418 protein-coding genes, 3 tRNA genes, 1 pseudogene and 2 riboswitches (2 of these 424 running past the window's edge) are annotated in these 450,892 nt (G+C 67.5%); of the genes and pseudogenes, 255 read left to right on the plus strand and 167 right to left on the minus strand.

The window, feature by feature from the left end:
- The 4 genes in view from ACRDNQ_RS01295 to ACRDNQ_RS01310 are tightly spaced (at most 10 nt apart) and all read left to right on the plus strand, a layout consistent with a single transcriptional unit that may run on beyond the window.
- Positions 1-956, plus strand: partial view of a sulfate ABC transporter substrate-binding protein gene (locus tag ACRDNQ_RS01295; RefSeq protein WP_431827834.1) — the 3' portion only. 4 nt of this gene lie to the left of the window's left edge; only the last 956 of its 960 coding nucleotides appear in the window; its start codon lies beyond the left edge, outside the window; the stop codon is at positions 954-956.
- A 4-nt stretch (positions 957-960) separates the two neighbouring features.
- A complete protein-coding gene (cysT, locus tag ACRDNQ_RS01300; RefSeq protein ID WP_431826812.1) occupies positions 961-1,812 on the plus strand; it encodes a sulfate ABC transporter permease subunit CysT in 852 nt (283 codons plus the stop codon).
- Between the two features lie 7 nt (positions 1,813-1,819).
- Positions 1,820-2,701, plus strand: a complete 882-nt coding sequence (gene cysW / locus ACRDNQ_RS01305) for a sulfate ABC transporter permease subunit CysW (protein WP_431826813.1) — start codon at positions 1,820-1,822, stop codon at positions 2,699-2,701.
- 10 nt (positions 2,702-2,711) lie between these two features.
- Complete coding sequence (locus tag ACRDNQ_RS01310) at positions 2,712-3,431, plus strand: sulfate/molybdate ABC transporter ATP-binding protein (protein ID WP_431826814.1); 720 nt, start codon at positions 2,712-2,714, stop codon at positions 3,429-3,431.
- Between the two features lie 493 nt (positions 3,432-3,924).
- Here ACRDNQ_RS01310 and ACRDNQ_RS01315 read toward each other — a convergent pair whose 3' ends face one another.
- The 3 genes from ACRDNQ_RS01315 to ACRDNQ_RS01325 all read right to left on the minus strand — a co-directional run bounded on the left by ACRDNQ_RS01315 (position 3,925) and on the right by ACRDNQ_RS01325 (position 8,499).
- Positions 3,925-4,629, minus strand: a complete 705-nt coding sequence (locus ACRDNQ_RS01315) for a hypothetical protein (protein ID WP_431826815.1) — start codon at positions 4,627-4,629, stop codon at positions 3,925-3,927.
- Between the two features lie 369 nt (positions 4,630-4,998).
- Entirely contained in the window at positions 4,999-6,708 is a 1,710-nt protein-coding gene (gene lhpI / locus ACRDNQ_RS01320; protein WP_431826816.1) for a cis-3-hydroxy-L-proline dehydratase, read from the minus strand.
- Positions 6,709-6,768: 60 nt separating this feature from the next.
- The gene (locus tag ACRDNQ_RS01325) at positions 6,769-8,499 is read right to left on the minus strand and encodes an ABC transporter ATP-binding protein (protein WP_431826817.1); all 1,731 of its coding nucleotides are present in this window, start codon (positions 8,497-8,499) and stop codon (positions 6,769-6,771) included.
- Positions 8,500-8,683: 184 nt separating this feature from the next.
- Here ACRDNQ_RS01325 and ACRDNQ_RS01330 point away from each other — a divergent pair, with 184 nt between their 5' ends.
- Positions 8,684-9,814 carry an alpha/beta hydrolase gene (locus ACRDNQ_RS01330; RefSeq protein WP_431826818.1) on the plus strand — a complete coding sequence of 377 codons (1,131 nt, stop codon included), beginning with the start codon at positions 8,684-8,686 and terminating at the stop codon, positions 9,812-9,814.
- A 22-nt stretch (positions 9,815-9,836) separates the two neighbouring features.
- On the opposite strand, the gene hemE is transcribed toward ACRDNQ_RS01330, so the two are convergent.
- Complete coding sequence (gene hemE, locus ACRDNQ_RS01335; protein ID WP_431826819.1) at positions 9,837-10,871, minus strand: uroporphyrinogen decarboxylase; 1,035 nt, start codon at positions 10,869-10,871, stop codon at positions 9,837-9,839.
- 101 nt (positions 10,872-10,972) lie between these two features.
- Between hemE and hemC the strand changes: the two genes are divergently transcribed.
- Positions 10,973-11,917: a hydroxymethylbilane synthase gene (gene hemC / locus ACRDNQ_RS01340; protein WP_431826820.1), complete on the plus strand. Its 945-nt coding sequence runs from the start codon at positions 10,973-10,975 to the stop codon at positions 11,915-11,917.
- A 7-nt stretch (positions 11,918-11,924) separates the two neighbouring features.
- Here the strand turns inward: hemC and hemN (ACRDNQ_RS01345) are convergent, their stop codons facing one another.
- Positions 11,925-13,277 carry an oxygen-independent coproporphyrinogen III oxidase gene (gene hemN / locus ACRDNQ_RS01345; RefSeq protein WP_431826821.1) on the minus strand — a complete coding sequence of 451 codons (1,353 nt, stop codon included), beginning with the start codon at positions 13,275-13,277 and terminating at the stop codon, positions 11,925-11,927.
- Positions 13,278-13,342: 65 nt separating this feature from the next.
- Here hemN (ACRDNQ_RS01345) and fnrL point away from each other — a divergent pair, with 65 nt between their 5' ends.
- Positions 13,343-14,086, plus strand: a complete 744-nt coding sequence (gene fnrL / locus ACRDNQ_RS01350; RefSeq protein WP_431826822.1) for a transcriptional regulator FnrL — start codon at positions 13,343-13,345, stop codon at positions 14,084-14,086.
- A 68-nt stretch (positions 14,087-14,154) separates the two neighbouring features.
- Here fnrL and ACRDNQ_RS01355 read toward each other — a convergent pair whose 3' ends face one another.
- On the minus strand, positions 14,155-14,994 hold the full coding sequence (locus ACRDNQ_RS01355; protein ID WP_431826823.1) for a universal stress protein: 840 nt from the start codon (positions 14,992-14,994) through the stop codon (positions 14,155-14,157).
- Between the two features lie 199 nt (positions 14,995-15,193).
- Here ACRDNQ_RS01355 and ccoN point away from each other — a divergent pair, with 199 nt between their 5' ends.
- The 8 genes from ccoN to ccoS all read left to right on the plus strand — a co-directional run bounded on the left by ccoN (position 15,194) and on the right by ccoS (position 23,059).
- A complete protein-coding gene (gene ccoN, locus ACRDNQ_RS01360) occupies positions 15,194-16,798 on the plus strand; it encodes a cytochrome-c oxidase, cbb3-type subunit I (RefSeq protein ID WP_431826824.1) in 1,605 nt (534 codons plus the stop codon).
- A gap of 13 nt (positions 16,799-16,811) precedes the next feature.
- On the plus strand, positions 16,812-17,537 hold the full coding sequence (gene ccoO / locus ACRDNQ_RS01365) for a cytochrome-c oxidase, cbb3-type subunit II (protein ID WP_431826825.1): 726 nt from the start codon (positions 16,812-16,814) through the stop codon (positions 17,535-17,537).
- A gap of 14 nt (positions 17,538-17,551) precedes the next feature.
- The gene (locus tag ACRDNQ_RS01370; RefSeq protein ID WP_431826826.1) at positions 17,552-17,758 is read left to right on the plus strand and encodes a cbb3-type cytochrome c oxidase subunit 3; all 207 of its coding nucleotides are present in this window, start codon (positions 17,552-17,554) and stop codon (positions 17,756-17,758) included.
- Positions 17,755-18,630: a cytochrome-c oxidase, cbb3-type subunit III gene (ccoP, locus tag ACRDNQ_RS01375; protein WP_431826827.1), complete on the plus strand. Its 876-nt coding sequence runs from the start codon at positions 17,755-17,757 to the stop codon at positions 18,628-18,630. Before ACRDNQ_RS01370 ends, ccoP begins: the two co-directional genes overlap by 4 nt.
- Before the next feature lie 193 nt (positions 18,631-18,823).
- Complete coding sequence (gene ccoG / locus ACRDNQ_RS01380; RefSeq protein ID WP_431826828.1) at positions 18,824-20,248, plus strand: cytochrome c oxidase accessory protein CcoG; 1,425 nt, start codon at positions 18,824-18,826, stop codon at positions 20,246-20,248.
- Positions 20,248-20,703, plus strand: a complete 456-nt coding sequence (locus ACRDNQ_RS01385) for a FixH family protein (RefSeq protein WP_431826829.1) — start codon at positions 20,248-20,250, stop codon at positions 20,701-20,703. Before ccoG ends, ACRDNQ_RS01385 begins: the two co-directional genes overlap by 1 nt.
- Before the next feature lie 2 nt (positions 20,704-20,705).
- Positions 20,706-22,901 (plus strand): heavy metal translocating P-type ATPase, encoded by a 2,196-nt coding sequence (locus tag ACRDNQ_RS01390; RefSeq protein WP_431826830.1) that lies wholly within the window; start codon positions 20,706-20,708, stop codon positions 22,899-22,901.
- Positions 22,901-23,059: a cbb3-type cytochrome oxidase assembly protein CcoS gene (ccoS, locus tag ACRDNQ_RS01395; protein ID WP_431826831.1), complete on the plus strand. Its 159-nt coding sequence runs from the start codon at positions 22,901-22,903 to the stop codon at positions 23,057-23,059. Before ACRDNQ_RS01390 ends, ccoS begins: the two co-directional genes overlap by 1 nt.
- A 37-nt stretch (positions 23,060-23,096) precedes the next feature.
- On the opposite strand, the gene ACRDNQ_RS01400 is transcribed toward ccoS, so the two are convergent.
- Complete coding sequence (locus tag ACRDNQ_RS01400; RefSeq protein WP_431826832.1) at positions 23,097-23,735, minus strand: arylesterase; 639 nt, start codon at positions 23,733-23,735, stop codon at positions 23,097-23,099.
- Positions 23,736-23,778: 43 nt separating this feature from the next.
- Between ACRDNQ_RS01400 and ACRDNQ_RS01405 the strand changes: the two genes are divergently transcribed.
- From ACRDNQ_RS01405 to ACRDNQ_RS01425, 5 genes are all read left to right on the plus strand, one after another.
- Entirely contained in the window at positions 23,779-24,477 is a 699-nt protein-coding gene (locus ACRDNQ_RS01405; RefSeq protein WP_431826833.1) for an ABC transporter ATP-binding protein, read from the plus strand.
- Entirely contained in the window at positions 24,474-27,005 is a 2,532-nt protein-coding gene (locus ACRDNQ_RS01410) for an ABC transporter permease (RefSeq protein ID WP_431826834.1), read from the plus strand. Before ACRDNQ_RS01405 ends, ACRDNQ_RS01410 begins: the two co-directional genes overlap by 4 nt.
- Before the next feature lie 56 nt (positions 27,006-27,061).
- A tRNA-Met gene (locus ACRDNQ_RS01415) sits at positions 27,062-27,138 on the plus strand.
- 355 nt (positions 27,139-27,493) lie between these two features.
- Positions 27,494-28,900 carry a DUF1254 domain-containing protein gene (locus tag ACRDNQ_RS01420; protein ID WP_431826835.1) on the plus strand — a complete coding sequence of 469 codons (1,407 nt, stop codon included), beginning with the start codon at positions 27,494-27,496 and terminating at the stop codon, positions 28,898-28,900.
- A gap of 55 nt (positions 28,901-28,955) precedes the next feature.
- Complete coding sequence (locus tag ACRDNQ_RS01425) at positions 28,956-29,264, plus strand: hypothetical protein (protein ID WP_431826836.1); 309 nt, start codon at positions 28,956-28,958, stop codon at positions 29,262-29,264.
- 171 nt (positions 29,265-29,435) lie between these two features.
- Here the strand turns inward: ACRDNQ_RS01425 and ACRDNQ_RS01430 are convergent, their stop codons facing one another.
- The 3 genes from ACRDNQ_RS01430 to pcaD form a co-directional block, all read right to left on the minus strand.
- Positions 29,436-30,617: a hypothetical protein gene (locus ACRDNQ_RS01430; protein WP_431826837.1), complete on the minus strand. Its 1,182-nt coding sequence runs from the start codon at positions 30,615-30,617 to the stop codon at positions 29,436-29,438.
- Positions 30,618-31,167: 550 nt separating this feature from the next.
- Positions 31,168-32,442, minus strand: coding sequence for a TCR/Tet family MFS transporter (locus tag ACRDNQ_RS01435; RefSeq protein WP_431826838.1), 1,275 nt, complete (start codon positions 32,440-32,442; stop codon positions 31,168-31,170).
- 78 nt (positions 32,443-32,520) lie between these two features.
- Complete coding sequence (gene pcaD / locus ACRDNQ_RS01440) at positions 32,521-33,309, minus strand: 3-oxoadipate enol-lactonase (RefSeq protein ID WP_431826839.1); 789 nt, start codon at positions 33,307-33,309, stop codon at positions 32,521-32,523.
- Positions 33,310-33,436: 127 nt separating this feature from the next.
- Between pcaD and ACRDNQ_RS01445 the strand changes: the two genes are divergently transcribed.
- Positions 33,437-35,362 (plus strand): multiheme c-type cytochrome, encoded by a 1,926-nt coding sequence (locus tag ACRDNQ_RS01445; protein WP_431826840.1) that lies wholly within the window; start codon positions 33,437-33,439, stop codon positions 35,360-35,362.
- Positions 35,363-35,382: 20 nt separating this feature from the next.
- On the opposite strand, the gene ACRDNQ_RS01450 is transcribed toward ACRDNQ_RS01445, so the two are convergent.
- The 5 genes from ACRDNQ_RS01450 to ACRDNQ_RS01470 are packed head-to-tail and all read right to left on the minus strand — an operon-like array spanning position 35,383 to position 40,708.
- Positions 35,383-36,297, minus strand: a complete 915-nt coding sequence (locus tag ACRDNQ_RS01450; RefSeq protein WP_431826841.1) for a TonB family protein — start codon at positions 36,295-36,297, stop codon at positions 35,383-35,385.
- Positions 36,294-37,079 carry an ABC transporter ATP-binding protein gene (locus tag ACRDNQ_RS01455; RefSeq protein ID WP_431826842.1) on the minus strand — a complete coding sequence of 262 codons (786 nt, stop codon included), beginning with the start codon at positions 37,077-37,079 and terminating at the stop codon, positions 36,294-36,296. Before ACRDNQ_RS01455 ends, ACRDNQ_RS01450 begins: the two co-directional genes overlap by 4 nt.
- Positions 37,076-38,065, minus strand: a complete 990-nt coding sequence (locus ACRDNQ_RS01460; RefSeq protein WP_431826843.1) for a FecCD family ABC transporter permease — start codon at positions 38,063-38,065, stop codon at positions 37,076-37,078. Before ACRDNQ_RS01460 ends, ACRDNQ_RS01455 begins: the two co-directional genes overlap by 4 nt.
- Positions 38,062-38,898, minus strand: coding sequence for an ABC transporter substrate-binding protein (locus ACRDNQ_RS01465; RefSeq protein ID WP_431826844.1), 837 nt, complete (start codon positions 38,896-38,898; stop codon positions 38,062-38,064). Before ACRDNQ_RS01465 ends, ACRDNQ_RS01460 begins: the two co-directional genes overlap by 4 nt.
- Positions 38,873-40,708, minus strand: coding sequence for a TonB-dependent receptor plug domain-containing protein (locus ACRDNQ_RS01470; protein ID WP_431826845.1), 1,836 nt, complete (start codon positions 40,706-40,708; stop codon positions 38,873-38,875). Before ACRDNQ_RS01470 ends, ACRDNQ_RS01465 begins: the two co-directional genes overlap by 26 nt.
- A gap of 134 nt (positions 40,709-40,842) precedes the next feature.
- A riboswitch (cobalamin riboswitch) is annotated at positions 40,843-41,045 on the minus strand.
- A gap of 140 nt (positions 41,046-41,185) precedes the next feature.
- Between ACRDNQ_RS01470 and ACRDNQ_RS01475 the strand changes: the two genes are divergently transcribed.
- A complete protein-coding gene (locus tag ACRDNQ_RS01475) occupies positions 41,186-41,362 on the plus strand; it encodes a hypothetical protein (RefSeq protein WP_431826846.1) in 177 nt (58 codons plus the stop codon).
- Complete coding sequence (hemP, locus tag ACRDNQ_RS01480; protein WP_431826847.1) at positions 41,359-41,529, plus strand: hemin uptake protein HemP; 171 nt, start codon at positions 41,359-41,361, stop codon at positions 41,527-41,529. The genes ACRDNQ_RS01475 and hemP overlap by 4 nt, the downstream gene beginning before the upstream one ends.
- Here hemP and ACRDNQ_RS01485 read toward each other — a convergent pair.
- Positions 41,519-42,316, minus strand: a complete 798-nt coding sequence (locus ACRDNQ_RS01485) for a DeoR/GlpR family DNA-binding transcription regulator (protein ID WP_431826848.1) — start codon at positions 42,314-42,316, stop codon at positions 41,519-41,521. The genes hemP and ACRDNQ_RS01485 overlap by 11 nt on opposite strands.
- 202 nt (positions 42,317-42,518) lie before the next feature.
- Here ACRDNQ_RS01485 and glpD point away from each other — a divergent pair, with 202 nt between their 5' ends.
- The 8 genes from glpD (at position 42,519) to ACRDNQ_RS01525 (ending at position 56,819) form a co-directional block, all read left to right on the plus strand.
- Positions 42,519-44,093, plus strand: a complete 1,575-nt coding sequence (gene glpD / locus ACRDNQ_RS01490) for a glycerol-3-phosphate dehydrogenase (protein WP_431826849.1) — start codon at positions 42,519-42,521, stop codon at positions 44,091-44,093.
- Between the two features lie 34 nt (positions 44,094-44,127).
- Entirely contained in the window at positions 44,128-45,651 is a 1,524-nt protein-coding gene (gene glpK, locus ACRDNQ_RS01495; protein WP_431826850.1) for a glycerol kinase GlpK, read from the plus strand.
- Positions 45,652-45,734: 83 nt separating this feature from the next.
- Positions 45,735-48,134 (plus strand): glycogen/starch/alpha-glucan phosphorylase, encoded by a 2,400-nt coding sequence (locus tag ACRDNQ_RS01500; RefSeq protein ID WP_431826851.1) that lies wholly within the window; start codon positions 45,735-45,737, stop codon positions 48,132-48,134.
- Between the two features lie 63 nt (positions 48,135-48,197).
- On the plus strand, positions 48,198-50,375 hold the full coding sequence (glgB, locus tag ACRDNQ_RS01505; protein ID WP_431826852.1) for a 1,4-alpha-glucan branching protein GlgB: 2,178 nt from the start codon (positions 48,198-48,200) through the stop codon (positions 50,373-50,375).
- 28 nt (positions 50,376-50,403) lie between these two features.
- Entirely contained in the window at positions 50,404-51,669 is a 1,266-nt protein-coding gene (glgC, locus tag ACRDNQ_RS01510) for a glucose-1-phosphate adenylyltransferase (protein ID WP_431826853.1), read from the plus strand.
- Complete coding sequence (gene glgA / locus ACRDNQ_RS01515; protein WP_431826854.1) at positions 51,666-53,093, plus strand: glycogen synthase GlgA; 1,428 nt, start codon at positions 51,666-51,668, stop codon at positions 53,091-53,093. Before glgC ends, glgA begins: the two co-directional genes overlap by 4 nt.
- Positions 53,094-53,098: 5 nt before the next feature.
- Positions 53,099-55,168: a glycogen debranching protein GlgX gene (gene glgX / locus ACRDNQ_RS01520; RefSeq protein WP_431826855.1), complete on the plus strand. Its 2,070-nt coding sequence runs from the start codon at positions 53,099-53,101 to the stop codon at positions 55,166-55,168.
- Positions 55,169-55,187: 19 nt separating this feature from the next.
- Complete coding sequence (locus ACRDNQ_RS01525) at positions 55,188-56,819, plus strand: alpha-D-glucose phosphate-specific phosphoglucomutase (protein ID WP_431826856.1); 1,632 nt, start codon at positions 55,188-55,190, stop codon at positions 56,817-56,819.
- Here the strand turns inward: ACRDNQ_RS01525 and ACRDNQ_RS01530 are convergent.
- Positions 56,816-57,964, minus strand: a complete 1,149-nt coding sequence (locus ACRDNQ_RS01530; protein WP_431826857.1) for a HupE/UreJ family protein — start codon at positions 57,962-57,964, stop codon at positions 56,816-56,818. The two genes, ACRDNQ_RS01525 and ACRDNQ_RS01530, sit on opposite strands and share 4 nt — an antisense overlap.
- Between ACRDNQ_RS01530 and ACRDNQ_RS01535 the strand changes: the two genes are divergently transcribed.
- Positions 57,963-58,778, plus strand: a complete 816-nt coding sequence (locus ACRDNQ_RS01535; protein ID WP_431826858.1) for a DUF4198 domain-containing protein — start codon at positions 57,963-57,965, stop codon at positions 58,776-58,778. The two genes, ACRDNQ_RS01530 and ACRDNQ_RS01535, sit on opposite strands and share 2 nt — an antisense overlap.
- 19 nt (positions 58,779-58,797) lie before the next feature.
- Here ACRDNQ_RS01535 and ACRDNQ_RS01540 read toward each other — a convergent pair whose 3' ends face one another.
- Positions 58,798-58,941 (minus strand): hypothetical protein, encoded by a 144-nt coding sequence (locus ACRDNQ_RS01540; RefSeq protein WP_431826859.1) that lies wholly within the window; start codon positions 58,939-58,941, stop codon positions 58,798-58,800.
- Between the two features lie 97 nt (positions 58,942-59,038).
- Complete coding sequence (gene truA / locus ACRDNQ_RS01545) at positions 59,039-59,812, minus strand: tRNA pseudouridine(38-40) synthase TruA (protein ID WP_431826860.1); 774 nt, start codon at positions 59,810-59,812, stop codon at positions 59,039-59,041.
- Positions 59,813-59,918: 106 nt separating this feature from the next.
- On the opposite strand from truA, the gene ACRDNQ_RS01550 reads away from it, so the two are divergent.
- Positions 59,919-61,334 (plus strand): YcjX family GTP-binding protein, encoded by a 1,416-nt coding sequence (locus ACRDNQ_RS01550; RefSeq protein WP_431826861.1) that lies wholly within the window; start codon positions 59,919-59,921, stop codon positions 61,332-61,334.
- Positions 61,335-61,344: 10 nt separating this feature from the next.
- On the plus strand, positions 61,345-62,361 hold the full coding sequence (locus tag ACRDNQ_RS01555) for a YcjF family protein (RefSeq protein WP_431826862.1): 1,017 nt from the start codon (positions 61,345-61,347) through the stop codon (positions 62,359-62,361).
- A gap of 122 nt (positions 62,362-62,483) precedes the next feature.
- On the opposite strand, the gene ACRDNQ_RS01560 is transcribed toward ACRDNQ_RS01555, so the two are convergent.
- From ACRDNQ_RS01560 to ACRDNQ_RS01585, 6 genes are read right to left on the minus strand one after another with little or no spacing between them, the layout of a single operon-like run.
- The gene (locus tag ACRDNQ_RS01560; protein WP_431826863.1) at positions 62,484-63,578 is read right to left on the minus strand and encodes a hypothetical protein; all 1,095 of its coding nucleotides are present in this window, start codon (positions 63,576-63,578) and stop codon (positions 62,484-62,486) included.
- Positions 63,575-64,219: a HupE/UreJ family protein gene (locus tag ACRDNQ_RS01565; RefSeq protein ID WP_431826864.1), complete on the minus strand. Its 645-nt coding sequence runs from the start codon at positions 64,217-64,219 to the stop codon at positions 63,575-63,577. The genes ACRDNQ_RS01560 and ACRDNQ_RS01565 overlap by 4 nt, the downstream gene beginning before the upstream one ends.
- Positions 64,216-65,232, minus strand: a complete 1,017-nt coding sequence (locus ACRDNQ_RS01570; RefSeq protein WP_431826865.1) for a HupE/UreJ family protein — start codon at positions 65,230-65,232, stop codon at positions 64,216-64,218. The genes ACRDNQ_RS01565 and ACRDNQ_RS01570 overlap by 4 nt, the downstream gene beginning before the upstream one ends.
- Entirely contained in the window at positions 65,229-66,059 is an 831-nt protein-coding gene (locus tag ACRDNQ_RS01575) for a peptidyl-prolyl cis-trans isomerase (RefSeq protein WP_431826866.1), read from the minus strand. The genes ACRDNQ_RS01570 and ACRDNQ_RS01575 overlap by 4 nt, the downstream gene beginning before the upstream one ends.
- Before the next feature lie 28 nt (positions 66,060-66,087).
- The gene (locus tag ACRDNQ_RS01580; RefSeq protein ID WP_431826867.1) at positions 66,088-66,672 is read right to left on the minus strand and encodes a HupE/UreJ family protein; all 585 of its coding nucleotides are present in this window, start codon (positions 66,670-66,672) and stop codon (positions 66,088-66,090) included.
- A gap of 3 nt (positions 66,673-66,675) precedes the next feature.
- The gene (locus tag ACRDNQ_RS01585; RefSeq protein ID WP_431826868.1) at positions 66,676-68,607 is read right to left on the minus strand and encodes a DUF3604 domain-containing protein; all 1,932 of its coding nucleotides are present in this window, start codon (positions 68,605-68,607) and stop codon (positions 66,676-66,678) included.
- A 619-nt stretch (positions 68,608-69,226) separates the two neighbouring features.
- On the opposite strand from ACRDNQ_RS01585, the gene ACRDNQ_RS01590 reads away from it, so the two are divergent.
- Positions 69,227-70,039 (plus strand): bestrophin-like domain, encoded by an 813-nt coding sequence (locus tag ACRDNQ_RS01590; protein WP_431826869.1) that lies wholly within the window; start codon positions 69,227-69,229, stop codon positions 70,037-70,039.
- A 74-nt stretch (positions 70,040-70,113) separates the two neighbouring features.
- Here ACRDNQ_RS01590 and arsB read toward each other — a convergent pair whose 3' ends face one another.
- Complete coding sequence (gene arsB / locus ACRDNQ_RS01595) at positions 70,114-71,121, minus strand: ACR3 family arsenite efflux transporter (protein WP_431826870.1); 1,008 nt, start codon at positions 71,119-71,121, stop codon at positions 70,114-70,116.
- Positions 71,122-71,331: 210 nt separating this feature from the next.
- Here arsB and ACRDNQ_RS01600 point away from each other — a divergent pair, with 210 nt between their 5' ends.
- The 16 genes from ACRDNQ_RS01600 to ACRDNQ_RS01675 all read left to right on the plus strand — a co-directional run bounded on the left by ACRDNQ_RS01600 (position 71,332) and on the right by ACRDNQ_RS01675 (position 89,742).
- Positions 71,332-71,676 (plus strand): excinuclease ABC subunit A, encoded by a 345-nt coding sequence (locus ACRDNQ_RS01600; RefSeq protein ID WP_431826871.1) that lies wholly within the window; start codon positions 71,332-71,334, stop codon positions 71,674-71,676.
- Between the two features lie 290 nt (positions 71,677-71,966).
- A complete protein-coding gene (locus ACRDNQ_RS01605) occupies positions 71,967-73,544 on the plus strand; it encodes a hypothetical protein (RefSeq protein WP_431826872.1) in 1,578 nt (525 codons plus the stop codon).
- A 28-nt stretch (positions 73,545-73,572) separates the two neighbouring features.
- Positions 73,573-74,154, plus strand: coding sequence for a hypothetical protein (locus ACRDNQ_RS01610; RefSeq protein ID WP_431826873.1), 582 nt, complete (start codon positions 73,573-73,575; stop codon positions 74,152-74,154).
- A 35-nt stretch (positions 74,155-74,189) separates the two neighbouring features.
- A complete protein-coding gene (locus ACRDNQ_RS01615; RefSeq protein WP_431826874.1) occupies positions 74,190-74,888 on the plus strand; it encodes a hypothetical protein in 699 nt (232 codons plus the stop codon).
- Positions 74,885-76,186: a carbohydrate porin gene (locus tag ACRDNQ_RS01620; protein WP_431826875.1), complete on the plus strand. Its 1,302-nt coding sequence runs from the start codon at positions 74,885-74,887 to the stop codon at positions 76,184-76,186. The genes ACRDNQ_RS01615 and ACRDNQ_RS01620 overlap by 4 nt, the downstream gene beginning before the upstream one ends.
- A gap of 139 nt (positions 76,187-76,325) precedes the next feature.
- Entirely contained in the window at positions 76,326-77,330 is a 1,005-nt protein-coding gene (locus ACRDNQ_RS01625; RefSeq protein ID WP_431826876.1) for a helix-turn-helix domain-containing protein, read from the plus strand.
- A 254-nt stretch (positions 77,331-77,584) separates the two neighbouring features.
- Entirely contained in the window at positions 77,585-78,616 is a 1,032-nt protein-coding gene (locus ACRDNQ_RS01630) for a BamA/TamA family outer membrane protein (protein WP_431826877.1), read from the plus strand.
- A 220-nt stretch (positions 78,617-78,836) separates the two neighbouring features.
- Entirely contained in the window at positions 78,837-79,853 is a 1,017-nt protein-coding gene (locus ACRDNQ_RS01635; protein WP_431826878.1) for a DUF1254 domain-containing protein, read from the plus strand.
- Positions 79,854-80,003: 150 nt separating this feature from the next.
- Positions 80,004-81,383, plus strand: coding sequence for a DUF1254 domain-containing protein (locus tag ACRDNQ_RS01640; protein WP_431826879.1), 1,380 nt, complete (start codon positions 80,004-80,006; stop codon positions 81,381-81,383).
- A 488-nt stretch (positions 81,384-81,871) separates the two neighbouring features.
- The gene (locus ACRDNQ_RS01645; protein WP_431826880.1) at positions 81,872-82,954 is read left to right on the plus strand and encodes a transporter substrate-binding protein; all 1,083 of its coding nucleotides are present in this window, start codon (positions 81,872-81,874) and stop codon (positions 82,952-82,954) included.
- Complete coding sequence (locus ACRDNQ_RS01650) at positions 82,951-83,559, plus strand: ANTAR domain-containing response regulator (RefSeq protein WP_431826881.1); 609 nt, start codon at positions 82,951-82,953, stop codon at positions 83,557-83,559. Before ACRDNQ_RS01645 ends, ACRDNQ_RS01650 begins: the two co-directional genes overlap by 4 nt.
- Positions 83,537-84,418, plus strand: a complete 882-nt coding sequence (locus tag ACRDNQ_RS01655) for an ABC transporter permease (protein WP_431826882.1) — start codon at positions 83,537-83,539, stop codon at positions 84,416-84,418. The genes ACRDNQ_RS01650 and ACRDNQ_RS01655 overlap by 23 nt, the downstream gene beginning before the upstream one ends.
- On the plus strand, positions 84,418-85,338 hold the full coding sequence (locus ACRDNQ_RS01660; RefSeq protein ID WP_431826883.1) for an ABC transporter permease: 921 nt from the start codon (positions 84,418-84,420) through the stop codon (positions 85,336-85,338). Before ACRDNQ_RS01655 ends, ACRDNQ_RS01660 begins: the two co-directional genes overlap by 1 nt.
- Positions 85,339-85,368: 30 nt before the next feature.
- A complete protein-coding gene (locus ACRDNQ_RS01665; protein ID WP_431826884.1) occupies positions 85,369-86,988 on the plus strand; it encodes an ABC transporter substrate-binding protein in 1,620 nt (539 codons plus the stop codon).
- A gap of 4 nt (positions 86,989-86,992) precedes the next feature.
- Positions 86,993-87,952, plus strand: a complete 960-nt coding sequence (locus ACRDNQ_RS01670) for an acetamidase/formamidase family protein (RefSeq protein WP_431826885.1) — start codon at positions 86,993-86,995, stop codon at positions 87,950-87,952.
- Entirely contained in the window at positions 87,949-89,742 is a 1,794-nt protein-coding gene (locus ACRDNQ_RS01675; RefSeq protein ID WP_431826886.1) for an ABC transporter ATP-binding protein, read from the plus strand. The genes ACRDNQ_RS01670 and ACRDNQ_RS01675 overlap by 4 nt, the downstream gene beginning before the upstream one ends.
- 71 nt (positions 89,743-89,813) lie before the next feature.
- On the opposite strand, the gene ACRDNQ_RS01680 is transcribed toward ACRDNQ_RS01675, so the two are convergent.
- The 3 genes from ACRDNQ_RS01680 to ACRDNQ_RS01690 all read right to left on the minus strand — a co-directional run bounded on the left by ACRDNQ_RS01680 (position 89,814) and on the right by ACRDNQ_RS01690 (position 93,390).
- A complete protein-coding gene (locus ACRDNQ_RS01680; protein WP_431826887.1) occupies positions 89,814-90,377 on the minus strand; it encodes a hypothetical protein in 564 nt (187 codons plus the stop codon).
- Between the two features lie 204 nt (positions 90,378-90,581).
- Complete coding sequence (locus ACRDNQ_RS01685) at positions 90,582-92,159, minus strand: winged helix-turn-helix domain-containing protein (protein ID WP_431826888.1); 1,578 nt, start codon at positions 92,157-92,159, stop codon at positions 90,582-90,584.
- A gap of 43 nt (positions 92,160-92,202) precedes the next feature.
- The gene (locus tag ACRDNQ_RS01690) at positions 92,203-93,390 is read right to left on the minus strand and encodes a ShlB/FhaC/HecB family hemolysin secretion/activation protein (RefSeq protein ID WP_431826889.1); all 1,188 of its coding nucleotides are present in this window, start codon (positions 93,388-93,390) and stop codon (positions 92,203-92,205) included.
- Between the two features lie 555 nt (positions 93,391-93,945).
- On the opposite strand from ACRDNQ_RS01690, the gene ACRDNQ_RS01695 reads away from it, so the two are divergent.
- The 7 genes from ACRDNQ_RS01695 to ACRDNQ_RS01725 all read left to right on the plus strand — a co-directional run bounded on the left by ACRDNQ_RS01695 (position 93,946) and on the right by ACRDNQ_RS01725 (position 101,062).
- Positions 93,946-95,166 (plus strand): DMT family transporter, encoded by a 1,221-nt coding sequence (locus ACRDNQ_RS01695; RefSeq protein WP_431826890.1) that lies wholly within the window; start codon positions 93,946-93,948, stop codon positions 95,164-95,166.
- Positions 95,167-95,423: 257 nt separating this feature from the next.
- Positions 95,424-96,434 carry a LacI family DNA-binding transcriptional regulator gene (locus tag ACRDNQ_RS01700; protein WP_431826891.1) on the plus strand — a complete coding sequence of 337 codons (1,011 nt, stop codon included), beginning with the start codon at positions 95,424-95,426 and terminating at the stop codon, positions 96,432-96,434.
- 33 nt (positions 96,435-96,467) lie between these two features.
- Complete coding sequence (locus ACRDNQ_RS01705; protein WP_431826892.1) at positions 96,468-97,409, plus strand: substrate-binding domain-containing protein; 942 nt, start codon at positions 96,468-96,470, stop codon at positions 97,407-97,409.
- Entirely contained in the window at positions 97,406-98,203 is a 798-nt protein-coding gene (locus ACRDNQ_RS01710; RefSeq protein WP_431826893.1) for an ATP-binding cassette domain-containing protein, read from the plus strand. Before ACRDNQ_RS01705 ends, ACRDNQ_RS01710 begins: the two co-directional genes overlap by 4 nt.
- Complete coding sequence (locus ACRDNQ_RS01715) at positions 98,203-99,204, plus strand: ABC transporter permease (protein ID WP_431826894.1); 1,002 nt, start codon at positions 98,203-98,205, stop codon at positions 99,202-99,204. The genes ACRDNQ_RS01710 and ACRDNQ_RS01715 overlap by 1 nt, the downstream gene beginning before the upstream one ends.
- A 3-nt stretch (positions 99,205-99,207) precedes the next feature.
- On the plus strand, positions 99,208-100,275 hold the full coding sequence (locus ACRDNQ_RS01720; protein ID WP_431826895.1) for a phosphotriesterase family protein: 1,068 nt from the start codon (positions 99,208-99,210) through the stop codon (positions 100,273-100,275).
- 22 nt (positions 100,276-100,297) lie between these two features.
- Positions 100,298-101,062, plus strand: a complete 765-nt coding sequence (locus ACRDNQ_RS01725) for a glutamine amidotransferase (RefSeq protein ID WP_431826896.1) — start codon at positions 100,298-100,300, stop codon at positions 101,060-101,062.
- Positions 101,063-101,069: 7 nt separating this feature from the next.
- On the opposite strand, the gene ACRDNQ_RS01730 is transcribed toward ACRDNQ_RS01725, so the two are convergent.
- Positions 101,070-101,948, minus strand: a complete 879-nt coding sequence (locus tag ACRDNQ_RS01730) for a PfkB family carbohydrate kinase (protein WP_431826897.1) — start codon at positions 101,946-101,948, stop codon at positions 101,070-101,072.
- A gap of 33 nt (positions 101,949-101,981) precedes the next feature.
- On the opposite strand from ACRDNQ_RS01730, the gene ACRDNQ_RS01735 reads away from it, so the two are divergent.
- Complete coding sequence (locus ACRDNQ_RS01735; RefSeq protein WP_431826898.1) at positions 101,982-102,824, plus strand: BtpA/SgcQ family protein; 843 nt, start codon at positions 101,982-101,984, stop codon at positions 102,822-102,824.
- Entirely contained in the window at positions 102,821-103,498 is a 678-nt protein-coding gene (locus ACRDNQ_RS01740; protein ID WP_431826899.1) for a TenA family protein, read from the plus strand. The genes ACRDNQ_RS01735 and ACRDNQ_RS01740 overlap by 4 nt, the downstream gene beginning before the upstream one ends.
- Before the next feature lie 243 nt (positions 103,499-103,741).
- Here the strand turns inward: ACRDNQ_RS01740 and ACRDNQ_RS01745 are convergent, their stop codons facing one another.
- Genes ACRDNQ_RS01745 through ACRDNQ_RS01755 form a run of 3 tightly spaced genes read right to left on the minus strand, consistent with a single transcriptional unit; the run spans position 103,742 to position 106,982 of the window.
- Complete coding sequence (locus ACRDNQ_RS01745) at positions 103,742-104,683, minus strand: CobW family GTP-binding protein (RefSeq protein ID WP_431826900.1); 942 nt, start codon at positions 104,681-104,683, stop codon at positions 103,742-103,744.
- An 11-nt stretch (positions 104,684-104,694) separates the two neighbouring features.
- Entirely contained in the window at positions 104,695-106,473 is a 1,779-nt protein-coding gene (locus ACRDNQ_RS01750) for an amidohydrolase (RefSeq protein WP_431826901.1), read from the minus strand.
- Entirely contained in the window at positions 106,470-106,982 is a 513-nt protein-coding gene (locus ACRDNQ_RS01755) for a hypothetical protein (protein ID WP_431826902.1), read from the minus strand. Before ACRDNQ_RS01755 ends, ACRDNQ_RS01750 begins: the two co-directional genes overlap by 4 nt.
- Before the next feature lie 150 nt (positions 106,983-107,132).
- Here ACRDNQ_RS01755 and ACRDNQ_RS01760 point away from each other — a divergent pair, with 150 nt between their 5' ends.
- The 3 genes from ACRDNQ_RS01760 (at position 107,133) to ACRDNQ_RS01770 (ending at position 109,521) form a co-directional block, all read left to right on the plus strand.
- Positions 107,133-107,384, plus strand: coding sequence for a hypothetical protein (locus ACRDNQ_RS01760; RefSeq protein ID WP_431826903.1), 252 nt, complete (start codon positions 107,133-107,135; stop codon positions 107,382-107,384).
- Positions 107,385-107,386: 2 nt separating this feature from the next.
- Positions 107,387-108,076: a Crp/Fnr family transcriptional regulator gene (locus ACRDNQ_RS01765; RefSeq protein ID WP_431826904.1), complete on the plus strand. Its 690-nt coding sequence runs from the start codon at positions 107,387-107,389 to the stop codon at positions 108,074-108,076.
- A 293-nt stretch (positions 108,077-108,369) separates the two neighbouring features.
- On the plus strand, positions 108,370-109,521 hold the full coding sequence (locus ACRDNQ_RS01770) for an NADH:flavin oxidoreductase/NADH oxidase (protein ID WP_431826905.1): 1,152 nt from the start codon (positions 108,370-108,372) through the stop codon (positions 109,519-109,521).
- 74 nt (positions 109,522-109,595) lie between these two features.
- Here ACRDNQ_RS01770 and ACRDNQ_RS01775 read toward each other — a convergent pair whose 3' ends face one another.
- Positions 109,596-110,912 (minus strand): acetamidase/formamidase family protein, encoded by a 1,317-nt coding sequence (locus ACRDNQ_RS01775; protein WP_431826906.1) that lies wholly within the window; start codon positions 110,910-110,912, stop codon positions 109,596-109,598.
- 196 nt (positions 110,913-111,108) lie between these two features.
- Between ACRDNQ_RS01775 and ACRDNQ_RS01780 the strand changes: the two genes are divergently transcribed.
- The 9 genes from ACRDNQ_RS01780 to ACRDNQ_RS01820 all read left to right on the plus strand — a co-directional run bounded on the left by ACRDNQ_RS01780 (position 111,109) and on the right by ACRDNQ_RS01820 (position 124,060).
- Positions 111,109-112,182, plus strand: a complete 1,074-nt coding sequence (locus ACRDNQ_RS01780) for a flavin monoamine oxidase family protein (protein ID WP_431826907.1) — start codon at positions 111,109-111,111, stop codon at positions 112,180-112,182.
- Between the two features lie 557 nt (positions 112,183-112,739).
- Positions 112,740-113,696 (plus strand): alpha/beta fold hydrolase, encoded by a 957-nt coding sequence (locus tag ACRDNQ_RS01785; protein WP_431826908.1) that lies wholly within the window; start codon positions 112,740-112,742, stop codon positions 113,694-113,696.
- 469 nt (positions 113,697-114,165) lie between these two features.
- Entirely contained in the window at positions 114,166-115,344 is a 1,179-nt protein-coding gene (locus ACRDNQ_RS01790; RefSeq protein ID WP_431826909.1) for an alpha/beta hydrolase, read from the plus strand.
- 18 nt (positions 115,345-115,362) lie between these two features.
- The gene (locus ACRDNQ_RS01795; protein WP_431826910.1) at positions 115,363-116,817 is read left to right on the plus strand and encodes a serine hydrolase domain-containing protein; all 1,455 of its coding nucleotides are present in this window, start codon (positions 115,363-115,365) and stop codon (positions 116,815-116,817) included.
- 397 nt (positions 116,818-117,214) lie between these two features.
- On the plus strand, positions 117,215-118,147 hold the full coding sequence (locus ACRDNQ_RS01800) for a carbon-nitrogen hydrolase family protein (RefSeq protein ID WP_431826911.1): 933 nt from the start codon (positions 117,215-117,217) through the stop codon (positions 118,145-118,147).
- Between the two features lie 212 nt (positions 118,148-118,359).
- Positions 118,360-118,698: a hypothetical protein gene (locus ACRDNQ_RS01805; RefSeq protein ID WP_431826912.1), complete on the plus strand. Its 339-nt coding sequence runs from the start codon at positions 118,360-118,362 to the stop codon at positions 118,696-118,698.
- Between the two features lie 78 nt (positions 118,699-118,776).
- Positions 118,777-120,561 (plus strand): SLC13 family permease, encoded by a 1,785-nt coding sequence (locus ACRDNQ_RS01810; protein ID WP_431826913.1) that lies wholly within the window; start codon positions 118,777-118,779, stop codon positions 120,559-120,561.
- A 542-nt stretch (positions 120,562-121,103) separates the two neighbouring features.
- Positions 121,104-122,255: a helix-turn-helix domain-containing protein gene (locus ACRDNQ_RS01815; protein WP_431826914.1), complete on the plus strand. Its 1,152-nt coding sequence runs from the start codon at positions 121,104-121,106 to the stop codon at positions 122,253-122,255.
- 95 nt (positions 122,256-122,350) lie between these two features.
- Entirely contained in the window at positions 122,351-124,060 is a 1,710-nt protein-coding gene (locus ACRDNQ_RS01820; protein WP_431826915.1) for a VPLPA-CTERM sorting domain-containing protein, read from the plus strand.
- Positions 124,061-124,352: 292 nt separating this feature from the next.
- Here the strand turns inward: ACRDNQ_RS01820 and ACRDNQ_RS01825 are convergent, their stop codons facing one another.
- From ACRDNQ_RS01825 to ACRDNQ_RS01835, 3 genes are all read right to left on the minus strand, one after another.
- Positions 124,353-125,324: a TerC family protein gene (locus ACRDNQ_RS01825; protein ID WP_431826916.1), complete on the minus strand. Its 972-nt coding sequence runs from the start codon at positions 125,322-125,324 to the stop codon at positions 124,353-124,355.
- A gap of 641 nt (positions 125,325-125,965) precedes the next feature.
- Positions 125,966-126,685, minus strand: a complete 720-nt coding sequence (locus tag ACRDNQ_RS01830) for a hypothetical protein (RefSeq protein WP_431826917.1) — start codon at positions 126,683-126,685, stop codon at positions 125,966-125,968.
- Between the two features lie 556 nt (positions 126,686-127,241).
- Complete coding sequence (locus ACRDNQ_RS01835; protein WP_431826918.1) at positions 127,242-127,595, minus strand: hypothetical protein; 354 nt, start codon at positions 127,593-127,595, stop codon at positions 127,242-127,244.
- A 378-nt stretch (positions 127,596-127,973) separates the two neighbouring features.
- Here ACRDNQ_RS01835 and ACRDNQ_RS01840 point away from each other — a divergent pair, with 378 nt between their 5' ends.
- Positions 127,974-128,183, plus strand: a complete 210-nt coding sequence (locus ACRDNQ_RS01840; RefSeq protein WP_431826919.1) for an HNH endonuclease — start codon at positions 127,974-127,976, stop codon at positions 128,181-128,183.
- A 636-nt stretch (positions 128,184-128,819) separates the two neighbouring features.
- Here the strand turns inward: ACRDNQ_RS01840 and ACRDNQ_RS01845 are convergent.
- Positions 128,820-130,166 carry a hypothetical protein gene (locus ACRDNQ_RS01845; protein ID WP_431826920.1) on the minus strand — a complete coding sequence of 449 codons (1,347 nt, stop codon included), beginning with the start codon at positions 130,164-130,166 and terminating at the stop codon, positions 128,820-128,822.
- Between the two features lie 570 nt (positions 130,167-130,736).
- Here ACRDNQ_RS01845 and ACRDNQ_RS01850 point away from each other — a divergent pair.
- On the plus strand, positions 130,737-131,876 hold the full coding sequence (locus ACRDNQ_RS01850) for an endonuclease/exonuclease/phosphatase family protein (protein WP_431826921.1): 1,140 nt from the start codon (positions 130,737-130,739) through the stop codon (positions 131,874-131,876).
- Between the two features lie 257 nt (positions 131,877-132,133).
- On the opposite strand, the gene ACRDNQ_RS01855 is transcribed toward ACRDNQ_RS01850, so the two are convergent.
- Positions 132,134-132,598 (minus strand): PRC-barrel domain-containing protein, encoded by a 465-nt coding sequence (locus ACRDNQ_RS01855; protein ID WP_431826922.1) that lies wholly within the window; start codon positions 132,596-132,598, stop codon positions 132,134-132,136.
- A gap of 79 nt (positions 132,599-132,677) precedes the next feature.
- Between ACRDNQ_RS01855 and ACRDNQ_RS01860 the strand changes: the two genes are divergently transcribed.
- A complete protein-coding gene (locus ACRDNQ_RS01860) occupies positions 132,678-132,845 on the plus strand; it encodes a hypothetical protein (RefSeq protein ID WP_431826923.1) in 168 nt (55 codons plus the stop codon).
- A gap of 173 nt (positions 132,846-133,018) precedes the next feature.
- On the opposite strand, the gene ACRDNQ_RS01865 is transcribed toward ACRDNQ_RS01860, so the two are convergent.
- The 10 genes from ACRDNQ_RS01865 to ACRDNQ_RS01910 form a co-directional block, all read right to left on the minus strand.
- Positions 133,019-133,447, minus strand: a complete 429-nt coding sequence (locus ACRDNQ_RS01865; RefSeq protein ID WP_431826924.1) for an OsmC family protein — start codon at positions 133,445-133,447, stop codon at positions 133,019-133,021.
- Between the two features lie 744 nt (positions 133,448-134,191).
- Positions 134,192-134,698 (minus strand): hypothetical protein, encoded by a 507-nt coding sequence (locus tag ACRDNQ_RS01870; RefSeq protein ID WP_431826925.1) that lies wholly within the window; start codon positions 134,696-134,698, stop codon positions 134,192-134,194.
- A 79-nt stretch (positions 134,699-134,777) separates the two neighbouring features.
- On the minus strand, positions 134,778-135,110 hold the full coding sequence (locus tag ACRDNQ_RS01875; RefSeq protein ID WP_431826926.1) for a hypothetical protein: 333 nt from the start codon (positions 135,108-135,110) through the stop codon (positions 134,778-134,780).
- Between the two features lie 92 nt (positions 135,111-135,202).
- Positions 135,203-135,718: a hypothetical protein gene (locus ACRDNQ_RS01880; protein ID WP_431826927.1), complete on the minus strand. Its 516-nt coding sequence runs from the start codon at positions 135,716-135,718 to the stop codon at positions 135,203-135,205.
- Between the two features lie 26 nt (positions 135,719-135,744).
- Positions 135,745-136,254 carry a hypothetical protein gene (locus ACRDNQ_RS01885; protein ID WP_431826928.1) on the minus strand — a complete coding sequence of 170 codons (510 nt, stop codon included), beginning with the start codon at positions 136,252-136,254 and terminating at the stop codon, positions 135,745-135,747.
- Positions 136,251-136,778, minus strand: a complete 528-nt coding sequence (locus ACRDNQ_RS01890; protein WP_431826929.1) for a hypothetical protein — start codon at positions 136,776-136,778, stop codon at positions 136,251-136,253. Before ACRDNQ_RS01890 ends, ACRDNQ_RS01885 begins: the two co-directional genes overlap by 4 nt.
- Positions 136,775-137,269, minus strand: a complete 495-nt coding sequence (locus ACRDNQ_RS01895) for a hypothetical protein (RefSeq protein WP_431826930.1) — start codon at positions 137,267-137,269, stop codon at positions 136,775-136,777. Before ACRDNQ_RS01895 ends, ACRDNQ_RS01890 begins: the two co-directional genes overlap by 4 nt.
- A gap of 27 nt (positions 137,270-137,296) precedes the next feature.
- The gene (locus tag ACRDNQ_RS01900; protein ID WP_431826931.1) at positions 137,297-137,764 is read right to left on the minus strand and encodes a hypothetical protein; all 468 of its coding nucleotides are present in this window, start codon (positions 137,762-137,764) and stop codon (positions 137,297-137,299) included.
- Positions 137,761-138,597: a hypothetical protein gene (locus tag ACRDNQ_RS01905; protein ID WP_431826932.1), complete on the minus strand. Its 837-nt coding sequence runs from the start codon at positions 138,595-138,597 to the stop codon at positions 137,761-137,763. The genes ACRDNQ_RS01900 and ACRDNQ_RS01905 overlap by 4 nt, the downstream gene beginning before the upstream one ends.
- Before the next feature lie 13 nt (positions 138,598-138,610).
- A complete protein-coding gene (locus ACRDNQ_RS01910) occupies positions 138,611-138,958 on the minus strand; it encodes a hypothetical protein (protein ID WP_431826933.1) in 348 nt (115 codons plus the stop codon).
- Positions 138,959-139,300: 342 nt separating this feature from the next.
- Here ACRDNQ_RS01910 and ACRDNQ_RS01915 point away from each other — a divergent pair, with 342 nt between their 5' ends.
- From ACRDNQ_RS01915 to ACRDNQ_RS01930, 4 genes are all read left to right on the plus strand, one after another.
- Entirely contained in the window at positions 139,301-139,750 is a 450-nt protein-coding gene (locus tag ACRDNQ_RS01915; protein WP_431826934.1) for a putative pterin-binding protein, read from the plus strand.
- Complete coding sequence (locus ACRDNQ_RS01920; RefSeq protein ID WP_431826935.1) at positions 139,750-141,117, plus strand: sensor histidine kinase; 1,368 nt, start codon at positions 139,750-139,752, stop codon at positions 141,115-141,117. Before ACRDNQ_RS01915 ends, ACRDNQ_RS01920 begins: the two co-directional genes overlap by 1 nt.
- The gene (locus ACRDNQ_RS01925; RefSeq protein WP_431826936.1) at positions 141,114-142,106 is read left to right on the plus strand and encodes a response regulator; all 993 of its coding nucleotides are present in this window, start codon (positions 141,114-141,116) and stop codon (positions 142,104-142,106) included. Before ACRDNQ_RS01920 ends, ACRDNQ_RS01925 begins: the two co-directional genes overlap by 4 nt.
- A gap of 341 nt (positions 142,107-142,447) precedes the next feature.
- A complete protein-coding gene (locus ACRDNQ_RS01930) occupies positions 142,448-143,041 on the plus strand; it encodes a hypothetical protein (RefSeq protein WP_431826937.1) in 594 nt (197 codons plus the stop codon).
- Positions 143,042-143,051: 10 nt separating this feature from the next.
- On the opposite strand, the gene ACRDNQ_RS01935 is transcribed toward ACRDNQ_RS01930, so the two are convergent.
- Entirely contained in the window at positions 143,052-148,322 is a 5,271-nt protein-coding gene (locus ACRDNQ_RS01935; protein ID WP_431826938.1) for a vWA domain-containing protein, read from the minus strand.
- Positions 148,323-148,680: 358 nt separating this feature from the next.
- On the opposite strand from ACRDNQ_RS01935, the gene ACRDNQ_RS01940 reads away from it, so the two are divergent.
- Both ACRDNQ_RS01940 and ACRDNQ_RS01945 read left to right on the plus strand, forming a co-directional pair.
- Positions 148,681-150,933, plus strand: a complete 2,253-nt coding sequence (locus tag ACRDNQ_RS01940) for a transglutaminase domain-containing protein (protein WP_431826939.1) — start codon at positions 148,681-148,683, stop codon at positions 150,931-150,933.
- Positions 150,934-151,456: 523 nt separating this feature from the next.
- Positions 151,457-152,035 (plus strand): hypothetical protein, encoded by a 579-nt coding sequence (locus tag ACRDNQ_RS01945; RefSeq protein WP_431826940.1) that lies wholly within the window; start codon positions 151,457-151,459, stop codon positions 152,033-152,035.
- A gap of 248 nt (positions 152,036-152,283) precedes the next feature.
- Here the strand turns inward: ACRDNQ_RS01945 and ACRDNQ_RS01950 are convergent, their stop codons facing one another.
- The 4 genes from ACRDNQ_RS01950 to ACRDNQ_RS01965 form a co-directional block, all read right to left on the minus strand.
- The gene (locus ACRDNQ_RS01950; RefSeq protein WP_431826941.1) at positions 152,284-153,354 is read right to left on the minus strand and encodes a flavin monoamine oxidase family protein; all 1,071 of its coding nucleotides are present in this window, start codon (positions 153,352-153,354) and stop codon (positions 152,284-152,286) included.
- 102 nt (positions 153,355-153,456) lie between these two features.
- Positions 153,457-154,209 (minus strand): SDR family NAD(P)-dependent oxidoreductase, encoded by a 753-nt coding sequence (locus tag ACRDNQ_RS01955; RefSeq protein ID WP_431826942.1) that lies wholly within the window; start codon positions 154,207-154,209, stop codon positions 153,457-153,459.
- Positions 154,210-154,490: 281 nt separating this feature from the next.
- The gene (locus ACRDNQ_RS01960; RefSeq protein WP_431826943.1) at positions 154,491-155,891 is read right to left on the minus strand and encodes an amidase family protein; all 1,401 of its coding nucleotides are present in this window, start codon (positions 155,889-155,891) and stop codon (positions 154,491-154,493) included.
- 434 nt (positions 155,892-156,325) lie between these two features.
- A complete protein-coding gene (locus ACRDNQ_RS01965) occupies positions 156,326-156,814 on the minus strand; it encodes a cytochrome b (RefSeq protein WP_431826944.1) in 489 nt (162 codons plus the stop codon).
- 94 nt (positions 156,815-156,908) lie between these two features.
- Here ACRDNQ_RS01965 and ACRDNQ_RS01970 point away from each other — a divergent pair, with 94 nt between their 5' ends.
- The 5 genes from ACRDNQ_RS01970 to ACRDNQ_RS01990 are packed head-to-tail and all read left to right on the plus strand — an operon-like array spanning position 156,909 to position 161,058.
- A complete protein-coding gene (locus ACRDNQ_RS01970) occupies positions 156,909-157,505 on the plus strand; it encodes a TetR/AcrR family transcriptional regulator (RefSeq protein ID WP_431826945.1) in 597 nt (198 codons plus the stop codon).
- Positions 157,502-157,882 carry a hypothetical protein gene (locus ACRDNQ_RS01975; protein WP_431826946.1) on the plus strand — a complete coding sequence of 127 codons (381 nt, stop codon included), beginning with the start codon at positions 157,502-157,504 and terminating at the stop codon, positions 157,880-157,882. The genes ACRDNQ_RS01970 and ACRDNQ_RS01975 overlap by 4 nt, the downstream gene beginning before the upstream one ends.
- Positions 157,879-159,105, plus strand: a complete 1,227-nt coding sequence (locus ACRDNQ_RS01980; RefSeq protein WP_431826947.1) for an HlyD family efflux transporter periplasmic adaptor subunit — start codon at positions 157,879-157,881, stop codon at positions 159,103-159,105. The genes ACRDNQ_RS01975 and ACRDNQ_RS01980 overlap by 4 nt, the downstream gene beginning before the upstream one ends.
- Positions 159,102-160,274 (plus strand): FtsX-like permease family protein, encoded by a 1,173-nt coding sequence (locus ACRDNQ_RS01985; RefSeq protein WP_431826948.1) that lies wholly within the window; start codon positions 159,102-159,104, stop codon positions 160,272-160,274. Before ACRDNQ_RS01980 ends, ACRDNQ_RS01985 begins: the two co-directional genes overlap by 4 nt.
- 10 nt (positions 160,275-160,284) lie before the next feature.
- Complete coding sequence (locus tag ACRDNQ_RS01990; protein WP_431826949.1) at positions 160,285-161,058, plus strand: ATP-binding cassette domain-containing protein; 774 nt, start codon at positions 160,285-160,287, stop codon at positions 161,056-161,058.
- A 56-nt stretch (positions 161,059-161,114) separates the two neighbouring features.
- Here ACRDNQ_RS01990 and ACRDNQ_RS01995 read toward each other — a convergent pair whose 3' ends face one another.
- Positions 161,115-161,780 (minus strand): ArsR/SmtB family transcription factor, encoded by a 666-nt coding sequence (locus ACRDNQ_RS01995; protein ID WP_431826950.1) that lies wholly within the window; start codon positions 161,778-161,780, stop codon positions 161,115-161,117.
- Positions 161,781-161,853: 73 nt separating this feature from the next.
- Here ACRDNQ_RS01995 and ACRDNQ_RS02000 point away from each other — a divergent pair, with 73 nt between their 5' ends.
- From ACRDNQ_RS02000 to ACRDNQ_RS02020, 5 genes are all read left to right on the plus strand, one after another.
- Positions 161,854-162,708, plus strand: coding sequence for a sterol desaturase family protein (locus ACRDNQ_RS02000; RefSeq protein ID WP_431826951.1), 855 nt, complete (start codon positions 161,854-161,856; stop codon positions 162,706-162,708).
- Complete coding sequence (locus ACRDNQ_RS02005) at positions 162,705-164,009, plus strand: MFS transporter (RefSeq protein ID WP_431826952.1); 1,305 nt, start codon at positions 162,705-162,707, stop codon at positions 164,007-164,009. Before ACRDNQ_RS02000 ends, ACRDNQ_RS02005 begins: the two co-directional genes overlap by 4 nt.
- Positions 164,010-164,241: 232 nt before the next feature.
- Complete coding sequence (locus ACRDNQ_RS02010) at positions 164,242-165,270, plus strand: LacI family DNA-binding transcriptional regulator (protein ID WP_431826953.1); 1,029 nt, start codon at positions 164,242-164,244, stop codon at positions 165,268-165,270.
- A 132-nt stretch (positions 165,271-165,402) separates the two neighbouring features.
- The gene (locus ACRDNQ_RS02015; protein ID WP_431826954.1) at positions 165,403-166,041 is read left to right on the plus strand and encodes a corrinoid protein; all 639 of its coding nucleotides are present in this window, start codon (positions 165,403-165,405) and stop codon (positions 166,039-166,041) included.
- A 14-nt stretch (positions 166,042-166,055) separates the two neighbouring features.
- A complete protein-coding gene (locus ACRDNQ_RS02020) occupies positions 166,056-167,333 on the plus strand; it encodes a uroporphyrinogen decarboxylase family protein (RefSeq protein ID WP_431826955.1) in 1,278 nt (425 codons plus the stop codon).
- A 75-nt stretch (positions 167,334-167,408) separates the two neighbouring features.
- On the opposite strand, the gene ACRDNQ_RS02025 is transcribed toward ACRDNQ_RS02020, so the two are convergent.
- Positions 167,409-167,816 carry a group III truncated hemoglobin gene (locus tag ACRDNQ_RS02025; protein ID WP_431826956.1) on the minus strand — a complete coding sequence of 136 codons (408 nt, stop codon included), beginning with the start codon at positions 167,814-167,816 and terminating at the stop codon, positions 167,409-167,411.
- Positions 167,817-167,935: 119 nt separating this feature from the next.
- On the opposite strand from ACRDNQ_RS02025, the pseudogene ACRDNQ_RS02030 reads away from it, so the two are divergent.
- From ACRDNQ_RS02030 to ACRDNQ_RS02045, 4 genes and pseudogenes are all read left to right on the plus strand, one after another.
- A pseudogene (locus ACRDNQ_RS02030) lies at positions 167,936-168,334 on the plus strand (Rrf2 family transcriptional regulator); the annotation flags it as partial.
- Positions 168,335-168,401: 67 nt separating this feature from the next.
- On the plus strand, positions 168,402-168,635 hold the full coding sequence (locus tag ACRDNQ_RS02035; RefSeq protein ID WP_431826957.1) for a hexameric tyrosine-coordinated heme protein: 234 nt from the start codon (positions 168,402-168,404) through the stop codon (positions 168,633-168,635).
- Positions 168,632-168,895, plus strand: a complete 264-nt coding sequence (locus ACRDNQ_RS02040; protein ID WP_431826958.1) for a DUF6522 family protein — start codon at positions 168,632-168,634, stop codon at positions 168,893-168,895. The genes ACRDNQ_RS02035 and ACRDNQ_RS02040 overlap by 4 nt, the downstream gene beginning before the upstream one ends.
- Before the next feature lie 119 nt (positions 168,896-169,014).
- Positions 169,015-169,614, plus strand: coding sequence for a 2-hydroxychromene-2-carboxylate isomerase (locus ACRDNQ_RS02045; RefSeq protein ID WP_431826959.1), 600 nt, complete (start codon positions 169,015-169,017; stop codon positions 169,612-169,614).
- A gap of 5 nt (positions 169,615-169,619) precedes the next feature.
- Here the strand turns inward: ACRDNQ_RS02045 and ACRDNQ_RS02050 are convergent, their stop codons facing one another.
- Positions 169,620-170,714 (minus strand): tellurite resistance/C4-dicarboxylate transporter family protein, encoded by a 1,095-nt coding sequence (locus tag ACRDNQ_RS02050; RefSeq protein WP_431826960.1) that lies wholly within the window; start codon positions 170,712-170,714, stop codon positions 169,620-169,622.
- Positions 170,707-171,063, minus strand: coding sequence for a hypothetical protein (locus tag ACRDNQ_RS02055; RefSeq protein ID WP_431826961.1), 357 nt, complete (start codon positions 171,061-171,063; stop codon positions 170,707-170,709). The genes ACRDNQ_RS02050 and ACRDNQ_RS02055 overlap by 8 nt, the downstream gene beginning before the upstream one ends.
- Positions 171,064-171,312: 249 nt before the next feature.
- Here ACRDNQ_RS02055 and ACRDNQ_RS02060 point away from each other — a divergent pair, with 249 nt between their 5' ends.
- From ACRDNQ_RS02060 to ACRDNQ_RS02075, 4 genes are read left to right on the plus strand one after another with little or no spacing between them, the layout of a single operon-like run.
- Positions 171,313-171,789, plus strand: coding sequence for a hemerythrin domain-containing protein (locus ACRDNQ_RS02060; protein ID WP_431826962.1), 477 nt, complete (start codon positions 171,313-171,315; stop codon positions 171,787-171,789).
- Positions 171,786-172,472, plus strand: coding sequence for a 5-formyltetrahydrofolate cyclo-ligase (locus tag ACRDNQ_RS02065; RefSeq protein WP_431826963.1), 687 nt, complete (start codon positions 171,786-171,788; stop codon positions 172,470-172,472). The genes ACRDNQ_RS02060 and ACRDNQ_RS02065 overlap by 4 nt, the downstream gene beginning before the upstream one ends.
- Positions 172,469-173,677, plus strand: coding sequence for an NnrS family protein (locus tag ACRDNQ_RS02070; protein ID WP_431826964.1), 1,209 nt, complete (start codon positions 172,469-172,471; stop codon positions 173,675-173,677). The genes ACRDNQ_RS02065 and ACRDNQ_RS02070 overlap by 4 nt, the downstream gene beginning before the upstream one ends.
- 9 nt (positions 173,678-173,686) lie before the next feature.
- Entirely contained in the window at positions 173,687-174,355 is a 669-nt protein-coding gene (locus ACRDNQ_RS02075) for an NnrU family protein (RefSeq protein WP_431826965.1), read from the plus strand.
- A 113-nt stretch (positions 174,356-174,468) separates the two neighbouring features.
- Here the strand turns inward: ACRDNQ_RS02075 and ACRDNQ_RS02080 are convergent, their stop codons facing one another.
- Together ACRDNQ_RS02080 and ACRDNQ_RS02085 are read right to left on the minus strand one after the other, a co-directional pair.
- Positions 174,469-174,786: a carboxymuconolactone decarboxylase family protein gene (locus ACRDNQ_RS02080; RefSeq protein ID WP_431826966.1), complete on the minus strand. Its 318-nt coding sequence runs from the start codon at positions 174,784-174,786 to the stop codon at positions 174,469-174,471.
- Positions 174,787-174,796: 10 nt separating this feature from the next.
- The gene (locus tag ACRDNQ_RS02085) at positions 174,797-175,495 is read right to left on the minus strand and encodes a cyclic nucleotide-binding domain-containing protein (RefSeq protein WP_431826967.1); all 699 of its coding nucleotides are present in this window, start codon (positions 175,493-175,495) and stop codon (positions 174,797-174,799) included.
- Positions 175,496-175,746: 251 nt separating this feature from the next.
- Between ACRDNQ_RS02085 and ACRDNQ_RS02090 the strand changes: the two genes are divergently transcribed.
- From ACRDNQ_RS02090 to ACRDNQ_RS02135, 10 genes are all read left to right on the plus strand, one after another.
- The gene (locus ACRDNQ_RS02090) at positions 175,747-178,467 is read left to right on the plus strand and encodes a nitrate/nitrite transporter (RefSeq protein ID WP_431826968.1); all 2,721 of its coding nucleotides are present in this window, start codon (positions 175,747-175,749) and stop codon (positions 178,465-178,467) included.
- A 64-nt stretch (positions 178,468-178,531) separates the two neighbouring features.
- Positions 178,532-182,290, plus strand: coding sequence for a nitrate reductase subunit alpha (locus ACRDNQ_RS02095; RefSeq protein WP_431826969.1), 3,759 nt, complete (start codon positions 178,532-178,534; stop codon positions 182,288-182,290).
- On the plus strand, positions 182,287-183,813 hold the full coding sequence (gene narH / locus ACRDNQ_RS02100; protein ID WP_431826970.1) for a nitrate reductase subunit beta: 1,527 nt from the start codon (positions 182,287-182,289) through the stop codon (positions 183,811-183,813). The genes ACRDNQ_RS02095 and narH overlap by 4 nt, the downstream gene beginning before the upstream one ends.
- A gap of 2 nt (positions 183,814-183,815) precedes the next feature.
- Positions 183,816-184,535 carry a nitrate reductase molybdenum cofactor assembly chaperone gene (gene narJ / locus ACRDNQ_RS02105; protein WP_431827835.1) on the plus strand — a complete coding sequence of 240 codons (720 nt, stop codon included), beginning with the start codon at positions 183,816-183,818 and terminating at the stop codon, positions 184,533-184,535.
- Position 184,536: 1 nt separating this feature from the next.
- Entirely contained in the window at positions 184,537-185,322 is a 786-nt protein-coding gene (gene narI, locus ACRDNQ_RS02110) for a respiratory nitrate reductase subunit gamma (RefSeq protein WP_431826971.1), read from the plus strand.
- A 5-nt stretch (positions 185,323-185,327) separates the two neighbouring features.
- Positions 185,328-186,122 carry a peptidylprolyl isomerase gene (locus ACRDNQ_RS02115; RefSeq protein ID WP_431826972.1) on the plus strand — a complete coding sequence of 265 codons (795 nt, stop codon included), beginning with the start codon at positions 185,328-185,330 and terminating at the stop codon, positions 186,120-186,122.
- 20 nt (positions 186,123-186,142) lie between these two features.
- Positions 186,143-186,712 carry a hemerythrin domain-containing protein gene (locus tag ACRDNQ_RS02120; protein WP_431826973.1) on the plus strand — a complete coding sequence of 190 codons (570 nt, stop codon included), beginning with the start codon at positions 186,143-186,145 and terminating at the stop codon, positions 186,710-186,712.
- A complete protein-coding gene (locus tag ACRDNQ_RS02125) occupies positions 186,702-187,319 on the plus strand; it encodes a carbonic anhydrase (RefSeq protein WP_431826974.1) in 618 nt (205 codons plus the stop codon). The genes ACRDNQ_RS02120 and ACRDNQ_RS02125 overlap by 11 nt, the downstream gene beginning before the upstream one ends.
- Entirely contained in the window at positions 187,316-188,596 is a 1,281-nt protein-coding gene (locus ACRDNQ_RS02130; protein ID WP_431826975.1) for a molybdopterin molybdotransferase MoeA, read from the plus strand. The genes ACRDNQ_RS02125 and ACRDNQ_RS02130 overlap by 4 nt, the downstream gene beginning before the upstream one ends.
- A gap of 10 nt (positions 188,597-188,606) precedes the next feature.
- Positions 188,607-189,122 (plus strand): DUF2478 domain-containing protein, encoded by a 516-nt coding sequence (locus ACRDNQ_RS02135; RefSeq protein WP_431826976.1) that lies wholly within the window; start codon positions 188,607-188,609, stop codon positions 189,120-189,122.
- 295 nt (positions 189,123-189,417) lie between these two features.
- Here the strand turns inward: ACRDNQ_RS02135 and hemN (ACRDNQ_RS02140) are convergent, their stop codons facing one another.
- Entirely contained in the window at positions 189,418-190,773 is a 1,356-nt protein-coding gene (hemN, locus tag ACRDNQ_RS02140) for an oxygen-independent coproporphyrinogen III oxidase (RefSeq protein ID WP_431827836.1), read from the minus strand.
- 369 nt (positions 190,774-191,142) lie between these two features.
- Complete coding sequence (locus tag ACRDNQ_RS02145; protein ID WP_431826977.1) at positions 191,143-191,331, minus strand: hypothetical protein; 189 nt, start codon at positions 191,329-191,331, stop codon at positions 191,143-191,145.
- A 451-nt stretch (positions 191,332-191,782) separates the two neighbouring features.
- Between ACRDNQ_RS02145 and ACRDNQ_RS02150 the strand changes: the two genes are divergently transcribed.
- The 3 genes from ACRDNQ_RS02150 (at position 191,783) to ACRDNQ_RS02160 (ending at position 195,738) form a co-directional block, all read left to right on the plus strand.
- On the plus strand, positions 191,783-193,696 hold the full coding sequence (locus tag ACRDNQ_RS02150) for a hypothetical protein (RefSeq protein WP_431826978.1): 1,914 nt from the start codon (positions 191,783-191,785) through the stop codon (positions 193,694-193,696).
- Positions 193,696-195,180, plus strand: coding sequence for a hypothetical protein (locus ACRDNQ_RS02155; RefSeq protein ID WP_431826979.1), 1,485 nt, complete (start codon positions 193,696-193,698; stop codon positions 195,178-195,180). The genes ACRDNQ_RS02150 and ACRDNQ_RS02155 overlap by 1 nt, the downstream gene beginning before the upstream one ends.
- 150 nt (positions 195,181-195,330) lie before the next feature.
- Positions 195,331-195,738 (plus strand): hypothetical protein, encoded by a 408-nt coding sequence (locus ACRDNQ_RS02160; RefSeq protein WP_431826980.1) that lies wholly within the window; start codon positions 195,331-195,333, stop codon positions 195,736-195,738.
- A gap of 497 nt (positions 195,739-196,235) precedes the next feature.
- On the opposite strand, the gene ACRDNQ_RS02165 is transcribed toward ACRDNQ_RS02160, so the two are convergent.
- From ACRDNQ_RS02165 to ACRDNQ_RS02200, 8 genes are all read right to left on the minus strand, one after another.
- A complete protein-coding gene (locus tag ACRDNQ_RS02165) occupies positions 196,236-201,398 on the minus strand; it encodes a hypothetical protein (RefSeq protein WP_431826981.1) in 5,163 nt (1,720 codons plus the stop codon).
- Between the two features lie 183 nt (positions 201,399-201,581).
- Complete coding sequence (locus tag ACRDNQ_RS02170; protein ID WP_431826982.1) at positions 201,582-202,469, minus strand: tyrosine-type recombinase/integrase; 888 nt, start codon at positions 202,467-202,469, stop codon at positions 201,582-201,584.
- 496 nt (positions 202,470-202,965) lie between these two features.
- Entirely contained in the window at positions 202,966-203,355 is a 390-nt protein-coding gene (locus tag ACRDNQ_RS02175; protein WP_431826983.1) for a RidA family protein, read from the minus strand.
- 18 nt (positions 203,356-203,373) lie between these two features.
- Positions 203,374-204,273, minus strand: a complete 900-nt coding sequence (locus ACRDNQ_RS02180; protein ID WP_431826984.1) for a hypothetical protein — start codon at positions 204,271-204,273, stop codon at positions 203,374-203,376.
- Positions 204,274-204,275: 2 nt separating this feature from the next.
- Complete coding sequence (gene proC / locus ACRDNQ_RS02185) at positions 204,276-205,091, minus strand: pyrroline-5-carboxylate reductase (RefSeq protein ID WP_431826985.1); 816 nt, start codon at positions 205,089-205,091, stop codon at positions 204,276-204,278.
- A complete protein-coding gene (locus ACRDNQ_RS02190) occupies positions 205,088-206,371 on the minus strand; it encodes an acetoin dehydrogenase dihydrolipoyllysine-residue acetyltransferase subunit (RefSeq protein WP_431826986.1) in 1,284 nt (427 codons plus the stop codon). The genes proC and ACRDNQ_RS02190 overlap by 4 nt, the downstream gene beginning before the upstream one ends.
- A gap of 11 nt (positions 206,372-206,382) precedes the next feature.
- The gene (locus ACRDNQ_RS02195; protein ID WP_431826987.1) at positions 206,383-207,360 is read right to left on the minus strand and encodes an alpha-ketoacid dehydrogenase subunit beta; all 978 of its coding nucleotides are present in this window, start codon (positions 207,358-207,360) and stop codon (positions 206,383-206,385) included.
- A 3-nt stretch (positions 207,361-207,363) separates the two neighbouring features.
- Complete coding sequence (locus ACRDNQ_RS02200) at positions 207,364-208,386, minus strand: thiamine pyrophosphate-dependent dehydrogenase E1 component subunit alpha (protein ID WP_431826988.1); 1,023 nt, start codon at positions 208,384-208,386, stop codon at positions 207,364-207,366.
- 195 nt (positions 208,387-208,581) lie between these two features.
- On the opposite strand from ACRDNQ_RS02200, the gene ACRDNQ_RS02205 reads away from it, so the two are divergent.
- The 10 genes from ACRDNQ_RS02205 to ACRDNQ_RS02250 all read left to right on the plus strand — a co-directional run bounded on the left by ACRDNQ_RS02205 (position 208,582) and on the right by ACRDNQ_RS02250 (position 217,237).
- Complete coding sequence (locus ACRDNQ_RS02205; RefSeq protein ID WP_431826989.1) at positions 208,582-209,616, plus strand: transporter substrate-binding domain-containing protein; 1,035 nt, start codon at positions 208,582-208,584, stop codon at positions 209,614-209,616.
- A 124-nt stretch (positions 209,617-209,740) separates the two neighbouring features.
- Positions 209,741-210,850, plus strand: coding sequence for an ABC transporter permease subunit (locus ACRDNQ_RS02210; protein WP_431827837.1), 1,110 nt, complete (start codon positions 209,741-209,743; stop codon positions 210,848-210,850).
- 79 nt (positions 210,851-210,929) lie between these two features.
- Positions 210,930-211,937 carry an amino acid ABC transporter permease gene (locus ACRDNQ_RS02215; protein ID WP_431826990.1) on the plus strand — a complete coding sequence of 336 codons (1,008 nt, stop codon included), beginning with the start codon at positions 210,930-210,932 and terminating at the stop codon, positions 211,935-211,937.
- A 17-nt stretch (positions 211,938-211,954) separates the two neighbouring features.
- Positions 211,955-212,695: an amino acid ABC transporter ATP-binding protein gene (locus ACRDNQ_RS02220; protein WP_431826991.1), complete on the plus strand. Its 741-nt coding sequence runs from the start codon at positions 211,955-211,957 to the stop codon at positions 212,693-212,695.
- Positions 212,696-212,733: 38 nt separating this feature from the next.
- A complete protein-coding gene (locus tag ACRDNQ_RS02225) occupies positions 212,734-213,441 on the plus strand; it encodes a GntR family transcriptional regulator (RefSeq protein ID WP_431826992.1) in 708 nt (235 codons plus the stop codon).
- Positions 213,442-213,518: 77 nt separating this feature from the next.
- Positions 213,519-214,823 (plus strand): NAD(P)/FAD-dependent oxidoreductase, encoded by a 1,305-nt coding sequence (locus ACRDNQ_RS02230; protein ID WP_431826993.1) that lies wholly within the window; start codon positions 213,519-213,521, stop codon positions 214,821-214,823.
- A 19-nt stretch (positions 214,824-214,842) separates the two neighbouring features.
- Positions 214,843-215,589: an SDR family oxidoreductase gene (locus ACRDNQ_RS02235; protein WP_431826994.1), complete on the plus strand. Its 747-nt coding sequence runs from the start codon at positions 214,843-214,845 to the stop codon at positions 215,587-215,589.
- 22 nt (positions 215,590-215,611) lie between these two features.
- Positions 215,612-216,412 carry an SDR family NAD(P)-dependent oxidoreductase gene (locus ACRDNQ_RS02240; protein WP_431826995.1) on the plus strand — a complete coding sequence of 267 codons (801 nt, stop codon included), beginning with the start codon at positions 215,612-215,614 and terminating at the stop codon, positions 216,410-216,412.
- A 14-nt stretch (positions 216,413-216,426) separates the two neighbouring features.
- A complete protein-coding gene (locus ACRDNQ_RS02245; RefSeq protein WP_431826996.1) occupies positions 216,427-216,948 on the plus strand; it encodes a hypothetical protein in 522 nt (173 codons plus the stop codon).
- A gap of 94 nt (positions 216,949-217,042) precedes the next feature.
- Positions 217,043-217,237, plus strand: a complete 195-nt coding sequence (locus ACRDNQ_RS02250) for a hypothetical protein (protein WP_431826997.1) — start codon at positions 217,043-217,045, stop codon at positions 217,235-217,237.
- Positions 217,238-217,505: 268 nt separating this feature from the next.
- On the opposite strand, the gene ACRDNQ_RS02255 is transcribed toward ACRDNQ_RS02250, so the two are convergent.
- Positions 217,506-218,396, minus strand: a complete 891-nt coding sequence (locus ACRDNQ_RS02255) for a LysR family transcriptional regulator (protein ID WP_431826998.1) — start codon at positions 218,394-218,396, stop codon at positions 217,506-217,508.
- A 136-nt stretch (positions 218,397-218,532) separates the two neighbouring features.
- Between ACRDNQ_RS02255 and ACRDNQ_RS02260 the strand changes: the two genes are divergently transcribed.
- The 3 genes from ACRDNQ_RS02260 to ACRDNQ_RS02270 all read left to right on the plus strand — a co-directional run bounded on the left by ACRDNQ_RS02260 (position 218,533) and on the right by ACRDNQ_RS02270 (position 222,388).
- Positions 218,533-219,192, plus strand: coding sequence for a hemerythrin domain-containing protein (locus ACRDNQ_RS02260; RefSeq protein ID WP_431826999.1), 660 nt, complete (start codon positions 218,533-218,535; stop codon positions 219,190-219,192).
- 758 nt (positions 219,193-219,950) lie between these two features.
- Positions 219,951-220,280, plus strand: coding sequence for a hypothetical protein (locus tag ACRDNQ_RS02265; RefSeq protein ID WP_431827000.1), 330 nt, complete (start codon positions 219,951-219,953; stop codon positions 220,278-220,280).
- An 83-nt stretch (positions 220,281-220,363) separates the two neighbouring features.
- Complete coding sequence (locus ACRDNQ_RS02270; protein ID WP_431827001.1) at positions 220,364-222,388, plus strand: hypothetical protein; 2,025 nt, start codon at positions 220,364-220,366, stop codon at positions 222,386-222,388.
- 112 nt (positions 222,389-222,500) lie between these two features.
- Here ACRDNQ_RS02270 and ACRDNQ_RS02275 read toward each other — a convergent pair whose 3' ends face one another.
- From ACRDNQ_RS02275 to ACRDNQ_RS02295, 5 genes are all read right to left on the minus strand, one after another.
- Complete coding sequence (locus ACRDNQ_RS02275) at positions 222,501-223,067, minus strand: hypothetical protein (protein ID WP_431827002.1); 567 nt, start codon at positions 223,065-223,067, stop codon at positions 222,501-222,503.
- 324 nt (positions 223,068-223,391) lie between these two features.
- Complete coding sequence (locus tag ACRDNQ_RS02280; protein ID WP_431827003.1) at positions 223,392-225,551, minus strand: DUF6538 domain-containing protein; 2,160 nt, start codon at positions 225,549-225,551, stop codon at positions 223,392-223,394.
- An 89-nt stretch (positions 225,552-225,640) separates the two neighbouring features.
- A tRNA-Gln gene (locus ACRDNQ_RS02285) sits at positions 225,641-225,715 on the minus strand.
- Between the two features lie 67 nt (positions 225,716-225,782).
- Positions 225,783-227,603, minus strand: a complete 1,821-nt coding sequence (locus tag ACRDNQ_RS02290) for a capsule biosynthesis protein (protein WP_431827004.1) — start codon at positions 227,601-227,603, stop codon at positions 225,783-225,785.
- Complete coding sequence (locus tag ACRDNQ_RS02295) at positions 227,581-228,240, minus strand: ABC transporter ATP-binding protein (RefSeq protein WP_431827005.1); 660 nt, start codon at positions 228,238-228,240, stop codon at positions 227,581-227,583. The genes ACRDNQ_RS02290 and ACRDNQ_RS02295 overlap by 23 nt, the downstream gene beginning before the upstream one ends.
- 204 nt (positions 228,241-228,444) lie before the next feature.
- Between ACRDNQ_RS02295 and ACRDNQ_RS02300 the strand changes: the two genes are divergently transcribed.
- Together ACRDNQ_RS02300 and ACRDNQ_RS02305 are read left to right on the plus strand one after the other, a co-directional pair.
- A complete protein-coding gene (locus tag ACRDNQ_RS02300) occupies positions 228,445-229,092 on the plus strand; it encodes a uracil-DNA glycosylase family protein (protein ID WP_431827006.1) in 648 nt (215 codons plus the stop codon).
- A 26-nt stretch (positions 229,093-229,118) separates the two neighbouring features.
- A complete protein-coding gene (locus tag ACRDNQ_RS02305) occupies positions 229,119-229,886 on the plus strand; it encodes an SseB family protein (protein ID WP_431827838.1) in 768 nt (255 codons plus the stop codon).
- Between the two features lie 9 nt (positions 229,887-229,895).
- On the opposite strand, the gene ACRDNQ_RS02310 is transcribed toward ACRDNQ_RS02305, so the two are convergent.
- From ACRDNQ_RS02310 to ACRDNQ_RS02355, 10 genes are all read right to left on the minus strand, one after another.
- Positions 229,896-230,825, minus strand: coding sequence for a 2-hydroxyacid dehydrogenase (locus tag ACRDNQ_RS02310; protein WP_431827007.1), 930 nt, complete (start codon positions 230,823-230,825; stop codon positions 229,896-229,898).
- Entirely contained in the window at positions 230,822-231,967 is a 1,146-nt protein-coding gene (gene rodA / locus ACRDNQ_RS02315; protein WP_431827008.1) for a rod shape-determining protein RodA, read from the minus strand. The genes ACRDNQ_RS02310 and rodA overlap by 4 nt, the downstream gene beginning before the upstream one ends.
- Positions 231,964-233,907 carry a penicillin-binding protein 2 gene (mrdA, locus tag ACRDNQ_RS02320; protein WP_431827009.1) on the minus strand — a complete coding sequence of 648 codons (1,944 nt, stop codon included), beginning with the start codon at positions 233,905-233,907 and terminating at the stop codon, positions 231,964-231,966. The genes rodA and mrdA overlap by 4 nt, the downstream gene beginning before the upstream one ends.
- Entirely contained in the window at positions 233,904-234,443 is a 540-nt protein-coding gene (locus ACRDNQ_RS02325; protein ID WP_431827010.1) for a rod shape-determining protein MreD, read from the minus strand. The genes mrdA and ACRDNQ_RS02325 overlap by 4 nt, the downstream gene beginning before the upstream one ends.
- The gene (mreC, locus tag ACRDNQ_RS02330; RefSeq protein ID WP_431827011.1) at positions 234,436-235,347 is read right to left on the minus strand and encodes a rod shape-determining protein MreC; all 912 of its coding nucleotides are present in this window, start codon (positions 235,345-235,347) and stop codon (positions 234,436-234,438) included. Before mreC ends, ACRDNQ_RS02325 begins: the two co-directional genes overlap by 8 nt.
- Before the next feature lie 97 nt (positions 235,348-235,444).
- On the minus strand, positions 235,445-236,479 hold the full coding sequence (locus ACRDNQ_RS02335) for a rod shape-determining protein (RefSeq protein ID WP_431827012.1): 1,035 nt from the start codon (positions 236,477-236,479) through the stop codon (positions 235,445-235,447).
- A 186-nt stretch (positions 236,480-236,665) separates the two neighbouring features.
- Positions 236,666-237,928, minus strand: a complete 1,263-nt coding sequence (locus tag ACRDNQ_RS02340) for a DEAD/DEAH box helicase (RefSeq protein ID WP_431827013.1) — start codon at positions 237,926-237,928, stop codon at positions 236,666-236,668.
- Between the two features lie 409 nt (positions 237,929-238,337).
- The gene (locus tag ACRDNQ_RS02345) at positions 238,338-239,906 is read right to left on the minus strand and encodes a 2-isopropylmalate synthase (protein WP_431827014.1); all 1,569 of its coding nucleotides are present in this window, start codon (positions 239,904-239,906) and stop codon (positions 238,338-238,340) included.
- Positions 239,907-240,121: 215 nt separating this feature from the next.
- Positions 240,122-240,922 carry a glutathione S-transferase family protein gene (locus tag ACRDNQ_RS02350; RefSeq protein ID WP_431827015.1) on the minus strand — a complete coding sequence of 267 codons (801 nt, stop codon included), beginning with the start codon at positions 240,920-240,922 and terminating at the stop codon, positions 240,122-240,124.
- A 32-nt stretch (positions 240,923-240,954) separates the two neighbouring features.
- Positions 240,955-241,578 (minus strand): class I SAM-dependent methyltransferase, encoded by a 624-nt coding sequence (locus ACRDNQ_RS02355; RefSeq protein ID WP_431827016.1) that lies wholly within the window; start codon positions 241,576-241,578, stop codon positions 240,955-240,957.
- Between the two features lie 69 nt (positions 241,579-241,647).
- On the opposite strand from ACRDNQ_RS02355, the gene ACRDNQ_RS02360 reads away from it, so the two are divergent.
- Entirely contained in the window at positions 241,648-242,313 is a 666-nt protein-coding gene (locus tag ACRDNQ_RS02360; RefSeq protein WP_431827017.1) for an SDR family NAD(P)-dependent oxidoreductase, read from the plus strand.
- Positions 242,307-243,833, plus strand: coding sequence for a cryptochrome/photolyase family protein (locus ACRDNQ_RS02365; protein WP_431827018.1), 1,527 nt, complete (start codon positions 242,307-242,309; stop codon positions 243,831-243,833). The genes ACRDNQ_RS02360 and ACRDNQ_RS02365 overlap by 7 nt, the downstream gene beginning before the upstream one ends.
- Before the next feature lie 78 nt (positions 243,834-243,911).
- Here the strand turns inward: ACRDNQ_RS02365 and ACRDNQ_RS02370 are convergent, their stop codons facing one another.
- Positions 243,912-245,342 (minus strand): MORN repeat-containing protein, encoded by a 1,431-nt coding sequence (locus tag ACRDNQ_RS02370; RefSeq protein ID WP_431827019.1) that lies wholly within the window; start codon positions 245,340-245,342, stop codon positions 243,912-243,914.
- A gap of 201 nt (positions 245,343-245,543) precedes the next feature.
- Here ACRDNQ_RS02370 and ACRDNQ_RS02375 point away from each other — a divergent pair, with 201 nt between their 5' ends.
- On the plus strand, positions 245,544-247,202 hold the full coding sequence (locus ACRDNQ_RS02375; RefSeq protein WP_431827020.1) for an NAD+ synthase: 1,659 nt from the start codon (positions 245,544-245,546) through the stop codon (positions 247,200-247,202).
- Positions 247,203-247,224: 22 nt separating this feature from the next.
- On the opposite strand, the gene ACRDNQ_RS02380 is transcribed toward ACRDNQ_RS02375, so the two are convergent.
- The 3 genes from ACRDNQ_RS02380 to ACRDNQ_RS02390 form a co-directional block, all read right to left on the minus strand.
- Positions 247,225-248,172, minus strand: a complete 948-nt coding sequence (locus tag ACRDNQ_RS02380; RefSeq protein ID WP_431827021.1) for a 1-phosphofructokinase family hexose kinase — start codon at positions 248,170-248,172, stop codon at positions 247,225-247,227.
- A 151-nt stretch (positions 248,173-248,323) separates the two neighbouring features.
- Positions 248,324-249,262 carry an MBL fold metallo-hydrolase gene (locus ACRDNQ_RS02385; RefSeq protein WP_431827022.1) on the minus strand — a complete coding sequence of 313 codons (939 nt, stop codon included), beginning with the start codon at positions 249,260-249,262 and terminating at the stop codon, positions 248,324-248,326.
- Between the two features lie 136 nt (positions 249,263-249,398).
- Positions 249,399-249,815: a metallopeptidase family protein gene (locus ACRDNQ_RS02390; RefSeq protein WP_431827023.1), complete on the minus strand. Its 417-nt coding sequence runs from the start codon at positions 249,813-249,815 to the stop codon at positions 249,399-249,401.
- 100 nt (positions 249,816-249,915) lie between these two features.
- Between ACRDNQ_RS02390 and gltX the strand changes: the two genes are divergently transcribed.
- From gltX to ACRDNQ_RS02405, 3 genes are all read left to right on the plus strand, one after another.
- Positions 249,916-251,250 (plus strand): glutamate--tRNA ligase, encoded by a 1,335-nt coding sequence (gene gltX / locus ACRDNQ_RS02395; protein WP_431827024.1) that lies wholly within the window; start codon positions 249,916-249,918, stop codon positions 251,248-251,250.
- A 61-nt stretch (positions 251,251-251,311) separates the two neighbouring features.
- Positions 251,312-251,653, plus strand: a complete 342-nt coding sequence (locus tag ACRDNQ_RS02400) for a YegP family protein (protein WP_431827025.1) — start codon at positions 251,312-251,314, stop codon at positions 251,651-251,653.
- Positions 251,654-251,729: 76 nt separating this feature from the next.
- Positions 251,730-253,136: an MATE family efflux transporter gene (locus ACRDNQ_RS02405; RefSeq protein WP_431827026.1), complete on the plus strand. Its 1,407-nt coding sequence runs from the start codon at positions 251,730-251,732 to the stop codon at positions 253,134-253,136.
- A 15-nt stretch (positions 253,137-253,151) separates the two neighbouring features.
- Here the strand turns inward: ACRDNQ_RS02405 and ACRDNQ_RS02410 are convergent, their stop codons facing one another.
- Complete coding sequence (locus tag ACRDNQ_RS02410; protein WP_431827027.1) at positions 253,152-253,715, minus strand: gamma-glutamylcyclotransferase family protein; 564 nt, start codon at positions 253,713-253,715, stop codon at positions 253,152-253,154.
- Positions 253,716-253,788: 73 nt separating this feature from the next.
- A riboswitch (glycine riboswitch) is annotated at positions 253,789-253,878 on the plus strand.
- A gap of 144 nt (positions 253,879-254,022) precedes the next feature.
- On the opposite strand from ACRDNQ_RS02410, the gene gcvT reads away from it, so the two are divergent.
- The 6 genes from gcvT (at position 254,023) to ACRDNQ_RS02440 (ending at position 262,265) form a co-directional block, all read left to right on the plus strand.
- Positions 254,023-255,153 (plus strand): glycine cleavage system aminomethyltransferase GcvT, encoded by a 1,131-nt coding sequence (gcvT, locus tag ACRDNQ_RS02415; RefSeq protein ID WP_431827028.1) that lies wholly within the window; start codon positions 254,023-254,025, stop codon positions 255,151-255,153.
- 19 nt (positions 255,154-255,172) lie between these two features.
- Positions 255,173-255,532: a glycine cleavage system protein GcvH gene (gene gcvH, locus ACRDNQ_RS02420; protein WP_431827029.1), complete on the plus strand. Its 360-nt coding sequence runs from the start codon at positions 255,173-255,175 to the stop codon at positions 255,530-255,532.
- Between the two features lie 72 nt (positions 255,533-255,604).
- Positions 255,605-258,457: an aminomethyl-transferring glycine dehydrogenase gene (gene gcvP, locus ACRDNQ_RS02425; protein ID WP_431827030.1), complete on the plus strand. Its 2,853-nt coding sequence runs from the start codon at positions 255,605-255,607 to the stop codon at positions 258,455-258,457.
- A gap of 195 nt (positions 258,458-258,652) precedes the next feature.
- Complete coding sequence (gene ppsA, locus ACRDNQ_RS02430; RefSeq protein WP_431827031.1) at positions 258,653-261,040, plus strand: phosphoenolpyruvate synthase; 2,388 nt, start codon at positions 258,653-258,655, stop codon at positions 261,038-261,040.
- A gap of 96 nt (positions 261,041-261,136) precedes the next feature.
- A tRNA-Ala gene (locus ACRDNQ_RS02435) sits at positions 261,137-261,212 on the plus strand.
- An 864-nt stretch (positions 261,213-262,076) separates the two neighbouring features.
- A complete protein-coding gene (locus ACRDNQ_RS02440) occupies positions 262,077-262,265 on the plus strand; it encodes a hypothetical protein (RefSeq protein ID WP_431827032.1) in 189 nt (62 codons plus the stop codon).
- A 394-nt stretch (positions 262,266-262,659) separates the two neighbouring features.
- Here ACRDNQ_RS02440 and ACRDNQ_RS02445 read toward each other — a convergent pair whose 3' ends face one another.
- Positions 262,660-266,103 (minus strand): pyruvate carboxylase, encoded by a 3,444-nt coding sequence (locus ACRDNQ_RS02445; protein ID WP_431827033.1) that lies wholly within the window; start codon positions 266,101-266,103, stop codon positions 262,660-262,662.
- A 73-nt stretch (positions 266,104-266,176) separates the two neighbouring features.
- Entirely contained in the window at positions 266,177-267,316 is a 1,140-nt protein-coding gene (locus tag ACRDNQ_RS02450; RefSeq protein WP_431827034.1) for an alpha-hydroxy acid oxidase, read from the minus strand.
- Between the two features lie 112 nt (positions 267,317-267,428).
- On the opposite strand from ACRDNQ_RS02450, the gene ACRDNQ_RS02455 reads away from it, so the two are divergent.
- Together ACRDNQ_RS02455 and ACRDNQ_RS02460 are read left to right on the plus strand one after the other, a co-directional pair.
- Complete coding sequence (locus ACRDNQ_RS02455) at positions 267,429-269,795, plus strand: ATP-dependent helicase (protein ID WP_431827035.1); 2,367 nt, start codon at positions 267,429-267,431, stop codon at positions 269,793-269,795.
- Positions 269,796-269,908: 113 nt separating this feature from the next.
- Complete coding sequence (locus ACRDNQ_RS02460; protein ID WP_431827036.1) at positions 269,909-270,268, plus strand: response regulator; 360 nt, start codon at positions 269,909-269,911, stop codon at positions 270,266-270,268.
- A 122-nt stretch (positions 270,269-270,390) separates the two neighbouring features.
- Here the strand turns inward: ACRDNQ_RS02460 and ACRDNQ_RS02465 are convergent, their stop codons facing one another.
- Positions 270,391-270,606, minus strand: a complete 216-nt coding sequence (locus ACRDNQ_RS02465; RefSeq protein WP_431827037.1) for a DUF1127 domain-containing protein — start codon at positions 270,604-270,606, stop codon at positions 270,391-270,393.
- Between the two features lie 228 nt (positions 270,607-270,834).
- Between ACRDNQ_RS02465 and ACRDNQ_RS02470 the strand changes: the two genes are divergently transcribed.
- The 9 genes from ACRDNQ_RS02470 to murD all read left to right on the plus strand — a co-directional run bounded on the left by ACRDNQ_RS02470 (position 270,835) and on the right by murD (position 281,791).
- On the plus strand, positions 270,835-271,932 hold the full coding sequence (locus ACRDNQ_RS02470) for an Mrp/NBP35 family ATP-binding protein (protein ID WP_431827038.1): 1,098 nt from the start codon (positions 270,835-270,837) through the stop codon (positions 271,930-271,932).
- A gap of 681 nt (positions 271,933-272,613) precedes the next feature.
- Positions 272,614-273,117, plus strand: coding sequence for a division/cell wall cluster transcriptional repressor MraZ (mraZ, locus tag ACRDNQ_RS02475; protein ID WP_431827039.1), 504 nt, complete (start codon positions 272,614-272,616; stop codon positions 273,115-273,117).
- A gap of 3 nt (positions 273,118-273,120) precedes the next feature.
- Positions 273,121-274,122, plus strand: coding sequence for a 16S rRNA (cytosine(1402)-N(4))-methyltransferase RsmH (rsmH, locus tag ACRDNQ_RS02480; protein ID WP_431827040.1), 1,002 nt, complete (start codon positions 273,121-273,123; stop codon positions 274,120-274,122).
- Between the two features lie 3 nt (positions 274,123-274,125).
- Positions 274,126-274,473, plus strand: a complete 348-nt coding sequence (gene ftsL, locus ACRDNQ_RS02485; RefSeq protein ID WP_431827041.1) for a cell division protein FtsL — start codon at positions 274,126-274,128, stop codon at positions 274,471-274,473.
- Positions 274,470-276,251 (plus strand): peptidoglycan D,D-transpeptidase FtsI family protein, encoded by a 1,782-nt coding sequence (locus tag ACRDNQ_RS02490; protein ID WP_431827042.1) that lies wholly within the window; start codon positions 274,470-274,472, stop codon positions 276,249-276,251. The genes ftsL and ACRDNQ_RS02490 overlap by 4 nt, the downstream gene beginning before the upstream one ends.
- Positions 276,252-276,268: 17 nt before the next feature.
- Positions 276,269-277,759 (plus strand): UDP-N-acetylmuramoyl-L-alanyl-D-glutamate--2,6-diaminopimelate ligase, encoded by a 1,491-nt coding sequence (locus ACRDNQ_RS02495; protein WP_431827043.1) that lies wholly within the window; start codon positions 276,269-276,271, stop codon positions 277,757-277,759.
- The gene (locus ACRDNQ_RS02500) at positions 277,756-279,177 is read left to right on the plus strand and encodes a UDP-N-acetylmuramoyl-tripeptide--D-alanyl-D-alanine ligase (RefSeq protein WP_431827044.1); all 1,422 of its coding nucleotides are present in this window, start codon (positions 277,756-277,758) and stop codon (positions 279,175-279,177) included. Before ACRDNQ_RS02495 ends, ACRDNQ_RS02500 begins: the two co-directional genes overlap by 4 nt.
- Positions 279,177-280,262, plus strand: coding sequence for a phospho-N-acetylmuramoyl-pentapeptide-transferase (mraY, locus tag ACRDNQ_RS02505; protein ID WP_431827045.1), 1,086 nt, complete (start codon positions 279,177-279,179; stop codon positions 280,260-280,262). The genes ACRDNQ_RS02500 and mraY overlap by 1 nt, the downstream gene beginning before the upstream one ends.
- A 131-nt stretch (positions 280,263-280,393) precedes the next feature.
- Positions 280,394-281,791 (plus strand): UDP-N-acetylmuramoyl-L-alanine--D-glutamate ligase, encoded by a 1,398-nt coding sequence (murD, locus tag ACRDNQ_RS02510; protein WP_431827046.1) that lies wholly within the window; start codon positions 280,394-280,396, stop codon positions 281,789-281,791.
- Between the two features lie 4 nt (positions 281,792-281,795).
- Here the strand turns inward: murD and ACRDNQ_RS02515 are convergent, their stop codons facing one another.
- Positions 281,796-282,728 carry an L-lactate dehydrogenase gene (locus tag ACRDNQ_RS02515; protein ID WP_431827047.1) on the minus strand — a complete coding sequence of 311 codons (933 nt, stop codon included), beginning with the start codon at positions 282,726-282,728 and terminating at the stop codon, positions 281,796-281,798.
- A 39-nt stretch (positions 282,729-282,767) separates the two neighbouring features.
- Positions 282,768-283,280, minus strand: coding sequence for an SRPBCC domain-containing protein (locus ACRDNQ_RS02520; protein ID WP_431827048.1), 513 nt, complete (start codon positions 283,278-283,280; stop codon positions 282,768-282,770).
- A gap of 206 nt (positions 283,281-283,486) precedes the next feature.
- On the opposite strand from ACRDNQ_RS02520, the gene ftsW reads away from it, so the two are divergent.
- The 14 genes from ftsW (at position 283,487) to ACRDNQ_RS02590 (ending at position 299,340) form a co-directional block, all read left to right on the plus strand.
- Entirely contained in the window at positions 283,487-284,653 is a 1,167-nt protein-coding gene (ftsW, locus tag ACRDNQ_RS02525) for a putative lipid II flippase FtsW (RefSeq protein ID WP_431827049.1), read from the plus strand.
- A 42-nt stretch (positions 284,654-284,695) separates the two neighbouring features.
- Complete coding sequence (murG, locus tag ACRDNQ_RS02530; protein WP_431827050.1) at positions 284,696-285,796, plus strand: undecaprenyldiphospho-muramoylpentapeptide beta-N-acetylglucosaminyltransferase; 1,101 nt, start codon at positions 284,696-284,698, stop codon at positions 285,794-285,796.
- Between the two features lie 29 nt (positions 285,797-285,825).
- Entirely contained in the window at positions 285,826-287,220 is a 1,395-nt protein-coding gene (gene murC, locus ACRDNQ_RS02535; protein WP_431827051.1) for a UDP-N-acetylmuramate--L-alanine ligase, read from the plus strand.
- Positions 287,217-287,489 carry a DUF2484 family protein gene (locus ACRDNQ_RS02540; RefSeq protein ID WP_431827052.1) on the plus strand — a complete coding sequence of 91 codons (273 nt, stop codon included), beginning with the start codon at positions 287,217-287,219 and terminating at the stop codon, positions 287,487-287,489. The genes murC and ACRDNQ_RS02540 overlap by 4 nt, the downstream gene beginning before the upstream one ends.
- On the plus strand, positions 287,486-287,743 hold the full coding sequence (locus tag ACRDNQ_RS02545) for a DUF2484 family protein (RefSeq protein ID WP_431827053.1): 258 nt from the start codon (positions 287,486-287,488) through the stop codon (positions 287,741-287,743). Before ACRDNQ_RS02540 ends, ACRDNQ_RS02545 begins: the two co-directional genes overlap by 4 nt.
- Positions 287,740-288,672 carry a UDP-N-acetylmuramate dehydrogenase gene (gene murB / locus ACRDNQ_RS02550; protein ID WP_431827054.1) on the plus strand — a complete coding sequence of 311 codons (933 nt, stop codon included), beginning with the start codon at positions 287,740-287,742 and terminating at the stop codon, positions 288,670-288,672. The genes ACRDNQ_RS02545 and murB overlap by 4 nt, the downstream gene beginning before the upstream one ends.
- A 36-nt stretch (positions 288,673-288,708) precedes the next feature.
- Complete coding sequence (locus ACRDNQ_RS02555) at positions 288,709-289,623, plus strand: D-alanine--D-alanine ligase (RefSeq protein ID WP_431827055.1); 915 nt, start codon at positions 288,709-288,711, stop codon at positions 289,621-289,623.
- Complete coding sequence (locus tag ACRDNQ_RS02560; protein ID WP_431827056.1) at positions 289,611-290,483, plus strand: cell division protein FtsQ/DivIB; 873 nt, start codon at positions 289,611-289,613, stop codon at positions 290,481-290,483. Before ACRDNQ_RS02555 ends, ACRDNQ_RS02560 begins: the two co-directional genes overlap by 13 nt.
- A 3-nt stretch (positions 290,484-290,486) precedes the next feature.
- Positions 290,487-291,821: a cell division protein FtsA gene (gene ftsA, locus ACRDNQ_RS02565; protein WP_431827057.1), complete on the plus strand. Its 1,335-nt coding sequence runs from the start codon at positions 290,487-290,489 to the stop codon at positions 291,819-291,821.
- Positions 291,822-292,020: 199 nt separating this feature from the next.
- Positions 292,021-293,649, plus strand: coding sequence for a cell division protein FtsZ (gene ftsZ, locus ACRDNQ_RS02570; RefSeq protein WP_431827058.1), 1,629 nt, complete (start codon positions 292,021-292,023; stop codon positions 293,647-293,649).
- A gap of 227 nt (positions 293,650-293,876) precedes the next feature.
- Positions 293,877-294,803, plus strand: a complete 927-nt coding sequence (lpxC, locus tag ACRDNQ_RS02575; RefSeq protein WP_431827059.1) for a UDP-3-O-acyl-N-acetylglucosamine deacetylase — start codon at positions 293,877-293,879, stop codon at positions 294,801-294,803.
- 111 nt (positions 294,804-294,914) lie between these two features.
- Positions 294,915-295,751 carry an outer membrane protein assembly factor BamD gene (locus ACRDNQ_RS02580; RefSeq protein WP_431827060.1) on the plus strand — a complete coding sequence of 279 codons (837 nt, stop codon included), beginning with the start codon at positions 294,915-294,917 and terminating at the stop codon, positions 295,749-295,751.
- Between the two features lie 16 nt (positions 295,752-295,767).
- Positions 295,768-297,417: a DNA repair protein RecN gene (gene recN / locus ACRDNQ_RS02585; RefSeq protein WP_431827061.1), complete on the plus strand. Its 1,650-nt coding sequence runs from the start codon at positions 295,768-295,770 to the stop codon at positions 297,415-297,417.
- Between the two features lie 234 nt (positions 297,418-297,651).
- Complete coding sequence (locus ACRDNQ_RS02590; RefSeq protein ID WP_431827062.1) at positions 297,652-299,340, plus strand: chloride channel protein; 1,689 nt, start codon at positions 297,652-297,654, stop codon at positions 299,338-299,340.
- A gap of 19 nt (positions 299,341-299,359) precedes the next feature.
- Here ACRDNQ_RS02590 and ACRDNQ_RS02595 read toward each other — a convergent pair whose 3' ends face one another.
- From ACRDNQ_RS02595 to ACRDNQ_RS02620, 6 genes are all read right to left on the minus strand, one after another.
- Positions 299,360-299,704 (minus strand): DUF427 domain-containing protein, encoded by a 345-nt coding sequence (locus ACRDNQ_RS02595; protein ID WP_431827063.1) that lies wholly within the window; start codon positions 299,702-299,704, stop codon positions 299,360-299,362.
- A 47-nt stretch (positions 299,705-299,751) separates the two neighbouring features.
- Positions 299,752-301,539, minus strand: a complete 1,788-nt coding sequence (locus ACRDNQ_RS02600; RefSeq protein WP_431827064.1) for an aminopeptidase P family protein — start codon at positions 301,537-301,539, stop codon at positions 299,752-299,754.
- 101 nt (positions 301,540-301,640) lie between these two features.
- Positions 301,641-303,512: a cobaltochelatase subunit CobT gene (gene cobT, locus ACRDNQ_RS02605; RefSeq protein WP_431827065.1), complete on the minus strand. Its 1,872-nt coding sequence runs from the start codon at positions 303,510-303,512 to the stop codon at positions 301,641-301,643.
- Between the two features lie 75 nt (positions 303,513-303,587).
- On the minus strand, positions 303,588-303,992 hold the full coding sequence (locus ACRDNQ_RS02610) for a hypothetical protein (RefSeq protein WP_431827066.1): 405 nt from the start codon (positions 303,990-303,992) through the stop codon (positions 303,588-303,590).
- A gap of 226 nt (positions 303,993-304,218) precedes the next feature.
- Positions 304,219-305,205 carry a cobaltochelatase subunit CobS gene (gene cobS / locus ACRDNQ_RS02615; protein WP_431827067.1) on the minus strand — a complete coding sequence of 329 codons (987 nt, stop codon included), beginning with the start codon at positions 305,203-305,205 and terminating at the stop codon, positions 304,219-304,221.
- A gap of 100 nt (positions 305,206-305,305) precedes the next feature.
- Positions 305,306-305,731: a DCC1-like thiol-disulfide oxidoreductase family protein gene (locus tag ACRDNQ_RS02620; protein WP_431827068.1), complete on the minus strand. Its 426-nt coding sequence runs from the start codon at positions 305,729-305,731 to the stop codon at positions 305,306-305,308.
- Positions 305,732-305,913: 182 nt separating this feature from the next.
- Between ACRDNQ_RS02620 and ACRDNQ_RS02625 the strand changes: the two genes are divergently transcribed.
- Both ACRDNQ_RS02625 and msrB read left to right on the plus strand, forming a co-directional pair.
- Positions 305,914-307,386 carry an HTTM domain-containing protein gene (locus ACRDNQ_RS02625; RefSeq protein ID WP_431827069.1) on the plus strand — a complete coding sequence of 491 codons (1,473 nt, stop codon included), beginning with the start codon at positions 305,914-305,916 and terminating at the stop codon, positions 307,384-307,386.
- A gap of 69 nt (positions 307,387-307,455) precedes the next feature.
- Positions 307,456-307,932, plus strand: a complete 477-nt coding sequence (msrB, locus tag ACRDNQ_RS02630) for a peptide-methionine (R)-S-oxide reductase MsrB (RefSeq protein WP_431827070.1) — start codon at positions 307,456-307,458, stop codon at positions 307,930-307,932.
- A gap of 15 nt (positions 307,933-307,947) precedes the next feature.
- Here msrB and ACRDNQ_RS02635 read toward each other — a convergent pair whose 3' ends face one another.
- Entirely contained in the window at positions 307,948-308,580 is a 633-nt protein-coding gene (locus tag ACRDNQ_RS02635; protein ID WP_431827071.1) for a DnaJ domain-containing protein, read from the minus strand.
- A 72-nt stretch (positions 308,581-308,652) separates the two neighbouring features.
- On the opposite strand from ACRDNQ_RS02635, the gene ACRDNQ_RS02640 reads away from it, so the two are divergent.
- Positions 308,653-308,910 (plus strand): BolA family protein, encoded by a 258-nt coding sequence (locus ACRDNQ_RS02640; RefSeq protein WP_431827072.1) that lies wholly within the window; start codon positions 308,653-308,655, stop codon positions 308,908-308,910.
- 36 nt (positions 308,911-308,946) lie between these two features.
- Here the strand turns inward: ACRDNQ_RS02640 and ACRDNQ_RS02645 are convergent, their stop codons facing one another.
- Both ACRDNQ_RS02645 and ACRDNQ_RS02650 read right to left on the minus strand, forming a co-directional pair.
- Positions 308,947-309,450, minus strand: coding sequence for a DUF4177 domain-containing protein (locus ACRDNQ_RS02645; protein ID WP_431827073.1), 504 nt, complete (start codon positions 309,448-309,450; stop codon positions 308,947-308,949).
- A 170-nt stretch (positions 309,451-309,620) separates the two neighbouring features.
- Positions 309,621-310,082 (minus strand): DUF4177 domain-containing protein, encoded by a 462-nt coding sequence (locus tag ACRDNQ_RS02650; protein ID WP_431827074.1) that lies wholly within the window; start codon positions 310,080-310,082, stop codon positions 309,621-309,623.
- A gap of 319 nt (positions 310,083-310,401) precedes the next feature.
- Here ACRDNQ_RS02650 and ACRDNQ_RS02655 point away from each other — a divergent pair, with 319 nt between their 5' ends.
- On the plus strand, positions 310,402-311,064 hold the full coding sequence (locus tag ACRDNQ_RS02655; protein WP_431827075.1) for a VPLPA-CTERM sorting domain-containing protein: 663 nt from the start codon (positions 310,402-310,404) through the stop codon (positions 311,062-311,064).
- Positions 311,065-311,156: 92 nt separating this feature from the next.
- Here the strand turns inward: ACRDNQ_RS02655 and gatB are convergent, their stop codons facing one another.
- Positions 311,157-312,668, minus strand: coding sequence for an Asp-tRNA(Asn)/Glu-tRNA(Gln) amidotransferase subunit GatB (gene gatB / locus ACRDNQ_RS02660; protein WP_431827076.1), 1,512 nt, complete (start codon positions 312,666-312,668; stop codon positions 311,157-311,159).
- A 305-nt stretch (positions 312,669-312,973) separates the two neighbouring features.
- Here gatB and ACRDNQ_RS02665 point away from each other — a divergent pair, with 305 nt between their 5' ends.
- Positions 312,974-313,540, plus strand: a complete 567-nt coding sequence (locus ACRDNQ_RS02665) for a transglycosylase SLT domain-containing protein (protein WP_431827077.1) — start codon at positions 312,974-312,976, stop codon at positions 313,538-313,540.
- 76 nt (positions 313,541-313,616) lie between these two features.
- On the opposite strand, the gene ACRDNQ_RS02670 is transcribed toward ACRDNQ_RS02665, so the two are convergent.
- Together ACRDNQ_RS02670 and pepN are read right to left on the minus strand one after the other, a co-directional pair.
- Positions 313,617-314,495 (minus strand): 1-acyl-sn-glycerol-3-phosphate acyltransferase, encoded by an 879-nt coding sequence (locus ACRDNQ_RS02670; protein WP_431827078.1) that lies wholly within the window; start codon positions 314,493-314,495, stop codon positions 313,617-313,619.
- A gap of 142 nt (positions 314,496-314,637) precedes the next feature.
- Entirely contained in the window at positions 314,638-317,229 is a 2,592-nt protein-coding gene (gene pepN / locus ACRDNQ_RS02675) for an aminopeptidase N (RefSeq protein WP_431827079.1), read from the minus strand.
- 95 nt (positions 317,230-317,324) lie between these two features.
- Between pepN and ACRDNQ_RS02680 the strand changes: the two genes are divergently transcribed.
- The 3 genes from ACRDNQ_RS02680 to ACRDNQ_RS02690 are packed head-to-tail and all read left to right on the plus strand — an operon-like array spanning position 317,325 to position 319,222.
- Positions 317,325-317,492 carry a hypothetical protein gene (locus ACRDNQ_RS02680; protein WP_431827080.1) on the plus strand — a complete coding sequence of 56 codons (168 nt, stop codon included), beginning with the start codon at positions 317,325-317,327 and terminating at the stop codon, positions 317,490-317,492.
- A gap of 57 nt (positions 317,493-317,549) precedes the next feature.
- A complete protein-coding gene (locus tag ACRDNQ_RS02685) occupies positions 317,550-319,067 on the plus strand; it encodes an FAD-binding domain-containing protein (RefSeq protein ID WP_431827081.1) in 1,518 nt (505 codons plus the stop codon).
- Entirely contained in the window at positions 319,067-319,222 is a 156-nt protein-coding gene (locus ACRDNQ_RS02690) for a DUF2256 domain-containing protein (protein ID WP_431827082.1), read from the plus strand. The genes ACRDNQ_RS02685 and ACRDNQ_RS02690 overlap by 1 nt, the downstream gene beginning before the upstream one ends.
- 67 nt (positions 319,223-319,289) lie before the next feature.
- Here ACRDNQ_RS02690 and ACRDNQ_RS02695 read toward each other — a convergent pair whose 3' ends face one another.
- From ACRDNQ_RS02695 to ACRDNQ_RS02705, 3 genes are read right to left on the minus strand one after another with little or no spacing between them, the layout of a single operon-like run.
- Complete coding sequence (locus tag ACRDNQ_RS02695) at positions 319,290-319,748, minus strand: SRPBCC family protein (RefSeq protein ID WP_431827083.1); 459 nt, start codon at positions 319,746-319,748, stop codon at positions 319,290-319,292.
- Positions 319,745-320,221: an SRPBCC family protein gene (locus tag ACRDNQ_RS02700; RefSeq protein WP_431827084.1), complete on the minus strand. Its 477-nt coding sequence runs from the start codon at positions 320,219-320,221 to the stop codon at positions 319,745-319,747. Before ACRDNQ_RS02700 ends, ACRDNQ_RS02695 begins: the two co-directional genes overlap by 4 nt.
- Before the next feature lie 47 nt (positions 320,222-320,268).
- The gene (locus tag ACRDNQ_RS02705; protein WP_431827085.1) at positions 320,269-320,619 is read right to left on the minus strand and encodes an ArsR/SmtB family transcription factor; all 351 of its coding nucleotides are present in this window, start codon (positions 320,617-320,619) and stop codon (positions 320,269-320,271) included.
- 191 nt (positions 320,620-320,810) lie between these two features.
- Here ACRDNQ_RS02705 and ACRDNQ_RS02710 point away from each other — a divergent pair, with 191 nt between their 5' ends.
- Entirely contained in the window at positions 320,811-322,952 is a 2,142-nt protein-coding gene (locus ACRDNQ_RS02710; protein ID WP_431827086.1) for a malate synthase G, read from the plus strand.
- Between the two features lie 223 nt (positions 322,953-323,175).
- The gene (locus ACRDNQ_RS02715) at positions 323,176-323,952 is read left to right on the plus strand and encodes a gamma-glutamyl-gamma-aminobutyrate hydrolase family protein (protein WP_431827087.1); all 777 of its coding nucleotides are present in this window, start codon (positions 323,176-323,178) and stop codon (positions 323,950-323,952) included.
- 4 nt (positions 323,953-323,956) lie between these two features.
- On the opposite strand, the gene ACRDNQ_RS02720 is transcribed toward ACRDNQ_RS02715, so the two are convergent.
- The gene (locus tag ACRDNQ_RS02720) at positions 323,957-324,493 is read right to left on the minus strand and encodes a dihydrofolate reductase family protein (RefSeq protein ID WP_431827088.1); all 537 of its coding nucleotides are present in this window, start codon (positions 324,491-324,493) and stop codon (positions 323,957-323,959) included.
- A gap of 88 nt (positions 324,494-324,581) precedes the next feature.
- Between ACRDNQ_RS02720 and ACRDNQ_RS02725 the strand changes: the two genes are divergently transcribed.
- Complete coding sequence (locus ACRDNQ_RS02725; protein WP_431827089.1) at positions 324,582-325,121, plus strand: flavodoxin domain-containing protein; 540 nt, start codon at positions 324,582-324,584, stop codon at positions 325,119-325,121.
- Between the two features lie 9 nt (positions 325,122-325,130).
- A complete protein-coding gene (locus ACRDNQ_RS02730) occupies positions 325,131-325,814 on the plus strand; it encodes a D-lyxose/D-mannose family sugar isomerase (RefSeq protein ID WP_431827090.1) in 684 nt (227 codons plus the stop codon).
- A gap of 79 nt (positions 325,815-325,893) precedes the next feature.
- On the opposite strand, the gene ACRDNQ_RS02735 is transcribed toward ACRDNQ_RS02730, so the two are convergent.
- Positions 325,894-326,349, minus strand: a complete 456-nt coding sequence (locus ACRDNQ_RS02735; RefSeq protein WP_431827091.1) for a GNAT family N-acetyltransferase — start codon at positions 326,347-326,349, stop codon at positions 325,894-325,896.
- Positions 326,346-327,548: a kynureninase gene (gene kynU, locus ACRDNQ_RS02740; RefSeq protein WP_431827092.1), complete on the minus strand. Its 1,203-nt coding sequence runs from the start codon at positions 327,546-327,548 to the stop codon at positions 326,346-326,348. The genes ACRDNQ_RS02735 and kynU overlap by 4 nt, the downstream gene beginning before the upstream one ends.
- A 74-nt stretch (positions 327,549-327,622) precedes the next feature.
- Between kynU and ACRDNQ_RS02745 the strand changes: the two genes are divergently transcribed.
- The 5 genes from ACRDNQ_RS02745 (at position 327,623) to ACRDNQ_RS02765 (ending at position 334,316) form a co-directional block, all read left to right on the plus strand.
- A complete protein-coding gene (locus ACRDNQ_RS02745) occupies positions 327,623-328,072 on the plus strand; it encodes a methyltransferase family protein (protein WP_431827093.1) in 450 nt (149 codons plus the stop codon).
- 160 nt (positions 328,073-328,232) lie between these two features.
- Positions 328,233-329,807, plus strand: coding sequence for a Re/Si-specific NAD(P)(+) transhydrogenase subunit alpha (locus tag ACRDNQ_RS02750; RefSeq protein ID WP_431827094.1), 1,575 nt, complete (start codon positions 328,233-328,235; stop codon positions 329,805-329,807).
- Between the two features lie 15 nt (positions 329,808-329,822).
- Complete coding sequence (locus ACRDNQ_RS02755; protein WP_431827095.1) at positions 329,823-331,259, plus strand: NAD(P)(+) transhydrogenase (Re/Si-specific) subunit beta; 1,437 nt, start codon at positions 329,823-329,825, stop codon at positions 331,257-331,259.
- Positions 331,260-331,711: 452 nt separating this feature from the next.
- Positions 331,712-332,890: a type III PLP-dependent enzyme gene (locus tag ACRDNQ_RS02760; protein WP_431827096.1), complete on the plus strand. Its 1,179-nt coding sequence runs from the start codon at positions 331,712-331,714 to the stop codon at positions 332,888-332,890.
- A gap of 145 nt (positions 332,891-333,035) precedes the next feature.
- Complete coding sequence (locus ACRDNQ_RS02765) at positions 333,036-334,316, plus strand: DUF3422 family protein (RefSeq protein WP_431827097.1); 1,281 nt, start codon at positions 333,036-333,038, stop codon at positions 334,314-334,316.
- Here ACRDNQ_RS02765 and ACRDNQ_RS02770 read toward each other — a convergent pair.
- Entirely contained in the window at positions 334,252-335,334 is a 1,083-nt protein-coding gene (locus ACRDNQ_RS02770) for a YeeE/YedE family protein (protein ID WP_431827098.1), read from the minus strand. The genes ACRDNQ_RS02765 and ACRDNQ_RS02770 overlap by 65 nt on opposite strands.
- Before the next feature lie 749 nt (positions 335,335-336,083).
- Here ACRDNQ_RS02770 and ACRDNQ_RS02775 point away from each other — a divergent pair.
- Together ACRDNQ_RS02775 and ACRDNQ_RS02780 are read left to right on the plus strand one after the other, a co-directional pair.
- On the plus strand, positions 336,084-336,554 hold the full coding sequence (locus ACRDNQ_RS02775; RefSeq protein WP_431827099.1) for a MarR family winged helix-turn-helix transcriptional regulator: 471 nt from the start codon (positions 336,084-336,086) through the stop codon (positions 336,552-336,554).
- A gap of 68 nt (positions 336,555-336,622) precedes the next feature.
- Complete coding sequence (locus ACRDNQ_RS02780) at positions 336,623-337,789, plus strand: M20 aminoacylase family protein (RefSeq protein ID WP_431827100.1); 1,167 nt, start codon at positions 336,623-336,625, stop codon at positions 337,787-337,789.
- A 7-nt stretch (positions 337,790-337,796) separates the two neighbouring features.
- Here the strand turns inward: ACRDNQ_RS02780 and ACRDNQ_RS02785 are convergent, their stop codons facing one another.
- The 4 genes from ACRDNQ_RS02785 to moaA all read right to left on the minus strand — a co-directional run bounded on the left by ACRDNQ_RS02785 (position 337,797) and on the right by moaA (position 342,572).
- Positions 337,797-338,807: a cytochrome d ubiquinol oxidase subunit II gene (locus ACRDNQ_RS02785; RefSeq protein WP_431827101.1), complete on the minus strand. Its 1,011-nt coding sequence runs from the start codon at positions 338,805-338,807 to the stop codon at positions 337,797-337,799.
- Positions 338,808-338,812: 5 nt separating this feature from the next.
- Complete coding sequence (locus ACRDNQ_RS02790) at positions 338,813-340,201, minus strand: cytochrome ubiquinol oxidase subunit I (protein ID WP_431827102.1); 1,389 nt, start codon at positions 340,199-340,201, stop codon at positions 338,813-338,815.
- Positions 340,202-340,298: 97 nt separating this feature from the next.
- Positions 340,299-341,546 carry a peptidase T gene (pepT, locus tag ACRDNQ_RS02795; protein WP_431827103.1) on the minus strand — a complete coding sequence of 416 codons (1,248 nt, stop codon included), beginning with the start codon at positions 341,544-341,546 and terminating at the stop codon, positions 340,299-340,301.
- Between the two features lie 21 nt (positions 341,547-341,567).
- On the minus strand, positions 341,568-342,572 hold the full coding sequence (gene moaA, locus ACRDNQ_RS02800; RefSeq protein ID WP_431827104.1) for a GTP 3',8-cyclase MoaA: 1,005 nt from the start codon (positions 342,570-342,572) through the stop codon (positions 341,568-341,570).
- 83 nt (positions 342,573-342,655) lie between these two features.
- On the opposite strand from moaA, the gene ACRDNQ_RS02805 reads away from it, so the two are divergent.
- Genes ACRDNQ_RS02805 through ACRDNQ_RS02815 form a run of 3 tightly spaced genes read left to right on the plus strand, consistent with a single transcriptional unit; the run spans position 342,656 to position 345,698 of the window.
- Positions 342,656-343,141: a hypothetical protein gene (locus ACRDNQ_RS02805; protein WP_431827105.1), complete on the plus strand. Its 486-nt coding sequence runs from the start codon at positions 342,656-342,658 to the stop codon at positions 343,139-343,141.
- 10 nt (positions 343,142-343,151) lie between these two features.
- Positions 343,152-344,771 (plus strand): AMP-binding protein, encoded by a 1,620-nt coding sequence (locus ACRDNQ_RS02810; protein WP_431827106.1) that lies wholly within the window; start codon positions 343,152-343,154, stop codon positions 344,769-344,771.
- A 6-nt stretch (positions 344,772-344,777) separates the two neighbouring features.
- Positions 344,778-345,698, plus strand: a complete 921-nt coding sequence (locus tag ACRDNQ_RS02815; RefSeq protein ID WP_431827107.1) for an HNH endonuclease — start codon at positions 344,778-344,780, stop codon at positions 345,696-345,698.
- Here the strand turns inward: ACRDNQ_RS02815 and ACRDNQ_RS02820 are convergent.
- From ACRDNQ_RS02820 to glmU, 3 genes are read right to left on the minus strand one after another with little or no spacing between them, the layout of a single operon-like run.
- Complete coding sequence (locus ACRDNQ_RS02820) at positions 345,695-346,375, minus strand: DNA alkylation repair protein (protein ID WP_431827108.1); 681 nt, start codon at positions 346,373-346,375, stop codon at positions 345,695-345,697. The genes ACRDNQ_RS02815 and ACRDNQ_RS02820 overlap by 4 nt on opposite strands.
- A complete protein-coding gene (glmS, locus tag ACRDNQ_RS02825; RefSeq protein ID WP_431827109.1) occupies positions 346,372-348,186 on the minus strand; it encodes a glutamine--fructose-6-phosphate transaminase (isomerizing) in 1,815 nt (604 codons plus the stop codon). The genes ACRDNQ_RS02820 and glmS overlap by 4 nt, the downstream gene beginning before the upstream one ends.
- Positions 348,187-348,190: 4 nt before the next feature.
- On the minus strand, positions 348,191-349,564 hold the full coding sequence (glmU, locus tag ACRDNQ_RS02830) for a bifunctional UDP-N-acetylglucosamine diphosphorylase/glucosamine-1-phosphate N-acetyltransferase GlmU (RefSeq protein WP_431827110.1): 1,374 nt from the start codon (positions 349,562-349,564) through the stop codon (positions 348,191-348,193).
- A 127-nt stretch (positions 349,565-349,691) separates the two neighbouring features.
- Here glmU and ACRDNQ_RS02835 point away from each other — a divergent pair, with 127 nt between their 5' ends.
- The 11 genes from ACRDNQ_RS02835 (at position 349,692) to ACRDNQ_RS02885 (ending at position 360,102) form a co-directional block, all read left to right on the plus strand.
- Positions 349,692-350,357 (plus strand): HAD-IA family hydrolase, encoded by a 666-nt coding sequence (locus ACRDNQ_RS02835; protein ID WP_431827111.1) that lies wholly within the window; start codon positions 349,692-349,694, stop codon positions 350,355-350,357.
- Positions 350,358-350,431: 74 nt separating this feature from the next.
- Positions 350,432-351,655 carry a DegT/DnrJ/EryC1/StrS family aminotransferase gene (locus ACRDNQ_RS02840; RefSeq protein WP_431827112.1) on the plus strand — a complete coding sequence of 408 codons (1,224 nt, stop codon included), beginning with the start codon at positions 350,432-350,434 and terminating at the stop codon, positions 351,653-351,655.
- A 76-nt stretch (positions 351,656-351,731) separates the two neighbouring features.
- Positions 351,732-352,895, plus strand: a complete 1,164-nt coding sequence (locus tag ACRDNQ_RS02845; protein ID WP_431827113.1) for an acyl-CoA dehydrogenase family protein — start codon at positions 351,732-351,734, stop codon at positions 352,893-352,895.
- A gap of 21 nt (positions 352,896-352,916) precedes the next feature.
- Positions 352,917-353,312, plus strand: coding sequence for a DUF1622 domain-containing protein (locus ACRDNQ_RS02850; RefSeq protein ID WP_431827114.1), 396 nt, complete (start codon positions 352,917-352,919; stop codon positions 353,310-353,312).
- Between the two features lie 34 nt (positions 353,313-353,346).
- Complete coding sequence (locus ACRDNQ_RS02855; protein WP_431827115.1) at positions 353,347-353,856, plus strand: lysozyme inhibitor LprI family protein; 510 nt, start codon at positions 353,347-353,349, stop codon at positions 353,854-353,856.
- Positions 353,853-355,457 carry a carboxyl transferase domain-containing protein gene (locus ACRDNQ_RS02860; protein ID WP_431827116.1) on the plus strand — a complete coding sequence of 535 codons (1,605 nt, stop codon included), beginning with the start codon at positions 353,853-353,855 and terminating at the stop codon, positions 355,455-355,457. Before ACRDNQ_RS02855 ends, ACRDNQ_RS02860 begins: the two co-directional genes overlap by 4 nt.
- A 5-nt stretch (positions 355,458-355,462) precedes the next feature.
- Positions 355,463-355,882 carry an ASCH domain-containing protein gene (locus tag ACRDNQ_RS02865; protein ID WP_431827117.1) on the plus strand — a complete coding sequence of 140 codons (420 nt, stop codon included), beginning with the start codon at positions 355,463-355,465 and terminating at the stop codon, positions 355,880-355,882.
- Positions 355,883-355,933: 51 nt separating this feature from the next.
- On the plus strand, positions 355,934-356,494 hold the full coding sequence (locus ACRDNQ_RS02870; protein ID WP_431827118.1) for a thermonuclease family protein: 561 nt from the start codon (positions 355,934-355,936) through the stop codon (positions 356,492-356,494).
- Positions 356,495-356,506: 12 nt separating this feature from the next.
- The gene (locus tag ACRDNQ_RS02875) at positions 356,507-358,444 is read left to right on the plus strand and encodes an acetyl/propionyl/methylcrotonyl-CoA carboxylase subunit alpha (protein WP_431827119.1); all 1,938 of its coding nucleotides are present in this window, start codon (positions 356,507-356,509) and stop codon (positions 358,442-358,444) included.
- A complete protein-coding gene (locus ACRDNQ_RS02880; RefSeq protein WP_431827120.1) occupies positions 358,437-359,300 on the plus strand; it encodes a hydroxymethylglutaryl-CoA lyase in 864 nt (287 codons plus the stop codon). The genes ACRDNQ_RS02875 and ACRDNQ_RS02880 overlap by 8 nt, the downstream gene beginning before the upstream one ends.
- On the plus strand, positions 359,293-360,102 hold the full coding sequence (locus tag ACRDNQ_RS02885) for a crotonase/enoyl-CoA hydratase family protein (protein ID WP_431827121.1): 810 nt from the start codon (positions 359,293-359,295) through the stop codon (positions 360,100-360,102). The genes ACRDNQ_RS02880 and ACRDNQ_RS02885 overlap by 8 nt, the downstream gene beginning before the upstream one ends.
- Here the strand turns inward: ACRDNQ_RS02885 and ACRDNQ_RS02890 are convergent.
- Positions 360,092-362,335, minus strand: a complete 2,244-nt coding sequence (locus ACRDNQ_RS02890; RefSeq protein ID WP_431827122.1) for a hypothetical protein — start codon at positions 362,333-362,335, stop codon at positions 360,092-360,094. The two genes, ACRDNQ_RS02885 and ACRDNQ_RS02890, sit on opposite strands and share 11 nt — an antisense overlap.
- Before the next feature lie 213 nt (positions 362,336-362,548).
- Here ACRDNQ_RS02890 and ACRDNQ_RS02895 point away from each other — a divergent pair, with 213 nt between their 5' ends.
- The 26 genes from ACRDNQ_RS02895 to gph all read left to right on the plus strand — a co-directional run bounded on the left by ACRDNQ_RS02895 (position 362,549) and on the right by gph (position 385,284).
- Positions 362,549-362,914 (plus strand): NADH-quinone oxidoreductase subunit A, encoded by a 366-nt coding sequence (locus ACRDNQ_RS02895; protein ID WP_431827123.1) that lies wholly within the window; start codon positions 362,549-362,551, stop codon positions 362,912-362,914.
- Positions 362,884-363,429 (plus strand): NuoB/complex I 20 kDa subunit family protein, encoded by a 546-nt coding sequence (locus tag ACRDNQ_RS02900; protein WP_431827124.1) that lies wholly within the window; start codon positions 362,884-362,886, stop codon positions 363,427-363,429. The genes ACRDNQ_RS02895 and ACRDNQ_RS02900 overlap by 31 nt, the downstream gene beginning before the upstream one ends.
- 34 nt (positions 363,430-363,463) lie before the next feature.
- On the plus strand, positions 363,464-364,075 hold the full coding sequence (locus ACRDNQ_RS02905) for an NADH-quinone oxidoreductase subunit C (RefSeq protein ID WP_431827125.1): 612 nt from the start codon (positions 363,464-363,466) through the stop codon (positions 364,073-364,075).
- A 2-nt stretch (positions 364,076-364,077) separates the two neighbouring features.
- The gene (locus tag ACRDNQ_RS02910; protein ID WP_431827126.1) at positions 364,078-364,959 is read left to right on the plus strand and encodes a sulfotransferase; all 882 of its coding nucleotides are present in this window, start codon (positions 364,078-364,080) and stop codon (positions 364,957-364,959) included.
- On the plus strand, positions 364,959-366,173 hold the full coding sequence (locus tag ACRDNQ_RS02915; RefSeq protein ID WP_431827839.1) for an NADH-quinone oxidoreductase subunit D: 1,215 nt from the start codon (positions 364,959-364,961) through the stop codon (positions 366,171-366,173). The genes ACRDNQ_RS02910 and ACRDNQ_RS02915 overlap by 1 nt, the downstream gene beginning before the upstream one ends.
- A complete protein-coding gene (locus ACRDNQ_RS02920; RefSeq protein WP_431827127.1) occupies positions 366,173-366,538 on the plus strand; it encodes a hypothetical protein in 366 nt (121 codons plus the stop codon). The genes ACRDNQ_RS02915 and ACRDNQ_RS02920 overlap by 1 nt, the downstream gene beginning before the upstream one ends.
- Complete coding sequence (locus ACRDNQ_RS02925) at positions 366,535-367,053, plus strand: hypothetical protein (RefSeq protein WP_431827128.1); 519 nt, start codon at positions 366,535-366,537, stop codon at positions 367,051-367,053. Before ACRDNQ_RS02920 ends, ACRDNQ_RS02925 begins: the two co-directional genes overlap by 4 nt.
- A 10-nt stretch (positions 367,054-367,063) precedes the next feature.
- Positions 367,064-368,122, plus strand: a complete 1,059-nt coding sequence (nuoE, locus tag ACRDNQ_RS02930) for an NADH-quinone oxidoreductase subunit NuoE (protein ID WP_431827129.1) — start codon at positions 367,064-367,066, stop codon at positions 368,120-368,122.
- A 42-nt stretch (positions 368,123-368,164) separates the two neighbouring features.
- Positions 368,165-368,716 (plus strand): helix-hairpin-helix domain-containing protein, encoded by a 552-nt coding sequence (locus ACRDNQ_RS02935; protein ID WP_431827130.1) that lies wholly within the window; start codon positions 368,165-368,167, stop codon positions 368,714-368,716.
- A 129-nt stretch (positions 368,717-368,845) separates the two neighbouring features.
- Entirely contained in the window at positions 368,846-369,070 is a 225-nt protein-coding gene (locus tag ACRDNQ_RS02940) for a DUF5337 domain-containing protein (RefSeq protein WP_431827131.1), read from the plus strand.
- 36 nt (positions 369,071-369,106) lie between these two features.
- Complete coding sequence (nuoF, locus tag ACRDNQ_RS02945) at positions 369,107-370,402, plus strand: NADH-quinone oxidoreductase subunit NuoF (RefSeq protein WP_431827132.1); 1,296 nt, start codon at positions 369,107-369,109, stop codon at positions 370,400-370,402.
- Complete coding sequence (locus tag ACRDNQ_RS02950; protein WP_431827133.1) at positions 370,399-370,902, plus strand: DUF3291 domain-containing protein; 504 nt, start codon at positions 370,399-370,401, stop codon at positions 370,900-370,902. The genes nuoF and ACRDNQ_RS02950 overlap by 4 nt, the downstream gene beginning before the upstream one ends.
- 3 nt (positions 370,903-370,905) lie before the next feature.
- Positions 370,906-372,927, plus strand: coding sequence for an NADH-quinone oxidoreductase subunit NuoG (nuoG, locus tag ACRDNQ_RS02955; protein WP_431827134.1), 2,022 nt, complete (start codon positions 370,906-370,908; stop codon positions 372,925-372,927).
- Positions 372,928-372,947: 20 nt separating this feature from the next.
- Entirely contained in the window at positions 372,948-373,340 is a 393-nt protein-coding gene (locus tag ACRDNQ_RS02960) for a hypothetical protein (protein ID WP_431827135.1), read from the plus strand.
- A gap of 6 nt (positions 373,341-373,346) precedes the next feature.
- On the plus strand, positions 373,347-374,384 hold the full coding sequence (gene nuoH, locus ACRDNQ_RS02965; protein WP_431827136.1) for an NADH-quinone oxidoreductase subunit NuoH: 1,038 nt from the start codon (positions 373,347-373,349) through the stop codon (positions 374,382-374,384).
- A 1-nt stretch (position 374,385) separates the two neighbouring features.
- Positions 374,386-374,880, plus strand: coding sequence for an NADH-quinone oxidoreductase subunit NuoI (gene nuoI / locus ACRDNQ_RS02970; RefSeq protein WP_431827137.1), 495 nt, complete (start codon positions 374,386-374,388; stop codon positions 374,878-374,880).
- The gene (locus ACRDNQ_RS02975) at positions 374,877-375,284 is read left to right on the plus strand and encodes a carboxymuconolactone decarboxylase family protein (protein ID WP_431827138.1); all 408 of its coding nucleotides are present in this window, start codon (positions 374,877-374,879) and stop codon (positions 375,282-375,284) included. Before nuoI ends, ACRDNQ_RS02975 begins: the two co-directional genes overlap by 4 nt.
- Positions 375,281-375,895, plus strand: coding sequence for an NADH-quinone oxidoreductase subunit J (locus tag ACRDNQ_RS02980; protein WP_431827139.1), 615 nt, complete (start codon positions 375,281-375,283; stop codon positions 375,893-375,895). Before ACRDNQ_RS02975 ends, ACRDNQ_RS02980 begins: the two co-directional genes overlap by 4 nt.
- 83 nt (positions 375,896-375,978) lie before the next feature.
- Complete coding sequence (nuoK, locus tag ACRDNQ_RS02985) at positions 375,979-376,284, plus strand: NADH-quinone oxidoreductase subunit NuoK (RefSeq protein ID WP_431827140.1); 306 nt, start codon at positions 375,979-375,981, stop codon at positions 376,282-376,284.
- A 6-nt stretch (positions 376,285-376,290) separates the two neighbouring features.
- Positions 376,291-378,447, plus strand: a complete 2,157-nt coding sequence (gene nuoL / locus ACRDNQ_RS02990; RefSeq protein WP_431827141.1) for an NADH-quinone oxidoreductase subunit L — start codon at positions 376,291-376,293, stop codon at positions 378,445-378,447.
- Positions 378,447-379,988, plus strand: a complete 1,542-nt coding sequence (locus ACRDNQ_RS02995; protein WP_431827142.1) for an NADH-quinone oxidoreductase subunit M — start codon at positions 378,447-378,449, stop codon at positions 379,986-379,988. Before nuoL ends, ACRDNQ_RS02995 begins: the two co-directional genes overlap by 1 nt.
- Before the next feature lie 4 nt (positions 379,989-379,992).
- A complete protein-coding gene (gene nuoN / locus ACRDNQ_RS03000; RefSeq protein WP_431827143.1) occupies positions 379,993-381,432 on the plus strand; it encodes an NADH-quinone oxidoreductase subunit NuoN in 1,440 nt (479 codons plus the stop codon).
- Positions 381,422-382,168, plus strand: a complete 747-nt coding sequence (locus ACRDNQ_RS03005; protein ID WP_431827144.1) for a biotin--[acetyl-CoA-carboxylase] ligase — start codon at positions 381,422-381,424, stop codon at positions 382,166-382,168. The genes nuoN and ACRDNQ_RS03005 overlap by 11 nt, the downstream gene beginning before the upstream one ends.
- 13 nt (positions 382,169-382,181) lie before the next feature.
- The gene (locus ACRDNQ_RS03010; protein WP_431827145.1) at positions 382,182-382,961 is read left to right on the plus strand and encodes a type III pantothenate kinase; all 780 of its coding nucleotides are present in this window, start codon (positions 382,182-382,184) and stop codon (positions 382,959-382,961) included.
- Complete coding sequence (locus ACRDNQ_RS03015; protein ID WP_431827146.1) at positions 382,958-384,628, plus strand: ribonuclease J; 1,671 nt, start codon at positions 382,958-382,960, stop codon at positions 384,626-384,628. Before ACRDNQ_RS03010 ends, ACRDNQ_RS03015 begins: the two co-directional genes overlap by 4 nt.
- 2 nt (positions 384,629-384,630) lie before the next feature.
- The gene (gene gph / locus ACRDNQ_RS03020) at positions 384,631-385,284 is read left to right on the plus strand and encodes a phosphoglycolate phosphatase (RefSeq protein ID WP_431827147.1); all 654 of its coding nucleotides are present in this window, start codon (positions 384,631-384,633) and stop codon (positions 385,282-385,284) included.
- A gap of 15 nt (positions 385,285-385,299) precedes the next feature.
- Here the strand turns inward: gph and ACRDNQ_RS03025 are convergent, their stop codons facing one another.
- Complete coding sequence (locus ACRDNQ_RS03025) at positions 385,300-386,847, minus strand: DEAD/DEAH box helicase (RefSeq protein WP_431827148.1); 1,548 nt, start codon at positions 386,845-386,847, stop codon at positions 385,300-385,302.
- A gap of 412 nt (positions 386,848-387,259) precedes the next feature.
- Positions 387,260-388,867, minus strand: a complete 1,608-nt coding sequence (locus ACRDNQ_RS03030) for a peptide chain release factor 3 (RefSeq protein ID WP_431827149.1) — start codon at positions 388,865-388,867, stop codon at positions 387,260-387,262.
- 111 nt (positions 388,868-388,978) lie between these two features.
- Between ACRDNQ_RS03030 and ACRDNQ_RS03035 the strand changes: the two genes are divergently transcribed.
- Both ACRDNQ_RS03035 and ACRDNQ_RS03040 read left to right on the plus strand, forming a co-directional pair.
- Positions 388,979-389,350 carry a SnoaL-like domain-containing protein gene (locus ACRDNQ_RS03035; protein ID WP_431827150.1) on the plus strand — a complete coding sequence of 124 codons (372 nt, stop codon included), beginning with the start codon at positions 388,979-388,981 and terminating at the stop codon, positions 389,348-389,350.
- Between the two features lie 72 nt (positions 389,351-389,422).
- The gene (locus ACRDNQ_RS03040; RefSeq protein WP_431827151.1) at positions 389,423-390,202 is read left to right on the plus strand and encodes an SDR family oxidoreductase; all 780 of its coding nucleotides are present in this window, start codon (positions 389,423-389,425) and stop codon (positions 390,200-390,202) included.
- Between the two features lie 9 nt (positions 390,203-390,211).
- Here ACRDNQ_RS03040 and ACRDNQ_RS03045 read toward each other — a convergent pair whose 3' ends face one another.
- The gene (locus tag ACRDNQ_RS03045; RefSeq protein WP_431827152.1) at positions 390,212-391,051 is read right to left on the minus strand and encodes a universal stress protein; all 840 of its coding nucleotides are present in this window, start codon (positions 391,049-391,051) and stop codon (positions 390,212-390,214) included.
- Positions 391,052-391,261: 210 nt separating this feature from the next.
- Between ACRDNQ_RS03045 and ACRDNQ_RS03050 the strand changes: the two genes are divergently transcribed.
- Complete coding sequence (locus tag ACRDNQ_RS03050; protein ID WP_431827153.1) at positions 391,262-392,398, plus strand: ABC transporter ATP-binding protein; 1,137 nt, start codon at positions 391,262-391,264, stop codon at positions 392,396-392,398.
- Here ACRDNQ_RS03050 and ACRDNQ_RS03055 read toward each other — a convergent pair.
- The gene (locus ACRDNQ_RS03055; RefSeq protein WP_431827154.1) at positions 392,373-392,744 is read right to left on the minus strand and encodes a phage holin family protein; all 372 of its coding nucleotides are present in this window, start codon (positions 392,742-392,744) and stop codon (positions 392,373-392,375) included. The two genes, ACRDNQ_RS03050 and ACRDNQ_RS03055, sit on opposite strands and share 26 nt — an antisense overlap.
- 142 nt (positions 392,745-392,886) lie before the next feature.
- Entirely contained in the window at positions 392,887-393,339 is a 453-nt protein-coding gene (locus tag ACRDNQ_RS03060; RefSeq protein ID WP_431827155.1) for an Lrp/AsnC family transcriptional regulator, read from the minus strand.
- A gap of 72 nt (positions 393,340-393,411) precedes the next feature.
- Between ACRDNQ_RS03060 and ACRDNQ_RS03065 the strand changes: the two genes are divergently transcribed.
- Positions 393,412-394,014: a LysE family translocator gene (locus tag ACRDNQ_RS03065; RefSeq protein ID WP_431827156.1), complete on the plus strand. Its 603-nt coding sequence runs from the start codon at positions 393,412-393,414 to the stop codon at positions 394,012-394,014.
- Here the strand turns inward: ACRDNQ_RS03065 and ACRDNQ_RS03070 are convergent.
- Both ACRDNQ_RS03070 and ACRDNQ_RS03075 read right to left on the minus strand, forming a co-directional pair.
- Positions 393,984-394,667: a helix-turn-helix transcriptional regulator gene (locus ACRDNQ_RS03070; protein ID WP_431827840.1), complete on the minus strand. Its 684-nt coding sequence runs from the start codon at positions 394,665-394,667 to the stop codon at positions 393,984-393,986. The two genes, ACRDNQ_RS03065 and ACRDNQ_RS03070, sit on opposite strands and share 31 nt — an antisense overlap.
- Before the next feature lie 4 nt (positions 394,668-394,671).
- On the minus strand, positions 394,672-395,025 hold the full coding sequence (locus tag ACRDNQ_RS03075) for an antibiotic biosynthesis monooxygenase family protein (RefSeq protein ID WP_431827157.1): 354 nt from the start codon (positions 395,023-395,025) through the stop codon (positions 394,672-394,674).
- Positions 395,026-395,236: 211 nt separating this feature from the next.
- On the opposite strand from ACRDNQ_RS03075, the gene ACRDNQ_RS03080 reads away from it, so the two are divergent.
- The 4 genes from ACRDNQ_RS03080 to ACRDNQ_RS03095 are packed head-to-tail and all read left to right on the plus strand — an operon-like array spanning position 395,237 to position 397,780.
- Positions 395,237-395,452, plus strand: coding sequence for a twin-arginine translocase TatA/TatE family subunit (locus ACRDNQ_RS03080; protein WP_431827158.1), 216 nt, complete (start codon positions 395,237-395,239; stop codon positions 395,450-395,452).
- Between the two features lie 26 nt (positions 395,453-395,478).
- Positions 395,479-396,051 carry a Sec-independent protein translocase protein TatB gene (gene tatB, locus ACRDNQ_RS03085; protein WP_431827159.1) on the plus strand — a complete coding sequence of 191 codons (573 nt, stop codon included), beginning with the start codon at positions 395,479-395,481 and terminating at the stop codon, positions 396,049-396,051.
- Positions 396,048-396,938, plus strand: a complete 891-nt coding sequence (gene tatC / locus ACRDNQ_RS03090; protein WP_431827160.1) for a twin-arginine translocase subunit TatC — start codon at positions 396,048-396,050, stop codon at positions 396,936-396,938. The genes tatB and tatC overlap by 4 nt, the downstream gene beginning before the upstream one ends.
- A gap of 41 nt (positions 396,939-396,979) precedes the next feature.
- Positions 396,980-397,780: an ATP-binding protein gene (locus ACRDNQ_RS03095; protein ID WP_431827841.1), complete on the plus strand. Its 801-nt coding sequence runs from the start codon at positions 396,980-396,982 to the stop codon at positions 397,778-397,780.
- Positions 397,781-397,784: 4 nt separating this feature from the next.
- Here ACRDNQ_RS03095 and ACRDNQ_RS03100 read toward each other — a convergent pair whose 3' ends face one another.
- From ACRDNQ_RS03100 to pyrC, 10 genes are all read right to left on the minus strand, one after another.
- On the minus strand, positions 397,785-398,942 hold the full coding sequence (locus ACRDNQ_RS03100) for a LysM peptidoglycan-binding domain-containing protein (protein WP_431827161.1): 1,158 nt from the start codon (positions 398,940-398,942) through the stop codon (positions 397,785-397,787).
- Between the two features lie 61 nt (positions 398,943-399,003).
- Positions 399,004-399,642, minus strand: a complete 639-nt coding sequence (locus ACRDNQ_RS03105; RefSeq protein WP_431827162.1) for a protein-L-isoaspartate(D-aspartate) O-methyltransferase — start codon at positions 399,640-399,642, stop codon at positions 399,004-399,006.
- Positions 399,642-400,427, minus strand: a complete 786-nt coding sequence (gene surE / locus ACRDNQ_RS03110; RefSeq protein WP_431827163.1) for a 5'/3'-nucleotidase SurE — start codon at positions 400,425-400,427, stop codon at positions 399,642-399,644. The genes ACRDNQ_RS03105 and surE overlap by 1 nt, the downstream gene beginning before the upstream one ends.
- Before the next feature lie 67 nt (positions 400,428-400,494).
- Entirely contained in the window at positions 400,495-401,157 is a 663-nt protein-coding gene (locus tag ACRDNQ_RS03115; RefSeq protein WP_431827164.1) for an SDR family NAD(P)-dependent oxidoreductase, read from the minus strand.
- A gap of 223 nt (positions 401,158-401,380) precedes the next feature.
- Positions 401,381-402,277 (minus strand): YghX family hydrolase, encoded by an 897-nt coding sequence (yghX, locus tag ACRDNQ_RS03120; protein WP_431827165.1) that lies wholly within the window; start codon positions 402,275-402,277, stop codon positions 401,381-401,383.
- Positions 402,278-402,397: 120 nt separating this feature from the next.
- Positions 402,398-403,876 (minus strand): amidophosphoribosyltransferase, encoded by a 1,479-nt coding sequence (purF, locus tag ACRDNQ_RS03125; protein ID WP_431827166.1) that lies wholly within the window; start codon positions 403,874-403,876, stop codon positions 402,398-402,400.
- A 122-nt stretch (positions 403,877-403,998) separates the two neighbouring features.
- Positions 403,999-404,568: a hypothetical protein gene (locus ACRDNQ_RS03130; protein ID WP_431827167.1), complete on the minus strand. Its 570-nt coding sequence runs from the start codon at positions 404,566-404,568 to the stop codon at positions 403,999-404,001.
- A 37-nt stretch (positions 404,569-404,605) separates the two neighbouring features.
- Complete coding sequence (locus ACRDNQ_RS03135) at positions 404,606-406,096, minus strand: replicative DNA helicase (RefSeq protein WP_431827168.1); 1,491 nt, start codon at positions 406,094-406,096, stop codon at positions 404,606-404,608.
- Positions 406,097-406,354: 258 nt separating this feature from the next.
- Positions 406,355-407,035, minus strand: coding sequence for an orotate phosphoribosyltransferase (locus ACRDNQ_RS03140; protein WP_431827169.1), 681 nt, complete (start codon positions 407,033-407,035; stop codon positions 406,355-406,357).
- 52 nt (positions 407,036-407,087) lie between these two features.
- Positions 407,088-408,128, minus strand: coding sequence for a dihydroorotase (gene pyrC / locus ACRDNQ_RS03145; RefSeq protein WP_431827170.1), 1,041 nt, complete (start codon positions 408,126-408,128; stop codon positions 407,088-407,090).
- 153 nt (positions 408,129-408,281) lie between these two features.
- Between pyrC and ACRDNQ_RS03150 the strand changes: the two genes are divergently transcribed.
- From ACRDNQ_RS03150 to ureG, 13 genes are all read left to right on the plus strand, one after another.
- Entirely contained in the window at positions 408,282-409,097 is an 816-nt protein-coding gene (locus ACRDNQ_RS03150) for an urease accessory protein UreD (protein ID WP_431827171.1), read from the plus strand.
- A 10-nt stretch (positions 409,098-409,107) separates the two neighbouring features.
- Positions 409,108-409,410, plus strand: a complete 303-nt coding sequence (locus ACRDNQ_RS03155; RefSeq protein WP_431827172.1) for an urease subunit gamma — start codon at positions 409,108-409,110, stop codon at positions 409,408-409,410.
- Positions 409,411-409,428: 18 nt separating this feature from the next.
- Positions 409,429-409,731 (plus strand): hypothetical protein, encoded by a 303-nt coding sequence (locus ACRDNQ_RS03160; protein WP_431827173.1) that lies wholly within the window; start codon positions 409,429-409,431, stop codon positions 409,729-409,731.
- Positions 409,732-409,736: 5 nt separating this feature from the next.
- Positions 409,737-409,901, plus strand: coding sequence for a hypothetical protein (locus tag ACRDNQ_RS03165; RefSeq protein WP_431827174.1), 165 nt, complete (start codon positions 409,737-409,739; stop codon positions 409,899-409,901).
- Positions 409,898-410,203, plus strand: coding sequence for an urease subunit beta (locus ACRDNQ_RS03170; protein WP_431827175.1), 306 nt, complete (start codon positions 409,898-409,900; stop codon positions 410,201-410,203). Before ACRDNQ_RS03165 ends, ACRDNQ_RS03170 begins: the two co-directional genes overlap by 4 nt.
- Positions 410,203-410,541 carry an antifreeze protein gene (locus ACRDNQ_RS03175; protein ID WP_431827176.1) on the plus strand — a complete coding sequence of 113 codons (339 nt, stop codon included), beginning with the start codon at positions 410,203-410,205 and terminating at the stop codon, positions 410,539-410,541. Before ACRDNQ_RS03170 ends, ACRDNQ_RS03175 begins: the two co-directional genes overlap by 1 nt.
- Before the next feature lie 12 nt (positions 410,542-410,553).
- Positions 410,554-410,766, plus strand: a complete 213-nt coding sequence (locus ACRDNQ_RS03180; RefSeq protein WP_431827177.1) for a hypothetical protein — start codon at positions 410,554-410,556, stop codon at positions 410,764-410,766.
- Positions 410,767-410,818: 52 nt separating this feature from the next.
- Positions 410,819-412,528: an urease subunit alpha gene (gene ureC, locus ACRDNQ_RS03185; RefSeq protein WP_431827178.1), complete on the plus strand. Its 1,710-nt coding sequence runs from the start codon at positions 410,819-410,821 to the stop codon at positions 412,526-412,528.
- 157 nt (positions 412,529-412,685) lie between these two features.
- Entirely contained in the window at positions 412,686-412,844 is a 159-nt protein-coding gene (locus ACRDNQ_RS03190; protein ID WP_431827179.1) for a hypothetical protein, read from the plus strand.
- 118 nt (positions 412,845-412,962) lie between these two features.
- Positions 412,963-413,187: a hypothetical protein gene (locus tag ACRDNQ_RS03195; RefSeq protein ID WP_431827180.1), complete on the plus strand. Its 225-nt coding sequence runs from the start codon at positions 412,963-412,965 to the stop codon at positions 413,185-413,187.
- A gap of 105 nt (positions 413,188-413,292) precedes the next feature.
- Positions 413,293-413,802, plus strand: a complete 510-nt coding sequence (locus ACRDNQ_RS03200; protein WP_431827181.1) for an urease accessory protein UreE — start codon at positions 413,293-413,295, stop codon at positions 413,800-413,802.
- Positions 413,741-414,433, plus strand: coding sequence for an urease accessory protein UreF (locus ACRDNQ_RS03205; protein WP_431827842.1), 693 nt, complete (start codon positions 413,741-413,743; stop codon positions 414,431-414,433). The genes ACRDNQ_RS03200 and ACRDNQ_RS03205 overlap by 62 nt, the downstream gene beginning before the upstream one ends.
- Positions 414,434-414,452: 19 nt before the next feature.
- Complete coding sequence (gene ureG / locus ACRDNQ_RS03210) at positions 414,453-415,100, plus strand: urease accessory protein UreG (protein WP_431827182.1); 648 nt, start codon at positions 414,453-414,455, stop codon at positions 415,098-415,100.
- A gap of 408 nt (positions 415,101-415,508) precedes the next feature.
- Here the strand turns inward: ureG and ACRDNQ_RS03215 are convergent, their stop codons facing one another.
- The 4 genes from ACRDNQ_RS03215 to infC form a co-directional block, all read right to left on the minus strand.
- The gene (locus tag ACRDNQ_RS03215) at positions 415,509-416,474 is read right to left on the minus strand and encodes a phosphoadenosine phosphosulfate reductase (protein ID WP_431827183.1); all 966 of its coding nucleotides are present in this window, start codon (positions 416,472-416,474) and stop codon (positions 415,509-415,511) included.
- Positions 416,475-416,613: 139 nt separating this feature from the next.
- The gene (locus ACRDNQ_RS03220) at positions 416,614-417,834 is read right to left on the minus strand and encodes an acyl-CoA dehydrogenase (protein ID WP_431827184.1); all 1,221 of its coding nucleotides are present in this window, start codon (positions 417,832-417,834) and stop codon (positions 416,614-416,616) included.
- 101 nt (positions 417,835-417,935) lie between these two features.
- Entirely contained in the window at positions 417,936-418,616 is a 681-nt protein-coding gene (locus ACRDNQ_RS03225) for a DUF938 domain-containing protein (RefSeq protein WP_431827185.1), read from the minus strand.
- 19 nt (positions 418,617-418,635) lie between these two features.
- On the minus strand, positions 418,636-419,148 hold the full coding sequence (gene infC / locus ACRDNQ_RS03230) for a translation initiation factor IF-3 (RefSeq protein WP_431827186.1): 513 nt from the start codon (positions 419,146-419,148) through the stop codon (positions 418,636-418,638).
- Positions 419,149-419,363: 215 nt separating this feature from the next.
- On the opposite strand from infC, the gene ACRDNQ_RS03235 reads away from it, so the two are divergent.
- The gene (locus ACRDNQ_RS03235) at positions 419,364-419,822 is read left to right on the plus strand and encodes a hypothetical protein (RefSeq protein ID WP_431827187.1); all 459 of its coding nucleotides are present in this window, start codon (positions 419,364-419,366) and stop codon (positions 419,820-419,822) included.
- Positions 419,823-419,861: 39 nt separating this feature from the next.
- Here the strand turns inward: ACRDNQ_RS03235 and ACRDNQ_RS03240 are convergent, their stop codons facing one another.
- From ACRDNQ_RS03240 to cysG, 6 genes are all read right to left on the minus strand, one after another.
- Positions 419,862-420,692: a ferredoxin--NADP reductase gene (locus ACRDNQ_RS03240; protein WP_431827188.1), complete on the minus strand. Its 831-nt coding sequence runs from the start codon at positions 420,690-420,692 to the stop codon at positions 419,862-419,864.
- 66 nt (positions 420,693-420,758) lie between these two features.
- Positions 420,759-421,145: a DUF934 domain-containing protein gene (locus ACRDNQ_RS03245; protein ID WP_431827189.1), complete on the minus strand. Its 387-nt coding sequence runs from the start codon at positions 421,143-421,145 to the stop codon at positions 420,759-420,761.
- A gap of 11 nt (positions 421,146-421,156) precedes the next feature.
- Positions 421,157-421,909: a phosphoadenylyl-sulfate reductase gene (locus ACRDNQ_RS03250; RefSeq protein ID WP_431827190.1), complete on the minus strand. Its 753-nt coding sequence runs from the start codon at positions 421,907-421,909 to the stop codon at positions 421,157-421,159.
- On the minus strand, positions 421,899-423,569 hold the full coding sequence (locus ACRDNQ_RS03255; RefSeq protein ID WP_431827191.1) for a nitrite/sulfite reductase: 1,671 nt from the start codon (positions 423,567-423,569) through the stop codon (positions 421,899-421,901). Before ACRDNQ_RS03255 ends, ACRDNQ_RS03250 begins: the two co-directional genes overlap by 11 nt.
- Positions 423,562-423,870, minus strand: a complete 309-nt coding sequence (locus ACRDNQ_RS03260) for a DUF2849 domain-containing protein (protein ID WP_431827192.1) — start codon at positions 423,868-423,870, stop codon at positions 423,562-423,564. Before ACRDNQ_RS03260 ends, ACRDNQ_RS03255 begins: the two co-directional genes overlap by 8 nt.
- Positions 423,867-425,267, minus strand: coding sequence for a siroheme synthase CysG (gene cysG / locus ACRDNQ_RS03265; RefSeq protein WP_431827193.1), 1,401 nt, complete (start codon positions 425,265-425,267; stop codon positions 423,867-423,869). Before cysG ends, ACRDNQ_RS03260 begins: the two co-directional genes overlap by 4 nt.
- 136 nt (positions 425,268-425,403) lie before the next feature.
- On the opposite strand from cysG, the gene ACRDNQ_RS03270 reads away from it, so the two are divergent.
- A complete protein-coding gene (locus ACRDNQ_RS03270; RefSeq protein WP_431827194.1) occupies positions 425,404-425,865 on the plus strand; it encodes an Lrp/AsnC family transcriptional regulator in 462 nt (153 codons plus the stop codon).
- Here the strand turns inward: ACRDNQ_RS03270 and ACRDNQ_RS03275 are convergent.
- The 9 genes from ACRDNQ_RS03275 to ACRDNQ_RS03315 all read right to left on the minus strand — a co-directional run bounded on the left by ACRDNQ_RS03275 (position 425,837) and on the right by ACRDNQ_RS03315 (position 435,824).
- The gene (locus ACRDNQ_RS03275; RefSeq protein ID WP_431827195.1) at positions 425,837-427,051 is read right to left on the minus strand and encodes a cytochrome P450; all 1,215 of its coding nucleotides are present in this window, start codon (positions 427,049-427,051) and stop codon (positions 425,837-425,839) included. The genes ACRDNQ_RS03270 and ACRDNQ_RS03275 overlap by 29 nt on opposite strands.
- 3 nt (positions 427,052-427,054) lie before the next feature.
- Positions 427,055-429,313: a TRAP transporter permease gene (locus ACRDNQ_RS03280; RefSeq protein WP_431827196.1), complete on the minus strand. Its 2,259-nt coding sequence runs from the start codon at positions 429,311-429,313 to the stop codon at positions 427,055-427,057.
- A 112-nt stretch (positions 429,314-429,425) separates the two neighbouring features.
- Entirely contained in the window at positions 429,426-430,406 is a 981-nt protein-coding gene (locus ACRDNQ_RS03285) for a TAXI family TRAP transporter solute-binding subunit (RefSeq protein ID WP_431827197.1), read from the minus strand.
- A 154-nt stretch (positions 430,407-430,560) separates the two neighbouring features.
- Complete coding sequence (locus tag ACRDNQ_RS03290) at positions 430,561-430,767, minus strand: YgaP family membrane protein (protein WP_431827198.1); 207 nt, start codon at positions 430,765-430,767, stop codon at positions 430,561-430,563.
- Positions 430,768-430,865: 98 nt separating this feature from the next.
- The gene (locus tag ACRDNQ_RS03295) at positions 430,866-431,525 is read right to left on the minus strand and encodes a Crp/Fnr family transcriptional regulator (RefSeq protein WP_431827199.1); all 660 of its coding nucleotides are present in this window, start codon (positions 431,523-431,525) and stop codon (positions 430,866-430,868) included.
- On the minus strand, positions 431,522-432,397 hold the full coding sequence (mmsB, locus tag ACRDNQ_RS03300; RefSeq protein WP_431827200.1) for a 3-hydroxyisobutyrate dehydrogenase: 876 nt from the start codon (positions 432,395-432,397) through the stop codon (positions 431,522-431,524). The genes ACRDNQ_RS03295 and mmsB overlap by 4 nt, the downstream gene beginning before the upstream one ends.
- Positions 432,394-433,425, minus strand: coding sequence for an enoyl-CoA hydratase/isomerase family protein (locus tag ACRDNQ_RS03305; RefSeq protein ID WP_431827201.1), 1,032 nt, complete (start codon positions 433,423-433,425; stop codon positions 432,394-432,396). Before ACRDNQ_RS03305 ends, mmsB begins: the two co-directional genes overlap by 4 nt.
- On the minus strand, positions 433,422-434,564 hold the full coding sequence (locus ACRDNQ_RS03310; RefSeq protein ID WP_431827202.1) for an acyl-CoA dehydrogenase family protein: 1,143 nt from the start codon (positions 434,562-434,564) through the stop codon (positions 433,422-433,424). The genes ACRDNQ_RS03305 and ACRDNQ_RS03310 overlap by 4 nt, the downstream gene beginning before the upstream one ends.
- Before the next feature lie 129 nt (positions 434,565-434,693).
- Positions 434,694-435,824, minus strand: a complete 1,131-nt coding sequence (locus tag ACRDNQ_RS03315; RefSeq protein WP_431827203.1) for a carboxylate-amine ligase — start codon at positions 435,822-435,824, stop codon at positions 434,694-434,696.
- A 317-nt stretch (positions 435,825-436,141) separates the two neighbouring features.
- On the opposite strand from ACRDNQ_RS03315, the gene ACRDNQ_RS03320 reads away from it, so the two are divergent.
- The gene (locus tag ACRDNQ_RS03320; RefSeq protein WP_431827204.1) at positions 436,142-436,909 is read left to right on the plus strand and encodes a VPLPA-CTERM sorting domain-containing protein; all 768 of its coding nucleotides are present in this window, start codon (positions 436,142-436,144) and stop codon (positions 436,907-436,909) included.
- A 386-nt stretch (positions 436,910-437,295) separates the two neighbouring features.
- A complete protein-coding gene (locus tag ACRDNQ_RS03325; protein ID WP_431827205.1) occupies positions 437,296-438,048 on the plus strand; it encodes a VPLPA-CTERM sorting domain-containing protein in 753 nt (250 codons plus the stop codon).
- Between the two features lie 71 nt (positions 438,049-438,119).
- On the opposite strand, the gene ACRDNQ_RS03330 is transcribed toward ACRDNQ_RS03325, so the two are convergent.
- On the minus strand, positions 438,120-439,619 hold the full coding sequence (locus ACRDNQ_RS03330) for a CoA-acylating methylmalonate-semialdehyde dehydrogenase (RefSeq protein WP_431827206.1): 1,500 nt from the start codon (positions 439,617-439,619) through the stop codon (positions 438,120-438,122).
- Positions 439,620-439,727: 108 nt separating this feature from the next.
- Here ACRDNQ_RS03330 and ACRDNQ_RS03335 point away from each other — a divergent pair, with 108 nt between their 5' ends.
- The 3 genes from ACRDNQ_RS03335 to coaD all read left to right on the plus strand — a co-directional run bounded on the left by ACRDNQ_RS03335 (position 439,728) and on the right by coaD (position 441,678).
- Positions 439,728-440,618 carry a LysR family transcriptional regulator gene (locus ACRDNQ_RS03335; RefSeq protein ID WP_431827843.1) on the plus strand — a complete coding sequence of 297 codons (891 nt, stop codon included), beginning with the start codon at positions 439,728-439,730 and terminating at the stop codon, positions 440,616-440,618.
- Between the two features lie 57 nt (positions 440,619-440,675).
- Positions 440,676-441,110: a CBS domain-containing protein gene (locus ACRDNQ_RS03340; RefSeq protein ID WP_431827207.1), complete on the plus strand. Its 435-nt coding sequence runs from the start codon at positions 440,676-440,678 to the stop codon at positions 441,108-441,110.
- Positions 441,111-441,186: 76 nt separating this feature from the next.
- Positions 441,187-441,678 carry a pantetheine-phosphate adenylyltransferase gene (gene coaD / locus ACRDNQ_RS03345; RefSeq protein ID WP_431827208.1) on the plus strand — a complete coding sequence of 164 codons (492 nt, stop codon included), beginning with the start codon at positions 441,187-441,189 and terminating at the stop codon, positions 441,676-441,678.
- Positions 441,679-441,760: 82 nt separating this feature from the next.
- Here the strand turns inward: coaD and ACRDNQ_RS03350 are convergent, their stop codons facing one another.
- From ACRDNQ_RS03350 to ACRDNQ_RS03360, 3 genes are all read right to left on the minus strand, one after another.
- Positions 441,761-441,925 (minus strand): hypothetical protein, encoded by a 165-nt coding sequence (locus ACRDNQ_RS03350; protein WP_431827209.1) that lies wholly within the window; start codon positions 441,923-441,925, stop codon positions 441,761-441,763.
- A 201-nt stretch (positions 441,926-442,126) separates the two neighbouring features.
- Positions 442,127-443,128: a type I glyceraldehyde-3-phosphate dehydrogenase gene (gap, locus tag ACRDNQ_RS03355; RefSeq protein WP_431827210.1), complete on the minus strand. Its 1,002-nt coding sequence runs from the start codon at positions 443,126-443,128 to the stop codon at positions 442,127-442,129.
- Positions 443,129-443,238: 110 nt separating this feature from the next.
- The gene (locus tag ACRDNQ_RS03360) at positions 443,239-443,379 is read right to left on the minus strand and encodes a hypothetical protein (protein ID WP_431827211.1); all 141 of its coding nucleotides are present in this window, start codon (positions 443,377-443,379) and stop codon (positions 443,239-443,241) included.
- Between the two features lie 102 nt (positions 443,380-443,481).
- Here ACRDNQ_RS03360 and ACRDNQ_RS03365 point away from each other — a divergent pair, with 102 nt between their 5' ends.
- On the plus strand, positions 443,482-444,441 hold the full coding sequence (locus tag ACRDNQ_RS03365; protein ID WP_431827212.1) for a DUF808 domain-containing protein: 960 nt from the start codon (positions 443,482-443,484) through the stop codon (positions 444,439-444,441).
- An 82-nt stretch (positions 444,442-444,523) separates the two neighbouring features.
- Here ACRDNQ_RS03365 and tkt read toward each other — a convergent pair whose 3' ends face one another.
- Positions 444,524-446,572: a transketolase gene (gene tkt, locus ACRDNQ_RS03370; RefSeq protein WP_431827213.1), complete on the minus strand. Its 2,049-nt coding sequence runs from the start codon at positions 446,570-446,572 to the stop codon at positions 444,524-444,526.
- Positions 446,573-446,799: 227 nt separating this feature from the next.
- Here tkt and ACRDNQ_RS03375 point away from each other — a divergent pair, with 227 nt between their 5' ends.
- Genes ACRDNQ_RS03375 through ACRDNQ_RS03385 form a run of 3 tightly spaced genes read left to right on the plus strand, consistent with a single transcriptional unit; the run spans position 446,800 to position 447,975 of the window.
- The gene (locus ACRDNQ_RS03375; protein WP_431827214.1) at positions 446,800-447,267 is read left to right on the plus strand and encodes a hypothetical protein; all 468 of its coding nucleotides are present in this window, start codon (positions 446,800-446,802) and stop codon (positions 447,265-447,267) included.
- Positions 447,260-447,646 carry a cell division protein ZapA gene (locus ACRDNQ_RS03380; protein ID WP_431827215.1) on the plus strand — a complete coding sequence of 129 codons (387 nt, stop codon included), beginning with the start codon at positions 447,260-447,262 and terminating at the stop codon, positions 447,644-447,646. The genes ACRDNQ_RS03375 and ACRDNQ_RS03380 overlap by 8 nt, the downstream gene beginning before the upstream one ends.
- Positions 447,643-447,975, plus strand: a complete 333-nt coding sequence (locus ACRDNQ_RS03385) for an MliC family protein (protein ID WP_431827216.1) — start codon at positions 447,643-447,645, stop codon at positions 447,973-447,975. The genes ACRDNQ_RS03380 and ACRDNQ_RS03385 overlap by 4 nt, the downstream gene beginning before the upstream one ends.
- A 21-nt stretch (positions 447,976-447,996) precedes the next feature.
- Here ACRDNQ_RS03385 and grxD read toward each other — a convergent pair whose 3' ends face one another.
- The 3 genes from grxD to purL form a co-directional block, all read right to left on the minus strand.
- Complete coding sequence (gene grxD, locus ACRDNQ_RS03390) at positions 447,997-448,356, minus strand: Grx4 family monothiol glutaredoxin (protein WP_431827217.1); 360 nt, start codon at positions 448,354-448,356, stop codon at positions 447,997-447,999.
- An 88-nt stretch (positions 448,357-448,444) separates the two neighbouring features.
- Complete coding sequence (locus ACRDNQ_RS03395; protein ID WP_431827218.1) at positions 448,445-448,687, minus strand: BolA/IbaG family iron-sulfur metabolism protein; 243 nt, start codon at positions 448,685-448,687, stop codon at positions 448,445-448,447.
- 141 nt (positions 448,688-448,828) lie between these two features.
- Positions 448,829-450,892 carry the 3' portion of a phosphoribosylformylglycinamidine synthase subunit PurL gene (purL, locus tag ACRDNQ_RS03400; protein WP_431827219.1) on the minus strand. 96 nt of this gene lie beyond the right edge of the window, so the window shows 2,064 of its 2,160 coding nt (coding positions 97-2,160); the start codon falls outside the window, past its right edge; it ends in the stop codon at positions 448,829-448,831.

Raw genomic sequence — 450,892 nt, forward strand, 5'->3', positions numbered from 1 at the left:
CTTCGGCGGCCATGCTGTCGGCCGCACCGGCTTCGGCCCAGTCTCTGCTGAACGTCAGCTACGACCCGACGCGCGAGTTCTACCGCGCGTACAACGACTGGTTCGCAACCTGGTGGGAAGCGCAGGGCAACCCACGCCCCGTCATCGAGACTTCGCACGGCGGGTCGGGCGCACAGGCGCGTGCGGTGATCGACGGGCTTGCCGCGCAGGTGGTGACGCTTGCGCTCGCCAGCGACATCGACGCCGTCGCCGCGAACTCGGGCAAGATCCCGGTGGACTGGCAGTCGAAGCTGCCGCACAACTCCGCGCCCTACACCTCGACGATCGTGTTCCTCGTGCGCGAAGGGAACCCCAGGGGCATCTCGGACTGGGACGATCTCGTGGCCGAGGGCGTGCAGGTCATCACGCCCAACCCGAAGACAAGCGGCGGGGCGCGGTGGAATTACCTTGCCGCCTGGGGCTACGCCGAAGCGAACGGGCTTGACCCCCAGGCCTTCGTCGCCGCGCTATACGAGAATGTCCCCGTGCTCGACACCGGCGCACGCGGATCGACGACGACCTTCGCGCAGCGCGGGATCGGCGACGTCCTCCTTGCCTGGGAGAATGAGGCCTACCTCGCCCTGAAGGAACTGGGCGAGGATCGGTTCGACATCGTCGTGCCGTCGGTGTCGGTGCTCGCCGAGCCGCCGGTGGCGTTGGTCGAGGGCAATATCCCCGACGACGCGACCCGCGCGTTGGCCACCGCCTATCTCGAGCAACTCTACAGCCCCGAGGCGCAGGCGCTGGCGCTCAGGCACTTCTACCGGGCCTGGGACACCTCGCTCGCCGCGCCCGAGGACGTCGCCCGCTTTCCCGAAGTGGACCTCCTTCCGATCAGCCACTTCGGCGGCTGGGCCGAGGTGCAGCCGACGCACTTCGGCGACGGCGGCATCTTCGACCAGATCTACAGCGAGTAGGCCCATGACCTCGCGCGGCTATTCACTGAAGGCGCCCACCCCGATGCCGGGGTGGGGGTTGTCGTTCGGAATCATGGTGACGATGCTTTCCGTCGTCGTGCTGATCCCGATGGGCGTTCTGCTGTGGCGGGGCTTCTTCGTCGCGGGCCCCGGAGCGATGTGGGAGGTCATCAACCGTCCGCGCGTCTGGGCGGCGCTGGAACTGAGCTTCCGCGCGGCGCTGATCGCCTCGCTCTTCAATCTTGTCTTCGGCGTGATCCTTGCCTGGGTGCTGGTGCGCTACCGCTTTCCCGGCAAGCGCATCCTCGACGCCGCGGTGGACCTGCCCTTCGCCTTGCCGACGGCGGTGGCGGGCATTGCGCTGACGGCAATCTATGCGCCGAATGGTGCGCTCGGGGCGCCCCTGATGGAGATCTTCGGGCTGCGCGTCGCCTACACAGAGATCGGCATCTGGATCGCGCTCGCCTTCGTGGGGCTTCCCTTCGTGGTGCGCACCGTCCAGCCCGTGATCGAGGAGATCGACCGCGAGACGGAAGAGGTCTCGGCCACGCTCGGCGCCTCGCGTCTTCGCACCGTCAGCCACGTGATTCTGCCGATGCTGGCGCCCGCGGCGCTTACGGGCTTCGCGCTGGCCCTCGCGCGGTCGGTGGGGGAATACGGGTCGGTCATCTTCATCGCGGGCAACCTGCCCAACGTGACCGAGATCGCGCCCTTGCTCATCGTGATCCGGCTTGAGGAGTTCGACTACGACGGCGCTGTCGCCATCGCCATCGCGATGCTCACCATCTCCTTCGCGCTGCTCCTCGCGATCAACCTTATCCAGATCTGGAGCCGCCGCCGCATGGGCGCGGTGTGAGGAGTCCATGACTGACACACGCGCCAATGCCTTCGCTGCCCCGCGCCGCCATCGCGCCCCCACGTCCGAACCGGCCCTCGTGAAGTGGGGGCTGATCGCGCTTTGCCTCGCGGTGCTTGCCGTCCTTCTCTTTGCCCCTCTGATCGTCGTCTTCGCCGAGGCGCTGCGCGAGGGATGGGCCTTCGCGCTCGCCTCGCTGTCCGACCGCGACGCGCAGGCGGCAATCCGCCTGACGCTGACGGTCGCCGCGATCTCGGTCCCGCTCAACGCGGCCTTCGGGATCGCCGCCGCCTGGGCCATCACCAAGTTCGACTGGCGCGGAAAGGCGTGGGTCATCACGTTGATCGACTTGCCGTTCTCGGTCTCGCCGGTGGTCGCGGGGCTGATGTTCGTGCTGCTCTTCGGAGCGAACGCCTCGCTCGGCGCCTGGCTCGTGGCGAACGGCCACCCGATCGTCTTCGCCGTGCCCGGCATCGTGCTGGCCACGATGTTCATCACCTTCCCCTTTGTGGCGCGCGAACTGATCCCGGTCATGCTCGAGCAGGGCCGGGCGGAAGAGGAGGCGGCCCTGACGCTTGGCGCTTCGGGCTGGCGGACGTTCCTGACGGTGACGCTGCCCAACATCCGCTGGGCGCTTCTTTACGGCGTCCTTCTCTGCAACGCCCGCGCGATGGGAGAGTTCGGGGCGGTCGCCGTCGTCTCGGGCAAGATCCGGGGGCAGACCACCACGATGCCGCTGATGATCGAGATGTTCTACAACGAATACCTTTCGGTCGCGGCCTTCACGATGGCGGGGCTTCTGGCCCTTCTCGCCCTCGTCACGCTCACGCTCAAGTCGGCGCTGGAGTGGCGGTATGCCGACCAGCTTGCCGCCAGCCACCGTCATTGAGGAGAGACCGATGAACATCGAGATCGAGGACATCACCAAGGCGTTCGGCGTCACCGCCGCGCTGCATCCCGTGTCGCTCGCCATCCCCTCGGGCACGCTCGTTGCGCTGCTTGGCCCGTCGGGATCCGGCAAGACGACGCTTCTGCGCATCCTGGGCGGGCTCGAGGTCCCCACGGCGGGGCGCGTGCTCTTCGACGGGGACGACGCGACGGGGCTGAGCGTGCAGGAGCGGCGGGCGGGCTTCGTTTTCCAGTCCTACGCGCTTTTCCGGCACATGACGGTGTTCGACAACATCGCCTACGGCCTTCGTGCCCGCCCGCGCAAGACGCGGCCGCCGAAGGCCGAGATCGCGCGGCGGGTGGGCAAGCTGCTCGACCTTATCCGGCTGCCCGATATCGGCGCGCGCTACCCAAGCCAGCTTTCGGGCGGCCAGCGCCAGCGCGTGGCGCTGGCCCGCGCGCTTGCCATCGAACCCCGGATGCTCCTTCTCGACGAACCCTTCGGCGCGCTCGACGCCAAGGTTCGGAAGGAGTTGCGACAGGGCCTGCGCGAGATCCACGACACCACGGGCCTCACCACGGTCTTCGTGACCCACGACCAGGAAGAGGCGATGGAACTGGCCGACCTCGTCGTCGTGATGTCGATGGGCCGGGTCGAGCAGGTCGGCCGCCCCGACGACATCCGCGTCCGACCCAAGACCCCGTTCGTGCGCGACTTCATCGCGGCATGAGCGAGGTGCCGACACTCGATCTCACCATCGCGGTGTGTCTGCGGTCTTGCTGCCTCACCTCGCACTTCGACCATGCCTGACCGCCGCCGAAAGGTGTTTTCGTGATGCCTGTTTTGCCAATCATGAGTGACGCCATTTCCGCGCCCCAAGTCTGGAGTGCATCTCGTCGCTCATCGGTGCGGCCAGATCGGATCCCGGGGGCTGCCACGCCGCTTGCGATACCGCTCTTTTGGTTCAGACGCGCACTGGCACCATGCGACGGAACGCCGAGACGTGCCATGCCGGTCGCGACGGTTCTCCATATGTCGCGCACCGTCCGGGGCCGGATTGAATGCGTGTCATCTGCGCCTGCTCTCCACGAATGGTAGAACCGCGCTGGGCTAGGAAACCCGCCAGCTTGGCGTAGCGGTCATCCGCCTGACGGCATCGGCGCGCGTGTCGAGGACCGCCCGCCGCTGGCGAAGCTCATGTCCGGTCAGGCGGGGCACTGGACTTAGTGAGTATCCAGCCGTGCTGCGGATTTCCTGGACGCCCGACGCCCCACCATGCCCAGACCGGCCGCCGCGCCCATCAGGAGAAGGGCGGAAGGAGGAAGCGGGACGACCTCAACGGATGTTACTTCAAACCTTAATGAGTAGTCCCAATTATAAAGCTGGCGTCCGTCAACAATTCCGCCCATGTAGCAATTCCCGCAGTTGTAGTCGAAAGAACTTTCAGAGGCCTCGCGGGCAATCCTGCCAAATATACCGGAATCGCAGTACATATCCAGACACATGCTGAAGAAACCATTTTCCATGAAGCTTGCGCCATAGTAGGCGTTTATCCAGTCTATTCCATAAAAGCCGCTGCACTCGATTGGCGAGTTGATGCAGTCAACCGTCACCGACCCGTCGTCAGCTACAGCGGCCTTCATTCGGACGTTCCACTCTTGACCGGGCGTGAGCCCGAACGGGTCTTGGAACCCCCAAATGTCATCCGACTTTGCAAGCGTGGAGCCAAAAGGCAGGTCGTAACCATCAGGTCCGTCGCCTGTGACATATGCATCGATATAGAACGCATCCACATACCTGAGCGTGAAGCGGTAATCATAATAGGTTGTCGCTTGCGACGCGGTCGGCGCCACTGCCAAAACCGCCAGCAGGATGCCCGCAGAAATACCCGACGCTCCCGCATGGAAGCGCTTGAAAACCCCAGTCATTGTATCCCCCACCACCTAAAAAAATAAGGTCGTTAACAAAGGTTAACGGTAGCCGATTCGGCAGAACGCGTCACCTGAAATGACCGCGCGATCCTTCCGTGTCCGGGGGCGGGCATTCGGCCCGTGGCGACGGCTCGGCGCGGGGACCCGACAGGCCAACGGCAACATGTCGATGCATTCCGGGGGCGGGGAGGGGCAGAGCCCGGCATCCCCCCGTTCCCTCACTACGCAGGCCGCCCCGCCACGCCCTGCGCCGCCTATAGGCCGGCGGACGCCGCCGGGGACGCTGGCGCGACGGGCGCGGTCGCCGAATGCCCCGTCGTCTTGCCTCGCTTCCTGCCGGCGCAGGCCGGGTCTGGGGCGGGGGCCTCAGATGCGAAGCCACCCCGGCAGGCCGTCGGGCGCCCGGCCGCCCACGGCGGCCTCGACGCAGTCGGCAAGGCTGCCCAACCGCGCGTGCCGGCCTGAAAGCCCGTGCGCGTAATGGGCGTATTTCCCCGAGTTGGTCATCAGGCCCTGCGCCTCGGGCGGGAAGATCGGCTCGATCACCGAACACCAGCACAGGTCGGGGATCAGGCGCACGCCTGCCGCGTTCAGCCGGTCGACCAGCCCCTCGTCCCTGGCCTGGCGCAGGACATCGCGGCCGATCGTCACGATCAGATGCGTGGACGGCGCGCAACGGCGACCGTCAAGAAGCTCGGCGATCCGGCGCGCCTCGGACAGCGAGGCGTGCGGGCTGCCGATCGCCACAAGGTCGATCCGCTCTGCGCCCCGGTTGAGTTCCTGCCAGGCCTCCACGAAGTCGGGCGCCGCGATGCTGCGCCGCCGCGCATCGGGGGCAGGGGGCAGATCCGCCTCGGGCGTGTGGCCCGCGATATGAAGCATGGGCGCGCCCGAGGTCGTGCCGAAGGCCGCGCACAGCGCCTTGAGGTCGTCGCGCGAGGGATGAAGGGCCTCGAGCCCGGTCAGAAGCGGGACATGGTCGGGCGACGCTCGCCCGGCAAGCCACCCCAGAAGCGGCCAGAACAGATCGTCGACCGGCCCCGGCGGCGGCGTGACCGCGATGATCGTGCGCGGCCGGCGCCCGTCGTCCGTGTAGACCCCCGAGGCCGGCGCGCGGCCGGTCATCGCGATGAAGAGATCAAGGTAGTCGGGGTGTTTCGGGGTGCGCGCGCCGAGCACCGTGTTGGCGAAGATCACGGCATTCGATTCCGACCAGCCGATGACGTCGCCCGACCGTGGCGCGTCGTCCAGAAGGTAGGGCGCGCAGGTGAAGGTGGGCCGCGCGCCCATCCGGACATAGGCGTCAGCCAGGCGGCTTGCGCGCAGGCCGAAATCGGCGGGGATGTTCTGGCTGCGCCAGTTCTCGCGGTCGACCGAGATGGCGTTGATCGTGGTCGGAACCGAGACCCGCGCGCCGAGGTCGGCCATCTTTTCGGCGAAGATCAGGTTTGCGGAATGCGCGAGGATGCATCCGTCGATGTGCCCGCGCGTGACGTCGACAAGCTCGGCCGTGCCCTCGGCCGCCGCCATGAGGCACAAGATCTCCATCGCCTGTCGGGCCGCCGGGCCGGCTTCGCCGTTCAGAAGGGCCTGGTCCGTCTCGGACAGGCGCAGGTCGGCCGCACTTGTTTCGACAAGCGCGATGGCAAGGTCATCGGCGGTCAGCCGCCGCCCCGAAATCACGGCACGCTCGGCGCGGGCAAGCTGGTCATAGGCCTGGTCCGGCAACGAGATCGTGGGCAGGGGCCGGCCGAAGATGCGGTCGGAGACCAAGGCGCCGAGGGTCAGGATTTCCTCGCGCTCGCGGAAGACAAGGGCTGCGGGGGCAAGGCCCTTGAGCGAAAGTTCAAGAAGGACGCCGCTGCCGCTGCACGATCCGCGTGACGTGGGCATCAGCAGGATCCTGCCCGAGACGGACGCGCCATGGTTCGGATGGTGGACGTCGATGATCGTGCCCGTTTCGGGATCGACCCCGCCCCAGAAGCTGAGGCCCTCGGCGCAGACAAGGACCTCGCCCGCGGCCTCGCCCCCGGCGATGATGCGGCCGTGCCCGCCGGTTTCTTCCGTTCTGGTCATCGTTCCGTTCCCCCTTCGGTCGAGGCCGGGTTGTCTGCGCTGTCCGCAGCCGGACGCGGTCTATTCCGCCGCAAGCCGGGCCGTGCCCTGCGCCTCGTGCAGCCGCCGATAGGCGCCGTCGCGGCCCAGAAGCTCGGCATGGGTCCCGGTCTCGACGATCCGCCCGTCCTCGACCACGACGATGCGGTCGGCGTTGCGCACCGTGCCCAGGCGGTGCGCGATCACCAGCACGGTGCGGCCCTTCGCAAGATCTTCGAGCGAGGCCTGGATCCGCCGCTCGGTCTCGGAATCGAGCGCGCTCGTCGCCTCGTCAAGGATCAGGATCGGCGGGTTCTTCAGAAAGATCCGGGCGATCGCCACGCGCTGACGCTGGCCACCCGACAGCTTCACGCCGCGCTCGCCGATCACGGTGTCGAGGCCGTCGGGCAGATCGGCCACCAGCGCGTCCAGCCGCGCTCGGCGGACGGCTTCGACGATCTCGGCCTCGGTCGCGTCGAGACGGCCATAGGCGATGTTCTGGCGCAGCGTGCCGGCGAAGAGAAAGACATCCTGGCTGACGATGCCGATCGCGCGGCGCAGAGAGGCCAGCGTGACGTCGCGGATATCGGCGCCGTCGACCGCGATGCGGCCGTCCGTCACCTCGTAGAAGCGCGGCACGAGCGCCAGAAGACTGGTCTTGCCGGCGCCGGACGGGCCGACGAAGGCCACCGTTTCGCCCGGCAGGATGTCAAGGTCGATCCCGCGCAAGACCGGGCGCTTGGGGTCATAGCCGAAGGACACGCCCTCGAAGCTCACGCGACCCGCGACCTCGTCAAGCTCGCGCGCGTCGGGGCGGTCGGCGATCTCGGGCGGGGTGCCCAGGAATTCCAGATAGCGGCGGAACCCGGCGATGCCCTTGGGATAGGTTTCGATCACGGCGGCGATCTTCTCGATCGGCTGGTAGAAGACGTTGACAAGCAGCAGGAAGCCCACGAAGCCGCCGATCGTCAGGCTTCCCGTGGCCACGAACCACGCGCCCGCGATCAGCAGCAGCACCTGCACGATCCGCATGCCCAGGAAGTTCAGGGCCAGCGTCGCGGCCATCAGCCGGTAGGCGTCAAGCTTGACGGTCCGATATTGCGCGTTCTCACCCGCGAACAGCGCCTCTTCATGGGCCTCGTTGGCGAAGGCGCGGACCACGCGAGCCCCGCCCACGTTTTCCTCGATCCGGGCATTGAAGGCGCCGACACGGGCGAACTGGGCCTGCCAGTTCGTCGTCATCCGAGCCCCGTAGTGCAGCACGAGGAAGGTCAGGAGAGGCGCGAGTGTCGCGGCGATCACGGCAAGCGGCCAATGCACCCAGAACATCAGGCCAAGCGCGCCGAAGAAGGTCATCACCGCCACGAACAGGTCCTCGGGCCCGTGATGCGCGACCTCGCCGATCTCTTCGAGGTCCTTCGTCAGCCGTCCGACAAGATGCCCGGTCTTCTGGTCATCGAAGAAGCGGAACGACAGACGTTGCAGATGTGCGAAGGCGCGGCGGCGCATTTCGGTCTCGATCGCGATCCCAAGGACATGGCCCCAGTAGGTCACGACCACCATGAGGGCCGCGTTCACGAGGTAGACGAGCAGAAGACCCAAAGCCGCCAGAACGATCGTGTTCCAGTCGCCCTGCGGCAGCAGACGGTCCACGAAAAGCGTCACCGCCAGTGGAAAGCTCAGCGACAGAAGCCCCGACAGCACCGCGCAACCGAAATCGACGATGAAAAGCCCGCGATGGGGCCGGTAGTATTCGAAGAACTCGCGCAGCATGTCCGTCCGTCCAGGTTCGGCGACGAAAAGACCACAATCCGCCGGCCTTGACGAGAGCGCGCGATGCGGGCGGCGCCCATGTCGCGCCGCTCTCCAGGCTCGCCGCCGCGCGACGCTTTTTCCTATCGGGGCGGGCAATGGTTCATGTAGATGTATGTCTTCCTCAACCCCGTGGAGCGTCTTCATGTCAGCGGTCTTCCGGAGCCTCGGCGCGGACCTTGTGCGATTTGCCTGCGCGTCGGCCCTCGTGGTTCTTGTCGCGGCCTGTGGACGCCCGCCGGAAATCATCGGCATCGAGAACCGCGAAGTCCCGGTCGAAGCCATCGCCGATCTGGATCGACACCGGGTCTTCATGGTCACGACCCGCGAGGCGTCCTCCGAGGTCGGCGCGCTTTATGGACCTGACCGGTCGGCAGACCTCGGGCTTGCCTCTGTCGACGTGACCGTGCCTCCGACACATGTCGTCGGGGAACTCGAGCGGCCTGACCGCCTGCCCCCTGATCCCCGGACAGAATTCGCCATTGTCCAGCCCGCCGCTTATGCGACGGATGCCGCGTTCGTGGCGGCCATCGACCGCGAGCTTGCGAAGCGCCCGCGCGGCAAACGCACGCTTCTGCTGTTCATCCACGGCTACAACACCTCGACCACGGACGCGATCCTGAGGCTTGGCCAGTTCGTGGAAGACACGGGGTTCGAAGGTGTTCCCGTCCTCTTTTCCTGGGCCTCCGCCGCCCGCACGCCGCTTTACGTCTACGATCTCAACAGCGCATTGGTGGCGCGGTCCCGCATCAAGGACCTGACCCGCCTGCTTGGCGCCACCAAGAACGAAAGCGTGGACGTCTTCGCGCATTCGATGGGCACGTTCCTGACGATGGAGGGGCTGGTGGACGCGCAGCTTTCCGGGACGCTTGGCACCCAGGGCGTGGTCGAGACGGTCATCCTTGCCTCGCCCGACATCGACATCGACCTGTTCCGCACCCAGATCGCCCAGCTTCCACGGCCTTTCGTCGAAAGGATGTATCTGCTGATCTCGCAGGACGACTATGCCCTGCGCCTGTCGCGCCGGATCGCAGGTGGCGTTCCGCGGGTCGGTGCGGCCGACGCGGCCGAGCTTGAGAACCTTGGCGTGACGGTGATCGACCTGTCCGAGATCGACGACACGAATGCGGGAAGCCATTCCAAGTTCGCGGGATCGCCCGAGGTGGTGCAACTGATCGGCGCCGGTCTCAACGGCGCGGGCCGCTTCGACGAGGGGATGGAACTGAGCCTCGACCAGGTCTTTCTGGGCGTGCCGATCCGCATCTTCGGCGATTGAGGCCCGGCGTGTCGTTTCGCCGTCAGGCCCCCTCGCGCACCGTGTCGATCATCATCTGCACGTTCGCGGGATCGGCGTCGGGGGTGATGCCATGGCCCAGGTTGAAGATGTGCGGGCCGTTCGAGAAGGCCTTCACGATGCGCCGGGTCTCGGCCACCAGGTCGTCGCCCCCGGTCACCATGTGGCGCGGGTCGAGGTTGCCCTGCACGCAGCCGTCGACCTGAACGTTGGCCGCCGCCCATGCTGCGCTGACCGAGTTGTCGATGGCCACGCAATCGGCGCCGGTGGTCTTGGCGAACCCGATATAGCCCTCGCCCGCCTCGCGGGGGAAGGCGATGACGGGCAGGCCCGGGTGGCGGGCCTTGAGTTCTGCGATGATGCGTTTCGCGGGCTCGACGGCGTAGCGGATGAACTCATCGCCCTTGAGCGAGCCCGCCCAGCTGTCGAAAAGCTTCACCGTCTCGGCCCCGGCCTGAACTTGCATCGAAAGATACTCGATGGTGGCGTCGGTCAGCCGGTCGATCAGCGTCTCGAACAGCGCGCGGTTCTCGGCCTTCAGCGCGTGCGCGGGCCCCTGGTCGGGGGTTCCGCGCCCGGCGATCATGTAGGTGGCCACCGTCCACGGCGCGCCGGCGAACCCGATCAGCGCCGTCTCGGCGGGCAGTTCGCGCGACAGGATGCGCAGGGTCTCGTAGACCGGGGCGAGGTGATCGTGGATGTCGTCGGCGCCCTTCAGCTTTGCGAAGTCCGCCTCGGTGGTGATGGTCGACAGGCGTGGGCCCTCGCCGGTCACGAACCACAGGTCCGCGCCCAGCGCGTCGGGAATAAGCAGGATGTCGGCAAAGAGGATCGCCGCGTCGAAGCCGTAGCGGCGGATCGGCTGAAGCGTGACCTCGGCCGCCAGGTCGGACGTATAGCACAGCGACAGGAAATCGCCCGCCTCGGCGCGGGTCGCGCGGTATTCGGGCAAATAGCGCCCGGCCTGCCGCATCATCCAGATCGGCGGGATCGGAAGAGTTTCGCCCGCGAGGGCACGCAGAAGCAATTTGTCTGTCACCGGCTCACCTTAGCTCGTGTCGAACCGTGGTCCCAACTGCGGCGGCGGAAGTCAATACGGCACAGTTGTCAGGCACGGCTGACACGTCTACAGGTGGCGGCATGACGCTTGATTTGCCCACGCCCGAGGCTCCGCTTCGGATCGGAACCCGGGGATCGCCGCTGGCGCTGGCCCAGGCCCATGAAACCCGCCGCCGCCTGATGGCGGCCTTCGATCTGCCCGAAGACGCCTTCGAGATCGTGGTGATCAAGACCACGGGCGACCGCGTGCTCGACCGTCCGCTGAAGGAGATCGGCGGCAAGGGCCTCTTCACCCGCGAGATCGAGGACGACATGCTGGCCGGCCGGATCGATATCGCCGTCCATTCGATGAAGGACATGCCGGTGGCGCAGCCCGAAGGGCTGGTCCTTGACTGCTACCTTCCGCGCGAGGATGTGCGCGACGCCTTCGTGTCGCCCCATGCGGGCGGTCTGGCGGACCTTGCCCCGGGCACCCGCGTCGGCACCTCAAGCCTGCGGCGCAAGGCGCAGCTTCTCAATCGGCGTCCCGACCTCGAGGTGGTCGAGTTCCGCGGCAACGTGCAGACCCGGCTGAAGAAGCTCGACGATGGGGTGGCGGCCTGCACCTTCCTGGCCATGGCCGGGCTGAACCGTCTGGGCATGACCCATGTGGCCCGCGCCACGATCGCGCCCGAAGAGATGCTGCCGGCGGTGGCGCAGGGCGCGATCGGGATCGAGCGGCGGGCGGACGACAGCCGCGCGGCCGGTCTGCTCGAGGCGATCCACGATGGTCCGACGGGCCGCCGGCTTGCGGCGGAACGCGCCTTTCTTGCCGCGCTCGACGGCTCGTGCGAGACGCCGATCGCGGGCCTTGCGGAACTTGACGGGGGAACCCTGCGCCTGCGCGGAGAGATCCTGCGCACCGACGGCTCCGAAGCGCTGGCCGACGATCGGACCTGCGCCGTCGAGGATGGCCCGGACCTTGGCCGGGCGATGGCGGCCGAACTGCTGGGGCGCGCAGGCGAGGGGTTCTTCGCCTGGCGCTGAGTCGGCGTCAGATCGCCGAACTGTGCCCGTCGCTCGCCGCGTAGGCGTCGACGTAGCGGGCGATCATGCGGGCAAGCTCGTGCGCTTCGGGGCGGATCGTGAGTCCGTCGGCGCTGTGTCCAAGCATGCCGGGAAAGGCCGCCTCGACGCCCTTCAGGCGTTCGGCGACCTCGCGCGGCTCGCGCCCCGTGCGCGCCGCGACCGCGGCATAGTCCACGGCGAAGGCGCACATCAGATCCTCGATGATCGCGCTGCGCAGGATGTCCTCGTCGGAAAAGACGTGGCCGCGGACGGTCGCGAGGCGCCCTGCCTGGATCGCCTCCTGGTATTTCGACGTGGCCGCGGCGTTCTGGGCGTAGCCCCCGGGGAAGCGCGAGATCGCCGAAGCGCCTAGGCCCAGAAGGACCGGAAACTGGTCGTCGGTATAGCCCTGGAAGTTGCGGCGCAGGCGGCCTTCGCGCGCGGCCACCTCAAGCCCGTCGCCGGGGCGCGCGAAATGGTCGATGCCGATCTCGGCATAGCCATCCCAAAGGAACAGTTCGCGCGCGGTGTCGTAAAGCCCGAGCCGTGCCTCGGGGGCGGGCAGGGCCTCGGTCGGGATCAGCGACTGACGACGCGCCATCCAGGGCACATGGGCATAGCCGTAAAGCGCCACCCGGTCGGGCGAAAGCGACAGCACCTTCTGCACGCTGTCGGCGATGCGCGCGTCGGTCTGGTGGGGCAGACCGTATAGAAGGTCGATGTTGAGACTGCGGATGCCGCGGTCGCGCAGCATGTCGACCGCCTCTTTCGTGATGTCGAAGCTTTGCGGACGGCCGATCGTCTTCTGAATCAGGTCGTCGAAATCCTGCACGCCGATGCTGGCGCGGTTCATCCCCATCTCGGCCAGCGCGTCCAGGCGGGCGGCGTCGATCTCGTTCGGGTCGATCTCGACCGAGAATTCGGCACCCTCGGCGAAGGGAATCGCCGCCGTCACCGCGCCCGCCAGATCCCGAATCATATCGGGTGCAAGGAGTGTCGGCGTCCCGCCGCCCCAGTGCAGGCGCCCCAGACTCACCCCCTGCGGCAACTTGTCCGAGACCATCCGAAGCTCGCGCTTGAGGGTCTCGAGATAGCCCGCGAGGGGCTTGGCCGAGGCCGTTCCCTGGGTCCGGCAGGCGCAGAACCAGCAGAGCCGCCGACAGAAGGGAATATGCAAATAAAGGGATATTTGACTGTCAGGGGCAATGGACATGATCCACTGTCCCATCTCGCGCGGGCCTACGGACGGCGCGAAGTGGTTGGCCGTCGGATAGCTGGTATACCGCGGTACTCTTGCGTCGAAGAGACCCAGTCGTCGGAGTTGCGTAATGCGTTCCATGATGAGACGATTGCCCAGCGAACAGGGAGGCCGCCTTGATCCTTGTCAAACTGGCGGTGTGAAGAATGAACCAGCAGATTGTAGATCTGAAGGACTGTCGCGATTGTCCGATCCGGCACCGCGCCGTCTGCGCCCGGTGCGAGCCTGACGAACTCGATCGTCTCGAGAGCATCAAGTATTACCGCAGCTTCGAAGCGGGCCAGACGATCCTGTGGTCGGGCGACAAGATGGAATTCGTGGCCTCTGTCGTCACCGGGGTCGCGACGCTGACCCAAACGATGGAGGACGGCCGCACGCAGATGGTCGGCCTTTTGCTGCCGTCGGACTTCATCGGTCGTCCGGGGCGGGAACGGGCGCCCTATGACGTGACCGCGGTGTCCGACGTGACACTGTGCTGCTTCCGCCGCCGCCCGTTCGAAGAACTGATGGTCACCACCCCGCACGTCAGCCAGCGGCTCCTGGAAATGGCGTTGGATGAACTCGACGCGGCGCGGGAATGGATGCTGCTTCTGGGCCGCAAGACCGCGCGTGAGAAGATCGCGAGCCTGATCGCGATCATTGCCCGCCGCGACGCCGAGATCCGCGATGCCCTCATGCGCGATCGCCAGTTGTCGGTCGACCTGCCGCTGACGCGCGAAGCGATGGCCGATTACCTGGGTCTGACGCTGGAAACCGTCAGCCGCCAGATCTCGGCGCTGAAGCGCGAGGGGATCATCCGGCTGGAAGGCAAGCGCAAGGTCGTCATCCCGAACCTCGACCGGCTGATCGACGAAACCGGCGACGACGCCGACGGCGGCCCGCTGGCCTGACCCTGTGGCCTGACCTCTGACCTCTGACCTCTGGCCTCCGGCGCACACGCCGGTCGGCGACCCGATCCCTAGTGGGCCATGAACACCGGCACCGCGGAGGCCTCGAGCATGTTGCGCGTCGCACCGCCCAGGATCGCCTCGCGCAGGCGCGAGTGGCCGTAGGCCCCCATCACGATCAGGTCGGCCTCGATATCGCCGGCGTGGCGGCACATCACGTCCGACACGCGCGGCATCGTCCGCGCCAATACCGAGATGTCCGCGCGCACCCCGTGCCGGGCCAGCATCTCGGCCAGAAGGCCGCCCGGGTCGCTGCGGTCGGGGCCATGCGCCGGCGGGTCGATGATGGCGATGTCCACCGCCTTCGCCCTCACAAGAAGCGGCAGCGCGGCGCGGACGGCGGCCAGCGCCTCGGCGCTTTGGTTCCAGCCGATCATGATTCGGTCGGTGGCCAGCCTGTCGCGCTGGCCAAGCGGCACGACGAGGACCGGCGCGCGCGTGCCGAACAGGGCGCTTTCCAGGATCGCCACGTCTTCCTGCCCGCGTCCCTCGCCATAGGGTTTGGGAAGAACGACGAGGTCGGCGAACTCCGCCCGGCTGGCCACGACATGGCCGAGCGTTCCAAGCTGCACCGCAAGCGCCGTTGTGTCCCAGGTGGCCGACGCGCCCTTGAGTGCGTCGCGCGCATCTTGTTCGGCGGCGTTCGCCTCGGACTGCGCCTCGTCCATGCTTTGCTGCAACGCAATCGCGTTCGCACCGGCGTAATAGGCGCCGGGCTGGATCCGGTCGATCCCAAGGCAGACCGCGCTGAGATGACCGCCCTCGGATTCGGCAAGTCCCAGGGCGGTGTCGATCACGCCGCGGTCGCGCGTCACGTCGCGCGTGAATGTGACGATGGATTTGTAGGGCATCGGACGTCTCCCTTCCTGCTGGCGGGAAGCATCGGCGATGGCCGCGGGGCTTTCCTTGATCGGCATCAACCCGGGGTGCCCATGCCATTGACATGGATCAAGGCATTTACGGCCGCCGCAGGCCACAGAACGCTCAGGTTAATCCGGACTGCGATCCTCTGAAGATCGTCTGCCGGGGCCAGAGACGAAGGGACGCAAGATGTGGAATTACCTCAAGCTCGCGCTTCTGGGTGGTGTTGCGCTTTTCGCCGCGATCGCGGCGAACTATGCCCGTGACCCCGCCTACATGGTGCATGCAATCATCGTCATGCTCGTCGCCGGCGGCTTCTTCCTTTGGGCGTTGCGCCGCACCGACGAATATGACGTGCCGTCCGATCCGGGCCTCTCCTATTTCGACGGAGTGGTCCGGGCCGGCGTCATCGCCACGGCCTTCTGGGGCGTCGTGGGGTTCCTGGTGGGAACCTTCATCGCGTTCCAGCTGGCCTTTCCGGCGCTGAATTTCGAGTGGGCGCAGGGCTATCTCAATTTCGGGCGGCTGCGGCCGCTGCACACGTCGGCGGTGATCTTCGCCTTCGGCGGCAACGCGCTTCTGTGCACCTCGTTCTACGTCGTGCAGCGGACAAGCGCGGCGCGGCTCTGGGGCGGCAACCTCGCGTGGTTCGTCTTCTGGGGCTATCAGCTGTTCATCGTTCTCGCGGCGACGGGTTACCTTCTGGGGTCGACCCAGTCGAAGGAATACGCCGAGCCCGAATGGTACATCGACCTCTGGCTCACCATCGTCTGGCTGGCCTATCTGGCGGTCTTCCTGGGCACGATCCTGAAGCGGAAGGAACCCCACATCTACGTGGCGAACTGGTTCTACCTCAGCTTCATCGTGACCATCGCGATGCTGCACGTGGTCAACAACCTGTCGATCCCGGTGTCGATCTTCGGGTCGAAATCGGTGCAGGTCTTCTCGGGCGTGCAGGACGCGATGACGCAGTGGTGGTACGGCCACAACGCGGTGGGCTTCTTCCTGACCGCGGGCTTCCTAGGCATGATGTACTACTTCGTGCCCAAGCAGGCCGAGCGGCCGGTCTTCAGCTACAAGCTGTCGATCATCCACTTCTGGGCGCTGATCTTCCTTTATATCTGGGCCGGTCCGCACCACCTGCACTATACGGCGCTGCCCGACTGGGCCTCGACGCTGGGCATGGTGTTCTCGGTCGTGCTGTGGATGCCCTCGTGGGGCGGCATGATCAACGGCCTGATGACCCTGTCGGGCGCCTGGGACAAGCTGCGCACCGACCCGGTCATCCGGATGATGGTGATCTCGATCGGCTTTTACGGCATGTCGACCTTCGAGGGTCCGATGATGTCGATCCGCGCGGTCAACAGCCTGTCGCACTACACCGACTGGACGATCGGGCACGTGCATTCCGGCGCCCTTGGCTGGAACGGCATGATCACCTTCGGCGCGCTCTACTTCCTGACGCCGCGCCTGTGGCAGCGTGAACGGCTCTACAGCCTGAGCCTTGTCAGCTGGCACTTCTGGCTCGCCACCATCGGGATCGTGCTTTACGCCGCCGCGATGTGGGTGACGGGCATCATGGAAGGCCTGATGTGGCGCGAAGTGGATGCCAACGGGTTCCTGGTCAACTCGTTCGCCGACACGGTTGCCGCGAAGTTCCCGATGTATGTGGTCCGGGCTCTGGGTGGGGTGCTTTACCTCACAGGCGCGCTGATCATGGTCTACAACCTCTGGATGACCGTGCGCAGGTCCCCGGCGAAGGCGCCGGCATCTGCCATGGCTCCGGCCGAGTGAAGGGCGCAGAGCCATGGCTATTCTTGACAAGCACAAGATCCTCGAGACGAACGCGACGCTGCTGCTGATCTTCAGCTTCCTCGTCGTCACCATCGGGGGCATCGTCGAAATCGCGCCGCTGTTCTACCTCGAGAACACGATCGAGGACGTGGAAGGCGTGCGGCCCTACAGCCCGCTCGAGATGGCGGGGCGCGAGATCTACATCCGCGAAGGCTGCTACGTCTGCCACAGCCAGATGATCCGCCCGATGCGCGACGAGGTCGAGCGCTACGGCCACTTCAGCCTGGCGGCCGAGTCGCAGTACGACCATCCCTTCCTCTGGGGGTCGAAGCGCACCGGACCCGATCTGGCGCGGGTGGGCGGCCGCTATTCGAACGAATGGCACGTCGATCACTTCACCAACCCGCAGTCGGTGGTGCCGGAATCGATCATGCCCAAGTACGGCTATCTTCTCGACCGGGTGATCGAGCCCGAGCACATCGAGGACCTGATGCGCACAAACGCCCTCGTGGGCGTGCCCTATACCGACGAGATGTTCGAGAACGCCCGGGCCGATTTCATGGCCCAGGCCGACCCGGACAGCGACTGGGACGGGGTCGTGGCGCGCTATCCCAAGGCGGTCGTCGCCAACTTCGACGGCCAGCCCGGCGTGACCGAGATGGATGCGCTGATCGCCTACATGCAGATGCTCGGCACGCTGGTCGATTTCTCGACCTTCACGCCGGACGCAAGCCGGTAAGGAAGGAGGAGCCCATGGATACCTATTCGCTCCTGCGCGAAATCGCCGACAGCTGGGTGCTTCTGGCGCTGTTCGGCTTCTTCGGCGCGGCCGTCCTCTGGGCGCTGCGACCGGGAAGCCGGGCGGTTCACCGCGACAGCGCCGACATCCCCTTCCGGCACGAAGACAAACCGGCCCCGGACACGAAGGCCGACGCGACCCAGAAGGAGGCGCGGACATGAGCACGGACAAGAAAGACAAGGTCAACGAAGAAGGCTTTGGCACCACGGGCCATTCCTGGGACGGCATCGAGGAATGGAACAACCCTCTGCCGCGCTGGTGGGTCTGGACCTTCTATGTGACGATCATCTGGGCGATCATCTATACGATCCTCTACCCGGCGTGGCCGCTCGTAAGCCAGGCGACACCGGGCCTCCTCGGCTTTTCGACCCGGGCACAGGTCCAGCAGGATCTGGATCGCTGGGCCGAAACGCACGCGTCGCTCAACGCCGAGATCGAGGGGATCGAGCTTGTCGCGCTTCCCGACAACCCCGACCTGCACGGTTTCGCGGTCAACAAGGGCGCCGCGGTCTTCCGCGCCAACTGTTCGCAATGCCATGGCTCGGGCGCGGCCGGCGTCCAGGCGTCGGGCTATCCCAGCCTTCTGGACGACGACTGGCTCTGGGGCGGCACGATCGAGGATATCGCCTATACCGTGCGCCACGGAATCCGGAACGAGACCGACATCGATGCGCGCTGGTCGCAGATGCCGGCCTTCGGCGAGATCCTGACACCGGAAGAGATCGGGCAGGTCGTCAACCACGTCCTTGCGATCTCGGGGCAGGAGCATGACGCGGCCCTGGCCTCGGCCGGGTCGCAGGTGTTTGTCGATCAGTGCTCGGCCTGTCACATGGAGGACGGCACCGGCGACCGCACGCTTGGCGCGCCGAACCTGACCGACGCGATCTGGCTTTACGGCGGCACTCCCGACAAGCTGGTCGAGACTGTGACATACAGTCACTTCGGCGTCATGCCCGCCTGGGGCGAACGCCTGACCGAAGCCGAGGTGCGCGCGGTCGCCGCCTTCGTCCATCAGCTGGGCGGCGGCGAATAGTCAAAGGTTTCAGGCGGCTAGCCCGCCTGGAAGACGGCACGATCCTGGATCCTGTTCGCGCGTTTCCCCAGGACCGATGCCAACGACGGCGGTGCCTTCGGGCACCGCCGTTTTCCTTTGACACAGGTCAAGGAGTTGGACCGGCCCGCATGAAAGAAGAGACTTGCGCGAACAGACCTGACGGAGACCTCCCATGAGTTCGACCGAGCCGCAGTCGCTTTACGCTGCGCGCGAACCAGTTTTTCCCCGCCGCGTGAAGGGCAAGTTCCGCACGCTGAAGTGGTGGATCATGATCGTGACCCTGGGCATCTATTACCTGACGCCCTGGATCCGCTGGGACCGTGGGCCCGAACTTCCCGATCAGGCAGTTCTGATCGACCTTGCCGGTCGCCGCTTCTATTTCTTCTGGATCGAGATCTGGCCGCATGAGTTCTACTTCATCGCGGGCCTGCTGATCATGGCGGGGCTGGGGCTTTTCCTGTTCACCTCGGCGCTGGGCCGTGTGTGGTGCGGCTATGCCTGCCCGCAGACGGTCTGGACCGATCTCTTCATCCTGGTCGAGCGCTGGATCGAGGGCGACCGCAACGCGCGCGTGAAACTCTGGAATGCCAAGTGGGACGCGCGAAAGGTCCGGCTGCGGCTGACCAAGTACCTCTCGTGGGCGGTCATCGGCCTGGCCACGGGCGGGGCCTGGGTTTTCTACTTCGCCGACGCGCCGACGCTGTTTCGGGACCTCATCACCGGCACCGCGCATCCCGTCGCCTACACGACGATGGCGATCCTGACCGCGACGACGATCCTGTTCGGCGGCATCGCGCGTGAACAGGTCTGCATCTACATGTGCCCCTGGCCGCGCATCCAGGCCGCGATGATGGACGAGGACACGATCACCGTGGCCTATCGCGACTGGCGAGGCGAACCGCGCGGCAAGCATCGCAAGGCCGAGGGCGCCGAGACGCTGGGCGACTGTATCGACTGCAACGCCTGCGTGAACGTCTGCCCGATGGGCATCGACATCCGCGACGGTCAGCAGCTTGCCTGCATCACCTGCGCGCTCTGCATCGACGCCTGCGACGACGTGATGGCCAAGATCGGCAAGCCGCGCGGCTTGGTCGACTACATCGCCCTGACCGACGAGACGCGCGAGCGCGCGGGCCAGGCGCCCAAGCCGATCTGGAAGCATATCCTGCGCCCGCGCACGATCCTTTACACCGCGCTCTGGTCGCTGGTGGGTTTCGGCCTTGTCTTCGCGCTGTTCATCCGCTCGGACATCTCGGCCACCGTCGCGCCGATCCGCAATCCGGTCTATGTGACGATGTCGGACGGCTCGATCCGCAACACCTATGACGTGCGCCTGCGCAACTCGCTGGGTGAAGAGCGCCCGTTCAGGTTGACCGTGACGGGCGAGGACTCGCTGCTTGTGGAACTCGAAGGGGCGACCGACAACGTGGTTTATGTCCCCGCGAACGAGACGCTTCTCCAGCGGGTCTACGTCATCGCGCCGACGGGATCTGTGCCGGCGACAAGCGGCCGGACCGAGATCCGCTTCTGGATCGAGGACATCGTGAGCGGCGAACGGGTGTCGAAGGACACCGTCTTCAATGGAAAGGTTCAGTGATGGCAATTCGTGAGATCACCGGTCGGCACGTCCTGATCGGCACAGTTTCGGCCTTTTCGGTCATCATCGCGGTCAATGTGGTGATGGCCTGGCAGGCGGTCTCGACCTTCCCGGGGCTTGAGGTGAAGAACTCTTACGTCGCAAGCCAGTCCTTCGACGCTGACCGCCGCGCGCAGGAAGCCTTGGGCTGGAGCACCGCCGCCAGCGTCGGCGGCGGCGAGGTGCGCCTGTCCATCCGCGACGCGGACGGGCGGCCTGTGAAGCTTGCCGCGCTCGAGGCGACGGTGGGGCGGGCGACCCAACGCAAGGACGACCAGACGCCGGACTTCCGCTATCTGGGCGGCGACTACGTCGCGGACGTGGTCCTTGGGCCCGGCAAGTGGGAACTCCGCTACGTCGCCACCGCGCCGGACGGAACGCCGTTCCGGCAGCGGCTTGATCTTTACGTGAGGTAGCCATGGCGCTTGCCGAAACACCGCATCCTGCGGCCTGTCCGGCCTGTGTGGCGCTGCCCGACGCGGCCGACATCCGCGACCGGGCGTCTGCGCTGGCCGGGACCGCGACGATCCAGCTGTCGCTGCCGACGATCCACTGTGCCGGTTGCATTTCGGGGGTGGAGCGCGCGCTGAACGGCGTGCCGGGGGTGACATCGGCGCGGGTCAACCTGACGCTCCGGCGCGCAAGCGTCGAGGCCGGGCCCGGGGTGACGCCCGACGCGCTGATCGCGCGGCTTGATCTGGCGGGATATGAGGCCCACGAACTTGACGCGACCGCGCTTGCGGCCACCGCCACCGACCGGGCCGGTCGCGACCTTGCCATGCGTCTGGCCGTGGCTTTCTTCGCCAACATGAACGTGATGCTTCTGTCGGTCGCGGTCTGGTCGGGCGCCGAAGGCGTGACACGCGACATGTTCCACTGGATCTCGGCGATGATCGCGATTCCGGCGGTGATCTTCTCGGGCACGCCGTTCTTCCGCAGCGCCTATGGCGCGCTGCGCGGGCGGCGGCTCAACATGGACGTGCCGATCTCGCTTGGTCTCATCCTCGCACTGGCTCTGTCGCTGTGGGAGACCTCGCTTTCCGGCCACCACGCGTATTTCGACGCGGCGCTGTCGCTGTCGTTCTTCCTGCTGCTTGGCCGCTATCTTGACCACCGCACTCGCGCCTCGGCGCGCTCGGCGGCCGAGGAACTGGCGGCCCTCGAGGTGCCGAAGGCGCTGCGTGTCGAGGGTGGGGCCGAGACCGAAGTCTATGCCGCCGATCTGCATGCAGGCGATGTGGTCCGCGTCCGCCCGGGCGGACGCATCCCCGTCGACGGCGTGGTGATCGACGGCGAAAGCGAGGTAGACCGCTCGCTGATGACGGGTGAAAGCCTGCCGGCCTTCGCCGGTCGCGACACGGTCGTCAGCGCGGGCGAGGTCAACCTGACCGGCCCGCTTCTGGTGCGCGTCACCGCGGCGGGCAAGGACACCTCGCTGCACCGGATCGCCGATCTGGTGGCGGTGGCCGAAAGCGGGCGGGCGAACTATTCCTCGATCGCCGACCGGTTCGCGCGTGGCTATGCGCCGGTCGTGCACATCCTGTCGCTCACGGCATTCGCCATGTGGATGTGGATTTCGGGCGGGGATCTGCGGCTGTCGCTCAACGTCGCTGTGGCGACGCTGATCATCACCTGCCCCTGCGCGCTGGGCCTTGCGGTTCCGGCGGTGACAACGGCGGCCTCGGGGCGTCTTTTCCGCAAGGGCCTTCTGATCAAGGACGGCACCGCGCTTGAACGGTTGGCCGATGTCGACACGGTGGTCTTCGACAAGACCGGGACGCTGACGATGGGCGCCCCCGTGCCCGAGGATCTGGGAACTGTGTCCCGGCGCGACCTCGAAGTTGTTCTGGCACTGGCCGAAGCCTCGTCCCATCCCTTGGCGCAGGCGCTGGCGCAGGCCACGCGGGCCGCGGGCCTCCGCCCGGCGCGCGCGGAAGGCCTGCGCGAGGTGCCGGGCCATGGCATCGAGGCGACAGTGCGGGGCGAACGCGCGCGGCTGGGCCGGGCATCGTGGCTAGGCGCGGAAAGCAGCGGACGCACCGCGACCTGGCTGCGCCTGGGAGAGGCGCAGCCCGTCGAGTTCGTCTTCACCGACCGCCTGCGCCCCGGCGCGGCCGAGGCGGTGGCCGGGCTCAGGGCGCAGGGAAAGCGGATCCTTCTTGTCTCGGGCGATGCCACGCCGGCCGTGCGCGCCTTCGCCGCGCGGATCGGCATCGACGAGGTTCTGGCCGAGGCCCTGCCCGCCGAAAAGGCGGCGCGCATCGCCGAGCTGGCCGCCGAGGGCCGCAAGGTGCTGATGGTGGGCGACGGGCTGAACGACACGGCAGCGCTGGCGGGGGCGCATGTCTCGATCTCGCCGGCCTCGGCGCTCGACGCGGCACGGGTGGCGTCCGACATCGTGCTTCTGGGCAACGATCTGGCCCCGGTGGCCGACGCCGCCGAAACCGCGATCCGGGCCAAGCAGCGCATTCGCGAGAACTTCGCGATCTCGGGGCTTTACAACCTCGTCGCCGTGCCGGTGGCGCTTCTGGGCCTGGCCACGCCGCTGATTGCGGCGCTGGCGATGTCCCTGTCGTCCATCACCGTCTCGCTCAACGCGCTTCGGGTGCGGTGATGGAGGTTCTCGTCTATCTCATCCCGATTTCGCTTTTCCTAGGCGGCCTGGGGCTGGTCGCCTTCTTCTGGACGATGAAGGCCCGGCAATACGACGACCCCGAAGGCGATCGCCACCGCATCCTGAGCGACGAATTCGACGACAAGCCGAAGCGCTAGCAATCCCGACCGGTCAAGCCGTGCCGGTCAGTCGCGGTCAGTCGGTCAGGGCCAGAAGCTGAAGCACCGACGGCCCGACATCCTCGACGATCAGCGCCACGCCCTCGGCGTTCGGGTGAATGCCGTCGGGCTGCATGTAGCGCTCGAACGCGGTCGCAAGATCGGCCTCGGCTGTCAGCGCCCGCAGGAAGTTCGGATGCAGAAGCGCGCCGTAGTCGGCGGCAAGGTCGGCGTAGGCCGCGTCGAAGGCGGCCTTGTAGTCCGGGCCATAGTTCGACGGCGCCGCCATTGCGATCAGCAGGACCGGCAGCCCGCGCCGCTGCGCCGCCTGCAGGATGCCGGCAAGGTTCGCCTTCGCCTCGGCCGGATCAAGCCCGCGCAGCATGTCGTTGCCGCCAAGCGTCACGATGAGCGCGCCCACGTCCGGGGTCAGCGTCCAGTCGATGCGCGCAAGCCCCCCGGCCGTCGTGTCGCCCGAGACCCCGGCGTTGATCAGCGCCGCCTCGGCGCCCTGCGCGTCGAGCCAGCGCTGAAGCTGCGGCACGAAGCCCTGGTCGGGTGGCAGGCCGTACCCCTGGGTCAGGCTGTCGCCCAGCGCCGCCACGGTGACCGGCTCGGCTTGAACCGCACCGCCCGCGATCAGAAGCGCAAGCGCAAGGTTGCGGGTTGCGCGCATCGCCCCATATCCACAACGGACGCCCCGACGAAGGACCCCCGGAATGCCAGACCCGATCCTGTCGCTGAACGACGCCCGGCTTTCGCTGATGGGCAACGCGGGACGCGTGGACATCCTGCGCGGCATCACGCTTGACGTCGCGCGGGGCGAGACGCTGGGGCTGGTCGGTCCGTCGGGGTCGGGCAAGTCGTCGCTCCTCATGCTCATGGGCGGGCTCGAACGCGCCACCGGCGGCACGGTCATGGCGCTGGGCCAGGACCTGACGCGGATGAACGAAGACGCGCTGGCCCGCTTTCGCCGCGAACATATGGGCGTGGTTTTCCAATCCTTCCACCTGATTCCCACGATGACCGCGCTGGAAAACGTGGCGACGCCGCTGGAACTGGCCGGCGCGCCGGACGCCTTCGACCGTGCCGAGGCGGAACTGCGCGCCGTCGGACTTGGCAGCCGCCTGACGCATTACCCCGCGCAGATGTCGGGGGGCGAGCAGCAGCGCGTGGCGCTGGCCCGTGCCGCGGCGCCGCGGCCCGACATCCTTCTGGCGGACGAACCGACCGGCAACCTTGACGGGGTGACGGGCGAGGCGATCATGGAGCTTCTCTTCGGCCTGCGCGACCGGCACGGGGCGACGCTGGTCCTTGTCACCCACGCGCCCGAGCTTGCGGCGCGCTGCGACCGGATCGTGCGGCTGCGCGACGGCCGCATCGACGACGGTGAACCCGCGCGGGCCGCCGCCGAATGAGACTGCCTGTCCCGCTTCGGATCGCGGCGCGCGAATTGCGCGGTGGCCTTCGGGGCTTTCGCGTCTTCCTGGCCTGCCTTGCCCTAGGCGTGGCGGCCATCGCCGCCGTGGGCAGCGTGCGCGAAAGCATCTCGGCCGGACTCGAGCGCGAGGGCGCCTCGATCCTTGGCGGCGACGCTTCGATCACGCTGACCTACCGCTTTGCCGAAGACGCCGAGCGCGCCTGGCTTGACGCCAACGCCGGCGCGGTATCCGAGATCGTCGATTTCCGATCGATGGCCGTCGTCCCGCGCGGCGACGAGGCCGAACGCGGGCTCACGCAGGTCAAGGGCGTCGACGCGGCCTATCCGCTTTACGGCGCACTGGTCCTCGACCCGCCGATGACCGCGGCCGAAGCCTTTGCGGGGCAGGGCGGCCTGCCCGGTGCCGCGATGGACCCGGTGCTGATCGCGCGGCTTGGGCTTGAGGTCGGGCAGGTCTTTCGCCTGGGCACGCAGGACTTCGTGCTGATGGCCGCGATCGCGCGCGAACCGGACGCGGCCGAAGGCGGCTTCGGCCTTGGCCCGCGGACCATGGTGCTGACCGCCGATCTGGAGGCCTCGGGCCTCTTGCAGCCGGGTACCCTGTTCGACAGCCAGTATCGCATGCGCCTTGCGCCCCAGACCGACCTCGACGCCTTCCGCGCCCGCGCCGAAGACGCCTTCGGCCCCGGCATCCGCTGGCGCGACCGGCGCAATGGCGCCCCCGGCGTGGCCGAGTTCGTCGACCGGCTGGGGGCCTTCCTGGTGCTTGTCGGGCTGGCCGGTCTGGCGGTTGGCGGGGTCGGCGTGTCGGCGGCGGTGCGCGCATACCTCGAGGAAAAGACGCCGGTGATCGCCACGCTCAAGACGCTTGGCGCCGAATCGCGCACGATCTTCCTGACCTATTTCGCGCAAATCGGGGTGCTGACGCTTCTGGGCATCGCGATCGGGCTTGCCCTGGGCGCGGTCCTTCCACTGGCGCTCGCCCCGCTGATCGAGGCGCGCCTGCCGGTGCCGGCGGACTTCGGCGTCCACCTGCGCCCCCTGCTCGAGGCGGCGGTTTACGGGCTTCTCGCCGCGCTTCTCTTCACGCTCTGGCCGCTGGCGCGCACCGAAGAGGTGCGGGCAGCGGCGCTTTTTCGCGACATCGCGGCCCCCACGCGCACGCTGCCGCGGCCTGTGTGGCTTCTGACCATGGCTGCGATCTTCGCGGCGCTCGTAGGTCTTGCAGTGGTGTTCACCGGGCTCATGCGACTGACGCTCTGGTCTGCGGCAGGGTTGGTGGGGGCCTTCCTTCTTCTGGTGCTGGCGGCGCGGGCCGTGCGCTGGCTAGCCGCGCGCGCGGCGCGGTCGCGGGCGCTCAGGGGCCGGACGGTGCCGCGGCTCGCGCTGGGCGCGGTCGGCGGCCCCGGGGGCGAGGCGCTGTCGGTGGTGCTGTCGCTGGGCCTTGGGCTGACGGTGCTGGCGGCTGTGGGTCAGATCGACTGGAACCTGCGCGCCGCGATCGAGCGCGACCTGCCGGAGGTGGCGCCGTCGTTCTTCGTCGTGGACATCCAGAACGATCAGATGGATGCGTTCCGCGCCCAGCTCGGTGCCAATCCCGCGGTCAGCAGGGTGGAAAGCGCGCCGATGCTGCGCGGGGTGATCACCGGGATCAACGGCCGCCCGGCGGCCGAGGTCGCCGGCGATCACTGGGTGCTCGAGGGCGACCGGGGCGTGACCTATTCGGCGACGCCGCCCGAAGGCACGGTGATCACCGAAGGCGCGTGGTGGGCGCCCGACCACGCCGGCCCGCCCGAAATCAGCTTCGCCGCCGAGGAAGGCGCCGAGATGGGGCTCAAGCTGGGCGACATGCTGACGATCAACGTCCTGGGGCGCGACATCGAAGGCCGGATCACCAGCTTCCGCGAGGTCGATTTCTCGTCCGCCGGGATCGGCTTCGTCCTGTCGATGAGCCCCAATGGCCTTGCCGGCGCGCCGCATACCCATATCGCCACGATCTATGCCGATCTCGCCGCCGAACCCGCGCTTCTGCGGGATCTTTCGAACGCCTTCCCCAACATCACGGTGATCCGCGTGCGCGACGCGATCGACCGCGTGTCCGAGGTTCTGGCCGGCATCGCCGCGGCGGTGACCTATGGCGCGCTTGCGACGCTGATCACCGGGGGCATCGTGCTGATCGGTGCGGCCGCGGCCGGCGAACGGGCGCGGACCTACGAGGCGGCGGTGCTCAAGACCATCGGCGCGACGCGGCCCGCGATCCTTGCGAATTTCGCGCTGCGCTCGGCCATCCTTGGCGCGGCGGCGGGGGCGGTCGCCATCCTGGCCGGCGGGCTTGCCGGCTGGGCCGTCACGACCTTCGTGATGGACACCGATTTCCGCTTCGAACCGGCGTCGGCCATCGTCATCGTCTGTGCCGGGGTCGCAGCCACGATGCTTGCCGGCCTTGCCTTCGCCTGGCGCCCCTTGGCGCGCCGTCCCGCAGGGGTCCTGCGGGCGCGGGAATAGGGGCGAGTTGCCCCTTGACGCCATGGGCGGCGGCGAATAAGTGCTGGCCCGCTTGTGGCGGAGTAGCTCAGTTGGTTAGAGCAGCGGAATCATAATCCGCGTGTCGGGGGTTCAAGTCCCTCCTCCGCTACCATTTCCAACCACGAAATCCCTGATTGGCATGCTTCATTGGCTGCCGGGCCCGATGCGGGTCGGCAACGGCCCCACGTTCGCCGGGCGGCTGTTTGACCGATGGGCCGACCCGAAAAAATGTCGGGCGCGCCCTCTCTGGCCCCGCTTTGCTGCGTTTCCTGTCCCGTAGGTCGGGCAGGTCTGCTTTGTGCCGTTGATCGGGGTCAATGAGAGCCCACGTCAGTGCCTCCAGGACGGGCACGTCGAGGAGCGCGTCCTGCGTGGTCACGGAGGGCGGCAGGGTGCCGGATAGGGGCTATACGGACATGCGTTGCGGCAGTAGCTTTCGGCATCAAGCCCACCACCGGAGAGACACCATGAAGACACTGGCACCTCTGGCCGCAGCGGGACTTCTTGTCTCCACCGTGGGGGCTTGGGCCGATGGACTGCCAAGCACCGATCAGATCACGTCGATCGCAGAAGAAGCGTTCGTGTACGGCTTCCCGATGGTGATGGCCTACGGCATCATGTACGAATACGCCATCGACGAGGGAGGCAAGCAGTACAAGGGCGCCTTCAACCAGCTGATCAGCGAGCCCCGCGTTTACACGCCCGCCGATACGGCCGTCGTGACGCCGAACAGCGATACACCCTATTCCTTCATCTGGATGGACCTGCGCGCAGAGCCCATCGTGCTTTGCGTGCCCGAGATCGAAAAGGATCGCTACTACTCTGTCCAGCTCGTGTCCCAATACACCTTCAATTTCGACTATATCGGAAGCCGCGCGACCGGCAATGGCGCGGGCTGCTTTGCCATTGCCGGACCCCAGTGGACGGGCGACACACCGGCCGGCGTCGAAAAGGTGTTTACCTCCGAGACCGAATTCGCCTTCGCCATCTACAGAACCCAGCTCAAGGGTGCCGATGACCTGGACAACGTGAAGGCGATCCAGGCCAAGTACGAGGCGAAGCCGCTGTCGGCATTTCTCGACCAAACGGCCCCCGCCGCGGCGCCGTCGGTCGATTGGCCGAAGATCGATCAGAAGGCGGCCGCCGCAGACCCCTTCAGCTATCTCGCGTTCCTTCTCCAGTTTGCCCCGGCAACCGGGCCTGCTTCGGTCGAGACGTCCCTGAGGGAGAAGTTCGCCTCGATCGGGATCGAGGCGGGTCAAACCTTTTCGACGGACGGATGGACCGACGACGAAAAGACGGCCCTCGAGGCCGGGATCAAGGCAGGACTCGCCAAGATCCAGGACAAGGCGAAGACCCTGGGCAACTCGGTGAACGGATGGCAGGTCAGCGAAGGGGCATTCGGCTCCCGCGATATGCTGAAGGACGACTACCTGCTTCGGGCGGCTGCAGCGCAAGCGGGCATCTTCGGCAACGACTCGGCCGAGGCGCTCTATCCGATGACCCGTTGGGATGCGTCCGGCACCACGCTGGTGGGCTCGAACTCGTACACGCTGACCTTCCCGGCCGACGGCCTTCCCCCGGTCAATGCCTTCTGGTCGGTGACGATGTACGACGGCAAGACCCAACTTCTGGTGGAGAATTCGATCGACCGATACCTGATCAATTCGCCGATGCTGCCCGACCTTCAGAAGAACGACGATGGGTCGCTGACGATATACATCCAGCACGAGGAACCTTCGGACGCAAAGGCAAAGGCCAACTGGCTGCCGGCGCCGTCCGACGAGATCTACATGGCCATGCGGCTTTACTGGCCCGACAAGTCCGCCCTGGACGGAACCTGGAAACCCCCTGCCGTACAGAAGGTCAATTGACGCGAAGTGCGGTTCAACGATGGTCTGTCGACCTGCTCAATGAAAGGAAAGACACATGTCGCGCACTCTGGCATTCGCCTGCGCAGCCGCCCTTGCGGTCAGTCCGCTGCACGTTGCGCTGGCCCAGGACGGTCAGGAAGCCGCCGTGATGAAAGTCATCGAGAACGTCTTCCCGGGCTATAGCGATCCTGGCTACGCCGATTGCATTCTGCAGAACGCAAACGAGTCCCAGACCGAGCAGATCGTCAAGGCTGGGGACTCGGGCAGCTTCCGCGCGGCGGAAGAGCCCCTCAAGGAAGTCGCCGAGAAGAACACCACCCAGTCTTGCATCATCGCCGCGGGACTGCCGAGGTTTCCCTTCTAGGACAGCGCTCGGCCGTTCGTCCGCTTCGGCAGGTCCAAGCCTTCGGTGCCGGGCGACATCGGGCGCTTGTCCGTGGTCGTGTGGCGTCGCCCGCCGCTGCGGGCGGCGCGACGCATACCCTCGTTGGCCCCTCTCTGCCCGGCGCAAGGGGTGGCTAGACGAACGTCTCGCTCAGAATTTCCACCTCGCGCCGACAAGAACGGACCGGATATCCCTGTAGGGCCCGTCCGACGGGTCCGAGAAGGCGTAGTCGCGATAGGCGACATAGGCCTCGAGACCAAGGTCGTCGAAGCCCTGAACCGCCATCAGCCCGCGCGCCGTGGACGCGGTTCCCGACGTCTCGAAATCCTGACCGTCATAATATTCGGCGGCGATCGCGGTGAACCCCGTGCGCAAGGGATCCCCCGTCCAGCCGATCTTGACGTATCCATAGCGCGCGCCACCAGATCGTCCGCCGCTGGCAAGGCTAAGGTTCATGCCTGTCGGTTTGTGCAGGACGGCGACCGAGCCGACATAACTTCCGTCCCCCATGCCGGCCTCGTCCTGCTGGCGGGCAAATCCGAGGCTGGCGTTGACGTCGGTCTCCGAGAAGGATCCGGCATAGTTGACCGCGGCGTCGTAATTGGTCTGGGTTCCGGACTCCGAGCGTTTGTTGCCGCCATAGGCCGCGGCAAGGCTGAACCCGTTTCGCACCCGGCTGTTGTACAGCACGCGGATGCGCCTGTTCGCGTTGAACGAATCGAAGACGTCACCGATCTGAACTTCGGAAAGGCTTCCATCGGCGCGCCGGAACGAGAAGCCCCCCGCCGAATCCCGGATCGCGACGCCACCGGCCACGCGGGTCTTCGACGCGTCGTTGCTGGCGGCGTCGTTGGTCGCCATGTCCCCCTGGCCAAGCGCCAGGATTCCGTAATCGCCGGACAGCCGCACCTCGAAATACCTGACGTAGGTGTCTCCCCAGAAGCCGTAGGACAGGTCGGACGTCTGGCTGCTCTGGCTGGTCTTCGGAAGGCCAAGCCCGAATTCGGCCCGCAGGCGCACTGTCGAGGCCGCAAGCGGGATATCCGACAGAAGGCCGATGCGCGACTGCGAGTTCGCGTTGTCCAGAATCGCGTCATAGCCCGCGACCCCATCGTCGACGGACTGAAAGGTCGGGGCGATCTGTCCGTAGACGGTGACCTTTCCGCCCAGGGTGGCGATCGTGAAGAGCCCTTTGAAAAGATCCGCTCCGGCCTGAAGGACGGGGAATTCGGGCGTACTGGCGACGGCCGGTTCGTCTTCGGGGATGATCGTCGCGTCGAACGCCTCGGCGCGCGCGGAACCGGCGACCGCAACCGCAAGGGCCAGAGCCATCCGGCCCGCCGCGCAGGGCGTGTGCCGTGGCGAGGAGTGGTTTGGATGTCTCAATTCAAGGACCAGACCCTCTTCGTGTGTCGGGAACCCCGGGCCAGGTGCGGCGTTCTGGCTGCGGGCGACCCCGACACCTCACAGTCACGACGGATCGTCGGGAACGCAAGTCCGGCAACGCGCGCTGATGGCCGCCATGCGCAAAAGACTCCGCCACACCCCCCTGCAAGGCGGATGGTGGCGTGGTGCGTTGAGGCCTTCGCGGCACTTACGCGCATGCCAGTTCTGGCCGTGGTCTGACCGCCCTTCGGGGCCCGCGTCGAGGCATCCGGCGGCGGCCTGGCCAGGGCGCAGTTACGCCCCGAGGTGCAGGACCGTCCGCGGGCAACCCAACCAACCGTCCTTCGCGACGCGAACGCTCTTCGGGCGACCGGCGCTGCCAGGGCCACTTGAGGTCAAAGGTTGGTTGCCGTGGGCGCACCCCGGGTCGTCCATGAAATTGCGATCCCCGCATCGCGTCCGCGTGGAAAACGGCCTTGCCGCTTTTCTTCCGCCATCAGCGCGTGCCCTTCTGTCGTGACGCGGACGCCTCAACACGGGGGCCGGACCCGGCCAGATGGATCGCAAGGCACAGAAGCATCAGCGCCATCGACAGAAGGAACGGCGCGCCGGGAAACCACACGGGACCGTCGGGCGCGGTAAAGGCGGCGAAGACCTGCGTCATCAGCAGGGGCGAAAAGACCATCGACAGCGCGTTGACCGACGCCAGCACCCCCTGAAGCTCGCCCTGCGCGTTGTCGGGCACGGCGCGCGACATGATCCCCTGAAGCGCGGGCGTGACGACCGCGCCAAGCGCGCTGATCGGCGTCAGGATCAACGCTGCGGTGCCGTTGGTGAGAAAGGCGAAGACCCCGAAGACGACGGTGTAGAACGCAAGCCCGTAAAGCACCGTCCCCCGGTCGCCGAACGCGCGCAGGATCACCCGGATCAGCCCGCCCTGCACCCCGGCAAGCGCGATGCCGAACCCGGCAAGCGACAGGCCCACCATAGCGGGATCCCAGCCGAAGCTTGCCCGGGTGTAGAACGCCCAGACCGAGGGATAGACCCAGAAGGCGATCGAGTAAACGAAGAAGATCAGAAGCGGGCGGCGCACTTCGGTCAGGGCGTTCAGGGCAAGAAGCGCGCCCAGCGGATTGGCGCGGCGCCACTGAAAGGCGCGCCGGTTTTCGGGCTTCAGCGTCTCGGGCAGCACGAAGAAGCCGAAGACCATGTTCGCAGCGGCAAGCCCGGCCGCGGCATAGAAGGGCGCACGGGTGCCGAACCCGGCCAGAAGCCCGCCCAGAAGCGGCCCGATCACAAAGCCGATGCCGAAGGCCGCGCCGACGAGGCCGAAGCGGGCGGCCTTCTGCTCGGGGCGCGAGATGTCGGCCACATAGGCTGCGGCGACCGATTGCGTGGCCGCGGTGATTCCGCCCATGACGCGGCCGGCAAGCAGCAGCCAGATCGTGCCGGCGACCGCCATGATCAGGTAGTCGAGGGCCAGAAAGCCAAGCGAGACAAGCAGCACCGGACGCCGCCCGATCCGGTCCGACAGGCTGCCCAGCGCGGGACCGAAGAGGAACTGCATGACCGCGAAGCTCGTGGTGAGGAGCCCGCCCCAGATCGCCGCCTCGGACAGCGTTCCGCCACCCACCTCGCGGATCAGGTCGGGCATCACCGGGATGATCAGCCCGATCCCCATCGAATCGATCATCACGGTCAGCAGGATGAAGACCAGCGGCAATCGGGCGTGTCCCGCCGGGGCGGGAAGGGGGGTGTCGGGCGCGGCCATGGGCCGAGCATTAGGATGCTTCTGCGCGCCGGGCGAGGGGTTTCTTCGGCGTGCGCGTCAGCGTCCGGGTGCGCCGGGTCAGACGTGGCCGATGTCGCGCAGGAACCCGGTCAGAGCCGCCGCGTAGGCTTCGGGCTTCTCGACGCAGGGAAGGTGGCCCGCCCCGCGGATCAGCTGGAAGCGCGAGCCCTTCACCAGCGCCGCGGTTTCGCGCACCAGATCGGCGGGCGTCGATCCGTCGTGATCGCCCGCGATGGCCAGCGTGGGCAACGACAGGCTTGCCGTCGTGGTGTAGAAATCCGTCCCCGAGATCGCCGCCGCGCAGCCGGCATAGCCGTCTTCGGGCTGACGGGTCAGCATGTTGCGCCAGAGCTGCACCTGGGGCGTGGCCCGGAAGGCGGGCGTGAACCAGCGCTCCATCGTGGCATCGGCCAATGCCTCGATCCCGCCGGCGCGAACCGTGTCGATGCGTGCCGCCCAGGTCTCGGCGGTGCCGATCTTGGCGGCGGTGTTCGACAGGACCATGGCGCGGACCTGATCGAGGCGCTTGACGGCCAGGCCCTGCGCGACCATGCCGCCGATCGACAGGCCCACGAAGACGCAGTCGCGCACGCCCAGATGATCAAGCAGGCGTGCGGCGTCCCCGACGAGGGCGCCCATCGAATAGGGCGCGGCCGGACAGGACGACAGACCGTGCCCGCGCATGTCATAGCGCAGAAGGCGCAGGCCCTGCGGCAGAAGCGGCACGAGGGCGTCCCACAGGCGAAGATCGGTGCCAAGCGCATTTGCAAAGACCACCGGCGCACCTTCGGGGTCGCCGTCCTCGCGCCAGTGCAGCGCCACCTCGCCCAGCTCTGCGATCCGCATTTTCCTGTTCCTTTCGTCCGATAGTTGGCAAGGTGTCGGCGAGAGCGTCCGAGGTCAACCGCGACAGGTGTCCATCCCGGGCGCCGAGGGGGTGAGTCCCCGGGCGGTGCAAACCGGGAGGCGTGACGTGATCGGCAAGCGGGTCCTTTGGGCGCTGGCGCTGGTATGGTCGGCGGGGTCCGGCTTGGCCGAAACCCCGGCGCACGTCGGCAGCGCGGCCTGCGCGGCCTGTCATGTCGACGAGGCCGCGGCCTGGACCGGGTCGTATCACGATCTGGCCTGGACCGAACCCGGCGAGGCCGTGCTTGGCGATTTCGGCGATGCCGAGTTCGCCCATGACGGCACGCTGACCCGGTTCACCGAGGAGGGCGGGCGCTATCGCATCCGCGTGACCGAGAAGGACGGCGTGACGACCGACTACGAGGTGCATTCGGTCGCGGGGATCGCGCCGCTTCAGCAGTATCTCATCGACGTGGGCGACGGCGCGCTTCAGTCCTTCGACGTTGTCTGGGACGTGGACGAGAGGCGGTGGTATCACCTCTACCCCGATCAGGACCTGCCGCCCTCGGACGCGCTGCACTGGACCGGCCCCTACAAAAACTGGAACGCCCGCTGCGCCGAATGCCATGCGACAGCCTATGAAAAGGCCTACGATCCGCGAACCGGGGCCTATGCCTCGACCCAGGCCGAGATCGGCGTGGGCTGCGAGGCCTGTCATGGCCCGGGCGAGGCGCATGCCGCCTGGGCCACGACGCAAACCGTTGACGCGGCCCGATTTCCCGGGTTGACCGAGACGGGGCTTACCATCGGGTTCACGGCCGAAGACGCCGAGACCGAGATCCAGCAATGCGCGGGCTGCCATTCCCGGCGCGAGGCTTTCGGCGACGGCAATCCGGTGCCCGGCACGCCTTATCACGACGCCTACAGGCTGTCGCCGATCTCGCCCGGGCTCTACCATCCCGACGGCACGATCCGGGACGAGGTCTATGTCTACGGCTCGTTCCTGCAGTCGAAGATGTATGCAAACGGCGTGCGGTGCAGCGATTGCCACGACGTCCATCGCGCGAACCTGCGGGCCGAAGGCAACGCGACCTGCACGCAATGCCATTCGCCGGCGGGCAACCCGCGCTTTCCGACGCTGGCCAAGGCCGAGTACGACACGCCCGCGCACCATTTCCATCCCGAGGGCAGCGATGGTGCGCAGTGCAAGAGCTGCCACATGGTCGAGCGGGTCTATATGGGCGTGGACTGGCGGCGCGATCACAGCTTCCGCGTCCCGCGGCCCGATCTGGCGGCCGAGACCGGCGCGCCCGACGCCTGCACTGACTGCCACATGGACCAGACGCCCGAATGGGCGGCGGCCGAGATCGCCACGCGCTTTCCCGACAGCACCCATCGTGGGCCGCACTTCAGCCAGGCCCTGGCGCGGGGATGGGATGATCCGCAGGCCGCGCGCGGCGCGCTGATGGCGGTGGCGGGGGATGCCGCCCAACCCGGCATCGTGCGCGCCTCGGCGCTGACGGCGGCGGTGCCGGTGGCCGATCCCGCCCTTGCGGCGCGGGCCGCGCGCCATCTGGGCGACGACGATCCGCTTGTCCGGGCGGCGGCGGTGCCGATCCAGCGCGGGGCCGAGTTGCCCGACCGGGCGGCGCGGCTGGTGCCGCTTCTTTCCGATCCAACGGCGGCGGTGCGCATGGCGGCCGCGCGCGAGCTTCTGGGCGTGAGCCCGCAGCAGCTTCCCTCGAGCGCGGCGCGGGCGCTGGGCGCGGCCCTGGGCGAGTGGCAGCAAAGCCTTGGCAATCGCGCCGACTTCCCCGAGACGCATCTGGTGATCGGTGGCGCGGCCCTGGTGCTGCGGGATGTTCCCTCGGCTCAGCGCGCCTTCCGCGAGGCCGTGACGCTTGACCCGCAGCTTGCGCAGGCCTGGGTCATGCTGATCCGGCTCAGCGCGGCGACCGGTGACACGGCCGGGGCGCGGGCCGTGGCCGCCGAGGCGCTCGCGCGACTTCCGGACGATCCCGCGATCAGGGACCTTGCCGCTCAGGTGCAGTAGGGCTTTGCGCCCCGCGCAGGTCAGCGGCGGCGGAAGCTCATCCATTGGGCGACCTGGTACCAGTCGTCGTCCAGCCCGGCGGGCGCCGGAGGGAAGGGCGCAGCCCGTCGCACGGCCTGAAGCGCGGCGGCATCAAGCGCGGGTCGTCCCGACGACGCGGCAAGCGTCACCTCGCCCAGGTGTCCCGAGGGATAGATCACCATCCGCACCTTGACCCTCCCATCGCCATGGTTGCCGGCGGGATAGCTCTGGTGGCGCGCGATGCGTGTCTGGATCGCCGCCGACCATTCGGCCTGCAATGCTGCGCGGCGCTCGGGCGATGGCGACTGGCCGGTGCCCGCGGCCTGCCGTCCGGCGCTTTGGCCGTCGCCGCTGCCGCTGGCGCGATGGGGGGCGGCGGGTGTCGCAGGCGGCACGGGCTGCGGCGGGCTTGCGGCACGCACCGGAGAGGGGGCCGGTTGCGCGGCGGGTCTGGGCGCTGGCCGCGTGTCGGGCAGGGGCGGCAACACCTCGGGCGGCACGGAAGCGACAGCGGGCGGGGGCGGCGCGGCGGGCCTTTCCGGTGCGGTGGGCGCTTCCGGTGCGGCGGCGCTTGCCATCGGGGCGGGAAGGGCAGGGGCTGTACGGGCCGGGTCCCGGTCGGCGGCGGTGGGCGGCAGCTTGGGGGCGGCCGGGGCGGGGGTTTCGACCGCCGGTGCCGTCGCCTCTGTCAGCGCCTCGGGGGGCCGATCCCATTCGGCCACAAGCGCCGCCAGCGCGGTGTCGGCGGCCTCGACCGTCACGGCCGAGGCGCCATACGCGCCGGACCCGTCCGTCCCGCCGCCCGGCGCGATCTGCAAAAAAAGGCCGACGTGCAGCGCCAGCGAAAGCGTGCCGAACAGCGCCAGTTCGCGCAGCCCGCCCGCCACGGCGGGGGTGGCGACGGCCACGCTCATGCCAGCACCTCGAGCGGCTGGAACACCAGGCCGTCGCGCCCGGCGGCGACATGGGCGGTGATGCCGAAGACCTGCGCCAGGTTCTGGGGTGTCAGGACCGCCTCGGGACGGTCGTCCGCCACGATCCGGCCCCGGTGCATCAGGATCAGCCGGTGGCAATGCCGCGCGGCGAGGCCAAGATCGTGCAGTGACGTCAGCACCGCCCCGCCTTCGGCCGCGATGCCGGCGAAGACGCGCATGGTCGCAATCTGAGCGGCCGGATCAAGGCCCGCGACCGGTTCGTCGGCCAGGATCAGGGGCGCGCCCTGTGCAAGGGTGCGGGCGATGAGAACACGCGCCTGCTCGCCCCCTGAAAGCTCGGTCGCGGCGCGATGGCGCAGCCCGTCCAGCCCCATGCGCTCAAGGGCGGCGTCCACCGCGGCCCGGTCGGCCGGCGACAGGGCCGAGAGCCCCGGCAGATGCGGAATGCGCCCAAGCGCCACCACGGCCTCGACGCTGACGGGCCAGGCGATTTCGCGGGTCTGCGGCAGCCAGGCGACACGGGTCGCGCGCAGGCGGGGCGACAGGGCCGCAAGGTCGGCCCGGCCCGTTGCCGGAAGCAGCCCCAGCGCGGCGCGCAAGAGGCTGGTCTTGCCCGCCCCGTTTGGGCCGATCAGGCCCACGACCTCGCCTCGGGCGATCGACAGGGTGGCGGCGTCGACGACGACTCGCCGTCCGCGGCGGACGGTGAGGTTCTGAAGCGTCATCGCGGGCGCCGTCGCGCCGTCATCTGCGGGGATCATGCGAATTCCCTCCGCGTCTTGAAGATCAGGTGCAGGAACAACGGCGCGCCGACAAGCGCGGTCAGGACCCCCAGTTGCAGGTCGCGGGTCGGCAAAACGACGCGGACCGCGACGTCGGCCAGCAGCAGAAGCGTGGCCCCGCCAAGCGCCGAGGCCGGCAACAAAAGCGCGGGGCGCGCGCCCACGAAGGGCCGCAGAAGGTGCGGCACCACGAGGCCGACAAAACCGATGGCGCCGGCCACGGCGGTCGAGGCGCCGACTGCAGCCGCCGTCCCGCCCACCAGCAGAAGCCGCAGCCGGTCAAGGCGGATGCCAAGGCTTTGCGCCGCGTCCTCGCCCAGGGTCAGCGCATCAAGCCCGCGCGCGGTCATCAAGAGTGCAAGCCCGCCCGCAAGGATGAAGGGCAGGGCCAGCCAGACATGGCTGAACGACCGGTCGGCTAGCGAGCCCATGAGCCAGAACATGATCTCGTAGGCCGCGAAGGGGTTGGGCGAAAGGTTCAGCACCAGGGCGGTCAGTGCGCCCGCCAGCGCGCTGATCGCGATCCCGGCAAGGATCAGGGTCATCGACGACCCGCGCGGGCCGGCCAGAAGCAGGATCAGAAGCACCGCAAGGGCAGACCCGCCCAGCGCCGCCAGCGGAAGGGCCAGCGCGAAGGCGGCCGCAAGGCCCGTGTGGATCGCGATGACGGCGCCAAGCGCGGCCGAGCCCGAGATGCCGATCAGCCCCGGCTCGGCCAGGGGATTGCGCAGGTAGCCCTGCATCGCCGCGCCCGAAAGCCCAAGGCTTGCGCCCACCAGCGCGCCAAGGATCGCGCGGGGCAGGCGGATCTCGCGCATCACGATCGTCAGCGGGCCGCCGTCATCGCGAAGAAGCGCCGACAGGCTTTGCCCCGGCCCGACGTCCGCCGGACCGACGGCGAGCGACGCCGCAAAGGCCGCGGCCGCCAGCAGGCCCAGCACCGAAAACAGGACGCGGGGCCTCATCGCAGGGCCTCCGCCGCGCTAGCCAGCCGCGCGACGGCGTCGAGGAACGCCGGCGTGCCGCAGATCCATTCGCGGTCGGGCACCACGACGACAGGCCGCGCGTCGATCGCCCGCCGCAACGCCGGGTGGTCAAGGATCGCCTCGGATCGCGAGGTGCCGGGATAGCGCGTGCCGGTCACGATCAGGTCGGGCGCCATCGTCACAAGACGCTCGAGCGGCAGGCGCGCGCCGCCAAATCCGGCCTCGGCGGCAAGGTTGCGAATGCCTGCGACGCGCAGCGCCTCGCCGGCAAGCGAGGTGTCGCTGCCGGCGAAGCCATTGGCGTAATAGACCACCGCCGTGGTGTCGGGCGGATCGCGGCGCAGGGCGGCGAGGCGGGCGTCGAAGTCCGCGACAAGCGCTTCGGCCGCGGCCTCGCGCCCCAGAAGCGCGCCCATCCGCAGGATCTGGCCGCGCAGGTCGTCCAGCGTCGTCGCGGGCGGAAAGGTTTCGACCCGAAGCCCAAGCCGGCGCAGGATGGCAACGGTTTCCGCCTCGGACCAGATGCCGGCAAGGACAAGGTCGGTGTCCAGAAGAAACACCTCTTCGGCGCGCGCGCGGTTCGCGGGCACGCCCGCGGCGTCCTCGTGCAGGGCCGAGGACACGGGGTCGGCGGCCAGCGACGAGACCGAGACGACCAGATCCGGAGCCAGCATGAGCGCCAGCTGATCGGTGCAGAGGTTGAGCGACACCACGCGCGCAGGGGCCTCGGCCCCCGCCATGCCCGCGGCCCCCAGCCCGAAGGCCAGGGCCGCGGCGCGGACGACGTCAGAAGTTCGCGCGAAGGCCCACATAGAAGGCCCTGTCGGATGTGCCGTAGCCGGCAACGGTCTGGTATTGCTCGTCAAAGATGTTGGCCACGCGCAGATAGACGGTGGCCTGGTCGCTGACCTCGTAGTTGAGCGTGGCGTTCGTCACCACATAGTCGTCAAGTTCGGCGATATCCTCGATGTCGGTGGCGTATTGCACGGTGAGGATGCCGTTCATCCGCTCGGTGATGTCGCCCTGGACCCCGATCGTCAGGTCGTTGCGGGGCACCCGAAGCAGCCGCTCGTCGTCGGGGCCGCGCGCATCGGTATAAGTGTAGTTCCCGAAGAACTCGGCCGACGCCGAAAGCGGGACGTTGCCGGTCAGTTCGACGCCCTGCGTCGTGCTGGTGCCGGGGGTCTGGGCATAGGCGAAGGTGCCGAAGTCGAACTCGATCAGGTTGTCGATCTCGGTCCTGAACAGCGTGATCTGCGCCGCGGCGCCATTGCCAAAGACCCGCTCGGCGCCCAGTTCGTAGCTTGTGCTTTCCTCGGCCAGCAGGTCGGGGTTGCCCGAGAACGCGTCGTTCAGTTCAAAAAGCGACGGCGCGCGGAAGCCCGTGGACACAAGGGCCCGAAGGACGGTCGCCTCATCGGGGCGATAGGCCAGCGCGAAGCGGCCCGAAACGAAGTCGCCGAAATCGGAATAGTCGTCGTAGCGCCCCGCCAGCGAGATGTCGACCGACGGGCTTGCCGCGATCATTGCCTCGGCGAAGACGGCGGCAAGGTCGCGTTCGCCTTCGCCGAAGTCGTCGGAGTAGCTTTCCTTCCCGGCGCTGGCCCCGAAGCTGAGCGTGGTCGCCGACCCGACCGACGTCGTGCCGATGTATTCGGCCATCGTTCGGTCGCCGGTGAAGCTGCCGGTGAAGTCGCCGCCGAAATCGCTGTCGCGCGTGTTTTCGAAGTAGCTCAGCGAGAAGGTGCTGAAGACCGCTTCGCCGTCCACTTCGGCAAAGACGCGGGCGCCGCTGCTCTCCGACTCGGTTTGCTCGGTCAGGTAGGGTCCGTCGAGCGGCAGGCTTGTCCCGAAGTCGAGTGCGTCGAATTCGACGGTGCTGTCCTCCCAGAAGCCCGAAAGCCCGAAGGTCAGGATATCTGTGGCCTCGTAGTCGGCGTAAAGCGTCAGGCGCGTCGACTCGAAGCCGTCGTCCTCGGTGTTGCCGTCGTTCTCGTCGGCCGCCGAGAAGCCGTCGGTCGTGCTTCGCGACAGGGTGAAGGCCAGTTCGCCACGTTCGGTCATCGTCGCGATCGAGACGCTGCCGAGATAGCTTGAATAGCTGCCGGCCTCGGCCTGCACGCCGACCTCGGTGCCCGGCGCCGAGGCGCGGCGGGTGGTGATGTCGATCGCGCCCGCGACGGCGGAACTGCCGAAAAGCGCCGATTGCGAGCCCTTGACGATCTCGATGCGCGACACGTCGACGGTCGAAAGGCGACCGAAGTCGAAGAAGCTTTGCGGCAGCGACGGGTCGGTGACGTCGATGCCGTCGATCCGCACCGCGACGTAGGCCGCGGGCAGGCCGCGCACGCGGATCGGGGCGGCGGCACCGGGTCCGCCGTTGGTGGCGAAGCTGATGCCGGCGCGGCGCGTCAGGAAGTCGGAAAGGGGCTGGGCGCCGACCTTCTCGAGTTCTTCTTCGGTCACGATGTCGACCGTCGCGCCAGTGCGGCTGATCTCGGTCGGGCTGAGGGTGGCGAAGGCGGTGATCTCGTCCAGATCGAAGGCGCCTTGCGCCAGTGCGGGAATTGCGCCGAAGGCGGCCACCGCAGGGGCCACCAATACTACGAGGGGTCGGTTCACGCCCGTCATCCTTCCAGTCTTCCGCCGCTCGGGGCGGGGGTCATGTTGAGTTCTTGGAAGGCACGCGGCCCCCGCAAACGGTGAAGTCGTCACCACTACGGAGGGTCCGTAGTCCCTGGCGCGCCCCGCGCCCGGACTGGGTGATCACTTCGGCAGGTCTCCTGACTCGCGGGTCGTCGCTTGGCCGGCCTTCCCGGGACATCTGGTCCCAGTGGCGTGTTCGGCCTCGCTCGCCGCTTACAGTTGCGGGGGCAGTCACGGACTTGGGGCTGGCCCCGCACCGTGTTCCCTTTTCATCGGACGCTCTCACGCCCGAACCGAAGCACGGTGATAAGACGGCTGGCTCGGCGCCGTGTCAACGGGTCTTTCGCCACGGATGGGTGTTGACATGCACGAGTGTTTTTGTCAGGTATAGGCGCAGCCACCCCGCCGGGTTCAAGGGGAAGCCTTCTTTCAAGCGATCAGAGGACTTCCGCGATGAGACCGTTTACACCCCCGCGCCCAATTCTCTCCTATGCCCGGGCCGCCCCGTGCCGCGCGGCCCTTCGTGACGACGGCCTCGTCGCCGAGCTGATCCGCTCGGGCGGCCTTTTCGGGGACTTCAGCCTCGAGCGCTGGCTCGATCGTCTGGAGATGCCGGAGGACCGGCGATGACCGCTCCGCTGACCCGGATCGGCCCCGCGCAACGGGTCGAGGACGACACCCCGGTCCATGACGCCCGGGCGTTGACCCAAGACGGGGCCTGCGCGCGGATCGTGCTTGATGGCAAGGTCTATACGCTGCGCATCACGCGCGCCGGCAAGCTTATCCTCACGAAGTAGGGCGCGGACGTGGCCGCGAGGCGGGCCGGGGCGCGGTCACGATGATCTCGGTGCCCCAGTCCGCGGCCCGGCGCCGCAGGCGTTCGGGCGGCCGCGCGTCGGTCACCCACAGGTCGAAGGCCTTCAGCGTGCCGATGCGGACGGGGGCAGACCGGGACAGCTTCGATGCATCCGCCACCAAAATCCGCCGACGCGCGGTTTCCATCACCGCCTGGGCCACGCGCACTTCGCGGAAGTCGAAGTCGAGCACGTCGCCGTCCTCGTCCATCGCCGAGCAGCCGATCACGGCGGTGTCGACCTTGAACTGCCGCACGAAATCGACCGTCACTTCGCCCACAAGCCCGCCATCGGCGCGGCGCAGAAGTCCGCCCGCCAGCACGATCTCGGCCTCGGGGTTGGCGACAAGAAGGTTGGCCACGTTGATGTTGTTGGTCACCACCAGAAGGCCGTTGTGGCGCAGAAGGGCGCGCGCCACCGCCTCGGCCGTGGTGCCGATGTCAAGAAAGACCGAGGCGCCGTCGGTGATCTGCGCGGCCGCGGTCCGGCCGATCGCGTCCTTGGCGTCGAGGTTCAGGCCGCGCCGATCCTCGTAGCCGATGTTGCGCGTGCCCGAGGGAAGGACTGCGCCGCCGTGGACGCGGGCCAGAAGTCCGGCCTCGCAGAGGTGGGTGAGGTCGCGACGCACGGTCTGGACGGTGACGCCGAACTGCCGGGCCAACGGCTCGACCAGAACGCGCCCGTCGCTGCGGGCGCGGGCCATGATCTGCTGGCGGCGGTAGCTGTCCATATCGGGAAGGCCGGTCGTTTTCCTGAAGAAACGAACATAACGAATGGAATTCCGGCTGGAAAGGGTAGGAATTGGTCACGATTCCCGAAAAACTGCCGGATCAGGAACCAAAAACGCGCAAACCGAAAGAAAGACGCGCATCCCGATTGACCGGGATGGCGCATTGCGTCACCGCAGACGAAAGGGCAAGGCGAGTGCGGCCATGGACAGAACGACAAGCGACATCTTCGTGATCGGCGGCGGGATCAACGGTTGCGGCATCGCGCGCGACGCGGCCGGGCGCGGGCTGAGCGTGACGCTGGTGGAAATGGGGGACCTCGCCGAGGCGACGTCGTCCAGGTCCACGAAGCTGTTTCATGGCGGGCTGCGATACCTCGAATATTTCGAGTTCCACCTGGTCCGCGAAGCCCTGTCCGAGCGCGAGACGCTGCTTCGCGCGATGCCCCATATCAGCTGGCCCATGCGCTTCGTGCTGCCCTATCACAAGGACATGCGTTTCGAGGCCGAGACGCCCGCCTCGAAGCTTCTGAGCCGCGTCATGCCGTGGATGAAGGGCCGGCGACCGGCCTGGATGATCCGGTTCGGGCTGTTCCTTTACGACCATCTCGGCGGGCGCGAGATCCTGCCCGGCACCGCCACGGTCGATCTGAGCGCCGATCCGGCGGGACGGGCGCTGAAGCCGAAATTCGCCCGCGCCTACGAGTACTCCGACTGCTGGATCGAGGATTCCCGGCTTGTCGCGCTCAACGCCCGTGACGCCGCCGAACGCGGCGCGACGGTGCTGGTGCGCGCGAAAGTGGTGTCGGCCGTGCGGGGGGATGACCACTGGGTCGTCACGGTCGAGGATGTCGATACCGGCGCGCGGTCCGAACACCGCGCACGGGTTCTGGTAAACGCCGGCGGGCCCTGGGTGCAGGACGTGATCCAGACCAAGCTGCGGCTGAACTCGACCGAGGGCGTGCGGCTGGTGCGCGGCAGCCATATCGTGACGAAGCGGCTTTACGACCACGACAAGTGTTATTTCTTCCAGGGCAAGGACGGGCGGATCATCTTCGCCATCCCCTATGAAACCGACTTCACCCTGATCGGAACCACCGATCAGGATCATCAGGGCGACCCGAAGGATGCCGTCTGCACCGACGCCGAAGCCGACTATCTGTGCCGCTTCGCGTCGGACTATTTCGCCACGCCGGTGACCCGTGACGATGTGGTGTGGACCTATTCGGGCGTGCGTCCGCTTTACGACGACAACGCGAAGTCGGCCACCGCCGCGACGCGGGAATATGTCCTGTCGCTCGACGCGGCCGGCGCGCCGGTGCTTCATGTCTTCGGCGGCAAGATCACCACCTACCGCAAACTGGCCGAGGCGGCGCTGACGAAGATCGGGCCTTATCTTGTGCCGAAATCGGGCGCCTGGACGGCGGGGGTGGCCCTTCCGGGCGGGGATTTCCCGGTCGACGGGGTCGAGGCGCTGGTGACGCGGTTGCGGGCGGCGCATCCGTTCCTGACCGACCGCTGGGCGCGGCGGCTGGTGCGCGCCTACGGCACCGACGCCGAGCGGATGCTGCAGGGCGCGGCGGCGCCCGAGGAACTGGGCCGCGACTTCGGCGCCACCCTGACCGAGGTCGAGGTGCGCTGGCTCATCGAGCACGAGTTCGCGCGGCGGGCCGAGGATGTGGTCTGGCGCCGCTCGAAGCTGGGCTTGCGGCTCACGCCCGAACAGGTGGCCGCGCTTGACGACTGGATGCGCGCCCAGCACAGAAAGGACGCGGCCTGAGCCGCCCGAGACGAAGCAGAAGGGGGAGGGGACGATGACCTATGTGCTGGCCATCGACCAGGGCACCACGTCAAGCCGGGCGATCCTGTTCGACCGATCGCTGCGGGTGGCCGCCATCGCACAGGACGAATTTCCGCAGCATTTTCCCGATTCGGGCTGGGTCGAACACGATCCCGACGACATCTGGGGCACCGTCGCGGGCACCTGCCGCAAGGTTATCGAGAAGGCCGGCATCGGCCCCGAGGCGATTGCCGCCATCGGCATCACCAACCAGCGCGAGACGACGCTGGTGTGGGACCGCGACACCGGCAAGCCGGTGCACCGCGCGATCGTCTGGCAGGACCGCCGCACCTCGGCGCTGTGCGCGTCCCTGCGCGAGGCCGGGCACGAGGCGATGGTGACCGCGAAGACCGGGTTGCTGCTTGATCCCTATTTCTCGGGCACCAAGCTGAAATACATCCTCGACACCGTCGAGGGCGCGCGCGAACGCGCCGCGCGGGGCGAGCTTCTGTTCGGCACCGTCGACAGCTTCCTGATCTGGAAGCTGACCGGCGGCGCCGTCCACGCGACCGATGCCACCAATGCCGCGCGCACGCTTCTGTTCAACATCCACGAAGGGCGCTGGGACGACGAGATCTGCCGCCTTCTAGACATTCCCCTGGCGATGCTGCCCGAGGTGCGCGACTGCGCGGGCGATTTCGGGGTGACGCGGCCCGACCTGTTCGGCCGCGCGATCCCGATCCGGGGCGTCGCGGGTGACCAGCAGGCGGCGACGGTGGGGCAGGCCTGCTTCACGCCGGGCATGATGAAATCGACCTATGGTACGGGCTGCTTCGCGCTTCTGAACACCGGCGACACGCCGGTTGCCTCGAACAGCCGGCTTCTGACGACCATCGCCTACCAGCTTGACGGCAAGCGGACCTACGCGCTTGAAGGGTCGATCTTCGTGGCGGGCGCTGTGGTGCAATGGCTGCGCGACGGCCTGAAGATCATCCGTGACGCCGCTGAAACGCAGCCTCTTGCCGAAGGGGCCGATCCCGCGCAGCAGGTCGTCCTGGTGCCCGCCTTCACCGGCCTTGGCGCGCCCTACTGGAACGCCGAGGCACGGGGCGCGATCTTCGGGATGACGCGCAACACCGGACCGGCGGAGCTTGCGCGCGCTGCGCTGCAGAGCGTGGGCTTCCAGACGCGCGACCTGCTCGAGGCGATGACGGCGGACTGGCCCGGGCGTGGGGCAGGGGGCGAAGCAGGGGGCCAAACAGGGGGCCGAACGGGGGGCGTGCTGCGGGTCGATGGCGGCATGGTGGCCAGCGACTGGGCGATGCAGTTTCTTGCCGATATCCTTGGCGCGCCGGTCGACCGGCCGACCGTTGCCGAAACCACCGCCGTGGGCGCGGCGTGGCTGGCGGGAATGGATGCGGGCATCTATCCTCAGGCCGACGAGTTCGCGCGGGGCTGGGCGCTTGAACGGCGGTTCGAACCCGCTCTGTCCCCGGACGACCGTGAGGCGCTTTATGCCCGCTGGAAGCGTGCCGTCGCCGCCTGCCAGGCGTTCTGAGCGATAGGGGCTTTTCGCGGGCGGGAATTGGGATAGGGTCGGGCCGTTGGCGCTAACGGCCACAAGACCGAGCGGGGACGAGGATGAGCATTTCCGATTTGCGCGGCGACGTGCTGCGGCACCTGAAGTATTCCATCGGCAAGGACGAGGATCACGCCCAGATCTATGACTGGCGCGTGGCCCTGTCGCTGGCGGTGCGCGACCGGATCGTCGACCGCTGGTTCGCGGCCACCCGGGCGACCTACGCCAGCCGGGCCAAGCGGGTCTATTACCTGTCGATGGAATTCCTCATCGGACGCCTGCTCGAGGACGCGGCGACCAATCTTGGGCTGCTCGACGAGGCGAAGGCCGTCTTCGATGGGTTCGGCCTGCCGTTCGACCGCGTCCTTGCCGACGAACCCGACGCGGCGCTGGGCAACGGCGGGCTTGGCCGGCTGGCCGCCTGCTTCATGGAAAGCCTCGCCACGCTAGGCGTGCCGGCCTACGGCTATGGCATCCGCTATGAGCATGGCCTTTTCCGCCAGCGCTTCGAAGGCGGCCGCCAGATCGAAGAACCCGAGGACTGGCTGACGCAGGCCCATGTCTGGGAGTTCGAGCGCCCCGAGACGTCGTTCGAGATCGGCTTCGGCGGCCATGTCCACCGGACGGGCACGAGCCGTGGCATCTGGCGCCCGGCCGAAGCGGTCATCGCGCAGGGCTTCGACACGCCGGTCGTGGGCTGGCAGGGGCGCTGGGCGAACACGCTGCGGCTATGGGGGGCGCAGCCGACGCGGCTTCTCGATCTCGAGCGGTTCAACGCCGGCGACTACACCGCCGCCGCGCAGCCCGAGACGCTGGCGCGCACGATCAGCCGGGTGCTTTATCCCGACGACACCACCGAGGGCGGCAAGGCGCTGCGGCTGAAGCAGGAGTACTTCTTCACCGCCGCCTCACTGCGCGACATCCTTCGGCGCTTCGAAAGCGAATACGACGACCTGCGCAAGCTGCCGCAGAAGGTCGCGATCCAACTGAACGACACCCATCCCGCCATCGCAGGGCCCGAACTGGTGCGGCTTCTGCACGACGAGCGCGGCCTGCCCTTCGACGAGGCGATGGAAACCGCGCGGCTGTGCCTGAACTACACCAACCACACGCTGCTGCCCGAAGCGCTGGAAAGCTGGTCCGAGGGGCTGATGGGCTATCTTCTGCCCCGCCATCTTCAGATCATCGAGGCGATCGACGCCGCCCATCACAAGGCCTATCCGGCGCGGTCGGTGCATATCCGTGAACACGGGCAGGTCCAGATGGGCAACCTGTCGTTCATCATGGCCAAGCGCGTGAACGGGGTCTCGGCGCTGCACACCGAACTGATGAAGACGACGGTCTTCCAGGATCTCCACGCCCTGCACCCCGAGCGGATCGTGAACGAGACGAACGGCGTCACGCCCCGGCGCTGGCTGCTGGGCTGCAACCCCCGGCTTGGCGCGCTGATCACCGAGGTGCTGGGCGACGGCTGGGTCGGCGACGCCGAGGAACTTGCCCGGCTTGCCCCCTTCACCGAGGATGCCTCATTCCTCGAACGCTTCGCCGCGATCAAGCGCGCGAACAAGGAGGAGCTGGCGGGCTGGCTGAAGCGCGAGCAGGGCGTCGCGGTCGACCCCTCGGCGATGTTCGACATCCAGATCAAGCGCATCCACGAATACAAGCGCCAGCACCTCAACATCCTCGAGGCGATCGCGCTGTGGCAGGACATCTCGGACAACCCGAACGGCGACTGGACGCCGCGCGTCAAGATCTTCGGCGGAAAGGCGGCGCCGGGCTACTGGTTCGCCAAGGAGATCGTCCACCTGATCAACGCCGTCGCCGGACGGATCAACGCCGATCCCGCGACTTCGCGCTTCCTGCGGGTGGTCTTCGCGCCGAACTACAACGTGTCGATGGCCGAACGTCTGATCCCTGCGGCGGACCTGTCCGAACAGATCTCGACCGCGGGAAAGGAGGCCTCGGGCACCGGCAACATGAAGTTCGCCATGAACGGGGCGCTGACGATCGGCACGCTTGACGGCGCGAACGTCGAGATCCGCGATCACGTCGGGGCCGAGAACTTCTTCCTCTTTGGCATGACCGCCGAAGAGGTGGTGGCACGGCGCGAGGTGCCGGGGCACGCCCGCCAGGCGATCGAGGCCGACCCGCGGCTGGCGCGCGCCCTCGGCGCGCTGCGCGACGGCACTTTCAGCCCGGGCAATCCGGGGCTGTTCGCGGGCATCGCCGACAATGTCGAGCACCACGACTACTTCCTCGTGGCGTCGGACTTCACCGACTACTGGCGCGCCAGCCGCGAGGCCGACGCGATCTGCCGCGATGGCGCGCGCTGGACGCGCATGGCCGCGCGGAACACGGCCGGTTCGGGCTGGTTCTCGTCCGACCGGACGATCCGTGGCTACATGGCCGATATCTGGGACGTGACGCCTGCGGCTGCGCCGGGCACGCTGGCGGCGGAATGACCCGCTAGCCCTGTCGCGAAATGCGGTGCAAGGTGGGGAAGGACAGGATCGATCGGGACCGACATGCCGCCACTTGACCCCGCGCTTGCACACCGCATCGCCCAGGGAACGCTTGACGATCCCTTCGCCGTCCTTGGTCCGCATGACGATGGGGGCGCGGTGCGCGTGACTGCCTTCGACCCCGGGGCCGAGGCGATGTTCGCGGTGCAGGACGGCCTCGCCCATCCGCTGGCGCCGGCCGGCGCACCGGGGGTGTTTTCGGGGCCGGTCCCGGCCCGCGCGCCCTATGAGCTGCGCGGGACGGCGGCGGGGCGGCAATGGGTCTATGACGACGCCTATCGTTTCGGCCCCGTGCTGGGCGAGATGGACGAATACCTCATCGGCGAAGGCACGCACGAGCGGCTCTGGCACGCGCTGGGCGCCCATGTGATCGACCACGAGGGCGCGCGCGGCGCCCATTTCGCGGTCTGGGCGCCGAACGCGCTGCGCGTGGCCGTGGTGGGCGACTTCAACGCCTGGGACGGCCGGCGGCACTTGATGCGCAAGCGCGGCGCCACCGGCGTGTGGGAGATCTTCGTGCCGGGCGTGACCGATGGCGCGCACTACAAGTACCAGATCGCCGGGCCGGACGGGGCGATCCAGCCCCTGAAGGCCGATCCGGTAGGCTTCCGGTCCGAACACGCGCCAAGCAATGCCTCGGTCGTGGCCGACATCACCGGCTACGGCTGGCACGACGGCAAGTGGATGACCGCCCGCGCCGGGCGCAACGCCCGCACCGCGCCGATCTCGATCTACGAGGTGCATCTGGGGTCGTGGCGCCGGCGTGCGGACGAGGGGAACCGGCCCCTGTCCTACAAGGAGGCGGCAGTCGAACTGGTCGACTATGCCCGCGACATGGGCTTCACCCATCTCGAGTTCCTGCCGCTGTCGGAGTATCCCTTCGACGGCTCCTGGGGCTATCAGCCGGTGGGGCTTTATGCGCCCACGATCCGGCACGGTCCCCCGCACGAGTTCCGCGATCTGGTCGACGCCGCGCACCAGGCGGGGCTGGGGGTCATCCTCGACTGGGTGCCGGGACATTTCCCGGCAGACCCGCACGGGCTGGGCCGCTTCGACGGAACGGCGCTTTACGAACATGCCGACCCGAAGGAAGGGTTCCACCAGGACTGGAACACCTTGATCTACAACTACGGTCGGCGCGAGGTGGCGAACTATCTGATTTCCAACGCGCTCTATTGGCTTGAGGAATATCACGTCGACGGGCTGCGGGTCGATGCGGTGGCGTCGATGCTCTACCGTGACTATTCCCGACGCGAGGGCGAATGGGTGCCCAACGTCCACGGCGGGCGCGAGAATTACGAAGCCATCGCCATGCTCCAGCGGATGAACACGCAGGTCTACGGCAAGGTGCCGGGCATCTTGACGGCGGCCGAGGAATCGACCTCGTTTCCTGGGGTGTCGCAGCCGGTGGACGCGGGCGGGCTCGGGTTCGGTTACAAGTGGAACATGGGCTGGATGAACGACACGCTGGCCTACATGCACCGCGATCCGGTCTATCGCCGCTTCCACCACCAGCAGATGACCTTCGGGCTGGTCTATGCCTTCTCGGAGAATTTCATCCTTCCGATCAGCCACGACGAGGTGGTGCATGGCAAGGGCTCGATGCTGGGCAAGATGCCAGGCGGCGAGTGGGAGAAATTCGCAAACCTGCGCGCCTATTACGGGTTCATGTGGGGGCATCCGGGCAAGAAGCTTCTGTTCATGGGGCAGGAATTCGCCCAGGGCCCCGAATGGAACCACAACGCCCAGATCGACTGGGACGCGGCGGGGCGCGAAATGCACAGGGGCGTGCAGCGCCTCGTGCGGGACCTCAACACGCTTTACCGGGCCGAACCGGCGCTGCACGTCAACGACTGCGCCCCCGAGGGGTTCCAGTGGATCGATGCAAATGACGCGGATCGGTCGCTGTATTCGTGGATCCGGCGGGGCGGCCCGGACGACCCGCCGATCGTGGTGATCTGCAACTTCACTCCGGTCGAACGGCCCGACACGGTGATCGGCCTGCCCCTGGGCGGCACCTGGGAGGAGGTGCTGAACACCGACGCCGCGATCTATGGCGGCGCCAATCGCGGCAACATGGGCCGGATCGAGGCGTCCGGAGACGGGGTCATGGGCCAGCCCGCTTCGGCCCGCGTGATGGTCCCGCCGCTTGCGACCGTCATTCTGAAATACAAGGGCTGACCGTCAGGGTCGGCGTCAGGGAGGGAACATGGCACCGAAGACACTCAGACTCTCGCAGCGCAGCATGGCCTTCGTGCTGGCCGGCGGGCGGGGCAGCCGCCTGAAGGAACTGACCGACAAGCGCGCCAAGCCCGCCGTCTACTTCGGCGGCAAGGCGCGAATCATCGACTTCGCGCTGTCGAACGCGCTGAACTCGGGCATCCGCAAGATGGCCATCGCCACCCAATACAAGGCCCACAGCCTGATCCGGCACTGCCAGCGCGGCTGGAACTTCTTCCGCGCCGAACGGAACGAATACCTCGACATCCTGCCCGCCTCGCAGCGGGTGGACGAAACGCAGTGGTATCTCGGAACCGCCGACGCGGTGACGCAGAACATCGACATCGTCGACAGCTACAACATCGACTACGTCCTGATCCTTGCCGGCGACCACATCTACAAGATGGACTACGAGATCATGATCCAGCAGCACGTCGAGACGGGTGCGGACGTGACGGTGGGCTGTCTGACCGTCGCGCGCGACGAGGCAAGCGCCTTCGGCGTCATGGCCGTTGACGCCTCGGGCCGGATCACCGATTTCCTGGAAAAGCCCAAGAACCCGCCGGGAATGCCGGGCAACCCCGAAATGGCGCTGGCGTCGATGGGGATCTACGTCTTCTCGTGGCCTTTCCTGCGCGAGCTTCTGCTGAAGGATCAGCACGACCCGAATTCGAGCCACGATTTCGGCAGCGACCTGATCCCCCAGATCGTGAAGAACGGCAAGGCGATGGCGCACCGCTTCGACGAAAGCTGCGTGCGGCATGCGCCCGAGGCGCCGGCCTACTGGCGCGACGTCGGCACGCTCGACGCGTTCTGGAAGGCCAACATCGACCTGACCGACTTCCTGCCCGAGCTTGACCTGTGGGACACGCAGTGGCCGATCTGGACCTATTCGGAATCCGTGCCGCCGGCCAAGTTCATCCATGACGAGGCCGACCGCCGCGGATCGGCCGTGTCCTCGATGGTGTCGGGGGGCTGCATCATCTCGGGGACCGAGGTGCGCAACTCGGTGCTTTACACCCTGGTGCACACGAATTCCTACGCGATGCTCGACCACGCGATCATGTTCCCGCATTCCTACGTTTCGCGGCATGCGCGGCTGACGAAGGTGATCGTCGACCGCGGCGTCTACATCCCCGAAGGCCTGGTCGTGGGCGAGGACCCCGACGAGGATCGCAAGTGGTTCCGTGTCACCGAGGACGGCGTGACGCTCATCACCCAGGAAATGCTCGACCGACGGGCCGACGCGATATGAGGCAGGCGCTGTCCGTCACGTCCGAATGCGTGCCCTTCGTGAAGACGGGCGGGCTTGCCGACGTGGCGGGGGCGCTTCCCCATGCGCTGGCCGGACACGGCTGGGAGCTGCGGACGATCCTGCCGGGCTACCGGCAGGTCGTGGCCGGGCTCAAGCGGCCGAAGACGGTGATGACCGAGGCCGACCTGTTCGGCGGCCCCGCGCGCCTTCTGTCGGTGATGGCGGGCGGCCAGTCGATCCTGGTGATCGACGCGCCCCACCTCTACGACCGTGCAGGGGGGCCCTACCTCGACGCCAGCGGCAACGACTGGCCCGACAACGCCGAACGCTTTGCGGCGCTGTGCTGGATGGCGGCGCGCCTCGCGGCCGAGGGCATCCCCGGCTTCACCCCAGAGGTGCTGCATGTCCACGACTGGCAGGGCGGCCTTGCGCCCGTCTATCTGGCCGAGATGGGCGCGCGCGACAGGGTGGGCAGCATCCTGACCATCCACAACATCGCCTTCCACGGCCTCGCCCCCGCGGCGATGCGTGAGCGTTTGCGCCTGCCGGCCTCGGGCTTCTCGCAGGAGGGGTTCGAGTTCTGGGGCCAGATCAACGCCCTGAAGGCGGGCATCGTCTGGGCGGACCGCGTCACCACCGTCAGCCCGACCTACGCCGCCGAATTGCGCACGCCCGAGTTCGGCTGGGGCCTGGACGGGGTGCTGCGCGGGCGCGACACCGGGTTCTCGGGCATCCTGAACGGCGTCGACGAAGACAGCTGGAACCCTTCCACCGATCCCGCGATCGACCGCTTCAAGGCGCCTGCGGGCAAGGCCAGGGCCAAGGCGCGGCTGCGCAAGGAGTTCGGCCTGCCGAAAGCCGACGGACCGCTGGCCGTGGTCGTGTCGCGGCTCAGCGAACAGAAGGGCCTCGACCTGCTGCTCGACGCCCTTCCCGCGCTGACCGACCGGGGCGGGCAGCTTGTGCTACTGGGCTCGGGCGACCGAAAGCTTGAGTGGGAATGGCAGCGCGCCGCGCAGCATCCCAACGTCGCCGTCCACATCGGCTATGACGAGGCGCTGTCGCATCGCATCATCGCGGGCGGCGACGCGATCCTCGTGCCTTCGCGGTTCGAACCCTGCGGCCTGACACAGATGTACGGCCTGCGCTACGGCACGGTGCCGGTCGTGGCGCGGACGGGGGGCCTTGCCGACACGGTGATCGATGCAAGCCCCGTGGCCCTGCGCAGCGGCGTCGCCACGGGGCTTCAGTTCCACCCCGTGACGGCCCATGCGCTGGCCGGCGCGCTGATCCGCCTGTGTGAGCTTTACGGCCAGCCGAAGGTCTGGGCACAGATGCAGAAGAACGGCATGAAGCAGAACCTGGGCTGGGGCCCCGCCGCCGCCGACTATGCCACGCTTTACGCCGAGGTGAGCCGCCGGTGAAACCGATGAGCACCGTCACCGCCGGACGTCCAGCCCCGCTGGGCGCGACCCCGACCGACGGGGGCGTGAACTTCGCGCTGTTTTCGGAACACGCGACGCGGGTGACGCTGTGCCTGTTCGACGACAGGGGGCGCGAGACGCGCATCGACCTGCCCGAATGCGACGGCCACATCTGGCACGGCCATGTGCTTGGGATCGGTCCGGGGCAGCTTTACGGCTACCGCGTGCACGGACCCTACCGGCCGGAGGACGGGCACCGCTTCAACGCCAACAAGCTTCTTCTCGATCCCTACGCCCGCCACATCACCGGGCATCCGCGCCTGCACGACGAACTGATGGGCTATGAGGTGGGCGCGGTCGAGGCGGACCTGAGCTTCGACACCCGCGACAGCGCCAGGCACATGCCCAAATGCATGGTCGAGGACCTGCGGATGCCGCCGGCCAAGCGTCCCGGCACCCCGCTGCGCGAGACGGTGATCTACGAGGCGCATGTGAAGGGGATGACGCGGCTTCACCCCGAGGTGCGCGAAAAGGGCACGTTTCGCGGTCTGGCGTCCGAGCCGATGCTCGACCACCTGACAAAGCTTGGCATCACGGCGATCGAGCTTCTGCCGGTGCAGGCCTTTCTCACCGACAAGTTCCTGGTCGAGCGCGGCCTGACCAATTACTGGGGCTACCAGACGGTGGGCTTTTTCGCGCCCGACCCGCGCTATCTGTCGCGCGGGCGGATCGCCGAGTTCCGGCAGATGGTCGACCGCTTCCATGGTGCGGGGATCGAGGTGATCCTCGACGTGGTCTACAACCACACCGGCGAAGGCAACGAACTTGGGCCGACCCTGTCGTTCCGGGGGATCGACAACGCCAGCTACTATCGCCTCGCCCCCGAGCCGCGCTTCTACGTCAACGATACGGGCACCGGGAACACGCTGAACATCGCCCATCCGATGGTGCTGCGGATGGTGATGGATTCGCTGCGTTACTGGGTCGAGGTGATGGGCGTGGATGGCTTCCGCTTCGACCTGTGCGCCACGCTGGGCCGCAACGGCCACGGCTTCGACCGCGACGGGGCCTTCTTCACCGCGATCCGCCAGGATCCGGTCCTGAGCCGCGTGAAGCTGATCGCCGAACCCTGGGACATCGGCCCGGGCGGCTATCAACTTGGTGCCTTCCCGCCGCCCTTCCTTGAATGGAACGACCGCTACCGCGACGGTGTGCGGCGCTTTTGGCGCGGCGATCCGGGACGCGCACCCGACCTTGCCGCGCGCATCACCGGATCTGCGACCGAGTTCGACCATTCGGGGCGGTCGGCCACCAGTTCGGTCAATTTCCTGACGGCGCATGACGGCATGACGCTGGAGGACCTCGTGTCCTATGACCGCAAGCACAACGAGGCGAACGGCGAAGAGGGGCGCGACGGCCACGCCGAGGATTTCTCGGACAACATGGGCGCCGAGGGGCCGACCGACGACGCGGCGATCCGCGCCGCCCGGGCACGCCGCAAGCGCGCGATGATGGCCACGCTTCTGTTGTCGCAGGGAACGCCGATGATCCTTGCCGGCGACGAGATCGGCAACACCCAGGGCGGCAACAACAACGCCTACAACCAGGACAACGCGACAAGCTGGATCGACTGGTCCCAAGTCGATCACGCGTTCCTCGACTTCACGCGGCGGATGATCGCCTTTCGGCAAGCCCATCCGATCCTGGGCCAGCGGCTGTTCCTGCACGCGCGCGAACGCGTGACCGACGGCGTCGAGGACCTGTTCTGGTGGCGTGCGGACGGCAAGCCGATGCAGACGCGCGACTGGGATGACCCGGCGATCGACTTTCTTGCCGCCGAGATGCGGACCGCCTCGGGCACGCCGCATTACGCCGCCGCCGAATACGCGATCTTCGTGGCCTTCAACGCTGGCCGGCCGCGTGCGGTGCGGCTTCCCGCACCGCCCGAGGGCCGCGTCTGGAGCCACCAGATCGACACTGCCGAGCCGCTCATGCGGGCGCGCCGCGTTACCGCCGGCCGGCTCGAGATGGCCGGCCAGTCGGTCACCGTGTGCGTTCTGGTGCCCGAAGTCTGACAAGGGGGAGAGGAAGCCCATGCAACGCCTGACCATCCAGACCCGGCCCATCGAGGGCCAGAAGCCCGGCACCTCGGGGTTGCGCAAGCAGACGCGGGTCTTCATGGGCCCGCATTTCCTGGAAAACTTCGTCCAGTCGATCTGGAACGCGCTGGGCGGGGTCGACGGCAAGACGCTGGTCCTGGGGGGCGACGGACGGTTCTTCAACGATCGCGCCGCGCAGGTGATCCTGCGCATGGCCGAAGCCTCGGGCGTGGCGAAGGTGATCGTGGGGCAGGGGGCGATCCTGTCCACTCCGGCGGCGTCGCACCTGATCCGTCTGCGCGGGACGGACGGCGGCATCATCATGTCGGCCAGCCACAACCCCGGCGGCATCGACGAGGATTTCGGCGTCAAGTTCAACGGCCCGAACGGCGGACCCGCCCCCGAGGACCTGACCGACCGCATCTTCGCCGAGACGGGGAAGGTCGCGCGCTATCACATCCTCGAGGCGCAGGACTTCGATCTCTCGACCCTTGGCTGCCGCCGCTTCGGCGCGATGGAGGTCGAGGTCGTCGACCCGGTGGCCGATTATGCCGACCTGATGGAGACGCTGTTCGATTTCGACGCGATCCGGGCGCTTCTGAAGGGCGGCTTCCGCATCGCCTTCGACGCGATGCACGCGGTGACCGGACCCTATGCCACCGAGATCTTCGAGCGGCGCCTGGGTGCGGCCCCCGGCAGCGTGAGGAACGGCGTGCCGAAGCCCGATTTCGGCGGCGGCCATCCCGATCCGAACCCGACGTGGGCAAAACACCTGGTGGACGAGGTGATGGGCCCCGACGCGCCCGACTTCGCCGCCGCTTCGGACGGGGACGGCGACCGCAACATGGTGCTGGGGCGCGGGGTCTATGTGACGCCCTCCGACAGCCTTGCGGTGCTGGCGGCCAACGCGCATCTGGTCAAGGCCTATCGCGGGGGGCTTGCCGGCGTGGCGCGCTCGATGCCGACCTCGCGCGCGGTCGACCGCGTGGCGGCGCGTCTGGGGATCGACTGCTACGAAACGCCGACGGGCTGGAAGTTCTTCGGCAACCTGCTCGACGCCGGCCGGATCACGCTGTGCGGCGAGGAAAGCGCCGGAACCGGGTCGGACCATGTGCGCGAGAAGGACGGCGTCTGGGCGGTCTTGATGTGGCTGGCGATCCTGGCCGAGCGGAAGATGCCGGTGGCCGATCTGTTGCGCGCGCACTGGGCCGAGTTCGGCCGCAACTACTATTCGCGCCACGACTACGAGGCGGTCGAGACGGCAAGGGCCGAGGCAGTCATGGCCCGCCTGCGCACAGCGCTGGCCGATCTGCCGGGGCAGGACTTCGCCGGCCTGACCGTCGCCGGTGCCGACGAGTTCACCTATCACGATCCGGTCGACGGCTCGGTCAGTGGCGGTCAGGGGCTGCGGGTCGAGTTCGAGGGCGGCGCGCGGTTCGTTCTGCGCCTGTCGGGCACGGGCACAGTGGGCGCGACCCTTCGGGTCTACTACGAGACGGTCGAGGAAGACCCCGCCCGCCACGCGCTCGATCCCGCACAGGCGCTGGCGCCGGTCATCGCCGCCAGCCAGCAGATCGCGGGCATCGCCGATCTTACCGGTCGCGCCGCGCCCGATGTCGTGACCTAAAGCAAAGTCCGCTCGACCACCCACCAGGCGCCGATGGCGGCGATGGTCAGCGAGGCCGGATTGGCGATGCGGGTGCGGTACCACGGCTTGTCGCCGAACCAGTAGCCCACCGCCACGTAGGCCAGCGCCACGACGGTCAGCTGCCCGATCTCGACGCCGACGTTGAAGCCGATAAGGCTGGGAACGTATTGCCCCGGCGGCAGACCCAGTTCGGCCAGAACCGAAGCGAAGCCAAGCCCGTGCAGCAGGCCGAACAGGAACACGACCACTGGCCGCCACGGCGTCAGCCCGCGCGACAGCACGTTCTCGACGCCGACATAGACGATCGACGCGGCAATCAGCGGCTCGACCACCGAGGACGGGACCGTCACGTGCCCGAGGATCCCGAGGGCCAGCGTGATCGTGTGCGCAACCGTGAAGGCCGAGATCTGCCAGACCAGCGGGCGGATGTGCAGCGACAGGAAGAACAGGCCCAGCACGAACAGGATGTGGTCGAGACCCTTGGGCAGGATATGCTCGAATCCAAGCACCACGTAGTCGGCGAAGACGCGCGGCCAGGGATCGGCCCCGCCGCCCTGGAGCGGGATCGGCTCGGACAGGGCGCCGCCGGTCAGATAGCCCGAGTAGGGTGCCTCGACGCCGAACTGGCGGATGACGAGCGGCCCATAGGCGGCGGCCCAGCCCACGTCGACGGTCTGTGTCCCGGGCGGCAGCGCGGCCCCGATCGTCAGGGTGCTGTCGCGGGCGATCGACAGATCGCCTACGGCGGGCACCTCGATGCCTTCAAGCTCGGGAAGAAGGTCGGTTCCGTCGGCGCGCAGCGTGAGGTTTCGGGCGATCTCGGGCCAGACCGCGCGCAACTGCTCGGTCAGCCGTTCGGGCGTCTCGGCGCGCAGGGCGTCGTAATCGGCGGCCTCGGGGCTTTCGGTGCTGTCGGAATGGACCTCGAGGTCGATCCCGGCCAGCAGCGCCTCGGCATTGAGCGTGATGCGCAGGCTCAGTCGGTCGTCCGTCGCGGTCAGGTCGGCGATCGCGGGGCGCAGTTCGTGCGCGGTCGCGGCCGACCACAGAAGCGCGAACAGGGTTGACAGAAGGGCCGCGCGCCACAGCCTATGGGACAGGCCTACCCTGTCTGGAACCGACATGTCCGCGCGTCCTGCCATTCTTGCCCCGATTCTCGCCTGCCTCGCCGCCACTCCGGCCATGTCGCATGAATTCTGGATCGATCCGGTGGAATTTCAACTGCCTGCCGACGCCCCGATCGTCGCCGACCTGCGCGTGGGGCAGGCCTTCGTGGGCGCCTCGCAGCCCTTTCTGCCATTTGGGACGCGGGTTTTCGAGGTCGTTCTGGATGGCGACGTTGTGCCGGTCGAGCCCCGGATGGGGGACCGCCCCGCGCTGAACGTCGCCCTTCCGGGTGAAGGCCTGGCGATCGCCGTGCATGTCACCGGCGACAGCAACGTGACCTACACGGATTTCTCCAAGTTCGAAGCCTTCGTGACCCACAAGGACGCGGTTTGGACGGTCGCGGCGCACCGGGCCCGCGGCCTGCCCGACGCGCCCTTCACCGAAGTCTATTCACGCTATGCAAAGTCGCTGGTGGCGATCGGTGACGGCCTGGGAGAGGACCGGGCCCTTGGCCTTGAGACCGAGATCGTCGCGCTCGAGAATCCCTATACGGGGGACATGTCGGACGGCATCGAGGTGGCCGTCTTCTATCGGCAGAACCCGCGCAGCGAGGCGGTGATCGAGGTCTTCGAACGCGCACCCGACGACAGCGTGACGGTCAGCACCGTGCGCAGCGACGACCGGGGTCGGGCGACGGTTCCGGTGAAGCCGGGCCACGAATACATGCTCGACACGGTCGTCCTGCGCGAACCTGCGCCGGAGCTTGCCGCCGAGAAGGGCGCGGTATGGGAAAGCCTCTGGGCCAATCTGACCTTCGCCGTGCCGGAGTGAGGTGTCCGCGTGACCGGGATCAGTCGCGGTCGGTGTCGATCAGCCAGCCACCAGGGCCGGCGATCTCGTCAGGAAGCGCGACAAGGAAGATCTCGCGCAGAACCAGACATGTGATTGCACTCATGACGATGGTGTCGAACGAGACGGCAAACAGGGCACTCATGACGGCCTCCTGACCACAGTGACAGTGCCAGATAGCCTGTCAAACGGGGCAGGACTAAGGCGTCGTCAAGGTAATTTGGGTGCCTTTGCCGGGCATTTCACGGACTTTCGAACGGATCCTGCCCATAGCGCACGTGGGTCAGGTAAAGCCCGTCGGGCGGGGCGACGGGGCCGCAGCGCGCGCGGTCGCGCGCGGCAAGCGCCGCTGCGACATCTTCGGGCCGCCAGCGCCCCGCGCCGACCCGCTCGAGCGTGCCGACGAAGCTGCGGACCTGGTTGTGCAGGAAACTGCGGGCGCGAAAGCGCAGCCGGATCTCGGGGCCGTGGAACGTGTCCTCGACCGTCACCGTCGCCTCGTCGAGCGTCTTGACCGGGCTTTCGGCCTGGCACATGGACGAGCGGAAGGTGGTGAAATCGTGCCGGCCGACCAGCAGCGCGGCGGCTTCGGCCATCGCGCCCGCGTCCAGTGCGTGCGGAATGCGCCAGGCAAGGCCCGCGTCGTGGGTCAGCGGCGCGCGGCGCTGAACGATGCGGTAGAGATAGCCGCGCTCGGTCGCCGAGAACCGCGCGTGCCAGTCCGGCGCGACACGGGCCGCGGCGCGGATCGCGACGGGCGCGGGCTTCAGGTGGTGGTTCAGCGCCTCGGACAGCCGGAAGGGGTCCCAGTCGCGCGCCAGGTCGCAATGGGCGACCTGTCCCAGCGCATGCACGCCCGCGTCGGTGCGGCCCGCCGCCGCGATGCTGCCGACGTCGGGATCGAGGACGCGCAGCGCGGTCTCGACCGCGCCCTGCACCGAGGGGGCGTGGTCCTGCCGCTGCCATCCCGAAAAGGGACCGCCGTGGTATTCGATCAGAAGCGCATAACGGGGCATGGCCCGCGCCATAGCCCTGCGCCCCGCCTTTGGCAACGCCGCATGGGGTGGCGAAGGACCGGCGCGATGGCTATCTAGGGGCGAACGACTGCGAGGGGCCCCTTCCTTGATCCTTCAGGACATTGCCGACGGCGTGACCCGTGGCGTCGAGACGACTCTGGCCACGGTGTCGGAAGCCTTCTTCGAGCCGGCGATCCGGCTGGGGGTCACGGGCCTGTCGCGCGCGGGCAAGACCGTGTTCATCACCTCGCTCGTGGCGAACCTCATCAACCGGGGCCGGATGCCGCAGCTTGTGGCCTCGGCGAACGGGTCGATCCGAACCGCCTACCTGCAACCGCAGCCCGACGACACCGTGCCGCGCTTCGACTACGAGACGCACCTTGCCGCCCTGACCGGCCCCGATCCGCACTGGCCCGACAGCACTCGCTCGGTCAGCGAGCTTCGGCTGTCGCTGCGGGTGCAGCCCTCGGGGCTTCTGTCGGGGCTGACCGGGCCGAGGACCGTCCACCTCGACATCGTGGATTATCCGGGCGAGTGGCTTCTCGACCTTGGGCTTCTCGACAAGTCGTACGCCGACTGGTCGGCCGAGACGCTGCGCCGGGCCGAGCCGCGCCCGCAGGCGGCGGCCTTCCGGGCGGCGCTGGACGGCATCTCGGGCGACGCGGGGCTGGACGAGCCCTTGGCCAAGGCGCTGACCGCCGCCTTCACCGGCTACCTGACCGGGGCGCGCGCGGCCGGGTTTTCGGACTGCACCCCGGGGCGGTTCCTTCTGCCCGGCGATCTGGCCGGATCGCCGGTTCTGACCTTCGCGCCCCTTCCGCAACCGTCGAGGACCCCGCGCGGCAGTATCTGGCGCGAGTTCGAGCGGCGGTTCGAAGCCTACAAGCGATCGGTCGTCAAACCCTTCTTCCGCGACCACTTCTCGCGGATCGACCGGCAGGTGGTGCTGGTCGACGTGCTGGGGGCAATCCATGCCGGCCCCCCCGCGGTCGAGGATCTGCGGGTGGCGATGGCCGATATCCTTGGCGCCTTCCGGCCCGGCCGGAATGCCTTCCTGAGCCAGCTTCTTCTGGGCAAGCGGGTCGAGCGGATCCTTTTCGCCGCGACCAAGGCCGATCACCTGCACCACGGCCAGCACGCGCGCCTGGCCGCGATCACCGAGGCGCTGCTGGCCGACGCCAAGTCGCGCGCCGATTTTTCGGGCGCGGTCACGCAGGCCATGGCCATCGCCGCCCTTCGGGCCACGACCGAGGACACGATCAGCCACGAGGGGCGGATGCTCGACGTGGTGCGGGGGCGGATCGAAGGGTCGGACAAGCGCGCGGCCTTCTATCCCGGCGAGTTGCCCGAGGATCCGGCGAAGCTTCTGTCGCCGGCGCGGCAGGGGGCCGAGACCTGGCTTGGCGCCGACTATTCCGTGATGAACTTCGCGCCGCATCCGCTGGATCTGAAGCCCGGCGAAGGGCCGCCGCATATCCGGCTTGACCGGGCCGCGCAGTTCCTGATCGGTGACCGGTTGTGAGGGGACGGCGATGAGCGACCGCAGGGGACCCGTGCTGATCGAGATCGACGAGGACGCCGCCGCGCAAAGCCCGGCGGAGGCGCCGCCTGTCGTCGACCCCGACGCCCCGCTGCCGACGGGGCAGGCCATGCAGACCATGGCGACGCTGGCCGCGCGCCGGCCTTCGGCGCTGGGCCGCTGGTTCTGGCGGCTGCTCGTCGCCCTCGTGACCTTCATCCTGTCGGTCGCGGCCTGGAGTTTCGTCGACACCCTGATCGCCCGGTCGGCCGTGCTTGGATATGCCGCGTTGGTGCTGGTGGGGCTCTTTGTTCTAGTCTGCGTGGCGATCCTGATCCGCGAATGGGCGGCGATTTCGCGTCTGGCCCGGCTCGACAAGCTGCACGCGGCCGCGGCCGAGGCGCTGGCGACCAACGACCTGGTCGGGGCGCGCGCCGTGGTCGACCGGATGCTGGCGCTTTATGCCGGCCGACCCGACCTGCGCTGGGGCCGCGAGACGCTGAACGCCCGCAAGGCCGACGCCGTGGATGCCGACGCCCTGCTCGAAGCGGCCGAGGCCGATTTGCTGCCCGGCCTCGACGCCGCCGCCCGGCGCGAGATCGAGGCCGCGGCCCGGCAGGTCGCGGCGGTCACGGCGATGGTGCCGATCGCCTTCGCCGACGTCTTCGCCGCGCTGACCGCGAACGTGCGCATGATCCGGCGCATCGCCGAGATCTATGGCGGGCGCGGCGGCGTTCTGGGCGGCTGGCGGCTGACCAAGACGGTCATGCAGCACCTGGTCGCCACGGGCGCGGTCGCGGTGGGCGACGACCTGATCGGCTCGGTCGCGGGCGGCGGCATCCTGTCGAAGATCTCGCGCCGCTTCGGCGAGGGGGTGATCAACGGCGCGCTGACCGCCCGGGTCGGCATCGCCGCCATCGAGGTCTGCCGCCCTCTTCCCTTCCGCGCGCTGAAGCGGCCCTCGGTCACGGGGATCGTCCAGCGGGCGCTGACCGGCCTGTTCCCGGGGCAGGGTAAGGCCGAGGGGTAGGGGCGTCCCGCGGGGCGGACGGCCCAGTCATCGCCGCAAGGGTGACCCATGACCGAGGGCGGCGGACACGACCCCGAGGTCTGGAACGGGAAAACCCGGCCGCCGACCATCGCAATTCGCGTCTAGTTCGACTGTTCCGTCCGCGTGTCCCTGTCCGACCCCGGCCCGTCGTTGCGAGGCGCTCCGGCGACATAGGCGGCGGCGACAAGAAGGTCCTGCGGACTGGCAAAGAGACGCGCGGCGGCGATCTCGCGGATCAGCGGCACCTGGGAAAAGTCCGACGCGGTGGCGAAGGTCCGGGCAATGGCCGGCGCAGCGTCGGGACGCGCGAAGGCAAGCGTTCGCAGCGCCGTGTCGATCGGGGCCTGCAGGGCGGGGTCGCCCCCGGTCCGATGCACGGCGAGCGCGCGCACGATCTCGTCCAGTTGCCGGTCGCTGAGGCGGGCAGGGGCCGCAAGATATTCCTGTTCGATTGCCGCCAGTCCCGCAGGCCCATCGCGTTCGATCGCCGCGGTGATCCACGGCCCGAGGTTCGTCTCCATCCGAAGGGTCGCCATCATGGCAAGACGGCGCGCGATGGCCTGCCCGGCGCCATCGCTGTCGTCGAGTCCCAGAAGAAGGATGCGAATCGGTGCAAAGGGCTGTTCGTTGATATCGGTGAGCCCCCGAACGAGGTCCGCGGCCGTGACCGGGTAGGTGCCGCCCCGGAGCACCTCGTAGGGCAGCGCGTCAAGTTCTCTCAACGCGATCCGCCGGATCTGCGCGTCGCGATGGGCAAGGAGCCTGGCAAAGAAGTCGCGACGTTCGGCCGCGCCGGCGGGCGTGGCCCAGACGTCTGCATGGCTCACAAGGGTGTCGACCACGGGATGAGTGACCGCATCCAGAATCAGAAGCCGCGTCCACGCGCCATCTGGCGCACGCGCGAAAAGAACGGCCTCGTCCGGCTTCCGCGCAAGCCGCGCCCGCGTCACGCTGTCGACCATGAAGGGGGGCGCGGTTCCGGATGCCTCGCCCCTCAGGACGGCGACTGTCTCGAACGCGAAGGGATTTTCGGCTGAAGGACGGGCCGCGATCACCTCGACGCTGGCGGCGATGTTCTCGGACAGCGACGCCTCGGGAAGCGCGGTGTGAAAGGTGCAGGCCGGGGCGCGGTCGGGCAGGGGCAGGGCCAGAAGCCCGGCCAACGCCGCCGCGCGAAGGATGGTCCGTCGTGTCATCGGTCACCTCCTGCCGCGAGTGCGCCGCCGTCGTCAAGCTGCGCTGCGGCGTCGCCTTCGGATGCCGGCTGCAGCGCGAAGGCCCCGGCGAGCATGCCAATCGCCGCGACCCAGGACCCCGCGATGGCGGGCGCGATCGGCGCCAGGCGGCGGGCCAGCGCGTCGAGCCCCGCCCAGGCGAGCGCGGTTAAGATCCCGATCCCAAGAAGACCGCCAAGAAGCGGCTGCACCGTCCCGCCGTCGGGCTGCCCGGGCGCCAGGCCGGCGAGAGCGCCCGTGACGGCGACAAGGGCAAGGCTGGCCCAGACCGGGGTCCAGCGCGCGGGCAGCGTGGCGGCAAGGCCGATCAGCACCGCTCCTGCCGCCAGAAGCAGCGGCGCGGGCACAAGTCCCAGCCGCCAGCCCAGAAGCCCGAGCCCCAGCGCTGTCGCCGCGACGAAGACGGGCAAGGCCACCCGCGCTATTTCGATCGGGCGGCCGGCAAGGAAGGCCGCCGTCCCGACGACCAGCGCGGCCTGCAAGGGATCTGCCAGCGGATGAAGAAGGCCCGCATAGAAGGGCCCGAGGTCGCCGAAGGCGTCGTGTGCCAACGCCGGCGACGGTGTGGCCGCGAGAAGGACGGGAAGGCCCCGCCGCCTCATGTGGCGAACCCCGACACCCGTTCGACCACCCAGAAGGCCGCGAGTGTTCCGACGCCGTAGGCCACCGCCCTCAATCCCGCCGCGCCGGGGGCGAGGGCTGCGCGCGCCGCCGGATAGAGCCGCGCAAGCGCGACGCCGAGGGCAAGGACCGTGGCGATGAACAGGATCTGCCCCGCCTCGACCCCAAGGTTGAACGCCAGCAGCGCCAGAGGCACGTCGCCTTCGGGCAAGCCGATCTCGAGAAGCGCGCGGGCGAAGCCCAGGCCGTGAAGAAGCCCGAAGGCGAAGGCCACCAGCCACGGAAAGCGCTCGGTCAGCCGCTTCTTCTCGTCCGGCGGATGCAGGAGTTCGGCGGCGAGAAAGGCGATCGACAGGGCCACGATGGCCTCGACCGGAGGCGCGGGCACGACGATCCAGCCAAGGCTTGCCGCTGCCAGCGACAGGCTGTGCGCCGCGGTGAAGGCCGTCACCGCGCCAAGCAGCTTTCGCCAGTCGCGGACAAGCAACAGGAGCATCAGCACGAAGAGGAGATGGTCGATGCCCTTCAGGATGTGGTCGACGCCAAGCGCGAAGTAGCTGGCGAAGATGCCGCCCGGACCCAGACGCTCGGGGATGGTGAAACCGGGCGAGGCCGCCGTGAGGCGCATGGCCTGCGCTGTATCACCGACTTCGGGCGTATAGCGCACGAGGACGTCCGTGCGCGTCTTGTCGAGACCGTCGATATGGATCTCTCCCCCGGCAAGCCCACCGGGGCAGGTCGCGATCCAGCCGGCAAGAAAGGCGCGGCCGTCGAACGTCGGGGCCGGGCCGCGGCGCGGTTCGCAGCCTTCGGGCAGAACGGCGTCGATCGCCATCGGCGCGCCCGCGACCTGCGGCTTCCGCCAGGCGACGCGCCACTCGTCCCCGCCCAGCGCCTGCACCTCGAGAAACCCCGGCTCGAGCGCATGGGCAGATACCCGTTGAGCCATTGACGGAAGAAGCAGGGCGAGAAGCAGAAGCACGCGCACGATCATGGCGTAAGCACCTGCGATGGATCGGGACGCACCACCTCGTAGCGCGACAGAAGCGCCTCGTAGCGTTCCTCGCGCAGGCGTTCGCTCAGGCTGGCACGCCAATCCCGCTCGACCTGCGCCCGGATATCCGAAAGCGGCGGGACCCGCGCCTCGCTCCGTTCGGTCACGCGCACAAGATGGGTGCCCAGCGTCGTCGCGACCGGGCCGGCCCAGACGCCCACCGGCACTGCGCCCAGCGCCTCGAAGAAGCCCGCGCCGAAGCTGCCGTCGATCACCCGCGCGGGGCTGGGGGGAAAGCCCGGCGGCAAGAGCGTGGGGCGCGCGGCCTCGCCCGGGTCGCCGCCGATGTTCAGCCGCGCGGCAAGGGCTTCGGCCTCGTCCGCGCCGATCCCCTCGGCCAGAAGGATCTGTTCGAAAGCGATCAGCGCCGGTTCGGCGAAGCGGTCGGGGTGGGCATCCAGGTGCGCCTGCAATGTCGCGTCGTCGGGCTGCAGGGCTTCGGCGCCGCTTTCGGTCAGGAACTCCATCTTCGTCTGCAGACGCCTTCGGATCACGGCGTCGCCGCCATCCAGCCCAAGGGCCAGCGCCTCGCGCACGTAGACCTCTTCCCGGACGCGCTGGGCGATCATGTAGTCGAGTTCTTCGACCGTCGGCGCACGGCGCCAGGTCGACTCGAACTCGGCCACGAGCTGGCGCGCGTCATCTTCGCTGATCACAAGCTGGTTGGCCGAGACGGGCGGGGGGCTGTCGTTGACCACGGCGTAAAGCCCGAAGATCGCGGCCGCGACCAGGAAGAAATGGACAAGCGGATCCCGCAGAAGGCGCATCATGCCGCGGCCGCGTCGGTCGCGTCCATCACGCAACGCCGGTCAGGAAGGCTGCGCCGACCGCCGCGATGACAAGGCCTGCAGCCCGTATCGCATAGGTTCCCCAGGGCCGATCGGCGAGCGTCCCGAAGGCGATCCCGGCCAGATGCAGAAGCCCGGTCGCCACGACAAAGCCCAGTGCATAGGCATAGGGACTGGCGGCCTCGGGAAGTTCGGTGCCATGGGCATGGCCGTGGAAGATCGCGAAGCCACCGACCACCGCGACCGCGGCCCAAAGCGGCGCCCGCGCCCCGAAGGCCACCAGCAGCCCGAGGATCACGCCCGACAGCGCGATCCCCGCTTCGACCGCCGGAAGCGGCATCCCGGCCACGCCCATCGCGCCGCCGAAGGCCATGACCAGCGGAAAAACCACGGGCAACAGCCAGATTGCCGGCCGGCCCAGGAAGGCACCCCAAAGCCCCACCGCCACCATCGCGACGACGTGGTCCCAGCCGAAAAGCGGATGGGTGAAGCCGCTGATCAGCCCGCCCTGCACCCCCTCGCCCGTGTGGGCCTGCGCCGTCTGGGCGAAAAGGAGGGCGAGAAGGACGACGGCGGACAGGCGATGTCGCATGGGCTATCCCTCGGGCGTGTACCAGATGGGCGAGGTATAGGCGCGCTCCTGCAGCGTCAGGGTCGCGTCCTCGGGGAGTTCGGCGTCAAGCCGGACCTTGTCATAAAGCACCCAGCGCGGCGTCGGGATCTCGAGCACGCGGGCATAGTAAACCGCGCTTTCGGCCGGATCGAAGTCCGGATCGGTCCACACCGTCCCAAGCTCGGAGGCGCCGATATTGTTCAGGAAATTTGCTGTCTCGAGGTCGACGGTATCGCCGACCGGAGGAACCTTGCCGTCGGCGCCGGGCTGGCGGTCGCCCGACCACGCAACGTCATAGACTTTTTCCTGAAGACTGCCGTCCGCGCCAAGCCAGCCCTTCACGATCTGGATGCGATCAAGGTTCGCGCCGACCGGGTCGCGCAGCGCATAGACCATGAAGGTCGGCGCGCCGGACGCCGGCGTCGTGAGGTCGCCGCCCATCGGCACGCCCTTCTCGTAGCCCGCGAAGGCCGGCTGGCGGGACCGAAGATCGTCCTCGGTGAAGTCCCATCCACCGAAGAAGCGCACCATCATGCGCGGGCCCGAGGTCGCATAAACCTCCTTGCGCGCCATCGCGTCCCAGATCGCCTCGCGCGTGTTCTCGGTCGCCCAGACGCCGGTGTAGCCCGAGGCCGAAAGCGACCAGCCCGGGAATTCGCCCAGATCGGTCTTGGCGAACGGATGCCGCGACCGCATGGGCGAGGGTTCGGCGTTCGCAGCCTTGCCGAAGAAATTGTCCTCCTCGGCGGTCGACAGCGACGTGTGGCTGTCGGTCGATCCGACCAGCCCGAACTTGTAGGGGTTCACGCCAAGCTTCGCTTCAAGTGCAAGGCCCTGTTTCAGGGCCTCGCGGGCGTATTCGCGCGACAGCATGTCGGGCGTCTTCGCCTCTGACAGGTCGAGGTTGCCCGCGTCCCAGGTCTCGAAATCGGCGAACTCGTCGTCGGGCGACAGAAGCGGATGCGTCTCACCATCGCCCTTGATCTGGGTGATCTCGTAAAGCGGCTCCCACCGGTTGCGCAGCGTGACGTAGGTCTCGTCGACCGCCGCGCCCGTGTACTGCGCATCCACCGGGAACATCAGGCCGTTCGAGAGGTTGCCATTGTGCGCAAGCGCCAGCACGTCGCCGCCGGTCTTGTCCTCGTAGGCCTGAAGCCAGGCGTAGAGATCGAGCGGGTCGGTCGACCCGATCGGACCCTGCGTCACCATCGGGTGCACCTGCCGGGCCAGGTCCCCGCCGTCGCGGAAGATGACGTTGCGGTGAAGGTTGTTTCCCGCGACCAGCGAGGTCCATTCGAAGCCGATGAAGGTGGTGAAACGCCCGGGCTCGTAGAAACGCTCGGCCGCCTCGATCGTCTTCTTCCAGACCTCGTCATAGGCTTCCGACCCGGGATAGTAGGCAGCCACCAGCGCGGGATCGAGGTTGCCCTGCGCAAAGGTCGTGATCAGATCGAGGGCGGCATCCGCCGCAACCTGCCCACCCTCCTGCATGGCGTCGAACCAGCGCGCGCCCTGCTCGGTCCCCACGATGGCCGGCGCGCCGGCGAAAAGGTCGGGCGCGAAGCCCATCGCATCCGAGTGGTCGGTAATCGCAATCCAGTCCAGCGGCCGCCCCAGCCGCGCTGGCTGTCCGGTGGACGAGATCACCTCGTCGCCACGGGCAAAGCGGTAGGCCTCGTCAAGGCCAAGGCGGTTGCCGAACAATCCCGCGTCGGCCGAGAGCGCCGTATGCAGGTGCGAGTCGCCCCAGTAGACCTGGCTAGGAAAGTCGCGTTGGGCATAGGGGGAGTAGGGCCGCCCCTTGTAGAGCCCTTCGAGGCTTTCGGGAGAGGGCTGGATCTGCGCGAGTGCACCGGTTGCGGCAAACCCGACGGTTGCGAAGACGGCGGCGGCTGTTCTGCAGGTGAACGTCATGGCGGATCCCCCCTTCTGAGTCTCATTTGTTCTCTAACATGCTCGCGCGTCCAAGGCGAACGCGGAGTCCGCCAGGAAAACCCGACGTGGGATGAATCCAGGCGCTGTCGGGGATTCAAGCATGGACAAATCCCGCCCCGTCACGTCCTTCCAGACGTGTCCCCAGACCATCCGCTGCGCGGTGATGCCCTTCGTTCAGGTCCCGGTGTCGCTGGGGAAGGCCGCTGACCCGGGGCTTGAATGGCGCAACGGTGCCGGGCAGTTGCGCCTCAGAGTGACGGGCGTTGCCGCGACAACGCGTTGCTGCGGAATGCGTGCGGACCGTTCCCGCGAGATGGCCGGGCGCGGGGCCCATCAAACGGATCGAGGCTGCCCCTTCGGCAACCCTCCGGGGTTCGATCGACCCGCGGCGAAAGCCACGGCCCGGGTGCGCCCGAGGGGCGGCGTCGACCCGACTGCCGGATGTCCGAGCCAAGGCACCCACGCCAATATCGACCTCGAAGCCGCCACGGGGCCATTCAAGGGCCACTCAAGAGCCTCGGACGGTTTGGGCACACCCCTCTGAGCGCGCTTGCTACGAGCACCACAATTTGACAAGGATCACGGCGATGCACCCCGCATGATCGAGGGCCGCCCGGCAATGCCCTACATCGCCTTCGATATCTTGATCTCGCTCGGCCTGTTTGTCTGCGTTCTGGGGTCAATGCTGTTCGGCATTTCGACCGGTCGACAAAGACGGAAGGAACTGGGCGAAGAGGTCGAGCTTGGCACCAGCGCCGTGGACGGCGCGGTCTATGCGCTTCTGGGCCTTCTGATCGCCTTCACCTTCTCGGGCGCGGCCACACGGTTCGACGAGCGGCGCAGTCTGATCGTGGAAGAGGCAAACGACATCGGCACGGCCTGGCTGCGGCTTGACCTGCTGCCGGCCTCGACGCAGCCGGCGCTGCGGCAATTGATGATCGACTACACCCAGTCGCGTCTCGATACCTATCGGTTGCTTCCCGATCTTTCGGCGGCCAAGGCGCAGTTGGCGCTGTCGCAGGAACTGCAGGCACGGATCTGGTCCGAAGCGACGGCGGCCTCGCGGACCATAGGGCAGGATACGGCGGCCGCCATGCTGCTGTTGCCGGCCTTGAACGCCATGTTCGACATCACCACGACCCGTACGATGGCTAGCCTCAAACACCCGCCGCGGTCGATCTACATCATCCTGTTCGTCATGTGCGTATTGTCCGGCCTTCTGGCCGGCCACAACATGGGTCTCGCAAAGCGGCAAAGCCTGCTTCACATCCTGGCATTCCCGGTGATCATCGCGATCGTCATCTACATGATCCTCGACATCGAGCATCCTCGGTTGGGCTTCATCACGGTCGACGCGTTCGACCAGGCGATTGCCGATGTGCTTGAAACGATGAAGGCATCCGCCAACTAGGGCGCGCCGATGCCGAGGTCCGCTTTGCGCAGGACGATGCTGCACCCCCTCGGACCTGGCCGACGGTCACGCGCCTAGGCGAACCGCGCGCGCGTCCGGTTCGCGAAGGCGACAAGCGACAGCATCACCGGCACTTCGACCAGAACGCCCACCACGGTGGCGAGCGCTGCGCCCGAATTCAGGCCGAACAGGCTGATCGCCACGGCCACGGCGAGTTCGAAGAAGTTCGACGTCCCGATCAGCGCGCAGGGCGCCGCGATCCGGTGCGGAACCTTCAGGGCCCAGGCGGCGGCGTAGGCCAGCGCGAAGATGCCGTAGGACTGGATCAGGATCGGCACCGCGATCAGCGCGATCACCTGCGGTCGGTCAAGGATCACCTGCCCCTGCAAGCCGAACAGGATGACGACGGTGGCGATGAGGCCGATCACGGACCAGGGCTTGATGCGGTTGCGAAAGGTCTCGATCCGTTCGGGGGTGCCAAGCCTTTGCCGGGTCCAGACACCGGCCGCGAGAGGCAGCGCGACGAAGAGAAGCACGGACAGAACCAGCGTCGTCCAAGGCACGGCGATGTCGGTGACGCCAAGCAGGAACGCCACGATTGGAGCGAAGGCGAAGATCATCACCACGTCGTTCACGGACACCTGGACCAGCGTGTAGCCTTCGTCGCCGCGCGTCAGTTGCGACCAGACAAAGACCATGGCCGTGCATGGCGCGGCGCCAAGAAGAATAAGGCCCGCGATGTATTGCTGCGCATCGGCCGGGTCGATCAGGTCGGCGAAGACCCCCTCGAAGAACAGAACTGCCAGGGCCGCCATCGTGAACGGCTTGATCAACCAGTTCACGGCCAGCGTGATGGCGATGCCTTTGGGCTGCCGAACAACGTTCCTCAGCGCACCGGGATCGACGCCGACCATCATCGGATAGACCATCGCCCAGATCAGGACCGCCACGACGAGATTGACGTTTGCGACCTCGGCTGTGGCAATGGCGTCGATCATCGCCGGCGAGAGGACGCCGATCGCCATTCCGGCGATCATGGCGAGGGCCACCCACAGGGTCAGATATCGCTCGAAGACGCTCATGCGGTCGCGGGTAGCGCGTTGACGCGGCGGAGTCGAGCGCCGGAGTTGGCCGGGGCGGCATGGCGTGGCGTCTGCCTTGAACCGCGGCGCAGACAGCGATCCCCGGGGCAGCGCCGGCGTGCAAGACGGGCGGAAACCGGCCCGCCCACGGGACTGCGGTGGTGCAGGCCGTATGGAAACGCGGTATGCTTTCCCTCGAAGGAGCTACAGATGACACGCCAGATCGTTACCGTGCTTGCCCTGCTGCTGACCGTGTCGGGGTGGGGCGCCGCTGCCGCGCCCAATGGATGCCCGCCGGGCCTGGCGAAGAAAGACCCGCCCTGCGTGCCGCCCGGACTTGCCAAACAGGGTGTCGACACCGACGACAGGTTGCGGCGCGGGGATTACTATGACCGCGACTACGACCGCATCCGGGACTGGGATGCCTATGATCTTCCCTCGATCGGCGGCAACGAAGGCTACTACCGGAACGGGCGAATCGTGTATCGCGTCGACGAGCGGACGCGGCGGGTTCTCGACTGGATCGAACTGACCGACGAGATCCTGCGGAACTAGCGTCGCGCAAGCCCCCGGGTCGCCAGCCCTTGCACTCCGGCCTGCCGGAACGCACGTTCCCTTGGGCCGAACGAAGACGCGGGCGCCCGCTCGCGATGCCGTGGTGGGCGTCTTACCGCGACGCACGGCGAGCAGCCGCCTGTCCCGTTCGCGGAGATGCGTTCAGGGCCGCCCTATCCGCCGGATCCCCCCTTTCCATCCGTGCATGAAATTTGGCGCGAACTGTCAAGCGGTGGGCTTCGGCGTCCACTACGGTTTTCCAAACGCGCAGCGAAACGGAGGAAACCGCCGTGCCCAAAGCATCCATCCTGATTCCCGTCCTCGCACTTGGCGTCTCGCTTCCCGTCGCAGCAGCTTACGCGCAGGCCGCCGACAGCTCGGACACGCCCGGTATCGCCGCCGCGAACGGCCCCTTTCCCGGCGACCTGAACGTCATCGCCGACCAGTGGGAATGCGTTCAGTCCCTCGACACGCCCGGCTACTTCAAGTCGCTGAACGGGGCCGAAGTGGCCGACTCGACACGCAGCCAGACCTATCCCTGCGCCACGTTTCTTGGCTCGATGGACGGCAACAACACCGTCTACGGCTGGCGGAGCGAGGGCGACTATCAGGGTGTTCTGTTCATGAACAACCGCCGCCCGGGCGAGCTTTATCTGACCGGTGGGAACAACCCCCCTCCGCAGGGCGTGGTTCCCCCCGGCCCGTTCGTCGCCAAGGTCGACGCGACGACCGGAAGCGAGATCTGGCGCACCTACCTCGAGAACGGAAACGTGTCGGGCAACTGGGTGGGCGCGGCGAACCTGAACATCCTGCCAGACGGGAACATCCCGGTCGCGTTCGGCAATACCCTGGTGAAGCTTGACGGCGACACCGGGCTGATCCTTCAGCACCTTTCCATCCCGCGGGCGGCGCCGGCCGAAGGCAGCAACTACAAGCACATGACCATCGCGCCCGACGGCACGCTCATCATCAAGAACCAGACGCGGGCAACGCCCTGCGACATCCAGGGCACGCTGGCCGCGTTCCAGTGTCCGGGCGGCGTCGCGGCATCGCCGGGGTCGACGGTTCATGCGGTCGACCCCGAGACCTTCGAGATCCTCGCAAGCGTCGATCTTCCCGAGAATACCGTCACCCCCCATACGATCACCCAGCGCGACGGGCAGATCCTGATCTACGCCCCCGGCGTGAAGACCTTCTTCCGCCTCGTCTGGGATCCCGAGGCGAAGACCCTGACGCGCGACGATCGCTGGTCGACCGACGCCTATCTGGCCGAGGGCCAGACCTCCGGCGACGCGCCCGGCATCCTCGGCGACTGGGTCGTGGTTCAGGTCAACGGCCTGCCCACGACCAAGGCGGCCTCGGCCATCGTGGCGATCCACCAGGATGACTCGACGCGGATCGTGCGGCATTTCCCCTTCGGCACCGACCTGCCCACCGGGCAAAGCTGGGCCCCGCCGAAGGCGGCCGTCGATGTCGAGAACAGCATGGTCTTCTCGGCCGACCAGAACATGATGAAGATCGGCGGGATCAATTTCGACCAGGCGACCGGCGAGATGACGACCGCCTGGGAGATCGACGGGGCGACGACGGCCTTGCAGGCGCTTTACGGACCGGCGGACCAGCGCGTTCTGGGCACCGCGCGCGCCGCGCCGGGCACGACGTTGCAGGACCTCAACCAGACCTCGAACCCGCCCTACAAGCAGCAGGCGATCTGGCTTGACGCCAAGACCGGAGCGCTTCTGGCCGCGTCCGACTTCGTCGAGCCGATGAACTTCAACACCCTTCTTTCACCCGGCTTCGGAGGCCGATTCTACTACATGGTCGACACGGGCTTCTACGTCTTCCAGCCCATGCCGACGCGCAACTGATCATGTTGCATCACTGAGGAAACTCGTCATGACTCTCAACCTATCCACTACGCTTCGCACCCTTGCCGCCGCGTCTGCAACGGCTCTCCTTCTGACCCCTCTGGGCGCGGCAGCCGAGGAGCCCGAGCTTCACCTTCTTTTCGTGCAGGGCTCGAAGTCGATGCAGGCCGACACCGAGGAAATGACCCTGCGCCTTGTCGGCGTCACCGGGCAGACGGTCTATTTCAGCGACCGGCCGCAGCGCGTCGCGGGCGTTGTCGAAACCACGAAGTTCGTCGAGCACTGGGGCACGGGCGACGACAGCTTCGCGACGAACCCGCCGAATGCCACGATAGCGGTCTATGACGAGGCGGCCGAGAAGAACCGCGCGGCCGTCATCGTTCTGACCGACCCGGTGCTCGACGGGGCCGACCTTGTCTACAGCTACCAGCTTCTTGGGGGCGAGATGCCGGCCGAGGGCGGCGCGACGGGCCTCTTCATCGACACGTTCGGGCCGGGCGGCGGCGTCGGGGCGACCTATCACGGCGCGGGCGTCGGGGCCCGGGGCCCGGGTGCCGCCGGCTGGGCGGGCGTCGCCGTGCGCGACTGTGCCGCCGACGACGATTGTTAAGCGAGAACAAGCCAGACCAGTAACAGGAGGGAATCATGACTTCACTTGATCTACGCGCCTTGGCGCTTGCGCCTGTGATCGCGGTCCTCGCGACGCAGGGTGTCGCCTTCGAACCGAAACCGGTCGAGCCCGTCACCCTGACCGATGTACGCGGCATGCGGTTCTGCGAGTTTCTGCTGGTCTTCGACGACCATGTGGAGATCTACAACACCTCTGCCTCCGCCGGCTGCCCCGATGACCTCTGGTCGACGCTCGATCCGGCATCTATCGCGGCCGAGCATGGCGCAAAGGCCGCGCAACTCAACGGCCCCAAGTTCTGGGCCATGGACGAGCAGACCGTCGGCTTTGGGGAGACCCAGACCTTCGGCGGGATCGAGGCACGCTACGCCGCCTCGCTTCCCATAGCGTCGCTTGGATCGGGAAAGGGCGCAGACCCCTACGCGCCATACGTCACACAGAAGAGCCAGAACATGGTCTTCCAGGCCGGGAATCCGGTTTACGAACTTGTCGACTCCGATGGCAACGTGTTCGTCATGAACGCCTACGGCGACAAGGTCGAGGGCGGGGATCCCGCCAACCTCGCGACTCAACTGACCCTTCCGGATGGATGGACGTTCCAGGTTTCCACACCCGACAGCGACCTTGTGATCGATCAGAAAATCGACACGCCGTCGAAGATGGTGGGCGACGATTTCGACCAGTACTATTCGATGATTGACGAGAGTGCCGGATGACAGACCGTTGTAAGTCGTGGATCGTCGGCGCGATCCTTCTGGCCGCGACGTCGGCGACAGCGCCCGATGCCCGGGCGCAAACTCAAACGGACTCTGCCGCCGCATCCGCGACTTACTCCGGATATCGTCAGACGCCCACGCTTGAAGGCCCCGACGGCGTCGTCACGCAGCTGGACGAAGGGGATGTCCGCACGCAGCCTGTGCTGAGCTTTCCCAAGGTCGAGGCGTTTTTCCAGCCCTTCTTCGACTGGAAGGCGCGGATCAACAAGGACTACGGGCTGAAGCTTCAGTTCAGCTACCAGGTGCTCTACCAGGGAACGAACGAGGACGTTCCCTACACAAGCTCGACCGCCGGCCGCGCCCAGATCCAGGGCGCGTGGACGCTGGTCGATCGCGGGGGCAAGAACCCCGGCCTTCTGACCTTCCGGCTCGAGAACCGCTACACGATCGACAGCGAGATCCCCCCAAGCCAGTTCGGGTTCCAGTTCGGCAGCCTGACCCCGACCGGCGGCGGCTTCAGCGACTTCGGCTTCGCATGGACCGAGCTTGCGTGGCGTCAGACCCTGATGGACGGGAAGTTCAAGTTCATCGTCGGCAAGATCAGCGCGACCTCGTGGTACAACGGCTACGCCCTGTCCTCGCCCATGACCGGGTTTCAGAACACCGGACTGCAAAGCAGCCTGACGAAGCCCGCGCCGGGCCGCGGCATCGGCGGCGGCATCGGGTATCAGTTCAATCCGAACTTCGTGATGGTCGCCGGCGTCCACGACGCAAACGCCAAGACGGCCGACAATCCCTTCGACACCATCCACCTCAAGGAGTTCTACTATTCGACCGAGTTCCGGTGGTACACGACCACCCCCGACCGGTCGAAGTGGGACCAGGTGCGCGTGCAATTCTGGTACCAGGACCCGCTGGAAGAGAAGGGCACGCCGGCCGGCTACGGCATGACCTTCGCGGCCAGCCACCTGTTCCAGGACCGCTACATGCCCTTCATCCTTGGCGGCATCTCGAACGGCGAGGCGAGCACCTTCCAGCGCGACCTGATCGCGGGCCTCGGGATCGGCTTCGACACCGTCCACCGCACGGCGAGCGATGTGCTGGGCGTGGCCGTGGGATGGGGCGACCCCTACGCGCCGCAACTGCGCGAACAATACACGGCGGAGGCGTTCTATCGGTTCCAGCTGGTCCAGCGTGTGGCGATCACACCTTCGGTCCAGTACGTGAAGAATCCCTCGGCCAATCCGAACCGGGACGACGCGTGGCTTTGGGGGCTTCGCGCCCGTGTCACGTTCTGATGCGAAGACGGAGGGCCCCCAGGCCGCGCGCGATCGGGCGCCGGGCACGAAGGCGAATTGCCTTCGCATGAGGACTCTTCTACCCTTGGCCAGACGGCGTACGGGACGACGCCGCCTGCGCGAAGGTATCGAAGATCACATGCCAAGAACGATCCCGTTGATCCGGGCGGCGAACCTCTTTCCGATCGTTCGATGGATGGAGGCCAACCAGGTGGACGCGGCCGCGCGGCTTGCGGCGGCAGACCTGTCCTATTGGTATGCCCTGTCGCCGCTGGACCCAATCCCCGTTCTGAATGGGCTGGCCGTGCTGCGCGACCTGACGACCGGCCATGGACCGGACGTCGGCGCCCTGATTGTCGACCAGGGGACGGTGCGTGAACTGGGCATGCTGGGCGGTGTGGCGCTTGGCGCAAGGACGCCGGCCGAAGCCATGCAAAGGGTGGCCTTCGCGCTTCCCCTGCATTCGACTCACGAACAACTCCGGGTCGAGCGCCGCGACGGGTATCTGACGATCACGCACGCGTTCAGTATCCCCGTGGCGGCGGACGCCCAGCACGCCGTGCAGATCCTGTTTTCCAGCATGATCCAGCAGCTTTGCCGCTTCACCGGCATGAAGCCCCCCCTGATCACCCGGATCGAGGCGACCGCGCACCCGGAGCACGGTCTTGAAGGCTTCGCGCGTCGATTCGATGCCGAGATCGCCGAGGCGAAGTCGTCCGCCCTGACGCTTTGGATCAAGGACGATGTCGCCATCAACCCCTTCCGCACGGTCGCGCGAGATCGTGCGGCAACCACCGACCTGCGCTCGATTCCACCCCTTGCCGAGGAAATGACACTGTCGGGCACGCTGCGTTCGGTCATCAACGTGATGCTCCACGACGGGGTGCCGAGCATCGAGCGCGCGGCCGACGCCGGGGGAATGTCCGTGAGAACCTTGCAGCGGCGACTTGCCGAAGATGGAACCTCGTTCACCGAGCTGCTGGATCTGGAGCGCCGGAAGGTCGCCCTGCGCCTGTTGGGCGACGCCGACGCAGACCTGGGCGCGCTGACCCTTCGGCTGGGTTACTCGGCGCCATCGGCGATGAGCCGCGCGATCAGGCGTCTGACCGGATCAAGCCCGTCACGCATCCGGGGCTACGGGTAGACGCAGCCTTGGCGTCAGGTTTTTTGGCGCGGAAAGATAAACGTTTCGCGTCAGGCTAAGATAGGACCGTAGTGCCGATGCCGCCGCATGAGCGAAAGGCCACCACTCCGACGGGAACCGCGAACAGAATGATTGCAGGACATACAGGGAAGGGGTCGGTGAGACCTCACAAGAACCGGCCTCTCTCGCTGTCTTCCGCAGTCTTCTTGGGCATTCTCGCATCGTTCTCCGGGCAGGCATCGGCCCAGGAGGCCGTGACCGACGACCCGCAGGCCAGCAGTGCCGCTCCTGCGGAGGACAGCGACAGCGTGGGCTTCGGGGCAGGGTCCTTCGTGGCGGTCCCAATTCCGGTCAACGATCCGACGTTCGGAACCGGGCTGGTCTTGGGCGGCGGTTACCTGTTCAAGGCCGACGAAGGGTCCAACACAAGCTTCATCGGCGGGGGCGTGTTCGGCACGAACGAAGGAAGCCGGGCCGGCGGGATCGGCGGAAGCTTCTCGTTCGACGACAAGCGCTACAACCTGTTCGGGTTTCTCGGCGCTGCGGACGTGAGCTACGATCTTTTCATTCTCGGCGAGCCGGTGCGTATCGAACAACAAGGCGTCGCCTTCCAGGGGCAGTTTCGGTACGGGTTTTCGGATACCCTGTCTGCCGGGGTCTCGCTCCGCTATCTTGAAAGCCAACTCTCCGGCGTGAACGGAACGGAGCTTCCAGAGCAGATTCAAGATCTTACGGACATCTCGATCGCGACGGTCGGGATTGTGGGCCAGTGGGACACACGCGACAACACGTTCTATCCCACCGCAGGCAGCTTCCTCGACTTCGAGGTGACGTACAACGAACAGTCCGGCGGGCGGAACCTGACCTACACGCGTTCCACCATCGGCTATGACCACTTCTGGTCACTTGGCGAACGCTCGGTCATCGCAGCCCGCGTGGCGGGCTGTGGCGTGCAGGACAAGGCGCCGTTCTTCGACACCTGTCTTCTGGGCTCGGAGATCCGCGGTTTTTCGCTGTTCGAGTTCTACGGCGACCAGATGGTGGCGGCGCAGGCCGAGTATCGCGGACGCTTCAACGAGCGTTTCGGCTATGTCGCCTTCGCCGGTCTTGGAGATGTCCGCCGCAACATCCTTTCCCTCTCGCTCGACAGCGGAACCCGCTACGCAGGTGGTGTCGGCGGGCGACTTCGGGTGTCCAAGGAGTTTGATCTCGACGTCTCGCTCGATGTCACCTACAACGACAAGGACGAGAGCTACGTCTATTTCTACGTCGGGCAGTCCTTCTGACCGACGACCCGACTGACGGTTCACATCCATTACCAAGCAGTCCGCTCTGCCGGATGAGCGCGGTGCGCCTACCGGGTTGGCCGTGTCGCGCGCCGGGGCGTTCGCGGTCCGGCCCTGCAGGTCGCGTGTTTGCGGACGGACCCGTTCATGGGAGTGATGAAATGTTCAACTGAGCCTTGGTGGTAGTGAGACTCACGCAACTGGCTGAAGGAACGGATGGATGATGAAGCGCATCTTGCTGTGCACGATCTTGATCTACGCCCCCACCGTCGCATCGTCCGAACCCATCGCGGTCAATCCGGACAACTTCGTGCGCGCCGAGTCCGACCTTTACTTCGGAAATACGGTCGCCAACGGCGGGTTCGGACGCTTTGACCACACCCGCGAGCCTGCGCCGATCGACAAGCAGACGGTGATCCGGCTGAACCGCGACACGATCTATTCCGCTGCCGTCTTCGATCTGGACGCCGGGCCGGTGACTATCACCAAGCCCGACTCCGGCGAACGCTACATGTCGATGCAAGTCATCGATCAGGATCACTACACCTTCGACGTCGTGCACGAACCCGGACCGTTCACGCTGACCCGCGAGGCCGTCGGCACGCGCTATGTCATCATCGGAACGCGCACCCTCGTGGATCCGAACGACCCGGAGGACATGGCCGCCGCGCATGCGCTGCAGGACGCCATCAAGGTCGAACAGGACGACGTGGGCACCTTCGACGCGCCGGAATGGGACAAGGCGAGCCAGGACAAGGTGCGCGCCGCGCTTCTGGAGCTGGCCAGTATGATGCCGGATACCCGCGCCATGTACGGCAGCCGCGACGAGACGGAACCCGTCCGTTTCCTCATCGGGGCCGCGCAGGGCTGGGGCGGGCTCGCCGCGACGGAAGCGCTCTACCTCAACGTGGTTCCCGAGCGCAACGACGGCGAGACGGTCCATCTGCTTCGGGTCGACCCCGAAGCTGTGCCGGTCGGCGGCTTCTGGTCGGTAAGCCTTTACAACGCAGAGGGCTACTACGTCGAAAATGAATACGACGCCTACACCCTGAACAACATCACGGCAGAAAGGTCCCCGGACGGCCTGGTCGTCATCCAGTTCGGAGGGTGCGACGGCGTCATCGCGAACTGCCTTCCCACCCCGCCGGGCTGGAACTACATGGTCCGCCTTTACCGGCCGTCAGAGGCGATCCTGAACGGCAGTTGGACCTTCCCCGTGGCCGAACCCGTGGAATAAGCGGCGCGCCGCGGCACGTGGGCCCGCCGGTCTTGCGGCGGAACGCGCGCGGTCTTCGGGGATGAACACGACCTTGCCCCCGATGTGGAGGGGGGCGGGCCAGGGCACTGCCCGTCCCGATCGGGACAGGTCAACAGCAAAGGACACGTGATGAAGCGGCGCACATTTCTGCAGGCTGGCGCATCGGCAATCGTTCTTCCGATGCCTGCCCTCGGTCAATCGAACGGCGAAGATATCGGCGCGCTTGCGCGCGAGGCCTACATCTACACTTATCCGATGGTAGAGAACTATCTCTCGATCTACCAGTTCGCGCTCGACCCGACAGGAGACCAGTACAAGGGGCCCCCGAACGCCATTCACAACGTGGCCCGCGTGTTCACGCCCGAGGACCGCGGGGTGGTGACGCCGAACTCGGACACACCCTATTCCTTCCTGATCATGGACCTCCGTGCCGAGCCGCTGGTCGTCAGCTTGCCGCCGGTCGAGGCGGATCGGTACTACTCCCTGCAGATTGTCGATCTTTACAGCCACAACGTGGACTATGTCGGCACACGACTGGACGGCAACGGCGGCGGGAACTTCCTGATCGCCGGTCCCGGCTGGACCGGAGAGGCGCCGGAAGGGATCGTGCGGACGATCCGCATTCCGACGCAGATCGTCTATTCCCAGTTCCGCACCCAGCTTTACGATGACGCCGATCTCGACCGGGTTCGCGAGATCCAGGCGGGTTACGGTGTCCAGCCGCTTTCAAGCTTCGTGGGCGCCGAGCCTCCGCCTGCGCCGCCGGCTGTCGACTGGCCAAGGATCAGCCGGGACACCGCGCAGCCGGACTTCTGGTCCTATGCGAACTTCCTTCTTCAGTTCGCGCCACCGCTTCCCTGGGAGGAAGAGGTGCGGAACCGCTTCGCCGCGATCGGGGTCGCGCCGGCGATCGGCTGGCCGGCAACGGATTTGCCTGATGACCTGCGGTCCACCGTGGTCGAAGCCGGCGATGCGGCGCTCGTCGAGATCCAGGAGACGCTTCTCAGGGAGGTCACGTCCTCGCGCGGTCTCTTCGGTTCGCCCGAGGCGATGCGCGGAAAGTACATGCAGCGCGCGCTTGGGGCGATGGGCGGACTCTACGGTCTTGAGGAAGACGAGGCCCTTTACGAAACCTACCTGCTCGACTCGGAAGGGAAGCGGCTCGACAGCTCGACGCATGACTACGTCATGCGGTTTGATGCCGACGCGCTGCCACCCGCCGGCGCGTTCTGGTCGGTGACGATGTATGACGGCGAGAAGTTCCTCGTCGACAATCCGCTGGACCGATACCTGATCAACTCGGGCATGCTCGACCGACTGACGACCACCGATGCCGGAGAGATCATCCTCTATCTCCAGAAGGACAGTCCCGGTCCCGACCTGGAAAGCAACTGGCTTCCCGCCCCGGACGGGGAGATGGGGGTCGTGATGCGGATCTACCTGCCCGATGCCTCGGCGATCGAAGGAAGCTGGAGACCGCCCGCGATCGAGGTCGCCGGCGACAACTGAGGACCATGGCAAAGGCACGCGGACACGGTCGCGCGCAGGTACGGCAGTGCCATGCCGGTCCGGGCCCAGGGGGCGCCGTCTTCGCCATGCGTTTCGCCGTCCGACGAGCCATACAGCCTTCGCGGACCAGCGGGTTCGGCCACAACAGGTCACGGGCTTCACGCTTGTGACCGGACGGCATCTTTTGTGCACGAGGACGCGTTCGGATTGCTCGGACCTGACCGGGGGTGAGTCTCCGCCGGCCGGGTGGGGGGCCTGCTCAGTGCGGTCACAGTCGACCCCTTGGCGCGCCCAACGATTGTGCAGCGCGCGAACGGAGGGCGTGTCGCCGTCGCATCGTCGACAAGGCCCTTGACTATGGCCGTGGCACCAGCATCCTCGAAACACAACTTTCCGGTCGATCGTGACCGGCGGGCATTCGGGCCCCGCATCGCCTCCGGCTTCCGGGGGACAAGATGCGGGGCATTTTCGTTCTTGGGGGACGAAACGTGCGACCAAGCGTCGAGATTGGGGTGCTGTTCTCCCGCTCCGGCAGCTATGCGCTGATCAGCGAGGCGTGCCGAAAAGGCGCGCTGTCGGCGGTCGACCTGGTCAATGCCGACGACCGCTTCCCCTTCCGCCTTGTCGCCGTCGAGCGCGACCCGCGCGGGAACGTCGATCAATATGGCCCGCTTTGCGCCGAGATCCTCACCCAAAGCGCCGCGCGGCACATCGTGGGCTGCGTCACCTCGTGGAGCCGGAAGGAAGTCATCCCCACACTCGAGAAGTGCGGCGGCGCGCTTTGGTATCCGTGTCCGTATGAAGGGTTCGAGGCGTCGGACCACGTGGTCTATACCCACGCCTGTCCCAATCAGCATCTTCTGCCGCTTCTGGCCTGGGCCTTCCCGCGTTTCGGGCGGAAGGTCTACCTGACCGGGTCGAACTACATCTGGGGGTGGGAGATCAACCGCGTCGCGCGCGACCGGGTTCTTGCCGCCGATGGTGCGGTGACGGGCGAACGGTATCTGCCGATCGGCGACACCGATGTCGCGCACATCATCGAGGAACTGAAAGCCGTGCGTCCGTCGTTCGTGCTGAACTCGCTGATCGGACCGTCGGCTTACGAGTTTCTCAAGGCATACAAGGCACTTGGCATCCAGGACGCGCATTTCCGGCCGGACGTCTGCCCCGTCCTGTCCTGCAACCTGACCGAATGCGAACTGGGCGTGCTGGGCGACGCGGGGGAGGGGCTGATCTCGGCCGGGCCCTACTTCCGGCAAGAGGACGGGGCCTTCGGCTCGTCCTTCGAGGCCGCAAGCCACGATGCGGTACGGACCATCGCGCTGCGGCTTGCCGCCCACGCCGATCCCTCGGCGGCCCGGCTTCCGGAGCTTTTGCAGAGGCCGGTCGAGGGCGGGCTCGCGATCGATCCCGAGACCCACCACGTCACACTGCCGGCCCTGATAGCCCAGGTGCGGGGCGGTCGGTTCCGGGTGCTCGACACTCATCCCAGCGTGGCGCCCGACCCCTATCTGTCGCGGCCCGACCGTCAGCCGGCGACGACCGGTCCAGCCTTGCGGGTGGTGACATGAGACAGCGGCTGAGCATTCCCGATCTCGGCGGCGCGAAAGCGGCGATCCTTCACCGGCCGCATCCCACGGTGACGGCCCTTTCACGCCAGCTTGTCGCGATCGGCCTCGAGGTCACCGACCACTGGCCGGATCTGCCGTCCGCCGCGTTGGGCGCCGACTACGTCTTCTTCGACGCGGACATGGGGCATGACGGCCAGTTCCCCTGGGCTCCGGGGGCGGCGCCGATGCCAATGATCGCGCTGATCGGGTCAGAGGCGCCCGGACGCATCGAATGGGCGCTTTCGGCGGGGGCGGCCGCGCAGCTTCTGAAACCGGTCGGGGACCATGGCGTCTATTCCGCCCTGCTGATCGCGCGGCAGGCCTTCGAGGCACGGCGCGCGCTGGGGGCGGAAGTCAACGACCTTAAACGCCGGCTTGCAGATCGCCAGACGGTCGTTCGCGCGGTCACCCTGCTGGCGGCACGGGGCAAGTCGGAAGACGAGGCCTATGCGCAACTCCGCCAGATCGCCATGGCGTGGCGCGAAACGATCGAAATGGCGGCGCACCGCATCGTCGCGCAGCACTCGGGAGGGGAGGGGCCGGATGGTCGACGCAAGCCTTCCTGAGACCGCGCCCCGAAGCGCGTGGTCGCGTCTTCTGCGCCGGAAGCTGGCGCTTCTCGGCCTGTTCCTGATTGCCGTCACGGTTCTTGGCGCTCTCCTGGCGCCCTATCTCACGAAGTTTCGTCCCGACGAGCAGCTTTTCGACGGGCTGACCCTTGAAGGGGCCCCCTTGCCGCCGGGCGGTGACTTCCTGCTGGGCACCGACCTGCTTGGGCGGGATCTGTTGACGCGGATTCTCTATGGCGCCCGCACCTCGCTGGTCATCGGGGTCGCGGCCAACGGGCTCGCGCTGATCATTGGAACGCTCGTCGGGGTGACCGCCGGGTATTTTCGCGGCTGGATCGGCAGCGTGCTCATGCGCTTCACCGATCTGATGATGGCGTTCCCGGCACTGTTGCTGGCCATCTGCCTGGCGGCGATCTTCCAGCCGTCGCTCTGGATCGTGGCGCTGGTGATCGCACTCGTGAACTGGGTCCAGACGGCGCGGGTGATCTATACCGAGACGACGTCGCTGGCCGAGCGCGAGTTCATCGCCGCCGAACGCGCCATCGGCGCCGGCCACGGGCGCATCCTGTTCCTGCACATCCTGCCGCATCTGATGCCGATGATCATCGTCTGGGGCACGCTCGGCATCTCGACGACGGTGCTTCTCGAGGCGACGCTGTCCTATCTGGGGATCGGGGTGCAGCCGCCGACGCCGTCGTGGGGCAACATCATCTTCGAGAACCAGACCTACTTCCAGGCGGCGCCGTGGCTCGTGTTCTTCCCCGGCATTGCCATCCTGCTTCTGGCCTTGTCGTTCAACCTGGTCGGCGACGCCCTGCGCGACGTTCTCGATCCGACGCAGAGAGGGCGCGACTGATGGCGGCCTATCTTGCGCGCCGCCTCATCCAGGCGGCCCTGATCCTTCTTGGGGTCTCCTTCATCACCTTCTTCCTGCTCTACGCGCTTCCGGCCGACCCGGTGCGCCAGATCGCCGGCAGGTCGGCAACACCCGAGACGGTCGAGAACATCCGGCGGCAGCTTGGCCTCGACCAGCCCTTCGCGGTGCAGTACTGGCGGTATCTCTCGGGTCTGGTCCAGGGCGACCTCGGCCGCTCGTACCTGCAGAAGTCGCAGGTGTCCGAGCTGATCGCCGCGCGACTTCCGGCAACGCTTCTGCTGATGGCGGGGGCGATCGTCTGCGAGCTGACGCTGGGCTTGACGATGGGGGTCGTGGCGGCCATGCGGCGCGGCACGGCGGCCGACAACTCGCTGATGATCGCCAGCTTCGTCGGTGTCTCGGCGCCGCAGTTCGTCGTGGGATTGCTTCTTCTCTACGTCTTCGCGGTCAAGCTCGGCTGGTTCCCGATCGGCGGCTACGGCACCTTTGCGCACCTCGTCCTGCCATCTCTCACGCTGGGGATCCTCGGTGCGGGATGGTACAGCCGCATGATGCGCTCCTCGATGATCGAGGTCCTTCGCCAGGACTACATCAGGACCGCCCGCGCCAAGGGCCTGATGCGCAGGCGCATCCTGTTCCGCCACGCGCTTCCGAACGCAATCCTACCCATCATCGCGATGATTGGGATCGACATCGGCGTCTTCATGGGCGGGATCGTCGTCGTTGAAAGCGTTTTCGGCTGGCCGGGCATCGGTCAGCTCGCCTGGCAGGCGATCCAGCGCGTCGACATCCCGATCATCATGGGCGTCACACTGGTTTCGGCCTGCGCGATCGTGCTCGGCAACCTTCTTGCCGACCTGATCACGCCCTTTATCGACCCCCGGATCAGGGTGCGCTGATCCAAACCCACCAACCGACAGGAGCGAAAGATGAAACGACTGCTTGCCTCCACCGCACTTCTCGCCGCGCTGGCCATGCCCGCGCTGGCGCAGGACTACACGCCCGACCCGAACGCCAAGCCCGGCGGCGGGATCGTCATCACCTACAAGGACGACGTTGCCACGCTTGACCCTGCGATCGGCTATGACTGGCAGAACTGGTCCATGATCAAGTCGCTGTTCGACGGGCTGATGGATTACGTGCCCGGAACGACCGAACTGCGTCCCGGCCTTGCCGAAAGCTATGAGGTGTCGGACGACGGCATGGTCTTCACCTTCAAGCTGCGGCCCGGCGTCCTGTTCCACAACGGCCGCGAGATGACGGCCGAGGACGTGAAGTACTCGCTCGACCGCGTGACCAACCCCGAGACCCAGTCGCCCGGCGCGGGGTTCTTCGGCTCGATCCTGGGCTATGACGCGATGGCCGATGGGTCGGCCACGACGCTGGACGGTGTCGAGGTGATCGACCCCTCGACCGTCCGGATCACGCTGTCGCGGCCCGACGCCACCTTCCTGCACGTCATGGCGCTGAACTTCGCCTCGATCGTCCCGAAAGAGGCGGTGGACGAATGGGGCACCGATTTCGGCAAGCATCCGGTCGGAACCGGCGCCTTCAAGCTGGCGGAATGGACGATCGGCCAGCGGCTTGTCTTCGAGAAGAACGCGGACTACTGGCGCGACGGCGTTCCCTATCTCGACACGGTGACCTTCGAGGTCGGGCAGGAACCCATTGTCGCGCTTCTGCGCCTTCAGAACGGCGAAGTCGACGTGCCCGGCGACGGCATCCCCCCGGCGAAATTCGTCGAGGTCATGTCCGATCCCGAACAGGCGGCACGTGTCGTGGAAGGCGGGCAGCTTCACACCGGCTACATCACGCTGAACGTGAACATGCCGCCGCTCGACAAGGTCGAGGTGCGCAAGGCCGTCAACATGGCGATCAACAAGGACCGGATCGTGCAGATCATCAACGGCCGCGCGGTGCCGGCGACCCAGCCCTTGCCGCCGTCGATGCCGGGCTATACCGACGGCTATGCGGGCTATCCCTACGACCCCGAGGGCGCCAAGGCGCTTCTGGCCGAGGCGGGCGTTCCCGACGGGTTCGAGACCGAACTCTACGTCATGAACACCGACCCCAACCCGCGCATCGCGCAGGCAATCCAGCAGGACCTTGCCGCGATCGGGATCAAGGCGGCGATCCAGAGCCTGGCGCAAGCCAACGTGATCGAGGCGGGCGGCGCCGGCACGGCGCCGATGATCTGGTCGGGCGGCATGGCCTGGATCGCGGACTTCCCCGATCCGTCGAACTTCTATGGTCCGATCCTGGGCTGCGCGGGCGCGGGCGACGGCGGCTGGAACTGGTCGAAGTACTGCAACGATGCGCTCGACGCAGAAGCGACCGAAGCCGACAGCTTCACCGACCCCTCGGCATCGGCCCGGCTCGAGATGTGGTCCGATGTCTATCAGAAGGTCATGGAGGACGCGCCCTGGGTGCCGGTGTTCAATGAACAGCGCTATACCATGAAGTCGGCGCGCATGGGCGGTGACGACGCGCTTTATGTCGATCCGGTGTCGATCCCGGTCAATTACGACTACGTGTACGTGACCGAGTAAGGCCATGTGCAAGGCCTGCGACTATACGATCCATTCGGCGCAGCACCACTTCGGCTGGGACAACTCGCTTGCCCCGGCCGAACGGGTGGCCCCCGGATCGACGATCCTGTTCCAGTGTCATGATTCCTCGGCGGGCCAGCTTGGCCCGTCGTCGACCGTCGCCGACGTGACCGCTCTCGATTTCGGCAAGATCAACCCGGTCTCGGGCCCGATCTACGTCGAGGGCGCCAAGCCCGGCGACGCGCTGAAGATCACCATCGAAAGCTTCGCCCCGCAGGCGCGGGACGGGGCCGGCTGGGGGTGGACGGCCAACATTCCGGGGTTCGGACTGCTGGCCGACCAGTTCACCGAGCCGGCGCTGACGCTGTGGCGGTACAATCCCGCCACGATGGCGCCGGCGCTTTGGGGCACGCAAGGCAAGGTGCCTCTCAAGCCCTTCGCGGGGACCATCGGCAACGCGCTTGCCGAGCGGGGCCTGCACTCGATCGTTCCGCCCCGGCGCACGGGCGGCAACATGGACATCCGCGACCTGACCGCCGGGGTCACCCTGTGGCTGCCGGTCGAGGTCGAGGGGGCGCTGTTCTCGGTCGGGGACACCCATGCGGCGCAGGGGGATGGCGAAGTCTGCGGCACGGCCATCGAAAGCCCGATGGACGTGGTGCTTACGCTCGAGCTCGAGAAGGACGCAAACCTCAGGACCCCGCGCTTCTCGACCCCGGGGCCGGTCACCCGGCATCTCGACGCCAAGGGCTATGAGGTGACGACCGGAATTGCCCCGGACCTCATGCAGGCGGCGCGGGATGCCGTGGCAAGCATGGTCGACCTGCTTTGCGCCACCCGCGGCATGTCCGCGGTCGACGCCTACATGCTGGTGTCCACCTGCGGGGACCTGCGGATCTCCGAGATCGTGGATATGCCGAACTGGGTGGTCAGCTTCTACTTCCCGAGGGTGGTCTTCGAGTGACCGAGACCGCCGCGATCCTGCCCGGGGCCGAAACGGCCCCGGGCGACCCCGTTCTTTCGGTCGACGGGCTGACCGTCTCGGTGCGGACCGAGGCGGGCCTTCATCCGCTCGTTGAAGGGCTGAGCTTCGAGCTGAAGCGGGGCGAGACGCTGGCCATCGCTGGCGAAAGCGGGTCGGGAAAGTCCATCACCTCGCTTGCCATCATGGGCCTTCTTCCGCCCCCGGCGGTGCGCGTCACGGCTGGGCGCGTCAGACTTGGCGGGACCGATCTTACCCGGCTTGGCGACGAGGACATGCAGAAGATCCGGGGCGACAGGATCGCCATGATCTTTCAGGAACCGATGACCTCGCTGAACCCGGTGATGACCATCGGAACCCAGCTGGTCGAGGCCCTTGAAGCGCACGAACCCCTGACCCGCGCGGAAGCGAGGGTGCGCGCGCTGGCCGCGCTTCAGGCGGTGCGGCTGACGGACGCCGAACGGCGCATGCGCCAGTATCCGCACGAATTGTCCGGGGGGATGCGCCAACGCGTGATGATCGCCATGGCGCTGGCCCTGCGTCCAGATGTGCTGATCGCGGACGAGCCGACGACAGCCCTTGACGTGACGGTGCAGCGCGAGGTGCTTGAGCTTTTGCGCGACCTTCAGCGGCAGACCGGCACCGCGATCATCCTGATCACCCACGACATGGGGGTGGTCGCCGAAATGGCCGACCGTGTGATCGTCATGCGCGCCGGGCGCATGGTGGAACAGGGCGACGTCCGGCAGATCTTTCACGCCCCTCGCGCAGCCTACACGAAAGAGCTGCTGGCCGCCGTGCCCCGCATGGGCCGGGGGGAAGGGGGCGTCCGCCAGGCCGAAACCCCGCCGATCGCGCGCGTGGCCGACCTGAGGGTCGTCTACGACATCCGGGGGGGGCTGCTTGGCCGGGTGACACATCGCGTGCACGCCGTGGCGGGTGTCGGTTTCGAGATCCGGCAAGGCGAAACCTTCGCCCTTGTCGGCGAATCCGGCTGCGGCAAGTCAACCATCGCCAAGGCGATGGCCGGCCTCGTGCCCTTCGCCGGAACGATCGAGATCGGCGGTCTGCGCCTGGGTGGCAGCGCTGCCGATGCGCAGGCCGTGCGGCGCATGGCGCAACTCATCTTCCAGGATCCGATGGCGTCGCTCGACCCGCGGATGCGCGTGGGGAATCTGGTCGCCGAGCCGCTGGTCATTCACCGCATCGGGTCGCCCGCGGAACGGCGGGAGAAGGTGCTCGACCTGTTCGAGCGGGTCGGGCTTTCGCCCGAGCACGTCAACCGCTACCCGCACGAGTTTTCGGGCGGGCAGCGCCAGCGCATCTGCATCGCGCGGGCGCTGGCCCTCGGTCCCCGACTGATCATCGCGGACGAAAGCGTGTCGGCGCTCGACGTGTCCGTGCAGGCGCGGGTTCTGGCGCTCTTGCGGGCGCTGAAGGACGAGTTCGGGGTCGCCTATCTCTTCATCAGTCACGACATGGCCGTGGTCGAGAACATCGCCGACCGGGTCGCCGTCATGTATCTGGGCCAGATCGTGGAGCTTGGGACGCGGGCCCAGGTTTTCGGGAATCCCCGGCATCCCTACACCCGCCGACTGATCGACGCCGTGCCAATTCCCGATCCCGAGCGCCGGCGTCCGGCCCGCCCCGCGCTTGCGGCGGAAACCCCAAGCCCCCTCTGGCCCGCGGCAGAGACGCCGCCCGCCTGGCCACTTTCGGACATCGGCGGCGGTCACCTTGTGAGTTCGTGGGGCGTCGCCGAGGGGCGCTGAGCGTACCGAAGGGTTGCGGCATGTCCGCTCGAATGCCGGTGCGGGGAGTGCGACGCTCAGGAGTCCGACGCTCAGGAGTCCGAACGGCCCGAGGCGTGGACGTCCTCGGTGGCCTTTACCCCCCTGGAATGGCGGCGTCCGGTCTCGGTCATCACATAGACCATGACCGATCCTGTCCAGCTGAACGTGAACAACCCGGAGATCGCGATCATCGCCCCGATGAGACGCCAGGCATGCGGCAGCTCGACATTTGCCTCGCCCAATGTGGTGTACGAATCCAGCACGAAATAGAAGGTGTCGCGGAACCCGCTGATCAGTCCAAACCACCAGATCGGGATAGCCCAGATCAAGGTTTCGACCAGGTGCACGCTCGCCAGCAGTGCGATCGTCACGCCTACCAGCAAGCTGACGCGCCATTGCGCCGTATCGGGGCCGAACCGTGCAAACCGGACCGCGAAGATCTTGGAGACGACGCCGATGCACCAGCCATGCACCGCGATGAGCAATACCAGAACAATAAGCCCGAAGCCGAGTTCGGCGATCAGCCCGGGATCGTTCAGGCCCGACGCCACGGTCGTTCCGACCGTGTTTAGGACGGGATCGACCGCGTCCTTGACTATGCTTTCGTCTGTCATGGTGACACCGTTTCCGGGACTGCATACCCTGTCTGTGTGCCAATGCGCAACGTGTAGGCGCCGTCCCCGGCGAAACGCCGGGTGAGCCCAACCTCGTGGTCGCCGGGCGCCGCAACCATCGCGCCGATCTGCGCCGCGCGCCCGGCCGGGTCAGGTGACGGACGAATGCCGGCTGTTGACGCCCGCTTATGCGTTCATCCAGCGTTATCGCTTTCGGGTGAGGAGGCTCTCGACCAGTCCAGGCACCGTTTCGACAAGGTCATCCGGAACGCCGTCCCGCCCGAAACGACCGACGAAAAGACGCAAGGGCCCCCGGATCGAGTTCTCGCGCATCTCGCGCTCGCGGAAAAGCCGAGTGGAGACGTAGGTCAACTGGGTGAGAAGCGCCCGTGCCCGCGCCGTCGTCAGGGCCATGGTCAGCGCACGCGCTCGAAAGGACGGCTTGATCGGATCCGCGAAGATCGGTTCAAGCACCATCGTCGCCGGCCGCACCTTGAAAAGCTCGGCACGCGCGGCCGAAAGCGCTGGCCAATCCCCCGCCGCAGAGAGCGTCTGGCATTTCATGAACATCGTGTAGACATGGAACTCGGACCCGTAGCTGCTCAGACGGGCGGCCTGATCCAGGCTTGTCACCGCCTCCTGAATTTTCCCGGTGAACGCCCGCAGTTGCCCCACGATGGCGAGACAGGACGCGATTTCAGTGCTCGAGCGCAGTCCATCTTCGGCGAGTTCGATGGCGAGATCCTCGTAACCGCGGTCGAGGAAGTAGAGAAGCTTCGCTGCCATGATTGCCTGCGTCGGATCGCGGATCACGTCGGGAAGCGCCGAAAGCACCAGCTCCTCGATCCGGTCCTCGTCCGCGCGGCAGGTGGCCTTGCCCTTGAGGAAAAGATCCCAGCCAAGCAGGATGTACTTCGAGTGAAGATGCGTGGCGTAGAAAAGCTTGAGCGCGGGGTCGTCGGGGTTTTCCTCAAGCAGGCGCCGGAGCCGCTGATCGTTGACCGCCCACGAGGCGTTGTTGCCGACCGGCAGGCCGGCCGCATCGTGCATGGCCACCGGAAGGGGGGAATCCGGCTGGCGGGCAATCATCGTGCGCCACATCTGCGCGATCAGGCTGCGTGCCGCGTCCTCGGCCTCGTTCCGTCTGCGGCGGTCGTTCCAGGGGTCGTCGATCTGACGCCTTGCAATCGCGTGGATCGCGTCTGTGGCCGAGTCCCGCGCGGTCAGGATGCATTCGAGACCATGGGCATCCACGAAGAACGTGAGTTCGACGCGCTCCTGTCGTCCGGCCGGTGGTGGGCCCGCCAGGTCGGGGCGGTACACGGCGGTCTTGCCCTCGGGCAGTTCGCGTTTCATCGCGTCGAACACCGCACCCGCAAAGCGGCGCGCACATTCAGCGAGGGTCCCGATGCCATCGAGGCCGCGCAGGGGGCCGACGACGAGATCGGCCTCGAGCGGCGCGTCGGCCCGACTGCTGTCAAGCCATTTGTATCCTTCGCCGTATCTCGTGACGATGAAGCGGGGGGTGGCAGGGTCGTCCCCGAGTTTTCGCCTTATGCGGCTGACGACGTAGTCGATGTTGCGGTCGCTCTTGCTCGAACCTTCTCCCGATATCGCGTCAAGAAGCTGGTTGCGCGTGACGATCCGACCCGGCTTCTCGGCAAGGCAGCGCAGGATACCGGCTTCTGAACGCGTGAAGACGATCTCGGAGCCGTCCGCACGTTTCGCGCTGGCGAAGTCCGGCGTGAAGATCACCTGATCCGGTGGTCGCTCTTCGTCCATCAGTCCTTGGCCCCGCATGAAACCGGCTCGATGTTCCCGCGCATCAGAATCTGAGCCCCGCCCGCAGCCACAGCCGCTCTTCGCCGCTCATGGAAATCGCAATCGGAGGGGCAATGAAGATCGAGGTCAGCGCGATCTCGCCGATCCAGTCGGCGCCGAGCGCACGAAGGCCGATCGAGGCGCTCGACCAATCGCCGGTCGAAGTGCCGAAAAAGCGGGTCGCCAGATTCTGGAAGTAGCCCCCATCGATACCGGCATAGGGCTGCAGCCAAAGGGAAGATCCGTCGGAGCTTGGCAGAAACGCATTGGCTGCCAATTCCACGCGTCCCGACAGGCAGATGTCCCCGAGGATCTCGGACTGATCGAATCCGCGACTGTAGGCATTCGTTCCGAAGCCGCATCGCTGCGACACGGTGAGCGGCGCGCTCGACCACTGTCCCACCACTCCGGCATTTATGGCGAGAACGGGCGACAGGGGAACCGAGGCCTCGGCACTTGCAGAGGCCCTCAGGAATTGCTCGGCCGCCCCCGGCACACTGGCGAGCACCCCGGAAGGCATCGAGTCCCCGAATTCGGCAACGCCCGCGCTGACCGCCGCCCCGAGCCGCGTCTGAACCTCGAAGGGCTGACCGGTGGCGCGCCGGACCCCAAGGAACACGGCGGCGATCCGTTCGTCGAGGACGGGCGTGCGGAAGGACCGGCCCTTGCTTTCCCTTGCACGGAACTCGAGGACATAGTCGGTGATGGCATCGTCGGTCTCGATGCTGCGGCGCACGCCGACGCCAAGAAGCCTTCGCGAACCGTCGATGGAGAGGGGGCCGGTCAGTGTTCCGTCCGGCGTCACCTCGGCGAAGGACGCAGTGAAGTAAAGCGTCGTCTCGGCGTCCCAGGGCCGAAGCCTGTAGCCCAGGCCTGCGGCGCGCAGTTCGTCTCTGGCCACCTCCCCGGGGCCGGCGACGACGGCTGTGACGTCGAGCTGGTCGGTTGCAGTGATGACCCCCGGAAGCGCGAAGGTCAGCGAGGAAACCCAGGGTCCGACGTCCTCTGACCCGAAGCTGTCCAGCGTGAACAGGGCAGTGGGGACATCCACCGGAGCGACCAGCGCGGTGGATCCGCGCTCCACGCCCACGGCGTTCTCGATGCCCACCGACCCAAAGAAACTCTGCGCTTGCGCCCCCGGATTGGCGGCCTCGACGAGCACGAGAAAAAGCAGTGCCCGACGTACCCCCACCCAGTCCGCTCCCCGCCGTTACAGTAGTCCGCGAAGCCCAACCCGAGTGATTTCATGGGCTTGACCTAACGTTAAGGGCAAACTGATAAGACGCAACCCTGCATTTCAGCGCCGGCGATGCAGGGAAAAGGCCCGGCTTGGGCACGCCAAGCCGGGAGTTTCGGAAGATGTAGTCGTCCTTGTCGCTTTCGGCGTCGGGCCAGAGAACCGGCACTTTCCGTCGGTGACAGGGACGTGGTCGCCGTCAAATGTTGCAGGATTGTGTGTTCGACCGCACCAGACCGGCAATTCGACCTTTTTCCCATTCCAGCGTTCGTCCCGTCCCACAGTCCTGCAACATTTCCATCGGACACTCTGTCGCCAGCGTGGCGCAAGTTTCGTCGCCACGCCCGCGTGCGGCATCAGCGTTCAGCTCAGGGTGAGGATGGCAATGGAGCGACGGTCGGTTCTTCGGCCCCGGAAAGACGGGCAGCGTCTCGGTCGTGGTCGTCGGCTGGCATGCCGACTCCGTCACGCGCCCGTGCATGCGTCGGGGTTGGTGGGCGAACCTGGCGGATGACATCGTTCGATCCCATCCGCGTCGTCGATCGGGACGAACTGGAAACAGCAGATGTCGGCGGCGGGGACCTGTGCCCGCGAACGCCCGAGATTGATGTCGGGCGACCTGACCACGCCGACCCCACCGGGTCTCGCCATCAGGAAAAGTCGAGCAAACAGACACTGGGGCACGGCCGTGCCTCGTCCACGGCGCGCGCGCTGGGGCTTGTTCTGCTTGCAGGCGTCCTTTTCGGAGCATCGCCCGCAATCGGGCGCGTTTCGGCCGGAATCGGCCTTCCGCCGCTCGGGCTCGTGCTGTGGTCCAACGTCCTTGCTGCGACCGTGTGCCTGACATGGACGTGCGCCCGAACCGGCCTTCCGCGCCTCACGCGGTCGGACCTTGGCTTCGTGCTTGGCTGGGCATTCATTCTGGGCTGTCTCTATCAGAGCCTCACGATCGTCATCGCCGGCCAGGTCGACGCTTCGGTGATCGCCCTCGTCAACAGTTCGCGCGGGTTTCTGGTCTTTCTTCTCGCGGCCGTTCTCATGCTGGAGACGCCCAGCCTTCGCCGGTTTCTTGGCCTCGGGCTTGGGTTCGTCGCGGTGGCGGGGCTGCTCACGACGGACGCGTCGGTCCAGGGTGTGCCGCCGTTCTGGCTGGTCGCCTGCCTTTCCCTTCCCGCACTTCTCGCCCTCCATACCGTGATCATGGGCTCGCGCCGCACCAGCCTTGGCGCCTTTGCGGCCGTGGGTGCGATGATGAGCGTTTCCAGCCTTCTCCTGTTGCCGATTGCCTTCGCCACGGACGCGATCTTTGTCCCGTGGCAAGCGCCCGGCATTGGCGTCTTGCTGATCGTTGCCCTCGGTCTTTCCACGGCACTTGCGCTTGTCCTCGCCCTGGTTCTGGTCAGGTCCTCGGGGCCGGTCTTTGCGGGCCAGATGGCCTATTCCCAGACGATCGGCGGTCTCGTCTGGAGCTTCGTCATTCTTGACGAGCGTCTCTCGCCGCTTGCATGGGGCGCGGTTGCCGTGCTGTTCGCAGGGGTCTGGATCGTCGCCCCGCGCCCAAGCCCTGGAACGCAGGTCCGTCAGTCAATCGGCGGCACGCATCCCCGGACCGGGGGCGCATCGCAGGCAAGCTCGACGATCCTGAGCACCGAGCCACCCTTGAATCAGGGCGGGCGTCTGTCCGGGAACCGACGGGCATTCGCTGGCCGGGTCGGTGGGAGACCTCCCTAAACCCTTGCCTTGAATATGATTTGGCGCTGCGGCCACGATATGGTGTCGAACATGAGAGCGCGGCCGATCGGGCCGCTTGCACAGCCGCCCACGCGGTCGTGCAGAATGATGGCGTGCCGCACAATTTGCAGGCACTTCAGTGCCATCCTGCCGCTTCCTGTCCCGCCCGGACGCGCAGCGGATTGACAAGCGCGCCGGCTTGGATGCAGCGTGGTAAAGCGCTTTACTAAACCGATTCACTTGCGCTGGAGCGGAATGTGGGACCGGCGAGCCTCAAGGACGTGGCAAGGACGGCCGGTGTATCGGTCACGACCGTCTCGCGGTTCCTCAACGGTTCGCTTGAGCTTCCCGACCGGACACGCGAACTCATCGAAGCGGCCATCCGCGAGCTCAACTACGTGCCCAACCCACATGCCAGGCGGCTGAGCCTCGGGCGTTCGGACACCATCGGGCTTGTGGTGCCCGACATTGCCACCCCGTTCTTCGCCACGCTCGTCGCCTCGGTCGAAGCTGAAGCCGACCGACGCGGGCTGGCGCTTGCGCTCTACGCGACGCTGAACCGGGCGGGCCGCGAGCGGAGTTATCTCACGGCGATCCATCGCAACCATGTCGACGGGATCATCTTCATTACCAACCACCCCGACGACGGGGCGCTTGCCGAGGCGATCAACCGAAGCGGCCGTGTCGTGGTGCTGGACGAGGACGTGCCGGGCACCTCGGTCCCCAAACTCTTTTGCGACAACGAGATGGGCGGGTATCTCGCCGGTCGCCATCTGGCCGAGGCTGGCCATCGCGACGTCCTATTCGTCGGCGGGGTGGACGAGATGATCAGCGGCGCGCGCCGATTTGCGGGCTTCCGCCGCGCGACGGCCGAGGTCTGGGGACCCGATGCGCGGATCACGCGCTTCGCCGGGGAATACACGGTCGCCTTCGGTCGCGCTGCCGGGGTACGGTTCCTTGCCGAGGCGCGGTCCTGCACTGCTATCTTCGCCACTTCGGACGAACTGACCATCGGTATCCTCGAGGTGCTGCGCGAGAACGGCGTTTCGGTGCCCCGCGATGTCTCGGTCGTGGGCTTCGACGATGTCGGGCCACTCCATCTTTTTTCCCCCGGCATCACGGCGATCCGACAGCCGGTGCGCGAGCTTGGCGCGCGCGCCCTGTCGCTTCTCCTGGAGCCGGACCCCGCAATGACGGGCTCCCCGCGCGAGGAGCTCCTTCCCGTGACCCTGATGGAGCGAGATTCCGTTGCTCCGCCCCTCAGGTAAGCTGCCCGCAACGGCCAACAGAGAGGAAGACCGATGACTGCCACCGTCTCACGCCGAACCATCGCCGCGCTCATGGGCGCAACCGCCCTTCTGGCCGCGGTTCCTGCCGCCGCGCAGGACAAGACCTTCGCCCTTGTCCAGATCAACCAGCAGGCACTGTTCTTCAATCAGATGAATGAAGGTGCGCAGGCCGCCGCCGATGCCGCCGGCGTGAACCTTGTGATCTTCAACGCAAACAACGACCCCGCCGCGCAGAACAGCGCGATCGAGACCTACATCCAGCAGGGGGTCGACGGGCTCGCCGTCGTCGCGATCGACGTGAACGGCATAATGCCGGCCGTGGAACAGGCCGCCGCTGCCGGCATCCCGGTTGTCGCCATCGACGCGATCCTGCCGGAGGGCGGGCCGCAGCTCGCCCAGATCGGGGTAGACAACGCGGCTGCGGGCGCTGACCTCGGTGCTGTCTTCAACGAGTGGGCCACCGCCGCCGGCGGGGCGAAGATCGGGATCGTCGGCGCGCTCAACTCGTTCATTCAGAACGTCCGGCTCGACGGCTTCGAGGGCGCGATTTCCGGCACCCCCGGAGTAAGCGTCGCGGGCACCGTCGACGGTCAGAACGTGCAGGACACGGCCCTCGCCGCGGCCGAAAACCTGATGACCGCAAACCCCGATATGACCGCGATCTACGCGACCGGCGAGCCCGCGCTTCTCGGCGCCGTCGCGGCCGTCGAAAGCCAGGGTCGGCAGGCGGACGTGAAGGTGTTCGGCTGGGACCTCACCGCTTCGGCCATCGCGGGGATCGACGCCGGCTACGTCGAGGCCGTGATCCAGCAGGACCCGGCCGGCATGGGCGCGGCGGCGGTCGATGCGCTGGTGACCATCACGGGTGGCGGCACGGTGGAGAAGAGCATCTCGGTGCCCGTGACCATCGTCACGAAGGACAACGTGGACGGCTTCCGGGCGATGTTCGAATGACACACGCGCCATCCCCGGATGGCGCGGTGGCCGAGGGGGGCACCTCCCCTCGGCCGACATCCCCCCGTGCGCTGGTCTCGCTCCGCGGCATCCGCAAGACATTCGGTTCGCTCCATGCGCTGCGCGGCGTCGATCTCGACATCATGCCGGGCGAATGCCTTGGGCTGGTGGGCGACAATGCGGCGGGCAAGTCCACGCTGACGAAGGTGATCTCGGGCACCTACATACCGGACGGCGGCACCATCACGGTCGAGGGCGAGGAAGTTCGCTTCGCCGGCCCCGCGGACGCGCGCGCCCGCAACATCGAGATGGTCTTTCAGGACCTGAGCCTCTGTGATCACGTCGACGTCGTGGGCAACCTCTTTCTCGGCCGCGAACTGACCCGCGGGCCGTTCCTCGACCAGCCGCGAATGCTTTCCGAAGCACGTAAGATGCTCGAGGCCCTCGAGATCCGCATTCCGCGCCTGTCGGCCAAGGTCGACATGCTGTCGGGCGGGCAGCGGCAGGCCATCGCCATCGCGCGGGCCGCAAGCTTCAATCCAAAGGTCCTCATCATGGACGAACCCACCTCGGCCCTCGCCGTGGCCGAGGTCGAGGCGGTGCTCGCCCTCATCAACCGCGTCAAGGCGCGGGGCGTGGGGGTCGTCCTGATCACGCACCGGCTGCAGGACCTGTTCCGGGTCTGCGACCGGATCGCCGTCATGTACGAAGGCACCAAGGTGGCCGAACGGAAGATCGCCGAGACGCATCTCGAGGATCTGATCCGCCTGATCGTGGGGGAGGACAGGCACTGATGACCGCCTATACCGAACGCGAGAAGGGCCCCGCCCTGTCGGATTTCGTGGCCGAACATGCGCAGGTCCTGTCGATCGCGCTGTTCTTCATGGCCTGCATGGTCTTTTTCGGGCTGATGACGCCCACCTTCCTGACCACGGGCAACATCCTGAACGTGATCCGTCAGGCGGCGCCGATCCTGATCGTGGCGGTGGCCATGACGCTGGTCATCACCACCGCAGGGATCGACCTGTCGGTGGGGTCCACGGTGGCGCTCGTGAACGCGCTGGCGGCGATCCTGATGGCGCAGGGGATGGACTGGCCGCTGGCCGTCATCCTGATGCTGGTTGCAGGCGGGCTCGTCGGCGCGATCCAGGGGTGGTTCATCGCCTATCAGGGCATCCCGGCCTTCATCGTCACGCTGGCGGGGCTGTCGATCCTTCGGGGCTTCGCGCTGTACCTCACGGAAGGCTATTCGATCCCCATCACGGGCGCGCCCGGGTTCTTCTGGCTTGGGCGCGGAACCTTCGGAGGCATCCCGGTTCCCGCGCTCATCTCCATCCTCGTCGCGATCCTCGGATTCGTCGTGATGCTGCGCACACGCTACGGGCGCAGGGTCGTCGCGGTGGGCTCCAACATGGAGGCCGCGCGGCGGGTGGGGATGCCTGCGCGCCGGATCGTGGCGTCGGTCTATGTCGTCTCGGGGGTGGCCTGCGCGATCGCCGGCCTCCTCATCGCTGCGCGACTTGGGTCGGGGTCGTCGAACGCGGCCGTCGGCTTCGAACTTCAGGTCATCGCGGCGGTGGTGCTTGGGGGAACGTCGCTCATGGGGGGCAAGGCCAGCATGGTGGGCACGGTCCTTGGGACGATGACCATCGCGGTGATCGGGAACGGGCTCATCCTCCTTCACATCTCGCCCTTCTTTACGCAGATCGTGACAGGGACCATCATCCTGATCGCCATCTGGATGAACACGCGTCTTTTCAGCACGAACCTCCGGATCGGCCGGAAGAAGGGATAGGCAATGGCGGACGAGCTTTCTTCGTGCCATGTCCGGTCGGGCCTCGTGATGACGGTCAACGGGCCTGTCGCCTCGGCCGAGCTCGGCATCACTCTGATGCACGAGCATCTCCAGAACGACTGCTCCTGCTGGTGGAACCCGCCCACCGATCCCGCCCGCGAATACCTGGCCGAAAGCCCGGTCCGGATCGAGATCCTGTCCGAACTCCGCCAGGACCCCTTCGTCAACCGCCACAACATCGCGCTTGATGACCTGCCGCTTGCCATCGAGGAACTGAAGGACTTCACGGCGCAAGGCGGGCGCACGGTCGTGGACCCGACCTGTCGCGGCATCGGGCGTGATCCGCGCAAGCTTCGGGCGATCTCGGCCGCCACCGGACTCGACATCGTCATGGGCGCGGGCTACTACCTTCACACCTCGATGCCCGAGGACTTCGCGAAACTCACCATCGACGACATCGCAAGGCAGATCGTCACCGAGGCGCTGACCGGCACCGACGGCACAGACGCACGGATCGGCCTGATCGGTGAAATCGGCGTCTCCTCGGCCTTCACCGAAGCCGAGGAGCGGTCGCTTCGCGGCGCCGTCCGGGCGCAGGCACTCACGGGGCTGCCGCTCATGGTCCATCTGCCGGGATGGTTCCGGCTCGGAGGCCGCGTGCTCGATATCGTCGAGGAAGAAGGCGGCAACCTCCGCCACACGGTGCTTTGCCATATGAACCCGTCTCATGACGACTTCGCTTACCAGGCGGGCCTCGCCGCGCGTGGCGCCTTCGTCGAGTTCGATATGATCGGCATGGACTATTTCTATGCCGACCAGCAGGTTCAGTGCCCTAGCGACGACGAGGTCGCGCGCGCCATCCTGCGGCTGGCGGACGCCGGATATCTCGACCGCATCCTGCTGTCCCAGGACGTGTTTCTCAAGATGATGCTGACCCGCTACGGCGGGAACGGCTACGGCTTCGTCACGCGCCATTTCCTGCCACGCCTCAGGCGTCACGGGATGGACGAGGCATCGCTTCATGCGCTGATGACGGCCAATCCGCGCCGTGTCTTCGACGCTGGCGCCTGATCGGGAAAGGGGAGGAAATCCGATGACCACCAAGGTTCTTCTGGTCGGCGAAAGCTGGGTCAGTTCGGCCACGCACTACAAGGGCTTCGACCAGTTCGGCAGCGTGACCTTCCACCTCGGCGCGGAGCCGCTTGTCGAGGCGCTGAAAGGGTCCGAGTTCGATCTCACCTACATGCCGGCCCACGAAGCGGTGGAGAGCTTCCCCTTCGACATGGCGGGGCTCGAGAAGTGGGACGTCATCATCCTGTCGGACATCGGGGCGAACTCCTTCCTCCTGCCGCCCGCCGTCTGGCTCAGGTCCGAGACCGTGCCGAACCGCCTTCGGCTGATGAAGGACTGGGTCGAAGGGGGCGGGGGGCTTCTTATGGTCGGCGGCTATTTCAGCTTTCAGGGAATCGACGGGAAGGCCCGCTGGCGGAAGACGCCGGTAGAGGACGTCCTTCCCGTGACTTGCCAGGCTTGGGATGACCGGGTCGAGATGCCCGAGGGCGCCGTGGCCGAGATCGTGGCGCCCGAGCATCCGGTCATGGGCGGGCTCGGCGGGGCCTGGCCCGTCATCCTTGGCGTGAACGAAGTCGAGCCGAAAGTCGGCGCGCAGGTTCTTGCGCGGCTGCCCGAAGACCAGGGCGGGCATCCGCTTCTGGTGCTGGGCCACGCGGGCAAGGGCCGGACCGCCGCCTGGACGTCCGACATCGGGCCGCACTGGCTGTCGCCCGCGTTCTGCGCCTGGCAAGGGTATGGTCGGCTTTGGAAGAACGTTCTCGGCTGGCTTGCCGAGCGTCCGTGATGCCGGGTCAGGACGAGAGGATCGCCGCCATCTCGGCCGCGGTCGGGAAGGCGCGCATCGTGCCGGGGCGCGAGACCGTTAGCGCCGCCGCCCGGGCGGCGTGGGAGAGCGCCGCCGTGTCGAGTTCAACGCCCCTCAGCGTCGCCGAGGCAAGCGCTGTGGCCATGAAGCAGTCCCCTGCGCCAGTCGTGTCGACGATCTCGGCCGATGTTGCCGCCACCGCCGCGTCGCCCTTATCGGAGATGAGCCGCGCGCCGCGGCCGCCAAGCGTCAGCGCGACGCGGCCCACGCCGCGCGCAAGGAGCCGCGCGACGCCGCCGCAGGCCGCCGCTTCGCCTTCGTTGACAAAGGCGATGTCGACCATCGGCCAGAGGTCGGCGAAGAAGTCGCGCACCGGCGAAGGATTGAATGCCGTGCGCATTTGCCTGGCACGCCCTTCCTCGAGAAGCGCCCGCGTGCTGGCCAGCGATAGGTTTCCCTGCAGGACAAGCAGGTCGCCGGGCTCGGCCCCGCGAAGCATTGCCACCGCCGCGTCCGGGCCAAGGCCCGCGGCCGCCTCGTTCGTCGTGACGATGGCGTTCTCGCCACCGGCGGTCATCAGGATGAGGGAGATGTCGCTCCGAACCCCCGCGACCTCGACAAGCGACGCCTCGACCGGCTCTGCCACCAGCGCGGCGCGGATCTCTTCGGCGCGAGTGTCGCGTCCAACCGGCGCCACGAGGCGCGTCGAAAGCCCCGCGCGGCCCAGAACGACCGCCTGGTTCGCGCCCTTTCCCCCCAGATCGCGCGAAAGCTCGACCCCAAGGATGGAGGCGCCGGGCACCGGCAGGTCGTCCACCCGGATCGTCTCGTCGAGTGCGACATTGCCGATGACATGGGCCCGCATGGGTGGGCTTCTCCGTTCTCGAAAGGACCTGAGGTGCAGCTGATTTCGGACAGGACCCCCGGCGCGATACGGGAAATCTTTGGGCGCGACAAGGTGCTGATTGGCATGATCCACTGCCCGCCCTTCCCAGGCTCGCCCCGCTACCGCGGCGCGCGGATGGAGGAAATCTATGACGCCTGCCTGCGCGATGCCGACTACCTGATCGCGGGCGGCCTGCACGGCCTGATCGTGGAGAACCACGGCGACATTCCCTTCTCGAAACCCGAGGACATCGGCCCCGAGACGCCCGCCTTCCTGTCTGTCGTGACCGACCGCGTGCGCAGGGCGACGGGCGTGCCGGTCGGTGTGAACGTGCTGGCGAACGCCCCTATGCCGGCCTTCGCCACTGCGGTCGCCGGAAGTGCGGACTTCATCCGCGTAAACCAGTGGGCCAACGCATACGTCGCCAACGAAGGCTTCATGGAGGGCCGCGCGGCCGAGGCGATGCGCTATCGGTCGCTTCTGCGCGCCGAGCATGTTCGTGTCTTCGCCGACGTCCACGTCAAGCACGGCAGCCATGCCATCGTCGCCGACCGGCCGGTCCCCGAGCTTGCCCGCGACCTTGCCTTCTTCGACGCCGACTGCGTGATCGCCACCGGCCAGCGCACCGGGAACGCGGCCAGCCTTGAGGAGATCGACGAAATCGCCGGTGCGACCCATCTGCCGCTTCTGGTCGGGTCCGGCGTCACGGAGGACAACATTCTGTCGATCCTTGCGCGGACAAGCGGCGTCATCGTGGCCTCCTCGCTCAAGGAAGGCGGCGTCTGGTGGAACCCGGTCGACCCGACCCGTGTCCGCCGCTTCGCCGAGCGCGCGGCCGAAGGGCTTGGACCGTGACCGAGAGCCTCTCGGACCGCATGCTCCGCGAGAACGCGGCGATCTTCGCGCAGATGGTCGATCACCGCTTCGTCAAGGATATCCGGGCCGACCGGCTGCCGGCACGCGTCTTCGACCGCTACCTCGCCATCGAGGGCGCCTTCGTCGAGACCGCAATCTCGATCTTCGCCCTTGGCACCGCGAAGGCCGACTGCATTGCCGCGCAGCGCCAGCTTATCGCGGTGCTTGATGCGCTCGCCAACAGGCAGATCGTCTACTTCGAGCGGGTGTTCACGGCCCGCCGGATCTCTCCGTCCACCAGCCACCTGACCGCGCCCGGGGTCGCCGCCTTCCGGGACGGCATGCGAGCCCTCGCCGAGACCGGTGGATACGCCGATATCGTCACGGCCATGTTCGCGGCGGAATGGATGTACTGGACATGGTGCAGCGATGCGGCCACGGCCCGCATCGTTGACCCCGACCTTCGCAACTGGGTCGACCTGCACGCCGCCCCCGACTTCGAAGCACAGGCCCGATGGCTGAAGGCCGAAGTCGACCGCGCCGGCGCGACGCTGGCAGAGACCGAGAAGGTTCATCTCGTGCATCTCTTCGGCAAGGTGCAGCACCTTGAGATCGGGTTTCACGAGGCGGCGTATGCAGACCCAGGGCACCCTGAAGACGACGGGGGCGGGTAGAAGCGTCAGTTCCCCGCCCCGGCGACATGTTCCCGCCGCTCGCGCTGCAAAGTGGTATCTGACGGTTCGCGGCCTTGACCGGGAATCGCGCGGTGCAACGCCGAAACACCCGAACCACGGTGATCAGCCAAAGGGAAAAGACAGTCCGTTAAGGATCGTGCAAGGTGCCAGTCCCATGTCGGTATTCCCGCGTGAACCGGCATCGGCCCAAGAACGGTACGTCCATCCTTGACCCGTGGCAGGTCAGCCCGGCCGGGCAGTCGAAGGCTCCGGTCTGGCCGCGTTGCCTGTCCGATCGCCGACGTCTGCCGCCCCATGCACGACGATCCCGATGGCCACGACGGCGGTCGCCGGGGGGCGTTCGCCCCATGCTCCGTCGGGAACAAGGGTCCAGCGCCGTCCGACCTGCTGGTAGAGGTGCCGCGTCTCGGGCGCATCGACCAGGTGGACGTGCCCCTTGGCGCGGACGGCGCGCCCGGTGAGATCCTCGGCCATCGCCGCGACGTCCGCTTTCGACAGCGGCGCGTCGCGCTCGAAGAGCCACGTGTGATGCACCCGCTCGTGTCCGTGACCAGCATGATCCGGCTCGCCGGAGCTCTCCATGGCGGGCCTCGCATCCGTGCCGAACAGCAGCAAGAGGGGCGCTTCGGCGTTGGACGTCTGAATGATGGGGCGGTCCGGCGCGGCCGTCCGGACGAGCCCGCGCACCGCCGACAGCCCCGCCGCGTCGACGAGGTCGGTCTTGTTGATAACGATGATGTCAGCCTGAGCCAGCTGTCGCCGCACGACGCCGCCGACATAGCGGTTCGCGGCCTGCGCGGGCAGCTGCTCGGCATCGGCGAGGACGATCACACCGTCGAGCGGCAGCCGGAAGCCGTGGGCGTTGAGCGCGACCTTGCCGGGTTCGGCCACGCCCGAGGTCTCGACCACGATCCGGTCGATCTCGCCCGCGCGCGCCACGAGGCGCGCGAGAGCGGCCGCCATCCCGTCGGAGGCCGAGCAGCACATGCAGCCGTTCGTCAGGCGGATCGTGTGCTCTTCCTCCGACCGGATGAGATCCGCATCGACGTTGATCGCTCCGAAGTCGTTCACGATCACCGCCACCCGTTCGCCGGTCATCCCGGCAAGCAAGCGGTTAACAAGTGTGGTCTTGCCCGCGCCGAGGTAGCCGCCGATGACGGTCATGCGGGGCGGGCTCATGCGCCGGCCCTATAGACGCTGGCGCCCTCCTTGAAGGTCTCGATGACCTCGATCGCCAGGAGATCCTCGGTCGGCACCGCCAGGGGGTTGGCGTCGAGCACGACGAGGTCCGCCAGCTTGCCCACTTCGAGCGTGCCCTTGAGATCCTCTTCCCGGATCTGCCAGGCGGCGTCGATGGTCATGGCGCGGAGCGCCGTCAGCGCGTCCACCCGTTCGTCCGGGCCAAGGACCTTCCCCGTCCGCGATCGGCGCGTGATCGCCGAGTGCATGACCCGCATCGGCTCCATCGGGCAGACCGAGAAGTCGGTGTGGTTCGTCATCCGTATCCCGCGCGCCTGGGTCGAGGCCATCGGGCTGATGAAGCCCGCCCGCGCCTCGCCCGTGTTCTCGATGTGGACGTCGCCCCAGAAGAAGGTATGGAGCGTGAAGTAGCTCGGCGTCATGCCGAGTTCGACGTAGGTGTCGATGTGGTCGGGGCGCATGAACTGCGAGTGCACGATCGTGGTGCGGTGATCGTCCGCTGCGCTCAGTCCCGACGCGCGGACGGCGTCGATGGCCATGTCGATGGCGGCGTCGCCGTTGGCGTGCATGAAGACCTGGATCCCCTTGCCTGCGAACTCGGTCACTGCCGCGTTGACGGCTTCCGGCGGGAAGAGGGGGATGCCGGTCCAGCCTTCCTCACCCGCGGGGCCCGGAGTCAGGAGCGGCTCGGTCCAGAAGGCTGTCTTGCCCTGGGGCGAGCCGTCGAGCGGGATCTTGATCCCGCCGAGCTTCAGATGGTTGCGGTACTTGTAGAAGACCTCTCCGGCGGTGTCCGGCAGCTTCATGCCGTCGGGCACGAAGGAGGGCGCGAACTCGGCCACCAGCATCGGGATTTCCATCACGAAGGGCAGGCTGACCACGTCGATCTTCAGCAAGCCCCGGTCGGCCGCGTTCACAAGGAACATCAGGTCGCCCGCATGAGTGCCCCCCTCCGACGCCGTGGTGACTCCGGCACTGGTATAGAACCGCTGCGCGGCCTCCATGTCGCTCAGCAGATCGTCGACCGAGGGCTTCGGCAGCGCCGCGAAGACCGGCGCGAAGGCCTGTTCCATGATGAGCCCGTCTGGGCGGTTCGTGCCCTCCTGCCGTAGGATCAGGCCGCCGACCGGCGTCTCGGTCGTCTCGTCCATTCGGAAGAAGTCGAACCCGGCCGAGTTGAGCACGCAGCCGTGGTTCGAGACGTGAAGGAGCAGGATCGGGTTGTCGGGGAAGACCGGGTCGAGGTCGTCGCGCGACAGCTCGCGCCCGTCCGACAGCGTCGTGACGTCGTAGCCGTAGCCGATGATCCAGTCGCCGGGCTTCAGGTCCCACTTCGCGACATGCGCCTTCAGTTCGGCGAGGATGTCTGCGATCGAGGTGATCGGGCCCGCCGGAACGCCCGAGACGTTGACCCAGCGGACCATCTGAGGCGCGTTCATGAAGTGCCCGTGCGGATCGATGAACGAGGGCATGAGCGTCGCGCCGCCGAGGTCCTGGATCTCGGTGGCGTCGGTGGCGAGCGCCATGACCTCGGATTCGGTGCCGAGGGCAAGGATCCGGCCCTGACCGATGGCGATCGCCTCGACCTCGGGGCGGGCGTCGTCGAGGGTGACGATCGTGCCGCCACGGAAGATCTTTTCTGGCACGGCTCCCTCCTGTGCAAAGGCTTGCCGCGGCGCGCGCACGCCCGCCGCCGCGAAAAGCGCCGCCGCCCCGCGCATCACGCCGCGCCGTGTGACTTCGTTGGCTGTCATGTCTCGTCTCCCTCAATGGTTCTGGCGTTGCCGACGGCGAGCCGCGCCCGGTAGGCGTCGGGCTCGCGCACCTGGTCCGAGAAGCCGCGCGTCGTGTCCCAAGGCTCGATCGAGATCACCTTGGCGGGCATCGTGAGGCCGGCGAGGACAGGTTGCACATGCTGCTCGACAAAGCCCGCGATGACGACTTTGTCGGAGAGGGGCTTGTCGATGCGGAAGGGCTGGTTAGCGGCCAGCGCCTCGAGTTCGGCACAGCTGCCGATGGCTGCGATGCGATCGCCTACGACCGCGACCGCCTCGGCCCGCGGCAGCGCGGGGTCCATCGTGATGACCTCGCGCGCGACGTAGATCGTCGCCTCTGGCAGCGGCGCGATGCCGCCCGAGAAATCCTGAAGGCTCGGCGCCTGGGCCCAGGCCCGGCCCGACAGCGCGAGCGCATTGGAGGACAGAAGTATCTTGATCAGTGTCCGGCGACTGGGGAGCGGGGTCTTGCGCATGATCACGTCCACCGTGGGATGGCCCGCGCCCGAAGGCGCGGAGAAGAGCGACGGTGAGATATTACACCGATGATCGCGCTCCCTTTGTCGCGATCGGTACAATCGGGTCCGGGATTGCGGCTATCCTCACCACCGGAAAGACTGGTCCATGATCGAGCCGACATGACGCACGACACAGACTTCATGAGCGCCGAGACGACAATCCTGCGCCAGAGGCTGACGGCGGTCACAGGACTTGCCGTCGTCACGCCTTACGGGCCGACGCAGGGCGACTGTGCCGTCGGCGTCGCGGAACAGGTCGGTGGGATCATGGTGCCGCCGCCGAGAGGCAGCTTGGGCGGTGGAGGCGGCGGTGTCGGCGGCGGCAGCTTTGGCGGGCTCGAGGGTAACCTCGCCTCTGTCCTGCGGTTCTGACCATGGATCGGGCCGAGGCCGAGAAGAGGATCCTGCGGCGTGGCTGGCTCGCCGCGCAAGCGCCCGCGCTGCAGTCGGCGGTCCTCAAGAAGGCGCGCCTCGTGTCCTATCCGGCCGGCGATTTCCTGTTCCACGCGGGCGATGACCCGGGGGGGATTTACGGCGTCGTGCGCGGCGGCGTGGGCATCCACGTGCCGTCGTTCACGGGCGAAGTCCTCCTGTCCCATGTCGCGCGGACCGGCGTGTGGTTCGGCTATGGTCCGCTCATGTCCGGGCAGTCGCGAACCCTGACATTCTCGCTCCTCGAGGCGACGGAAGTTTATCACGTTCCGCTTGCCGCCCTGGACGAGATCGAGCGGACCGCTCCCGAGAATGCCAGGGCGATCCATGCCATCAGCGACTTCGGCGTCGCCGTGTCGATGTCGGTGGTCGGAACGCTTCAGATCCGCGACCCGGACCGCAGGATCGCCGCGACGCTCTTGCGGGTCGCCCCGCCGGCCGAGGACCTCAGCCCTGGCGAGCCGCACGAGGTTCTTCTTACCCAGACCCAATTGGCAGAACTCGCCAACGCCGGACGCCAGCAGGTGAACCGGGCGCTGAAGCGGATGGAGGCGCGGGGCTGGCTGACGGCCTCGTACGGCCGGATCGTCTTCACGGACCTTGGGGGGGTCACGGCGTGGCTTCTCGATTGAGAAGATCGGACGCCGGTCGGCCGCCCGCATGATCCGGCAGAAGGAGATCGTCGGCGGGGCCGTCTTCCTTGCGCCGCCTCCCTGTACGCCCGCCGCGCCGGCAAAGCGGACATCTGCCCGCGAGCGCGGTCCCGTCGCGCCGTCGGAGTTGGCAGGTGGCCCACGGGCGGGGGAGGTCAGGACCGACCGTGCGGGCCAGGCAACCAACGCAGTCGCCGGGGGCAGGCCCTGGCTTGAATGTGGACCTCTGATGGCGGACAGAGGAGTTTGCGCCCGAACCCGGAGTCGACCCCATGCCCGACGCACCCAAGCTCTTCCAGCCCCTGACGCTACGCGGCATCGAGACGCGCAACCGTATCGTGATCTCGCCCATGTGCCAGTACTCGGCTCATGACGGACACCTGGAGGACTGGCATCTCGTTCATCTGGGCCGGTTCGCCATCGGCGGGGCGGGCATTGTCTTCACCGAGGCGACCGCCGTGCAAAAAGGCGGACGCATCACCCATGGCTGCCCGGGCCTCTGGTCGGACACGCAGATCCCGGGCCACACGCGGGTGGCCCAGTTCGCGCTGCGCAACGGAGCGATCCCCGCGATCCAGCTCGGCCATGCGGGCCGGAAGGCCGGAATGCAGCGGCCCTGGTTTGGCAACGGCCCCCTGGGCGAGGCCGATTTCGCGCGCGGCGACATGCCCTGGACGCCGGTGGGCGCCTCGGCGATCCCGGTCGCCGAGGGCTGGCCGGTTCCGCATGAACTGACCATGGCCGAGATCGGGGACCTGATTGCGGATTTCGTGTCGGCGACGCAGCGCGCCCGCGAGGCCGGATACCGCATCGTCGAAATCCACGGCGCCCACGGCTATCTCGTGCACAGCTTTCTTTCGCCGTTGTCGAACAGGCGAACGGACGCCTATGGCGGCGATCTGAACGGGCGGATGCGGCTTGCCCTCGAAATCGCCGAGGCGGTGCGCGCGGCCTGGCCTGAAGAGTTGCCGCTGTTCTTCCGAACCTCTGCCGTAGACGGCAGCGCCGAAGGCTGGAGCCTTGACGACACGGTCGTGCTTGCCCGCGCGCTGAAGGCGATCGGGGTCGACGTCATGGACTGTTCGTCGGGGGGCATCGCAGGGCCTGCGACGGCCGCCGGTGGACAGAAGCGCCAGCCGGGTTTCCAGGTGCCCTATGCCGACCGGGTCCGAAGGGAGGTGGGCATGACGACCATGGCCGTGGGCCTAATCACCCATCCCGAACAGGCCGAGGGGATCCTTGCCGAGGGCAGCGCCGATCTTGTCGCCATCGCGCGCGAGGCGCTCGCCGATCCGATGTGGGCGCTCAATGCCGCGCGCGCCCTTGGGCACGACACCACGTTCTCGACCTGGCCGGAACAGTCGGGGTGGTGGTTGGCCGGCCGGGAAAAGACATCGAAGTTCTACAAGCCCCGAACGCGCTAGCCCGGGCGATGTCCGCCGGCCGGGCACTTGCTGCCGTCTTGGCGGCGGGCCTGTGCGGCCCACCGCCACATGGTTCAAAGGCCGTACTGCTCGCGCGCGTAATCGCCAAGGCCGACGGCGTCGAGTTTGGCGAGCGGGGCAAGGAACGTCACCTGGATCACGCCAGGGGCGCGCCCGATCTCGATCGCGCCGTTCACTGTCGCGCGGTTGCGAACCTCGGCCACTGTCATGCCCAGAAGCCGGGCGGCGCGGGCCAGTCCGTTCTCGATCGCGGCGTTCAGGTTCGCCGCCGTCCCGATGACCGAGATCGGCGCCAGGGACTCGATCTCCTTCACGCCCCATTTCGCGGCAAGCCGCTGCCCCTTGGCCTTCTCTGCCTCGGTGAAGGGCCTTGCCAGCGGCGGGAGATCCTCCTCGAGCGGGAAAAGGACGGGCCCATCGATGGGATAGTCCTTCACCACCTCGACCTGAAGGGTGACGCTGCCCGCGACATCCATCGTATGGCCGGCGATCTCGCCGTCGCCCTGACCGGCATGCATGTCGCCCATGTAGATGCCCGCGCCCCGCACCTTGACCGGGGCGACGAGGATGGCGCCCGCGCGCACCGCGTCGATGTCCATGTGGCCGTCGGTCTTGTGCTCGGCCAGTTGCTCGGCGGTGATCGCGTAGGCATGGGGCGCGCCGACGAGGAAGGCCCCGAAGTCGCCGGCGTTGTGGCTGTCGGGCATCGCCATCGACGGGCAGGTGCCCAATTGCCCCATGAACGGCCGCATGCGGACAAGCGTGCCCGGCATGTCGGAGGGCGCGAAGGTCAGGATCGAGTGCTGGCGGCTCTGGTCGGGCAGGGCCGAGTAGTGGTCGGCTTCTCTCGCGATGGTTTCCGCTGCGGTCTTGGGCAGCGTCAGGCCAACGGCGCGCGTCTCGTCGAAGGTGACGGTATAGCCATGCACGATCTCGAAGGGCTTCACCGCGTTTCCGCAGACGTCGCACTTCACGGCGTCCTGGCCGATGCCCTCGACGTGGGTTTCCGGCCACACAGTATCGCAGACCGGGCAGCGCGCGGCGACATAGGGGTCGCCCAGGCAGAACCCTTCGGGCGAGCTGTCGTGCCCGGAGGCCGTTGCGATCGAGGTCACGGTGATGTCGCGGATGCGGATCGCCACGCCATCGCCGATTTCCGCGCCCTCGACGAAGATGGGCTTCGTCACTTCGTGGCCGCCCCGTAGCCGCGGGGTGATCATCGGCCCCCAGCAGCCCGGCGCGGTGTTCGCGATGATTGTCCCGCCATTCTCGACCGGACCGAGCATCGGTTCGTTAGGATCGAGAACGCTGTTGGTGAACTCTGAAACGACGACGCTGCGGCGCGACGGCGTGTTGCTTCCATCCGGCATGACACCCTCTCTCGGATCTGGACACTCATGCTCGACAATAGGTCGGGCGGCGTGATCTGCAATCGTCAGGCCCGGCGCGATCTTCAAGGATTTGCTTGCAGGTGCGGCCAGCCGGCATCAGGTGCGTCCAACATGCTGTTGCGGTTCTCGGGTTCGGCATGGTCCTCTTTGACGATCGGAGCGTGGGATTGACGGAATGAAGACCGAGATCGCGATTGTCGGCGGCGGATTGTCCGGGCTTGCCCTCGCCGCCCGACTTCAGGATGCTGATGTGGATTTTCATCTGTTCGAGGCGCGGTCCCGGCTGGGTGGTCGGATTGCGGTTCTGAACACGCCGACGGGTTCCGTCGACCTTGGGCCCTCGTGGTTCTGGCCCGGGCAACCTCGCATCGCGAGCCTTGTGAATGACCTCGGGGTGCGGGCCTTTCCGCAATACGCGACCGGCGACGTCTGTTTCGAAGATGACCGCGGCACGGTCCATCGCGGCATGGGGTTTGCGTCGATGGAGGGATCGTTTCGCCTTGAGGGCGGGATGGAAAGCCTGATCACGGGGGTTGCGGCACGATTGGCGGACGACCGGGTGCACGTGGCCTCGCGGGTCACGGACATCGCGCAGGGCGGTCGGCTTCTGACCGACCGTGGCCAGTGGTGCGAGGCAAAGACCGTCGTCCTCGCCCTGCCTCCCCGAGTTGCGGCCAAGCTTCGGTTCCACCCTGCTCTGGACAAGGACGTCGTGCGGGAACTCCAGCACGTTCCGACCTGGATGGCGGGACACGCGAAGTTCGTCGCGGTCTACGACACCCCGTTCTGGCGGACGGCAGGACTATCGGGGGATGCGACAAGCCGCCGGGGGCCGCTTGCCGAAATCCACGATGCATCCGGCGCGGAGGGGGCGCCGGCTGCGCTGTTCGGGTTCCTCGGGGTGCCGGCGGCACGACGACGAGGGCGCGACGACGAAATCCGGGCGGCGGCGCTTCAGCAACTTGCCCGGATCTTCGGGCCGGAAGCCGCGGCACCCGTGACGACATCCTTCATGGACTGGGCCTGCGAACCGGAAACGGCCACCGAGCTCGATGCGGACCCGCCGATCGGGCACCCGGCTTACGGCCCTCTCCCGCCCACTCGGGGGCTTTGGAAGGGACGCCTGCATTTTGCCTCAACGGAAACGGCACCCGACATGGGGGGGCTCATGGAAGGCGCGCTTGCGTCGGCCGAGCGCATCTTCAATCTGGTTTCTCCACGGCGCCAGAAGGAGTTTCCCGCGTCGTGAAGGCGCCGCGCTGACGGCCTGCGCTTGTTCGCCTTCGGAATCCAGGTCTCAAAACCGATCATTGATCCATGTCAGCGACGCCGGCAGGAGGTTCGTCCAAGGTCCAATTCCGAGATCCGGCAATCGACCGAAGGCCCATGGGAACGACAGACATTCAGTCGAGGCCTGAGACATTCATACCGGCCCTTGCGCTGGTGACTTCCGGTGCAATCACCTTCCTCTTTCCCCCGGGGGGCAACGGGACCCGGAAGCTCGCGCCGGACCACGCCAAGGTGTTCACACCTGTGGGCACCGTGTCCGGCGTCGTGCCGGCGACGCTTGGCATGAACCCGAGAGGTGCGGAGTAGGGGCATGTGCGAAGCTATTCCCGTGGCCGGCGTTCCGTCACACGCCATCGCCGCCGCGCCCGTCACGGCAAACGAGAGGCCTGACCGTTCGGTGTGGCTGGAGGCGACGCCGGCGGAGTTCGACGTGCGATTCGCCGTCATGGATGAACCGAGCGACCTTGTCCCAAGGTTCCCAGCCGCCCGGGCCGATCTCGCAGCGGGGGCAAGCCGATGACCGCCCGGCGGTCCATTCTGCTTGGGATGGGCGCGATCGCCCTTGCAGGCGGCGCGGCGACCGTTGGCGCCTTTCGCGCGTCAATGGCGGGCGCGGATGCGCGGCTTGCCCGGCGCAGCAGCCTTGTCGAAACGGACGCTGGCGCGCTGGAATATGCCGTCGCCGGGCACGGACCGCCCCTCATGATGATCCACGGCACCGGAGGAGGCTTCGACCAGGGGCTGCTGTTTGCCAACGCCCTGCGCGAAAGCGGCTTTCAGATCGTCGCGCCGTCGCGCTTCGGATACCTGCGCAGTGAATTTCCTGACGACGCGTCCCCCGCTCATCAGGCGGATGTGCTGGTGGCGCTTCTCGACGCTCTCGGTCTTCGGCGCGCGCCAGTTGTCGGGGGCTCGGCGGGTGCCCTGACCGCTGCCGAGTTCGCCCTTCGGCATCCGGACCGATGCTCGCATCTGGTCCTGCTGGTGCCCGCGGCCAATCTGACAGGCCGCGATCCGGTGGAATTCACGGCCATGCAGAGGATTGCGGTGGATCTGGTGCTTGGCTCGGATGCGGCGTTCTGGGCGCTCTCCCGGCTTGCGCCCGGGCAGATGATGCGCACGCTGCTTGCGACCGATCCGGCGCTTCTGACGACGGTGGACCCGGGGGAACAGCGGCGCGCCGAACTGATCCTTGACGGTCTGATGCCGATCAGCCGCAAGGTGAATGGCCTGCGGACCGATGCCTTCTGGGCTGGTGCGCCCACCTCCACCGCCTTTGAAGACATCGCGGTTCCGACGCTTGTCCTTTCCTGCGAAGACGACCTCTTTGGCACCGCCGAAACCGCGCGACTGCTGGCCGGGCGCATCCCCCAGGCACGGCTGAGACTTTGGCCGCAAGGCGGGCATATCTGGCTTGGTCACGACGCAGAGGTGGCTCGCGAGATCTCCGAATTCGTCGTGCCGCAAGACTGATGTGTGAAGGGCGATTGCCAACTGACCCGAGGTGACAAGATGAGTAGTCGAAAGATCGTTCTGACCCAGTTCAGCGGGCCTGAGGGTCTGGAGGTCCGGACTGCCGGAGCCCTGCCCCGACAGCAGGGGACCGAGGCGCGCATCGGGGTCCCGATGATCCGCAAGGGCCTGTATCCCGGCGTCAGGGGAAAGCCGCCCATCACCCGGCGCAACGATCCTGCGGGCCGAGGGACGGATCGCCCCTGTCGTGGTAAAGGTTCTTCCGCTGGAGACGGTGCGCGAGGCCCACGAGCGGGTGAAGACCGGCGAAGTGAACCGCAAACTGGTTCCAAAGGCGACCAAGCCATGATCGGGATCGCCGTTCAGGTCCCTGTCGGCACGGCGGGCACCGGTCGGACATGGCTGCCAGACGTGACTCGCCACTCGATGCGCAAGACAGCATCCTGCCCCCGGTGATGGAGAGTTCAGGATGGCGCTCGCGCAAGGACGATCGACGCGCACGACCCGCCGGCCGCGTTCGGTTCTTCTGCGCGCCATGACGGTTCTTTTCGCCACCCTGGCGCTGGCCGCGCTGCTTGCCATCGGCACGCTTCTTGCCCTCAGTCCCGGAAGGCCGGCCCCGCTGCGCGACGCATCCGGCAACCCCGTTCCCGGCAGCATCTCCGAGCGCGTGACCGTCCAGATCGGCGGCGTCCCCCAGGGCATGTTCATCCAGAGCGTCGATCCGGCGAACCCTGTGGTCCTGTTTCTTCACGGCGGCCCCGGGATGGTCGAGTTCTTCATGGAGCAGGACTATCCCACCGGGCTCGAGAACCATTTCACCATGGTCTGGTGGGAACAGCGCGGCGCGGGTATGTCCTTCTCGCCGGACATTCCGCCTGAAACCATGACGCTGGAGCAGATGATCTCTGATACGATCGAGGTCGCCGATCACCTGCGGGAACGCTTCGGTCAGGACCGGATCATCCTGCTTGGTCATTCCTGGGGGTCCTATCTTGGCATCCAGGTCGCCGCTGCCGCGCCCGATCGCTTTCTGGCCTATGTCGGCATGGCCCAGATCGTGCACCAACTTCGATCCGAGGTCATCGCGCGCGAACACCTTCTGGACGTCTACCGCGCGAGGGAAGACGCCGGCATGGTCCGCAGGCTTGAAGCCGCGCCCGTCAGCATGGAAGACGGCACGTCCAATTCCTGGATGCGGCTGCGCGACCGCGCTATGCATCAGGCGGGCGTTGGCCACATGCGCGAGATGACGTCCGTCATTACCGGCATCTTCCTGCCCACGTGGCGGGTGCGCGCCTATACTCTCACCGAGAAGATCAACATCTGGCGTGGCAAGGTCTGGTCGCGGCCGTTCTTCTGGGACGACCTGCTGCGCGACGACCTGAGCGCGCGCCTCACGCGGTTCGACGTGCCGGTCTATTTCCTGATCGGCACCTATGACTACACGGCCAACGCCGACCTTTCCCGCGCCTATTTCGACATGATCGAGGCGCCGATGAAGGGCTTCTACCTGTTCCGGAGCTCGGCCCACAGCCCGCTGTTCGAAGAGCCCGAACGCGCGACGTCCATCCTGCTGAACGATGTTCTGCGGGGCGCGACGGCATTGGCGGATGCGACGGGCAAGGGCGCAAGGCCGCCCGAGTGAGAAGTCGAGACGATCGCCGTGAGCGTCCCTGTCAGACCGTATCGCTTCGCTGACGCGCCGCCCGACGCCCATGCCTGGGGTCTTCGGCTGCATCGGATCGCGATGGTCGCGATCCTGCTGCTAGCCGCGGTACCCCTCGACCTGTCCGCGCAGGACGGATCGCCGCTGGCAGAGCGCCTGTCATGGACGGTGGCCGACCGGATGGACCGCGACGACGTGCCTGGTGTCGTGATCGCCCTCCTCGTGGACGGTGGACCGGTCTGGACCGGCGTCTTCGGCATGGCCGACCCGGCGACAGGCCGGGCCCTGACCGAAGATGCGGTGTTCAGGGTGGAATCGCTGTCGAAACCGGTCACCGCATGGGGTGCGATGCGGCTGGCCGAAACCGCGAGGCTGGACCTCGATGCTTCGGTGAAGCAGTGCCTGACCCGCTGGCAGCCTCCGGACGACGCGGGGCCGATCACGCCGCGCCAGCTTCTGTCGCAGAGTGCCGGAGTGGGCCTGGGCGACTTCGCCGCGCGCTATCCGCCTGACGCACAACGGCCGGACCTGCCCGATCACCTTGCCGCGGATTTCACCCGTGTCGCTGGGCCGGGGGAACGGTTCGCCTATTCCGACACCGGGTTCAATCTTCTGGAACTGGTGATCGAGGACTGCACCGGCGAGGATTTCGCGGTCCTGATGTCGCGCGAGGCTCTTGCGCCGCTCGGCATGACGCGCGCGAGCTTTGACTGGCCGGGGGCGGAGATGCCCGTGGGCCACGACCTGCGCGGGCGGCCCGTCGCACCCTATGTCTATCCCGGTCGGGCTTCGGGCGGGCTTCATGCCACCGTTGCCGACATCGCCCGCTTCGCGGCAGCCGGGATGGACGGCGCGGATCAGGACGTGCTGTCGCCCGAGGCCGTCGGCGCCCTTCACGGCCCGGTCGTTTCCGTCGGCGGGCTCTTCGGTCTTGCCGCCGACGGATACGGTCTGGGGCATTTCACCGAGACCCTGTCGGATGGTCGTACGGCGGTCTGGCATGGCGGGCAGGGCCACGGCTGGATGAGCCACATGCACATCGTGCCCGAGACCGGCGACGGCATTGTGATCCTGTCCAACAGTCAGCGGGCCTGGCCGCTCTTTGCCGCCGTCCTTCGGGATTGGTCCGACAGCCTCGGCGTGGCGCCGGTCGGCATGGCGCGCGTGCTTTGGGCGGAGACGGCCGCGCGCATCGCGATACCTCTCCTCGTGACTGCGTCGGCGATCGTTTTGTGGATCGCGTATTGCGCCTGGTCGCGCCCGCCCGTTGCACGGATCGGCGCGGGTCTGCTCTCTGCGCCGCTGGCGCTCTGGCCGGTCTTTGCGGCAACGCAGGACTATCTGTTCCTCTTTTCGATCCTGCCGGGCCTCTGGCCCTGGCTTGCCGCAGCTTCGTGCCTGACGGGGTTCAGCCTTGCGGTGTTTGCGCTGGCCCCAGCGCGGCGCGGCTGAGTGTCATGGGTTGCGGACAGGCTTCATGCCCCTTGCCCGGACAGGCGGTCAGGCGAAGCGGTCGCGGCGGCGTAGAAGCCGCGCACAGGACGGTCGGAACCGGGGCCATCGCCGCGCCTTGCGCTGGCGTTCGGACCGCACGTGTCTTGTCGTCTGCAAGAGGCGCGCGAACCCTGCCGCGGATCACGGGCCGTCAGGCAGGCTTCCAAAATCGATGGCGGGCGTCGCGTAGCGTTCGCGATGCTCACCCGGACATGGGGATCGCGGGACCGGGCCCCGGTCGGTTTCTCCATCTCGGGCGGTTGCGAGCGATGGCGGCCATCCGAAAACACCTGAGGGAAGCTTCAGGGGTATGGTAGTGTGCGCCTTCCCCGGTTCGGGGAGTGGAGGGAAGACAATGAAAGTCGCGGTCGTTCAGCAGCCGCCGGTGTACCTTGATCTTGAAAGGTCCATGGCCCGCGCGGTCGAGCTTGTTCAGGAGGCAGCGGTTCAGGGCTGCGGCATGGTGGTCTTCCCCGAAGCCTGGCTCCCGGGCTACCCAACCTTCGTCTGGCGGCTGCCCCCGGGGGCGGGGATGGGCAAGACGGACGCACTCTACGCCCTCTCGCAAGCCAACTCGGTCGATCTGAGCAGGCACGGGCTTCAGCCGCTTCAGGAGGCGGCGAAGGACCACCAGGTGGTGATCGTGCTGGGCTACCAAGAGATCGACGGCTCGGTCAGCGGCAGCACGCTTTTTAACAGTTGCGCGATCATCGACGCGGACGGAAGGATCGCCAACAATCACCGCAAGCTGATGCCCACCAATCCCGAGCGCATGGTGTGGGGCTTCGGCGACGGATCGGGCTTGAATGTCGTCGATACGGCCGTGGGCCGCATAGGCGCGCTGCTCTGCTGGGAGAACTACATGCCGCTGGCGCGATATGCGCTTTATGCCCAGAACATCGACATCTACGTGGCCCCCACCTGGGACAGCGGCGAGACCTGGCTTGCGACGATGCAGCACATCGCGCGCGAGGGCGGTTGCTGGGTCATCGGCTGCGCGACGGCCCTGGAAGCCTCGGACATCCCGGAAGGCCTGCCCTATCGCGATGACCTCTTCCCCAACAAGGACGAGTGGATCAATGCGGGCGACGCCGTCGTCTACAAGCCGTTCGGGGGCATCGCCGCCGGGCCGATGCATCGGGAGAAGGGTCTGCTCATCGCCGAGATCGACGTCGGCGCCGCGCGTTCGTCGCGCAGGAAGTTCGACGCCAGCGGACATTATGCGAGACCGGACGTCTTCTGTCTCAGCGTGAACCGGAAGCGACAGGTCCCGGTTCACTTCGAATAGCAGGCAGCGTGATCGGCCGGCCAAGGACCGCATTCTGGACCAGATGCCGCGGCCCGCGCCTTGCACCGGATCAACCGGTCAGCTGCCCGTCTTCCCGACCTGCTCCGCCCCTTCTCGGCAAATCCGCGAGCAGCTAGACTTGCCTCACCGGCGCATGAGTCGCACGGGCCAAGCGCCCAAGGACTTCACTGCGTCACTCCGTGGAGCAAGATATGAACCTCCCTCTCGGCGTCGGCTTACTGGCGGCGGCGATTGTCATGTTTACCTGGGCCCTGGCGGCAACGCGCCGGACCGACCCTCCGCGGTGGGCGCGCCACCAAGGTGTCACAGGCGCATTCGCCCTGGGCTTCACCATGCTGTCCACCGTCGGTGCGGGATTCCTGATCGCGGGACTCTTCGACCTTGGAGCCGAGCTCAGGCAACTCGGGCTGACTGGAAGCGTTGCCCTCGTCGGAATCGCGGGTGGCGGGATTTGGGCCACGCAGCGGCTGCGGCGGCCGGCGGCACCCGTTGCCGCCGACGCCGGACTGTCGGTAGCCAAACCTGCCTGATCAGTCGCAGCACTCGGGCGACCCCGACCGGGCGGCCTCCGGGCCCGGCAGGATGTGTGAAAGGTGTTGAGGCACGACATGTGGTTCGATCCGGGTCCTCTTGCGCCCTACCTCGCGCTGGCGCTGGTGGCTGCCGTCTTCATCGCGTTCCTGACGGATCGCTGGCCTCCCGATGTCGTCGCGTTCGTCGGGGCCGCGGGGGCGCTCGCTCTTGGCTTGGTCACGACGGACGACGTGCTGTCGTCCATCGCCAATCCCGCGCCGGCCACCATCGGCGCCATGTTCGTCCTGAGCTCCGCGCTTGTCCGGACCGGCGCGCTTGAAGCTCTGACGACCGCCCTCGTTCGCATTTCTGTGACCAGGCCCCGCATTGCGGTCTTGCTGTTCTTCGGCGCGGCTGCGGCGGCGTCGGCCTTCATCAACAACACGCCTGTGGTGATGGTGCTCATTCCCGTCGCGATGGGGCTTGCCCGCCAGGTCGGCACCGTGCCGTCGCGCCTGCTAATGCCGCTTTCGTTCATGGTCATCCTCGGCGGCACGGTGACGATGATCGGCACCTCGACGAACCTTCTGGTCGACGGTCTGACTCGTGACCTTGGGCTTGCTCCCTTCGGTCTGTTCGAGATCGCGCCGCTGGGTCTTGTCGTGGCTCTTGTGGGGGGGCTGTTTCTCGCCTTTGCCGCACCGCGCCTTCTGCCCGACCGGCAGACGGTGGCCGATGTCGCCGACCGGCGCGAAGGCCGGTCCTGGCTTGCCGACCTCTTCATCCCGCCCGGCTCGCCGTTGGTCGGTGCCTCGCCGCTCGACGTCGCGGCTCTGACCCGGGGCGGCGGGCGCATCGTCGACGTGATCCGGGGCGATCTCTCATTGCGGCGGGACCTGAGCGCGGTTCGGCTTGTGGGCGGGGACACCGTGGTGGTCAAGACCCGCGACGTCGAGCTTATGGGATTCCGCAATGGGGCGGCGCGCGGCGCCTCCCTTCCCGGACTCGAAGCAGCCCAGGCGCGTCGGACGCGGACAATCGAGCTTCTCGTCGTGCCGGGATCAAAGGCCGTCGGTTGGACGCTCCGCACGCTGCGCTGGCGCCGCCGCTTTGGCGTTTACCCCCTTGCACTTCACCGCAGCGGCGAGGCAATCGGGGCGCGCCTCGAAGAAACCCGCCTTTCTGTGGGCGACACCCTGCTTCTCGAGGGGGCTCCCGAAGACCTCGAGCGCCTCGCCGAGGACCAACGCCTCACACCCGTCTCGTCAACGGTGGCGCGCGCCTTTCGCCGCGACAAGGCGCCCATCGCCGTCGCGGTGCTCTTCGCCGTGGTGGTGCTTGCCGCGCTTGATCTCGCGCCGATCCTTGCCCTTGCCCTGATCGGGGCGGCCGTCGTTCTTGCTACCGGATGCGTCGACGCCGACGAGGGCCTTGCGGCGGTCGACGGCCGCCTTCTTCTGTTGATCGTCTCGATGCTGGTGATCGGAGCGGCGCTTGACCGGACCGGCGCGGTGCGGGTTATCGTCGAGGTTGTGGCCCCGCTTCTCAGGGCGGGCAGCCCGCTTGTTGCGCTTGCGCTTGTCTACGCCGTGACGTCGGTCCTGACCGAGCTTGTCACCAACAATGCGGTCGCGGTGCTGATGGCCCCCATCGCGGCGGGGATCGCGACGACCCTTGGCGTCGACCCGCGTCCCTTTCTCGTGGCCGTGATGTTCGGCGCGTCGGCAAGCTTCGCCACGCCGATCGGGTACCAGACCAACACGCTTGTCTATAACGCCGGAGGCTACAGGTTCACCGATTTCCTCAGACTGGGGCTTCCGATGAATATCATCGTGGGGCTTGTCACCGTCTTCGTAATCCCGATGGTCTGGCCGCTTTGACCGCTTGTGCATAGCGGCGAAAGCAATCCCGCCGTCACGACCCTTGTATGGGGCTAGGCGGCTGTGGCGGGTCGTGGGAACACGTGTCCGACGTGCCAGGTGGGGCGCGCGACGCTGGGGGACTGTCGGGCAGCCGTCCCGCCCCAAATCCAGCCGGCCTGTCCGGCACTGCGCCCGTCGTTGCGCAGGCCTGACGTTCGCTGTCTCTGGCTTGAATGACGGCGACGGGCCGCGACCCCAACCTTCGCCAAGGGGGACAGACAGAGGATTGCGGACCATCCGACGGCGGCGTCCACGGCCGGGGATGAAGACCTTCCCGAACTTCAGTCTCGTCCTTTCATGCGCGGCCATCGGCCCGATGCGGACCTTGAGCGGACCAAATCCTGATTGCGGCAGGCGCCTCCATGGCACTCCCGTGTTTCAAGCGGTCATCGGACTGCGCACTTCAAGGATCAGCGGCACCTGAATTCGCTTTGTTCTGGTCGCGGTTCCATGCATCATCTTCCGTGCAGAAGGTCCATTTCTGTGGGGTCCGGTTCACGATGTCGGACGTTTCGATCAGTGCACGTGCGGAAGCGCTGCGCCTTGCGATCGACGTGACTCACAGAAATGAGCTTTGGCCGGACCTCTGCGACGCGATTGTCCAAACGCTTGGCGCCACCGCGTTCATGGTGTTCGAGTACGACTTCTTATCGTTTACCGGGCCGATCTTTCGCGGTTCAAGCGCGCTCGGCGATGCCATGCACCTGGTCGACGTCACGATGGGCGGCCGACTACCAGAGGTCGAAATAGCCGGATACAGGCGATTCACCGGTTTCCCGTCTGCCCGTCTTGTCGGCGAGTTCGAATGCTACGACCTCGTGCACGACCGGGACCTTCCGGAGAACCCGTATCGTGACGCCGTCCTTGCCGTCAGCGGTGCGGCCTCTCGCAGTTTGATGCGCGTGAACGATATCGGGCCATGGTCCGATGTCGCAGCGCTACATCTCAAGTGCCCAGCCGCCGAAACCTCGCCTGAAGTTCGCGCGGAAGCGGAATTCCTTTTGCCACTTCTCGGACGATCGATCGAGGCGTCACGAACAATGAATGGCTTGTTGCGCACCAATTCGGCGCTGATCGACGCCTTCGATCGGCTCGATTTCGGCGCAGCCGTGTGCGATGGGTCAGGGCGCATCGTCGTTTCGAATGAAGAGTTCAGGAAGATCGCATCCGATCGGGATGGCTTGGCCAACATGGCGGGTATGGTATGGCCTACCAATCTGGAAGACCGCCGCGCACTGGTCGAGACTTTGAAGGCTACGCTCGACCTTACGACTTCCGGGCGTCTTCACATCTGCCGCATGAGTCGCCGATCAGGAAGATTGCCGTTGATTGCGCGGGCCATACCCATCCGAGGCTCCGAGATTGCCGGGCCGCGCGAAACGCTTGTACTGCTTCTGGTCGTCGATCCCGACGCTCCCGCACGTGTCACGGCCGACGGTATCGATGCCCTTGGCGTGCTTTCGAAGGCCGAGCTCGATGTTTGCGACATGATCGTCCGGGGTCATGCAACCGCGCAGATTGCATCCCTGCGCGGCACATCGGTCCAGACCGCGACAGATCAGATAAAGTCCGCCCTGTCGAAGCTCTCGTGCGCCACCCGGCTCGACATTGTCCGCCTTGCGATGGCGACGCGACCGCCTGGCCGGACATAGCGCTGGTTCAGCGGGTCCATGTATCCCCTGTCCGGGGGATGACACGTTTCAAGGGTCAGTCAAACTTGTCCGATACTGCCTGGGAGGGATTTGGCATGTCGATGTTCAGGGTGCTTGTGGCTGCGGCCGCGGTCGGGGTCGGGGTTCAGGGGGCAGCAGCGTCAACATTCGGCCTGGATGACTACAAGTTTGTCATTCTCGAGGCTTTCGATGATCCAGGATCCGCTGGATCGTCCCCCACGATCAACAACGACGGCACGGTACTCTACTACGATCGGAACCGACTTCCCTTCACAGCAGTCCCCGAGTATGTGACCGTAAACATTGGGGGTGCCGAGACGAGCAGAATCAATCCAACAAACGGGCGGTTGTTCCTCAGAGGCGGAGTGATTAACGATAGTGGACAGATCGTTGCAGAGATCATTGATGACAACCTCGCCATTGCTGATCGTTCACTGGTCCTTATCGATCCAGACGGCACGGTCACCGAGTTGATGAGAATTTCGCCCACGGGGGGTGACCCGAGGGCAACCGTCAGACTGCTGAACCAGTTTCGTGTGAATGGGTCTGGTGAAGTCGCCTTTTCTGGCATCTCACTTAGCGACGGCGGAGGAGAGGTAGTCGGGAAGGTGGCTCCAGGGGTTTCACCGATCATCCTCGACCAGGACATTCCCGGCGTCGACGGCAGGAATGTCACAAGCGAAGTGGACATCACGGATGACGGCGTCGTGACGTGGTTCGTGCAAAACCAGGGTGAACTCGGAAAATTACTCGCCAGCGACGGTCAATCGACGCCGTGGATCGTTCTTTCCACCGGAGACCCCCAACTACAGCTCCTTCCCGAACACGCAACAAACGACACTGGACAAGTAGTCGGATGGACAAGCCGGTTCGGGCCCACAGTAATTCTGGGGTCTGGTTTCGATCAACCCGGCTACGATCCGCAAGGGTTCTCGGATGTGCAGGCGCTTGCTGGAAGTTTCTTTCCGTTCGTACAAGGCCTGGACATCAATGATTTCGGTCAGATTTTGGTCCGCAATGGGGATGACGGCTCGATCTACCTCGACGGCGAGAGGTTAATCGGCGCAGGTGACATGCTCGGCATAGGAGAACTGATTCCACTTTTGAGCGGCGACCCGACGCAGATCGTGACTGGAGCATCGCTCAACAACCTTGGTCAGGTTGTATTCGAGGCCCGTTCTTCTGTCCGCGGAACTGCGCCCGGTACGATCGAGAAAACGGAGACCATCGTGGTCCGGATCGACCCGCGAGGCGCGACGCCTGACCACGCGGTCCTGCCAACGAGCGTGAGCGGTGGGGTGAACGCGATTTCGCTGAACCTCGTCAACGATCTCGGCATCACCGCTCCGATCTATGTCGATCCGGTTCTGGCCAGCGGGTTTCTCTATCAGCTTTCGACCGGGATGCCCAACTTCCTGTCCCTGATCATCCCCGATCAGGACCTGGGAGGCGATACTCTCTTCGATGTCATGTTCGACGACATCGTCGTCAGTCTTGGGTTCGATGAGACCCTCGACTTCACGTCGTACCTCGCCGAAGGCGTCTCGAGCTTCAAGATCCTCGGAATCGCACCCGAGGCTGGCCGGACGACGGACGATCCTTTTGTCGTTGGTCTGACGTTCGCAAGCCGCGGTCGTGTCGATTTCTCGATCACGGGCCTGACGGACGATCCGGGTGGGCCTACCCCGATACCTCTTCCCGCCGGGGGCTACTTCTTGCTGGGTGGCCTTCTGGGGCTTGCTGTCTTGCGCCGTCGCCGCGCGATCCCAGGCGGCTCTGCCTAGGTGTCGACGCGGACGTTCGTCGGCGCTGCGACGAACGTCCGCCCTCGGCCCGAACCCACCCCTCGCAGCGTGAGATCGGGTGGTGAGACTAGCCGTTTCGGGACGAACGCATGCTGCTGGCGCAGCAATCGTGCGCTTTGTTGACAGTGGCGCCCCTCGGGCCGTCCGTCCCGAAAGCGTGTGTCCTGTCGTCGTGGCATCCGTCGATGGACCGAAGGGTAACGCTCCACATTCTGCGCCGCATCTTTCCGACCGGCGTGGGCGACGGCCCGAAGGCCGCCGCCCGACCGTGTCAGGCGCGGTCGGTTTGGACGCCCGAAAGCTTGGCGTTCACCGATGGGACCGGATGCTTCGTCCTCCACAGTGAGTAGGCGATGCCCGTGCCGAGAATCGCGAAGGTGATGCCCAGCGACCATTCGGGCGGGAACTTCTCCCATCCCATCGCGTCGGCAACGAAGATCTTCGAGCCGATGAAGACAAGCAGCACCGAGAGCGCATACTTGAGATAGGCGAAGCGGTGAAGGATTGCCGCGAGCGCGAAGTAGAGGGCGCGCAGCCCGAGGATCGCGAAGATGTTCGAGGTGTAGACGATGTAGGGATCGGTCGTGATGGTGAAGACGGCCGGCACCGAGTCGACGGCGAAGACGAGGTCCGCGATCTCGATTGTGATCAGTGCAAGGAACAGGGGGGTCGCGTAGCGTGTGAGTCTGCCCGTCACGGGGTGCGGCTTCTTCACAAAGAAGTCGTGGCCATGCATCTCTTCGGTCACGTGGAGGCGGCGCTTGAGGAACCGGATAAGCCCGTTCTCCTCCATCTTGTGCTCTTTGCTGGCGACGAACAGCATCTTGATGCCGGTGAAGATCAGGAAGGCCGCGAAGATGTAGAGGACCCAGTGGTACTGGTCCACGATCGTCGCGCCGAGCCCGATCATGATGCCGCGCAGCACGATCACGCCGAGGATGCCCCAGAACAGCACGCGGTGCTGATACTCGCGCGGGATGGCGAAGAAGCCGAAGATCAGGGCGATGACGAAGATGTTGTCCAACGCCAGCGTCTTTTCGACGACGAAGGCGGTCAGATACTGGGCCGTCGCCTCGCCGTCCATCTGCCACCAGATGAAGCCGGAGAACGACAAGCCGAGCGTGATGTACATGGCCGAGAGCCTGAGGCTTTCGGCCACCCCGATCTCGTGGTCCTTCTTATTGAGAACGCCGAGGTCGAAGACGAGAAGCGCGATGACGAGAGAGAGAAAAAGCAGCCACATCCAAAGCGGCTTGCCAAGGAAGAGCAAGAGGAGGATGTCCAAGATCGGGACCTCGGTCTACGCGCACGGGAGGTCACGGATCGCGGGATTGCGGGCATGACACCGAGCGCACTCGATGCGGTCCGACATCACGGCGGTTGACCGTCGTCAGAGGGGCCCGGCCCGCTCGGATGAGATTGGGATCGCGCAAGCCATTTCAAGGGGGTATGCGAGGTCTTTCTTCGAGGAAGTCCGTCTTGGTCGGCTGGGCGGCTGCCGGTGTTTGCGCCCGCGCAAGGTCAGGGCATCATGCGCGGGACATGCCCTGTCTGGATCATGTGATCACGTGCCGGGGCGTGCGGGTCTGGATCGGACCATACGAAACGGATTGGACCGGCGGTGTCACGGCCGTTCGATGTGTCGGCGTGAGACCAAAGGCGCGTTTTCCCCACGATCGATCCGGCAGGATGCGCGTTCTTGAAGCCAGGGTCGACGAGGGCCGGCGCAAAGCCTCATTTACGGCGTGTTCATCATCCTCGTGGTGGCGATGACCACCATGCGGGCCCAGGGCCTCGTGATCAAGTAGGGGGCGGCTGGACCAGATCGCGCACGACGCGGCGGCCCCTATCACATGACGGATCGCGTCGGCGATGCTCAGGCCCTCATCGGACCCGGCTAAGGGTGGCGGGCATGGCGCATTGATCCCGGCTGGCCGGCCGCTTCAGGTAAAGATCCACGGCGAGGCGGCCCGAGGTGCCATCCGGTTCAAACTCAGCGGTGCCGACTTTCCGGCCGTCGAGGCGGATCTCTGCGAATGCGAGATTGTTACCGGCGAACGAAGCGCCCGACGCGGTCTCGCCGGACAGATCATAGGCTTCCCCATCGGCAAACAACAGCTGACCTGTGAGGATGTTCTGCCGGATCGCCACGAACATGCGCGGTGCTGTATCCACGGTGTAACTGTCGGCCTGCAGGCATGCGACCAAGGCCCGAACGTCCGGCCACGCGCGACCGGACCAGTCCCCTTCAAGCTGCATCGGCACGTTCCAGGAGGGCGCGCCGGCAATCCCGAGTTGATTGCCGATGACGTCCGTGCATCCCGCGAGCAGGAGCGCGCCAGCAAACGACAGAACCCCAACGCCCATGCGCGTCTTTCCCAGAAATCGGCACTCCCGAAATAGCGCGAGGCAAGATGGCACGGTTGTCTGGTCTTCCCGCCCGAACAGGCGCCTTGCGACCTGAACGACGCCTGCCTTGGGCAAGATACACGAACGTAAGCCGATCTGGTCTCGAAGCTGCCGCATCCCGGTCCGGCGGCGCCGTTTGTAGGCGTGCCAAACGGACTTGGGGGTCGGTATTCGTTTGGTTGCTCGCTGTTTCATCCGACATTCCCCCTGTGGTCTGCCGCTTGATGCCGATCTGGTGTGGATCCGGGTCGACAGAAGCAGCGTCGCCAACGCACCGAGTCCCGGCTAGCTTCTTCTAGCGGTCGCGACCGCCATGAGAATTGAGCGTGATCAACACCGTTCGAAAAACGAAGCCGATGGTCCGCCAAGTCCGCCAAGCGACTGAGCGCTCCAGCGCCTACGATCGACGGGTGTCGTTGTCGGCGGACATTCGGTGTTCGGCGCGCCGTCTGCTGTCTGCCGAGACTTCCCCTGGGCCAGTGTCCTGACAGATCCCGTCACCCGTTATCCAAGAGGCCACCCGAGGGGCCATTCCGCCCGAGACAGTGCGCCAGTCCTATTGGGCAGGCAGGCACCCCGGTCACCCCCGCGACACGTCCGGGGGTGTTCCGGGGACCATGCTCGATGGTCCAGAGTTTCTGGACAGGGAGGGAGGACTGCTTGAACCCCTCGGCCGCGGGCTTCACCTCAAAGGTTTATCGTGCCGTGCGGATCAGTCCACGGCGCCGCCGCATGTGAACTTCGCGGCGGTTCAGAAGTTGTTCGGGTTCCCCGCCACGATGGTGCCTGTTCCGCCGTCGACCCCGTCCTGGACCCAGGTCACCGCGTCCCCTTCGATCCGGGCGTTCCAGCAGTCTTTGCCCTCGCCGTAGTCGAAGCACATCGCGTCGCCCTCGATCGTCCAGGTGCCGGTATAGCCCGCCCCCTTGATCGACCCGTCTGCCGCGTAGAATTCGGTGTAGGCGCCGGAAGCGCTCATGCTGCCTTGCACCGTGTTGCCGGAGAGGGCCGACGTGATCTCGGCGCCGGTCGAAAGTGTTTGTGCCTGCGCTGCGATGGGCAAGGCAAGGCCGAGCGCGAGCGCGGAAAGGGAATAGCGGATCATGCGGGGGTTCCTCACGGCTGATGTTTGCGGGAATGTAATCCGGTTCGCAGCCGGGTCGAGGACGAATCCGATCCGCGACCATCCCTTTATCTGCCGCAATTGCAGGGCGGCAGAGGAGTGCTTGCAGGTCTTCCGCTTGATCCCCCTGACTAGCTTGTCAGCGGCATCTTTCGATGTTCCGGGTGTCTGCGTCATCTTCGCGCCTCGCTGGCTTCGATGAACAAGAATCCTCCGTTGCTCAAACCCCCAAATCTGTCCGATGGGCGCTGACGTCAGACACACAGTTCCCGCGGGGCCACTTCCCAAGGACACGTGTGATGGTTTCGCGCCACGTCCGGTAGTCGACGAGTGCGACGCGGGGAACAGACCCCGCGAAAGGTGGAGTTCCGAGGGCGACAGATCACGGCCTATCGCTTCGTCTTCTGCGTCCTGAACCGGGAGATCGCCAGTCGGGATCACATCGTCAGGCACCGCTGTCAGAACCGTCTGTGCATCAACACGGACCACCTCGCGCTGGGCACACAGGCGGACAACAAGCGCGATGACTGGGGGCACTGGGCGAACGGGATAGACTTCGACTACCTCTAAGCGTCCTCCGGTGACTCAGCCTCGCCCGGCTCGCTCGGGCGGGGCACCCAGGTCACCCCGGGGCACTTCCTGGGGCAGTCCGAGGGCCACGCTGCGTAGCCCGGCTCTTCTCGACATGGTGGGAGGACTCGCTGGCTGGGGTGGTAGGATTCCACGCTAAGTCATTGAAACCAGATGATTTTTTATCGCAAACTTAGGATATGGTGTCAAGTCGGAAGGCGCGGAAATCCATCCTGTGAAACAGTCTTCATGACAGCGATCCGCGGAGGGGCGGGCCCCGCCGCACGACCGTGAAATCGGCAGGGTGAGACGGCAAGATCTTCCACCACCATGTATGGGATGATCTGGCGACGTCACTCGCGACGGCGCGGGCGTCACACCTTGTTAGGGGAGCTTGAGGACCTGAAGATCGGCGAGGGGCGCACCATGAGCCTCTATCCAGCTGCGGCGTTCAGCGATCGCAGCGGCATTCTCTTCTGTCCAGCCCATACCCAGTTCTTCCTGTCCATTCGTCGCCGAGTTGCGGCGCCTCTCGTTGGCGACCCTATCATTGGCCTGGTCCGTCTGGTCTCCCGCGAACATTCTGGAAATCCTCCTATCGCCCACGACAGTACCACACCTCGTTTGGGACTGTGGTCATCGTCTTTGGTCCTCAAGGCCCAGTTCCTCCCACATCCACCGGAAATCATACTCTGCCAGCGGCGAGCCGGGATTGCTCGCGCTGCGGTTCTCGATGAGCTTGAGCCAGTCCACGACCTTCTTGCGGCCAGCGGGCGTCCGCGCCGCCTCGCGCGGGGTCTTCCCGCCCAAAGCTGGAACGGGTTCATCGAGGATGCCCCGGTAGTGCCGGTCAAGGAGCTCGTGGACGGCCTGCCTCGCGATCTCGGGCGGGATCTCCTCATGCTCTTCTCTGGCAGTACTTCCGGCATCGTCAGCCCTCACCTGGTCGATTGTCCGGATCGCGGTCAGAGGCGGCTTCACGAGATCGCCAAGCGCCTCCCTGATGAGAGCGACGCCGCGTTCCGCCCGCCGCGCCGAGTTGACTGACAGGGTCAGGGCCTTGCCCTTCAACTCCAGTGTGCCGAGGACCCGGCCGGCGGAGACGGTGGATTCGAGCGCGAGACCACCTCGCGCGTTCCAGGCCGGGGCAGGGGCCGCCTCCAGCCAGGTCCACTCCTTCGGACCTGTCCGCTCGAGCCCCGCCACCTTGTCGAGACGGGTCGCCACCTGCGCCTGCGTGACGCCCTTGGCGAGCGGGAACCGGACATCGTGGAACAGGAGGTCGTCTCCCTCGCTGTTCGAGAGATGGATTGGCGTAGGGTCGAGGATGTCGGGCAGGCAGGAGAAGAGCCAGGCGCCTGCGAAGATCGGGGCACATTTCCGGAGCTGATCCACCGTGAGGCGCAACTCCTTCCGCTTCCCGATCTTCAGGGCGTGCCTGAGCCCGTCCATGAGGAACTCGACGGCCTCGGGAGAGAAGGGCAGGAGTGCCCCTGAGATCACATGGCCCTTGCGTTGTGGCACGACGCGGACCACGACACGGTCCCAGGGCTTCAGGGACCGGGTGGCGCTCTTCTCCTGTACCGTTACCGGTCCGGACCCAGTCAGGACGTCCCGGAGTTGCATCGACTGGCCGGGCCGGATCTCGCTCACTTCGTAGAGACTGACCGGCGCGTCCCGGAGCCCCTCGATGTAGGAGCGCGTCAGCGCCGGCTCCTTCCATCCCCGCCGCTTGAGGTAGAGGTCTGCGACGTTGTCGCCGCCGGCACCGTATCGCCGGCCGAGGAGATCCTCGAAAGCGCATCCCCAGAGGATCATCGGCCACGATTGCCCAATGAGATCTCCGAGGTCCTCGAAATCGATATCGAACTCCTCCAGCGCAGGTCCGAGGTGTTCATCGAGGACCTCGCGCAGACGCTCGCTCCAGACCTCGTCGCGTAGAATGAAGCGGATCAGACCGTCGAGATCATGCGCGGCACTCATTCCGGAATCCTTGTTCGATCGAGATGACCCAGACTTAGGCGGTGAGGCCTGGATCGGCCATGCCCGAAGATCCTCGATCAATGACCTCGCCCTCATTGGTCCGGTACTCCTACATGGCACGCTGGAGGTTCTGCGTCTGCCAAAGCGGAAAGAGGCGCTGTTTAGCGAAGGAAAGAAGTGAGAGCCTTCCGGGCATTCACCTGTCCAAGTCACCCACCATCTCGCTAATGCAGCATCCGGTAGATTGGGCGGTGACCAGCCCTTCGCTGCGCCCAGGACGAAGGTCCGAAGTTGCGCGACTGGCTGGCGGCTTCGGGTACTGAATCGAACCCTCTCTGCGCGCTTGTTGGATGTTCAGAAACGTGTTCGCGAGACAGCGATTGACCATGTCCCTGGCTGCAGCTTCGGAAGGGGATCCATACCCACTATGCCGAGAACAACTTCCGCGGCCGTCGCGGTAGCGCTTGCGCTTCCGGGGCAGGTCCCCAAGGGCAAAGATATTTGGCCTGGAAGCAACCGATTGCGGCCCGGTCCGTTGATCCGACATCGCAGCGAGTACGGAAGACATCCATGATGACGGGCACGAAGGCGGACAGCGGGAACAGTCATTCCGGGTGGACGGTGGCGCTTGGCTTCGCGGCCGGACTTCTCCTCCTCGCCGTCGCCGCGTCGGCCCTGCCGCTGATCGAGACGAACGCGTGGTGGGTGCGCTACCTCGATTTCCTGCGCGTTCAGGTCTCGTCAGCCCTGCTGGTCCTTCTTGCCGCTGTCATCCTGCTCGGCGGGCTGAGACGACCGTGGACCCTCGGGGCGCTGGCACTCGGGGGTGCGGCTCTCGGATACCAGGCCTACCGCCTCTATCCCTACACCGCACTCGTGGCGCCCATGGCGGTGGCCGCGCCCGATTGCGCGGAGGACGACCGCCTCAATCTGCTCGTCGCCAACGTGCAGCAGAGCAACGAGAAGTTCGAGGCGCTGTTTCGCATGGTGGAGGAGGTCGACCCGGATCTGTTCGTCGTTCTCGAGACCGACGAGGCCTGGGATGCAGCGCTGGCCGAGATGAACCAACGGTTCCCTCACCGCACGCAGTACATTCCGGAAGGCGACGCTTCCGGCGCCTTCGGCATGCACCTCCTGTCGCGCCATCCCCTCGCCGCGACCGACACGTTGCTCTATTTCGGCAACGACACGCCCACGATCCTCGCCGATGTGGCGTTGCCGGGAAACGCCACGGTACAGATCGTAGCGGTTCACCCGCGTCCGCCGCTCTACTGGAGCCAGCCGACGACAATGCGCGATGCGCATCTGCTGACCGCGGCGCTCGCGTCGCGGGACAGCGACATGCCTACGATCGTCGCGGGCGACCTGAACGCCACCCCTTGGGAGCGGACAGTCCGCCGCGCCATGCGGATAGGCGGGTTGCTCGACCCGAGGGTGGGGCGAGGCATCTATCCAACCTACGATGTTAAGAGCTGGCTGATGTCGTGGCCGCTGGATCAGATCCTGTTTCAGGACGGTATCGCCCTCGTGGAGTGGGAGGTCCTGCCCCCTTTCGGGTCCGATCACGCTCCGGTCCTCGCCGGCCTGTGCGTCGATCCAGGGGCTGCGGCGCGTCAGAGCGCTCCGACGCTGGAGGCGGGCGACTTCGAAGAGGCGGAGCTCTCGATCGCGGCAGCCAGAGAGATGAGCGGCTCCTCGACGACCGACTGACACCGGCGGGCGGTCCGCCGTCCCTCAGGTGATCGGGCCATCTGCACTGCGTCGTGAGTGGAGACCGGATTTCGCCGCAGCGTGGCCGGAGCGTCCCGGAAGTCCGGGCGCGAGGCGCTCGCCTCACCCCGCGGCGGCAGGCAGGCCGACGGCGTTGCACGCGGAGCGTGCAAGTTCGATTGGCCCGCCGCGGTTTCGCGACGGGCCAGAGCGGTGGGCCTGATCGACAGCGATCAATCCGTAACCTGGCGCGAAGCTCACTCCCACCAGCCTTCATCGACGCCCGGCATCTCCTCGAGCTGTTCTTCCGAGTAGCGCGTGATCAGGCTGTACGACTCGTCGTCGACGGGCACGAGGTCCACATCGCCCACGCGCAGCATCACGTGCTTGTCGCCGATGTCGAGAAATCCTCCGACTTCGGCAACCACGCCGACGAGTTTTCCGGACCGATCGAGTACGAGGTCCTCGATCTCGCCGATCTGGTTCCAGTCGGCGCCCACTTCATCGTAACCGGTCCAGCCCCAGGTGTAGTTCTCCGGGTCTCCCCAAGAGCCCTCGTCGTAGGCTTCATTGGTGGTGTAGACAGCACCCCCTGTGATGTCGCGGGCACGGATCAGCTGCGTCCAGTCTGCCTCCATGCCCTCCGCGGGTACTGTTTCCTGAGCCGATACCGCGGTCGCGGTGAGGATCAGGGCGGCTGCGGTGCCGAAAATGCGTTGCATGCTGTCTCCTTGTTTCGGGTGTGCTTCCCCAACGACTCGGGCCGAAGCCCTGTTCCGGACCCCGCGTTAAGGCCATCAGGTGTTCGTCATCGAGCAGCCGATACCGGGGGTCGGGTTCTTCGGGCTGGAGAAGAAGCAGCAGAACTCGGCGAACTCGAATGCGGCAATCGCAAAGCTCGGCGACGCAATCGAATGGGATCACTCCCTATGCGCACGAACCGGTCATCTGAGCGGTCTCGTCAGATGATCCAACGTCGGCAAAGCGGACTCTTTGAGTCGGGTGCTTTGGTTGAAAGAACGCATGACCCGCAGGTCGACACGCGTGTTGGGTCTTGCGGCGATGCGCTCGAATTCAGGCCTCGATGCGGAGGTGCTCGACTGCACCACCCAGTTGGGTTTCTTCTTCCCCCCTGCGTCTCATTATTCGTTGAGAGTGGCATCCAGCGTTACAGAGATCGCGCCCAGTGCCTTTGAAACCGGGCATTCGTCTTTCGCCTTCGCCGCCAGCTCGTGGAACTTCGCCTGGTCGATACCGGCCACCGAGGCCTTCACGGTCAGGACGCTGCCCTTGATCCCGGTGCCGGGGATCAACTCGACCGCCGCCTGCACGTCCAGCAGTTCGGGCGGAGTGCCGTTCTCGGCCAGGAAGTGCGCAAGCTGCATCGCGAAGCAGCCAGCGTGGGCGGCAGCGATCAGTTCCTCGGGATTGGTGCCGGACTGTCCCGTCTCGTCCACGAAACGGCCCTTGAAGGTGTAGGGCTGGCCGGAGAACACCCCGCTCTGCATGTCAAGTGTGCCGTTGCCGTCCTTCAGGCTGCCGGTCCAGTGTGCGTCGGCGGTCCGTTTCATCTGCGATCTCCTTATGTGGGTCATTGGTAGCCAAGACGCGGCGGAGCGCCAAGTGTGCAACGGCTATCAGGCATCCGCGTTCCTTCGCACTCGGAAGCGGATGATCCGCATCTCGTCGCGCACGCCCTCCAAGCGTCTTGGCTGCAAACGTGTCAAGTTATGGCCTTGTGAGCCTACAGTCGTCCGCCGAAGGCGCCCGGGTTCCGGCGCTCGATCTCCACCAACATGCTCCTGAAGATCCCACAGATACGGGTCGTGGAACCCTCCCGCCTCGAGCGAGGTGACCGTCTGCAACAGGTACTCGGCCCCGGAACCCCAATGGCCGCCGGCCTACGAAAGACACGCCGCCACCTCGTCCGGCGTGAGCTCACCAACATAGTTCGGGCTTTCCAGGTTCGTTTCATGAGGGAACCGTAGGCGAAGACGCCGATCGGCCGTTCGGGTCTCTCCTCCAAGAACTTCGAGAGGTGCGTGTCGTAATTTCGGTGAAGTGCTCCAGGCCGGGCCAAGCATCCGGATCGGCCACCTTCCGGTGGACAATCCCGACATGGGCGGTATTGAGCCTGAGCGACCTCGACATGCTCGGAGGCTACTATTCGGGTAGCCCCGCCGCCACGGATCGGTATCGTGACCTTCGCTGAGACGGCCACGAACGACCGAGAAGGGCCGTGAGTCCTCCTTGGTGGAGGTCTTGGTCCGGCCCTCAGCCGACATTCGTTCGTGACGCAGCGAACGGCAGTTCATTCAGTACTCGTTTTCCAGAACGGCGTTGAACTCCAGCTCGATTGGAAGACGGCGTGACGCGTCTTCCCGTCGTTCCACGATCGGCATCAACTGGCGCCATGTCAGGGTACCCTGAACCTTCCCCGAGATAGACAAGGTGCCGTTTATCGACTCGCTGCGCGTTATCAGAAGCTCGAGACCGTCATCGCGCTCGACGGAGTATTCGCTCATGTTCTCGGCGCGAGTGTCCGACAGGCCGACCTCGGCGCTGAAGATGTCTCCCCCCATGAAGTCGGACCCTTCGAAACCGATCCTGAGTATGCCGAGGCCCTGATCGGGCGCCACCGGGCGCGTCAGGATCGAAACGCTTCCGGAATTCCCGTCGCCGGAGAAGTCGGACTGTTCGCTCCAGACCGCGGCGTCCATCTCAAGACCGCCGATTGTTCCGCTGATCGTGTTCGGTGCCGGTTCCGCCAAGGTGAACGCCGGAACGGCCGCCAGCAACGCCGATATGATCGCGTTCTTCATGTTGATGCCTTCTCCTTCAAGTCCGGGACGTTCGGAACCGAACGCCATCCAGCAGCCGCGACCACAGCGGCCGGTCCCGCTACGGGCAGTTCCCAGTCGTCAGCCGCAGGTCGTCCCCGAGAGGTTCGGCCTGTCCGGTGTCCATGAGAAAGGTCACGACGAGGCTGCCCTGTGCGGGCGTCATTCTCGCCTCCCGCAGGATGGCCTCGTGGTTGCCCTCGTGAACGATGCAGCCGGCGGCTTCGATCGCCGCAATGAGCCTCTCCCTCTCGTCTTCGAACGACGTCTGGGCGACGGCAGCGGACGAAAGAAGGCAGAGACCGGCGCACAGCGCGGCGCTCAGGGCCGTCTGCCCCGCGTCGCCAAGCCGCCCTTCGACGAACGCGCCGAAATCCCGTGGCAATCCCGACATGACATTTCCTCCATCCGCGTTGGGTGCAGCGCGCCTCCGCGCGCCTCCCGGCTTTCGCATCTACGGCACCAAGATCATACGTCTCCGGCCGCTCATTCCTCCACGACGAGGAGTTCCGTCTCGAACCGGCCGGAAATCTCGCGGCAGTCGCTGGTGTCGACGTCCTCGAAGCCTTCCGCCCGACAGAGACGTCCGGCGAACGTGCCAGTGGCTTCGCCGCCGGTTCCGTCGAGCATGAGCGTGTCGAAGGTCAGAACCGGCGCCACCCCCGCATCCTCGCTCGTCCATCGGGCGCCCATGAAGCCCTCGCCCTTGGGAAACAGTGCGATCTGGACCTCTCCCATGGCGCCTGGCGCGAGGTCGCCGACGACCGCCACCTCCATCACCAGCGTACCCTCGCCCATACCCTGTATCTCGACAGTGCTCATCGGCCCGAGGTCGTAGACCCGCGCCGAGGCATCGGTGCCGTCGGAATTGCTTTGGCGGATGGTCTGCCATTCGCGCTCGACCCCGTCGACAGTCGCCGTTATCGTACCGATGGTTTCCGTGGCGCCCGCCAGATGCGGGAACGCCGTCAGTACGAGGGCAGCAAGCATCGGTCTCAGCATCGAATGGTCCTTCCTTTCCTGATCGGTCATCCCGGCCGCGACTCCGCGCGGTCCCGTACCTGCGTCAGCCAGTCGTTGATCTCGTCGGCGATGCCGCCCGGCCCGTCGCCCGATACCCCCCATCGCGTGAGCGGGATGCGGGTTGCCGGTCGCGTGTGGCGGAACACGAGGAGCGGCTTGTGAGAGGCGCGCCGATCCGCTCCTCCGCGCGAGGTTTCCGTCTCGGCGCTGTCGAGAGCGTCGAGCGGGTGTTCGCTCTCCGTGCGGCCAAAGCGGGAGACGCGCTCGATCCGGACGAGGTTCGACGCGGCGTCCAGCGTCAGCAGCGTGCGCTCGCCGATGTAGAGCGTGCCGAGGACGAAGGCCCCGCCCACCCCGAGGATAAGCACGAAGGCGGTCATGAAGCTGCCCGAGAGCAGGTTGAAGAAGCCGATGAGGCCGAGCGGGATCAGGGGCGTCAGCATGAACCACAGAATGAACCGCGGCAGGCCGATTTCCATCTCGAGCCGGTCGGGGGTGCGTGCGACGACGCTCATGTTTCGCTCTCCTGTTCCGAAACGCCCAGCCACGCGTTGATTGCGCCGGCGATGCGCAGCGCGTCCTCGGGGTCGGCGCGATAGATGTCGAGCGGCAACCGGCGCAGGCCCGTCCCGTCGCGCAGGACGAGCACCACCTGTGGCTCTGCCCTGCCGCCGGACTGACCGTAACGCGTCTGCACCTCGGCCCGCGCCAGATCGGTGAGCGCAAGTCTCTCCTCGGCGCGGTCATGCAGGCCGCGGACACGCAGGTGGATCGTGCCGTTCGAGCGGTCGAGGCGGAGTTGGGTCAGCCGCACCACCTGCGGCAGGGCGTACCGGTAGAAGATCGCCATCAGCCCGAGCGCGATGAGGCCCGTTCCGATCGCCCCGTCGACGATCGCACCGATGCCGCCGGCCACGAACAGGAGCATCACGCCCGCGAGGATTGCCGATTGCAGGATCGGTCGGTTCTCGATCTCGAGGTGGCGCTCGCTGGCGCTGGCGACGCGAAGGGGCTGGTTGAACACGCTGGCCATGTTCATTCGCCGATCCCCAGATCTGTGGCGACGCGTCCCTCGATGTCCCGGCAGTTCTCTGGCTCGCCTTCGGAAATCCTGCACAAGACTGCCGAAAAGCTGCCTTCGGCGCGTCCGTCGCCCGTTTCGGTGTCGAGGATGTCGAAGCGGATTTCCGCGCGCCGCGGTGCGTCCTTCGAGCTCCAGCGTCCGTCTGCACGCGTCAATTCGAGCGTGATGCCGTCCGGCGGGCGGTCATGCGACATTGCGGCGAAGTAGAGGATCTGGATGCCGATGTCCCCGTCTCCCATGGCATGGATGTTCAGCATCGTTATCGGACCGGCCGCGCTCAACTGGACCGTTGCCGTGGACCCCGCCGCAGACTCGCGCCGCAGGGTCTCCCAGCGGAGGCTTTCGCCGCCGAAGTTCGCGGTGATCTCGCCCATCGGCTCCACCGCCGCCGCGGGAGGCGCGAGGGCAGACACCAGCAGCCCAAGGCCTGCGAGGGATCGGATCATGCTGGGCGAGGGCATTGCGATCTCACCTCAATCGGCCCGCGCCGTCAGGCCCAGACGGGCGTCGACGGTTCCCGTCGCGATGCGCACCGGTGGACAATCGCCCTCGACGCACTGACCGACGACGAGGCTTCGGCGGGTAAGCTCCGGTCGGCACCCGTCGATCGTCGCTTCGCCGAGAGTGCCGAAGGTGACCATGCCCCCCGCACTGGAGAACTGCCTCGGCGCACCGAGCGGCGGGATCGGCAGGTCATAGGCGATGGTGTTTTCGAGCGCATGTTCGCGGATGCGGATGCTGCGCTTGTGGGGCGTGACTCCCTCGGGGTAAGTGACCGTGAACCCCACCACGCAGTAGCCGCCGCGGTCGGTGACCACCGGCGCGAAGATGATCGCCTCGGCCGAGCCCCGGGTCGCCGCTCCGCCTTGAGAAGCAGGTCCGGTGGGGACGCACGCGGGGACCAGCGCGAGCAGGCAAAGGATCTGGACGACCTTCTTCATTCGGGTTCTCCCACGATGACGGATTGTCTGGTCAGGATCCGGCCCGAGGCGCGGACCCGATAGCGGAGCTCGTACCGCCCGGGCGTGTCGGGGGCCTTCAGCCGGGAGGGCGATCCCCAGCGGGTCTGGGTCGCCGTGATGCGTTCGTCATCCGCCATGTCCGGCTCCGCGAGGACGATCTCGTCCCCCTGGCCGGCGGGTCCACTCCAGACGACCTCGAACCGCTCGGACGGCACCACCATGCCCGGGTCTTCGATTGCGGCCGCGCCGGCCACGAGCGCAAGCGGGCGAGCAGCCAGGATCCGCAGCGGGTCCGCCTGGACGTAGCGCAGTTCGTAAGCGCCCGTCTCGTCCGGGAGCCGCAGCGTCGCGGGACTGCCCCAGCGGGTGAGGGTCCGTTCGACCGACCCGTCGGGTCCAGCTTCGGGAGGCGCAAGCGCGATGCCGTCGCCTTCCGCGTCCGGCCTCGTCCACTCGACCTGCAGCTCGGTGCCCACTGTCGCCTTTTCGGCCAGCGGGTTCAGGGTGCCAATGCGATCGGCAAGCGCCTTGCGGTCCTGAAGGCCCGTGGGCGCGACGACCTCTATGTCGCCGCAGTCACCGCGACGGCGATGGCCGCAAGCCCGAACGGCGAGCGGCGTCGCAGCGTCCCGCGCGGCGAGGTCGTCGGCCATCTCCCCGCGCGCGACCTCGATCCGGCTTACGTTCCCTTCCATGCTGTTCCACATCGCCCCCGAAGCTTCGATGACGAGGACCGAGACGTCCTGGGCCACGGCAGACGAGCCAAGAATCGAGCCGGCAAGAATGCTGGTCGCAGTCGGGCGCGGTTTCAACGGCGTGGCTCCTTCACTGGCGGCGGGCTTCCTGTTCGGCATCCAGTCCGGGGCAACGCGCATAGCGCTCGGCCCAGCCGTCGCCCACGACGATGAGGTCGCCGCCCATTCGGGTCATCAGCAGCGCGCGTTCCCGCCAGATCTGGCCCTCTCCAGCGCAATCCGCCCAGTAAAGTACGGCGTCTCCCATGCCAGCCACGGGTTCGGGCGCCTCGAGCCGACATGAGGTTTCGTAGTAGTGGATTTCGCCGTCGAGAAGGATGACACGCTGGTCGCTGACAGGTGCCGCACAATCGTAACCGTCGAAGACGCCGGCCGCCGGTTCGGCGACCGGCGATGTCGCGACGGTCAGCGCGATCAACGCCGCGGTTGGGCCCGAGCCCCGCCGCGACAGGGAGGAATGCCGAGGCAACACTCCCCCGCACACACTGAACATTCCCCGGGCAGCATCCATTTCGAACAAGGGCCTTCCCTGCGACGCCTGAGGCACTCTTGACCGGATTCACGCCGGCCGCCCCGTTCAAACGAACGGGGCGTGCGCTGTAGGGTGACGGCAAGTTCGGGAAGCTGAGAGGTCGTGAGGGACGGTACGCGGACTGCCGGGCCGAGCGCACTTGCCTTGTCCGCATCACCGGGGTGATCCTTCGCCCGGGGGCGACAGATGAAGGAAAACATGATGCACCGACAGCTCCTTTTGATTGCAATGGCAACTTTCGGCCTGACGGGCTGGTCGGCAGTCGCGTCCGACGATGTCGTGCTCACCTTGACCGGCGCGGTCGAGGGTGGATCGGTTCAATGGACGCGCTCGGACCTCGAGCGCCTGGACTGGCAGGAGATGGGCACCACGACGAGCGTCACCGACGGGGTTCGGACCTTCCGGGGCATCCTGATGCGCGACATTCTCGAACGCTCGGGCGCCGAAGGCGAGACCGTCGTCGCTCGGGCGCTCAACGACTACGAGATCGACATTCCGGTCGGCGACTTCCACCGCTTCGACGTTCTCGCCGCGCTCTACATGGATGGCGTGGAACTGACCCCGCGCGACAAGGGCCCGATCTGGATCGTGTATCCGCGTGACGATCACGCGGAACTGGCCGACATCCGCTACGACATGCGGTGGGTCTGGCAACTGATCGAGATCGAGGTGCGCTGATGGTCGCGAGCGTGGTCCGCGAGAGAGCCGCGCGGCCCCTGGCGCAGGGAAGGCGCGCGGCACTTGTCTCCCTGATCCTGCTGTGTCTCGGGCTGCTGGTCTTCGCGGCGCAGCGGCTCCTCGTGCTCGAGCAGCAGATGCGGATCGCCGCGACAGAGAACATGGTCTGGATCGTGGGGCAGACACAGGCGGACGCGTTGCGGCTGAAGCTGGCGCTCGATACAATCGGCGCGACCGACACGGTTCCCCTGCGCTTCGACCTCTTGATTTCGCGGCTCAATCTTCTGAACGACGGCCCGCAGCTGCGTTACCTGACCGATGCCGGACTGGACGAGCCCCTGATCGGGATCCGCCAGCGCCTGCTTGCGCAGGATCCGCTGGCCGGTGGTGACCGGGCCGTTCTGGCCGCGCTGACGGACGATCTGATCGATCTTCTGGGCCGCACGGCAAGCCGCGTCATGGCCCACGAATGGACGATCCAGTCGGAACGTCTCGACCGCCAGCGGCTCATGCACCGCGTGGCCCTCGCGGCGGTGCTGGGGGCCATGCTGGCTGGGTCCGGGCTCGCCCTTGTGCTTCTCGACCGGGAACGTCGACTGATGCGGGTGGAGGTCGACCGGGTGCGCGCCGCCCGCCTCGAGCAGGACCTGCAGGACGAACGCGCCGCGAGCGAGCGCTACCGCACCTTCGCCGGCGTGGTGGCGCACCAGTTCAGAACGCCGCTCGCGGTCATCGACAGTGCGATGCACCGCTTGACTCGACCGGGGCAGACGCCGACGACGGACATGGTTCTGGAGCGCTCGCGCCAGGTCCGTGACGCCGTACGGCGGCTGACAAACCTGACGGACACGGTGCTTCTGATGGCGCGGCTCGATCGATCTGCGGTCGTCCCCTCCTCGGCAGCAAATGATCTGCACGAGGTCGCGACGCTGGCCTTCGACGACCTGTGCGCCACGGGCCTCGGTTCCGGCGCCCTGTCCCGCGTCAGGCTGCATCGGCCCGACCGTCAGGTGACGGCGTTCTGCGACGCCGAGCTGACGGCGCAGGTTCTGCTCAACCTCATGTCGAACGCGCTCGGCTACTCGCCCGCCGAGACGATCGTGGACGTGCGCTTCACCACCTCGGGGAACCGACCCGCCTGTCTCGTCGAGGATCGCGGTCCGGGCCTCGCCCGCGACGAGATGGACCGTGTTTTCGAGAGCTTCGTGCGCGGGCCAGCGCATCACGACCGCCCCGGTTCGGGCCTCGGTCTCCCGCTCGCGCGTCACCTCGCCCGGCTTCAGGGAGGGGATGTGGAGCTGGAGGCGCGCGAGGGCGGTGGTCTTGCGGCGCGTCTCTGGCTGCCCAGCGGAACAGGAATGGGATGAGCGCTCCGCTCATCCTGTGCATCGAGGACGAACCTGCCCTGCGCCGGGACATCGCCGACGACCTGTCGGAGGCGGGGTACCGTGTTCTCGCCGCCTGCGACGGCGAGCAGGCCCTTGCATGCCTCGTGGACGAGCGGCCCGACCTGATCCTGTGCGACATCGTGATGCCGCGCCTCGACGGTCACGCGTTCCTCAAGCGATGGCGGCGCGAGCGACCGGACTGTGCCGACGTCCCCTTCGTGTTCCTGACCGCGCTGTCCTCCCGCGAGCAGATCATCGACGGGCGCCGCGCCGGTGCGGACGACTACGTGACCAAACCGATCGACTATGACCTCCTGCGCGCGACGATCGCATCGAGACTGGACCAGATCCGGCGCCTGCAAACCAACGGGGCGGACGAAGGGCCCTCCGCCATCGCGGCACTCGACGGCCTGGGGATGGGGGTGGTCCTCCTCGACCCCGAGATGCGTGTGCTTCACGCCAATCACCAGGCCCGTGCTCTGGCCCCGTCCGCAGGCCTGTGCCTCAGGGGACGTATCTGGGCGAAGGGAGGACAGGGGCGGGACCTGAGGCGGATGATCGCGGTACTCCCCGGCTCCGCCGAAGGCCGACCCAAGGGAAGCGCGGCCATGACACTTGTCGCCGGCGACAGGCGGTATCATCTGGTCGGGCGCGTTCTGGCGACGGATCACCGGAAGGGGTCTGCCTCGGCCATGTTGCTTATCACGACGGCCGACCAGCCCGTCCCCATAGACGAGGAGTTGCTTCGACAGCTCTTCGACCTGACACCGGCGGAAGCCGCTGTCGCGCGTCGCGTCGGGACGGGTCTTCGCAAGGACGAGATCGCAGCCGAGCTGAACATCTCGGCGACCACCGTGGCCTTCCACATGCGGAACATTTTCGCCAAGACGGGATCCCGACGGCAGGCCGACCTTGTCGCGCTGTTGTTGTCGCTGCCGGTCACATGGGCGGCACGGGAAGGCGGATGAAGGGGAACGAGAGCTTCGCGTACCGGACCTTGTCAACCGGCGCGGCGAATCGCGCTTCTGGTGGGAAAACTTCACCTGGGCGAAGATGTCGGCCCGTGCCGCGTGGGCGCCGCGATCGTGGGCTTTGTGGGAAGGCGATCATTCCCCCGGAACACCTCGCCACCGACCACGAAGGTGGGTGAGCCGAACACGCCGAGCTTTGTCGCTTCATCGGTGTATGCTTCAAGTTCATCAGAATTCCGCCGTGACACGATCCGCAAGCGACCAAGGGGCTGATCGAGCAGTGGCGGCAAGCCATCTCGGGGCGCGCCTCGAACAGCGCCGGGACCTTTGCCGGGACGATGGCCGCCGCAACCCGCGCCTCCGGCGGCAAACCCGCCGCGGCACCGCCCCCGGGCGTCCTGCGTGTGACCCACCCGGGAACCGGGCTCAGCCTCGATGTGCCGCCGGACCGGAAGGCCACCGTCAGACAGCGCTACGACGGCCCCTTGCGGATCTTCGGCGTTCAGGTGCTCCCGCGGATCGTCCGCGATGGACCGCAGCGCCCCTGCGGAGATGGGGAGGATTGGAACGTCCTCTCGGTCAGCGGTGCGCCCGAGGCGGGGCTCGATCTCACGATCCATGACCGCCCGCTCGACACCACGCTCGACGCCGTCCTGAACGATCCGTTCACCAAGATCACCGGGACCGAAATCCTCCATGCCGAGCCCGATCTTCAGATCGGCCCGTTCAGGGGCTTCGGCGTGATCCGCCGGATGCCCGCCGCAACACAGATCAAGAACGGGCCGGAGCTGTCGGGGCCGTCGATGCTGCGCCAGATCTGGTTGTCCCGCGGCGGCACCGCGCTGGAACTTCAAGGCTGCGCGCTCGAAAGTCAGCCCGATGGTCAGCGCGCCATCGACGCGATGGTCGGCTCCCTTTCGGCGCAAACCTGACCGGCTGGCCTTATTGCGCCAGATCGACGAGCCTTTCGCTGTCGGGCTCGATTTCCACCTGAACCGGGTCTGCCAGCCCGTCGACGAAGAGCTCATACTTTCCCGCGGGGAGGGTGATCGCTCCGCCCCCGACCGTGCCCGCGCGCGTCGTCCCATCGGAAGCGCGCGCTCGGTACGACCGTTCGGTCACGTCGAGAAGCGCTCGGGCCAGTCCTTCGGCATCGCGGGAGCTCGTGTAGATACCATTGCCGAGCGTTGCCCACGCCTCGAAGGTCGCCGACAGGTCCGCGTTGTCGATTGCGAAACCGACGATGTCGATGCGCGTCGCAATGCCGGCATCAGCCAAAGCGCGTATGGCGCGCTCGGGATCGCCGCCGCAGGTTTCCTCCCCGTCCGTCAGGACCACGATGCGGCGTTTTCCCGAAGCTGACGCAAGATCCTGTGCGGCGGCGTCCAGCGCCAGGCCAAGCGGCGTCCGCGCGTTGTTCTGCGGGACGACCCCGTCGAGGAGACCCGCGATCGCGCGCCCGTCGGCGGGGGCGACGGGCGCGAGAACCTCGCTGTCGCAGGTTCCGGGCTCGATCCCGAAGCGGCGGAGACCCATCGGGATGCCGCGCGCGTTCGCCGCTGCACCGAGCTGCGCCAGGGCGTCGAACGCGATCCGATAGCGACGGCGGCCGTCGAGCTGCTGGAGCATCGACCCCGACGTGTCGAGCAGCACGAGAAGGGCGCTTTCCTCCTCTGCCGGCCGGTCCCCGGAAGAAGGGCCGACCACGCGCAACCGGCCCGGAGGCTGTGCGACCGCTGGACCGAACCCGACCCGCATTCTGTAGGCCTTGGGGCCGCGCATTCGGTCGACTGCCCGGGCAAAGCCTTCGGTGAAGTCTGCCTGTGTCGAGACATAGTCGTAGAACCCTCCGTTGACCCGGCTCCAGGTCTCCATTAGGTCCCGCTCTCGGTCCGGGTCCGGTCCGAACGCGCCGGTCGACGGGATCGCCAGCGCGCCGATGCGGGGCCGAACGCTGTTGAGAGCGTCCCAGAGCGCCTCGTCGCGTCCGGTCGCGGCGTCAGTAATCAGGATCATGCCGCGCACCCCGTTCTGTCGGGCGAGGTATCCGCTGGAGCGGACGAGCGCTGTTTCCGCAGCGCTCGAGTCGCCGCCCGGCACCTCCGTTCCGAGCCGCCGGATCAGCAGCTCCGGATCTCCGAGAAGTCCGTCTCCGAGCAGGTCGCCCCCGAAGGGCAGGAACCCGATCAGGTCGCGGTCCGGATCGGCCCTGAGCGCGATGTCGCGAAGCGCCCGCTGCATTGACGGCTTGTAGGGCGTGGTCGATCCGCTGGTGTCCCAGACCACGATGATCGGGCGCAGGGGTTCCTCGATGTGGAGCCGGTAACCGGTATCGCCTTCAAGCTCCGCGAGGAAAAGAGGCGCGTCCACGCCGCGCGCGTCCGCTTCGGCATCGCTCGCATGTCGGATGTATGCCGCGTTCCCGTTCTCGTCCATGAGCTCGGGCTGCGCGCCGCCCTGCCGCGCGGTATCGAGCGTCACTTGAAGCTCCCTCCGCTCGGGCGACGGGGCGATCGCCCACCAGTCGGACCGGACCCCGCGCTGGACCGACGACGGGATCCAGACACCGGTTCGTGCCGCGACCGCGGTCTCGGCTGTGGCGCCACCTGCGGGTGCCGGGACGACGGCCGGCTCGGGGGCGGTCAGGCGCTCGAAGCCCGACGCCTGCGTGAACTCGCCCCATTCGCCGAGGATCGATGGCGCATCCACGGAAGCGGGCGCTTCGAAGACGCCGAGACGTTCGGGCAAGCGAAGGTAATCCACGGACCCGGGAGCGGACATGTCGAACCGGAGGTAGCGCGCCCAGACCGGCTCTTCCAGCTCCAGACGGGCCGGGCTCTCCGGCGGGGCATCAGGAGGAGGAGACCACGCGGCCACTTCTGTCCATGGTCCGAGCGGCCCTTCGGTGCTGGCGGAGACGACGACCCGGCTCGCCGGCGTCGCTCGGTCATCGGGCAGGTCCAAGGATGCCAGGGTCCAGTCGATGGCGGCGATGCGGGCGGTGCGCGCGTGATGAAAGCCGATGACGAGGCTCAGGCTGTCTGTATCCCGCACACGGCTCGCCCTGGTGTCTCCGCCGACAAGCACATCGCGGTCCCAGTCACGAGAGATCGCACCGGCCGGATCGGTCCAGGCGACGTGCCCGCCCAATGCCGGATCGGCGATATTGAATGCCGCCTCTCCGAGTGGCATCCACCCTGGTGTCGCGATGGCCTTGAACTCACCCAGACGGATCGGCCCCTCGGCGTTGCCATCGTGGGTCCAGTTCGTTTCGGGGATCAGCCGCAGCGCGCGCGCGCTCACGATCGCGTCGAAGACGAAGGCCTGCTCCACCGGTTCTGCGCCAAGCGTGGCCCGCAGGACTTCCCTGAATGCAACGCCGTCCACGCTGCCCTCCACGCGGAAATCGCGCAGCGTACGGCTGCCGCCCGGGGCCGCGCGTGGCGTCAGAAGAAGGCCGGCCAGAGGCACGGGTGCGTCCCCCCCGAGCTGAATCGTGAAGAGGGCCTCGTCCGATACCTTGTCGAAGCTGAATTCGTTGCTGGCGATCGCAAGCCCGTCGATCAGGGCTGCGGCCCGCCGGGTTCCGGATGGGTCCTTCCCACCAAGATCGCTCCCATCCGGTCCGGTCACCGTCCCGCCGAGACTCGCGGCCGCCATGTTCAAGCCGCCAAGAAGCGCCTCCGGTACCGGAAAGGCACGCCTGGGCATCCGGGCGGGGGAGTCGGCATCGGGCGTTAGGGAGAAAGAGACCACCCCCTCGCGATCGCCGATGCGGAGCCGAAGGTGCAGGCGAACCTCCCGTTCATCAAGGTCCGGCGCGGCGACCAGTTCGGCGGTGAGTGTTGTGGTCCCGTTCCCGTCAGTGGCGCTGCCGGTCAGGTCGATGGCCCAGCGAGGCTCGGACGCGGCGAGCGACAGCTCGTCTCCTGCCGCCGGATCGACGCCCCTGGCCTCTATTCGAAGCGGCAGATGCTGGGCGAAGTCCGCAAGGAAGGACCTCGGCGTCGGCGGCGCAGCCGCCAAGGCCACCGCGATGGCGGACCCGGCGGGCGTCGCGCCACGCGTGCCGACGGCGGAGCCGCCCGGGACGATATCGTAGTCGCTGGGAAGTTCGGTCCGGGCCCCGGTCGAATTCTGCTCGACGAAGACAACCACGTCGCCGCTCCCGTTCACCAGATAGACCTCGCAGGGGCCGGCATCGGTTCTCTCGACGGCGCGTCGAATGGCGGCGCCGTCCGGTCCGATGACCGAGATCGAGATGTCTTCCGGAAGAGCACAGAACCTGAGATCGGCGCCGGAGGCGACGTCACTCAGGCGGTATCCGTCCCTGTCCTGCTGCACGGCGCCGACCCGTCCGGCGAGGCGCCCGTCCTCGGGCCAATCCTCGGCCGAATGGGGATAGTCGTTCGGCTCCCGGTCGACGGCCGGTCCAAACGGGAGATCCGCCGGCTCAAGGGAGATGGTGTAGTCGTCGAGCCCGGAGTTTCCGCCGGCCGTCTTGATCTCGATCTCGTAGTCACCCGCCCAGAATTCGCGGGTGTAGTCCATCGACGACGTCCCACCGGTCACGAAGTGGCGAACGACCTCTCCGCCCTCGGCCAACATGTAGATGGAAATCCTTTCGCCCAGAGGCGGCGAAACCCTCAGCCGCAGCCATTCCGATGCATGCACGGTGAAGCGGAAACGGTCGATGTCGGCCGGATCGAGCTGGCCGCGCAGGGCCTGGCCGACCTTCAGCTCCTGCGCCTCCTCGTTGGGCTCCAGTTCGGTGTCGTCGCGCCGGGGACCCAGCGGCAAGAGCCGCAGGGTGTAGGGACCCTCCCCCTCGATCTGCACGCTGTAGCGGCCGGGTATCATGTAGAGCCCAGATATCCGCAGCGGCGTTCTGGCGTCGGCGCGACGCTCGGCAATGAGATCGCCGGCCGCGTCATAGACGCGCAGGCGCGTGATACCGCCACCCTCGGCCTGAAGGCGCCAGAGTTGTGCCGGCTGGTCGAGATCGAGGCGGAAGACGTCGATGTCGTCCTGCGAGAGCAGCCCACGTACAGGGCGACCCGGCGACCAAGGTGTCGCCGAGGTGATCGTATCGTTGGGCTCCACGTCCTCGCCGTCGGACGGGGCGAAGGCGGAGAGGACTTCGACCTCGTACTCCGTCTCCGGATCGCCCGTCACGGACAGCAGAAGATCATCTTCTCTCAGGTAGGGAGCGATCTCGAATTCCGCTCCCCCTTCGCCGGACTTCAGCCTCTCACCGTCGAGGGACAGCAACTCGTAGGCGATCGCGCCTCCGTCGCTGGCGGTCATGCGCAGGCTGCGCGTGTCCGAACTTCCGAGAATCCGGTAGACGTCGATGTCGCGGGCGGACCCGCGCGGATCGATGCGTGCCGTGCGCACCTCATCGGCCGAGAGCGGAATCGCGGTTTCGGGAGTGCCGTTCGGTTCGGAATCCCGCTCGGGCGTCGCGGCAGCGGCGATCCTGGCCACCCAGACCGTGCCATCGCGGCCAGACAGACAGAGGTCGTGCATCGTTCCTTCAACACTGCCGATCTGCCATCCCGCGTCGATCCTCGCACGTTCTTGGTCGCGGTTCCCGCGATCGCGGAGCGAGACAGTCAGGTCCGCCGGGGGCGGCCCGAGGAGCGAAACGTCGATCCGTTCCGGCGGAAGCTGGAAGCATTCGAGCTCCGTGCCGGTCGACCCCAGCCACAGACCGAAAGGCAGGGAATCGACGCCATCTTCAAGCGGCGCAGGCGTCTCCGACGTGAAGCGCAACGCGTAGGCGCCTTCGCCCACGATGAGCGGGGTGACCCCGAGGACGTAGTCTCCGGGCGCCAGAATGAGCGGGCCGACCCGTGCGACGCGTTCGGTCGGGTCCGAAAACGGACGGAGGCCGACAATGCTGACATCCTGTCGTCGCGTCACCTCTCCGGCTTCATTGCGCTCGATCGCGATGATCCCGAGCGCGCCGCCGGTGTCCCTGAGCCCCTCGACCGTCGCGGAAAAGAGCGCGGGAATTTCCGAAGCGGGAACATTGAACGTCCAGAGGTCCTGCAGACCGTCTGCGAGAGCGCCGGTGACGACGTCCGGACCAGGCACGATCTGCGGCACGTCCGCGATCCCGGTGCCATCCCCCGTCTGCGCGGAGAGGGAACCGGCGAAGCAGACCAGGGCGACAGCAATGGCTGAAAGAGATCGCTCTCTGCGGACCATCGGAACGTCCTCCGAAGCTGGGGCAGCCAAGCGGCACCATTCGACCGAATGCCGACGGTGGTCGTTGCCTGCCGGGAAGGCGCTTCCTCGTCCTTCGCGCCAGTCTTTCCCGAAAGCTGCTGGCAGCACAAACGATTTGTCGCCGACGTGCGGCGGGCGGCCGGTCGATCGGATCGATCATGGGCACATCGCCACGCGTCGGGTCAGGCTGGACATCCGCGAAGGCTGCCGTAGGGTAGGCCGATGCCGGACGGGTTCGGGTCGCCGCAACCATCAAAACCGGGTGAGCCGCGATGATCCCGACACATCCTCATCGAGGCACAGGCGGAGGTCGCCCAGAATGAACACCGCGGATCGAATGGCCAGAAGCATGATGGCGCAAGCATCTTCCTTCCTGATCGCCGCCGCCGGTGCCATTTCGATCCTCCTGACACCCGCAGCCGCGCTTGCCGACAGCCTGGCCGGGTCGTGGATGCGGACAGCTGGTGGCGCGATCCCGCAAGGTCCGACGGCGCGCGATCTGGCGCCACCGGCCGACGCCTATGCCGGCGTGCTCGACAGCATTCTGGCGATGATCGACACCTACGATCGCACCGTGCCGTCGCCGGATCAACTCGCCGACCGGTTCGGCACGGATGCGGAAGCGGCGTTTCGCTTCGTGCGCGACACGATCCGCACCGATCCCTACAGCGGAACGCTTCGCGCCCCTGAGGCGGTGATTGCAGCCTCGGGCGGCAACCCGCAGGACAAGTCAGAACTGCTGATGACGCTGCTGCGCAAGATGGGCTTCGATGCCCGGATCGCGACGGCGCCGATGAACGACGCGATCGCGGCGCGGCTGGGCGCATCCGCATGTGCGGTGACACCCGCCCCGGACCCCCACCTTCACGCCTTGATGGGCATGACACCGCAGACGATGCGGCGGGCCATCGCGCGGGCCCAGCGCGACTATGGCCTCCTGACGCAGGCGGCATTGGGAGACGTCGCGGCGGCCGGGTCGGTGTCGCGCGACTTCGGTCCGACCCACGCCTGGGTCCAGTACCGGAGTTCCGACGGCTGGCGCGACCTCGATCCGTCCGTTGCCGGCCTCTCGCCGGGCGAGGCTCTGGCGACCGCCACAGGGCTGTCGGAAGGCGGCGAGGATCCGCACACCGTCACGCTGACCGTCGTGACCGAAACCCTCGCTGACGGGCAGCTGCGCGAACGCCGCGTGCTGACCCATGACCTGCGGGCCCGCGACGTGACCAATACGCCGATCCAGCTCGCCTTCGTGCCTGAGAATGCCGGGCAAGGCGGCGTGCTTGCCGACAAGCTCGGCGCTGTCGTGGATCGCGCGCCAAGGATGAAGCCCGCGCTGATGATCGATTGGGACGTCGTGCTGGGCGACGACATGGCGCAGCCGGGCCGGATGTCTGGCGGCGGTTTGGCCGGGGGAGAGGCCGAGGAGCCGGTGACAGCCGTCTACCTCGATATCACGTCGGTCGCGACCGGCGGACAGACCCGCACCGCGCGGCGCGCCCTCATCGACCTTCTGCCCGTCGCGGCGCGCGGTGGCGATGCGATCGCCGCCGACGCGATCCGGGCCCCCGCGATGGGCGTGCGCCATCCGCAGGAGCTCGAAGGTGCGGTGCAGGTCATCGTGTCCAACGGCGGTCTCGATCCGGCGGACCACGCGGCGCGGCTTCTGCTGATCGCGACGTCGGCGGACGACATCACCACGAGGATGACGGATGGCACGATCCTGCCCGATAGCCTGATCTGGTTCGCCTGGACCGCCGCCCACGGCCTCGCGACCGGTGCGGAACGCGCGCTGCGCGATGCGGTGTCGCAGCAGGGCGACATCTGCACCTTTGCTGGACATCCCAACGTGATGTTGAGCGGCATCGCCCCGAGGGGTGATTCCGGCGTCGCGACCTGGATCGACTGGGCGATCGACGGCGTCGATCTCGCCAGCGCTTCCGCTGCGCCCGACCCCGGTGAGACCGCAGCGCTCCGCCTGTGGTACGGCGCCGTGCGCGGCGCCATCGAAACCGAGGCGCTCCAACCCTATGCCGACAGCACCCTGGGATCGTCCGACCAGCGGTTGGTATCTGCGAGCACCGTGCTGACCGGCCCTCTGACGAGGCTGAGCGAGGCAGAGGTGGCGCAACTCGGCGCCCCCGACGCGATGGCCGATCAGGCCGCGGGCTTCGCCCTCTACGGAGCCGGGGGCTTGGTTCCCGATCCGCCCGTGTGGTGGCGGGTCAACCTGCAAAGCGGTGCTGCCGATGCGCGCGTCGCTGGCATGGGCAATTTCTCGTTCTGGTGGTCGGGAAACTATGTGAACGCCGCCAACAAGGCCTCGGTCACGCAGATCGGAGAGATCTACGCGCAATACGAGCGTGGGGAGATCAGCAAGCGGACCCTGAACGCCAAGCTGAAGGCAGAAAGCGCACGGGCGCGGGTCCGGGCATCGGGAAGGGCGAAAACCATGCCCGGCCAGAGCAGGGGGGGCAGCAACGAATACCTCGTGACGCTCACGGTCGCCGTCGTAGCGGGCACGACCCTGGCCACGATCGCCGGTCTAATCGTCTACACCCACTTCTACGCCGCGCTCTTCGGCCCTCCGTAGGCCGACGCGGCGCCGCCCGCGCCGTGACCGCGCCCGAGCCGTCGGCCAAGGTCGCCAAAGGGGACCTTGCTGCCTGACGCAGCGAAGGTGCGGGTCCCGCCCAGCATGCAGGCCTCCGCAGCGCTGCCGCGAGCACGCCCCTTGCCTGAACCTCAATGCGTAAACCCGGCCCTTCACGGGCCTTCATGCACATTGCCGCGAATGGCGGCTTTGGTTCGAAGCCATGGATGATGTCCCAAGAAGCCCGGTCGGGGCGGCGACGCATATCCGTAGGGAAGCGTAATCCCAGTTCCTCGAGACCGAGCGGCGGGAGCGGAACTCCTGTGATCCCCATGCCGCGGTATCACGGCATGCCTCGGGCAAACCGGGCGTCACACTGAGCGAAGTCAATCTGCTCAGCCGGTGCGATGCCATAGAGGTAATTGAGGCGTCGAACGGCGCCGGCCAGGATTCATGGAACCATGGACGAACCGGGGCGGAAGCCCTTGTTTCGCCCCTCGTGGCTCAGAGCGGAGATCAGACTATGGCGGACAATGCGGTGAAAGAAGGAAACACAACCGTCATCAACGTCCCCGAAGCGGTTGGCGTCTTCGACAGTCTCGAAGCCCAGCAGGCCGCATTCTACGATCTGCGTGCGGTGGGCTTTCATCACTCCGACATCAGCCTGCTTGGCAGCGAGAAGGCCATCGAGCAGAAACTCGGCAAGGCCTACTGGCGCGCCCGCGACCTCGAAGATGACCCGAAGGCACCGAGAGCGCATTTCGTCTCCGAAGAGGCCATGGGAGAACTCGAGGGCGCCATCGCCGGCGGCTTCTTCTTCGTGGGGTCCTTCATCGCGATGGCCGCGATGCTGACGCCCGCAAGCACGCTCGCGGCCTCCATCGCGGCCATTGCGATCGGCGGCAGCCCGGGTGCCGTGCTCGGCACCCTTCTGGCGCGAAGGGCTGGGCAGCACCACAAGGATTACTACGCCGAGCAGATCCGGCACGGCGGGATCCTGATGTGGGTGCGTTGCCGGGACAAGGAGCGCGAAGAGCTCGCGGTCAGGATCCTCAAGGGCCACTCCGGTCGCGACGTTCATGTGCACGGCTGGAGCGAATGAGGATGGCGGGCGACGGTAGCGGCTGACCACTCCGCCCGATATCGTGCGCTGACCCTCTCGGATCCGGCTCCCCCTGTCTTCAGGCTCCGGCCGTCGCAATCTGACCATTATGTCGAACAGGGTCGGGCGGCGCCACGGATGGCGGCCGGCCGCACCACTGCCTCCTGCACATCGCGGCCGCTCGGGCAAGAGGGAAGCCCTCCTTGTGCGGACCGAGGAGCCGGGCACCTTCCGCCGGAGCAGGGCTTTCAGCGTGCAGGCCGGTTTCTTCGCGCCCCGAGTACAAGACCCAGGACACGGTCGGCCGAAGCGAGGGCGCCCTCCATCAGGCCACCCATGTCGGACGCCGTTTCGGTCGAAGCAAAATGCAGCCGGCCCTCCCAGGTCCCCACAAGCGCCGCAGGCAGTCCGTATGCCGGGTGTCCGGCCGGCGCTGCGGCGTCCGCCTCGGTTGCCGTTTCGGGCTGGATGGCCCAGTCCGCGAAATCCGTCGTCACCGGGGCTGCAGCCTCCGGCCCGAAGATCCGGGCCAGTTGCTGAAGCGCGGCGGCCCTCAGGTCATCTTCCCGCCCTCGGCGCTGTGGCGCGGGCACCCCGAGAAAGCCGAACAGCGCTGCCGGCGCGCCATCCGGTCCCGACGCATCGTGGATTTCGGCAAGCGGTCCCCGGCGGCTCATCGCGTCCCCCGACAATCCGTCTCTGCGCCAGAAGGGGGCGTCATAGACCGCGACGAACTTCGCATGCCCTGCCATCCAGGTCGGGATCGCCGCAAGGTGCCTCGCTGTGTCCGTCTCCAGCGCCGGCCGAAACCGGAGCGTCGCCGCGATGCGCGGTGGCAGGGCGAGGACCACCTGCCGGGCCTCGCACCACCGGTCACCGTCGATCAGAAGCCGGCCGTCCTGCGCGATCTCCGTCACCCCTGAAGACAGGTGCAGCCGTTCTTGCGGCAGTCGCGCGCCAAGCCCCCTGATGATGCTCTCCATCCCGCCCTCGAGGCGAAACGATCCCTCCATCGACGCGAAGCCCATGCCGCGATGGACGATGCCGCGTTCATCCTCGAAGCAGATGTCGCCATCCGCGTGCTGGGGAAAGGCCCGAAGCCCGAGATCCTCGATCAGTCTCGCGATGCGAGGCTGCCCGGGCCAGAACCACGAAGGTCCGAGATCGACGGCGCCCGCCGGCGTGGCGAGCGCCGCGATCCGGCCCCCCAGCCTCGGACGGGCTTCGAAGAGCTGAAAGTCCACTCCGGCCTGATGAAGGCCGTCGGCGAGGGCGAGCCCCGACAATCCGCCGCCAACGATCGCGATTTCGGTCTTCATCCCGTCAGCCCCGTGTTTCCATGATGCACAAGACCTGATGCCGCGCGCAAAGCATCCCAATCGGGTATCGACGGCGCCGGGATGCAGCCACGGCCGGTGCGCCTATATCGACCCCGCCTCCACCATGTAGTTGTTGGCCGTGCACATCGCCGCGTCGTCCGAAGAGAGGAAGAGGACCATGCGCGCCACGTAGACGGGCTCGATCAGGTCCGGCAGACACTGCCGGGCCCGATGTCTCTCAAGCGCCTCGGGCGAGGCCCAGAGGGTCTTCTGCCGCTCGGTCATGATCCAGCCGGGGACCACCGTGTTGACGCGGATCCGATGGGCGCCCAGTTCCCGCGCCATGGTGCGGGTGAGGCCATGGACCGCAGACTTGGCGGTGGCATAGGCGGGGAAGCCGCCCCCTGCCTCCCACCATGAATTCGAGCCGATGTTGACGATGGCTCCACCGCCTGCGTCGATCATGCCCGGTGCCACCGTCTGGATCGCGAAGAACATGTGGCGCAGGTTGGTCGCCATCCGTTCATCCCAATACTCAGGGGTCACCTCGCGCCAGTCGTGGCGGTCGTCCCGCGCGGCGTTGTTGACCAGCACGTCTGTCGGACCCATCCGGGACCTGAGCGTGCCAAGTGCGCCCCGCAGGGCGCCGATGTCCCGAAGATCGCACGGTTCAAAGTCGACGGCACCGTCAAGTTCCGCCACAAGCGCGTTGCTTGCATCGAGATCACGGTCGAGGAAACCGACACGGGCGCCCTGCGCGGCGAAGGCCTTGACGATCTCGGCACCAATGCCCGACGCGCCGCCGGTAACGATGACCCTGCGGTCCTTGAGGCTGGGATAGATGGCGAATGACATCGTGCTGCTCCTGTCGGAATGGCGGGCGGACTTGTCCGTTCGGTCGATGGAGTGGATTGAGGACAGGAGAAGTCCCGCCCTGTCGCAGCTCTGCTAACGCTGGCGGGCACCACAGGGTAGTGTCCTTGCCGTCGAGGGAAGCCCTCAATGGCCGCTCCTGACAACGCAAGCGCGGCCCGAACGGTCTCGGATCGGGGCGGGCAAAGATCGGAGATGCAGTCCCGAGGACCGGGAATGCGACCGGCATCGCTTTCGGATTGCAGTCCCGCCCACGACCGTCCTCAACTCCGGTTCGGATCGGAAACTCCAATCGGGCTGCCGGCCTTCTCGATATCGCGGCCTGCGGCGAGCAGGATATCTTCCCGAAAGCGAGGGCCGATGAGCTGGACGCCAACGGGACGGCCGTTCGCCCCGCCTGTCGCCACGGAGAGAGCCGGCACGCCAATCGCCGGGATTGCCCTCTGGGTGAGCTGCGCCTCGAAGACCCGGGAAAAGGCCGCCTCCGAACTGACGTCAAGTTGCTGGTCGAACGGCAATTCGCCGGAAACGGGACACAGGACAACCGGATAATCGCGCAGGAAAAGTTCCCACTGGCGGACAAGCCCGGCGCGCATCTGGAGCGCCTCCATCAGGGACCGGAATCCGACTTGTCCCGCCTCCTCGGACATCCGCGCGAACACAAACTGCGAATCCGCCTCTCCTTCGCGCGCCAGCAACTCGCTTGCGCCGAACTGCATCTCGGCCATCCAGAGGCACGCATTGACAGCCGCCGCGCGCCGCATCGGCGGACAGTCGACCTCCTCCACCGTCCAACCGGCGTCCCGCAGGCGGTCCGCTCCGTCCAGCAGGGCCGCGCGCACGTCCTCGGTGACATCCATGCCATCAGGGGCGAGCGCAAGCGCGGCCCGCTTCGGGAAATCGGCGCTGCCCGCGGCCACGGGAACATACCAGGGGTCTCTGACGTCGGGCGCAGAAATAGCGGTAAGCGCAATGTCGAGATCCTGAATGCTGCGTGCAATCGGGCCTGAGACGGCCATGAGCTGCGCGCCGATGAAGCGGTCCGGTCCGCTGGAATTGTAAGCGGGGACCCGGCCCGGTGTCGGGCGCAGGCCATGCAGGCCGCAGGCATAGGCCGGATACCGGATGGACCCCGCGATATCCGTGCCATGCGCGATGGCGCAGATGCCCGCAGCGACAGCCGCGGCAGCTCCGCCTGACGAGCCACCGGGCGTGATCTCCCTGTTTCTCGGGTTCAGGGTCTGCCCGTGAAGGTCGTTCTTCGTGAACCAGCGCAGCGACAAGGCCGGTGTATTCGTCCGTCCGACGATGATGCCGCCGGCCTTTCGGATGTTCGCCACCACGGGGCTGTCCTCGGTGGCGACGAGCGCCGCCTGAAGCCGCAGGCCGTTCGTCGTGGCATGGCCCTTCTGATCGACGTTCACCTTGATCGTCACAGGCACGCCGGAGAGAGGTCCCGGGTCCTCGCCACGGGCGAGCGCCGCATCTACTTGCCGCGCGGTATCAAGAGCCTCGTCGGGAAATTCCTGCACAACGGCGTTGATCGCCGGGTTCACTCTGGCGAGCTGGTCGAGATGGGCCTCCGTTACGTCGACCGCAGAGAGGCGCTTGGCACGGACCTCCGTCGCGATCCGGCTTGCGGTCAACTCCCAGATCTCCGGCATGCATGCCCCTCCTCCATGCGAAATTTCCTTTCGAGGTTGGCAGGACAGTGGAGCAATGTCGACGGTGTCGGCAGCGCGGCGGGACCTCCGCGCTCGGGTGGTCAGCAGGCAGCATTGCCTTCATCAGATGTGTCCAGGACACCGAGTTCAACCAGATCGTTCGGCAGCAGCGGACGCCATTGGATCGTGACTGCGGCTTTGCCGACTTCGGAGACATCTGACCGAAATGATCGCATGACTGGGTTCGGTGCATACCGACCGCTTGGACGATGGCAGGCTTCCTCCTCGCGGCATGGACGCGACCGACATGACCGGCCCTTGGCGGTCATCCCTTCCGCGCGCAGCGAGTGACCGCTTCTCGGGCCAGGAAGCAGGATTCGACAGAGCCGATCTGGCTTCGTTGGTGTTCGGGAATGGGACTTCGCCTTCCCCTCTCACCCCTCGGCGCGGCGCATGCGGGCGATGAGGCCGTCCTTCAGCACGAACTGGTGCCAGAGCGCCCCGGCCACATGCAGCGCGACGAGCGCGAGGAGGGCGATCTTCAGGAGGCTGTGGCCCTGCGCGGCGGCCTCGACGCCGCCGAACCAGGCGACGGACCCGCTGACCGGCATCAGGATCATCAGGGCGTAAAGACCCAGATGCGTGAGTGTCGCGAGCATCCGCTGGACCGCGCTTTCGCCCACGATCGCGGGCGCGCCGCGCTGCCTGCGGATCGCAAGCCGCCAGAGCGCGAAGAGGAGGACGAGCCCGCCGCCCGCGACATGCGCCAGCACCAGCGGGTCGAAGGCGGTCTCGAGCCCGTCGCCGAACGCCTCCCACGCGGCGGACATCGCGTCCTTGAACAGGTACTGCTGCAGGATCAGGAGCGCGGCAATCCAGTGCAGCGCGATCTGCGTGCGGGTGTATCCGGCGGGGGTGGTCATGATGCGTCCTTCTAAACTGGCGACTCGACTTTGAATGCCAAGAAGCATATATTAGTATTTAATCACTAACAAGAGGATGACGATGCCACCCCGCATGCCCGCCGAGGACCGCAAGGCCGAGATCGTCGCGGCACTCCTGCACTTGGCCGACCGGATCGGTCCGGACCGGCTCACCACCACCGACATCGCGCGCGCGGTCGGCGTGACGCAGGCCGCGATCTTCCGGCACTTCCCAACCAAGGCCGATCTCTGGTCAAGGGTGGGCGAGGTGATCGCCGGCCGGTTGGAGGGGGCCTGGCAGGCGGCCCTGACCGGACATGCGGCCGAGGCGGATCGGCTCCGGGCGCTCGTCGCGGCCCAGCTGAACCAGATCGAACGATGCCCGGCCTTGCCGGTGATCCTGCACTCGCGCGAACTGAACGCGGACAATGCGGCGCTGCGCGAGCGGTTTCGGGGGCTGCTGGCGCAGTATCAGGCGCATCTCGCCGGCTGTCTCGAGGGCATGTCGGCGGACGGTGAGATCGCCGGTCATGTCGCGCCCCGGGACGCGGCGCTGATCCTCGTCGCGCTGGTCCAGGGCACCGCCATCCGCTGGAGCCTCGGCGCGCGGAGCTTCCCGCTCGAGACCGAGGGGCTCCGGCTTCTCGACGTCCAGTTGGCACTGTTTGCAGGCAGGGAGGGACCCAGATGACGGGACAACGGATTGCAGGTGGTCTGGCGGTGGCCTTCGGGCTGCTTACGGTGGTGTCCGGCGGGACGGCGCTGTTCGGGGCCGTCGACATGGGCGCGGTGGTGCCCTTCGTGCTGTGGTTCAACTTCGTTGCGGGTCTTGCCTATATCGTGGGCGGCATCCTCCTGTGGCGGGGCCACCCCCTGGCCCTGCCCGTGGCGCTCGCGATCCTTGTCGCGACGGCGGCCGTGTTCGCGGCCTTCCTCTGGCGTGTCGCCGCGGGTGGCGCCTTCGAGATGCGCACGCTCGGCGCCATGACGCTGCGCACCGCCTTCTGGGCCGCCATGGCCTGGGTGGCGTGGCGGGGACGCGGCGGCAGAGCGGAGGGACGAGGATGACCGACACGCCCGAGAGGGACCTGCCGCTCGATCTCGGCGTCGATCTTGCCGATGGCCCGCCCCTGCGCGCGCGCCGCCGGTTTCGGAGACGCTACCTGCTCGTCCTCCTGATCCCGCTGTTCATGTTCACGGGGGCCGTTCTCGGCCTCTATTTTCAGCCGCCCGGTCTGCAGAAGTTCTACCAGCTGACTGGCTTGCAGCCGGGCGGAGGAGCGGACTCGCCAATCGCGCTGCCGCCCGATATCGAACTGCCGCAGCAGATGGCTGAAACGCTGCTCCCCACCGACGTCGTGGGGCTTGCCCGGCTCATGCCGCGTGGGGATGTCTCGATCGTGGCCGCGCCCTACGGGGCGGGCGATGCGCGGGTGGCCGAAATCCTGGTCGCGATCGGGGACCGGGTCGACCGGGGAGCGATTCTGGCCCGGCTGGACAACCGCCAGGCGCTGGGCGGCGCGGTTCTTCTGGCCGAGGCGAACCTTGCGGTGCGGGAGGCCACGCTCTTGCAGACGCGCGCCGCCGTGGAGGCGAGCCGCGCCGAGGCGCAGGCCGGGCTCGATCAGGTCCGGGCGAGCGAGAGGGAGGCAAGGGCCTCGCTCCAGCGCGCCGAGGAACTGTTCGAGCGCGGTGTTGCGACCAGCGCGGTGCTGGATGCCGCGCGTAACGCGGCCGAGAATGCCGCGCAGGCGGTCACGCGGGCCGAGGCGACGCTGGCGCGGTTCGCCGCTGTGGCGCTCGACGAACAGCCCGATGTCGTGGTCGCCTCCCGCAACGTGGAGGCGGCGGAAGCCGACCTCGCGCGCGCCCGCCTGGATCTGTCCCGGGCCGAGGTCGTGGCGCCCATTGCGGGGACGATCCTCGACATTCGCGCAACGCCCGGGCAGCGCCCGCCCGTGGACGGCATCATGGACATGGGGGACACCCGCCAGATGATGGCCGAGGTCGAGATTTGGCAGGATCGGATCGCCGCCGTCGCGGCGGGTCAACCGGTCGAACTGATCGCCCTTGCCCTGCCGCGCCCCTTGCGCGGGCGGGTCGAGAGCGTGGGGCTGACCGTCGGGCGGCAGGGGCTCATCTCGGACGATGCGGCAGCGAATGCGGATGCCCGGGTGATCCGCGTGCTCGTCGCGCTGGACGAGGCATCGTCGGGCCTTGCCGCAAGGTTCACAGGGCTGGAAGCGGTTGCCCGGATCGACACAACCGCCGCCGCGCGGTCCGGAGGATGAGCCGCCTCCTTCAGCGATTGTTCGGGCGCCTGCCGATCGGCTGGCTGCAACTGACTCACAAGCGGAGCCGCTTCGCGGCGGCCTTGGCGGGAGTTGCCTTCGCCAACGTTCTCGTCTTCGTGCAACTCGGATTGATGAACTCGATGGGGACGGCGACGCTGCGCCCCTATGCCTTCTTCGAGGCCGACATCATGATCTCGGCGGGCGACGCGAACGCGCTGGCGGAAGGCGGCAACGTGGCCCGGCAATGGATGCTTCAGGCGATGGCGGACGCGGACGTGCAGGAGGGCATGGGGCTCTTCGTCGGGAACGTGAGCTGGGACCGGGGCGGGACCGACATCGGCCTGACGACCTTCGGCATCGACCCTGCGCAGCCCGCCTTCGTCGCGGCGGAGGTCACGGCCGACCTTGCCCTCATTCAGGTCCAGAACGCGGTGATCCTCGACCGTCTGGCTCGTGGCCTGCCGCCCGAGGAGGCGGCGGCGATCCGCCCGCAGACCCCTGTCACATTCGAGGCGCAGGGACGTACTTTGACGGCGCTCGACACCTTCGCGGGCGGCGGGGGCTTCGGCGGAGATGGCTTCATGCTTGTGTCGGACCAGACTTTCCTCGGGCTCTTTCCGGAGCGCACCTCCGCTGCCCCTGATCACATCCTCCTTCGGCTTCGACCCGGCGCCGATGTCGAGGGCGCGGTCACCCGACTGCGCGGGCTGATCTCGGACCCCACGCTGCGCATCCGCAGCTACGCCGCGGCCGCGGCGGAGGATCTGCGCTACCAGCAGACGCAGCGCCCCACGGGTGTCATCTTCGGCTTCGGGGTGCTGATCGGCGTGCTGGTCGGGCTGGTGATCGTCTATCAGGTCCTGTCGGCCGACGTGGCCGATCACATGCGCGAGTATGCCACCTTCAAGGCCATGGGCTACGGCCCGCGCTTCTTCCTCGGGGTCGTCTTCGAGGAGGCGCTGATCCTCGGCGTGCTCGGGTTCGTTCCGGGGGTCGCGATCGGGACCGGCATTCTTGCGCTGATGGGCAAAGTGACGACGCTGCCGCTGACGATGTCGTGGTCCATGGCGCTCATGGTCTTCGCGGGCACGATCCTGTTCTCGGCGCTGTCCGGCGCGATCGCGACCCGCCGGCTTGCCGCGGCCGATCCGGCCGACCTGTTCTGACGGGGGCGCCATGACCGACGCACCCATCATCGCGGCGCATGGGCTGAACCACTGGTTCGGGCAAGGCGAGGCGCGCAAGCAGGCGCTGATCGGCATCGATCTGACGGTCGAGCGCGGGAGCTTCACGGTCCTGATGGGACCGTCGGGCTCCGGCAAGACCACGCTTCTGACGCTGCTCGGCTGCCTGCGGGATGTGCAGGACGGCACCGTGCGCCTGATGGGGCGGGAGCTGCGCGGTGCGAGTGAGCGGGAGCTGATCGCTCTGCGCCGTCGGCTTGGCTTCATCTTCCAGGCGCACAACCTCCATGAAAGCCTGACCGCGCTCCAGAACGTGATGATGGGGGTGCAGGTCCATCCCGGCATCCCGGACGACGTAGCGCGGCACGCGGCGATCCGCGCGCTCGGGCTCGTCGGGCTTTCGGATCGGATCGACTACCGGCCCGCGAACCTCTCCGGCGGACAGAAGCAGCGCGTGGCCGTGGCCCGCGCGCTGGTCGGCAATCCGGCGCTGGTCCTTGCCGACGAGCCGACTGCGGCCCTCGACAAGGAGAACGCGGCCGAGATCATCGACCTGCTCAAGCGCCTGGGCGCGGAGCGCGGCACGACGACGCTCCTCGTGACGCACGACAGCCGCATCATCGATCGCGCGAACCGCATCCTCACGCTCGAGGACGGGCGGATCGTCGCGGACAGGGTGGTTCCCCTGGGTGGGGCAGAGCGCGAGGAAGGGACCAGCTCCCGGACCGATGATGGGGACGTTCTGGGCGACGCTCTCGAAAAGTAGCGCCCGCCGGAGACTCGGACCGGCTATTGGCGCGAGTGACCTCGCTCTACGTCGCCTCAACCCGCGACGGTCTCGACCATGCGCCCATCCTCCCGCCATTCCGGGAGGCCGCCGTCCATGCGCCGCGCGTTCAGGCCCCGCTTTCTGAGGGCGGCGACGGCCTGATGGGCATAGATGCAGTAGGGGCCGCGGCAATAGGCGATGATCTCGGTGCCTTGGGCAAGCGTCGGGATGATCCGTTCCAGATCGGCAAGCATGGCATTGACGGCACCGGGGATGTGACCGGCGGCATATTCGTCAGCCGGCCGCAGGTCGAGGACGGTCACCGAGCCTTCTGCGAGCCGCGCGGCGAGGTCCTGGCGGCTGACGGGTTCGGGCGCGTCCTCGCTGCCGGAGAGCCCGCGGAGGATGTGTTCGACCTGCGCCAGGTTCCGTTCGGCGACGAGACGAAGGAGGTCTATGAGCGCGAGCGTCCGCGGGTCGGTGAGCCGGTAGATCACCGCTTTGCCAGCGCGGCGGTTGGTGACGAGGCCCGCCCGGCGGAGATGCTGGAGATGTTGGGAGCAGTTGGCGACCGTCAGGCCTGTCTTCGCCGCCACGCCCTCGACGGCGCGTTCGCCTTGCGCGAGCTGCTCGAGGATCACGAGCCGCGCGGGAGCGGAGAGGGCGCGGGCCACAAGCGCATATTCCTCGAGCAGGGCGGCCTTGGCGCTGGTTGACATGCGCTGCCTCCGGGGATTACGTCGTTCAAGTCATCGCTTGAGTGATAGCAGAGCCGAGGCTGCCCGCAATCCCATGTCCGATGTCCTCCTCGCCCAGGAACCGACGATCCGCCTTGCCGCCTTCCTCGGCATCCTCGCGGCGATGGTCCTGTGGGAGGTCTGGGCGCCCCGGCGGCGGCGCGAGATCCCGCGGGTCATCCGCTGGACGAACAACCTGGCACTCGTCGTCGTGGACACTGTCATCCTGCGGCTCACGTTCCCGATCCTCGCGGTCGGGCTTGCCTTCATGGCCGAGGAACGGGGCTGGGGCCTCTTCAATGTAATCGACGCGCCCCTCTGGGTCGCCGTGATCGTCTCGATGCTGCTCCTCGACCTCGCGATCTACCTCCAGCACGTGATGTTCCACGCGGTGCCGGGCCTCTGGCGGCTGCACCGGATGCACCACGCCGACCTCGACTTCGACGCGACCACGGGCCTGCGCTTCCATCCGGTCGAGATCCTGATTTCGATGGGGATCAAGCTCGCGGTCGTGGCGGCGCTCGGGCCTCCCGCCATCGCTGTCCTGCTGTTCGAGGTGATCCTGAACGGCACCGCGCTCTTCAACCACGCCAACATCGACCTGCCGCGCCCCATCGACCGGTGGCTGCGATGGATCGTCGTGACGCCCGACATGCACCGCGTCCACCACTCGGTCGATCTCCGCGAGACGAACTCGAACTACGGCTTCAACCTGCCCTGGTGGGATTGGCTCCTTGGCACCTACGTGGCGCAACCCGCCAGGGGGCATGAGGGGATGAAGATCGGGATTGAGCAGTTCCGCACGCGCCGCGACCTCTGGCTCGACCGGATGCTGGCCCAGCCGCTTCGTGGGCCGGCCTCCGGCCATGCGCTCGACCCGCGGATCACGACGAAGTCGCCCGCCGAATGACCGACCTCCGCCATGGCCTTCGCGAGAACCGGGGCCAGGTCGCGCACCAGCTGATTCAGGTGATGCTGGTGGGCTTCGCCATCGGGATGACCCGCACGGTCGTTCCGGCGCTGGCGGATGCCGAGTTCGGGGTCGCGCGCGGCTCCTTCCTGCTCCTTGCCTCCTTCGTCGTGGCCTTCGGTGCCGTGAAGGCGGTGATGAACTTCGTGGCCGGTCGCTGGTCCGAGCGGATCGGACGCAAGCGTGTACTTCTCTGGGGCTGGGTCGTGGCGCTGCCGATCCCAGTGATGATCTGGTATGCGCCGGACTGGAACTGGATCGTGGGCGCGACCGTGCTTCTGGGCGTCAACCAGGGGCTCTGCTGGTCGATGACCCAGACCGCGAAGCTCGACCTCACCCGCGCGGACGAACGTGGGCTGACGATGGGACTGAACGAGTTCGCAGGCTACGTGGGCGTGGCGCTCGCCGGCGTCCTCACGGCTTACGCGGCCGAATGGCTGGGCGCGCGCATGGGGCTTCTCGTCTTCGGCATGACGGTCGTCGTCACCGCGCTCGTCCTGACCTTGATCTGGGTGCAGGACACGCTGCCCTGGGCCAAGGCCGAAAGCGCCGCGCACAAGGCGGCGCCGCCGAAGAACCCGCCGCGCTATCCGCGTGACGTCCCGGAGCACCCCACGACGGCCGAGGTCTTCGCGCTGATGAGCTGGCGCGACCGGCGCCTCTTCGCGATCTCCCAGGCGGGGCTCGTCGAGAAGTTCGTCGACGCGCTCGTCTGGGCGCTATTCCCCGTGTTCCTCGTGACGCGAGGCGCGAGCCTGACCGAGGTCGGCTGGATCGTCGGCACCTACGGCTTCGTCTGGGGCGGCGCGCAACTTTTTACCGGGCGGCTCTCGGACCGAGTGGGCCGGTTCTGGCCCAACGTGCTCGGCATGTGGATCTGCGGCGCGGGCGTGGCCTTGATGGTGCTGGGATCGGGCACGCTCTGGTGGTCACTATCAGCGGGCGTCGCGGGCTTCGGGATGGCGCTTCTTTACCCGAACCTCGGAGCGGCGGTGGCCGACATCACGCCGCCCGCGTGGCGCGGCTCGGCCATCGGCATCTACCGCTTCTGGCGCGACCTCGGCTACGCCATCGGCGCGCTCGGCCTCGGCCTCGCCGCCAGCCTGACGGGCGCGGCGGAGGCGGCCTTCTGGTTCGTCGCGATCTCGATGTTCGTCTCGGGCGGCGTGCTCTGGTGGCTCGGCGAGGAAACCCATCCGCGGCTGAATCCGGCCGGAGCGGCGGAAGCAGCCGGTTCCTGACCGGCCGACCGGGTCCGTCCCACCAAGAGGCGACGCGGGCGGGCAACAGCCCGCCGCCTGACGTGGAACCCATGCCGAGTCGCGCCTGAAGCCTGGAGTTGGAGGCGGGGCACGTCTTCGCCCCGTCGGGCCGGGCGAAGGCCGCAGGCGTGCGCCTGCGAGAAATGGCAGGCTACTTCTTTCCCTGGATGACGTATGCTTTCCCCAGTCCGTGAAAGAATGAAAGTTCGCGATGCCGCGCGTCACCGTCGCCGATGTTGCCGAAGCTGCAGGAGTTGGGTTGTCGACGGTGGACCGGGTGATGAACGGCCGCCGCCCGGTCAAGCCGGAGACTGCGAGGCGCGTGCTCGATGCGGCCGAGCGGATCGGCTTCTATGGCACCGCCGCGATTCGCGAGCGCGTGGTTGCGCGGCCGGAGCACCTCAGTCTCGACTTCGTCCTCCTTCGGCGTGGAACACCCTTCTACCGCAAGGTGGGCGAGGCGCTCGTGGACGCCGCAGGAGCGCGCGGCGACATGCGGATCAGGGCGAACCTGCATTTCCCGGAAGAGCTCACGCCCCGTGCCATCGCCGCCGAACTGCGGGCGCTCGTGGGCCATTCCGACGGGGTCGCGGTGGTGGCCTCGGACCATCCGCTGGTCTCGGACGCGATCGCGGAACTCGCCGCGGCCGGCACGCCCGTCATCGCGCTCGTCACGGACCTCACGGCGCCGCTGCGGCGTGGCTATGTGGGCCATGATTACTGGCGGATCGGGCGCACGGCGGGCTGGATGGTCGGACGGCTGGCGAGGACGCAGGGCAAGGTCGGCCTCGTGATCGGCAGCCACCGCTACCTGTCGCAGGAGGCGATGGAGATCGGTTTCCGGTCCTACTTCCGCGAGAGGTGCCCGGGTTTCGAGATCCTTGAACCGATCGCCAGTCTTGAGGACCCGGGGCTGGGGTGCGAGGCGACACTGGAGCTTCTGGCGCGGCACCCCGACCTGCGCGGGCTCTACGTCGCGGGGGGCGGGGTTGAAGGGGTTTTCGACGCCTTGCGCGACAGCCGCCCTCCGGAGGGCTTCGTCACCGTCTGCATGGCACTGACGGAGGGGAGCGCGGCCGCCCTGCAGGAGGATCTGGTCCAGGTAGTGCTGTCGCATCCGTATCGCGCGTTGGCCGAGGCCGCCGTCGACACGCTCGTCGCCGCCGTCGCGCGGCCCGCGGATCAGGGGCTTCTGCAGGTCCTCCTGCCGTTCGACGTGGTGACGGCCGAGAACCTCTGATCTTTTCCGACTTCCCGCGCGCAACCGCGCGGAATGAGAGTCTCGGACAGAAAATCTCTCCGCATCGTTCGGGAATGGCTCTGCCTGGGCTATCCTGCGCCCGGCGGCAGATCGGTCGGGGAGGGACGCGGAATGGCACTGAATCGGGAACTCTACGACGCGATCATCGACGGGAAGGCCGCCGAGGCGCGCACGCTGGTCGAGGCCGAGATCGGGGCCGGAGCCGATCCGATGGCCCTGATCGCGGAGTCGATGATCCCCGCGATGGACGAGGTGGGCGAACTCTTCCAGGAGGAGCGGTACTTCGTGCCCGAACTGATGATGGCGGGGCGCGCGATGAAGGCCGCGATGGAGCCGCTCCGGCCGCTCATGGCGCGCTCGAACGTCCAGCCGCTCGGGACGGTGGTGGTGGGCGCGGTGAAGGGGGACCTCCACGACATTGGCAAGAACCTCGTGGGCACGATGCTCGAAGGCTCGGGCTTCAGGGTCATCGATCTTGGCACGGACGTTCCGCCGGCGAAGTTCGTGGCCGCGATCCTCGAGCACCGGCCGCAGATCCTGTGCCTGTCGGCGCTTCTCACCGTGACCATGGTGAACATGCGCGCCACGGTCGCCGCAATCGAGGCGGCGGGCCTGAGGGATCAGGTGCGGATCCTCGTGGGGGGAGCGCCGCTCAACGAGAGGTTCGCGCGCGAGATCGGCGCCGACGGTTACGGCGCAACCTCGACGGAGGCTGTGTCGCTGGCGCGCCGCCTCGTCGAAGCCGCCTGAGGGAGGACGCGACTGTGCCATTCGACAAGCCGATGTCGCCCAGCCGCCGCCGCGTGCTCGATGCGCTGAGCCACCGTCAGCCCGACCGCGTGCCAGTGGATTTCGGAGCCTGCGGGGTCACGGGCATGCACGTCTCCTGCGTGGCGGCGCTGCGCGAGCACTACGGTCTCGACCAGCACCCGGTGAAGGTCTGGGAACCCTACCAGATGCTGGGGCTGATCGAGGACGACCTGCGCGACGCCATCGGCGTCGACGTGAAGCCGGTCCACGGCCGCACCACCATGTTCGGCTTCGAGAACCGCGATTGGCGGCCGTGGACCTTCAACGGGCTCGAGGTGCTCGTGCCGGGCGGATTCCAGACAACGCTGGACCCCGATACCGGCAGCACGCTCATCTACCCGCAGGGCGACCGCTCGGCCGAGCCCTCGGGGCGGATGCCCAAGGACGGCTTCTTCTTCGACGGCATCGTGCGGTCGGGACCGGTCGACCTCGATACCGTGGGGCCCGAGGGGAACATGGAGGACGTAGCACTCCTGTCCGACGCCGCGCTCGACGCGATCGAGGAGGACGTGCGCGCGGCGAACGCGGGGGGCGACGCGGTCTTCGCCTCGGTCGTGGATACAGGGCTTGGTGACATCGCGATGGTGCCGGGGATGAAGCTGATCGCGCCCGCAGGCGTGCGCGAGATCGCGGACTGGTACATGCTCACCGCCGCGCGCCCCGACGTGGTCGCGGCGATCTTCGACAACGTGGTCGAAATCGGAATCGAGAACTACCGCCGCCTGCACGCCCGCGTGGGCGACATGATCGACGTGATCTATCTCTGCGGAACAGATTTCGGGACCCAGACGTCGGCCTTCTGTTCGGTCCGCACCTTCGACACCCTCTGGCGGCCTCACTATGCACGGCTCTGCGACTGGGTGCATGCCAACACGGGGTGGAAAACCTTCAAGCATTCGTGCGGATCGGTCGAACGCTTCTACGAGTCGATGATCGAGGCCGGGATCGACATCGTGAACCCGGTGCAGTGTTCGGCCGCGGGCATGGACCCCCGGTTGTTGAAAGAGAAGTACGGCGGTCGGCTCGTCTTCTGGGGCGGGGGGATCGACACGCAGCAGGTCCTGCCCTTCGGCACCCCGGCCGAGGTCCGCGAACAGGTTCTCGAGCGGCTCGATATCTTCTCGGAGGGCGGCGGCTACGTCTTCAACGCAATCCACAACGTACAGGCGCTGACGCCGGTCGAGAACATCGTCGCGATGATCGACGCGGTGCACGAGTTCAACGGGCGCTGACCGCGCGGCGGCGGCGGTGGCGTCCGCCGTCGCAACGGATGGACTGCCGGTTGCGATCGCCGACGCTTTCGCCGGTCAGCGGAGCGAGGGCGCCGCATGTGGGGCGGCCTGCGCTTCCACGACCGCCATGCGGAGAGAACGGGCGATGCGCTCGGCCCGCTCGATGACATGCGCGGCCCCGGCCGGCGTGCAGACCTCGCGGGCCGTCTGCCGGAAGAGATGCAGCCAGAGGTCGAAATGCGCCCCATTGACGGGAAGCGGCGTGTGCGCCGGGACCGGGCGTCCGTGGTAGCGTCCCGTCATCAGCGAAACCGAGGACCAGAAGGCGACCATGCGCTCCAGATGCGGTCCCCAGTCGGTGATGCGGGTCGCGAAGATCGGGCCAAGCACCGGGTCGCGCCGCACCTTGCCGTAGAAGCGGTGCACGAGATTGCGCAGGATGTCTTCATCGAGTCCCGTCTCGCGCATGATGGCGGTGGTCATCTGCGGTCTGGCGGAGCCCTGCGCGGGATCAGCGGACATTGTGGCAGTTCTCCTTTGCCTGTTGATTTCGACGCTATGCCTGCTAATAGGTACTGTAAATACCGATACTGGGATTGCCGATGCGCCTCACCTCCTTCACAGATTACGGGCTGCGCATGCTGATGCGCATGGCCAGCGCGCCGGACCGGGCGTTTTCCACGGCGGATCTGGCGGAGGAATTCGGCCTGTCGCGCAACCATCTGGCCAAGATCATGCAACATCTCGCCCGGGCCGGGCTTGTCGCGACCCGCCGCGGTGGCGGGGGCGGTGCGCTCCTTGCGCGGCGGGCAGCGGACATCCGGCTGGGCGAGGTGGTGCGACTGCTCGAGGACGGCCAGCCGCTTGTGGAATGCCTGGGCGTCGACGGCGGGGCCTGCGTCATCGATGGGCGCTGTCGGCTCAAGGCGCGCCTCAGATCCGCGGAGGCGGCCTTCCTCGCCGACCTCGACCGCTCGACCCTCGCCGACATCGCGCTCGATGCGATGCCGGTGGGACGATCCAGCGACAGCGGACCCGAAACGACCACCCATTCCGGAAGGAAAGCCCATGACGATCTGGCTCCCCACCCTCATGACCGCGACCCCGCAGGACGGCTATGAACTTGCCGTGAAGATGGCGCGGGTCGCCATCAGGATGACCCAGCCCGATGCCGAGGTGCGTGATAGGCTGCGCCCGGTCTATGCCGAGAACGCCGACGCCCTGATTGCGTCGAGCCAGGTGGTGGCGACGCATTTCGCCACGGTCGCGGCGGCCAACGACTACTGGAGGGACAACAGATGACCGCGGTCACGCGCGACGGCGAGACCTTCGTGATAGAGGCCCCGGTTCTGGCGGCTGCGCTGGGGTGGACCGAGGACGAGGTGCGCGCGGGCATGCGTGATGGCACCATTACCTCGCGCTGCGAGACCGGCCTCGACGCGGATGCGGGGCGCTGGCGGCTGACGTTCCATCACGAGGGCCGTGCCTGCCGCTTCGTCGTCGACGCGGTGGGGAATATCCTTGCGCAGGCGCGCTTCCCCGTCCGCACCGCGTCGGGGTGAGGCGGCCTTTCGCGGGCCGATGACGCGCCGTTCCGGTCCTGGACCGGTCAACCCGGGACATTGTCTTCGCGCACACGCATCGGCGCCGGGCGCGCGGCGCATGTCTCGGGAGGGGCGACATGGCACGCATCGACTTCTGGTTCTCCATCGGCAGCACCTACAGCTACCTGTCGGTCATGCGGCTCGGACAAGTGGCCGCCGAGACCGGCATCGACTTCGTCTGGCGGCCGTTCAACGTGCGCGCGATTATGGTCGCGCAGAACAACATCCCCTTCGCGAACAAGCCGGTGAAGACGGCCTACATGTGGCGCGACATCGCGCGCCGCGCCGGGAAATACGGGCTCGCGCCGCGCCTGCCTGCGCCCTATCCCATCGCCGACCTGCCGCTTGCCAACCAGGTGGCGCTGATCGGCATGCGCGAAGGCTGGGGGTCCGCCTACGTGAGGGAGACCTACCGGCTCTGGTTCGAGGAAGGCGAGGTCGCCGGGGCTGAGCCGAACCTGTCCCGCGCGATCGCGGCAGCCGGGCAGGAGCCTGAGGGCGTGCTCGCCCGGGCCGCGGGCGAGGAGGCTGTGGCCGCGCTCGCGCAGGAGACGGAGCGGGCCATGGCGCTCGGCATCTTCGGCTCGCCGAGTTTCGTCGTCGACGGCGAGGTGTTCTGGGGCGACGACCGGCTCGACGACGCGATCTCCTGGGCGCGGGACGGCAGGGTCCGGTAGGCTCCTCAGCGGGGCACCGGCGGACCGCGCAACGCCCCCGTCACCCGCCGCAAGAGCCCCGCCATCCCCAGCGTCCAGGCCGTGAGCGCGACATAGACCAGCACCTCGGGAATGGGGTCGAGGAAGCCGTAACCCATGGCGCGGTCGAACTGGTAGGTGCTTGTCGTGTACATGCCGAGCGGGAAGACCATGCCCCAGATAGCGGGCTCGTAGGTGAAGCGGTCGCGCATCCAGAGATAGCGCCAGAGCATCAGCAGGAACAGGAACGGGATCCACCAGCTGGCCACCGCCCAGAAGAAGAACGTGAAGCCGCGCAGGAACGGGAGGAGCGGCCCGAGGAGCGGCCAGGTCTCGCCGCGCAGGATCAGGATGGACCCCGCGAGCGCCGTGATCGCCACCGCCCCCATGTTGATCCAGTAGGGCGGGCTGAAGTCCTCGCGGCTCATCGGGACGAAGGTAAGGCGGTAGAAGATCAGCGGGATGATCGCGAGATAGAGCATGCAGCCGATCAGGAACATCGCGATCACCTGGAACTGGATGACCTCGGGCGGTGATGCGGCCACGTCGATGACGCCCCTGAGCACGACCACCGACTGGGTCGAGACCGCCGCGATCAGCCAGGCGCCATTGATCCCCCGCTTGAGCGTCGGCTTTCGCGCGCGCACCGTCACGGCGGTGAAGAAGGTGTACATGATCGCGAACCACAGGATCAGCCCGAGCCACCACAGTGCTGTGCCGACGTCGCGGGCGCCGAGGACGACCACGTTTTGGGTGCCGAGAACGCAGGTGCCCGCCACGATGGTGAAGAAGCCCGGCGCGCGCTGGTGGTCCGACAGGTCGCGGACGAGCTCGGCCCGGAAGCGCATCGCGCGCAGGATCGTGAGCGCCCAGAGGGTCGGCCAGGCGATCCAGTTGACCCCGATGAGCGCGAGGGCGATGGGGCGCAGCCCCATAAAGTGACAGGCGATGGATACGACGCCCGTGGCCATGACAAGCGCGAAGTAGCCGGGGAAGAGAGAGATCGCGCCATTCTCGGCCGCCCTTCGGATGCGGTTGACCGGGCCGCGCCCGGTCAGGGATGCCTCGCGACCATTATCCACGCGCATATCTCAGCCCCAGTTCGATCTGGAGGAAAAGGAGAACGAGCGCGCTGTTGAACGCCCAGGCGACCGTCAGCCAGCGCGAGAGGTTCCCCCAGAACGCGGCGGCATGGGCCGCCGAGCGCCAGATCGCGACCACGATCCAGACCGTGTAGGCGGCCGAGAACAGGATGAGCGCCTGCTGGAACGCAAGCTCCCCGAGGTCGAGAGCGGTCGCGTGAAGGACCGCGATTACGAGGCTCACGGCCACGCCATGGACCCAGAACACCCGGCCCAGCGGCACCTCGCCCCTCCACGCCCGGCGCTCGGGGATGATGAGGCGACCGAGACTGTCGGCGATGCGGCTCACTGCGTCCGCGCCTCCCCTTGCGGCGGCCCGCATCGGGCCGCGGTCCGTATGGCAAAGCCGCTCTCCGGCAAGGCCCAGCCGGCAATCCGGTGCGCCTGCGGTCCGTGCCGCGAGGTGCAGGACCCGATCGGGGTGGAGAAGGTGAGGCGCGCGGTCGCAGTCATGAGTTGGTATTTGAAATACTTATTAGACCAATGTTATGCGCCGATCAACCGGTTCGTCCCAACGCCCGCCAGAAGGAAGCTCTCAATGACCGAGCCCGCCGCACCGCAGGAGACCGAGGCGCTCATCGCGCATATCCTCGAGCGCTATCACGCCGTCCACCGCGCGGAGCTTCCCGAACTCGTCGCGCTGGCCCGCAAGGTGGAGAGCGTCCATGCCGAGGACCCGGAGGTGCCGTCGGGGATTGCCGAGGCCCTGGCATATCTCCAGCATGCGATTGAGGATCACATGGCCAAGGAGGAGATGATCCTCTTCCCGGCGATGCGCGCGGGCGGCGGGCAGGGGATCGAGAGCCCGATCGCGGTGATGCGCGCCGATCACGACGACCATGCCGAGGAGGTGGCGCTGATCCGGGAACTCACGCTCGACTTCACGCCGCCCGACCATGCCTGCGGCTCGTGGCGCAGGCTCTACGCCGGGACGGCCAAGCTCTTCGACGACCTCGAAGCCCATATCGCGCTCGAGAACCAGGTGCTCTTCCCGCGCTTCGAGCCCGCCGCATGAGCGGGAGCGGGACATATGCCTCGCCGCCCTGCATGGCGGCCGAGGTCGATCCCGCCTATTTCGACCCGCAGGGCGTCGATCCCGCGCAGGTGCGCGACGTCGCGCGCTGGCGCCGTGCGGAGCGCATTCGGCTGGCCGCGCTCAGGGAGGAGCTGGGCCAGTCCGGGCGGGCGCAGGTGAGCGCGGCCATCGCCACGCATCTCGGGACGTTCCTCGCGGCGCATGGCGCGCGGGCGGGCGCCATGGTGGCGGGCTACTGGCCGATCCGGGGCGAACCCGACCTGCGCCCGCTTCTTGCCCGGCTGCACGAGATGGACGTCAGGGTCGCGCTTCCGGTCGTCGAGACGCGGGCCGCGCCGCTCGTCTTCCGCCGCTGGACTCCCCGCATGCGGATTGCGCGCGGCCACTGGAACATCCCCGTCCCGCCGGCAGAGGCGGAGGCTCTCGTGCCGGACATCTTGATCGCGCCCTGCCTCGGCTGGGACGGGGCGTGCTTCCGGCTGGGCTGGGGCGGGGGCTATTTCGACCGGACGCTCGCGGCGCTCTCGCCGCGGCCCTTCGCCATCGGCATCGCGCTCGCCGCCGCGCGGCTTCCCACGATCTACCCGCAACCCCATGACGTGCCGATGGACGCCATCGTCACCGAAGAGGGGCGCGCGGCCGAAAGGACCAACACAGCATGACCGCGACCACCGCCGACCGGATGCGCGCCTGGACCGGGCCCGTAATCCTCACCTACGGCTTCCGGCCCTTCTTCCTCGGCGCGGCGCTCTGGGCGGGGCTCGCTATGGCGCTCTGGGTACCCATGCTCACCGGCCTCATCGTCCTGCCGACCGCCTTCGATCCCGTGAGCTGGCACGCGCACGAGTTCCTCTTCGGCTATCTCGGCGCGGTCGTCGCGGGCTTCCTGCTGACGGCCGTGCCGAACTGGACGGGGCGGCTGCCGATCGTGGGCTGGCCGCTCGGCGCGCTCGCGGCGCTCTGGCTTGCCGGACGGCTCGCGGTGGCGGCGTCCGCGGCGCTGCCCGCGGGCCTCGTCGCCGCGATCGACCTCGCCTTTCCGGTCGCGCTCGCCGCCGCCATCGGGCGCGAGATCGTGGCGGGCCGGAACTGGCGCAACCTGATCGTGCTCGGCCTGCTCGCGGTCTTCGCGGCGGGCAACCTCCTCTTCCACTGGGAGGCCGCGCGCGGCGACTACGCGGCGCAGGGCTACGGCTTCCGGCTGGCGCTCGGCGCGGGGCTCATGATGATCGCCGTCATCGGCGGGAGGATCGTCCCGTCCTTCACCCGGAACTGGCTCGCGAAGCGCGGCCCCGGGCGGTTGCCGGTCCCGCCGATGCAGCGGTTCGACCAGGTGGCGCTCCTCGTGCTCCTCGCCGCGCTCCTCCTCTGGGTGGCGCTGCCTTTCGACCTCGCCACGGGCGCCGCGCTGATCCTCGCGGGTGCGCTGCATCTCGTGCGGCTCGCCCGCTGGGCCGGGCACCGGACGCTGGCCGAGCCGCTCGTCGCGGTCCTCCACGCGGGCTACCTCTTCCTGACCCTTGGCGCGCTGGCGCTCGGGGCGGAGATCGTGGCGCCCGGCCTCCTCGGCGCGACCGCGGCACAGCACCTCTGGATGGGCGGCGCCATCGGCCTGATGACGCTCGCGGTGATGACGCGGGCGACGCTCGGCCACACCGGACAGGCGCTCGCGGCGGGCCTGGGGACGGTCGCGATCTACGCGGCGCTCGTCGCGGCGGTCCTCGCGCGGGTCGCGGCGGGCGTCTGGCCGGAGGAGGCGGGGCTCCTCCATGCGGCGGCGGGCCTCCTGTGGATCGGCGCCTTCGGCGGCTTCGCCCTCGTCTACGGCCGCCTCCTCCTGCGGCTTCCCCCCGCGAAGGCGCGCTGAGGCGAAGGCATGGGCTGGACGGAATACGCGGCGGCCTTCGCGGCCTTCTTCCTGACGCACGCGCTGCCGATCCGGCCGCCGCTCCGGCCCTGGCTCGTGGCGCGTCTTGGGCCGCAGGGTTTCGGTCTGGCCTATTCGGCGCTGTCGCTCGCCGTGCTCGCCTGGCTCATCGGAGCGGCGGGCCGCGCGCCCTTCGTGCCGCTCTGGCCCTGGGCGTCCTGGCAACTCCACGTGCCTCTCGCCGCCATGCTGCCCGTTTGCCTGATCCTTGCCATGGCCATCGGCCGACCGAATCCCTTCTCCTTCGGAGGCGCGCGGAACGAGGCGTTCGATCCCGCCCGCCCGGGGGTCGTCCGGCTGACCCGGCACCCGCTGCTCCTTGCGCTCGCGATTTGGGCCACCGCCCATGTCGTGCCGAACGGAGACCTCGCCCATGTGCTGCTGTTCGGAACCTTCGCGGTCTTCGCGGTCCTTGGCGGACGGCTGGTCGACCGGCGGAAGCGCCGCGAGATGGGGGCGGACTGGGCGCGTCTCGACGCCGCGCGCAAGGCGGCCCCGCTTCCTCCGCCGCCGCGCTCGTGGCCAGCCTTCGGGCTGCGCCTCGCGCTCGGTGCCGAGCTCTACTTCGGGCTTCTGTGGCTCCACCCCTGGCTCTTCGGGGTCAGCCCCCTGCCGTGATGGGAGGGGCGTTCCCGCGGCGAAAAACCTTCGCCCAAGGCGAGCCGCAGGCCGCTACTGCGCGCGGGGCGATGCGGCCCATGCCGGATCACGTCGCCCGCACCCGGATGCGATCAGCGCTTCGCGTCCTCGTCCTCGATCCATGTCTTGGCTGCGACGGCGCGCGGCAGACCCAGCGGGCCGATCGCCAGAAGCGCCACCTGGACCAGCGCCGCCTCGTCGATGCCTTGCGCACGGGCGCGTCGGCTGTGGGAGTGGACGGCGCCCTCGGATCCCGCGCCGATGGCGAGGGCGAGTTTGACGAGGCGGCGCTCGCGCTCCGTCATGGTTCCGGCCTCGGCGCAGGCCTTGCCGAGAGCAGCATAGGCTTTCCACACGTCGGGATGTTCAGTGGCGAGATCCCCAGCGGCGCCGGGCAGGGATGCGGACATCTGGAACTCCTCAGGTTCGATGGTCGTCGATGAGCGGCGACGGTTGGGCGAAGCGCTCAAGCTCGGCCTGATCCCGGATGAAGATCCGGGCGCCGTTGATCTCGATACCGTAGGGTTCGATGCTTCTGAAGGCCCGGCTGAGGTTTTCGGGCGTCATGCCGAGAAACGACGCGATGCGCTTCTTGTCATAAGGAAGGTCGAAGGCTGCCGCGCCGCTCTGGCGCTTCTGTTCCCGCAGAAGGTAATTCGCGAGCCGTTCGAGCGAGGTGCGGAGCTTGAGATCCTTCGTCGTCTTGACGACCGACCGGTAGCACTGGGCGAGTTCGGCCACGATGGCGCGCGCGAATTGTCCATCGCGGTCGAAGGCGGCGCGGACGTCCTGACTGGGAATGAGCGCGATCCGGCTCCGTTCCAGCGTTCTGGCAGACATGAGGTAGGGCGCGTCGCGGATCGTGGCGGCAAGGATGAAGGTCGCGACCGGCCGGACCGTGGCCATGCTGGTCTCGCGGCCACTCCAGCCTGAGTAGAGCTCCACTGCACCCTCGATGACGACATGGAGAAAGTCCGCCGGCTCGCCTTCGGCGATGAGGTCGATCTGCGCGGGGAAGTTCTGCACATAGGATCCGCGCATCAGTGCATCGAAATTGCTCGCGTCCATCTCGCGGAACAGCGGCAGTTCACGAACGTTGTTCAGGTGCGAATCCGGCATCTTGTGTCCAGGGCGAAAGCCTCGGGGCAGTTTTCCGCTTGATTGATAATTGTCAAGATTAGAATTGACGCACCGCTCCCCAGAACATGATGCGGCCTGCAGCGCAACATGACAGAATTCGCTAAGCGATTTATTTCGCACGCAATTTTGCGAAACCTGATCCAGATCAACAAATCTCTGGGCACCGGGCGGCAGGTCTGGCGGCGAACCCTCGCGGGCTTCGTCACGTCATTCCTGCAGGAGACCCTGCCATGCAATCCGTCGCCACCGCCTCACGCGCCGATCAGAACCGCGCGCTCGGGCTGAGCACTGTCGCCTTCACTGCCTGCTTCGCTGTGTGGACGATCTTCTCAATCATCGGCGTTGCCATCAAGGACGAGCTCGGCCTCAACGACACCCAGTTCGGGCTCCTTGTCGCGACGCCGATCCTGACCGGGTCGCTTACGCGCATCTTCCTCGGCGTCTGGACCGAGAAATACGGCGGGCGGCTGGTCTTCTCGGCACAGATGCTTCTCGCGGCGCTCGCCACATGGGCGCTGACGCTCGCGGACACCTACCCGATGTACCTCCTCGCGGCGCTCGGCGTGGGCCTTGCCGGCGGGTCGTTCATCATCGGCGTGGCCTATGTCAGCCGCTGGTACGACGCCGGCCACCAGGGCACGGCGCTCGGCATCTTCGGTGCGGGGAACGTCGGCGCGGCCATCACCAAGTTCGTGGCGCCCTTCGTTATGGTCGCCTATGGCTGGCAGGGCGTGGCGAACGTCTGGGCCGCAGGCCTCGCGATCATGGCGGTCGTGTTCTTCCTCTTCGCCAAGGACGATCCGCAACTGGTCGAGCGCCGTCGGACCGGCGTTCGCGCGCCCTCCTTCGCCGAGCAGTTCGCGCCGCTGAAGAACCTCCAGGTATGGCGCTTCTCGCTCTACTACTTCTTCGTCTTCGGGGCGTTCGTCGCGCTCGCGCTCTGGCTGCCGCATTACCTGATCGACGTCTACGGCGTCGACGTGAAGACGGCGGGCATGGCGGCGGCTTCCTTCAGCCTTTCGGCCTCGCTGTTCCGAGCCTATGGCGGGCATCTCAGCGACAAGTTCGGCGCCCGGGCGGTCATGTACTGGACCTTCGGTTTCAGCCTCGTCTTCCTCTTCATGCTGTCCTACCCGCCGACCGACTACGTCATCCAAGGCAAGGACGGCGCCATCGCCTTCTCGACCTCGATGGGGCTCTGGCCCTTCGTCATCCTGCTCTTCGCGCTCGGCTTCTTCATGAGCCTCGGCAAGGCCGCGGTCTTCAAGCACATCCCGGTCTACTACCCGAACCACGTGGGTGCGGTCGGCGGCCTCGTCGGCATGATCGGGGGCCTCGGCGGCTTCGTCCTACCCATCGCCTTCGGCGCGCTTCTCGACCTCACGGGCATCTACACCTCCTGCTTCGCGCTCCTCTTCGTGCTCGTCGGCATCGCGCTGTCCTGGATGCACCTCTCGATCCGGGCGATGGAGCGGAAGGCGCGCGGGGCGGAACTCGACCAGCTCCCGGCGCTGCCGGAGATGGAAGAGATCCACGTCCCTGGCCGGACCGAGATGCCGCGCGTGCTCGAGGACTGGCACCCCGAGGATCCGGTGTTCTGGGCCGAGACGGGCCGGCGCATCGCGCGCCGGAACCTGTGGATCTCGATCCCGGCGCTGCTTCTGGCCTTCTCGGTCTGGATGGTCTGGTCGATGGTCGTGGCCCGGCTCCCCGCCATCGGCTTCGCCTTCACGTCCGAACAGCTCTTCTGGCTCGCGGCGCTCCCGGCGCTCTCGGGTGCGACGCTCCGCATCTTCTACGGCTTCATGGTGCCGATCTTCGGCGGACGGCTCTGGACGACGCTCTCGACCGCGTCGCTCCTCCTGCCCGCCATTGGGATCGGCTACGCGGTGCAGAACCCCGAGACGCCCTACATCATCTTCCTGTCGCTGGCGCTTCTCTGCGGGCTCGGCGGGGCCAACTTCGCCTCGTCGATGGCCAACATCGGCTACTTCTTCCCGAAGGCCGAGAAGGGCAACGCGCTCGCGCTCAACGCCGGTCTCGGCAACCTCGGGGTCAGCGTCATGCAGTTCCTCGTGCCCATCGTCATCACGGCGGGCGTCTTCGGAGCCATGGGCGGCGCGCCGCAGGAATTGTCCGACGGCGGCCAGCTCTGGATGCAGAACGCGGGCTTCGTTTGGGTGCCCTTCATCATCGCGGCGACAGTCGCGGCCTGGGTCGGCATGAATGACATCGCCGATGCGAAGGCCTCCTTCGCCCAGCAGGCGGTGATCTTCGGACGCACTCACAACTGGCTGATGTGCGTGCTCTACATCGGCACCTTCGGTAGCTTCATCGGCTACTCGGCCGGCTTCCCGTTGCTCACGAAGATCGCCTTCCCCGAGGTGAACGCGCTCCAGTACGTCTTCCTCGGGCCACTCGTGGGCGCGCTGTCGCGAGCCGGCACGGGCTGGGTCAGCGACCGTTGGGGCGGGGGGCGCGTGACCTTCTGGGTCTTCGCGGGCATGATCCTCGCGGTCTTCGGGGTGATCACGGCGCTCCAGGCGGGGTCGTTCATCGGGTTCTTCGCGGGCTTCATGGCGCTCTTCGCACTGACCGGCGTAGGCAACGCCTCGACCTTCCAGATGATCCCCGCGATCATGGGCCGCGAAGTGCCGCGCCTCATGCCCAACCTCGGGCCGGTCGAGCGGGCACGCCAGATCGCCATGGAATCGGGCGGGATCGTCGCCTTCACTTCGGCCATCGGCGCCTATGGCGGGTTCTTCATCCCCAAGGCCTACGGCACGTCGATCGCGATGACCGGCAGCCCGGTGGGCGCGCTCTGGCTATTCCTCGGCTTCTACGTGCTCTGCCTTGCCATCACCTGGGCGGCCTACACACGGCGGGGCGGGCTTCTCCACGACATCGAGCATGGACGGAGCGCCACAGCCGCCGCCCAGCCTGCCGAATGACCGACACGCAGCTTCGGGGCGGCCCTGACGCCGCCCGGACACCGATACCCGAAAGGACAGCCAGATGAGCCATCTGCTCGACAAACTGAACTTCTTCCAGAGCAAGGAACTGGAGCAATTCTCGGACGGTTGGGGTCAGACCACCCGAGAGAACCGCGACTGGGAGGACACCTACCGGAACCGCTGGCGGCACGACAAGATCGTGCGCTCGACCCACGGGGTGAACTGCACCGGTTCGTGTTCCTGGAAGATCTACGTCAAGTCCGGCATCGTCACCTGGGAAACCCAGCAGACCGATTATCCGCGCACCCGTGCGGGCCTGCCTAACCATGAACCCCGCGGCTGCGCGCGGGGTGCGTCCTACAGCTGGTATCTCTATTCCGCGAACCGGGTGAAGAACCCGCTGATCCGCGGCGCCCTGATGCGCGCCTGGCGCAAGATGCGCGAGACGCTGACGCCGGTCGCCGCCTGGGCCGCGATCCAGAACGATCCGGTCCTGCGCGCCTCCTACACCAAGACCCGCGGCAAGGGCGGGTTCGTGCGCGCCACCTGGGACGAGGCGACCGAGATCGTCGCCGCCGCCAACGCCTACACCGCCAAGACCCATGGCCCCGACCGGGTGTTCGGCTTCTCGCCCATCCCGGCCATGTCGATGGTGAGCTACGCCGCAGGCTCGCGCTACCTTTCGCTTCTGGGCGGCACCTGCATGTCCTTCTACGACTGGTATTGCGACCTGCCGCCGGCCAGCCCGCAGACCTGGGGCGAACAGACCGACGTGCCGGAATCGGCCGACTGGTACAATGCGGGCTTCCTGATGCTGTGGGGCTCGAACGTGCCGCAGACGCGCACGCCGGACGCCCATTTCTACACCGAGGTCCGTTATCGCGGCACCAAGTCCGCCGTCGTCAGCCCCGACTATTCGGAAGCCGCCAAGTTCGGCGACATCTGGCTGAACCCGCAGGCCGGCACCGATGCGGCGCTGGCGATGGCCATGGGCCATGTGATCCTGCGCGAATTCCACCTCGACCGGCAGGCCGAGTATTTCGAGGACTACGCCCGCAAGTACACCGACATGCCGATGCTCGTCCGGCTGGAGGATCGCGACGGCCACCTCGTCCCGGGCCGGATGCTGCGGGCCGACGACTTCGACGGGAAGCTGGGCGAGACCAACAACCCCGACTGGAAGACCGTGGCCTATGACGAGGCCTCAGGCCAGATCGTGGCCCCCAACGGCTCCATCGGGTTCCGCTGGGGCGAGGAAGGCAGGTGGAACCTCGAAGAGCGCGCCAAGGGCGCCGAGGCCCGGCTGCGGCTCAGCCAGATCCTGGACGGCGATCACGATGAGGTCGTCGGCGTCGACTTCCCCTACTTCGGCGGCGTCGCCACGGGCGATTTCGTCAAGTGCGATCATCCCGAGGTCCTGACCCGCAACATCCCCGCCCGCCGCGTCATGCTGGCCGATGGCTCCAGCGCGCTGGTGGCGACGGTGTTCGACCTGTTCTGCGCCAACTACGGGCTCGACCGCGGCCTTGGCGGCAAATGGGTGTCGAAGGATTTCGACGACGACAGCCCCTATACCCCCGCCTGGGCCGAGAAGATCACCGGCGTGGATCGCGAAAAGATCATCGCCGTGGCGCGCGAATTCGCGGGCAACGCCGAAAAGACCCGTGGCAAGTCCATGGTCATCCTCGGGGCCGGTCTGAACCACTGGTACCACATGGACATGAACTACCGCGGCATCATCAACATGCTGGTGATGTGCGGCTGCATCGGGCAGGAGGGCGGCGGCTGGTCGCACTACGTCGGGCAGGAGAAGCTGCGCCCGCAGACCGGCTGGGCGCCCCTGGCCTTCGCGCTCGACTGGAACCGCCCGCCGCGGCACATGAACTCGACCTCGTGCTGGTACGCCCACACCGACCAGTGGCGCTACGAGACCCTGCGCGCGGGCGAGATCCTGTCGCCCACCGCGCCCGAGGGCGACTGGGACATCAGCCTCATCGACTACAACATCCGCGCCGAGCGCATGGGCTGGCTGCCGTCCGCCCCGCAGCTCAAGACCAACCCGCTCGAGGTGTCCAAGGCCGCGAAGAAGGCCGGGAAGGAGATCAGGGACTACGTCGCCGCGCAGCTGACGTCCGGCGATCTGGAAATGTCCTGCCAGGACCCGGACGCGCCGGAAAACTGGCCGCGCAACCTTTTCGTGTGGCGCTCGAACCTGCTGGGGTCGAGCGGCAAGGGGCATGAATACTTCCTCAAGCACCTCTTGGGCACCGATCACGGCGTCATGGGCAAGGACCTGGGCGAGGAAGGCGGCGTGATGCCGAAGGAGGCCGTCTGGCATGACGAGGCGCCGAAAGGCAAGCTCGACCTGCTGGTGACCATCGACTTCCGGATGTCCACCACCTGCGTCTACTCCGACATCGTGCTGCCGACCGCCAGCTGGTACGAAAAGGACGACCTCAACACCTCCGACATGCACCCGTTCATCCACCCGCTGCAGGCGGCGGTGGACCCGGCCTATGAGTCCAAGTCCGACTGGGAGATTTTCAAGTCGATCGCGGCCAAGTTCTCGGAAGTGGCCCCCGAGGTGCTGGGGGTCGAGACCGATATCGTCCAGCTTCCGCTCCTCCACGACACCCCCGGCGAACTGGCGCAAGCGCATGTGAGGGACTGGAAGAAGGGCGAATGCGACCTGATCCCGGGCAAGACCGCGCCCAACTACATCGCGGTGGAGCGGGACTACCCGAACCTCTACAGGAAGTTCACCTCGGTCGGGCCGCTTCTCGAGAAGCTCGGCAACGGCGGCAAGGGGATCAACTGGGACACCAAGACCGAGGTCAGGCATCTGCGCGACCTGAACGGCGTGGTGCAGGATGAGGGCGTCTCGAAGGGTCACGCGAAGCTGGAAACCGCCATCGACGCGGCCGAGATGATCCTGATGCTGGCCCCCGAAACCAACGGCGAAGTGGCCGTGAAGGCTTGGGAGGAACTGGAAAAGCCCACCGGCCGGCACCATGCCCACCTGGCCGAGGGCGCACACCACACGAAAATCCGCTTCCGCGATATCGCGGCGCAACCGCGCAAGATCATCTCGTCGCCCACATGGTCGGGCATCGAAAGCGAGGAGGTGTGCTACAACGCCGGCTACACCAACGTCCACGAACTGATCCCGTGGCGGACGCTCACCGGCCGGCAACAGCTCTACCAGGATCACCTGTGGATGCGCGCCTTCGGCGAGGGCTTCGTCAGCTACCGCCCGCCGGTGGACCTCAAGACCATCACGAGGGCCGTCAACAACGACGCGGCCGAGGGCAGCCCGCACGTGGTGCTGAACTTCATCACGCCCCACCAGAAATGGGGCATTCACAGCACCTACACCGACAACCTCCTGATGCTGACGCTGAACCGGGGCGGACCGGTGGTCTGGATGTCCGAGGTGGACGCGGCAAAGGCGGGCCTTGTCGATAACGACTGGGTGGAAGCCTACAACATCAACGGCGCGCTGACGGCGCGGGTGGTGGTGTCCCAGCGGATCAAGCAGGGCACGCTGTTCATGTACCACGCGCAGGAAAAGATCGTGAACACGCCCGGTTCGGAAAAGACCGGCCATCGCGGCGGCATCCACAACTCGGTCACGCGCGCGACCCTGAAACCCACGCACATGATCGGCGGCTACGCCCAGCTGTCCTACGGCTTCAACTACTACGGCACCGTGGGCAGCAACCGCGACGAGTTCGTGATCGTGCGGAAAATGAAGAAGATCGACTGGCTCGACAAACCCGCAAGCCGGTCCGCAACCCCGAGAGTGGAGGCAGCGGAATGAAAGTTCGTGCGCAAATCGGCAAGGTCCTGAACCTCGACAAATGCATCGGGTGCCACACCTGTTCCGTCACCTGCAAGAACGTGTGGACGACGCGCGAAGGCGTCGAATACGCCTGGTTCAACAACGTCGAGACCAAGCCGGGCACCGGCTATCCGACGGACTGGGAAAACCAGAAGCGCTGGAACGGAGGCTGGACACGGTCGGCCAGCGGGAAGCTGCATCCCAAGCAGGGGTCGAAATGGCGGATATTGGCGAATATCTTCGCCAACCCCTCGATGCCTGAAATCGACGATTACTATGAACCCTTCGATTTCGACTACGACCACCTGAAATCCGCGCCCGACATGGATCATTTCCCCACCGCGCGCCCCCGGTCCAAGATCACCGGCGAGCGGATGGAGAAGATCGAGAAGGGCCCGAACTGGGAGGAAATCCTCGGCGGGGAATTCTCGAAACGCTCGGCCGACTACAACTTCGAGAACATCCAGAAGCAGATCTATGGAGAGTATGAGAATACCTTCATGATGTATCTGCCGCGCCTGTGCGAGCATTGCCTCAACCCGACCTGTTCCGCCTCCTGCCCCTCGGGCGCGATCTACAAGCGCGAGGAGGACGGCATCGTCCTGATCGACCAGGAGAAATGCCGCGGCTGGCGGATGTGCATCTCGGGCTGTCCCTACAAGAAGGTCTATTACAACTGGGAATCTGGCAAATCCGAGAAATGCACCTTCTGCTATCCGCGTATTGAATCCGGCCAGCCGACGGTCTGTTCGGAAACCTGCGTGGGCCGCATCCGCTATCTGGGCGTGATACTCTATGACGCCGACAAGATCGAGGCGGCCGCCAGCAGCGAGCGGGAAACCGACCTTTACGGTGCGCAGCTCGATGTGTTTCTCGACCCCAACGACCCGGAGGTGATCGCCGCCGCCCGCCGCGACGGCGTGCCCGAGGACTGGATCGAATCCGCCAAGGTCAGCCCGATCTGGAAGATGGCGATGGAGTGGAAGGTCGCCTTCCCGCTGCATCCCGAATACCGGACGCTGCCGATGGTCTGGTACATCCCGCCGCTGTCGCCGATCCAGAACGCCGCCCAGGCCGGACAGATCGCGATGAGCGACCAGATGCCCGACGTGCGCAGCTTGCGCATCCCGGTCAAGTACCTCGCCAACATGCTCACGGCGGGCGACGAGGAGCCCATCGTGCACGCGCTGGAGCGTATGTCGGCCATGCGGCTCTACATGCGGGCGCTCACCGTGGACGGCGTGCGCGACGAAGGCATCGCCGCCCGCGTCGGCATGTCGGGCCGGATGATCGAGGACATGTACAAGATCATGGCTATCGCCGACTACGAGGACCGCTTCGCGATCCCCACGGCGCACCGCGAACAGAACGAGGACGGTGCCGACATCCGCGGCGGCTGCGGGTTCACCGACGGCAACGGCTGCTCCACCGGCGAGACGGCCAAGACCAGCCTGTTCGGCGGCAAGAAGAAGTCCTTCGCCCTTCCGCTGGAGTCGTTCTGATGATGGACCGCACACTCAAGGCGCTGTCGCTGACGCTCAGCTATCCGAACGCGGAGCTTCAGGACGCCATGCCCGAGATCGGGGCCGTTCTTGGCGCCGATCGGCGCCTCACCGCCGATACGCGGGCCGCGTTGGTGCTGCTGACCGAAGGGCTTGGGCAGGGCGACCTGTTCGACGTCCAGGAAAGCTATGTGATGCTCTTCGACCGCTCGCGCACCCTGTCGCTCAACCTGTTCGAGCATGTCCATGGCGAAAGCCGGGATCGGGGCGGCGCAATGGTCAGCCTGATCGAGACCTATAGGGAGGGCGGGTTCGAGCCCGCCACCTCGGAACTGCCGGACCACCTGCCGGTGCTGCTGGAATTCCTGTCGACGCGCCCCACACGCGACGTGCAGGAAACCTTGGCGGACGCGGCCCATATCTTCGACGCGCTTGCAGCCCGTCTGGTGCGGCGCGAGAGCGGATATGACGCCGCGTTCGCCGCTTTGTCCCAGCTTGCCGGCATACAGGCCGATGCGGGCACCGTGGCCGGGATGCTGGCCCAGCCCGACGACGACCCCACAGACCTGACCGCATTGGACGCGGTCTGGGAGGAGACCGAGGTCACCTTCGGCCCCGACCCGAACGCGGGCTGTCCGCAGGTCCGCGACATGTTGGCCGCGATGGACGCACCATCTCGCAAGGCAACACCCGCCGCCCCCACCCTGAACAGGAGCGCATGACATGTTCGGCAATTTCGATATAAACTTCATGCTGTTCGGCGTCATGCCCTATGTCGCGCTGACGGTGTTCCTCGTGGGATCCATCGCCCGCTACGAGCGCGACCCGTTCACATGGAAAAGCTCGTCCAGCCAGCTCTTGCGCCGCAAGCAGCTCATGTGGGGGTCGATCCTGTTCCATGTCGGCATCCTCACGGTGTTCTTCGGCCACCTCGTCGGGCTGTTCACCCCGATCTGGGTGCTGGATGCCATCGGCATTCCCTACGGGCTGAAGCAGTGGATGGCGGTCCTGATCGGCGGGCCGGCGGGCATTGCCGCGCTAATCGGGTCGACGATGCTGATCCATCGTCGATTGGTCGATCCACGCATCCGCGTGACATCGACCTTTCCCGACATCCTGATCATGGTGCTGATCTGGCTCCAGCTGGCCATCGGCCTGCTGACGATCACCCAGACCCTTCAGCACATGGACGGGTCGGAAATGGTCCGCTTCATGACCTGGTCGCAAAGCGTCGTGACATGGAACATCAACGCCTGGGTCACGGTGGTCGACGTGCATTGGCTCTACAAGACGCACATCTTCCTCGGGTTGCTCATCACGATCCTGTTCCCCTTCACGCGGCTCGTGCACATCTGGTCCGGTTTTGCAGCCCCCTTCCGGTATCTGCTGACGCGGCCGGGCTACCAGATCGTCCGCTCGCGCCGGACCCGTCCGCTCGAAGAGCGCCGTCGCGCCTTCGACAAGCTGCAGGCCAAGCGCGGCCCCGCAACCACCACACCGGCGGAGTGAGCAACATGAACCTGGCCCTGTTTCCCGATGTCGTCGTGAGCGGCGAAACCATTCCCTCGGCGGCGATCGCCGCCGAGGCGCAGAACCACACCGCGCCCAGGGACAAGCCCGGCATCGCCTGGCGCAAGGCGGCGCAGGCGCTCACGATCCGGGCCCTGCTCCTACAGGAGGCCAACGCGCGCGGGCTGAAGCCGGACCCGCTCGAACTGGCCCCGGGTCGGTTCGAGACGGAAGATGAGGCCCTGATCCGCGCCCTTCTCGACGAGGCGCTGACCATTGCGCCCGTGACGGAGGACGCGGTCCGCACCGAATGGGCGCGTGACCCCGATCGATACCGGTCCGCGCCGCTGTGGGATGTCTCGCACATCCTGTGTGCCTGCGACCCGCGCGACGAGGCCGAGCGCGGGCTGGCGGAGGCGCGGGCCACGGCCCTGCTGGCGCGGCTGGACGGCGATGCGAAAGGCTTCGCCGCAGCGGCCCGGGAAAGCGATTGCGGGTCCAAGGCGTCCGACGGCCATCTGGGCCAGCTTGGTCCGGGTGATACCGTGCCCGAGTTCGAAGCGGCGGTGCGCACCTTGCCGGAAGGGGGGATCAGTCCCGCGCCGGTCCTGTCGCGGCACGGATGGCACATCATACGCCTGAACGCTACCGCGCCGGGGCAGGTGCTGCCCTACGACACCGTCCGCCCCAAGATCGTGCAGGCGCTGGAAAAGGCGGCCTGGGCGCGGGCGTCGCGGGACTTCGTGGAGGGCTTGGCGCAAGGGGCGCAGATTTCCGGCGCAAGTCTTGCGCCGATCTGAACCGCACGAAAGAGCGTGTCATGAAACCGTCAGATCCAGTGCTGCGTGGGAGCGGTGACAGGCCGACGAGCCAGAGCCTGCTCGCCGATCCTCTGGATTTCATCAGCGAGGACCACCTGCGCGAGCGCCAGATCTGCGCGGTGATCGACGGGCTGGCGATGGCGGCCTCCCTCGACACTCGGGCGGTGCTGACGGTGCTGCGCTTTCTGAACGAGGAGCTGAACGTCCATCTGCGCGACGAGGCAGAGGATCTGTTCCCGCTTCTTGCTCGGCGCTGCACGCAAGAGGATGCGATCGAGGGCGCGATCGCCCGGATCAGGGCCGATCAGGACGAGGCGATGCGTCTGCTGCCCGAGGTGCGTGCGATGCTGGCCGGTTGCCTCGATAGCGGGGACGGCCTCACCGCCGAGGAGCGCGCAGTGCTGTCCAGGTTTGCAGGGCACGTGCGCCGCCACTTGGTTGCCGAGAACGCAATTCTCCTGCCGATCGCCCGCGCCCGGCTGACCAGGGCTGATCTGCGGACCCTGTCGAAACACATGCGGTTCCGTCGTGGACTGCCTGATCTTGCGGAGACGCCCAATGCTCAATGATCTACTGGCACGCAACCTCGCGTGGTCGGAACAACGTCAGGCGCAGGAGCCGGACTACTTCACCCGGCTTGCCGCGCTTCAGGCGCCCGAGTTCTTCTGGATCGGCTGTTCGGACAGCCGGGTTCCGGCCAACGTGGTCGCGGGGCTCGATCCGGGCGAGGTGTTCGTCCACCGCAATGTGGCCAACGTCGTTCACTCCACGGACATGAACCTCCTCTCGGCGCTCGAATTCGCGGTGGAGGCGCTCAGGGTGCGCGAGATCATCGTCTGCGGGCACTACGGCTGCGGCGGGGTGAAGGCCGCGACCGAGGACATGCCGCATGGCCTCGCCGACCATTGGCTGGAGCCCATCCGCCGCATCGCGCGGGCCTACGCGGTCGATCTGGCGCAAGAGCCCGACATGGAGGCGCGCCGCGACAGGCTCGCCGAACTCAATGTCGTCGAAGGGGTGAGGCGCGTCTGCGAAACGCCCATCCTGCAGAATGCCTGGCGGCGGCGCGCGGATATCCGCGTCCACGGGCTGATCTACGGGCTGAAGGACGGACGGCTGCGCGATCTCGATTGCAGCATCGGGCCGGGACATTTCGAGAAGGAGGCCGCGGAATGACGATCCTTGACCCGATCGTTCGGCAGGGATGCGGGTGCGATGCGCCAGACGAGGTGGCCCCGCTCATCTCGATCGACGAGGCGCTGCGCCTGATCGGGGAGGCCGTGGCTCCAGTCCCGGAGACCGAGCGCCTCGCGCTCGATGCCGCCGGTGGCCGCGTCCTCGCCGCGCCCGTGCGGGCAACGGCGGCCTGCCCGCCCTTCGACAATGCCGCGCTGGACGGCTACGCCTTGGCGACCGCGTACCTCGAGGGCGAGGGGCCGTGGAGTCTTCCGGTCGCGACCCGCATCCCGGCCGGCCGGTCCTCCGGGCTGCGGATCGACGGGCGCGTGGCGGCGCGGATCTTCACCGGCGCGCCGATCCCGCCGGGTGCCGATGCCGTCGTGCGGCAGGAAGACGTTGAGCGCGACGGGGCAGGGGTTCGGATCGCGCGTCTTCCCGAGGCCGGCCTGAACATCCGCCGGGCCGGAAGCGACATGGCGGCGGGGCAGGCGATCCTCGCGGCCGGCACGACACTCGGGCCGCGGCAGGTCGCGGCCGCTGCGGCCGCCGGGGCCGGGGAGGTCTGCGTCAGCCGGCGACTTCGGGTGGCCCTTCTCGTCACCGGTGACGAGGTGCGCGATGCCGGCGCCGCGCGGCGGGACGGACAGATCTGGGACGTCAACACCCCGATGCTGCGGGCTCTCCTCGCCGGCCCCGGGTTCGACCTCGCCCGAGTGGAGCACGGCGCCGACCGGCGACCCGAACTCAAACGACAACTGGAGACGCTGTCGCATGATGTCGACCTCGTGGTCACGACGGGCGGGATATCGGTCGGGGAAGAGGATCACGTGAAGCCGGCGCTGGCCTCGCTGGACGCAGCCTTCGTCTTCTCCGGCGTCGCGATCAAGCCCGGCAAGCCCGTGTCCTTCGGGCGGCGCGGCGGTACCTTCTGGCTCGGGCTTCCCGGCAATCCGCTCTCAGCCTTCGTTTGTTGGCAGGTCTTCGGCCGGGCCATCCTGCGCGGGCTTGCGGGCGCGACCATGGAGGCGCCGCGCCGGCGTCATGTCGTGCTCGGCCGCGCCATCCGCAGGAAACCGGGACGATGCGAGCTCCGGCCCGCCACCCTTGCCGGCTTCGACCCCGCCGGCCGCGAAGTCGCCGCGTTCGAGGACGCGGTTCATTCGGACCGGGTCGTGGGTGTGGCGAAGGCCGACGGGCTCGTCTTCCTGCCCGGCGACTGCGAGTACCTGCCGGGCGGGGCGCTCGTCGAATTCCAACCCTTCTGCGACAGCTGAGGACCGGACAATGAACATCGCATATACGATGGCGCAGGGGCGGGGCGACACCGACCTGCTCCTGCAGCGCCTCGCCCGCGAGCTTTCCGCGCGCGGTGTCAGATGTAGCGGAACGGTGCAGATCAACACGGAGCCCGACGACTGCGTCGGCCCCTGCGACATGGACGTCCTTGTCCTTCCCGACGGGCCGATCCTGCGGATCAGCCAGGATCTCGGTCCTTCGGCGCGCGGCTGCCGCCTCGATCCGGCGGCTCTCGAACAGGCCGTCGCGCAGGTGGGGGCGCGGCTCAGGGAAGGCGCCGACATCCTGATCGTGAACAAGTTCGGCAAGCACGAGGCCGAGGGGCGCGGGTTCCGGGAGGTCATCGCCGAGGCCCTGTCGATGGACCTTCCCGTGATCGTGGGGCTGAATGCCATGAACCGGCCGGCCTTCGAGAGTTTCGCCTCCGGTCTGGCTGTCGAGTTGCCTGCCGAACTTGAGGCCCTCCTGAGGTGGGTGGAGGAGGTGGCGGGCGTCCGGGTCTGAACGACGAGGTCGCGAAGGCGAGCCAAGGCCCTTCCTGCGGCGAGAGGCGCTCTCGTGCGATCTTCCGGTGATCGCGGGCCACAACAACCTGAGCGGCCGGTTCTCGGCAACTTTGCCGGCGACAGCGGAATGGTCTTTGGAGGCCCTGCGGCGCCGCCCACGCTCGACGCATTGCTGGCTCGATCTTGCTTGCGGTACAAGACGCACGAGCCGCCTCCGATGCCATTTCCTGCCTTTGCGGAGGAAGGCGAACGTCGATGAGCGCGCCCCCCGTCGACGATGCCGCCGAAGGCGCTCAGGACGCCTTCGAGTACCTGTGCCCGGACACGCCGTACCCGTCGTAGCGCGCGGCCATCATCCTGATCACTGCCCGCCCCTCCGGGTGCACGAAAATCCCGTCCGGGGAGAGGTCGACGACATCGCCGAAGGTGGCCTTCACCGCTGCATGGACGGGACGCAGTCGCGCCGCATCGGGCCCGAACTCGCTTTCGAGAGCCCTCTGGTCGATGCGGAAGTCGCACATGAGCTGCTCGATGGCACGGCCCCTCAGGCGGTCGTCCGCGGTGAAGACGTGCCCGCGCGTGCCGGCCAGACTGCCCGAGCCGATCCTTTGGAGGTAGGCCGCTGTTGCAGCGGCGTTCTGCACGTAACCCTTCGGCAAGCGCGAGATCGAGGAGGCGCCGAGCCCGATCAGGGTCGGGCAGGCGTCGGCGGTGTAGCCCTGGAAGTTCCGCCTGAGCCGCCCGGCCACGGCGGCCTCGGCCATGCTGTCTGCGGGCCGGGCGAAGTGGTCGATCCCGATGGGGATGTAGCCGGCGGCGGTGAACATCTCCTGCGCCATCTGCGCAAGGAGGAAGCGCTCCTCGTCGCCGGGCAGCGCGCTCTCGTCGATCAGGCGCTGGCGCTTCGACATGTGGGGCACGTGCGCGTAACCGAAAAGCGCGATGCGGTCGGGCGAAAGGGTCAGCACCTGCTCGACCGTGCGGGCGAGCCGCTCAAGCGTCTGGTGCGGCAGGCCGTAGACGAGATCGGTGTTGAGCGAAGTGACGCCCGCCGCCCGGAGAGCCGCGATGCAGTCGCGCGTCGTCTCGAAGCTCTGGATGCGCCCGATGGCCTCCTGCACCTCGGGCGCAAAGTCCTGGATCCCGATGCTTGCGCGGGTCATGCCCGCCGCCTGAAGGGCCACGACCTTGGTCGTGTCGATCATCGTGGGATCCGTCTCGACCGAAAACTCGAACGGCTCCGCCGCCGGGAAGACGCTCCGGATCGCCGCCGCCACGCGGGCGATCAGGTGCGGCGGCAGGATTGTCGGCGTGCCCCCGCCCCAATGGAGATGGCCCATGCGGACACCCTCGGGTAGCATTTGCGCCATGAGGGCAAGCTCGGCCTCCATCGTCTCCACGTAGCTCTCGACCGGCGAGAGCGTCTTCGTCCCTTGCGTCTGGCAGGCGCAGAACCAGCAGAGCCGCTCGCAGAACGGGACATGGAGGTAGACCGAGACCGGCTCCTCCGGGTCGAGGGCGCGCAAGCAGTCTTCCTGGAAGGGCGCGCCGATGTCCCGGCTGAAGATCGGGGCGGTCGGGTAGCTCGTGTAGCGGGGCACGCGGCTGTCGAAGAGGCCGAGGGTGCGGAGGCGATCGATCTGTTCCATGTGGCAGGAATATCCCGCGGTCACGCTTCGTGCTTTGAGCTGGCTCAACTTCTCCGCCGAGGCGAGGAGACGCCGATCAAGCCGTCCGCGGAAGACGTAGATCGCGACATAGAGCGCGGTAGCGCCCACGGGCGCGGATTTCCAGAATTCGGACCTTCGCTCGCTGTGCAGCAAAGGTACGCTCACCGCCCAACGGCGACAATGCTGCGTTGCGGAAGCCGGCTCGGTTGTGGCGGCCCGGGATCCATCATGATCCACGAGGGGCTTTGCCAAGCCCTGGCTTGAGGGCCCCAAGACTTCAGTTTTGGTCGCACCCTGACTGGAACCATCTCCGCGTCGGAGGTGAGTTCCATGCAACCAATCAGCACATCAGTTCGGCAGAGCGAGGCGGGATGGTTTACCCGTCGTGAACTGCAAGAGTACCTCGGGGTCGGGAAGAACGCCGTTCCTGGGATCGCAGATCGCTTCAAGCTGACATGTATCGACGGCTCCTATGACGAGCGAGACGTCTGGCGACGGCTCCTCGGTCTTGAGCCAGTCGGTGATCCGGGCGTCCATCTCCTGCGGATGGGCCTAAGGGACATTCACTGGGTTGCCGGCTTGCTCGGCAAGGCCACATCGACAGTCCGGAACGAGATCTCGTCCGGGTTCTTCCCATACGGACATGGGGTGCAACTCGGCTCTCAAATTGTCGGCCGAGAGCCACGCATGCGTCGCTGGTGCGCGCCCGTCCTCGACGCCGAGCGGCGTGGTGTCTCGCTCACCTGCATTCGCGAAGCTCCGTCCGTCGCATGGAAATCTGACGACTTAGGGTTGCCTCCGCTCGGCGATGACCGCGGAGAATTTGCGGCCGCCGTCATCCCCGCAGCGCCGCCCAAGCTCGGTCCAGCCGTAACGGATTCTCGCCGGTTTAGGGCGTGGGTAAACCCGCGAGATTCCGTTACGGCGTCCCGATAACGCTGACAAACATCCAAAAAATCATTCGATATCAACAAGGAATATGATGGCCATGACTTCGCCTGATCACACGCTCGCCGCCTGCCTCTCCTGGGGCGAGACGCATGAAAACAGCCACCGCCGCACCGAGGCGCACCATCTCAAGAGCCTTTGCGAGTGGCGTGGGTTCACGATGGCGAAACTCGCAGAAATGGCTGCGAGCGTGCCACTTTATCTTGAGGAGATTGCTCCCAGGTTCGACGCAAGCAATGAGAGGCTCGTTCGCGACCTCGAAGGGAAGTACTCGTTCGACACCTACCAACAGTATCAGCGAGCGGGTCGTCGTCTGATCGACCACTTTACCGGTGAGTACGAGGCCGCAGCGAGGCGGAAGACCAGCAACGACGGGTGGTCCCTGCTGATCGCGCTTCTATGGAACCTGGTCGGCGCCGGTCTTGTGAGAATGGGGAGCATTGCCGCCGTCGAGCAGCTGGCAGACATTTGCCGCCGGATCAATCTTGAACCGAGAGATCTGGGGCAGGACCGCATCCCGGATCTGCGAGCGGCGATCCGGCACACGACCGAGTGGGAGAAGGCCTTGAAGGCTCTGCGGTTCCTCGACCGTAGCCGCATTCATCTGTGCCTCCTCGACCTCCTCCCGGACGCGCCATTCGGCCGGATCGACGACTCGTGGCGTCGGATCTTTGTCCTCCCTCCGGCAATCTCCGAAATGATCGAAGCGTGGGCGTCACGGGCTTCACGGGAAAAGGTCGCCGACGCGCGTTTTGAGAAGTACGCAGGGCCGCTGTCGCCGAAGACCTACTCCCACCGGCTTACGGTCCTGCGGAACTACGTCTCCACGGCGTCGGAGGCAGGGGCCGTCTCATTGGCGGAGGTCTGCGATCTCGCCGAACTCTTCGAGCCGGGAGTGATCGATGCCACCATCGGGCATTGGGTGGAAACCTCCTCGGCACCTGGCGGCCTGTCGTTCCGGTCGATGTCCGACTATTGCGCCGCGCTTCTTGTCATCCTGTCTCGCAATGGCCTGGCGGACAAGGCGTCCTACCTGGACGGCCTGCGCCGCGCCCAAAGGCAAATCGAGGCTGGCAGGCGGGAAAGCAGCATCATGGCTGCCAAGAACCAAACCTGGTGCCAAACGCTCCTCGCGAGCGATGAGAAGGTCGAAGTGTTCGAGACGCAGCACGTCCTTTACTGGAAGACTGCGAAGGAGGCCCTGGCGGCGGCAGACGCGGCGGGCCTCAATCTCAGAGACCTCGTAGCGCCAAAGTCGCTCGTCAGGCTCCCGAAGAAGAAGCGGGTCCTCGCCAGCAAGCTCCTTGTGGAGGCTCGCAAGTTCGGCGTCTGTGCGGCCTTCGCCGCGATCGAACTCGAGGCGGCACCCTTCCGCAAGACGAACACCCTCGACCTCGCATGGAAAGGACCCACGCCGACGTTCTTCGATCATTCGAGCAGTGCCGACCCCCATTTCACCATCATCATTCCGAACGAGCTTCTGAAGAATGGCAAGTCGCTGACGAAGCGCGGCGAGCAGCTGCCGCCGATCGAGATCCGGGACAAGGTTCCAAGCGATCACGGGTTCAAGATCCTGCAGTGGTACATCGACAAGATCCGTCCGCTCTTTCCGGGCGCGCGGCATTCGAGCCGCCTTTTTCCCTCTTGCCTTGCGGGGGCCGGCAGGCTGTCCGACACAGCACTGGACCTGTGGCTCTTCCAGTGCTCGACGGCGATCGGCCTGACGCTCACGCCTCACAACTTCCGTCACGGCTATGTCTCGATTCAGTATCAAGCCGACAGGAGCTGCCTCGGTGATCTTGCGATCATCATGGCCATCGAAGAAAGCACATTGCGCCGGCACTACCGGTTCATTGATCGGGCACGGACTGCCCGCGAGATCCAGGACAAATTTCGGCACCGCCGAGAGGCGATGCGGAAGAGGTGGCGCCCGATTGCGCTGCGGGTGGCATGATGTCGGAGAAGCGTGCCATCCTTCGCAAGCCGCACTGGTCGACACTGGCCGGACGGCCCGGGGTGAGCAGTCTGCCGGTCGCGGTTCTCAAGGCCGCGGACAGTTTCCTCGACTACCGGGCGACACACCGGATTGCGGCGCCGACGCCACATCACTTCGCGGCATGGGCCGAAGGGCAGCAGCCTCCGCGGGACGCACTCATCAGACTTGGCAAAGCCATGGCCCTCATTGCACCGGTGCTTGTGCCGCAGATCAGGGAGGCCGAGGACCTGCTTATGGCGCGGCTTTCGCCGCCAACTCCGGCACCTGTGACTCCCGAGGCGGACCCGGAGCGACGGGCAGCCCGCAGAAAGCCGGCATCGCAACCAGCACGCCTCTGGGACCCGATCGCGCCGCCGTCGCGGCGGCCGCCAGTCCCACGGCGGGTCTCTGTGGAGCCCTGGGAGCTCCTCCCTGAGTGGCAAGCCGCCCTCCGAAGGATGGCGCGCGGATTTCCCCAGAACGGCGCACCGGCTCCGGCCGAAAGCATCGTGAAACGGATGCGAGAGAAGCTGTGCCAGATGTCCTGGTCGGCGCACAGGGCCGGATTGCCCATCTCGCTGTCCGAGTCAGTGCTCATGAGATACGAGACAGATCTGCGCGCGCGTTGCGCCGAAAAGGACCACGGCATCAGGTGGGCGACCGTTCGCGCGAGCATCGAGGAAATCGGTCGCTTCGCACGGTACACCGGTGCTTGCGAAGAATTCGTCGCCCTTTGTCGCTTCCGGCTCCAACGTCTGACCGCTTTCGAAGATGGCCAAAGAGCGCTCAAGTTTTACGAACTTGAGAGAACCGGACATACGACGCTCGGTCTTCTCGACCTCGCGGATGAGATCTTGTCGGAGGCACCAGGGGAAAAGGACGCGAAACGGCGCCACCTCCTGCGGAACAGGGCAGCCATCCTCGGCATCTACACGGTCGCACCCCTTAGGAATGCCTCGGCGGATCTCGTCCTCGGCAAGACCCTCTTCTGGGAAGGGAACGAATGGGTGATCGACACCGAGATTCAGAAGACGCATGCCCGGAACCCCGAGAAGTTCGTCTATCCGCTCGAACCGCAGCACGGCAAGTTCATCGACGCGGTCCTGCTCGGGGACCAGGATCCGTCCAGGCTGCCGGCGCTCAGGGCTGCTGCTCAGACGGCAAAGCGGCCTCTGTTCGTTCACTTCGGGGGTGAACGCGTCGGCACCACGTACATTGCCCGGCTCTTCAAGGAAATCACCGACAACAGTTTCACGACCCTCCGGACGATGCTCCACACCGATCTCGGGGTGGCCTACGGCGTTGCAGGCACGGAGATGGCGATGGTCGCCGCGCATCAGACGAGCCAGAAGGTCGCGAACAAATACAAGGCGGAGATCGTCGCCCGGACGGCCGCGGGACGGGCGCAGGAGCGCGTCCGTCGCCGGCGCCAACGCTACTTCACCGATGAATCCGTCGGCTGACCTCGTGATCGGCCGTTTAGCCGTCCTCCCTTGTCCTCGCGCCTCTTGAGCGAAGGCGCGAGGACAAGGGAGGACGGCATCCCGGACAGAAGAAGGCTGCAGCTTGAAGGGGCAGGGACGGTCCTTGCCCCAGATGCGAGAGGTAATCGCATGTCTACCAAACCTCTCGATCCGCGCATTGCGGATCGTCTGCGGAGCCAGGCCCGTGGGCCTGGCTCACCTTCGGCGAAGGCCGCCATCGAGGCGTGGGTTTCCCGCGCCGAGGCGGGAATGGAGGGTGTCGGCTCGCCCTCCGACCTCGCCGATCTCGTTCGCGCCCTGGCGCGGCTCATGTACTCCCGAAGCCTCTACGGCTTCATGGAGACAGAGGGCGGCTCGGACATCGACGTCCGTCTGCAGCGTGCCGATGTGACGGCGGGTCTGTCCATCGAGGCGGACCTCGTCGAGGTCTATGCGCTCGACGAGGCCGGTAAGGCAGTCGTCATCGCCGCTCGGACCGAGGTGGCGCGGACGACGCTCGGAGCGCTCGAGAGGGCGTTCTCGGACGTCTTCAAGTGAAGTGAAGGAGGTGCCCGCTGACAGGCGGGCACCGACATTCGGCTGCTCTCCGAAGCCAGAGGTCACAGGTTCGAATTCGGTCGGGCACGCCCAAGAGAAATCGGGCTACATTGGAGACGGAGGATCACGCAGAGGGCAGTCTTGCGAAAATCGCACGCAAAGCGGACAGAGGACCGGTCTGGCGGAGGTTCAAAATGCGTACCTTCCGGCCATTCACCGCACCGCGTCACCCGCCATCTCGCGGGCGCGGCATCTGGTAGATTAGGCAGATTCCGGTCGCTCGCTGCGGAGTCGACGGACGGCCGCTTTGGGGCCGAGAGGATACTGGCAGCTTTCTTTGCCCAATCGACCGAAGCGGACTTGGTCACCCAACTCTCACTCGGTGTCAGCACGCTGCTTAGTGCCCCAGCCGATTCTGGAAGAGAGGGACAGGCTCCCTGGGGCGAGCCCGACGGTCTTGCCCTACACCTACCGCGGGAAGCGCCCCGCCCCAAGCCTCAGTCCAGCTTGCCACGGACGGGCGCGACCGCCGGGGCTTCTGCCGCCGCTGTGACCCGCCGCTCCAGATCATGCGCCTCGGCGACACCGACCGCAACCAATCGTCCCAGCGCCCAATCGATCCGAGCGCGCGCAGGATGCGCTGGCGCGAGCAATCCAGGGTCTTCGACAACGCACGCCTCAAACCATTGCACGACCTGGCGGCCCACGCCCGCCGTGATCCACAGCTCCGGTGAAGTCGTGCGGCCGAACCACGCCTCGACCGCGTCCAGCAGGAAACCGACATGGCGCGGGCGCGGCGCGACAAGCAGCAGGTTCATCGTGCAGCGCGCGACGAACACCGTTTGACCCCCGGGCAACATCGGGCGGAGCACCGGCAGGAACGGATCAATTCGGTCGAACACAGCCGGCGGGAGATAGCTGTGCGTCCCGTTGATCGGCCCATAAGTGTTGAACAGCATTTTCGCGATGACCCCACCGCTATCCAGGTCGATTCGAGCCTCGGCCGGGTCGCGCGCACTCTGCCACCGGTTGAGCGTCATCAAGCGCGCGACAAGCTTTTCGCGCAGCGCCACCGGCCGCGCCGGCGCACGACTGGCGTGGTTGAAATAGATTACGTCAGCGGCATGCTGCACCGTCTGCGCGACCTCGGCGAACGGCGCGTCCGGCAGATCGGTCACGAACGGCAGATCGGCCGCGAACGCCGCATCGTCTCCGTCGAGCAGCCGCTCGGCATAGAAGGCGTAATAATGCAAATTCCAGTCGCTCGGTTCGCAGCTGATCTCGGCATCGGCCGCATAGCCCAGCCCGTTCATTCGCCCAGTCCAGTCAGCATAGGCCGAGACGATCTCCTGCCGCCAGCCGATCGCTCCCTCAGGCGCCGACTGGATTATCGCCAACCATTGGGCCGCCGCCCGATGATCAGCGTGAAGGATCGCCGCCGAAGGGTCGATCGCCGTCTCCAGCGCTTCATCGGCATCGAACTCTTCAGGCGTGACTGATCCCGGCACCCGCATCCGGCTGGCTCGGCGCAGATTCGGTCGTTCCTCGGGCCAAGTGGGCCAGTTCGGTTCCGCGCCGCCATCAAGCCAGGCCAGTTCGGCCGTCACCGCCCCGTCGGTCCGGGCCGCACGCTCCCCTTCGAACGCCGCCTGTAGCGCCTCGTCTTCCAGTTCGTGGCTCTTCCAGCGCCACGTCATGCCGGCAAAGGCCGCCCGCATCATCGCCTTGAACAGCCGCGGCTCGATCTCGAGGATGCGTGGGACAGCCGCCGCTACCGCTGGGGCTGCCGCCCGATCCCGGCGTGTCGCAAGCGCGACCAGCGAATCGCGATCGGCGGTCTTCCCCAGCCGCGCCCAGAGATGAATCAGCGCGAGGATCGCCATCGCCGGGCGGTTGTAGCGCAGCGTATCGCGCGAACCGCCGCCGCGATCGAATTTCTCCTCGAGCGCGATCCCGATCACTTCCCGCACCCACGCTTCGTGTTCTGCCAGCAGCGCGTCGTCGCCGTCGCGCGCGACGAGCAGCGCCGTCGTGACCAGCCGCGTGGCGCGTGACTGGAGCGCGTCGGTATCGCTGCCATCGGGCAGGCCGCCCTCGGCATAGGCTACCGCGTCGCGCGCGGTGTCGGCCGTCGCATACTCGCCGCCGTCGACCGCCATGGAAATGCGCGCTTCCATTTCGCTCGCCTGGAACGACACATCGCGCTTGGCTTCAAGCGCCGCGAAATGCGCGGCCTCGTCCGGCGGCGACCGGTATTCGAGATTGCCGTCCTCCCGCTCGATCCAGTTCGCGAGGGTGAGGACGTTGAGTGCATAGCGGCCGGCGAACTCAGCGTCGCTCAACGTCGCGTGCGCGGCGTAAGGTTCGAGCGTCTCGACCGCCGCCGCGAGCGCTGTCCGCAATGCATTGCCGACCGGCTCGTCGGCCAGAAAATTCGGCAGGGTGTCGATCAGCGAATAGCCGCGCGAGGGTCGTGCCTTCAGATCGGCCATACGCACCGGACCCTTCGGCTCGTCCCTCAGTCCCAGCGTATCCCGCCCCGACCCCATCTGGTCATGAATCTGCCGGGTGCGATCTTCGGCAAGGAGCTGCGGGCTCGCGAGAAACGGCGCGAGCGCTACACGCGCGACACTGTCGTGCGACAACAGCACGTCGATCGCGATGAGGAGATAGGCAGCCGCGCTGCCCTCTGGGCCCAATATGTCGGCGAGCACCGCCTCGACCGGATCGCCATCATCGAGCCGCTTCTGGCTCCACGCCTCGAGCGCGAGCAGCCCGGAAGCGGCGGCATATTCGTCACCGTTGCCCCGCGACCAGCCATAGGTCCAGCCCCAGGGGAAGAAGCGCGGCCCCTCGCCAAAGTCGACCGTGATGCCGTCTTCGCCAGGCTCGCGCCCGTCGGTGCGAAAGGCGATTGCCTCCTCGACCAGCCCCCGGATCAGCGCCAGTCCCTCGGCCGGCGCCGCGTTCAGCAGGTCGAGAAACGGAGGCTGCGCGGGCGATGGCGGCAAATAATCGCTATCAGCAAAGCTGAACGCGCGCTCCATTACCCGCTCCCGCCGGCGCCGCCCTTGCTTTTTCTCGATCAGGCTCGCCTGGACCATCGCCGCCAGTTCGACCGGCCCGACGGGAGCGATCACGCTCGAGAACTGGCGCAGGTCCTTCATCTTGTGATGGTCGCCGTCGCCCGTGATCGCGGTGAGATAGGCCTTGAGCGCATCGGGCGCATACGACCCGAGCAGCATCCCCATCAGCCGGAGCTTGTCGATCGTCTGCCGCCGCGCGTCGCTCGCCCAGCGCGAGCGACCCTCCATCCCGGGAATCGTGACCGGCGTGTCGCGCAGATCGAGCTGGCACAGCCAGTCGAACAGCAGCCGGGCCGTTCGCTTGGCGAGCGAAGGGATCATCTTGAGGATGAAGATCTGAATCTCGACCAGTTCGACCACCGCGCTGATCGCCGACATTGGCACCTCGGCGGCATGGTCATGTACCCAGCGCAGCACCACGGCCGACGATCCCGTCACGTCTGTCCGGTACGAGCGCGGCAGGTCAGCCTTTGATCCAGCAGGCAACGTCATTATATCCGCTGTCGCCTGCGTCTCGACCGCGACGATCGTCGTCGACAGTTCGGTCAAGAGTGCGCCGCCCTCGGCGAGGAGCGAGGCGCTCGACTTTTCGAGCAGATCGATCGCGATTTCGGACCTGACCAGCGCGAGTATCGCTTGTCGACGCCACGAACCGTGCGCGCTCGCAGGCGACAGGTGCGTGAGCAGGTCGAGCCAGGCGCTCGCATCCTTGCCCGTCTCGAGCACGATCCGCGCGGCGATCTCGATACCGCGGGCGACACGCGGCGACACGGGGCCGTCCAGATCGAACCCTGCCAGGCGGGACGGGTCTTCGACCAGGTAATTCCCGATTGCCCAGTCGCGCAGCACGTCGTGATTGAAATCGAGCCGGTCGGGCCGGACCTCGCGGAGCGACTGGGCACCGAGCAGATGGTCTCGCGCGGGCGAATCCTCGTCGAGATCAATTCCGGCCTCGCCCTTGAGCGCGGCGGTCGCCAGCGCCTTGAGGATTCGCTGCGCTGCCCGGACTTCGGCCGTCGGTGCGCCATCGGCGCTGATCCACCAAAGCTGCGCGAGCCCGGCCTCAGTCCGCACCGATGCGGCGCTCGGTTCGCGCAGCAGTCGCGACAAACGGTAGAGGTTGCGCGCGAGTTGCGCTGCGGGATGGCCGGCATCGAGCAGCATCCGCAACTCGGGCGCCTGATCGGTCAGGATCGCAACTTCCTCGTCCGACAGCGCCCCGACCTCGACCGCGTGCATTCCGCCCAGCGCGGTCGAGATCCGGTCGTCGAGCCATGGAATGGCGTCGCTGGCGCCGTTCCGCCGCGCGGTCGCGATCACCGTGAAGCCGGGAATGGCACAGGCAGCCCGCAGCAGCTCGCTGATCGTGCGCTGACGCCCCGCATCGTCAACCATGTCGATGCCGTCGATGAAGAGGTACGCGCCGCCGCTCGCCGCCAGATCGGTCAGGAAGGCGTCCGCCGATCCGGGAATGCCGAGCGCGTTCGCCAAGTACAGCCAGCCGCCCGGCGGCGTCGCCTCACGGTCGAGGACGATGATCGGAGCGCGCGCGGCGACTCGCTCGGCATAGTGGCGCAGCACCCAGGATTTGCCGACGCCGGTGTCGCCGCGCACGACAATGAAGCGCTGCGTCTCTGCCGCATCGTCGAGCGCTGCGACCGCTGCCAGCCGCGGCAGCGTCACGCCCGCGACGCTCGTCCCAATAGGCGAGAGCGTGTTCTGCGCGAGCTCGGCGAGCCGCGCGCGGGCCGGGCCGTATTCGCGTTCGCCAGCAAGCTTGAAATCAGCCTCGGCGAGGTTCGCCTTGAGTGCAGCCGTATCGATCTCGCCGCCCTGCGTGCCGGTCTGTATCGAGAGATCGACGAGGCGGCTCCACAGTGCCTCGGCGCGCGCGACCTGCTCGTCCGCCAGCGCCATCCGCGCGAGCGCCAGACCATAGGTGCGAGCGATCGGCGCGCTCGCCTCGAAATCGAACTCGAGGATCAGTATGCGGCGCAGCAGCCGCCAGATCGTCTCATCTTCATCGGCGACGCCGCCTGCTGCAAGATGCTCACGCGTCGTCTCGACGAACTTGCGCATGTCGGGGTTCGCCACGCCTTTGGCCTTCAGACGGGTGAAGAACTCGTCCGCTGTGGCCGCGCTGCGCGCCCAGCCCAGCACGTCCTGATACGCACCCGATATCTTGCGGCTGGTCCGCTGCGTTGCAATCCCGAACAGATGGCGCTCCGCCGGCACGTTCCCGATCCTGCTGCTGGCAATCTGTAGTGCGACATCCTTGTAGACCGGGTCCTTCGGCGAGTACTGGATATCGCGCTTTGACTGGATTTCGAGTAGCGTATCACCGTTGGCCCCGACTCCCGTGATGATGAGGTCGTCGAGCTTGAACCCTTGCTCGACGCCTTGAAAGCGCACGCTTGTGACGCGCGCGGACGGCAGCCCCGGCGCACGGTTTCCGGTCAGAAGCGCGAGCAGATATAGCGCTCCGAGCTCGCCCTCAATGTAGGCGCCTGCCGCGCCGCGCGATGCCGGGCTCGAGCCTCGCTCAGTGTCGGAGCTGTTTTCTGCTTTTGCCATCCGCCTGATGTGCAAACGATCGCCTGCGTGGTCAAGCGAAACGGGCGTTCGCGGGGACGTGATTCAACTGACGCGGACCGATCGATAGCTTGTCTACCTGCTATCTCAATTCTCGTCTGCGGGACCATACGCACGGAAGATGTCAGCGATCTCCAGCCTCGGCCGGGACACCCCGGCGCCCGGTCACTCCAGGTGTCGCCTCGCGGCCCGGTCCTGGAGCTTCGCCAGCATCTCGTAGGGGCTCACCGTGTCCCGGATCGTCTTGGTGGCCACATGGGTGTACCGCGCCGTGGTGGTCAGCTTCGCGTGACCGAGAAGCACCTGGATCACCCGGACGTCGGTGTTGGCCTCGAGCAGGTGGGTGGCGAAGCTGTGCCGGAGCGTGTGCAGGGTGGCGGGCTTGGCGATGCCCGCCATGGTCTTCGCCGCGGAGAAGGCGCGGTTCAGTTGCCGAGGCGAGATCGGGTTGATCCTGGGCTTGCCCGGGAACAGCCAGCCCTTGGGACGCGCCTCACGCCAGTAGTCCCGCAGGAGATCCAGAAGCCCCGGCGACAGCATGACCTTGCGGTCCTTGGCCCCCTTGCCCTGGTCGACGTGGATGAGCATCCGCTGACTGTCGATGTCGGTGACCTTGAGGTTGCAGACCTCGGCAGACCGCAGACGGGCGCCATAGGAGATGCTCAGCGCCGCCCGATACTTCAGCCCCGGTCCCGGCGCCGCGATCAGGATGTCGGAGACCTCCTCGACGCTGAAGACCACGGGCAGCCTCCGCGGCTCGGTCCGGAACTGCATGTGCCGCTTCATCTCCTCGCGCCCACAGGTCATGCCGAAGAAGAACCGCAGCGCCACGATGCGCGCGTTGAAGGTCGACGGCGTGATGCCGGCGTTCGTCATGTGCAGCAGGTAGGCGCGCAGGTCTTCAGGCGTGGCGGTGTCCGGCGAACGCCCGAGGAACGCAGCGAACTCCTTGATCGCCCGGATGTGAGCTCGTTGGGCGCTCTCGCCCATTCCGCGGATGCGCATGTCCTCGATCATCCGCGCACGCAACGGCGTGGTTCTCTTCTCCTTCATGGGAGCCTCCTGTCCGACGGTTGAGAAGACCCCGATCGTCAGCCCAGGCAGGCCTCACACATAGAAGAACGGCAGAGGCGGCACAGACCGCCAGACAAGCGCGCCCATGCCGCGGAGCGGCTTAGTCCAAGGGCCGTTCTTGCTCGAATGCCTCAGCTGCCACATCCGGTAGATTGGGCGGCAAGCGGGCCTTCGCTGCAGCGATCACCGACGTCCGCTCCTATTGGGGATAATGCGTCGCCGGACCTTCCGGGCCTCCGCTACTCCGTATCGACCACCGAAGTTGCAAGGTCGTCCTTCCAATGGCTCGTCGTGGAGATGCGCATCGTATCGATCAGTACGCGAGTCGGGACGCTTGCGCGACGCCCCGCATGCGTCGGACGTGGTAGCCGCGTCGCGCATTCAAAAACGTCGCGAGTACCGGATCTTGGGGACTACGGTTCGCGGACTCCGCCGGATCTCCGGTCGCGATCGGCGCCCTTTCCCACCACCAAAATCAGGTTGCGCATCCGACGACCGCGACGGCCGAAATTTCAACTTTAACGTCTGGAACCGGGAAACCCACAACCAAGGCCGCATTGGTCGGCAGAATGTCTCCGAATATCTCGCCAAGGACGGGACCGATGGTTTGAAAAACCTCGGCAGACGTCACGTAGGTGGTCAGTTGCACGACATCCTTCAGGCTTGCCCCAGCCTGCGTTAGCGCGGGTTCGATGTTTCTGATCGCCTGCCGCAACTGCGCTGTCGGGTCCGGATCGCAGGTTCCCGTTTGGTAGTCGATCCCGACGGTGCCGGAAACATAGACGGTCTGCCCCACCTTGACTGCACGGCTGTAGCCGAAGGCTTTCTCGAAGCTCGATCCCGAAGAGATGTTCTCTCTTTCCATTATCCAGTCCCTTTCTTGTCAGAGGAGGTCCCGGCGCCCCAGGGCGCGCTTTGTCAGTTCGTTTGCGGGATACCAGGGGATGTGCGCATCCACCCAATTCGACATCCGGCTGCAGTAAAGAACGACTTCGGCAAGCAGATCCTGCAGCGGGACAATGCCGACCTCAATCACCGTCATCGCGTCGGTCAGAAAGGTCTCGCTGTCGGTCAGACGGCAGTAGTGCCCGATCCGCGCGATACCGAGCTGCAGGCTGTTGACCGCTATGGCACGGCGTTCCCTGTCCCCGTAGCGTTCGGGATCGGACCAGATCTGCCAAAGGCTTTCCTGAACGAAGCGGAAATAGCCGTCGGCGGTAGCCATCGGGCCGAGAGGAATGTTGTGACCGCTGCGCGCCAACATTCGGGCGATCTCTGGCGGCTCGGACTGCCAGACCGCGTGGCGCGCACGTCGGATCCTATCCCATGCCGTGTCGCCGGTGGGCGGAGCGGCCGGGGCAGTTCGGGCCGCCCCCGTGATCCGAAGGTCGGCGGTGAAGACCTTGTTCCCGGCCTCGCGGCGCTGACGCTCGGCATAGTCGCGCAACCAGCCGACATCGCCCACCAGCTTTCCCAGATAGGTCACCGCGGCCGTCTCGGCCTGCAGCTCGTCATAAATGATCTCAAGATACTGGCGATCGGGATAGTAGAGAAACGCGCCGGGCGGCAGACGATGGATGTCGGTCCCCTCTTCCAGTGCGGCGAGAATGGGGCTGGGCCAGTAGATGTGGCAGCCCGCGATCTTGGCGCAGTGGATGGTCGTCGTTGTTGGCAGCCATGCGGCGAGTTGCGCCAGCGTGGCAGAGCCAGGGCGATCGACCAGCGCGATCTCGTAGTCCTGGCCCTCGCAAGAAAAGACGAGTGTCTGCGTGGATCGATCCATCTTCAGCCTTTCTTGCCCAGTTCAATGCTGCGATCGCGTGCCGCACGCGTGGCGTTTGCGATCAATCTGGTCAATGCGGCTCCATCCATCAGCTTCGTCAAGGCAGCCGCTGTGGTGCCGCCCGGGCTCGTGACCCGTTCGCGCAGGCGGCCAGGGTCTTCCTCGGACACTTGTGCCATGCGCCCTGCGCCGGCAACGGTCTGCGAGGCCAGAAGCGCGGCCAGATCTGCCGGAAGGCCCAGACCCACACCGGCATCCGTCAATGCCTCGATGAAGTGAAAGACATAGGCCGGGCCAGAGCCGGAGATGGCGGTGACGGCATCCATCATCCCCTCGTCGGCCAGCCAGGCCACGGTGCCTGAGGTTGCCATCAGGGTTCCGACCAGTGCCCGGCTTCTCGCATCAACCTCGGGGCCGGGGCAAAGCACCATCATGCCGAGCCCGACCGCCGCAGGGGTGTTGGGCATGCAGCGGATCAGAGGCGTTTTCGGCGGAAGGCATCCGGCCATCTGCGTCAGGGTGACCCCGGCGGCGACCGACAGGAAGGCAACGCCCGAGCGGGCCAGCAACCCGCAGTCCGACAGGACCCTCTCAACTTTGTCCGGCTTCACCGCCAGCACGACCAGATCGATGCCTGTGTCCGCCGGAAGCTGCGTGGCGGCAGGGACCGGCCACGCACCGGCCCGGGCGGCGCGATCACGCAGGCCGTCATCCGGTTCTACCACATAGACCTGCAGATCAGGGTCTTGTCGCAACCAGCCGGTCATCATGGCAAAGCCCATGTTGCCCGCGCCGAAGAGAAGAACGGTGTGGCTCATGCGGCAACCTCAGCGATCTGGGCGCGCAGGATGCGCAAGACATCTTCCGGTCGTTCGAAATGCGGCACATGGCCCGTGCGTTCGAACAGGTGAAGCCCGATCCGGCCGGGTGCGCAAAGCACCTGTTGCCAGGGGAGGACCGCATCGGCGCGCCCCCAGATCAGACGGGTCGGGCAGTCCAGCCGGTCAAGCGCGGCGCGCAGGTCGAAGCCTTGCGTGCCATCCGGGAACAGATCATTGGCCATCTGCATCTGTGCTGCTCGCAACGCCTGATCACGGCCGGTCATGGCCGCTGCGACGAAATCGTCGCTGATCGTTCTGGGGTCGGACACCATGACGCGCAACCAGGGGCCCAGGCTTTCTGGACGACTGGCCTTCGCCAGACCTGCGACGAACGCACCATTGATCTCGGCCCCCAACCCGCCCGGCGCGAGGAGTGCGAGCGAGGCAACGCGGCGGGGGCGGATATCGGCAAGGGCCAATGAAACGGCCCCGCCCAGCGAATGCCCTACGAGGTGGAACCTGTCCAAATGCAGGGCATCGACGGCGTCCACGATCTCGCGGGCGAGCGCCGGAAACCCCGGCGTGCGACGGCGGGGCGACCGGCCATGGTTGGGCAGGTCGATGCGGATCACCGGATGGCTTCGCGCCAGATCACGCTCCAGCACATGCCAGGATTGCGCATCGGCGCCGAAGCCGTGGAGCATCAACACCGATGTCCCGGCTTCAACTCCGGATCGATAGATCCTGAGCGACCCCGTCTCGTCCGGGCGCAGGCCTGGCATTGCCGGCTCGGGTAGGGCGGAAGGCGTTGTCGTCTGACCAAGGTCGCGCAGCTTGATGCGCCCCGAGGGGCTGGAGGAGCGGACCGTCCGTAGGTCGATGCCGAGCGTGCGCGCCCGCTGACGGGCGGCGGGGCTCGCGACGATGCGTACTCCCGGAGAGGGTGCGGCGGACAACGGATCGGTCGCGGCTTCCGCCACGCCTTCGGTCGGCGACAGATCGGCAACAATCGCAAGGTCATGTTCCGTATCATCTGCGGTCGCGCCGATCAGCCCCATGATTGCCGACAGCGGCACTTCGGTGCCCGACTCGGCGAAGATGGCCGTCAGAAAGCCGCTGACCGGGGCCTCAACCTCGGTCGCGGCCTTGGCCGTCTCAACCGTTACCAGAAGGTCGCCTTCCCGGACTGGCTCGCCGATGCTGGCCGCCCATTCCAGGACGACCACGGTTTCCATGTATTCGCCCCCGGCTGAGTCGACCTTGATCGGTGTCGCCATGGCTGGACTCCTCAGGCGAGGATTCCGCGGGCGGCAGCGGCGATCTTGCCCGCATTGGGGATCACCGCCGCTTCCAGCGGCTCGGAATAGGGGATTGGCATGTCTGGCATGGCGACCCGCGCAACCGGAGCATCGAGGTCGTCGAAACAATGCTCCATGATGCTGGCCGACAGTTCGGACGCATAGCCGCAGAAGGTCCAGCCCTCGTTGACCACGACGGCATGATGCGTCTTCGCGACCGAGGTCGTGATGGCCGCCAGATCGAGCGGGCGCAGGCTGCGCAGGTCGATCACTTCCGCATCGATCCCGTCCTGTTCCAGCAGTCTCGCGGCAGCCTCGGCCTCGATCACCATCTTGGAGGTCGCGAATATGGATACGTCGCGCCCCGCTCGGACCACGCGCGCCTTTCCGATCGGTACGAGGCTGTCGGTGTCTTCGGGAACCTCTCCGCGGATGTTGTAAAGCAGCTTGTGCTCCAGGAAGATTACGGGCTGCGGATCGCGGATCGCGGCCTTCAGCAGGCCCTTGGCATCGGCGGGTGTGACCGGGGCGACAACCTTGATGCCGGGAATATGGGCCAGGAAGGAATCGAGGCTTTTTGCGTGTTGCGCCCCGGTGCCAACCCCCCCGCCGCCCTGGGTGCGCAGAACGAAGGGCAGTTCGACCTGACCCTCCCACAGATAGCCGAAAACCGAGGCCTGGTTGACAAGCGCATCGAGGCAGAGCGGCACGAAATCGGCGTACATGATCTCGAGTACCGGCCTTGTGCCAGTCATTGCGGCGCTCACAGCCATCGCGGTCAGCGCCTGTTCGGAGATCGGCGTGTCGCGCACCCGGCCCGAACCGAACTCGTCCATAAGGCCCCGCGAGACCTTGAAGACGCCGCCATATCGGCCAATGTCCTCGCCGAACATGAAGACCCCGGGATCGCGCGTCATCTCTTCGCGCAGGGCCGCGTTCAGCGCCTCTGCATACCGCATCATCGCCATTGATCAGACCTCTGCGTAGGCGCCGCTGGGCGTGTGGAATTCAAAGACGGGAAGCGGATCGGACAGGGCTTGCGCAAAGGCGGCCTGAATCTCGGCCTCCGCCTCTTCGGCAATCCGCGCGAGGGCCTTGGCGCCGATCAGTTCCGTCAGGCTGGCGGAGGACACAAGGATGGGGTCGCGCGCGCGCCAGGAGGCGATTTCGTCCTCAGACTGATACCCACCCATGTCCGAGGTGGAAAACCCTTGCATCCGATAGGTCTTGGCCTCGATCAGCGTGGGGCCGTCGCCTCTCCGGGCGCGGGCGGCCGCCTCGGCCACGGCACGATAGACGGCGACCGGATCATTGCCATCCACCTTCAGGCCCGGCATGCCGTAGCCCTCGGCGCGGATGAACAGGTCCTCGATCGGCGACTGCACATCTTGCCGGACAGTCAGGCCATACTGGTTGTTTTCAAGCAGGAAGATCACCGGCAGTTTCCAAAGGCCCGCCATGTTCATGGCCTCATGCGCGATTCCGGTCTGTGCCGCCCCGTCTCCGAAGACGGCCATTGCAACGCGATCTTCGCCGCGAACCTGGATCGACAGGGCCATGCCTGCAGCGGCGGGCAGGCCGGCGCCGACGATGGCATTCCCGCCCAGCATTCCGGTCGCGGCATCTCCCAGCAGCATGTGGCCACCACGGCCCCGACAATAGCCGGTCTCGCGGCCCATGATCTCGGCGATGACGCGGCGCGGGTCCATTCCCTTGCCCAGGTAAACGTGGTGGCCACGGTGCGTGGTGCAGACATAGTCGCGCGTGCCAAGCGCCATGCACGCGGCGACTCCGACCGCTTCTTGCCCATCGCAGCGGTGTAGGGGGCCACGGGTCCGACCTTCCTTCGCCATCTGACCAAGGATCTCTTCCATGCGGCGCGTGAGAATCATCCGCCGGTGGATTTCCGTCAGTTCTTCCGTGGATGGCGTGTTTTGCATCGTTGGACTCCGTAGTTCTTGTTGTAACATACAACGCAGAAACGAGGCCGGCAAGGACCATGACCGCGACCCCGGTGACTCGCAAATCGCCGCGCCGAAAGAAAAAAACCATTAAAACAACGATCTATTCCATCAGGGCTCGGTGCGCGCAAAAAGTTCTGGACAGATCGATCTCGAATTAAGTTATATCAGATATCACGTGGCGCCTCGTGACGTGCCTGCGTGCCCTGAAGCAACGGGAGAGGATCAATGAAACCCGCCAAAGTCGCCGCCCTTGCGGCGTCCATGACCTTCGCCGCTGCGGCGGCCCATGCCGAGTTCGGCTCCACCTTGCGCACGGTTCAGGAGCGCGGCGCGCTATCCTGCACCGGGCATAACGGCACCTATTTGGGCATGGCCGAGATCGACGACCAAGGCAACTGGAAGGGTTTCGACATCGACCTATGCCGGGCCATGGCAGCCGCCGTCTTCGGCACCCACGAGGGCCATCTGAACATCCAGTCCACCAGCTGGGAACAGCGCTGGCCTTCGCTGCAGTCGGGCGAGCTTGATGTGGTCATCAAAGCCTCGGGCTGGACGATGAGCCGCGATACCGATCTCGCGCTGCAGTTCTCGCGCCCGTATATTATGGCCGCGATCAGCTACGCGGCCCATACCGAACTCGGCGCTGGGTCGATCATGGATCTGGACGGTGGAACGCTCTGCGTGCAATCGGGCACCACGACCGAACGCATGGCAACCGACCACGCGGCGGCCATGGGCTACAGCCTTGAAGTAGTGCCCTTCGACAGCACCGCAGCAGCCAAGGCGGCTTTCCTTTCGCGCCGTTGCGATGTCTACGTCGAGTGGGACCTGCAGCTTGCGGTCATGAGGATGACAGAGGCCGAGGACCCGGCCAGCATCACCATTTTGCCGGATGTCCTCGCCGCCGAGCCGGTCGCCATTGTCATGCGTCAGGGTGACGACCAATGGGTCGACCTTGCGAACTGGGTGCTGTCGATTCTGATCCAGGCCGAAGAGGCCGGCGTGACCTCGGCGAATGTGGACGAGATGCGCGCCAACCCGCCCACGCCGGCGGTTGCGACGATGCTGGGCGCCACGCCCGGTGTGGGCACGCGTCTTGGGCTTTCGGACGACTGGGCCTACAACGTGATCCGCGAGGTTGGAAACTACGACGAGATCTGGGAACGCAATCTCGGCTCGGGCTCGCCCTACGGTCTCGCACGTGGCGTCAACGGCCTGATCCGTGACGGCGGAATCATGTATTCCCTGAAGATGGATTGATCCGCATCAGCGGGGCAGGCCGGCGCGCGAATGTCGGCCTGCACAAACACTTCGACTCTGCGCAGGGGCTGCAATGACAAAGCTGTTCGCCAGTCGCAAGGTCCGGAACATCGCGTTGCAGGCGGTGTTCGTTATCGCGATCTTTGCACTGCTGACGGCCGCCGTCGTCGAAGGACGCCAGAACCTCGCGGCACAGGGGATCACCACGGGCTTCAGCTTTCTCGAACGGTCGACCGGCTTCGACGTCGGTTTCAGGCTGATCGATTACGGTGGCTACAGCAGCTACGCGCGGCTTCTGCTGGTCGGCCTTCTGAATACGCTGCTCATGGGCACGCTGGGCATTCTGGCGGCGAACCTTGTCGGATTGATCATCGCGATCCTCAGGATCTCAGGCAATTCCATCTTAGAGGCCATCGGCGTCGTCTATACCGAGCTGTTCCGCAACATCCCAATGATCTTGCAGGTGATCTTCTGGTACATGCTGCTCTTGCAGCTGCCGCCGCCGCGGCAGGCGTTTCAAGGTCTGGGCACCATCCTGTCGTCGCGGGGCGCCTATGTTCCCGCCCTCAATGTCAACACCGACCATGCCGTGATCGCTATTGCGGTAGCAGTCGCGGGGCTGCTGGCGCTGCTGGTCACAGCGGTCTCGCGAGGGCTATCGCGCCATGCGGCGATCCGGCGTATCCGCTGGTCGCTGGCGCTGGCCACCCTGGTCGCCGCGACGGTGACGCTGTGGCTGGGCCGCATACCCGAGACGCAACTGATCTCCTGGCCGGAGTTGCAGGGGCTGAACATCCGCGGCGGCATGCGGCTTCAGCCCGAGTTCGTCGCGCTGTTGTTCGGCATGGCGATCTACGGCGGGGCCTATATCGCCGAAATCATTCGCGCTGGTTTCATTTCGGTCGGAAGGGGGCAGATTGAGGCCGCTCGATCGCTGGGGCTGACGCCGCTTCAGGTCTTTTCACGCGTGCAATTGCCCTTGGCCATTCGCGCGGTGCTGCCCTCGCTGATCAACCTTTATGTCTGGCTGTTCAAGGCGACGACACTGGGCGTCGTGGTGGGGTTCACCGATTTCTTCGCCGTGATCTCGGTATCCATCAACCAGGCCGGACAGACGCTGGAGTTGATTGGCATCCTGATGCTGACCTTCGTGCTCATCAACAACTCGCTCGCCTTCGTCCTGAACCGCGTCAACAAGGCCATCGCCCTCAAGGGCAGTCATCTTCGGTCGTAGGGACACAGGCATGTCGATGATCCAGAACGCATCCATCGATCGACCCACGGACCTTTTCCGCTCTGTCCGGGCGCGGCCGTTGAACACTCTTGCCACGGCCCTCGGTCTGAGCCTTGCGGTGCTGGTTGTGTGGCAACTTCTCGACTGGGCCGTTCTGAACGCGGTCTGGTCGAGCCCCGATGGAACCTCTGAAGCCTGCCGCGGCAGTACGGGAGCCTGCTGGGCGGTCATCCAGACGCGTTGGCGCTTGATTCTGTTCGGTCTGTTCCCGTTCGAGGAACAATGGCGGTCCAGCCTCGCATGCATCGCACTTGTTGTGGTGGCGGTCCTGTCCTGCGTGCCGCGTTTCTGGACGATCCTGCGCTTATCCGTGCTGTGGGTGGCGGGTTTTGGGTTATTCTATCTGCTGATGGCCGGTGGGGTCTTTGGGTTGACCCCCGTCAGCCCCGACCGCTGGGGCGGGTTGACGCTGACGGTCTTCATCTATGCAGCGGGGATGCTGATCGGCATGCCGTTGGCCATCGTGCTGGCCTTGATGCGCCGTTCGAGGCTTCCAGTGATCGCGGTGACGACCGGGCTTCTGATCGACACGGTGCGGTCGCTGCCGCTGATCACCATACTATTCACCGCGGCACTGATCCTGCCCTTCGTGCTTCCGGCCTGGCTGGTGGGCGACAAGATCTGGCGCGTGATCCTGGGCTTTGCGCTCTTCTTCGCCGCCTACGAGGCAGAGAACATCCGCTCGGGGATCCAAGCGCTTCCCGCCGGTCAGGACGAAGCCGCCCAGGCCCTCGGACTCGGCTACTGGAACAGGACGTTCCGGATCATTCTGCCGCAGGCGTTCCGCATCGCCCTTCCGCCGACGATCAACCAGTTCGTCATCAGCTTTAAGGAAACCTCGTTGATCGTCATCATCGGCTTCTTCGAGGTCATGGCCTCGGGCAAGGCCGCGTTTGGCACCGGAGAATGGGCCTTCGCATGGGTCGAGGTCTACACCTTCGTGGCGATGATCTACTTCGTCTTTGCATTCAGCCTGTCGCGCTACGGCGCGTATCTCGAACGGCGCTTGCGCGTCGGTCACAATTGAAGCTTTGGGAAGCACAGATGACGGAAATGGCCATCCGAATTCGCGCAGTCAATAAGTTCTACGGCTCGTTTCACGCGCTGAAGAACATTGATCTGACCATCGCCAAGGGCGAACGCATCGTGGTCTGCGGACCATCGGGGTCGGGCAAGTCGACTTTGATCCGCTGCATCAACCGTCTGGAAGAGCATCAGGCCGGTTCGATCAACGTGCTGGGCACGGAGTTGAACGACAACGTCGACAACATCGACGTGATCCGCCGCGAGGTCGGCATGGTGTTCCAGCACTTCAACCTCTTCCCGCACCTGACGGTGCTGGAGAACTGTACCTTGGCCCCGATGCTTGCGCGCAAGATTCCGCGGGCCGATGCCGAGAAGACGGCGATGAAATACCTCGAAAGGGTTCGCATTCCCGAGCAGTCGAATAAGTTCCCCGGCGAACTGTCGGGCGGCCAGCAGCAGCGCGTGGCCATAGCGCGTGCGCTGTGCATGTCCCCCGAGATACTGCTGTTCGACGAACCGACCTCGGCGCTGGATCCCGAGATGATCAGCGAGGTTCTTGACGTGATGGTCAACCTCGCTCGGGAGGGTATGACGATGGTCTGCGTGACGCATGAGATGGGATTTGCCCGGCAGGTGGCCGACCGGGTGATCTTCATGGATAAGGGCGAGGTTGTCGAGGAAGCACCGCCGGCCGATTTTTTCGGTGCCCCGAAGAACCCGCGTACAAGGAAGTTTCTTGACCAGATCCTTTCGCATTGATCGCGGGTCTTGTTATATCAAGAAATCATGGGCCGAGAATGGAAAGATTGAAGATGGCAAGTGCTCCGGACGCGCTGGAAACACTTACCCCGGTGGGGCGCTCCGACACGCTGGCGCAGAAGGTGCGCACGCAGTTGAAAGAGGCGGTGATGGCCGGGCGGTTCGCTCCTGGTGAGAAACTGACGATCCGCAGCGTCGCCGGGGCACTTCATGTCAGTCTGACTCCCGCGCGCGAGGCGCTCTACAACCTTGCATCCGAGGGTGTGTTGGAGATGCGGCCCAACGGTTCCGTCTATGTCCCGGAACTGACCGTCGCGCGGATTGTCGAACTCACCAAGATACGTGTCGCCTTGGAAAGCCTTGCCGCCCGCGAGGCGGTCACCCAAATCTCCGATGCGGGAATCGCCGAGATCGCCGCGCTGAACAATGCGATGATCGAGAGGAATGAGAGCAAGGACTATTCGGCGCTCATCGCGATCAATTGGAAGTTCCATTTCACGCTCTACCGAGCCAGCCAGATGGATCATCTGGTGCGGCTGATTGAAGGGTGCTGGCTGATGACCGGCTCTTCGCTGAACGTGATCTATCCGAAGTTCGGCGAGGTCAGCGAAGGCATCAGCAATCACGTGCAGATCGTCCGCGCCTTGGAGCGGCGCGATGCGGACCGTGTGGCGCTGGCGATCACGACAGACATCAATCTCGCTTCAGACGCCCTGATCTGTGCCGTCCAGCATTCCGGCGACTGAGCACGCCGCCGACAGGAGGAAGGTGTCGCTCGAAATGTGTTATTTCATACAACAGCAGGCGGGACGAAAGACAAGCCATGACGCGGATTGACGGAACCATGCGCGGGGTTCACTGGGCCACGACCAGCCCTGAACCCGCTTTCGTGGCCAAGCCGGTAAACCGACGAACGGACTATGACATCGCCGTGGTAGGTGCCGGATTCTGCGGCCTGTCGATTGCCTTGCACGCGGCGACGGCGGGGGCTGCGGTTGTCGTGGTCGAGGCCGGAACGGTCGGTTGTGGCGCGTCGGGCCGCAATGGCGGTATTGTGGTTCCGCATTTTCCCGGAGCGATGACACCCGACGATGCGGTGATGCAGCTTGGTAGGACCAAGGGCGAGGCTCTGGCAGAACTGGTTGCTGGCGGGCCCGGGTTCGTCTTCGATCATGTCCGCGCCCTGGGTATCGACTGCGAAGCCGAACAGAACGGCTGGCTGCAACCGGCGCATTCGCCCGCCTCGCTGAAGAAAGTGCGGCGGGTGTATCAGTCCTGGCAGGCGCGCGGTGTTGACGTAGAATGGCTCGACGGCGCCGACGTGGCCGCGCTGACGGGCGCGCAGGGCTATGTCGGCGGATGGTTCCGCAACACGGGCGGAACGGTGAATCCCTATGCCCTTGCACTTGGGCTGGCGCGCGTCGCCGCGGCGCGCGGCGCCGACATCCGTCAGAACGCGCCGGTGATCGGGATCCGAAGCGAGGGCGCCGTCAGGGTGTTGAACACGGCGCAGGGCGAGATCCGGGCGCGCAAGGTGGTCATTGCGACCAATGCCCATACGCCCGCGCTGTACCCGGGACTGGAAAGCTCGGTGATCCCGGTGCTGCTCTATCACGGCTTCACGCGCCCGATGCGGGACGACGAGCGCAGCGCGATCCTGCCAACGCGAGCCTGCTTCACCGACCTTCGCAAATCCGGGGGCTTTGCGCGCTACAATTCGGAGAACCGTTTGATAATGGGCGGAGCGATCTTTCGCCCCTCTGATCAGCGCGCCTGGTCCGAGCGCCACTCGCGCCGCCGTCTGACCGAACTCTTCCCACAGTTGAGCGATCTGCAGGCCGAAAGCTTCTGGACCGGCTGGTGCGCGCTGACGAACGAAGCGCTACCGGCTGTTCAGCGCCTGGAGAAGGACGTCTATTCCCTGATCGGCTTTTCCACCCGCGGGGTGGCGCTGGCGCAGACATTGGGCCGCGAGATGGCCGCCTTCCTGTGCGAATCCCGCACCGAGGCCGAGCTGCCCGTCCGCGTCGGTGGCATCCGCAAGATCGCCCTGCAGCCGCTCAAGCGGTTTCTCGGCGGTTTCGCCTTTCCCATCTACCAGTTGCGCGACTCATTGGGCCTGACCTGAACCGCGAGAAGGACACATCATGACACAAGATTTTCAGGGCAGGACGGCCGTCGTCACGGGCGGCACCGGTGGTATCGGCAGCGCGGTTGTGCGGCGCCTTGTCTTGGCGGGCTGCAAGGTCGTCTCGGTTTCGCTCAACGCAGAGGAAGCGGCCGCTTCGCTTGCCGCCGAGAGTGGCGCCGAATGCCTGAACCTCGATGTGCGCGACCGCAAGGTTGTGATGGATGCGCTCGCACCGGCTGATCCGGACTTCCTGGTTCTGGCGCATGGTGCGCTTGGCCGAACCGGGACTCTCTTCGACCAGCCGGAAGATAGCGTGCATCGGCTTCTGGACGTGAACGTCCTTGGTGTACAGAACTGCCTGCAGGCGGTCATTCCGGGAATGATAGCCCGCAATGACGGGCATGTGGTGATGATCGGCTCGGTTGCCGTCTACCCCAGCCTCGGTCAACCGGTCTATTCGGCCACCAAGGCGGCCGTCCATTCCATGGCTCGCAACCTGCGGATGGAGCTGTTCCCGCACCGTGTCCGCGTCACCGAGGTACGGCCCGGGCGCGTGGCTTCGGGCATGCATGCCGAGATGTTCGAAGGAGGATTGGCCGAGGCCAAGAAGCGGCTCTACGACCCTGTGCATTGCCTGACCCCCGACGAGATCGCCGAGGCCATCGTTTGGGCCTTAGAGAAACCTGCGCATCTTTGCGTGGCGGAGCTCGAAATCCTGGCAACCGAACACGTTATCGGCGGCGTGCGATATCACGGTCTTTAGCGGCTCGCCCCCGTGCCGCTCGGTGCTGGCGGCGGTCGTTAGGAAAAGGAACCCCGAGATGCAGTCCACTCCCTCTACCATTGTAACCGGAGCCGCCAGCGGCATCGGCCTCGCGACGGCAAAGCGTTTTGCCGCCGAGGGCCATGCTTTGGTCTTGGCCGACCGCAGGATCGAAGCCCTGCAAGAGGCGGTCGAGCAGCTGCCCACCGGAACACCGGTGCGCCTCTGTCCGGGTGACGTCACCGAACCCGCGTTTGCGACGGCTTGCGCGGCCACCGCGGTCGAGGCTTTCGGCCGGGTCGATGCGCTCGTCACGTCGGCCGGGATCGTCAGGACCGGGGCTTCGCTGGATCTGCCGCCCGAGGACTTCAAGGCGCAGATGGATGTCAATGTCACCGGCTCGTGGCTTTTCGCGCAGGCCGTCGCCCGAGACATGGTGCGACGTAAGGCGACCGGCGCGATCGTGATGATCGGATCGGTCTACGGGAAGTCGGGCGCACCACAGCGAGCGGGCTACTGCGCCTCCAAGGGCGCCACGCATCTCCTGACGGAATCCCTGGCGGTCGAATGGGGACCCTTGGGAATACGCGTGAACGCGGTCGCGCCGACGGGCGTGCGCACTCCCATGGTCCAGTCGCTGATGGACGAAGGAAAATACAACATGGCCGGGGTGAAGGCGCGAACGCCGCTTGGTCGGCTGGCCGAACCCGAAGAGGTGGCCGCCGCCTGCTGGTTCCTCGTCTCCGACCAGGCCAGCATGATTACAGGAACGGTCCTGCCGGTGGATGGCGGCTGGTTGGCAAATGGCTATACCTTCGGCTGAAAGGAAGCCCGGCGATGACCCTGACGTTTCGCGGCACAAGCTACTCGAAGGTCGATCTCGAAGCCTGTCTGCCCCTGGCCCAGCGTCTTCGGGCCGAAGGAAGGCATTGGCATTTCCACGTGCTTTCGCCGACCTGCCTGCACAATCCGCTTGCGGGCGAATATGCGCTGGTAATTGAGGATGACGACGCCGCAACTGCCTATATCGCCAAGGCGGGTGAAACATTCCCGGAGGTAGACAAGGTTCTGGTCCGAATGCTGCATGGCGACACCATCTTCGACGGGGCAAGCGACAGGCGGTTCGAAGATACCAGATCGTCGCGGATCCTGGCCCACCTGCAGGGCCTGCAGGCTCGTGGCGAGCCTTGGCACCATCACATGCATTTCCCCTCCTGCGTCTTCAATCCCTCGCCGGGGAAGTGGTCGATATCCGTCGAGAGTGTCGGCCTTCTCGTGGCGGAAGCCTTTGAACGCGAACCGGTGGACGTACTGCGGGAGGTCGAACGGATGTATTTTGCAAACATGGACAGCGCCTGATCTCCTCGGTTGGCTGAGAAGGTGACGGACTGCTGAATACAGGAGGTCACGGCGAACAGAAACCAAGTCATTATTGCGCGAGAATATTCTCAATGTGACGATTTCATCGCCGACCTTGGCGAAGGTCCTCAATTTGTCGGAGACCGCCGTCGTCTTGTATTCCCTTGATAGGGCTGGCGAGCGCATCGAGATTAGCGAGTTCAAGAACGTCGTCGGCCGCGCCGGCCGCGCCTATGTCGATGTCAAGGGCATCGTTCTCTACCCCATGTTCAACGAGATCGCCAAGTAGCGGCGCGACTTGGAAGCCCTCATTACCGACCTCGGCGCGCGCGCCTGCCCTCGAACGACCGCTTTGGGTCAGCTGCGTCGCAGCACGCGCTGCTTGGAGAAAGTCAACTAAGGGCCGTCTTGTCCGCATGGCGCGGCCAAGAGATCGAATACGAACGGCGGAACCCACTCCTCTGCTGCACCAAGTTGCCGCGGGGATTTGCGGGCAGAATTAGCTGTACTATGCGACCGAGCAGCACGAGAGACTTCGGGTGCTCGCGCCGAGGCATTCAGCAACCGTTGCCGGACACCGCGCGGAAGCAGTCGATGATGAAGTCCTCAAGGACACGCAACCGTCTCGGGCGGCGTGTATGTCTCGGGTAGACGAAAACGATATCCGCGCCCGGGTAGAGCCAATCCTCCAGCACCGTTACGAGGCGTCCGGCCGCAAGGTCCGGCGCGACGAGGTAGCGGATCATCTGGAGGACCCCGCCGCCCGAGGCCGCCATCTCGACGGCGGGCTCGCTGGCCTCGAAGACGGCGCGTGCCTCGAGATGCAGCAGCGTCGTCTCGCCATTTCTGTGGAAGCGCCAGGGCAACGGAGCGCCCGTGGCCGATGACCTGATCGAGATCGTCCGGTGCGCATGCAGGTCGCCGGGAACCGTCGGCGCGCGATGGCGCGCGAGGTAGGCGGGCGCGGCGCAGGTCACGAAAGGGATGCGGCCAAGCGGTCGGGCGACGAGGTCCCGGTCCGGGACCTCGCCGATGAAGACCGCGCCGTCGAGTGCTTCGCTCACGAAGTCGGGCAGGCCGTTCCGGGCCAGGATCTCGATCTTGAGGTCCGGGTGGGCGTCGAGGAAGGCGGGCAACCTGGGCGCGGCGATCTGATGGGCGAAGCCCACGGGCATCTGGACGCGCAGGTGCCCGGCGACCTTGCGCCCGGCATCCTTCACCTCCTCCTCGAGATCGACGATCTCCGACAGGATCACGCGGACGCGTTCGAGGTAGCGCGCCCCTTCGTCGGTCGGCCGGACGCTGCGCGTGGTCCGGCGCAGGAGCTGCACGCCGAGATGCGCCTCGAGGTCCTTGATCGCTGCGCTGGCGACGCTGCTCGATATCCCGAGTTCATGGCTCGCCCGCGCGTAGCTGCCGAGTTCGGCGACGCGCTGGAAAAGGGTCATGGCGCGGAGGCGGTCCAAGGGATTGTCCTGAAATCCAGAAGAGTAATCGCCAGTATTCCGAAATGATGGATGCCCGCAAGTGGTCTACTCCCGGCGCACCGGACGGGGTCCGGACCCTACATGCCAGGAGCACCTGATGATCACCGAGAGAAGACACGATCCCTACGGCGCCGTCCACAAGGGCATCCGCGCCGCCCACATGCGCTGCCTCGTCGCAATCGGGGCGGCGGACGCAGCCAGCGACGCGCAGATCGCGCGCCTCGTCGCCGAGATCAACGAGCACCTCGCGATGTGCGGCACCCATCTCGAGGACGAGAACGCGGTCCTGCATGTGGCGCTCGACGCCCGCCGCCCCGGCGCGACCGCGCATGCGGCCGAGGATCACGACGACCATCTCGCCAGCTTCGCGGAGCTGAAGGCGCTCCTGTCGCCGCTCGCCGCCGCTGCCCCCGGCAATCGCGCCCCCGTGCTCGCCGCTCTCTATCGGCGCTTCGGGCGGTTCGTGGCCGACGATCTTCTGCACATGGAGCACGAAGAGCATGTGCTGCTGCCGGACCTGCAGGCGGCGTTCACGGATGAGGAACTGCGGGAGCTCGAAGGCCGCATCGTGGCGACGATCCCGCCGGAGCACATGGTCCTGTTCCTCGACGCGATGCTGGAGGCGATGCCGAAGGCAGACGGGACCGCCATGCTCGATGCCATGCGGGCCGGGATGCCGCCCGCGGCTTATGCCGCGCTCATGCAGGCGGTCGAAGATCGTCGCCGGGGCCGCACGTCCATGGCGCATGCCGCCTGAGCCAGCCGGGCCGGTTTACCGACCGGCCTTTCCCCAGCACACAACGGAGTCCAGCATGTTCTACTTTCCTCTCGATGCCCGGCACAGGACACCGCGCTGTCCCATGGGCAACACGGCCTACTGCATTACCGGCGATTGCGCCTATTGCCCGAAGGGCGGCCGGAGGCGTGCACCCCCTTTGCCGGGGGATCTCAGGCGATAGCGCGCAACAAGTTGGAGAAGGCGGCCGACGCCGACATGCTCTTCAGCCGTCTTTGCCGTTGTCGGCCTCCACGGTCTGCAGCAGGCGGCTGGGGTTCCCTACCCGGATGCCGGCGACCAGCATCTCAGAGCGGCTCGGCGTGCCGCGTCGTCCACGTGCGCTGGAACGCCGGCCTCGCGTGCAACCCGTCCAGCCAAGCGCGCAGGTGCGGGTATCCTGCAAAGACCAAGCGTGCCCTCGTCCGGGCGGTTGGTATCCGTATGGACCGGTCATCTGAGGCTTTCGGTCAGATGACCGGGAGGTCGGCGGTGCGAACCTTCATTCCTGGCGGAGCGAAGGTCCGTTCACCACCCAAAGCGTATGTGACCGCCGGGGCGCCGCGACCGTCGTTATCTCATCTGCAAATTGCGCGTGAGTTAGGGCTGCCTTCATGGATTCCGTTTTGGTCTTCTCCAGAACGACCAATCTTGGAGAGGAGGAGAGGCACGCCCCGCTATCGAGCGGGGTTTTGTCAAATCCTCTTTGTCCAACCGTTTGCCGAATCGAGGTCGCTTTCATGTTGCCCCAACCCTCCAAGGTCGGTCGCCCCCGCTCCTATACCACCGCGCAGCTCTCCGACGTCCTCACCATCGTCCGCAAGGATGGGTCCGAGCCCACCGTCGACGCCGTCCGGGACGTTCTTTGTTCGCAGTTCGAAGTACCCCGGACGGTACGGGCGGAAACCCTCGCGCGCGAAATCGCGGTGCAGATAGCGGAGCAGGATCGGCAACCCGCTGAACTCTGTGCGGCAGAGAATGCGCGGTCAGAGATCATGCAGGAGTTCACCCGCATCGTCGGCGCCCTCAAGCGTGACGACGCCGCCACCAGCCTCACGCCCCGCGGCTGATCGAATTCCTGACCCGCAGTCACAGCGTCCGTTCGCGTGACCCGTGCGGACCGCTCCGTCTGGCCTCTGTCCATGAGCACTCCATGACCTCTCTTCACCAGATCTACCTTGCACTTCAAGACGGCTCCCTGCGCCATGCAAATCCGCAGGCGGCGATTGCCGCGCTCGATGTCGTTTCGCATTTCCACGGTCTGCCGCTCGCCATGCTCGATCTCGACGCGCCGAAATTCGCTCTCGCCTTTCCGCGGGACCAGGTGCCGGACTTCGCGCAACCGGTCTTCGGACGCGAGGTGCCGCGCTATCGCCAGTTTCGCAACACGGTCCTCGACTGCCAGATGCTGGCCGATCCCGGGGATGTCGACGGCTCGGGCTGGTTCAGCCTTCAGCGCCTCGCCCGGCTGTGCTTGGGAGACACGGCCAGGGCTCTGTCCGGTGTCACGTCGGTCATTCCCCGCGGCACTGAGCCAGGGGACCTCGACCGTGACCTCGCGCTTTCCACCGAAAGGACTCTGGACGGCAGGCCGCGAAGCGCCTTCCGCCATGGCCTGAGCCTCATCGACCGGCTGCATGACTTCGACCTCGCGCGGAAGAGCGGTCTCCTGCCCGCAGAACGGATCGGCCGGCTTCCGACACGAAAGGACCATGCAGGGCTGGAGCCCCTGCCGATCACGCTCCGGGCGCTGAGGGATGCCTCGCCAAGATCCACCCAGAACGCCATCGATTTCCTCTGGCGCCTCGCCGTCGCCGCGGGTGTTTTCCCGAGGGGAGACGATCCTTCTCTCGAAGCGTTCGCGCAGCGCCTTCCGGAACTCGCGCGCCTCGACCCCGCCTGCCATGGGCTTGCGCTCTCCGGGAGGACGCTGAACGGATACTACCAGAGACTTGTGCGGGTTCTCGTGTCCGCCGGTTGCCCGGACCCGCGCGTTTCGCCCCCTCGGGCGTCCTGGCGCCGGCTCCACAAGGCGGCTGCTGCCGCCGGCGTGAACCCGGCGGAGCTCTATCCCGTCTCGTCGCGCGCCGTGCGCGACGGCCTCGGACCGGGCGAGGTGACGCCGGCCTGGTTCGCGCAGACGTGCGCGATGCTCGACAGCACCGGCAGCAGCCTCTTCAACCGCGGGGCCGTCGCATTCGACGGGCTGCGGGGCGACAGCGGTATCCCGCCGGAATTGCTGCCGGCGGAACCCTCCGGCATGAGGCGGGCGCGGCGCCGGCGCGGGACGCCCGCGCCGCCTCCGGCTCCGCGCCCTGCGAAAGAGCTCGACAGCTGGGTCGAAGCCTGGGTGCAGCTCTTCGCGGCGGCACGCGCAGAGGGCTTCGACAACGCCTCGCTTCATCCGCTCTACAGGCTGCGGGCGCAGGCTATCCGGGCGCGGCTCGCTCCCCGGGACCTCACCGTGGACTGGATCGTCGATCTTCTCGAACAGGACTCTGCGGGGCTGTCCTCGGCCATTTACGCTTCCACGCGGCTTCTCGACAGCTTCGCCGGCCACGCGCGGCTGAGAGATCTTGTGCAGCCCGAGAAGCTCGCGGCGGAGGTGTATGCCCGACGCCACGACCGGCGTCCCCTCTCGAGGCCCCTCGAAGCGGCCCTCGAAGAGACGCTGGACCTGATGGGGGCGCGCGGGTCTTACCGTCGGGAAGCGGCGGCCGCACTGAAGGCACTCGTCGAGGTTTCTGGGACGTATTCGAATCTCGACAAATTGCTCCGGCGGCGGTTCGACGCCTTCGACTGGAGCCCGTTCGGCGATCGGGAGAAGGCGTATATCCTCGTGCTCACGCGGTTGCGGGACTTCCGGAACCTTCCCTGGTCGGACAACTGGCGTGCGCTGCAGCGGACGGTCGTCGGCGCCGGGGTGCCCATGGCCGAAAACCCCGTCCCCAGGCTGCTTCCTTACGCCGAGAGGTTGGAGCCGTCCGAGCTCGACGCGTCCTGGGCCAGGGAGACGGATCGGAGGCTGCGGAGCACGGTGCTCAATCCTCCGCACGGGCGGGCCGATCTCGCCGGCACTTTCGCGAACAATATCCGTCGGCTCGACCGCCTCCACGCCATCGCGGAGGTCGCCGCGAGCGGCCTCCTGCCGCCGCGGATCGGCACGTATCGCGCGTAGGGCGGGAGGTTCGGCCTCTTGCCGGGCCCAGGGCGTATCCGCCTCGGGCCGCATCGTTGCGGCGCGCCGGCGGCGGAGCGTCCGTCCGCCGGCGTCGCTACGCCGGCGGGACCTAAGCGATGCGGGGCGTGTAGGGCAGGCCCTCGAAGAGTTCGTAATCGGACGGGTAGACCTCCCTCGCGAGCGCGAGAACGCGGTCCGAGAGGTCCGCGTCGACGCGGCACGAGCCCAGGAGCGCCGTTGCAATTTCGCGGCGAAGCCGGGCCGGGACGGGTCCCGACCGCGATGCGACGGTCATCCCCGCGACGGTGTCAGCCAGCGTGAAGGCGAGGGTCCAGTCTCCGGCATGGTCCTTCGACCTTGCCTTGGAGAGCGCCGCCAGCAGCACCTCAAGCGCGGCGTCCGGCGTGCCGCCAAGGGCGACGGGGACGCGGGCGTACCAGCCCCCGACACGGACCGCGAAGACGGGCAGGATGTCGTCCCTGTTGCGGAACGCGCGCAGGCCTACCCAGACCGCCGCGTCCCTGAAGCGGCGCTGGTCGATCATGGGGATGAGTGGGCTGCTGGTGGCGACGGTGATGCGGAGGTTCGTGCCATCCGTCCGGAACCGCACCGTGGAGCAGGTCAGGGACGGGGTGGACGGCGTCGGGTCGAAGGGGGATGCGAACTGGAAGGACATGGGGTGACTCCATTCTGGATGATGCTGAACCGTCGTGACGGGGATCGTCACGAGAAGGAGGTTGGAGCGTTCGCCTGCGCCCGGAACCGAAGGCGGCTCACCCGGAAGAAACAATTGGTTGCCGGCGCGTGACCGGGCGCAGATGAGAAGCGTGCGGCGCGGCCAGGCACGTTGCGGGCGTCCAATGCCGCCGCGAAGCCCGACGGCCTGACAGCCACTTCAGGCGTCGGCTACCGAAGCGGCCCTGCGCCTTGCCCGCTCGGCTGTCGTCGGGGCCCGAGCGCCCCGGACCACAGCGCGGGGGAAAGAGGGGCCTGTCTTCGGTCAGGCCAGCGCCCGGAAATGCTCCACGAACTGGCGCTTGCGGGGGTTGTCCGGTGTCTGGAGGACGCCGTCGCCGACGATCCGGTTGATCCGGCGGCCGATTTCGATGGGAGGCAACGCGGCGATGGACGGGTCGTCCGGCGCGAGGCCGGCCGCGCCGTCGCCGAGAACGCGGCACTCGAAGCAGGGCACGGTAGAGCCGTGGGCGAAGATCGTGATGGTGTGTGCCTCGCCCGCCTCGTCGAGGATCAGGTCCGCCACGTAGCGCTCTGCACCGCCGAGCGCGCAACCCGCGATCACCGGGAAGCCGTGCCGATGCGAGAACGCGACCTCGATCCCGAAGTCGGCCCGTTCGAGGCAGTCCTTCAGGAGCGCGGCCTTCTGGGCGGTATAGTGGCGGTTGATGATGGTCCCGTTCTTGTGCCCGAGGATGGCCTGCCGGAAGCCGTCGCCGATCAACTGGTCGTTCATGGCCGTGCTCAGAGTCTTGCGGAGCGCATAGAGGTCCTCGTTGAAGTCCGCCAGATCGAGGCGGGCGAAGAGGTGCCGCAGATGGCTGCCGAAGGCACCGGCCGGGTCCTCCACGGAGCCCCGGTCAAGCGCCTCCGGGAACAGGAAGCTGCCGTGAGACGGGGGCAGGGCGCGGATCCACTCCACGAAGCCCAGATCGAGGAGGATCTGCGGGATTGGCACGTAGCGGCGGGAGGGGTCGTTCTTGACGCGCTGGTCGAGGTCCTCGCCGATGCCCATGCACAGAACGCCATCATGACGAACGAGCTTGCTGCGCTTCAGCTGCACAGCCTCGGCGACGCGGAGCCCCATCGTCAGGATCAGGAGCGGGACCCAGTAGGTGGCGTCCCGGATGATCATCTTCCCCGGCCGCCACCGCCAGTAGGTCGAGGCGCATCCGGCGTAGATCGGGCTGGTGAGGAGTTGCGAGATCCGGTCCGGCGTCCAGACTGCGCGGTCCTTCGGCCGCATGACGCGAATGTAGAGCTCGTCGTCCTTCCGGTCCGCCTCGATGAGGCCCTGGAGTTCCCGGTAGCCGATGATGCGCAACTCGTCGGCAATGCCGAACTCCTCGCGGGCAACCCGCACGACGCGGTTCAGAACATCGCGATGCTTCTCGAGCGTGCGCGGCGTCATGCGCGGCGTGAGCTCATGGGCGAGGAGGTGGCGCTTCTCGTAGACGGAGATCGCCATCGCGCGCACCTCCTCGGTCAGGAGCTCGTCGGCGGCGTCGGCGCGCTCGATCTCCTCCTCCTTGCCGATGACGGTGCCCTCTGACCTGTAGCGGTTCTTGCCGTGACGCCTGCCGTGGTGGATCGGCAGGCGCGCGATCCGGGCGAAGGCGGCCTTCTGCCTGTCTTTCGTGAGGAGCGTGACGGGAATGTCCCCGAGAAACTCGAGGAAGAGAGCGCGGGCCGCGCGCATGCCGGGCAGCATGCTGGGCTTGGTCTGGAGCGCGATGGCCTTGTCGAAGGCCTCCGACAGGAGCACCGGGCGCGCGACGAACTGGTCCACGGGCGCCGCCGAGACCGTGGCCACGAGGGGCTGGGCAAGACGCAGGGCGTCCTCGCCGTCCTCCACGCGCGTTTCGAGCGTCGCAATATCGGCCTTGAGGTGAAGGGCCTTGCGGCCGAGGGCGACTGGCATCTCCTCAGGGAGCGCCACGCCGACTGACGTCGCCGCTTGGCGGCACCAGGGGTCGACCGGCGCGAAGTCGTTGCGCCGGGCGGCGCGCCGCAAAGCCGTCACTTCGGCTTCGAGCGCGGCGATCCGCGCGTCGATCTCGGCGTCGCTGCGCGTCTGCGCCGTCTCCTGCCGCTCGATGATCCGGCCGAGTTCACGCCGGAGCGCCTCGGCCAGGATCGTGTCGATCTCGGCCGGAGAGAGCTCGATCCTGTCGAGGTCCCGCATCACTTGTTCCTCTGCGTCGCTGAAAGCGACGAGGAGGGCGGCGGCCCGGATCGTCGCGTCGAACAGAAGGTGTGTTCGAAGCGAAAAACAGAAAAACGAGCGCGAGCACCGGCCGGCGAGCGCGGTTCCGACGCGCTTGCGGAAGTACCAGGTGGCGCCGCGGCGGAGGAGGTAGGGGCCGCCCGTGCGGGGCCGGGCGCGGCGGCGTGAATCGGGGCCGCCCGGAGCGCCTTGTGTCACACCTTGTGTCACAAACCCGGGGGAGGGGAGTGAAGGCGGGGACTCAGGGGAGGTCAAGCCCTTGATATGTTTTGATTTTTTGTGAGGCATGGCTGGGGTGGTAGGATTCGAACCTACGGTACACGGTACCAAAAACCGCCGCCTTACCACTTGGCTACACCCCAGCAGCAGGGCGCTGTGTAATGCGCCCTCTCGGCCTGTTCAAGCCCCAAACAAGGGGGAATTCGGGCCTCAAACCTGTTCGCGCAGGATCGAGATCGTGATCGACGCCATCAGGTAGAGTCCCGACAGCACAAGGAAGGCGAGAAGCGTGTTTTCGAAGGCGCGCGGATAGCTCGCTTCTTCGGGCAGGACCGGATTGACGATGCGGGACAGGTAGGTCACCTGGCGATTTGCCTCGATCCGCGCGGTCTCGACTTGGCGCAGCGCCTCCTGCATCATCATGGTCCGCGTCTCGAGGTCGACTTCGGCCATCCTGAGTTCACCCGAGATGCGCGCCAGCGACCGCGCCCCCCCGGTGGTGTCGGTCATCTGCGACCGAAGGTCGGCCACAAGTTGCTCGAGCCGCGCGATGTCGCCCTCGACCCCGGACACCCGCGCCTGGTTCGGCTGGCTGTTGTCGAGAAGCTGGTCGCGCTGCAGGCGCTTCTCGGCCAGCTGGGTCTCGAAGGTGGTGATCTGGCCCATCAGGGCAGCGGTCTCGGACTGCGGGTCGAGAACGCCAAGCTGTTCCTGCAGGTCAAGCACCCGCCCTTGCGCGGCGATCATCTTCGCTTCGGCCTCTTGCAGGGCGTCGAAGGCGCCGGACATCTGGTCCTGGCGCATCTTCTGCGTCAGGCTGTCGGCCTGTTCCTCGGCATAGCTGATCAGGCGCTCGGAGAACGCCACGCTGACCTCGGGCGCCGGGGCCTTGACCTCAAGCCGGATCACCCCTTCGGTCGGGTCGTAACCGATCGACACGAGACGCTTGTAAAGCTTGTAGGCCTCTTCGTTCGTCGCGTCGGCGGGCAGGCGCAGCAAGGGGTCGATGGCGGGATCGCTGAAATACCCCTCGAAGCCCATGTCCTCTTCGAGGCGCAGCATGGCCTGCATCGAGGCGAGGTAATCCTGAACCCCGACCGCGTCCTGGCTCGTGGCAAGCCCGGTCCCCGAGAACAGGCCGCCCAGACCGCCGGCGGAAGCCGGACCGCCGGACTGGTCGATCCGAAGGCTCGACTTCGTGGAGTAAAGCGGCGTGGCCACCGCGAAGTAGTAATAGCCCGCCAGCAGCGTCGGCAGGAGGACGAAGAACGACAGCCGGGCAAAGAGCATCGCCAACCGACGACGGCGGCGACGCACGATGTCGCGCTGGATTTCCTGCACCTCGCGCGCGCGCTCGACGATGGGATTCGGCGGGGCAGGCGGCAAGGCCGGGGTCGGGGCCTCGCCCGGCACGGTCTGGGGCAGATGGATGCCACCCTCGGGGGGGGCACCGTCGGCCGGCGCGCTTCGCGATTGCGGCACGACAAGCTCAAGCAGGCTTTCGCGCCTGAACGGGTCGATGCCCGCGGCACGCAAAAGCCGGACCGCGTCGAAATCCGACGCGGGCTGGAAGCCGTGCTTCTGGGCCATGCGGCGGGCCAAGCGCAATTGCCGGCCGGTCAGGCCCTCGCGGCCGATCTCGGCGATGGCGCCTTGAGGCCCGACCGCGGCGGGCTGGGTCCCGGCGGTCTGGGTCGCGGCGGTCTGGGCCGCTGCGGCCTGGGCCCTGGCGGCCTCGGCCTTGGCCGAGCCGGGATAGGGCGCCGCGCCGAAGCCATCGTCGTGCGGGGCCAGAAGCGACGCGCCGTCGTCCGGCGTCGCGCCGCGCGGGGCAGCCTCGGGCCGGGCGCCGACGCCGGTGCCCTGTGAGGCCCCCTGTGAGGCCCCCTGTGTCGCCCCTTGTGTTCCCCCCGGTGCGGCCCCCGTCACGGGCGTCATCGGGTTCTTGGCGGCCGGGGTCGCGCCGGGGCGCAGCGCCTCGATCTCGTCGCGCCGGATGCGGAACCGCCTAGCTGTGGGTTTGGTAGTCATAAAGCGCGCGCGCCTCTTCCAGCGTATCGAATTGAAGGAACTGGCCGTCCTTGAGGACCGCCGCCGACCGGCAGAACTTTTCCAGCGTCGCCGCCTGGTGCGACACGATCACGACGGTCGCGGTCTGAAGCCGCTCGCGCAGGATCATGCCCGCGCGCCGGTTGAATTCGGTATCCGTGGTCGCGGGCATGCCTTCGTCGATCAGGTAGATGTCGAATTCCATCGCCAGGAGCAGCGCAAAGCTGAAGCGCGCGCGCATTCCCTGGCTGTAGGTGCCCACCGGCATGTCGAAATACTCGCCAAGCCCACACAACCATCGGCAGAACGCCTCGAGATAGTCGGGGTCGATCCCGTAAAGCCGCGCGATGAAGCGCGAATTCTCAAGTGCGGACAGCCGGTTGACCACGCCGCCCATGAACCCCAGCGGAAACGAGACCCGGCAGTCGCGCAGGATCGTGCCTTCGTCGGGCTTCTCGAGGCCGGCCATCATGTTGATCAGCGTGGTCTTGCCGGTGCCGTTCGGGGCAAGAATGCCCAGAGAATTGCCAAGCTCGACGCGGAACGACGCGCGGTCGAGGATCACCTTGCGCTGCGTGCCTGTCCAGAAGGACTTGCTGACGTTGTCGAATACGAGCATGCCTGCCCCGCGATGCCCCTTGCCGTGCCCGGTTCTAGTCCGGACATCGTTAATCATAGCCTAGTATGTGGCCGAGAGGCCCGAAAGATCAATTCCTACCTTGTCCGGCGCGCAGATCCCTGCCGTCGGCGGGTTTGCGCCGCACCACCTTGATGTTGCCCGGGATCGGCGCGATCTCCCGCTGAGGAAGGCAGAGGAGGCGCGATGAAGCCCGAAGTCCGCTCTGGCGAGGTCCCGCCGGCGCGTGCCGCTGACAGATCCGGGGATCTTGCGGCGCGCATCGCCGGCTGTCGGATTTGCGCCGCGCGGTTCGCCGCCACAGCCACGGCCCACGCGCCGCGCCCGGTGGTCTGGTTCCGTCCCGGCGCGCGCATTCTTGTCGCCGGGCAGGCGCCGGGGCTTCGGGTACACAAGGCCGGGCGGCCGTTCCTCGATCCCTCGGGCGACCGGCTGCGTGACTGGATGGGCATCGGGGCCGACCGGTTCTATGACCGGGGGCGCGTCGCGGTGGTGCCGATGGCCTTCTGCTTTCCGGGGTATGACGCCACGGGCGCGGATCTTCCGCCGCCGCCAGTCTGCGCTGCCACCTGGCACCACCACGTCATGGCCGCGCTGGGCGAGGTGCCGCTGACGCTTCTCGTCGGGGGCTATGCCCATCGCTGGCACATGGGCCACGCGGCCACCATGGGCGGCGTGACGCAGACGGTGGCGCGCTGGCGCGATCATGCGCCGCGCGTCTTTCCCTTGCCTCATCCCTCCTGGCGCAATACCGGATGGCTCAAACGCAACCCGTGGTTCGCGGACGAGGTTCTGCCCGCCCTGCGTGCCCGCGTGACAGAGGTGCTGTCGTGACGCCCATCGATGCCGCCCACGCCGCCATGGAAGCCGCCCCCGAGGACGACGGCGCGCGTCTTGCCTTCTACGAGCGGCTGGCGGAGGGCGAGCTTTTCCTGCTGCTGGAACGCGAGGCCGGCCCCGATGCGGTCGAGCCCCGGGTGCTGACGCTGTCCTCGGGGCCTGTGGTCGCGGTGTTCGATACCGAAGACCGGCTGGCCGATTTCGCCGGCGCCGAGGCCGCCTATGCGGCCATGCCCGGACGCAGGCTGTTCGGCATGCTGGCCGGACAGGGCGTGGCGGGGCAGGGGGTGGCGCTGGGTCTGAACCTTGGGGTGGCGCCATCGGCCTTCCTGATGCCGCCCGAGGCGATCGGCTGGCTGGCCGCGACACTGGGCGATGGCCCGGCCGAAGTCGACGCCCGGATCCTTGCGCTTGACGGCCCGTCGGGCCTGCCCGAGCGCCTGCTTCTGGCGCTTGACCGCAAACTTGCGCGGGCGGCGGGGCTGGCACGCTGTGCCTATCTGGCGCGGATCACCTACGAGGGCGGCCGGAACGGGCATCTGCTGGCCCTGATCGACGCCGAAGATGGCGCGCGCGGCGCCCTTGCGGCCGAGGTGGCCGAGGCGCTGACCTTCTCGGGGCTCGAGGCGGGGGAACTCGACGTGGCCTTCTTCGCCTCGGGCGACCCCGTTTTCGACCGGCTTGCCCGCGTCGGGCTGCGCTTCGATCTGCCCGACCCGCCGCAAGCCGTGGAACGCGCTTCGACCGCGCCGGGGATGGACCCCGACAAGCCGCCCCGCCTTCGTTAGCCGCCCGCGCTAGTAGCCCGCGCCCCGGTCGACGAGGTGAAGGAATGGCAGGCCCGCCTCGCCCCGGCGGATGTTCTCGGCGATGACGCGCGCCGCGGAGTCGGGGCGTGTCTCGGCCGCGATATGCGGGGTCACGGTGACGCGTGGGTGGCCCCAGAACGGATGTTCGGGCGGCAGCGGCTCGGTCCGGAAGACGTCGAGCGTGGCGTGCCCGACATGGCCGCTGTCAAGCGCGGCAAGAAGGGCGTCGTCGTCGATCAGCGCGCCGCGTCCGGGGTTCAGGATTACCGCGCCACGGGGAAGCAGGGACAAGGCCCGTTCGTCGATCAGGTTCCGCGTGACCGGCGTCAGCGGCAGCAGCAGCACCAGGATTTCCGAGCGCCGCAGCACCGCGTCAAGGCCATCCCGGCCCGACTGGCATTCGATCCCGGGGATGTCCTTCCTGCCCCGCGCCCAGCCCGTGACGCGGAAGTTCAGCATCGCAAGCGTCCGCGCACAGGCGGTGCCAAGCGCGCCCAGGCCAAGCACGCCGACGTGGCGGTCGCGGGCCAGGGGCGGGATGTGCCGCACCCAGGCGCCCGACTGGTGGGCAAGGCAGTGGTCGATGTTCAGGTGATGCCGCAGGGTGTGGCCCGCGACCCATTCGACCATCCCCTCGGTCAGGCCGGGATCGACCATCCGTGCAAGCGGCTGGATCAGCGTCTGGTTGCCCACGATCGTCTCGACCCCGGCCCAGAGGCTCAGCACCGCCTTGCAGCGCGTGAAGGGGCGGAAGTCCTCAAGACCCGCCTTCGGAGCGTAGACGATGTAGTCGGCCTGCCCGGGCGCGTGGTCGGGCGACAGGTCGGCGTCCAGACCCGCCTCGGCGAAGGCCGCGCGCAAGGGCGCCTCGTACTCGGCCCAGTTCTGCGGGCCGGCAGCGAAAAGGACCCGTATCATCGGCTGCGCGGCCGATGGATATGCGCCGACTGCACCAGCCCGAAGGCGCCCATGAGCACCAGCATCGCCGAGCCGCCGTAGCTGACCAGCGGCAGCGGCACGCCGACCACGGGCGCCAGGCCCATGACCATCGACATGTTGATCGCGAAGTAAAGGAAGAACGCCGCCGCGATGCCCAGCGTCAGCAGCGATCCGAACCGGTCGGTGTTCTGGATCGCCGAGATGATGCAGAACAGGATGATGAGCCCGTAAAGCGTCAGCAGCGACATCGCGCCGATGAAACCGAATTCCTCGGCCAGCGTGGTGAAGATGAAGTCGGTGTGTTTCTCGGGCAGGAAGTTCAGCCGCGACTGCGTGCCCTGCATGAAGCCGCGCCCCGTGAAGCCGCCCGATCCCAGCGCGATCTTCGACTGGGTGATGTGATAGCCCGCCCCCAGCGGGTCCTGGCTGGGGTCAAGGAAGGTGTCGATGCGCCGGTACTGGTAGTCCTGCAGAAGCTGCCACGGGGTGCCGCGCGACGAGAACACCGCCGAGACAAGGCCCACGCCCGCCGCGATCACGACGCCGAAGTACCACCAGCTGACACCGGCGCAGAACATCACGATCGCGCCCCCGACCAGCAGCAGGATCGCCGTCCCGAGATCGGGCTGGATCAGCGTCAGCGCCGTCGGAACGAGGATCACCAGCACCGGGATGAGCACCCAGAGCGGCCGAGAGACCTTCTTGACGTCGAGCCAGTCGTAATAGGCGGCCAGCACCATGACGAGCGTGATCTTGGTCAGCTCCGACGGTTGCAGCCGGATGAACCCAAGATCGATCCAGCGCTGCGCCCCCATGCCGATGATGCCGAAGAACTCGACGAAGATCAGCAGAAGGATCGACACGCCATAGGCCAGCGCCGCGACGTTGCGCCAGAACCAGATCGGGACCATCGCGACCGCGAACATCACGAAAAGGCCAAGCGCGAACCTCTCCATCTGCGGTTCCGCCCAACGGTCGAGCGTTCCGCCGGCGACCGAGTAGAGCATCAGGAACCCGACCGAGGACACCGCCACAAGAAGGATCACCAGCGCCCAGTTGAGGTGGAAGATCTTCCGCCACCCGGTCGGGATCGTCTTGACGTTATACTCGAGATAGCTCACGCGCGGCTCCTTTCGGGGCCGGGCTCCTGGCGGGGACGAATGGGCAGCGCTTCAAGATAGCTGCGCATGCGTTCCCGCTGATCCGCCGGGTAGGCCTCGATCGGGGGCAGGCCGCCGTAAAGCGCGAAAAGCAGGATGTCGCGGGCGATGGGCGCGGCCGCCGCCGACCCGCCGCCGCCGTGTTCGACCACCAGCGACACCGCATAGCGCGGCGCCTCGAAGGGGGCGTAGCAGACGAACAACGCATGGTCGCGCCGTTCCCAGGGCAGGTCGTCGTTGCTGACCACGCCGCGTGCGCGTTCGGCGGCGGTGATGTTGCGGACCTGGCTGGTGCCGGTCTTGCCCGCCATCTCCATTCCCGCCGCGACGATGCGCGACCGGGTCGCGGTGCCCCCCTGCGCGTTCGAGACGTTGAACATCGCGCGCTGCACAAGGGCAAGGTGGCTGTGGTTGGTCTCAAGCAGCGGCGCCTGGGCGACCGGCACCTCGACGCCGTTGATGGATTTCACGAGGCGCGGCTTCACGTCCCGCCCGCTGGCCAGTCGCGCGGTCATCACGGCAAGCTGCAAGGGCGAAGTCAGCACATAGCCCTGGCCGATCGAGGCGTTGAGCGAATCCCCCGGGCGCCAGGCTTCGCCGCGCACGTCGCGCTTCCACTGCGTCGAGGGGATCAGCCCCTCGGCGACGGCGGACATCGGCAGGTCGTGGCGTATCCCAAGGCCGAAGCGGCGCGCGACTTCGGCGATCTTGTCGATGCCGCAGCGGCGCGCGACCTCGTAGTAATAGACGTCGCAGGACTGCACGAGGCTCTTGTCCAGGTCGACCCGCCCATGTCCGCCGCGCCGCCAGCAGTGAAAGCGCCGCCCGCCCATGGTCATGTGCCCGGGGCAGAAGACGGTTTCGTTCGGGCTGATGACGCCGGCCTCAAGGCCTGCAAGCGCCGTCATCATCTTGAAGGTCGACCCGGGCGGATAGGTGCCCTGCACGGTCTTGTTGGCCAGCGGGCGATACTTGTCGTCCATCAGGGCGCGGTAGTCGGGGCCGGAGATGCCGCGCACGAACAGGTTGGGATCGAAGGCGGGGGCCGACCCGATGGCGACGATGTCGCCGTTCTGCGCATCCATCACCACCGCGGCGGCGCTTTCGCCATCCATCCGGGTCTGGACGAAGTTCTGAAGCGCGTGGTCAAGGGTCAGCTGCACATCGGCGCCCGGCACGCCTTCGTCGCGGCCAAGCTCGCGCATCACGCGTCCGGCGGCATTGACCTCGATCCGGCGGGTTCCCGCCTTTCCGCGCAGTTCCTCCTCAAGGCGTGTCTCGACGCCGACCTTGCCGATCTGGAACTTCGGGATCTGCAACAGCGGATCGGGGTCGGGGATGCGTTCGAGGTCGTAGTCGCTGACGGGTCCGACATAGCCCACCACATGGGCGAAATCGCCGCCCATTGGATAGTGGCGAGACAGGCCCACGTCGGGGGTGATCCCGGGCAGGGCGGGGGCGTTGACCGCGACCTTGGTGAAATCCTCCCAGCTCAGCTGGTCGGCCAGCGTCACGGGCACGAAGGGGCTGCGGCGCGACATCTCGCGCAGGTTGCGCTCGAGGTCGGTCTCGTCAAGATGGACCAGGCTGCGCAACCGCTCGATCACCGCGTCGACGTCACCGGCGTCTTCGCGCACGATGATGATGCGGTAGTTCTGCGCGTTGTCGGCGATCACCACGCCGTTGCGGTCGTAGATCACGCCGCGCGGCGGGGCGATCAGCCGCATGTTGATCCGGTTCTCTTCGGCGAGAAGGCGGAACTCGTCGGCTTCCTCGATCTGGAGCTGGCGCATCCTGACGCCCAGCATGCCCATGAAGGCCAGCATCGAGCCGCCAAGGAACAGCCCGCGCCGCGTGATGCGGCGGACGCTTTCCTCGGTATCCTTCGGCGACCGCCTCATTGCCTGTGCCCCAGCTGATCCACCTCGCCCGGCGCGGCCTTTCTCAGCCCCAGCGCCCGGGCGGTCAAGAGCACCACGGGCGGGTAGGCGGCAATCGTGATCGCCAGATGCAGCAGCGTCCGCCCCAGTCCCGGCTGATCGACGAAGAAGACGGCAAGCGCCACGGAATAGGCCAGCGTCATGGCGCCCAGCACACCCGCGACGATCGCCCATTCCAGAAGGAAGGGCAGGTCGCGCCAGCCCGGTTCGCGCGCGCGCAGGAACTCGGTCGCCAGAACCACGATTGCGGCCCAAAGGCCGGGTGGGCGCAGGAACAGGAAATCCGCCAGCAGGAAGACCGCCGCGATCAGTGTCACCGGCACATAGTCGGGCCGCCGCAGCACCCAGGCGACGACGATCAGTAGCAGAAGGTCCGGGGCCGGAAACCGCCCCGGGCCGGGATGAAGCGGGAGCAGACCGACAAGCATCACGACGGCCAGCAGCCCCAGAAGCAGCGCCCGATAGCCAAGCCGGCGCGATGTGACCGGATCAGCCATCGGTCGCCTCCTCGGCGGGGGCCTCGGCGGTCAGCGGTTCGGGCAGAAGCGGCCCGACAAGGCTGCCGGGGTCGTTCAGCCGTTCGACCGGGCGGCTGCGCAGCACACGCAGGAATTCAAGCCGCTCGTAATCTGCGGCCAGCCGCAGCCGCAGGCGGGTGTCGGTGCCGAGCACCGCCTGACCGACCAGAAGGCCGGCGGGAAAGACGCCCCCGTCCCCTGACGACACGACACGGTCGCCGGGGCGCACCTGCTCGGGGTTGTCGATGAATTCCAGAAGCGGTGCCACCGTCGTGTCGCCGGTCAGGATCGCCTTTTGCCCCGACGGCAGGATCGTCACCGGGATCCGGCTGCCCGGATCGGTCAGCAGAAGAACGCGCGAGGTCGTCTGCCCCACGCCCGAGATACGCCCGACGAGGCCCAGACCGTCGGTCGTGGCCCAGCCATCCTGGATGCCGTCGCGCGCGCCCACGTTCAACAGAACCGATTGACGGAAGGGCGAGCCCGAGTCGGCCAGAACCACGCCCGTGACGTAGGTCAGCGCCGGGTCGAGCCGCACGTTGTTGAGGTCGAGAAGCTTGGCGTTCTCCTGCTCGAGCTGCAGCGCCGCCTCGCGCCAGGCCTTCATCTGCTGAAGCTCGCGACGCAGTTCGCGGTTCTGCTCGGCCAGACGGGCGTAGGACTGGAAGCCCTCCACCAGACGCGCGGCCTTGGTCATGGGGATCAGCGCCCATTCGAAGGACGGAATGACCTGATCGACAAGGTTGGCGCGGAACCGTTCGGCCCGCGGACTGTCGATGCGCCAGAGAAGGAAGAGCAGGACAAGCACGGTCATCAGACCGGCGACCACCAACCGGCGAACCGGGCGGGTATAGGTCTCGCTCGTTCCTCGGTCTCTTGCCACGGGCGGCTCCTTGAGACTGCTCCTTCAACCGGGCCGGGGCGCCTTGTCGCCGCCGGGGCGTTCTGGTGGGGGACGTCGTCCCGGGGCCTGTCCCGGCTCAGCTGTCGTAGTCTATCACATGCCGAAGCTGTTTTTCATACTCCAGCGCCTTGCCGGTTCCCAGCGCCACGCAGTTCAGCGTCTCGTCGGCCACGGAAATCGCAAGCCCGGTCTGTTCGCGCAGCGCGAGGTCCAGATCGCCCAGAAGCGCGCCGCCTCCGGTCAGCATGACACCGCGGTCCACGATGTCGGCGGCAAGGTCGGGCGGCGTGGCCTCGAGCGCGGTCATCACCGCCTCGCAGATCTGTTGCACGGTCTCGCTCAGCGCCTCGGCGACCTGCGCCTGGTTGATCTCGGTTTCCTTCGGGACCCCGTTGAGAAGGTCGCGGCCCCGGATCTCCATCGACGCGCCGCGCCCGTCGTCGGGCATCCTCGCGGTGCCGATCGAGGTCTTGATGCGCTCGGCCGTCGACTCGCCGATCAGCAGGTTATGCTGGCGCCGCAGATAGCTGATGATCGCCTCGTCCATCCGGTCGCCGCCGACGCGGACCGAGCGGGCATAGACGATGTCGCCAAGGCTCAGGACCGCCACCTCGGTGGTGCCGCCGCCGATGTCGACGACCATGTTGCCGGTCGGGTCGGTGATCGGCATCCCCGCGCCGATCGCCGCGGCGATCGGTTCGGCGATCAGGCCCGCGCGCCGCGCGCCGGCCGACAGCACCGACTGGCGGATCGCGCGCTTCTCGACCGGGGTCGCGCCATGCGGAACGCAGACGATGATCTTCGGCTTCGAAAAGGTCGTGCGGCGGTGCACCTTGCGGATGAAGTGCTTGATCATCTCTTCGGCGACGTCGAAATCGGCGATCACGCCTTCGCGCATCGGCCGGATCGCCTCGATCGAGCCGGGCGTGCGGCCCAGCATCAGCTTGGCGTCCTCGCCCACGGCCAGAACCTGCTTCTTGCCGTCCTTGACGTGATAGGCCACGACCGAGGGCTCGTTCAGCACGATCCCCTTGCCCCGGACATAGACGAGCGTGTTCGCCGTGCCGAGGTCGATCGCCATGTCCGATGAGAACAAACCGCCGAATACCATGTTCGTCTGCCTTTGTGTCCTGCCTACGCGGCTCCGAGTCTTGTCGCGCTGCGGGCCACGCACGCTTATAGGACTCGATTTGCGGCCATAAAAGGGCACATGTGGACAATCTTGACGCAGGTGGCCCTTTGTTGCCGGAAGCTGCCGCAAGGTGAGCGTCCGGCCAAGGTCGGTTTCAGGCGGCGATCAGGCCGCCTGACGTTCGCGCGTACGGTTCCGGGGGCGCCGCTTGCGTGAAGGTTTCGCGGCTTTGGCGGGGTTGCCGCCCGGTCCGCGCCGCGGTCCCTTGTCCATGCGATCGGAGGCCCCGGCGCGCTCGGGCGCCCAGCTTGTCCCGGCAAGCACGGGGATCGGGCGGCCCATCGTTTTCTCGATCGCGCGCAGTTCGGACATTTCCGCGGGCGCGCAGAACGTCACCGCCGAGCCGTCGCGGCCCGCCCGCGCGGTGCGGCCGATGCGGTGGACATAGTTCTCGGGCACGTTCGGCAGATCGAAGTTGTAGACATGCCGCACATCGGGAATGTCCAGCCCGCGCGCCGCCACGTCGGTGGCGACCAGCACGCGCAATTCGCCCGCCTTGAAGGCGGCAAGCGCACGGTCGCGCTGGCCCTGGCTCTTGTTGCCGTGGATCGAGCCGACGGCGAAGCCCGCGCGATCCAGGGTCTTCATCAGCTTCTCGGCGCCGTGCTTGGTCCGCGCGAAGACCAGCGCCAACTCGTTGCGGTGGGCGTCGAGCTTCTCGATCAGCAGTTCGGCCTTGGCCGACTGCTCGACGAAGATCAGGCCCTGACGCACCTTGTCGGCCGGCTTGCCCGGCGGTGCCGCCTCGACCCGGATCGGGTCCGTCAGGTAGTTCGCGGCCAGTTCGGCCATGAGCTTCGGCATGGTGGCCGAAAAGAGCATCGTCTGACGGTCCTTCGGCAGAAGCGGCGCGATGCGGCGAAGGGCGTGGATGAAGCCCATGTCCAGCATCTGGTCGGCCTCGTCGAGAACGAGAAACCGCGTCTGGTCAAGCCGGACGGCCTTTTGTTCCAGCAGGTCGATCAGGCGGCCGGGCGTGGCCACCAGGAGGTCGGTGCCGCGGTGCAGCCGGTTGATCTGCGGGTTGATCGAGGCGCCGCCCACGACGATGTTGACCTTGAGGTGCGTGCCCTGGGTATAGGCGCGCAGGTTCTCGGCGATCTGGTTGGCAAGTTCCCGCGTCGGCGCCAGGATCAGGCCGTTCACGGACTTGGGCGCGGGTGCGACGCCCAGGCTCATCAGCGCGTGGATCATGGGCAGCCCGAAGGCCGCGGTCTTGCCGGTGCCGGTCTGGGCAAGCCCCATGACGTCACGTCCGTTCATGGCGTGCGGGATGGCCTTCTTCTGGATCGGCGTCGGTTCGGTGATGCCCTGCTCGGCGAGTTTCGCCACAAGGCGGGGCTGAAGCCCCAGCATGTCGAAATCCATATCGGATACGTCCTTTGTGCAGCGGCCGCCATCGGGCGCCGCCGGAAGTCGTCGCCGCGCTGCCCCGAATGGGCAGGCGGTCGCAATCGGGTTCACGCGCCGCTCTGAACCGAAGGCCGGATTGCCCATTGGCCGTCAGCGCGCCGGACCCCTGCGTGATGTGGGAACCTGAGAAAATGTCGTGACGTTCCGCGTCGCCCGGTGTGCCCGGATCTTCGCCGTCTGCTCACGCGGCAGAAAACGTCTGTGCCCCGCAGATGGGGCCTCGGCGCCGCATTGTCAAACGAAATCGGCTGCCCTCCAGCGAGGCGGGGCTTCTTCTGGCGGCAAATACCTCGGGGGCGGCCCCGCGGACGCGGGGCCGGGGGCAGAGCCCCCGACCCGACCCGTCTCGGGTGTCAGCGCACCCTCAGCCCGCGTCGCGGTAGCTCACCTGTTTCACGTCGGCGTCCGGATCGGCCTTCGTGCGGCGCACCAGAAGATTGTTCAGCGCGTTCACATAGGCCTTGGCCGAGGCCACCACGGTATCGGTGTCGGCCGATTGCCCGGTGACGATGCGGCCGTCCTCTTCCAGCCGCACGCTGACCGTGGCCTGCGCGTCGGTGCCTTCGGTCACGGCGTGCACCTGATAAAGCTGCAGCCTCGCGTGATGCGGGAAAAGCGCGTTGATCGCCCGGAAGGTCGCGTCCACCGGTCCATCGCCCTGGGCGGTCATCTGATGGTCCTTGCCGTCGATCGTCAGCGTGATGTCGGCCGATTGCGGCGCTTCGGTGCCGCAGATCACGCGCAAGAACTTCACCTGGAGGCGCTCGTCGGCGTCCTCCTGGCTGCGCATCAGCGCGATCAGGTCCTCGTCGAAGACCTCCTTCTTGCGGTCGGCCAGGGCCTTGAAGCGCACGAAGACGTCGTTGAGCTGGTTGTCGGCCAGGTCGTAGCCCAGGTCCTTGAGCTTCGCCCGCAGTGCCGCCCGCCCCGAATGCTTGCCCATGACAAGCGAGGTTTCCTTCAGCCCGACATCCTCGGGGCGCATGATCTCGAAGGTCTGGGCGTTCTTCAGCATCCCGTCCTGGTGGATGCCCGACTCGTGGGCGAAGGCGTTCTTGCCGACGATCGCCTTGTTGAACTGCACCGGGAAGCCCGACACGGTCGAGACCCGGCGCGAGATCGCCATGATCTTGGTCGTGTCGATGTTCGTGTGCCAGGGCATGATGTCGTGGCGCACCTTCAGCGCCATGACCACTTCCTCCAGCGCGGTGTTGCCGGCGCGCTCGCCAAGGCCGTTGATCGTGCATTCGATCTGCCGCGCGCCCCCCGCCACGGCCGCCAGCGCGTTGGCGGTGGCCATGCCAAGATCGTTGTGGCAATGCGTGGCAAAGACCACCTCGTCGGCGCCCGGCACGGTCTCGATCAGGCGGCGGATCAGGTCTGCGGACTCGACGGGTGCGGTATAGCCCACGGTGTCGGGGATGTTGATCGTGGTGGCGCCCGCCCTGATCGCGATCTCGACCACGCGGCACAGGTAATCCCACTCGGTCCGCGTCGCGTCCATCGGCGACCATTGCACGTTGTCGCACAGGTTGCGGGCGTGCGTCACGGTGTCGTGGATGCGTTCGGCCATCTCGTCCTTGGTCAGCTTCGGGATGTCCCGATGCAGCGGCGAGGTGCCGATGAAGGTGTGGATGCGCGGGCGCCTGGCGTGCCGCACCGCCTCCCAGCAGCGGTCGATGTCCTTGTAGTTGGCGCGCGCCAGCCCGCAGATCACCGCGGTCTTGGCCTGCTTGGCGATGTCGCTCACCGCCTCGAAATCGCCGTCCGAGGCGATCGGGAAGCCCGCCTCGATGATGTCGACGCCCATGTCGTCAAGCATCTCGGCGATCTCGAGCTTTTCGTCATGCGTCATGGTGGCGCCGGGCGATTGTTCGCCGTCGCGCAGCGTGGTGTCGAAGATCAGCACGCGGTTCTTGTCGATCTGGGTCATGTCGTCGGTCCTTGGTCCCTAGCTTTTGCGATCCGGCGCTGGTTCACCCCTGAGCGGTCGCGCCGAATGGCACGCTCAGAGGCGGCTAAGGAGAAGCAGGGCGAGCAGGGGGGTCCCGCATTCAGCGGGGCCGGTCACGCGATCGATCGCGATATGGTCCTGTCTCGTCATGGCGCCGGTTATACGGCTTTGACGCGGCGGCGCAAACCGGAAAATCAGCCCAGCAGCCCCAGCTCGGCGTCCGAGGCGATGCGGTCGTACTTGTCGCGGGGGGGCATCGGCCGGCCGCGCCAGTCGGGCTCGAAGACGAAGGACGATGCGGCGCGCCCCTGGGGAAGTGCGCCGTTCCCGGAGCCCACCGCATAGTCGTAGTAAAGCTTCACGATCTCCTCGCGGCTCACCTGCTGGGCCGCGGGATGGGCGAGGCAGGCCTTGCGCCAGCGGGCGACGCGGGCGAAATCCGGCCCCTCGGGCAGGACGAAGCCCTCGTAATAGTCAAGAAACCAGAACCGCATCATCAGGGGCGTGAACACGGCCTCGGCCAGGCCGAAACGATCGAAAAGCCAGGTGCCGTCCGGGTTGTGGCGCAGAAGGAAGTCGTTCAGCCACCGGTAGTGGTCCAGCAGCGCCTCGCGCAGCGCTTCGATCTTCGCCCGGTCGCGGTTCATCACCATGGTGTAGCCCGCCATGGCGAACGGCCCCTCGCGCGTGATCATCATGCCTTCGACCGCCCGTTCGTAGGGATCGGGCCGGGCGATCTGCGGGCTGGCGAAGCGCTCGTCGATGTAGCGCAGGATGACAAGGCTTTCCTTCAGCACCCGCTCGTGCTCGTCCACAAGGATCGGCAGTGCCGTCGTGCCCCCGGTATAGTCCAGAAGCCACGGCGGCCTGGGCCGCGTGATGTCGATCACGCCGAAGTCGACGGCGCCTTCAAGCCCTTTCAGCGTCAGCAGGATCTCGATCCGCTGGCAGAAGGGACAGACGGGGATGTGATAGATGACGGGACGGTCCTTCATGCCCCCTGACTAGCAGGGGGATCGCGCCACTGTCACGCGGGCTTCTGCGCCACGAGGAACAGCGCGGCCCTGGGCTTTGGCCGCCAGTCCTCGACGATCTCGAGGCCGGCGGCGCGCATCCCGGCGCGCAGGTCGTCGCCCCCGAGGAACCGCACCCGGGGGGCCAGGCCCACAAGCCGCAGGGGCGGCACGATCGCGGCCACCCACCGCAGCCCGTCGTTCAGACAGGCGGTGCTGGATACAAGGACCCCGCCGGGTTTCAACGCGCCTGCCAGCCGCGTGATCGCCCCCGCGGGGTCGTCGAGCAGGTGCAGCAGGTTCAGCGCGAGGATCGCGTCGAATCGCGCCTCTCCCAGGTCCAGCGTCTCCAGCGCCGATTGCCGGAAGGTCACGTTCGTCACGCCGGCCTCTGTGGCGCGTTCGCGTGCGATGGCGATCATCTCGGACGAGATGTCGGTGCCAAGGACATGCCCCGCGTGGGGCGCGTGGCGCAAGGCAGTTGTGCCCGTCCCGCACCCGACCTCGAGCACCTCGGCCCCCGGCGTCAGATACCGCTGCGTGATCTCGAGCTTGCGCGCATAGGCGCCCTCGTCGCGGATGTTCGCCCGGGCATAGCGGCGGGCGACCCGGTTCCAGAAGCGGCTGTCGTCCCACATCGCGGCGTTCCTCCTGTCCAGGGTTCTAGCGCGATTGACCGCCAAGGTCATCGGTTTAGCTTGCGCGTCATGACGGAACGCGCGCTTGTCATCGGCGCCTCGGGCGGGATCGGGGCGGCCATCGTCGACGCCCTGTCGCGGCAGGGCACACAGGTCACGGGGCTTTCGCGCCGGGACGACGGCCTTGACGTGACCGATCCGGCATCGGTCGACCGGGTGCTTGGGGCGCAGGGCGGACCTTTCGAGCTGATCTTCGTTGCCTCGGGCATCCTCGCGGCCGAAGATCGCGCCCCCGAAAAGACGCTCGACGCCATCGACGCCGACGCCATGGCGCGGACCTTCGCCGTGAACGCCATCGGCCCCGCGCTGATCCTGCGCCACGCACCCCGCCTTCTGCCGCGCGAGGGACGCTCGGTCGTGGCGGTGCTGACCGCGCGCGTGGGTTCGATCGGCGACAACCGCATGGGCGGCTGGTATTCCTACCGCGCCTCCAAGGCGGCGGCGAACCAGATCGTCCATGGCGCGGCCATCGAGATCGGCCGCAGGCGGAAGGAATCCATCGTCGTGGCCCTTCACCCCGGCACCGTCGCCACGCCCTTCACCTCCGATTACTCCGGCCATGCCAAGGTCACGCCCGAAGCGGCGGCGGACAACCTTCTGCGGGTGATCGACGGCCTGACGCCGGCGCAGTCGGGCGGCTTCTTCGACTACGCCGGCCAGGAGGTGCCGTGGTGAGGCTTGTCCTCGTCCTTGGCGACCAGCTCACCCCCGCCGTTGCCGCGCTGAAGGCCGCGGACCGAGCGCGCGACCTCGTGGTCATGGCCGAGGTCGCGGACGAAGCCTCGTATGTACCGCATCATCCCAAGAAGATCGCGCTGTTCTTCGCCGCCATGCGCAAGTTCGCCGGGCGTCTGCGGGACGACGGCTGGCAGGTCGCCTATACCCGCCTCGACGATCCCGACACCGCGGGCTCGATCCCGGGCGAACTGCTGCGCCATGCCGCGCGAACCGGCGCGACCGAGGTGATCGCGACCGAACCCGGGGAATGGCGTCTGATCCGGCGTCTGTCCGATCTGCCGCTCGACGTCACACTCCTGGAAGACGACCGCTTCGTCGCCTCGCACGCCGAATTCCGGAACTGGGCCTCGGGCCGCAAGCAGTTGCGGATGGAGTGGTTTTACCGTGAGATGCGCCGCAAGACCGGCCTTCTGATGCAGGGCGACAAGCCGGTGGGCGGCCAGTGGAACTTCGACCACGACAACCGCAAGCCGGCCCCGGGCGACCTCTTCCGTGGCGCGCCGCTCTGGACCCCGCCGGACGACGCGGTGTCCGAGGTCCTCGATCTTGTCGAGGCCCGGTTCCCCGCCAATTTCGGCGCGCTTCGCCCCTTCGGCTTCGCCACCGACGCGGCCGGCGCAGAACGGGTGTTCGCGCATTTCCTGACCACCGCGCTGCCCTTCTTCGGTGACTATCAGGACGCGATGCTGGCGGACGACCCGTTTCTCTATCACGCGCTGATCTCGGGCTACCTGAACCTCGGGTTGCTCGACCCGCTCGACGTCTGCCGCCGGGCCGAGGCCGAATGGGCCGCGGGCCGCGCGCCGCTGAACGCCGTCGAAGGCTTCATCCGTCAGATCATTGGCTGGCGGGAATTCGTGCGCGGCGTCTATTTCCTCGAAGGACCCGACTACACGGCACGCAATGCGCTGGGCCACGACCGCGACTTGCCGCCGCTCTACTGGGGGGCGCCGACCCGGATGGCCTGTCTTTCGCATGCCGTCGCGCAGACCCGGGACACGGCCTATGCCCACCACATCCAGCGCCTGATGGTGACGGGGAACTTCGCGCTTCTGGCCGGGATCGACCCGCGCGCGGTGCATGAATGGTATCTCTCGGTCTACTGGGACGCCGTCGAATGGGTCGAGGCGCCGAACACCCTGGGGATGAGCCAGTTCGCCGACGGCGGCGTCGTGGGCTCCAAACCCTATGTCTCGTCGGGCGCCTACATCGACCGGATGTCGGACTACTGCCGGGGCTGCGCCTACGACGTGAAGGCCAAGACGGGTCCGGGGGCGTGTCCCTTCAACCTTCTCTACTGGCACTTCCTCGACCGCCACCGCACACGCTTCGAGGGCAACCCGCGCATGGCGCAGATGTACCGCACCTGGGACAGGATGGACCCCGCCCGCCAGGCCGCCGTTCTGGCCGGCGCGACCGCCTTTCTCGACCGCCTCGACGCGGGCGAAGCCGTCTGACCGGCCCGCCACGCCGGCGATCGCCCCCGGGCTTCTTCTCTTGTCAAATACTCACGGCCGGACGCCGGCCAGGGGCGCTCAGTTCTGGTCTGCGGCGCCTTCGCCGGTCAGGGCGCCGTTCTCCCAGGTGCCGGCCGCTTCCTCGCCGCTGGCATAGCGGATGGTGCCCTCGCCCTGCCGCTGGCCGTTGACGAATTCACCCTCGTAGACGTCGCCGTTGGCGTAAGACGCCACGCCCCGCCCGTTGATCTCGCCGCCTCTCCACTCGCCGGCGTAGGAAAACCCGTCGGGCATGGTGATCGTGCCCTGACCCTCGCGCTGTCCGTTCACGAACTGGCCGTCATAGACGGTGCCGTCGGCGAAGGTGGCCACGCCCTGGCCATGCCGCTGGCCGGCCAACCACTCGCCGGCGTAGGTATAGCCATCGGCGAAGGTCATGGTGCCGAAGCCCTCCATCTGCGCGTCCTTGAAGCCGCCCTCGTAGGTCACGCCGTTGGCATAGGTCGCCTTGCCCTGGCCGTCGATCACGCCGGCCTTCCAGTCGCCTTCATAGGTATTGCCGTCGGGATAGGTGATCCTGCCGGTGCCATCGGCCAGATCGTTGCGGAACTGCCCGACATAGACCGACCCGTCGGGATAGGTCACGGTGCCCTCGCCTTCGATCCGGCCCTCGACCCAGGCGCCCTCGTAGCGGTAGCCGTCGGTGCCGGTGAAGACGCCTTGTCCCTGCCGGCGGTCGTTCACGAAGCTGCCGACATAGACATCGCCGTTGGCGTAGGTGACGCGGCCGTCGCCCTGGCGCTGGCCATTGACCAGTGTGCCCTCGTAGACGTCGCCGTTGGGCTGGGTCAGCTTGCCCTGTCCGTTGATCTGCCCGTCGGCCCACTCGCCGACGTAGGTCAGCCCGTCCGGCATGGTCAGCGTGCCGAGGCCCGCGCGCACGCCGCGCACCAGATCGCCTTCGTAGACCGCCCCGTCGGGATAGGTGATGCGGCCCTTGCCTTCCTTGATGCCGTTCGTCCAGGCGCCCTCGTAGACATAGCCGCCGGGGCTTTCCATGCGCCCGAGCCCATCGTGCAGTGCGTTGAGGAACCCGCCTTCGTAGCGCACGCCGTTGGCATAGACCGCGACGCCCGTTCCGGTGATCTCGCCCTCGACCCAGTCGCCCTCGTAGGTGCCGCCGTCGGCGAAGGTGATCTTGCCCTTGCCGTGCGGCTTGCCGTCCTCGAAGGCGCCTTCGTAGATCGAACCGTTGGGGAAGCGCGCCACACCCTGGCCGCGAATCTCGCCGTCGATCCATTCGCCCGAGTATTCGTATCCGTTGGGCAGCCTGTAGGTGCCGGTTCCGTGCTGCTTGCCGTCCCGGAACGTGCCCTGGTAGACGCCGCCGTCGTCATACTGCTTGGTGATGACGGTGCCGCCCTCCTGGGCAAGGCCCGCGCCCGCCAATCCCAGCGCCGCCGCCAGCGCGACGGCCGCAATTCCGCGCCTTTTCGCCTGCACTCTCATCTCGCTTGTCCGCCTCGCCTGTCGGAAGGTCTTTTCGGTCTGCCCCGAACCCTAAGGGACGCCTTGGGACCCCGCAACGGTTTTCCCCCCGAGTGCCCGCGTCCCGGCGCCGCCACGCTGCCTGTCGCCCTGCGCCGCACCCGCATGGACTTTCGTTCGGGCGGAACTCTGTTAAGAGGGCGCGGAATGGAGAGTTTCGGAATGTCCGACCGTTTCCGGCTGACGCTGGCGCAACTGAACCCGACCGTGGGCGACATCGACGGCAACGCCGCGATGGCGCGCGCGGCCTGGACCATTGCCCGCGACGCCGGCGCCGATTTCCTGGCCCTGACCGAGATGTTCGTCACCGGCTACCAGGTGCAGGACCTCGTGATGAAGCCGGCCTTCACGCTCGATGCCATGGCGGCGATCGCCGATCTCGCGCGCGACTGCGCCGACGGTCCCGCCATCGGGATCGGCGGCCCCTACGCCGAGGACGACAGGCTTTACAACGCCTACTGGATCCTCAAGGGCGGCCGGATCACCGCGCGTATCCTCAAGCACCACCTGCCGAACGAAACCGTCTTCGACGAGGTGCGCCTTTACGACGTCGGCCCGGTGTCGGGCCCCTACCGCATCGGTCCGGTCCGGATCGGCACGCCGATCTGCGAGGACGCCTGGCACACCGACGTGTGCGAGACGCTGGCCGAAAGCGGCGCCGAGATCCTGCTTGTCCCGAACGGCTCGCCCTACTACCGGCACAAGTACGACCGGCGGCTTGCGCACATGGTCGCCCGCACGGTCGAGACGGGGCTGCCGCTGGTCTATCTCAACATGGTGGGCGCGCAGGACGACCAGGTCTTCGACGGGGCGTCCTTCGTGCTCAATCCGCATGGCCAGCTCGCCGCCCTTCTGCCCGCCTTCGACGAGGCCGTGGTGCACATCGACTTCGAGCACGGGGACGAGGGTTGGCGCGCGCTGCCGGGCGATCGCACGCCGCAGCCCGACGACTGGGAACAGGACTATCGCGCCATGGTCCAGTCGGTGCGTGACTACTGGCGCAAGACGGGCTTCCGGACCGCGCTTCTGGGCCTGTCCGGCGGGGTCGACAGCGCGCTTGTCGCCGCGATCGCCGCCGATGCGCTGGGTCCGACGAACGTCCGCTGCGTGATGCTGCCGTCCGACTATACCTCGACCCACTCGCTCGAGGATGCCGCGGCCGTGGCGACCGCGCTGGGCTGCCGGCTGGACACGATCCCGATCTCGGGACCTCAGGCGGCGGTGTCGCAGGCCCTGGCCCCCGTCTTCGCGGGCACCTCGCCCGACATCACCGAAGAGAACATCCAGTCCCGGCTGCGCGGCCTTCTTCTGATGGCGCTGTCGAACAAGTTCGGCGAGATGCTTCTGACCACCGGCAACAAGTCCGAGGTCGCGGTGGGCTATGCCACGATCTATGGCGACATGGCGGGGGGCTACAATCCGCTGAAGGACCTCTACAAGACACGGGTCTTCGAGACCTGCCGCTGGCGCAACGCGAACCACCGCGACTGGATGATGGGGCCGGCGGGCCAGGTCATCCCGCCGCGCGTCATCGACAAGCCGCCCTCGGCCGAGCTGCGCCCCGACCAGAAGGACGAAGACAGCCTGCCGCCCTACCATGACCTCGACATCATCCTCGAACAGCTCGTCGACCGCGAGGCGAGCGTTGCCGAAGTCGTGGCGATGGGTTTCGACCGCGAGGTGGTGAAGAAGGTCGAGCGCCTGATCTATCTGAGCGAATACAAGCGCTTCCAGTCCGCGCCCGGCACCCGGCTTACGCCGCGCAGCTTCTGGCTGGACCGCCGCTATCCGGTCGTCAACCGCTGGCGCGACGACAGCTAGGGCGGGGCCGGGCGCTCGGCGGTCAGAGCGTGGTCAGAACGCAGCGCTGGTACATCGCCTCGACGTCCTTGCGGGTGAAAAGCCGCGTGGCCTCGGTCGTGACCGCGGCGGCGGCCGCCGCGACGCCCCAGCGCAGGCAGTCTCCGGGGGCCTGGCCGCGCGACAGGGCCAGCGTGAAGGCCCCCACGAAGCTGTCGCCCGCACCCACGGCGCTGACGACCTTCACCGGCGGGCTGACCGTGTGCCAGCTGCCGTCCGCGGTCGACAGGACCGAACCGTCGGCCCCGCGCGCGACAATCACGATCTCGGCCACGCGCTTTTTCACCAGGGTCTCGGCAAAATCCGCCGTGTCCCGGCGCGAGGGCAGGGCGCGGCCGGCCAGTTCCTCGGCCTCCTCGCCGTCCATGCGCAGGACGAACAGTGCCTGGTGCGGCTTTTCCACCAGGTGGAACAGCGCCGGTCCCGAGGTATCGACGATCAGCCGTGCGTGCTTGCCGGCCACATGGTTCGACAGGATCGCCGGAAAGTCCTTCGCCACCCCCGGCGGCTGGCTGCCCGACAGCACCACGTAGGCCCCGTCGCCGGCCGCCCGGTCGATCGCCGCCAGCGCGCGCGCCACGTCCTTCTTCTTCCACTGCGGCCCCGGCATGACGAAGCGGTACTGCGCCCCGGTGCTTTCGTCTGTGACCGACACCGACTGCCGCGTCTCGCCCGGGCCCTGGATCGCCACCGTGGCCACGCCTTCGACCGCAAGCAGTTCCAGAAGCTGCGCGCCGGTGGTGCCGCCGATCGCCACCATCGCCGTCGACTGCCCGCCCAGAAGCTGGATCGCGCGGCTCACGTTGATGCCGCCGCCGCCGGGATCGATCTCGGGCTCGGTGCAGCGCAGCTTCGGCCCCGGCTCGACCTGTGGCGCGGAGGTGGCGAAATCCACCGTCGGGTTCAGCGTGACAGTCAGGATGGCGGGCATGGGCAGGTGTCCTTGCGGTCGTCGTCGGGCGACTCGCCTGTTAGCGGTCACAGGACGCTACAACAAGGCAAAACGGGGCGCAAAGCCGTTGCCTTGCGCCCCGCCGCCGTCACCGTGAGTGGTGTGTCGGTCCCTCGACGTGTTCGCCGCCTTACAACATGAACTGGTAGGTCCCGGGCACGTAGCGGAACCCGTCGTCGCGGGTTTCGACGAAGCCGAAGGCCGGGAAGGGCATGTGATAGCCGATGAACGGAAGGCGGTCGGCCGCCAGCATTCCCAGCACCTGCCGGCGCGACGCCGCCGCGGCCGCCTTGTCGGCGTCGAAGCGCACTTCCCAGTCGGGATGGGCCAGCGACCAGACATAGTGGTTGGCAAGATCGCCCGCGATCAGAAGCTGCTGGCCGCCCGAGTCGAGCATGTAGGTCATGTGGCCGGGCGTATGTCCCGCGGCCAGCATCCCGGTGATGCCCGAAGCGACGGCTCCGCCGTCGGCGATGAAGGTCATCTTCTCGGCGAAGGGGCGCACCTTGGCGTCGAAGCCCTCGTTGCCCGCGCCCGCCCAGTGGTCGAATTCGACCTGGCCGGCGACGTAGCGCGCGTTGGGGAAGGTCGGGCTGCCATCGTCGCCGGTCAGACCGCCGATGTGATCGCCATGCATGTGGGTCAGGACAACGACATCGACATCGCCCGGCCCGTAGCCCGCGGCCTCGAGCGCGGCCAGCGTCGGGCCGGCCGCAAGTCCGGCATCAAACAGCACGACTTCGGCTCCGGTGTTGACCACGGTGGGCGTGAAGAAGAATTGCGTCCGGTCGGCGGGAATGAAGTTGGCGGCGCTGACGGCGGCGAATTCCTCGGCCGAGACGTTCATGCCGAAGGTCTCTTGCGGGGCCTCGACGGTGCGCGTGCCGGCAAGAAGTGCCGCCACTTCGAAGTCGCCCAGCATGAAGGAATGCTTGTTGGCGTTCGGCGCCATCATCGGGTTGTCCTGGGCCAACGCCCCGCGCGAGACGGCAAGCGTCGAGGTCGCGAAGGGCAGGGCGGCGCTGGCGGCAAGGGCGGCGCGGCGTGTGAACCGGGGTGGCGTCGTCATCGGGAATCCTCCGTGTGGCGGTTGGCGTGCGTCGATGGGGGCGAGATAGCGGCCCCCTGGCCGTCGTCCATGTCCTGCGCAGGTCCTGTGCGGAAATCCGCAGGTCGCTGTGCGCCCGGCCGCCTCGTCGGCCGCGTCACTCCCACCAGCGGTCGATGGCGGCGATGTCGTCGTCGGACCAGCCGAAATGATGGGCAAGTTCATGGACATAGACATGCGCCACCAGGTCGGCCAGCGCGATGTCGCCGCGCTGGCACCATTCGTCGAGGATCGCGCGGCGGAACAGCCAGATCGTGTCGGGCCCCATCGGCTGGTCCATCACCGACTTCTCGGTCAGCGGGATGCCGTCGTAAAGCCCGGTCAGTTCGAACGGATCCTCGATCCCGAGGTCGTCGAGCATGTCGTCCAAGGCGAAATCCTCGACCCGCAGCGCCAGGGCGGCGGCATGGGCGCGGAATGGCTCGGGCAGGGCGGCCTCGGCCGCGCGCGCGATGGCTTCGATATCCGCTGCGTCGGGCGGTGTCGCCCGGGTCCAGTCGATGGGCAGGTCCATGGCGCAGATATGGACAAAATCCGCGCCCTGTGAAAGAGACCCGTGGCCCCCGGGGGTCTCTTCCGGGGTCTCGCGTCCGGCCGGGCCACAGGAGAGCGCCATGACCACCACCCGTTTCGCCCCGTCGCCGACCGGATACATCCACATCGGCAACCTGCGCGCCGCGCTTTTCAACTGGCTGATCGCGCGCAAGGCAGGCGGCACCTTCATCCTGCGCTTCGATGACACCGATCCCGAACGGTCGAAGGAGATCTATGTCGACGCGATCCGCGAGGACCTCGAATGGCTGGGCCTGACCTGGGACCGCGAGGAACGCCAGTCCCTGCGGCTTGACCGCTATGCCGAAGAGGCGAAGCGCCTGCGGGACGCGGGCCGCCTTTACGAGGCCTTCGAGACCCCGACCGAGCTTGACCTCAAGCGCAAGAAGCAGCTCAACATGGGCAAGCCGCCGGTCTATGACCGCGCGGCGTTGGCGCTGAGCGACGATCAGCGCGCCAAGCTTCGCGCCGAGCGCGAGCCGCACTGGCGCTTCCTGCTGGATCAGACGCGGATCGAGTGGACCGACGGCATCCTTGGCCCGGTCTCGATCGACGCGGCCTCGGTCTCGGACCCGGTGCTGATCCGCGGCGACGGGCAGGTGCTCTACACCTTCGCCTCGGTGGTCGACGACGTCGACATGGGCGTCACCGACATCGTGCGCGGCGCCGATCACGTCACCAACACCGCCACCCAAATCCAGATCATCGGGGCGCTGGGCGGCACGCCGCCGCGCTTTGCCCACCATTCCCTTCTGACCGGCCCGCAAGGCGAGGCGCTGTCGAAGCGACTGGGCACGCTCAGCCTGCGCGACCTGCGCGCCGCAGGCATCGAGCCGATGGCGATCATCAGCCTGATGGCGCGGCTCGGATCGTCGGACCCGGTGGAACTGCGCACCTCGCTTGACGAGGTGATCGACGGGTTCGACCTGTCGCATTTCGGCGCCGCGCCCACGAAGTTCGACGCCGAGGACCTTCGGCCCCTGACCGCGCGCATCCTGTCCGAGACCCCGCACGCGGCCGTGGCCGACCACCTGCGCGCCGCCGGCGTGCCCGCGCACCTGAGCGAGGCCTTCTGGCACGCGGTCCGGGCCAACATCGGCCGCCTGTCGGAAGTGGCCGACTGGTGGGCGGTCTTCGCCGAGGGCGCAGCAGGCACCGTCGACCCCGAGGATGGCGACTTCGTCGCGTCCGCGCTCGCGCTTCTGCCCGAACCGCCCTATGACGCGACCACCTGGTCGGCCTGGACCGACGCGGTCAAGGCGGCTTCGGGGCGCAAGGGGCGCGCGCTTTTCGCGCCGCTGCGCCGGGCGGTGACGGGGCGCACCTCGGGCCCCGAGATGGCGGATGTGATGCCGCTTTTGCAGAAGAAGCCGAGGGTCAATCAAACGCTTGGCTGATGGCCCGGCTTCGCGCTAAAGCTTTCCGCAAGGGAAGTTTTCAGACGGGGAGACTGTGACAATGTCTGGCAAATTCGAACTTTACGCCGACAAGGGCGGCGAAATCCGCTTTCGGCTCAAGGCCTCGAACGGGCAGGTGATCCTGGCCAGCGAGGGCTACAAGTCGAAGGCGAGCGCGAAGAAGGGCATCGCGTCGGTCCAGAAGAACTGCGCCGACGACACCCGGTTCGAGCGCAAGGAAACGAAGTCGGGCAAGCCCATGTTCAACCTGCGCGCCACCAACGGCCAGGTCATCGGCACGAGCGAGACCTACGAATCCGCCTCGGCCTGCGAGAACGGCATCGCCTCGGTCAAGAAGAACGCCCCCGAGGCGCAGATCGTGGACCTGACGAAAGAGGCCTGATCCCGGGACGATCCGGTCGATGCGCCCGGCCCCCGCGCCGGGCGTTTCCGTTTCAAGGCGGGCGGTGGAAGGGCCGATGGACACCCAGGCGAAGTTCCTGACCGGCAACCTCTTCCGGCACATCTCGGTGATGTCGCTGACGGCCTCGGTCGGGCTGATGGCGGTGTTTCTCGTCGATTTCGTCGACATGATCTTCATCTCGATGCTGGGCAAGGCCGAGCTTGCGGCGGCGGTCGGCTATGCCGGCGCGATCCTGTTCTTCACCACCTCCTTCGGCATCGGCATGGCAATCTCCGCGGGCGCGCTGGTGTCCCGCGCGCTGGGCGCGGGCGAGACCGACCTCGCCCGGCAGAGGGCGACGAACGCGCTGATCCTCGGGGTCATCTTCGGTGCGGCCTTCGCGGCGCTGGTCTGGGTCAACCTGCCGGTGCTGGTGGCCCTTCTGGGCGCCACGGGCGAGACCGCAACGCTGGCCGTGCACTATCTGCGGATCATCGTGCCCTCGCTTCCGCTCTTGCTGATCGGCATGGTCGGCGGCGCGATCCTGCGGGCGCATGGCGACGCGCGCCGCGCGATGATGGCGACGATCTGGGGCGGGGTGGTCAACGCGGTTCTCGACCCGATCCTGATCTTCGGTCTCGACCTCGACCTGACCGGCGCGGCGCTGGCGAGCGTGGCCGCGCGCGTCACCATCGCGGTGACGGCGCTTCTGCCGATCCTGCGCCACTACGGGGGCTTCATCCGGCCCAGCCTGCCGGGGCTTTCGGCCGACCTTGGCCCGGTGCTGGCCATCGCGGGGCCCGCGATCCTGACGCAGCTCGCAACACCCCTCGGGCAGGCCTACGTCACCCGCGCCATGGCCGAGTTCGGCCAAGAGGCGGTGGCCGGAATGGCGATCGTCGCGCGGATGACGCCGGTGGCCTTCGGCATCCTCTTCGCGCTCTCCGGCGCGATCGGGCCGATCATCGGCCAGAACCACGGGGGCGGGCGCCCCGATCGGGTGAAGCGCAGCTTTTCCGACGCGCTCCTCTTCACCGCGATCATCGTGGTCGCGGTCACGGCCGTCCTCTTTGCCCTGCGCGGACCCGTCGCCGACCTCTTCGGCGCGACCGGTGTGACGCGGCAACTGGTCTTCCTGTTCTGCGGTCCGCTGGCGCTGGCCTTCTTCTTCAACGGGGTGATCTTCGTTGCGAACGCGGCTTTCAACAATCTTGGCCACCCCTTCCATTCGACCTGGATCAACTGGGGGCGGCACACGCTGGGCACGATCCCGCCGGTGATGCTGGGCGCGGCGGTGCTGGGCGCGCCGGGGGTGCTGATCGGGCAGGCGGCGGGCGGGGTGATCTTCGCCGCGATCGCCTTCGTTCTGGCCCGCCGGGTCATGGCCGGGGGGATAGAGGCGGGCGGGCCGGGCAAGGCGGCCCAGCCCGAACCCTTCGTCCGCGAGGCGCGGCTCTTCCAGCTGTTCCACCACCGCCGCTGAGACGGGCGCGCGCCATCAGCCCGCGATCACTTCGACCGAAAGCGCGCGCAGCCAGGCGTCGACCAGCCCGTGCTCGAAGCGCGACAAGGGCTGGTGGCGCGCGTAGCGCGGGGCAAGGCGGTCGTCCAGAACCGGCCCCTCCCAGCCGTCGGTCGTGGCGAAGAAGCGGTCGACCCCGGGCTCGCCGAATTCGCGCAGATAGCCCTGCACGACCACGTCGAGATAGCTCAGAAGGATCGGATGGGCGTGGCTTGCGGGTTGGTGCTTGCCGTCGGGCACCCAGTAGATATGGACCTCGGGCGTCGCGGCCAGCGGATGCGAGACGCCCGCCGCCCGCACCCGGTCATAAGCGCGTTCGCGGTGGTCGAGCGCGGTCCAGTCGGCCATCGGAACCTCGGCGATCAGGCCGTCGATCTCGGTTGTCTCGTCCGGAACGGCCGTCAGGTAGGCGACTGGCCGGCTCAGCGTGTGCCGCCAGGCCCGGCGCCAGCCGCAGACCCGTGCGGGATGCGCCGTCGCATAGTCGTGGGTGGCGCGGTTCACCAGGCTGCCGTAGCCGAAGAAGAAGGGATGCGTCATGGCGTCATGTGACCCGGCCCGCGGCCCGGGGGCAAGGGCTTGCCCGGCCGCCTTCGCCCGGCTAAGCACAAAGGCGTCAGCGACGGGAGAATCGGGCCAGGCGCCCGTGCCGAAGGAGCAACCGCCCCGGTAAACTCTCAGGCCAAAGGACCGTCGCGGGCCAACACACTCTGGAGAGTGGCGCTGTCGCGCCCGCCGAAGGGATAACGATCTCAGGCGCAAGGACAGAGGGGGCATCGGGCGGCAGGCGATCCTGCCGGGAACGGTGCCGGCATGCGTCACAGCCCCGGCCAATGCGCGAGGCGGCATGAGCGAACTGCAACGGACCGGTCTTTACGACCTTCACATCGCCCTCGGCGCGAAGATGGTTCCCTTCGCGGGCTACGAGATGCCCGTGCAATACCCGATGGGCGTCCTGAAAGAGCATCTGCATACCCGCGCGGCGGCGGGTCTGTTCGATGTCAGTCACATGGGGCAGGTGATCCTGCGGCCCAGGTCGGGGCGCCTTGTCGATGCCGCCGCCGCCCTTGAACGGCTTGTGCCCGTCGACGTCATCGACCTTCCCGAAGGCCGCCAGCGCTATGGGCTTTTCACCAACGATGCGGGCGGCATCCTCGATGACCTGATGATCGCCAACCGGGGCGATCACCTGTTCCTTGTCGTCAACGCCGCCTGCAAGGCCGCCGATATCGCCCATCTGCGCGCCCATCTGGGCGAGGTCTGCGAAGTCGACGAGGTGGGTGACCGCGCCCTGATCGCGCTTCAGGGGCCCGCGGCCGAAGCCGCGCTGGCCCGCCTTGCCCCCGAAGCGGCGGGGCTTGGCTTCATGGACGTCGCGGTCCTGCCGGTGTCGGGCGGCGAGATCTGGGTCTCGCGCTCGGGCTACACGGGCGAGGACGGGTTCGAGATTTCCGTGCCGCAGGTCGAGGCCGAGGGCTTCGTGCGGGCGCTTCTGGCGATGGACGAGGTCGCCCCCATCGGCCTTGGGGCGCGCGACTCGCTTCGGCTCGAGGCGGGCCTGTGCCTTTACGGGTCGGACATCGACACCACGACCTCGCCGGTCGAGGCGGCGCTGGGCTGGGCACTTCAGAAGGTACGCCGGACGGGCGGCGCGCGGGAAGGGGGCTTCCCCGGGGCAGGCCGCATCCTGCGCGAGTTGTCCGGCGGGACAGGCCGGCGCCGCGTCGGCCTTCTGCCCGACGGCCGCGCGCCGATGCGCGCGGGCACGGCGATCTTCGCGGCCGAGGACGCCGCCGCACCCATCGGCGAGGTCACCTCGGGCGCCTACGGTCCTTCGGTCGAAAGGCCGATTTCCATGGCCTATGTCGAAACGGCATCTTCCGGGCTTGGCACGACGGTATATGGTGAGGTCCGGGGCAAGCGGTTGCCCGCGACCGTCGCCGCCATGCCGTTCCGCCCCGCCACCTACAAACGCTGATCAGGGACACGATATCACGATGAAATACACCGAAGATCACGAATGGCTCCGCGTCGAGGACGACCTTGTCGTGGTGGGGATCACCGAACATGCCTCGACCCAACTGGGCGACGTTGTGTTCGTCGAACTGCCCGAAATCGAGACGATGGTGACGAAGGGCGACGAGATCGTGGTGATCGAGTCGGTCAAGGCCGCCTCCGACATCGTCGCGCCGATCGACGGCGAGATCGTCGCGGTGAACGACGACCTGGTCGACAACCCCGGCCTCGTCAACGAGGACCCGCTGGGCGCGGCCTGGTTCTTCAAGATCAAGGCCGACGATCTGAGCCAGCTCGACGACTATCTGGACGAGGACGCCTACAAGGAGCTGATCGAGTAGGCGGACGCCCGCCGCGATCAGGACAACGGACCCGGCCGGGGTGGTCCCCGCCGGCGCGACCACGAGGATGCGATGACTTTCACGCCCACCGACTATCTGCCCTACGACTTCGCGAACCGCCGGCACATCGGCCCATCGCCCTCGGAGATGGCCGAGATGTGCGCGGTGCTGGGGGTGGACAGCCTTGACGCGCTGATCGACCAGACAGTGCCGGCCAGCATCCGCCAGGCCGCGCCGCTGGTCTTCGAAAAGCCGAAGTCCGAGCGCGAGCTGATCTGGCACATGCGGCAGGTGGCCCAGAAGAACCAGGTCTTCACCACGATGATCGGCCAAGGCTATCACGGCACCGTAACGCCGCCCGCCATCCAGCGGAATATCCTGGAAAATCCTGCCTGGTACACGGCCTACACGCCCTACCAGCCTGAGATCAGCCAGGGCCGCCTCGAGGCGCTGCTGAACTATCAGACGATGGTGTCCGACCTAACTGGACTCGAGATCGCCAATGCCTCGCTTCTGGACGAGGCGACGGCGGCGGCCGAGGCCATGACCATGGCGCAACGGGTGACCAAGTCGAAGGCCACGGCCTTCTTCGTTGACGAGAACTGCCATCCCCAGAACATCGCGGTGATGCAGACCCGGGCGGCCCCGCTTGGTATCGAGGTCATCGTGGGCGATCCGGAAAAAGATCTCGATGCGTCAAAGGTTTTTGGCGCGATCTTCCAGTATCCTGGCACCTACGGTCATGTCCGCGACTTCACGGCGCAGATCGCTGCCCTGCATGGCGCGAACGCGCTTGGCATCGTCATCGCCGATCCGCTCGCGCTGACGCTTCTGAAGGAACCCGGCGCGATGGGGGCCGACATCGCCGTGGGTTCGACCCAGAGGTTCGGGGTGCCGATGGGCTTCGGCGGGCCGCACGCGGCCTACATGGCCTGCAAGGATGCGCTCAAGCGCGCCATGCCGGGCCGGATCGTCGGCGTGTCGATCGACGCGCGCGGCAACAAGGCCTACCGCCTGTCGCTTCAGACCCGCGAGCAGCACATCCGGCGCGAGAAGGCCACGTCGAACGTCTGCACTGCTCAGGCGCTTCTGGCGGTGATGGCGTCGTTCTACGCCGTCTTCCACGGGCCCGAGGGGCTCAAGGCCATTGCGCAGCGCATCCACCGCAAGGCCGAGCGCCTGCGCCACGGGCTTGTGGCGGGGGGCTATGCTGTCGAGCCCGAGACCTTCTTCGACACGATCACGGTCGAGGTCGGCGCGCTTCAGGGCGTCATTCTCGAGGCCGGGCGCCGCGAGCGGATCAACTTCCGCAAGGTGGGCGCGACGAAGATCGGCCTTACGGTCGACGAGACCGTGCGGCCCGCGACGCTGGAAGCGGTCTGGCGCGCCTTCGGGCTGACTTGCAGCCGGGACGATTTCCCCGGCGATTACAGCCACTTCCCGGCCGATCTTGGACGCGAGACGCCTTACCTTACGCATCCGATCTTCCATCTCAACCGGGCCGAGACCGAGATGATGCGCTACATGCGGCGGCTTGCGGACCGCGACCTTGCGCTGGACCGGGCGATGATCCCGCTGGGGTCCTGCACCATGAAGCTGAACGCCGCCGTCGAAATGATGCCGATCACCTGGCCCGAGTTTTCGAACATCCATCCCTTCGCCCCGGCCGACCAGGTGCGGGGCTATCACGAGTTGATCGAGGATCTGTCGAAGAAGCTCTGCGTGATAACGGGTTACGACGCGATGTCGATGCAGCCCAACTCGGGCGCGCAGGGCGAATATGCGGGCCTTCTGACCATCGCCGCCTATCACCGGGCGCGGGGTGAGGCGCACCGCGACCTCTGTCTCATCCCGGTGTCGGCGCATGGGACGAACCCCGCCTCGGCGCAGATGGCGGGCATGGAGGTCGTGGTGGTGAAATCGGCCGAGAACGGCGACATCGACCTTGACGATTTCCGCGCCAAGGCCGAGGCGGCCGGCGACCGGCTGGCGGCCTGCATGATCACCTATCCCTCGACCCATGGCGTCTTCGAGGAGACCGTGCGCGAGGTCTGCGCGATCACCCATGCCCACGGCGGGCAGGTCTATCTCGACGGGGCGAACCTGAACGCGCTGGTGGGCCTTGCCAAGCCCGGCGAGATCGGGGCCGACGTGAGCCACCTCAACCTGCACAAGACCTTCGCCATCCCCCACGGCGGCGGCGGCCCCGGCATGGGGCCGATCGGCGTCAAGGCGCATCTTGCGCCCTATCTGCCGGGCCACCCCGAGACCGGGGGCGACGAGGGGCCGGTGTCGGCCGCACCCTGGGGGTCGGCCTCGATCCTGGCGATCAGCTGGGCCTATTGCCTGCTGATGGGCGGCGAAGGTCTGACGCAGGCCACCAAGGTGGCGATCCTCAACGCCAATTACATCGCGGCGCGGCTTCGGGGGGCCTACGACATCCTTTTCACGGGCAAGAACGGGCGGGTGGCGCATGAGTGCATCCTTGACACCCGGCCCTTCGCCGAGGCCGGGATCACCGTCGACGACATCGCCAAGCGGCTGATCGACAACGGCTTTCACGCGCCCACGATGAGCTGGCCCGTGGCCCGCACACTGATGGTCGAGCCCACGGAGAGCGAGACCAAGGCCGAGCTTGACCGCTTCGTCACCGCGCTGCTCGACATCCGGGCCGAGATCGCGGCCGTGGAGCGGGGCGACATCGACCGCGAGAACAACCCGCTGAAAAACGCCCCCCATACGGTCGAGGACCTTGTGGGCGACTGGGACCGGCCCTACAGCCGCGAACAGGGCTGCTATCCGGCCGGCGCCTTCCGCGTCGACAAGTACTGGCCGCCGGTCAACCGCGTGGACAACGTCTGGGGCGACCGGCATCTGGTCTGCACCTGCCCGCCGGTCGAAAGCTACGCCAAGGCGGCGGAATAGGGGGCTCTGCCCCCGTCTCCGCCCCGGCCCGGTCGGGCCCGGGCGGAGCCTCCCCGGGATATTTCCGCCAAGAAGAACACCTGACCGTGGCGGCCGGGCTGCGATCGGGCCCGGGGCTTGACCCATGTCAACGCTGCGCCGGGGGAACCCGCTAGGGTGGCGCCTGCAACTGGGCAGCGCGACCGGAGGATCCCCATGGCCAAGAACGACCCGCATGTCATCTTCTTCGACAACCTTCGCCGCGGCGACGTGGCGCTGGTGGGGGGCAAGAACTCGTCGTTGGGCGAGATGGTCCAGAAGCTGGGCGGACTGGGCGTGACGGTGCCGCCGGGCTTCGCCACCACGGCAGACGCCTATCGCGGCTATATCACCGCCAACGGTCTGGACGACTTCGTCGCGCGCTCGATGGCCGACTGGACGGCGGGCAAGAAGACGCTGTCCGAGACGGGCGCGGCGGTGCGCGCCGCGATCCGGGCGGGGGACTGGCCCGAGACCACGCGCAAGGCGATCGTCGAGGCCTATCGCGAGCTGTCGAAGCGCGCGGGCATCGAGAGGCTGTCGGTCGCGGTGCGATCCTCGGCCACCGCCGAGGACCTGCCGGACGCAAGCTTCGCGGGCCAGCAGGAGACCTATCTCAATGTCTCGGGCGAGGAGGCGCTGTTGGAAGCCTGCCGCAACTGCTATGCCTCGCTCTTCACCGACCGGGCGATCAGCTATCGCGCGGTGCAGGGGTTCGATCACATGCAGGTGGCGCTGTCGGTGGGCGTGCAGCAGATGGTGCGCTCGGACATCGGGGGATCGGGCGTCATGTTCTCGATCGACACCGAGTCGGGCTTCGACAAAGTGGTGCTGATCAACGCGGCTTGGGGCCTGGGCGAGAACGTCGTGCAGGGCGCCGTCACCCCCGACGAGTTCCAGGTCTACAAGCCCTTCCTCGACAAGCCCGGCCTGACGCCCATCGTCGCCAAGATCCTGGGCGCCAAGGAAAAGAAGATGATTTACGCCGCTGCGGGCGAGGGGCGGACGATCAAGAACGTGCCAACCTCGAAGGCCGAGCGCGGGACCTTCGTGCTGTCCGATGACGAGGCGGTGTCGCTAGCGCGGATGGCGGCGACGATCGAGAAGCATTACGGCCTGCCGATGGACATGGAATGGGCGCGCGACGGGATCACGAACCAGCTTTTCATCGTGCAGGCCCGGCCCGAGACGGTGCAAAGCCGGCTGGATGTGGGCACCCTCAAGTCCTATTCGATCGGCGCCCATGGCGAGACGCTGGTAAGCGGCATCTCGGTCGGGTCGGCGATCACCACGGGGACGGTCTGCCTGATCGAAAGCGTGAAGGACATCGATCGCTTCGTCGAGGGTTCGGTCCTTGTGACGTCGACCACGGACCCCGACTGGGTGCCGATCATGAAGAAAGCCAGCGCGATCGTCACCGACCATGGCGGGCGCACGAGCCACGCCGCGATCGTCAGCCGCGAGCTTGGCGTGCCGGCGATCGTGGGCTGCGGCAACGCCACGCATCTGCTGCATTCCGAGCAGGAGGTGACGGTGAGCTGCGCGGAAGGCGACACCGGCTTGGTCTATGCCGGCACCGCCGACTACCAGGTCGAGGAGCTTGACCTGGCGCATGTGCCCGAGACGAAGACGCGGATCATGCTGAACCTCGCCAACCCGCAGACGGCGACGCGCTGGTGGCGGCTGCCGGCGGCGGGCGTGGGGCTGGCGCGGATGGAGTTCGTGATCTCGAACACGATCAAGGTCCACCCCGAGGCGCTTTTGCATTTCGACGCGATCCGCGACGAGGCCGTGCAGGCCGAGATCGAGGCGCTGACCGCGGGCTATGACGACAAGCCGCAGTTCTTCGTCGACCAGCTGGCCATCGGGCTGAGCCGGATCGCGGCGGTGGCCTATCCGAACCCGATGATCCTGCGGATGTCGGACTTCAAGACGAACGAATATGCCGACCTTCTGGGCGGCCGCCAGTTCGAGCCGCACGAGGAAAACCCGATGATCGGCTGGCGCGGGGCCTCGCGCTATTACGACGAGGGTTATCGCGACGGCTTCGCGCTGGAGTGCCGGGCGGTGGCGAAGCTGCGTGGCGAGATGGGGTTCGACAACGTCATCGTCATGATCCCCTTCTGTCGCACGCCCGAGGAAGCCGACCGGGTGCTTGCGGTGATGAAGGAGAACGGGCTTCAGCGCGGCAAGGACGGGCTGCAGGTCTATGTCATGTGCGAGGTGCCCTCGAACGTGATCCTGGCCGAGGACTTCGCCAAGCGCTTCGACGGCTTCTCGATCGGGTCGAACGACCTGACGCAGTTGACGCTGGGAATCGACCGCGACAGCGACAAGCTGGCGGACCTCTTCGACGAGCGGCACCCGGCGGTCGTCTGGATGATCCGCTCGGTCATCGAGAGGGCGCACAAGGCGGGCGCGAAGGTGGGTCTGTGCGGGCAAGCGCCGTCGAACTATCCCGACTTCGCGGCGGTGCTGGTCGATGCCGGGATCGACACGATCTCGGTCACGCCGGACAGCTTCCTGGCGGTGAAGCGGATCGTGGCCAAGGCCGAGAAGGGCTGAGGCGCGCCCCGCGCCGACGGGGGGCACCAGCGGCGCGGGGGCCTGGGCGCATTCCGCTTGACACCGCCCCCGCGATCGCTCATCACCCGCGCCGTCGGGGCCGTAGCTCAGTTGGGAGAGCGCGTCGTTCGCAATGACGAGGTCAGGGGTTCGATCCCCCTCGGCTCCACCAGACACCCCTTGTCAGTTCGCGCTCCCGACCAAGTGCGGTGGCTGCGTTTTCACGCCCATCCCGAAACGCAGGGCTCCCAAGGGCGCTCCGAGGATCGCGGCGCTGGTGTCCCGGATCAGACGACGTGTCCCCTGATAGCCCCGCGCGCGCAAGAGCCTGCGCGGCCTTGCCGGCCGCTGGCCGCAGCTCAAGCAGGGCGGGGGCGATGGCTGCCACCGGAAAGGCCTTGCCCAAGTCGCAGTCGGGATCGGCAGAGTCCTTGGAGGTTGGGTCTCGGACGGTCCGATCGGGATACTCGCAGGATCAGTCGAAGGCTGACGAGATTCGACGGCTTCCGAGCGCGCTTCGCCTGACGGACGCCACAGAACTGCGCGTGGACGGGACGAGCTTGCCGCGGATCAGCGTCTGTATGTTGGATGGCGCTAGAGGCATCCTTGAGGCGGCGCGCAAGCCGCCGGTAACGTATCGGCAACTGAGTGAGTAGGGAGGCGCGGATGGCCAAACGCTCATCGACAACTAACTCGCCTACGGAGAAGACCCGATCGACGTCAAAGTCACGTGCGTTTTGGGAGAAGGTATTCTTGGACGTGACCGAGGTGCCGGACAACCTAACGCAGACAGCAGCAGAGTTCGACAAGGCGAAAGCGGAATGGGAGAAGGGCGAACGCTCTTCCAAAGCGCCCCGCCGGTAAAGACCGACGCCTTCAAGCGATCGTTCGGGGATAGCAAGGTGGTCCACGAGAAGGGCGGCCGCACATGTGTTTTCAGGGAGCGCCTTGGGGGCTGTTGAGGCGTTCTCGTTGGGCACGGCAGGGCGAAAGCCGCCGGTGACGTATCGGCAACTGAAAGAGAAAGGGGTCTTGGATGGCCAAACGCTCATCAAAGACAACGTCGCCCGCGAAGAAGACCCGATCATCGTCAAGGCAAGAGGAACTCTATCGCAAAGCCTTTTCGGATCAGGTTATCGAGACGCCGGAACAGACGGCGAAGCGGGCTGCGGAGTACGACAAGGCGAAAGCGGAGTGGGAGAAGGGCAAACCCTCTTCCTGCTGAACAGGATCGTTGCACACAGCGCGCACGGCCGGAACCCGATACTGGCAGCGGGCGTCAATGTCGGCGCCGTGACGCGTATAGCGATCCCCCGAATCCCTACGCAGCACCTCGGCTTCTGGGCGAGTGGACGGCTCCGCAAGGGACCGGGTGTCGTGCGCGTTCGCCCCTGCCGTCGGCGCAACGTCCCCGGTTCGGCGGGGGCCTTCACCTGATGCGTCCCGGGATCGCGCCGGAATGGACGGCGGGCCTTCCCGAGGCGTTCTGCGGCGCGCAGGCCGGCTGCTTGTGATCTTCCCATGGCCCTCGTGGCGTCCCGTTGGGCGCTGACGCCGGACAAAGGGGGGGGCAGGGGCGGCTTGTGCGGAACCGTCCCCGCCCACTTCCTGCGTCGCGGTCAGCCCAGTTCGATCAGAAGGTCCTTGGCGTCGATCTGCGCGCCCGGCGTGACGTGCACGGCCTTCACCGTGGCCGCGCGGTCGGCGTGGATGCCCGTTTCCATCTTCATCGCCTCGATCGTCAGCAGCAGGTCGCCCGGCTTGACCGTCGCCCCCGCCACCACGGCGACCGTGGCGACGACGCCCGGCATCGGTGCGCCGATGTGATCGGGGTTCCCGGTCGCGGCCTTCGGACGCTTGATCATCGCGGCTTCCGAGCGCCGGTCGGTCACGCGGATCACGCGCGGCTGGCCGTTCAGTTCGAAAAAGACCTTGGCCTCGCCTTCCTTGTTGGTCTCGGCGATGGCCTGGCAGCGGATTTCGAGCGTGACGCCCGGGTCGATCTCGGCTGAAATCTCGTCGCCCGGCTCCATCCCGTAGAAGAAGGTCCGGGTCGGCAGCGTGCGCACCGGACCGTACTTGGCGTGCCGCTTGGCGTAGTCGAGGAAGACCTTGGGATACATCAGGTAGCCGTTGAGGTCTTCGTCGTCGACGGCCTCGCCGTCAAGCGCTTCGGACAGTTCCTTGCGCTTCGCGTCAAGGTCGACGGGCGCGATGTTCTTGCCGGGCCGTTCGGTCAGGGGCTTCTCACCCTTCAGCACCTTCTTGACGATGGCCGGGGGAAAGCCCCCGGGCGGCCGGCCCAGGTTGCCGCGCATCATGTCCACGACGCTGTCGGGGAAGGCCACTTCCTTTCCCGGATCCTCGACATCGGCGCGGCTCAGGCCCTGGCTGACCATCATCAGCGCCATGTCGCCCACCACCTTCGAGGACGGCGTCACCTTCACGATGTCGCCGAACATCGCGTTCACGTCGGCGTACATTTGTGCGACCTCGTGCCAGCGTTCCTCGAGGCCAAGGCTGCGGGCCTGGGCCTTGAGGTTGGTGAACTGCCCGCCCGGCATCTCGTGCAGATAGACCTCGGAGGCGGGCGCCTGCATGCCCGACTCGAAGGCCGCGTAATGGGCGCGCACGGCCTCCCAGTAGTTCGAGATCTCGCGGATCGCCGCGATGTCGAGGCCGGTCGCCCGGTCGGAATGGGTCAGCATCTCGACCACCGTGCCCAGCGTGGCCTGGCTGGTGTTGCCCGACAGCGCGTCCATCGCGCAGTCGACGGCGTCGACGCCGGCCTCGGCCGCGGCAAGGATCGTGGCGCAGGCGATGCCGGCCGTGTCGTGGGTGTGGAAGTGGATCGGCAGGCCGACCTCGTCCTTCAGCGCGCGGACAAGGACGCGGGCGCCGGCGGGCTTCAGCAGCCCCGCCATGTCCTTCAGCCCCAGCACGTGCGCGCCGGCCTCCTTCAGCTCCTTGCCCATCGCGACGTAGTACTTCAGGTCGTACTTGGCGCGGTCGGGGTTCAGGATGTCGCCGGTGTAGCAGATCGTGCCCTCGCAGACCTTGCCGTTGTCGATCACGGCGTCCATCGCCACGCGCATGTTCTCGACCCAGTTCAGGCTGTCGAACACACGGAAGACGTCGATGCCGGTCTCGGCGGCCTGCTTGACGAAAGCCTGCACCACGTTGTCGGGGTAGTTCGTGTAGCCCACCCCGTTCGAGCCGCGCAGAAGCATCTGCGTCATCAGGTTCGGCATGCCCGCGCGCAGGTCGCGCAGCCGCTGCCAGGGGCATTCCTGCAAGAAGCGGTAGGCCACGTCGAAGGTCGCGCCGCCCCAGCATTCCACGCTGAACAGCTGCGGCAGGTTCGCGGCATAGGTGGGCGCGACGCGGATCATGTCGATCGAGCGCATGCGCGTGGCCAGCAGCGACTGGTGACCATCGCGCATCGTCGTGTCGGTGATCAGCACCTGCTTCTGGTCGGCCATCCAGCGCGCCAGCCCTTCGGGTCCTTCGGCCTCGAGGATCTGGCGCGTGCCGGGGGCTGGGCGTTCGGCCTTCAGCGCGGGCGGCTTGGGATCGCGGGCGTCCTCGTGCGGGCGGGGGCGGCCCTCGACCTCGGGGTGGCCGTTGATCGTGATGTCGGCGATGTAGGTGAGGATCTTCGTCGCCCGGTCGCGCCGTTCGCGGAATTCGAAAAGCTCGGGCGTCTGGTCGATGAACTTGGTGTGGTATTCGTTCGACAGGAACGTCGGGTGCTTCAGAAGGTTCTCGACGAAGGCGATGTTGGTCGACACGCCGCGGATGCGGAACTCGCGCAGGGCGCGGTCCATGCGGGCGATCGCGGCCTCGGGCGTGGGGGCCCAGGCGGTGACTTTTTCTAGAAGCGAGTCGTAGTAGCGCGTGATGACCGCGCCGGAATAGGCCGTGCCGCCGTCAAGGCGAATGCCCATGCCGGTGGCGCCCCGATAGGCGGTGATGCGCCCGTAATCGGGGATGAAGTTGTTCTGCGGGTCCTCGGTGGTGATCCGGCACTGGATCGCGTGGCCGTCGAGCTTGACGTCGTATTGCGAGGCGACGCCCGTCGCCTCGACCAGGCTTTTCCCTTCGGCGATCAGGATCTGGGCGCGCACGATGTCGATGCCGGTGACCTCTTCGGTCACGGTATGCTCGACCTGGATGCGGGGGTTCACTTCGATGAAGTAGAACTTGCCCGTCGCCATATCCATCAGGAACTCGACGGTGCCGGCACATTCATAGCCCACGGCCTCGGCGATCTTCTTGCCGAGGTTGCAGATTTCCTCACGCTGGGCAGGCGACAGGTAGGGGGCGGGCGCGCGCTCGACGACCTTCTGGTTGCGCCGCTGGACCGAACAGTCGCGTTCCCACAGGTGATAGATGTTGCCCTGGCTGTCGCCGAGGATCTGCACCTCGACATGGCGGGCCTTGAGGATCATCTTCTCGAGGTAACCCTCGCCGTTGCCGAAGGCGGCCTCGGCCTCGCGCCGGCCTTCCTTGACCTTGGTCTCAAGCTCGTCGGGGCCCTTGATCGGGCGCATGCCCCGGCCGCCGCCACCCCAGGACGCCTTGAGCATCAGCGGATAGCCGACTTCGGCGGCCTCCTTGGCGATGGCGTCCATATCCTCGCCCAGGACCTCGGTTGCGGGAATGACGGGCACGCCGGCGGCGATCGCGACCCTCCGGGCGCTGGCCTTGTCGCCAAGCGCGCGCATGGTTTCGGCCTTCGGGCCGATGAAGGCGATGCCGGCGGCGGCGCAGGCATCCACGAAGGCGGGGTTCTCGCTCAGAAGGCCGTAGCCCGGATGGATGGCGTCGGCGCCGCAGTCGCGCGCGACGCGGATGATCTCGGGGATCGAGAGGTAGGCCGCGACCGGGCCCAGGCCGCCGCCGATCTTGTAGGCCTCGTCCGCCTTGAAGCGGTGCAGGCACAGCTTGTCTTCCTCGGCATAGACCGCGACCGTGCGCTTGCCCAATTCGTTGGCCGCGCGCATGACGCGGATGGCGATCTCGCCGCGGTTCGCGATGAGGATCTTCTTGAAATCGGCCATGATCACGTCCCTTTGCACCTGCAGAAATCTGTAGGGCCAAAGGGACCACGGGTAAAGCGCGCTGTCTGGCGGCTTAGCGCCTCAGCCGCCCTCGCGCCTCGACGGGCCGCGCGATGGCCAGTTGCGCCATGTCGATCTTCATCTGCTCGACCAGAAGGTGGACGACATGCGCCGCGCCGGCCTCGCCCGCGGCGGCAAGACCGTGATGGAAGGCGCGGCCCAGCATGACGAAATCTGCCCCAAGCGCGATCAGGCGCAGCACATCCGTGCCCGAGCGCACCGCGCCATCGGCGATGATCGGCACCTCGGGGCTGGCGGCGGCGCGGACCAGCGGAAGTTGCGCCACCGGCGTGGGCGCGGCCTGGAACTGCCGCCCGCCATGGTTCGACACCCAAAGCGCGTCTGCCCCGGCGGCCAGAAGGCGCGGCACGGCGGCCGGGTCGAGCACGCCCTTGATCACCAGCGGCCCGTCCCATTCGGCGCGCAGCGCGTCGAGATAGTCCCAGTCGGGCGCGCAGCGCACCGACAGGCCGATGTGCTTGTCGCCCGCCCTCTTGGTCACGGTGTCCGCGTACTTGTCGAACAGGCGCGGTCGCGGGATCGGGCGGCCCAGCATCCCCCAGGCCCAGGCCGGGCGCAGCGCGCTTTGCAGCAGGACCGACGGCGTCAGCGGCATCGGATTGCGGATGTTCACGCGCATCTCGCGCTCGCGCCGGCTGAGGACCGGCACGTCGACGGTCAGGATCAGGGTGTGGAACCCGGCCGCCCGGGCGCGGGCCAGCACGTCGCGGCGCATGGCGGGGTCGGCGGGGGCGTAAAGCTGGAACCAGCCCATGTCGCCGAAGGCGCCGGCGATCTCTTCGGGCGGGACGGCGGCGACAGTGGACAGGCAATAGGGAATGCGGGCCTGGGCGGCCGTGCGCGCCAGAAGCCGCTCGGCGTCGGGCCAGACCGCACCCGACATGCCGACAGGGGCGATGCCGATCGGGGCGGCGCACCCGCGCCCCAGAAGCGTCGTTTCAAGCACCGGCTCGACCTCGCCGGCAAGGACCCCGGGCAGAAGCTCGACCGCGTCCAGAGCCGCCTCGGCGCGCCGCTTCGCCCCTTCGTCGCCGGTCGCATTGTCGAGATATTCCCACAGGTAATGCGGGATCCGGCGGCGGGCATGGTCGCGCAGGTCCGAAAGCGCGGGGAAGCGATAGTCAAGGTCCATGCCCGCCTTCTAAGCGAAGCCGGCGCAATGGCAAGGGATCCGACGGGCATGGGTGGAACACATCGCGAACACGGTCTTTCCCTTGGCCCCCGAACGGGCTAGAGTCCCTGGCATGAGCAGTCTTTCCGAGGACGAGGCCTTCGAGGCGGTGGTGCCGCTCAGCCGGCGCGCGATGACGGCGCGGCCCGCGCCCTATCTTGACGGGCTGAACCCCGCCCAGCGCGAGGCGGTCGAGGCGCTGGAGGGGCCGGTCCTGATGCTGGCCGGCGCGGGCACCGGCAAGACGCGCGCGCTGACGGCCCGCATCGCGCATCTTCTGCACACCGGGACCGCGCGCCCGAACGAGATCCTTGCCGTGACCTTCACCAACAAGGCCGCGCGCGAGATGAAGACCCGGGTCGCCACGCTTTTGGGGCAGGAAGTCGAGGGGATGCCCTGGCTTGGCACCTTCCACGCGATCTGCGTCAAGCTTCTGCGGCGGCACGCCGAGCTTGTCGGCCTCAAGACGACCTTCACCATCCTCGACACCGACGACCAGGTGCGGCTCATCAAGCAGCTGATCATCGCCGAGAACATCGACGAAAAGCGCTGGCCGGCCCGGATGCTTGCCGGGATCATCGACCAGTGGAAGAACCGCGCCTGGACGCCCGACCAGGTGCCCGCGGCCGAGGCGGGCGCCTTCAACCGGCGCGGGGTCGAGCTTTACGCCCAGTACCAGGAGCGGCTGAAGACGCTGAACGCGGTGGATTTCGGCGACCTGCTTCTGCATGTCCTGACGATCTTCCGCACGCACGAGGATGTGCTTCAGCAATACCAGCGCTGGTTCCGCTTCATCCTTGTCGACGAATACCAGGATACGAACGTCGCGCAGTATCTGTGGCTGCGGCTTCTGGCGCAGGCGCACCGCAACATCTGCTGCGTGGGTGACGACGACCAGTCGATCTATGGCTGGCGCGGCGCCGAGGTCGGCAATATCCTGCGGTTCGAGAAGGATTTTCCCGGCGCCCGGGTCATCCGGCTTGAACAGAACTACCGCTCGACCCCGCATATCCTCGCCGCCGCCTCGGGCGTGATCGCCGGCAACGAGGGGCGGCTTGGCAAGACGCTCTGGACCGAGGCGCCCGAGGGCGAGAAGCTGCGCCTGATCGGCCATTGGGACGGCGAGGAAGAGGCCCGCTGGATCGGCGAAGAGCTTGAGGCGATGCAGTCGGGAACCCGGGGCATGCGGCCGATGGGCTTGAACGAATCCGCCATTCTGGTGCGCGCCAGCCATCAGATGCGGGCGTTCGAGGACAGATTTCTGACCATTGGCCTTCCCTACCGGGTGATCGGCGGCCCGCGGTTCTACGAGCGGATGGAGATCCGCGACGCCATGGCCTATTTCCGCCTGGCGGTCAGCCCCGACGACGATCTGGCCTTCGAGCGGATCGTGAATACGCCCAAGCGGGGCCTTGGCGACAAGGCGCAACAGCTGATCCAGCGGTCGGCGCGTGCGAACGGCGTGTCGCTGGTGGAAGGCGCGCGCCTGCTTCTGGCGGCCAAGGGGCTTGGCGGCAAGGGCGGGACCGAGCTTGCCGCGCTGATCGCGGGGATCGACCGCTGGCATGGTGCCGTGGGCGCCGAGGCCGAAACCCATATCGAGCTTGCCGAGCGTATCCTTGACGAGTCCGGCTATACGACGATGTGGCTGAACGACAAGACGCCCGAGGCGCCGGGGCGGCTTGAGAACCTCAAGGAACTGGTGAAGGCGCTGGAAGCCTTCGACAACCTTCAGGGGTTTCTCGAACACGTCGCGCTGATCATGGACAACGAACAGGAAGACGCCACCGAAAAGGTGTCGATTATGACGCTGCACGCGGCCAAGGGGCTCGAGTTTCCGGCGGTGTTCCTGCCCGGTTGGGAAGATGGGCTTTTCCCGTCGCAGCGGTCGATGGACGAAAGCGGGCTCAAGGGCCTCGAGGAAGAGCGCCGGCTTGCCTATGTCGGGATCACCCGCGCCGAGGAACTGTGCACGATCTCGTTCGCCGCGAACAGGCGGGTCTATGGCCAGTGGCAAAGCCAGCTGCCGTCGCGCTTCATCGACGAACTGCCCGCCGACCATGTCGAGGTGCTGACGCCGCCCGGCCTTTACGGCGGCGGCTTCGGCGCGGCCGGAATGGCGCCGGCCGCCGCTTCGCGCCTGGACGAGGCGGCAAGCCGCGCGAATGTCTACAACTCGCCCGGCTGGCGGCGCCTGCAGGCCCGCGCGGGCGAGCGTGGAACCAGCCAGCCGCGCGAGGCGCGCACCACCGTGATCGACCTTGACGCGGTGTCGGTCTTCACCCGGGGCGAGCGGGTGTTCCACCCCAAGTTCGGCTATGGCTACGTCATGGGGATCGAGGGCGACAAGCTTGATATCGAGTTCGAGAAGGCCGGCGCAAAGAAGGTCGTCGCGGGCTTCGTCGTCGCCGCCGATCGCGCCGACGACGTGCCGTTCTAGGCGTCTGCCGCGCGCGACCCTCGGGACAAATTAACGCGACCGCAAGCTTCGTTATTGTTTTGTTCAGCGCCACCGAAATATCCTGACAACCGGACGTTGACTGGAGTTGCGGCGTGAAAGTTCTGGTTGTCGAGGATGAGGACATCCTCCGGTCGCTCTGGGTCGAGGTGTTCGAGGGCGCGGGCCATGTGGTCCATGCAGCCGCCGACGCCACCGGGGCGCGTCTGCTTCTTATGGGCGGATCCTACGACGTGGTGGTGCTGGACCTGCATCTTGGCGAGGAAAGCGGCCTGTCGGTCGCGACGCTGGCGACCTACGCCAATCCCGACTGCAAGGTGGTCATGATCACCGGCTCGGGTCTTTTCGCGAAGGGCGAGTTGTTCGAGATCGCGCCGTCGGTGGCGGCCGTGCTGCGCAAGCCGGTGGGCATCGACGAACTTCTGGCCATCTCGGAACACAATGCCATGGCCTGAGGGCCGCGCCGCGAAGGGAACGGCGGCGCAAAAAAAAAGCGGTGGCACCAGGGAGGAGGAGGGTGCCACCGCCAATTTCAGAAGACCCAGGGAGGAGGAGGGGCCTTCTGATCCGTGAATTCTCAGTCCTCGTACGCCGCCTGGTATGCCAGCGACCGGACCATCGAGCGGCTCAGGCCCAGATCCGCGAGTTCGCGGTCGGTGAGGGTGTGCAGCTCGGCCAGTGTCTGCCGGTACATACGATAGCGGCGCACGCGTTCGGCGATGCTGCCGAAGATCGAGGCGGCAGCGGAGCCCACAGGGGCCATCGAACCGCGTGTCGTCTGCGTGAATGCCATTGTCGTCGTCCTTGGATCGTTATTCGTTTCGTCTGCGGATAGATTAGGTCTTCGCTGCGCCTGCACAATGCACAGGATTTCAATGCTGCTATGCAGAAACTGCATATGAATAACTGACCTATTATTTGGGCAACGCGCCGGTTTCCGCGGCGGTTTCCGGCCGATCCCTTGTGCGGGGAGGGGATTCGGTCAACTAGTGCGGCATATTCATGCGCGGGGGATCGAAATATGGCCGATCTACGTAACGAAATCCTGAAGGTCTTGCGGACCGTGAGCCTGCCGGATGGCGGCGATCTGGTCGGGCGCGACCTCGTGCGGGCGCTCGATGTCGACGCGGGCGTCGTCCGATTCGTGATCGAGGCCCCATCGCCCGAGGCCGCGCGCGCCCTCGAAGCCGTCCGGGCGCGCGCCGAAGAGGCGGTCGCGCGGCTTGCCGGGGTGGCGCGGGTTTCGGCGGTGCTGACGGCCCATGGCCCGGCCGCGCGCCCCGCACCAAGGGCCGCCGCGCAGGCCGAGCCGCCCAGCCTGACGATCGGGCGTCACCCCACGCCGCAGCAGGGCGGGCCGCAGAAGGTGTCGGGCGTCGACCGGATCCTGGCCATCGCCTCGGGCAAGGGCGGGGTGGGCAAGTCGACGGTCGCGTCGAACCTTGCCGTCGCGCTGGCGCGGCAGGGGCGGCGCGTCGGGCTTCTTGACGCCGACATCTATGGCCCGTCGCAGCCACGCATGATGGGTGTGTCCAAGCGCCCGGCCTCGCCCGACGGCAAGACGATCATCCCGCTTCAGGCGCATGGCGTCACCATGATGTCGCTGGGGTTGATGCTGGACGAGGACAAGCCCGTGGTCTGGCGCGGCCCGATGCTGATGGGGGCCTTGCAGCAGATGCTGGGCCAGGTCGCGTGGGGGCGTCTCGACGTGCTGATCGTCGACCTGCCGCCGGGCACGGGGGATGTGCAGCTGACATTGTGCCAGCGGACGCAGGTGACGGGCGCTATCGTGGTCTCGACCCCGCAGGATGTCGCGCTTCTGGATGCGCGCAAGGCCATCGGCATGTTCCAGATGCTGAAGACGCCCGTGCTTGGGCTGATCGAGAACATGTCGACCTACGTCTGCCCGAACTGCGGTCACGAAGCGCATATCTTCGGCCATGGCGGCGTCGCGGCCGAGGCGGCGAAGCTGGGCGTGCCGCTTCTGGGCGAGATTCCGCTTTCGCTGGATGTGCGGGTCGCGGGCGACGGTGGCACGCCGATCGCCGCGGGCGAGGGGCCCATCGCCGAGGCCTATGGCGCCATCGCGCGGCGCCTGGTCGGCGGCGGCATGGCCTGACGCCACGCCCCCAGACCCCACACCCCCAGACCCCACGCCCCCAGACCCCACACCCCCAGACCCCGAACCCCCAGACCACCCGCATCCGCGCGCCGGCGTGCGGGCCTCGCGGGATTTCATGGGAAGCCGCTGTCGCGCAGCCCCATCCGGCGCGGGGAATCGCCGCGATTCGGGGTGTGTCCGGGTCTGGACGGGGTGGCCAGGCCCGTGAATCTCACGCTGGTCGTGAACTTTCAGGGATTTCGTGGGAAATTCCTGCGTAGTGCCGCGAAAACAAGATATTGGGCAGTATGCGCCGAGCTATCCCCAGATGATGTTGCAAAGACGTCCGGATTGGGCACCATCCCTTGTTCTGAGGGGGCGCGAGAAACAAAATACTGTGCTCGGTCCCGCATTTTTCTGTTGATTACCATGAATTCCCATGTCATCCCTGTTCACACGATGAGCAGGGACACAAAGGGGCGCTAAAGACCCCACGGCACCAAGAGCAGGTTTCATACAGGCACCCACTCATCATCAGAGATCCGGCGCGCGGGCGAGCAGACATCCCCCCAGGTGGCGCGCGCAGTCGGACATACCCGGCAACGGGACGAGGGCGGCGGATTGGGCAGTGGCAGCAGCTCAGTCCGCCGTTTTCGGTTCGGGGCCCGGGCAACAGACAACAAGAAGGGCCGCGGGACAGTGGTTCGACGGTTCAGAGGCGAATTCCACCAGAAGGTGGACGGCAAGGGCAGGGTCTCGATCCCGGCCGGGTTTCGCCGTGTCCTCGAGAACGGCGACCCCGCGTGGTCCGAAGGCAAATCCCCTGAATTCGTGATCGTCTATGGCGACCATCGCCGGCAGTACCTTGAATGCTATACGCTCGAGGCCGCGGCCGAGGTCGACGCCCAGATCGCCGAACTGCCGCGCGGCTCGATCGAGCGGCGGATGCTGGAGCGCCTGTTCAACGGACAGTCGCTTCCCTCCAGCGTGGACGAGACAGGGCGGATCGTCCTTCCGGCCAAGCTGCGCACCAAGATCGGCCTTGACGACACCGCCTATTTCATCGCCACCGGCGACACCTTCCAGATCTGGAAGCCCGAAACCTTCGACGAGGTCGAAGCCGCCCGGACCGAGGCGTGGCTTGACCAGCAGCCCGAGGATTTCGACCCCCTCACCCTTCTCGACAAGACCCGTGGAGGCTGAGCCATGGCGGCCGCGGCCCGCGTGACGAACGAGCCTCAGCCCCATGTCCCGGTCCTTCTGCGCCCGCTGCTTGCCGCCGTCTCGCCGGTCAGCGGTGTCTGGGTCGACGGCACCTTCGGCGCGGGCGGCTATGCGCAGGGCTTGCTCGAAGCCGGCGCCGACACGGTCATCGCGATCGACCGCGATCCCAGTGTCTTCGACATGGCGCGGGCCTGGGCGGGCCGCTACGGCGACCGGCTTGTCCTGCGCGAAGGCAATTTCGCCGATCTCGACACGCTGGCGGGCCAGCCGCTTGACGGCGTGGTTCTGGATCTTGGTGTCTCGTCGATGCAGCTCGATCAGGCCGAACGCGGGTTTTCCTTCCGCGCCGACGGCCCTCTCGACATGCGGATGGGGGCCGAAGGGGGGACCGCGGCCGACATCGTGAACACCGCCTCCGAGGCCGAGATCGCCGATATCCTGTTCCACTACGGCGAAGAGCGCGCCTCGCGGCGGATCGCGCGGGCCATCGTGGCGCGTCGGGCCGAGCGGCCGTTCACCCGGACCGCGGACCTGGCGAAGGTCATCGAAAGCTGCCTGCCGCGCGCCAAGCCCGGGCAAAGCCATCCCGCGACGCGAAGCTTCCAGGCGATCCGGATCGCGGTGAACGACGAATTCGGCGCCCTGGTCGATGGCCTCGAAGCCGCCGAACGCGCGCTGAAGCCTGGCGGGTTCCTTGCCGTGGTCAGCTTCCATTCGCTTGAAGACCGCGTCGTCAAGCGCTTCCTGCAGGCCCGGTCCGGCACGGCGGGCCGGGGCAGCCGCCACGCCCCCGAGACGGCCGAGGATACCCCCCGCTTCGCGCCGCACGGCAAGGCCGTGGGCCCCGACGACCGTGAGCTTTCCGAAAACCCGCGCGCCCGGTCCGCCCGTTTGCGGATCGCGCGCCGTACCGACGCGCCGGCCGGTCCCTGCGATCGCGCCGCGCTCGGGCTGCCGAAACCTGCATTGAAGGAGCGAGGCTGAACCATGCGATCGGTCTTCTTCATCGCCGTCGCGCTGTGCGTGGTGGGACTGGCGAGCTGGGCCTACCAGGAGAACTACCGCACGCAGGACTCCCTGCGCGAGGTCGAGCGGCTGAACGCCGAGATCGCCTCGCTGCGCGAGACGCTGGGCGTGCTGCGGGCGGAATGGGCCTATCTCAACCGGCCCGATCGCCTGCGCGACCTGTCGGACCTGAACTTCGACCGGCTGGGGCTTTTGCCGCTGTCGCCCGACCAGTTCGGGCAGGTCGACCAGATCACCTATCCGATGCCCGACGATTGGTCGGTGACCGACTCGATCGAGGTGCGCGGCGACCTGGAGAGCTTCCCATGAGCCGTATCCCCCTTCGCCCCCTTGCCGCCATCCTGCGCGCCCGCGCCCAGGGCGAGAACCCCGACGTAATCGAACGCGAGAACATCCGCCGTCGCCACGAAGAGATGCGCGACCGCGAGCGCCAGCGCGCCGAGGGGCGGCTGCTGGTGCTGGGCGTGTTCTTCCTCGTGGGGTTCGTGCTGATCGGCGTGCGCATGGGCCATCTGGCCGGGTCCGAACCGGCCGAGCCGCGCGCCGCGGCCACGGGCAATTCGATCCTCGCACAGCGCGCCGACATCGTCGACCGCCAGGGCCGGATCCTGGCCACGAACCTGACCACGCATTCGCTGTATGCCCAGCCCCCGATCATGGTCGACAAGGAGCGGGCCGCCCGCGAGTTGGTCCGGATCTTCCCCGAGCTTGACGAGGCCAAGCTGATCGAGCAGTTCACTGGGCCGCGCAAGTTCCTGTGGATCAAGCGGAACATCTCGCCCGAACAGAAGCAGGCCGTGCACGACATCGGCGATCCGGGCCTGATGTTCGGCCCGCGCGAGATGCGGCTTTATCCCAATGGCAAGTTGGCCGCGCATATCCTGGGCGGGGCCGGCTTCGGGCGCGAGGGCGTCAACTCGGCCGAGATCGTGGGCCGCGCCGGCATCGAAAAGCAGTTCGACGACTACCTTCGCGATCCTGCGAACGAAGGCGCGCCGCTTCAGCTGTCGATCGACCTGACAATCCAGGACGCGGTCGAGCGCGTGCTTCACGGCGGCATGATGCTGATGAACGCCAAGGGCGCGACCGCGGTGATGATGGATGTCCATACGGGCGAGATCGTCGCGCTGGCCTCGCTGCCCGATTTCGACCCCAACGATCGTCCCGCGCCGGTCACTCAGGGCGACCCGGCCGACAGCCCGCTGTTCAACCGCGCCGTGCTTGGGGTCTACGAGCTTGGGTCGACCTTCAAGATCCTGACCGTGGCGCAGGCGCTCGACGAAGGTCTGGTCAATCCGACCACGATGCTCGACACGCAGGGGCCGATGCGCTGGGGCAAGCACCGCATCAGCGATTTCCGTAACTACGGCCCGCAGTTGTCGGTGACCGACGTCATCGTGAAATCCTCGAACATCGGCACGGCGCGGATGGCGCTTCAGATCGGGAGCGAGCGCCAGAAGCAGTTCCTTGAAAAGCTTGGGTTCTTCCAGCCGACTCCGGTCGAGCTGGTCGAGGCGCCCACCGGCCGCCCGCTTCTGCCGCGCCAGTGGTCCGACATCTCGACGATCACCATCTCCTATGGCCACGGCCTGTCGGCCAGCCCGCTGCATCTTGCGACGGCCTACGCCTCGGTCCTGAACGGCGGCACGAGGATCACGCCGACGCTTCTGAGGCGGGCCGCGCCCGAGCCCGGCGCGCGGATCGTCTCGGAACGCACCTCGGCGCAGGTCCGCTCGATGATGCGCGAGACGGTCGTGCACGGCACCGCGACCTTCGCCGATGTCCGCGGCTACGAGGTTGGCGCCAAGACCGGCACCGCCGACAAGCCCAAGCGCACGGGCGGCTACTACGACGACAAGGTGATCGCGACCTTCGCCGGGATCTTTCCGTCGAGCGACCCGAAATACGTGCTCGTCGTGACCCTTGACGAGCCGGTCGAAACTTCCGGGACCGAGCCGCGCCGGACCGCCGGCTGGACGGCGGTGCCGGTGGCGGCCGAGATCATCCGCCGCACCGCGCCGCTGCTTGGCCTCACCCCGGTCATTGAACCCGCCCCCGAGGATGCGCTAACACTCACGTCAAACTAGAACGGGTTGGGGCGAGCATGGGAACCCGGGCCATCGCGCGATCACTGGCAGAGCTCGGGCTGACCGCCCCGGGTGCGGGCGAGGTGCGCGTCACCGGCCTTTCTGTCGACAGCCGCGATGTGCGCGAAGGGCACCTTTTTGCCGCGCTGCCCGGCGCGCGGGTTCATGGCGGCGAGTTCATCCCCTATGCCATCCGCCAGCGCGCAGGCGCGATCCTGACCGACAAGGACGGCGCGCGCATCGCCGGCGACGAGATCCGCGCCTCGGGCATCCCGCTGATCGTGGCCGAGGACCCGCGCCAGGCGCTGGCCTATGCCGCGGCGCTGTGGTTCGGGCATCAGCCCGACATCGTGGTCGCCGTCACCGGCACGAACGGCAAGACCTCGGTCGCCAGCTTCACCCGGCAGCTCTGGAGCGCGATGGGCGAACCGGCGGTGAACCTTGGCACCACCGGGGTCGAGGGCGACTGGTCGAAACCCCTGGGCCACACCACGCCCGAGCCGATCACCCTGCACCGCACCCTGGCCGAGATCGCGGCCCAGGGCATCGCGCATTGCGCGATGGAGGCATCGTCGCACGGGCTGGACCAGCGCCGTCTCGACGGCGTGCGGCTGGCGGCGGCGGGGTTCACCAACCTGACGCAGGATCACCTCGATTATCACGGCACGATGTCGGCCTATCGCGATGCCAAGGCGCAGCTTTTCGCCCGTATCCTGCCTGAGGACGGCACCGCCGTCATCAACATCGACGACGGCTATGGCCCCTACATGCGCGACGTTGCCGAGGCGCGGGGGCAGGATCTGCTGACCGTGGGCACCCGCGCCGACGCGGCGTTGCGCATCGTCGCGCAGCGCTATGACGCCACCGGGCAGGACCTGCGGTTCGAATGGAACGGGCAGGCCCACCAGCGGCGGCTGAACCTGATCGGCGGGTTTCAGGCGGCCAACGCCCTGGTCGCCGCCGGGCTGTGCATCGGCAGCGGGTCCGACCCGCGCGCGGTCTTCGACGCGCTCGAGCATCTGACCACGGTGCGCGGCCGGATGCAGCACGTCGCCACGCGCGACAACGGCGCGACCGTCTTTGTCGACTACGCCCACACGCCCGACGCCATCGCGACCGCGCTCAAGGCCTTGCGCCCGCATGTGCTGGGCCGTCTGGTCATCGTCTTCGGCGCCGGCGGCGACCGTGACCGCACCAAGCGTCCGCTGATGGGCGAGGCGGCGGCGCGCCATGCCGACGTGGTGTTCGTGACCGACGACAACCCCCGCTCGGAAGATCCCGACGTGATCCGGGCGGCGATCCGGCAGGGCTGCCCCGAAGCCAACGACGTGGGCGACCGGGCCGAGGCGATCCTGCGCGGGGTCGATGCCCTTGGCCCCGGCGACGCGCTTCTGGTCGCCGGCAAGGGCCACGAGACCGGGCAGGTCATCGGCGGCGCTGTCCTGCCCTTCGACGATGCCGAACAGGCCAGCGTCGCGGTCGCGGCGCTTGATGGGCGCATCGCATGAGCGCGCTCTGGACCGCGGACGCGGCGGCGGCCGCGACGGGTGGCCGAACGACGACGGACTGGACGGCGACGGGCGTCTCGATCGACACGCGGACGCTTGAGCCGGGCGATCTGTTCGTCGCGCTCACCGATGTGCGCGACGGGCATGATTTCGTGGCCGACGCGCTGGCAAAGGGGGCGGCCGCGGCGCTTGTGTCGCGCATTCCCGAGGGCGTGCCGCCGGAGGCGCCGCTTCTGGTCGTGCCCGACGTTCTCGAGGCGCTGGGCGCGCTGGGCCGGGCGGCGCGGGCGCGGACCGGGGCCAGGGTGGTGGCGATCACCGGGTCGGCCGGCAAGACCTCGACCAAGAAGATGCTGGCCGATGCGCTGGCCGGGCAGGGGCGGGTGCATGCCGCCGAGAAGAGCTATAACAACCACTGGGGCGTGCCGCTGACGCTGGCGCGGATGCCGGCCGGGACCGATTTCGCGGTGATCGAGATCGGCATGAACGCGCCCGGCGAGATCGCCCCCCTGACGCGCATGACCCGGCCCCACGCCGCCATCGTGACACTGGTTGCGGCCGCCCATCTCGAGGCCTTCGGCAAGATCGAGGGGATCGCGCACGAGAAGGCGTCGATCTTCGTCGGGCTCGAGCCCGACGGCACGGCGATCCTGAACGGCGATCTGCCGACGACGCCGATCCTGCGCGACTGGGCCGCGCGCCATGCGGGACACGAGGTCCTGTTCGGCGCGGGCGCGGGGGCGGAGTGGCGGCTTTCCTCGGCCGCTGTCGACGACAGCGGCACCGACGTCGTGATCGACGGACCCGCAGGGCGGCTGACGTTCCGCCTTGGCACGCCGGGGCAGCATTTCGCGATGAACGCGGCGGCGGTGCTTGCGGCGGTGGCGGCGGTCGGGGCCGATCCGGCCCGGGCCGCGCGCAACCTTGACGGCTGGGCGCCGCCGGGCGGGCGCGGCGTGTCGCAGCAGATCGCGCATCCCGACGGCGGGACGCTCACGCTTGTCGACGACGCGTTCAACGCCAACCCGGCCTCGCTTTCCGCGGCGCTGGCGGTTCTGGCGGCCGCGCGCCCGGCGCCGGGCGGGCGGCGCGTAGCGGTTCTGGGCGACATGCTCGAGCTTGGCCCGGACGAGGCGCGGCTTCACGCCGAGGTGGCCGGGCACCCGGCGCTGGCCGAGATTGCCACGATCCACTGCGTCGGTCCCCGGATGCACCACCTGTGGGAGGCGCTGCCCGAGGCGAAGCGGGGCCTCTGGGCCGAGCGGGCCGAAGCGCTGTGCCCCCGCCTTGCCGAGATCGCGCGGCCCGGAGACGTGGTGCTGGTCAAGGGCTCGAAAGGCATCCGGGTGAGCCTGATCGTCACGGCATTCATGGACGCGGCGGCCAGGGACCGCGGCGCCGAAAAGGGGACTGACTGATGCTTTTCTGGCTGACCGGGTTCTCGGACGGGGGGGATTTCTTCAACCTCTTCCGCTACATCACCTTTCGCGCCGGCGGGGCCTTCTTCACGGCGCTGGTCTTCGGGTTTCTGTTCGGACGACCGCTGATCAACCTTCTGCGCCGTCGCCAGAAGAAGGGCCAGCCAATCCGCAGCGACGGGCCGGAGGGACACATCCTGTCGAAGGCAGGCACGCCGACGATGGGGGGCCTTCTTATCCTGTCGGCGCTGGTCGTCTCGACCCTGCTCTGGGCGCGGCTCGACAACGGCTATGTCTGGCTGGTGCTTTTCGTGACGGTCGGCTTCGGGCTGGTCGGCTTCGCGGACGATTATGCCAAGGTCACGCAGCAGACGCACAAGGGCGTGTCGGGCAAGCTGAGGCTGGCGATCGGCATCGTGATCGCCGCCATCGCGGGCTACTGGGCGGCCACGCTGCATCCCGAGGCGCTGACGAACCAGCTGGCGCTTCCCTTCTTCAAGGACGTGCTGGTGAACCTTGGCGTTCTCTTCGTGCCCTTCTCGATCCTGGTGATCGTGGGTTCGGCCAACGCGGTGAACCTGACAGATGGGCTGGACGGACTGGCCATCATGCCGGCGATGATCGCGGCCGGCACGATGGGCGTGATCGCCTATGCCGTGGGCCGGGTCGACTTTTCGGAGTATCTCGACGTGCACTACGTCCCGGACACGGGCGAGATCCTGGTGTTCTCGGCCGGGCTGATCGGCGGCGGGCTGGGGTTCTTGTGGTACAACGCGCCGCCGGCCGCGGTCTTCATGGGTGATACCGGATCGCTTGCGCTGGGCGGCGCGCTGGGGGCGATCGCGGTGGCCACCAAGCACGAGATCGTCCTGGCGATCGTCGGCGGCCTCTTCGTGGTCGAGGCGCTGAGCGTCATCATCCAGGTCGCCTATTTCAAGCGCACCGGCAAGCGCGTCTTCCTGATGGCGCCGATCCACCATCATTTCGAGAAGCAGGGCTGGGCCGAGCCGCAGATCGTGATCCGCTTCTGGATCATCTCGCTGATCCTTGCGCTGATCGGGCTGGCGACGCTGAAGGTGCGGTAGGCGGGGTCGCGAAGCCGGAGGCGAGACGCGGGGGTCGAGACGCGGGGGTCTTCCACCCCCGCACCCCCGAAAGGTATTTTCCGCCAGAAGAAGCACCGGCCTGGCGGCGCGGAACGATGTCGGAGGAATGCATGATCCCGGTCAGAGGCTATGAAGGGGCGAAGGTGGCGGTCCTGGGGCTTGGCCGGTCGGGGCTGACGGCGGCGCGGGCGCTGGCCGCGGGCGGCGCCGAGGCGCTGTGCTGGGACGACAGCCCGGAAGCGCGCGCCCGGGCCGAGGCCGAGGGGCTTGTCCTGCGCGACCTCGGCCGCGACGGCGCCTGGGACGGCGTGGCGGCATTGATCGTGTCGCCGGGCATTCCGCATCTTTACCCCGCGCCGAACCGCGTGATCCTGGCCGCGCTCGCGGCCGGGGTTCCGGTCGACAACGACATCGGGCTGTTCTTCCGCTCGCTGGGTCGCGCCGAGTGGGAGGACCTCGACACGCCGCCCCGGGTGATCGCGGTGACGGGCACGAACGGGAAGTCGACGACGTCGGCGCTGATCCACCATGTTCTGGGCGAGGCAGGGCATGAAAGCCAGCTTGCCGGAAACATCGGGCGCGGCGTGCTTGACATCGATCCGCCGGGCGAGGGCGGGGTCGTGGTGCTGGAATTGTCGAGCTACCAGACCGAGCTTGCCCGGGCGCTGACGCCGGACGTGGCCGTGTTCACCAATCTCACCAGCGACCATCTTGACCGGCATGGCGGCATGGGCGGCTATTTCGCTGCCAAGCGCCGGCTCTTCGCCGAGGGCGGGCCGGACCGCGCGGTGATCGGGGTGGACGAGACCGAGGGGCTGTTCCTGGCCGGGCAGATGGCGGAAGGCCCGGGCGACGACCGGGTGATCCGGGTCTCGGTCGAGCGCAAGCTGGCCGGTCCGGGCTGGTCGGTCTTCGCGCGCAAGGGGTTTCTCAGCGAATACCGCAAGGGGCGACAGGTCGCGTCGCTCGACCTGCGCGGCGTCAGCGGTCTGCCCGGGTCGCACAACCACCAGAACGCCTGCTGCGCCTATGCCGCGGTGCGCGCGCTGGGCGTCGCGCCGAAGGCGATCGAGCAGGCCTTCCACAGCTTCGCCGGCCTGCCGCACCGCAGTCAGCTGGTGGCCGAGCGCGCCGGCGTGCGCTTCGTCAACGACAGCAAGGCGACCAACGCCGACAGCGCCGCGCGGGCGCTTGCCGCCTTCGACCGCATCCGCTGGATCGTCGGCGGACAGATGAAGGAGGGCGGGCTTGGCCCGGCAAAGGCGCATCTCGATCGCGTCGTGAAGGCCTATGTGATCGGCCGGCAGGCGCGCGAGGTGGCGCTCGAGATCGCGCAGACCCCGCATGAGGTTTGCGAGACCATGGCCCAGGCCGTCGCCCGCGCCGCAGCCGAGGCCGCGCCTGGCGAGACGGTGCTTCTGGCGCCCGCCGCGGCAAGTTTCGACCAGTACGACAACTTCGAAAAGCGCGGCGAGGACTTCATCGCCGAGGTCGCCAAGCTCGGCTGACCGGTCAGAGCGTCAGCGCGTCTGCGGTGGCCTTCAGAAGTTCGGCGCTGCGGCGCAGGGCATCGTGCTCGGCGCGGTCGAGTTCCGGAAACAGCGCGGCGGTGACGCCCGCGCGGCCCACCACGCGTGGCACCGAGAGCGCCACGTCGCTTACGCCCTCGACCTCGGGGGTGAGGATCGACACCGACAGCACCGCCTGCTCGTCGCGCAGGATTGCCCGGACGATGCGGGCCAGCCCCGCGCCGATGCCGTACCACGTGGCGCCCTTGCCCTCGATGATCGTGTAGGCGGCGGTGCGCACGCCGTGGTCGATCCGGGCCACCACGTCGTCGGTCAGCGCCGCGCCGACCTGAGCCGCGAAGGCCCGGATCGGCACCGAGCCGGCGCGCGCCGCCGACCAGGCCAGAACCTCGCTGTCGCCATGTTCGCCCAGGACATAGGCGTGCACCGACTGCGGCGCGATGCCAAGGTGCGCGCCCAGAAGCGACCGGAAGCGCGCGGTGTCGAGGATGGTGCCCGAGCCGATCACGCGGGTGGGCGGCAGCCCGGACAGGCGGGTGGCGACGTCGGTCATGATGTCGACGGGGTTGGTGGCGACCAGCAGGATCGCATCCGGCGCGACGCGCAGCACCTCGCCCACGATAGCGCGAAACACCTCGGCGTTGCGGCCCAGCAGCTCGAGCCGCGTCTCGCCGGGTTTCTGGCTCACGCCCGCGGCCAGGATCACGACATCGGCGCCCTGAAGCCTGTCGTAGCCGCCCGCGCCCATCTGCGTCGCCGAGGCGAAGGGCACGGCATGGGCGATGTCCTGCGCCTGCGCCAGGGCAAGGGCGGCGTCGCGGTCGACCAGCACGACCTCGCGCACCGTTCCAAGAAGCGCCAGCGCATAGCCCGCAGCGCTGCCGACCATGCCGGCGCCGACGATCCCGACCTTCATGACGCTCTCCCTGTTTGCGCGGGGTCGAAGGTGAGGGCTTCAGGCGTCCGAGTCAAAGGCGCCGTCGCCTCGGGACCAGCCGGGCAAGAGGCCGTCAAGGCGGGCATAGCCTTCTTCCATGCCCTCAGCCATCGGCGTGCGCGCGGCCGCATCCCGCGCCCGGGACGACGAGTAGAGGACATGCATGTCCATCAGCGTTGCCTCTCCTTCGTCCAGGAAAAGGGTCGTCACCGTGGTCTCGCCGTCTGTCCAGTCCTCGTCGAAAAGCTCGGTGTGGACGATACGGCGGGGCGGGTCGATCGCGACGAAGCGGCCCCGCACGATCATTTCCGGGCGCTGGGGGATCGCCCAACCCCAGACGAAGCGGCCGCCTTCGCGAAAATCCATCTCGCAGGTGATCATCGGATAGTCCCGCGCATAAAGCCATTGCCTGACCAGCGACGGATCGGTGAAGGCGGTCCAGACCGCCTTGCGCGGAGCATGGAAGCGGCGCCGGATGCGCAGGGCGGCGGCATCCTCGGGGGCGATGGTCAGGGGGGCGTGCTGTGGCAACAGCTTGTCCTTTCGGTCGCGCGCGGCTCCCGGCCTTGGGCGTGGTCGCGTCGCGTCGGATCCTACCCGATGCGCGGCGAGTCGCGAAATGGATCCGGCTTCTTGCCCGGCCCGCATCAACGCACTGGCGCGGACGCCCATGATTCGCTAGACTCGCATCCAGACCCGGCAAACGGGCGATCAGAGGCAGAACGAGCGGGCGGTCCATGACAGAGATGGTCTATGGCGTCATGCCGGCGCGGGAAGGGGATCCGATTCTCCCCCGCTGGTGGCGCACGATCGACAAGTGGTCCTTGTCGGCGGTCTTTTTCCTTTTCGCGATCGGCATCCTGCTGGGTCTTGCCGCTTCGGTTCCGCTGGCCGAGCGGAACGGACTTCCGCCCTATCACTATGTCCAGCGTCAGCTGTTCTTCGGGGGGCTGGGGCTGGGGACGATGGTGGTCGTGTCGATGATGTCGCCGCAACTGGTGCGGCGGATCGGCGTGATTGGCTTTCTTTTCGCCTTCGTCGCGATCATGTTCCTTCCGGTCTTCGGCACCGACTACGGCAAGGGCGCGGTGCGCTGGTATTCGCTGGGCTTCGGCTCGGTGCAGCCGTCGGAGTTCCTCAAGCCCGGCTTCGTCATCGTCTCGGCCTGGCTGATCGCCGCCAGCCACGAGATCAACGGACCGCCGGGGCGGCTTTACTCCTTCATTCTGGCGCTGATCATTTGCGTCTTTCTGGCGCTGCAGCCCGATTTCGGGCAGGCGTGCCTGGTGCTGTTCTCCTGGGGGGTGATGTATTTCGTCGGCGGCGCGCCCTTCCTCCTGCTTCTCGGGATCGCGGGTCTGGTGGTCTTCGGCGGCACGGTCGCCTATTCCAACTCGGAACACTTCGCGCGCCGCATCGACGGGTTTCTGGCGCCCGAGGTCGATCCGCGCACCCAGCTGGGCTATGCCGCGAACGCCATCCGCGAAGGCGGTTTCTTTGGCGTGGGCGTGGGCGAGGGCCAGGTGAAATGGTCGCTGCCCGATGCGCATACCGACTTCATCATCGCCGTCGCGGCCGAGGAATACGGGCTTATCCTCGTCCTCGTGATCCTGCTTCTTTACGCCACCATCGTGGTCCGGTCGGTCATGCGCCTGATGCGCGAGCGCGACCCCTTCATCCGGCTGGCCGGCACCGGTCTGGCCTGCACCTTCGCCGTGCAGGCGATGATCAACATGTCCGTCGCCGTGCGCCTCTTGCCGGCCAAGGGCATGACGCTGCCGTTCGTCAGCTACGGCGGGTCCTCGCTGATCGCGGGCGGCATCCTTGTCGGGATGCTTCTGTGTTGCACGCGCAAGCGGCCGCAGGGCGATTTCGCCGAGATCCTCTATCGGGGCGGGCGATGAACGGTCGTCGCCGGCCCCGCGTCGCGACCGGGGCTGCGCCCAATGGCTGAGGCGCCGCTTCTGGTCATCGCCGCGGGCGGCACGGGCGGGCACATGTTTCCCGCGCAGGCCCTGGCCGAGGCGATGATCGCGAAGGGCTGGCGGGTCAGGCTGTCGACCGACGCGCGCGGTGCGCGCTACGCCGGTGGATTTCCCACGGCCGTCCGGGTCGACGAAGTCGCGTCGGCCACCTTCGCCCGGGGCGGGGTTGTGGCGCGGCTGCTGGTGCCGTTTCGCATCCTGGCCGGCATTCTTGGCGCGATCGGGGCGATGCTGCGCGACCGGCCAGCCGGCGTCGTGGGCTTCGGCGGGTATCCGTCGATTCCGGCGCTGTCGGCGGCCTGGGTGCTGCGCGTGCCACGGATGATCCACGAACAGAACGGCGTGCTGGGTCGGGTGAACCGGCTCTTCGCCCGCCATGTCGACGCGCTGGCCTGCGGGATCTGGCCCACGGACCTGCCAAAGCGCGTCAAGGCCGAGCACACCGGAAACCCGGTGCGCGCGGCCGTCCTGACCGAGGCCGGCACCGTCTACCGCGCCCCTGACGGCGGGACGGTCGAGCTTCTGGTGATCGGCGGAAGCCAGGGCGCGCGCATCCTGAGCACGACCGTGCCGGCCGCGATCCTTGCCTTGCCCGAGGCCCTGCGCGCCCGGCTCCGGCTGACCCATCAGGCGCGCGAGGAAGACGCGGACGCCGTGGCCGAAGCCTATGCGACGGGTGGCGTGGCGGCCGAGGTGCGGCCCTTCTTCGACGACGTGCCGCGCCGCATGGCCGCCGCGCAGCTTGTGATCAGCCGCGCCGGCGCCTCGAGCGTGGCCGAAATCTCGGCCATCGGGCGCCCGGCGATCCTGGTGCCCTATGCCGCGGCCACCGCCGATCACCAGACCGCCAACGCGCGCGGGCTGGCCGAAGCGGGCGCGGCGATCGTGATTTCCGAATCCGCCCTTGCGCCCGAGACGCTCTCGGCCCAGATAGCGGCGGTTCTTTCGGACCCCGATGCGGCGACACGAATGGCCGAAAAGGCCCGGGCCGCAGGCCGGCCGGACGCGACGCGCCGGCTGGTGGCGATGGTGGAAGATTTGACAGGCGAGAGGCAGAAATGAACGTATTGGCAGGCGTCAAAGGACTTTACATGAACGCGACGAAGCTTCCGACCGAGATGGGGCCGATTCACTTCGTGGGAATCGGCGGCATCGGGATGTCGGGCATCGCCGAGGTGCTGCTGAACCACGGCTACCGCGTGCAGGGCTCGGACCTAAAGGCCAGCCCGATCACCGAGCGGCTGGAAACCCTGGGCGCCACGGTCTTTGTCGGCCAGACGGCCGAGAACCTTGCCGATGCCGAGGTGGTCGTCATCTCGTCGGCGATCAAGCCGGGCAACCCCGAGCTTGACGCGGCGCGCGCGCGCGGCCTTCCCGTGGTGCGCCGGGCCGAGATGCTGGCCGAACTGATGCGCCTGCGCTCGAACGTGGCGGTCGCCGGGACCCACGGCAAGACGACGACCACCACAATGGTCGCGACGCTTCTCGACGCGGGCGGCTTCGATCCGACCGTGGTCAACGGCGGGGTGATCCACGCCTATGGCTCGAACGCGCGGGTCGGGCAGGGCGAGTGGATGGTGGTCGAGGCCGACGAATCCGACGGCACCTTCAACCGCCTGCCCGCCACGATCGCCGTCGTCACCAACATCGACCCCGAGCACATGGAGCACTGGGGCGATTTCGACCGCCTGCGGCAGGGCTTCCAGGACTTCGTGTCGAACATCCCGTTCTACGGTCTCGCGGTGTGCTGCACCGACCACCCCGAGGTGCAGGCCCTTGTCGGGCGCATCACCGACCGCCGGGTCGTGACCTTCGGCTTCAACGCCCAGGCCGACGTGCGCGCGGTCGACCTGCGCTATGAAAATGGCGTGGCGCATTTCGACATCGCGCTGGCGAACGACGACATGGTGATCGAGGGCTGCACGCTGCCGATGCCGGGCGACCACAATGTCTCGAACGCGCTGGCCGCCGTCGCCGTGGCGCGCCACCTCGGCATGAAGGCGGCCGAGATCAAGGCCGCGCTGGCAAGCTTCCGGGGCGTGAACCGCCGCTTCACGAAAGTCGGCGAAGTCAACGGCGTGACGATCATCGACGACTACGGCCACCATCCGGTGGAAATCGCGGCCGTGCTGAAGGCCGCGCGCCAAGCCACGAAGGGCCGGGTCATCGCCGTGCACCAGCCGCACCGCTACACGCGCCTGTCCTCGCTCTTCGAGGATTTCTGCACCTGCTTCAACGAGGCCGACGTCGTCGCCATCGCCGAGGTCTATGCCGCCGGCGAAGACCCGATCCCCGGCGCCAGCCGCGACGATCTGGTCGCGGGCCTGATCCGTCATGGCCATCGACACGCGCGCGCGATCGTGTCCGAGGACGACCTCGAGCGTCTGGTGCGCGAACAGGCGGGCGAGGGCGACATGGTGATCTGCCTTGGCGCCGGCACGATCAGCGCCTGGGCCCGCAACCTGCCCGAGCGGCTGAAGGGATGAGCCTGTCGCTGACCCTTGGCTGCCTCTGGGTGATCGCCTCGGCGATCACCGCGATGCTGCCGATGCGCCTTCAGTACGCGCCGGGGGTCGTCCTGCTTCTGGCCGCGCCGGTCCTTCTGATCCTCTTGGGGATCGAGCATGGCCTGCTTTGGGCCGGGATCGGGCTGTTCGCTTTTGTCTCGATGTTCCGCAATCCGCTGATCTATCTGGGGAAAAAGGCGCTGGGCCTGCCCGTGCCGCCGCCGCCGGGAAGCGAGGATCGGGCATGACCGCGCCGGTGGTCCTTGGCCTTGTCTGGCTTGTTCTGGCGAACGTGATCGGCATGTTTCCGTCGCGCCACCAGCACTGGCCCGCGGCCTATGGGCTGATCGCGGTGGGCATCCCGCTTCTGGGCTGGATCACCTATCTTTCGGGGCCCTGGGTCGGGCTGATCTTCCTTGCCGCGGGCGCGTCGGTCCTGCGCTGGCCGGTGCGGTACCTGCTGCGCTGGCTGCGCACGGCCGTCCTGCGGAGCGAGGGATGATCCCGACACCGCGCGGCACGCTGACCGCGAACCGCCCGCTGGCCGACCTGACCTGGCTGCGCGTCGGCGGGCCGGCGGACTGGCTGTTTCAGCCCGCCGACCTGGACGACCTTGCCGCCTTCCTGCGCGATCTCGACCCCGGGGTGTCGGTCTTCCCCATGGGGGTCGGGTCGAACCTCATCGTGCGCGACGGGGGCATCCGCGGCGTCGTGGTGCGGCTTGGACGCGGCTTCAACGCGGTCGGCATCGACGGCGCGCGGGTCACCGCCGGGGCGGCGGCCCTGGACGCGCATGTTGCGCGGAACGCCGCCCAGGCCGGGATCGACCTGACCTTCCTGCGCACGATCCCGGGCGCGATCGGCGGGGCGGTGCGGATGAACGCGGGCTGCTATGGCAGCTACGTGGCCGATCACTTCGTCGGCGCGACGGCGGTGACCCGGGCCGGCCAGGTGGTGACGCTGACTCATGCCGACATGGGGTTCGCCTATCGCCAGACGCAGGTGCCGCCCGACACGATCATCGTGTCGGCGACCTTCGAAGGGCCGCGGGGCGCGCCTGCGGAACTTGAGGAGAAGATGGCCGCGCAACTGGCCAAGCGCGACGCCACGCAGCCCACGAAGGACCGCACGGCGGGGTCCACCTTCCGCAATCCGGCGGGGTTTTCCTCGACCGGGCGTGCCGACGACACGCACGAACTGAAGGCCTGGAAGCTGATCCAGCAGGCCGGGATGCAAGGGGTTGCGCTGGGCGGTGCGGTCATGAACCCGATGCACGCCAACTTCCTGACGAACACCGGCGCGGCCACCGCGGCCGAGCTTGAGGCGCTGGGCGAGAAGGTCCGCGAAAAGGTATTCCAAAACAGTGGAATATCGCTAGAATGGGAAATCATGAGGGTCGGCGAACCGGCCCCGTCTGAGGCAGAACGATAACAGGCCGGAAAACCGGCCCCAGAGGCACGAGCGGGCATGTCAAGCAAGACATCCCCGAAGGTGGCGGTACTGATGGGCGGACCCTCGGCCGAGCGCGAGGTGTCGCTGTCTTCCGGGCGTGAATGCGCCGCCGCTTTGCGGGCGACAGGATACGAGGTGGTAGAGGTCGACGCAGGTCCCGACCTGTGCCGGCGCATGTCCGACCTTTCCCCCGACGTCGCCTTCAACGCCCTGCACGGCCGCTGGGGCGAGGATGGCTGCGTCCAGGGCCTTCTGGAGTGGCTGCGCATTCCCTACACCCATTCGGGCGTGCTGGCCTCGGCGCTGGCGATGGACAAGCAGCGCTCGAAGGCGGCCTACCGCGCCGAGGGACTGCCGGTGGTCGACGGCCGTCTGGCCTGCAAGGCCGAGGTGACGGCGCGCCACGTCCTGCCGCCGCCTTATGTCGTGAAGCCCAACAACGAAGGCTCGTCCGTGGGCGTCTATATCGTCCACGAGGCCGCGAACGCGCCGCCCCAGCTTGACGAGGCGATGCCAGATGTCGTGATGGTCGAGGCCTACGCCCCCGGGCGCGAGCTGACCACGACGGTGATGGGCGACCGGGCGCTGGCGGTGACCGACATCCTGACCGACGGCTGGTACGACTATCACGCCAAGTACGCGCCGGGCGGTTCGCGCCACGTGGTCCCCGCGCAGATCCCGGCCGAGGTCGAGGCGGCCTGCCTGGACTTCGCGCTGCGCGCGCACCGCGCTCTGGGCTGCCGGGGTGTCAGCCGCACCGACTTTCGCTGGGACGAAACCCGGGGGCTCGACGGTCTGATCCTTCTCGAGACGAACACCCAGCCGGGCATGACGCCCACCTCGCTTGCCCCCGAGCAGGCGGCGCATGCCGGCATCGCCTTCCCCGAGCTTTGCCGCTGGATCGTGGAGGACGCCTCGTGCAATCGCTGATGCCGCCGCGCCGCGACCCGGCCCCGTCGCGCCTGGCCTACCGGATGCATCGGATGATGCTGACGCCGGGCTTCCGGCGGTTCCTGCGCTATGGTCTGCCGTCCGCCGTCCTTGCGATCGCGGTGGGCGGCTACCTTGCGGACGAGACGCGCCGCCTCGACCTTGTGGCCGGGGTCGAGGATCTGCGCCGACAGATCGCCGAGCGGCCCGAGTTCATGGTGCGCCTCATGGTGGTCGAGGGGGCCTCGATCCCCGTCACCGACGCGATCCGCGCGGTGGTCGAGGTCGAGTTTCCGGTATCGTCCTTCGACATCGACCTGGCCGATCTTCAGGCCCAGATCGCCGCGCTCGAGGCGGTCGAAAGCGTGAAGGTGCAGGTGCGTTCGGGCGGCGAACTTGCGATCGAGGTGGTCGAGCGCGTCCCGGTCGCGCTGTGGCGCGACGGCGGAACGCTGCGGATGATCGACGCCGCCGGCAAGCGCGTCGCCACGATCGAACGGCGCACCGACCGGCCCGACCTGCCGTTGCTTGCAGGCCCCGGCGCCGAGCGTGCCGTGCCCGAGGCACAAGCGCTTCTGGCCGCGGCCGCGCCGATCTCGTCGCGCGTGCGGGGACTTCTGCGCGTGGGCGAGCGACGCTGGGACCTTGTGCTTGACCGCGACCAGCGCGTGCTTCTCCCCGAGACCGGCGCGGTGGCGGCGCTTGAGCGGGTGATCGCGCTGGACGAAGCGCAGGACCTTTTCGCGCGCGACATCTCGCTGGTGGACATGCGCAACCCCGGCCGGCCGACGGTGCGGGTGACGCCCGCGGGTATCGCCGCGCTGGGCCAGATCAACGGACAGACTGTTGGAGCGGACTGAGACATGAGCGACCTCTATCAGACCCAGCGTGCCATGCGGTCGATGCGCCAGGCCGCGCTGCAGCGCGGGGTGGTCGCGATCCTCGATATCGGAACCTCGAAGATCGCCTGCCTGATCCTGCGCTTCGACGGCCCGCCGCGGTTCGTCGAAGAGGACGGCGTGGGCTCGATGGCCGGGCAGTCGTCGTTCCGGGTGATCGGGGCGGCCACGACGCGGTCGCGCGGGGTCGAACTGGGAGAGACCTGCGCCCTGCACGAAACCGAGCGCGCGATCCGCACGGTGGTGCAGGCGGCGCAGAAGATGGCAAACGTCCGGGTCGATCACGTGATCGCCTGCATCGCCGGCGGGCACCCGCGCAGCTATGGCCTTGCCGGCGAGATCGAGCTTGGCGACGGCCCGGTGACCGAACACGACATCGCCCGGGTGCTGGCCTCCTGCGAGGTGCCCGACATCGGCGAGGGGCGGCAGGTGCTGCATGCCCAGCCGGTGAACTTCGCCATCGACCACCGCACCGGGCTGATCGACCCGCGCGGACAGGTCGGCAATCGCCTGGCCTGCGACATGCACATGCTGACGATCGACCATGCGGTGATCGAGAACCTGCTTTACTGCCTCAAGCGCTGCGATCTGGAGCTCGCCGGGGTGGCGAATTCGTCCTATGTCGCGGGCATCTCGAGCCTTGTGGAGGACGAGCAGGAACTGGGCGCGGCCTGCATCGACATGGGCGGCGGGGCGACCGGCATCTCGATCTTCATCAAGAAGCACATGATCTACGCCGACACCGTGCGGCTGGGCGGCGACCATGTCACCCAGGACATCTCGAAGGGGCTGCGCGTGCCGCTGGCCGTGGCCGAGCGCATCAAGACCTTCCACGGCGGCGTCGTCGCCACCGGCATCGACGACCGCGACATGATCGAGATCGGCGGCGACAGCGGCGATTGGGAAAAGGACCGCCGCACGGTCAGCCGTGCGGAACTGATCGGCATCATGCGCCCACGCGTCGAGGAGATCCTCGAAGAGGTGCGCGAGCGGCTTGACGCGGCCGGCTTCGAGCATCTGCCAAGCCAGCAGATCGTCCTGACGGGGGGCGGAAGCCAGATCCCGGGCCTTGACGGTCTGGCGCCCAAGCTCTTGGGCCAGCAGGTGAGAATCGGCCGCCCGCTTCGGGTGCAGGGGCTGCCGCAGGCGACCACGGGGGCGGCCTTTTCCAGCGCTGTGGGGTTGTGTCTTTTCGCGGCGCACCCGCAAGACGAGTGGTGGGACTTCGAGATTCCGAGCGAGCGTTATCCGGCCAGAAGTTTTCGGCGGGCGGTAAAATGGTTCAAAGACAACTGGTAACAACTACATCTTCACACGCGCGCGAAATCCCGCTGATTGCGGGCTCGATACCCCAATATTTTGTGGCAAAATCGCACATTTTTCGTGACCTCGGGGGCCTCAATGGCTAAATTGCCCGACAATCAGGACAGTTGGCCCCTTTATCGGGCCCCATCATTCGCCCTGGCGGGGGCGACAACGACAGCAGGCGGACAGATCGATGACATTGACCTTGACCATCCCTCAGAATGACGAGCTGAAGCCCCGCATCACGGTCTTCGGCGTCGGTGGCGCGGGCGGCAACGCCGTCAACAACATGATCGAGAAGCGGCTCGAGGGTGTCGAGTTCGTGGTGGCGAACACCGATGCCCAGGCGCTGGCGCAGTCGTCTGCGCCGGTGAAGATCCAGATGGGCGTGCGCGTCACCGAGGGTCTGGGCGCTGGAGCGCGTCCAACGGTGGGGGCCGCGGCGGCGGAAGAGACGATCGAGGAAATCGTCGACCAGCTGGCCGGGGCGCACATGTGCTTCATCACCGCCGGCATGGGCGGCGGCACCGGCACGGGCGCCGCGCCGATCATCGCGCAGGCCGCGCGCGAGCTTGGCGTGCTGACGGTGGGCGTCGTGACCAAGCCCTTCCAGTTCGAGGGCGCAAAACGCATGCGCCAGGCCGAGGAAGGGGTCGAGGCGCTGCAGCGCATGGTCGACACGCTGATCATCATCCCCAACCAGAACCTGTTCCGGCTGGCGAACGAGAAGACCACCTTCACCGAGGCGTTCTCGCTGGCCGACGACGTGCTGTATCAGGGCGTCAAGGGCGTGACCGACCTGATGGTGCGCCCCGGCCTGATCAACCTCGACTTCGCCGACGTCCGCGCGGTGATGGACGAGATGGGCAAGGCGATGATGGGCACCGGCGAAGCCACGGGCGAGGATCGCGCGATCCAGGCCGCCGAGAAGGCGATCGCCAACCCGCTTCTCGACGAGATCAGCCTGAAGGGCGCCAAGGGCGTGCTGATCAACATCACCGGCGGATACGACCTGACGCTGTTCGAACTGGACGAAGCCGCGAACCGCATCCGCGAGGAAGTCGACCCCGACGCCAACATCATCGTCGGTTCGACGCTTGACACCGACATGGAGGGCATGATGCGGGTCAGCGTCGTCGCCACCGGCATCGACGCCAAGCCCGCCACGTCCGACGTGCCGTTGCCGCGCCGCTCGCTTGCCGAACCTCTCAAGCCCGTCGAGGCCGCGGTCGAGGAGACCGTCTCGGTCGCCCGCGGCGCAACCGAGGTCGAGATGGCCGATGACGACGCCGACGAGCCGTCGCTTTTCGACGACATCGCGCCCGAACCGGAGTACGAACCCCGGCACGAACCGCGCCCGGCCTTCCAGCCGGCCCCGCAGCAGGCCCCGGCGTTCCGGGCCGCAGCGGCGCGGACCGACTATGACGAGGACGATCTGCCGCCGCCGGCCTATCGGCACGAGACCGCGGTCCATGACCCCATGCCGCAGGAACCGGCCGCGCGTCCGCGCCCCGGAACGCCCACGCCCGAGGCGCTGGCCCGTCTCGAGGCCGCCGTGCGCCGGGCGCCGCAGCGCGATCCGGCCGAAGCCACCGAAGCGCCGCGCCGTGCGCCCGCTCCGGCCGAGGCGGAAAAGCCGCGCTTCGGCATCAACAGTCTGATCAACCGGATGACCGGTCATCCGGCCGAAAGCGCCGCGCCGCGGCCCGCGCCGACGGCCCGCAGGCAGCCTCCGGTGGTCAGCGCCGGCCAGGAAGACGAGATGTCGCCCGAGCAGGAGCGCATCGAGATTCCGGCCTTCCTGCGCCGCCAGGCGAACTGACGCCACGTCACAATTCCGTCACGAAGGGCCGGCCGCCGCCGGCCCTTTTCTTTTTTTTCCAATGGCTTGCAGTCGCCGCGCCGCAGAATAGGCAGTTTTCTGCCGATCCGTCGCGGCCGTGTTTCAGACCGTTACAAAGATTGAATTGAGTGTTTGTCCCCCGGTCCTTAGCTGAACATCGCAAGTGGCGCATCAGATGCCGCTCGAGCAGACATTGGGGATACACCGTGCAGACGACCTTGAAATCGCCGATCAGTTTCGTCGGAACCGGGCTTCATACTGGGCGGCCGGTGCGCATGACGATTCACCCGGCGTCGGCCGAATACGGGATCTGGTTCCGTCGCACCGACGTGTCAGGTCGCGACGCTATGATCCCCGCGCGATACGATGCGGTGATCGCGTCCGAACTGTCGACGAAGCTGGCCAACGGCGCCGGTGTCGAGGTCTCGACGGTCGAGCACGTGATGGCCGCCTTGGCGGGAACCGGTGTCCATAACGCCCTGATCGAGATCGACGGGCCCGAGGTTCCGATCATGGACGGAAGCGCGGCCATCTTCGTCAAAGCGATCCTTGCCCGCGGGCTGCGGGCGCTCGACGCCCCGATCCGGGCGATCGAGGTCCTCAAGCCCGTCACCGTGACCCGCGGCGACGCCAGCGCCACGCTGCGCCCCGCCGAAGGCCTCGAGATGCGGTTCGAGATCGAATTCGACGACTCCGCGATCGGCCGCCAGGAAAAAGCACTCGACATGGCGAACGGCACCTTCGTGCACGAACTGTGCGACAGCCGCACCTTCTGCCGCAGCGCCGATGTCGATGCGATGCGCGCGCGCGGGCTGATCCTTGGCGGAACGCTGGACAACGCCGTCGTGGTCGATGGCGACGCGGTGCTGACGCCGGGCGGTCTGCGGCACGCCGACGAACCGGTGCGCCACAAGATGCTCGATGCGTTGGGCGATCTCGCGCTGGCCGGGGCCCCGCTTCTGGCGCGCTATGACGGCGAACGCGCCGGGCACGCGCTGACCAACCGGCTTCTGCACGCGCTTTTCGCGGACCCCGAGGCATTCCGCATGGTGGTGCTTGACGCAGACATGGCGGCGCGGCTTCCCGGCGCCGGCCTGACCCGTTCGGATGCGCCCGAAGTCCACGCGGCCTGACGCGCCCTTTCGTCGGCGACGCGGTGGTCGATGGGCATTTTGCCCCCCGGAAATCTGTGTTAGGACGACCTTGGCCGTGCTTCGGCCCCCTCCGCGTCGAACCGGACAAAGATGACAGGCACGCTCAGGACAACGGCATTCACGCTTTGCGCAGCGCTGGCCCTATCGGCTTGCGGTGACCAGTTTTCGTCGCGCGCGGTCCCGGTCGAGCAGTTCTCGGCCGAAGAGATCTTCGAGCGCGGGGAATTCGAACTCGTGCAGCGCAATCCCGAAGAGGCCGCCTACTTCTTCGGCGAGGTCGAGCGGCTTTACCCCTACAGCGAATGGGCCAAGCGCGCGCTGATCATGCAGGCCTTCGCTTATCACAGGGACCGCGACTACGAGAACGCGCGCTCGGCCGCGCAGCGCTTCATCGATCTTTATCCCGCCGACGAGGATGCGGCCTATGCCCAGTACCTGCTGGCGTTGAGCTACTACGACCAGATCGACGACGTGGGGCGCGATCAGGGGCTGACGTTCCAGGCCCTGCAGGCCCTGCGGGTGGTGATCGAGGACTACCCGGACAGCGAATACGCCCGTTCCGCGATCCTGAAGTTCGATCTGGCCTTCGACCATCTCGCCGCCAAGGAGATGGAGATCGGCCGCTACTACCTGCGCCGCGGCCATTACACCGCCGCCTCCAACCGGTTCCGCATCGTGGTCGAGGATTTCCAGACCACCACCCAGACCCCCGAGGCGCTGTATCGCCTGGTCGAGATCTACAGTGTCCTGGGCCTGTCCGCCGAGGCCCAGACCGCCGGCGCGATCCTGGGCTTCAACTACCAGTCGTCGGTCTGGTACCAGGAAGCCTTCGCCCTGCTGACGGGCCTTGGCCTGCGCCCCGAGGCCGAAGGCGAGGGATGGCTGCAGGACATCTACCGCCAGACCATCCGCGGCGAATGGCTCTGACCACGACCAGAATGCGATGCTGAGCGGGCTCGACATCCGCGACATGCTGATCATCGACCGGCTGGAACTGCGCTTCCAGCCGGGCCTGAACGTGCTGACCGGGGAAACGGGGGCGGGCAAGTCGATCCTTCTGGATGCGCTTGGCTTCGTTCTGGGCTGGCGCGGCCGGGCCGAACTGGTGCGCATCGGCGCCGAGCAGGGCGAGGTCACCGCCTGGTTCGACCTTGCGCCGGGGCATCCCGCCCAGGCCGTGCTGGGCGAGGCCGGTCTGCCCGCCGAGGACGAGTTGATCCTGCGGCGCGTCAACACGCCGGACGGGCGCAAGACCGCCTGGGTGAACGATCGCCGCGTCTCGGGCGAGGTGCTGCGCGCCTTGTCGGACACGCTGGTCGAGCTTCACGGACAGCACGACGACCGCGGACTTCTGAACCCGCGCGGCCATCGGCAGCTTCTTGATGCCTATGGCCGGCTGGAGCCTGCCGTCGCGGCCACGCGAAAGGCCTGGGCCGATCTGCGCGCGGCCGAAAAGGCGTTGACCGCGATGCAGGCGGCGGTCGCCGCCGCCAAGGCCGAAGAGGACTATCTGCGTCACGCCTGCGACGAGCTTCAGGCCCTTGATCCCAAACCGGGCGAAGAGGCCGAACTCGACACCCGCCGCCGCCTGATGCAGGGGGCCGAGCGGGCCCGCGGCGATGTCGCACGCGCCGCGCAGGCCCTGGGTGGCGAGGGGGCCGAGGGGCTGCTGAACGACGCGCGCCGCTGGCTCGAGGCCGGGGCCGAAGCGCTGGGGCAGGGGGCCGAGCCGCCGCTTGCGGCGCTGACGCGCGCCCTTGTCGAACTGGGCGAGGCGCAGGACGGCGTGACCCGCCTTCTCGAGGCGATGGATTTCGATCCGGCCGATCTCGAGGCCGCCGAAGAGCGGCTGTTCGCGATCCGTGCGCTGGCCCGCAAACATGGCGTGGCGCCCGACGATCTTGCCGATCTGACGTCCGAACTGGCCGCGCGGCTGGCCGCGCTTGACCGGTCGGGGGCCGAACTGACCGCGCTGGAACGCAGCCTGGCCGCCGCGCGCGCCGCCTACGACGCCGCGGCCCTTGACCTTGGGCGGCAGCGGCGCGCGGCCGCGGTCCGCCTTGACGCCGCCATGGCGGCCGAGCTTGCGCCGCTCAAGATGGAACAGGCCGTGTTCTCGACGGATATCGCGTCGGGCGACCCCGGGCCCGAAGGGGCCGACACGGTGGCCTTCACGGTCGCGACAAACCCCGGCGCCCCGGCCGGCCCGCTGAACCGCATCGCAAGCGGGGGGGAACTTTCGCGCTTCCTGCTGGCGCTCAAGGTCTGCCTGACGGCCGAAGACAGCGGCCTGACCCTGATCTTCGACGAGATCGACCGCGGCGTGGGCGGCGCCACGGCCGATGCCGTGGGGCGGCGGCTTGCGGCGTTGGCGCAGGGCGCGCAGGTGCTGGTCGTGACCCATTCCCCGCAGGTCGCGGCCCTTGGCCAGCATCACTGGCGGGTGGAAAAGCGGGTGGCCGATGGCACGACGCTCAGCCGGGTGCTGGCGCTCGATCCGCAGGCCCGGGTCGACGAGATCGCCCGCATGCTGGCCGGCGACATCGTCACGGACGAAGCACGCGGCGCCGCGCGCGCGCTTCTGGCCGGCTGACCCGGCGCGCCGCCTGATCTGCACCGCCTGATCTGCACCGCCCAGTCTTCTTCGCCCAGTCTTTTTCGCGCGAATTTGCCACGCCCGCCGGATTTCGTCCCCCGGGGCACTGGCCGGTGGCGCGCCCCTCGCCTAGGAAGGGCAGGTGGCCGCCCCCGGCCGCAAGACGCTCCGCGCGGCCGGACGGGCGGCCCGCCGGGCCGAAGGACCGGATTGCCCGTCGGGACACGCGCCATGGAAGGGCCCCCGCGCGCCACGTTTTCCAGCCGGATCGACGCGGCCATCGCCGCGCTTCGCGACGCCTGGACGGTGCTGCGTGACCGGGGTCCGACGCAGATCCAGTTCTGGTTCATCGCGCTTGTGATCGGCATCGCCGCGGGTTTTGCGGCGCTTTTCTTCCGCAAGGGCATCATCTGGCTGCAACAGACGCTTTACGGCACCGACGACGTGCGGATGCTGCACAGTTTCGCCGAGACGCTGCCCTGGTATGTGATCCTGATCATCCCGATCCTCGGCGGGCTGGTGGTGGGCGTCATCCTGCATGTCTTCACCGATGATGGCCGGGTCCGCTCGGTCGCCGACGTGATCGAAGGCGCCGCCTTGAACGAGGGCCGGGTCGAGGTCAGGGCCGGGCTGGCCTCGGCGGCGGCCTCGCTCATCACGCTGGGTTCGGGCGGGTCGTCGGGACGCGAAGGGCCCGTGGTCCACCTTGCCGGCGTTCTCTCGACCTGGGTGTCGCGGCGGATCGCCGCCGACGGCATCACCGGGCGCGACCTGCTGGGCTGCGCGGTGGCGGCCGCCGTGTCGGCCAGCTTCAACGCCCCGATCGCCGGGGCGCTTTTCGCGCTCGAGGTGGTGCTGCGCCACTTCGCCGTCCACGCCTTCGCGCCGATCGTCATCGCCTCGGCGGCCGGCACCGTCATCAACCGGCTCGAATTCGGGGGCGTCACCGAATACAGCCTGCCCGAGGAAGGCGCGCTTGCCTTCTACGTCGAGCTTCCCGCCTTCCTGATCCTGGGACTCCTGTCAGGCCTTGTCGCCGTGATCCTGATGAGGGCGATCTTCTGGACCGACGACGCCGGCACCCGCCTGCACCGCCGGACAGGGCTGCCGCGCTGGCTGCGCCCGATGGTCGCCGGGGCGCTTCTGGGCGGCATCGCGATCTGGTTTCCGCATATCATTGGCGTGGGCTACGAAACCGTCGCGGCCGCGCTGACCGGACAGATCGGGCTTTGGGACGCCATCGTCTTCTGCATGATCAAGGTCGTCGCGGTGGCGATCACTATGGGCGGGCGCATGGGGGGCGGTGTCTTCTCGCCCTCGCTGATGGTTGGCGCCCTGCTCGGGCTGGCCTTCGGCATCATCGCCACTGGGATCTTTCCGACCGTGTCGGGCACGCAGATGGTCTATGCACTGGCGGGGATGGGCGCGGTGGCGGCGGCGGTGTTGGGGGCGCCGATCTCGACCACGCTGATCATCTTCGAACTCACCGGCGACTGGCAGATCGGGCTTGCCGTGATGGTCGCGGTCTCGATGTCGACGGCCCTGGCCTCGAAGCTGGTCCACCGGTCGTTCTTCCTGACCCAGCTTGAACGGCGCAACATCCACCTTGCCGCGGGACCGCAGGCCTATCTGCTTGCGATGTTCCGGGTCGGCAACGTGATGCGCCCGCCCGACGACCCGCGCGGCCCACCCCCTGACGAGGTCGCGGCTGCGCTGAAGGACGGGCTTGGCATCGCGGCCAACGCCACGCTCGAGACCGCCATGCCGATGTTCGAGCGCACCGACCGGAGCTTCCTGCCGGTGGTGCGGACGGGCGCGCCGGACGAGCCGCCCGAAGTCCTTGGAATCCTGCACCAGGTGGACGCGCTCAAGGCCTACAACCGCGCGCTCGCCGCCACCGCCGCCGAGGAACACTCCTGACCGGCGCGAGGGCGCCCCGTCACAACTGCTCGAGCTGGACCGTGTCGAGAGAATAGAAGGCGATGTGGCCCGCGATCGCGGCCGCGGCTTCGTTCGGCTCTTCGTAGGACCACGCGGCGCTGCGCAGGACGGTGCTTTTGGTGACGATATCGTAATGCGCGGCCCGCCCCTTCTTCGGGCAGGTCGTCACCTTGTCGCTGCGTTCGAGAAACGCCATGGCGACGTCGCCGCGCGGGAAATAGATCACGGGCGGCAGATGCCCTTCGGTCAGTTCCAGCGCGTTCTGCGTCTCGCCCAGCACGGCGCCGCCGGCGCGCACCACCCACGTCCCCTCGGCCCGCCGGATGCGGATATCGTTGTTCATCGTCCCCTCCTTCGCGGCGCACCTTCGGTCCGCCGCCGTTCCCTCGTTCAGATAGCGCGCGTGGCCGCCATCAGCCAGTCGCGTGCCGCCGAACCGACGCGCGGCCCGATCCGCCGCGCGACTTCGGCGTGATAGGCGTTGAGCCAGCCGCGTTCGCCCGGGCTCAGGATCGCCGGTTCGACCAGACGCAGGTCGATCGGCACGTAGGTCAGCGTCTCGAACGCCAGCTGGTCCCGCCCGTCGCCGATCTTCGGTGCCTCCTCGACCACGACAAGGTTCTCGATCCGGATGCCGAAGGCGCCCTCGCGGTAGTACCCGGGCTCGTTCGACAGGATCATCCCCGGCTCGAGCGCGATCTCCGAAATGCGCGAGATCCGCTGCGGCCCCTCGTGGACGCCCAGGAAGACGCCGACGCCATGTCCGGTGCCATGGTCGTAGTCCAGCCCGGCCCGCCACAACGCCGCGCGCGCCAGCGGATCAAGATCGCGTCCCGCCAACCCGCGCGGCCAGCGCGCACGGCTGATCGCGATCATGCCCTTGAGAACCCGGGTGAAGCAGTCGCGCATCTCGGCAGTGGGCGCGCCCACGGCGACGGTGCGGGTGATGTCGGTCGTGCCGTCCAGATACTGCCCGCCCGAATCGATCAGAAGCAGCTCGCCCGGGCGCACCGGACGATCGGTCTCTTCGGTCACGCGGTAATGCACGATCGCGCCATGTTCGCCCGCGCCGCAGATCGTGTCGAAGCTGATCCCGCGCAGCGCGTTGGTCGCCCGGCGGAAGGTCTCGAGCTTCTTGACCACCTCGATCTCGGTCAGCTTGCCCCCGGGGGCCGCCGTGTCGAGCCAGCACAGGAACTCGACCATCGCCGCCCCGTCGCGCAGATGCGCCTCGCGGGTGCCGGCAATCTCGGCCGGGGTCTTGCGCGCCTTGGGCAGGATGCACGGATCCTCGCCCCAGGCGACCTCGATCCCGGCCGCGGTCAGGATCTCGCTCACCGCAAGGGGGGCCGTGGCCTTGTCGACCCGCACCGGGCCGCGCAGGGCCGCCAGTGCCGGTGCCAGCCGGTCGGGCCGCAGGACGCGCACCTCGTGCCCGGGATCGACATGCTCGAGCTTCGCGGGATCGGCGAAGAGGTCGACGATGCCATCGGCATGCAGGATCGCGAAGGCCTGCAGGACGGGCATCTGCGGCAGGTCGCGCCCACGCAGGTTCAGAAGCCACGAGATGCTGTCAGGCAGCGTCAGCACCGCCGCCATCTGTCCCGCCTCGCGCAGGACGCGGCCAAGCTCGGCCCGCTTCTCGGTCGAGGTTCGCCCGGCAAGTTCGACCGGATAGGCCTCGGCATGGCCGGCGGGCGGTGACGGCTGGTCGGTCCAGATCCGGTCGATTAGGTTCTCGCAGGGCCGCAGCACCACCCCGGCGGGCGCAAGCTTGCGCTCCATCCGCTCGACCTCGGCTGCGGTGTGCAGCCAGGCGTCGAAGCCCAGGACTGCGCCGCGGGGCAGACGCGTGGCCAACCAGTCCTCGGGCCGCGTCGCGGGCCAGTCGACGGGGGTGAAATCCCCGGCCACCTGCACCCGAACCTGCAGCCGATATCGGCCATCGACAAAGATCCCGGCCGCGTCGCGGGTCAGTGCGGCGATCCCGGCCGATCCGGTGAAGCCCGTGAGCCACGCCAGCCGTTCGTCGCGCGCCGCCACGTATTCCCCCTGATGGGCATCGGCGCGCGGCACGAGGAAGGCATCGATGCCTTCATCCGCCATCGCCGACCGCAGCGCCGCAAGCCGCGGCGGTCCCTGGTCGGGCGTGGTCGTGGCGCGGAACGTCTGGAACATGGCAGTCTTCTCTTTCCAAGTACTCCGGGGGAGGCCCGCGTCAGCGGCGCAGGGGCAGAGCTCCCCTTCGCCCCGACCTGTCCGATCCGCCCACGGACCCGTCAGCCCGCCTTGCGGATCCCCAGGAACTTCGCCCGCGCGCGCGGATCCTTGTCGAACAGGCCGGCAAGCTGCTCGGTCATCGCGCCGGCCAGCTGGTCGACATCGGTGATCGTGACCGCGCGCTGGTAATACCGCGTCACGTCGTGCCCGATGCCGATGGCGATCAGTTCCACCGCGCGGCGGCGCTCGACCATGGCGATGACGTCGCGCAGGTGCTTTTCCAGATAGTTCGCGGGGTTCACGCTGAGGGTCGAATCGTCCACCGGCGCGCCGTCCGAGATCACCATCAGGATCTTGCGCGCTTCCGGCCGCGCCAGCATCCGCCGGTGCGCCCATTCCAGCGCCTCGCCGTCGATGTTCTCCTTCAGCAGGCCCTCCTTCATCATCAGGCCCAGGTTCTCGCGCGTGCGCCGCCAGGGGGTGTCCGCGCCCTTGTAGATGATGTGGCGCAGGTCGTTGAGCCGCCCCGGGCCCTGCGGGCGGCCATCGGCCAGCCATTTCTCGCGCGACTGCCCGCCTTTCCAGGCCCGCGTCGTGAAGCCCAGGATCTCGACCTTGACCTGGCAGCGTTCCAGCGTCCGCGCCAGCACGTCGGCGCAGATCGCCGCGATCGAGATCGGGCGGCCGCGCATCGAGCCCGAGTTGTCGAGCAGAAGCGTCACCACCGTGTCGCGGAATTCAGTGTCTTTCTCGACCTTGAAGGACAGGGGCGTGGTGGGGTTTGCCACCACCCGCGCCAGGCGGCCGGCGTCCAGGATGCCTTCCTCGCGGTCGAATTCCCAGCTGCGGTTCTGCTGCGCCTGCAACCGCCGTTGCAGCTTGTTGGCCAGCCGCGAGACCGCCCCCTTCAACGGGTCGAGCTGCTGGTCGAGATAGGCGCGCAGGCGTTCCAGTTCGGCCGGCTCGGCCAGGTCCTCGGCATGGATCTCCTCGTCGTACTCGGCGGCATAGACGACGTAGTTCGGGTCGGCCTCGCTTGCCGGCGCCGGCGGCGGCGGTTCGAGCGGGGCTTCGCCTTCGGGCAGTTCGGTCTCCTCGCCCATCTCGGCGTCGGCCAGGTCGTCGGCGGCGACCTGTGCCTGGCTCGGGTCCATCTGCTGGTCCTGGCTTTGCTCGGGCGACGCGTCCATCTCGTCGCTGTCGCCGTCCTCTTCGCCCTGGGCCTCGGGGTTGTCCTGCTCTTCGGGGCCGTCCTGCGCCTCGTTCTCGTCCTCGCCGGCGTCGGGGTCGTCGCCCAGCTGGTCGCCATAGCCGAGATCGCTGATGACCTGCCGGGCGAAGCGGGCGAAGGCCGTCTGGTCGTCGAGTTTGGCGTCGAGGTCGTCAAGCGTGCCGCCCGCCGCGTCCTCGATGAAACCGCGCCACAGGTCGAGCACGTTTTCCGCCCCCGGGGGCAGGGGGCGGCCTGTGGCGCGCTGCCGGATCATATAGCCCGCGGCCGTGGCAAGCGGCGCGTCCGCGGCCTCGCGGATCTGGGCAAAGCCCTTGCGCGCGGCTTCGGCGGCGATCTTGGCGTCGATGTTGCCGGCGGTGCCGGGCATCACCCGCGCGCCGATGGCCTCGCAGCGCGCTTCTTCCATCGCGGCGTAAAGGTCGCGCGCCATCTGGCCCTGCGGCTGGTAGCGGCTGAAGGTCTTGCCGTCGTGATAGCGGTGGCGCAGCGCAAGCGCATCGGCCGTGCCGCGGGCCAGCATCACCTCGTCGCGCGTCATGCGCCGCGTGACCTGGGGCAGGCGGATCTGGTCGGCGGTCATCCCCGGCGGGTCGACCGAATAGCTGACCGTCAGGTCGGGATCGTCGGCCATCACCTTGGTGGCTTCGGCCAGCGCCTTCTTGAAGGGATCGGCAGGATTGTCGGAAGCAGGCTTCATGCCGGGATAGATCGCGCCCCCGGGGGGAAAAGGCAAGGGGAAGGGACGCCCGTGCGCGGGCGGCGATCGTTCGGGTCAGGTTCCGGGCAGGAGGCGCAGGCAGCCGGCGACGCGGGCCTCGGCCGCCGCGGCCGAGGCGGGCCGCGCATGGGGATCCTCTGCGAAGGCGGCGCGCGTCAGAAGCATGGCCTGCTCGGCGCGGGCGGTGACGCGCCACGTCAGGGTGGTGCCCTCAGGAAGTCCCTGGGCCTCTGCATCGGGCAGAACGGCGTCGAGAAGGTCAAGGAACGCCGCCCGCCGCGCGGCCGTCACGTCCGAAGCCGGCCCGTCGAACAGCCGCTGATGCTCCTCGAGCGCCAGAAGCCATCCGGCACAATCGGCGAAGACCCGGGCGCGTTCATGGGGCGACGGAGGCAGCGCCGCCGCCTGGGTGGCGCAGAGGGCCGCGAGGGCGGCAAGGATTTTTCGCAAATCGCCCATGATGTAAGCATCATGCAGGAAATCTTGCCGAGCAATTGATCGAAATGCGAAAACAAAGCGGCGTTGCGCAAAATGCGCAGTCGAACCGGACCCGGCGGCGGGACCGCCCTGCGCGGGCCTTGGGGCAAGGCTGTGGTGTGAAGGCGCCGCGCCCGCCGGTCAGAGGCGGGACGGGGCAAGCCGGGCCACCCCGCGACCTGTCGCGTCGCTCAGGGGTTGGGCGGTCTCAGGCCACGCTGGTCGAGGCCGCGCTTTCGGGCAGTTCCTCGTCGAAGCAGCGCTGGTAGAACTCGGCCACCGTCTGGCGCTCGAGCTCGTCGCACTTGTTGAGGAACGTCAGCCGGAAGGCATACCCGAGCGAGCGGAAGATCTCGGCGTTCTGCGCCCAGGTGATGACCGTGCGCGGGCTCATCACCGTCGAGAGATCGCCGTTCATGAAGGCGGTGCGCGTCAGGTCGGCGACCGTCACCATCTGGCTGACGATCTTGCGGCCCTTTTCGGTGTTGTAGTGCGGCGCCTTGGCCAGGACGATCGCGGCTTCGGCGTCGTGGCTGAGGTAGTTCAGCGTGGCCACAAGGCTCCAGCGGTCCATCTGCGCCTGGTTGATCTGCTGAACGCCGGTGTAAAGCCCGGTGGTGTCGCCAAGCCCCACGGTGTTCGCGGTTGCGAACAGGCGGAAATAGCGGTGCGGGGTGATGATTTCGTTCTGGTCGAGCAGCGTGAGCTTGCCGTCATGCTCGAGCACGCGCTGGATCACGAACATCACGTCCGGCCGGCCGGCATCGTATTCGTCAAAGACGATGGCCGTGGGATTGCGCAGCGCCCAGGGCAGGATGCCCTCCTGGAATTCGGTCACCTGCATCCCGTCGCGCAGCTTGATCGCGTCCTTGCCGATCAGGTCGATCCGGCTGATGTGACTGTCGAGGTTGACGCGCACACAGGGCCAGTTGAGCCGGGCCGCGACCTGTTCGATATGGGTCGACTTGCCGGTGCCGTGATAGCCTTGGATCATCACCCGGCGGTTGTGCGAGAATCCGGCAAGAATGGCGAGCGTCGTGTCGGGGTCGAACTTGTAGGTGGTGTCAAGCTCGGGCACGCGCTGGGTGCGCTCGGGGAAGGCCCGCACGATCATGTCGCTGTCGATCCCGAAGACCTCGCGGATCGAGACCTCCTCGCTGGGTTTCGCGTTCTGATCGATCATGCCGTCGGCCATTGTGGGTCCTTCCGTCTTGCGCCCCCGCGGGCGCCGGAGGTGTGGTGCAACATATCGCCGGCAAGGGCAAGGGGAAGGGCGGCTTGGGGGCAGGCGGGGCCTATTGCGCGCCGATCGGCCGGCGGCCCAGAAGCCGCAAGGTCAGGTTCCGCCCGGCGACCATCGGCGGATAGATCACCCGCGCCAGCCCGGGCCGGCGGAACAACGCGCGCATCGTGCGGTTGAACAGCCCCGAGGGCGTCGTCATCAAGGCAAGCGCGGTCATCGCCGCGTCGCCGTGGTAAAGCCGGCCGTCCATCTTCACGACCATCCCCCGGTCAAGGTCAAGGCCTTGCCCGCGGATCTCGTCCAGCACCGGATGCCCGCCCGCGCGCGCGTCGACCAGCGTGACCGGTCCCGCGCTTTCGCGCAGGCGCGTCATGCGGACATAGGCCGCGCAGAACGGACATTCGCCGTCATAGACGACAAGGGGGCCTTCTCGGGCGGGGGCCAGGGGGTCGGCCAGGGGGTCGGATCGCGTGTTCATGCTGCCTCATATAGTGCGCGCGCGGGGATTTGTCCGATAATCTGTGGGCGTACCGCCGGCAAATACACCCGGGGTTTATGGGAAAGTTCCAGGTTTCGGTGCAAACCCGGGGACGACGGGCGTCTCTTTCCTTTGCCGGGGACTGCCTGCAGACTGCCATTCGACCACGAGACGCCCACCCGATGACCGACGCCGCCCTCACGCCGACCGCCCGATCTGCCGCCGAACCGCTCTGGCGCCGCGCGCAGGCCTATCTGTCGCAGCCTGTCGCGATCCAGTCGCTGGCGGTCACGCGCATCCTCTTCGGGGCGATCATGGTCTGGGACTGCTATCGTTACATCAAGTACGACCGCATCTTTCGCTACTACGTCGAGCCGACGTGGAACTTCCCCTACTTCGGCCTCGATTTCATCCGTCCCTTGCCCGAGCCCTGGATTCACTGGGCCTGGCTGTCGGTCGGGGTGTTTGCCTTCCTGGTGATGATCGGCGCTTTCTACCGCGTCGCGATCATCGGGTTCACGCTGGTCTTCGGCTACTTCTTCCTTCTCGACAAGACGCAGTACCTCAACCACAACTATATGGTCCTGCTTTATGCGGTGCTGTTGTGCTTCGCTCCGGCGGGGCGGGCGTTCTCGGTCGATGCCTGGCGGCGTCCCGAAACGCGGATGGCCTTCATCCCGCGCTGGCCGGTGGCGGCGATCCGGCTTCAGACCGAGATCATCCTGATCTACGCCGGCATCGTGAAGATCACCGACGACTGGCTGCGGGGCGAACCGCTGGGGATGTGGCTGCGCGCGCAGGCGGAGGATCACGTGTTCGGCTGGATCTTCCAGTATGACTGGGTGATCCTGATGGGGACCTGGGGCACGATCGGGCTGCACATCCTGGGGGCGCCCCTGCTTTTGTGGCGGCGCACGCGGCTGGCGGTCTTCCTGACCTACTGCGTCTTCCACATGTCGAACTCGGTCTTCTTCAACATCGGGATCTTCCCCTGGCTTACGATCGCGATCACGCTGATCTTCTTCGATCCCGACTGGCCGCAGCAACTGGCCCGCCGCGCGCTGGGCCTGTTCGAGACGCTGCCGCCGATGCCGCGGCCCGAACCCGCCGCGCTTGGGGTGCCGGCGCTTGGAACCGGCCTGATGGCGGTGCTGGCGGTCTGGTTCGCGGTGCAGATCGCGGTGCCGCAGCGGCAGATCTTCTTCCCCAATCTTGTCGGCTGGACCGGTGACGGGCATCGCTTCTCGTGGCGCATGCGGATCTACGACCGCAAGGCGGAAGGCGTCTTCGTGGTCCATGATCCCGCGCGCGGCGTCACCGTCACGGTCGATCCCTTCGCCGTGATGTCGGCGCGGCAGGCCCGAGCGGTGCTTACGCGGACGGACCTCATCCACGATTTCGCGCAGCTCCTCGAGGCGCAGGCGCGGGCCGAGGGCATGGGCGATGTCGAGGTGCGCGCACAGATCGTGAAGTCGCTGAACGGCCGGCCAAGGCAGCTTTATGTGGATCCCGAGGTCGACCTGACCGCCGTTGCCTACAACTGGCTGCGCCCCGATCCCTGGGTGCGGCCGCTCGAGACGCGGGCCGGCGTTTCGGACGCGCTGCCCGACTGGCTGCCGCCCTGGCCCCAGCAGCGCCCGTGGGAGGCCTTCTGACCGCACGCGGCTTCGTGATTTGGCCGTGTTGCGGTTGCCGGTCTAGGGTCGCCCCACAAGGAGGACGCCATGAACCGACGCGAAATTCTGTCCGGGGCCACGATGGCCACAGCGCTTGGCCTTGTGGCCGGGCTTTCGCGGCCGGCATCGGCCGAGACCTTCGAGGTCACGCGCACCGATGCCGAATGGCGGGCCATGCTGAGCGACCTTGAATACCGGGTGATGCGCGAAGAGGGGACCGAGCGTGCCGGCACCAGCCCGCTCGACAAGCGTTACGATCCCGGTCTCTACCAGTGCCGCGGGTGCGACCTGCCGCTTTACGCGTCGACGGCGAAATACGACAGCGGCACCGGATGGCCGTCCTTCTGGGAGGCACTGCCCGACGCGATCGGAACCAAGCCCGACCGCAGCTTCTTCATGACGCGCACGGAGTGCCACTGCCGCCGCTGCGGCAGCCATCTGGGCCATATCTTCGACGATGGCCCGCCGCCCACCGGCAAGCGTCACTGCCTGAACGGGGCAAGCCTGGTCTTCTTGCCGGCCTGAGGGCCTGCGCGGGGATCAACCCGCGAAGTTGCGGCTGTCCTTGATCTGGTCCCAGGCCCAGACGACTTCCTGAAGGCGATCTTCGTCCGACCGGTTGCCGCCGTTCATGTCTGGGTGAAGATCCTTGACCAGACTCTTGTATTGCTTTCGGATTTCCGCCTTCGTCCAGTGATCCTTCGCCTCGAGGATATCAAGCGCCCGGCGTTCCGTCGGCGGCAGCTTGCGGGTGCCGGTGATCGATTTGCCGGGATTGCGCGTGGCGTTCTCGCCCAGCACCTGCAACGGGTCGTCGACGCCGAGCCGCGCCCAGGCGCGCTGTTCCTCGCTGCGCTTGCCGAAGGGCGCGGTCGGGCGTTCCCAGACACGGTCCTTGTCAAGCTGCGCCTCGAATTCCTCCTCGGTCGCGCCGTGGAAGAAGTTCCATTTCAGGTTGTACTCGCGCACGTGGTCGCGGCAGAACCAGAAATAGTCGTCCAGCGTATCGGGCGACTTCGGGGCGCGGTACTGCCCCTGATCCTCGCAGCCGGGGTGATCGCAGGCGCGCTGCGACGTCTCGACCGCGCCCGACATGCCCCGCCGGGTGCGCGAGCGCTTCTTCTTGTCCGTTGAAACACGAAGATCGAAACCGAAGGGATCGTCCTTGCTCATGCGCGCACCTTTCCGACTCGGACCCGAGAGTGTAGTCGTTTGCGCCACAGATTGAAGAGGGACGGGGAAAAAATGCCGGTGGCCGACGAGATCCGCGAAAGCCTGGAACGCACCTTCGCGCCCAGCGAACTGACCGTCACCGACGAAAGCGAACGCCACCGCGGCCACGCCGGCTATCGCGAAGGTGGCGAAAGCCACTTCCGCGTGGCGATCCGGGCAAGCGCTTTCGCGCCGATGTCGCGGATCGAGCGGCACCGCGCCGTGCATGAGGCCCTTGGACCCGACCTTGTGGGTCGCATCCATGCGCTTGCCCTGAAGATCGAGGGCTGACCGACCCGGCCCTGCCAGACCACAGGGCGAACAGGGCTACTCGGCCGCCGTGGCGATCCGGCGGGGCGCCCGCGCGGCCGGCGGCGTCATCGCGATCCGACGGGCGCCGGCGCGCACACGCTCGACCGCTTCGGGGCGCGTCACGCGACGCGCGCGGGCCTGCGACATCGCCTCGGCCACGCCAATGGCGGTGGTTTCCGAGGCCGGACGCGCGACGGCGTCAGGGGGCACCGGAACCGGCAGGGGCGCCGCCGCTGTGGACGGCCCCTCGACCTGGTGCGTCAGCAGAAGCGGCCTTGGGTCGGACTGCACGGGGCGCTGGAACACCACCAGTTCGCGCGTCTCGGTCCGGTGCAGGAATGGCCACCGGCCGCGCCGTTCGGTCACGACGTCGGTGCGGACGTAGATCCAGCCCTCGCGGCCCATGTCGTTGAGAAGTTCGGAAAACAGCGCCAGAAAGCCGTCGCCGGCGCTGGTGTCAGCCTTGCCGCGCGCGGGCTTTGCCGGCGCAGGGATCACCCTGTACTCGTACTCGATCATCACTTACCCCACCACACTGCCCCCAGTTGTCGCGGGATCGCGCCCGGGTTTCAAGCGCGGCGTCGGGCAAAGCTGGCAAAACTCCGGCCCGAATATGGCAACAATGCGGCAGCGCCCCGCCTGTGCAGGATCTCGGCCTGGCCTCGGCCCGGTCTGGGCTGGACGGCGGCCTAAGGCGCGGCGGCCCCGTTCTTCTTGTCATCGGCCGAACCGTCCGAATGCCCGTCCGTGCGTGCGTCCGTGCGTCCGTCCGCGCGCGCCAGCGCCGGGCCGACGGCAGGCGCGCGGGCCGTGCCGTCCTCGGGCGTGCCGCGCGACGGGGCGCCAAGCCGCGGCACGGCGGCCGCGGGCCCGGGGATCGCGGTCACCCGGACCTCCGGCGTCTGGATCTGCGCCTCGTCCAGGGCGCGCCGGAACACCAGCATGTTCTTGTAGGACACCGAACGCCCGGTCAGGCCCTTGCGTTCCTCCATCGGCAGTGTGTCCGTGCGCAGGTATTCCCAGCCGTCGCGGGCGATGTCGTTAATCAGCGTCGCAAGGGCGTTGGCGAAGCGTTCGTCGGGGGTGCGGGCGGTCTTGGCCTTCAGCCCCTGTCGCGGTGCGGCGACGACCTTGTATTCGTAGCGCGGCATCCGGTGGTCCCCTCCGTGACGTCCGATCCTGGGTTTGGGCGCCTACATAGCCTTGCAAGGGTGCCTCCGGCAAGCCGCAGGCGCCCACCTGTCCGGCGACGGGCGACGACCGGCGAATCCCCGCAGTCACGCGCCGCCGGCTTGGTTCGGCCAAGCCCGGCTTCCCTGGACAGTTTCGCGCCCTCAATCCTATTGTTTATGGGCTGTGCACGATCGGCCACAGAAACACCATAGTTTTTCAACGAATTCGCCGCCATGGCTTGGCCTTTGCGAAGCCGCATGCTAGCCCAAACGGGTAGGTAGATATTGGGTGAGCATCATGATCGGCAGAGCAGTAGCGACGGCGACACTGTGCCTTGGACTTTCAGCCGGCGCCGCTTCTGCGGCCACCGTGTACGCGCAAGCGGTGACCGGCTATGACACGAACGGTTCCGCAACAAGCTGCGCCATCGGCGACGCAGGCTTCTCGACGTCGACGAGCCGCGCGAACCTGTGCAACGCGCTGGGCGAACCCGACCATCCGGGCGGCGGCGTCGAAGGCAAGTTCCTGTCGGCGGGCAACTATGCCGCGCTGAAGTTCACCTTCGGCGGCCCGATCACCGGCCCGATCGAGATCTACGAGATCACCTTCGGCCGCAACAAGAGCTGGCAAGAGACGCTTGGTCTTGCTTTCGTGCTTATGGGGTCGGACGGCGCGGCCTTTGGCAGCATCTTGCCCACGGCCCAGGTCGTGAACAGCGATGGAACCGAGGGCGCGACCGACGACACCTTCAAGCTGTCCTTCGGCACAGCCGCCAGCATCGGCGTGATCAAGGAACTCTGGGTCTTCGACCTCACTCCGAAGAACACGGCAGCGGGTAAAGGCGGCGGCTTCGACATCGACGCGATCGGCGCGGTTTCGGTTGTCCCGCTTCCGGCGGCCGCGGGTCTCCTGCTCGCCGGCCTTGGCGGTCTTGCCATGGTGCGCCGCCGCAAGGGTTGAGCGATCCACAGATTGCACGAACGGCGGCCCACGGGCCGCCGTTTTCGTTTTGATGGGGTCAGTCCGAACCGTGAGCGCAGCGCGCCCGGGCATCAGAGCCCAAGCTTCGCGCTTACGATGTCGTTCACGGCCTGGGGATTGGCCTTGCCGCCGGTGGCCTTCATCACCTGGCCCACGAACCAGCCGGCAAGCTTGGGGTTCTGGCGCGCCTTTTCGACCTGCGCCGGGTTCGCGGCGATGATCTCGTCCACCACCGTCTCGATCGCGCCGGTGTCGGTGACCTGCTTCATGCCGCGCGCCTCGACGATCGCCGCCGGGTCGCCGCCGTCGGTATAGACGATCTCGAACAGGTCCTTGGCGATCTTGCCCGAGATGTCGCCCGTCGCGATCAGGTCCAGGATCGTGCCCAACTGGGCCGGGCTGACCGGGCTTTCGGTGATGTCGCGGTCGTCCTTCTTGAGGCGTCCGAAAAGCTCGTTGATGACCCAGTTCGCCGCGGTCTTGCCGTCGCGGCCGGCGGCCACCTCTTCGAAGAAATGCGCGGCCTCGACCTCGGCCGTCAGGACGCCCGCGTCGTAATCCGTCATGCCATAGTCGGCGATGAACCGGGCCTTCTTCTCGTCCGGCAGTTCGGGCAGGCTGGCGGCGATGTCGTCGACCCAGGCCTGCTCGATCTCGAGCGGCAGAAGATCGGGGTCGGGAAAGTAGCGATAGTCATGCGCCTCTTCCTTCGAGCGCATCGACCGCGTCTCGCCCTTGTCGGGGTCGTAAAGGCGGGTTTCCTGATCGACGGTGCCGCCGCCCTCGACGATCGAGATCTGGCGCCGCGCCTCGACCTCGATGGCGGCCTGGATGAACCGCATCGAGTTCATGTTCTTGATCTCGCAGCGGGTGCCAAGCACGGACGGGTCGCCGGTTTCGCGGAAATGCTCGTAGGCGCCCGGCTCGCAGATCGAGACGTTGACGTCCGCCCGCAGGTTACCGTTCTGCATGTTGCCGTCGCAGGTCCCCAGATACCGCAGGATCTGGCGCAGCTTTCCGACATAGGCCGCCGCTTCCTCGGGGCCGCGCAGATCGGGGCGGCTGACGATTTCCATCAGCGCGACGCCGGTGCGGTTGAGGTCGACGAAGGACATCGCGGGGTCCATGTCGTGGATCGACTTGCCGGCGTCCTGTTCCAGGTGGATGCGTTCGATCCGCACGCGGCGCGCGATGCCGGGGCCCATGTCCACGATCACCTCTCCCTCGCCCACGATGGGGTGGTAGAGCTGGCTGATCTGATAGCCCTGCGGCAGGTCGGGGTAGAAATAGTTCTTGCGGTCGAAGGCCGACCACAGGTTGATCCGGGCCTTCAGCCCCAGTCCGGTCCGCACCGCCTGGGCCACGCAGAATTCGTTGATGACGGGCAGCATGCCGGGCATCGCCGCGTCGACGAACGAGACGTTCGAATTCGGTTCTGCTCCGAACGTGGTCGAGGCGCCGGAAAAAAGCTTGGCCTTCGACGCCACCTGGGCGTGGACCTCAAGCCCGATCACAAGCTCCCAGTCCTTCTTCGCGCCGGCGATGACCTTGGGTTTCGGGGCCTCGTAGGTGAGGTCGAGCATGGGGCTCTCCGTCAGTGGAACCCCCCGGTTCTAGGCGAGCGTGCGGCGGTGGGCAAGGGGGGATGGCCGCGGTCCTGAGATCCCGCAAGATGGTTCAACCCGTTGATCCAAAACGTGATATCGCTAACGAATGCGTTTCCCCGACTTGTGCGCTTTCGCAGAGTTATCCACCGCCTTTCCGCATCCTGGCGCGGAAATCCGCCGATCGGCCGGGGGGTGTCTTGCCTCTTTTCCCCGGTGCGTTCAAAGGGCTGCGCTGGGGGAACAAGACAAGGGGTCTGCTTTTGCAAGCGTCTCTACGAACCGTGCTCTTCTCGACCGTGCTTGCCGGCCTTGCGGCTTGCGGCACGACCGATGCCCGCGAAACCGATATCCTTCCCGCGACGAAGTGGGATCACCGCGCCGAGGCCCCCGTCTGGACCGAGGCAAGCATCGACGCGCTGCGCAGCTATGGGCAGCCGCTCGTGTCGCTGGTGCCGGCCGATGCCGAGACCTGGTGCCCTGGTTACGATACCGCCTCGGCGACCCAGCGCGAGGCCTTCTGGGTCGGCCTGTTGTCGGCGCTGGCCGAACACGAAAGCACCTGGAACCCGCGCGCCGTCGGTGGCGGCGGCCAGTGGTTCGGTCTGGTCCAGATCTCGCCCGCGACTGCGCGTGGCTATGGCTGCGACGCCGGTTCGGCCGAGGCGCTGAAGGACGGCACCAAGAACCTCAGCTGCGCGATCCGCATCTGGAGCCGCACCGTCACCCGGGACGGCGTGATCGCGGCCGGGGGTGGTGGCGTCGCGGCCGACTGGGGCCCGTTCCACCAGTCGTCCAAGCGGACGGCGATGATGGAGTGGACCCGCGCGCAGCCCTACTGCCGCGGCTAGACGCGGGCGCGGGGGCAGCGCGGCGGCGGGCCAGGCCGCACGCGGCCTTGGCCACGTCGACCATGGATTTCGTGCGTCAATGCGCGCCCATCGCGCCGCGGACCCATTCGGTCTGACGCGACACGTCAAGCAGCGACACGCCGGGCGCGTGACGCCCGCCCAGCGCCAGCGTCCGCGTGCGCAGCACCTCGATCGCCGCCTCCGAAGTGGCCGGCAGCGCCGCGGCCGGAATGGGCGCGCCGACGGTGACGCGATAGGGCTGGCGGGCCTTGTTCAGCGTCTCGTGGAACAGCGTGATGTCGCGCAGCGTCGGGTGGATCCGGTCGAAAAGATAGAACAGGGCCGAGTTTCGCGCCCGCAGGTTTACCGGGATCACCGGCAGGTCGAACTTGCGCGCGATCATCGCGGCCGACGCCATCCAGGGACGTTCGTAAAGGCGAAGCCCGCGGCGCTGGGCCAGCCGGCCCGAGGGGAAGATCACACCCAACCGCCCCTCGCCGATCGCACGGCGGGTGTAGGCCATGGTCTCGCGCGTCTTGGCGTGACAGCGCTTCTCGGGGCGCCATTCGACCGGGGCGACGATCGCGCCGAACTGCGGCAGCACGCGCAGGATGTCGGCGTTCGCGTAGAAGAACAGATCGCCCCGGACCGGCGACAGCAGGTGGTGCAGGATGATCCCGTCGGCGATGCCGGTCGGATGGTTCGCCACGATCAGCGCCGGGCCCCGCAAGGGCACGTTCGACAGCCCGTCGATCTCGACGTCGCGGGCAAGCATCTGTCCCAGTGTGCCCATGATCTCGGCCGCCGGCCGGTCGCGGAAGTAGTCGGCCAGCGCCACGGTGCGGCCATAGCCCAGCAGGCGCATCAGGACCTCGCGCGCCGGGGCCGACCACGGTCGGTCCTCGAAGAGCCACGGGGCCCGTTCGGCGATAAGGGGATCGATCCGGTCGCGCATGGCAGCCCCCATGGCAGATTCGGGCAACACGACGATGACAGTCTAGCACGAAACCTCGCCGCTCTGGGCCGCATGGTGCGGCCGGGCGTCCGGTTGGGCGGCCTCTTGCCCGCCTCTGGCGCGGGGCAGGGCGGGCGGACCGCTAGCCGCCCAGGATGCGCCCCACCATTTCGCTCGTATCGCGCGACAGCCCGGGCGCCGCGGCGATCCGGCCAAGGGCTGCGCGCATCAGGTCCTGGCGGTCGGCATCATAGCGGCCGATCGTCTCGAAGGCGGTGGTCATGCGGGCGGTCGTCTGCGGGTTGACCGGATCCAGCCTGATCAGCCAGTCGGCCAGAAGATCATAGGCTGCCCCGTCCGCGCGGTGGAAGCCGGCCGGATGCGTGGCCAGCGCGCCGAACAGGGCGCGGAAGCGGTTGGGGTTCTTCCAGTCGAAGTCGGGATGCCGCGTCAGATCGCGGGCGATCTCGGCCGCGCGGTCGGGCATGGCCTGCGCGATCTGAAGCGAGAACCACTTGTCGATCACCAGCCGGTCATGGCGCCAGCGGCGATAGAAGGCCGACAGCGCCTCGCCCCCCGCGCCGTTGCCCACCGACAGAAGGCAACCCAGCGCGCCCAGTTCCTCGGTCATGTTGTCGGCACTGGCCACCTGCCGGGCCGCCGTGGCGCCGTCGTCAAGCCGGGTGATCAGCGTCAGCGCCGCCTGCCGCAGCGCACGGCAGCCGGCGGCCTTGGCGTCGGGCGTATAGGGGCCGGGCAGGTTCATCGCCTCGTAAAGACCCGGCAGCACCCCGCGCAGATGCTGCGCGACCCGCGCCTCGAGCCGGCGTCGCGCGGCATGGATCGCGTCGGGGTCGGGCGTGGTGCCGGCGTCGTGCAGGGTCTGGGCCATGTCGTCCTCACCCGGCAGGCGCAGCGCCAGCGCGCGGAACGCGGGGTCGAGCGTGTCGTCGCGCAGCATGCGTTCAAGCGCGTCAAGATAGGCTCCGCCGGGTTCGGCGTCGCGCGTGACCATGTCGACCAGCACGTCCTTGGCCAGTTGCCGCCCGGCCTCCCACTTGTTGAAGGGGTCGGTGTCATGCGCCAGCAGGAAGGCCCGTTCCTCGGGCGTGGTTCGCCGTTCAAGGATCACCGGGGCCGAGAAGCCGCGCAGGATCGACGGCACCGGACGCGCGGCCAGCCCCTCGAAGGTGAAGCTTTGCTCGGCTTCGGTCATCTCGAGGATGGTCGTCGGCACGACCTCGTCGCCATTGGGGTTGAGAAGCCCCACGGCCACGGGGATGACCTGCGGGTGCTTCTCGGGCTGGCCGGGCGTGGGTGGGGTGTGCTGCCGCAGGTGCAGGGTGAAGCGGCCGTCCCGATACTCTTCCGACACCTCGAGACGCGGCGTGCCGGCCTGCGCATACCACCGCTTGAACTGCGAAAGGTCGCGTCCTGTGGCGTCCTCGAACACCGTCAGCCAGTCCTCGATCGTGGCGGCCTCGCCGTCGTGACGCGCGAAGTAAAGGTCAAGCGCGCGGCGATAGCCGTCGTCGCCGACCAGCCGCTTCAGCATCCCGATGACCTCGGCCCCTTTCTCATAGACGGTCGCCGTGTAGAAATTGTTGATCTCGATATAGTTTTCGGGACGCACCGGGTGGGCCAGAGGGCCGTTGTCCTCGCGGAACTGGCGGGCACGCAGCAACAGCACGTCGTCGATCCGCTTGACCGCGTGGCTGCGCATCTCGCCGGTGAACTGCTGGTCGCGGAAGACCGTCAGCCCTTCCTTCAGGCACAGCTGGAACCAGTCGCGGCAGGTGATGCGGTTGCCGGTCCAGTTGTGGAAGTATTCATGCGCGATGATCCCCTCGATCATCTCGTAGTCGCGGTCGGTCGCCGTCTGGGGCGACGCCAGAACGTAACGGGAGTTGAAAATGTTCAATCCCTTGTTCTCCATCGCGCCCATGTTGAAGTCGTCGACGGCCACGATGTTGAAAACCGACAAGTCGTATTCGCGGCCATAGACCTCTTCGTCCCAGCGCATCGAGCGTTTTAGCGCGTCGAGCGCGTAGTCGCACTTGCCCTCGTCGCCCGGGCGGACCCAGACGTTCAGCGCGACTTCGCGGCCCGAGGCGGTGGTGAACCGGTCCGACACCGCGACAAGATCGCCCGCGACCAGCGCGAAAAGATAGGCGGGCTTGGGCCAGGGATCGTGCCATTCGGCCCAGCCCGCGCCCTGCGCCACCGGATCGCCGTTCGACAGCATGACCGGCGTGTCGGCTTCGATCCGCACGGTGAAGGGCGCCATCACGTCGGGGCGGTCGGGGTAGAAGGTGATCTTGCGGAACCCTTCGGCCTCGCACTGGGTGCAGTACATGCCCTTCGACATGTAAAGCCCCTCGAGCGCGGTGTTCGCCTCGGGCGCGATCTCGACCTCGGCTTCCCAGGTGAAGGGGGCATCGGGCACGGCGCAGGTCAGCCCGCGCGCGTCGACGTCGGGCGAAACCGGGCGGCCGTCGATCGCGGCGCCGATCAGCGTCAGCCCCTCGCCATCAAGACGGAAGGGACCCGGCGCCTCGGGGTTCGGCCGGAAGCGGATGCGCGCGCGCACCCGCGTGGCCCCGGGCGCCAGCCGGAAGGTGAGGTGCACCTCGTCGACCCAGTGGCTGGGGGCGCGGTAGTCCGCAAGGTAAACGGCCCCGGGGGCGGCCCCGGGGGCGGCTTGGGCGGCGGCTTGGGCGACGGATTCGGTCATGGGCCTCTCCGATGGGATGCACTGCTCGGTTCGACTTCGCAAGCTAGTGGGCTAAGTCGTCCCCCTCAACACGGGAAACGGAAAGGAGCCAACCCATGTCGGCACCCGAAACGAACGTCGAAAAGCAGGCCCGCCGCCACAAGGGACCGCTGCTGGGAATTGCGGTGGCGATTCTTGCGGCCCTCGTCGCCCTGGTGGCCGTCGGGCTGTTCGCGTCGACCGATGACGCCCCCGACGTCCCTCCGGCCGAATTGGCCGACTGACGCAACCTTGCCCGCAGGCCCTACCCGCCGGACGCGGCGACGCTAGATCGCGCTCCGATGGTCACTGTCCTGTGGTTCAAGCGCGATCTGCGCGTCACCGATCACCCCGCGCTCGCCCATGCGGCGGCGCTGGGGGGTCCTGTGCTGCCGCTCTACATCGTGGAACCCGACTACTGGCGCCTGCCCGACACGTCGCACCGGCACTGGGCCTTCACCGCCGACTGCCTGCGCGATCTTCGCACCGCGCTGGGCCGGCTTGGCGCGCCGCTTGCGTTGCGCGTGGGCAATGCCGCAGCGGTGCTTCAGGCGCTGCATGACGCCCACGGCGTCACGGCGATCGTCAGCCACGAGGAAACCGGCAACTTGTGGACCTTCGCCCGCGACCGGCGCGTCGCCGCCTGGGCGCGGGCAGTGGGTCTTCCCTGGGTCGAGTTGCCGCAATCGGGCGTCGTGCGGCGCCTGAAGGGCCGCGACGGCTGGGCCGCGGCGAGGGACGGCGTCGTCTTCGCCGATGCGGCGCCGACCCCTGCGGCCCTGCGCTCCGTGCCGGGACTCGATCCCGGAGCCATCCCGTCGGCCGCCGACCTCGGCCTTGCGCCCGACGGCTGCGCGGCCCGCCAACCGGGCGGACGCGCGGCCGCCGAGGGCCTGCTGGCCTCGTTCCTGACCGAACGTGGCCGCGACTACCGGCGCGCGATGTCAGCGCCCGGTCCGGGCGCCCGGGCCTGCTCGCGCCTTTCCCCTCATCTGGCGCTGGGCACGCTGTCGGTGCGCGAGGCCGCCCAGGCCGCCGCCGCCCGGCAGCGCGCAGTCCGTGGCACCCGTGACGGCTGGGGCGGCAGCCTGAGGTCCTTCCAGGCACGGCTAGCCTGGCGCGACCACTTCATCCAGAAGCTCGAGGACGAGCCCGAGATCGAGACGCGCTGCCTTCACTCGGCCTATGAAGGATTGCGCCCGCGCATCCCCGACGCCGCGCGGCTGGCCGCCTGGGAGGCGGGCGAGACGGGCCTGCCGTTCCTTGACGCCTGCATGCGGTCGCTCCGGGCCACGGGCTGGCTCAACTTCCGCATGCGCGCCATGCTTGTCTCGGTCGCCTCCTGCCACCTCTGGCTCGACTGGCGGGCGACGGGGCCGGTGCTGGCGCGGCTCTTCACCGACTACGAACCCGGCATCCACTGGAGCCAGATGCAGATGCAGTCCGGCACCACGGGGATGAACACGGTCCGGATCTACAATCCGGTCAAGCAGGGCCGCGACCAGGACCCGCGCGGAGAGTTCACCCGCCGCTGGCTGCCCGAACTGGCCGGCGTGCCCGACGCCGTCCTGCACGAGCCCTGGCGCTGGGACGGGGCAGGGCGCCTGCGCTACCCGCCGCCGGTGGTCGACGTGGCCGAGGCCGCCCGCGCCGCCCGCGCCGCCCTCTGGGGCCAGCGAAAGGGAGAGGCCTTCCGCGCCGAGGCCGCCCGCGTGGTCGAGAAACACGCCAGCCGCAAGGACGCGCGCTTCGTCAACGACCGCGCGCCCCGGCGGACATCCCCGCCGCCCGACGACCGGCAACTGGGCTTCGACCTCTGATGCCCAGGGGCGTGAAGAAGCGGGACCTTCCCGCCAAGACCTGCGCCACCTGCGGGCGTCCCTTCGTCTGGCGGAAGAAGTGGGACAAGGTCTGGGACGAGGTCCGTTACTGCTCGGATCGGTGCCGGGCGGCGAAAGGCCGCCCGAAGTCCTGATCCCGTTTTCTTCTTGGGTCAAATATCCCGGGGGTGCGGGGGCAGAGCCCCCGCGGCGCGCCCCCTCTCACGCAGCCCCGACATGGCGGGCAAGCTTGCCCAGCGTCTGAAGACCCAGCTCCGCCGCGCCGAACCCCTTCGCGGTCCGGTATTCCTCTGCCGTCACGAAGGCCATCGAGAGCGTCACCTTCGTCCGTCCGCCCAGGTCCTCGAAGGTGACCGTGCCCTCGGCGTGTTCCGGCCCGTCCTCGCCCCAAAGCAGAAGGTAGTCGATGCGCGTTCGCGGCTCCATGCGGACATAGCGGTGGTGGTTGGGGAAGACCGTGCCGTCCGGCCCGATCATGTCGAACACCCATTCGCCGCCCTGACGCAGGTCGATGCGCATGGTCCGGCAGGTAAACCCGTCGGGCCCCCACCAGACCGGCAGCGCATCGGGGCTTGTCCAGGCCCCCCAGACCAGTTCCACTGGCGCGTCGATCACGCGCTCGATCGTCATGGTGCGGTCGGAACGATCGGACTGGGTCATCGCGTGAGCGCCTGTGCGTATTCTTCAAGCTGTTCCGCCACGGTCCCCCAGCCTTCGTGGAACCCCATCGCCGCGTGCTGTGCCGCGGCCTCGCGGCTGCGGTGGCGGGCGACGGCGGTGTAGCGGGTGCGGCCGTTTCCGATGTCCTCGAAGGTGACGATCGCGGTCATGAAGGGCTCGGGGGCGGGCTTCCAGCCTTCGGTGTAGGTGTCGGTGAAGACAAGCTTCTCGTTCGGCACCACCTCGAGGTAGACGCCCCTGTTCTCCATGATCGCACCGTCCACGTCGAAGGTCGTGTCGCAGGCGCCGCCGACCCGCACGTCAAGACGGCAGGCGGTCACCTTGTGGGGCTTCGGCACGAACCAGTGGACAAGGTGCTCGGGCGTGGTCCAGCAGTCATACAGAAGCTCCCGCGGGGCGTTCACCTCGCGCGTCAGAACAAGGTCAAGCTCGGGGTCGAGGTCGGACTCCATCGGTCGTCTCCTTCATGGTCCGATGCGTGGTCCGGCGCGCCGGACGCTTATTCGGGTCCCTGTCGCCCTTTCGCGGCAAGGCCCATGACATAGGCATCAAGTCGGTCGAGGCGGCCCTCCCAAAGCACCTGCTGGTCGTCGATCCAGCGGCGGGCGGGGGCGAGCGCGACGGGATTGGCGCGGCAGATGCGGGTGCGGCCCTGCTTCTCGGTCTCGACAAGTCCGCTTCGCTCTAGCTTCGCCAGGTGGGCAAGGACCGTGGGCAGGGCGACCTCGAAGGGCGCGGCCAGTTCGCTCACGGTCTTCGGGCCGTCCATCAGGCGGCTCAGCATCTCGCGCCGCGTCGGGTCGGCCAGGGCCTGAAACAGCGTGTCGAGCGCGGGATCGTGAAGCGACATGGGCGATTCGCCTAGAATGGTTAGCCGATCATCTAACAAAATTACTTAGCTGACAAGCTAAGTGTCGGGCCGTGTCCAGGGCTTGGAAATTGGTCACATTTCCTGACCGCAGCCGTTGATTGTCGGACGGATTGCCGCTAGGTCTGCCCACCGCATGCGGCGGCATACCGCCCCAGCCAACGGAGGGCATCATGACGGAACGCGTCGACAGGGCCGGACTTCAGGTCGCCCGCGAACTTGCCGAGTTCATCGAGGCCGAGGCGCTGCCCGGCACCGGGGTCGAGGCCGCGGCCTTCTGGGCGGGCCTCGCCGGCATCGTGGCCGACCTCGGCGACGAGAATCGCGCGCTTCTTGACCGTCGCGAGGCGCTTCAGGCGCAGATCGACCAGTGGCACATCGCCCGCCGCAACCAGCCGCACGACCACGAGGCCTACAAGTCGTTCCTGACCGAGATCGGCTATCTCCTGCCCGAGGGCGGCGATTTCGAGATCGAGACGGCGCAGGTCGACCCCGAAATCGCCACCGTTCCGGGGCCGCAGCTGGTGGTGCCGATCACCAACGCGCGCTATGCGCTCAACGCCGCCAACGCCCGCTGGGGGTCGCTTTACGACTGCCTTTACGGCACCGACGCGATGGGCAGCCCGGCGCCGGCGGGCGGCTATGACAAGGGGCGCGGCGCACGCGTCGTCGCGCGGGCGCGGGTGTTTCTGGACGAGGCCTTCCCGGTCGACGGCACCAGCCACGCCGACGCGCGGCGCTATCACGTCTCGGGCGGCAGGCTTCTGGTCGACGACCTGCCGCTGGTGACGCCGGGGAAGTTCGCGGGCTGGCGCGGCAATCCGAAGGCGCCCGAGGCGGTGCTCCTGGTCAACAACGGCCTGCATGTCGAGCTGGTCTTCGACCGCGCCCACCCGATCGGCAGCCGCGACCAGGCGGGGCTGGCCGACGTGCGGCTTGAATCCGCGATCTCGGCGATCATGGACTGCGAGGATTCGGTCGCCTGCGTCGATGCCGCCGACAAGGTGGTGGCTTACCGCAACTGGCTGGGACTGATGCGGGGCGACCTGACCGAGACCTTCGAGAAGGGCGGCCGGACCGTCACCCGGGCGCTTGCTCCCGATCGCACCTATTCCGCCCCCGACGGCGGCGAGGTCACGGTGAAGGGCCGCGCGCTGATGCTGGTGCGCAACGTCGGCCACCTGATGACCAATCCCGCCATCCTCGATGCGCAGGGCCGCGAGGTGTTCGAGGGGCTTATGGATGCCGCCGTGACCACGCTGATCGCGATGCACGATCTTGCGCGCCCGGGCGGAAACTCGGTGGCCGGCTCGGTCTATGTCGTGAAGCCCAAGATGCACGGCCCCGACGAGGTCGCCTTCGCGGCGCGCACCTTCGACCGGGTCGAGGACCTGCTGGGCCTGCCGCGCCATACCGTGAAACTCGGTATCATGGACGAGGAACGGCGCACCTCGGTGAACCTCAAGGAATGCATCCGCGCCGCGAGGCACCGCGTCTGCTTCATCAACACGGGCTTCCTCGACCGCACCGGCGACGAGATCCATACCTCGATGGAGGCGGGACCCTTCAGCCGCAAGGACTTCATCAAGCGCAAGGGCTGGATCACCGCCTACGAGAACCGCAATGTCGACATCGGGCTCGAATGCGGCTTCTCGGGCCGGGCGCAGATCGGCAAGGGCATGTGGGCGATGCCCGACCTGATGGCCGCGATGCTGGACCAGAAGATCGAGCATCCGCGCGCGGGCGCGAACTGCGCCTGGGTGCCGTCGCCCACGGCCGCGACGCTGCACGCGCTGCACTACCACAAGGTCGACGTCTTCGCGGTTCAGGCCAGGCTGCGCGCCGGCGGACGGCGGGCGCATGTCGACGGCATCCTCGACATTCCGCTGGCGAGCTTCCGCAAGTGGACCCCCGCGCAGATCCGCCGCGAGGTCGAGAACAATGCGCAGGGCATTCTGGGCTACGTCGTGCGCTGGATCGACCAGGGCGTGGGCTGCTCAAAAGTGCCTGACATCAACGACGTGGGTCTGATGGAAGACCGCGCGACCTGCCGGATCTCGTCGCAGCACATCGCCAACTGGCTGCACCATGGCGTCCTGTCCGAGGCCGAGGTGCGCGAGATCATGGAACGCATGGCCGAAGTCGTCGACCGGCAGAACGCGGGCGATCCCCTCTATCGCCCGATGGCGCCGGGCTTCGACAGCATTGCCTATCAGGCGGCCTGCGACCTTGTCTTCAAGGGGCGGGCGCAGCCCTCGGGCTATACCGAGCCGATCCTGCACGCACGGCGCCTGGAACTGAAGGCGGCGGGCTGACGCCCGCCCCCCGACGCCTGTCCCTGACCCCCGGGGCGCTGGGGTTTCGCGCTTCGCGCGAGGATATTTCGACCAAGAAGAACCCATGCGTCGGGCAGGGCGGTGCCTTTGTGCCACTTCCGCAGGCATGTGCACGGATGCAGGGCCGGTTTGCACATCATTGAGGTTTGATTTGCGTTTGCCACATTATATTGTGGAAGAAAGCGCTCAAGGGATCGCATCCATGGCTCGGCCGGTCGTCGGCATCATCGGCAACAGCCTTCTGATCAACGATGAATACCCCGCCCACGCCGGCGGGACGATGAATTCCGAGGCGGTGGCCGAGGTTTCGGGCGCGCTGCCGCTTCTGATCCCGGCCGATCCGCGCTTTGTCACGGTGCCCGAACTGATCGATCATTTCGACGGGTTCCTGCTGACCGGAGGACGGCCGAACGTCCACCCCGAGGAGTACGGCGAAGAGGAAACCGCCGCCCACGGCTGCTTCGACCGCGCGCGCGATGCGATCGTGCTTCCGCTGGTGCGCGCCTGCGTCGAGCGCGGGCAGCCCTTCCTTGCGATCTGCCGGGGCTTTCAGGAGGTGAACGTCGCCATGGGCGGATCGCTTCACCCCGAGATCCGCGATCTGCCGGGGCGCATGAACCACCGGATGCCCCCCGACGGCACGCTGGAAGAGAAGTTCGAACTGCGGCACGAGGTCAGCTTCGCCCCGGGCGGTGTCTTCCACCGCCTGATGGGCGCCGAGCGGGTACGCACGAACACCCTGCACGGGCAGGGCATCAAGACGCCCGGCGGGCGCATCGTCATCGACGGCTGGGCCGACGACGGCACGCCCGAGGCGATCTATGTCGAGGGCGCGCCGGGGTTCACCCTTGGGGTGCAGTGGCATCCCGAGTGGAACGCGGGCACCGACCCGGTCTCGCGTCCGCTGTTCGAGGCCTTTGGCGAGGCGCTGCGCGCCTGGTCCGCCGGGCAGCGCCCGGCGCGGCTCAAAAGCGCCTGAGACGTCATTTCACCCGGTAGCTCACCTGCACGAACCCCGGCGGGATCGATCGCACGGCGACGAGGTCAAGGTCGATGTCCCGCGCAAGGCCGCCGAACAACGGCTTGCCCGCGCCGATCAAGACCGGGGCCACGGTGACGACCATGTCGGTGATCAGGCGCGCCTCGAGGAAGGCCCGGATCACCTGGCCGCCGTCGACATAGACCCGCCGCCAGCCGCGGCCGTCCAGCCCGGCCATGAGGTCGGCCGGCGCGGCCGCGCTGACCTCGACGCGGTCGCGCAGCGCCTCCGGAATGTCGGAAGAAGCAAGGCTCCGGCTCATCACCACGACCGGCACGGGATAGGGCCACGCGCCGCCGAAGCCCAACACCGTCTGGAAGCTGGTGCGCCCCATGACGATGCCGTCGACGCTGTCGATGAAGGCCTGGTAGCCCGTATCGGCACCGCCGCCATCGTGCTTCATCAGCCAGTCGAGGCTGTCGTCGGTCCGCGCGATGAACCCGTCAAGGGAGGTGGCGATGAAGACATGGCCGGTGATCATGGCGGGGATCCTTTCGGGACAGGGCCTTCCGGTTTGACCCCGCGCCCCGAGTCGGGCGAGGTTTGGGGCAGGTCGCGGAGGACTCATGATGCACATTCTGATCGGCTACGCCACGAGCGAGGGACAGACACGGAAGATCGCCGAGTTCGCGGCGGACCACCTTGGCGCGAAAGGCCACGCCGTCGAACTCCGGTCGCTCGACGACGCGGGCGGGGTTGAACCGGGCCGCTTCGACGGCGTGATCCTGGCGGGATCGGTCCACGTGGGCGGCTATCAGAAGGCGCTGACCGACTTCGCGCGCACCCATGCCGCCGCGCTCAACGCCGAGCGCGATCTGTTCCTGTCGGTCTCGCTGACGGCGGCCGGGGACGTGGCCGAGGACTGGGAGGGACTGCGAAGGATCATCGACCGCTTCGTGGCCGACACCGGCTGGACACCTGACCGGATCGAGCATGTGGCGGGCGCCTTCCGCTTCACCGAATACTCGCTCTTCCAGGCCTGGGCGATGCGCAAGATCGCGAAGGCGCGCGACCCGGGCATCGACACGCGTTCCGACACCGAATACACCGACTGGGACAAGCTGGCCGAGGTTCTCGACGACTGGGCGGGATCTCTGGCGGCGGCATAGGAGACGGCGATGAAACGGTCGCGCATCAACGAGATCATGGTGGCGGCCGACGCGATGATCCGCGGCCACGGCTTCGTGTTGCCGCCCTTCGCGTACTGGACGCCGGACGAGTTCCGCGCCCGTACGGACGCCCGCCGGATCGTCGAGGCGCGCATGGGCTGGGACATCACCGACTACGGCCAGGGCGATTTCGATCGGCTGGGCCTGTTCCTGTTCACGCTGCGCAACGGATCCCTCGCAGATCTCGAGCGTGGGCGTGGGATGGTCTATGCCGAGAAGCTGCTGATTTCGCGGCAGGACCAGATCAGCCCGGTGCACACCCATGTGATCAAGTCCGAGGACATCATCAACCGCGGCGGCGCGACGCTCGCGATCGAGCTGTTCGGATCGGACGCTGCGGGCGGCTTCGACGGCGACCGGGGCGGGATGGTGCGTTGCGACGGGATCGACCGTCCCTTCAGTCCCGGCGAGGTGCTGCTGCTTGAACCCGGTGAAAGCGTCACCCTCATGCCCGGCGACTGGCACGCCTTCTGGGGGGAAGGCGGCGACGTCCTGATCGGCGAGGTGTCGACCGTGAACGACGACCTGACCGACAACATCTTCCGCGAGCCCATCGGCCGCTTCGCCGAGGTCGAGGAAGACGAGGCCCCAAGGCACTTGCTGGTCAGCGACTACGACCGCTGGCTGGGCTGAGGGTCGCGCCTCCGGCCGTTCTTCTTGGGAAAAATATCCCGGGGGTCCGGGGGCTGGCCCCCGGTCCGCGGCGTCAGGGTCAAAGCGTCACTTCCATCGCGAAGCGTTCGAGCAGGACGCCGCCGCGCTCGGTCTCCTCGCGCGCGACCACTTGCCATCCCCGCCGTTCCAGAAAGCGTCGGGCGAGGTGGCTTGCATGCGTCGTCAAGCGGCGGCGTCCCTCGGCCCGCGCGTGGGCGAGCATGCGGTCGTAGAGCGCCGGGGCGGTCGGCCCGCGCCGCGCCGCGGGCCGGACGAAGAACAGGTCGAGATGGCCGTCGATGTAGGTCAGGAAGCCGTCGAGCCCGGTCGCGCCTGCGTCGACCCAGGTCGTACCGCCAAGGACCCGGTCGGGCCACCAGTCCTCCATTCCGTCGGACGGCACCCAGGCCCGGCGCTGAACCTCGGTATAGAACGGCGTGGCCCCGATCCGGACGGCGTCGCGATAGATCGCATAGGTCAGGGCGACCTCGTCGGGGCGCAGGGCCCGGATCACGTCACGGCGGCGCGTCGGCGGTAATCGTCGCGGTCCCAGAGCGCGTTGGTCATCACGTCTTCGAGGATCGCCACGGCGCGCATCACGTCGCCTTCGCCGATGTAAAGCGGCGTGAAGCCGAAGCGCAGCACGTCCGGCGCGCGGAAATCGCCGATCACGCCGCGCGCGATCAGCGCCTGCATGATCGCGTAGCCTTCGCGATGACGGAAGCTGACCTGGCTGCCGCGCGCTTCGGGGTCGCGGGGGGAATGCAGCGCAAGGTCGGGGCAGCGCGCCTCGACCTCGGCGATGAACAGCTGCGTGAGTTCGATCGACCGGGCGCGCACGTCGCGCATGTCGGCCATGTCCCAGACGTCGAGCGCGGCGTCGAGCGCGGCAATCTGCAGGATCGGCGGCGTGCCCACCCGCATCCGGTCGATCCCGCGCCCGGCGCGGTAGTCAAGGTCGAAGGCGAAGGGCGCCGCGTGCCCCAGCCAGCCCGACAGGGCGGGGCGGGCCACCTCGGCGTGTTCGGGGGCGACATAGATGAAGGCCGGCGCGCCCGGTCCGCCGTTGAGGTACTTGTAGGTGCAGCCCACGGCGAAGTCGGCGCGCCCCCCGGTCACGTCGACAGGCAACGCGCCCGCGGAATGGGCAAGGTCCCAGATCGCCAAAGCGCCCGCGGCATGGGCCCGTTCGGTCAGCCGCGCGATATCGTGCCTGCGGCCGGTGCGGTAGTCGACCTCGGTCAGCATCAGCACGGCAAGCTCGTCGGTGATCGCGTCCGCGACCGCGTCGGGGGCGACGACGCGCAGCTCGTGGCCCCGGTCAAGCGTCCGCACCAATCCGTCCGCCATGTAAAGATCGCTTGGGAAGTTGCCGGAATCGCTCAGGATTACCCTGCGCCCTGGCCGCATCTCAAGCGCCGAAGCAAGCGCCTGATAGACCTTGACCGACAGCGTGTCGCCAAGAACGACGGTGCCCGGCGCCGCGCCGATCAGCGGCGCGATGCGGTCGGCCACGCGGCGGGGGGCGTCCATCCATCCGGCGCGGTTCCAGCCGGTGATGAGCATCTCGCCCCATTCCTCGCGCATCATCGCGGCGACCCGTTCGGTGGCGTGAACCGGCAGCGGCCCCAGCGAATTGCCGTCAAGGTAGGTCACCCCGTCGGGCAGGTGGAAGCGGGCGCGCGTGGCGTTGAAGTCGGTCGAGCGTGTCATGCCCCCGTTCTATCGCGCCCGTGCGGCGCGACAAGCGGTCTGGTGCGGTCGGGCAGGTCTGGTATCGTCGCGGCATGAAGTTCGTCGACCTTCCCCCCGTCTGGCTTGCAGCTTTCCTTGCCCTGGCCTGGGTGCAAGCCGACCGCTTTTCCTTCGGGCTCGGTTTCGGCGGCGGCTGGGCAGGATTCCTGGGCGGGCTTCTGGTCGGCGGTGGCGTCCTCCTGATGCTTCTGGCGGTAGCCGAGTTCCGCCGCCGCCGCACCACCGTGATCCCCCACCGCGAGGCCGATGCCATGGTGACAAGCGGCATCTATGCGCGCACGCGCAACCCGATCTACCTGGGAGACGCGATGGTGCTGGCCGGCCTGATTCTCTACTGGAACGCGGTTTTGTCGCTGCCGCTGATCCCGATCTTCGTCTGGCTGATCGAGCGGCGATTCATCATCCCCGAGGAAGACCGCCTGCGCCGCAAGTTCCGCGCCGACTTCGCGCGCTATGAAGCGAGGGTGCGACGGTGGCTCTGATCGGCGCCATCTGGGGTATTTCGCCACGATTTCCAGTTACGCAAAGGATTGCATGACGTCTCAATCCACGCTTGTGCAACATTGTTGCGCAGGGTATGGGACAGAACGCCTCATGGAACCAGATGCGGCTTTGGCTGCCAGCAACGGGGGAAGACACCAGGTGAAGATCGGAGCACCGAAAGAGGTATTCGAGGGCGAGGCGCGCGTCGCCATGACCCCCGACAGCGCGCTTCAGTTGCAGAAGCTTGGCTATGACTGCGTGATCGAATCGGGCGCGGGCCAGGCGGCCGGGTTCTCGGACGAGGCGTACAAGGCTGCCGGCGTGGAGGTCGTGAAGACCGCCGCCGCCTTGTGGAAGGCCGCCGACGTGGTCGCCAAGGTCCGCCCGCCGACGGATACCGAGGCCAAGCGCCTGCGCGAGGGCCAGACGCTGATCTCGTTCTTCTGGCCGGCGCAGAACGAGGCGCTGATGGAGATCGCCAGGTCGAAGGGCGCCAACGCCATCGCCATGGACATGGTGCCGCGCATCAGCCGGGCGCAGAAGATGGACGCGCTGTCGTCGATGGCCAACATCGCCGGCTACCGCGCCGTCATCGAGGCGGGCAACAACTTCGGCCGCTTCTTCACCGGGCAGGTGACGGCGGCGGGCAAGGTGCCGCCCGCCAAGGTGCTGGTGGTGGGTGCGGGCGTCGCGGGCCTTGCCGCGATCGGCACCGCGACCTCGCTTGGCGCGATCACCTATGCCTTCGACGTGCGTCCCGAAGTGGCCGAGCAGATCGAATCGATGGGGGCCGAGTTCGTCTATCTCGACTTCGAAGACAAGACGCAGGACGGCGCCGCGACCGGCGGCTATGCCGCGCCCTCGAGCCCCGAGTTCCGCGAAAAGCAGCTTGAGAAGTTCCGCGAGCTTGCGCCGGAGATGGACATCGTCATCACCACCGCGCTGATCCCGGGCCGGCCCGCGCCGAAGCTCTGGACCGAGGACATGGTCGCGATGATGAAACGCGGCTCGGTCATCGTCGACCTCGCCGCCGAACGGGGCGGCAACTGCGACCTGACGGTACCCGACCAGAAGATCGTGACCGACAACGGCGTGACCATCGTCGGCTACACGGACTTCCCCAGCCGCATGGCGTCCCAGGCCTCGACGCTTTACTCGACCAACATCCGCCACATGATGACGGATCTCACGCCCGGCAAGGACGGGATGGTCTTCCACAACATGGAGGACGACGTGATCCGCGGCGCGACCGTGACCTATCAGGGCGCGATCACCTTCCCGCCGCCTCCGCCCAAGGTGCAGGCCATCGCCGCCGCGCCGAAGAAGGAAAAGCCGAAGGAACTGACGCCGGAGGAGAAGCGCGCGCAGGAACTCGCGGCCTTCCGCAAGGAAACCAAGACGCAGGTCGGCCTGCTGGCCGCCGGCGGCGCGCTTCTGCTGGCCGTGGGACTTGTCGCGCCGGCCAGCTTCATGCAGCACTTCATCGTCTTCGTGCTGTCGGTCTTCGTGGGCTTCCAGGTGATCTGGAACGTCAGCCACAGCCTGCACACGCCGCTCATGGCGGTCACGAACGCGATCTCGTCGATCATCATCCTGGGCGCGGTGATCCAGATCGGATCCTCTTCGCTTCTGGTGACGCTGCTCGCGGCGCTTGCCGTGCTGATGGCGGCGGTCAACATCTTCGGTGGCTTCCTCGTGACCCGGCGCATGCTCGCCATGTTCCAGAAATCGTAAAGAGAGGCAGGAACGATGGACTTCGGTTTCACGACGGCGGCCTATGTGGTTGCGGCAGTCCTTTTCATCTTCAGCCTCGGCGGCCTCTCGGGGCAGGAAAGCGCCAAGCGCGCCGTCTGGTACGGCATCGTCGGCATGGCGATCGCGGTGCTGGCGACGCTGATCGGACCGGGACAGGGCCTCTGGGCCGTGTCGCTGATCCTGATCGCCGGCGGCGCGGTGGTCGGCTACCAGCTGGCCACCCGGGTCCAGATGACCCAGATGCCCGAGCTTGTGGCGATCATGCATTCGCTTGTCGGCCTCGCGGCGGTCTTCGTCGGCTTCAACGCCGACATCGAGCTTGGCCGCGTGCTGGCGATGGACGAGGAAACCCGCAAGGGCCTGACCGAAGGTTTCGTAGCGATCCTTGCCAAGAAGACGCCGGTCGAGGTCACGATCCTGCGGGTCGAACTGGTGCTAGGCATCTTCATCGGCGCGGTGACCTTCACCGGTTCGGTGATCGCCTATGGCAAGCTGGCCGGGCGCGTGAACAGCGCCGCCAAGCAACTGCCGGGCGGGCATCTTCTGAACGCCGGCGCGGCCGCGCTGTCGCTTCTGCTCGTGGTCCTCTACCTCGGCGGCGGCGGCATCTGGACGCTTCTGCTGATGACGGCCCTGGCGCTCTTCATCGGCTATCACCTGATCATGGGCATCGGCGGCGCGGACATGCCGGTCGTGGTCTCGATGCTGAACAGCTATTCGGGCTGGGCGGCGGCGGCGATCGGTTTCAGCCTTGGCAACGACCTTCTCATCGTCGTCGGCGCGCTCGTGGGCTCGTCCGGGGCCATCCTCAGCTACATCATGTGCAAGGCGATGAACCGGTCGTTCATCAGCGTGATCCTGGGCGGATTCGGCACCACCTCGGGTCCGGCGGCCGCCATCGAAGGCGAACAGATCGCCATCGACGCCGACGGCGTGGCCGCGGCGCTGAACGAGGCGGACTCGGTCATCATCATCCCGGGCTACGGCATGGCGGTGGCCCAGGCCCAGCAGTCGGTGAGCGAGCTCACGCGCAAGCTGCGTGCGGCCGGAAAGACCGTCCGCTTCGCCATCCACCCGGTGGCGGGCCGGTTGCCGGGCCACATGAATGTGCTCTTGGCCGAGGCGAAGGTGCCCTACGACATCGTTCTGGAGATGGACGAGATCAACGAGGACTTCCCCTCGACCGACGTCGCCATCGTCATCGGCTCGAACGACATCGTGAACCCGGCCGCGCAGGAGGATCCCAACAGCCCGATTGCCGGGATGCCGGTGCTCGAGGTCTGGAAGGCCAAGCAGGTATTCGTGTCGAAGCGCGGGCAGGGGACGGGCTATTCCGGCATCGAGAACCCGCTTTTCTACAAGGAGAACACGCGGATGTTCTACGGCGACGCCAAGGCCTCGATCGACTCGCTGCTGCCGAAGATCGGCTGATCGCCCCGGCCCTGCCGGGGCGCGCCTCCGGCGGGGATATTTGGACCAAGAAGAACGCCGCGCGCCCCGGCCCTTTATGGACCGGGGCGTTTCTCCTTGGACGGTCATCGGCTTCCCAGCCTGTACCGTGCCAACATCCTGGCGTCTCAGGGTTTCTTCTTGGTTAAAATATCCTGGGGGAGGCGCCCCTCGGGGGGGCGCCGGGGGCGAAGCCCCCTGGAACGGCACCGCCAGAAACGGCCCCGGACAGAAGCGCCCGTGCAACGGCGTGGCGAAAATTCGGGCCTGCGCATTTTCCGTATTGCAATGTGGGGCGAACTGCCCCAAATGCCCGCCCACGGACGCCAACGCACGCGCCTCTGGCCGGATGCATCTGCTGAACGTGTTTACGCAGCGACGGTAACGTCTCCCTTGGAACTTTTGCGGCTCCCCGCGGGCCGGGTCTATTGGAGATGACCATGATGATGCATGTGCCCGGGGCCGAGGCCCTGGATCGATCCTCGTCCCTCTCGACGCTGGAAGTTTTCGCGCTGACGCAGCGCTTCGACCGCCCGACGCTGGTGATCGACCCCGCCATCGTGGCGCGCAACTATGCCGAGCTGAAGGCGGGTCTGGGGCGTGCCGACATCCACTACGCAGTGAAGGCCAACCCCGCGCGCGAGATCGTCGCGGCGCTGATCGCGCTCGGCTCGCATTTCGATGCCGCCTCGCGCGGCGAGATCGAGCTTTGCCTGTCGCTTGGGGCGCGGCCCTCGACGATCTCGTTCGGAAACACGGTCAAGAAGGCCGGCGACATAGCCTTCGCCCATGCCGCGGGCGTCCGTCTCTTCGCCGTGGACGCGCCCGAAGAGCTTGCCAAGATCGCCGAACACGCGCCCGGTGCGCAGGTCTATGTCCGTCTTCTGGTTACCGAAAGCCAGGCCGACTGGCCGCTGTCGCGGAAGTTCGGCTGCGACCGCCCGACGGCGCTGGCACTGATGGCCGAGGCGCGCGCGCTTGGCCTCGACCCGGTGGGCATCTCGTTCCACGTCGGCTCGCAGACCCGCCGGTCGGGCATGTGGGCCGCCGCACTGGACGAGATGGCAGGCGTCTGGACGGCCGCGCGGGCGGCGGGACATGAGCTGAGCCTCGTCAATATCGGCGGCGGCTTCCCGGCCTTCTACGGCGAGGCGATCGAGGCGGCCGAGGATTACGCCGCAAGCGTCGTCGGCATGGTCGAGGCACGCTTCCCCGGCGCCACCCGCATCATGGCCGAACCGGGCCGCGGCCTTGTCGGCAACGCGGGCGTGATCGCCTGCGAGGTCGTGCTGGTAAGTCGGAAGTCCGCCACCGACCTCAACCGCTGGGTCTATCTCGACATCGGCAAGTTCTCGGGCCTGGCCGAGACCATCGACGAGGCGATCCGGTACCAGTTCGTCACCCCGCGCGACGGCGATCCGGTCGGCCCCTGCATCCTGGCGGGGCCGTCCTGCGACAGCGCGGATGTGCTCTATGAAAAGCGCCCGATGATGCTGCCGGCCACGCTGAAGGCGGGCGACAAGGTCCTGATCCGCAACGCGGGCGCCTATACGTCAAGCTATTCCTCGGTCGGATTCAACGGCTTCCCGCCGCTGGCGGTGGTCGCGATCTGACGGGTCCCGCCTCGGTCCGTGCGGGCTCTCAGGCCCGCACGGTGCACCGTTGTATGCGTGTAAGTGACAGATATTTCTGTATAATCCGCTTTACAGAAAGGGCGTTCCGGCCTAGGTCCCGGGAAAGGCGACCAATAGGCAGGCCATGAGCACGCTGGACGATCATCCGCTTCGCTATCAGTTGTCGAACGAGCTGCACGCACGGCCCTTCCCGTCGCTCGACGCGCCGTGCCGGGCGGCCTTCGTCGCGATCAAGCGGCCGCAGGATGCCGCAGCGCGCGACCGCGAGGCCGACCGCGCCCATCTGATTGCGCTGCTCGATCGCTTCGGCGCCGACCACCCCAGCCCCGGCGCCACGCATTTCTTCGGCGATCTGGGCAAGTTCAAGCTGAAGTGGGAAAACCATACCGAGTTCGTGACCTACACGATCTTCGTGTCGGGGCTGGGCGACCGGCCCTTCGCCACCGACGTGTTCGAGATGTTCCCCGAGGACTGGCTGTCCGAGGCGCCGGGTCTGCGCGTGACCTCGGCGCTGATCCGGGTCGAGGAACTGACCGACGAGGACGCCATCCCCGACAAGATCGACGACTGGTTCGTGCCCGAAAGCGTGGCGGTCAGCAGCGTGCTGGATGATACTGCGATCATTTCGGGCGATTTCCGCATCGACACCGCCGGGCACATGCGCTTCGCCGTCTTCGTGCGCCCCGAGACCGGCTCGCGCCGGGTCGGGCGGATCGTGCAGCGTCTCTGCGAGATCGAGACCTACAAGTCGATGTCGATGCTGGGCCTGGCCCGTGTCCGCCAGATCGGTCCGCAGATGAGCGGCCTCGACCAGCGCATGACCGCCCTCACGCAGGAGATGACGGGCGAGATCTCGAGCCCCGAGACCACGCTGCGGGCGCTTCTAGCGATCTCGTCCGAGCTTGAGAACCTTCTGGCACGGAACTCGTTCCGCTTTGGTGCGACGGGCGCTTACGAGGCGCTGGTGAACCAGCGCGTGCAGGTGATGCGCGAGGAACGCTTTCGCGGACGCCAGACGTTCCGGGAATTCATGACGCGCCGCTTCGATCCGGCGATGCGCACGGTCAACTCGGCCGAGCGGAACCTGCACCAGATGGCCGACCGCGCGACGCGCGCCGCGAACCTGCTGCGCACCCGGGTCGACGTGGAACGGTCGGCCCAGAACCAGAAGCTTCTGGAAAGCATGGACCGGCGCGCCGACCTTCAGCTGCGTCTCCAGAAGACGGTCGAAGGCTTCTCGGTCGTGGCCATCAGCTATTACGCGGTGAACCTTGCGGCCTATCTGGCCGGTCCGCTGGCCGAACCCTTCGGCGTCTCGAAGACGCTGATGACGGGGTTCCTCACTCCGCCGGTAGTGCTTCTGGTGTTCCTGCTTGTGCGCCGGATCCGGCAGTCGGTCGAGTGACGCCAAGGGCGCGGTTGATGGCCGCGCCGCCTGCGATGATCGACACAAGGGCAAGGATCGCCGCGATCGACAGGGTCGGCACGCCCGACAGGCCCGCGCCCACGGTGCAGCCGCCGGCCAGCACCCCGCCCACCCCCATCAGGACCGCGCCGGTCAGGTAACGCCCGGTCTGACGCGGGCTTTCGAAGCTTTGGACCGCGATCTCGCGGCGGGCGGCTGCCGCGAGGAAGGCGCCCAGGACCGTGCCGCCGATCAGGCCCACACCGAAGGTCGCGGGCACAGCCGACGAGGCGAGCGTCCAGAAGATCGTCTCGGCCGCGGGCAGGGTGAAGGACAGGCTTTCCATCGCCACCGGGTCGAATTCGTCGAACAGCACGTAGCCGGTGCCAACCCAGCCCGCCGCCGCAAGCGCGCCGATGACGACGGCAAGGCCAAGATCGCGCGGCCGGGCGCCCGAGCGCAGGGCGAACAGGATCAGGGCTGCGGCCAGGGCCACCGCCCAGACCACGGCCCCGCCGGGAAGCGCGGCAAGCGAGGTGGCGTCGCCCAGAGGCAGAGTGACGCTGCCCAGGGACGTCCGCAGCGGGGCAAGAACCCCCTTCAGCGTGGCATGGGCGACGACGGCGAAGACCAGAAGAACGGTCAGCGACCGCAGGTTGCCCGATGCCAGCAGCACCGTCTGGCGCGAGACGCACCCGCGCGTCAGAACCATGCCCGCCCCGAAGGCAAGGCCGCCCAGCACGATGGCCAGCACGGGCAGGTCGGCGGCAAGGAAGCGATGATCGTCGAAGGCGATCCATCCCCCGGCGACGGCGGCCTGCACGGCAAGGATCGCCGTGGCCAGGGCAAGGGCCCAGACGCCGCCCGCGGGGCGCCGCTCGGCGTCGTCGCCGGCGACGGCCCGGCGCAGGCAAAAGCGCGTGATCTGGGCGAGTGCGCCGAACAGCACCCCAAGGCCAAGGCCGAAAAGGACTGCCGCCTGGGGGGCGGGCATGGACAGGCCAAGAGATTCGTACATCGCGCAGGCTCCGGATCGGAAAGTCGTCCTATCTGACGGAGTATGCGATGCTGATCAAGGGGGTTCGGAAGCAAATTCCCGCGCAGCAGGAGAACATCGTTCTGTTTCCGCCAGGCAGGACGAATGCCGTTCCATCCCGGTCGCACAACCGAAACCCTTGCCCGCGCCGAGGGGCGCCGGGCGCAAGGCCGTCCTTATTTTTCGCCGTGTGCGCATCGTCCCCGGATGCGCTGGCCAAGCGCGCCGCCGATGCCGTTCACCGCGACCCCTGCCGGTGACGATCGCGCCACCAATGATGCGGGTCGTCACCGTCCACACGGGCGGCACGGGTTGCGCCGCGCAGGTCCGCGGGCTTGAAGGTGCACTTCGTGAACATGGCCAGGGCGCTGTCGACCGAGCGTGCGAATCCTGTGACCGACGCGAATCGGTCCAGCCCCCACGGTCAGGGAATCGGGGCCAAGGATTGCCGCTGCGGCGTCGATTTCCGGGGGCGCCGCGCGGCTCGCGTGAGGCTTGAGGTGCCCGGATGACGGCCGAGGTCGTGCAATTTCAGCCGGCGTTGCGCGCTGTTCACCCCGAGGCCAGGTTCACCGCCACGCGGGGCGTCGACATCCCGAGCCGTCGCCCCGATCATGGCCGGCGCGCCTGCGCGGGGGAAGTCATACCACAACTGGTTTCAAACGACTTTAATGCACTATTGCATTCCTATTTCAGATGCGACAGCCTTTGTTTCAAAAGGGGGCAAGTCCATGACAAACAAGATCATCAAGCGCGGCATCGAGCTGACCGCACCCGACACCCCGTTCGGGGCGCTTCTGGGCAGTGCCGGTCGGGCGATCAACGAGGCCGAGAAAAGCCTTGGCCTGCAGTCCATCAAGGCGCCGTTCCTCAGCATCCTGTGGCTGGTGAACGCGGAACCGGGCCACGCGCAGGGCGAATACGCGGCCGCACTGCACTATGACCTCGCCACCTTCGGGCGCCACGTCGAGTCGCTGGTGGGCGATGGTTACATGCTCAAGACCCAGGCCGACCACGACCACCGCGTGATGGAACTTCGCCTCACCCCGAAGGGCGAAGCGAAGATCACCGAAAAGATGAAGATCGTGAACCGCATGGACGCCCAGGTCGCCTCGTCCATGGGGAATGAGGATTTTCAGCGCCTGAAGACCCTGATCGGCCGTTACCTGCAGGCGTTCGATCGCGGCACCGACATCCATTGACCTTCCTGCGCCCGTCGCCATGGTGTGGGCGCGCCTGATGGAAGGCCAGTTGGAAGGAATGTCGTGCCATGCCGGTTCGCAACCGCCTTGCCGAGATGCAGCCCGAGATCGCCGGGTGGCGGCGGCACCTTCATGAACATCCCGAGCTTCTGTTCGACACCGTCCGGACGGGCGCGTTCGTCGCCGCGCGTCTGACCGACTTCGGCTGTGACGAGGTCGTGACGGGTCTGGCGCGGACCGGCGTCGTGGGCGTGATCCGGGGCCGGCATCCGGGCGGTCGCACGGTCGGCCTGCGCGCCGACATGGACGCGCTGCCCATCGCCGAGGCGACCGGGGTGGTGCATGCCTCGAAGACGCCCGGCGTGATGCATGCCTGCGGCCACGATGGCCACACCGCGATGTTGCTGGGGGCGGCCAAGTATCTTGCCGAGACGCGGAACTTCGCCGGCACGGTCGTGGTGATCTTCCAGCCCGCCGAAGAGGGGGGCGGCGGCGGCAAGGTCATGGTCGACGAAGGCATGATGGAGCGCTTCGGCATCGACGAGATCTACGGCATGCACAACTGGCCGGGCCTGCCCACGGGGCAGTTCGCGATCCGCCCCGGCGCCTTCTTCGCCGCCGCCGACCAGTTCCGGATCGAGGTGCGGGGCAAGGGCGGCCACGCCGCCAAGCCGCACGAGACGATCGACACCACCGTCGTGGCCTGCCACATCGTCCTTGCGCTTCAGACCATCGCCAGCCGCAACGTCGATCCGACGGAGCAGATCGTCGTCTCGGTCACGACCTTCGAGACCGACTCGCGGGCGCACAACGTCATCCCGAACCTTGCGAAGCTTGGCGGAACGGTCCGCACCCTTGACCCCGAGGTGCGGGACCTTGCCGAACGGCGGATGCGCGAGATCGCCGAAGCCACCGCGCAGGCCTTCGGCGCCACGGCCGAGCTGACCTACAGCCGCGGCTACCCCGTGATGGTCAATTCCGAGGTCGAGACCGGCCACGCCATCGCCGCCGCCGAAAAGGTGTCGGGTGGCTGTGCCCCCGCGCCCCTTGTCATGGGGGGCGAGGATTTCGCCTTCATGCTGAACGAACGCCCCGGCGCCTACATCCTTGTCGGCAACGGCGACACGGCGATGGTCCATCACCCGAAGTACGACTTCAACGACGACGCCATCCCCGCGGGATGCTCATGGTGGGTCGAGATCGCGGAAAGCCGTCTGGCGCCGGCCGCATCCTGACCGCGCCCTAGTCGTAGCGCAACTCGGTCGCCTTGCCGCGGAACACGGTATAGCTCAGCACCGTGTAGGCCAGGATGGTGGGCAGCACGAAGACCGTGCCGACCAGGATGATCATCAGGCTTTCGGGGGCGCTGGCCGCGTCGTAGATGGTCAGCTTCTCGGGCACCACGAACGGGTAGAAGCTGTAGGCCAGCCCGAAGAAGGCCAGCGCGAAAAGCGCGACCGAGGCGGTGAAAGGGAACCAGGCGAAGCTGTCGTTGGCGGTGGGCAGGCGGCGCAGCGCGACCCACAGAAGGCCGATCAGCGCCGCCGACATGATCGGCAACGGCGCCAGAAGGACGATCTCGGGGAACGTGAACCACTTCTCGAAGATCCGCGGGCTGACCAGGGGCGAGGCGACCGAGATCGCGCCCACCCCAAGGACCAGGCCCCAGATGCCGCCCCGGGCCCAGTCCACCGACTTCAGTTGCAGCGCGCCGTCGGTCTTCAGGATCAGCCAGGTCGCGCCGATGAAGCTGTAGCCCACGGTCAGGAACACCGCCGTCAAAAGCGCGAAGGCCACGTGCGGCAGCGTCCATTCAAGCCCCATTATGTAAAGCCCCAGCATGAAGCCTTGCGCCAGCGAGGTCATCAGCGAGCCCGTAAAGAACAGACGGTTCCAGGTCGTCTTGTGACCCTTCGGCGCCTTGGCGCGAAACTCGAAGGCCACGCCGCGCAGGATCAGCCCGATCAGCATCACCGCGACGGGCAGATACAGCGCCGTCAGGATCGCGCCGTGGGCCTGCGGGAAGGCCACCAGCAGGATCCCGATCGCCAGCACCAGCCAGGTTTCGTTGGCGTCCCAGAACGGGCCGATCGAGGCCACCATGCGGTCCTTCTCGGCGTCGTCGGCGAAGGGAAAAAGCACGCCCACGCCCAGGTCGAAGCCGTCGAGGCAGACATAGATCAGGATCGACAGGCCCATCAGCGCCGCGAAGGTCAGCGGCAGCCAGAGGGCCGGGTCTCCGAACAGGTCCATCCGGGTCACTCCGCCGCGACGGCGGCCACGACCGCGTCGGTCGCGGGCCGGGTCGGGCCGGTGGGCTCGCCCCGCGCCGCCTTGCGCGCCAGGTAGAACAGCACGCCGACATAGGCCGCCAGAAGCGCGGCATAGACGACGAGGTAGGTGACGAGCGTTCCCAGCACCATCGGCGCAGGCACGTCGGCCACCGCGGCATCCGTCGTCAGGACACCGTTCACCAGCCAGGGCTGGCGCCCGATCTCGGTCGTGTACCAGCCGGCCAGCGTCGCCACCCAGCCCGAGAAGGTCATGCCCACGAAGGCCCAGAGCATCGGCTTCGGCATCGCCGGCAGGCCCGCGCCGCGCTTCCACATGACCGCGACCGCGGCCCAGGACAGAAGCAGCATCGCCATGCCCGTGGCGACCATCACCCGGAACGACCAGAACACGGGCGCGACCGGCGGGTGCAGGACGGTTCCGTCCTCGGCCACGAAGTCGTCGAGGCCCGGGATGGTGCCGTCAAGGCTGTGCGTCAGGATCAGCGAGCCGACATAGGGGATCGCGATCTCGTAGTCGTTCTCGCGCGCTTCCTCGTCGGGCAGCGCGAAGAGGATCAGGGGAACCGGGCTTTTCTGGCCGTCCCAATGCCCCTCCATCGCGGCGACCTTCGCGGGCTGGTGTTCCAGCGTGTTGAGGCCGTGCTGGTCGCCGGCGAAGATCTGCACGGGGATCAGCAGCGCAGCCAGCGTGAGTCCCGTTCGGAAGCTGGCCCGCACGCTTTCGGACCGATCCCCCACCAGCCAGCGGAAGGCCGAAAACCCGGCGATCAGGAAGGCCACGGTCAGCCCTGACGCCAGCAGCATGTGCACCAGCCGGTAGGGCATCGAGGGATTGAAGATGATCGCCCACCAATCGGTGGCGAAAGCCACGCCGTCGCGCATCTCGAAGCCCGCGGGCGTGTGCATCCACGAGTTCAGCACAAGGATCCAGAAGGCCGACATGGTGGTGCCGAAGGCCACAAGGAAGGTCGCCGTGGTGTGCAGCCATCCCGGCACCCGGCTTGCGCCGAACAGCATGATCCCAAGGAAGACGGCCTCGAGGAAGAAGGCCGTCATCACCTCGTAGGCCAGAAGCGGCCCCGCGATGTTGCCCACCGATTCCATGAAGCCCGGCCAGTTGGTGCCGAACTGGAAGGACATGGTGATGCCCGACACGACGCCCATCGCAAAGGACAGTGCGAAGACCTTCACCCAGAACAGGTAGGCGTCCATCCACTTGCGGTCGCCGGTCGCGTTGAAGCGCAGCTTGAAGAACAAGAGCACCCAGCCAAGGGCGATCGTGATCGTCGGAAAGAGGATGTGGAAGGAAATGTTCGCGGCGAACTGAATTCGCGAAAGAAGCAGCGTCTCCATCATGTGCACCTTGTCCTGTTCGCATGACGATATAGCGGCGAGGCCCCAAAAGGCAGGGCGGTGCGACGGCCTGCCGCTGCATTGCGGCGAAGGGCTGTCAGCCCGTTGGTTTCGTCGCCAGTTCCGCGATGCGCAGGCAGATGCGCGTGGCCACCGCCATGTCCTGGACGCTGATCCATTCAAGCGGTCCGTGCAGGTCCTGCTGGCCGGTGAAGATGTTGGGGCAGGGCACCCCCATCTCGGTCAAGCGCGAGCCGTCCGTGCCGCCCCGGATCGGCGCCGAGATCGGCGCGACCCCTTCGGCGGCATAGGCCGCGCGGGCCAGGTCCACGGGACGCATGTCGTCTTCCAGCCAGTAGCGCATGTTGCGGTACTGGGGGGCGATCTCGCAGGTGATGCGGGCGCGCGGTTCGGTCGCGGCCACGGTGTCGCAGACCTGCCGAAGAAGGGCGCCCTTGGCGGCAAGGCCGTCGCGTTCGAAATCGCGCAGGATGAATTTCAGCGTCGCCTCGGCGGCGTTGCCGCCAAAGCTCACGGCCATGATGAACCCCTCGCGCCCCTCGGTCGTCTCGGGCGTCATTCTGGCCTTGGGCAGGAGGTCGATGATCTTCGCCGCCAGAGGCAGCGCGTTGACCAGCTTGTCCTTGGCCGTGCCCGGGTGGATCGAGACGCCCGTGACGGTGACGGTCGCGCCGTCGGCCGAGAAGCTTTCATAGTCGAGGCTGCCCGCCTCGCCGCCGTCGAGCGTATAGGCGAAGTCGACGCCCAGATCGGCGGGCAGGCGTTCATGCACGCCACGCCCGATCTCTTCGTCCGGCGTGAAGGCGATGCGGATCTTTCCATGCGGGATCGACGGGTTCGCCAGAAGGTGCCGCGCCATCGTCATGATCACCGCGATCCCGGACTTGTCGTCGGCCCCCAGAAGCGTGGTTCCGCTGGCTGTGACCAGGGTGTCGCCGACCTTGTCCGCAAGGTAGGGCGAACCTTCGGGTGACAGGACAAGGTCGGGGGCATCGGGATACGCGATCGGGCCCCCGTCGTAGCCGCGGATCACCCGCGGCTTCACGCCCGAGGCGTTGAACCCCGGCGCCGTGTCGACATGCGCGAGAAACCCGATCGTCGGCGCCGGCGCGTCGGTCGTCGCCGGGATCGTCGCCAGCACCGCGCCATAGTCGGTCAGCGTGACGTCGGCCGCGCCGATCTCGCGCAGTTCGGCCGCCAGGAGCCGCGAAAGGTTCAGCTGGATCTCGGTCGACGGGGTCGTGGTCGAGGCCTCGTCGCTTTGGGTGTCGATCGCGCAGTAGCGAACCAGACGGTCTTCCAGTTCGGCATCGAAGGCGGTCATCGCGGTCTCCGGGGGAAAGGGCTAGCCGCCGGTGTGGCTCATGTGGCGCGACACCGTTCCGTCGACGCGCCGGCGCGAATAGTCGAAGTCGTGGCCTTTCGGCTTGCGGGCGATGGCGGCGCGGATCGCCAGGTCGAGCGCGGCGTCGTCGCCCGGGTGGGCGCGCAGCGGCGCGCGCAGGTCGGCCATGTCCTCCTGACCGAGGCACATGTAAAGCTCGCCCGTGCAGGTCAGCCGCACCCGGTTGCAGCTTTCGCAGAAATTGTGTGTGAGCGGCGTGATGAAGCCGACCTTCTGGCCTGTCTCCTCGATCCGCACATAGCGTGCGGGGCCGCCCGTGCGCTCGGCCAGGTCGGTCAGCGTGAACCGCCCGGCCAGGCGCGCGCGCAGGTCCTTCAGGCTCCAGTACTGGTCCAGCCGGTCCTCGCCGCCCAGATCGCCCATGGGCATCACCTCGATGAAGGTCAGGTCCATGTCGCGCGACGCGCACCAGTCGAGCAGCGGAAAAAGCTCGTCCTCGTTGAACCCCTTCAGCGCCACCGCGTTGATCTTGACGCGCAGCCCCGCCGCCTGGGCCGCGTCGATGCCCCTGAGCACCTTCGGCAGGCGGCCCCAGCGCGTGACCTGGGCGAATTTCGCCTCGTCCAGCGTGTCGAGCGAGACGTTGACACGCCGCACGCCCGCCGACGCCAGATCGCCTGCGAAACGTTCAAGCTGCGAGCCATTGGTGGTCAGCGTCAGTTCCTTCAGCGCGCCCGCTTCGAGGTGCCGCGACATGGCGCGAAAGAAGGTCAGGATGTCGCGGCGCACCAAGGGCTCGCCCCCGGTGATGCGCAGCTTCTCGACGCCCAGTCTCACGAAGGCCGAGCACATCCGGTCAAGCTCTTCCAGCGTCAGAAGTTCCTTCTTCGGCAGGAAGGTCATGTGCTCGGCCATGCAATAGACGCAGCGGAAATCGCAGCGGTCCGTGACCGAGACCCGCAGATAGCTGATCGCGCGGTGGAAGGGATCGACAAGCTTCTCCATCCCGGCGAAGGTAATGCCGCCCCCGCGCCTTAGCAAGCCGACCGGGCGTTGCCGCGCGGGCCGAGCGGGGCTAGGCTTCGGCCATGACCCCGGCCCGTCTTCTGCCGCTTCTACTTCTGCCGATCCTTGCCGGCTGCGCGCAGGTGCGCTTGCCGCCGCACACGGGCGCGCCGGCCCCGGCCGCGGCTGCCGCCCCCGAACCGGCGGTCGCGCCGGCGGCCATCGCACCGGCCCCACCCAGGGCCGCCCGCACGGCCGAGCAGTTCGACACCACCACGCCCGAAGAACGCGCGGCCGCGGCCGCGCGCGGGACGGCCGGCGGCACGCTTCTGGGCGAGACGGTGGCAAGCCTTGGCAACCCCGCCGAGCCCGGCTTCTGGCTGGTCACGCCCCTGGTCGCCTCGGCCACGACGGGCCGCGTCGTGTCCGCCGCCACCGGCCAGGCGGTCGAGGTCGAGTTGCGCCCCTCGGGCGGGGCCGAGGGGGCAGGAAGCGAGCTGTCGCTGGCCGCGATCCGGCTTCTGGGGGTGCCGCTCACAGACCTTGTCGTGCTGCGCGTCTATCGATGACCGGCAGTCGATGACAGAACGGCGACTGATCCGCCCCGGCGGCGACTGGGACGCGATGCGCGCCGCGTTCCGCTGGGACATCCCTCAGCGTTTCAACATGGCCGAGGCCTGCTGCGACAGCTGGGCGCGGGCCGCGCCCTCGCGGCTTGCGCTGCTCCACCTGCCCGGCGACGGCGCCATCGAGGCGTGGACCTATGGCCGTCTGTCCGACGCCTCGGACCGCTTCGCCAACGTCCTGCGCGCCGCGGGCGTGGCGCGCGGCGACCGGGTGGCGATCCTTCTGCCGCAATGCCCCGAGGTCGCGATCACCCATTTCGCCGCCTGGAAGCTGGGCGCGGTGACGCTTCCGCTTTTCACGCTGTTCGGCCCCGACGCTTTGCGCTTCCGGCTTCAGGACAGCGGCGCGACGGTCATCGTCACCGACCCCGAAAGCCTGCCCAGGATCGACGAGATTTCCGGCGACCTGCCCGACCTTCGCGCCATCTTCGTGACCGGACGCGCCAAGGCCCCGGTCCGCGCCTTCTGGGAGGATATCGCCCAGGCCTCGGGCGAGATCACGCCCGAACCGACGCGGGCCGATGACCCGGCCGTATTGATCTATACCTCGGGCACCACGGGCCCGCCCAAGGGGGCGCTGCATGCGCATCGTTTCCTTCTGGGCCACCTGCCGTCGATCGAACTTCACCACGAAGGGTTCCCCCGCGCCGGCGACCGGGGCTGGACGCCGGCGGACTGGGCCTGGATCGGCGGGCTGATGGACATGGCGATGCCCTGCCTGTTCTACGGTGTGCCACTGGTCAGCCACCGCATGCGCAGGTTCGATCCCGACGCGGCCTTCGCGCTGATCCGCGACCAGGGCGTGCGCAACCTGTTCCTGCCGCCCACCGCACTGCGGCTTCTGCGGCAGGCAACGGTGCCTGTGGGGCTCAAGGTGCGCTCGGTCGGGTCGGGCGGGGAAAGCCTGGGGGCGGACCTGCTGGACTGGGGCCTCTCGGCGCTGGGCGCGCCGATCAACGAGTTCTACGGCCAGACCGAGTGCAACCTCGTCCTCACCTCGGCGGCGGGGGTCATGGAGGTGCGCCCCGGCTCGATGGGCAAGGCGGTGCCGGGACACGAGGTCGCGGTGATCGACGCCCGGGGCCGGGTGCTGCCGCCCGGCGACCTGGGCGAGATCGCGGTGCGCCGTCCGGACCCGGCGATGTTCCTGGGTTACTGGAACCTGCCCGACAAGAGCGCCGCGAAGTTCACCGGCGACTGGATGCGCACGGGCGATCTGGGGCGGCGCGACGAAGATGGCTACTTCTGGTATGTCGGCCGCGACGACGACGTGATCACCTCGGCCGGCTACCGCATCGGCCCGACCGAGATCGAGACCTGCCTTGCCGGCCACCCCGACGTCGTCATGGCCGCGGCGGTGGGCGTGCCCGACCCGGTGAGGACCGAGGTCGTGAAGGCCTTCGTGGTGCTGCGCGCAGGCGTGGCGCTGGCCGCGATCGAGGCCGACCTCATCGCCCGCGTCCGCGACCGGATCAGCCCCCACGTCGCCCCTCGCCTGATCGAAGCGGTCGACAGCCTGCCGATGACGGCGACCGGCAAGATCCTGCGGCGGGAACTTCGGGAGAGGGGGTAGGGGGCGATGGTGAAGCTTGTCCTGATGCACAAGGCGGACTCGATCTATGACGACGAGCCTGACCAGACGTATGACTTCCCGAAGACTTACCTGAAAGCCGTGTCCGAGGCGGTCGGCGACTGGATCATCTACTACGAGCCGGTGAAGGCCGGTCCGCGCGGGTACTTCGCCGTGGCGAAGATCCGGCAGGTGATCCCGAAACCGGGGCAGGAGGGGCGGTTTCTCGCCCTCATCGAGCCGGGAAGCTACCTGCCCTTCGACCGCGAGGTGCCCCGCCTGCTCGCAGGGCGTCCGATGGAAGAATCCCTGATGGAGGCCGATGGGACGCCGAAGAAGGGCGGGTCGGTCCAACTCGCAGTTCGGCGACTATCCGACGCCGACTTCGCCCGGATCGTCAATCTGGGTCTGCCGGACGACCTTGAGCGGATCGAGGCCACGCGATACGACCCGCAACCCCTGCAACTTGAAGAAGCATCCGTTCCCTTCGAGCGTCCGGTGCTTGAACGCCTGACCCGGCGCCCGTTCCGCGACGTGGCCTTCCGCCGCCAGGTGCGCGAAGCCTACGACTATCGCTGCGCAATGTCGGGCCTGCGCCTGCGGAACGGCGGTGGCCGGCCCGAGGTGCAGGCGGCCCATATCCGCCCGGTCGAACGCCAGGGCAGCGACTCGGTCCGCAACGGTCTTGCCCTGTCCGGCACTCTGCACTGGATGTTCGATCGGGGCCTCGTTTCGGTCGCCGAGGATCACACGATCCTCGTGTCACGCAACAAGGTCCCGGGCGAAGTCGTGGACCGGCTGCTTCTGCCCGATGGTAAGCTCCAGCTTCCCGCTGACCGCCGCAACTGGCCGCACCCCGAGAATCTGCGCTGGCATCGCGAGAATGTCTTCGGCCAGACGCTCTCCGACGAACCTATGCCCTGGGCCTAGGTCAGCATCCGCCCCGCCTCTCGCCGCGAGAAGGCCTTCATCCTTGCCCCGTGCCGGTCCAGGAACGCCCGCACCCGCGCGGGGTCGCGCTTGGACAGATCGCGCAGCCACCAGGCCACGGCCTTCTGGATGAACCAGTCGGGGTCGTCCACATAAAGCGCGGCCCAGCCGAGGATTCGTTCGCGCCGGGCAAGGTCGTCGGGCTTGGCGTTGCGGTCGCGCGTCCAGGGCAGGGTCATCACCAGGGCGGCGCGGCGCGTCCACATATGGTCCGACGTCGTCCAGCCTTCGACCTCGTCGAGGCGCGCGGGGTTCCACACCAGCCGCTTCTGGCCGGCAACCGCGACGTGGTCGGCGATGGCCCAGGCGTCGAACCAGGGCACCCAGGACGCGATCAGCCGCCAGGCCCCCTCGTCGTCGGGGCGGATGCGGGCCTGCGTCAGAAGCTTCGCGGCGGCGACGCGGGCTTCGTGGATGTCGGTCTCCCAAAGCGCCGAGGCGAGCAACAGGCGATCGTCAAGGGAAAGCGCGGCCCGCCATTCCTTCGCCAGGTCGTCGATCACAGGCACCGGAACGCCCAGATAGGGGCGGTCGGCCTTGTGGTAGGCCGCCATGTCCACCGCCTTCTGCGGATCGGCCTTGGCGCGAAGCTGCGCCAGCGCGTCGTCGGGCGTCATTCCACCGTGACCGACTTGGCAAGGTTGCGGGGCTGGTCCACGTCGGTGCCCTTCGCCACGGCCGTGTGATAGGCCAGAAGCTGCGCCGGAATGGCGTAAAGGATGGGGGCGAGGACGTCGGGGACGGACGGCATCTCGATCACGCGCCAGGCCCCTTCGGAGGCCGCCCGCGCCCCGGCCGCGTCGGTGACAAGCACGACCTTGCCGCCGCGCGCCATTACCTCCTGCATGTTCGACACCGTCTTGTCGAAAAGCCCGTCGCGCGGGGCCATCACGATCACCGGCACGGCCGGATCGATCAGGGCGATGGGGCCATGCTTGAGTTCGCCCGATGCATAGCCTTCGGCGTGGATGTAGCTGATTTCCTTCAGTTTCAACGCGCCCTCCAGTGCGATGGGATACATGATCCCGCGCCCCAGGAACAGGATGTCGCGCGCCTTCGACAGGTCGTGGCTGACCGCCTCGATCGCCTCGCCCGCGTTCAGCGCCTGGCTGACAAGGCCGGGCAGGCTGCGCAACGCTGCCCGCAGGGCCGCCGCGTCGGCCGCATCAAGCGTTCCCCGATCGACGCCCGCCTTCAACGCGACCAGCGCCAGCACGGCAAGCTGGCAGGTGAAGGCCTTGGTCGAGGCGACTCCGACCTCGACGCCCGCGTGGATCGGCAGGGCGAGGTCGCTTTCCCGGGCGATCGAGCTTTCGGGCACGTTCACCACGCTCAGGATCGCGGCCTTGTCGCGGCAATAGCGCAGCGCGGCCAGCGTATCGGCCGTTTCGCCCGACTGGCTGACGAAGATCGCCAGCGTGTTCGGCCCGACCGGCGGTTCGCGGTAGCGGAACTCGGAGGCTACGTCGACCTCGACAGGCAGGCGGGCGATCCGTTCGAGCCAGTATTTCGCGGTCAGGCAGGCATAGAAGGCGGTGCCGCAGGCCACCATCACGACCCGTTCGACCTGTGCGAAGTCGGGCAGACCCGTGGGAAACCGCAGGGCGTCGCCGTCGAGGTAGGCGTCGATCACGCGGGCCAGGACGGCGGGCTGCTCGGCGATTTCCTTGGCCATGAAGTGCCGGTGGCCGTCCTTCTCGATCCGCGCGGCATCGACCCGGATGCGGCGCATCGGGCGGTTCACCAGCCGGCCGCCCGCGTCGCGGATCGTGGCGCCGGCGCGGGTCAGGATCACGCGGTCGCCTTCCTCGAGATAGGTGATCCGGTCGGTCAGGGGCGCCAGCGCGATGGCGTCCGAGCCCAGGTACATCTCGCCGTCGCCGTGGCCCACGGCGAGGGGCGAGCCCTTGCGCGCGCCCACGATCAGGTCGGGCTCTCCGTCGAACAGGAAGGCCAGCGCGAAGGCGCCCTCCAGCCGGCTGATCGCGGCCTCGGCGGCTTCGACGGGGGTCTTTCCGGCGTCGAGGAACGACTGCGCGAGCAGCGCGATGGTTTCGGTGTCGGTGTCGCTTTCGGCGGCATAGCCGTGGGTGGCAAGCTCGGCGCGCAGTTCGCGGAAGTTCTCGATGATGCCGTTGTGGACAACGGCCACGGGCCCGGCGCGGTGCGGGTGGGCGTTCACCACCGTGGGCGCGCCGTGGGTGGCCCAGCGGGTGTGGCCGATACCGGACTTGCCGGGCAGGGGGTCGTGGACCAGAAGGTCGGTGAGATTGACAAGCTTGCCCACCGCCCGGCGGCGGTCGAGATGCCCGTCGTTCACCGTGGCGATGCCGGCGCTGTCGTAGCCGCGGTATTCCAGCCGCTTGAGCGCATCGACCAGCGCCGGGGCCGCTTCATGATCGCCGAGGATGCCGATGATCCCGCACATGGGCCTACTCCTGCCCCGTCGATTCCTGCGCCGCTTTCTGGGCCGCCTTTTGGGCGCGGAGCTTCTCGAAGAAGCGTGTCGCGAAGCCCGGTTTCGTCGCCTGCCGCCCCCGGCCGACGGCCAGCGCGCCGTCGGGCACGTCCTCGGTGATGACCGACCCGCTGGCGGTCATCGCGCCCGCGCCCACGCTCACCGGGGCCACCAGCATGGTGTCCGAGCCGATGAAGGCGCGCGCCCCGATGGTCGTGCGGTGCTTGAAGACGCCGTCGTAATTGCAGGTGATCGTGCCCGCGCCGATGTTCGCGGCCTCGCCCACGCTGGCGTCGCCGACATAGCTGAGGTGGTTGACCTTTGCGCCTTCGCCGATCTCGGCGTTCTTCACCTCGACGAAGTTGCCGATGCGGGCATCGTTGCCGATCTCGGCGCCGGGGCGCAGCCGGGCATAGGGGCCGACGACCGCGCCGGCGCTGACGTGGCAGCCCTCGAGATGGCTGAAGGCGCGGATCGTGGCACCGGTCTCGACCGTGACGCCGGGGCCGAAGACGACGAAGGGTTCCACCACCGCGTCGCGGCCGATCCAGGTGTCGTGGGCGAAATGAACGGTGTCGGGCGCCACCAGAGTGACCCCGTCGGCCAGCGCCGCGGCGCGGGCGGTGTCCTGGAAGATCCGTTCGGCCTCGGCCAGTTCGGCGCGCGTGTTGATGCCCATCGTCTCGGCCTCGGGGCAGGTGACGGCGGTGGCCGACAGGCCCCGGGCGCGCGCGATCGCGACGATGTCGGTTAGGTAGTACTCGCCGGCCGCGTTGTCGTTGCCGACCGCATCGACAAGGTCGAACAGGGTCGAGACCCCGGCCATCATCACGCCGCTGTTGCACAGCCCGATCGCGCGTTCCTCGGGGGTGGCGTCCTTGAACTCGACGATCTTCTCGAGGCTCGCGCCCGCCAGCACGAGGCGGCCGTAGCGGCCGGGGTCGCGCGCCTCGAAGCCCAGCACGACAAGGTCGTGACCCGCCGCGCGGGCGGCCTTCATGGCCACAAGCGTCTCGGGGCGGATGAAGGGGGTGTCGCCGTAAAGCACGACGGCATCGCCCGTCGCCCCTTCCAGCGCGGCGCGGGCCTGCGCCGTGGCGTGGGCGGTGCCCAGCTGTTCGGACTGGATCGCGATGGCGACGTCGCCGAAGCGCGCCTCGGCATCGGCGCGGACGGCCTCGGCCCCGTGGCCCAGCACCAGCACGATGCGCTCGGGGTCAAGGGCCGCGCCTGCCGCGATGGCATGGGCGTAGAGCGGCAGGCCCGCGATCTCGTGCAGGACCTTCGGGCGGTCCGACAGCATTCGCGTTCCCTCGCCGGCGGCGAGGATGACAAGCTGGGTGGGCATCGACTGCTCTTTCCTTATCGCTTGCGCCGTTTTACTCAGCGCCCGGCGTGCCGCAAGGCGGGCGGGCTTCACTTGTTCTTTCGTCAGGTTACACGACGCGGGAACCTTTGCCGATGGGGAATGGCGGATGCGGACGGTGATCTTCGACCTCGACGGGACGCTGGCCGACACCAGCGGCGACCTGATCGCCGCGGCGAATGCCTGCTTCCGGGCGATGGGTCATGGCGACGTTCTGGACCCGGTGGCCGACGCGAGCGTGGCGTTCCGCGGCGGGCGGGCGATGCTGACCGCGGGGCTCGAGCGCGTGAACGGCGGGGCGGACGAGGCGCTGATCGCGGCACATTATCCGCTGCTTCTGGACAGCTACGAGGCCGCGATCGACCGCGAGACGCGGCTTTACCCCGGCGCGATGGAGGCAGTGGGCGTGCTGCGCGGCGCGGGCTACGGGGTGGGCATCTGCACCAACAAGCCCGCGCGGCTGGCCGAGCTTCTGATGCAGCGCCTCGGGGTGCGCGACGCCTTCGCCTCGCTTGTCGGCGCCGACACGCTGCCGGTCCGCAAGCCCGACCCCGCGCCCTATCTGGCCGCCGTCGACCGCGCGGGCGGGAGCGTCGGGCACTCGCTTCTGGTGGGCGACACGGTGACCGACCGCGACACGGCTCGGGCCGCGGGCGTGCCCTGCATCCTTGTCACCTTCGGGCCCGACGGGGCGGGCGTGGCCGATCTGGCGCCCGAGGCGCTGATCGGCCATTTCGACGAACTGCCCGCGACGGTCGCCCGCCTGATCGGCTGAGGCCCCGCCCGCTCTGCTGGGGCATTGACCGCGCGCCCGCGTCCCGCCACCTTCGGATACCAAAGAGGGGTGCCATGGCCGAGGTCTTTACCGGCAACTTCACGCAGCAGGACCCGATCCCCGACGAAGGGATCGCGGCGGCGGTCGCGGTCATGCGCGGCGGGCGGCTTCATCGCTACAACGCCGCGCCGGGCGAGACGTCCGAAGTCGCGCGGCTCGAGGCCGAGTTCGCCACCTATGTCGGCGCGCGCTATTGCCTTGCCGTCGCCTCGGGTGGCTATGCCCTGGCCACGGCGCTGCGCGCGGTGGGGGTGCAACCCGGCGACAGGGTCCTGTCCAACGCCTTTACTCTGGCCCCCGTACCCGGTGCGATCGCGGCAGTGGGGGCGGCGCCTGAGTTCGTCGGCGTGACCGAGGCGCTGACGATCGACCTTGACGATCTCGAGGCGCGGCTTGCCGCGACCCCGGCGCGGGTCCTGTTGCTCAGCCACATGCGCGGGCATGTCTGCGACATGGATCGGCTGATGGCGCTGTGCGCGGCCGCCGGCGTCACCGTGATCGAGGATTGCGCCCATACCATGGGGGCGCGCTGGCGCGGGGTGCCCTCGGGGCGGCACGGCGCGGTCGGCTGCTATTCGACGCAGACCTACAAGCACATGAATTCGGGCGAGGGCGGGCTTCTTGTCACTGACGACGCGGGGATCGCCGCGCGGGCCGTGCTTCTGTCGGGCTCCTACATGTTCCACGACCGCCACGGCGCCGCGCCCGGGCCCGAGGTCTTCGAACCCCTGCTGGGGCAGGTTCCGAACGTCTCGGGCCGCCTCGACAATCTGCGCGCGGCCATCCTGCGGCCGCAGATCGCGCTTCTCGATGACCGCTGCGCCGGCTGGACCGCGCGCTACCGGAGGGTCGAGGCCGGCCTGCGCGGCGTGCCCGGCCTCAAGATCATCGACCGCCCGGCCGACGAGGCCTTCGTCGGCTCGTCCTTCCAGTTCCTGCTGCCCGACTGGCCGCCCGCGGCCGTGGCGGGCGTGGTCGCGCGCTGCAAGGCGCGGGGGGTGGAGCTCAAGTGGTTCGGGGCCGAACGCCCCGCGGGCTTCACCTCGCGCTACGATCACTGGGAGTATGCCGCGCCCCGTCCGATGCCGGCGACCGACCGGGTCCTGGCCGGGCTTCTCGACATGCGGCTGCCGCTGACCTTCTCGTTGCCGGACTGCGACCTGATCGCCCGGATCGTCGCCGACGAGGTGCGGGCCGAAGGCGCCCGAAGCGGGGTCGGGCAGGCGGCAGCGGAATAGGACCCACGGCGCGATTGACCGAATCCGCGGTCCGCCGTATTATTTGAACGACCGTTCAATAACGGCAGGAGGACCCGTGTTCACCGCATCCATGACCTTCGACCTTGGGGAAGAGGTCGCCGCGCTGCGCGACATGGTCCACCGCTGGGCGCAGGCGCGTCTCAAGCCGCTGGCCGCCGAGATCGACCGGGCCAACGACATGCCGCGCGGGCTGTGGCGCGAAATGGGCGATCTGGGGCTTCTCGGCATCACCGTGGAAGAAGACTACGGCGGGGCCGGGATGGGATATCTTGCCCATGCCGTCGCGGTCGAAGAGATCGCCCGCGCCTCGGCCTCGGTCAGCCTGTCCTACGGGGCGCATTCCAACCTTTGCGTGAACCAGATCCGCCTGAACGGCACCGAGGCGCAGAAGCGGCGCTACCTTCCCGGGCTGATCTCGGGCGCCGAGGTCGGCGCGCTGGCCATGTCCGAGGCGGGGGCGGGCTCGGACGTGGTGTCGATGACGCTGCGGGCCGAGCGGCGCAACGACCACTACCGCCTCACCGGCACGAAATACTGGATCACCAACGGCCCCGACGCCGACACCCTGGTGGTCTATGCCAAGACGGACCCGGACGCGGGCTCGAAGGGGATCACCGCCTTCCTCGTCGAGAAGACCATGACCGGCTTCTCGACCAGCCCCCATTTCGACAAGCTTGGAATGCGCGGGTCGAACACGGCCGAGTTGATCTTCGAGGACGTGGAGGTGCCCTTCGAGAACGTCCTGGGCGAGGAAGGTCGCGGCGTGCGCGTGCTGATGTCGGGCCTTGACTACGAGCGCGTCGTGCTGGCCGCGATCGGCCCCGGCATCATCGCGGCCTGCCTGGACGAGGTCCTGCCCTACCTGCGCGACCGGCATCAGTTCGGCCGGCCGATCGGGTCGTTCCAGCTGATGCAGGGCAAGATCGCCGACATGTACACCGCGCTGAACTCGGCCCGGGCCTATGTGTATGAAGTGGCGAAGGCTTGCGACCGGGGCGATGTCACGCGGCAGGATGCCGCCGCCTGCTGCCTTTACGCCAGCGAAGAGGCGATGAAGCAGGCCCATCAGGCGGTGCAGGCGATGGGCGGGGCCGGGTTTCTGGCCGATGCGCCGGTCGCGCGCCTTTTCCGCGACGCCAAGCTGATGGAGATCGGCGCGGGCACAAGCGAGATCCGGCGCATGCTGATCGGGCGTGAACTGATGGCGGCGATGGGCTGAAGGGCGGGACAAGGGGTGGACATGGACGCGATTGAAGGCGGCACGACCGGCACCGAAGGCACGCTGGGGCCGCTGACGCCCTGGCTCGAGGGGCTGGCCACGCTGGTCGAGGTCTTCGCCCTGATCATCCTGATCAGCGGTCTGGTGCGCTTCTCGATCTACTACATCGGGGCCGAGGTCCGCATTCGCGAGCAGGATCAAAGCGCCGCGCGCATGGATGCCGGGCGGGTGGTGCTGTCGCGCTACATCCTCTCCGCGCTCGAGGTCTTCATCGTCTCGGACATCATCCGCACCGTTCTTTTCCCCACGCTCGAAAGCCTTGCGATCCTGGGCGCGCTGGTCGCGATCCGGTCGACGATCAGCTTCTTCCTCGACCGCGAGATGCGCGAGATCGAGCATGAACGGATCAGGTCATGACACGCCTGCAATCCCTGCCCACAGGAGCGATCCGATGAGACATCTTCTTCTTGCCGCGACCCTTGCCCTTGCCGCCGCGCCAGTCGCGGCGCAGCCCGACCTTCCCTTCTCGCCGGCCGGGACCGAGGCCTGCCTGCTGCGCGCCGAGGGCGTCCTGCGCGAGGTCTGCGTGGGCCTTTCGGCCGCGGCCTGCATCGACACGCCCGACGGGTACACGACGGTCGGCATGTCGACCTGCCTTGGGAAAGAGGCCGAATACTGGGACGGCCGGTTGAACGCGGCCTACCAGGCCCTTCTGGAGGTCGACGGACAGGTCGATGCCGAACTGGCCGAACTGGGCTCGGCGGCCGCGCCCATGGTGCCTGCGCTGCGCGAGATGCAACGCGCCTGGATCGCATTCCGCGATGCCTCGTGCCTTTACGAATATACCCAGTGGGGCGGCGGAACCGGCAGCGGCCCGGCCTCGAACGAATGTGTCATGCGGATCACCGCGCGCCAGGCGCTGGCGCTTGAGGACCGTCTGGCCCAAAAGCAGGCGCAATGAAGCTCGACTCGGCCCATCTGCCCGGCAGCGCCGCCGCGGCCGCGAACCGGGCCGCGCATCTGGAGGCGCTGGGCCGTGTGACCGAGGCGGCGGCGCTCGCCGCGGCGGGCGGCGGCGAGGCCGCGCTGGCGCGCCATGTGGCGCGCGGCAAGATGCTGCCCCGCGACCGGGTGGCGAACCTTCTCGATCCCGGGTCGCCCTTTCTCGAGGTCGGCGCGACCGCCGCGCACGGCATGTACGACGGCGCCGCGCCCTGCGCGGGCGTGATTGCCGGGGTGGGACGCGTGCAGGGACGCGAGGTCATGGTCGTGTGCAACGACGCGACCGTGAAGGGCGGCACCTACTATCCGATGACGGTCAAGAAGCACCTGCGCGCGCAGGAGATCGCGCAGGAATGCCGGCTGCCCTGCCTCTATCTGGTCGACAGCGGCGGGGCGAACCTGCCCAACCAGGACGAGGTCTTTCCCGACCGCGACCATTTCGGGCGCATCTTCTACAACCAGGCGCGGATGAGCGCGGCGGGCATCCCGCAAATTGCCGTGGTCATGGGCTCGTGCACGGCGGGCGGGGCCTATGTGCCCGCCATTTCTGACGTCACCATCATCGTGCGCGATCAGGGCACGATCTTCCTGGCCGGCCCGCCGCTGGTGAAGGCCGCCACGGGCGAGGTCGTCACCGCCGAGGATCTGGGCGGCGGCGACGTGCACACGCGGCTGTCGGGCGTGGCCGATTACCTGGCCGAGGACGACGCCCATGCGCTGGCGCTGGCCCGTCGGGCCGTCGCCTCGCTTGGCCCCGCGCCTTCGGTCGGGGCGGACTGGACCAGCCCCGAGGAGCCGGCCCACGACCCCGACGAGATCCTCGACGTCGTGCCCGCCGACCTGCGCACACCCTACGACATCCGGGAAGTGATCGCGCGCGTCGTCGACGGCTCGCGCCTTGACGAGTTCAAGGCGCGCTTCGGCGAAACGCTGGTGACCGGCTTTGCCCATGTGCAGGGCTGCCCCGTGGGGATCGTCGCCAACAACGGCGTGCTGTTTTCCGAAGCCGCGCAGAAGGGCGCGCATTTCGTCGAGCTTTGCTCGCAGCGGCGCATCCCGCTGATCTTTTTGCAGAACATCACCGGCTTCATGGTCGGCCGCCGCTACGAGAACGAGGGCATCGCGCGGCACGGCGCCAAGATGGTGACGGCCGTGGCGACCACCGCCGTGCCGAAGATCACCATGCTTGTGGGCGGTTCCTTCGGGGCCGGCAACTATGGCATGGCGGGCCGCGCCTACCAGCCCCGGTTCCTCTGGACCTGGCCCAACAGCCGCATCTCGGTCATGGGGGGCGAGCAGGCGGCCGGCGTGCTTGCCACCGTCCGGCGCGACGGGATCGAGCGTGGGGGCGGCACCTGGTCGCCGCAGGACGAGACCGACTTCAAGCGCCCCACCATCGAGATGTTCGACCGCCAGTCGCACCCGCTTTACGCCTCGGCTCGGCTCTGGGACGACGGGATCGTGGACCCCCGGAAAAGCCGCGAGGTCCTTGGCCTGTCCCTGCGCGCCGCGCTGAACGCCCCCGTGGACGAAACGCGCTTCGGCGTGTTCCGGATGTGACCGCGATGACGCTTGAGGACGCGCTTGCCCGTTATCCCGGCGCCGTGACCTTCACCTTCGGCGACAGCCGCGCGCTGTGCGACGCGTTGCTGGCACTGGTGCGGTCCGGGCAAAAGACCGCGACCTGCGGCGCAGCCCGCGACTTCGAAACGGACGGCGAACCGCCCCCGGTCGCCGGTCGCCGGGACATCGCGCTCGACTGGGACGGAAACCCTGCCCTGGTGATCGAGACTATCGAGGTCACGCGCCGCCGATTTCGCGAGGTCGACATGGACTTCGCCCTGGCCGAGGGCGAGAACGACGATCTTGACGGCTGGCGCCGCGACCACCGCGCCTATTTCGAGCGGAACGGCGGCTGGTCGGACGACATGGAGCTGATCTGCGAGCGCTTCCGCCTGGTCGAGGACCTTGGGGGCGTTCCATGACCCGCGCCACAGGCCAAACCCACGCCCCATTCCCGGAGTATGCGCAGCTTCATGTCGAGACGACGCAACACGGTCCTTCCCGTCGACCCCGCGCGCCGAAGCCGCCAGCGGCATCCGGTGGACCCGCCACGCAGGCGCCGGCGGCGCAGGGCGCCCGATCCGGTGCGCGCGCTCAAGGCCGTCATGGTTGTGGGCGGGCTTGCGCTTCTGTTCCTGCCGCAGCTTGCGGACATGGCGCAGGGGGTGGCGCGCACCCTCTGGTCGCCCCCCGAGGCCTGCCAGGTTCTGAACGTGATCGACGGCGACACGGTGACGATCCTGTGCCCGGCGACGGGGGTCGAGCGGGCGCGGATCGTCAACGTCGACACGCCCGAACTGTTCAGCCCGTCCTGCCCGCAGGAATACCTTCTGGCGATGCGCGCCAAGTGGGAATTGCGGCGGCTGATCTGGACGGCGGACGAGATCACCATCGTCAAGCGCGGCCTCGACCGCTACGACAGGCGCCTCGTGACGCTGCTGCGCGACGGCGCCGACATCGGGCGGCCGCTGATCGAGGCGGGCCTCGCCCGGCCCTATGGCGGGGGTGCGCGCGAAAGCTGGTGCCAGGGCTAGGCCGGTGTCGCGATGTTTGAGCGTCTCCTCATCGCCAACCGGGGCGAGATCGCCTGCCGGGTGATCCGGACCTGCCGGCGGCTTGGCGTGGGCACCGTCGCGGTCTGGTCGGACGCCGACCGCGACGCGCTGCATGTCGCGCTGGCCGACCGGGCCGTGCGCATCGGCGGGGCCGCGCCGGCCGAAAGCTATCTTCGCGGCGACCGGATCATCGAGGCGGCGCTGGCGACCGGCGCGACGGCGATCCATCCCGGCTACGGCTTTCTCAGCGAGAACCCCTCGTTCGTCGAAGCGGTCGACGCCGCGGGCCTGACCTTCATCGGCCCGTCGGCCGATGCCATCCGCGCGATGGGTCTGAAGGATGCCGCCAAGCGCCTGATGGCGGATGCGGGCGTGCCGGTGGTGCCGGGCTATCACGGCGCCGATCAGGACCCCGGCCATCTCGAGGTCGAGGCCGCCGCGATCGGCTATCCGGTGCTGATCAAGGCGGTGGCGGGCGGCGGCGGCAAGGGCATGCGCCGGGTCGACCGGCCGCAGGACTTCGTGATGGCGCTTGAATCGGCCCGTGCCGAGGCGCGCGGCGCCTTCGGCAACGACGCCGTGCTGGTCGAGAAATACATCGACACGCCGCGCCACATCGAGGTGCAGGTCTTCGGCGATGGCACCCGGGCGGTGCATCTGTTCGAACGCGACTGTTCGCTCCAGCGCCGCCACCAGAAGGTGATCGAGGAAGCCCCCGCGCCGGGGATGACGTCCGAGATGCGTGCCGCGATGGGGGCGGCGGCTGTGCGCGCGGCCGAGGCCATCGGCTACAAGGGGGCAGGGACCGTCGAGTTCATCGTCGACGGCGGCCGTGGCCTTCGCCCGGACGGATTCTGGTTCATGGAAATGAACACCCGTCTTCAGGTCGAGCATCCGGTGACCGAAGTGATCACCGGCGTCGACCTGGTGGAATGGCAGCTTCGCGTCGCGGCGGGCGAGGCGCTGCCGCTCGCGCAGGCCGATCTGTCGATCGACGGCCACGCCTTCGAGGCGCGCCTTTACGCCGAAGACGTGCCGGCGGGCTTCCTGCCGGCCACGGGACGACTGGATCATCTGGCCTTCCCCGATGGCGTCCGGGTGGACAGCGGCGTGCGGGCGGGTGACGCGATTTCCCCGCACTACGACCCGATGATCGCGAAGATCGTGGTGCATGGGCCGACGCGCGCGCTTGCCCTTTCACGACTTCGGGCGTCGCTGGCAGGCACGGAAATCGCCGGAACTGTCACAAATCATGCATTTCTGTGCAAACTGGCCGGACACGCCGGCTTCGCCGCGGGCGAGGTCGACACCGGTCTCATCGCCCGCGACCTTGCCGCGCTGACGGCCGAGAAGGCCCCCTCCGACGGCGCCGTCGCGGTTGCCGCGCTGACCGCGCTGGGCCTTCCGGCCAAGGGGGCGACCGGATTCGCCCTCTGGCAGCCGCTGGCCTGGGAGACGCGCCTTCGGCAGGGCGGCGCGGACCTTGCCGTGCGGGTCACGGTCGAGGGGCCGGCGCGCTTCGCGGTCGAGGGGGCGGGAAACCGGCTGGTGCTTGACCGCCGCGATGGGGCCTGGTGGGTCGACGGCGAAAAGACGGGGCTTCGCGCGGTGCGCCACGGGGCCAGGGTCACGGTCTTCGGCGGCGATGCCGCCGCCTTCGAGGTGCCCGACCCCCTTGACCGCGGGGCCGAGGCGGGCGTGGGCGCGGACGTGGTCCTGTCGCCCATGCCGGGCCGGGTCAGCGCCGTCGATGTCCGGCCGGGTGACGCGGTGGGGAAGGGCCAGCGCCTGGCCGTGCTCGAGGCGATGAAGATGGAGCATGTGCTGACGTCGGCCCGCGACGGGGTCGTGGCCGAGGTGCTTGTCGCCGCCGGCGCGCAGGTCGAGGCGGGCGCCCCCCTCGTGCGGCTCGAGGCCGGCGATGGCTGAGCGGGTCGAGATCTTCGAAGTGGGCCCGCGCGACGGGCTTCAGAACGAGGCGCGGCTTATTCCGGCGTCGGAAAAGATCGCGCTCGTCGACTGCCTGTCGGGCGCGGGCTTCCGCCGGATCGAGGTGGCCAGCTTCGTCAGCCCCCGATGGGTGCCGCAGATGGCCGACGGGGCCGACGTGCTGGCCGGCATCACCCGTGCGCCCGGCGTGCGCTACGCCGTGCTGACGCCGAACCTTCAGGGATTCGAGCGCGCCGTCGCCGCGCGTGCCGACGAGATCGCGATTTTCGCCTCGGCCAGCGAAGGCTTTTCGAAGGCCAACCTGAACGCGACCATCGCCGAAAGCCTAGACCGGTTCGCCCCGGTGGCCCGGGCGGCCGCGGCCGAGGGACTGCCGATGCGCGGCTATGTCTCCTGCGTGACCGACTGTCCTTATGACGGGCCGACCCCGCCCGGCAACGCGGCGCGCGTGGCCGCCGCGCTGTTCGACCTTGGCTGCTACGAGGTCAGCCTGGGGGACACGCTTGGGGCCGGCACGCCCGACACCGTCGCCGCGATGCTGCGCGCGGTGCTGGAGGTGGCGGGGCCAGATCGGCTGGCAGGTCATTTCCACGACACCGGGGGGCGGGCGCTCGACAATGTCGAGGTCGCGCTCGATCATGGGCTGCGGGTCTTCGACGCGGCGGTGGGCGGGCTGGGCGGTTGCCCCTTCGCGCCGGGGGCGGCGGGCAACGTGGCGACCGGGGCGGTGCACGCCCGGCTGACCCGCCTTGGCTACAAGACGGGGCTGGATGCCGGCGTTCTGGCGCGGGCCGCGGAGATGGCGCAGGGGATGAGGACGGTTGGCAATGGCTGACACGGTCAGGGTGACGCGCGACACGCGCGGTGTGGCGACGCTGTGGCTGGCGCGGCCCGATAAGCACAACGCTCTGTCCGAGCAGATGATCGACGATCTCACCCGGGCCGCGCAGGCCCTCGGCGCGGACGACACGGTGCGTGTCGTGGTCCTTGCCGCCGAGGGGCAAAGCTTTTGCGCGGGCGGCGATCTGGGCTGGATGCGGGCGCAGATGGCGGCCGATGCGCCGACCCGCGCGGCGGGCGCGCGCCGGCTTGCGCTGATGCTGCGGGCGCTCGACCACCTGCCCAAGCCGCTTGTCGGCCGGGTGCAGGGCAACGCCTTCGGCGGCGGCCTGGGCTTGATGTCGGTCTGTGACGTGGCCGTGGCCGCCGACACCGCGCGCTTCGGCCTGACCGAGACGCGGCTGGGCCTGATCCCGGCGACCATCGGCCCCTATGTCGTGGCCCGCATGGGGGCGGCGCGGGCGCGGCGGGTGTTCTTTTCGTCCCGCGTCTTCGACGCGCCCGAGGCGGTGACGCTTGGCCTTGTCGCGCGGGCGGTCGCGCCCGACATGCTTGACGCCGCCGTCGAGGCCGAGGTCGCCCCCTATCTGTCGTGCGCCCCGGGCGCGCTGGCCGAGGCCAAGGCGCTGGTGCGCCAGCTGACCGCGCCGATCGACGATGCGGTGGTCGAGGCGACCATCGCCGCGCTGGTCGCGCGCTGGGAAAGCGCGGAAGCCGCCGAAGGGATCGCGGCGTTCTTCGACCGGCGCGAGGCGTCCTGGACCGGGCCTCGGCCGGAACGGCCGGTCAGAAGCTGAAGTCGAACCCGTCGGCGCCGATGTCGTCCGCGAAGGCCATGGGGCTCGCGATCAGCCAGGAATAGCGTTCTAGAAAAGCGTCCATCTCGGCGGATTGCGCCGCGTCTCCGCCGACGAGAACGTCGTCGCCGTCCTGGCCCGCAAGGGCATCGTCGCCCGCACCGCCGAAGATGAAGTCGTCGCCGGCGCCGCCGTCGAGGGCGTCGGCCCCGGCGCCCCCCGACAGGGTGTCGTCGTGGTTCGAGGCCCAGACCGTGTCGTCGCCCCCCATCGCGTCGATCTGCTGCCCGGCAGGGCCGTTCGAGGAAAAGATGGTCTCGGCGCCGTCCGTGGCCGTCAGCGTCAGCACGTCCTCCCAGTTCCTCATGTCGATGACCGCGGCCGTGCCGACGGCGATCACGTCCGCCCCGTCGGCGTTGCCGAAGACGATGTCGCCGGGATCGTCGACAAGGATCCGGTCGCGGCCCGCCCCGCCATACAGCCGGTCGCCGCCGCTGCCGCCGTCGATCGTGTCGGCGCCCGCGCCGCCGTAAAGCGTGTCGCGCCCCGCGCCGCCCAGCAGGTGGTCGTCCGCGCCGTAGCCGCTGATCGTGTCGTCGCCGTCGCCACCCTCGATGGTGTCGGCGCCCTCGCTGCCCTGCATGAAGTCGTCGCCGCGCGCGATGCCCGCGTCAGCGGGCGTGATCCGCACCGTCGACGACGGCGTTTCGATGATGCGCCCCGCCCCCTGATCGCCCTCGCGGCCAAGGGTGAGGGTCACGAACTCGTCGTATTCCAGCGCGTCGTCCACGATCGTCTGCAAGGTGATTTCGGCCGTATGCGTGTTCAGGGTGCCCCAGCCGATCACCCCGGCGAACGAGGTTCCGGGGGCGAAGTCCGTGAACGTCAGGTTGCCGCCAAGCTCGACCGACCAGCGCACACCGCCTTCGGTGAAGTCGGCGCCGACCATGCCCACCGTCAAGACGATCGCGTCGCCTTCGACGCCGCCGCTTTCCAGCCGCGACCAGACGATCGATTCGACAAGGTCGACCGCCCCGCCGCCCGCGATCCCTTCGACATGGGGTCCCGGGGCCGTATTGCCGCGGTCAATCCCATCGCCGCTGTAAAGGCCGCCGGTGACGCCGGCCGGACGCCCAAGACCGTTGCTGCCCGACGCGGCCCGGTCGCCGAAGTCCCGGTCGCCGCCCAGCCCGCCCGCGCCCCTGACCCCCATCAGGCCGCCGTCGCCGCCCAGCCCGCCGGCGGCGGTGAAGGGGGCCGGCAGGCCGGCGGCGCCGACCACGAGCGATCCGTTCACCGTGGCGCTGCCAAGGTTGAGGATGCCGATCACGCTTGTGCCGGCGTGTCCGGCGAAGCCGCCATTGCCGCCCCGCCCGCCGTCGCCGCCGTCGCCCCCGGCCTTGGCCGAGGTGAACCATCCAAGGCCGGTGTAGGCATCCCCGCCCGAACCGCCGTCGGCCCCGCGCCCGCCGCGTCCGCCGTCGCCGCCGTCGCCGCCCGCGCCCCCCTGCGACACATTGCCGTCGAGAAAGGCGACATGCGTCACCGTGATCGTGCCGTTGTTCACGACCGTGGCCGCATCGCCGCCGTCGCCACCGTTGCCGCCGTCGTCGGCATTCTTGCCGTCGATCCCGTCTCCGCCGCCAGTCGCGGTCACTCCGAAGGCGCCGTCGGTGCCGCTGAAGGCGGCCGGCACGTTGCCCGGATAGACGCCGTTCGCGCCGTCTCCGCCGGCTTCCGCGATGGCGGTGTTGCCGTCGAACTCGATGCGTTCAAGCGCCAGCGTCCCGTCGTTGCGGATCGACGCGAAGGCCGCGCGCCCGTCGGCGGCGTGGCCGCCCGATCCGCTGCCGTTGGCGGCCTGACCGCCGATGAGGGACGCGCCATCGATCAGGTTCAGATTGCGGAACGTCGCCGATGCGCCGGCCTCGACGAAGAAATGCGCGGTCTGCCCGTTCGCGTCGATGGTGACGGGGGGGCGGCCGCCGGCCTCGCCGGGGTTGCCGTCGATCGTCAGCGCGCCGCCCGCGGCGGCGATCGTGATGCCGCCGAACCCGGACAGGGTGTTCGCCGAGGTCTGGCTGCTCAGCTGGACAGGTCCAAGGCCGGCCAGAAACGTGACCGTGTCGTCTTCGGCCGTTCCGTTGGCCAGGGCCACCGCCTCGCGCAGCGACAAAAGGCCGTCATCGGGGTCGACAATATCGGCCGTTGTCGTGACGGTAATTGTCGCCATAATCTGTGCTTCCACTTCAATACCTTGAAAGTCTTGTCACATCTGACGCTGGGTCAACCCCTGATTTTCTCGATCGGGCATATTTCCCACACGGATGCGGCCCGGTTTCCGGGGCCAGTTTGACGGTCTGCGTGGATTGACCCTCCCCGGTCACGGGATTAGGACTTGGCCAACTGAGAACATGCGACGAACGCATGGAGAAGGAGCCGAGACGTGGACGATCTCTTGCGGGAATACCTCCCGATCCTGATCTTTCTGGCGATGGCCATCGGCCTGGGGCTCGTGCTGATCCTTGCCGCGGCGGTGATCGCGGTCCGCAACCCCGACCCCGAGAAGGTCAGCGCCTACGAGTGCGGGTTCAACGCCTTCGACGACGCGCGGATGAAGTTCGACGTGCGGTTCTACCTCGTGTCGATCCTGTTCATCATCTTCGACCTCGAGATCGCGTTCCTGTTCCCGTGGTCGGTGGCCTTCGGCGAGATCAGCATGACCGCCTTCTGGTCGATGATGGTCTTCCTGGCCGTGCTGACGGTCGGCTTCGCCTATGAATGGAAGAAGGGGGCGCTGGAATGGGAATAGCCGCCACCGCCGGACCCGACAAGGACGTCGCCGCCCGGCAGCTCAACGCCGAGTTGCAGGACAAGGGGTTCCTGCTGACCTCGACCGACGACATCATCAACTGGGCGCGCACCGGATCGCTGCACTGGATGACCTTCGGTCTGGCCTGCTGCGCGGTCGAGATGATGCACACCTCGATGCCGCGCTACGACCTCGAACGCTTCGGCACCGCGCCACGCGCCTCGCCGCGGCAGTCGGATCTGATGATCGTGGCGGGGACGCTGACCAACAAGATGGCGCCGGCCCTGCGCAAGGTCTACGACCAGATGCCCGAGCCGCGCTACGTGATCTCGATGGGCTCCTGCGCCAACGGCGGGGGTTATTACCACTACAGCTATTCCGTTGTGCGGGGCTGCGACCGCATCGTGCCGGTCGACATCTACGTGCCGGGCTGCCCGCCGACCGCCGAGGCGCTGCTTTACGGCATCCTGCAGCTTCAGCGGAAGATCCGGCGCACCGGGACGATCGTCCGCTGAGGCGGGCCCGCGCGCCATCAAGGAAGGACAAGCCATGAGCGAAGCGCTTCGCGAGCTAGCCGGTCATATCGAGGCCAAGCGCCCCGACTGCGTCCTGTCGTGGGAGATCGCGCAGGGCGAGCTGACGCTGCAGGTCGCCCCCTCGACGCTGGTCAGCTTCGTGGAATTCCTCAGGGTCGACCGCGGGTGCCGTCTGTCGACTCTGGTCGACATCACCGCCGTCGACCACCCCGAACGCGAGGCCCGCTTCGACGTCGTCTATCACTTCCTGTCGATGTACCAGAACCACCGCATCCGCCTGAAGCTGCAGGCGCGCGAGGACGACATGGTGCCGTCGATCGTGTCCGTGCACCCTTCGGCCGGCTGGTTCGAGCGCGAGGTCTTCGACATGTTCGGCATCCTCTTCTCGGGGCACCCGGACCTGCGGCGCCTTCTGACGGACTACGGCTTTCGCGGCCATCCCCTGCGCAAGGACTTCCCGACGACGGGGTATGTCGAGGTGCGCTATGACGAGGCGCAGAAGCGCGTGGTCTACGAACCCGTGAAGCTGGTGCAGGAGTATCGGAACTTCGATTTCATGAGCCCCTGGGAAGGGGCGCAGTACATCCTGCCGGGCGACGAGAAGGCCAAGGCGGGCGGGGCCTGAGGATGACGAAGGCCGCCACAGTCGTGCTGGGCGTCGGCGCCACCAAGTCGGGGACAAGCTGGCTTTACCGCTATCTTGCCGATCATCCCGGCTGCCATCTGCGCACGATCAAGGAACTGCACTATTTCGACGGCGTCGAGAAGGGCAACCTTTCCGACCAGGCCGCCGACCGCCGGCGCGAGGTGGCGGCGATCCAGGCGCGCATCGATGCGGGCCGGGCGGGCGCCGGCGCGCAGGCGCGGCTGCGCGATCGCGCCGACTGGGCGCGGGTGCTTGACAGCGGGCGCGAGGACGAGGCCGCCTATCTTGGTTATCTCGACGACGGCCGCGGCACCCGGTCGGTGGTGGGCGAGGTGACGCCGGCCTATGCGCTTCTGCCCGAAGAGCGGCTGCGCGCCATGGCCGGCCTGGGCGGGCGCGACGTGCGCTTCGTCTATCTGATGCGCGACCCCGTCGCGCGGCTCTGGAGCCACGTGCGCATGATCGCGGGTCGCCGCGCGCCGGACGGGGCGGTGTCGCGCCGCCGCTGCGACCGTATCCTTGCGCGAACGCTCGCCGGCGAAGAGACCCAGATCGAGGCGCGCGGCGATTATCGCGCGGCGCTTGAAAAGCTCGCCCGCGCGATCGACCCGTCGCGCCTTCTGGTGCTGGTCTTCGAGGATCTGGTGGGCGGCGACGCCACGGCCCGGCTGTGCGCCTTTCTGGGCCTCGCGCCGCGCGCGCCGGACCTTGCTCCGGTGCATGCCGGCCAACCGATGCCGATGACGCCCGCGCAGGCGCACGCCGCGCGCGACTGGCTTGCGCCGCAATACGACTTCGTCGCCGACCGACTGGGCCACCGCCCCGCGGGCTGGCGCTTTGACCTCGCAGAGGTGGGATCATGATGGACGGAAAATTCGACGACGCGCTGACGGGCGAACAGAAGATCCGCAACTTCAACATCAACTTCGGCCCGCAACATCCCGCCGCACACGGGGTTCTTCGCCTTGTGCTTGAGCTTGACGGCGAGATCGTGGAGCGCTGCGACCCCCATATCGGGCTTCTGCACCGCGGCACCGAAAAGCTGATGGAGACGCGGACCTACCTTCAGAACCTGCCCTACTTCGACCGCCTCGACTATGTCGGCACGATGAACCAGGAGCACGCCTGGTGCCTTGCGATCGAGCGGATGACCGGCACCGAGGTGCCGCGCCGGGCGCAGCTGATCCGGGTGCTTTACTGCGAGATCGGGCGCATCCTGAACCACCTTCTGAACGTCACCACGCAGGCCATGGACGTGGGCGCGCTGACGCCGCCGCTGTGGGGCTTCGAGGAACGCGAGAAGCTGATGATCTTCTACGAGCGGGCCTCGGGGGCGCGACTGCACGCGGCCTACTTCCGACCGGGCGGGGTGCACCAGGACCTTCCGCCCCAGCTGATCGACGACATCGACGCCTGGGCCGACGCCTTTCCCCGCGCGCTTGACGACATCGACACGCTGCTGACCGAAAACCGCATCTTCAAGCAGCGCAACGTCGACATCGGCGTCGTCACCGAGGGCGACATCCAGGACTGGGCGTTCTCGGGCGTGATGGTGCGCGGATCGGGCCTTGCCTGGGATCTGCGCCGCGCCCAGCCCTATGAATGCTACGACGAGTTCGAGTTCATGATCCCCGTGGGCAAGAACGGCGACTGCTACGACCGCTATCTGTGCCGCATGGCCGAGATGCGCGAGTCGACCAAGATCATCAAGCAGGCCTGCGCCAAGCTGCGCCTGCCAGAAAACCAGGGCGACGTGATGGCCCGCGGCAAGATGGCCCCGCCGTCGCGGGGCGAGATGAAGACCTCGATGGAGGCGCTCATCCATCACTTCAAGCTTTACACTGAAGGTTTCCACGTCCCGGCGGGCGAGATCTATGCCGCGGTCGAGGCGCCGAAAGGCGAATTCGGCGTCTATCTGGTGGCCGACGGCACGAACCGGCCCTATCGCGCCAAGATCCGCGCGCCGGGCTTCGCGCATCTTCAGGCGATGGACCATCTGTGCCGCGGTCATCAGCTTGCCGACGTCTCGGCGGTGCTCGGGTCGCTCGACATCGTGTTCGGGGAAGTCGACCGTTGATGCCGGGATGGGCCGCCCTTCTTTGCGGCACCGTGACGGTGCTGATCCTTGCGGCGATGGCCGTGGCGTTCTGGCGAGATCCCGATGACGGGCTGCGCCAGACATCGCACCGGATCGAGCTTTTGCCGCGGGTGATGGCCGACCGCTATACCGCCTTCGCGATCCTCGCGCTGGTGCTGACGCTTCATGGCGACCTGGCGGTGCTGGCGGCCTTCTTCGCGGTCTGTGCCTTCATGGGCTTCGCCGACGGCCTGATCTATGCCCGCGCCGGGCATCCGCACGGCAAGCACACGCTGTCGGGCGTCCTGTCGACGGGGGCTCTGGCGATCACGCTGGCCGCGCTGGCCACGGGAGGGTCCGCATGATCCGCGCCCTGACCCTGACCACCGGCATCCTTGCCGCGCTTTCGGCGCTGCCCGCCCAGGCGCAGGACACGCCGTTCGACCAGCTTGTCAACGAAAGCATCGGCTACGTGAACATCGGGCCGGGACTTCTGCTGGTCGAGGACGAGGTGTCGAGCCATGTCTGCCGCGTGAACATCTCGGACGTCTATTTCTTCGGCTATGCCGAGGGCGACCCCGGCGCGATCGCCGCCGAGCCGCCCGAGATCGTCTGCGTGCCGACCGCGCGCGTCGCCGCCGATGCGCTGCCGCTGGTGCGCGGCGAGGTCACGCCGTTCGACCAGATCGTCGACCAGAGCATCGGCTACGCCAGCATCTCTCCCGGCATCGTCCTGATCGAGGACGACGTTTCAAGCCATGTCTGCCGTGTGCAGATCGACGACCTTTACTTCCTTGCCTATGCCAGCGGCAACGACGACCGGATGCGCCAGCTTGCGCCCACGATCATCTGCGTGCCGTCCACCGACCTGACCCGATAGAGACCGACCGATGCTTCGACGCCTTCATCCCGAGCAGCCCGCCAGCTTCGCCTTCACGCCCGAGAACCTTGCCTGGGCCGAGGCGCAGATCTCGAAGTATCCGCCCGGCCGGCAGGCCAGCGCGATCATCCCGCTACTGTGGCGCGCGCAGGAACAGGAAGGCTGGCTGTCGCGCCCCGCGATCGAGGAGGTCGCGCGCATGCTCGACATGGCCTATATCCGCGCGCTCGAGGTCGCGACCTTCTATTTCATGTTCCAGTTGCAGCCGGTGGGGGCGGTCGCCCACGTCCAGGTCTGCGGCACGACGTCCTGCATGATCTGCGGCGCCGAGGACCTGATCGCGGTCTGCAAGGAAAAGATCGCCCCGCGCGCGCACGCGCTGTCGGCCGATGGGCGCTTCAGCTGGGAAGAGGTCGAATGTCTTGGCGCCTGCGCCAACGCGCCCATGGCCCAGATCGGCAAGGATTACTACGAGGATCTGACCGCCGCGCGGCTGGCCGAGATCCTGGACGAGATGGCCGCCGGCCGGGTTCCCGTGCCCGGGCCGCAAAACGGCCGCTATGCGGCAGAGCCGCTGAGCGGGCTGACCTCGCTTGCGTCCCACGCCGCGGACCGGACGCGATACAATGCCTCGGCCGATCTGGCGGTGACGCTGGGCGACACGATCAAGCGCATCGACGGGACCGAGGTGCCGCTGCGCGCGCCCTGGCGTGACGGGGGCAAGGCGCCCGCGCGCGCGACCGACAAGCCGGCGAAAGCCGCCGCGCGCGCCAAGGGCCCCGCGCCGGACAAGGTGAAGGCCGAGAAGATCGGGCGCCCGAAGGTCGGGTCGGTTGCACCGGACGATCTGAAGAAGCTCAAGGGCGTGGGGCCCGCGCTCGAGAAGAAGTTGCACGCCGCGGGGGTCACGTCCTTCGCGCAGATCGCAGGCTGGACAGAGGCCGAGATCGCCGCCTTCGACGAGACGCTGAACTTCAAGGGCCGCATCGCGCGCGAGGGCTGGGTCGAGCAGGCCCGCATCCTTGCCGCGGGCGGCGAGACAGAATTTTCCCAACGCGGGGATTCCTGATATGGGGTGGACCACAACACTTCGAACGGGAGAGACAGACTGATGTCGAAACAGACACAAGGGTCGCTGGCGATCGTCGGTGCCATCGCGGGCGGCGTCCTCGTTGTGGCCTTCGTGGCCCTCATGGTGGTCGGACAATGGGCCTTCTCGCCCGCGGCCTTCGTCGCGGTTCTCGTCGCGGCCGCGGTGGCGGTGATCCTTCTCGCGGGCTTCCACAAGAAGCCGGCCCCGCCGGTGACGGCGCCGCTCCGCAAGCCCGCCGCGGCGCCCGCGCAGAATGCCGAACCGGCTCCGGCGCCCGCCGCCAAGGCCGCGCCCGCTGCATCTTTCGTGTCGAGCGCTCCTGCGGGACCGGACGATCTGAAGCAGCTGTCGGGCGTGGGGCCGGCGCTTGAGAAGAAGCTTCACGCCGCCGGCGTCACGACCTTCGCGCAGATCGCCGGGTGGAGCGAGGCCGACATCGCCGAGATGGACGAGAAGCTTGCCTTCCGGGGCCGGATCCAGCGCGACGGCTGGGTCGCACAGGCCAAGGTCCTCGCCGCGGGCGGCACGACCGAGTTTTCGAAGCGCGTCGAGGACGGGGACGTCTACTGACGCAAGAATGCCGGGCCGGCCTTCGGCGGGCCCGGCGCCAACGACAGGACTCGGCGACAGGCCGGGCCGGGAACCGAAGGACCGTCCTCGCGTCAGGCGGCGGACGGGCACTGCCAGAGTGGTGGAGCGATGAGCGATCGCAGGGACAACGACCGTGACCTCGCGCGACAGGCGCGCGTCGTGTCCGTCGTGATCGCCGGCACCATGATCCTGTGGATGCTGGCGCAGGTGATCGGCGGCCAGCTGGGGCTTGAAGAGCGCTACGTCTTCCTGTTCGACCTGTTCGCGCTTGCAGGCTTCACATGGGCCCTTGTGGTCACCTGGCAAATCTGGAGAAAGCGGCGCGGGGGCTGATGCCCCGCGCGGCAGGCACGCGGCAAGGACTTTGGCATGCTGAAAGACGAAGACCGGATCTTCACGAACCTCTACGGGATGCACGACCGCACTTTGGCCGGCGCGAAGGCGCGCGGGCACTGGGACGGCACCGCGGGCATCATCGCGAAGGGCCGCGACTGGATCGTGACCGAGATGAAGACAAGCGGCCTGCGCGGGCGCGGCGGGGCAGGCTTCCCGACCGGGCTCAAGTGGTCGTTCATGCCTAAGGAGTCGGATGGGCGGCCGTCCTACCTTGTGGTGAACGCCGACGAATCCGAGCCCGGCACCTGCAAGGACCGCGAGATCATGCGCCATGATCCGCACACGCTGGTCGAGGGCTGCCTGATCGCATCCTTCGCGATGGGTGCGCATGCCTGCTACATCTACATCCGCGGCGAATACATCCGCGAGCGCGAGGCGCTTCAGGCCGCCATCGACGAGGCCTATGACGCCGGGCTTCTGGGCAAGAACGCCGCCGGATCGGGCTGGGACTTCGATCTTTACCTGCACCATGGCGCCGGCGCCTATATCTGTGGCGAAGAGACCGCGCTTCTCGAAAGCCTCGAGGGCAAGAAGGGGATGCCGCGGATGAAGCCGCCGTTCCCGGCGGGCGCGGGGCTTTACGGCTGCCCGACCACGGTCAACAACGTCGAATCGATCGCGGTCGTCCCGACGATCCTGCGGCGCGGCGGCGCATGGTTCGCGTCCTTCGGGCGCCCGAACAACGCGGGCACCAAGCTGTTCGCGATCTCGGGCCACGTCAACGCGCCCTGCGTCGTCGAGGAAGCGATGTCGATTTCCTTCGAGGAACTGATCGACCGGCATTGCGGCGGCATCCGCGGCGGCTGGGACAACCTCAAGGCGGTGATCCCGGGCGGTTCGTCGGTGCCCTGTCTGCCCGGCGATGTGATCCGCGAGGGGATCATGGACTTCGACTGGCTGCGCGAACAGCGCTCGGGCCTTGGCACGGCGGCGGTCATCGTGATGGACCAGTCCACCGACATCATCAAGGCGATCTGGCGGCTGTCGAAGTTCTACAAGCACGAAAGCTGCGGCCAGTGCACGCCCTGCCGCGAAGGCACCGGCTGGATGATGCGGGTCATGGAGCGGCTCGTGAAGGGCGAGGCCGAGGTCGAGGAGATCGACATGCTTCTCGACGTCACCAAGCAGGTCGAAGGCCACACGATCTGCGCCCTGGGCGACGCGGCGGCCTGGCCGATCCAGGGTCTCATCCGGCACTTCCGGGACGAGATCGAGGACCGGATCAAGGCCAAGCGCACCGGCCGGATCAGCGCGGTGGCAGCGGAATGACGATGCCCGCCGGACATCACCTTGCCGAGCTGAACATCGGCCGGCTGATCGCCGAACCCGGCGACCCGCGCGTGGCCGAGTTCATGGCCGCGCTCGACCGGGTGAACGGTCTGGGCAAGCGGATGCCGGGCTTCGTCTGGATGATGGAGGGCTCGGGCACGCCCGGGACGGGCAACACGGACGTGAAGATCGGCGGCGATCCCCGCCTGGTGTCGAACCTGACCGTCTGGGAAAGCGTCGAGACGCTGGAAGCCTTCGTCTGGAACACCGTCCACAGGCAGTTCTATGAACGCCGGCAGGAGTGGTTCGAGGTGCTGGGCAAGATGCATTTCGTGATGTGGTGGGTGCCGGCGGGCCACAGGCCGACGCTGGACGAGGCGCTTGGGCGGCTCGACCACCTCGCGCGTCACGGCGAAACGGAACATGCCTTCGGCTGGACATGGCTGAAGCAGGCGCAGCTCTGGCGGACCCGCCGCTGCGCCCAGGTAGCTGCGGAGTAGGACATGGGCGATCTGAAGAAGATCATCATCGACGGGCAGGAAGTCGAGGTCGATGGGGCCATGACGCTGATCCAGGCGGCCGAGGTCGCCGGGATCGAGATCCCGCGCTTCTGCTATCACGAGCGGCTGTCGATCGCGGGCAACTGCCGGATGTGCCTTGTCGAGGTCGTGGGCGGCCCGCCGAAGCCTGCCGCTTCCTGCGCGATGCAGGTGCGCGACCTGCGCCCCGGGCCCGAAGGCCAGCCCCCCGTGGTCAAGACCAACTCGCCCATGGTGAAGAAGGCGCGCGAGGGGGTGATGGAGTTCCTGCTCATCAACCACCCGCTCGACTGCCCGATCTGCGACCAGGGCGGCGAATGCGATCTGCAGGACCAGGCAATGGCCTACGGGGTGGACTTCAGCCGCTACCGCGAGCCCAAGCGCGCGTCCGAGGACCTTGACCTCGGCCCGCTGGTCGAGACGCACATGACGCGCTGCATCTCCTGCACGCGTTGCGTGCGCTTCACCACCGAGGTCGCGGGCATCACCCAGATGGGCCAGACCGGACGGGGCGAGGATGCTGAGATCACCTCCTACCTGGGCCAGACGCTCGACAGCGAGTTGCAGGGCAACATCATCGACCTTTGCCCGGTGGGCGCGCTGACCTCGAAGCCCTACGCCTTCACCGCGCGGCCCTGGGAGCTGACCAAGACCGAGACGATCGACGTGATGGACGCGCTTGGCTCGAACATCCGGGTCGACACCAAGGGGCGCGAAGTCATGCGCATCCTGCCGCGCAACCACGACGGCGTGAACGAGGAATGGATCGGCGACAAGACCCGCTTCGTCTGGGACGGGCTGCGCCGTCAGCGGCTTGACCGGCCCTACATCCGCGAGAACGGCAAGCTGCGCGCCGCGACCTGGCCCGAGGCGCTGGCAAAGACCGCGTCGGCCCTGAAAGGGGCGACGAAGGTCGCGGGCCTTGTGGGCGATCTCGCCCCGGTCGAGGCGGCCTTCTCGCTGCGCCGGATCGTCGAGGGGCTGGGCGGCGCAATCGACTGCCGGACCGACGGCGCCAAGCTGCCCGCGGGCAACCGGTCGGCCTATGTCGGCACCGCGACGATCGAGGACATCGACAGCGCCAAGCGCATCCTCCTCATCGGGACGAACCCGCGCGCCGAGGCGCCGGTTCTGAACGCGCGCATCCGCAAGGCGTGGACCCGCGGCGCCGAGATTGCGCTTCTGGGCGAGGCGGTCGACCTGACCTACGACTACCATCACCTTGGCACCGATCGGGCGGCGCTGGCGGACATGCTGAAGGCGGACCTTGCCAACAAGGATGACACGCCGGGCGTGGTGATCGTCGGGCAGGGGGCGCTGATCGCGCCCGATGGCGAGGCGGTGCTCGCGCAGGCCATGCGCATCTGCGAACTGGGCGACTGCAAGCTTCTGGTCCTCCACACCGCCGCGGGCCGCGTCGGCGCGATGGACGCGGGCTGCACGACCGAAGGCGGCGTCATGGCGGCGCTCGACGGGGCGGATGTGGTCTATGCGCTTGGCGTCGACGAGGGCGACATTCCGGCGGGGCCCTTCGTGATCTACCAGGGCAGCCACGGCGACCGGGGCGCGCACCGCGCCGACGTGATCCTGCCGGGCGCGGCCTGGACCGAGGAACAGGGATTGTTCGTGAACACCGAAGGCCGGCCGCAGCTTGCCCTTCGCGCGGGCTTCCCGCCGGGCGAGGCGAAAGAGAACTGGGCGATCCTTCGGGCGCTTTCGGCCGATCTGGGCGCGACGCTGCCCTGGAACAGCCTGGGCGAATTGCGCCGCGCGCTGGTGGCCGAGGTGCCGCATCTTGGCCGGATCGACGAGGTGCCCGAGAACGACTGGCAGCCCCTGCCGCTGGGCAAGACGGGCGCGGGCGGCTTCCGTCCGGCGGTGGCCGATCACTATCTGACCAACCCGATCGCGCGCGCGTCCGAGGTCATGGCGCAGCTCTCGGCCAACGCGAAGGCGCGCGCCCAGACGCGGATCGCGGCGGAGTGACGGGAGGACGCGGGGGGATCATGGCGCTGGCACTTGGCATAACCGCAGGCTGCGGCGCGCCCGATGGGGGCGAGGGCACCCATCTGCGCATGGCCCTGCCGCCCGACGCGGTCTATCTGGGCGCCGAGGCCGAGGCGCTCGACGCCGAGATCATCCGCATCACCGCCCGCATGCAGGGTGCGCGCGATGACCGCGACGTGCGCGACTACGCGCTGTGCGCGCTGGCCGGCTATGCCGACGCGCGCGGCCATGCCTTCGCGCGACATCTGCGCACAACCGTCGACAAGACGGGTGGCGTCTGGCAGGCGGATGCGGTTTACACCATCTCGCCCGCCATACCGCAGGGCGTGCGAACGATCGACGTCGAAGCCCAGCTTGGCGCCTGTGTCGAAACCGGAATACCGCAGCTGTGAGGACGGATGGCTGACTTTCTTTCAACCCCGGGCGGCATCGCGCTGACCATCGCGGCGCAAAGCCTTCTGGTCATCGGCTTCGTGATGATTAGCCTGCTGTTCCTCGTCTATGGCGACCGCAAGATCTGGGCCGCCGTACAGATGCGGCGCGGCCCGAACGTTGTGGGCGCCTTCGGCCTTCTGCAGACCGTGGCCGACGCGCTGAAATACGTGGTCAAGGAAATCGTCGTGCCGGCGGGCGCGGACCGCACCGTGTTCATGTTGGCGCCGATGACCAGCTTCGTGCTGGCGATGATCGCCTGGGCGGTGATCCCGTTCAACGACGGCTGGGTGCTGGCCGACATCAACGTGGCGATCCTTTACGTCTTCGCCATCTCGTCGCTCGAGGTCTATGGCGTCATCATGGGCGGTTGGGCGTCGAACTCGAAGTATCCGTTCCTCGGATCGCTCCGGTCGGCGGCGCAGATGATTTCCTACGAGGTGTCGATCGGCCTGATCATCGTGGGCGTGATCCTGTCCACGGGCAGCCTGAACTTCAGCGCGATCGTGGCCGCGCAGGACACCGGCTGGGGCTTCTTCGGCTGGTACTGGCTGCCGCATTTGCCGATGGTGGTGCTGTTCTTCATTTCGGCGCTGGCCGAGACGAACCGCCCGCCCTTCGATCTGCCGGAAGCGGAATCCGAACTCGTCGCGGGCTATCAGGTCGAATACTCCTCGACCCCGTTCCTTTTGTTCATGGCCGGCGAATACATCGCGATCTTCCTGATGTGCGCGCTGATGTCGCTTCTGTTCTTCGGCGGCTGGCTGAGCCCGGTTCCGTTCCTGCCCGACAGCCCGCTGTGGATGATCGCGAAGATGGCGTTCTTCTTCTTCCTCTTCGCCATGGTGAAGGCGATCGTGCCGCGCTACCGCTATGACCAGCTGATGCGGATCGGCTGGAAGGTGTTCCTGCCGATGAGCCTGGCCTGGGTCGTGCTGGTGGCGTTCTTCGCGAAATTCGAGCTTTTCGGCGGGCTCTACGCCCGCTGGGCCGTGGGAGGCTGAGATGACCCAGATCGACTGGCAACGCGCGACGCGCTATTTCCTGCTGACCGACTTCCTCAAGGGGTTCGGGCTTGGGATGAAGTATTTCTTCGCGCCCAAGGCCACGCTGAACTATCCGCACGAGAAGGGGCCGCTTTCCCCCCGCTTCCGGGGCGAGCATGCGCTGCGCCGCTATCCCAATGGCGAGGAACGCTGCATCGCCTGCAAGCTGTGCGAGGCGATCTGCCCGGCGCAGGCCATCACCATCGACGCCGAACCGCGCGAGGACGGCAGCCGCCGCACCACGCGCTATGACATCGACATGACCAAGTGCATCTACTGCGGCTTCTGCCAGGAGGCCTGTCCGGTCGATGCGATCGTCGAGGGGCCGAACTTCGAGTTCGCGACCGAGACCCGGGAAGAACTGTTCTACGACAAGGAAAAGTTGCTCGACAACGGCGCGCGCTGGGAAGCCGAGATCGCGCGCAACCTCGAACTGGACGCGCCCTACCGATGACCAGCCCCACCAACCCCTTCGACGCGATGATGACCATGGGCCGGGAATGGGCGAAGGCCTTCAACCCGGCGCTTGAATCCTTCACGCCCAAGGGGTTCGAAGCGCTGTGGCCGACGATGCCGAAAGAGATGATGGAAACCTTCTTCGGCAAGACCTTCAACCCCGAAGGCCTGGACGCCAAGACCAAGATGCTTCTGACGCTGGGCGGGCTGACCATCCTTGGGGCCCAGGCCGAGGCGCAGCTGCGCATGACCGTGCGCCACGCCATCGAGGCGGGCGCGACGAAACAGGAAGTGGCCGAGACCATCGCCCTGATGGGCGTCTTCGGCGGGCTGCCGGCCATGACGAAGGCCATGGAGCTTGCGCGCGACGTGATGGACGGCAACGCGGAGGATGACGCATGACCGCGGCGGATTACGCCTTCTACCTATTCGCGATCTCGGTGGTTGCGGGGGGCCTCTTCACCGTGGTCTCGCGCAACCCCGTGCATTCGGTGCTCTGGCTGATCCTGACCTTCCTGTCGGCGGCAGGCCTGTTCGTGCTGCTGGGCGCCGAATTCGTGGCGATGCTTCTGGTCATCGTCTATGTCGGCGCGGTCGCGGTGCTTTTCCTGTTCGTCGTCATGATGCTGGACGTCGACTTCGCCCAGATGAAGGCGGAGATGGCGCGCTACCTGCCGCTGGCGCTGCTGATCGGCGTGGTGCTTCTGATGCAGCTCGCGATCGCCTTCGGCGTCTGGGAGTTCTCGGACGAGGCGCTGGGACAGCGCGCGCAGGTCATCCCGCCGGCCGACCAGGTCGAGAACACCAAGGCGCTGGGGCTGGTGCTGTACGACCACTACTTCCTGCTGTTCCAGCTGGCCGGGCTGATCCTGCTGGTGGCGATGATCGGTGCGATCGTGCTGACGCTGCGCCACCGCACCAACATCAAGCGGCAGGACGTGCTGGCGCAGATGTACCGCGACCCCGCGAAGGCGATGGAACTGAAGGACGTGAAACCGGGGCAGGGGCTTTAGCCGCCTCTCCCGGCACGAGAACGGCCCCGAAGGGCCGGACGAAGACACCCGCCCCCGGGCGAGGGACGAGAAAGAGGGACCGGATGGTCGGACTGGAACATTATCTGACGGTGGCGGCGACGCTGTTCGTCATCGGCATCTTCGGGATCTTCCTGAACCGGAAGAACGTCATCATCCTTCTGATGTCGATCGAACTGATCCTTCTGTCGGTCAACATCAACCTCGTGGCCTTCTCGGCCTTCCTCGGCGATCTGGTCGGGCAGGTTTTCACGCTGTTCGTGCTGACCGTCGCGGCGGCCGAGGCGGCGATCGGCCTTGCGATCCTTGTCTGTTTCTTCCGCAACCGGGGCACGATCGACGTCGAAGATGTCAACGTGATGAAGGGGTAAGGGGCCATGGAAACGATCATCCTCTTCGCCCCGCTCGTCGGCGCGCTGATCTGCGGCTTCGGCTGGCGCCTCATGGGCGAGACGGCCGCGCAGTGGGTTGCGACCGGCCTGCTGTTCCTGGCCTGTATCCTGTCGTGGATCGTGTTCCTGACCTTCGACGGCACGACCGAGCAGGTGTCGATCCTGCGCTGGGTGCAGTCCGGCTCGCTGTCGGTCGACTGGGCGATCCGGCTGGACCGGCTGACGGCGATCATGCTGATCGTCATCACCACGGTCTCGGCGCTCGTTCATCTCTACAGCTTCGGCTACATGGCGCATGACGACAACTGGCGCGAGGGCGAGGTCTACAAGCCCCGCTTCTTCGCCTATCTGTCGTTCTTCACTTTCGCCATGCTGATGCTGGTGACGGCCGACAACCTGCTGCAGATGTTCTTCGGCTGGGAAGGCGTGGGCGTGGCCTCCTACCTGCTGATCGGGTTCTACTATCGCAAGCCTTCGGCCAACGCCGCCGCGATCAAGGCCTTCGTGGTGAACCGGGTGGGCGACTTCGGCTTCATGCTGGGCATCGTGGCGCTGTTCTTCCTGGTCGACTCGATCGCCTTCGACGACATCTTCGCCGCCGCGCCCGACCTGGCGCAGACGCAGCTGAGCTTCCTGTGGCGCGACTGGAACGCGGCCGAGCTTGTGGCCTTCCTGCTGTTCGTGGGCGCGATGGGCAAGTCGGCGCAGCTTCTGCTGCACACCTGGCTGCCCGACGCGATGGAGGGGCCGACGCCCGTTTCGGCGCTGATCCATGCCGCGACCATGGTGACGGCCGGGGTGTTCCTGGTCTGCCGGATGTCGCCGGTGATGGAATTCGCGCCCCAGGCGACGGCCTTCATCGTCTTCATCGGTGCGACGACGGCCTTCTTCGCGGCGACCGTCGGCCTTGTTCAGAACGACATCAAGCGCGTGATCGCCTATTCGACCTGTTCGCAGCTGGGCTACATGTTCGTAGCCGCGGGCGTGGGCGTCTATTCGGTGGCGATGTTCCACCTGTTCACCCACGCCTTCTTCAAGGCGATGCTGTTTCTCGGCGCGGGCTCGGTCATCCACGGGATGCACCACGAGCAGGACATGCGCAACTACGGCGGCTTGCGCAAGAAGATGCCTTACACCTTCTGGGCGATGATGATCGGCACGCTCGCCATCACCGGCGTCGGCATCCCGCTGACCTACATCGGCTTCGCGGGCTTCCTGTCGAAGGACGCGGTGATCGAGGTGGCCTTCGCAGGCCCGGGCTGGACGGCGGGCTATGCGTTCTGGCTGCTGGTGATCTCGGCGCTTTTCACCAGTTTCTACAGCTGGCGGCTGATCTTCCTGACCTTCTTCGGCGCCCCGCGCGGCGACAAGCACACCCACGAGCACGCCCATGAAAGCCCCAAGGTCATGCTTGCGCCGCTGGGCGTCCTGGCGCTGGGCGCGATCTTCGCCGGCATGATCTGGGTCAAGCCCTTCTTCGGCCACGCCAACGAGGTCGGCGCCTTCTTCGGCGTGCCCTACGCCGACGCCGCGACGCTTGACGCCGGCGGGCATGGCGAAGCGGCTGCCACCACCGAAGGCCACGGCGAGGCGGCGGCCCCGGCCGAAGGCCACGGCGATGCGGCCGCGCCCGCCGAGGGCGGGCACGGCGAGGGGGCGGACCACCACTATGTCTTCACCGGCCAGCCGGGCGAGGGCGCGATCTTCATCGGGCCGGACAACACCGTTCTCGACGACGCGCACGAAGTGCCGAAATGGGTGAAGGTCTCGCCCTTCATCGCGATGCTGATCGGCTTCGCCACGGCCTTCCAGTTCTACATCCGACGCCCCGACTGGCCGCGCAAGCTGGCCGAAAGCCAGTGGCCGCTTTACCAGTTTCTGCTCAACAAATGGTATTTCGACGAGATCTACGACTTCCTCTTCGTGCGGCCCGCACGCTGGGTCGGCGGGTTCCTGTGGACGCGCGGTGACGGCGCGGTGATCGACGGCGGGATCAACGGGCTTGCCATGGGCATCGTGCCCTTCTTCACGCGCCTCGCGGGGCGGGCGCAGTCGGGCTACATCTTCACCTACGCCTTCGCGATGGTGATCGGCGTCGCCATCCTGATCACCTGGATGATGATCGGGGGGGGAGCGGAATAATGGACAACCTGCTTTCCATCGTCACCTTCCTGCCGCTGGTGGCGGCGGCGATCCTTGCGTTCTTCCTCAAGGGCGACGATCCGGCCGCGCAGCGCAACGCCAAGTGGCTGGCGCTGATCGCGACCACGGCCACCTTCCTTGTCTCGCTTGCCATCCTGGTCGAGTTCGATGCCGGCGACCCCGGCTTCCAGCTGGTCGAGGAACGCGACTGGATCCTGGGCCTGACCTACAAGGTGGGCGTCGACGGCATTTCGGTCCTGTTCGTGATGCTGACCACGTTCCTGATGCCGCTGGTGATCGCCTCGGCCTGGGACGTGACGCACCGGGTCAAGGAATACATGATCGCCTTCCTGGTCCTCGAGACGCTGATGATCGGGGTCTTCGTGGCGCTCGACCTTGTGCTTTTCTACCTCTTCTTCGAGGCGGGGCTCATTCCGATGTTCCTGATCATCGGGATCTGGGGCGGGAAGGAACGCATCTACGCGTCGTTCAAGTTCTTTCTCTACACCTTCCTCGGCTCGGTCCTGATGCTGGTGGCGATGATCGCCATGTACGTGGACGCGGGCACCACCGATATCCCGACGCTTCTGGCCCACAACTTCGGATCCGAGACGATCGGTGTGCTGGGCGTCCAGATCGTGGGCGGGATGCAGACGCTGATGTGGCTGGCGTTCTTCGCCAGCTTCGCGGTCAAGATGCCGATGTGGCCGGTCCACACCTGGTTGCCCGACGCCCACGTGCAGGCGCCCACCGCGGGCTCGGTCGTGCTGGCCGCGATCCTGCTGAAGATGGGCGGCTACGGCTTCCTGCGGTTCAGCCTGCCCATGTTCCCGGTGGCCTCGGACCTGATGGCGCCGCTGGTCCTGTGGCTGAGCGCGATCGCCATCGTCTATACCTCGCTTGTGGCGCTGGCGCAGAAGGACATGAAGAAGCTCATCGCCTATTCGTCGGTGGCGCACATGGGCTTCGTCACCATGGGTATCTTCGCGGTGAACCAGCAGGGGATCGACGGCGCGATCTTCCAGATGCTCAGCCATGGCTTCATCTCGGGCGCTCTCTTCCTCTGCGTGGGCGTGATCTATGACCGGATGCACACCCGCGAGATCGACGCCTATGGCGGTCTCGTGAACCGGATGCCGGCCTATGCGCTGATCTTCATGCTGTTCACCATGGCCAACGTCGGCCTGCCGGGAACCAGCGGCTTCATCGGCGAGTTTCTGACGCTTGTGGGCGTCTTCCAGGCCAACACCTGGGTCGCGGCCGTCGCGGCCACCGGCGTGATCCTCAGCGCGGCCTATGCGCTGTGGCTCTATCGCCGCGTGGTCTTCGGGGACCTGATCAAGGAAAGCCTGAAATCCATCACCGACATGACCACCCGCGAAAAGGCGATCTTCGCGCCGCTTGTGGTCATGACGATCCTTCTTGGCGTCTACCCCAGCCTTGTGACCGACATCATCGGCCCCTCGGTCGAGGCGCTGATCACCGACTACGACACCGCGCTGATCGAGGCCGACACGCGGTTCGCCCGGAACGGAGAATAAGCCCATGACCGCCGAAGACCTTTCGGTCGCCCTGCCGGAAATCGTCCTGGCCCTCTACGCCATGGGCGCGCTGCTTTACGGCGTCTATGGCGGCAAGGACAAGGTCGCGCCGCTTCTGGTCTGGGTGACGGCCGCCGTCCTGGGCGTGGCCGCCGTCTGGATCGGGATCAACGGGCAGGGCGCCGACACCGCCTTCAACGGCAGCTTCGTGTCGGACGGCTTCGCCCGCTTCGCCAAGGTCGTGATCCTGGTGTCGGCCGCCGCGATCCTGCTGATGAGCGAGGGCTACATGGCCCGGCGCGACCTTCTGCGCTTCGAATTCCCGATTCTCATCACGCTGGCCTCGGTCGGCATGATGACGATGGTGTCGGCGGGCGACCTCATCGTGCTCTACATGGGGCTCGAGCTTCAGTCGCTGTCGCTTTACGTCGTGGCCGCGCTGCGCCGCGACAGCGAGAAATCGACCGAGGCGGGGCTGAAGTACTTCATCCTCGGCGCGCTGGCCTCGGGCTTTCTGCTCTACGGCGCCTCGCTGGTCTATGGCTATGCGGGCACCACGCTTTTCGCCGGCATCGTCGAGGTGACGCGCGCCGAGGATCTGTCGCTGGGGCTGCTTCTTGGCCTCGTGTTCCTGATCACGGGCCTGGCGTTCAAGGTGTCGGCCGTGCCCTTCCACATGTGGACACCCGATGTCTATGAAGGCGCGCCGACCCCGGTCACGGCCTTCTTCGCCACTGCCCCCAAGGTCGCGGCCATGGCGCTGTTCGCGCGGGTCGTGCACGACGCCTTCGGCGGCGCGGTGGGCGACTGGCAGCAGATCCTGGCGCTTCTCTCCGTCTTGTCGATGTTCGTGGGCGCGGTCGCCGCGATCGGGCAGCGCAACATCAAGCGCCTGATGGCCTATTCGTCGATCGCGCACATGGGCTTTGCCCTGATGGGCCTTGCCGCCGGCACGGCCTTCGGCGTGCAGGCGATGCTGGTGTACATGGCGATCTACGTCACCATGAACGTCGGCACCTTCGCCTTCATCCTGTCGATGGAACGGGACGGCAGCCCGGTCACCGACATCGCCAGCCTCAACATGTACTCGAAGACCGACCCGATGCGGGCGCTGGCGGTGATGATCCTGATGTTCAGCCTTGCTGGCGTGCCGCCGCTGGTGGGCTTTTTCGGAAAGTACTACGTGCTTCTCGCCGCGGTCGAGGCGGGGCTGACCTGGCTTGCGGTCGCGGGTGTGGTGGCAAGCGTCATCGGCGCCTTCTATTACCTGCGCATCATCTACTTCATGTACTTCGGGCAAGAGGGCGAGGCGCTGGACCGCGCCGCCAATCCGGTGCTCTGGGGTTTCCTGATGGTCAGCGCGGCCGCGATGGTGCTCGGCGTCGTCAACCTCTTCGGCGTCGAAGGGGCGGCGGCCGCCGCAGCGGCGAGCCTTGTCAACTGAGGTCTGGCCCGAGGCCTATGACCGGCTTCTCCTTGGGGAAGTCGACAGCACCATGGCCGAGGCCCGGCGCATCGCCGCGGGCCTGACCCGCCCCACCTGGATCTTCGCGCGCCGTCAGACCGCGGCGCGGGGACGGCGCGGCCGGGTCTGGGAGAATCCGCCCGGCAATTTCGCGGCGACGCTGGTAATGCGGCCGGGCGGCGGCGCGGCCGCGGCGGCGCTGCGGTCGTTCCTGGCCGCCAACGCCGTCTTCGAATCGCTCGCCCGCCATGCCGACCGAAGCGCCCTGTCGCTGAAGTGGCCGAACGACGTGCTTCTCAACGGCGGCAAGGTCGCGGGCATCCTGCTGGAAAGCACGGGCACCGGGGCCGAGGTCGACTGGCTTGCCATCGGCGTCGGCGTGAACCTGATCCACAGCCCCCGCAGCCTTCAGGGCGCGGCCTTTCCGCCGGTCAGCCTGCTGGAAGAAACGGGCTCGCGCGTGGACGCGCTCGACTTCCTGTTCACGCTGGCCGACTGCTATGCCACGCAGGAAGCCATCTTCGACCGGCTGGGCTTTCAGCAGATCCGCGAAAGCTGGCTGGAGAATGCCGCGCGCCTGGGCGAGGTCATCACCGCGCGCACGGGCCGCGAAGAGATCAGCGGGCGCTTCGAGACGGTGGACGAGGCGGGACAACTGGTCCTGTCGACCTCGCGCGGGGTGGTCCGCATTCCGGCGGCGGACGTCTATTTCTGAAGGGGAGGACGCGATGCTTCTGTGCATCGATTGCGGCAACACCAACACGGTCTTCTCGGTCTGGGACGGGACGCGGTTCCTTGCGACCTTCCGCACCGCGACCGATCACCGGACCACCGCCGACCAGTATTACGTCTGGTTCTCGTCGCTGATGACCCATCACAAACTCGACGTGCCGATCACCGAGGTGATCGTGTCTTCGACCGTGCCGCGCGTGGTCTTCAACTTGCGCGTTCTTGCCGACCGCTATTTCGGCACCCGGCCGCTGGTCGTGGGCAAGCCCGACTGCCTTCTGCCCGCGCCGCCGCGCGTGGACGAGGGCACCCAGGTCGGCCCCGACCGCCTGGTGAACGCGGCCGGCGCGCATGACCGGCACGGCGGCGACCTGATCGTGGTCGATTTCGGCACCGCCACGACCTTTGACGTGGTCGCCCCCGACGGGGCCTATGTCGGCGGCGTGATCGCGCCCGGCGTGAACCTGAGCCTCGAGGCGCTGCACCTGGCCGCCGCCGCACTGCCGCATGTCGACGTCACCAAGCCGCAGCGCGTGATCGGCACGAACACGGTGGCCTGCATGCAGTCGGGGGTGTTCTGGGGCTATGTCGGCCTCGTGCGCGAGATTACCGAGCGTATCAAGCTGGAATGCGAGCGTCCGATGCGCGTCATCGGCACCGGGGGCCTTGCATCGCTGTTCATGACGGGCGATGTGCTGTTCGACGGGGTCGAGGACGACCTGACGATGCACGGTCTGACCGTCATCCACAAATACAACAAGGACCAGGGCAACATATGAGCGGTGCCGCACGGCTGATCTACCTTCCCCTCGGAGGCGCGGGGGAGATCGGGATGAACTGCTACGTCTACGGCTACGGCCCGAAGGATGCCGAACGGCTGATCGTCGTGGACCTTGGCGTGACCTTTCCCGACATGGACAGTTCGCCCGGCGTCGACCTGATCCTGCCCGACATCACCTGGCTCGAGGAACGGCGCGACCGGATTGAGGCGGTCTTCGTCACCCATGCGCACGAAGATCACGTGGGCGCCGTGGGGCACCTCTGGGCGCGTCTCAGGGCGCCGATCTACGCCCGCGTCTTCACCGCCACCATCGCGCGCGGCAAGCTGGCCGAATACGGGCTGTCGGAAAAGGAGGTCACGGTGGTGAACCCCTGGCCCGAACAGGTGACCGCCGGCCCGTTCCGGGTGGGCTTCGTGCCGGTCAGCCATTCGATCCCCGAAACCTCGTCGCTGGTGATCGACACGCCCGAGGGGCGGATCCTGCACACCGGCGACTTCAAGCTCGACCCCAACCCGATCGTGGGCGAACCCTGGAATCCCGACGTCTTCGCCGCCATCGGCAAGTCGGGCGTGAAGGCGCTGGTCTGCGATTCCACGAACGTCTTCTCGCCCGAGGCCGGGCGGTCCGAAAGCTCGATCGGGCTTGCGATCGAGGAATTGGTGCAGGCCCACGACGGCATGGTGGTGGCCACCACCTTCGCCTCGAACATCGCGCGGGTCAGGACGCTTGCCGAGGCCGGCAAGCGCGCCGGACGCTCGGTTTGCCTGCTGGGCCGCGCCATGCGGCGGATGGTCGAGGCCGGTGTCGAAAGCGGCGTGCTAACCAGCTTTCCCACGACCGTCGCCCCCGAGGATGCCGCCAATATCCCTTCCGAGAACCTGATGCTGATCGTCACCGGCAGCCAGGGCGAGCGGCGGGCCGCCTCGGCGCAGCTGAGCCGGGGCAAGTACCTGGGCCTCGAGCTGAAGGACGGCGACCTGTTCCTGTTCTCGTCGAAGACGATCCCGGGCAATGAACGCGACGTGATCCGCATCATGAACGCCTTCTCGGAACGCGGCGTCGACGTCGTCGACGATTCGGGCGGGCGCTACCACGTCTCGGGGCACGCCAACCGCCCCGACCTTCAGATGGTGCACAAGCTGGTGAAACCGCAGATGGTGATCCCGATGCATGGCGAACACCGCCACCTGCGCGCCCATGTGAAGCTGGCCGAAGCCGCCGGCATCACCGGGGTGCTGGCGCCGAACGGGACTTTGGTCGAGCTTCAGGGCAATGCGCCGCACATCGCCGAATACGTCGAGACCGGGCGGACCTATTACGACGGCACGGCCTATATCGGCGCGCTGGACGGCATCGTCCGCGACCGGCTGCGCATGGCGATGAACGGGCTGGTCGTCGTCACGCTGATCATCGACGAAGACGGCGAGGTGCTGGGCGATCCCTGGTGCGACCTCAAGGGGCTGTCCGAAACCGGGCGGTCGAACGCGCCGCTGGTCGACATCCTGGAAGAGGACCTGAGCCAGTTCCTGGGGCGCGCCGACGACCGCACGCTGGCTGACGACGACAAGCTTGAAGATGCCATCAAGCGGATCGTGCGGCAGACCTGCCAGAACGAGATCGGCAAAAAGCCCGAAGTCACCATCGTGGTGAGCCGCCTGGGGTGAACGTGCCGCCCCCCATCGTCTTCGATCTTGACGGCACGCTGGTCGACAGCCTTCCCGGCATCGCGCTGGCCGCCAACACGCTTCTTGCGGGCGAGGGGCTGGCGCCCTTGCCGGAACGCCGGATTGGCGGCTTCGTCGGGCATGGTGAACGGGTGTTCCTTCAGCGCCTGATCGCGGCGGCGGGACTTCCGGAGGACGCCTTCGACCGGCTGCTGCCCCGCTTCATGTCGATCTACGTCGAGGCGTCGCGCGAGACGCGGCTTTTCCCCCATGTGGCCGAGGTTCTGGACGCCTTCGCCGCGCGCGGCGTCGGGCTTGGACTTTGCAGCAACAAGCCCTCGGGCCCGCTTGAGGCCGTGCTGGATGCGGCCGGGCTTCGCGGGGTCTTCGCCATCGTGGTGGCCGGCGACAGCCTGCCGCAGCGCAAGCCCGATCCCGCGCCGCTTCTGCACGCGCTGGCGCGCCTTCCCGGCCAGGGCGGGCTTTACGTGGGCGACAGTCCGGTCGATGCCGAGACGGCGCAGCGCGCTGGCGTGCCCTTCGCGCTGTTCACCGAAGGCATCCGCGAGGTTCCGGTGGACGAAATCCCGCACGACCGCGCTTTCGCGGACATGCGCAATCTTCCGGCGATCTATGTGGCGCTGACCGCTGGGTGAAACGGCAGGCGGGCCTCAGCCCGCCATGCGCTCTTCAAAGCTTTTCTCGATGAAGGTCGGCAGGTGATCGCCAAGCCCGACGACGGCGGGGCCCGAGTCGTCGCGACGACGGCGGTCACGGCGGTCGCGGCCTTCCTGACCACGACCTTCCTGCACCCGCGCTTCCGAGGGCCGCCTTTCCGCGGAAGCGGTTTCGGCGGCGCGAGGTTCGGTGGTGCGGGGTTCGGCTGCGGGGGTTTCGGCGGCACGAGGTTCGGTGGAACGCTCGGCATCGTCCGGACGGCGCGCGCCGCGCGCCTCGTCCTTCCGGTCGGGACGTTCGGAACGGTCGCGGCGCGGCCGGTCCTTGCGGCGCTCGCGGCGGTCGCCTTCGTCCTCGGACGGGGCCGGGGCTGCCTCGGGCGCGGGGCGGCTGCCCAGCGGGTTCTCGCCGCGCGGAATTTCGCGCGCGATGAGCTTTTCGATGAAGCCCAGGTTCTTCTCGTCGGCTGGGGCGCAGATCATCATCGCCTTGCCTTCGCGGCCCGCGCGGCCGGTGCGGCCGATGCGGTGGACGTAATCCTCGGAATGCGAGGGCACGTCGAAGTTGAAGACATGGCTGACTGCCGGAATATCAAGCCCGCGCGCGGCCACGTCCGAGGCGACGAGGAAGCGCAGCGACCCGTCTCGGAACCCGTCGAGCGTGCGCATGCGCTGCGACTGCTCGAGGTCGCCATGGATCGGCGCGGCGTCATAGCCGTATTTCTTCAGCGACTTCGCGACGATGTCGACGTCCGTCTTGCGGTTGCAGAAGATGATCGCGTTCTTGCAGCGCGCGCCTTCCGCGTCGATCAGCGCGCGAAGAAGCGCGCGTTTCTCGGCGGCCGCGTTCTCGCGCCGCGAGGGGCGGAACATCACCACCGACTGTTCGATCGTCTCGGACGCGGTGGCCTGGCGGGCCACTTCGACCTTCACGGGGTTCGACAGGAAGGTGTTGGTGATCCGCTCGATCTCGGGCGCCATGGTGGCGCTGAAGAACAGCGTCTGGCGGGTGAAGGGCGTCAGCGAGAAGATGCGTTCGATGTCCGGGATGAAACCCATGTCGAGCATCCGGTCGGCTTCGTCCACCACCATGATCTCGATCCCGGTGAGAAGAAGCTTGCCGCGCTCGAAATGGTCGAGAAGGCGGCCGGGCGTCGCGATCAGCACGTCGACGCCCCGATCGATCAGCACGTCCTGTTCCTTGAACGAAACCCCGCCGATCAGAAGCGCCTTCGTCAGCTTCACGTGCTTCGAATAGGTGTCGAAGTTCTCGGCCACCTGCGCGGCAAGCTCCCGCGTGGGGGCAAGGACAAGACTGCGCGGCATCCGCGCGCGCGCCCGGCCCCGGGCCAGCCGGGTGATCATCGGCAGCGTGAAGCTGGCGGTCTTGCCGGTGCCGGTCTGGGCGATCCCAAGCACGTCGCGGCCTTCGAGGGCGGCGGGGATGGCCTGTTCCTGGATCGGGGTGGGGGTCTGGTAACCGGCCTCTTCGACGGCCTTCAATACCTTGGGCGACAGATTCAGATCTGCAAAAGTGGTCATGTGTGTCCGTTCTTGGGTACGGACCGCTTTCATGGCCCGTGCGTCTGTAGTGGGGGCGGGAACCCGGGTGGTCCCAACTTATCCACAAGCTGCCCCCGAGGATGCACGGGACATAGTGCAAAAGTCCCCGGGGGTCAATGCGATGGCAGCGCATGGCTGGCCTGCGCGCGGCGCGGCCCCCGTGCGGCGCGGCGCGATGTGTCAACCGTCAGCGACAGAAGAACCGAAGCCTTCTGCGGCTGGCGCGGGTCGTGCCGGGCCCGGCGCCGCGCCGGCCGTCACCCGCGCCCCGGGGCGAACCTTGCCGTGCAAGCCGTTGCCGCGGCGTCAGGAATTCGCGCACAAGGTTTTCCACAGGGCGAATTGTCACGTTGACATGACACGCGCCGAACGGACACCGCGTGACGCGCGGTCAGGCCATCATTTCCTTGGTGGCCGAAAGCCTTAGCTCCGGGAAGTCGCGCTGGATCCGGTCGATGTCCCACTGAAGCCGCGTCAGGTACACCACGTCGCCGTCGTTGTCGTGCGCGATGTGGCCCTTGTTGATGTTCACGAAGCGCTCCATGTCCGCCTTCGGACCCGTCACCCAGCGGGCCGAGGTGAACTGCGACGGCTCGAAGCGCACCGGCAGGCCGTATTCCAGCTCGATCCGGCTGGCGAGCACGTCGAACTGAAGCGCACCCACGACGCCCACGATGAAGCCCGACCCGATCATCGGCTTGAAGATCTTGGCCGCGCCTTCCTCGGCGAACTGCATCAGCGCCTTGTCGAGGTGCTTGGCCTTCATCGGATCGCCCGCGCGGACGTTCTGAAGAAGCTCGGGCGCGAAGCTGGGAATGCCGGTCACGCGGATCGCCTCGCCCTCGGTCAGGGTGTCGCCGATGCGCAGTTGCCCATGGTTCGGGATGCCGATGATGTCGCCGGCCCAGGCCTCTTCCGCAAGCTCGCGGTCGGCGGCCAGGAACAGGACGGGGTTGGTGATCGCCATCGGCTTTTTCGTGCGCACATGCGTCAGCTTCATGCCGCGCTCGAAGTGCCCCGAGGCAAGGCGCACGAAGGCCACCCGGTCGCGGTGCTTGGGGTCCATGTTGGCCTGCACCTTGAAGACGAAGCCCGCCACCGTCTTTTCGTCGGGGCCGACCTGCCGGGGCTCGGCCGACTGGGGCTGCGGCTCGGGGCCATAGGCGCCGATGCCGTCCATCAGTTCCTTCACACCGAACGAGTTGATGGCCGAGCCGAACCAGATCGGCGTCATCGTGCCGTCGAGGAAAGCCTGCCGGTCGAAGGCCGGCAGAAGACCGCGCGCCATTTCCAGTTCCTCGCGCAGCTTCGCAAGCAGCGGGCCGGGGACGTGCTGGGCCAGCTTCGGATCGTCGAGCCCCGCGATGCGGATCGATTCCGCCACCCGGTTGCGGTCGGCGCGGTCCATCAGTTCGAGCCGGTCGTTGAGGATGTCGTAGCAGCCGATGAACTCGCGCCCGACGCCGATGGGCCAACTGGCCGGCGTCACGTCGATGGCCAGGTTTTCCTGGATCTCGTCGATGATCTCGAAGGTGTCGCGGCTTTCGCGGTCCATCTTGTTGCAGAAGGTCAGGATCGGGAGGTCGCGCAGGCGGCAGACCTCGAACAGCTTGCGCGTCTGGGATTCGACGCCCTTCGCGCCGTCGATCACCATGATCGCGGCGTCGACCGCCGTCAGCGTGCGGTAGGTGTCTTCGGAGAAGTCCGAGTGTCCGGGCGTGTCGACCAGATTGAAGCGCCAGGTCCCATAGTCGAAGGACATGGCCGAGGCCGAGACCGAGATGCCGCGGTCCTTTTCCATCTGCATGAAGTCCGAGCGCGTGCGCCGCGCCTCGCCCTTGGCGCGGACCTGTCCGGCCATCTGGATCGCGCCGCCGTAAAGCAGGAACTTCTCGGTCAGCGTCGTCTTGCCCGCATCGGGGTGCGAGATGATGGCGAAGGTGCGCCGCCGGGCGATCTCGGGCGGAAGCGGTGCAGAGTTGTGGGCGCGGTCAAGCATGGGCGCGATATAACGATGCGGGCGGCCAAGGGAAAGGCCGCGTAGTCTTGGATTGATCCGGGGCTGCGACTCGGGCAGGATGAGAACATAATAGGAACATTGGAGGACGCCATGACGCTGGAAGACATTGCACGCCAACTCGTTTCCAACTGCCGGGAGGGGCGCGAGCAGGACGGGCTGTCCGAACTGTACGATCCGGGCTGCGAATCCGTCGAGGCCAGCGACCCGCCCGGGGGCAGCCGCATCTCGAAAGGGGTCGAGGCGATCAAGGGCAAGCATGACTGGTGGGCCGCCAACTTCGAGTTGCACGGCGCCGAGGTCGACGGGCCCTATCTGCATGCGCCCGACCGGTTCGCGGTGATCTTCTCGATGGACGTAACCGACAGGTCTTCGGGACAGCGCTGGAAGGGTCGCGAGGTCGCTCTTTATACCGTGGCCGAGGGCAAGATCGTCAGGGAAGAGTTCTTCCAGGCCCCCATGTAGCGCGCCGCCTGCTGGCCATCCCCGGCGTTTCAGTCTAGGTCCCCCGGCGACGCAATGCGAAGGGAGGGCATCATGGACCTTGGGATCAACGGAAGGACGGCGATCGTCTGTGCCTCGTCGAAGGGCCTAGGCCGGGGCTGCGCCGAGGCGCTGGCGGCCGAGGGCGTGACCCTTGTGCTGAACGCCCGCGGGGCCGAGGCGCTCGAGGCCACCGCCGCCGAGATCCGGGCGACCTACGGGGTCACGGTCACGACCGTCGCCGGTGACGTGACGACGCAGGAGGTGCGCGATCGGCTGGTCGCCGCGGCGCCCCAGGCCGACATCCTTGTCACCAATGCCGGCGGCCCGCCGCCGGGGCTGTGGAGCGACTGGGACCGCGACGACTTCATCAAGGCGCTCGACGCCAACATGCTTACGCCGATTGCGCTGATGCAGGCGGTGTTGCCAGGGATGATGGCGCGCGGCTGGGGCCGGATCGTCAACATCACCTCGCAGTCGGTGAAGGCGCCGATCCCGGCGCTGGGGCTGTCGAATTCGGCCCGCGCGGGTCTGACCGGCTTCGTCGCCGGCACCGCGCGGCAGGTGGCCGAGAAGGGCGTTACGATCAACAACCTTCTGCCGGGCATCCACGCCACCGATCGGGCCGTAGCGCTGGATAGCGGGGTGGCCAAGGCGCAAGGGATCGACCTTGGCGAGGCCAAGGCCCGGCGCGAGGCGACGATTCCCGTGCGCCGCTATGGCACCGCCGCGGAATTCGGCGCGACCTGCGCCTATCTCTGCTCGCGCCAGGCCGCCTTCATCGTCGGCCAGAACATCCTGCACGACGGCGGCGCGACCAACGCGACGCTCTGAGGGCGGCGATCAGTCGGTTCCGGGTGTCGCGATCAGCAGATCGGTCGGCGGATCGCGCACCAGCTCAAGCGCGAAGCTTCCCAGCATCCGGTGGGCGATGCCAAGCCGCGCGTGGGCGCCAAGCGCCAAGAGATCGGGTCTGAGTGCCGCGAGCTCGGACCCAAGCACGGTAGACAGCGCGCCGGCGCGGATCTCGGGCTTGGTCAGCGTGGGCGGCAGGGCGGTCAGGTCCATCCATCTGGCGCTGGCGTCCTCGGCGTCGCGGACAAATCCCGCGGCAGCCTCGGAGCGGGGATCATTCGGACTGTAGCTGACAAGCGGGATCTGGACGGCGTGAACGCCGCGGATCGTCGCGCCGGGCGCAAGGCGGTGCGCGACCCGGATCGCCGCCGCGGACGCGGGCGAAAAGTCGACCGCGGCCAGAATGCGCGCATAGTCGCCCTCGGGATGGTTGCGCACCAGCAGGACCGGCGCCGCCGCCAGCCGCACCGTGCGTTCCAGCGTGGTTTCCCTCAGCGTGTCCATGAACGGACGGCGACGGTGCAGGCCAAGGGCGATCAGGTCCGCCTGCAACACCCTGGCGGTCTCGGGGATCAGGTGGCTTGGGTCGCCCTGCAGGACCTTGGCCTCGTAGCCGATGCGCCCGCCGTCCGACAGGCTGTCGCAGAAGGCGGTGAGGTGGCCCCGGGTTTCGGGCATCATCACCTTCGCCAGGCGTTCGGGCATGGCATCGTCAAGCACCGTCAGGACGGTCAGCGCCGCCCCGTGGGCCGCGGCCAGCTGGAAGGCGCGCTCGACCGCGCGGTCGGCGCGCGGCGACAGGTCGGTGGCGGCAAGGATATGGGTCATGGCCGGTCTCATCGGTCTGGACCCGGGCCATCGCCCGGGGACGTTCGCGCCGGGCCAGCATGGCACAGTCGGCCGGTCGGGCGCCAGTTCCGAACCTGCCCGGGCGCCGATCCGGGGCGCCGATCCGGGGCGCGGGGTTGCGGCGGACCCGTGGCGTTGCTATTGCGCAGGAATAACCGAGCCATTCGGTCGGATTTGGGGCAGGGCCGGGTGACGACCATCACGCCACGACTGGAGCTTGAGCACATCTCGCGCGCCTATGGCGGGCGGGACGTGGTGCATGACGTCTCGTTGCGGGTTCTGCCGGGGCAGGTGGTCAGCCTGCTGGGCCCGTCTGGCTGCGGCAAGTCCACCACGCTTCGGATCATTGCGGGGGTCGAGCGGCAGGACAGCGGGCGCATCCTTGTCGATGGCAGGCTGATCTCGGACGGTGCGGCCGTGCACATGCCACCCGAGGCGCGCGGCATCGGGCTGATGTTCCAGGACTTCGCGTTGTTTCCGCACCTGTCGGTGGCCGACAACGTGGCCTTCGGTCTGACCGGCACGAAAGAGGCCAAGCGCGCGCGCGTGGCCGAGTTGCTCGAGCGGGTGCACATGGCGCGCTTCATCGACGCCTTCCCGCACGAGTTGTCGGGGGGCGAACAGCAGCGCGTCGCGCTGGCCCGCGCGGTCGCGCCGCGGCCCAAGGTCATGCTGATGGACGAACCGTTCTCGGGCCTCGACAACCGCCTGCGCGACGGCATCCGCGACGAGACGCTGTCGATCCTGAAGGAAGAAGGCGCCGCGGTCGTCCTGGTGACGCACGAACCCGAAGAGGCGATGCGCATGTCCGACCAGATCGCGCTGATGCGCGGCGGGCGGATCGTGCAGGTGGGCGCGCCCTACAACGTCTACAATGCGCCCGTCGACAAGGCCGCCGCCGCCTTCTTCAGCGACATCAACGTGATCCGGGGAACGGTGCGCGGCGCGCTGACCGATACGCCCTTCGGCCAGTTCCTGGCACCCGGCGTTCCCGACGGCACCGAGGTCGAGATCGTGATCCGCCCGCAGCATCTGCGCATCGACTTCGACCGGCAGGGCAAAGGCCCCCTGCCGACGCCCGAAGACGGCATCCCGGCGCGCGGCGTGGTGCAGCGCGCGCGCTACATGGGCCACGAAAGCCTTGTCGAGTTCCGCATGGATTACGACGGCTCGATCCTGAAGGCGTCGGTCCCGTCGGTCTTCCTGCCGAAGCCCGGCACGCCGCTCTGGCTGATGATCCGGCGCGGGCGCTGCTTCGTCTTCCCGCGAAAGCCGACGTCCGCGGAACGGGCGGCGGCGGTCAGGACTTCCCCGTCTGTCCGATAAGGCGGGGAAGCGCCAGGGTCGCGATCACGCTGCCCAGCCAGACAAGGACCGAGGCCGCGATCCAGTTGGTGACGCCGCCCATGTCCATGCCGGCCATGATCAGGTTCGTCAGGAACAGGCACACGGCGATCGACACAAGGGCGATCCCGCCCATCAGGGGCGTCGCCTTCTTCTCGGAGAACTTCCGGATCAGCGGCGTCAGGACCGCGAGGATCACCGAGAAGACCACGACCACCAGAAGGAACGACAAGAAGTCGATCTGGAATCCCGGAATGACGAGCTTGGCAATCAGCAACCCGACGGCATTTGCGGCCAGATAGAGCAGGGCCGAGATCACAGTCTGCATAGGCGGGGTCCCCCTGAGAAAATGCGTAAGCCTTTCTAACGCTTCGCCGGCGACCTTCAAAGAGGTTTGGCGAAAGGCCGTGACAAGGCCGAGGGTCAGGGAGGGCGCCCAAGCGGGATGGCCCGTGCGTCGGGCAGGCGGCTCAGGCCCGCTCGTCCTTGGGCGAGCCCATCACCACGTAGGAGGTGATCGCATGGACCTGCGGCAGCGTGCCCAGCGTTTCGGCGTGGAATCGCTTGTAGGCGGCGATGTCGGCGACCTCGACGCGCAGCATGTATTCGATGGCGCCGGTGACATTGTGGCATTCGCGCACCTCGGGTGCGGCCGACATCGCCCGTTCGAACGCCTCTTGCGCGGCCTTGGTGTGCGCGTTGAGTCCCACCGCGACATAGGCGGTGAAGCCGCCGCCAAGGGCCGCGCGGTTCAGCACCGCGCGGTAGCCGGTGATGATGCCCGATCGCTCGAGGTCCTGGACGCGCCGCAGACAGGCCGAGGGCGACAGACCCACCCGATCGGCAAGCTCGGTGTTGGCGATGCGTCCGTCGCGGGACAGTTCGCGCAATATCCGGTCGTTGATCGCGTCGATCTTCGTCATTGATTGTGATCTTTTCCGGTTTGGGAAGGGAATTGCAAGGAAATGCCGTCTGATTCCGGCGATCCTTGCGAAATGGATATGACCCTGCTTCCCGCGCTTGTCGCCTTCGCCTTCGTCACTTCGGTCACGCCGGGGCCGAACAACCTGATGCTGATGGCCTCGGGCGCCAATTTCGGCCTGCGCCGCACGTTGCCGCACATGCTGGGCGTGGCACTGGGCTTTGTCGTAATGGCGGCGCTTGTCGGGCTGGGGCTGGTGCAGGTCTTCGCGGCGCTCCCCTGGCTGTTCACCTTGCTGAAGATCGGATGCGTTCTTTACCTGCTTTTGCTCGCCTGGAAGATCGCGAACGCCGCCGCGCCCGAAGGCGGCGCCGGGGCAGGGCGGCCGATGACCTTCCTGCAGGCCGCCGCCTTCCAGTGGGTCAATCCAAAGGCCTGGGCGATGGCGCTGACGGCGGTCACGGTCTATGCGCCCGGCCAGACCGTTGCCGCCGTTCTGACGGTCGCGGCGGTTTTCGGGGCGGTCAACCTGCCAAGCGTCGGCTCCTGGGCCTGGCTCGGGGTGCAGATGCGGCGCGTGCTGACCAGCCCCGCGCGGCTGCGCGCCTTCAACCTGACGATGGCGGCGCTGCTGGTCGCCTCGCTCTATCCCCTGCTTGGAAGCCCGGCCATGTAGTCGGCCAGCGTTCGCCCGGGTTCGTCCACGAACAACTCGGGCAGGATGTCGAGCGTCTCGATCCGGTCGACGCGGAAGACGCGGAAATCCTCGCGCGCCTCGCACCAGGCGGTCAGGGTCCAGACCCGGCCCCAGTATTCCAGCTGCAAGGGCCGCACCGTGCGCCGTGACGGCGTGTCGTCAAGGGCCCGGTAGGCCAGTCGCAGCTTCTGGCGCGACCGGATCGCGGCGCGGATCTTGGGCATGTGGGCAAATCCCGCCGCGGCATCGGCAAAGGGATAGACCGCGAAGCCCCAGCCCTCGCGCGGGGCGGCGCGGTCTTCGGGCAGGACCGCGTCGATCTTGGCCGACAGCGACCGCGCCGCCTTCCGCAGGTCGTCGTCGGCGGCCTCGGCCACCACCGCCATGCCAAGGTGCAGCGCCTCAAGCTCGGCCATGGTCAGGTTCAGCGGGGGCAGCGTGACGGGGGCCGTCATCATGTAGCCCACGCCGCGCTCGCCCTCGACCGGGATGCCCGAGGCCACGAGCGTGTCCATGTCGCGATAGACCGTGCGCACCGACACTTCGAGCCGCGCCGCCATGTCGGCGGCGCGGTGCAGCATTCCGTCCCGAAGGATCTGGATCAGCTCGAAAAGGCGGTCGGTGCGGCGCAGAAGGTCACTCCATCTCCAGAAGGATCGCCTCGTGGCGCATGGTGACGCTGGCCATGTCGATCGCCTGCAGGAAGGGCGCGGCGGCCGGCTCGGCCATCAGCGCCTCGGCTGCCGCCATGGCCTGGTCCATCGAGGCCCAGACGACATGGTCGGTCCAGGTCCCGTCGTCCAGGCGGCTGAGGCGGCGCGCGACGAAGCCGGGCGCGGCCTTGACGAAGGGGACGGTGCCGCGCGCGGCCTGAAGGAAGGCGGCCTCGGACGTGCCGGGGGCAAGGCGGAAGGTGACGATCTCGGCCACTGACTCGGTTACGGGCTCGGTTACGGGCTCGTCTACGGGCGCGGCGATGGGGTGAGTCATGGTCATTTCTCCGATTCGGGTTGCGATACGCCCTGTCTAGCGACCCCCAACTGACACGAACCTGTCAGTTGAGATAGGCCCCCGGGCCCGGTCGGTCAATTGGGCGTGCGCCCGCTGCCTTGGCCCTTCCCCCCGCCCGGCCAAGGTCCTAGAAGGCGGAAGTCGTTTTCATCGCAGGCCGCCCGTGCGCCTGCCGCAAGGGAGATCCCCCATGCTGAACAACATCGGCCTTCCGGGCCTTCTGCTGATCGCCATCGTCGTGCTTGTCCTGTTCGGGCGCGGCAAGATCTCGTCGCTGATGGGCGAGGTCGGCAAGGGCATCACCGCCTTCAAGAAGGGCGTCGACGACGGCAAGAAGGAGATCGAGGATCAGGCCGCCGAGGTCGCCCGTGACGTCACGCCCGAGGGCGAGAAGGACAAGGCCTGATCGGGTCGCGCTGAAGGCGTCATTTCATGTTCGACATCGGCTGGAGCGAGCTTCTGGTGATCGGCGTCGTAGCGCTGATCGTCGTGGGGCCGAAGGACCTGCCCGGCATGTTCCGGGCACTTGGCAAGTTCACCGCCAAGGCGCGCCGCATGGCGCGTGACTTTCAGCGCGCGATGGAAGAGGCCGCCGACGAGTCCGGCATTCGCGAGGCGACCAAGGACCTGAAGGGGATGACCAATCCCCGCAAGATGGGCCTAGACGCGCTGAAGGATGCCGCCGACAAGTTCGACAAGTGGGACCCCAGCAAGAGCGCCGCCTCGCGCATGAGCGCTGCCTCGAAGACCACGGCCAAGGCCGGGGCCGACGGCGCGGCCACCCCCGTGACGCCAGAGCCGGCCGAAGCGCCCGCACCCGGGTCCGCGCCTAAGACAGCCGCTGCGCCCAAGACCGCCGCTACGGCCAAGGCCGCCGCTGCGCCGAAGCCCGCCGCCAAGGCCAAGACCGCGGCCGCCTCCAAGCCTGCCGCCACGGCCAAGCCTACCGCCACGGCCAAGCCCGCAGCCGCGTCCAAGACCGCCGCGAAGGAGGGGGGCGCGTGAGCGACACCGACTCGGACCAGATCGACGATACCTCTGCCCCGCTGATCGAGCATCTGGCCGAGCTGCGCTCGCGCCTGATCAAGTCGGTGCTGGCCTTCGTCGTGGGCATCCTGATCTGCTTCACCATCGCCCAGCCCATCTTCAACTTCCTGACCGCGCCGCTTTGTTCGGCGCTGGCCGACCTTGGCCAGGACTGCGACCTGATCTTCATCAGTCCGCAGGAAGGCTTCTTCGTGGCGATCCGCATCTCGATGCTGGGCGGCTTCATTCTGGCCTTCCCGTTTATCAGCTACCAGCTGTGGCGGTTCGTGGCGCCCGGGCTCTACCGGTCTGAAAAGAACGCCTTCCTGCCCTTCATGGTCGCCTCGCCCTTCATGTTCCTGCTGGGCGCGTCCTTCGCCTTCTACGTGGTCACGCCCCTGGCCTACGACTTCTTCCTTGGCTTCCAGCAGTTCGGCGCCGAGGGCGAGGCCGTGGTGCCCGACGCGCAGGCCGCGCCGCCGCTCAGCGTGGTCTTCCAGGGCTCGGCGCAGGCCTACCTTGCGCTGACCACCAAGTTCATCGTGGCCTTCGGGATGTGTTTCCAGCTGCCTGTGCTGCTCACGCTGATGGGCAAGGCCGGGCTTGTGACCGCCCGGGGTCTGGCCGATGTCCGCAAGTATGCCGTGGTCGCGATCCTGGTGCTGGCCGCCGTCGTCACCCCGCCCGACGTCATTACCCAGCTCATCCTGTTCGCGGTGGTCTATGGCCTTTACGAAATCTCGATCCAGCTTGTGAAGCGGGTCGAGCGCAAGCGCGTCGAAGAACTGCGGCGTGAGGGCGTCCTGGACGAGGACGAGGATCTCTACGACCTTGGCGCCGGCGGGGACGAGGGCGCCAAGACGTGAGCGACGCCGCGCTTGACCGCATCGCCGCCGCGCTCGAGCGGATGGCGCCCGCGCCCTTGGCCGCGCCCGATTTCGACGCGGCCGACGCCTTCGTCTGGCATGTCTCGCCCGACCGGCTTGATCCCGTGGCGCGGGTGAACCGGGTGGCCCTGCCGCTTCTTCTGGGGATCGACCGGGCGCGCGATACGCTTCTGGCCAACACGCTTCAGTTCGCGCGCGGCCTGCCGGCCAACAACGCCCTTCTCTGGGGCTCGCGCGGGATGGGAAAATCAAGCCTGGTCAAGGCTGTGCATGCCGAAGTTCTGGCACAGGGGCTGGCACTGAAGATCGTCGAGGTCCAGCGCGAGGATCTGCCGTCGATCGGACGCCTTCTGAACCTGCTGCGCGCGGCCGATGCGCGGTTCCTTCTGTTCTGCGACGACCTGTCGTTCAGCCACGACGATCAGCATTACAAGTCGCTGAAGGCCGTGCTTGACGGCGGGATCGAGGGGCGGCCCGACAACGTGGTCTTCTACGCCACTTCGAACCGGCGCCACCTGATGCCGCGTGACATGATCGAGAACGAGCGTTCAAGCGCGATCAACCCCTCTGAGGCGGTCGAGGAGAAGGTGTCGCTGTCCGACCGCTTCGGGCTGTGGCTGGGCTTCCACCCCTGCAGCCAGGACGAATACCTCGCCATGATCCGGGGCTATTGCGACGCCTACGGGGTGGCGATCGACGACGCGACGCTGCGCGCCGAGGCGATCGAGTGGCAGGCCACGCGCGGCGCACGCTCGGGCCGCGTGGCCTGGCAGTATTTCACCGATCTGGCGGGGCGGCGCGGCGCGAAGATCGCGCCGTAAGCCCTTATTGCAGATAGGGAAGCGGGTCGAAGGTTTCGTTGCCCTTGCGGACCTGGAAGAAGAGCGAACTTGGATCGCCCGCCTTCACCACCGCGACCTTCTGCCCGCGCGAGACGCTGTCGCCGCGCGCGACGGCGATGTCGTCGATGCCCGAATAGACCGACAGAAGATCGCCCTCGTGGCGGATCACCAGGATCGCGTTCTGGTTGGTGTCCCGCGTGATCAGCATCACCGTCCCGTCATCGGCGGCCGAGACTGGCGCGCCAGCGGCCGCCGAGATGCCGATGCCGGTGAAGTTGTCGGCGTCGAAGTCGCGCACGATGCTGCCGGCGACCGGCATCTGGAACTGCGCCGACGACACCTCGGTCCGCTCGGGCTCGAGGTTGGCGGGTGGCGGGGTCGGCACCGGTGCGGGGGTCGGGCTTTCGGGCGGCAGAGGGGTTGCCGACGAGGGCGGCTCGGGTGCGACGCTGCCCTGGCCGGGAACGGTCGTGGTCTGCGCGCTGGGCGACCCGATGACCACGGGGATCAGAAGGTACTGGCCCTCGCGCACGGCATAGTCGTTGCCAAGGCCGTTCCAGTCGGCCAGCGCCTCGACCGAGACGTTGTAGCGGCGCGCGATGGTGAAGGCGGTCTCGCCCGGCTGCACCTGGTGGCGCACCGGTTCCTCGCCCGAGGACAGCGTCGAGGTCGAGATGCCCTGACCGTCGGCGCGGTCGATGGCGCCGCCGGCGAGCGTCGTGATATCGACCGAGCCCGGAGTGATCGGGCCCGTCGTGATCGCGCCGGTGGCGGCCGAAGGCTCGGACACGCGCCCGGGCAGCACCAGCACTTCGCCGGCGCGCAGCGGTGCGTCCACCGGCAGGCCGTTGAGACGCGCGAGTTCCGCCGCCGGCACGCCCACGCGGTTGGCGACGGTCACCACCGTGTCGTCGCGGTTGGCCACCGCGACCTGGTAGTTCGGGTAAGAGATGACGCCCCGGTTGTCGGGCGCGGGGCGCGCGGCGGTCTGGTTGCGCGCCGCGTCGGACGTGTCCGCGCCCGACCCGCCGCTGCCGCGCATGTCGAAGTCGAAATCCGAAAGCGTCTCGCCACAGGCCACCAGCGCCAGCATCGACGCGCCGGCGAGGAGTTTTCGGGAAAGTCGGGCTGCTGCCGCCATTGCTCGCAATCCTCAGGTCATTTCGCCCCTTGTCGCCGGGGCCTTTCACTACACGGATGGGTCAGTCCTGACCCAGCCCCTCGACGAGGGGCACGAAACGCACCGGGCGAAGCTCATCATAGTCATAGCCTGTCTCGGTGCGGGTGACCTTGATAAGCCGCTGCACCGCGTCCGACTGCCCGACCGGCACGACCATGATACCGCCTGTGCGGAGTTCTGCCAATAAGGGCCCCGGCGGGTCCTCGGCCGCGGCCGTGACGAGGATGCGGTCGAAGGGTGCCTGGTCGGGAAGGCCCCGGCTTCCATCGGCGGTCAGCGCGGTGATGTTCGTCAGGCCGAGGGCAGCGAAGACCTCTTGCGCCTCGGACACCAGCCGCCGGTGGCGATCGACGGTATAGACGCGCCGCGCCAGCAGGCTGAGCACCGCCGCCTGATAGCCCGAGCCCGTTCCGACCTCGAGCACCTTGTCGCGCGGCTGCACGTTCAGCGCCTGGGTCATCAGGCCCACGACCGACGGCTGGCTGATCGTCTGACCGCAGGTGATGGGCAAGGGCGTGTCGTCATAGGCGCGGTCGGCGAACAGGCCCCGCACGAAGGCGCGGCGGTCGATCCGTTCCATCGCCTCGAGCACGCGCTTGTCGGTGACGCCGTGCGAGCGCAACTTGAAGAGGAACTGCATCTTGCGTTCCGCGTCGTCCATCACTCGAGGCGGCTCCGCAGGGTGTCGAGCGTGTCGTGCGCGGTCAGGTCCGCGCGCAGGGGCGTGATCGAGGTGTAGCCGTCAAGGTTCACCGCCACGTCGGTGCCCGGCGCGGTCGGCAGGTGCTGCGGCCCGCCCGTGACCCACAGGAACATCCGCCCGGACGGCGAGATGTGCGGCTCGACCCCGAAGTCGGTTTCCTTGCGCCAGCCCATGGCGGCGACCTTCAGCCCCTTGACCTGGTCGGCGGGGACCGGCGGGAAGTTGACGTTGTAGAACAGCCGGTAGTCTGCGTCATCCCAGATCGCCCGGTCGAGAAGCGCGCGCACGGTGGCCACACCGGTGGCGGCGGCGGCTTCGAAGGGATCGTCGAGATTGGCGTTGCCCGGGCCGAAGAACTGGCTCAGCGCGATCGAGCGGATGCCCTGAAGCGCGCCTTCCATCGCGCCGCCGACGGTGCCCGAGTACAGCACGTTCTCGGCGGCGTTGTTGCCGCGGTTCACGCCCGACAGGATCAGGTCGGGCCGGCGGTCCTTCAGCACCTCGTGGATGCCGGCAAGGATGCAGTCCGCGGGCGAGCCTTCGGCGGCGAAGCGGTGCGGCGCGATCTCGGCCAGCATGGTGGGGTGGGTGTAGTTGATGCAATGGGCCACGCCCGACTGCTCGAAGGCGGGCGCGACGGTCCAGACCTCGCCGTCTGGGCCCGCGATCTCGGCGGCGATCGCCTCGAGGGTGATCAGCCCCGGCGCGTTGATGCCGTCGTCATTGGTGATGAGAATGCGCATGCGCTGCCCGGCCCGTTGTTTTGACCCTGCTTAAGCGAGGCGGCCGCGCGCGGCAAGCGCGTGGCCTTCAGACCAGCCCGGCCTCGGTCAGAAGCCGGCGCGCCTCGTCCAGGGGCGGGGTCAGGGTGGCGCGATCCTCGCCGGGGAAGAAGCGGGCGCGCAGCGCCGTGGCCATGGGGGCAGGGGACAGCACGTCGACGCGCGGGCCGATCGAGGCGCCCTCGGCCTGCCAGCTGCGCGCCAGGGCCATCTGCGCGGCCTTCGTCGCGCCATAGGCGCCAAAGAACTTCTGGCCTGCGCGGGGGTCGTCGAAGAACACCGCCCGCCCGGCCTCGGCCGCACGCAGCAGCGGCTCGACATAGGCGATCAGGCGCTGCGCGGCGGTGACGTTGACGTCGAGGCTTTTGGCCCAGTCCTTGGCGTCGATGTGCGCAAGGGGCGACAGCGGGGCGGCGTGGATCGCGGTATGGGCCCAGAGGTCGACATGCCCCCAGCGGTCGTGGATGCCCCGGCAGAGCGTCGCCATCGCCTCGGGCACGGTGATGTCCATCGGGGCGAGCGTGGCGCTGCCGCCGGCCGCCTTCACGCGGTCGTCGACTTCTTCCAGCGCGCCCGTGGTGCGCGCCACGGCGACGATGTGATGCGTGGGCGCCAGGGCTTCCGCCAGCGCGGCGCCCAGCCCGCGCGAGGCCCCGGTGATCAATGCGATGCGTGGTGCGGTCTGTGTCATGGGGCGGGGTGATGAGGGCGCGGCCGGGCAAGGTCAATCGGAATTTGCGCGCTGCCCTCGTGGTTCGGGCGGGACACCACGCCGCGGCCCCGCCCGAAGGCTTCACACCCGGGGCGCGGCCAGACCCTCTCGGGCCGCTCCCTCCAGGGCCTGTGCGGCCCTGCATCTCAGGTGGGGCGGCGACGGCGGGTTTTCATGTCACGCGACCGCGTGACCGTCGAGGTCAGCCCAGACGCTCGGCGAAGAAGGCAAGCGTCCGGTCCCAGGCAAGGGTCGCGGCGGCCTCGTCGTAGCGGGGTGTCGTGTCGTTGTGAAAGCCGTGGTTCACGCCGGGATAGACGTATTCGGTGAAGGTCTTGCCGTTGGCGCGCAGCGCCTCGGCATAGGCTTCGGCGCCGGCGTTGATGCGGTCGTCCAGCCCGGCGTAGTGGATCAGAAGAGGTGCCTCGATCCGGGGCACATCCGCGACCTCGGGCTGGCGGCCATAGAACGGGACCGAGGCGGCAAGGTCGGGATAGGCCACGGCAAGCGCGTTGCAGACCCCGCCGCCATAGCAGAAGCCGACGCAGCCGACCCGCCCGGTCGAGCCGTCGTGATCGCGCAGGAACTCGAAGGCGGCGAAGAAATCTGCCATCAGCTTTGCGCCGTCAAGTTGGCCCTGCATCTCGCGCCCCTGGTCGTCATTGCCGGGATAGCCGCCCAGCGGCGTGAGCCCGTCGGGACCGAAGGCGAGGTAGCCCGCCTTGGCGGTGCGCCGGACCACATCCTCGATATAGGGGTTCAGGCCGCGGTTCTCGTGGATGACGAGGACCGCGGGCAGGGGGCCCTCGGCGCCCGCGGGTCGGGCCATCAGTCCTCGGATCGTGCCGTGGCCTTCCGGGCTGTCGTATTCGGCGACCATCGTCTCGATCGCCGGATCGTCGGGGGCGACCTGTTGGGCCAGCGCGTAGTTCGGCGCCAGCTGTTCAAGGATCATTGCCCCCGTGACGCCCGCGGCGGCATAGCGCCCGGCCTTGGCGATGAAGTCGCGCTTCGACATCTTCCCGTGCACGTAGCCGTCGAAGATCTCGAGGATGCGGGGGTCGAAGTCGCTGGCTTTCTTGCGGGGCGGGGTCGTCATGGCGGATCTCCATCAGGGGCCTTCAGGTCAATCAAGAAGGGTAGCCCCGGGCGCCAAAGGGTCAGCCCACGATCGCGTGATGCGCGCGCCGGCGCGGACCACCGCCCGCGGGCGGTCGGCTTACTCGGCCGCCTTCAGCGTGAAGCCCTGTTCGATCATGTCCGAGGGCGCCACCGGGTATTCGCCCGAAAAGCAGGCATCGCAATAGCGCGGGGCCTTCGGATCGCGGCCGGCGGCTTCGCCCACCGCGCGGTAAAGCCCGTCAAGCGTGATGAACCGCAGCGAGTCGACGCCAAGATGGCTGCGCATTTCGTCCTCGCTCATGGTCGCGGCCAGAAGCTTTTCGCGCTGCGGGGTGTCGACGCCATAGAAGCAGGGCCAGGCCGTGGGTGGCGAGGCGATGCGGAAATGCACCTCTTTCGCGCCGGCATCCAGGATCATCTCCTTGATCTTGCGGCTCGTGGTGCCGCGCACGACCGAGTCGTCCACAAGCACCACCCGCTTGCCCCGGATCAGCGCGCGGTTGACGTTCAGCTTCAGCCGGACGCCCATGTTGCGGATCTGCTCGGTCGGTTCGATGAAGGTGCGCCCGACATACTGGTTGCGGATGATCCCCATCCCGTAGGGGATGCCGCTTTCCCGGGCAAAGCCGATGGCCGCGGGCGTGCCCGAGTCAGGCACCGGGCAGACGATGTCGGCCTCGGCCGGGGCCTCGCGCGCCAGTTCGATGCCGATGCGTTCGCGCGTCTCGTAGACCGAGTGCCCGCCAAGAATCGAGTCGGGACGCGAGAAATAGACGTGCTCGAAGATGCAGAAGCGGGGCTTGGCGCGCTCGAACGGGTGGTGCGAGGCAAGCTTGCCGTCCTCGATCACGACCATTTCGCCGGGCTCGACCTCACGCACGAACTCGGCCCCGATGATGTCAAGCGCGCAGGTCTCGGACGACAGCACCCAGCCGTCGCCCAACCGGCCAAGCACAAGCGGCCGCACGCCCAGGGGGTCGCGCACGCCGATGAGCTTGGTGCGCGTCATCGCGACGATGGAATAGGCCCCTTCGACGCGGCGCAACGCGTCCTTCATCCGTTCGGGCACGGTCCGCTGAAGCGAACGCGCCATCAGGTGGATGATGCATTCGGTGTCCGACGAGGACTGGAAGATCGACCCGCGGTCGATCAGTTCGCGCCGAAGCGCCACGGCATTGGTGATATTGCCGTTGTGCGCGATGGCCGCGCCCCCCATCGAGAATTCGCCGAAGAAGGGCTGGACGTCGCGGATCTGGGTGTTGCCCTTCGACCCGGCGGTGGAATAGCGCACATGCCCGATGGCCAGCGGGCCGGGCAGCGTTTCCATCAGTCGGGCCGAGGTGAAGTTGTCGCGCACATAGCCGAAGCGGCGGGCCGACTGGAAGCCGGTGGCGGGATCGTGGCTCACGATGCCGCCGGCTTCCTGTCCGCGATGCTGAAGCGCGTGCAGACCAAGGGCCACGAAGTTCGCGGCATCCACCACGCCGATCACGCCGAACACGCCGCACTCCTCGCGCAGCTTGTCGTCGTCGAAGGGGTGGGCGTAGTAGGGTTGGGCGGGGGGCAGGTCGGCCATTCGCGCGGGCGCTCCGAATCCGTCAGCGGGCAGCGGCTTCTGCTTAGCGGGAACCGCCGCCCGTGTCACGAAAGGATCACACCGCGCGCATGCGTCGCCGTCTGACCCTCGCCGGTCCGTGATCAGCCCGCCTCGGCCAGTTCCAGCGCGATGGCCGTGCCGATCGCATAGGTGATCAGGACGCGGTCGCCCGGAACCCGGGCGCGCGCGAAGGCGCGCAGCTCGCGCGCGACTTCGACGACGACCGTCTCGCCCTCGGGCGTGATCAGCGTGGCCTTGTTCGTGCGCTGGTCGTAGGACACGACTTCATAGACCCCCGACATCACGCCCGCGGCAGCCCGGCCCACCGTGCCGTTGTCGACGAAGACTCCTTCGGCCGCCGTCACCTGACGTTCGCCGGTGTCGCTGGGCAGGGCCATGTCGACCGCCACCGCCTCGGTGTAGGTGACGCGCACCCGGTCGCCGGGCTCGACGATGTCGAAGGCGGGCACGGCTTCGTTCGCGCGCAGCGTCAGCGTCCGCCCCTCGATGCGCAGCACGACGCGGCGGTTCGCGCGGTCGACCTCGCGCACGGTGCCGACGGTGGTGAAGGTGGCGTCGCGCTCGGCCGAGGTGACGTCGCCGCCCGGCATCATGTCGCAGGCGGCAAGAAGCAGCGCCATCGCGGCTGCGGCCAGGATTCGAAGTGTCATGTCTGGTCTCCCTGTTGCGTCCGGTGTTCGGACCGGCTCAGAACTCGCCCGCGCCCTGTTGCCAGGCCTTGGCCAGGTTTCCGAAGCGGGTGAAGCGGCCCTCGAAGCTCAGCTCGACGGTGCCGATCGGCCCGTGGCGCTGCTTGCCGATGATCACTTCCGCCCGGCCGTGAAGCCGCTCCATCTCTTCCTGCCATTTCGCCATGGCCTCGAGATCGTGGTCGCCGGGCTTTTCGCGTTCCTTGTAGTACTCTTCGCGGAAGACGAACATCACCACGTCCGCGTCCTGCTCGATCGAGCCCGACTCGCGCAGGTCCGACAGCTGCGGGCGCTTGTCCTCGCGCGATTCCACCTGCCGCGACAGCTGCGACAGGGCGACCACGGGAATGTCGAGTTCCTTGGCGATGGCCTTCAGGCCCTGGGTGATCTCGGACACCTCGTTCACCCGGCTGTCCTTGGCCGTGGCCGGGCGGACAAGCTGAAGGTAGTCGACGATCAGAACGTCGAGCCCGTGCTCGCGCTTGAGCCGGCGCGCGCGGGCGGCCAGCTGGCTGATCGGCAGCGCGGGGGTGTCGTCGATGAACAGCGGACAGGCCTCGAGCGCCTTCGCGGCCTCGACGAAGCGGCGGAACTCGCCCTCGGTCATGTCGCCGCGGCGGATCTGTTCGGACGGCACCTCGGCCGCCTCCGACAGGATCCGCGCGGCCAGCTGTTCGGCCGACATCTCGAGGCTGAAGAACCCCACGACGCCGCCGCCCACCGCGCCCTCGGACCCGTCGGGCCGCCGCCCGCGGCGATAGGTCTTGGCGATGTTGAAGGCGATGTTGGTGGCCAGCGACGTCTTGCCCATCGACGGCCGGCCGGCAAGGATCAGCAGGTCCGACTTGTGCAGCCCGCCCAGCTTCTTGTCGAGATCGACAAGCCCGGTCGAGATGCCCGCAAGCCCGCCGTCGCGCTGGTAGGCGGCGTTGGCCATGTTCACCGCGTCGGTGACCGCCTTGAGAAACGACTGGAAACCCTGGCCCGACTGCCCGGCCTCGCCCAGCTTGTAAAGCGCCTGCTCGGCCTCGACGATCTGCTCCTTCGGCTCGCTTTCCACGGCGACGCGCGCGGCCTTCGCGGAAATGTCGCGGCCAAGTCCGATCAACGCGCGGCGGATCGCAAGGTCGTGGATCATCTGCGCATAGTCGCGCGCCGCGAAGGACGAGATCGCCGATCCCGCCAGGCGCGCAAGATAGGACGGCCCGCCCAGTTCCTTCAGGCCCGGATCGTCCTCGAGAAAGGCCTTCAGCGTCACCGGCGAGGCCAGCGCGTTCTTGGCGATCCGCGCCGCGGCCACCTCGTAGATGCGGGCATGGACCGGATCGAAGAAATGGCGTTCGTCGATGACGGACGCGATCCTGTCGTAGATGTCGTTGTTCGTCAGGATCGCGCCCAGCAGTTGCTGCTCGGCCTCGATATTGTGCGGCAACGCCTCGACGCCCTCATCGTCGCTCCGGCTGATGCCGATGGCCCGTATCTCGCTCATGCCTGTCCCTGCCTGTTGATCGGCATCACTACCCTCAGTCGCGCCCGCGGGAAACGTGTAAATCTCGGTGGAGGACTGCCGGGATAACCCTGTAGACAAGTCGGCCAGCCGCCTCCGGGGCCCAGATCTTGGGCCTGAACGCTGGGTATCCCCCGAATATCGGACGGGCGCGCGATTCGCTCAAGGCTTATCCCCGGTCACCCACAGGCCACCCACAGGCCACCCTCAGGCCACCCTCAGGCCACCCTCAGGCCACCCTCAGGCGCCCGCGCGGGCCTCCTGCCAGGCGCGGGGATCGTTCAGGAAGGCCTCGACCTCGGCCAGGGTGCCGGCGTCGAAGGCGCCGCGCCGCCGCGCCTCGGCCAGCACGTCCCACCAGGTGCACAGGCTGTGCAGCCGGACGCCATGCGCGCCCAGCGTCGTCTCGGTCTCCGGGAAGATCCCGTAATAGAAGATGACAGCGGTATGCGCGCAGGTCGCGCCGGTCTCGCGGATGGCGTCGACGAAGCTCAGCTTCGAGCCGCCGTCCGTCGTCAGATCCTCCACCAGAAGCACCCGGTCGCCGTCGCCCATCACGCCCTCGATCCGGGCGTTGCGGCCATAGCCCTTGGGCTTCTTGCGCACATAGGTCATCGGCAACGACAGCCGCTCGGCCACCATGGCAGCGAAGGGAATGCCCGCCGTCTCGCCGCCCGCCACGTTGGTGAAGGCCTCGAACCCGGCCTCGCGCATCACGGTCACGGTCAGGAAGTCCATCAGTGTCGCGCGGACGCGGGGAAAGCTGATCAGCTTGCGGCAATCGATATAGGTGGGCGACGGCAGGCCCGAGGCCAGCGTGAAGGGGTCGTGCGGGCGGAAGTGGACCGCGCCGACTTCCCACAGCATCGAGGCCGAAAGCCGCGCGATCTCGGTCTTGTCGGGAAATCCCGTGGGCAGCATCGGCTTGGGTCCTTCTTCTTGGGTCAAATATCCTCGCCGAAGGCGAACTCCGTCACTCCGCGACCCGCCAGAGCAGGGGAAAGCCCGGATCGAAGACGGTGATGGGCCCGTCGGCGGTGGCGATCTTGGCCGGATAGGCCACCGGATCGCCCTTCGTCAGCGTGATCGAGTCGGCGTTCGGCGGCAGGCGGTAGAAGGCCGGTCCGTTGAGCGAGGTGAAAGCCTCGAGCCGGTCAAGCGCCCCCTCCTCCTCGAAGACATGGGCCAGGATCGACAGCGTGTTCGTCGCCGTGAAACAGCCCGCGCAGCCACAGGCCGATTCCTTCAGCGCATCGACATGGGGCGCGCTGTCGGTGCCAAGAAAGAACGACGGATCGCCCGAGGTCGCCGCCGCGCGCAGCGCCAGGCGATGCTCCTCGCGCTTGGCCACTGGCAGGCAGTAATAATGCGGCCGGATCCCGCCCACCAGGATGTGGTTGCGGTTGAGGATCAGGTGATGCATCGTGATCGTCCCGGCGATGTCGGCGCCGCCGGATGTCACGTAGTCGACCCCGTCGCGGGTGGTGATGTGCTCCATCACCACGCGCAGGCCCGGCGTGCGGCGGCGGATCGGGTCAAGCACGCGGTCGATGAACACCGCCTCGCGGTCGAAGATGTCGATGTCGGCATCCGTCACCTCGCCGTGGACGCACAGCGGCAGGCCGATCTCGGCCATGGTCTCGAGCACGCCGCGCACCCTGTCGAAGTCGCGCACGCCCGAGGCCGAGTTCGTGGTGGCCCCGGCGGGGTAAAGCTTGACCGCCGTGATGGTGCCGACCTTCGCGGCCGCCTTCACGTCCTTGGGGTCGGTGGTCTCGGTCAGGTACAGCGTCATCAGCGGCGTGAAGTCCATGCCCATCGGCAGCGCCGCGCGGATGCGCTGGCGATAGGCCGAGGCCTGCGCGCCGGTCACGACCGGCGGCACGAGATTCGGCATGACGATGGCGCGGGCGAAGTGGCGCGCGCTTTCGGGCAGCACGGCGGCCAGCACCGCGCCGTCGCGCAGGTGCAGGTGCCAGTCGTCGGGGCGGCGGAGCGTCAACCTGTGGCTCATGGCGATCGCTTAGCGCAAGCCTGCGCGCGGGGGAAGGGCGGGGCACTGCCCAAAAATCAGGCAATGACCTGCCGAAGGCCGTCAAAGCGGCCGCCCGTCATTGCGCCCCCGACCGCGGGCGATAGTCTGAACGCCGATCAAGGGACCGCCCGAATGCTCGACACCGCCCCCATCGCGATGCAAAGAAGCCGCGGCCAGGCCGAGGTGGCGCTGTCGTCCGCAGGGCGCGTGACGCGGCTCTACCAGCAGGGCTGCGCCAAGGCCTTTCTGCCACGCTGCCACGGCCCCGAGCCCGAGGTCGTCTTCCTCAACACCGCGGGCGGGGTCACGGGGGGCGACCGGCTGGACTACCGGATCGACGTGGCTCCGGGGCTGCGGGCGACCGCCACCACCCAGACCGCCGAGCGCGCCTATCGCGCCAGCGCGGGCAGCGCCCCGGGCGAGATCGCGGTGACCGCCCGCGTCGGCGCGGGCGGCGTGTTGCACTGGCTGCCGCAGGAGACGATCCTTTTCGACGGGGCCGCGATCGACCGGCGGACCGAGATCGCGCTTGAAGGCGACGCGGCCTGCCTGCTGTGCGAGACGCTTGTGCTGGGCCGCGCCGCGATGGGCGAGGCCGTGGGCGAACTGTGGCTCGCCGATCGCCGGCGCGTCACGCGCGACGGTCGCCCCGTCCTGCTCGAGCCGTTGGAACTGACCTCGGCGCGGATCGCCGCCCGCTGCGGCGGCGCGGGCCTTGACGGCGCGCGGGTGCTGGCCTTCGTGGCGCTTGTCGCGGCCGATGCGCCCGATGCCCTGGGCCCGGTGCGCCGGGCGCTGGGCGACGGTCCCGGCGCCGCCGCCACCGCCTGGGACGGGCGTCTGATCGTGCGGATGATGGGCGCCGACGCCCAGTCCGTGCGTCAGCGCGTCGCCCGGGTCCTGACAACCCTCCGCGGACGCGCCCTGCCGCGCGTCTGGCAAGTCTGAAAGGCCAAGGATGAACCTGACCCCGCGCGAAAAGGACAAGCTTCTCGTCAGCCTCGCCGCCATGGTGGCGCGCGGCCGCCTGCAGCGCGGCGTCAGGCTGAATCACCCGGAAGCCATCGCGCTGATCACCGACTTCGTCGTGGAAGGCGCCCGCGACGGCCGTTCGGTCGCCGACCTGATGGAGGCCGGCGCCCATGTCGTGACCCGCGAGATGTGCATGGAGGGCGTGCCCGAGATGATCCACGACGTGCAGGTCGAGGCGACGTTCCCAGATGGCACGAAGCTTGTGACCGTGCATCACCCGATCCGCTGACAGGGAAGGAGGAGCCCCATGTTCGCAGACCTGATCCTTGGCATCGCCGCCGGCGCCGGCGCACCCTATGCCGAGACCCACATCAAGAACGCGCTGGAAAGCGTGCTACTGGCCGACGCGCCGCTGACGCCGATGGAGCTGCGCTTGTTCAGCTTCGCGCTGTGCCTTGTGGCCGCGGCGATCCTGGCCGCGATCCTGGGCGAGGGCACGGCCTTCGGCGTGGCCCTTGGCGGCGCGATCGGCGTCTTCGCCCCCCGCATCGTCGCGCGCGTGCAAAAGCGCCGCGCCCCCGACTATGGTTCCGACCCCGAAAAGGAGTGACCCGCTTGAAAGCCCTTTCCATCCTTGCCCCGCTCTTCGCCGCGGCCCCGGCGCTGGCCCACGAGGGCGCGCATCTGCACCCCCACGGGATCGACGCCGCGTGGCTTTTCCTGGCGCTGCCGGTGATCGGCGTCGCGGCGGCGCTGGCCGTGGCCCGGATGCGCAAATGATCCCCGGCGAGGTGATGCCCGCGCCGGGCGACATCGAACTGAACGCCGGGCGCGAAGCGATCAGGCTGACGGTGTCGAACACCGGCGACCGGCCGGTGCAGGTCGGCAGTCACTATCACTTCGCCGAGACGAACGCGGCCCTCGACTTCGACCGGGCCGCGGCGCGCGGCATGCGCCTTGACATCGCCGCCGGCACCGCCGTGCGGTTCGAGCCGGGACAGACCCGCGAGGTGCAGCTTGTGCCCTATGGCGGCGACCGGCGCGTGTTCGGCTTCAACCAGGCCGTCATGGGGGATTTGTGATGTTCGGCCGCCCCAAGTCCGACCCCGTCGACTGGTGGCTTCTGGGGTGGCAGACCTCGGTCATGCTGACCGAAGCGCAGGCGGTGATCGCCATGCGGCTGATGGGACTGGCGGGCGTCTGGACGGTGACCCCCTCCGAGACGCTTCGCATGGTCACGGAAAAGCCCGTGGCCTATGCCCGCGCGGCCGAGGCGGCCGGGCGCGCCGCCTTTGCGGGAAAGGCGCCGCATCTGATCGCGGGCGCGGCCCTGAAGCCGGTGCGCCGCAAGACCCGCGCCAACTCGCGGCGCCTTGCGCGGGGCGGTCCCCGACGGGCCGCGCCGCGATCATGGACGTGAAAGGACCGACCGATGTTTCCCAATCCCGCTGACGCCTTCACCAATCCCGTCCGCTACTGGAGCGATCTGGCCGTTCTGCAGATCGAGTTGTCGCGACAGATCTACGAGGCCGCCTGCCTGATGAACCCCTATCTGCCGCGGGTCGGGGTCGGCGTGGGATGGCGCGGGCCGGCCGCAGGCACCGCCGCTGCCCGATCCATGCCCGCCCGCGCCCTGTCGTCCTGACGCCCGACCTTTCCAGACGCCCGAGTTTCCCTGACGCCCGAGGTTTTCGCCCATGCCCACCCGCATCTCCCGCGCTGCCTATGCCGACATGTACGGCCCCACCACCGGGGATCGGGTGCGTCTTGCCGACACCGACCTGGTCATCGAGGTCGAGCGCGACCTGACCACCTATGGCGAAGAGGTGAAGTTCGGCGGCGGCAAGGTGATCCGCGACGGCATGGGGCAAAGCCAGGTGACGCGGGCCGGCGGCGCGGTGGACACCGTCATCACCAACGCGCTGATCGTCGATCACTCCGGCATCTACAAGGCCGATGTCGGACTGCGCGACGGGCGGATCGTCGGCATCGGCAAGGCCGGCAACCCCGACACCCAGCCCGGCGTGACCATCATCGTGGGTCCGGGGACCGAGGCGATCGCGGGCGAGGGGCGCATCCTGACCGCGGGCGGGATGGACGCGCATATCCACTTCATCTGCCCCCAGCAGATCGACGACGCGCTGCATTCTGGGCTGACCACGATGCTGGGCGGCGGGACGGGCCCCGCGCACGGCACGCTGGCCACGACCTGCACGCCCGGGCCCTGGCACATCGCGCGGATGCTTCAGGCCGCCGACGCCTTTCCGATGAACCTGGCCTTCGCCGGCAAGGGCAACGCCAGCCGCCCCGAGGCACTGGTCGAGATGATCGAGGCCGGCGCCAGCGCCATGAAGCTGCACGAGGACTGGGGCACGACGCCCGGCGCCATCGACTGCTGCCTGAGCGTGGCCGACGACATGGATGTGCAGGTGATGATCCACACCGACACGCTGAACGAGTCGGGCTTCGTCGAGAACACGCTGGCCGCCATGAAGGGCCGGACGATCCACGCCTTTCACACCGAAGGGGCAGGGGGCGGGCACGCGCCCGACATCATGAAGGTCGTGGGCTACGAGAACGTCCTGCCGTCCTCGACCAACCCGACGATGCCCTACACGGTGAACACGCTGGAAGAGCATCTCGACATGCTGATGGTGTGCCACCACCTCGACAAGGCGATCCCCGAGGACGTGGCCTTCGCCGAAAGCCGCATCCGCAAGGAAACCATCGCCGCCGAGGACATCCTGCACGACATGGGGGCATTCAGCGTCATGGCGTCGGACAGCCAGGCCATGGGACGGGTGGGCGAGGTCATCATCCGCACCTGGCAGACCGCCCACAAGATGAAGCTTCAGCGCGGACGCCTGGCCGAGGAGACGGGCGAGAACGACAACTTTCGCGTCAAGCGCTACGTCGCCAAGTACACGATCAACCCCGCGATCGTGCACGGGATCTCGGCGCATATCGGTTCGGTCGAGGTGGGCAAGCGGGCCGATCTTGTCCTGTGGACCCCCGCCTTCTTCGGGGTGAAGCCGGACATGGTGCTGATCGGCGGCACGATCGCGATGGCGCAGATGGGCGACCCGAACGCCAGCATCCCGACCCCGCAACCGGTGCATTCGCGGCCGATGTTCGGCGCCTTCGGGCGGGCGGTCGAACGGTCCGCCGTCACCTTCGTCAGCCAGGCGGCGCTCGCGGCCGACGTGAAGGGGCGCTATGGGCTGGCCAAGGACACGGTCGCGGTCAGCGGCACGCGGGGCATCGGCAAATCGGCGATGATCCACAACAGCGCCCGGCCGACAGTCGAAGTGCATCCCGAAACCTACGAGGTGCGCGCCGACGGCGAACTGCTGACCTGCGAGCCGGCGAAGGTCCTGCCCATGGCGCAACGCTACTTCCTGTTCTGAGTTCTCAACCTGTCCGGATTTTGGGCAATAGGCCGGCGATTGCGCTTCGCTGCTATGCAGAAAGCGCATGACGGGAATTCCGAATCACACCTTGCTCCGGAGCGGGCGCCGCGCCACTTCAGGCATAGGCACATCCGTGCCCAAACCGGAGTAGAAAATGTCCTTGTTCAACCGCATGATGGCCCTGGTGGAGGCCTTCGCGAGCGCTAACCCCTTCTCCACCCTGATGTCCCTGTCGGACCCGTCGCTCAATTCCCGCGGCCTTTACCGCGACGACCTGCCCCGCGCCTACATCGCGGGCATGAGCGGTCGCTGACGCCCCGAACGCGGGACTTCGACGCGGGTCGTGCGGGCAGAACGCTCGCCGCAACGCAGAAATTCTGATAGACCCGGACCATGGGAGGAAGCCCGACCGAAAGGCGCGAGGTTTCCACATGTCCGGGTCGACAGAGTTCACGATCGCCTTTTCGCCGCCGCTTTCGGCCAGGCTTGACCGATACTTCGCCGAGATGGGGCAGGGCGTGAACGCCCATCGCCTGATCCGCGACCGCCGCGACATCCTTCTGTGGCTGAATGCCCGAAGCGACGCCGAACTTGCGCGCATGGGCCTGACGCGCGACGGCATCCCGGCGCATGTCTTCGGCGATCTGTTCGGCTAAGCCCAAAGCTTGGGCGAACCCGCTCTTTGCCCCCCGTTCGCGGCGCCGGCCCTTGCATGTCCGCCTCGCCGCGGTTTTGATCTGGCGGACCTTCGGGAGCCCGCCATGACCCTTGTCCGCGCCATTGCCGTCACCCACGACCATGCCCCGGCCGGCGACAGCCTGAGCCTGACCTACGAGGCGCGACTCCTGCGCCGCAGGCGCCTTGTGACCGATACGGGCCGCGAGATCCTTGCCGATCTGCCCGAGACCGTGTCGCTGGGCGAAGGCAACTGCCTTCTGCTCGAGGATGGCGGGCGGGTGGCGATCCACGCCGCGCCGGAGGACCTGCTGGAGGTCACGGGCGACCTGCCACGTCTGGCTTGGCACATCGGCAACCGCCACACGCCCTGCCGGATCGAGGACGGGCGGCTTCTGATCCAGCGCGACCATGTTCTGAAGGCGATGCTTGCGCAGTTGGGCGCGACATTGCGCGACGTGGTCGAGCCCTTCACCCCCGAGGGCGGCGCCTATGGCCATGGCCGGACCTTCGGGCACAGCCATGGCCATGACCATGGTCATAGCCACGATCACCACCACCACGAACACGGGACCCACCACCATTCCCACGACTGACGCCGATCTCCTGAAGCTTGTCCAGTGGCTGTCGCCCGCCTTTCCGGTGGGCGGCTACGCCTATTCGCACGGGCTCGAGGCGGCGATCTCCGAGGGCCGGGTCAGTGACGCCGCCACCTTGCAGCAGTGGCTTGCCACCGTTCTTGGCCATGGATCGGGGCGGGCGGACGCCGTCCTTCTGTGTGTGGCGATGGCGCCCGATGCCGATCATGCGGCGCTGGCCGAACTTGCCGCTGCGCTGGCGGCATCGTCCGAGCGCTGGACCGAGACCATCGACCAGGGCCACGCCTTCACCGAGGCGCAGAACGCTCTGAGCGGAAATGCCTTTTCCCCCGCGCCCCTGCCTGTCGCGGTGGGGCGCGCAGCGGCGGCGCTGGCGCTTCCGGCCGAACGGGTTGCCGCGCTTTACCTTCATGCCTTCGCCTCGACCCTGGTGTCGGGCGCGGTGCGCTTCATCCCGCTTGGCCAGACCGACGGGCAGCGCGTCCTGGCCGCGCTTCACCCGCTGATCGAGGCGGTGGCGCAAGAGGCGGCGCAGACCGACCCCGACCACATCGCGACCTCGGCCTTCGGGGCGGATCTTGCGGCGATGCGGCACGAAGGCCTGGAAGTGAGGATCTTCCGGACATGACAGGAAAGGGACCGACCCGATGAGCACCCCCAGCCGCAGCCCCCACGGCCCGCTGCGCGTCGGCATCGGCGGCCCGGTCGGCGCGGGCAAGACCACGCTGACCGAAAAGCTGTGCCGCGCGATGGCGCGCGACTATTCGCTGGCCGTCATCACCAACGACATCTACACGCGCGAAGACGCCGATTTCCTGCTGCGCGCGCAGGTCCTGCCGGCCGAGCGCATCCGCGGGGTCGAGACCGGGGGCTGTCCGCACACCGCGATCCGCGAGGATGCCTCGATCAACCTTGCGGCGGTGGCCGATCTTCGGGCGAAGCTGCCGGATCTCGACCTGATCCTGATCGAAAGCGGCGGCGACAATCTTGCCGCGACCTTCAGCCCGGAACTGGCCGACCTGACGATCTATGTGATCGACACGGCCGCGGGGCAGGACATTCCCCGCAAGAAAGGGCCGGGGCTGGCCCGGTCGGACCTGCTGGTGGTCAACAAGACCGATCTTGCCCCGCATGTTGGCGTCGACCTCGATCTTCTGCGGTCGGACGCGGCGGCGGCCCGGGGGCCACGCCCCTTCGTCATGGCCAGCCTGCGCGGGGGCATCGGCATCGATGCGGTCGTCGATTTCATCCTGCGGGAGGGCGGACTGCGGCCGGCCGCTGCGAAGGCGGGCTAGGGCGCGCTGCCGCCCGGCTCCCGATCTTGGCGACGGCAGCGGACTTGACCTCGGCGCGTCGGTATTACCTTGATCGGGGTGTAGCGAGGGGCACCGCGAAGGATTGACGCCGGTCAATGCCGGGGTCGGTGCCACCTTCCAATTTCCCGCCGTGTTCCGATCGCGGATCGGGAGCGAAAGAGGACCGTTGAATGCGCTTTCTGCCCATCCTTGCCGTGCTGTGCCTCGCCGCCTGCGTCCCGTCCGATCCGTCGCCGTCGTCCGGTGCGCCGTCTGGGACAGCGTCCGGGGTGTCGTCCCAGGCATCATCGTCCGAATTCCTGCAGTGCCCGAACAGGCCCGGTCGGCAGTATCGCCCGGGCTTCGAGAACGTGACCTGCAAGGATCGCTAAGGCGCCCGGGTGGCCCTCAGGCGGAAGGGATGATGTCGCCGCCCGGCACCCGTCGTCCCTGCGCCTGAAGCTGGTGCGCCGCTTCCTCGAGGAAGTGACGGAACCGCGGGGTGCGGTGGACCTTCAGCACCGCGCGGCACAGAAGCACGGTCAGGTAGGGCCGCCCCTCGGCCTGCACGCGTGACAGAAGCGCGCGCAGGTAGGGCAGGTGCCCGCGACGTTCGCGCAGCGCGCGCAGGAAGGTCATCCGATCAAGCGTGCCTTCGGCCGCGGCGTCGATCACCGTGCGGAAGACGCCCATCGCGCGCAGGTCCGCGTCGATCGCGCCGGCCCCGCCGCGACGGTAGCGGATGCGATCGACATTCGGGCGCACGAACAGCGTCGCATGCATCGCGTCGAGTTCCTCGCCCGGATCATAGACGACGAAGGCCCGCTCGGCGGCTTCGATCATGTCGGGGGCATAGCCGTAGCGGCGGGTGAAGTCGGTGCGCCGCATGTGGGCGAAGCGGTCGTCCCATTCGGTCAGCCCGGGATCGAGCGTCGCCTGCGGCGAGACCAGGATCACGGTGGCGCCCGGCGCGGCGACGGAATAGGCGGCGGCGGCATAGCCGCACATGCCCGCCCCGTAGAAGATCACGCGGTCGAATTCCTCGAAGAAGCCTTCGTCCACAAGCCGGTCGAAATAGCCCCAGACATGGCGCGATCGGAACCATGTGTCGCGGGTCGCCACGAAGGACATGTGCGACCAGCCGTTGCTTTCGGGAAGGCCGAAGCCAAGCGGAAGGCCATTCCCGTTGAACGACCGGATGCCGCCGCGTGTTTCGAAGCTGACGAAGAGAACCGAGGCGTCGCCCGAGACGAAGACGACCGAATGGTCATCGCCCAACGGCGAGAAATACCCGCGATCCCGCCCGATTTCCTCAAGCTCGCAAAGCCATTCGGTGTCGGTGAGATCTTCCGACAGGGTTACGCCGCCCACCATCCCACACTCGTTCCAGATACGACCATTACACCCAAGGCATAGGCCGCGCCGCCCCGCAATGCAAACGGCATTGCGCCGCGGAACCGACTGTTTCCACCGTGCGATCAGTATCGGGCAGGTGGCCGCCCCCTGTGGACGGTCAAAAGAACGCCTGAAGCCCGGTCTGCGCGCGGCCAAGGATCAGCGCGTGCACGTCGTGGGTGCCTTCGTAGGTGTTGACCGTTTCAAGGTTGATCATGTGCCGGATCACCTGGAAGTCGCCCGAGATGCCGTTGCCGCCATGCATGTCGCGCGCGGCGCGGGCGACGTCCAGCGCCTTGCCGCAATTGTTTCGCTTCATCAGGCTGATCAGTTCGGGGCTGGCGGTGCCGTCCTCCATCATGCGGCCAAGGCGAAGGCAGCCCTGCAGACCCAGGGCGATCTCGGTCTGCATGTCGGCGAGTTTCTTCTGGAAAAGCTGCGTCTGGGCCAGCGGGCGGCCGAACTGCCGGCGGTCAAGGCCGTAGGTGCGGGCGCGGTGCCAGCAATCCTCGGCCGCGCCCATCACGCCCCACGAGATGCCGTAGCGCGCGCGGTTGAGGCAGCCGAAGGGACCTTTCAGCCCTTCGACGCCGGGAAGAAGCGCGTCCTCGCCCACCTCGACGCCGTCCATGACGATCTCGCCCGTCACGCTGGCGCGCAGCGACAGCTTGCCGTCGATCTTCGGCGCCGACAGGCCCTTCATGCCCTTCTCGAGCACAAAGCCGCGGATCTTGCCGCCGTGGGCGTCGGACTTGGCCCAGACCACGAAAACGTCCGCGATCGGGCTGTTCGAGATCCACATCTTCGATCCCGTCAGGCGGTAGCCGCCGTCTGTCCGTTCGGCGCGGGTCTTCATGCCGGCCGGGTCGCTTCCCGCGTCGGGCTCGGTCAGGCCGAAGCAGCCGATCCAGTCGCCCGCGGCGAGCTTGGGAAGGTAGCGGGCGCGCTGCGCGTCGCTGCCATAGGCGTGGATCGGGTACATCACCAGGCTCGACTGCACGCTCATCATCGAGCGATAGCCCGAATCGACGCGCTCGATCTCGCGCGCGACAAGGCCGTAGGTGACGTAGCCCGCGCCCAAGCCGCCGAAGTCCTCGGGGATGGTCACGCCCAGAAGCCCGGCCGCGCCCATCTCGGCGAAGATCGCGGGGTCTGTGGTTTCCTCGGCATAGGCCTTGGTCACGCGCGGCTGCAACCGGTCCTGTGCGAAGGCGCGGGCGGCGTCGCGCAACATGCGCTCGTCCTCGGTCAGCTGGGCCTCGATCTGGAAGGGGTCTTCCCAGACGAAGCGGCCAAGTTCCGGGCGGTGGGCGGCGGCGATCTTCTGCGTGACGTTCATCGGTTTTCTCCCGTGGCGCGGCTCCTACCTACTCCTGCGCGGGCGCAAGGGCAAATGCGGCGCGTTGGCAAGGCGACCGCGACCCCGCCTGGACCGTGCGGTCAGCCGCGACGCCAGACGCCCAGAAGGTTGTTCGCAGGCATCGGCTGCCGCGCCTCGGGCTGAAGCCCCGCGGCCCGGGCGAGGGCGTCGATCTCGTCGATCTCGCGAAGACCCCAGGCAGGGTCGTCGGCGCGCAGGCCCGCGTCGAAGGCCCGGTTGCCGTCCCCCTGGAACGCGCCACCCACGCGGAACGGCCCGTAAAGCAGAAGACGGCCCCCCGGGCGCAGCGCGCGACCTGCGCCCGCGACGATGCCTTCGGTCACCGCAAAGGGCGCGATATGGGTGACGTTGGCGGCAAGCACGGCCGTGAGCGGCCCCAGAGCGCCGATGTCGGGCCGGCCGGCCCAGTCGGCCGCGGCGTCGATCGCGAAGGCCGGGCGCGGCGGCGCGCCCAGTTCGGCTGCCCAGGCCGCGATCGAGCGGCGATGCACCGGGTCGGGGTCGGACGGCCACCAGTCAAGGCGCGGGAACGCCAGCGCGAAGGCCGCCGCGTGTTGCCCTGTGCCCGCGCCGATCTCGAGCACGGGGCCGGTGTCGTCGCCGATCAGACGCGCAAGCGCGGCGATGAGCGGCGGCGCATTGCGCAGGAAGACGGGCGAAAACAGGCGACCGTCCGGCGTGCTGTCCTGCACGCCGGGGCGAAACTGTGCGGTATGGGAACTGGTCGGGGCGCCGCTCACCGGGTGTTCGGGGCCGGGCCTACTTGGTCGGGCCGATCATCATGACCATCTGGCGGCCTTCCATCTTCGGCATGTTCTCGATCTTGCCGATTTCTTCCACGTCGGTCGCCACACGTTCCAGAAGCTGACGCCCGAGGTCCTGGTGCGCCATCTCGCGTCCGCGGAAGCGCAGCGTGACCTTCACCTTGTCGCCGTTCTCGAGGAACCGGATGACGTTGCGCATCTTCACATCGTAGTCATGAGTGTCGGTGTTCGGGCGGAACTTGACCTCCTTGATCTCGATGATCTTCTGCTTCTTGCGGGCCTCGGCCTCTTTCTTCTGCGTCTCGTACTTGTACTTGCCGAAGTCCATGATCTTGCAGACCGGAGGCGTGGCGTTGGGCGAGATCTCGACAAGGTCGAGCCCGACTTCCTCGGCCATTTCCAGGGCGCGTGCCGGGGTGACGACGCCTATGTTCTCGCCCTCGGCTCCGATGAGCCGGATTTCCGGGGCGCGGATTCGATCGTTGATTCGGGGGCCTGTCTCACGCACCGGGGGTGCGTTGTGCGGTCTGCGAGCGATGGTGTTCTTCCTTCGGTTGCCACTTTGCTTGAGCGTTGAAAATAAAGGGAGTGCGCGCGGCTTTCAAGCGGAATAGGGAGCAGGGTCGGCCGCGTTTCGCCGGAGGCGCCGCAGGCACAAACTGGGGCTTTCCCTTTCGCGCGTTTGTCCCCACATATGCGCCACAGACAACCATGGAGGGGCAAATGACCCGAGGAGTTCTGATTGCCGTGGCTGCGATCGTCATCGTGGCCATCGGATACCTGATGCTGCCGCAGTCCGCGACCGAGCCGACGACTGCCGTCGAAGACGCCGCGGAAACCGCGACCGAGGCCGCGGAAGACGCCGTCGAAGCCACCGAAGAGGCCGCCGGCGCCGCCGTCGAAGCCGCTGGCGAGGCTGCCAGCGACGCCGCAGACGCCGCCACCGAAGCTGCGGACACGGCCACCGAAGCGGCCGGCGAGGCTGCCGATGCCGTGACCGACGCCGCAAGCGATGCCGCCGAAGCCGTTGAAGGCGCTGTCGAAAGTGCCACCGAAGCGGTGGAAGGCGCAGCCGACGCCGTTGAGGGCGCCGCGTCCGATGCGGTCGATGCCACCACCGAGGCGGTCGAGGATGCGGTCGAAGGCGCGACCGAGGAAAGCACCACCACGACCGGCAACTGAGACGTCCGGTTAGCGAAAGACAGGCGCGGGGGCGTCAGATCAACCGACGAAGGCCTTTTCGACCACGTACTCGGCCGGATCGGAATTGGCGCCCTCACGCAGACCGAACCCCTCGAGGATCGCCTTGAGGTCAAGGTTGAAGCCCAGGCTTCCGCAGACCATCGCGCGGTCCGTTTCGGGACGGATGCCGTCGATTCCAAGGTCGCGGAACACCGTGCCATCCTTCAGAAGATCGGTGATGCGGCCCATCCTGGGGCTCTGGTCCCGCGTGGTGGTGGGATAGTAGCGCAGCTTGGCAAGGTTTTCGGCGCCGATCAGCTCGACCAGAAGCTCGTCCGAGCGCATCGCCTCGATCAGTTCGCGGCCATAGGTCAGTTCGGCCACCTCACGGCAGGTGTGGGTGACGATGACCTCGTCGAAGCGTTCATAGGTCTCGGGGTCGCGCAGAAGCGAGGCGAAGGGCGCAAAGCCGGTTCCCGTGGCGAAGAACCACAGGCGCTTGCCGGGCAGAAGCGCGTCATGCACCAGCGTGCCGACTGGCTTGGGGCGCAGGATGATCTGGTCGCCGGGCCGGATGTGCTGAAGCTTCGACGTCAGCGGGCCGTCGGGCACCTTGATCGAATAGAATTCCAGTTCCTCGTCCCAGGATGGCGAGGCGATCGAATAGGCGCGCAGCAGCGGCTTGCCGTTGTCGCCCATCAGCCCGATCATCACGAATTCGCCCGAGCGGAAGCGCAGCGATTGCGGGCGCGTGCACCGGAACGAAAACAGCCGGTCGGTGAAGTGGCGCACGGCGGTCACGGTCTGGGCGTCGGGCAGGGTGGGCGCCTTGGTGGCGGCGATCTCGTTCACGGGGCGTTGCTCGGTCATGGACATGTCACGGGCCTAGGGCCCGTGTCCTTGTTATGCGTTGATCTGGGTCAGATAAAGCGAAACTCAGCCGCGCAGGCGCGACTGGTAGTCGTGCGCCCGCCAGTCGGCGCGGGCGCGCCACTGGTCCTCGGGCTGTCGGCGGGCAAGATCGGCGTCGATCTCGACCGCGTCGAAGCCGGACCGGCGGGCCATCGCATACTGGTCCGCGATGACATGCCCGACGGCGTGAAGCCGGCCGGCATATCCCATCCGGCGCAACGCGCGGGCATGGGTGAAGCCGCGCCCGTCCGAAAACTTGGGAAACTCGACGCGGATCAGGTCGAGGGTGTCCAGACGGTCCGCCAGCGTGGCGGGATCGTCGGCGGGGCCGAGCGTCGCCACGGCCCTGGCCGCGGGCGGGGCCGGCGCGAACCCGTCGTCGGTGACGAGCACGGTCGTCTCGATCGTCATGGTCGCTCCTTTCACAGCGGCATTCGGGGGGCCTGGCCGCGCACGGCACGCCCATCGACGAAGTGGATGCCGCATTCGTCCTTGGCCTGTCCGCGCCAGCGGCCCGCGCGCTCGTCCTCGCCGGGCGTCACCGGGCTTGTGCAGGGGGCGCAGCCAATTGAGGGATAGCCCTTCGACACCAGCGGGTGCCGGGGCAGGCGGTTGTTGATCATGTAGTCCTGCACGTCGTCCTTCGTCCAATGCGCCAGCGGGTTGACCTTGATGCGACGGTCGTCCTCGGCCTCGAAGAACTGAAGTGCGGCGCGCTGTCCGCCCTGAAAGCGCTTGCGCCCGGTGATCCAGCCGTCGAAAGGGGCGATGGCCGCGCGCAGCGGTTCGACCTTGCGCAATGCGCAGCAGGCGTCCGGGTCGCGCCGGTGCAGGTCGGCCGCGGGATCGGCAAGGAAGGTCAGGGTTCGGTCGGGCGTGACGATGCGCACATCCGTCAACCCAAGCCGGTCGGCCACCGCGCGCTGGTAGTCGAGCGTTTCGGGAAACAGCATCTCGGTATCCAGAAATAGCACCGGCACGGACCGGTCGATCACCGCAGTCATATGCAGAAGCGCCACGGATTCCGCCCCGAAGGACGACACCAGCGCCACCTGGCCCACCTGCGGATCGGTCAGCGCATGCTCGAGCACCGAGGTGGCCGAATGGTTGGCGTAGCGCGCGTTCAGGTCCGCGACGCGCGCCGCGACGGGGGAGAGCGGGGCTTCAAGCGGCATCGGCTTGCGCCTCGGTCATGCCGTCGCCGTAAAGCGCGGTCTTGAAGGGGGCCATGCCGACGCGGCGGAAGGCCTGAAGGAACGTCTCCTCGGACGATTGCCGCAGGTCGAGATAGGCGCGCACGATGCGTTCGATCGCGGGCACGATCTCGTCCGCCGAGAAGCCCGGGCCGGTGCGTTCGCCGATGGCCGCCGTTTCCGTGCCGTCGCCGCCCAGCGTGATCTGGTAGGTTTCGACCCCCGCGCGGTCGAGGCCGAGGATGCCGATGTGGCCCACGTGGTGATGGCCGCAGGCGTTGATGCAGCCCGAGATCTTGATCTTGAGCAGGCCGATCTCGTGCTCGAGTCCCAGCGCGTCGAAATGCGTGGCGATTTCCTGCGCGATGGGGATCGAGCGGGCGGTCGCCAGCGCGCAGTAGTCCATGCCGGGGCAGGCGATGATGTCCGAGACAAGCCCGACGTTGGCGGTGGCCAAGCCCGCCGCGCGCAGGGCGGTGTAAAGCTCGGGCAGTGCGTCCCGGGGGACGTGCGGCAGGATCACGTTCTGCTCGTGGCTGATGCGCAACTCGTCATAGGCGAGGCGCTGGGCCAGGTCCGCCATCACGCGCATCTGGTCCGAGGTGGCGTCGCCCGGCGTGGCGCCATGGGCCTTGAGGCTGATCGTGACGATGGCGTGGTCGGGGCGGCGGTGGGGGGTCACGTTGGTGTCGACCCACGACCGGAAGCCCGCGCCAAGGTCGGTCGCCGGCGTCAGGCCCGAGGCGCGGAAGGCCGGCGGCGCGAATTGTGCCTCGATCCCGGTCAGGATCTGCTGGTCGACCCCCGAGAAGGCCGGGCGAAGCTCGGCGAAGCGGGCCTCGACCAGGCGCGTGATCTCGTCGATGCCGTTCTCGTGGACGGTGATCTTGATGCGCGCCTTGTACTTGTTGTCGCGCCGGCCAAGCGTGTTGTAGACGCCGACGATGGCCTCGACATAGGGCAGAAGGTCGGCCTTGGGCAGGAAGGCGCGGATGACCTTGCCGATCATCGGCGTCCGGCCAAGCCCGCCGCCCACAAGCACCTCGAAGCCGGGCTCGCCCGCGTCGTTGCGCACCATGCGCAGCCCGATGTCATGGGCGCGGGTCACGGCGCGGTCGTTCGGGCTTCCGGTGACGGCGATCTTGAACTTGCGCGGCAGGAACTGGAATTCCGGGTGATCGGTCGACCACTGGCGCAGAAGCTCGGCCACCGGGCGCGGGTCCTCGATCTCGTCCGCGGCGGCCCCGGCGAAGTGGTCGGCGGTCACGTTGCGGATCGTGTTGCCGCTGGTCTGGATCGCATGCATGCCGACATCGGCCAGCGCGTCCAGCATGTCGGGCACATCGGGCAGCTTCGGCCAGTTGAACTGGATGTTCTGACGGGTGGTGAAGTGCCCATAGCCCTTGTCCCAGCGTTCGGCGATATACGCGAGTTGCCGCATCTGGGCCGAGTTCAGCGTGCCATAGGGGATCGCCACGCGCAGCATGTAGGCGTGAAGCTGAAGGTAGAGACCGTTCATCAGGCGCAGCGGGCGGAATTCCTCTTCGGTCAGCGACCCGTCGATCCGCCGTTCGACCTGGGCGCGGAACTGGCGCACGCGTTCGCGCACGAAGGCTTCGTCGAACTCGGTATAGCTATACATTCGTCTGCTCCGCGCGCTTGCCGTGGGCATAGTTCGAGGGGCCGCGGGTGCGGAACGCCTCGCGGAAGTGGACGGGCGCGGGGCCGTCGGGCGTGGCCATGGCATCGGCCAGATAGACGCCGACCGCGACGTCCGGCTGGCTTTCGGCCAGCAGCAGGCGCAACTGGCCGTGGGCCTCGTCCTCGATCAGTTCCGCCTCGCGCATGTCGCGCGTCCAGCGGTCGTCTTCGGTCAGCCAGATCGTGTCGCCGTCCAGCAGGTGGTTCGCCGTGACGACCTTGGGGGTGAAGCCGCGTTTCACAGGGCAACCTCTGTCGTTGAAAGTTCGGGGGCAAGGGCTTCGACCGCGCGCGGGGCAAGGCCGTAAAGCACAAGGGCGGGGCCGGTCATCCCGGCCCGGCCGAGGTCGGGCTCGAGATCGGCAAGTCGGGTGTGCAGGATGCGCTGGTCGGGACGCGAGGCGTTCTCGACGATCGTCACCGGCGTCTGCGGATCGGCGCCGTGCATCAGAAGCCGACCCTGGATGAAGCGGGCCGATTTCTTGCCCATGTAGATCGCCGCGACCTCGCCCGTGCGGGCGAGCGTGCGCCAGTCGTGTTCGGCGAAACCCTGCATGTCGTGGCCGGTCAGAAGGCGCACGGACGAATTGCGGGTGCGCTTCGTCAGGCTTTGCCCGATCGCCGCGACCGCGGCCGAGGCGGCGGTGATGCCGGGGACGATACTGTAGGCGATGCCATGGGCAAGGCAGGTCTCGATTTCCTCGTCGAGGCGGCCGAAGACGGTCGCGTCGCCGGACTTCAGCCGCACGACCTGCGCCCCGTCGCGGGCATGGGCCACGATCAGCGCGTTGATGTCGGCCTGCGAGGTCGAGGGACCGAAGCCTTCCTTGCCGGCGTCGACAAGGACCGCCTCGCGCCGGGCGAGTTCAAGGATCGCGGGCGTGATCAGCCGGTCGTGGATGACCACGTCGGCCTCGTCCAGCGCGCGGCGCGCCTTGAGCGTCAGAAGTTCCGGGTCGCCCGGGCCGGCGCCGACGAAGGCCACATGGGCCTCGCGCGGCCGCGCGGTTGCATGGCCCGCAAGCAGCGCCTCGAGCGCGGGTTCGACGCCGGCCTCGCCGCTTTCGTCCAGCGCGCGCGGGCCTGCCCCGAAATAGAAGTCGGCCCAGAAGTCGCGGCGGGCGCGGCCCTGCGGCAGCGCCTCGGCGCGGGGGCGGAACGCCTTGCCAAGGCGGGCGAGGATGCCAAGCCCGTGCGGCAGGCGCGCCTCGAGATCGGCCTTGATCGCGCGGGCAAGGACCGGCGCCGCGCCTTCGGTGCCGATCGCCACGGTCACCGGATCGCGGTCGACGATGGCGGGCGTGATGAAGGCGCTGTCCTCGAGGTTGTCGACGATGTTGACCAGCGCGCCTTCGGCCGCGGCAAGCGCGGCGGTGCGCCGGTCCTCGGCCGCGTCGTCGTCGGCGGCGTAATGCAGCCGCGCGCAGATCGCGTCGCCCGCGCGCATGGCCCGGCGCACCAGCGTCAGCCGGCCGTCCGCGGCCCAGCGGACGATCTCGGGCGCGGGGTCGGCGGCGAAGACCGTGATCCGTGCCTCGGTCTTGAGAAGAAGCCGAAGCTTTGCGATCGCCGTCTCGCCCCCGCCCGAAACGGTGACGCGGCGGCCGGCGACGGCCAGGAAGATGGGAAAGTGCTGCATGTCGCGCCTGTCTTGAACTTGCGGTCAATATAGGACATTTTCCCAATCCACGGCCATATGGGCGCGATAACAAGGATGTTGTCCTGCCCGGTGCGATGTGGAAGGGCCGGTGGCCCATTGCAGGAAGGAAAACGGAATGACGGTCCGCGTGGATGAACTGGACAGGAAAATCCTTGCCGAGTTGCAGCGCGACGCAAGCCAATCGCTGGACGAGATCGCCAAGACGGTGGGGTCGTCGAAGACCCCGGTCTGGAATCGCATCCGCAAGATGCGCGAGGCGGGCGTGATCCGTCAGCAGACCGTGATCGTCGATCCCGATGCGCTGGGGCTCGAGGCCTGCTTCTTCGTGCTGATCCGCACAAGCGAGCACGAGGCCGAATGGCAGAAGCGCTTTCTCGCGGCACTTCGGGCCCGCCCCGAAGTGCTTGAGGCGCACCGTCTGGCCGGCGAGATCGACTATATCCTGAAGGTGCGCGTGGCCAATGCGCGGGCCTATGACGCCTTCTACCAGGCGCTCATTTCAGAGGTGCGGATCTTCAACGTCACCGCGCTTCTGTCGATGGAAGAGATCAAGTCGACGACGGTGCTGCCGGTCTGATGCAGGTGCATTCCACCATCAGGCTTTGAAGGCCGTGGAAGTGATAGAGGTTGGCGTAGGCGGGCTCGTCCGCAAGGGCAAGGTCGGGACAGCGCGCGAAGAGAAGCGGCAGCACGATCTGAAGCTCGAGCCGGGCCAGAGGCGCGCCGATGCAGAAGTGCACACCCGCGCCCAGCGACATGTTCGTGACCTGGGGCCGGGTCGGGTCGAAGACGTCGGCATCGGGCCAGACCTTGCGGTCGCGATTGGCCGAGGCAAGAAGGCAGCCGATGCGGTCGCCGCGCTTGAATCTGTGCCCGAAAAGTTCCATCGGTTCATAGACATAGCGTGAAAACAGGTGCAGCGGCGGGTCGAAGCGCAGCAGCTCTTCCACGGTCGCGGCGATGAACGCCGGGCGCAGCGCCGTGCAGTCGACGCCGGTCTTCAGGATCGTGCGGACCGAATTGCCGATCGTGTGCACGGTCGCCTCGTGGCCGGCGTTCAGAAGCAGGATACAGGTCGCGATCAGTTCGTCGGTCGAAAGACGCCCGCCCTGTTCCTCGGCGTTGATCAGGTCGGTGATCAGATCGCTCGCGGGGCGCCGGCGGCGCAGGTCGACGAACTCGCGGATGAAGGCCGCGAAGTCGGCCGCCGCGGCGTTGGCGGCGGCCTCGATCCCGGGGCCTCGGCGGGCCTGATACATCGCGACCATCGCGTTCGACCAGGACAGAAGCTGCGCGCTCATCGTGTCGGGCACGCCCAGAAGGCGCGCGATCACCTTCACGGGCAGTTCCTGCGCCAGCGCCGGCAGAAGGTCGAACGGGCCGTCGGGGAAGTTGCCGATGCAGGTGTCGGCCAACTGCGAAATCTCGGGCGCCATGCACTGGATGCTGCGCGAGGTGAAGGCCCGCAGGACCAGCGTGCGCAGGCGGCGGTGATCCTCGCCGTCGCGCTCGAGCATCGAGTGGTCCTCGATGGCATGGAAGGCGGCCAAGTGCGCGGGCACCGGCGGGCGCATCTCGGGCGGGACCTCGCGGCCCATCTTGCGATGGCGCAGGATGGTGTTCACCGCCTCGTAGGTGGTGGCGACCGGAAGATCGTAGTCTTCCCAGAGCACGATGTCGCCAAGCGCCCGCGCCCGGTCGTAGAACGGGTAGGGGTCCTGGACGAAGCTGGGATCGGTCGGAGACTGCCGGATCGGCTTCAACTCTCAGTCCGCTCCGCGTACCGGGATCGGGGCGTCCGGATCGGGCTTCAGCACCTTCTGGACGAAGAAGGCCGCAAGCGCGAGGCCCACCCCCAGAAGGTCGGTCACGAGCCCGCCCTCGATCATGAAAAGCGCCGCGATCAGGGTGGCCAGCCGGATGAACCAGGCCGACCGCCCGCCCATGAACCAGCCCTGCACGGCTGACGACAGAAGCGCCACGCCGATGACCGCGGTGAGGAAGGCGCGCAGGACCTCGAACGTGGTGCCATCCATCAGCAGCGCCGAGTTGTAGAAGAACATGAACGGCACGATGAACGCGGCGATGCCGATCTTGAACGACACGACCGAGGTTTCCATCGGATTCCCCCCCGATATCCCCGCAGCCGCGTAACTTGCCAGCGCCACAGGGGGCGTGATGGCCGAAAGCACGGCGAAGTAGAAGACGAAGAAATGCGCCGTCAGCGGTGCGATGCCAAGGTTGATCAGGCCGGGCGCCACGACCGAGGCGGCCACCGCATAGGCCGCCGTCGTGGGCATGCCCATGCCCAGGAGGATCGCGATGCACATGGCAAAGAACAGCGCGAGCAGCTGCGACGAGGCGGCAAGCCCAAGCAGCAGCGACGAGAAGCGCGCCCCCACGCCGGTGAGCGAGATTACGCCCACGATGATGCCGGCGCAGGCGCAGACCGCGATGATCTGGACCGACATGACGCCCGCGATCTCGAAGGCGCGCAGGATCGCCCGCGGCCCCATCCGGATCGGGGTGAGCCAGCTCACCACGGCGGCCGAGACGGTGGCGAGCGTGCCCGCGCGGATCACGGAATAGCCCATGAAAAGCGCCGCGATCAGGATGATGATCGGGATGAACAGATAGATCTGGCGGACCATCTTGCCGAATTTCGGCAACTCGTCCTCGCGCATGCCGCGCATGCCAAGCTTGGCGGCCTCGAAATCGACCATGAAATAGACCGACACGAAGTAGAGGACGGCCGGAATGATCGCGGCGATGGCGATGTCGGTATAGGGGATGCCGGTGATCTCGGCCATGATGAAGGCGCCCGCCCCCATGATCGGCGGCATGATCTGGCCCCCGGTCGAGGCGGCTGCCTCGACCGCGCCGGCGGTGTTCTTCGAATAGCCCAGCTTCTTCATCAGCGGGATGGTGAGCGAGCCCGTCGCCACCACGTTGCCGGCGCTTGTGCCGTTGATCATTCCCATCAGGCCCGAGGCGAAGATGGCGACCTTGGCGGGGCCGCCGCGCGCCCGTCCGGCGGCGGCGAAGGCGAAGTTCACGAAATAGTCGCCCACCTTCGAGGCCTGCAAGAAGGCCGCGAAGATCACGAAGAGGATGATGTAGGTCGACGACACCGCGACCGGCGCGCCAAGGATGCCCACGTCGGTGTAGATCTGGCTGAAGAAGCGCTCCCACGAGATCGGGGGCGAGGTCAGGAAGCCCGGCAGGTACTGCCCGGTGAAGACATAGGCCAGGAACACGGTCGAGATGATCACCAGCGCAAGCCCCGCCACACGCCGTGTCAGCTCCATGATCAGAAGCGTGCCCGCGACCGAGGCCAGCGAGATGCCGATCGGCGCGAAGGGCGTTCCAGTCGAATTGCGCATCGCGGTCAGGCGGGTGTCGAAGATCGTCATCAGGTAGACCGCCACCGCGATGGCGCAGACCGACAGCACCACATCGGGCGCCGTGACCACGGCCCGCCCCCGGCGGTGGAACCAGGACAGGATGATGGCCGCGGCGGTCGTCGCGATCAGCGGAACACCGTAAAGCCAGGTCTCGCGGAAGCGGATCGCGGGGTCGAGGCCGTTCCACATGATCTCGCCGCCGCGAATGTCCGCCGCGATGGAAAACGCGACGCCAAGCGACCAGAGCGCCGGCACCATGAGCGCCCAGGCCACCCAGGTCGTCAGCTTGCGACGGTCGTCGTCCGGGGCGCGGAACAGGGTCGCCGAGTAAAGCAGGAAGCCCAGCACCAGCACGCCCGCGATGTGCAGGATGCGGAAGTTCCAGGTTTCCATCGGCAGGGTCGGCAGGAACGGCAGGTCGATGAGGCCGCCCGTCATCGCCCGGATCGACAGCCCGTTGAGCGCCGCCATGTGGAACGCGCTGTAAAGCGCCGCCAGGGTCACGATGACGGTGAGGGTCCGACCCTCGTAGAGCCGCCGGTTGCCTTCAACCGGTTCCTCGTCCACGCCCTCGGCGATGACGACGTCGTCTTCCTGCGGTTTGGCTGTCTCGGCGGTCATGGATTGGCTCCCCAGTGTCCCCGGCGAGGACGCCTTCCTTGCCCGGGGCAGGGGCGTCCTTCGTTGTTGACCGGGCCGCGTGCGGCGGCCCGGCCAGGTCGCATCGGCGGTCTCAGCCGCCGTAGATCATGTCGGCACCGATGGTGGCGCCGTTCTCGTTGAACCAGCGTGCCGCACCGGGGTGCCACTTGAGAACGGCGTTCTTGTCCCAGTTCTCGGGCAGGGTCTCGGCGGCGGACTTGTGCACGTTCATCATCCGCGCGTTGTCCTCCATCGCGATGCGGGTCGCCTCGTAGACGAAGCTTTCCGGCAGATCGCAGTTGGCGATGGCGAAGTTCCACATCGCGACCGAGTTCGCGTCCGCGCTGAGCGACTGGTAGGTGCCCGCGGGGATCGAGAAGGGCGACACCGGGAAGGCCTCGACGATCGTGGCGAGTTCCTCGTCGGTGAAGTCGATGAGGTTGATGTCGGTCTGCACCTCGAGCTGGCTCACCGTCGGGATCGGCACGCCGGCCGCGAAGCCGATCACGTCGATCAGGCCGTCCTGCATCTGGCCGCCAAGGTCATCCCAGCCGCCGTTGCGGCGCTCGAAGGTGACGCCCAGCGTCTCGAGCATGGCCGGAAAGTAGGTGTCGGCGGTCGAGCCCGCGGGCCCGAAGCCGATGCGTGCGCCGGCCGGAATCTCGGAAATCGAGGTGATGCCCGACGACCCCAGGGCCGCGATCGAGAAGGGCGTCTGGTACATCGGGAAGATGGCGCAGGCCTTGTCCATCGCCACGCCCGGCGCGATCGGGTTGTTGCCCGCAAGCGATTCGGCCGCCGGGCCCAGGGTGGTCAGGCCGAAGGCGACCTGGCCGGTATGGACAAGCGCCATGTTCTGCATCGGGCCGCCAGTGACTTCGCCGGCACCGGTGATGCCCAGTTCTTCGGCAACGAGGTTCGCCCAGCCCGAGCCGTAGACGAAGAACGTGCCGCCCTGGCTTGCCGTTCCCACGGTGAAGCTGTCCGGCCAGCCGTCACGGTCCTGGGCGGTGGCGACGACGGCGGTCAGGACGGCCGCGACGGCGGTCCCTGTGAAAAGCAAGTGTTTCATGAAGATCCTCCGGTTGGCTCCCGTGCTGAATGCCGGGATTGGTCAGGTTTCTAGTCCAAATGAGATGATCTGCAAGGAAAACCGGACCGGAGGGCGCGAACGGCGGCATGACGCAGCGGAAGCTTCGCCGTGCCGCCGAAAGGGGGTAGCGGCGTCAGGACTTCTTCATCGGGCAGGTCGAAAGCCCGAGAATGCTGTAAAGCGGGCAGCTGCCCATCAGGCCCGTTGCCAGCGGGACGATGCCGATCAGAAGCGCCCAGCGGGCCGGCAACTCGGGCAGGGCGAAGAAGGCGGCGAGAAGCGCCACCCCGGCGACGATGCGCAGTGCGCGGTCGATACTGCCGACGTTTTTCTTGAACATGCGATGGTCCTTTCGGTCTGCCGGGACCCTTTGCCCCGGGAATGGAGCGACCATGCCCGAGTCGCCGCATGCCGTCTGTGACCCGGTCACACCCGCGTTCAGATCGCCATGTCCTCGGCCAGGCGGCGCAGCCGGTCGCGGTCGACAAGGCGCACCTCTCCGCGCCGTGTCTCGATCGCGCCGGACCGCGACAGCGCGTCGAGCCGGCGCGAGACCACCTCGCGCGCGCTGCCGATGGCGCTGGCGATTTCCTGCTGGGTCGCCACGATCCGCCCATCGGCGTCGGCATGGGCCAGAAGCCACCCGGCAAGCCGCGCCTCGACCCGCTGGAAGGCCACCCGTTCGAGAAGCTGCATCATCGACTGCATCCGTTCGGCGAACGCGGCGAAGACAAGGGCGCGGAAGGCCGGATCGGTGTCGATGAGGTCAAGGAAGGCCACCCGCGGCAGAAGCACGAGCCGGGTCGGCCGGTCGGCGACCGCCTCGGCGCTGTAGTCCTCGCCGCCCAGAAGGCCCAGCGTCGACTGGATGCAGCTTTTTCCCGGCGTCACGTCGTAAAGCAGGATGTCGCGGCCCGTGGGGCCGACGAGGTGGACGCCCACGCGGCCCTCGAGAACGATGACATAACCCCGAACCGTGTCGCCCGGCCGGAACAGAACCGCGCCCGCCGGCACCTCGACCGGCGCATAGGTGGCAAGGCGCGCCCGCGCGATCGGGCCAAGCCCGCGCAGGTCCGGCAGATCGTCCGACCAGCTCATTCCCCGCGCCCACGCGCTTCGAAGCGGGGCAGCATGGCCGAGAAATCGCGCCCGCGCCCGTCCTCGTCCTCGACGAAGGCGCGGTACAGCTCGGCCGCGCGGGCGCCCATGGGCGTGTCGGCGTCGACGGCTTCGGCCGCCTGCTGCGACAGCCGCAGGTCCTTCAGCATCAGTTCGGCCGCGAAACCGGGCGCATAGCCGGTGTCGGCGGGGCTTTTCGGGCCGATGCCTGGGGCGGGGCAATAGGTGGTGATCGACCAGCTTTGTCCCGACGAGGTCGACACCACGTCGAACATCGCCTGCCGGTCGAGGCCCAGCTTGTCGGCCAACGCGAAGGCTTCGCAGGTGGCGATCATGGTGACACCAAGGATCATGTTGTTGCAGATCTTCGCGGCTTGTCCGTTGCCGGAAGGGCCGCAATGGACCGCACGCGCGCCCATCACGTCGAAAAGCGGCTTGGCCTTCGCGAAGGCCGCATGGCTGCCGCCGGCCATGAAGGTCAGCGTGCCAGCCGCCGCGCCGCCCACGCCGCCCGAAACGGGCGCGTCGACAGGCAGAAGCCCCGCCGCCTCGGCCAGCGCGGCCACGGCGCGGGCGCTGTCGACGTCGACGGTCGAGCAATCGACGAACGCTGCGCCCGGCATCATCGCCGGCACGATCTCGGCCGCCACGCGGCGCAGGATCGCACCGTCGGGCAGCATGGTGATCGCCACCTCGGCCCCGCGCACGGCCTCGGCCGCGCTGGCGGCCGGCGCGACGCCCGACGGCATCGCGGCCGCCACGTCGAAGCCGGTCACGTCATGCCCGGCCCTGACCAGGTTCGCGGCCATGGGTGCGCCCATGTTGCCCAGGCCGATGAATGCGATCTTCATTGCGTCGCCTCCCCCAGTGTCAGTTCGTCTGGCCCGAGCGGCGCGAGCATCGCCGCGACCTCGTCCGGGTCGGGCGGCGCGTCATGCCGCCAGCGCGGGCGCCTGTCCTTGTCGATGATGGCGGCGCGGATGCCTTCAAGGAAGTCCCCCTGTTCCATCGCGCGATAGGTGAAGCGGTATTCGAGGGCCAGAGCTTCGCGGATGTCCGGAGAGGGGCCTAGGCGGCGCAGCATCTCGAGCGTCGCGGCCACCGACAGCGGCGCGTTGCGGCGCAGCGCGGCAAGGGTTTCGCGCGCGACGTCGCCACCGTCGGCCGCGAGGCCGGCAAGGATCGCGCCCAGATCGTCGGCCGCGAAGTGCCGGTCGATGGCGCCGCGCAGATCCGCAAGGCGGCCTGGTGGCGGCGGCACGGGCGAAAGGTCGGGCCGACCCGTCGCGATCATCGCGGCCTTTACCGCGTCCCAGCGGGCCTCGGGCAGGAAGGCATCGGCGAAGCCGGCAAGGATGGCGTCCGCCGGTCCCATCCGCGCCCCCGTGGTGCCAAGCCAGGCCCCGATCCGCCCCGGGGCGCGGGCCAGCATCATCGAGCCGCCCACGTCCGGGACAAGGCCGATGCCGCATTCGGGCATGGCGATCTGCGAGGTTTCGCCGACGATCCGCAGCCGCGCGTGGCAGCCGATGCCGACGCCCCCGCCCATGGTGAAGCCCTGCAGGAAGGACACCACAGGCTTCGCGTATTCGAAGATGCGGGCGTTGAGGCGGTATTCGTCGCGCCAGAAGCGCCGGCCATAGGCGAAATCGCCGGCCCTGCCGGTGGCGTACATCTCGGCGATGTCGCCGCCGGCCGAGAACGCCCGCGCGCCCGCGGCGTCGATCAGGACAAGTGCCACGGCGGGATCGTCGCGCCACGCCACGAGCGCGGCCTCGATATCGCGGCACATTCCGTGCGTCACCGCGTTCAGCGCCTGCGGGCGGTTCAGCGTGATCCGCCCCGCGCGCCCCTCGGTGCGGATCAGGACATCGCTCATCGCCGCCCGATCAGGTGGCGGGCGACGATCAGGCGCATGATCTCGTTCGTGCCCTCGAGGATCTGGTGCACGCGCAGGTCGCGCAGGATCTTCTCGATCCCGTAGTCGGCCAGGTAGCCGTAGCCGCCGTGCAGTTGCAGGCACTGGTCGGCCACGCGCGAGCCGGCCTCAGTGACGAGCTTCTTGGCCATGGCGCAGAAGACGGTGGCGTCGGGCGCGCGGGTGTCGAGCTTCCAGGCGGCCTGGCGCAGGAAGGTGCGGGCGGACTGAAGCTCGATCTCCATGTCGGCAAGGCGGAACTGCAATGCCTGGAACTGGTCGAGGGCCTGTCCGAAGGCGCGCCGCTCGGCCATGTAGGCCAGCGTGGCGTCAAGCGCGGCCTGCGCGGCGCCCAGCGAACAGGCGGCGATGTTGAGCCGCCCGCCGTCGAGCCCTTCCATCGCATAAGTGAAACCCTGGCCCTCGATCGCAAGCAGGTTTTCGGCCGGAATGTCGCAATCGTCCAGCTGGACCTGGCGCGTCGGCTGGCTGCGCCAGCCCATCTTGTCCTCGAGCGCGCCGAAGCCGAGGCCTGGCGTGCCGTCCTCGACCACGAAGGCCGAGATGCCCTTCGCCCCCTCGCCGCCCGAGCGCGCCATCACGATGTAGGCGTCGGAATAGCCGCCGCCCGAGATGAAGGCCTTGGTGCCGGTCAGGCGCCAGCCCGTGCCGGTCGGCGTCGCCCGGGTGCGCAGGGCGGCCGCGTCCGAGCCCGCGCCGGGTTCGGTCAGGCAATAGGACAGCACGGTTTCCATCGAAAGCGCGCGGGGCAGCAGGCGCGCGCGCAGGGTGTCCGATCCGTGCCGGTCGATCATCGCCGCGCACATGTTGTGGATCGACAGGAAGGCCGCGACGCTGGCGCAGGACATCGCCAGCGCCTCGAAGACGAGGGTCGCGTCGAGCCGTGTGAGCCCCGACCCGCCGGCCTCTTCGCGGACGTAGAGGCCGCCGAAGCCAAGTTCGGCGAGCGCCGGCCAGAGCGTGCGGGGAAGGGTGCCTTCCGCATCCCAGCGCCGGGCGTGGGGCGCGATGTGATCGGCGCCGAAGGCCCGCGCCATGTCGAAGATCGCCGCCTGATCGTCCCCCAGCGCGAAGTCCATGGGCCCCTCCCCGACGGAATTGAACGCCTGTTCCCTTAGCGCCCCGCCTTGCAGTCTGGCAACCCGGGGCTCTGCCCCGGACCCCGAGGTATTTCCGGCCAGAAGAAGACCCGGGGCAGGAAGACCGGATCAGAGGTCGGCATGGAAGGCCTCGACCAAGTGGGCGACCACGGCGCGCATGGCGGTGTCGTGGTCGGCGCCGGCTTCGATCCGGGCGGCGTAGAGCGCGCGCTGGCGGTCCGAGGCGGTGCCCTGGGCGACAAGGTCGGTGGCGGCCCGGATCTCGTGCTGGCACCAGAGCGCCTCGGCGTCTTCGGCCAGGAGGTCCTGCCATTCGGCCACAAGCTCGGGCAGGGGGACGATGGCGCGGCGGCCGAAGTCGATCAGCCCTTCGGAGACGCCGTAGCGCTGGGCGCGCCAGCGGTTCTCGGCCAAGAGGAAGCGGTCGTAGATGCGCCAGCGCTGGTTCTTCTTCGACAGCCGCCAGAGCATACGCATGGTGGCCTGGGTCAGCGCGGCCAGCGACAGCGTGTGCTCGAGCCGGGGGGCCACGTCGCAGATGCGGGATTCGAGCGTGGGGAACCGTGCGGACGGACGCAGGTCCCACCAGATCTTGGTGGTGTCCTCGATCAGGCCCAGTTCGATCAGGATATCGACCGAACGATGGTATTCGGCCCAGCTGCCGAAGCGCGGCGGCAGGCCGGTGCGGGGCAGGTTGTCGAAGATCGTCAGCCGGTAGGAGGCAAGGCCCGTGTCCTGCCCCTGCCAGAAGGGCGAGGAGGCCGAGAGCGCCAGCAGGTGGGGCAGGAAGTAGGGGAACTGGCCCAGAAGATCGGCGCGCAACTCGTCGTTCTCGACGCCGACGTGGACGTGCATGCCGCAGATCAGCATGCGCCGCGCGACCCCGCCCAGATCGCGGCGCAGGGCGTTGTAGCGATCCTTGTTGGTGTGGTGCTGGGTCTTCCAGTCGGCGAAGGGGTGACAGGACACGGCGATGGGCGCAAGCCCATGATTATGCGCGTGTTTCGCCACGCAGGCGCGCAGGCGGCGCAGGTCGTCGCGGGCCTCGCCGATGGTGCCGCAGACCTTGGTGCCGACCTCGATCTGGCATTGCAGGAACTCGGGGCTGACCTGGCCCTGCATGTCGGCCAGGCAGTCCTCGATCAACTGGTCCGAGGCCACGGCAAGGTCGAGGCTGTCGCGGTCGACGAGGAGGTATTCCTCTTCGATCCCCAGGGTGAATGTCGGGTCGCTGGCCACCTGTCCCTCCCGCGATGGTCGGGGGGAGTGTGGCAAGGCCGGGGGCGGGGGGGCAAGCGGCTTTTCGGGGTAACGGCCCCGAGGCGATTCGCGGCGGCGGGTCCGGAAAACAGTTTCGCCTGATAGAAGTGCGGGTTCGGGTTCAGGCGGTTGTCACGAAAGTGGATGAGATTTGACGCCTTTCGCGGGATTGTGTCGTGGGTGATGCAACCAATGAGCGATCCCTAATGGATTGTGCTTTGTGGCGAAAGTATGGCGTGCTAGACAGATCCGGTGTGGTGGTGATGTGTAACACTGGTGTCTGTGAGGGGGCCAAAATGAAATTTGATTTGAGACACGCCGCTCTGGCGAGTTTTATGCTTGCGGGAAGTGCGACGATCGCATCGGCAGCGACGATTTACACGCACGACTTCGACGACCCGCCGCCAGCCGTGACGAATGGCGACACGGTCTACAAGAAGGACGGCTATACTTATTCGCCGTTGAACTTCAACAGCAGCGACGCATGCTACACGATTGGCGATGCGCCGGGCGACACTAAGCGTTGCTTCCTTGAGGTTCGCAACGGTGAGGCGACCAACGTCGTCCAGGATGACAAAGATCCCTTCGACCTGCTGTCGTTCCATTTCAATTTCCAGGGCGACAACTCAAATGCCGGCGGCCCCAACGCGCAGCCGGCGATCAACCGGCTTGACCTGTTCTCGATGATCGGTGAAGCGGTTGGACCGACGACGAACATCTCACTTGGGTCGGCTTACGACGGGACAGGGGCGTTCAAGATCTACCTCGCCTCGGATACTTCTGCCGTATTCACCGGCGCGCTTGTAAAGCAGACCGGTTATTTCGTGGTCTTCAATGATTGGTTCGACGGGATCACAAAGTTCACTTGGGACGCTGTCGACAACAAGCAGATCCGAATTGACTGCGTTTCGATCAGCCCGGATGGAGCAAACATTTCCGCAAGCGATCTCGGAGAATGTGCGCCTTCGAGCACTCCCGTCATCCCGCTGCCCGCCGCTGGCTGGCTTCTGATCGCCGGCATCGGCGGTCTTGCTGCGGTGAAGAAGCGCAAGCGCGCGGCCTGAGCCGAGAGCCGAATTTACGATCCGATTTCCCTCGCATCGTTTCGGAGAGGCGGTCCCTGACGGGGCCGCCTTCTTCGTTTCGGCCACCACGCCGCCGCGCGGGAATTCCAGTCGGCACCGCGACAATCCGATGCCGGATCGGAAACAATCCGCGCAGCACGGGCGGCGCGGCGCGGAGCACCCCAAAAAATGAATGATAAATGAACGGCTTGCCGGTGTCCGGGCTTGCGAGGCCGCGTCGGGCCCTGGGCGCAGGCCACGGCTTGCCGGCACGCCCGCCGAACACCGTTCTGGACTTGCGCGAAATCCGGCGTAGCGTTTTCAGCGTGGTGGACTGCCCGCATTGTGCGGGGGTGCCTTACAGAGTGAAAAATGGAGTGGGGGCAATGAAGATTGTTTGTGGTGTGGCTGCGGCCGCACTTTACCTGTCTGCCTGCGCGGCCAGCGCAGCGACCTATACTTTCAACTTTGCGGACAACGGAAACACCGGCTGGCAAAGCACCTTCTCGGTCGGGTCGGATGAGGTCCCGTCGGTCGAGGTGGACGTGACGGCGGCGACCTACAGCGGCGACAAGAAGACGATCCATTACGACGACTCGCGCGCGGCGACCTGGCAGGGCTTCGGGCTTGGCGTCTGCGGTGACTGGTCCACGTACCGGGACAAGTGCAAGGACGAAAACCATCGCATCGATGGCATGGACAACAACGACCTTGCGATCTTCACGCTGGATAGCGCGCTTGCCCTGCACTCGATCAAGTTCGGAAGCTTCAATCCTTATACGAAGGTCGAGTGGGAGTGGACCTGCGTCCTGCGGGGCCGCCACGGCGGTTGCTGGGACTGGGACGCCGAGAAGGTCACCACGACCTTCTACGATTCCTTCGACCTGTTCATCGACCTGGGCGGCGGGCTGAGCTATCAGCTGAGCGATCTCGTCGCGGGAATGGTCACGTTCGACGACCTGCTTGTGTCCGATGTCTTCGGGATCGGGGCGTCGGGCAAGTACGACGCGTTCAAGATCAAGGAAATCGTCTTCAAGGATGCGCCGCCGAACGTCATTCCGCTGCCGGCCGCCGGCTGGCTGTTGGTCGCGGGGCTTGGCGGGCTGGCCGCGATGCGCCGGAAGAAGACCGCCGCCTGACGCCAGGCGACCGAACGAATGAAAAGGGCGGCCCTTCGGCCGCCCTTCTTTCTTGTCCCTCGGCGATGGGGTCAGTCCATCGCCTTGAAGTGGAACTCGCCGCCTTCCTTCAGGCCGCTCGGCCAGCGCGCCGTCACGGTCTTGGTGCGCGTGTAGAAGCGGAAGCTGTCGGGCCCGTGCTGGTTGAGGTCGCCGAAGCCCGATTTCTTCCAGCCGCCGAAGGTGTGATAGGCCAGCGGCACCGGGATCGGCACGTTGATGCCCACCATGCCGATGTTGATGCGGCTGGCGAAGTCGCGCGCGGCGTCGCCGTCGCGGGTGAAGATCGCGGTGCCGTTGCCGTATTCGTGGTCCATCGCGTAGGACAGCGCCTCTTCGTAGGTCTTCGCGCGCACCGTGGTCAGGACGGGGCCGAAGATCTCCTGCTTGTAGATGTCCATGTCGCGGGTCGCGCGGTCGAAGAGGGTGGGGCCCACGAAGAAGCCCGATTCATAGCCCTGAAGCTTGAAGTCGCGGCCGTCCATCACAAGCTCGGCGCCCTGCTCGACGCCGCTGCCGATCAGGCCCTTGACCCGCTCCATCGCGGCCTTCGTGACCAGCGGGCCGTAGTCGACGTCATTGCCGGCGGTGTAGGGGCCGACCTTCAGCTTCTCGATCCGCGGGACCAGCTTTTCGATCAGCGCGTCGGCGGTCTTGTCGCCCACCGGCACGGCGACCGAGATCGCCATGCAGCGTTCGCCGGCCGCGCCGTAGCCCGCGCCCACCAGCGCGTCGGCGGCCTGGTCCATGTCGGCGTCGGGCATGATGATCATGTGGTTCTTGGCGCCGCCGAAGCACTGCACGCGCTTGCCGTTCGAGCAGCCGCGGCCATAGATGTACTCCGCGATCGGCGTCGAGCCGACAAAGCCGATGGCCTGGATCACCGGGTTGTCGAGGATCGCGTCGACCGATTCCTTGTCGCCGTTGACGACCTGAAGCACGCCATCGGGCAGGCCGGCCTCCTGCATGAGTTCGGCCAGCATCAGCGGGACAGAGGGATCACGCTCGGACGGCTTGAGGATGAAGGCGTTGCCGCAGGCCAGCGCCGGGCCCATCTTCCACATCGGGATCATGGCGGGGAAGTTGAAGGGCGTGATGCCCGCGACCACGCCCAGCGGCTGGCGCATCGAATACATGTCGATGCCGGGGCCGGCGCTGTCGGTGAATTCGCCCTTCAGAAGATGCGGCGCGCCGATGCAGAACTCGATCACCTCGAGCCCGCGCTGCACGTCGCCCTTGGCGTCGGGGATTGTCTTGCCGTGTTCGCGGCTTAGCGCCTCGGCCAGCTTGTCCATGTCGCGGTTCAGAAGGCGCACGAACTCCATCATCACCCGCGCGCGGCGCTGCGGGTTGGTGGCGCCCCATTTCACCTGCGCCTCGGCGGCGTCGGCGACGGCGGCGTCAAGCTCGGCCTTCGAGGCCAGCGGAACCTTGGCCTGAACCTCGCCCGTGGCGGGGTTGAAGACATCGGCGAAGCGGCCCGAGGCGCCGGGCACGCGCTTGCCGTTGATCCAGTGCGACAGCTCTTCCATGAGATCCTCCCGATCCTGTGTCGGGGCGCAGGATAGACTTGCGCCCCTGCCGCGAAAAGCGGCAGTTTGCCAAAAGCGTTTTGCGGAAATGCAGGCATGATGGCGAAAATGAATTGGGATGACTTGCGGATTTTCCTGTTCGTCGCGCGGGCCGAAAGCCTGTCGGGCGCGGCGCGGCGGCTGAAGCTTGACCCTGCCACGGTGGGGCGGCGGATCGAGCGGCTGGAGGCGGCGCTGGGGGCGGCGCTGTTCCTGAAATCGCCGCAGGGCTATGCGATGACGCCCGCGGGGCAGCGGTTTCTCGACCACGCCGAGGCGGCCGAGCAGGCGGCGATGGGCGCGGTCGACGCGATCGGCGGACCCGAGGCGGGGCTTGACGGACAGATCCGCATCGGCGCGCCGGACGGCTGCGCCAACTTCCTTTTGCCGCAGGTGACGGCGGGCATCGCCAGGGCGAACCCCGGCCTCGACATCCAGATCATCGCCCTGCCGCGGATCATCGACCTGTCGAAGCGCGAGGCCGACATGGCCATCGCCGTCAGCCGTCCGACCACGGGCCGCCTGACGGCGCAGAAGATCGCGGACTACCGGCTGTGCATGGCGGCCTCCGCCGGCTATCTCGACCGCGCGCCGGCCATCGCCGACCCCTCCGATCTGCGAGCCCATCCCGTGGTGGGCTACATCCCCGACATGGTCTTCGACAAGGAACTCGACTACCTCGCCGAGATCGGGATTCCGGCGCCGCGCTTCGGTTCGAACTCGGTCGCGGTGCAGCTAAACTGGCTGCGCCAGGGGGCCGGGGTCGGCGTCGTCCATGCCTTCGCGCTGCCCGCCGCGCCCGGGCTGCGGAAGGTTCTGCCCGACCGGGTCAGCCTGGCGCGGACGTTCTGGCTTCTCAGGCACGCCGACGATCGCCGGGTCACGCGGCTTCAGCGCTTTGCCGATCTGCTGATCGCGGGCCTGCGTCAGGAAATCGCGGCACTTGAAGGCGCCGCTTGACAGAGCGCCCGGCAACCGGCGACGCTGTGTCACCCACGGAAAGAGGAGGAGACTTCCGTGACAGTTGCCAAGATTCTGATGTCGAAGGGGTCGGCCGAGGTCGTGACGGTTCCGCCGGGAACCCTTGTCTCCGAGGTCGCCCGCATCCTGTCGGAAAAGCGGATCGGCACGGTGGTGGTGTCGAAGAACGGACGGACCGCCGACGGCATCCTGTCCGAACGCGACATCGTCCGCGAGATCGGGCGCCGCGGCCAGACCTGCCTGTCGGACCGCGTCGAGGACATGATGACCTCGAACATCACGACCTGCGGGAAGGCGGACCGCGCCGACGAGGTGCTGGCCACCATGACGAATGGCCGTTTCCGCCACATGCCCGTGGTCGAGGACGGCGAGATGGTCGGCCTCATCACCATCGGCGACGTGGTCAAGTATCGCCTGTCCGAGCTTGCGATGGAGAAGGACGCACTGGAAGGCATGATCATGGGCTTCTAGCCCCGGATCGCCGCCCCCGCGGCCTTGATTTCATGGACACGATGGTGTTGCGTCGCCAAAAGGACAGGGGGCAGACATGCGCGTGGGACTTTACCCGGGGACCTTCGACCCGGTCACGCTGGGCCACATCGACATCATCACCCGTGCGACCGTGCTGGTCGACCGCCTTGTGATCGGTGTCGCGATCAACCGCGACAAGGGGCCTCTTTTCACGCTGGAAGAACGCGTGGCGATGATCGAGGCCGAATGCGCCGGGATCTCGGCCAGAACCGGGGTCGAGATCGTGCCCTGGCCCTTCGAGAACCTGCTGATCGACTGCGCCAACGACGTCGGCGCCTCGATCATCATCCGCGGCCTGCGCGCGGTGGCCGACTTCGAGTACGAATTCCAGATGGTCGGCATGAACCGCAAGCTCGATGCCTCGATCGAGACGGTGTTCCTCATGGCCGGGGCCGAACACCAGGCCATCGCCTCGCGCCTTGTGAAAGAGATCGCGCGGCTGGGTGGGGACGTGTCGAAGTTCGTGCCCCCCGCCGTGCGCGAGGCCCTGACGGCCCGCTTTTTCTGAACCCGAAACGCGAACGGGGCCGACCCATCGGCCAGCCCCGTGAAAACGTCGGTGGTGCCTTCGCCGCGCGAAGGCGCGCCCGTTACGCGCCGTAGACGGCCATGCGCGCAAGCCTGCGTGCATCGTGACGGTCGATGTTGAGATCGAGCGCGATGTCGAGCGGCAGATTCTCCAGCTCGGCAACGGTGCGATTGTACGCCGCACGCTTTTGGGCGGCGGTCCTGAGGGTCGAGATGAAACCAGTCATCTTGCCGGTCCTTTCGTCTGGTGTGGCGGTTGAACTCTCGTGCGGCTGATATCGGGCGGGGGCGGGCGCCGGACAACCGACAAGACGGTCAAGCCGCCATGCAGAAAATGCATGGCGCTGCACTGCAGCAAGATGTTGAAAACGCTTGAAAGAAAAAGGGGCGCCCGCTGGGCGCCCCTGAAACCTTGTGGCTTTTGGGCCTCAGATGAGCTTTCCCATCGCGACCGCGGTGTCGCTCATCCGGTTCGAGAAGCCCCATTCGTTGTCGTACCAGGTCAGGATCCGGCACATCGTGCCCTCCATCACCTTGGTCTGGTCGGTGTGGAACACCGAGGAATGCGGATCGTGGTTGAAGTCCATCGAGACAAGCTTTTCGTCGGTATAGCCCAGGATGCCCTTGAGCTTGCCGTTCGCCGCCGCGCGGATCGCGGCGTTGATCTCGTCGACCGTGGTCGTGCGCGCGGCCTCGAAGGTCAGGTCGACGACCGAGACGTTGGGGGTGGGCACCCGGATCGCCACGCCGTCAAGCTTGCCCTTGAGTTCCGGCAGCACCAGCCCCACGGCCTTCGCCGCCCCGGTCGAGGTGGGGATCATGCTCATCGCCGCCGCGCGGGCGCGGTAGAGATCCTTGTGCATGGTGTCGAGCGTGGGCTGGTCGCCGGTATAGCTGTGGATCGTGGTCATGAAGCCCTTCACGATCCCGATCTCGTCGTTCAGCACCTTGGCGACCGGCGCGAGGCAGTTCGTCGTGCAGGACGCGTTCGACACGACGATGTCGTCCTTCGTCAGCGTGCCGTGGTTCACGCCGTAGACGATGGTCTTGTCCGCGCCGTCGCCCGGCGCCGAGATCAGCACCCGCTTCGAGCCGTTCTCGAGATGGGGCAGGCATTTCTCCTTCGAGGTGAAGATGCCGGTGCATTCCATCACGATGTCGACATTGCCCCAGGGCAGGTCGGCGGGATTGCGGATTGCCGTCACCTCGATCGGACCCCGGCCCACGTCGATGGTGGTTTCGGTGGTCTTGACGGTCCCGGGAAAACGCCCGTGCACGCTGTCGTAGCGCAGCAGATGCGCGTTCGTCTCGACCGGGCCAAGATCGTTGATCGCGACCACCTCGATGTCGGTGCGCCCCGACTCGATGATCGCGCGCAGAACGTTGCGGCCGATCCGGCCAAATCCGTTGATTGCAACTTTGACGGCCATGTTGATCCCTCCGGCTGGTCAGGCAAGACGCGTGGCAAGGCCGCGCGCGCTCTCGGTCGGCCCCGTGCTAGCCCGTCCGCGCCCGTCCTTCAATCCCTCCCATCAATCGCTCACCGCCAGAAGGCCAGCCATTCGATCAGGTCGGCGAAGCGCCGGGCCAGAAAAAGCGTTCCCCCCCAGCCTGCCGAAAGGTCCGCGGCCACAAGGACAAGGATCAGCAGGGCAAGGATGATCGCGATGCGGTTCGTCATGGGTGCGCGAACCCTATACCGAACCTCGCGCGGCGGGAAAGGCGTGGCGCGCGGCGGCGCAGCCGCTATTGTGGCGGCAAGGATGGATCCGGAGACCCCGGCATGAGCGGACTTCTTGCCCTTCTCGACGATGTCGCGGCCATCGCCAAGGTGGCGGCGGCCTCGGTCGATGACGTCGTCGGGCAGGCGGCGAAGGCAGGGGCGAAGGCTGCCGGCGCGGTGATCGACGATGCCGCCGTGACGCCGAAATACGTCCAGGGCTTCTCGGCCGACCGCGAACTGCCCATCGTCTGGCGCATCGCCAAGGGCTCGATCTTCAACAAGCTGGTGATCCTGCTGCCCGCGGCCCTGCTTCTGTCGCAGTTCGCGCCCTGGGCGATCTCGCCCCTGCTGATGCTGGGCGGGGCCTATCTCTGCTTCGAAGGCGCCGAGAAGGTCTGGCACGTGCTGCATCCCGCCCACCACGAGGTCAAGGACCCGGCGGCGGAACGGCAGTCCGAGGCGCACCTGGAAGAAGCGAAGGTGAAGGGCGCGATCAAGACCGACTTCATCCTGTCGGCCGAGATCATGACGATTGTTCTCTCCGAGCTTCCGGGGCTTGGCCTTGCGATGACCGCGGCGTCGCTGGCGGCGGCGGGGCTGATGATCACGGCCGCGGTCTATGGCGGCGTGGCGCTGATCGTGAAGGCCGACGACGTCGGTCTGCACATGGCCGCGGCCGGCCGGCTGGGCCTGACGCGGCGGCTTGGGGTGGGCATCGTCAACGCCATGCCGAAGGTCCTGAAGGGCCTCACCATCGTCGGGACCGCCGCCATGCTCTGGGTCGGGGGCTCGATCGTCGTCCACGGGCTCGAAGAACTGGGCATCGCCGAGCCCGGCCACACCATCCACGCCCTCGCCCACGCGGCCGGCGCCGCGATTCCGGCCGCCGAGGGCGCGGTCGCCTGGACGGCGAAAGCCGTGCTCGACGGGATCTTCGGGTTGCTCCTTGGCCTAGTCCTGATCCCGGTCTCGGGTTGGGTGATCGCCCCGGTGGCGCGGCTCTTCAGCCGAAGCGCCTGAGCTTCTTCTTGGCTCAAATATCCCGGGGAGCGCGAGGGGCTGGCCCCTCGCTTCCGCCCTTCCGGCCCGGCGCGACGTGTCGTCAGGCGCGCGGGTCGGGGGCCCAGCGCCCCTCGATCAGGTCGCGCGCCTTCTGCGCCACGGCCTCGGCCGTGATGCCGAACTCGCGATAAAGATCGCCGATCGGCGCCGAGGCTCCGAACCCATGCATGCCCACGAAGCCCGATTTCTCGCGCTTGCCGCGTTCGCCGTAAAGCCAGCGGTCCCATCCGAACCGCAGGGCCGCCTCGACGGCCACGCGAACCGGGCCGGCGGGCAGCACCTTGCGGCGATAGGCTTCGTCCTGTGCTTCGAACAGCTCCCAGCAGGGCATCGAGACGACGCGCGTGCCGATGCCGTCGGCCTGAAGAAGGTCGCGCGCCTTCAGCGCGATCTCCACTTCCGAGCCCGTCGCCATCAGGATCGCCTGGCGCTTGCCTTCGGCCTCGCGCAGGACATAGGCGCCTTGGGAGGTCAGGTTCTTCGCCTTGTGCTCGGTCCTGACCGTGGGCAGGTTCTGGCGCGTCAGTGCAAGGACCGACGGCGTCGCCGTCGCGGTCAGCGCGATTTCCCAGGCCTCGGCCGTCTCGACGGTGTCGGCGGGGCGGAAGACGTTGAGGTTCGGCGTCGCGCGCAGGATCGCAAGGTGTTCGACCGGCTGGTGCGTCGGCCCGTCCTCGCCCAGCCCGATGGAATCATGCGTCATGACATAGGTCACCGGCAGGCCCATCAGCGACGAAAGCCGCATCGCGCCGCGCGCGTAGTCGGCAAAGCACAGGAAGGTCCCGCCATAGGGCTTGATCCCGCCGTGCAGGGCAAGGCCGTTCATCGCCGCCGCCATGCCGTGCTCGCGGATGCCGTAATGCACATAGCGGCCCTTGCGGTTCTCGGGCGAGAAGATGCCAAGGTCCGGCGTCAGCGTGTTGTTCGACCCCGTGAGGTCGGCCGAGCCGCCGATGGTCTCGGGCGCGATCGGGTTCACCACCTCGAGCACCATCTCCGAGCTCTTGCGCGTGGCGACCTTGGGCTGGCTGTCCGAGATCTGCTTCTTCAGCGCGCGGATGGTCGCGGCCAGCTTCTTGGGCGCCGCGCCCGACAGCACGCGCTCGATCTCGGCGCGGCGGGCGGGCGACAGCTCGGCCATGCGGGCCTCCCAGGCGGCGCGGTCGGCGCCGCCGCGGCGGCCGATGCCTTCCCAGGCCGACTTGATCGGGCCGGGGACCTCGAAGGGGCCGTGGGGCCAGCCATAGACCTCGCGCGTGGCCTTGATCTCGGCCGCGCCAAGCGGCGAGCCATGGGCCTTCGCGCTGTCCTGCCTGGTCGGCGCGCCATAGCCGATGTGCGTCTTGCAGGCGATCATCGTCGGCTTCTTCGACTGCTTGGCCAGCGTCAGCGCGCGGTCGATCTCTTCGGGGTCGTGGCCGTTGCAGTCGATCACCTTCCAGCCCGCGGCCTTGAAGCGCGCCTTCTGGTCGGTGACGTCCGACAGCGAGATCGCGCCGTCGATCGAGATCGCGTTGTCGTCCCAAAGCACGATCAGCTTCGAAAGCCTCTGCATCCCGGCAAGGCCGATCGCCTCGTGGCTGATGCCCTCCATCAGGCAGCCGTCGCCGGCGATGACGTAGGTGTAGTGATCGAAGACCTTCTTGCCGAAGCGGGCGCGCAGCGCTTCTTCGGCCATGGCGAAGCCGACGGCATTGGCAAGGCCCTGGCCCAGCGGGCCGGTGGTGGTCTCGATGCCCTTGGCATGGCCGTATTCCGGGTGGCCCGCGGTGATCGCCCCCCACTGGCGGAAGTTCCGGATCTGGTCCAGCGTCATGTCCGCGTAGCCGGTCAGGTGCAGCAGGGCGTAAAGCAGCATCGAGCCATGGCCGGCCGACAGGATGAAGCGGTCGCGGTCCGGCCAGTCGGGCGCGGTGGCGTCGAACTTGAGGTGTTTTTCGAACAGCACCGTCGCCACGTCGGCCATGCCCATCGGCATGCCCGGGTGGCCGGAATTCGCCGCCTCGACGGCGTCCATGGCCAGCACGCGGATCGCGGCCGCTTTCTGCCAGTGATCGGGGTGGAGGTCTTTGAGGGTGGCGATGTCCACGGCGGCGGTCCCTTCGTCCGGTCGATGTGCGGCGGTTGATAGCAGTCCCGGTCCCAAGCGCAAGCCGCGCCGAAGGCGCAAGCGCGGATTCGCCGGCAAATCCGCGGCAAAATGGGGGTGAAATGACCTCTCAAAGCGGTAAGACTGTGAAGTGACCGACTGGCTGCGATTCGCCTCGCCGGGGAGGTGCCGGCTGGGACAGGACAAGAAGGGGACGTGATCACATCATGACCGATGGCAGCGAACTCGAGCGGCGCATCCACGCCGCGCTTGACCGGATCGCGGCGGCGGGCGACGCCCTTGCCGCGCCCGCCGAGGGCGGCGGGGATCTTGCCGCCGCGCTCGAGGCCGAACGGGCCGCGAACGCCCAGCTCGAGGAACGCGTCCGCGCGATCCGCGACCGGCAGGAAACGGTCGTCGGCCGGCTCGAGCGCGAGGTGGCCGACCTGAAGGCGGCGCTGGCGGTGCGGGACGCGACCGTCCAGAAGGTGCGGCGCATGAACGGGCTTCTGCGCAAGACCAACCGCGCGCTGCGTGCGGCGAACGCCGCCAACGTCGGGGATGCCGACCTGATCAACAGCGCCCTCGAGGCCGAGGTGCAGGCGCTTCGCGCGCTGCAGGAGACGGATCGCTCGGAACTGGACGAGATCATCGCCACGCTTGAACCCGTGGTGCGGGAGGTGCGGCATGCCTGAAGTCAGGGTCACGATCGGCGGACGCGATTTCGACGTCGCCTGCCAGGAGGGCGAAGAGCACTTCTTGCGCTCGGCCGCGCAGATGCTTGATACCGAGGCGCGGGTTCTGGTCGATCAGATCGGCCGGATGCCGGAATCCCGGATGCTTCTGATGGCCGGGCTGATGCTGGCCGACAAGACCGCCGGACTTGACGAGCAGATGCGCCGGCTCGAGGACAGGATCGCAAGCCAGGACGCCCGGATCGAGCAGTTGCAGGCCCGGGGCGGCGAGGGCGCGCCGATTGCCGGATCGTCGGAAGACCTGTCTCCCATTCTCGAAGGCTTGGCCGAGCGTGCCGAACGGCTGGCCGAGGCACTGGAAGCCCGGATCGCATCGTGAGGTCGGCGCTTGCAGGCCTGGCCTGCCTTGTGGCTGTCCCGGCCTCGGCCGAGGTCATCACCGCGCGCTATCTGTGCGAACGCGGCGTCGAGATCCCGGTGACCTATGTCAACGGCGAAGGGATCGACCCGGTCGCGGTGCTGAATATCGAAGGGTCGCAGATCACCTTGATCCTCGAGCGGTCGGCGTCGGGGGCGCGGTATGGCTGGCCCTCGGGCGGGTCGCATTACCTGTGGTGGACCAAGGGCGACGCCGCCACGCTTTACTGGCACGACGGCTCTGCCGGGACCGAAACGGTCCTTTATTCCGAGTGCGTGACGCGGAACTGACCGATCCGGGCGGCCTGGCTTTCAGGCGTTGGCCTGCCGGATCTTGTCGGCGGCGTCCTTGTCGTAGGTGACACCGGCCTTTTCGAGAAGCGCGTCCAGTTCGCCCGACAGCGTCATCTCGGTGACGATGTCGCAGCCGCCGACGAATTCACCCTTCACGTAAAGCTGCGGGATCGTCGGCCAGTCCGAGAAGTCCTTGATACCTTGCCGGATCTCGGGGTCGGCCAGCACGTTCACGTCCACGAAGTCGACGCCCATGTAGTTCAGCACCCCCGCCACGCGGCTTGAGAAGCCGCATTGCGGCATCGACTTGGTGCCTTTCATGAACAGGACGACGTCATTCTGGGTGACGGTGTCGCGGATCTGGTCTTCGGCGCTCATCGGATGGGTTCCTTTGCGCGGTGGAGGAGTGTTCCCATTGACATATGAGACGTCCGGCGCCTCGTAAAGGGCGGCGTCGGCCGCAATCTCAGTCGGGGACCTTCGTCGTCAGCGCCAAGGCGTGAAGCTCGCCCGCCGGGCCGTCCATCCTGCCCTGCAGCGCGGCATAGACGGCGCGCTGCTGCTGGACGCGATTCTGGCCGCGGAAGCTTTCGTCGATAACCTCGGCGGCATAGTGGTTTCCGTCTCCGGCAAGGTCGGTGATGGTGATCCTGGCGTTGGGGAAGCTCGCACGGATGAGGGCTTCGATGTCCTTGGCTTGCATCGGCATGGGGCGGGCTCCGTTTGTTCGTGGGTGGGAATCTAGGCGTCGCGGCCCGGGGTGGCAAGGGTGTCCGGACCGGGCGCGCCGGCGCGGGAAAGGGATCAAGACCTTGATTTCACGGGGCTTCGGGGCAGGGCGGCGTTGCCGTCAGCCCAGCCACGACGACAGCGCCGAGGCGTGGATGTCCCGAAGGTCGGCAAGTCGGGCAGAGCTGTCGCCAAAGCGCACCTCGCCACCGCCGAACCGGCCCACCATCGCCACCGGAACGCCGGCCTTGCCGGCCGCCACCATCAGTGCCTCGGCCCCGTCGAAGCGGCAGGCCAGAAGATAGCGGGCCTGATCCTCGCCGAAGAGCTGGGCGGTCTCGGAAGTCTCCAGCGTCACGCCGACGTCGCCGGCCAGCGCCATCTCGAAGGCCGCAAGCGCAAGCCCGCCGTCCGACAGGTCGGTGGCCGCGCGCAGGCAGTCGCGGTTGTCCAGGACGAACCGCCCGTTGCGCAGTTCGGCCTCGAGGTCGACAGGCGGCGCATCGCCGTCCTCTCGCCGGAAGACTTCGGCCAGAAGGGCGGACTGGCCCAGATGCCCGGTCGTCGCCCCCAGAAGGATCGCAAGGTCGCCCTCGGCCGGGGCCGCGCCGACAAGGTCGGCGTGCCGGGCGATCAGGCCCACGGCGCCGATCGTGGGCGTGGGCAGGATCGCCTGACCGTCGGTTTCGTTGTAAAGGCTCACGTTGCCCGACACGATCGGCATGCCAAGCGTCGCGCAGGCCGCGCCGATGCCGCGGATGGCGCCGACGAACTGGCCCATGATCTCGGGCTTCTCGGGGTTGCCGAAGTTGAGGTTATCGGTCGTGGCAAGCGGCGTGGCGCCCACCGCGACGAGGTTGCGGAAGGCTTCGGCGACCGCCTGCTTGCCGCCTTCCTCGGGGTTGGCCTTGACGTAGCGCGGCGTCACGTCCGAGGTGAAGGCCAGAAGCTTTTCGGTGCCGTGCACCCGCACGACGCCCGCGCCCAGTCCCGGCGTGCGCACGGTGTCGGCCATGACCTGGCTGTCGTACTGCTGATAGATCCAGGCCTTCGAGCCATAGTTCGGCGATCCGATCAGCGCCTTCAGCCCCTCGATCGGGTCGACGGCGGGAACCTCGCCCAGCGGGGCGGGGGCGGCCGGGGCGACCCAGGGCCGGTCGTATTCCGGGGCCTGTCCCGACAGGGGCGATAGTGGCAGGTCGGCCTTCACCTCGTTGCCGTGCAGGATGAGGAAGCGGTCTTCGGCGATGGTTTCGCCGACGATCGCGAAGTCGAGATCCCACTTGTCGAAGATCGCCTTCGCCTCGGCCTCTTTCTCGGGGCGCAGCACCATGAGCATCCGCTCCTGGCTTTCGCTCAGCATCATCTCGTAGGCGGTCATGCCGCGTTCGCGCTGCGGCACCCGGTCAAGGTTGAGCCGGATGCCAAGCCCGCCCTTGTCGCCCATCTCGACCGCCGAACAGGTCAGGCCGGCGGCCCCCATATCCTGGATCGAGATCACGGCGCCGGTGCGCATGAGCTCAAGGCACGCCTCGAGCAGACGCTTTTCCGTGAACGGGTCGCCCACCTGCACGGTCGGGCGCTTCTCCTCGATCGTGTCGTCGAATTCGGCCGAGGCCATGGTCGCCCCGCCGACGCCGTCGCGCCCGGTCTTGGCGCCCAGATAGACGACCGGCATGCCGACGCCCGAGGCCGCTGAATAGAAGATGCTGTCGGCCTCGGCCAGGCCGGCGGCGAAGGCGTTGACAAGGCAGTTACCGTCATAGGAGCGGTGAAACCGCACCTCGCCGCCTACGGTGGGGACGCCGAAGGCGTTGCCATAACCGCCGATCCCTTCGACCACGCCCGAGACAAGGCGACGGGTCTTGGGGTGATCGGGCCGGCCGAAGGACAGCGCGTTCATCGCCGCGATGGGCCGCGCGCCCATGGTGAAGACGTCGCGCAGGATGCCGCCCACGCCCGTCGCCGCGCCCTGGTAGGGTTCGATGTAGCTGGGGTGGTTGTGGCTTTCCATCTTGAAGATGACCGCGAGTCCGTCGCCGATATCGACGACGCCCGCGTTCTCGCCCGGGCCGCAGATGACCTGCGGGCCGCTCGTGGGCAGGGTGCGCAGCCACTTCTTCGAGGACTTGTAGGAACAGTGCTCGTTCCACATGGCCGAGAAGATGCCGAGTTCCGTGAAGCT

It is taken from the genome of Saliniferula longa, assembly GCF_050789285.1.
Classification (GTDB): domain Bacteria; phylum Pseudomonadota; class Alphaproteobacteria; order Rhodobacterales; family Rhodobacteraceae; genus CAVPWP01.

Bases quoted from the DNA above. Each gene is read 5' to 3' on its own strand.
- ACRDNQ_RS01935 (WP_431826938.1), bottom strand. From the start codon at position 148,322: ATGGTCCGCAGAGAGCGATCTCTTTCAGCCATTGCTGTCGCCCTGGTC.
- ACRDNQ_RS02255 (WP_431826998.1), bottom strand. From the start codon at position 218,396: ATGACCCTTTTCCAGCGCGTCGCCGAACTCGGCAGCTACGCGCGGGCG.
- ACRDNQ_RS02650 (WP_431827074.1), bottom strand. From the start codon at position 310,082: ATGCCGCGCTACGAATACAAGGTCGTCGCCGCACCGCGACAGGGGCTG.
- ACRDNQ_RS03135 (WP_431827168.1), bottom strand. From the start codon at position 406,096: ATGAGCGAGATACGGGCCATCGGCATCAGCCGGAGCGACGATGAGGGC.
- ACRDNQ_RS03250 (WP_431827190.1), bottom strand. From the start codon at position 421,909: ATGCCGCTTGAAGCCCCGCTCTCCCCCGTCGCGGCGCGCGTCGCGGAC.
- ACRDNQ_RS02230 (WP_431826993.1), top strand. From the start codon at position 213,519: ATGACGCGGATTGACGGAACCATGCGCGGGGTTCACTGGGCCACGACC.
- ACRDNQ_RS01530 (WP_431826857.1), bottom strand. From the start codon at position 57,964: ATGTCGGTTCCAGACAGGGTAGGCCTGTCCCATAGGCTGTGGCGCGCG.
- ACRDNQ_RS01615 (WP_431826874.1), top strand. From the start codon at position 74,190: ATGACTTCACTTGATCTACGCGCCTTGGCGCTTGCGCCTGTGATCGCG.
- ACRDNQ_RS02095 (WP_431826969.1), top strand. From the start codon at position 178,532: ATGAGCCATCTGCTCGACAAACTGAACTTCTTCCAGAGCAAGGAACTG.
- hemC (WP_431826820.1), top strand. From the start codon at position 10,973: ATGACGCTTGATTTGCCCACGCCCGAGGCTCCGCTTCGGATCGGAACC.
- nuoH (WP_431827136.1), top strand. From the start codon at position 373,347: ATGGCTGACTTTCTTTCAACCCCGGGCGGCATCGCGCTGACCATCGCG.
- mraY (WP_431827045.1), top strand. From the start codon at position 279,177: ATGCTTTTCTGGCTGACCGGGTTCTCGGACGGGGGGGATTTCTTCAAC.
- ACRDNQ_RS02270 (WP_431827001.1), top strand. From the start codon at position 220,364: ATGACCTCTCTTCACCAGATCTACCTTGCACTTCAAGACGGCTCCCTG.
- ftsW (WP_431827049.1), top strand. From the start codon at position 283,487: ATGACAGAGATGGTCTATGGCGTCATGCCGGCGCGGGAAGGGGATCCG.
- ACRDNQ_RS03380 (WP_431827215.1), top strand. From the start codon at position 447,260: ATGCCTGAAGTCAGGGTCACGATCGGCGGACGCGATTTCGACGTCGCC.
- ACRDNQ_RS03150 (WP_431827171.1), top strand. From the start codon at position 408,282: ATGCTCGACACCGCCCCCATCGCGATGCAAAGAAGCCGCGGCCAGGCC.
- ACRDNQ_RS02310 (WP_431827007.1), bottom strand. From the start codon at position 230,825: ATGATACGGGTCCTTTTCGCTGCCGGCCCGCAGAACTGGGCCGAGTAC.
- ACRDNQ_RS02090 (WP_431826968.1), top strand. From the start codon at position 175,747: ATGCAATCCGTCGCCACCGCCTCACGCGCCGATCAGAACCGCGCGCTC.
- ACRDNQ_RS01885 (WP_431826928.1), bottom strand. From the start codon at position 136,254: ATGAGCGTCGTCGCACGCACCCCCGACCGGCTCGAGATGGAAATCGGC.
- ACRDNQ_RS01725 (WP_431826896.1), top strand. From the start codon at position 100,298: ATGACCACCAAGGTTCTTCTGGTCGGCGAAAGCTGGGTCAGTTCGGCC.
- ACRDNQ_RS02690 (WP_431827082.1), top strand. From the start codon at position 319,067: ATGCCCAGGGGCGTGAAGAAGCGGGACCTTCCCGCCAAGACCTGCGCC.
- ACRDNQ_RS01760 (WP_431826903.1), top strand. From the start codon at position 107,133: ATGACGCACGACACAGACTTCATGAGCGCCGAGACGACAATCCTGCGC.
- glpD (WP_431826849.1), top strand. From the start codon at position 42,519: ATGGACAGAACGACAAGCGACATCTTCGTGATCGGCGGCGGGATCAAC.
- ACRDNQ_RS01955 (WP_431826942.1), bottom strand. From the start codon at position 154,209: ATGTCATTCGCCATCTATCCCAGCCTCAAGGACCGCAGGGTCATCGTT.
- ACRDNQ_RS01400 (WP_431826832.1), bottom strand. From the start codon at position 23,735: ATGCGCGCAACCCGCAACCTTGCGCTTGCGCTTCTGATCGCGGGCGGT.
- pepN (WP_431827079.1), bottom strand. From the start codon at position 317,229: ATGACCGAATCCGTCGCCCAAGCCGCCGCCCAAGCCGCCCCCGGGGCC.
- ACRDNQ_RS01665 (WP_431826884.1), top strand. From the start codon at position 85,369: ATGAAACGACTGCTTGCCTCCACCGCACTTCTCGCCGCGCTGGCCATG.
- ACRDNQ_RS01800 (WP_431826911.1), top strand. From the start codon at position 117,215: ATGAAAGTCGCGGTCGTTCAGCAGCCGCCGGTGTACCTTGATCTTGAA.
- ACRDNQ_RS02495 (WP_431827043.1), top strand. From the start codon at position 276,269: ATGGGAACCCGGGCCATCGCGCGATCACTGGCAGAGCTCGGGCTGACC.
- ACRDNQ_RS02220 (WP_431826991.1), top strand. From the start codon at position 211,955: ATGACGGAAATGGCCATCCGAATTCGCGCAGTCAATAAGTTCTACGGC.
- ACRDNQ_RS02715 (WP_431827087.1), top strand. From the start codon at position 323,176: ATGGCTCGGCCGGTCGTCGGCATCATCGGCAACAGCCTTCTGATCAAC.
- ACRDNQ_RS01930 (WP_431826937.1), top strand. From the start codon at position 142,448: ATGGCCGCCGCAACCCGCGCCTCCGGCGGCAAACCCGCCGCGGCACCG.
- ACRDNQ_RS01865 (WP_431826924.1), bottom strand. From the start codon at position 133,447: ATGAAACGGACCGCCGACGCACACTGGACCGGCAGCCTGAAGGACGGC.
- ACRDNQ_RS01325 (WP_431826817.1), bottom strand. From the start codon at position 8,499: ATGCTGCGCGAGTTCTTCGAATACTACCGGCCCCATCGCGGGCTTTTC.
- ACRDNQ_RS03075 (WP_431827157.1), bottom strand. From the start codon at position 395,025: ATGACTCACCCCATCGCCGCGCCCGTAGACGAGCCCGTAACCGAGCCC.
- ACRDNQ_RS02355 (WP_431827016.1), bottom strand. From the start codon at position 241,578: ATGTGGGACGACAGCCGCTTCTGGAACCGGGTCGCCCGCCGCTATGCC.
- ACRDNQ_RS01960 (WP_431826943.1), bottom strand. From the start codon at position 155,891: ATGCCGGAGATCTGGGAGTTGACCGCAAGCCGGATCGCGACGGAGGTC.
- nuoN (WP_431827143.1), top strand. From the start codon at position 379,993: ATGACCGCCGAAGACCTTTCGGTCGCCCTGCCGGAAATCGTCCTGGCC.
- ACRDNQ_RS02770 (WP_431827098.1), bottom strand. From the start codon at position 335,334: ATGTACGAATCTCTTGGCCTGTCCATGCCCGCCCCCCAGGCGGCAGTC.
- ACRDNQ_RS02730 (WP_431827090.1), top strand. From the start codon at position 325,131: ATGAAACGGTCGCGCATCAACGAGATCATGGTGGCGGCCGACGCGATG.
- cobS (WP_431827067.1), bottom strand. From the start codon at position 305,205: ATGGCCGACGGCATGATCGATCAGAACGCGAAACCCAGCGAGGAGGTC.
- ACRDNQ_RS02260 (WP_431826999.1), top strand. From the start codon at position 218,533: ATGATCACCGAGAGAAGACACGATCCCTACGGCGCCGTCCACAAGGGC.
- ACRDNQ_RS02160 (WP_431826980.1), top strand. From the start codon at position 195,331: ATGTCTACCAAACCTCTCGATCCGCGCATTGCGGATCGTCTGCGGAGC.
- glgX (WP_431826855.1), top strand. From the start codon at position 53,099: ATGAGCACCGTCACCGCCGGACGTCCAGCCCCGCTGGGCGCGACCCCG.
- ACRDNQ_RS03270 (WP_431827194.1), top strand. From the start codon at position 425,404: ATGACGGTCCGCGTGGATGAACTGGACAGGAAAATCCTTGCCGAGTTG.
- ACRDNQ_RS02345 (WP_431827014.1), bottom strand. From the start codon at position 239,906: ATGACCCAGATCGACAAGAACCGCGTGCTGATCTTCGACACCACGCTG.
- ACRDNQ_RS01410 (WP_431826834.1), top strand. From the start codon at position 24,474: ATGAGACTGCCTGTCCCGCTTCGGATCGCGGCGCGCGAATTGCGCGGT.
- ACRDNQ_RS01575 (WP_431826866.1), bottom strand. From the start codon at position 66,059: ATGCGCCTTCTGCGGGATCCGCTTGTCCATTTCTTCCTGGTCGCGGCC.
- ACRDNQ_RS02545 (WP_431827053.1), top strand. From the start codon at position 287,486: ATGACCGCGCCGGTGGTCCTTGGCCTTGTCTGGCTTGTTCTGGCGAAC.
- ACRDNQ_RS01425 (WP_431826836.1), top strand. From the start codon at position 28,956: ATGTCGCGCACTCTGGCATTCGCCTGCGCAGCCGCCCTTGCGGTCAGT.
- ACRDNQ_RS03245 (WP_431827189.1), bottom strand. From the start codon at position 421,145: ATGACGATCGAGACGACCGTGCTCGTCACCGACGACGGGTTCGCGCCG.
- nuoF (WP_431827132.1), top strand. From the start codon at position 369,107: ATGCTGAAAGACGAAGACCGGATCTTCACGAACCTCTACGGGATGCAC.
- ACRDNQ_RS03115 (WP_431827164.1), bottom strand. From the start codon at position 401,157: ATGACACAGACCGCACCACGCATCGCATTGATCACCGGGGCCTCGCGC.
- ACRDNQ_RS01475 (WP_431826846.1), top strand. From the start codon at position 41,186: ATGAGACCGTTTACACCCCCGCGCCCAATTCTCTCCTATGCCCGGGCC.
- pepT (WP_431827103.1), bottom strand. From the start codon at position 341,546: ATGACCGCCTTCGATGCCGAACTGGAAGACCGTCTGGTTCGCTACTGC.
- ACRDNQ_RS01370 (WP_431826826.1), top strand. From the start codon at position 17,552: ATGGATACCTATTCGCTCCTGCGCGAAATCGCCGACAGCTGGGTGCTT.
- ACRDNQ_RS02905 (WP_431827125.1), top strand. From the start codon at position 363,464: ATGAGCGAAGCGCTTCGCGAGCTAGCCGGTCATATCGAGGCCAAGCGC.
- ACRDNQ_RS02640 (WP_431827072.1), top strand. From the start codon at position 308,653: ATGCCGGTGGCCGACGAGATCCGCGAAAGCCTGGAACGCACCTTCGCG.
- ACRDNQ_RS02075 (WP_431826965.1), top strand. From the start codon at position 173,687: ATGGGCTGGACGGAATACGCGGCGGCCTTCGCGGCCTTCTTCCTGACG.
- ACRDNQ_RS02500 (WP_431827044.1), top strand. From the start codon at position 277,756: ATGAGCGCGCTCTGGACCGCGGACGCGGCGGCGGCCGCGACGGGTGGC.
- ACRDNQ_RS01685 (WP_431826888.1), bottom strand. From the start codon at position 92,159: ATGGACGAAGAGCGACCACCGGATCAGGTGATCTTCACGCCGGACTTC.
- ACRDNQ_RS02170 (WP_431826982.1), bottom strand. From the start codon at position 202,469: ATGAAGGAGAAGAGAACCACGCCGTTGCGTGCGCGGATGATCGAGGAC.
- ACRDNQ_RS01720 (WP_431826895.1), top strand. From the start codon at position 99,208: ATGGCGGACGAGCTTTCTTCGTGCCATGTCCGGTCGGGCCTCGTGATG.
- ACRDNQ_RS03310 (WP_431827202.1), bottom strand. From the start codon at position 434,564: ATGGACTTCGCGCTGGGGGACGATCAGGCGGCGATCTTCGACATGGCG.
- ACRDNQ_RS03285 (WP_431827197.1), bottom strand. From the start codon at position 430,406: ATGAAACACTTGCTTTTCACAGGGACCGCCGTCGCGGCCGTCCTGACC.
- ACRDNQ_RS02455 (WP_431827035.1), top strand. From the start codon at position 267,429: ATGAGCAGTCTTTCCGAGGACGAGGCCTTCGAGGCGGTGGTGCCGCTC.
- ACRDNQ_RS01450 (WP_431826841.1), bottom strand. From the start codon at position 36,297: ATGAGCGTGGCCGTCGCCACCCCCGCCGTGGCGGGCGGGCTGCGCGAA.
- ACRDNQ_RS02175 (WP_431826983.1), bottom strand. From the start codon at position 203,355: ATGGAAAGAGAGAACATCTCTTCGGGATCGAGCTTCGAGAAAGCCTTC.
- murD (WP_431827046.1), top strand. From the start codon at position 280,394: ATGATCCCGGTCAGAGGCTATGAAGGGGCGAAGGTGGCGGTCCTGGGG.
- grxD (WP_431827217.1), bottom strand. From the start codon at position 448,356: ATGAGCGCCGAAGACCAGATCCGCGACACCGTCACCCAGAATGACGTC.
- ACRDNQ_RS01540 (WP_431826859.1), bottom strand. From the start codon at position 58,941: ATGAGTGCCCTGTTTGCCGTCTCGTTCGACACCATCGTCATGAGTGCA.
- ACRDNQ_RS01625 (WP_431826876.1), top strand. From the start codon at position 76,326: ATGCCAAGAACGATCCCGTTGATCCGGGCGGCGAACCTCTTTCCGATC.
- ACRDNQ_RS02680 (WP_431827080.1), top strand. From the start codon at position 317,325: ATGTCGGCACCCGAAACGAACGTCGAAAAGCAGGCCCGCCGCCACAAG.
- ACRDNQ_RS03205 (WP_431827842.1), top strand. From the start codon at position 413,741: ATGGTCATAGCCACGATCACCACCACCACGAACACGGGACCCACCACC.
- ACRDNQ_RS03095 (WP_431827841.1), top strand. From the start codon at position 396,980: ATGGCGCCCGCGCCCTTGGCCGCGCCCGATTTCGACGCGGCCGACGCC.
- ACRDNQ_RS01995 (WP_431826950.1), bottom strand. From the start codon at position 161,780: ATGTCAACCAGCGCCAAGGCCGCCCTGCTCGAGGAATATGCGCTTGTG.
- ACRDNQ_RS01610 (WP_431826873.1), top strand. From the start codon at position 73,573: ATGACTCTCAACCTATCCACTACGCTTCGCACCCTTGCCGCCGCGTCT.
- ACRDNQ_RS01820 (WP_431826915.1), top strand. From the start codon at position 122,351: ATGTCGATGTTCAGGGTGCTTGTGGCTGCGGCCGCGGTCGGGGTCGGG.
- msrB (WP_431827070.1), top strand. From the start codon at position 307,456: ATGAACCGACGCGAAATTCTGTCCGGGGCCACGATGGCCACAGCGCTT.
- ACRDNQ_RS02925 (WP_431827128.1), top strand. From the start codon at position 366,535: ATGATCCGCGCCCTGACCCTGACCACCGGCATCCTTGCCGCGCTTTCG.
- ACRDNQ_RS01420 (WP_431826835.1), top strand. From the start codon at position 27,494: ATGAAGACACTGGCACCTCTGGCCGCAGCGGGACTTCTTGTCTCCACC.
- ACRDNQ_RS01435 (WP_431826838.1), bottom strand. From the start codon at position 32,442: ATGGCCGCGCCCGACACCCCCCTTCCCGCCCCGGCGGGACACGCCCGA.
- lhpI (WP_431826816.1), bottom strand. From the start codon at position 6,708: ATGACCAGAACGGAAGAAACCGGCGGGCACGGCCGCATCATCGCCGGG.
- ACRDNQ_RS01310 (WP_431826814.1), top strand. From the start codon at position 2,712: ATGAACATCGAGATCGAGGACATCACCAAGGCGTTCGGCGTCACCGCC.
- ACRDNQ_RS01810 (WP_431826913.1), top strand. From the start codon at position 118,777: ATGTGGTTCGATCCGGGTCCTCTTGCGCCCTACCTCGCGCTGGCGCTG.
- gap (WP_431827210.1), bottom strand. From the start codon at position 443,128: ATGGCCGTCAAAGTTGCAATCAACGGATTTGGCCGGATCGGCCGCAAC.
- cobT (WP_431827065.1), bottom strand. From the start codon at position 303,512: ATGAAGCCTGCTTCCGACAATCCTGCCGATCCCTTCAAGAAGGCGCTG.
- ACRDNQ_RS02790 (WP_431827102.1), bottom strand. From the start codon at position 340,201: ATGGAGACGCTGCTTCTTTCGCGAATTCAGTTCGCCGCGAACATTTCC.
- ACRDNQ_RS02235 (WP_431826994.1), top strand. From the start codon at position 214,843: ATGACACAAGATTTTCAGGGCAGGACGGCCGTCGTCACGGGCGGCACC.
- ACRDNQ_RS02745 (WP_431827093.1), top strand. From the start codon at position 327,623: ATGAAGTTCGTCGACCTTCCCCCCGTCTGGCTTGCAGCTTTCCTTGCC.
- ACRDNQ_RS03190 (WP_431827179.1), top strand. From the start codon at position 412,686: ATGTCCTTGTTCAACCGCATGATGGCCCTGGTGGAGGCCTTCGCGAGC.
- ACRDNQ_RS02005 (WP_431826952.1), top strand. From the start codon at position 162,705: ATGACCGACCTCCGCCATGGCCTTCGCGAGAACCGGGGCCAGGTCGCG.
- glgB (WP_431826852.1), top strand. From the start codon at position 48,198: ATGCCGCCACTTGACCCCGCGCTTGCACACCGCATCGCCCAGGGAACG.
- ACRDNQ_RS02760 (WP_431827096.1), top strand. From the start codon at position 331,712: ATGACCATGATGATGCATGTGCCCGGGGCCGAGGCCCTGGATCGATCC.
- ACRDNQ_RS01790 (WP_431826909.1), top strand. From the start codon at position 114,166: ATGGCGCTCGCGCAAGGACGATCGACGCGCACGACCCGCCGGCCGCGT.
- ACRDNQ_RS02390 (WP_431827023.1), bottom strand. From the start codon at position 249,815: ATGGACCTGCCCATCGACTGGACCCGGGCGACACCGCCCGACGCAGCG.
- ACRDNQ_RS03170 (WP_431827175.1), top strand. From the start codon at position 409,898: ATGATCCCCGGCGAGGTGATGCCCGCGCCGGGCGACATCGAACTGAAC.
- ACRDNQ_RS02885 (WP_431827121.1), top strand. From the start codon at position 359,293: ATGGCTGACACGGTCAGGGTGACGCGCGACACGCGCGGTGTGGCGACG.
- ACRDNQ_RS01850 (WP_431826921.1), top strand. From the start codon at position 130,737: ATGATGACGGGCACGAAGGCGGACAGCGGGAACAGTCATTCCGGGTGG.
- ACRDNQ_RS01835 (WP_431826918.1), bottom strand. From the start codon at position 127,595: ATGATCCGCTATTCCCTTTCCGCGCTCGCGCTCGGCCTTGCCTTGCCC.
- ACRDNQ_RS02040 (WP_431826958.1), top strand. From the start codon at position 168,632: ATGACCGCGGTCACGCGCGACGGCGAGACCTTCGTGATAGAGGCCCCG.
- ACRDNQ_RS01855 (WP_431826922.1), bottom strand. From the start codon at position 132,598: ATGCAACGCATTTTCGGCACCGCAGCCGCCCTGATCCTCACCGCGACC.
- ACRDNQ_RS02245 (WP_431826996.1), top strand. From the start codon at position 216,427: ATGACCCTGACGTTTCGCGGCACAAGCTACTCGAAGGTCGATCTCGAA.
- ACRDNQ_RS01585 (WP_431826868.1), bottom strand. From the start codon at position 68,607: ATGACGTTCACCTGCAGAACAGCCGCCGCCGTCTTCGCAACCGTCGGG.
- ACRDNQ_RS02190 (WP_431826986.1), bottom strand. From the start codon at position 206,371: ATGGCGACACCGATCAAGGTCGACTCAGCCGGGGGCGAATACATGGAA.
- nuoG (WP_431827134.1), top strand. From the start codon at position 370,906: ATGGGCGATCTGAAGAAGATCATCATCGACGGGCAGGAAGTCGAGGTC.
- murG (WP_431827050.1), top strand. From the start codon at position 284,696: ATGGCTGAGGCGCCGCTTCTGGTCATCGCCGCGGGCGGCACGGGCGGG.
- ACRDNQ_RS02590 (WP_431827062.1), top strand. From the start codon at position 297,652: ATGGAAGGGCCCCCGCGCGCCACGTTTTCCAGCCGGATCGACGCGGCC.
- ACRDNQ_RS02385 (WP_431827022.1), bottom strand. From the start codon at position 249,262: ATGACGACGCCACCCCGGTTCACACGCCGCGCCGCCCTTGCCGCCAGC.
- cysT (WP_431826812.1), top strand. From the start codon at position 961: ATGACCTCGCGCGGCTATTCACTGAAGGCGCCCACCCCGATGCCGGGG.
- ACRDNQ_RS03175 (WP_431827176.1), top strand. From the start codon at position 410,203: ATGTTCGGCCGCCCCAAGTCCGACCCCGTCGACTGGTGGCTTCTGGGG.
- ACRDNQ_RS03040 (WP_431827151.1), top strand. From the start codon at position 389,423: ATGGACCTTGGGATCAACGGAAGGACGGCGATCGTCTGTGCCTCGTCG.
- ACRDNQ_RS03365 (WP_431827212.1), top strand. From the start codon at position 443,482: ATGAGCGGACTTCTTGCCCTTCTCGACGATGTCGCGGCCATCGCCAAG.
- mmsB (WP_431827200.1), bottom strand. From the start codon at position 432,397: ATGAAGATCGCATTCATCGGCCTGGGCAACATGGGCGCACCCATGGCC.
- ACRDNQ_RS03015 (WP_431827146.1), top strand. From the start codon at position 382,958: ATGAGCGGTGCCGCACGGCTGATCTACCTTCCCCTCGGAGGCGCGGGG.
- ACRDNQ_RS02855 (WP_431827115.1), top strand. From the start codon at position 353,347: ATGAGACATCTTCTTCTTGCCGCGACCCTTGCCCTTGCCGCCGCGCCA.
- ACRDNQ_RS03065 (WP_431827156.1), top strand. From the start codon at position 393,412: ATGGATATGACCCTGCTTCCCGCGCTTGTCGCCTTCGCCTTCGTCACT.
- ACRDNQ_RS01730 (WP_431826897.1), bottom strand. From the start codon at position 101,948: ATGCGGGCCCATGTCATCGGCAATGTCGCACTCGACGAGACGATCCGG.
- ACRDNQ_RS02025 (WP_431826956.1), bottom strand. From the start codon at position 167,816: ATGACCACCGCCATCATGCGCGAGACGGGACTCGATGAAGACATCCTG.
- murB (WP_431827054.1), top strand. From the start codon at position 287,740: ATGATCCCGACACCGCGCGGCACGCTGACCGCGAACCGCCCGCTGGCC.
- ACRDNQ_RS02265 (WP_431827000.1), top strand. From the start codon at position 219,951: ATGTTGCCCCAACCCTCCAAGGTCGGTCGCCCCCGCTCCTATACCACC.
- ACRDNQ_RS01355 (WP_431826823.1), bottom strand. From the start codon at position 14,994: ATGCCCTACAAATCCATCGTCACATTCACGCGCGACGTGACGCGCGAC.
- cysW (WP_431826813.1), top strand. From the start codon at position 1,820: ATGACTGACACACGCGCCAATGCCTTCGCTGCCCCGCGCCGCCATCGC.
- ACRDNQ_RS01560 (WP_431826863.1), bottom strand. From the start codon at position 63,578: ATGACACGACGGACCATCCTTCGCGCGGCGGCGTTGGCCGGGCTTCTG.
- moaA (WP_431827104.1), bottom strand. From the start codon at position 342,572: ATGGAGAAGCTTGTCGATCCCTTCCACCGCGCGATCAGCTATCTGCGG.
- ACRDNQ_RS02290 (WP_431827004.1), bottom strand. From the start codon at position 227,603: ATGACTACCAAACCCACAGCTAGGCGGTTCCGCATCCGGCGCGACGAG.
- ACRDNQ_RS01460 (WP_431826843.1), bottom strand. From the start codon at position 38,065: ATGAGGCCCCGCGTCCTGTTTTCGGTGCTGGGCCTGCTGGCGGCCGCG.
- ACRDNQ_RS03255 (WP_431827191.1), bottom strand. From the start codon at position 423,569: ATGTATAGCTATACCGAGTTCGACGAAGCCTTCGTGCGCGAACGCGTG.
- ACRDNQ_RS02490 (WP_431827042.1), top strand. From the start codon at position 274,470: ATGAGCCGTATCCCCCTTCGCCCCCTTGCCGCCATCCTGCGCGCCCGC.
- ACRDNQ_RS03330 (WP_431827206.1), bottom strand. From the start codon at position 439,619: ATGGAAGAGCTGTCGCACTGGATCAACGGCAAGCGCGTGCCCGGCGCC.
- ACRDNQ_RS02335 (WP_431827012.1), bottom strand. From the start codon at position 236,479: ATGGTATTCGGCGGTTTGTTCTCATCGGACATGGCGATCGACCTCGGC.
- ACRDNQ_RS02645 (WP_431827073.1), bottom strand. From the start codon at position 309,450: ATGATCGAGTACGAGTACAGGGTGATCCCTGCGCCGGCAAAGCCCGCG.
- ACRDNQ_RS03240 (WP_431827188.1), bottom strand. From the start codon at position 420,692: ATGACCGAGCAACGCCCCGTGAACGAGATCGCCGCCACCAAGGCGCCC.
- ACRDNQ_RS01650 (WP_431826881.1), top strand. From the start codon at position 82,951: ATGAGACAGCGGCTGAGCATTCCCGATCTCGGCGGCGCGAAAGCGGCG.
- ACRDNQ_RS02065 (WP_431826963.1), top strand. From the start codon at position 171,786: ATGAGCGGGAGCGGGACATATGCCTCGCCGCCCTGCATGGCGGCCGAG.
- nuoL (WP_431827141.1), top strand. From the start codon at position 376,291: ATGGAAACGATCATCCTCTTCGCCCCGCTCGTCGGCGCGCTGATCTGC.
- ccoN (WP_431826824.1), top strand. From the start codon at position 15,194: ATGTGGAATTACCTCAAGCTCGCGCTTCTGGGTGGTGTTGCGCTTTTC.
- ACRDNQ_RS02465 (WP_431827037.1), bottom strand. From the start codon at position 270,606: ATGGCATTCACGCAGACGACACGCGGTTCGATGGCCCCTGTGGGCTCC.
- ACRDNQ_RS02765 (WP_431827097.1), top strand. From the start codon at position 333,036: ATGAGCACGCTGGACGATCATCCGCTTCGCTATCAGTTGTCGAACGAG.
- ACRDNQ_RS01875 (WP_431826926.1), bottom strand. From the start codon at position 135,110: ATGTCGGGATTGCCACGGGATTTCGGCGCGTTCGTCGAAGGGCGGCTT.
- ACRDNQ_RS02410 (WP_431827027.1), bottom strand. From the start codon at position 253,715: ATGACGCATCCCTTCTTCTTCGGCTACGGCAGCCTGGTGAACCGCGCC.
- rsmH (WP_431827040.1), top strand. From the start codon at position 273,121: ATGGCGGCCGCGGCCCGCGTGACGAACGAGCCTCAGCCCCATGTCCCG.
- ACRDNQ_RS02060 (WP_431826962.1), top strand. From the start codon at position 171,313: ATGACCGAGCCCGCCGCACCGCAGGAGACCGAGGCGCTCATCGCGCAT.
- ACRDNQ_RS02910 (WP_431827126.1), top strand. From the start codon at position 364,078: ATGACGAAGGCCGCCACAGTCGTGCTGGGCGTCGGCGCCACCAAGTCG.
- ftsL (WP_431827041.1), top strand. From the start codon at position 274,126: ATGCGATCGGTCTTCTTCATCGCCGTCGCGCTGTGCGTGGTGGGACTG.
- ACRDNQ_RS03200 (WP_431827181.1), top strand. From the start codon at position 413,293: ATGACCCTTGTCCGCGCCATTGCCGTCACCCACGACCATGCCCCGGCC.
- ACRDNQ_RS03350 (WP_431827209.1), bottom strand. From the start codon at position 441,925: ATGACTGGTTTCATCTCGACCCTCAGGACCGCCGCCCAAAAGCGTGCG.
- ACRDNQ_RS02180 (WP_431826984.1), bottom strand. From the start codon at position 204,273: ATGGATCGATCCACGCAGACACTCGTCTTTTCTTGCGAGGGCCAGGAC.
- yghX (WP_431827165.1), bottom strand. From the start codon at position 402,277: ATGACGACCCCGCCCCGCAAGAAAGCCAGCGACTTCGACCCCCGCATC.
- ACRDNQ_RS02375 (WP_431827020.1), top strand. From the start codon at position 245,544: ATGTCCGACCGTTTCCGGCTGACGCTGGCGCAACTGAACCCGACCGTG.
- ACRDNQ_RS02115 (WP_431826972.1), top strand. From the start codon at position 185,328: ATGAACCTGGCCCTGTTTCCCGATGTCGTCGTGAGCGGCGAAACCATT.
- ACRDNQ_RS01655 (WP_431826882.1), top strand. From the start codon at position 83,537: ATGGTCGACGCAAGCCTTCCTGAGACCGCGCCCCGAAGCGCGTGGTCG.
- ACRDNQ_RS01600 (WP_431826871.1), top strand. From the start codon at position 71,332: ATGACACGCCAGATCGTTACCGTGCTTGCCCTGCTGCTGACCGTGTCG.
- ACRDNQ_RS02015 (WP_431826954.1), top strand. From the start codon at position 165,403: ATGGCACTGAATCGGGAACTCTACGACGCGATCATCGACGGGAAGGCC.
- gatB (WP_431827076.1), bottom strand. From the start codon at position 312,668: ATGCTCGACCTCACCTACGAGGCCCCGAAACCCAAGGTCATCGCCGGC.
- ACRDNQ_RS02080 (WP_431826966.1), bottom strand. From the start codon at position 174,786: ATGTCCGCATCCCTGCCCGGCGCCGCTGGGGATCTCGCCACTGAACAT.
- gcvT (WP_431827028.1), top strand. From the start codon at position 254,023: ATGAGCGAACTGCAACGGACCGGTCTTTACGACCTTCACATCGCCCTC.
- ACRDNQ_RS01880 (WP_431826927.1), bottom strand. From the start codon at position 135,718: ATGCTGAGACCGATGCTTGCTGCCCTCGTACTGACGGCGTTCCCGCAT.
- glgC (WP_431826853.1), top strand. From the start codon at position 50,404: ATGGCACCGAAGACACTCAGACTCTCGCAGCGCAGCATGGCCTTCGTG.
- glgA (WP_431826854.1), top strand. From the start codon at position 51,666: ATGAGGCAGGCGCTGTCCGTCACGTCCGAATGCGTGCCCTTCGTGAAG.
- ACRDNQ_RS01695 (WP_431826890.1), top strand. From the start codon at position 93,946: ATGACATCGTTCGATCCCATCCGCGTCGTCGATCGGGACGAACTGGAA.
- ACRDNQ_RS03220 (WP_431827184.1), bottom strand. From the start codon at position 417,834: ATGAACGTCACGCAGAAGATCGCCGCCGCCCACCGCCCGGAACTTGGC.
- ACRDNQ_RS02915 (WP_431827839.1), top strand. From the start codon at position 364,959: ATGGACGGAAAATTCGACGACGCGCTGACGGGCGAACAGAAGATCCGC.
- ACRDNQ_RS01830 (WP_431826917.1), bottom strand. From the start codon at position 126,685: ATGAAACAGCGAGCAACCAAACGAATACCGACCCCCAAGTCCGTTTGG.
- ACRDNQ_RS03235 (WP_431827187.1), top strand. From the start codon at position 419,364: ATGACCCGAGGAGTTCTGATTGCCGTGGCTGCGATCGTCATCGTGGCC.
- ACRDNQ_RS02870 (WP_431827118.1), top strand. From the start codon at position 355,934: ATGTCGAGACGACGCAACACGGTCCTTCCCGTCGACCCCGCGCGCCGA.
- ACRDNQ_RS01825 (WP_431826916.1), bottom strand. From the start codon at position 125,324: ATGTGGCTGCTTTTTCTCTCTCTCGTCATCGCGCTTCTCGTCTTCGAC.
- ACRDNQ_RS02935 (WP_431827130.1), top strand. From the start codon at position 368,165: ATGTCGAAACAGACACAAGGGTCGCTGGCGATCGTCGGTGCCATCGCG.
- hemN (WP_431826821.1), bottom strand. From the start codon at position 13,277: ATGGAACGCATTACGCAACTCCGACGACTGGGTCTCTTCGACGCAAGA.
- ACRDNQ_RS02340 (WP_431827013.1), bottom strand. From the start codon at position 237,928: ATGGATTTCGACATGCTGGGGCTTCAGCCCCGCCTTGTGGCGAAACTC.
- ACRDNQ_RS02155 (WP_431826979.1), top strand. From the start codon at position 193,696: ATGTCGGAGAAGCGTGCCATCCTTCGCAAGCCGCACTGGTCGACACTG.
- cysG (WP_431827193.1), bottom strand. From the start codon at position 425,267: ATGCAGCACTTTCCCATCTTCCTGGCCGTCGCCGGCCGCCGCGTCACC.
- ACRDNQ_RS02875 (WP_431827119.1), top strand. From the start codon at position 356,507: ATGTTTGAGCGTCTCCTCATCGCCAACCGGGGCGAGATCGCCTGCCGG.
- ACRDNQ_RS02860 (WP_431827116.1), top strand. From the start codon at position 353,853: ATGAAGCTCGACTCGGCCCATCTGCCCGGCAGCGCCGCCGCGGCCGCG.
- ACRDNQ_RS02450 (WP_431827034.1), bottom strand. From the start codon at position 267,316: ATGGACCTTGACTATCGCTTCCCCGCGCTTTCGGACCTGCGCGACCAT.
- ACRDNQ_RS02275 (WP_431827002.1), bottom strand. From the start codon at position 223,067: ATGTCCTTCCAGTTCGCATCCCCCTTCGACCCGACGCCGTCCACCCCG.
- ACRDNQ_RS01780 (WP_431826907.1), top strand. From the start codon at position 111,109: ATGAAGACCGAGATCGCGATTGTCGGCGGCGGATTGTCCGGGCTTGCC.
- ACRDNQ_RS02705 (WP_431827085.1), bottom strand. From the start codon at position 320,619: ATGTCGCTTCACGATCCCGCGCTCGACACGCTGTTTCAGGCCCTGGCC.
- ACRDNQ_RS02120 (WP_431826973.1), top strand. From the start codon at position 186,143: ATGAAACCGTCAGATCCAGTGCTGCGTGGGAGCGGTGACAGGCCGACG.
- ACRDNQ_RS02305 (WP_431827838.1), top strand. From the start codon at position 229,119: ATGGAAGCCGCCCCCGAGGACGACGGCGCGCGTCTTGCCTTCTACGAG.
- ACRDNQ_RS01805 (WP_431826912.1), top strand. From the start codon at position 118,360: ATGAACCTCCCTCTCGGCGTCGGCTTACTGGCGGCGGCGATTGTCATG.
- ACRDNQ_RS01705 (WP_431826892.1), top strand. From the start codon at position 96,468: ATGACTGCCACCGTCTCACGCCGAACCATCGCCGCGCTCATGGGCGCA.
- ACRDNQ_RS02655 (WP_431827075.1), top strand. From the start codon at position 310,402: ATGATCGGCAGAGCAGTAGCGACGGCGACACTGTGCCTTGGACTTTCA.
- ACRDNQ_RS03215 (WP_431827183.1), bottom strand. From the start codon at position 416,474: ATGGTGGGCGGCGTAACCCTGTCGGAAGATCTCACCGACACCGAATGG.
- ACRDNQ_RS02295 (WP_431827005.1), bottom strand. From the start codon at position 228,240: ATGCTCGTATTCGACAACGTCAGCAAGTCCTTCTGGACAGGCACGCAG.
- ACRDNQ_RS01590 (WP_431826869.1), top strand. From the start codon at position 69,227: ATGATCGAGGGCCGCCCGGCAATGCCCTACATCGCCTTCGATATCTTG.
- ACRDNQ_RS03360 (WP_431827211.1), bottom strand. From the start codon at position 443,379: ATGACGAACCGCATCGCGATCATCCTTGCCCTGCTGATCCTTGTCCTT.
- ACRDNQ_RS01940 (WP_431826939.1), top strand. From the start codon at position 148,681: ATGGCCAGAAGCATGATGGCGCAAGCATCTTCCTTCCTGATCGCCGCC.
- ACRDNQ_RS02470 (WP_431827038.1), top strand. From the start codon at position 270,835: ATGGCCGATCTACGTAACGAAATCCTGAAGGTCTTGCGGACCGTGAGC.
- tatB (WP_431827159.1), top strand. From the start codon at position 395,479: ATGTTCGACATCGGCTGGAGCGAGCTTCTGGTGATCGGCGTCGTAGCG.
- ACRDNQ_RS03280 (WP_431827196.1), bottom strand. From the start codon at position 429,313: ATGACCGCCGAGACAGCCAAACCGCAGGAAGACGACGTCGTCATCGCC.
- ACRDNQ_RS02045 (WP_431826959.1), top strand. From the start codon at position 169,015: ATGGCACGCATCGACTTCTGGTTCTCCATCGGCAGCACCTACAGCTAC.
- pyrC (WP_431827170.1), bottom strand. From the start codon at position 408,128: ATGAGCCACAGGTTGACGCTCCGCCGCCCCGACGACTGGCACCTGCAC.
- kynU (WP_431827092.1), bottom strand. From the start codon at position 327,548: ATGACACGCTCGACCGACTTCAACGCCACGCGCGCCCGCTTCCACCTG.
- ACRDNQ_RS02325 (WP_431827010.1), bottom strand. From the start codon at position 234,443: ATGGCTGATCCGGTCACATCGCGCCGGCTTGGCTATCGGGCGCTGCTT.
- ACRDNQ_RS02755 (WP_431827095.1), top strand. From the start codon at position 329,823: ATGGACTTCGGTTTCACGACGGCGGCCTATGTGGTTGCGGCAGTCCTT.
- ACRDNQ_RS02950 (WP_431827133.1), top strand. From the start codon at position 370,399: ATGACGATGCCCGCCGGACATCACCTTGCCGAGCTGAACATCGGCCGG.
- ACRDNQ_RS01915 (WP_431826934.1), top strand. From the start codon at position 139,301: ATGGCAACTTTCGGCCTGACGGGCTGGTCGGCAGTCGCGTCCGACGAT.
- narI (WP_431826971.1), top strand. From the start codon at position 184,537: ATGTTCGGCAATTTCGATATAAACTTCATGCTGTTCGGCGTCATGCCC.
- ACRDNQ_RS01535 (WP_431826858.1), top strand. From the start codon at position 57,963: ATGTCCGCGCGTCCTGCCATTCTTGCCCCGATTCTCGCCTGCCTCGCC.
- gcvH (WP_431827029.1), top strand. From the start codon at position 255,173: ATGAAATACACCGAAGATCACGAATGGCTCCGCGTCGAGGACGACCTT.
- ACRDNQ_RS02625 (WP_431827069.1), top strand. From the start codon at position 305,914: ATGACCGACGCCGCCCTCACGCCGACCGCCCGATCTGCCGCCGAACCG.
- recN (WP_431827061.1), top strand. From the start codon at position 295,768: ATGCTGAGCGGGCTCGACATCCGCGACATGCTGATCATCGACCGGCTG.
- ccoS (WP_431826831.1), top strand. From the start codon at position 22,901: ATGGAGGTTCTCGTCTATCTCATCCCGATTTCGCTTTTCCTAGGCGGC.
- ACRDNQ_RS02780 (WP_431827100.1), top strand. From the start codon at position 336,623: ATGCCGGTTCGCAACCGCCTTGCCGAGATGCAGCCCGAGATCGCCGGG.
- ACRDNQ_RS03325 (WP_431827205.1), top strand. From the start codon at position 437,296: ATGAAGATTGTTTGTGGTGTGGCTGCGGCCGCACTTTACCTGTCTGCC.
- ACRDNQ_RS01715 (WP_431826894.1), top strand. From the start codon at position 98,203: ATGACCGCCTATACCGAACGCGAGAAGGGCCCCGCCCTGTCGGATTTC.
- ACRDNQ_RS03035 (WP_431827150.1), top strand. From the start codon at position 388,979: ATGACGCTGGAAGACATTGCACGCCAACTCGTTTCCAACTGCCGGGAG.
- narJ (WP_431827835.1), top strand. From the start codon at position 183,816: ATGGACCGCACACTCAAGGCGCTGTCGCTGACGCTCAGCTATCCGAAC.
- ACRDNQ_RS02125 (WP_431826974.1), top strand. From the start codon at position 186,702: ATGCTCAATGATCTACTGGCACGCAACCTCGCGTGGTCGGAACAACGT.
- ACRDNQ_RS02035 (WP_431826957.1), top strand. From the start codon at position 168,402: ATGACGATCTGGCTCCCCACCCTCATGACCGCGACCCCGCAGGACGGC.
- ACRDNQ_RS02225 (WP_431826992.1), top strand. From the start codon at position 212,734: ATGGAAAGATTGAAGATGGCAAGTGCTCCGGACGCGCTGGAAACACTT.
- ACRDNQ_RS01640 (WP_431826879.1), top strand. From the start codon at position 80,004: ATGAAGCGGCGCACATTTCTGCAGGCTGGCGCATCGGCAATCGTTCTT.
- ACRDNQ_RS03100 (WP_431827161.1), bottom strand. From the start codon at position 398,942: ATGGCGGCAGCAGCCCGACTTTCCCGAAAACTCCTCGCCGGCGCGTCG.
- ACRDNQ_RS01485 (WP_431826848.1), bottom strand. From the start codon at position 42,316: ATGGACAGCTACCGCCGCCAGCAGATCATGGCCCGCGCCCGCAGCGAC.
- ACRDNQ_RS01635 (WP_431826878.1), top strand. From the start codon at position 78,837: ATGATGAAGCGCATCTTGCTGTGCACGATCTTGATCTACGCCCCCACC.
- ACRDNQ_RS02135 (WP_431826976.1), top strand. From the start codon at position 188,607: ATGAACATCGCATATACGATGGCGCAGGGGCGGGGCGACACCGACCTG.
- ACRDNQ_RS02165 (WP_431826981.1), bottom strand. From the start codon at position 201,398: ATGGCAAAAGCAGAAAACAGCTCCGACACTGAGCGAGGCTCGAGCCCG.
- ACRDNQ_RS02130 (WP_431826975.1), top strand. From the start codon at position 187,316: ATGACGATCCTTGACCCGATCGTTCGGCAGGGATGCGGGTGCGATGCG.
- ACRDNQ_RS02820 (WP_431827108.1), bottom strand. From the start codon at position 346,375: ATGACGCCCGACGACGCGCTGGCGCAGCTTCGCGCCAAGGCCGATCCG.
- ACRDNQ_RS03375 (WP_431827214.1), top strand. From the start codon at position 446,800: ATGACCGATGGCAGCGAACTCGAGCGGCGCATCCACGCCGCGCTTGAC.
- ACRDNQ_RS03195 (WP_431827180.1), top strand. From the start codon at position 412,963: ATGTCCGGGTCGACAGAGTTCACGATCGCCTTTTCGCCGCCGCTTTCG.
- ACRDNQ_RS01845 (WP_431826920.1), bottom strand. From the start codon at position 130,166: ATGAGTGCCGCGCATGATCTCGACGGTCTGATCCGCTTCATTCTACGC.
- purF (WP_431827166.1), bottom strand. From the start codon at position 403,876: ATGGCCGACCTGCCCCCCGCCCAACCCTACTACGCCCACCCCTTCGAC.
- ACRDNQ_RS01950 (WP_431826941.1), bottom strand. From the start codon at position 153,354: ATGAAGACCGAAATCGCGATCGTTGGCGGCGGATTGTCGGGGCTCGCC.
- ACRDNQ_RS01620 (WP_431826875.1), top strand. From the start codon at position 74,885: ATGACAGACCGTTGTAAGTCGTGGATCGTCGGCGCGATCCTTCTGGCC.
- ACRDNQ_RS03305 (WP_431827201.1), bottom strand. From the start codon at position 433,425: ATGAGCGATGTCCTGATCCGCACCGAGGGGCGCGCGGGGCGGATCACG.
- ACRDNQ_RS02085 (WP_431826967.1), bottom strand. From the start codon at position 175,495: ATGCCGGATTCGCACCTGAACAACGTTCGTGAACTGCCGCTGTTCCGC.
- glmU (WP_431827110.1), bottom strand. From the start codon at position 349,564: ATGCCCACCCAGCTTGTCATCCTCGCCGCCGGCGAGGGAACGCGAATG.
- ACRDNQ_RS01975 (WP_431826946.1), top strand. From the start codon at position 157,502: ATGACGGGACAACGGATTGCAGGTGGTCTGGCGGTGGCCTTCGGGCTG.
- ACRDNQ_RS01580 (WP_431826867.1), bottom strand. From the start codon at position 66,672: ATGCGACATCGCCTGTCCGCCGTCGTCCTTCTCGCCCTCCTTTTCGCC.
- ACRDNQ_RS02440 (WP_431827032.1), top strand. From the start codon at position 262,077: ATGGCCAAACGCTCATCAAAGACAACGTCGCCCGCGAAGAAGACCCGA.
- ACRDNQ_RS02405 (WP_431827026.1), top strand. From the start codon at position 251,730: ATGGACACCCAGGCGAAGTTCCTGACCGGCAACCTCTTCCGGCACATC.
- murC (WP_431827051.1), top strand. From the start codon at position 285,826: ATGAACGCGACGAAGCTTCCGACCGAGATGGGGCCGATTCACTTCGTG.
- ACRDNQ_RS02205 (WP_431826989.1), top strand. From the start codon at position 208,582: ATGAAACCCGCCAAAGTCGCCGCCCTTGCGGCGTCCATGACCTTCGCC.
- ACRDNQ_RS03105 (WP_431827162.1), bottom strand. From the start codon at position 399,642: ATGGACGACGCGGAACGCAAGATGCAGTTCCTCTTCAAGTTGCGCTCG.
- ACRDNQ_RS02300 (WP_431827006.1), top strand. From the start codon at position 228,445: ATGAAGCCCGAAGTCCGCTCTGGCGAGGTCCCGCCGGCGCGTGCCGCT.
- nuoI (WP_431827137.1), top strand. From the start codon at position 374,386: ATGACCCAGATCGACTGGCAACGCGCGACGCGCTATTTCCTGCTGACC.
- ACRDNQ_RS01745 (WP_431826900.1), bottom strand. From the start codon at position 104,683: ATGACCGTCATCGGCGGCTACCTCGGCGCGGGCAAGACCACACTTGTT.
- ACRDNQ_RS02920 (WP_431827127.1), top strand. From the start codon at position 366,173: ATGCCGGGATGGGCCGCCCTTCTTTGCGGCACCGTGACGGTGCTGATC.
- narH (WP_431826970.1), top strand. From the start codon at position 182,287: ATGAAAGTTCGTGCGCAAATCGGCAAGGTCCTGAACCTCGACAAATGC.
- ACRDNQ_RS01890 (WP_431826929.1), bottom strand. From the start codon at position 136,778: ATGAACATGGCCAGCGTGTTCAACCAGCCCCTTCGCGTCGCCAGCGCC.
- hemN (WP_431827836.1), bottom strand. From the start codon at position 190,773: ATGGAACAGATCGATCGCCTCCGCACCCTCGGCCTCTTCGACAGCCGC.
- ACRDNQ_RS02670 (WP_431827078.1), bottom strand. From the start codon at position 314,495: ATGCGCGACCGGATCGATCCCCTTATCGCCGAACGGGCCCCGTGGCTC.
- ACRDNQ_RS03155 (WP_431827172.1), top strand. From the start codon at position 409,108: ATGAACCTGACCCCGCGCGAAAAGGACAAGCTTCTCGTCAGCCTCGCC.
- ACRDNQ_RS02635 (WP_431827071.1), bottom strand. From the start codon at position 308,580: ATGAGCAAGGACGATCCCTTCGGTTTCGATCTTCGTGTTTCAACGGAC.
- ACRDNQ_RS02515 (WP_431827047.1), bottom strand. From the start codon at position 282,728: ATGAAGGTCGGGATCGTCGGCGCCGGCATGGTCGGCAGCGCTGCGGGC.
- gltX (WP_431827024.1), top strand. From the start codon at position 249,916: ATGACCACCACCCGTTTCGCCCCGTCGCCGACCGGATACATCCACATC.
- ACRDNQ_RS02595 (WP_431827063.1), bottom strand. From the start codon at position 299,704: ATGAACAACGATATCCGCATCCGGCGGGCCGAGGGGACGTGGGTGGTG.
- ACRDNQ_RS02725 (WP_431827089.1), top strand. From the start codon at position 324,582: ATGCACATTCTGATCGGCTACGCCACGAGCGAGGGACAGACACGGAAG.
- ACRDNQ_RS02835 (WP_431827111.1), top strand. From the start codon at position 349,692: ATGCGGACGGTGATCTTCGACCTCGACGGGACGCTGGCCGACACCAGC.
- ACRDNQ_RS02980 (WP_431827139.1), top strand. From the start codon at position 375,281: ATGACCGCGGCGGATTACGCCTTCTACCTATTCGCGATCTCGGTGGTT.
- ACRDNQ_RS01455 (WP_431826842.1), bottom strand. From the start codon at position 37,079: ATGATCCCCGCAGATGACGGCGCGACGGCGCCCGCGATGACGCTTCAG.
- nuoE (WP_431827129.1), top strand. From the start codon at position 367,064: ATGCTTCGACGCCTTCATCCCGAGCAGCCCGCCAGCTTCGCCTTCACG.
- ACRDNQ_RS01660 (WP_431826883.1), top strand. From the start codon at position 84,418: ATGGCGGCCTATCTTGCGCGCCGCCTCATCCAGGCGGCCCTGATCCTT.
- ACRDNQ_RS02540 (WP_431827052.1), top strand. From the start codon at position 287,217: ATGAGCCTGTCGCTGACCCTTGGCTGCCTCTGGGTGATCGCCTCGGCG.
- ACRDNQ_RS02150 (WP_431826978.1), top strand. From the start codon at position 191,783: ATGACTTCGCCTGATCACACGCTCGCCGCCTGCCTCTCCTGGGGCGAG.
- ACRDNQ_RS02700 (WP_431827084.1), bottom strand. From the start codon at position 320,221: ATGGAGTCCGACCTCGACCCCGAGCTTGACCTTGTTCTGACGCGCGAG.
- ACRDNQ_RS02775 (WP_431827099.1), top strand. From the start codon at position 336,084: ATGACAAACAAGATCATCAAGCGCGGCATCGAGCTGACCGCACCCGAC.
- ACRDNQ_RS02610 (WP_431827066.1), bottom strand. From the start codon at position 303,992: ATGGGCGATTTGCGAAAAATCCTTGCCGCCCTCGCGGCCCTCTGCGCC.
- ACRDNQ_RS01965 (WP_431826944.1), bottom strand. From the start codon at position 156,814: ATGACCACCCCCGCCGGATACACCCGCACGCAGATCGCGCTGCACTGG.
- ACRDNQ_RS01525 (WP_431826856.1), top strand. From the start codon at position 55,188: ATGCAACGCCTGACCATCCAGACCCGGCCCATCGAGGGCCAGAAGCCC.
- ACRDNQ_RS02975 (WP_431827138.1), top strand. From the start codon at position 374,877: ATGACCAGCCCCACCAACCCCTTCGACGCGATGATGACCATGGGCCGG.
- ppsA (WP_431827031.1), top strand. From the start codon at position 258,653: ATGGCCAAGAACGACCCGCATGTCATCTTCTTCGACAACCTTCGCCGC.
- ACRDNQ_RS01670 (WP_431826885.1), top strand. From the start codon at position 86,993: ATGTGCAAGGCCTGCGACTATACGATCCATTCGGCGCAGCACCACTTC.
- ACRDNQ_RS02555 (WP_431827055.1), top strand. From the start codon at position 288,709: ATGTCAAGCAAGACATCCCCGAAGGTGGCGGTACTGATGGGCGGACCC.
- ACRDNQ_RS02850 (WP_431827114.1), top strand. From the start codon at position 352,917: ATGGACGCGATTGAAGGCGGCACGACCGGCACCGAAGGCACGCTGGGG.
- ACRDNQ_RS02890 (WP_431827122.1), bottom strand. From the start codon at position 362,335: ATGGCGACAATTACCGTCACGACAACGGCCGATATTGTCGACCCCGAT.
- ACRDNQ_RS02685 (WP_431827081.1), top strand. From the start codon at position 317,550: ATGGTCACTGTCCTGTGGTTCAAGCGCGATCTGCGCGTCACCGATCAC.
- mrdA (WP_431827009.1), bottom strand. From the start codon at position 233,907: ATGAGGCGGTCGCCGAAGGATACCGAGGAAAGCGTCCGCCGCATCACG.
- ACRDNQ_RS01970 (WP_431826945.1), top strand. From the start codon at position 156,909: ATGCCCGCCGAGGACCGCAAGGCCGAGATCGTCGCGGCACTCCTGCAC.
- ACRDNQ_RS01775 (WP_431826906.1), bottom strand. From the start codon at position 110,912: ATGCCGGATGGAAGCAACACGCCGTCGCGCCGCAGCGTCGTCGTTTCA.
- ACRDNQ_RS02785 (WP_431827101.1), bottom strand. From the start codon at position 338,807: ATGGACCTGTTCGGAGACCCGGCCCTCTGGCTGCCGCTGACCTTCGCG.
- ACRDNQ_RS01985 (WP_431826948.1), top strand. From the start codon at position 159,102: ATGAGCCGCCTCCTTCAGCGATTGTTCGGGCGCCTGCCGATCGGCTGG.
- ACRDNQ_RS01925 (WP_431826936.1), top strand. From the start codon at position 141,114: ATGAGCGCTCCGCTCATCCTGTGCATCGAGGACGAACCTGCCCTGCGC.
- ACRDNQ_RS03395 (WP_431827218.1), bottom strand. From the start codon at position 448,687: ATGCCGATGCAAGCCAAGGACATCGAAGCCCTCATCCGTGCGAGCTTC.
- ACRDNQ_RS03130 (WP_431827167.1), bottom strand. From the start codon at position 404,568: ATGACACTTCGAATCCTGGCCGCAGCCGCGATGGCGCTGCTTCTTGCC.
- ACRDNQ_RS02600 (WP_431827064.1), bottom strand. From the start codon at position 301,539: ATGTTCCAGACGTTCCGCGCCACGACCACGCCCGACCAGGGACCGCCG.
- ACRDNQ_RS03045 (WP_431827152.1), bottom strand. From the start codon at position 391,051: ATGACCCATATCCTTGCCGCCACCGACCTGTCGCCGCGCGCCGACCGC.
- ACRDNQ_RS03025 (WP_431827148.1), bottom strand. From the start codon at position 386,847: ATGACCACTTTTGCAGATCTGAATCTGTCGCCCAAGGTATTGAAGGCC.
- ACRDNQ_RS01770 (WP_431826905.1), top strand. From the start codon at position 108,370: ATGCCCGACGCACCCAAGCTCTTCCAGCCCCTGACGCTACGCGGCATC.
- ACRDNQ_RS01785 (WP_431826908.1), top strand. From the start codon at position 112,740: ATGACCGCCCGGCGGTCCATTCTGCTTGGGATGGGCGCGATCGCCCTT.
- ACRDNQ_RS02840 (WP_431827112.1), top strand. From the start codon at position 350,432: ATGGCCGAGGTCTTTACCGGCAACTTCACGCAGCAGGACCCGATCCCC.
- ACRDNQ_RS01465 (WP_431826844.1), bottom strand. From the start codon at position 38,898: ATGTGGGCCTTCGCGCGAACTTCTGACGTCGTCCGCGCCGCGGCCCTG.
- ACRDNQ_RS01870 (WP_431826925.1), bottom strand. From the start codon at position 134,698: ATGAAGAACGCGATCATATCGGCGTTGCTGGCGGCCGTTCCGGCGTTC.
- ACRDNQ_RS01315 (WP_431826815.1), bottom strand. From the start codon at position 4,629: ATGACTGGGGTTTTCAAGCGCTTCCATGCGGGAGCGTCGGGTATTTCT.
- ACRDNQ_RS03320 (WP_431827204.1), top strand. From the start codon at position 436,142: ATGAAATTTGATTTGAGACACGCCGCTCTGGCGAGTTTTATGCTTGCG.
- ACRDNQ_RS02145 (WP_431826977.1), bottom strand. From the start codon at position 191,331: ATGGACGCCCGGATCACCGACTGGCTCAAGACCGAGGAGCCGTCGCCA.
- fnrL (WP_431826822.1), top strand. From the start codon at position 13,343: ATGAACCAGCAGATTGTAGATCTGAAGGACTGTCGCGATTGTCCGATC.
- ureG (WP_431827182.1), top strand. From the start codon at position 414,453: ATGAGCACCCCCAGCCGCAGCCCCCACGGCCCGCTGCGCGTCGGCATC.
- ACRDNQ_RS01385 (WP_431826829.1), top strand. From the start codon at position 20,248: ATGGCAATTCGTGAGATCACCGGTCGGCACGTCCTGATCGGCACAGTT.
- ACRDNQ_RS01945 (WP_431826940.1), top strand. From the start codon at position 151,457: ATGGCGGACAATGCGGTGAAAGAAGGAAACACAACCGTCATCAACGTC.
- ACRDNQ_RS02000 (WP_431826951.1), top strand. From the start codon at position 161,854: ATGTCCGATGTCCTCCTCGCCCAGGAACCGACGATCCGCCTTGCCGCC.
- ACRDNQ_RS02810 (WP_431827106.1), top strand. From the start codon at position 343,152: ATGACAGAACGGCGACTGATCCGCCCCGGCGGCGACTGGGACGCGATG.
- ACRDNQ_RS01680 (WP_431826887.1), bottom strand. From the start codon at position 90,377: ATGACAGACGAAAGCATAGTCAAGGACGCGGTCGATCCCGTCCTAAAC.
- ACRDNQ_RS01990 (WP_431826949.1), top strand. From the start codon at position 160,285: ATGACCGACGCACCCATCATCGCGGCGCATGGGCTGAACCACTGGTTC.
- ACRDNQ_RS02815 (WP_431827107.1), top strand. From the start codon at position 344,778: ATGGTGAAGCTTGTCCTGATGCACAAGGCGGACTCGATCTATGACGAC.
- ACRDNQ_RS01555 (WP_431826862.1), top strand. From the start codon at position 61,345: ATGAGCGACCGCAGGGGACCCGTGCTGATCGAGATCGACGAGGACGCC.
- ACRDNQ_RS02710 (WP_431827086.1), top strand. From the start codon at position 320,811: ATGACGGAACGCGTCGACAGGGCCGGACTTCAGGTCGCCCGCGAACTT.
- ACRDNQ_RS02195 (WP_431826987.1), bottom strand. From the start codon at position 207,360: ATGGCGATGATGCGGTATGCAGAGGCGCTGAACGCGGCCCTGCGCGAA.
- ACRDNQ_RS01710 (WP_431826893.1), top strand. From the start codon at position 97,406: ATGACACACGCGCCATCCCCGGATGGCGCGGTGGCCGAGGGGGGCACC.
- ACRDNQ_RS03160 (WP_431827173.1), top strand. From the start codon at position 409,429: ATGTTCGCAGACCTGATCCTTGGCATCGCCGCCGGCGCCGGCGCACCC.
- ACRDNQ_RS02995 (WP_431827142.1), top strand. From the start codon at position 378,447: ATGGACAACCTGCTTTCCATCGTCACCTTCCTGCCGCTGGTGGCGGCG.
- ACRDNQ_RS01390 (WP_431826830.1), top strand. From the start codon at position 20,706: ATGGCGCTTGCCGAAACACCGCATCCTGCGGCCTGTCCGGCCTGTGTG.
- ccoO (WP_431826825.1), top strand. From the start codon at position 16,812: ATGGCTATTCTTGACAAGCACAAGATCCTCGAGACGAACGCGACGCTG.
- ACRDNQ_RS01500 (WP_431826851.1), top strand. From the start codon at position 45,735: ATGAGCATTTCCGATTTGCGCGGCGACGTGCTGCGGCACCTGAAGTAT.
- ACRDNQ_RS02370 (WP_431827019.1), bottom strand. From the start codon at position 245,342: ATGAGAGTGCAGGCGAAAAGGCGCGGAATTGCGGCCGTCGCGCTGGCG.
- surE (WP_431827163.1), bottom strand. From the start codon at position 400,427: ATGCGCATTCTCATCACCAATGACGACGGCATCAACGCGCCGGGGCTG.
- glmS (WP_431827109.1), bottom strand. From the start codon at position 348,186: ATGTGCGGGATCATCGGCATCCTCGGCGATCATGAAGCGGCCCCGGCG.
- ACRDNQ_RS03030 (WP_431827149.1), bottom strand. From the start codon at position 388,867: ATGCTTGACCGCGCCCACAACTCTGCACCGCTTCCGCCCGAGATCGCC.
- coaD (WP_431827208.1), top strand. From the start codon at position 441,187: ATGCGCGTGGGACTTTACCCGGGGACCTTCGACCCGGTCACGCTGGGC.
- ACRDNQ_RS01815 (WP_431826914.1), top strand. From the start codon at position 121,104: ATGTCGGACGTTTCGATCAGTGCACGTGCGGAAGCGCTGCGCCTTGCG.
- ACRDNQ_RS01570 (WP_431826865.1), bottom strand. From the start codon at position 65,232: ATGATCGTGCGCGTGCTTCTGCTTCTCGCCCTGCTTCTTCCGTCAATG.
- ACRDNQ_RS01900 (WP_431826931.1), bottom strand. From the start codon at position 137,764: ATGAAGAAGGTCGTCCAGATCCTTTGCCTGCTCGCGCTGGTCCCCGCG.
- ACRDNQ_RS02620 (WP_431827068.1), bottom strand. From the start codon at position 305,731: ATGAACACGCGATCCGACCCCCTGGCCGACCCCCTGGCCCCCGCCCGA.
- ACRDNQ_RS02960 (WP_431827135.1), top strand. From the start codon at position 372,948: ATGGCGCTGGCACTTGGCATAACCGCAGGCTGCGGCGCGCCCGATGGG.
- pcaD (WP_431826839.1), bottom strand. From the start codon at position 33,309: ATGCGGATCGCAGAGCTGGGCGAGGTGGCGCTGCACTGGCGCGAGGAC.
- ACRDNQ_RS03295 (WP_431827199.1), bottom strand. From the start codon at position 431,525: ATGAGCTGGTCGGACGATCTGCCGGACCTGCGCGGGCTTGGCCCGATC.
- ACRDNQ_RS01895 (WP_431826930.1), bottom strand. From the start codon at position 137,269: ATGATCCGATCCCTCGCAGGCCTTGGGCTGCTGGTGTCTGCCCTCGCG.
- truA (WP_431826860.1), bottom strand. From the start codon at position 59,812: ATGCCCCGTTATGCGCTTCTGATCGAATACCACGGCGGTCCCTTTTCG.
- ACRDNQ_RS02445 (WP_431827033.1), bottom strand. From the start codon at position 266,103: ATGGCCGATTTCAAGAAGATCCTCATCGCGAACCGCGGCGAGATCGCC.
- ACRDNQ_RS02400 (WP_431827025.1), top strand. From the start codon at position 251,312: ATGTCTGGCAAATTCGAACTTTACGCCGACAAGGGCGGCGAAATCCGC.
- ACRDNQ_RS03180 (WP_431827177.1), top strand. From the start codon at position 410,554: ATGTTTCCCAATCCCGCTGACGCCTTCACCAATCCCGTCCGCTACTGG.
- ACRDNQ_RS01565 (WP_431826864.1), bottom strand. From the start codon at position 64,219: ATGAGGCGGCGGGGCCTTCCCGTCCTTCTCGCGGCCACACCGTCGCCG.
- ACRDNQ_RS02865 (WP_431827117.1), top strand. From the start codon at position 355,463: ATGACGCTTGAGGACGCGCTTGCCCGTTATCCCGGCGCCGTGACCTTC.
- ACRDNQ_RS01920 (WP_431826935.1), top strand. From the start codon at position 139,750: ATGGTCGCGAGCGTGGTCCGCGAGAGAGCCGCGCGGCCCCTGGCGCAG.
- ftsA (WP_431827057.1), top strand. From the start codon at position 290,487: ATGAGCGACCTCTATCAGACCCAGCGTGCCATGCGGTCGATGCGCCAG.
- ACRDNQ_RS01980 (WP_431826947.1), top strand. From the start codon at position 157,879: ATGACCGACACGCCCGAGAGGGACCTGCCGCTCGATCTCGGCGTCGAT.
- proC (WP_431826985.1), bottom strand. From the start codon at position 205,091: ATGAGCCACACCGTTCTTCTCTTCGGCGCGGGCAACATGGGCTTTGCC.
- ACRDNQ_RS02070 (WP_431826964.1), top strand. From the start codon at position 172,469: ATGACCGCGACCACCGCCGACCGGATGCGCGCCTGGACCGGGCCCGTA.
- ACRDNQ_RS02380 (WP_431827021.1), bottom strand. From the start codon at position 248,172: ATGCCCGCCATCCTGACTGTCACGCTGAACCCGACGGTGGATTTCGCC.
- ccoP (WP_431826827.1), top strand. From the start codon at position 17,755: ATGAGCACGGACAAGAAAGACAAGGTCAACGAAGAAGGCTTTGGCACC.
- ACRDNQ_RS02350 (WP_431827015.1), bottom strand. From the start codon at position 240,922: ATGAAGGACCGTCCCGTCATCTATCACATCCCCGTCTGTCCCTTCTGC.
- ACRDNQ_RS02900 (WP_431827124.1), top strand. From the start codon at position 362,884: ATGGAAGAAGGGGGCGCTGGAATGGGAATAGCCGCCACCGCCGGACCC.
- ACRDNQ_RS02010 (WP_431826953.1), top strand. From the start codon at position 164,242: ATGCCGCGCGTCACCGTCGCCGATGTTGCCGAAGCTGCAGGAGTTGGG.
- ACRDNQ_RS03140 (WP_431827169.1), bottom strand. From the start codon at position 407,035: ATGCTGCCCACGGGATTTCCCGACAAGACCGAGATCGCGCGGCTTTCG.
- ACRDNQ_RS02720 (WP_431827088.1), bottom strand. From the start codon at position 324,493: ATGATCACCGGCCATGTCTTCATCGCCACCTCCCTTGACGGGTTCATC.
- hemP (WP_431826847.1), top strand. From the start codon at position 41,359: ATGACCGCTCCGCTGACCCGGATCGGCCCCGCGCAACGGGTCGAGGAC.
- ACRDNQ_RS01330 (WP_431826818.1), top strand. From the start codon at position 8,684: ATGTCAGCGGTCTTCCGGAGCCTCGGCGCGGACCTTGTGCGATTTGCC.
- glpK (WP_431826850.1), top strand. From the start codon at position 44,128: ATGACCTATGTGCTGGCCATCGACCAGGGCACCACGTCAAGCCGGGCG.
- ACRDNQ_RS02695 (WP_431827083.1), bottom strand. From the start codon at position 319,748: ATGACCCAGTCCGATCGTTCCGACCGCACCATGACGATCGAGCGCGTG.
- ftsZ (WP_431827058.1), top strand. From the start codon at position 292,021: ATGACATTGACCTTGACCATCCCTCAGAATGACGAGCTGAAGCCCCGC.
- ACRDNQ_RS03290 (WP_431827198.1), bottom strand. From the start codon at position 430,767: ATGTTCAAGAAAAACGTCGGCAGTATCGACCGCGCACTGCGCATCGTC.
- ACRDNQ_RS03060 (WP_431827155.1), bottom strand. From the start codon at position 393,339: ATGACGAAGATCGACGCGATCAACGACCGGATATTGCGCGAACTGTCC.
- ACRDNQ_RS02805 (WP_431827105.1), top strand. From the start codon at position 342,656: ATGACCCCGGCCCGTCTTCTGCCGCTTCTACTTCTGCCGATCCTTGCC.
- ACRDNQ_RS01405 (WP_431826833.1), top strand. From the start codon at position 23,779: ATGCCAGACCCGATCCTGTCGCTGAACGACGCCCGGCTTTCGCTGATG.
- ACRDNQ_RS03055 (WP_431827154.1), bottom strand. From the start codon at position 392,744: ATGCAGACTGTGATCTCGGCCCTGCTCTATCTGGCCGCAAATGCCGTC.
- ACRDNQ_RS03080 (WP_431827158.1), top strand. From the start codon at position 395,237: ATGCTGAACAACATCGGCCTTCCGGGCCTTCTGCTGATCGCCATCGTC.
- ACRDNQ_RS01430 (WP_431826837.1), bottom strand. From the start codon at position 30,617: ATGGCTCTGGCCCTTGCGGTTGCGGTCGCCGGTTCCGCGCGCGCCGAG.
- ACRDNQ_RS02880 (WP_431827120.1), top strand. From the start codon at position 358,437: ATGGCTGAGCGGGTCGAGATCTTCGAAGTGGGCCCGCGCGACGGGCTT.
- ACRDNQ_RS01765 (WP_431826904.1), top strand. From the start codon at position 107,387: ATGGATCGGGCCGAGGCCGAGAAGAGGATCCTGCGGCGTGGCTGGCTC.
- ACRDNQ_RS03010 (WP_431827145.1), top strand. From the start codon at position 382,182: ATGCTTCTGTGCATCGATTGCGGCAACACCAACACGGTCTTCTCGGTC.
- ccoG (WP_431826828.1), top strand. From the start codon at position 18,824: ATGAGTTCGACCGAGCCGCAGTCGCTTTACGCTGCGCGCGAACCAGTT.
- arsB (WP_431826870.1), bottom strand. From the start codon at position 71,121: ATGAGCGTCTTCGAGCGATATCTGACCCTGTGGGTGGCCCTCGCCATG.
- ACRDNQ_RS02940 (WP_431827131.1), top strand. From the start codon at position 368,846: ATGAGCGATCGCAGGGACAACGACCGTGACCTCGCGCGACAGGCGCGC.
- nuoK (WP_431827140.1), top strand. From the start codon at position 375,979: ATGGTCGGACTGGAACATTATCTGACGGTGGCGGCGACGCTGTTCGTC.
- ACRDNQ_RS03335 (WP_431827843.1), top strand. From the start codon at position 439,728: ATGAATTGGGATGACTTGCGGATTTTCCTGTTCGTCGCGCGGGCCGAA.
- ACRDNQ_RS02580 (WP_431827060.1), top strand. From the start codon at position 294,915: ATGACAGGCACGCTCAGGACAACGGCATTCACGCTTTGCGCAGCGCTG.
- gcvP (WP_431827030.1), top strand. From the start codon at position 255,605: ATGACTTTCACGCCCACCGACTATCTGCCCTACGACTTCGCGAACCGC.
- ACRDNQ_RS02360 (WP_431827017.1), top strand. From the start codon at position 241,648: ATGACGGAACGCGCGCTTGTCATCGGCGCCTCGGGCGGGATCGGGGCG.
- ureC (WP_431827178.1), top strand. From the start codon at position 410,819: ATGCCCACCCGCATCTCCCGCGCTGCCTATGCCGACATGTACGGCCCC.
- ACRDNQ_RS01750 (WP_431826901.1), bottom strand. From the start codon at position 106,473: ATGACAGCCAACGAAGTCACACGGCGCGGCGTGATGCGCGGGGCGGCG.